443 protein-coding genes, 31 tRNA genes, 9 rRNA genes, 2 pseudogenes, 2 riboswitches and 2 other annotated features (2 of these 489 cut by a window edge) are annotated in these 461373 nt (G+C 43.0%); of the genes and pseudogenes, 64 read left to right on the top strand and 421 right to left on the bottom strand.

All coding sequences use genetic code 11. From position 1 onward, the window contains the following. The 9 genes from NYE58_RS30975 to NYE58_RS31015 all read right to left on the bottom strand — a co-directional run. A protein-coding gene (locus NYE58_RS30975; protein WP_341003843.1) for a sensor histidine kinase crosses the window boundary here: on the bottom strand, positions 1 to 518 show its 5' portion. The gene continues 517 nt to the left of window position 1, outside the view; the window shows 518 of its 1035 coding nt (coding positions 1-518); its start codon is at positions 516 to 518; its stop codon lies off the left edge, out of view. Between the two features lie 31 nt (positions 519 to 549). Next, complete coding sequence (gene liaF / locus NYE58_RS30980; protein ID WP_036685537.1) at positions 550 to 1197, bottom strand: cell wall-active antibiotics response protein LiaF; 648 nt, start codon at positions 1195 to 1197, stop codon at positions 550 to 552. A gap of 197 nt (positions 1198 to 1394) precedes the next feature. Next, positions 1395 to 2099 (bottom strand): PspA/IM30 family protein, encoded by a 705-nt coding sequence (locus tag NYE58_RS30985; RefSeq protein ID WP_036685540.1) that lies wholly within the window; start codon positions 2097 to 2099, stop codon positions 1395 to 1397. Between the two features lie 3 nt (positions 2100 to 2102). Beyond that, the gene (locus tag NYE58_RS30990) at positions 2103 to 2570 is read right to left on the bottom strand and encodes a PspC domain-containing protein (RefSeq protein ID WP_076184838.1); all 468 of its coding nucleotides are present in this window, start codon (positions 2568 to 2570) and stop codon (positions 2103 to 2105) included. Between the two features lie 4 nt (positions 2571 to 2574). Continuing rightward, positions 2575 to 3252 carry a PspA/IM30 family protein gene (locus tag NYE58_RS30995; RefSeq protein WP_036685541.1) on the bottom strand — a complete coding sequence of 226 codons (678 nt, stop codon included), beginning with the start codon at positions 3250 to 3252 and terminating at the stop codon, positions 2575 to 2577. 44 nt (positions 3253 to 3296) lie between these two features. After that, positions 3297 to 3602, bottom strand: coding sequence for a LiaF transmembrane domain-containing protein (locus NYE58_RS31000; RefSeq protein WP_076130307.1), 306 nt, complete (start codon positions 3600 to 3602; stop codon positions 3297 to 3299). A gap of 269 nt (positions 3603 to 3871) precedes the next feature. After that, positions 3872 to 6385 carry an ABC transporter permease gene (locus NYE58_RS31005; RefSeq protein ID WP_341003844.1) on the bottom strand — a complete coding sequence of 838 codons (2514 nt, stop codon included), beginning with the start codon at positions 6383 to 6385 and terminating at the stop codon, positions 3872 to 3874. 22 nt (positions 6386 to 6407) lie between these two features. Next, complete coding sequence (locus NYE58_RS31010; protein ID WP_076277168.1) at positions 6408 to 7148, bottom strand: ABC transporter permease; 741 nt, start codon at positions 7146 to 7148, stop codon at positions 6408 to 6410. 129 nt (positions 7149 to 7277) lie between these two features. Further along, positions 7278 to 7943, bottom strand: a complete 666-nt coding sequence (locus NYE58_RS31015) for an ABC transporter ATP-binding protein (protein ID WP_076130305.1) — start codon at positions 7941 to 7943, stop codon at positions 7278 to 7280. A 349-nt stretch (positions 7944 to 8292) separates the two neighbouring features. Here NYE58_RS31015 and NYE58_RS31020 point away from each other — a divergent pair, with 349 nt between their 5' ends. From NYE58_RS31020 to NYE58_RS31035, 4 genes are all read left to right on the top strand, one after another. Further along, positions 8293 to 8976, top strand: a complete 684-nt coding sequence (locus NYE58_RS31020) for a response regulator transcription factor (protein ID WP_076184822.1) — start codon at positions 8293 to 8295, stop codon at positions 8974 to 8976. Then, entirely contained in the window at positions 8973 to 10010 is a 1038-nt protein-coding gene (locus NYE58_RS31025) for a sensor histidine kinase (protein WP_076220300.1), read from the top strand. The genes NYE58_RS31020 and NYE58_RS31025 overlap by 4 nt, the downstream gene beginning before the upstream one ends. Positions 10011 to 10112: 102 nt before the next feature. Next, complete coding sequence (locus NYE58_RS31030; RefSeq protein WP_076184824.1) at positions 10113 to 10811, top strand: ABC transporter ATP-binding protein; 699 nt, start codon at positions 10113 to 10115, stop codon at positions 10809 to 10811. Continuing rightward, the gene (locus tag NYE58_RS31035; RefSeq protein WP_076220301.1) at positions 10808 to 13342 is read left to right on the top strand and encodes an ABC transporter permease; all 2535 of its coding nucleotides are present in this window, start codon (positions 10808 to 10810) and stop codon (positions 13340 to 13342) included. Before NYE58_RS31030 ends, NYE58_RS31035 begins: the two co-directional genes overlap by 4 nt. 88 nt (positions 13343 to 13430) lie before the next feature. Here NYE58_RS31035 and NYE58_RS31040 read toward each other — a convergent pair whose 3' ends face one another. The 9 genes from NYE58_RS31040 to NYE58_RS31080 form a co-directional block, all read right to left on the bottom strand. After that, positions 13431 to 14261, bottom strand: coding sequence for a MetQ/NlpA family ABC transporter substrate-binding protein (locus NYE58_RS31040; protein WP_036685556.1), 831 nt, complete (start codon positions 14259 to 14261; stop codon positions 13431 to 13433). A 42-nt stretch (positions 14262 to 14303) separates the two neighbouring features. After that, entirely contained in the window at positions 14304 to 14966 is a 663-nt protein-coding gene (locus tag NYE58_RS31045) for a methionine ABC transporter permease (RefSeq protein ID WP_036685560.1), read from the bottom strand. Beyond that, entirely contained in the window at positions 14959 to 15720 is a 762-nt protein-coding gene (locus NYE58_RS31050) for a methionine ABC transporter ATP-binding protein (RefSeq protein ID WP_341004323.1), read from the bottom strand. The genes NYE58_RS31045 and NYE58_RS31050 overlap by 8 nt, the downstream gene beginning before the upstream one ends. 485 nt (positions 15721 to 16205) lie before the next feature. Further along, positions 16206 to 17603, bottom strand: coding sequence for an ADP-ribosylglycohydrolase family protein (locus NYE58_RS31055; RefSeq protein WP_076277167.1), 1398 nt, complete (start codon positions 17601 to 17603; stop codon positions 16206 to 16208). A gap of 3 nt (positions 17604 to 17606) precedes the next feature. Beyond that, positions 17607 to 18563, bottom strand: a complete 957-nt coding sequence (locus tag NYE58_RS31060; protein ID WP_076184827.1) for a nucleoside hydrolase — start codon at positions 18561 to 18563, stop codon at positions 17607 to 17609. Positions 18564 to 18603: 40 nt separating this feature from the next. Next, positions 18604 to 19542, bottom strand: coding sequence for an ABC transporter permease (locus NYE58_RS31065; RefSeq protein WP_036685567.1), 939 nt, complete (start codon positions 19540 to 19542; stop codon positions 18604 to 18606). After that, positions 19539 to 20585 carry an ABC transporter permease gene (locus NYE58_RS31070; protein ID WP_341003845.1) on the bottom strand — a complete coding sequence of 349 codons (1047 nt, stop codon included), beginning with the start codon at positions 20583 to 20585 and terminating at the stop codon, positions 19539 to 19541. The genes NYE58_RS31065 and NYE58_RS31070 overlap by 4 nt, the downstream gene beginning before the upstream one ends. Continuing rightward, positions 20578 to 22140: an ABC transporter ATP-binding protein gene (locus NYE58_RS31075; RefSeq protein ID WP_076130297.1), complete on the bottom strand. Its 1563-nt coding sequence runs from the start codon at positions 22138 to 22140 to the stop codon at positions 20578 to 20580. Before NYE58_RS31075 ends, NYE58_RS31070 begins: the two co-directional genes overlap by 8 nt. A gap of 117 nt (positions 22141 to 22257) precedes the next feature. Further along, positions 22258 to 23397, bottom strand: coding sequence for a BMP family ABC transporter substrate-binding protein (locus NYE58_RS31080; RefSeq protein WP_341003846.1), 1140 nt, complete (start codon positions 23395 to 23397; stop codon positions 22258 to 22260). A gap of 327 nt (positions 23398 to 23724) precedes the next feature. Between NYE58_RS31080 and NYE58_RS31085 the strand changes: the two genes are divergently transcribed. Then, positions 23725 to 24480 (top strand): AraC family transcriptional regulator, encoded by a 756-nt coding sequence (locus tag NYE58_RS31085; protein WP_076220078.1) that lies wholly within the window; start codon positions 23725 to 23727, stop codon positions 24478 to 24480. A 136-nt stretch (positions 24481 to 24616) separates the two neighbouring features. On the opposite strand, the gene NYE58_RS31090 is transcribed toward NYE58_RS31085, so the two are convergent. The 19 genes from NYE58_RS31090 to NYE58_RS31180 form a co-directional block, all read right to left on the bottom strand. Then, positions 24617 to 24695 (bottom strand) — tRNA-Leu (locus NYE58_RS31090). A gap of 14 nt (positions 24696 to 24709) precedes the next feature. Continuing rightward, positions 24710 to 24783 (bottom strand) — tRNA-Cys (locus NYE58_RS31095). A gap of 9 nt (positions 24784 to 24792) precedes the next feature. Next, a tRNA-Gly gene (locus tag NYE58_RS31100) sits at positions 24793 to 24867 on the bottom strand. Between the two features lie 6 nt (positions 24868 to 24873). Further along, positions 24874 to 24948: transfer RNA gene (locus tag NYE58_RS31105), tRNA-Gln, on the bottom strand. 19 nt (positions 24949 to 24967) lie between these two features. Next, positions 24968 to 25043 (bottom strand) — tRNA-His (locus NYE58_RS31110). A 43-nt stretch (positions 25044 to 25086) separates the two neighbouring features. Beyond that, positions 25087 to 25162, bottom strand: a tRNA-His gene (locus tag NYE58_RS31115). Positions 25163 to 25185: 23 nt separating this feature from the next. After that, positions 25186 to 25259: transfer RNA gene (locus NYE58_RS31120), tRNA-Trp, on the bottom strand. 6 nt (positions 25260 to 25265) lie between these two features. Continuing rightward, a tRNA-Tyr gene (locus NYE58_RS31125) sits at positions 25266 to 25351 on the bottom strand. 5 nt (positions 25352 to 25356) lie between these two features. Further along, a tRNA-Thr gene (locus tag NYE58_RS31130) sits at positions 25357 to 25432 on the bottom strand. 28 nt (positions 25433 to 25460) lie between these two features. After that, positions 25461 to 25536, bottom strand: a tRNA-Phe gene (locus NYE58_RS31135). A gap of 10 nt (positions 25537 to 25546) precedes the next feature. Continuing rightward, positions 25547 to 25624 (bottom strand) — tRNA-Asp (locus tag NYE58_RS31140). A 25-nt stretch (positions 25625 to 25649) separates the two neighbouring features. Further along, a tRNA-Met gene (locus tag NYE58_RS31145) sits at positions 25650 to 25726 on the bottom strand. 17 nt (positions 25727 to 25743) lie between these two features. Beyond that, positions 25744 to 25819: transfer RNA gene (locus NYE58_RS31150), tRNA-Val, on the bottom strand. A gap of 55 nt (positions 25820 to 25874) precedes the next feature. Continuing rightward, positions 25875 to 25949: transfer RNA gene (locus tag NYE58_RS31155), tRNA-Glu, on the bottom strand. Positions 25950 to 25967: 18 nt separating this feature from the next. After that, a tRNA-Ser gene (locus NYE58_RS31160) sits at positions 25968 to 26060 on the bottom strand. Positions 26061 to 26063: 3 nt separating this feature from the next. Further along, positions 26064 to 26139, bottom strand: a tRNA-Asn gene (locus tag NYE58_RS31165). A 60-nt stretch (positions 26140 to 26199) separates the two neighbouring features. Then, a 23S ribosomal RNA gene (locus tag NYE58_RS31170) occupies positions 26200 to 29126 on the bottom strand. A 262-nt stretch (positions 29127 to 29388) separates the two neighbouring features. After that, positions 29389 to 30946: ribosomal RNA gene (locus NYE58_RS31175) — 16S ribosomal RNA — on the bottom strand. Together the 16S and 23S rRNA genes with 16 tRNA genes alongside form the textbook arrangement of a ribosomal RNA operon. Positions 30947 to 31371: 425 nt before the next feature. Then, positions 31372 to 32250 carry a nucleotidyltransferase-like protein gene (locus NYE58_RS31180; protein WP_076128632.1) on the bottom strand — a complete coding sequence of 293 codons (879 nt, stop codon included), beginning with the start codon at positions 32248 to 32250 and terminating at the stop codon, positions 31372 to 31374. Between the two features lie 127 nt (positions 32251 to 32377). Here NYE58_RS31180 and NYE58_RS31185 point away from each other — a divergent pair, with 127 nt between their 5' ends. Continuing rightward, complete coding sequence (locus NYE58_RS31185; RefSeq protein ID WP_036680151.1) at positions 32378 to 32743, top strand: DUF2614 family zinc ribbon-containing protein; 366 nt, start codon at positions 32378 to 32380, stop codon at positions 32741 to 32743. 117 nt (positions 32744 to 32860) lie between these two features. Here the strand turns inward: NYE58_RS31185 and NYE58_RS31190 are convergent, their stop codons facing one another. From NYE58_RS31190 to NYE58_RS31280, 19 genes are all read right to left on the bottom strand, one after another. Next, positions 32861 to 34582, bottom strand: a complete 1722-nt coding sequence (locus NYE58_RS31190) for a glycosyl hydrolase family 18 protein (RefSeq protein ID WP_341003847.1) — start codon at positions 34580 to 34582, stop codon at positions 32861 to 32863. Positions 34583 to 34792: 210 nt separating this feature from the next. Continuing rightward, a complete protein-coding gene (perR, locus tag NYE58_RS31195; protein WP_036680160.1) occupies positions 34793 to 35224 on the bottom strand; it encodes a peroxide-responsive transcriptional repressor PerR in 432 nt (143 codons plus the stop codon). A gap of 126 nt (positions 35225 to 35350) precedes the next feature. Then, positions 35351 to 37252: a DUF4097 family beta strand repeat-containing protein gene (locus NYE58_RS31200; protein ID WP_256721880.1), complete on the bottom strand. Its 1902-nt coding sequence runs from the start codon at positions 37250 to 37252 to the stop codon at positions 35351 to 35353. Between the two features lie 45 nt (positions 37253 to 37297). Continuing rightward, positions 37298 to 37768 (bottom strand): GNAT family N-acetyltransferase, encoded by a 471-nt coding sequence (locus tag NYE58_RS31205; RefSeq protein WP_076146333.1) that lies wholly within the window; start codon positions 37766 to 37768, stop codon positions 37298 to 37300. Between the two features lie 122 nt (positions 37769 to 37890). Beyond that, the gene (gatB, locus tag NYE58_RS31210; RefSeq protein WP_036680163.1) at positions 37891 to 39336 is read right to left on the bottom strand and encodes an Asp-tRNA(Asn)/Glu-tRNA(Gln) amidotransferase subunit GatB; all 1446 of its coding nucleotides are present in this window, start codon (positions 39334 to 39336) and stop codon (positions 37891 to 37893) included. Between the two features lie 11 nt (positions 39337 to 39347). Beyond that, entirely contained in the window at positions 39348 to 40805 is a 1458-nt protein-coding gene (gatA, locus tag NYE58_RS31215; RefSeq protein WP_076128638.1) for an Asp-tRNA(Asn)/Glu-tRNA(Gln) amidotransferase subunit GatA, read from the bottom strand. A gap of 27 nt (positions 40806 to 40832) precedes the next feature. Beyond that, entirely contained in the window at positions 40833 to 41120 is a 288-nt protein-coding gene (gatC, locus tag NYE58_RS31220; RefSeq protein ID WP_036680166.1) for an Asp-tRNA(Asn)/Glu-tRNA(Gln) amidotransferase subunit GatC, read from the bottom strand. Positions 41121 to 41369: 249 nt separating this feature from the next. After that, on the bottom strand, positions 41370 to 41753 hold the full coding sequence (locus NYE58_RS31225) for a hypothetical protein (protein WP_036680170.1): 384 nt from the start codon (positions 41751 to 41753) through the stop codon (positions 41370 to 41372). Between the two features lie 147 nt (positions 41754 to 41900). Next, a complete protein-coding gene (locus NYE58_RS31230; protein ID WP_076128640.1) occupies positions 41901 to 42671 on the bottom strand; it encodes an ABC transporter permease subunit in 771 nt (256 codons plus the stop codon). Beyond that, complete coding sequence (locus NYE58_RS31235; protein WP_076128642.1) at positions 42668 to 43582, bottom strand: ABC transporter ATP-binding protein; 915 nt, start codon at positions 43580 to 43582, stop codon at positions 42668 to 42670. Before NYE58_RS31235 ends, NYE58_RS31230 begins: the two co-directional genes overlap by 4 nt. Then, positions 43582 to 43773, bottom strand: coding sequence for a PLDc N-terminal domain-containing protein (locus NYE58_RS31240; RefSeq protein WP_036680175.1), 192 nt, complete (start codon positions 43771 to 43773; stop codon positions 43582 to 43584). Before NYE58_RS31240 ends, NYE58_RS31235 begins: the two co-directional genes overlap by 1 nt. A gap of 52 nt (positions 43774 to 43825) precedes the next feature. Beyond that, positions 43826 to 44041 carry a hypothetical protein gene (locus NYE58_RS31245; RefSeq protein ID WP_076128644.1) on the bottom strand — a complete coding sequence of 72 codons (216 nt, stop codon included), beginning with the start codon at positions 44039 to 44041 and terminating at the stop codon, positions 43826 to 43828. After that, positions 44038 to 44367 carry a YxlC family protein gene (locus tag NYE58_RS31250; RefSeq protein WP_076128645.1) on the bottom strand — a complete coding sequence of 110 codons (330 nt, stop codon included), beginning with the start codon at positions 44365 to 44367 and terminating at the stop codon, positions 44038 to 44040. Before NYE58_RS31250 ends, NYE58_RS31245 begins: the two co-directional genes overlap by 4 nt. Next, a complete protein-coding gene (sigY, locus tag NYE58_RS31255; protein WP_076219278.1) occupies positions 44354 to 44899 on the bottom strand; it encodes an RNA polymerase sigma factor SigY in 546 nt (181 codons plus the stop codon). Before sigY ends, NYE58_RS31250 begins: the two co-directional genes overlap by 14 nt. A 75-nt stretch (positions 44900 to 44974) precedes the next feature. Next, complete coding sequence (locus NYE58_RS31260) at positions 44975 to 45259, bottom strand: hypothetical protein (RefSeq protein ID WP_076128649.1); 285 nt, start codon at positions 45257 to 45259, stop codon at positions 44975 to 44977. A gap of 186 nt (positions 45260 to 45445) precedes the next feature. Continuing rightward, positions 45446 to 46075: an MBL fold metallo-hydrolase gene (locus NYE58_RS31265; protein ID WP_076208640.1), complete on the bottom strand. Its 630-nt coding sequence runs from the start codon at positions 46073 to 46075 to the stop codon at positions 45446 to 45448. A 4-nt stretch (positions 46076 to 46079) separates the two neighbouring features. Further along, positions 46080 to 46646, bottom strand: a complete 567-nt coding sequence (locus tag NYE58_RS31270) for a thioredoxin family protein (RefSeq protein WP_076128653.1) — start codon at positions 46644 to 46646, stop codon at positions 46080 to 46082. Continuing rightward, entirely contained in the window at positions 46643 to 47257 is a 615-nt protein-coding gene (locus tag NYE58_RS31275) for a DedA family protein (protein WP_036680184.1), read from the bottom strand. Before NYE58_RS31275 ends, NYE58_RS31270 begins: the two co-directional genes overlap by 4 nt. Before the next feature lie 350 nt (positions 47258 to 47607). Beyond that, the gene (locus NYE58_RS31280) at positions 47608 to 48366 is read right to left on the bottom strand and encodes a glucose 1-dehydrogenase (RefSeq protein WP_076219277.1); all 759 of its coding nucleotides are present in this window, start codon (positions 48364 to 48366) and stop codon (positions 47608 to 47610) included. Positions 48367 to 48582: 216 nt separating this feature from the next. Between NYE58_RS31280 and NYE58_RS31285 the strand changes: the two genes are divergently transcribed. After that, a complete protein-coding gene (locus NYE58_RS31285) occupies positions 48583 to 48921 on the top strand; it encodes an autorepressor SdpR family transcription factor (RefSeq protein ID WP_076179758.1) in 339 nt (112 codons plus the stop codon). Then, positions 48921 to 49577 (top strand): SdpI family protein, encoded by a 657-nt coding sequence (locus tag NYE58_RS31290; RefSeq protein ID WP_052097330.1) that lies wholly within the window; start codon positions 48921 to 48923, stop codon positions 49575 to 49577. Before NYE58_RS31285 ends, NYE58_RS31290 begins: the two co-directional genes overlap by 1 nt. Here the strand turns inward: NYE58_RS31290 and NYE58_RS31295 are convergent. The 6 genes from NYE58_RS31295 to yyaC all read right to left on the bottom strand — a co-directional run bounded on the left by NYE58_RS31295 (position 49566) and on the right by yyaC (position 56957). Continuing rightward, positions 49566 to 52145 carry an O-antigen ligase family protein gene (locus NYE58_RS31295; RefSeq protein ID WP_341003849.1) on the bottom strand — a complete coding sequence of 860 codons (2580 nt, stop codon included), beginning with the start codon at positions 52143 to 52145 and terminating at the stop codon, positions 49566 to 49568. The two genes, NYE58_RS31290 and NYE58_RS31295, sit on opposite strands and share 12 nt — an antisense overlap. Positions 52146 to 52553: 408 nt before the next feature. Further along, on the bottom strand, positions 52554 to 53744 hold the full coding sequence (locus NYE58_RS31300; RefSeq protein ID WP_076303094.1) for a class I SAM-dependent methyltransferase: 1191 nt from the start codon (positions 53742 to 53744) through the stop codon (positions 52554 to 52556). A gap of 88 nt (positions 53745 to 53832) precedes the next feature. Next, complete coding sequence (locus NYE58_RS31305) at positions 53833 to 54651, bottom strand: PhzF family phenazine biosynthesis protein (protein ID WP_256719029.1); 819 nt, start codon at positions 54649 to 54651, stop codon at positions 53833 to 53835. Beyond that, on the bottom strand, positions 54651 to 55322 hold the full coding sequence (locus NYE58_RS31310; RefSeq protein ID WP_076128661.1) for a DUF6483 family protein: 672 nt from the start codon (positions 55320 to 55322) through the stop codon (positions 54651 to 54653). Before NYE58_RS31310 ends, NYE58_RS31305 begins: the two co-directional genes overlap by 1 nt. Positions 55323 to 55517: 195 nt before the next feature. Continuing rightward, the gene (locus tag NYE58_RS31315) at positions 55518 to 56324 is read right to left on the bottom strand and encodes an alpha/beta fold hydrolase (RefSeq protein WP_076277154.1); all 807 of its coding nucleotides are present in this window, start codon (positions 56322 to 56324) and stop codon (positions 55518 to 55520) included. Between the two features lie 108 nt (positions 56325 to 56432). Further along, positions 56433 to 56957, bottom strand: a complete 525-nt coding sequence (gene yyaC, locus NYE58_RS31320; RefSeq protein WP_248549634.1) for a spore protease YyaC — start codon at positions 56955 to 56957, stop codon at positions 56433 to 56435. A gap of 143 nt (positions 56958 to 57100) precedes the next feature. On the opposite strand from yyaC, the gene NYE58_RS31325 reads away from it, so the two are divergent. Beyond that, a complete protein-coding gene (locus NYE58_RS31325) occupies positions 57101 to 57325 on the top strand; it encodes a DUF1128 domain-containing protein (protein WP_036680203.1) in 225 nt (74 codons plus the stop codon). A 131-nt stretch (positions 57326 to 57456) separates the two neighbouring features. Here the strand turns inward: NYE58_RS31325 and NYE58_RS31330 are convergent, their stop codons facing one another. From NYE58_RS31330 to NYE58_RS31345, 4 genes are all read right to left on the bottom strand, one after another. After that, a complete protein-coding gene (locus NYE58_RS31330) occupies positions 57457 to 58461 on the bottom strand; it encodes an asparaginase (RefSeq protein ID WP_076128665.1) in 1005 nt (334 codons plus the stop codon). 307 nt (positions 58462 to 58768) lie between these two features. After that, positions 58769 to 59605 (bottom strand): sugar ABC transporter permease, encoded by an 837-nt coding sequence (locus tag NYE58_RS31335; RefSeq protein ID WP_076128667.1) that lies wholly within the window; start codon positions 59603 to 59605, stop codon positions 58769 to 58771. Next, complete coding sequence (locus tag NYE58_RS31340; protein ID WP_076128669.1) at positions 59602 to 60909, bottom strand: carbohydrate ABC transporter permease; 1308 nt, start codon at positions 60907 to 60909, stop codon at positions 59602 to 59604. Before NYE58_RS31340 ends, NYE58_RS31335 begins: the two co-directional genes overlap by 4 nt. An 18-nt stretch (positions 60910 to 60927) precedes the next feature. Then, the gene (locus tag NYE58_RS31345; protein ID WP_256715815.1) at positions 60928 to 62277 is read right to left on the bottom strand and encodes a sugar ABC transporter substrate-binding protein; all 1350 of its coding nucleotides are present in this window, start codon (positions 62275 to 62277) and stop codon (positions 60928 to 60930) included. 446 nt (positions 62278 to 62723) lie between these two features. On the opposite strand from NYE58_RS31345, the gene NYE58_RS31350 reads away from it, so the two are divergent. The 3 genes from NYE58_RS31350 (at position 62724) to NYE58_RS31360 (ending at position 65722) form a co-directional block, all read left to right on the top strand. Further along, positions 62724 to 64490 carry a glycoside hydrolase family 13 protein gene (locus NYE58_RS31350; protein WP_305953968.1) on the top strand — a complete coding sequence of 589 codons (1767 nt, stop codon included), beginning with the start codon at positions 62724 to 62726 and terminating at the stop codon, positions 64488 to 64490. A gap of 253 nt (positions 64491 to 64743) precedes the next feature. Further along, complete coding sequence (locus tag NYE58_RS31355) at positions 64744 to 65241, top strand: YtxH domain-containing protein (protein ID WP_076128671.1); 498 nt, start codon at positions 64744 to 64746, stop codon at positions 65239 to 65241. 148 nt (positions 65242 to 65389) lie between these two features. Next, positions 65390 to 65722: a DUF5665 domain-containing protein gene (locus tag NYE58_RS31360; RefSeq protein ID WP_036680215.1), complete on the top strand. Its 333-nt coding sequence runs from the start codon at positions 65390 to 65392 to the stop codon at positions 65720 to 65722. Between the two features lie 189 nt (positions 65723 to 65911). Here the strand turns inward: NYE58_RS31360 and NYE58_RS31365 are convergent, their stop codons facing one another. The 9 genes from NYE58_RS31365 to NYE58_RS31405 all read right to left on the bottom strand — a co-directional run bounded on the left by NYE58_RS31365 (position 65912) and on the right by NYE58_RS31405 (position 76391). Next, entirely contained in the window at positions 65912 to 66682 is a 771-nt protein-coding gene (locus tag NYE58_RS31365; RefSeq protein WP_076128673.1) for a sigma-70 family RNA polymerase sigma factor, read from the bottom strand. Further along, positions 66679 to 67134 carry an anti-sigma B factor RsbW gene (gene rsbW, locus NYE58_RS31370; protein WP_036680217.1) on the bottom strand — a complete coding sequence of 152 codons (456 nt, stop codon included), beginning with the start codon at positions 67132 to 67134 and terminating at the stop codon, positions 66679 to 66681. Before rsbW ends, NYE58_RS31365 begins: the two co-directional genes overlap by 4 nt. An 18-nt stretch (positions 67135 to 67152) precedes the next feature. Then, positions 67153 to 67491, bottom strand: a complete 339-nt coding sequence (locus NYE58_RS31375) for an STAS domain-containing protein (RefSeq protein WP_076128675.1) — start codon at positions 67489 to 67491, stop codon at positions 67153 to 67155. Positions 67492 to 67587: 96 nt separating this feature from the next. After that, positions 67588 to 69258, bottom strand: a complete 1671-nt coding sequence (locus NYE58_RS31380) for a response regulator (RefSeq protein ID WP_076128677.1) — start codon at positions 69256 to 69258, stop codon at positions 67588 to 67590. Positions 69259 to 69279: 21 nt separating this feature from the next. After that, positions 69280 to 70146: a CheR family methyltransferase gene (locus NYE58_RS31385; protein ID WP_051491113.1), complete on the bottom strand. Its 867-nt coding sequence runs from the start codon at positions 70144 to 70146 to the stop codon at positions 69280 to 69282. 79 nt (positions 70147 to 70225) lie between these two features. Continuing rightward, on the bottom strand, positions 70226 to 73894 hold the full coding sequence (locus NYE58_RS31390) for a response regulator (RefSeq protein ID WP_076128810.1): 3669 nt from the start codon (positions 73892 to 73894) through the stop codon (positions 70226 to 70228). 2 nt (positions 73895 to 73896) lie between these two features. Then, positions 73897 to 75063: a SpoIIE family protein phosphatase gene (locus NYE58_RS31395; RefSeq protein WP_076128679.1), complete on the bottom strand. Its 1167-nt coding sequence runs from the start codon at positions 75061 to 75063 to the stop codon at positions 73897 to 73899. A gap of 237 nt (positions 75064 to 75300) precedes the next feature. Next, a complete protein-coding gene (locus tag NYE58_RS31400; protein ID WP_076277152.1) occupies positions 75301 to 75825 on the bottom strand; it encodes a hypothetical protein in 525 nt (174 codons plus the stop codon). A 59-nt stretch (positions 75826 to 75884) separates the two neighbouring features. Then, complete coding sequence (locus tag NYE58_RS31405; RefSeq protein WP_036680224.1) at positions 75885 to 76391, bottom strand: DUF948 domain-containing protein; 507 nt, start codon at positions 76389 to 76391, stop codon at positions 75885 to 75887. 189 nt (positions 76392 to 76580) lie between these two features. Between NYE58_RS31405 and NYE58_RS31410 the strand changes: the two genes are divergently transcribed. Both NYE58_RS31410 and NYE58_RS31415 read left to right on the top strand, forming a co-directional pair. Next, positions 76581 to 76748, top strand: coding sequence for a DUF1328 domain-containing protein (locus NYE58_RS31410; RefSeq protein WP_036680225.1), 168 nt, complete (start codon positions 76581 to 76583; stop codon positions 76746 to 76748). Between the two features lie 219 nt (positions 76749 to 76967). Then, entirely contained in the window at positions 76968 to 77345 is a 378-nt protein-coding gene (locus NYE58_RS31415) for a hypothetical protein (protein WP_076220907.1), read from the top strand. A 220-nt stretch (positions 77346 to 77565) separates the two neighbouring features. Here the strand turns inward: NYE58_RS31415 and NYE58_RS31420 are convergent, their stop codons facing one another. Together NYE58_RS31420 and NYE58_RS31425 are read right to left on the bottom strand one after the other, a co-directional pair. Next, the gene (locus NYE58_RS31420) at positions 77566 to 78627 is read right to left on the bottom strand and encodes a C40 family peptidase (protein ID WP_076277151.1); all 1062 of its coding nucleotides are present in this window, start codon (positions 78625 to 78627) and stop codon (positions 77566 to 77568) included. Between the two features lie 204 nt (positions 78628 to 78831). Further along, positions 78832 to 79701 carry a cation diffusion facilitator family transporter gene (locus NYE58_RS31425; RefSeq protein ID WP_076219969.1) on the bottom strand — a complete coding sequence of 290 codons (870 nt, stop codon included), beginning with the start codon at positions 79699 to 79701 and terminating at the stop codon, positions 78832 to 78834. 133 nt (positions 79702 to 79834) lie between these two features. Here NYE58_RS31425 and NYE58_RS31430 point away from each other — a divergent pair, with 133 nt between their 5' ends. Next, a complete protein-coding gene (locus NYE58_RS31430) occupies positions 79835 to 80020 on the top strand; it encodes a hypothetical protein (RefSeq protein WP_036680230.1) in 186 nt (61 codons plus the stop codon). Positions 80021 to 80344: 324 nt separating this feature from the next. Here the strand turns inward: NYE58_RS31430 and NYE58_RS31435 are convergent, their stop codons facing one another. Together NYE58_RS31435 and NYE58_RS31440 are read right to left on the bottom strand one after the other, a co-directional pair. After that, on the bottom strand, positions 80345 to 81970 hold the full coding sequence (locus NYE58_RS31435) for an ABC-F family ATP-binding cassette domain-containing protein (protein WP_036680232.1): 1626 nt from the start codon (positions 81968 to 81970) through the stop codon (positions 80345 to 80347). A 155-nt stretch (positions 81971 to 82125) separates the two neighbouring features. Next, a complete protein-coding gene (locus NYE58_RS31440; RefSeq protein ID WP_341003851.1) occupies positions 82126 to 83091 on the bottom strand; it encodes an MBL fold metallo-hydrolase in 966 nt (321 codons plus the stop codon). 223 nt (positions 83092 to 83314) lie between these two features. On the opposite strand from NYE58_RS31440, the gene NYE58_RS31445 reads away from it, so the two are divergent. Both NYE58_RS31445 and NYE58_RS31450 read left to right on the top strand, forming a co-directional pair. Then, complete coding sequence (locus NYE58_RS31445; protein WP_076128692.1) at positions 83315 to 84451, top strand: virulence factor; 1137 nt, start codon at positions 83315 to 83317, stop codon at positions 84449 to 84451. A 101-nt stretch (positions 84452 to 84552) separates the two neighbouring features. After that, a riboswitch (Lysine riboswitch) is annotated at positions 84553 to 84758 on the top strand. Between the two features lie 199 nt (positions 84759 to 84957). After that, entirely contained in the window at positions 84958 to 86439 is a 1482-nt protein-coding gene (locus tag NYE58_RS31450; protein ID WP_076219968.1) for an amino acid permease, read from the top strand. A gap of 109 nt (positions 86440 to 86548) precedes the next feature. Here the strand turns inward: NYE58_RS31450 and NYE58_RS31455 are convergent, their stop codons facing one another. The 5 genes from NYE58_RS31455 to NYE58_RS31475 all read right to left on the bottom strand — a co-directional run bounded on the left by NYE58_RS31455 (position 86549) and on the right by NYE58_RS31475 (position 94166). Beyond that, positions 86549 to 87688, bottom strand: a complete 1140-nt coding sequence (locus NYE58_RS31455; protein WP_076219967.1) for a transglutaminase domain-containing protein — start codon at positions 87686 to 87688, stop codon at positions 86549 to 86551. A gap of 139 nt (positions 87689 to 87827) precedes the next feature. Next, entirely contained in the window at positions 87828 to 90200 is a 2373-nt protein-coding gene (locus NYE58_RS31460) for a glycoside hydrolase family 95 protein (protein ID WP_076277148.1), read from the bottom strand. Between the two features lie 115 nt (positions 90201 to 90315). Further along, positions 90316 to 92073: an ABC transporter substrate-binding protein gene (locus NYE58_RS31465; RefSeq protein ID WP_080742630.1), complete on the bottom strand. Its 1758-nt coding sequence runs from the start codon at positions 92071 to 92073 to the stop codon at positions 90316 to 90318. Positions 92074 to 92214: 141 nt separating this feature from the next. Further along, positions 92215 to 93120, bottom strand: coding sequence for a carbohydrate ABC transporter permease (locus tag NYE58_RS31470; RefSeq protein WP_076128700.1), 906 nt, complete (start codon positions 93118 to 93120; stop codon positions 92215 to 92217). A 65-nt stretch (positions 93121 to 93185) separates the two neighbouring features. Then, entirely contained in the window at positions 93186 to 94166 is a 981-nt protein-coding gene (locus NYE58_RS31475) for an ABC transporter permease (protein ID WP_076100584.1), read from the bottom strand. Between the two features lie 741 nt (positions 94167 to 94907). Between NYE58_RS31475 and NYE58_RS31480 the strand changes: the two genes are divergently transcribed. After that, positions 94908 to 95309, top strand: a complete 402-nt coding sequence (locus tag NYE58_RS31480) for a hypothetical protein (protein WP_076277147.1) — start codon at positions 94908 to 94910, stop codon at positions 95307 to 95309. 78 nt (positions 95310 to 95387) lie between these two features. On the opposite strand, the gene NYE58_RS31485 is transcribed toward NYE58_RS31480, so the two are convergent. The 4 genes from NYE58_RS31485 to xylA form a co-directional block, all read right to left on the bottom strand. After that, entirely contained in the window at positions 95388 to 96938 is a 1551-nt protein-coding gene (locus NYE58_RS31485) for a response regulator transcription factor (protein WP_339245020.1), read from the bottom strand. Further along, positions 96935 to 98722: a sensor histidine kinase gene (locus NYE58_RS31490; protein ID WP_076219214.1), complete on the bottom strand. Its 1788-nt coding sequence runs from the start codon at positions 98720 to 98722 to the stop codon at positions 96935 to 96937. Before NYE58_RS31490 ends, NYE58_RS31485 begins: the two co-directional genes overlap by 4 nt. 207 nt (positions 98723 to 98929) lie before the next feature. Next, positions 98930 to 100426, bottom strand: coding sequence for a xylulokinase (gene xylB / locus NYE58_RS31495; protein ID WP_341003853.1), 1497 nt, complete (start codon positions 100424 to 100426; stop codon positions 98930 to 98932). Between the two features lie 187 nt (positions 100427 to 100613). After that, entirely contained in the window at positions 100614 to 101930 is a 1317-nt protein-coding gene (xylA, locus tag NYE58_RS31500; protein WP_341003854.1) for a xylose isomerase, read from the bottom strand. 268 nt (positions 101931 to 102198) lie between these two features. On the opposite strand from xylA, the gene NYE58_RS31505 reads away from it, so the two are divergent. After that, positions 102199 to 103359, top strand: a complete 1161-nt coding sequence (locus NYE58_RS31505; protein ID WP_076179356.1) for an ROK family transcriptional regulator — start codon at positions 102199 to 102201, stop codon at positions 103357 to 103359. A 192-nt stretch (positions 103360 to 103551) separates the two neighbouring features. Continuing rightward, positions 103552 to 103752, top strand: a complete 201-nt coding sequence (locus tag NYE58_RS31510) for a hypothetical protein (RefSeq protein ID WP_036680251.1) — start codon at positions 103552 to 103554, stop codon at positions 103750 to 103752. 138 nt (positions 103753 to 103890) lie between these two features. Here the strand turns inward: NYE58_RS31510 and NYE58_RS31515 are convergent, their stop codons facing one another. From NYE58_RS31515 to deoC, 7 genes are all read right to left on the bottom strand, one after another. Next, positions 103891 to 104124, bottom strand: coding sequence for a glutaredoxin family protein (locus NYE58_RS31515; RefSeq protein WP_341003856.1), 234 nt, complete (start codon positions 104122 to 104124; stop codon positions 103891 to 103893). Positions 104125 to 104156: 32 nt separating this feature from the next. Continuing rightward, positions 104157 to 105098, bottom strand: coding sequence for a thioredoxin-disulfide reductase (gene trxB, locus NYE58_RS31520; protein ID WP_076128718.1), 942 nt, complete (start codon positions 105096 to 105098; stop codon positions 104157 to 104159). A gap of 183 nt (positions 105099 to 105281) precedes the next feature. Further along, entirely contained in the window at positions 105282 to 107246 is a 1965-nt protein-coding gene (locus NYE58_RS31525; protein WP_341003857.1) for a heavy metal translocating P-type ATPase, read from the bottom strand. A gap of 324 nt (positions 107247 to 107570) precedes the next feature. Next, positions 107571 to 108710, bottom strand: coding sequence for a 3-dehydroquinate synthase (gene aroB / locus NYE58_RS31530; protein WP_341003858.1), 1140 nt, complete (start codon positions 108708 to 108710; stop codon positions 107571 to 107573). 1244 nt (positions 108711 to 109954) lie between these two features. Further along, a complete protein-coding gene (locus NYE58_RS31535; protein WP_341003859.1) occupies positions 109955 to 111025 on the bottom strand; it encodes a hypothetical protein in 1071 nt (356 codons plus the stop codon). 210 nt (positions 111026 to 111235) lie between these two features. Then, positions 111236 to 112528: a homocysteine synthase gene (locus NYE58_RS31540; RefSeq protein ID WP_341003860.1), complete on the bottom strand. Its 1293-nt coding sequence runs from the start codon at positions 112526 to 112528 to the stop codon at positions 111236 to 111238. A 310-nt stretch (positions 112529 to 112838) separates the two neighbouring features. Further along, positions 112839 to 113516, bottom strand: coding sequence for a deoxyribose-phosphate aldolase (gene deoC / locus NYE58_RS31545; protein WP_076277143.1), 678 nt, complete (start codon positions 113514 to 113516; stop codon positions 112839 to 112841). Positions 113517 to 113813: 297 nt separating this feature from the next. On the opposite strand from deoC, the gene NYE58_RS31550 reads away from it, so the two are divergent. Together NYE58_RS31550 and NYE58_RS31555 are read left to right on the top strand one after the other, a co-directional pair. Beyond that, positions 113814 to 114155: a hypothetical protein gene (locus tag NYE58_RS31550; protein ID WP_076219607.1), complete on the top strand. Its 342-nt coding sequence runs from the start codon at positions 113814 to 113816 to the stop codon at positions 114153 to 114155. A 10-nt stretch (positions 114156 to 114165) separates the two neighbouring features. Continuing rightward, a complete protein-coding gene (locus tag NYE58_RS31555; protein ID WP_076277142.1) occupies positions 114166 to 115158 on the top strand; it encodes a ketoacyl-ACP synthase III in 993 nt (330 codons plus the stop codon). Positions 115159 to 115575: 417 nt separating this feature from the next. Here the strand turns inward: NYE58_RS31555 and NYE58_RS31560 are convergent, their stop codons facing one another. From NYE58_RS31560 to NYE58_RS31585, 6 genes are all read right to left on the bottom strand, one after another. Next, positions 115576 to 116409: a prohibitin family protein gene (locus NYE58_RS31560; RefSeq protein WP_076128733.1), complete on the bottom strand. Its 834-nt coding sequence runs from the start codon at positions 116407 to 116409 to the stop codon at positions 115576 to 115578. Between the two features lie 105 nt (positions 116410 to 116514). After that, the gene (locus NYE58_RS31565) at positions 116515 to 117288 is read right to left on the bottom strand and encodes a hypothetical protein (RefSeq protein ID WP_076277141.1); all 774 of its coding nucleotides are present in this window, start codon (positions 117286 to 117288) and stop codon (positions 116515 to 116517) included. A gap of 193 nt (positions 117289 to 117481) precedes the next feature. Next, positions 117482 to 118480: an LLM class flavin-dependent oxidoreductase gene (locus NYE58_RS31570; protein WP_038573362.1), complete on the bottom strand. Its 999-nt coding sequence runs from the start codon at positions 118478 to 118480 to the stop codon at positions 117482 to 117484. 21 nt (positions 118481 to 118501) lie between these two features. Further along, positions 118502 to 118984, bottom strand: coding sequence for an RrF2 family transcriptional regulator (locus NYE58_RS31575; protein WP_076137019.1), 483 nt, complete (start codon positions 118982 to 118984; stop codon positions 118502 to 118504). Positions 118985 to 119172: 188 nt separating this feature from the next. Beyond that, positions 119173 to 120615, bottom strand: a complete 1443-nt coding sequence (locus NYE58_RS31580; RefSeq protein ID WP_076277140.1) for a SulP family inorganic anion transporter — start codon at positions 120613 to 120615, stop codon at positions 119173 to 119175. 195 nt (positions 120616 to 120810) lie between these two features. Then, positions 120811 to 121887: a bifunctional 3-deoxy-7-phosphoheptulonate synthase/chorismate mutase gene (locus tag NYE58_RS31585; RefSeq protein ID WP_076277139.1), complete on the bottom strand. Its 1077-nt coding sequence runs from the start codon at positions 121885 to 121887 to the stop codon at positions 120811 to 120813. A gap of 622 nt (positions 121888 to 122509) precedes the next feature. Between NYE58_RS31585 and NYE58_RS31590 the strand changes: the two genes are divergently transcribed. After that, on the top strand, positions 122510 to 123055 hold the full coding sequence (locus NYE58_RS31590) for a glutathione peroxidase (RefSeq protein ID WP_038573366.1): 546 nt from the start codon (positions 122510 to 122512) through the stop codon (positions 123053 to 123055). A gap of 66 nt (positions 123056 to 123121) precedes the next feature. Here the strand turns inward: NYE58_RS31590 and NYE58_RS31595 are convergent, their stop codons facing one another. The 8 genes from NYE58_RS31595 to NYE58_RS31630 form a co-directional block, all read right to left on the bottom strand. Beyond that, a complete protein-coding gene (locus tag NYE58_RS31595; protein WP_076099941.1) occupies positions 123122 to 123463 on the bottom strand; it encodes a 4Fe-4S binding protein in 342 nt (113 codons plus the stop codon). Beyond that, on the bottom strand, positions 123460 to 125070 hold the full coding sequence (locus NYE58_RS31600) for an FAD-binding protein (RefSeq protein ID WP_076219603.1): 1611 nt from the start codon (positions 125068 to 125070) through the stop codon (positions 123460 to 123462). Before NYE58_RS31600 ends, NYE58_RS31595 begins: the two co-directional genes overlap by 4 nt. A 158-nt stretch (positions 125071 to 125228) precedes the next feature. Next, positions 125229 to 126293 carry an ABC transporter substrate-binding protein gene (locus NYE58_RS31605; RefSeq protein ID WP_341003861.1) on the bottom strand — a complete coding sequence of 355 codons (1065 nt, stop codon included), beginning with the start codon at positions 126291 to 126293 and terminating at the stop codon, positions 125229 to 125231. 47 nt (positions 126294 to 126340) lie between these two features. Continuing rightward, on the bottom strand, positions 126341 to 126673 hold the full coding sequence (locus tag NYE58_RS31610) for a 4Fe-4S dicluster domain-containing protein (protein ID WP_036680289.1): 333 nt from the start codon (positions 126671 to 126673) through the stop codon (positions 126341 to 126343). After that, entirely contained in the window at positions 126670 to 128277 is a 1608-nt protein-coding gene (locus tag NYE58_RS31615; protein WP_341003862.1) for an FAD-binding protein, read from the bottom strand. Before NYE58_RS31615 ends, NYE58_RS31610 begins: the two co-directional genes overlap by 4 nt. A gap of 24 nt (positions 128278 to 128301) precedes the next feature. Continuing rightward, positions 128302 to 129189 carry an ABC transporter permease gene (locus NYE58_RS31620; protein ID WP_341003863.1) on the bottom strand — a complete coding sequence of 296 codons (888 nt, stop codon included), beginning with the start codon at positions 129187 to 129189 and terminating at the stop codon, positions 128302 to 128304. Between the two features lie 35 nt (positions 129190 to 129224). Continuing rightward, on the bottom strand, positions 129225 to 130028 hold the full coding sequence (locus tag NYE58_RS31625) for an ABC transporter permease (protein ID WP_038573373.1): 804 nt from the start codon (positions 130026 to 130028) through the stop codon (positions 129225 to 129227). Positions 130029 to 130133: 105 nt separating this feature from the next. Next, entirely contained in the window at positions 130134 to 130955 is an 822-nt protein-coding gene (locus NYE58_RS31630; RefSeq protein WP_081389081.1) for an ABC transporter ATP-binding protein, read from the bottom strand. Between the two features lie 282 nt (positions 130956 to 131237). Here NYE58_RS31630 and NYE58_RS31635 point away from each other — a divergent pair, with 282 nt between their 5' ends. Further along, positions 131238 to 134225: an S-layer homology domain-containing protein gene (locus tag NYE58_RS31635; protein ID WP_341003864.1), complete on the top strand. Its 2988-nt coding sequence runs from the start codon at positions 131238 to 131240 to the stop codon at positions 134223 to 134225. A gap of 429 nt (positions 134226 to 134654) precedes the next feature. On the opposite strand, the gene NYE58_RS31640 is transcribed toward NYE58_RS31635, so the two are convergent. The 3 genes from NYE58_RS31640 to NYE58_RS31650 form a co-directional block, all read right to left on the bottom strand. Beyond that, a complete protein-coding gene (locus NYE58_RS31640; RefSeq protein ID WP_341003865.1) occupies positions 134655 to 134816 on the bottom strand; it encodes a hypothetical protein in 162 nt (53 codons plus the stop codon). A 63-nt stretch (positions 134817 to 134879) separates the two neighbouring features. Beyond that, on the bottom strand, positions 134880 to 136163 hold the full coding sequence (locus tag NYE58_RS31645) for an ArsB/NhaD family transporter (protein WP_341003866.1): 1284 nt from the start codon (positions 136161 to 136163) through the stop codon (positions 134880 to 134882). Positions 136164 to 136327: 164 nt separating this feature from the next. After that, positions 136328 to 137680: an outer membrane protein assembly factor BamB family protein gene (locus tag NYE58_RS31650; protein ID WP_076185458.1), complete on the bottom strand. Its 1353-nt coding sequence runs from the start codon at positions 137678 to 137680 to the stop codon at positions 136328 to 136330. 246 nt (positions 137681 to 137926) lie between these two features. On the opposite strand from NYE58_RS31650, the gene NYE58_RS31655 reads away from it, so the two are divergent. Next, positions 137927 to 139012: an LLM class flavin-dependent oxidoreductase gene (locus NYE58_RS31655; RefSeq protein WP_339813261.1), complete on the top strand. Its 1086-nt coding sequence runs from the start codon at positions 137927 to 137929 to the stop codon at positions 139010 to 139012. A 61-nt stretch (positions 139013 to 139073) separates the two neighbouring features. Here the strand turns inward: NYE58_RS31655 and NYE58_RS31660 are convergent, their stop codons facing one another. Together NYE58_RS31660 and NYE58_RS31665 are read right to left on the bottom strand one after the other, a co-directional pair. Beyond that, positions 139074 to 139313 carry a hypothetical protein gene (locus NYE58_RS31660; protein ID WP_036680302.1) on the bottom strand — a complete coding sequence of 80 codons (240 nt, stop codon included), beginning with the start codon at positions 139311 to 139313 and terminating at the stop codon, positions 139074 to 139076. Next, a complete protein-coding gene (locus NYE58_RS31665) occupies positions 139310 to 140317 on the bottom strand; it encodes a TIR domain-containing protein (protein ID WP_175617364.1) in 1008 nt (335 codons plus the stop codon). Before NYE58_RS31665 ends, NYE58_RS31660 begins: the two co-directional genes overlap by 4 nt. A 149-nt stretch (positions 140318 to 140466) precedes the next feature. On the opposite strand from NYE58_RS31665, the gene NYE58_RS31670 reads away from it, so the two are divergent. After that, positions 140467 to 141615 carry an N-acetylmuramoyl-L-alanine amidase gene (locus NYE58_RS31670; RefSeq protein WP_341003870.1) on the top strand — a complete coding sequence of 383 codons (1149 nt, stop codon included), beginning with the start codon at positions 140467 to 140469 and terminating at the stop codon, positions 141613 to 141615. A gap of 94 nt (positions 141616 to 141709) precedes the next feature. Here the strand turns inward: NYE58_RS31670 and NYE58_RS31675 are convergent, their stop codons facing one another. The 3 genes and pseudogenes from NYE58_RS31675 to NYE58_RS31685 all read right to left on the bottom strand — a co-directional run bounded on the left by NYE58_RS31675 (position 141710) and on the right by NYE58_RS31685 (position 144626). Then, positions 141710 to 143002, bottom strand: coding sequence for an Nramp family divalent metal transporter (locus tag NYE58_RS31675; protein WP_076219332.1), 1293 nt, complete (start codon positions 143000 to 143002; stop codon positions 141710 to 141712). Between the two features lie 205 nt (positions 143003 to 143207). Further along, positions 143208 to 144260: pseudogene (locus NYE58_RS31680) on the bottom strand (glutamate--tRNA ligase family protein); the annotation flags it as partial. A gap of 171 nt (positions 144261 to 144431) precedes the next feature. Then, on the bottom strand, positions 144432 to 144626 hold the full coding sequence (locus tag NYE58_RS31685) for a hypothetical protein (protein WP_341003871.1): 195 nt from the start codon (positions 144624 to 144626) through the stop codon (positions 144432 to 144434). A 71-nt stretch (positions 144627 to 144697) separates the two neighbouring features. On the opposite strand from NYE58_RS31685, the gene NYE58_RS31690 reads away from it, so the two are divergent. Then, entirely contained in the window at positions 144698 to 144913 is a 216-nt protein-coding gene (locus NYE58_RS31690) for a helix-turn-helix domain-containing protein (RefSeq protein WP_341003872.1), read from the top strand. A gap of 275 nt (positions 144914 to 145188) precedes the next feature. Here NYE58_RS31690 and NYE58_RS31695 read toward each other — a convergent pair whose 3' ends face one another. From NYE58_RS31695 to NYE58_RS31710, 4 genes are all read right to left on the bottom strand, one after another. After that, complete coding sequence (locus tag NYE58_RS31695) at positions 145189 to 145392, bottom strand: hypothetical protein (protein ID WP_341003874.1); 204 nt, start codon at positions 145390 to 145392, stop codon at positions 145189 to 145191. A gap of 239 nt (positions 145393 to 145631) precedes the next feature. After that, on the bottom strand, positions 145632 to 146075 hold the full coding sequence (locus NYE58_RS31700) for a hypothetical protein (RefSeq protein WP_341003875.1): 444 nt from the start codon (positions 146073 to 146075) through the stop codon (positions 145632 to 145634). Next, positions 146068 to 146487, bottom strand: coding sequence for a DUF6941 family protein (locus NYE58_RS31705; protein WP_341003876.1), 420 nt, complete (start codon positions 146485 to 146487; stop codon positions 146068 to 146070). Before NYE58_RS31705 ends, NYE58_RS31700 begins: the two co-directional genes overlap by 8 nt. 121 nt (positions 146488 to 146608) lie before the next feature. Further along, positions 146609 to 146854: a hypothetical protein gene (locus NYE58_RS31710; protein WP_341003877.1), complete on the bottom strand. Its 246-nt coding sequence runs from the start codon at positions 146852 to 146854 to the stop codon at positions 146609 to 146611. An 87-nt stretch (positions 146855 to 146941) separates the two neighbouring features. Here NYE58_RS31710 and NYE58_RS31715 point away from each other — a divergent pair, with 87 nt between their 5' ends. Then, positions 146942 to 147487: a stalk domain-containing protein gene (locus NYE58_RS31715; protein WP_341003879.1), complete on the top strand. Its 546-nt coding sequence runs from the start codon at positions 146942 to 146944 to the stop codon at positions 147485 to 147487. Here NYE58_RS31715 and NYE58_RS31720 read toward each other — a convergent pair. The 53 genes from NYE58_RS31720 to NYE58_RS31980 all read right to left on the bottom strand — a co-directional run bounded on the left by NYE58_RS31720 (position 147484) and on the right by NYE58_RS31980 (position 181834). Then, on the bottom strand, positions 147484 to 149517 hold the full coding sequence (locus tag NYE58_RS31720) for a phage tail spike protein (RefSeq protein ID WP_341003881.1): 2034 nt from the start codon (positions 149515 to 149517) through the stop codon (positions 147484 to 147486). The genes NYE58_RS31715 and NYE58_RS31720 overlap by 4 nt on opposite strands. Positions 149518 to 149528: 11 nt before the next feature. Next, complete coding sequence (locus tag NYE58_RS31725; protein ID WP_341003882.1) at positions 149529 to 150047, bottom strand: phage distal tail protein; 519 nt, start codon at positions 150045 to 150047, stop codon at positions 149529 to 149531. Between the two features lie 92 nt (positions 150048 to 150139). Continuing rightward, positions 150140 to 150784 carry a lysozyme gene (locus tag NYE58_RS31730; RefSeq protein ID WP_341003883.1) on the bottom strand — a complete coding sequence of 215 codons (645 nt, stop codon included), beginning with the start codon at positions 150782 to 150784 and terminating at the stop codon, positions 150140 to 150142. Then, a complete protein-coding gene (locus tag NYE58_RS31735) occupies positions 150784 to 151050 on the bottom strand; it encodes a phage holin family protein (RefSeq protein ID WP_339815073.1) in 267 nt (88 codons plus the stop codon). The genes NYE58_RS31730 and NYE58_RS31735 overlap by 1 nt, the downstream gene beginning before the upstream one ends. Next, positions 151050 to 151346: a hypothetical protein gene (locus NYE58_RS31740; protein WP_076179187.1), complete on the bottom strand. Its 297-nt coding sequence runs from the start codon at positions 151344 to 151346 to the stop codon at positions 151050 to 151052. Before NYE58_RS31740 ends, NYE58_RS31735 begins: the two co-directional genes overlap by 1 nt. An 82-nt stretch (positions 151347 to 151428) precedes the next feature. Then, positions 151429 to 151572, bottom strand: a complete 144-nt coding sequence (locus NYE58_RS31745; RefSeq protein ID WP_341003885.1) for a hypothetical protein — start codon at positions 151570 to 151572, stop codon at positions 151429 to 151431. A 68-nt stretch (positions 151573 to 151640) separates the two neighbouring features. After that, the gene (locus NYE58_RS31750; protein WP_341003886.1) at positions 151641 to 152216 is read right to left on the bottom strand and encodes a hypothetical protein; all 576 of its coding nucleotides are present in this window, start codon (positions 152214 to 152216) and stop codon (positions 151641 to 151643) included. Positions 152217 to 152228: 12 nt separating this feature from the next. Then, a complete protein-coding gene (locus NYE58_RS31755; protein WP_341003887.1) occupies positions 152229 to 154949 on the bottom strand; it encodes a hypothetical protein in 2721 nt (906 codons plus the stop codon). A gap of 14 nt (positions 154950 to 154963) precedes the next feature. Next, on the bottom strand, positions 154964 to 155359 hold the full coding sequence (locus NYE58_RS31760) for a phage tail fiber protein (protein WP_076219198.1): 396 nt from the start codon (positions 155357 to 155359) through the stop codon (positions 154964 to 154966). 12 nt (positions 155360 to 155371) lie between these two features. Further along, positions 155372 to 155965 carry a phage tail domain-containing protein gene (locus tag NYE58_RS31765; RefSeq protein ID WP_341003889.1) on the bottom strand — a complete coding sequence of 198 codons (594 nt, stop codon included), beginning with the start codon at positions 155963 to 155965 and terminating at the stop codon, positions 155372 to 155374. Beyond that, on the bottom strand, positions 155962 to 160449 hold the full coding sequence (locus NYE58_RS31770; RefSeq protein ID WP_341003891.1) for a phage tail tape measure protein: 4488 nt from the start codon (positions 160447 to 160449) through the stop codon (positions 155962 to 155964). Before NYE58_RS31770 ends, NYE58_RS31765 begins: the two co-directional genes overlap by 4 nt. Beyond that, the gene (locus NYE58_RS31775; protein ID WP_076219195.1) at positions 160446 to 160718 is read right to left on the bottom strand and encodes a hypothetical protein; all 273 of its coding nucleotides are present in this window, start codon (positions 160716 to 160718) and stop codon (positions 160446 to 160448) included. The genes NYE58_RS31770 and NYE58_RS31775 overlap by 4 nt, the downstream gene beginning before the upstream one ends. 23 nt (positions 160719 to 160741) lie before the next feature. Then, positions 160742 to 161089, bottom strand: coding sequence for a hypothetical protein (locus tag NYE58_RS31780; RefSeq protein WP_076316330.1), 348 nt, complete (start codon positions 161087 to 161089; stop codon positions 160742 to 160744). Between the two features lie 3 nt (positions 161090 to 161092). Continuing rightward, positions 161093 to 161887 carry a hypothetical protein gene (locus tag NYE58_RS31785; protein WP_341003893.1) on the bottom strand — a complete coding sequence of 265 codons (795 nt, stop codon included), beginning with the start codon at positions 161885 to 161887 and terminating at the stop codon, positions 161093 to 161095. Between the two features lie 5 nt (positions 161888 to 161892). Then, entirely contained in the window at positions 161893 to 162273 is a 381-nt protein-coding gene (gp17, locus tag NYE58_RS31790) for a tail completion protein gp17 (RefSeq protein ID WP_341003894.1), read from the bottom strand. Continuing rightward, entirely contained in the window at positions 162273 to 162698 is a 426-nt protein-coding gene (locus tag NYE58_RS31795) for an HK97-gp10 family putative phage morphogenesis protein (RefSeq protein WP_341003895.1), read from the bottom strand. Before NYE58_RS31795 ends, gp17 begins: the two co-directional genes overlap by 1 nt. Continuing rightward, positions 162698 to 163057, bottom strand: a complete 360-nt coding sequence (locus tag NYE58_RS31800; RefSeq protein WP_339814533.1) for a phage head closure protein — start codon at positions 163055 to 163057, stop codon at positions 162698 to 162700. Before NYE58_RS31800 ends, NYE58_RS31795 begins: the two co-directional genes overlap by 1 nt. Continuing rightward, on the bottom strand, positions 163035 to 163295 hold the full coding sequence (locus tag NYE58_RS31805) for a hypothetical protein (protein ID WP_339815951.1): 261 nt from the start codon (positions 163293 to 163295) through the stop codon (positions 163035 to 163037). Before NYE58_RS31805 ends, NYE58_RS31800 begins: the two co-directional genes overlap by 23 nt. A 53-nt stretch (positions 163296 to 163348) precedes the next feature. Continuing rightward, positions 163349 to 163537, bottom strand: coding sequence for a termination factor Rho (locus NYE58_RS31810; protein ID WP_341003897.1), 189 nt, complete (start codon positions 163535 to 163537; stop codon positions 163349 to 163351). A gap of 34 nt (positions 163538 to 163571) precedes the next feature. Beyond that, the gene (locus tag NYE58_RS31815) at positions 163572 to 164726 is read right to left on the bottom strand and encodes a phage major capsid family protein (RefSeq protein WP_339814538.1); all 1155 of its coding nucleotides are present in this window, start codon (positions 164724 to 164726) and stop codon (positions 163572 to 163574) included. A 24-nt stretch (positions 164727 to 164750) separates the two neighbouring features. After that, a complete protein-coding gene (locus NYE58_RS31820; RefSeq protein ID WP_339814540.1) occupies positions 164751 to 165497 on the bottom strand; it encodes a head maturation protease, ClpP-related in 747 nt (248 codons plus the stop codon). After that, positions 165490 to 166635, bottom strand: coding sequence for a phage portal protein (locus tag NYE58_RS31825; RefSeq protein ID WP_339814543.1), 1146 nt, complete (start codon positions 166633 to 166635; stop codon positions 165490 to 165492). Before NYE58_RS31825 ends, NYE58_RS31820 begins: the two co-directional genes overlap by 8 nt. 19 nt (positions 166636 to 166654) lie before the next feature. Next, positions 166655 to 168331: a terminase TerL endonuclease subunit gene (locus tag NYE58_RS31830; RefSeq protein ID WP_339814546.1), complete on the bottom strand. Its 1677-nt coding sequence runs from the start codon at positions 168329 to 168331 to the stop codon at positions 166655 to 166657. Then, on the bottom strand, positions 168328 to 168657 hold the full coding sequence (locus NYE58_RS31835) for a P27 family phage terminase small subunit (RefSeq protein WP_076316320.1): 330 nt from the start codon (positions 168655 to 168657) through the stop codon (positions 168328 to 168330). Before NYE58_RS31835 ends, NYE58_RS31830 begins: the two co-directional genes overlap by 4 nt. 174 nt (positions 168658 to 168831) lie before the next feature. Next, complete coding sequence (locus tag NYE58_RS31840) at positions 168832 to 169167, bottom strand: HNH endonuclease (protein ID WP_341003898.1); 336 nt, start codon at positions 169165 to 169167, stop codon at positions 168832 to 168834. 35 nt (positions 169168 to 169202) lie between these two features. After that, a complete protein-coding gene (locus NYE58_RS31845) occupies positions 169203 to 169550 on the bottom strand; it encodes a hypothetical protein (protein ID WP_341003899.1) in 348 nt (115 codons plus the stop codon). 5 nt (positions 169551 to 169555) lie between these two features. Then, complete coding sequence (locus NYE58_RS31850) at positions 169556 to 169768, bottom strand: hypothetical protein (protein WP_341003900.1); 213 nt, start codon at positions 169766 to 169768, stop codon at positions 169556 to 169558. A gap of 139 nt (positions 169769 to 169907) precedes the next feature. Further along, positions 169908 to 170492 (bottom strand): sigma factor-like helix-turn-helix DNA-binding protein, encoded by a 585-nt coding sequence (locus tag NYE58_RS31855; RefSeq protein ID WP_341003903.1) that lies wholly within the window; start codon positions 170490 to 170492, stop codon positions 169908 to 169910. Then, complete coding sequence (locus tag NYE58_RS31860; protein WP_076316317.1) at positions 170485 to 170694, bottom strand: hypothetical protein; 210 nt, start codon at positions 170692 to 170694, stop codon at positions 170485 to 170487. The genes NYE58_RS31855 and NYE58_RS31860 overlap by 8 nt, the downstream gene beginning before the upstream one ends. Before the next feature lie 24 nt (positions 170695 to 170718). Then, positions 170719 to 170919, bottom strand: a complete 201-nt coding sequence (locus NYE58_RS31865; protein WP_341003904.1) for a hypothetical protein — start codon at positions 170917 to 170919, stop codon at positions 170719 to 170721. Next, positions 170920 to 171111 carry a hypothetical protein gene (locus NYE58_RS31870; protein ID WP_341003905.1) on the bottom strand — a complete coding sequence of 64 codons (192 nt, stop codon included), beginning with the start codon at positions 171109 to 171111 and terminating at the stop codon, positions 170920 to 170922. It lies immediately after the preceding gene. 270 nt (positions 171112 to 171381) lie between these two features. Beyond that, a complete protein-coding gene (locus NYE58_RS31875) occupies positions 171382 to 171975 on the bottom strand; it encodes a hypothetical protein (RefSeq protein WP_341003906.1) in 594 nt (197 codons plus the stop codon). 15 nt (positions 171976 to 171990) lie between these two features. Beyond that, the gene (locus tag NYE58_RS31880) at positions 171991 to 172398 is read right to left on the bottom strand and encodes a YopX family protein (protein WP_341003907.1); all 408 of its coding nucleotides are present in this window, start codon (positions 172396 to 172398) and stop codon (positions 171991 to 171993) included. Between the two features lie 35 nt (positions 172399 to 172433). Next, positions 172434 to 172772, bottom strand: coding sequence for a BC1872 family protein (locus tag NYE58_RS31885; protein WP_341003908.1), 339 nt, complete (start codon positions 172770 to 172772; stop codon positions 172434 to 172436). Further along, positions 172769 to 173041: a hypothetical protein gene (locus tag NYE58_RS31890; protein WP_076218586.1), complete on the bottom strand. Its 273-nt coding sequence runs from the start codon at positions 173039 to 173041 to the stop codon at positions 172769 to 172771. The genes NYE58_RS31885 and NYE58_RS31890 overlap by 4 nt, the downstream gene beginning before the upstream one ends. Continuing rightward, positions 173038 to 173253 carry a hypothetical protein gene (locus NYE58_RS31895; protein ID WP_076218585.1) on the bottom strand — a complete coding sequence of 72 codons (216 nt, stop codon included), beginning with the start codon at positions 173251 to 173253 and terminating at the stop codon, positions 173038 to 173040. The genes NYE58_RS31890 and NYE58_RS31895 overlap by 4 nt, the downstream gene beginning before the upstream one ends. A 3-nt stretch (positions 173254 to 173256) precedes the next feature. Then, positions 173257 to 173736: a hypothetical protein gene (locus tag NYE58_RS31900; protein WP_341003909.1), complete on the bottom strand. Its 480-nt coding sequence runs from the start codon at positions 173734 to 173736 to the stop codon at positions 173257 to 173259. After that, positions 173733 to 174023 carry a hypothetical protein gene (locus NYE58_RS31905; RefSeq protein ID WP_341002353.1) on the bottom strand — a complete coding sequence of 97 codons (291 nt, stop codon included), beginning with the start codon at positions 174021 to 174023 and terminating at the stop codon, positions 173733 to 173735. The genes NYE58_RS31900 and NYE58_RS31905 overlap by 4 nt, the downstream gene beginning before the upstream one ends. Positions 174024 to 174132: 109 nt before the next feature. After that, positions 174133 to 174819: a DNA cytosine methyltransferase gene (locus NYE58_RS31910; protein ID WP_341003911.1), complete on the bottom strand. Its 687-nt coding sequence runs from the start codon at positions 174817 to 174819 to the stop codon at positions 174133 to 174135. 4 nt (positions 174820 to 174823) lie between these two features. Next, on the bottom strand, positions 174824 to 175255 hold the full coding sequence (locus NYE58_RS31915; protein ID WP_341003912.1) for a hypothetical protein: 432 nt from the start codon (positions 175253 to 175255) through the stop codon (positions 174824 to 174826). Beyond that, entirely contained in the window at positions 175252 to 175404 is a 153-nt protein-coding gene (locus NYE58_RS31920) for a hypothetical protein (protein ID WP_341003913.1), read from the bottom strand. Before NYE58_RS31920 ends, NYE58_RS31915 begins: the two co-directional genes overlap by 4 nt. Next, positions 175401 to 175874: a hypothetical protein gene (locus tag NYE58_RS31925; RefSeq protein ID WP_341003914.1), complete on the bottom strand. Its 474-nt coding sequence runs from the start codon at positions 175872 to 175874 to the stop codon at positions 175401 to 175403. Before NYE58_RS31925 ends, NYE58_RS31920 begins: the two co-directional genes overlap by 4 nt. A 160-nt stretch (positions 175875 to 176034) precedes the next feature. Next, positions 176035 to 176634: a dUTP diphosphatase gene (locus NYE58_RS31930; RefSeq protein WP_341002349.1), complete on the bottom strand. Its 600-nt coding sequence runs from the start codon at positions 176632 to 176634 to the stop codon at positions 176035 to 176037. A gap of 62 nt (positions 176635 to 176696) precedes the next feature. Continuing rightward, positions 176697 to 177440 (bottom strand): hypothetical protein, encoded by a 744-nt coding sequence (locus tag NYE58_RS31935; RefSeq protein ID WP_341002348.1) that lies wholly within the window; start codon positions 177438 to 177440, stop codon positions 176697 to 176699. A gap of 163 nt (positions 177441 to 177603) precedes the next feature. Then, complete coding sequence (locus tag NYE58_RS31940; RefSeq protein WP_341003915.1) at positions 177604 to 177765, bottom strand: hypothetical protein; 162 nt, start codon at positions 177763 to 177765, stop codon at positions 177604 to 177606. 33 nt (positions 177766 to 177798) lie between these two features. After that, the gene (locus tag NYE58_RS31945) at positions 177799 to 178479 is read right to left on the bottom strand and encodes an HNH endonuclease (protein WP_341003916.1); all 681 of its coding nucleotides are present in this window, start codon (positions 178477 to 178479) and stop codon (positions 177799 to 177801) included. Between the two features lie 3 nt (positions 178480 to 178482). After that, positions 178483 to 178635, bottom strand: a complete 153-nt coding sequence (locus tag NYE58_RS31950; protein WP_341003917.1) for a hypothetical protein — start codon at positions 178633 to 178635, stop codon at positions 178483 to 178485. Positions 178636 to 178758: 123 nt separating this feature from the next. Continuing rightward, positions 178759 to 179061: a hypothetical protein gene (locus NYE58_RS31955; protein ID WP_341003918.1), complete on the bottom strand. Its 303-nt coding sequence runs from the start codon at positions 179059 to 179061 to the stop codon at positions 178759 to 178761. Next, entirely contained in the window at positions 179048 to 179272 is a 225-nt protein-coding gene (locus tag NYE58_RS31960; RefSeq protein ID WP_341003919.1) for a hypothetical protein, read from the bottom strand. The genes NYE58_RS31955 and NYE58_RS31960 overlap by 14 nt, the downstream gene beginning before the upstream one ends. Beyond that, positions 179269 to 180228, bottom strand: a complete 960-nt coding sequence (locus NYE58_RS31965; RefSeq protein ID WP_341003920.1) for a Lin1244/Lin1753 domain-containing protein — start codon at positions 180226 to 180228, stop codon at positions 179269 to 179271. The genes NYE58_RS31960 and NYE58_RS31965 overlap by 4 nt, the downstream gene beginning before the upstream one ends. 367 nt (positions 180229 to 180595) lie before the next feature. Then, positions 180596 to 180775, bottom strand: coding sequence for a hypothetical protein (locus NYE58_RS31970; RefSeq protein WP_341003922.1), 180 nt, complete (start codon positions 180773 to 180775; stop codon positions 180596 to 180598). Between the two features lie 10 nt (positions 180776 to 180785). Beyond that, positions 180786 to 181565: an ORF6N domain-containing protein gene (locus NYE58_RS31975; RefSeq protein ID WP_341003924.1), complete on the bottom strand. Its 780-nt coding sequence runs from the start codon at positions 181563 to 181565 to the stop codon at positions 180786 to 180788. After that, on the bottom strand, positions 181559 to 181834 hold the full coding sequence (locus tag NYE58_RS31980; protein ID WP_341003926.1) for a hypothetical protein: 276 nt from the start codon (positions 181832 to 181834) through the stop codon (positions 181559 to 181561). The genes NYE58_RS31975 and NYE58_RS31980 overlap by 7 nt, the downstream gene beginning before the upstream one ends. Before the next feature lie 89 nt (positions 181835 to 181923). Here NYE58_RS31980 and NYE58_RS31985 point away from each other — a divergent pair, with 89 nt between their 5' ends. Next, entirely contained in the window at positions 181924 to 182289 is a 366-nt protein-coding gene (locus NYE58_RS31985) for a hypothetical protein (protein ID WP_341003927.1), read from the top strand. 236 nt (positions 182290 to 182525) lie between these two features. Here NYE58_RS31985 and NYE58_RS31990 read toward each other — a convergent pair whose 3' ends face one another. The 4 genes from NYE58_RS31990 to NYE58_RS32005 all read right to left on the bottom strand — a co-directional run bounded on the left by NYE58_RS31990 (position 182526) and on the right by NYE58_RS32005 (position 183661). After that, entirely contained in the window at positions 182526 to 182813 is a 288-nt protein-coding gene (locus NYE58_RS31990) for a hypothetical protein (protein WP_341003929.1), read from the bottom strand. A 2-nt stretch (positions 182814 to 182815) separates the two neighbouring features. Beyond that, positions 182816 to 183052 carry a hypothetical protein gene (locus tag NYE58_RS31995; protein ID WP_341003931.1) on the bottom strand — a complete coding sequence of 79 codons (237 nt, stop codon included), beginning with the start codon at positions 183050 to 183052 and terminating at the stop codon, positions 182816 to 182818. Positions 183053 to 183114: 62 nt separating this feature from the next. Further along, entirely contained in the window at positions 183115 to 183339 is a 225-nt protein-coding gene (locus tag NYE58_RS32000) for a helix-turn-helix domain-containing protein (RefSeq protein ID WP_341003932.1), read from the bottom strand. A 118-nt stretch (positions 183340 to 183457) separates the two neighbouring features. Beyond that, on the bottom strand, positions 183458 to 183661 hold the full coding sequence (locus NYE58_RS32005; protein ID WP_341003934.1) for a helix-turn-helix transcriptional regulator: 204 nt from the start codon (positions 183659 to 183661) through the stop codon (positions 183458 to 183460). 177 nt (positions 183662 to 183838) lie between these two features. Between NYE58_RS32005 and NYE58_RS32010 the strand changes: the two genes are divergently transcribed. Genes NYE58_RS32010 through NYE58_RS32020 form a run of 3 tightly spaced genes read left to right on the top strand, consistent with a single transcriptional unit; the run spans position 183839 to position 185902 of the window. Next, positions 183839 to 184243, top strand: coding sequence for a helix-turn-helix transcriptional regulator (locus NYE58_RS32010; protein ID WP_341003935.1), 405 nt, complete (start codon positions 183839 to 183841; stop codon positions 184241 to 184243). An 18-nt stretch (positions 184244 to 184261) separates the two neighbouring features. After that, the gene (locus tag NYE58_RS32015; protein WP_341003936.1) at positions 184262 to 184666 is read left to right on the top strand and encodes an ImmA/IrrE family metallo-endopeptidase; all 405 of its coding nucleotides are present in this window, start codon (positions 184262 to 184264) and stop codon (positions 184664 to 184666) included. Positions 184667 to 184690: 24 nt separating this feature from the next. After that, complete coding sequence (locus NYE58_RS32020; RefSeq protein ID WP_341003937.1) at positions 184691 to 185902, top strand: tyrosine-type recombinase/integrase; 1212 nt, start codon at positions 184691 to 184693, stop codon at positions 185900 to 185902. Positions 185903 to 185951: 49 nt separating this feature from the next. Here the strand turns inward: NYE58_RS32020 and NYE58_RS32025 are convergent. The 3 genes and pseudogenes from NYE58_RS32025 to NYE58_RS32035 form a co-directional block, all read right to left on the bottom strand. Next, positions 185952 to 186596, bottom strand: a pseudogene (locus NYE58_RS32025) (glutamate--tRNA ligase family protein); the annotation flags it as partial. Between the two features lie 81 nt (positions 186597 to 186677). Beyond that, positions 186678 to 186938 (bottom strand) — a binding site (T-box leader). Positions 186939 to 186983: 45 nt separating this feature from the next. Then, positions 186984 to 188540 (bottom strand): SAM-dependent methyltransferase, encoded by a 1557-nt coding sequence (locus tag NYE58_RS32030; protein WP_341003938.1) that lies wholly within the window; start codon positions 188538 to 188540, stop codon positions 186984 to 186986. 55 nt (positions 188541 to 188595) lie between these two features. After that, entirely contained in the window at positions 188596 to 189450 is an 855-nt protein-coding gene (locus NYE58_RS32035; RefSeq protein ID WP_341003939.1) for a copper amine oxidase N-terminal domain-containing protein, read from the bottom strand. A gap of 164 nt (positions 189451 to 189614) precedes the next feature. On the opposite strand from NYE58_RS32035, the gene NYE58_RS32040 reads away from it, so the two are divergent. Further along, positions 189615 to 190799 carry an oxalate decarboxylase family bicupin gene (locus NYE58_RS32040; protein ID WP_341003941.1) on the top strand — a complete coding sequence of 395 codons (1185 nt, stop codon included), beginning with the start codon at positions 189615 to 189617 and terminating at the stop codon, positions 190797 to 190799. An 18-nt stretch (positions 190800 to 190817) separates the two neighbouring features. Here the strand turns inward: NYE58_RS32040 and arsC are convergent, their stop codons facing one another. The 15 genes from arsC to NYE58_RS32115 all read right to left on the bottom strand — a co-directional run bounded on the left by arsC (position 190818) and on the right by NYE58_RS32115 (position 205560). Further along, positions 190818 to 191237: an arsenate reductase (thioredoxin) gene (gene arsC, locus NYE58_RS32045; protein WP_076304789.1), complete on the bottom strand. Its 420-nt coding sequence runs from the start codon at positions 191235 to 191237 to the stop codon at positions 190818 to 190820. A 21-nt stretch (positions 191238 to 191258) separates the two neighbouring features. Continuing rightward, positions 191259 to 192548: an arsenic transporter gene (locus NYE58_RS32050; RefSeq protein ID WP_341003942.1), complete on the bottom strand. Its 1290-nt coding sequence runs from the start codon at positions 192546 to 192548 to the stop codon at positions 191259 to 191261. Between the two features lie 127 nt (positions 192549 to 192675). After that, positions 192676 to 193002 (bottom strand): ArsR/SmtB family transcription factor, encoded by a 327-nt coding sequence (locus NYE58_RS32055; protein ID WP_076185465.1) that lies wholly within the window; start codon positions 193000 to 193002, stop codon positions 192676 to 192678. 82 nt (positions 193003 to 193084) lie between these two features. Continuing rightward, a complete protein-coding gene (locus NYE58_RS32060) occupies positions 193085 to 193486 on the bottom strand; it encodes a GNAT family N-acetyltransferase (RefSeq protein ID WP_341003943.1) in 402 nt (133 codons plus the stop codon). Between the two features lie 42 nt (positions 193487 to 193528). Further along, a complete protein-coding gene (locus NYE58_RS32065; protein ID WP_081392613.1) occupies positions 193529 to 194872 on the bottom strand; it encodes a sensor histidine kinase in 1344 nt (447 codons plus the stop codon). Then, entirely contained in the window at positions 194873 to 195541 is a 669-nt protein-coding gene (locus tag NYE58_RS32070; RefSeq protein WP_076128780.1) for a response regulator transcription factor, read from the bottom strand. Positions 195542 to 195569: 28 nt separating this feature from the next. Then, positions 195570 to 197531, bottom strand: a complete 1962-nt coding sequence (locus NYE58_RS32075) for an ABC transporter ATP-binding protein/permease (protein WP_076128781.1) — start codon at positions 197529 to 197531, stop codon at positions 195570 to 195572. Positions 197532 to 197738: 207 nt separating this feature from the next. After that, positions 197739 to 197882: a hypothetical protein gene (locus tag NYE58_RS32080; RefSeq protein WP_162636847.1), complete on the bottom strand. Its 144-nt coding sequence runs from the start codon at positions 197880 to 197882 to the stop codon at positions 197739 to 197741. Between the two features lie 16 nt (positions 197883 to 197898). Beyond that, on the bottom strand, positions 197899 to 198417 hold the full coding sequence (locus NYE58_RS32085) for a DinB family protein (protein WP_341004327.1): 519 nt from the start codon (positions 198415 to 198417) through the stop codon (positions 197899 to 197901). Positions 198418 to 198585: 168 nt separating this feature from the next. Continuing rightward, positions 198586 to 199242 (bottom strand): response regulator transcription factor, encoded by a 657-nt coding sequence (locus NYE58_RS32090; RefSeq protein WP_341003945.1) that lies wholly within the window; start codon positions 199240 to 199242, stop codon positions 198586 to 198588. Then, the gene (locus NYE58_RS32095; RefSeq protein WP_341003946.1) at positions 199220 to 201601 is read right to left on the bottom strand and encodes an ATP-binding protein; all 2382 of its coding nucleotides are present in this window, start codon (positions 201599 to 201601) and stop codon (positions 199220 to 199222) included. Before NYE58_RS32095 ends, NYE58_RS32090 begins: the two co-directional genes overlap by 23 nt. Before the next feature lie 139 nt (positions 201602 to 201740). Beyond that, on the bottom strand, positions 201741 to 202550 hold the full coding sequence (locus NYE58_RS32100) for a CPBP family intramembrane glutamic endopeptidase (protein WP_341003947.1): 810 nt from the start codon (positions 202548 to 202550) through the stop codon (positions 201741 to 201743). A gap of 662 nt (positions 202551 to 203212) precedes the next feature. After that, entirely contained in the window at positions 203213 to 204442 is a 1230-nt protein-coding gene (locus NYE58_RS32105; RefSeq protein WP_076185481.1) for a glycosyl hydrolase family 8, read from the bottom strand. Between the two features lie 241 nt (positions 204443 to 204683). Continuing rightward, the gene (locus tag NYE58_RS32110) at positions 204684 to 205220 is read right to left on the bottom strand and encodes a DUF2812 domain-containing protein (protein ID WP_076219252.1); all 537 of its coding nucleotides are present in this window, start codon (positions 205218 to 205220) and stop codon (positions 204684 to 204686) included. 16 nt (positions 205221 to 205236) lie between these two features. Beyond that, positions 205237 to 205560 (bottom strand): PadR family transcriptional regulator, encoded by a 324-nt coding sequence (locus NYE58_RS32115; RefSeq protein ID WP_036681391.1) that lies wholly within the window; start codon positions 205558 to 205560, stop codon positions 205237 to 205239. A 137-nt stretch (positions 205561 to 205697) separates the two neighbouring features. Between NYE58_RS32115 and NYE58_RS32120 the strand changes: the two genes are divergently transcribed. After that, positions 205698 to 205868, top strand: coding sequence for a hypothetical protein (locus NYE58_RS32120; protein WP_155288200.1), 171 nt, complete (start codon positions 205698 to 205700; stop codon positions 205866 to 205868). A 79-nt stretch (positions 205869 to 205947) separates the two neighbouring features. Here NYE58_RS32120 and NYE58_RS32125 read toward each other — a convergent pair whose 3' ends face one another. From NYE58_RS32125 to NYE58_RS32170, 10 genes are all read right to left on the bottom strand, one after another. After that, positions 205948 to 206946: a globin-coupled sensor protein gene (locus NYE58_RS32125; protein ID WP_076219251.1), complete on the bottom strand. Its 999-nt coding sequence runs from the start codon at positions 206944 to 206946 to the stop codon at positions 205948 to 205950. Positions 206947 to 207167: 221 nt separating this feature from the next. Further along, positions 207168 to 207497 (bottom strand): four-helix bundle copper-binding protein, encoded by a 330-nt coding sequence (locus NYE58_RS32130; RefSeq protein ID WP_076185472.1) that lies wholly within the window; start codon positions 207495 to 207497, stop codon positions 207168 to 207170. Positions 207498 to 207602: 105 nt separating this feature from the next. Continuing rightward, on the bottom strand, positions 207603 to 207923 hold the full coding sequence (locus tag NYE58_RS32135) for a metal-sensitive transcriptional regulator (protein ID WP_341003948.1): 321 nt from the start codon (positions 207921 to 207923) through the stop codon (positions 207603 to 207605). 74 nt (positions 207924 to 207997) lie between these two features. Then, positions 207998 to 209005, bottom strand: a complete 1008-nt coding sequence (locus tag NYE58_RS32140; protein WP_076277160.1) for a cation diffusion facilitator family transporter — start codon at positions 209003 to 209005, stop codon at positions 207998 to 208000. 233 nt (positions 209006 to 209238) lie between these two features. Next, complete coding sequence (locus NYE58_RS32145; RefSeq protein WP_341003949.1) at positions 209239 to 216045, bottom strand: S-layer homology domain-containing protein; 6807 nt, start codon at positions 216043 to 216045, stop codon at positions 209239 to 209241. A gap of 301 nt (positions 216046 to 216346) precedes the next feature. Beyond that, positions 216347 to 217063: a purine-nucleoside phosphorylase gene (deoD, locus tag NYE58_RS32150; protein ID WP_036681380.1), complete on the bottom strand. Its 717-nt coding sequence runs from the start codon at positions 217061 to 217063 to the stop codon at positions 216347 to 216349. Positions 217064 to 217179: 116 nt separating this feature from the next. Further along, positions 217180 to 218001: a methyl-accepting chemotaxis protein gene (locus tag NYE58_RS32155; protein ID WP_341003950.1), complete on the bottom strand. Its 822-nt coding sequence runs from the start codon at positions 217999 to 218001 to the stop codon at positions 217180 to 217182. Between the two features lie 266 nt (positions 218002 to 218267). Then, positions 218268 to 219797 carry an alkyl hydroperoxide reductase subunit F gene (ahpF, locus tag NYE58_RS32160; RefSeq protein WP_076277814.1) on the bottom strand — a complete coding sequence of 510 codons (1530 nt, stop codon included), beginning with the start codon at positions 219795 to 219797 and terminating at the stop codon, positions 218268 to 218270. A 14-nt stretch (positions 219798 to 219811) separates the two neighbouring features. Next, the gene (gene ahpC, locus NYE58_RS32165; protein ID WP_036681373.1) at positions 219812 to 220375 is read right to left on the bottom strand and encodes an alkyl hydroperoxide reductase subunit C; all 564 of its coding nucleotides are present in this window, start codon (positions 220373 to 220375) and stop codon (positions 219812 to 219814) included. A 249-nt stretch (positions 220376 to 220624) separates the two neighbouring features. Further along, positions 220625 to 221503 (bottom strand): aminoglycoside phosphotransferase family protein, encoded by an 879-nt coding sequence (locus NYE58_RS32170; RefSeq protein WP_341003952.1) that lies wholly within the window; start codon positions 221501 to 221503, stop codon positions 220625 to 220627. A 154-nt stretch (positions 221504 to 221657) separates the two neighbouring features. Between NYE58_RS32170 and NYE58_RS32175 the strand changes: the two genes are divergently transcribed. Next, on the top strand, positions 221658 to 222581 hold the full coding sequence (locus tag NYE58_RS32175) for a phosphotransferase (protein WP_339169891.1): 924 nt from the start codon (positions 221658 to 221660) through the stop codon (positions 222579 to 222581). Between the two features lie 94 nt (positions 222582 to 222675). Here NYE58_RS32175 and NYE58_RS32180 read toward each other — a convergent pair whose 3' ends face one another. The 4 genes from NYE58_RS32180 to NYE58_RS32195 all read right to left on the bottom strand — a co-directional run bounded on the left by NYE58_RS32180 (position 222676) and on the right by NYE58_RS32195 (position 231606). Beyond that, positions 222676 to 226203 carry an alpha-amylase family glycosyl hydrolase gene (locus NYE58_RS32180; protein WP_341003953.1) on the bottom strand — a complete coding sequence of 1176 codons (3528 nt, stop codon included), beginning with the start codon at positions 226201 to 226203 and terminating at the stop codon, positions 222676 to 222678. A gap of 253 nt (positions 226204 to 226456) precedes the next feature. Beyond that, entirely contained in the window at positions 226457 to 227443 is a 987-nt protein-coding gene (locus NYE58_RS32185) for a phosphotransferase (RefSeq protein ID WP_076219825.1), read from the bottom strand. A gap of 85 nt (positions 227444 to 227528) precedes the next feature. Further along, positions 227529 to 229271 (bottom strand): phosphomethylpyrimidine synthase ThiC, encoded by a 1743-nt coding sequence (gene thiC, locus NYE58_RS32190; RefSeq protein WP_076219826.1) that lies wholly within the window; start codon positions 229269 to 229271, stop codon positions 227529 to 227531. A 102-nt stretch (positions 229272 to 229373) separates the two neighbouring features. Continuing rightward, positions 229374 to 229483: riboswitch (TPP riboswitch) on the bottom strand. A 71-nt stretch (positions 229484 to 229554) separates the two neighbouring features. Continuing rightward, positions 229555 to 231606: a beta-galactosidase gene (locus tag NYE58_RS32195; protein WP_076277815.1), complete on the bottom strand. Its 2052-nt coding sequence runs from the start codon at positions 231604 to 231606 to the stop codon at positions 229555 to 229557. Positions 231607 to 231776: 170 nt separating this feature from the next. Between NYE58_RS32195 and NYE58_RS32200 the strand changes: the two genes are divergently transcribed. After that, on the top strand, positions 231777 to 232610 hold the full coding sequence (locus NYE58_RS32200; RefSeq protein WP_076277816.1) for a helix-turn-helix transcriptional regulator: 834 nt from the start codon (positions 231777 to 231779) through the stop codon (positions 232608 to 232610). 55 nt (positions 232611 to 232665) lie between these two features. Here the strand turns inward: NYE58_RS32200 and NYE58_RS32205 are convergent, their stop codons facing one another. From NYE58_RS32205 to NYE58_RS32230, 6 genes are all read right to left on the bottom strand, one after another. Next, a complete protein-coding gene (locus NYE58_RS32205; protein ID WP_076129798.1) occupies positions 232666 to 233190 on the bottom strand; it encodes a hypothetical protein in 525 nt (174 codons plus the stop codon). A gap of 30 nt (positions 233191 to 233220) precedes the next feature. After that, positions 233221 to 233721, bottom strand: a complete 501-nt coding sequence (locus NYE58_RS32210; protein WP_076309000.1) for a hypothetical protein — start codon at positions 233719 to 233721, stop codon at positions 233221 to 233223. 41 nt (positions 233722 to 233762) lie between these two features. Then, positions 233763 to 234626, bottom strand: a complete 864-nt coding sequence (locus tag NYE58_RS32215) for a hypothetical protein (protein ID WP_341003954.1) — start codon at positions 234624 to 234626, stop codon at positions 233763 to 233765. A gap of 24 nt (positions 234627 to 234650) precedes the next feature. Then, entirely contained in the window at positions 234651 to 235172 is a 522-nt protein-coding gene (locus tag NYE58_RS32220) for an AAA family ATPase (RefSeq protein ID WP_076186542.1), read from the bottom strand. 457 nt (positions 235173 to 235629) lie between these two features. Then, entirely contained in the window at positions 235630 to 235818 is a 189-nt protein-coding gene (locus tag NYE58_RS32225; protein ID WP_076219833.1) for a hypothetical protein, read from the bottom strand. Positions 235819 to 235831: 13 nt separating this feature from the next. Next, positions 235832 to 236197 carry a hypothetical protein gene (locus tag NYE58_RS32230; RefSeq protein ID WP_076277820.1) on the bottom strand — a complete coding sequence of 122 codons (366 nt, stop codon included), beginning with the start codon at positions 236195 to 236197 and terminating at the stop codon, positions 235832 to 235834. A gap of 471 nt (positions 236198 to 236668) precedes the next feature. Here NYE58_RS32230 and NYE58_RS32235 point away from each other — a divergent pair, with 471 nt between their 5' ends. Next, a complete protein-coding gene (locus NYE58_RS32235) occupies positions 236669 to 237172 on the top strand; it encodes a hypothetical protein (RefSeq protein WP_076220913.1) in 504 nt (167 codons plus the stop codon). 72 nt (positions 237173 to 237244) lie between these two features. Here NYE58_RS32235 and NYE58_RS32240 read toward each other — a convergent pair whose 3' ends face one another. From NYE58_RS32240 to NYE58_RS32275, 8 genes are all read right to left on the bottom strand, one after another. Continuing rightward, positions 237245 to 237604 (bottom strand): hypothetical protein, encoded by a 360-nt coding sequence (locus NYE58_RS32240; RefSeq protein WP_076220911.1) that lies wholly within the window; start codon positions 237602 to 237604, stop codon positions 237245 to 237247. Positions 237605 to 238085: 481 nt separating this feature from the next. Then, on the bottom strand, positions 238086 to 238334 hold the full coding sequence (locus NYE58_RS32245; protein WP_081387643.1) for a hypothetical protein: 249 nt from the start codon (positions 238332 to 238334) through the stop codon (positions 238086 to 238088). A 98-nt stretch (positions 238335 to 238432) separates the two neighbouring features. After that, positions 238433 to 238612, bottom strand: coding sequence for a hypothetical protein (locus NYE58_RS32250; protein WP_076221028.1), 180 nt, complete (start codon positions 238610 to 238612; stop codon positions 238433 to 238435). A gap of 207 nt (positions 238613 to 238819) precedes the next feature. Further along, on the bottom strand, positions 238820 to 239191 hold the full coding sequence (locus tag NYE58_RS32255; RefSeq protein ID WP_076277822.1) for an iron chaperone: 372 nt from the start codon (positions 239189 to 239191) through the stop codon (positions 238820 to 238822). A gap of 58 nt (positions 239192 to 239249) precedes the next feature. Continuing rightward, on the bottom strand, positions 239250 to 239684 hold the full coding sequence (locus tag NYE58_RS32260) for a hypothetical protein (protein WP_076129794.1): 435 nt from the start codon (positions 239682 to 239684) through the stop codon (positions 239250 to 239252). Further along, complete coding sequence (locus NYE58_RS32265; RefSeq protein ID WP_036681352.1) at positions 239668 to 239886, bottom strand: helix-turn-helix transcriptional regulator; 219 nt, start codon at positions 239884 to 239886, stop codon at positions 239668 to 239670. Before NYE58_RS32265 ends, NYE58_RS32260 begins: the two co-directional genes overlap by 17 nt. 504 nt (positions 239887 to 240390) lie before the next feature. Further along, entirely contained in the window at positions 240391 to 240879 is a 489-nt protein-coding gene (locus NYE58_RS32270; RefSeq protein ID WP_341003957.1) for a DUF2199 domain-containing protein, read from the bottom strand. 183 nt (positions 240880 to 241062) lie between these two features. Then, positions 241063 to 241476: a GNAT family N-acetyltransferase gene (locus tag NYE58_RS32275; protein WP_341003958.1), complete on the bottom strand. Its 414-nt coding sequence runs from the start codon at positions 241474 to 241476 to the stop codon at positions 241063 to 241065. Between the two features lie 819 nt (positions 241477 to 242295). Between NYE58_RS32275 and NYE58_RS32280 the strand changes: the two genes are divergently transcribed. Continuing rightward, positions 242296 to 242970 carry a DUF4097 family beta strand repeat-containing protein gene (locus NYE58_RS32280; protein WP_341003960.1) on the top strand — a complete coding sequence of 225 codons (675 nt, stop codon included), beginning with the start codon at positions 242296 to 242298 and terminating at the stop codon, positions 242968 to 242970. Between the two features lie 411 nt (positions 242971 to 243381). Here NYE58_RS32280 and NYE58_RS32285 read toward each other — a convergent pair whose 3' ends face one another. The 4 genes from NYE58_RS32285 to NYE58_RS32295 all read right to left on the bottom strand — a co-directional run bounded on the left by NYE58_RS32285 (position 243382) and on the right by NYE58_RS32295 (position 247194). Further along, entirely contained in the window at positions 243382 to 243864 is a 483-nt protein-coding gene (locus tag NYE58_RS32285; RefSeq protein WP_341003961.1) for a hypothetical protein, read from the bottom strand. Between the two features lie 931 nt (positions 243865 to 244795). Then, positions 244796 to 244921, bottom strand: coding sequence for a helix-turn-helix domain-containing protein (locus tag NYE58_RS37590; protein ID WP_081383471.1), 126 nt, complete (start codon positions 244919 to 244921; stop codon positions 244796 to 244798). A 738-nt stretch (positions 244922 to 245659) separates the two neighbouring features. Next, positions 245660 to 246526, bottom strand: coding sequence for a DUF3800 domain-containing protein (locus tag NYE58_RS32290; protein WP_341003962.1), 867 nt, complete (start codon positions 246524 to 246526; stop codon positions 245660 to 245662). Between the two features lie 338 nt (positions 246527 to 246864). Beyond that, positions 246865 to 247194, bottom strand: a complete 330-nt coding sequence (locus NYE58_RS32295) for a hypothetical protein (RefSeq protein WP_038596803.1) — start codon at positions 247192 to 247194, stop codon at positions 246865 to 246867. 70 nt (positions 247195 to 247264) lie between these two features. On the opposite strand from NYE58_RS32295, the gene NYE58_RS32300 reads away from it, so the two are divergent. After that, positions 247265 to 247456, top strand: coding sequence for a hypothetical protein (locus tag NYE58_RS32300; RefSeq protein ID WP_341003963.1), 192 nt, complete (start codon positions 247265 to 247267; stop codon positions 247454 to 247456). Between the two features lie 757 nt (positions 247457 to 248213). Here NYE58_RS32300 and NYE58_RS32305 read toward each other — a convergent pair. From NYE58_RS32305 to NYE58_RS32350, 10 genes are all read right to left on the bottom strand, one after another. Then, positions 248214 to 248429 (bottom strand): hypothetical protein, encoded by a 216-nt coding sequence (locus NYE58_RS32305; protein WP_341003964.1) that lies wholly within the window; start codon positions 248427 to 248429, stop codon positions 248214 to 248216. A gap of 343 nt (positions 248430 to 248772) precedes the next feature. Further along, the gene (locus tag NYE58_RS32310) at positions 248773 to 249030 is read right to left on the bottom strand and encodes a hypothetical protein (protein WP_341003965.1); all 258 of its coding nucleotides are present in this window, start codon (positions 249028 to 249030) and stop codon (positions 248773 to 248775) included. Positions 249031 to 249235: 205 nt separating this feature from the next. Continuing rightward, complete coding sequence (locus NYE58_RS32315; protein WP_341003967.1) at positions 249236 to 249715, bottom strand: hypothetical protein; 480 nt, start codon at positions 249713 to 249715, stop codon at positions 249236 to 249238. Between the two features lie 138 nt (positions 249716 to 249853). Next, on the bottom strand, positions 249854 to 250528 hold the full coding sequence (locus NYE58_RS32320; protein WP_038596813.1) for a DUF429 domain-containing protein: 675 nt from the start codon (positions 250526 to 250528) through the stop codon (positions 249854 to 249856). 199 nt (positions 250529 to 250727) lie between these two features. Beyond that, entirely contained in the window at positions 250728 to 251099 is a 372-nt protein-coding gene (locus tag NYE58_RS32325; RefSeq protein WP_341003968.1) for a hypothetical protein, read from the bottom strand. A gap of 321 nt (positions 251100 to 251420) precedes the next feature. Continuing rightward, entirely contained in the window at positions 251421 to 253271 is a 1851-nt protein-coding gene (locus NYE58_RS32330; RefSeq protein WP_341003969.1) for a TnsD family transposase, read from the bottom strand. Positions 253272 to 253282: 11 nt separating this feature from the next. Then, the gene (locus tag NYE58_RS32335; protein ID WP_052092330.1) at positions 253283 to 255010 is read right to left on the bottom strand and encodes an ATP-binding protein; all 1728 of its coding nucleotides are present in this window, start codon (positions 255008 to 255010) and stop codon (positions 253283 to 253285) included. Further along, on the bottom strand, positions 255003 to 257192 hold the full coding sequence (locus NYE58_RS32340) for a Mu transposase C-terminal domain-containing protein (RefSeq protein WP_341003970.1): 2190 nt from the start codon (positions 257190 to 257192) through the stop codon (positions 255003 to 255005). The genes NYE58_RS32335 and NYE58_RS32340 overlap by 8 nt, the downstream gene beginning before the upstream one ends. Further along, complete coding sequence (locus NYE58_RS32345) at positions 257189 to 258019, bottom strand: heteromeric transposase endonuclease subunit TnsA (protein WP_052092332.1); 831 nt, start codon at positions 258017 to 258019, stop codon at positions 257189 to 257191. The genes NYE58_RS32340 and NYE58_RS32345 overlap by 4 nt, the downstream gene beginning before the upstream one ends. Before the next feature lie 322 nt (positions 258020 to 258341). Further along, positions 258342 to 258806, bottom strand: coding sequence for a hypothetical protein (locus NYE58_RS32350; RefSeq protein ID WP_038596821.1), 465 nt, complete (start codon positions 258804 to 258806; stop codon positions 258342 to 258344). A gap of 530 nt (positions 258807 to 259336) precedes the next feature. Between NYE58_RS32350 and recJ the strand changes: the two genes are divergently transcribed. Next, positions 259337 to 260992: a single-stranded-DNA-specific exonuclease RecJ gene (gene recJ, locus NYE58_RS32355; protein WP_341003972.1), complete on the top strand. Its 1656-nt coding sequence runs from the start codon at positions 259337 to 259339 to the stop codon at positions 260990 to 260992. A gap of 222 nt (positions 260993 to 261214) precedes the next feature. Here the strand turns inward: recJ and NYE58_RS32360 are convergent, their stop codons facing one another. The 10 genes from NYE58_RS32360 to NYE58_RS32400 form a co-directional block, all read right to left on the bottom strand. Beyond that, positions 261215 to 262516: a hypothetical protein gene (locus NYE58_RS32360; protein WP_341003973.1), complete on the bottom strand. Its 1302-nt coding sequence runs from the start codon at positions 262514 to 262516 to the stop codon at positions 261215 to 261217. Positions 262517 to 262770: 254 nt separating this feature from the next. Then, on the bottom strand, positions 262771 to 264156 hold the full coding sequence (locus NYE58_RS32365; protein ID WP_341003974.1) for a hypothetical protein: 1386 nt from the start codon (positions 264154 to 264156) through the stop codon (positions 262771 to 262773). A 1-nt stretch (position 264157) separates the two neighbouring features. After that, positions 264158 to 265870 carry a HEAT repeat domain-containing protein gene (locus tag NYE58_RS32370; RefSeq protein ID WP_341003975.1) on the bottom strand — a complete coding sequence of 571 codons (1713 nt, stop codon included), beginning with the start codon at positions 265868 to 265870 and terminating at the stop codon, positions 264158 to 264160. Continuing rightward, entirely contained in the window at positions 265857 to 267659 is a 1803-nt protein-coding gene (locus NYE58_RS32375; RefSeq protein ID WP_038596836.1) for an Hsp70 family protein, read from the bottom strand. The genes NYE58_RS32370 and NYE58_RS32375 overlap by 14 nt, the downstream gene beginning before the upstream one ends. Before the next feature lie 2 nt (positions 267660 to 267661). Continuing rightward, the gene (locus NYE58_RS32380) at positions 267662 to 269089 is read right to left on the bottom strand and encodes a hypothetical protein (protein WP_341003976.1); all 1428 of its coding nucleotides are present in this window, start codon (positions 269087 to 269089) and stop codon (positions 267662 to 267664) included. A gap of 11 nt (positions 269090 to 269100) precedes the next feature. Further along, positions 269101 to 271566: an MBL fold metallo-hydrolase gene (locus tag NYE58_RS32385; protein ID WP_038596841.1), complete on the bottom strand. Its 2466-nt coding sequence runs from the start codon at positions 271564 to 271566 to the stop codon at positions 269101 to 269103. 566 nt (positions 271567 to 272132) lie between these two features. Continuing rightward, on the bottom strand, positions 272133 to 272396 hold the full coding sequence (locus NYE58_RS37595; protein ID WP_442950484.1) for a hypothetical protein: 264 nt from the start codon (positions 272394 to 272396) through the stop codon (positions 272133 to 272135). Positions 272397 to 272457: 61 nt separating this feature from the next. Next, entirely contained in the window at positions 272458 to 272769 is a 312-nt protein-coding gene (locus NYE58_RS32390; protein ID WP_341003978.1) for a hypothetical protein, read from the bottom strand. A gap of 17 nt (positions 272770 to 272786) precedes the next feature. Next, positions 272787 to 275000 carry an AAA family ATPase gene (locus NYE58_RS32395; RefSeq protein WP_341003979.1) on the bottom strand — a complete coding sequence of 738 codons (2214 nt, stop codon included), beginning with the start codon at positions 274998 to 275000 and terminating at the stop codon, positions 272787 to 272789. A 267-nt stretch (positions 275001 to 275267) separates the two neighbouring features. Then, entirely contained in the window at positions 275268 to 275705 is a 438-nt protein-coding gene (locus NYE58_RS32400) for a hypothetical protein (RefSeq protein WP_038596844.1), read from the bottom strand. 143 nt (positions 275706 to 275848) lie between these two features. Between NYE58_RS32400 and NYE58_RS32405 the strand changes: the two genes are divergently transcribed. Further along, complete coding sequence (locus tag NYE58_RS32405) at positions 275849 to 276193, top strand: helix-turn-helix domain-containing protein (protein ID WP_339289585.1); 345 nt, start codon at positions 275849 to 275851, stop codon at positions 276191 to 276193. Positions 276194 to 276335: 142 nt separating this feature from the next. On the opposite strand, the gene NYE58_RS32410 is transcribed toward NYE58_RS32405, so the two are convergent. After that, positions 276336 to 277250: an HNH endonuclease gene (locus NYE58_RS32410; protein WP_341003980.1), complete on the bottom strand. Its 915-nt coding sequence runs from the start codon at positions 277248 to 277250 to the stop codon at positions 276336 to 276338. 288 nt (positions 277251 to 277538) lie between these two features. Next, positions 277539 to 278162 (bottom strand): hypothetical protein, encoded by a 624-nt coding sequence (locus NYE58_RS32415; RefSeq protein ID WP_341003982.1) that lies wholly within the window; start codon positions 278160 to 278162, stop codon positions 277539 to 277541. A gap of 369 nt (positions 278163 to 278531) precedes the next feature. Here NYE58_RS32415 and NYE58_RS32420 point away from each other — a divergent pair, with 369 nt between their 5' ends. Beyond that, positions 278532 to 280781, top strand: coding sequence for a dynamin family protein (locus tag NYE58_RS32420; protein WP_341003983.1), 2250 nt, complete (start codon positions 278532 to 278534; stop codon positions 280779 to 280781). A gap of 294 nt (positions 280782 to 281075) precedes the next feature. On the opposite strand, the gene brxL is transcribed toward NYE58_RS32420, so the two are convergent. From brxL to NYE58_RS32460, 8 genes are all read right to left on the bottom strand, one after another. Further along, positions 281076 to 283130: a protease Lon-related BREX system protein BrxL gene (gene brxL, locus NYE58_RS32425; RefSeq protein WP_341003985.1), complete on the bottom strand. Its 2055-nt coding sequence runs from the start codon at positions 283128 to 283130 to the stop codon at positions 281076 to 281078. An 18-nt stretch (positions 283131 to 283148) separates the two neighbouring features. Then, positions 283149 to 285707 (bottom strand): BREX-1 system phosphatase PglZ type A, encoded by a 2559-nt coding sequence (pglZ, locus tag NYE58_RS32430; protein ID WP_341003986.1) that lies wholly within the window; start codon positions 285705 to 285707, stop codon positions 283149 to 283151. A 77-nt stretch (positions 285708 to 285784) separates the two neighbouring features. Beyond that, positions 285785 to 289276 (bottom strand): BREX-1 system adenine-specific DNA-methyltransferase PglX, encoded by a 3492-nt coding sequence (pglX, locus tag NYE58_RS32435; protein ID WP_341003987.1) that lies wholly within the window; start codon positions 289274 to 289276, stop codon positions 285785 to 285787. Positions 289277 to 289346: 70 nt separating this feature from the next. Next, entirely contained in the window at positions 289347 to 292913 is a 3567-nt protein-coding gene (gene brxC, locus NYE58_RS32440; RefSeq protein WP_341003988.1) for a BREX system P-loop protein BrxC, read from the bottom strand. Positions 292914 to 292933: 20 nt separating this feature from the next. Then, positions 292934 to 293500 carry a DUF1788 domain-containing protein gene (locus NYE58_RS32445; RefSeq protein WP_341003989.1) on the bottom strand — a complete coding sequence of 189 codons (567 nt, stop codon included), beginning with the start codon at positions 293498 to 293500 and terminating at the stop codon, positions 292934 to 292936. Between the two features lies 1 nt (position 293501). Further along, complete coding sequence (locus NYE58_RS32450; protein ID WP_341003990.1) at positions 293502 to 294101, bottom strand: DUF1819 family protein; 600 nt, start codon at positions 294099 to 294101, stop codon at positions 293502 to 293504. Between the two features lie 524 nt (positions 294102 to 294625). After that, positions 294626 to 296713: a DUF262 and DUF1524 domain-containing protein gene (locus NYE58_RS32455; protein ID WP_341003991.1), complete on the bottom strand. Its 2088-nt coding sequence runs from the start codon at positions 296711 to 296713 to the stop codon at positions 294626 to 294628. A gap of 231 nt (positions 296714 to 296944) precedes the next feature. After that, positions 296945 to 297577 carry a MarR family transcriptional regulator gene (locus tag NYE58_RS32460; protein WP_341003992.1) on the bottom strand — a complete coding sequence of 211 codons (633 nt, stop codon included), beginning with the start codon at positions 297575 to 297577 and terminating at the stop codon, positions 296945 to 296947. 642 nt (positions 297578 to 298219) lie between these two features. Between NYE58_RS32460 and NYE58_RS32465 the strand changes: the two genes are divergently transcribed. Together NYE58_RS32465 and NYE58_RS32470 are read left to right on the top strand one after the other, a co-directional pair. Beyond that, a complete protein-coding gene (locus NYE58_RS32465; protein ID WP_341003993.1) occupies positions 298220 to 299536 on the top strand; it encodes a hypothetical protein in 1317 nt (438 codons plus the stop codon). 255 nt (positions 299537 to 299791) lie between these two features. Beyond that, a complete protein-coding gene (locus NYE58_RS32470; RefSeq protein WP_341003994.1) occupies positions 299792 to 300142 on the top strand; it encodes a hypothetical protein in 351 nt (116 codons plus the stop codon). Between the two features lie 386 nt (positions 300143 to 300528). On the opposite strand, the gene NYE58_RS32475 is transcribed toward NYE58_RS32470, so the two are convergent. The 7 genes from NYE58_RS32475 to NYE58_RS32505 form a co-directional block, all read right to left on the bottom strand. Then, complete coding sequence (locus NYE58_RS32475; RefSeq protein WP_341003995.1) at positions 300529 to 300951, bottom strand: YbjN domain-containing protein; 423 nt, start codon at positions 300949 to 300951, stop codon at positions 300529 to 300531. A 305-nt stretch (positions 300952 to 301256) separates the two neighbouring features. Then, positions 301257 to 301823: a hypothetical protein gene (locus NYE58_RS32480; RefSeq protein WP_341003996.1), complete on the bottom strand. Its 567-nt coding sequence runs from the start codon at positions 301821 to 301823 to the stop codon at positions 301257 to 301259. Between the two features lie 363 nt (positions 301824 to 302186). Beyond that, positions 302187 to 303893, bottom strand: a complete 1707-nt coding sequence (locus NYE58_RS32485; protein WP_341003997.1) for a ferredoxin — start codon at positions 303891 to 303893, stop codon at positions 302187 to 302189. Beyond that, on the bottom strand, positions 303890 to 304687 hold the full coding sequence (locus tag NYE58_RS32490) for a hypothetical protein (protein WP_038596885.1): 798 nt from the start codon (positions 304685 to 304687) through the stop codon (positions 303890 to 303892). Before NYE58_RS32490 ends, NYE58_RS32485 begins: the two co-directional genes overlap by 4 nt. 10 nt (positions 304688 to 304697) lie before the next feature. Next, complete coding sequence (locus NYE58_RS32495; RefSeq protein ID WP_038596887.1) at positions 304698 to 306005, bottom strand: hypothetical protein; 1308 nt, start codon at positions 306003 to 306005, stop codon at positions 304698 to 304700. Between the two features lie 31 nt (positions 306006 to 306036). Then, a complete protein-coding gene (locus tag NYE58_RS32500) occupies positions 306037 to 306999 on the bottom strand; it encodes a helix-turn-helix transcriptional regulator (RefSeq protein ID WP_038596890.1) in 963 nt (320 codons plus the stop codon). Between the two features lie 324 nt (positions 307000 to 307323). Further along, on the bottom strand, positions 307324 to 308241 hold the full coding sequence (locus tag NYE58_RS32505; RefSeq protein WP_038596892.1) for a hypothetical protein: 918 nt from the start codon (positions 308239 to 308241) through the stop codon (positions 307324 to 307326). A gap of 188 nt (positions 308242 to 308429) precedes the next feature. On the opposite strand from NYE58_RS32505, the gene NYE58_RS32510 reads away from it, so the two are divergent. Next, positions 308430 to 309416: a DUF7662 domain-containing protein gene (locus NYE58_RS32510; protein WP_038596893.1), complete on the top strand. Its 987-nt coding sequence runs from the start codon at positions 308430 to 308432 to the stop codon at positions 309414 to 309416. 477 nt (positions 309417 to 309893) lie between these two features. Here the strand turns inward: NYE58_RS32510 and NYE58_RS32515 are convergent, their stop codons facing one another. Together NYE58_RS32515 and NYE58_RS32520 are read right to left on the bottom strand one after the other, a co-directional pair. Further along, positions 309894 to 310271 carry a hypothetical protein gene (locus NYE58_RS32515; protein ID WP_038596896.1) on the bottom strand — a complete coding sequence of 126 codons (378 nt, stop codon included), beginning with the start codon at positions 310269 to 310271 and terminating at the stop codon, positions 309894 to 309896. A 166-nt stretch (positions 310272 to 310437) separates the two neighbouring features. Continuing rightward, complete coding sequence (locus tag NYE58_RS32520; RefSeq protein WP_341003998.1) at positions 310438 to 313401, bottom strand: UvrD-helicase domain-containing protein; 2964 nt, start codon at positions 313399 to 313401, stop codon at positions 310438 to 310440. Positions 313402 to 314368: 967 nt separating this feature from the next. Between NYE58_RS32520 and NYE58_RS32525 the strand changes: the two genes are divergently transcribed. Beyond that, positions 314369 to 315184 (top strand): hypothetical protein, encoded by an 816-nt coding sequence (locus NYE58_RS32525; RefSeq protein WP_038596902.1) that lies wholly within the window; start codon positions 314369 to 314371, stop codon positions 315182 to 315184. Positions 315185 to 315441: 257 nt separating this feature from the next. Then, complete coding sequence (locus NYE58_RS32530) at positions 315442 to 315666, top strand: hypothetical protein (RefSeq protein ID WP_038596905.1); 225 nt, start codon at positions 315442 to 315444, stop codon at positions 315664 to 315666. A 232-nt stretch (positions 315667 to 315898) separates the two neighbouring features. On the opposite strand, the gene NYE58_RS32535 is transcribed toward NYE58_RS32530, so the two are convergent. Together NYE58_RS32535 and NYE58_RS32540 are read right to left on the bottom strand one after the other, a co-directional pair. Continuing rightward, a complete protein-coding gene (locus tag NYE58_RS32535; RefSeq protein ID WP_038596908.1) occupies positions 315899 to 316885 on the bottom strand; it encodes a toll/interleukin-1 receptor domain-containing protein in 987 nt (328 codons plus the stop codon). Positions 316886 to 317112: 227 nt separating this feature from the next. After that, positions 317113 to 318129 carry a toll/interleukin-1 receptor domain-containing protein gene (locus tag NYE58_RS32540; protein ID WP_052092335.1) on the bottom strand — a complete coding sequence of 339 codons (1017 nt, stop codon included), beginning with the start codon at positions 318127 to 318129 and terminating at the stop codon, positions 317113 to 317115. A gap of 376 nt (positions 318130 to 318505) precedes the next feature. Between NYE58_RS32540 and NYE58_RS32545 the strand changes: the two genes are divergently transcribed. Together NYE58_RS32545 and NYE58_RS32550 are read left to right on the top strand one after the other, a co-directional pair. Beyond that, positions 318506 to 318805 (top strand): hypothetical protein, encoded by a 300-nt coding sequence (locus NYE58_RS32545; protein ID WP_038596911.1) that lies wholly within the window; start codon positions 318506 to 318508, stop codon positions 318803 to 318805. A gap of 33 nt (positions 318806 to 318838) precedes the next feature. Beyond that, complete coding sequence (locus tag NYE58_RS32550; protein ID WP_038596914.1) at positions 318839 to 319048, top strand: hypothetical protein; 210 nt, start codon at positions 318839 to 318841, stop codon at positions 319046 to 319048. Positions 319049 to 319774: 726 nt separating this feature from the next. Here the strand turns inward: NYE58_RS32550 and NYE58_RS32555 are convergent. From NYE58_RS32555 to NYE58_RS32570, 4 genes are all read right to left on the bottom strand, one after another. Continuing rightward, entirely contained in the window at positions 319775 to 320284 is a 510-nt protein-coding gene (locus tag NYE58_RS32555) for a hypothetical protein (RefSeq protein WP_038596923.1), read from the bottom strand. A 33-nt stretch (positions 320285 to 320317) separates the two neighbouring features. After that, entirely contained in the window at positions 320318 to 321094 is a 777-nt protein-coding gene (locus NYE58_RS32560; RefSeq protein WP_038596925.1) for a hypothetical protein, read from the bottom strand. Between the two features lie 704 nt (positions 321095 to 321798). Continuing rightward, positions 321799 to 322164 (bottom strand): hypothetical protein, encoded by a 366-nt coding sequence (locus tag NYE58_RS32565; protein ID WP_052092336.1) that lies wholly within the window; start codon positions 322162 to 322164, stop codon positions 321799 to 321801. A gap of 4 nt (positions 322165 to 322168) precedes the next feature. After that, the gene (locus tag NYE58_RS32570; protein WP_339225716.1) at positions 322169 to 322669 is read right to left on the bottom strand and encodes a hypothetical protein; all 501 of its coding nucleotides are present in this window, start codon (positions 322667 to 322669) and stop codon (positions 322169 to 322171) included. Positions 322670 to 323639: 970 nt separating this feature from the next. Between NYE58_RS32570 and NYE58_RS32575 the strand changes: the two genes are divergently transcribed. Together NYE58_RS32575 and NYE58_RS32580 are read left to right on the top strand one after the other, a co-directional pair. After that, a complete protein-coding gene (locus NYE58_RS32575; RefSeq protein WP_341004000.1) occupies positions 323640 to 323771 on the top strand; it encodes a hypothetical protein in 132 nt (43 codons plus the stop codon). 247 nt (positions 323772 to 324018) lie between these two features. Further along, positions 324019 to 324333, top strand: coding sequence for a hypothetical protein (locus tag NYE58_RS32580; protein ID WP_038596931.1), 315 nt, complete (start codon positions 324019 to 324021; stop codon positions 324331 to 324333). 469 nt (positions 324334 to 324802) lie between these two features. On the opposite strand, the gene NYE58_RS32585 is transcribed toward NYE58_RS32580, so the two are convergent. Next, complete coding sequence (locus tag NYE58_RS32585) at positions 324803 to 325168, bottom strand: hypothetical protein (RefSeq protein ID WP_341004001.1); 366 nt, start codon at positions 325166 to 325168, stop codon at positions 324803 to 324805. A 63-nt stretch (positions 325169 to 325231) separates the two neighbouring features. Here NYE58_RS32585 and NYE58_RS32590 point away from each other — a divergent pair, with 63 nt between their 5' ends. The 3 genes from NYE58_RS32590 (at position 325232) to NYE58_RS32600 (ending at position 326935) form a co-directional block, all read left to right on the top strand. Continuing rightward, complete coding sequence (locus NYE58_RS32590) at positions 325232 to 325651, top strand: GNAT family N-acetyltransferase (RefSeq protein WP_341004002.1); 420 nt, start codon at positions 325232 to 325234, stop codon at positions 325649 to 325651. 259 nt (positions 325652 to 325910) lie between these two features. Next, positions 325911 to 326216 (top strand): DUF3889 domain-containing protein, encoded by a 306-nt coding sequence (locus NYE58_RS32595; protein WP_038596937.1) that lies wholly within the window; start codon positions 325911 to 325913, stop codon positions 326214 to 326216. A 182-nt stretch (positions 326217 to 326398) separates the two neighbouring features. Further along, positions 326399 to 326935, top strand: a complete 537-nt coding sequence (locus tag NYE58_RS32600) for a hypothetical protein (protein ID WP_052092337.1) — start codon at positions 326399 to 326401, stop codon at positions 326933 to 326935. Positions 326936 to 327922: 987 nt separating this feature from the next. Here NYE58_RS32600 and NYE58_RS32605 read toward each other — a convergent pair. The 8 genes from NYE58_RS32605 to sigW all read right to left on the bottom strand — a co-directional run bounded on the left by NYE58_RS32605 (position 327923) and on the right by sigW (position 337500). Then, positions 327923 to 328420: a hypothetical protein gene (locus NYE58_RS32605; protein ID WP_076098449.1), complete on the bottom strand. Its 498-nt coding sequence runs from the start codon at positions 328418 to 328420 to the stop codon at positions 327923 to 327925. 698 nt (positions 328421 to 329118) lie between these two features. Continuing rightward, positions 329119 to 329319, bottom strand: coding sequence for a hypothetical protein (locus tag NYE58_RS32610; protein ID WP_341004004.1), 201 nt, complete (start codon positions 329317 to 329319; stop codon positions 329119 to 329121). Positions 329320 to 329797: 478 nt separating this feature from the next. Further along, positions 329798 to 331630 carry a glutamine--fructose-6-phosphate transaminase (isomerizing) gene (glmS, locus tag NYE58_RS32615; protein ID WP_076129781.1) on the bottom strand — a complete coding sequence of 611 codons (1833 nt, stop codon included), beginning with the start codon at positions 331628 to 331630 and terminating at the stop codon, positions 329798 to 329800. 640 nt (positions 331631 to 332270) lie between these two features. Next, a complete protein-coding gene (gene glmM, locus NYE58_RS32620; protein WP_076129780.1) occupies positions 332271 to 333611 on the bottom strand; it encodes a phosphoglucosamine mutase in 1341 nt (446 codons plus the stop codon). Between the two features lie 88 nt (positions 333612 to 333699). Further along, positions 333700 to 335160: a CdaR family protein gene (locus NYE58_RS32625; protein ID WP_341004005.1), complete on the bottom strand. Its 1461-nt coding sequence runs from the start codon at positions 335158 to 335160 to the stop codon at positions 333700 to 333702. Continuing rightward, the gene (gene cdaA, locus NYE58_RS32630; RefSeq protein WP_036681290.1) at positions 335153 to 335983 is read right to left on the bottom strand and encodes a diadenylate cyclase CdaA; all 831 of its coding nucleotides are present in this window, start codon (positions 335981 to 335983) and stop codon (positions 335153 to 335155) included. The genes NYE58_RS32625 and cdaA overlap by 8 nt, the downstream gene beginning before the upstream one ends. Positions 335984 to 336197: 214 nt before the next feature. After that, entirely contained in the window at positions 336198 to 336812 is a 615-nt protein-coding gene (locus tag NYE58_RS32635; RefSeq protein WP_036681404.1) for a zf-HC2 domain-containing protein, read from the bottom strand. A 121-nt stretch (positions 336813 to 336933) separates the two neighbouring features. After that, positions 336934 to 337500 (bottom strand): RNA polymerase sigma factor SigW, encoded by a 567-nt coding sequence (gene sigW / locus NYE58_RS32640; protein WP_036681288.1) that lies wholly within the window; start codon positions 337498 to 337500, stop codon positions 336934 to 336936. Positions 337501 to 338038: 538 nt separating this feature from the next. Between sigW and NYE58_RS32645 the strand changes: the two genes are divergently transcribed. After that, a protein-coding gene (locus tag NYE58_RS32645; RefSeq protein ID WP_143766079.1) for an IS3 family transposase occupies positions 338039 to 339396 on the top strand; the annotation gives its coding sequence in 2 pieces (ribosomal slippage) (positions 338039 to 338492 and positions 338492 to 339396; 1359 coding nt in all). Positions 339397 to 339463: 67 nt separating this feature from the next. On the opposite strand, the gene ppc is transcribed toward NYE58_RS32645, so the two are convergent. Both ppc and NYE58_RS32655 read right to left on the bottom strand, forming a co-directional pair. Then, positions 339464 to 342256, bottom strand: a complete 2793-nt coding sequence (ppc, locus tag NYE58_RS32650) for a phosphoenolpyruvate carboxylase (RefSeq protein ID WP_076282706.1) — start codon at positions 342254 to 342256, stop codon at positions 339464 to 339466. 234 nt (positions 342257 to 342490) lie between these two features. Next, complete coding sequence (locus NYE58_RS32655; protein WP_076193941.1) at positions 342491 to 343384, bottom strand: LysR family transcriptional regulator; 894 nt, start codon at positions 343382 to 343384, stop codon at positions 342491 to 342493. A 165-nt stretch (positions 343385 to 343549) separates the two neighbouring features. On the opposite strand from NYE58_RS32655, the gene NYE58_RS32660 reads away from it, so the two are divergent. From NYE58_RS32660 to NYE58_RS32675, 4 genes are all read left to right on the top strand, one after another. After that, positions 343550 to 344518: an ABC transporter ATP-binding protein gene (locus NYE58_RS32660; protein WP_341004006.1), complete on the top strand. Its 969-nt coding sequence runs from the start codon at positions 343550 to 343552 to the stop codon at positions 344516 to 344518. Between the two features lie 90 nt (positions 344519 to 344608). After that, entirely contained in the window at positions 344609 to 345688 is a 1080-nt protein-coding gene (locus tag NYE58_RS32665; RefSeq protein WP_341004330.1) for an ABC transporter substrate-binding protein, read from the top strand. Between the two features lie 5 nt (positions 345689 to 345693). Then, positions 345694 to 347373, top strand: coding sequence for an ABC transporter permease (locus tag NYE58_RS32670; protein WP_076274762.1), 1680 nt, complete (start codon positions 345694 to 345696; stop codon positions 347371 to 347373). Continuing rightward, positions 347370 to 348680: an MBL fold metallo-hydrolase gene (locus tag NYE58_RS32675; protein ID WP_341004008.1), complete on the top strand. Its 1311-nt coding sequence runs from the start codon at positions 347370 to 347372 to the stop codon at positions 348678 to 348680. The genes NYE58_RS32670 and NYE58_RS32675 overlap by 4 nt, the downstream gene beginning before the upstream one ends. Positions 348681 to 348783: 103 nt before the next feature. Here the strand turns inward: NYE58_RS32675 and NYE58_RS32680 are convergent, their stop codons facing one another. The 24 genes from NYE58_RS32680 to NYE58_RS32795 form a co-directional block, all read right to left on the bottom strand. Then, a complete protein-coding gene (locus tag NYE58_RS32680) occupies positions 348784 to 349065 on the bottom strand; it encodes a holin (RefSeq protein WP_076280160.1) in 282 nt (93 codons plus the stop codon). Between the two features lie 12 nt (positions 349066 to 349077). Next, positions 349078 to 349770, bottom strand: a complete 693-nt coding sequence (locus NYE58_RS32685) for a M15 family metallopeptidase (RefSeq protein WP_341004009.1) — start codon at positions 349768 to 349770, stop codon at positions 349078 to 349080. After that, on the bottom strand, positions 349742 to 350155 hold the full coding sequence (locus NYE58_RS32690; RefSeq protein ID WP_341004010.1) for a hypothetical protein: 414 nt from the start codon (positions 350153 to 350155) through the stop codon (positions 349742 to 349744). The genes NYE58_RS32685 and NYE58_RS32690 overlap by 29 nt, the downstream gene beginning before the upstream one ends. Next, positions 350124 to 350324, bottom strand: coding sequence for a hypothetical protein (locus NYE58_RS32695; protein WP_036681274.1), 201 nt, complete (start codon positions 350322 to 350324; stop codon positions 350124 to 350126). The genes NYE58_RS32690 and NYE58_RS32695 overlap by 32 nt, the downstream gene beginning before the upstream one ends. Before the next feature lie 2 nt (positions 350325 to 350326). Next, positions 350327 to 350608 carry a hypothetical protein gene (locus tag NYE58_RS32700; RefSeq protein ID WP_036681272.1) on the bottom strand — a complete coding sequence of 94 codons (282 nt, stop codon included), beginning with the start codon at positions 350606 to 350608 and terminating at the stop codon, positions 350327 to 350329. Between the two features lie 94 nt (positions 350609 to 350702). Next, complete coding sequence (locus tag NYE58_RS32705; protein ID WP_341004011.1) at positions 350703 to 350921, bottom strand: hypothetical protein; 219 nt, start codon at positions 350919 to 350921, stop codon at positions 350703 to 350705. A gap of 25 nt (positions 350922 to 350946) precedes the next feature. Next, positions 350947 to 351390: an XkdW family protein gene (locus tag NYE58_RS32710; RefSeq protein WP_076220973.1), complete on the bottom strand. Its 444-nt coding sequence runs from the start codon at positions 351388 to 351390 to the stop codon at positions 350947 to 350949. Between the two features lie 13 nt (positions 351391 to 351403). Beyond that, a complete protein-coding gene (locus NYE58_RS32715) occupies positions 351404 to 352942 on the bottom strand; it encodes a hypothetical protein (protein ID WP_341004012.1) in 1539 nt (512 codons plus the stop codon). 11 nt (positions 352943 to 352953) lie between these two features. Continuing rightward, positions 352954 to 353565 (bottom strand): putative phage tail protein, encoded by a 612-nt coding sequence (locus tag NYE58_RS32720; RefSeq protein WP_076186581.1) that lies wholly within the window; start codon positions 353563 to 353565, stop codon positions 352954 to 352956. A gap of 3 nt (positions 353566 to 353568) precedes the next feature. Next, entirely contained in the window at positions 353569 to 353904 is a 336-nt protein-coding gene (locus NYE58_RS32725; protein WP_076129768.1) for a hyaluronate lyase N-terminal domain-containing protein, read from the bottom strand. A gap of 11 nt (positions 353905 to 353915) precedes the next feature. Continuing rightward, positions 353916 to 354938: a DUF2793 domain-containing protein gene (locus NYE58_RS32730; RefSeq protein ID WP_341004015.1), complete on the bottom strand. Its 1023-nt coding sequence runs from the start codon at positions 354936 to 354938 to the stop codon at positions 353916 to 353918. A gap of 1 nt (position 354939) precedes the next feature. Beyond that, on the bottom strand, positions 354940 to 355353 hold the full coding sequence (locus tag NYE58_RS32735) for a hypothetical protein (protein ID WP_036681259.1): 414 nt from the start codon (positions 355351 to 355353) through the stop codon (positions 354940 to 354942). 1 nt (position 355354) lies between these two features. Then, a complete protein-coding gene (locus NYE58_RS32740; RefSeq protein WP_036681258.1) occupies positions 355355 to 356413 on the bottom strand; it encodes a baseplate J/gp47 family protein in 1059 nt (352 codons plus the stop codon). Then, the gene (locus NYE58_RS32745) at positions 356406 to 356837 is read right to left on the bottom strand and encodes a DUF2634 domain-containing protein (RefSeq protein ID WP_341004016.1); all 432 of its coding nucleotides are present in this window, start codon (positions 356835 to 356837) and stop codon (positions 356406 to 356408) included. Before NYE58_RS32745 ends, NYE58_RS32740 begins: the two co-directional genes overlap by 8 nt. Continuing rightward, positions 356834 to 357130 carry a DUF2577 domain-containing protein gene (locus tag NYE58_RS32750; RefSeq protein ID WP_076099903.1) on the bottom strand — a complete coding sequence of 99 codons (297 nt, stop codon included), beginning with the start codon at positions 357128 to 357130 and terminating at the stop codon, positions 356834 to 356836. The genes NYE58_RS32745 and NYE58_RS32750 overlap by 4 nt, the downstream gene beginning before the upstream one ends. Before the next feature lie 5 nt (positions 357131 to 357135). Further along, positions 357136 to 358098: an XkdQ/YqbQ family protein gene (locus NYE58_RS32755; protein WP_076099867.1), complete on the bottom strand. Its 963-nt coding sequence runs from the start codon at positions 358096 to 358098 to the stop codon at positions 357136 to 357138. A 9-nt stretch (positions 358099 to 358107) separates the two neighbouring features. Continuing rightward, positions 358108 to 358860, bottom strand: a complete 753-nt coding sequence (locus NYE58_RS32760; RefSeq protein WP_076099865.1) for a LysM peptidoglycan-binding domain-containing protein — start codon at positions 358858 to 358860, stop codon at positions 358108 to 358110. 1 nt (position 358861) lies between these two features. Next, the gene (locus NYE58_RS32765; protein WP_076220431.1) at positions 358862 to 360907 is read right to left on the bottom strand and encodes a hypothetical protein; all 2046 of its coding nucleotides are present in this window, start codon (positions 360905 to 360907) and stop codon (positions 358862 to 358864) included. A 194-nt stretch (positions 360908 to 361101) separates the two neighbouring features. Beyond that, complete coding sequence (locus NYE58_RS32770) at positions 361102 to 361524, bottom strand: phage tail assembly chaperone (protein WP_076129761.1); 423 nt, start codon at positions 361522 to 361524, stop codon at positions 361102 to 361104. 129 nt (positions 361525 to 361653) lie between these two features. After that, on the bottom strand, positions 361654 to 362124 hold the full coding sequence (locus NYE58_RS32775) for a phage tail tube protein (protein WP_036681245.1): 471 nt from the start codon (positions 362122 to 362124) through the stop codon (positions 361654 to 361656). A gap of 1 nt (position 362125) precedes the next feature. Further along, positions 362126 to 363448, bottom strand: coding sequence for a phage tail sheath family protein (locus NYE58_RS32780; protein WP_341004018.1), 1323 nt, complete (start codon positions 363446 to 363448; stop codon positions 362126 to 362128). Then, positions 363448 to 363627 (bottom strand): hypothetical protein, encoded by a 180-nt coding sequence (locus NYE58_RS32785; protein ID WP_076220512.1) that lies wholly within the window; start codon positions 363625 to 363627, stop codon positions 363448 to 363450. Before NYE58_RS32785 ends, NYE58_RS32780 begins: the two co-directional genes overlap by 1 nt. Further along, positions 363624 to 364037 (bottom strand): phage tail terminator family protein, encoded by a 414-nt coding sequence (locus NYE58_RS32790; RefSeq protein WP_076220513.1) that lies wholly within the window; start codon positions 364035 to 364037, stop codon positions 363624 to 363626. Before NYE58_RS32790 ends, NYE58_RS32785 begins: the two co-directional genes overlap by 4 nt. 531 nt (positions 364038 to 364568) lie before the next feature. Continuing rightward, entirely contained in the window at positions 364569 to 365066 is a 498-nt protein-coding gene (locus NYE58_RS32795) for an ArpU family phage packaging/lysis transcriptional regulator (RefSeq protein ID WP_038574900.1), read from the bottom strand. 288 nt (positions 365067 to 365354) lie between these two features. On the opposite strand from NYE58_RS32795, the gene NYE58_RS32800 reads away from it, so the two are divergent. Together NYE58_RS32800 and NYE58_RS32805 are read left to right on the top strand one after the other, a co-directional pair. Then, positions 365355 to 365786, top strand: coding sequence for a helix-turn-helix domain-containing protein (locus NYE58_RS32800; RefSeq protein ID WP_076277838.1), 432 nt, complete (start codon positions 365355 to 365357; stop codon positions 365784 to 365786). Between the two features lie 28 nt (positions 365787 to 365814). Beyond that, positions 365815 to 366228, top strand: a complete 414-nt coding sequence (locus tag NYE58_RS32805) for an ImmA/IrrE family metallo-endopeptidase (RefSeq protein WP_036681396.1) — start codon at positions 365815 to 365817, stop codon at positions 366226 to 366228. Positions 366229 to 366327: 99 nt separating this feature from the next. On the opposite strand, the gene NYE58_RS32810 is transcribed toward NYE58_RS32805, so the two are convergent. The 20 genes from NYE58_RS32810 to NYE58_RS32905 all read right to left on the bottom strand — a co-directional run bounded on the left by NYE58_RS32810 (position 366328) and on the right by NYE58_RS32905 (position 374189). Then, positions 366328 to 366401: transfer RNA gene (locus tag NYE58_RS32810), tRNA-Pro, on the bottom strand. A gap of 14 nt (positions 366402 to 366415) precedes the next feature. Continuing rightward, positions 366416 to 366489, bottom strand: a tRNA-Gly gene (locus tag NYE58_RS32815). A gap of 11 nt (positions 366490 to 366500) precedes the next feature. After that, positions 366501 to 366574 (bottom strand) — tRNA-Pro (locus NYE58_RS32820). Between the two features lie 31 nt (positions 366575 to 366605). Beyond that, positions 366606 to 366682, bottom strand: a tRNA-Arg gene (locus NYE58_RS32825). A gap of 7 nt (positions 366683 to 366689) precedes the next feature. Then, positions 366690 to 366764, bottom strand: a tRNA-Gly gene (locus NYE58_RS32830). A gap of 6 nt (positions 366765 to 366770) precedes the next feature. Beyond that, positions 366771 to 366854: transfer RNA gene (locus NYE58_RS32835), tRNA-Leu, on the bottom strand. 16 nt (positions 366855 to 366870) lie between these two features. Further along, a tRNA-Lys gene (locus NYE58_RS32840) sits at positions 366871 to 366943 on the bottom strand. Positions 366944 to 366948: 5 nt separating this feature from the next. After that, positions 366949 to 367023, bottom strand: a tRNA-Gln gene (locus NYE58_RS32845). 43 nt (positions 367024 to 367066) lie between these two features. Further along, positions 367067 to 367142: transfer RNA gene (locus tag NYE58_RS32850), tRNA-Val, on the bottom strand. Between the two features lie 40 nt (positions 367143 to 367182). After that, a tRNA-Glu gene (locus tag NYE58_RS32855) sits at positions 367183 to 367257 on the bottom strand. Positions 367258 to 367268: 11 nt separating this feature from the next. After that, positions 367269 to 367344: transfer RNA gene (locus NYE58_RS32860), tRNA-Thr, on the bottom strand. Between the two features lies 1 nt (position 367345). Continuing rightward, positions 367346 to 367421 (bottom strand) — tRNA-Asn (locus NYE58_RS32865). Between the two features lie 6 nt (positions 367422 to 367427). Further along, positions 367428 to 367544, bottom strand: a 5S ribosomal RNA gene (gene rrf / locus NYE58_RS32870). A 73-nt stretch (positions 367545 to 367617) separates the two neighbouring features. Next, positions 367618 to 370544: ribosomal RNA gene (locus tag NYE58_RS32875) — 23S ribosomal RNA — on the bottom strand. A gap of 169 nt (positions 370545 to 370713) precedes the next feature. Next, positions 370714 to 370789 (bottom strand) — tRNA-Ala (locus NYE58_RS32880). Between the two features lie 24 nt (positions 370790 to 370813). Next, positions 370814 to 370890: transfer RNA gene (locus NYE58_RS32885), tRNA-Ile, on the bottom strand. A gap of 46 nt (positions 370891 to 370936) precedes the next feature. Beyond that, a 5S ribosomal RNA gene (gene rrf / locus NYE58_RS32890) occupies positions 370937 to 371053 on the bottom strand. A gap of 124 nt (positions 371054 to 371177) precedes the next feature. After that, a 16S ribosomal RNA gene (locus NYE58_RS32895) occupies positions 371178 to 372735 on the bottom strand. A gap of 358 nt (positions 372736 to 373093) precedes the next feature. Then, on the bottom strand, positions 373094 to 373324 hold the full coding sequence (locus NYE58_RS32900; protein ID WP_036680631.1) for a hypothetical protein: 231 nt from the start codon (positions 373322 to 373324) through the stop codon (positions 373094 to 373096). A gap of 253 nt (positions 373325 to 373577) precedes the next feature. Beyond that, positions 373578 to 374189: a stage II sporulation protein M gene (locus tag NYE58_RS32905; protein WP_076219356.1), complete on the bottom strand. Its 612-nt coding sequence runs from the start codon at positions 374187 to 374189 to the stop codon at positions 373578 to 373580. A 108-nt stretch (positions 374190 to 374297) separates the two neighbouring features. Between NYE58_RS32905 and pdaB the strand changes: the two genes are divergently transcribed. Further along, on the top strand, positions 374298 to 375101 hold the full coding sequence (pdaB, locus tag NYE58_RS32910; RefSeq protein WP_036680629.1) for a polysaccharide deacetylase family sporulation protein PdaB: 804 nt from the start codon (positions 374298 to 374300) through the stop codon (positions 375099 to 375101). Between the two features lie 50 nt (positions 375102 to 375151). Here pdaB and NYE58_RS32915 read toward each other — a convergent pair whose 3' ends face one another. Both NYE58_RS32915 and NYE58_RS32920 read right to left on the bottom strand, forming a co-directional pair. Beyond that, positions 375152 to 375973 (bottom strand): PPK2 family polyphosphate kinase, encoded by an 822-nt coding sequence (locus NYE58_RS32915; RefSeq protein WP_052097348.1) that lies wholly within the window; start codon positions 375971 to 375973, stop codon positions 375152 to 375154. Positions 375974 to 376279: 306 nt separating this feature from the next. Beyond that, a complete protein-coding gene (locus NYE58_RS32920) occupies positions 376280 to 376870 on the bottom strand; it encodes a KinB-signaling pathway activation protein (protein WP_038574906.1) in 591 nt (196 codons plus the stop codon). A 131-nt stretch (positions 376871 to 377001) separates the two neighbouring features. Here NYE58_RS32920 and gerD point away from each other — a divergent pair, with 131 nt between their 5' ends. Further along, positions 377002 to 377688 carry a spore germination lipoprotein GerD gene (gerD, locus tag NYE58_RS32925; RefSeq protein WP_036680627.1) on the top strand — a complete coding sequence of 229 codons (687 nt, stop codon included), beginning with the start codon at positions 377002 to 377004 and terminating at the stop codon, positions 377686 to 377688. Positions 377689 to 377747: 59 nt separating this feature from the next. On the opposite strand, the gene NYE58_RS32930 is transcribed toward gerD, so the two are convergent. The 78 genes from NYE58_RS32930 to NYE58_RS33315 all read right to left on the bottom strand — a co-directional run bounded on the left by NYE58_RS32930 (position 377748) and on the right by NYE58_RS33315 (position 443972). Continuing rightward, on the bottom strand, positions 377748 to 378857 hold the full coding sequence (locus NYE58_RS32930) for an Mrp/NBP35 family ATP-binding protein (RefSeq protein WP_076277844.1): 1110 nt from the start codon (positions 378855 to 378857) through the stop codon (positions 377748 to 377750). A 90-nt stretch (positions 378858 to 378947) separates the two neighbouring features. Continuing rightward, a complete protein-coding gene (gene cwlD, locus NYE58_RS32935; RefSeq protein ID WP_076219354.1) occupies positions 378948 to 379688 on the bottom strand; it encodes an N-acetylmuramoyl-L-alanine amidase CwlD in 741 nt (246 codons plus the stop codon). A 78-nt stretch (positions 379689 to 379766) separates the two neighbouring features. After that, a complete protein-coding gene (gene sat, locus NYE58_RS32940; protein ID WP_076219353.1) occupies positions 379767 to 380936 on the bottom strand; it encodes a sulfate adenylyltransferase in 1170 nt (389 codons plus the stop codon). 37 nt (positions 380937 to 380973) lie between these two features. Then, positions 380974 to 381666 carry a phosphoadenylyl-sulfate reductase gene (locus NYE58_RS32945; RefSeq protein WP_036680616.1) on the bottom strand — a complete coding sequence of 231 codons (693 nt, stop codon included), beginning with the start codon at positions 381664 to 381666 and terminating at the stop codon, positions 380974 to 380976. Positions 381667 to 381894: 228 nt separating this feature from the next. Then, positions 381895 to 382533 carry a hypothetical protein gene (locus tag NYE58_RS32950; RefSeq protein ID WP_076219352.1) on the bottom strand — a complete coding sequence of 213 codons (639 nt, stop codon included), beginning with the start codon at positions 382531 to 382533 and terminating at the stop codon, positions 381895 to 381897. 12 nt (positions 382534 to 382545) lie between these two features. Then, on the bottom strand, positions 382546 to 383115 hold the full coding sequence (locus tag NYE58_RS32955; protein ID WP_076194820.1) for a matrixin family metalloprotease: 570 nt from the start codon (positions 383113 to 383115) through the stop codon (positions 382546 to 382548). Between the two features lie 196 nt (positions 383116 to 383311). Further along, positions 383312 to 383704, bottom strand: a complete 393-nt coding sequence (rpsI, locus tag NYE58_RS32960) for a 30S ribosomal protein S9 (RefSeq protein WP_025706574.1) — start codon at positions 383702 to 383704, stop codon at positions 383312 to 383314. Between the two features lie 20 nt (positions 383705 to 383724). Then, entirely contained in the window at positions 383725 to 384162 is a 438-nt protein-coding gene (rplM, locus tag NYE58_RS32965) for a 50S ribosomal protein L13 (protein ID WP_036680589.1), read from the bottom strand. 229 nt (positions 384163 to 384391) lie between these two features. Further along, positions 384392 to 385174, bottom strand: a complete 783-nt coding sequence (gene truA, locus NYE58_RS32970) for a tRNA pseudouridine(38-40) synthase TruA (protein WP_036680587.1) — start codon at positions 385172 to 385174, stop codon at positions 384392 to 384394. 317 nt (positions 385175 to 385491) lie between these two features. Further along, positions 385492 to 385857, bottom strand: coding sequence for a 50S ribosomal protein L17 (gene rplQ / locus NYE58_RS32975; protein ID WP_019908254.1), 366 nt, complete (start codon positions 385855 to 385857; stop codon positions 385492 to 385494). A gap of 34 nt (positions 385858 to 385891) precedes the next feature. Continuing rightward, entirely contained in the window at positions 385892 to 386836 is a 945-nt protein-coding gene (locus NYE58_RS32980) for a DNA-directed RNA polymerase subunit alpha (protein WP_036680585.1), read from the bottom strand. A gap of 130 nt (positions 386837 to 386966) precedes the next feature. Further along, the gene (gene rpsK / locus NYE58_RS32985; RefSeq protein WP_019908251.1) at positions 386967 to 387362 is read right to left on the bottom strand and encodes a 30S ribosomal protein S11; all 396 of its coding nucleotides are present in this window, start codon (positions 387360 to 387362) and stop codon (positions 386967 to 386969) included. Between the two features lie 19 nt (positions 387363 to 387381). Continuing rightward, the gene (rpsM, locus tag NYE58_RS32990) at positions 387382 to 387750 is read right to left on the bottom strand and encodes a 30S ribosomal protein S13 (RefSeq protein WP_036680583.1); all 369 of its coding nucleotides are present in this window, start codon (positions 387748 to 387750) and stop codon (positions 387382 to 387384) included. A 19-nt stretch (positions 387751 to 387769) separates the two neighbouring features. Then, positions 387770 to 387883 (bottom strand): 50S ribosomal protein L36, encoded by a 114-nt coding sequence (rpmJ, locus tag NYE58_RS32995; RefSeq protein WP_003322638.1) that lies wholly within the window; start codon positions 387881 to 387883, stop codon positions 387770 to 387772. A 53-nt stretch (positions 387884 to 387936) separates the two neighbouring features. Continuing rightward, complete coding sequence (gene infA, locus NYE58_RS33000) at positions 387937 to 388152, bottom strand: translation initiation factor IF-1 (protein ID WP_036652996.1); 216 nt, start codon at positions 388150 to 388152, stop codon at positions 387937 to 387939. Positions 388153 to 388154: 2 nt separating this feature from the next. After that, complete coding sequence (locus tag NYE58_RS33005) at positions 388155 to 388463, bottom strand: KOW domain-containing RNA-binding protein (RefSeq protein WP_036680581.1); 309 nt, start codon at positions 388461 to 388463, stop codon at positions 388155 to 388157. Between the two features lie 11 nt (positions 388464 to 388474). Next, entirely contained in the window at positions 388475 to 389227 is a 753-nt protein-coding gene (gene map / locus NYE58_RS33010) for a type I methionyl aminopeptidase (protein WP_038573450.1), read from the bottom strand. A 4-nt stretch (positions 389228 to 389231) separates the two neighbouring features. Then, positions 389232 to 389876 (bottom strand): adenylate kinase, encoded by a 645-nt coding sequence (locus tag NYE58_RS33015; RefSeq protein WP_038573451.1) that lies wholly within the window; start codon positions 389874 to 389876, stop codon positions 389232 to 389234. Positions 389877 to 389972: 96 nt separating this feature from the next. Further along, positions 389973 to 391271, bottom strand: a complete 1299-nt coding sequence (gene secY, locus NYE58_RS33020; protein WP_340394666.1) for a preprotein translocase subunit SecY — start codon at positions 391269 to 391271, stop codon at positions 389973 to 389975. Next, entirely contained in the window at positions 391271 to 391711 is a 441-nt protein-coding gene (gene rplO / locus NYE58_RS33025; RefSeq protein ID WP_036680569.1) for a 50S ribosomal protein L15, read from the bottom strand. Before rplO ends, secY begins: the two co-directional genes overlap by 1 nt. Positions 391712 to 391751: 40 nt before the next feature. Beyond that, positions 391752 to 391937, bottom strand: a complete 186-nt coding sequence (gene rpmD / locus NYE58_RS33030) for a 50S ribosomal protein L30 (RefSeq protein ID WP_036680567.1) — start codon at positions 391935 to 391937, stop codon at positions 391752 to 391754. A 14-nt stretch (positions 391938 to 391951) separates the two neighbouring features. Beyond that, complete coding sequence (gene rpsE / locus NYE58_RS33035) at positions 391952 to 392449, bottom strand: 30S ribosomal protein S5 (protein WP_036652980.1); 498 nt, start codon at positions 392447 to 392449, stop codon at positions 391952 to 391954. Positions 392450 to 392476: 27 nt separating this feature from the next. After that, positions 392477 to 392845, bottom strand: a complete 369-nt coding sequence (gene rplR, locus NYE58_RS33040) for a 50S ribosomal protein L18 (protein WP_036680564.1) — start codon at positions 392843 to 392845, stop codon at positions 392477 to 392479. Positions 392846 to 392929: 84 nt separating this feature from the next. Continuing rightward, on the bottom strand, positions 392930 to 393472 hold the full coding sequence (gene rplF, locus NYE58_RS33045) for a 50S ribosomal protein L6 (protein WP_341004019.1): 543 nt from the start codon (positions 393470 to 393472) through the stop codon (positions 392930 to 392932). Between the two features lie 30 nt (positions 393473 to 393502). Continuing rightward, entirely contained in the window at positions 393503 to 393901 is a 399-nt protein-coding gene (gene rpsH / locus NYE58_RS33050; protein WP_036680560.1) for a 30S ribosomal protein S8, read from the bottom strand. 32 nt (positions 393902 to 393933) lie between these two features. Beyond that, positions 393934 to 394119, bottom strand: a complete 186-nt coding sequence (locus NYE58_RS33055) for a type Z 30S ribosomal protein S14 (protein ID WP_013312154.1) — start codon at positions 394117 to 394119, stop codon at positions 393934 to 393936. A gap of 49 nt (positions 394120 to 394168) precedes the next feature. Beyond that, a complete protein-coding gene (rplE, locus tag NYE58_RS33060) occupies positions 394169 to 394711 on the bottom strand; it encodes a 50S ribosomal protein L5 (RefSeq protein ID WP_036680558.1) in 543 nt (180 codons plus the stop codon). Between the two features lie 31 nt (positions 394712 to 394742). Continuing rightward, positions 394743 to 395096: a 50S ribosomal protein L24 gene (gene rplX, locus NYE58_RS33065; protein ID WP_076099615.1), complete on the bottom strand. Its 354-nt coding sequence runs from the start codon at positions 395094 to 395096 to the stop codon at positions 394743 to 394745. 48 nt (positions 395097 to 395144) lie between these two features. Further along, a complete protein-coding gene (gene rplN, locus NYE58_RS33070; protein WP_036680556.1) occupies positions 395145 to 395513 on the bottom strand; it encodes a 50S ribosomal protein L14 in 369 nt (122 codons plus the stop codon). A gap of 39 nt (positions 395514 to 395552) precedes the next feature. Beyond that, positions 395553 to 395819: a 30S ribosomal protein S17 gene (gene rpsQ, locus NYE58_RS33075; protein WP_036680554.1), complete on the bottom strand. Its 267-nt coding sequence runs from the start codon at positions 395817 to 395819 to the stop codon at positions 395553 to 395555. Between the two features lie 43 nt (positions 395820 to 395862). Continuing rightward, complete coding sequence (rpmC, locus tag NYE58_RS33080) at positions 395863 to 396060, bottom strand: 50S ribosomal protein L29 (protein WP_019908232.1); 198 nt, start codon at positions 396058 to 396060, stop codon at positions 395863 to 395865. Further along, entirely contained in the window at positions 396050 to 396484 is a 435-nt protein-coding gene (gene rplP / locus NYE58_RS33085; protein ID WP_036680552.1) for a 50S ribosomal protein L16, read from the bottom strand. The genes rpmC and rplP overlap by 11 nt, the downstream gene beginning before the upstream one ends. Positions 396485 to 396486: 2 nt before the next feature. Next, on the bottom strand, positions 396487 to 397152 hold the full coding sequence (rpsC, locus tag NYE58_RS33090) for a 30S ribosomal protein S3 (RefSeq protein ID WP_038573452.1): 666 nt from the start codon (positions 397150 to 397152) through the stop codon (positions 396487 to 396489). Between the two features lie 13 nt (positions 397153 to 397165). Then, positions 397166 to 397498 (bottom strand): 50S ribosomal protein L22, encoded by a 333-nt coding sequence (rplV, locus tag NYE58_RS33095; protein WP_036680546.1) that lies wholly within the window; start codon positions 397496 to 397498, stop codon positions 397166 to 397168. Between the two features lie 33 nt (positions 397499 to 397531). After that, on the bottom strand, positions 397532 to 397810 hold the full coding sequence (gene rpsS / locus NYE58_RS33100; protein ID WP_036652940.1) for a 30S ribosomal protein S19: 279 nt from the start codon (positions 397808 to 397810) through the stop codon (positions 397532 to 397534). A gap of 76 nt (positions 397811 to 397886) precedes the next feature. Next, positions 397887 to 398717 (bottom strand): 50S ribosomal protein L2, encoded by an 831-nt coding sequence (gene rplB, locus NYE58_RS33105; RefSeq protein WP_036680541.1) that lies wholly within the window; start codon positions 398715 to 398717, stop codon positions 397887 to 397889. A gap of 29 nt (positions 398718 to 398746) precedes the next feature. After that, a complete protein-coding gene (gene rplW, locus NYE58_RS33110) occupies positions 398747 to 399040 on the bottom strand; it encodes a 50S ribosomal protein L23 (RefSeq protein WP_036680537.1) in 294 nt (97 codons plus the stop codon). Next, entirely contained in the window at positions 399040 to 399663 is a 624-nt protein-coding gene (gene rplD / locus NYE58_RS33115; RefSeq protein WP_036680536.1) for a 50S ribosomal protein L4, read from the bottom strand. Before rplD ends, rplW begins: the two co-directional genes overlap by 1 nt. A 25-nt stretch (positions 399664 to 399688) precedes the next feature. After that, on the bottom strand, positions 399689 to 400312 hold the full coding sequence (gene rplC, locus NYE58_RS33120) for a 50S ribosomal protein L3 (RefSeq protein WP_036680532.1): 624 nt from the start codon (positions 400310 to 400312) through the stop codon (positions 399689 to 399691). A gap of 42 nt (positions 400313 to 400354) precedes the next feature. Then, positions 400355 to 400663 carry a 30S ribosomal protein S10 gene (gene rpsJ, locus NYE58_RS33125; protein WP_017692074.1) on the bottom strand — a complete coding sequence of 103 codons (309 nt, stop codon included), beginning with the start codon at positions 400661 to 400663 and terminating at the stop codon, positions 400355 to 400357. Between the two features lie 225 nt (positions 400664 to 400888). Further along, positions 400889 to 402238, bottom strand: a complete 1350-nt coding sequence (locus tag NYE58_RS33130; RefSeq protein ID WP_076219199.1) for a globin-coupled sensor protein — start codon at positions 402236 to 402238, stop codon at positions 400889 to 400891. A gap of 259 nt (positions 402239 to 402497) precedes the next feature. Then, positions 402498 to 403688, bottom strand: coding sequence for an elongation factor Tu (gene tuf / locus NYE58_RS33135; RefSeq protein ID WP_036680523.1), 1191 nt, complete (start codon positions 403686 to 403688; stop codon positions 402498 to 402500). 109 nt (positions 403689 to 403797) lie between these two features. Continuing rightward, positions 403798 to 405876 carry an elongation factor G gene (gene fusA, locus NYE58_RS33140; protein ID WP_036680521.1) on the bottom strand — a complete coding sequence of 693 codons (2079 nt, stop codon included), beginning with the start codon at positions 405874 to 405876 and terminating at the stop codon, positions 403798 to 403800. 47 nt (positions 405877 to 405923) lie between these two features. Continuing rightward, positions 405924 to 406394 (bottom strand): 30S ribosomal protein S7, encoded by a 471-nt coding sequence (gene rpsG / locus NYE58_RS33145; protein ID WP_036680520.1) that lies wholly within the window; start codon positions 406392 to 406394, stop codon positions 405924 to 405926. A 45-nt stretch (positions 406395 to 406439) separates the two neighbouring features. Beyond that, positions 406440 to 406859, bottom strand: coding sequence for a 30S ribosomal protein S12 (gene rpsL, locus NYE58_RS33150; RefSeq protein ID WP_036680518.1), 420 nt, complete (start codon positions 406857 to 406859; stop codon positions 406440 to 406442). A gap of 133 nt (positions 406860 to 406992) precedes the next feature. After that, positions 406993 to 407244 (bottom strand): ribosomal L7Ae/L30e/S12e/Gadd45 family protein, encoded by a 252-nt coding sequence (locus tag NYE58_RS33155; RefSeq protein WP_038573459.1) that lies wholly within the window; start codon positions 407242 to 407244, stop codon positions 406993 to 406995. A gap of 180 nt (positions 407245 to 407424) precedes the next feature. Beyond that, entirely contained in the window at positions 407425 to 411036 is a 3612-nt protein-coding gene (gene rpoC / locus NYE58_RS33160) for a DNA-directed RNA polymerase subunit beta' (RefSeq protein WP_076130019.1), read from the bottom strand. Positions 411037 to 411152: 116 nt separating this feature from the next. Further along, positions 411153 to 414698, bottom strand: coding sequence for a DNA-directed RNA polymerase subunit beta (gene rpoB / locus NYE58_RS33165; protein ID WP_038573461.1), 3546 nt, complete (start codon positions 414696 to 414698; stop codon positions 411153 to 411155). 421 nt (positions 414699 to 415119) lie between these two features. Then, entirely contained in the window at positions 415120 to 415719 is a 600-nt protein-coding gene (locus NYE58_RS33170) for a class I SAM-dependent methyltransferase (RefSeq protein WP_341004022.1), read from the bottom strand. Positions 415720 to 415830: 111 nt separating this feature from the next. Next, a complete protein-coding gene (gene rplL / locus NYE58_RS33175) occupies positions 415831 to 416190 on the bottom strand; it encodes a 50S ribosomal protein L7/L12 (protein ID WP_036680508.1) in 360 nt (119 codons plus the stop codon). Positions 416191 to 416255: 65 nt separating this feature from the next. Next, positions 416256 to 416759, bottom strand: coding sequence for a 50S ribosomal protein L10 (gene rplJ / locus NYE58_RS33180; protein ID WP_076099619.1), 504 nt, complete (start codon positions 416757 to 416759; stop codon positions 416256 to 416258). Between the two features lie 64 nt (positions 416760 to 416823). Next, positions 416824 to 416976: a sequence feature (ribosomal protein L10 leader region), on the bottom strand. Between the two features lie 67 nt (positions 416977 to 417043). Beyond that, entirely contained in the window at positions 417044 to 417736 is a 693-nt protein-coding gene (gene rplA / locus NYE58_RS33185; RefSeq protein WP_036680504.1) for a 50S ribosomal protein L1, read from the bottom strand. A gap of 82 nt (positions 417737 to 417818) precedes the next feature. After that, positions 417819 to 418244: a 50S ribosomal protein L11 gene (gene rplK, locus NYE58_RS33190; protein WP_036680502.1), complete on the bottom strand. Its 426-nt coding sequence runs from the start codon at positions 418242 to 418244 to the stop codon at positions 417819 to 417821. Positions 418245 to 418318: 74 nt separating this feature from the next. Continuing rightward, the gene (gene nusG, locus NYE58_RS33195; RefSeq protein ID WP_036680499.1) at positions 418319 to 418852 is read right to left on the bottom strand and encodes a transcription termination/antitermination protein NusG; all 534 of its coding nucleotides are present in this window, start codon (positions 418850 to 418852) and stop codon (positions 418319 to 418321) included. A gap of 21 nt (positions 418853 to 418873) precedes the next feature. Further along, a complete protein-coding gene (gene secE / locus NYE58_RS33200; RefSeq protein ID WP_036680497.1) occupies positions 418874 to 419065 on the bottom strand; it encodes a preprotein translocase subunit SecE in 192 nt (63 codons plus the stop codon). Positions 419066 to 419085: 20 nt separating this feature from the next. Continuing rightward, positions 419086 to 419235, bottom strand: a complete 150-nt coding sequence (gene rpmG / locus NYE58_RS33205; protein ID WP_076099620.1) for a 50S ribosomal protein L33 — start codon at positions 419233 to 419235, stop codon at positions 419086 to 419088. Positions 419236 to 419626: 391 nt separating this feature from the next. Then, the gene (gene sigH / locus NYE58_RS33210) at positions 419627 to 420271 is read right to left on the bottom strand and encodes an RNA polymerase sporulation sigma factor SigH (protein ID WP_036680496.1); all 645 of its coding nucleotides are present in this window, start codon (positions 420269 to 420271) and stop codon (positions 419627 to 419629) included. Between the two features lie 158 nt (positions 420272 to 420429). Next, complete coding sequence (locus NYE58_RS33215; RefSeq protein ID WP_036680494.1) at positions 420430 to 420951, bottom strand: NYN domain-containing protein; 522 nt, start codon at positions 420949 to 420951, stop codon at positions 420430 to 420432. Between the two features lie 2 nt (positions 420952 to 420953). Then, a complete protein-coding gene (gene rlmB, locus NYE58_RS33220) occupies positions 420954 to 421718 on the bottom strand; it encodes a 23S rRNA (guanosine(2251)-2'-O)-methyltransferase RlmB (RefSeq protein ID WP_076105935.1) in 765 nt (254 codons plus the stop codon). A 36-nt stretch (positions 421719 to 421754) separates the two neighbouring features. Next, entirely contained in the window at positions 421755 to 422189 is a 435-nt protein-coding gene (locus NYE58_RS33225) for a Mini-ribonuclease 3 (RefSeq protein ID WP_076099622.1), read from the bottom strand. Next, a complete protein-coding gene (cysS, locus tag NYE58_RS33230; protein ID WP_339245173.1) occupies positions 422186 to 423592 on the bottom strand; it encodes a cysteine--tRNA ligase in 1407 nt (468 codons plus the stop codon). The genes NYE58_RS33225 and cysS overlap by 4 nt, the downstream gene beginning before the upstream one ends. Positions 423593 to 423641: 49 nt before the next feature. Further along, positions 423642 to 424334, bottom strand: coding sequence for a serine O-acetyltransferase (cysE, locus tag NYE58_RS33235; protein ID WP_036680489.1), 693 nt, complete (start codon positions 424332 to 424334; stop codon positions 423642 to 423644). Positions 424335 to 424887: 553 nt separating this feature from the next. Next, the gene (gene gltX / locus NYE58_RS33240; RefSeq protein ID WP_036680487.1) at positions 424888 to 426351 is read right to left on the bottom strand and encodes a glutamate--tRNA ligase; all 1464 of its coding nucleotides are present in this window, start codon (positions 426349 to 426351) and stop codon (positions 424888 to 424890) included. A gap of 51 nt (positions 426352 to 426402) precedes the next feature. Next, positions 426403 to 426891: a 2-C-methyl-D-erythritol 2,4-cyclodiphosphate synthase gene (gene ispF / locus NYE58_RS33245; RefSeq protein ID WP_036680486.1), complete on the bottom strand. Its 489-nt coding sequence runs from the start codon at positions 426889 to 426891 to the stop codon at positions 426403 to 426405. Next, complete coding sequence (ispD, locus tag NYE58_RS33250) at positions 426888 to 427586, bottom strand: 2-C-methyl-D-erythritol 4-phosphate cytidylyltransferase (protein ID WP_076218759.1); 699 nt, start codon at positions 427584 to 427586, stop codon at positions 426888 to 426890. The genes ispF and ispD overlap by 4 nt, the downstream gene beginning before the upstream one ends. A gap of 95 nt (positions 427587 to 427681) precedes the next feature. Continuing rightward, positions 427682 to 428770 carry a PIN/TRAM domain-containing protein gene (locus NYE58_RS33255; protein WP_036680481.1) on the bottom strand — a complete coding sequence of 363 codons (1089 nt, stop codon included), beginning with the start codon at positions 428768 to 428770 and terminating at the stop codon, positions 427682 to 427684. Positions 428771 to 428947: 177 nt separating this feature from the next. After that, positions 428948 to 429685: a CDP-diacylglycerol--serine O-phosphatidyltransferase gene (gene pssA / locus NYE58_RS33260; RefSeq protein ID WP_036680477.1), complete on the bottom strand. Its 738-nt coding sequence runs from the start codon at positions 429683 to 429685 to the stop codon at positions 428948 to 428950. Positions 429686 to 429749: 64 nt separating this feature from the next. Then, on the bottom strand, positions 429750 to 430826 hold the full coding sequence (gene disA / locus NYE58_RS33265) for a DNA integrity scanning diadenylate cyclase DisA (protein ID WP_036680475.1): 1077 nt from the start codon (positions 430824 to 430826) through the stop codon (positions 429750 to 429752). Positions 430827 to 430839: 13 nt separating this feature from the next. After that, the gene (gene radA / locus NYE58_RS33270) at positions 430840 to 432207 is read right to left on the bottom strand and encodes a DNA repair protein RadA (protein WP_036680472.1); all 1368 of its coding nucleotides are present in this window, start codon (positions 432205 to 432207) and stop codon (positions 430840 to 430842) included. 186 nt (positions 432208 to 432393) lie between these two features. Then, the gene (gene clpC / locus NYE58_RS33275) at positions 432394 to 434862 is read right to left on the bottom strand and encodes an ATP-dependent protease ATP-binding subunit ClpC (protein ID WP_036680471.1); all 2469 of its coding nucleotides are present in this window, start codon (positions 434860 to 434862) and stop codon (positions 432394 to 432396) included. A gap of 35 nt (positions 434863 to 434897) precedes the next feature. After that, positions 434898 to 435962, bottom strand: a complete 1065-nt coding sequence (locus tag NYE58_RS33280; protein ID WP_076218760.1) for a protein arginine kinase — start codon at positions 435960 to 435962, stop codon at positions 434898 to 434900. A 28-nt stretch (positions 435963 to 435990) separates the two neighbouring features. Continuing rightward, complete coding sequence (locus NYE58_RS33285; RefSeq protein WP_036680467.1) at positions 435991 to 436515, bottom strand: UvrB/UvrC motif-containing protein; 525 nt, start codon at positions 436513 to 436515, stop codon at positions 435991 to 435993. Positions 436516 to 436545: 30 nt separating this feature from the next. Continuing rightward, complete coding sequence (locus NYE58_RS33290) at positions 436546 to 437007, bottom strand: CtsR family transcriptional regulator (RefSeq protein ID WP_036680465.1); 462 nt, start codon at positions 437005 to 437007, stop codon at positions 436546 to 436548. A gap of 293 nt (positions 437008 to 437300) precedes the next feature. Next, entirely contained in the window at positions 437301 to 438473 is a 1173-nt protein-coding gene (locus tag NYE58_RS33295; protein ID WP_339245180.1) for a GNAT family N-acetyltransferase, read from the bottom strand. A gap of 421 nt (positions 438474 to 438894) precedes the next feature. Next, positions 438895 to 439011, bottom strand: a 5S ribosomal RNA gene (gene rrf / locus NYE58_RS33300). Between the two features lie 128 nt (positions 439012 to 439139). Beyond that, positions 439140 to 442065 (bottom strand): 23S ribosomal RNA (locus NYE58_RS33305). Positions 442066 to 442237: 172 nt separating this feature from the next. Beyond that, positions 442238 to 442313: transfer RNA gene (locus NYE58_RS33310), tRNA-Ala, on the bottom strand. 101 nt (positions 442314 to 442414) lie between these two features. Beyond that, positions 442415 to 443972: ribosomal RNA gene (locus tag NYE58_RS33315) — 16S ribosomal RNA — on the bottom strand. Positions 443973 to 444376: 404 nt separating this feature from the next. Between NYE58_RS33315 and NYE58_RS33320 the strand changes: the two genes are divergently transcribed. Further along, complete coding sequence (locus NYE58_RS33320) at positions 444377 to 445633, top strand: MFS transporter (RefSeq protein ID WP_341004023.1); 1257 nt, start codon at positions 444377 to 444379, stop codon at positions 445631 to 445633. Between the two features lie 4 nt (positions 445634 to 445637). Here the strand turns inward: NYE58_RS33320 and NYE58_RS33325 are convergent, their stop codons facing one another. From NYE58_RS33325 to rfbB, 13 genes are all read right to left on the bottom strand, one after another. Then, a complete protein-coding gene (locus NYE58_RS33325; RefSeq protein ID WP_341004024.1) occupies positions 445638 to 447497 on the bottom strand; it encodes a transglycosylase domain-containing protein in 1860 nt (619 codons plus the stop codon). After that, the gene (locus tag NYE58_RS33330) at positions 447494 to 448078 is read right to left on the bottom strand and encodes a HAMP domain-containing protein (protein WP_076276863.1); all 585 of its coding nucleotides are present in this window, start codon (positions 448076 to 448078) and stop codon (positions 447494 to 447496) included. Before NYE58_RS33330 ends, NYE58_RS33325 begins: the two co-directional genes overlap by 4 nt. 62 nt (positions 448079 to 448140) lie before the next feature. Further along, complete coding sequence (locus NYE58_RS33335) at positions 448141 to 449253, bottom strand: sensor histidine kinase (protein WP_256719001.1); 1113 nt, start codon at positions 449251 to 449253, stop codon at positions 448141 to 448143. 19 nt (positions 449254 to 449272) lie between these two features. Then, positions 449273 to 449980 carry a response regulator transcription factor gene (locus tag NYE58_RS33340; protein WP_036678667.1) on the bottom strand — a complete coding sequence of 236 codons (708 nt, stop codon included), beginning with the start codon at positions 449978 to 449980 and terminating at the stop codon, positions 449273 to 449275. A gap of 180 nt (positions 449981 to 450160) precedes the next feature. Beyond that, positions 450161 to 452173: an NAD-dependent DNA ligase LigA gene (ligA, locus tag NYE58_RS33345; RefSeq protein WP_076276864.1), complete on the bottom strand. Its 2013-nt coding sequence runs from the start codon at positions 452171 to 452173 to the stop codon at positions 450161 to 450163. Between the two features lie 77 nt (positions 452174 to 452250). Next, a complete protein-coding gene (pcrA, locus tag NYE58_RS33350) occupies positions 452251 to 454590 on the bottom strand; it encodes a DNA helicase PcrA (protein ID WP_076276865.1) in 2340 nt (779 codons plus the stop codon). A gap of 61 nt (positions 454591 to 454651) precedes the next feature. After that, positions 454652 to 455371, bottom strand: a complete 720-nt coding sequence (locus NYE58_RS33355) for a heptaprenylglyceryl phosphate synthase (protein WP_139332125.1) — start codon at positions 455369 to 455371, stop codon at positions 454652 to 454654. A 226-nt stretch (positions 455372 to 455597) separates the two neighbouring features. Then, positions 455598 to 456467, bottom strand: a complete 870-nt coding sequence (locus NYE58_RS33360) for a phosphatidylinositol-specific phospholipase C/glycerophosphodiester phosphodiesterase family protein (RefSeq protein WP_076276866.1) — start codon at positions 456465 to 456467, stop codon at positions 455598 to 455600. A gap of 108 nt (positions 456468 to 456575) precedes the next feature. Then, a complete protein-coding gene (locus NYE58_RS33365) occupies positions 456576 to 457982 on the bottom strand; it encodes an undecaprenyl-phosphate glucose phosphotransferase (protein WP_076276867.1) in 1407 nt (468 codons plus the stop codon). Then, positions 457979 to 458878 carry a glycosyltransferase family 2 protein gene (locus NYE58_RS33370; protein ID WP_370511643.1) on the bottom strand — a complete coding sequence of 300 codons (900 nt, stop codon included), beginning with the start codon at positions 458876 to 458878 and terminating at the stop codon, positions 457979 to 457981. Before NYE58_RS33370 ends, NYE58_RS33365 begins: the two co-directional genes overlap by 4 nt. Positions 458879 to 459040: 162 nt before the next feature. Then, positions 459041 to 460021 (bottom strand): glycosyltransferase family 2 protein, encoded by a 981-nt coding sequence (locus tag NYE58_RS33375; protein WP_341004026.1) that lies wholly within the window; start codon positions 460019 to 460021, stop codon positions 459041 to 459043. Between the two features lie 118 nt (positions 460022 to 460139). Then, positions 460140 to 461003: a dTDP-4-dehydrorhamnose reductase gene (rfbD, locus tag NYE58_RS33380; RefSeq protein WP_076276870.1), complete on the bottom strand. Its 864-nt coding sequence runs from the start codon at positions 461001 to 461003 to the stop codon at positions 460140 to 460142. A gap of 24 nt (positions 461004 to 461027) precedes the next feature. Beyond that, positions 461028 to 461373 carry the final stretch of a dTDP-glucose 4,6-dehydratase gene (gene rfbB / locus NYE58_RS33385; RefSeq protein ID WP_076276871.1) on the bottom strand. 677 nt of this gene lie beyond the right edge of the window, so 346 of the gene's 1023 nt are visible here — the last part of the coding sequence; its start codon lies off the right edge, out of view; it ends in the stop codon at positions 461028 to 461030.

Here is a 461373-nt window from a genome sequence, read left to right on the forward strand (position 1 = left end):
CCTACCGCCGTGGCAGTCATGGAGATTGCAAATAGCTGCTGGGAAACAGCGTCGTGCAGTTCACGCGCAAGCCGCTGCCGTTCCTCCATAATAGCAGATACCCGCGCCTGCTCCGCAAGCTTCGCGTTATTCGTGGACAACCGCTGCAGCGTCGTCACTTGATTCTCCCATTTGCCGCTAATCCGGCCAAGCTGTTCTCCGAGCCTTCCCAGCTCATCATCACCTAGATCCGGCATGGACAGCGTCAAATTCCCCTTTTCCCATAATACGAGGGTCTGCCTAAGACGTTCCAACTGCCGCTTCACACGAAAGCTCTGATAAAAGCCATAACCAATCCCAAAGCCCATAGGCAGAAGAATTAGAGTGACGGCTGTCCGCACGCCAAATTTCCAGCTTTCAAAAGACTTCAAATAGCCATATGTATACATGACATACATTATCACAAGCAGCATGACCAAAGAGAACAGAGCCCCCTCACCCATGCTGCGTGATATCATGTTTTTGTTCTTTTTTTCCATGCGGGGGACTCTCCCTTCTCTATCAAGCTTTTCAGGATAATCGTACATCTAGATCTCCCATTAAATAAGAAACACTAAATTTCACTTTGTATTCACTGCTGTCATAATTAGCTGATTTCCAATTCAGACGGTTCAACATCCCTGTATCTCGCTGGTTGCCGAATTCAATGGACCCAAAGAGCACAAAAGCTTCAATTTCCACGCCGTAATCATCGGACAGGTTAATGTCCATATCGCCAAAAATCCCTTGAAACAGCATGACCGTTTCCTTATGATCCGCCATAGCTAATGAAAGATCCACATCGGCCTCACCCAGTACATGCCAAGAGCTAAGGCTGTGCATCACCCAAGGTGAGCGGTCCCAGTCAAATCTGGATGAAAAGTTCTGCTTCTGCATAAACCCTTCCTTACGCTGTACTCTTTTGGATTTGGTAAAAAACATCCCAAGTGAGATTAAACAAATCCCCAGCACGAGCACCAAATGGTCCAGCAAAAGCAATACAGCACCTATCCCGAGCAGTTTATAGCCCTGCTTTACTTTGCCTGATGTCGTACGGTAGACTCCCAGCAGCAGGAACAGAAGCGCGACAATGGAGAAAAAGCCGAGCCATCTACCAAAAATCATCATGCAGCCAACAGCAATCAGTCCGATGGCAATCAAACGGTTTCGTTTATCCATTTCGCACCTCCTAAAAGTTTTGCGAAGCAAAACTCATTTTATACTATCGGTTAGATATCCGTCACTATGATGAGGAATATTATCACCGTTAAATATTATAGCTAGCCGCTATAAAAGCCATATCGGTATGGAGATCCATACCGTATGGCTTCTTCTTGTCCAGCATATCATATCCGTCCAAGTTTTAGGAACAGGATTTATTGTTCTTTTTTGTTTAGAGAAGGAGCCGCGGGTGTATCATTCAGCTTGTTTTTCAGTAGTGCCAATTGCTCATCCACTTTCAGTTGCTTCTCAACATCAACGGGTTTGCTATAAGCAGCGGATGGGCTGTAAGGTGCACGCATTACATCTGCTTCAGCCTCAAGCTGCATAATTTTCTCTTCCATCCGGTGGAATCCGAGTGATGCACTGCCACTTTCAATGGAATGTACGCTGCTGATTTGCGACATTTGTTTTTTAGCTTTAGCCATTTGAGCACGGGATACAAGCTCGTTACGTTTGTTGCGCAGCTTGTAGAACTCATCCTTCATGTCATGCAGTTGTTGCACTAATTCCTTAGCGTGTACTTCAGCTTGTGCGTGAAGATCACTGTACTCCACTTGCTTTTGGTCAAAGTAGATTTTTTCTTCCAACAGCTTGCGAGTTACTTCTTCTTGGCCATTTTTCAGTGCCAGTTCAGCTTGTGATCCACGTTGTGCAGACATTTTTGCTGCTTCTTCCACACGTTGCTTCATACGGCGTTCGTTAGCCATTTGTTTAGCAACTGTTACTTCTGCTTCGTGAATTTCAGCCTCCATATCGCGCAGATATTGGTTAAGCATTACGATTGGGTCCTCTACCTTATCCAACAAGTCATTTACCGACGCTTTTGTCATATCTTTAATTCTTTGAAATACTCCCATGATTTACAATTCCCCTTTCTCATATTTAGACAGTTTTTGTTTGAGTTCTTCTACTTCTTTTTGCAAAGCCTTCTTCTCAATATCCTTCATCATCGCATCCAAACCGGAGTCCGGTGCGGAATAAGCGTTGTTCTTCTCAAAATTAGGATTGTAATTTGGCTGGCGTCCATAAGGTCCATATCCGCCAGTAGCTTGTGGTCCGTGTCCATGTTCCGGTCTGCCTGAGTAGGGTCCGCCGAATGGGCCACCCGGTGCCCCAGGCCCTGGTCCAAATGGATTATAATGCGTCGGTTCCTTAGGAATGACCATTGCTGCAATGAAGTATACCGGAATCACCGCACCACCTGTAAACGGAATGCTGACCAGTAATAGAATCCGGAATAACGTGGAATCAATACCGAGTGTCTCAGATAATCCACCTGCAAGACCCGTCATCACTTTATCTCTTGTTGAACGATACAATCGACTCATAGCGCTACTCCTTTCCACCATTGTTCAGTTTCTCCTTTAGGCGAGCCATTTCTCTTTCGAGTACGGTCGCTACGGTCTCACCCGCTTGCACCGCATATTCCTGTCCCATGCGCCGCAAATCACGCAAGCTCTTTGCTTCTAATTCCCAATCCGACATCTGATCTTCCAGACGTCCGAACATTTTGGGAACATCACCACCATTGCCATAAGCACTGGCTCTTTGATTCATCCGTTGCTGCAATCGCAGCGACTCCATTCGTGCCGAATAATACTGACGTTTGCTGTACACCGTTTGATACTCTATTTTCAGCTCATTCAGCTGTGCTTCAAGTTCAAACAAGGATTGCTTGCTCTGTTCTAGCAGCCCGCTATATTGCTCCAGTTTTTCCTCGTGAATGATCTTTTCTTGTAAAGCCAGCTTCGCGAGATGATCCTCGCCTGCTTTCAGTGCCAACAACGCCTGCTCTTCACGTTTGTTTCTCATGGCAGTTGCTTGGTTCACTTGCTGCTGCAATTGCTTCGTGTGGGAAGCATATTGCTGGTACAGCCTTTCAGCTTCACTGATTTCCTCACGGGTTGAATGTAGAAATTGATCAATTAGTTTCACGGGATCTTGGCTTTGCTCCAGACGTTCGTTTAGATTAGCTACAGTAATATCCCTCATGCGACGAAAAACACTCATGATCTCCTGCTCCCTCCCTGCTTCTTGTTTAAGTACATTGCTTCTTAATAAGTACCCTTGTTACTTCTGCCCTTTAATGCTGATACGCCCCAGACGATCAACGCCACTCCTAGAAGTGGTCCAATGATCCAGGAAAGCTTCGCGATCAGGGACATCACACCAATGAACATCAGTACCCAACCAATAATCTTGCGTCCGCTCTTAATCCCGTAGTACCCGAGAACAACCAGCAATACCGGGAAAAGTAATCTGAACATTCCGTGGATCAGAGGAAGCGCAATGCCGAGCAGCATAACCGCACCAATCACAATCAGTACAACCGCTAATCCGTTTCCTTGTCTTCTTTGCATTTTTTCTCACCGCCTTTCGTTGTCCTTAACCTTATAGCCTTATTCTAGGGTAAATCGCAGACTTTCAAAACAGACCAACGACGGTTTTTCGTACTGGACCTTAGTCGAGGTAGCTGTACGACTACAGACCACTGTTGGGCTAGTTGTAGCTCATAACCAACCTTTGCACATATAAATGGGAATGCACCCATCAAAAATTAAAAGGACACCACCCTATATAGGTGATGCCCTTTTGAACTTTCCTTTAGGGTTAACTATGCGGCTCTTTATCAAAAAACCTCGCTCCGTAATCTTTCAATAATAGTCTTCTTAGATATGCTGTGGTAACACAAAACGGGTACTACAATAGAGATCAGCATAAAGGGGATTATACTAAGTAAAATAGGGGTTAATGTAAAAGTCCAAGTAAAATAATCAAGTTCTGCTCCCATTGCGGGTACTAGGGTAGTATTTGCCAAGCTTCCTAGCACAATCGAAAACATCAGCCCTAGGAAGGCATACCCGCCCCCCTCAGAGATAAGCATTTCTTTTACCTGCTTATCCGTCATGGCTATTGATTGCAGCATGGCAATTTCTCGTTTTCTGGTTAAAATAGAAGTTTGCATGGAATTTATGAAATTCAGAATCCCAATAACACCTAGCAGAATACAAAATGCACCTCCTACCACCTCATACATAAAGATTAAACTACGAAAGGTTTCTCTAGAAGTATTCTTCGAATAGAAATCCAATCCGGTATCCGTATGTAAGCAATAGTCCTCCAGCCATTTTTCTGTCTGAGTTAAATGTTCATCATCTACGTTAAAGATTGTATACATTGGCAGCATAGAATCTGCATGGGCAAGCAGTTCATCCGAAGGCAACAAATACTCTAATCCTATATCATAATATGCCACTGAGTGAATAGCTCCCGGAAAATCAACAATGGCAAGCACTTCATATTCCTTTTCCTTTCCGTTTCCAAAACTCACTTTAACTTTATCTCCCGGATGATAAATGCTGCTTGTACCATCTAGGAATTTCTTACAGTTAGTAACATAGATTCCCTCTCCGTTCTCCCAGCGTTTTTGATCCAAAGCTCCTTCCTTTACTTGAATCATCTGTGCCGGCCACTCACTGAAACCAAATGTATTCACTATTGATCTCCGTTTCACCATTTCCTGAGAACTCAGAAATTCCTCTTGGTCCTTTTCATTCATCAAGCCGACTTCTCTTTTCAGCGCAGACATTGCCTGATCACTTAAATTTTGTGTTAAAGGGAGTACATAAACATTACCGCTATTTTCAAGCCCGTCCAATGACTCTACTTGTTTTATGAACTCATTGCTTACACCGGAAGTATCAAATGGAGGCGAATTATTTATGATCGAAGTATCAGCAACCGTAAAGTCCGAAACAGACTGAAACTCAATGAACTTATTAAAATCAAAAGAATGCACAAGACCATAAGTACTATTAAGAATAACCAAACTAAGTGTAAAAGAAAGCGTGACGATGATCACTTTTCGGGGGTTCCTCTTTAAATTAGCCATTGCTAGACGAACGGATGTTATTGGTTGAGCTTTTTTCTTTTTTCTTCTTAGTTCTCCCGCCTGTTTTCCTTCAACATAACTTAGAGCTTCTATTGGAGAAACCCTTGATGCAACCTTTGCTGGCCCTAAGCAACTTAATAACACTGTGCAGAGGCTGAATATAGCGGCAATAGCAAAAATAAGCGGGTGTACACTTGTTACGACGCGCATATCTTCACCAAAAATATCGATAATAGCCGGAACAAGAAAACGACCGATCGTCCAACCTATCACTAGTCCAAAAGGAATACCGATACAAGCAAGATATATTGCCTTATAACGAACCATTCTTTTGATTTGTTTTGAGGTTGTCCCAATGACTTTTAATAAACCATAAGATTTAATTTCTTGTGCAATTGAAATATAGAATATATTGTAGATTAACAAATATCCAGCTAAGGAAATCACTGTGATTACAAGGAAACCTAGAAGTATATTTTGAGGTTCAGATCCTAGAATATCATAAGAAGCGTTAACAGTTATTTGACCATCAAAATCACTTCTGCTGGCAAGTTGTTCAGATTTCGTTTCAATATCCCACGTATTCGAAAACCAAAATTGACTGTTGATATAGCCTGAGTACACATTGGGACGGTTGTTCCATGGTTCAGTTGCCACAGGAGCTATTAAATCTGCATATTCACGAGAAAGCCAAATATTTTGACGCCAAGAGAGCGGATTTCCATCCCAAATTCCACAAACGGTAAAGGTATCTGTTATTGTTTTTTTATCTGTTTTGAAGGTTAATGAAATGGATTGACCTAATGTATGGGGAAGACCCAGCGCATCCAATACCAAGGTGCTTACACTTATGTCCTTCTTTTGCTGTGGCATGTTTCCAAGCTGTGGTAAGCTATACGCCCATTTTGCATACTTTTCCTCACCATACCTCACTTCTGTAGGTAACTTAGAAAAGGCAGCCCCCTGTGCATCACCGATAAGAACCGAATAGGAGATGTCCTTAATCATTGAATCTGAAGAGACTCTTTTATACTCAGGTATAGACATTTGATGAAATCCACCATGAGCATTGCTCCCTGCGATTCTCATCTTGTTATCTTTCATTGACTCTAACAAACTCCCTGCAATAGTAAATACACTGGTGAACATAATCGCAGCCAAGGCTATTGCCAGAATAGCAAAATAATTTTTGCTAGATTTAAGAGAGCGCTTTGCCAACTTTTCCATAGTTTTTCCACTATTGTGTTTCAAAGTTCCCACCTCCCTTGCATTATTATTCTGCTTGTCTTAGCTGTTCAATAACACTTGAACGGGAAATAGATTTGTACAACAAACCAGGAAATATTGAACAGATCAACAAGACAACCCCCGAATATATGATTAAAGAGGTAACCGGATATCTAAACACTCCATAGCCTATATATTCATGCAATATATTAAAGACCAGATAACTAATGCCACTACCCACTATTAATGTAAGAACAAAAGCAATTAGAGCAAACCAGATTCCTTCAAAGGTGATCAGCCATTTAATCTGCTTCTTCGTCGCGCCAATAGATGCTAGAACAGCAAACTCCTGTTTTCTGGATACAATGCTTACTAATATAGTGTTAATAAAATTCAAAACACCGATGCTGCTTAAAATGATAATGATAACAATAGAAAGATTGGAAAAAGACTGCTTTAAGTCAGCAAACGCTTTTGCCTGTTCAATTTTTGAGGTGCGTGAAATGCTGCTGTCTCCGCTTGTAAGGAGTTTAACCTCATTCAACACATCCTGTTCTTTTCCTTTTTGCGCATTAATCTTAATAGAGTAAATCACAGCATCAGAATGATATTTGTTGATAACATTATTTGACACAATTAGCCATGGAGCAGCACCACTATTCATAGCATCACGTTCAAACGTCATTTGACCGCCAATTTTCACCTTATAGCTCTTGTTGTTGTCAATTACCGTAAAGGGTATCTGTACACCTATTGGAATGCCATTCCCATTAATATCAGTTACCAATGCTATCTTCCCTTTGGAAAAGTCGCTTAAATTAATCGGGTTCTTGCAGTACGGTTATACTCCTCCAGTTTTTTTATCATCAATGCCGATCAACGGATGAAGAATGATTTCTATACATTTTTTCTCTCTCTAATCCACGATTTTCCCATCCTCCATACGGAGAATCCGATCAGCACGCAAGGAAATTTCGTTGTTATGTGTAATCATAATGATTGTTTGATTTAGTTGGTGACTAGTCATTTCCAGCAGCTTGATTACCTCTTCACTTGTTTGACTATCCAAATTTCCAGTGGGCTCATCGGCAAGGATAATAGCGGGCTTCATCGCTAAAGCCCTTGCAATTGCTACACGCTGTTGTTGGCCCCCAGACAAATTGTTGGGTAAATTATTCAGCTTCTCCTTCAGTCCTAACATCCTTACAATGATGTTCACATACTCCTTATCCACCTTGTTTCCATCAAGTTCAATCGGCAGAACGATATTCTCGTAGACATTAAGTATCGGCATTAGATTATAATTTTGAAAAATGAACCCGATATTTTTACGTCTAAAAATCGTAAGCTGATCACTGTTCATCTTTGACAGTTCTTTCCCATTCACTTCTACGGTGCCAGAGGTAGGATTATCAAGGCCCCCGAGCATATGCAGTAGCGTAGACTTACCGCTGCCGGAAGTCCCAACGATAGCCACAAATTCACCTTGCTCCACACTCATTGTTATGCCATCCAACGCTTTGACAGGGTTTGGTTCACTACCGTAATACTTTCTCAAGTCGTTAGCTTTTAATATACTCATGTACAACCCCTCTATTTCTTTAGAATATCTGATTCTTCATGTGTCATACCGTCGTGAAATTTCTTGCAATACCAATAACTAGAATAAATAGTGTATACTTCGACATTTTTTTCCAAGATCCACTTTATTCCATTAATTTACTATTTTATATAAAAAAATTCGTTTACAATGTTTTTTTTGAGGACTATACTAACTATTTGTTCTAGAAAATTACATTTAATATACAATAAAACATTTTTAAAGATTATAAAGAAAAGTCCACTTTCAACTGTCTACTAAATAAAAATCTCGCTTTCGAATAAATCCCGAGAATGTATAATGATCAAATAAGAAACAAAGGAGAATTACTATGAACATACTGATCGTTGAGGACGACCGTAGTTTAAATAAAGGGATCGCTCTCACTCTTTCTCAAAACAATGTCATGATCCATCAAGCCTACGATATTGCCGCGGCGGAGCATATTTTCGCAGTTAACCCTATTGATCTCATCATTCTGGACATCAATCTGCCAGACGGCAGTGGACTGGATTATTGCGAGCAACTTCGCAAGACCTCACGCGTACCCATTATTTTCCTAACCGCCAATGATATGGAGTCCGACATTATCACCGGTTTTGCATTGGGGGGCGATGACTATATCACTAAACCATTCAGCCTAATGGTGCTTCGCGCCAGAGTAATGGCAGTGCTCAGAAGAACGGAATCACTAGGGACTGGAAAAATAACATTGGGTCCCTTAGAACTCGATTTTGAGAAACTGGAGTACAGCAAAAATAAACAATCGCTCCAGCTGAGCAAAACTGAGCAAAAACTGCTGCGGCTGCTGGTGACGAATACGGGCAATATTTTGACCCGAGAACAGCTGATAGACAAGATCTGGAGCAAGGATGCCGAATTTGTGGATGAAAACGCATTGACAGTAGCCATCAAACGGCTGCGTGCTAAACTTGAGGATGACCCGGCAGCACCCAGATATATCAAGACCATTTACGGACTTGGATACATGTGGACTGAAGGGCAAAAACCATGAAAACCAATAGCCCACCTGCTAATTTCAAGCAAATTCATAGGCTCTTTTTACTGATCATCCTTATACTAGTGGCCTGTTTTATCGGCAGTATAATGTTTCTGTACGGGTTCGACCCCACTCTGCTCCAACTGACTTCTCTATTTATCATCTGTATATTAGCGACAGGAGCCGTATGGGTCTGGTTATGGAACCGCCAGATCGCAATCTATATACAGACCTTGGATACTGCGATTGAACGGGCTATACATGACCTGCCGCCACTCACTAACTATGAAGAAACCGCTCTGTCTTCGATGGAACATAAACTAAAGCGGTATATAGGGATGGCTAAGGCGAATGAACGAAATATCCAAACAGAGAAAAACAAAATAAAAGAGCTGATCTCGGATATCTCCCATCAAACCAAGACCCCCCTCTCTAATATCATGGTATTCAGTCAGTTGCTCGAAGAGATGCCCGGACTAAATGAGAATGTCCGGCACTACATACAGCATATTAAAGCGCAGTCAGATAAGTTGGATTGGCTGATTCAGTCTCTAATCAAATTATCACGTTTGGAAACAGGAATGATCTCCCTACAGCAGATTGAGGCGAAACCGCTCATACAAACTCTGACGCAGGCTTTATCCCAGATTTATGCACAAGCGGAAAACAAACAAATTACGATCAATATTGACTGCGGGACACACATCTTAGCCTGCCACGATGTCAAATGGACAAGTGAAGCACTATTCAACCTGCTCGAGAATGCTGTGAAGTACACACCGCATAACGGACAAATTTCCGTTCTTGCTGAAAGCAACGAGATGTTCACCTGTCTCCACCTTACCGATACTGGACTTGGAATCTCCAGCGAAGAAATCCCTCACATCTTTAAGCGGTTTTACCGAGGAAAGCAAGCGCGTGAATTCGAGGGGGTCGGCATCGGGTTGTTTTTATCCAGAGAGATTATCACGGCGCAAGGCGGCCATATCAACGTCATTTCTGAAACTGGAAAAGGTACAACTTTCTCTGTTTACCTGCCCCAGCGCTGAAATAGAATGTGTCATTATGGTCAGAATTCAGACACTCTCCTGTCAGATTGATTTGCTACCCTTAAATCATGGACAAACAGATCTCATTGGAGGGGAAGAGTTATGCCGATTCTACAGACTGAAAATTTAAAAAAACACTATGGAAAGGTTGGCGCAAGCGTTAAGGCTTTGGACGGTATATCACTGTCAGTGGATAAAGGGGAGTTTGTCGCCATTGTCGGCACTAGCGGCAGCGGCAAAAGCACCCTTCTTCATATGCTTGGTGGATTAGATCGGGCAACAGAGGGCAAGGTTTACGTGGACGGGAATGATATTTTTGCGATGAGTGATGAGAAGCTGACCATTTTTCGGCGCAGATCGGTGGGGTTTGTTTTTCAGAACTACAATTTGGTACCCATACTAAATGTGCGGGAGAATATTGTGCTGCCTATTGAACTGGACGGTGGCAAAATTGACGAAACTTATCTTGATCTAATCATCCGCACTTTAGGCTTGCAGGAAAAGATGAATACTCTACCTTCTAATCTGTCTGGCGGACAGCAGCAACGGGTGGCAATAGCCAGAGCATTGGCGACCAAACCTTCAATCATCTTAGCAGATGAACCTACAGGTAATCTGGACAGCAAAACAAGCCAAGAAGTGCTGATTTTACTTAAACAGATGAGTGAAAAATTCAACCAAACCATTGTGATGATCACACACAATGAACAAATTGCTCAAACTGCTGACCGTATTATCCGTATTGAAGATGGCGTCATTTTCACTGGACAACTCCGTAGCTCCGGAGTGAGCCAGCCATGATCAGCACGAATAACCATAAGACCATTGCTACTTTAGCCAAAAAAAGCCTCAAAGCCAACCGTGCTCGCAATTTCACTATCATCTGTGCCATCGTACTGACTACGCTTTTGATCACCAGCGTGTTTACCTTGGCGCTCAGTATTAACAAATCGATGCAACGCGCACAAATGCAGACTACCGGCAGCGATTATCATGGAAGCTTCAAATATCTGAATCCTGCCGAGTTGGAGAAGCTGAAGAATCAACCATCCATCAAAGAATATGGCGTCTTCCTTAAGGTTGGCGATATAAGCACCAGTCTGTTCAAGAATCACCGGGTAGAGGTCCTTCGAATTGACGAGAATTATGCCAAACATGGATTTATCAACTTTATAGCTGGCGGACTGCCCTCCCAAGAGAATGAAATCGTCCTAAATACTTGGGCGCTTGACTTGCTAGGAGCAAAACATGAGTTAGGCCAGACTGTGAAGCTGGATATAGACATTGGTGAAAAAGTCATAAGCCAAGACTTTAAGCTCTCCGGATATTACGAAACCGATCAAAATTTGGCGATGTCAGGATTGGCTTTTGTATCCGAAGCATTTACACAGAAGAACATTTCCCATATTGACCCGGACATCTCTGAGGCAACGGGTTCTTATGTGAACACCGCAGGTCTAGGGGTGATGTTTAATAATTCTTATAATATTGAACAGAAGGTACAAAAGATTTTGACGGACACCGGCCTGGATGTACCTTATGGTGTCAATCCGGCTTATACGAGTGTTTCTCTCTCCGATAATCTAATGAATATCATTCCTTATGCAGTTGTCATTCTTATCACCATGCTGAGCGGCTATTTACTAATCTACAATATCTTTTTTATTTCCGTCGTGCGGGATGTCAAATTTTACGGGCTGCTAAAGACCATCGGTACCACACCCCGACAACTGAAAAAGATCATCTCCATTCAGGCCCGCTCACTTTATCTCGTCGCATTGCCTTTTGGATTGGGGTTCGGGTATCTGCTAGGTCTGCTGATTCTCCCTATGGCCTCCTCATTTTTAAACGGCTCTACTGATAATGTCTATTCTGCTAGCCCGTGGATATTTATTGGTGCAGCAGCATTCTCGTTTATGACAGTATGGATCGCCGCAAGCAAACCGGGCCGGATGGCTTCGCGAACCTCGCCGGTAGAGGCTGTAAAATTTGCCGGAGTCAGCAGCGGTGGAAAACGGAATGCCAAAAAATCAAAACATGGTGCAAAACTTCACAACATGGCGTTCTCCAACCTGTTCAGAAGCAAAAAGAAGCTGATCCTGATGCTCTCTTCACTCTCCTTGAGTATCATCTTGTTCAGTACCATTTTCACAGTAATCTCCTCACTGGATGTGAATAAATATCTGCGTGCCTTTATCTCCGGTGATTTTGTGGTTCAGAATGAAGTGCTAGTCAGTATTACAGGGCCTCGAGACGGTGATCCATATAAGCTTTCAGAGGAATTCGCCAACAATCTAAGTAAAATTGACGGTGTAGAAACTGTTGATAAGGTTTACCACAGATATGTTCCATCTCCTGTCGATGATGCTGTCCGGGCTATTTTGGAGCCAATGGCAGCTGCTGACCCACATCCTTATCTTCTCTCCACTTTAGATAAGGTGGGGATGGTCTACAATCATTTATATGGATTAGATCCGGGCTGGTATGATCTTGTGGACAAGGATATTATTGAAGGGGAGTTTAACAGGCAGAAGTTTGCTTCAGGAAAATATGCGGTCATATCTGAGGCCATGTTTATAGAAGAAGATAGCTACCGCACCTATTATCATCCTGGAGATACAGTCACTTTCGAGAAGTCGGATAAATCTTATGAAGTGATGGCAGTAGTAAAACATGATGCAGTATATGCTGCCACAACAAAATCTTACTCTATGTTAGGTTACAACATCTTCCTCCCTGCTTCGGAGCTGCAGAAGGAAATGCCGAAGGGTACAGATCCAGCCAATATCGTTTCAGCCACATTACATGTCGATCCGACTAAGCTGGACCAGGTAGAACAAGTGGTCAAAGCATTAACAGATTCGACGGATGAATTAACTTTAAAATCAAGAGAGGATTACAAGGATGAGCTCGGTGGATTCATTCGCATTTTTCAAACCGTCGGGTATGGGCTTAGCCTGGTCATTGCTCTAATTGGGGTGCTGAATTATATCAACACTGTACTCACCGGGGTAGTCTCCCGCCGGAATGAACTTGCCATGCTGGAGAGTATTGGCATGACCAAAAAGCAGCTAAAACGTATGCTGATCCTTGAAGGATTCTACACCGTTTTGCTAACCGTCCTCATAACCTCAACATTAGGTGTATTGCTGACCTATAACCTTTCCAAAAGCATCACGGAAAATATGGCCTTTATGGTATTTCAGATGAGTTGGCTGCCGTTTATCCTCACCGTTCCTATTTTGTTAATTCTCGCTTACACAGTGACACTGAGAGCCTATAAAACGTTATCCCAAGCATCCATTGTGGAACGGCTGAGAGAAGCCGAGTAATGTAAGACACACCTAAATACTCCTATTACAAAAAGGGCAGCCCGGTAAATATCGCCGGGCTGCCCTTTTTTATAGATCCATATTCAGCTTATTTAAACGCAGGCAACGCAATATCCGCGTAATTATCCTCAAGGAACTTTTTCACTTCAGGACCGCTGATCCGTTTAGCCAGCTTTTGAATGGCGTCAGAGTCCTTGTTATCTTCACGTGCCACCAAAGTAATTGTGAATTCGGAATCTTCGCCTTCCGTAATCAGTGCATCTTTCTTCGGTGTCAATCCTAGTGGGCTCGCATAAGCCGGAGTCATGGCTACCAGATCGCCATCATCAAGCATACGGGCCAGCATTAGGAGATCGACTTCTTCAAACTTGAATTTCTTTGGATTTTCAGTAATGTCTGCTTGTGTGGCTTGAATGCCTACGCCTTCTTTTAGCTTAATAAGATCAGCTGCAGCGAACATTTGCAATGAACGGCCGATGTTAGATGGATCATTAGCCATTACAAGCGTAGCCCCTTCAGGAAGATCAGCTATAGTCTTATAACGTTTGGAGTATCCGCCATAAATAGCGTCATAAACAGGCTGTACCTCTACCAGATTAGAGCCTTTGCTTTCATTATATTGCTTCATATAAGGAACGTGCTGGAAAAAGTTAGCGTCTACTTCTTTATTAGCCAACGCCTCATTAGGCTGCACATTATCAGAGAGAACAACGATCTCCAGATCAATGCCATCTTCCTTCAGGAGCGGCTTCACAATATCCAGAATTTCTGTCATAGGTGGGATCAGTGTAGCGATCTTTAATTTGGTTAACTCATCATTACTACCTTTTGCAGCATTGTTCTCGGCTGCTTTATTAGAGCCACAACCCGCTACGACCAATACCATTAATGTAAGCACAAGTATCATTGATTTTTTCATTAGTACTACTAACCCCCAGTTTATATATTGAACTATTTTGTATTACCGCTTATCCAACAGCCTTGCGATAGTCCCCCCGGTGAACTGAACCAATTGGACTAATACAATCATCACTAGAATGGCATAGATCATCACTTCCGTCTCAAAACGCTGATAACCATAACGGATAGCGAAATCACCAACCCCTCCCCCACCAACAACTCCCATCACGGTCGAGAAGGAGATAAAGCTAATTGTAGAAGTAGTAAGTCCAAGGACTAGACCCGAACGAGCTTCCACATACAGAAATTTAAAGATCAAGCCCAGCTTCGAGGCTCCCATCGATAATGCGGCTTCAATGACCCCTTTAGGAACCTCCAGCAACGACTGTTCCACTAACCGAGCATAATAGGCAATAGCGATTATAGATAATGGAACCGCTGCTGCAATCGTCCCAATGGCGGTCCCGACCAGGAAACGAGTGACTGGAATTAGCGCAACGACCAGCAGCAGGAACGGAAACGAGCGGATAATATTAACGATACTGTTGAGCACCAGAGACAACGTTGTATTCTCATAAAGCTGCCCTTTTCGGAAAAAAAACAACAAGGTACCCAGTGGAAGCCCCAGCAGCACGGCCGCTCCAACAGAAATACCAACCATCACAAAGGTTTCACCAATCGAATCCCACATCTGTGCCTGATATTGAAGTACACTATCAAACATGATCTTCCCCCGCTTTACCAAGAATCTGATAGCGGTATGTCCCGGTACTGGCTGCTGCTGGACGGAATTCACCGTCTTCACGAGAGAACGAATCTACAATGCGCCCTTTTTCCATCACCGATACATGAGTACATATGCTTTTGACAACATCCATCTCATGCGTAACAATGACAACCGTTACTCCAAGACTTGAATTCACATGCTTCAGCACGTTCAAGATATCTGTAGTGGTTCCTGGGTCCAGGGAGGACGTTGGCTCGTCACACAGTAATATTCCCGGACTGTTCGCTAGTGCGCGGGCAATCGCAACACGCTGACGTTGTCCTCCGCTGAGCTGTGCCGGATATTGTTTTGCCTTATCTGCCAGTCCAACAAAATCCAGACACTCCTTCACACGCTTCATTCGTTCATGCTTTGGGACATCTGCCAGCTCCAGCGGGATCGAAACATTCCGCTCTACTGTGACGTTATAAACAAGATTAAATTGTTGAAAGATCATTCCAATCTTTTGCCTTGCTTTACGCAGTGCTTTACTAGGCATTTCGGTCAGGTTGTGGCCATCTACGGTAACCGTTCCCTCATCCGGCTGTTCCAGAAGATTCATCAGTCGCAGCAGCGTAGATTTCCCCGCACCACTCTCACCAATGATCCCATGAATGGATCCCTGCTTTACCTCCAGCGATACCTCATCTACAGCCTGATAGATGCCTTCCTTCAGCTTGAACCCTTTACTTACCCGACTCAGCGACAGTATTAGAAGCTCCCCCTTCCTTTCCCTTATATAATGAACCTCCATCAAGTGAGACATTGTATTACAATTTTCTAAAATCTGTTTTATTAAAAATCTCCTTAAATAATAAGACATTTCTTCTGCTGTGTCATCATTTTTCTTTAAATGATATACCAGGAAGGTTGATGAAAACCTAAAAACCCTTTATACCGGGCTCTTTTTACACATTTATTAATAAAATAAAAAGGGTTAGCAAAGATAATCCTTCCCTCTTGAAATCATGATTCTCCTATTGCCCCACCACTAAACGCTCCACTGTTAATATAGCCATATTTGGTTTTTTTAAGTGTATGAAATGCTGTTAAAGCTACATTTGGTTCGTTGGAGTGTGATTAAAGACCTGCTGTTACGCAAAAAAGGATGTCTAAGCCAATAGCTTAAGACATCCCATAATTCATATAGTAATCCCTGAATCCCTGATCTATCGAGTCCCATACTCGCTAAATCTTTTATGCCTTTTCGCCAAGCTCTCTGCGAATCTTCAAGAACACTTGGTAGCTGCGTTCCGCACATTCCGAAATCGCTATCGGATGAAATCCGGGCAGATCGGCATATAACGTATCGTGAAGCGGTTCGATCCATGAAGCCGGCAACTTACTTGCTCCAAGCTTCGCACCCATAATTGAGCCCACAGTAGCCCCGTTACAGTCTGTATCCATCCCACCATATACGGAAGTGACAACTGTTTTTTCAAAATCATTCCCGCCATAAACAAGCGATGCAGCCACAAGAGCAGCATTATTATTTGTATGAACCGCATCATAGTGGCTAAAAGTATCCCAAATGTTACGAACCAACTCCTGCTCGCTTTTGGCCTTCTGCGCAATATCTATCCCCCGCAAAACATCACTGGCCAGACGACTGGTACGCGGAATCTCGCTAAGGCCAATCTCTAGGATCCGTTCATTATCCTTCTCTGCAAAAGCTGCCGATATCATCGCCGCATTAAACATCTCACCATAGATGCCATTTTTCACATGTGAAAATGAAGCATCGCGCCAGCCTAATTCTGCCGCAAGCTCAGGATAACCTGCTGCGCCATAAGCCAGTCCATCTGCGCGTATAGCGGCACCAATCCACTCGCGGTAAGGATTTAAGTGCATCCGCACTCTTTCCTGCCGCACCAGCCAATCCGCAGGTTTCTCGCCATGCAGATGAGAGGTCTCCTGCGCAAAATTCATATATGACTGTGTCTCCGCCGTGCACACCTGACTATATGTTAAATGTGTATGCCACAGCTTTCCGATATCCCAAGAATCCCAGTTCAGACCCTTCTGCTCCAGCAGCATAAGACCCAGGACAGTGTAGCGAATATCGTCATCGCTTTCCATATACTTGATCGTCTCGCGGGTACTCGCATGTGTCCATTCACTTAAGCCAAGACCATATTCAGCCTCTGCCCGTGAATGCCCAGGCGTATAGCCAGTAATTGGCCAGGCGTCCGCACCCTGAAACCATAGCTCAATATTCTCCCAGCCCGGACGGCCATCTTTCCCATAGAGATAGTCCCAATACTCCAGCGGTTTCCCGAGTGCGCAGCCGACACTTCTACCGAGCCAGGCTCCATAGAACTTATCTCTCCATTCCGCTTCGCTCCAGTCCGCCTCAAGCTTACGTGGGCCTTCTGGACGTAGATGACGAATCTCCTCCAGAGAGGATGGCTCTTGATACGGAAAATCCTCACTGATCGTAAGCTCCATTAGCTCATTGTATACCTGCATCAGCTTGAGCTCATCGTCACCAGCAGCCGCTAGCTTATCCGCAAAACCCTCAATCAGGCAACCTTCTTCTCCACGCTGAGCAATTTCAAACTGCACGGTCTCTTGAAGTCTCTCCCATCCTGCCATAGGCTACTTCCCTTCAGCCGCTAGCAGCAGCTCTTGATCAAGCTTTTCCAGTGAATCAAAGATCAGCTTCATAAATGCTTCCCGGTCAACACCCACCAATACTTGCACATTCGCTGGACGATCCGTCTTCTTCCGTCTGTCTGCAACTGTCATTCCCCGCGTCAGCTTGCCTTCTGTCTCCACCGTTACATATAGATGCTCAGATTCAAATAGTTCCGGATGCAGCAGCCAGGCAACAGCACATGGATCATGCAGCGCACTGCCGACATAGCCCATTTTTTTACCGTAAATCGAATAGAAATCCAGCAATTCTCCGACCATTGTAGACACTGGTCCCCGCTCTTTCAATGCTAGGATCTCATCTTCAAAAATAGCAGCCTTATCGGTCACATCCAGACCACTCATTGTGATCGGAATCCCCGACTCAAACACAATACGGGCTGCTTCAGGATCTACATAGATATTAAACTCCGCAGTAGAGGTGACATTCCCATAAGAGATACCTCCCCCCATCAGTGAGATTTTTTCAATTCTGTCTTTAATCTCTGGATAAGCCGTGATTAGCAGTGCGATATTTGTTAAAGGAGCCATCGGCACGAGCGTAATCTTCTCCTCTGAAGAACGGATGATATTCAGCATAAACTCCACAGCACCCTGCTCTACAGGGCGGAATTTACTTGGAGGCAAAAGCGGCCCATCCATGCCCGATTCTCCATGCGCTTCCTCACCTGTAACAAGCTTGCCGAACAGTGGGCCAGCAGCCCCTTTAGCTACAGGAATGTCAGCATTCACGAAGCTGATCACCTTCAGGGCGTTTTCCGTGATTTTATCTAAAATTTGGTTTCCACCAACCGTTGTAATCCCGCGCAGATCTAACTTCTCCGAATTTGCTATGGCAAGCAGTATCGCTATTGCGTCATCATGCCCTGGATCGCAGTCAATAATAATAGGTGTTGGCATAGTTACTCACTCCTTGTCTGTGTATCAATCATTTCAATCGCTATTTAACTAGCGGGCTTTTAAGTTTTTTATTCTTTTTTCGTGTCTCAGATACTGCGTAGATCACAAGTCCAATTACTGTGGCTACATAAGGAAGAGTGGCGATTAGCTCCGCAGGAATCTTCAACACCTGTAGCGCATTCGACAATGCATCTGCAGTACCAAATAATAAAGAGGTCAGCGCCGTGCCTACGGTCGTACTTCTTCCCATCGACTCAGCGGCAATGGCAATCCAGCCCCGGCCAGCGATCATATCGCGGGTAAACAGTGACAAATACCCCATCGACATATAAGCACCGCCTAAACCGGCAAAAAATCCGCTAAGCAGCAAAGCCATATACTGTATTTTTACAACACTTACACCCACGGATTGAGCCGCATGTGGATTTTCACCCACTGAACGAATGCGCAGTCCAAGCGGTGTACGGTTTAATAGATAGTAGACAACAAACACAGCCAATATAGAAACATACGTCAGAATGTGATGCCCCGATAAAATAGGTCCAAGCACCGGGATATCCTTCAACAAAGGAATCTGGACACTAGGCAGAACTTTACTCGCCAGCGAAGTGGAAGAACCCTTGTCGCCACTAAGCAGATAGAGGATAAACACAGTGCCTCCCGAAGCGAACATATTAATGGCCACACCCCCGAGAATGATATGTGTTTTGAATTTCAGGGTGAAAAAAGCTAATATTCCAGCGATCAATGTTCCAGACAGCACCGCCCCAAGCAGACCTACCCATGCGCTATGTGTATAGCTGCTTATGATGACACCCGCTAAAGCGGCAACAAGCATGATGCCCTCCATCCCAATGTTAATGATCCCTGCACGGTTGGAGATGAGTGCGCCGAGCGCGGCAAACAGAATCGGAGTCGTCACGCGAAGGACAGAGAACGCAAAGTCAGTTGTAAAAATCACATCAAACAAACTATTCACGCTTCCTTCGCCTCCTTCAAGAGCATCCGATTTTTCCAGAATTTCAGAAATTGCTCAGCCGAAATCAGAAGAATGATAATTGCCTGTATGATTGAGATCATCTCTGAAGGTACATCAGACAGACGCGCCATCATGTCAGCCCCAATTCGAATGTACGCTAGGAATAATGCAGAGCCGATTACGGACAGCGGATTATTTTTGGCTAACATCGCTACAAGGGCACCATCCAAACCATAACCAGGCAGTGACGTCCATTGGAAACGGTTATACATCCCCAGCACTTCTACGGAGCCCCCCATACCTGCCATAAAACCTGCAATCAAGTGAACGAGAATAATAACCTTGGCTGTCTTCATACCGGAATAACGGGCAAAGTCCCGGTTGATGCCTGTCATGCGCAGCTCATATCCCCATTTCGTTTTGTATAGGAATAGATGAGCTGCAATAATAAGCACTATAACGATAATAAGACCGGTATGAATACGGGTGCCCGAGACCATTTTACTCAGCAGTGCCGTTTTCTCGAATTTGTAGGATACATTGGCAAAAGCTTTAGCATCACGCAGATGATAGTTCAGTAGGTATAGCCCTACTCCGAACAAAATATTATTGAACATTAAGGATGTAACCAACTCATTAGCATTCCATTTTGCCTTCAGAATACCAGGTATTGCCGAGAGCAATGCTCCTACAATTGAACCTGCAGCAATAGCTACCATCGGATGCAGCCAGCCGTCCAACGTTAAATGAATAGCCAATACGGAAGTTACAACACCGGAGAAATAGAAAATCCCTTCAGCTCCCAGGTTGAACATATTGGCTCGAAACAACAAGGATACTGCCAACCCAGTGAACATGAGCGGAATCGCCATCTCAATCACATTACCAATATGACCTTTACTGGATAACGGCTCTAATAGGAATATACCAATCGTCTTCACAGGCTGATTACTGACCAAGGAGATGATCAGAAAGGCAATAGCGAGTGCAATAACGATTACCGCCGATGTCCGAATGTACTCAAAATATTTAACTTTAAACATGATTTACGGCCCTCCCGATGTGCTCCTCGTCCTGTCGATGAATCCCCAGCATATAAAGACCTAATTCTTCCTCACTAACCTTAGATGGCTCCTCAAAAAAGGCAACAATCTTACCCTCGTACATTACTAACAGACTATCGCTGATCTCCAAGATCTCATTCAAATCTGCCGACACTAGCAAAATCGCGCAATCGTCTGAACGTAATTCCAACAACTTTTGATGTATGAACTGGGCTGCGCCTATATCCACACCCCGTGTCGGCTGTTCTGCAATAAGCAGCTGCGGTTCAGTCGAACACTCTCTAGCTACGACCACCTTCTGCATATTACCGCCTGACAACATTCCTATGGGCTGAGAAGGTCCTGAACAGCGGACTTTAAATTCCTCTACAAGGGATACTGCTAGCTTGGCAATTCGTGAGCCATTCAAAAAAAGACCTTTATTCATTGCTTTTGTACGATACTGAGTAGATAGCAGATTATCAGCTATGCTTGCTTCACTAGCGATCCCTTGCCGCATCCGATCCTCCGGTATATAGGAAACGCCTAGCTTACGAATATCCAAAATATCCGATTCACGGATATCCTTTCCCTTCACTAGTACAGAACCCTGACTTGAGACACCTCTCAAGCTACCTGTAAGAGCTTCAATGAGCTGTGTCTGCCCGTTGCCTTCTACACCAGCAATCCCAACGATCTGCCCACCACGTACCGCAAAATTGATATCCGACAATAATGCTTTGCCATCTGCATCATTCACACCGAGTCCCTGCACCGTTAGTACTGGCTCACTAACAGCCAGAATCTCTTTGTCATATTTCAGCACGACATCTCTGCCGACCATTAACCGCGAGATTTCCTGTTCTGTCACATCCTGTGTTTGAAAAACACCTTCACTACGGCCGCTGCGCATAATCGTAATTCTGTCGCAAATCGCTTTGACTTCCTTTAATTTGTGCGAAATAAAAACTATCGTATGGCCCTGTTCCCTTAATTGCTTAAGCTCGCGGAACAATTCCTCTGTTTCCTGTGGAGTCAACACCGCAGTTGGCTCATCAAGCACCAGAATTTTAGCACCACGCAGCAGCGCCTTAAGAATCTCAACCTTTTGCTTCATCCCAACTGTAAGATCCTCTACTTTTGCCTTTGGATCCACGGCCAGATTGTATTTCCTTGCGGTCTCTTCCGTCATGCGCACAGCCTCGGCATAATTAATGCCAACTCCTCTGCGCGGCTCCATACCCAGCACCATATTCTCTGCCACCGTAAAAGAAGGTACCAACATGAAATGCTGGTGGACCATGCCGATGCCTCTATCAATGGCGTCCTGAGCGGATTGCAGCTTTACTTTTTCACCCTTGATATAGATCTCGCCTTCACTTGGCTCTTCCATGCCGAACATAATCTTCATTAAAGTCGATTTACCTGCACCGTTCTCACCTGCAATCGCATGTATTTCTCCCTCACGTAAAGAAAAATGCACGTCTTTATTTGCAACGACGCCATTGGGATATACCTTGGTAATTCCCCGCATTTCCAGCAGAGCTGTGTACATAGGTCTCAACGCCTTTCAACTTGGAGGTCTGCAAAAATATACAGCTGGAATTCCCCTGACTAGAAGAATCTCCAACTGTAGGTTTATCTCTATAGAGCTGATCTTAAGATATAAAGCTTAAGGCTTAACTGCGTTACGAATAGTTTCTACCTCTGCGGTTTCCATCCCCATCGCATTATCCACTTTAATTTCTTTATTGATCAGCTTTTGCTTCACTTCTTCAACCTTGGCCTGAAGATCAGCCGGGAATACATTTTTATAAATATCATTCTCAGCAATACCTACACCATCATCTACAAAGCTCAATACATCACGTTTGCCCATTTCTAGCGTACCCTCTTGCAATCTCTTCACTGCACCTAGAATAGCCGTATCAATCTTTTTAATAGATGAAGTAACGATTAGATTTGCTTTTTCACTATCCGTATCGTTAATCAACATTGCCTGATCGGAGTCTACACCGATTGCATATTTTTTCTTCTCTTTAGCTGCGTCAAAGATCCCAAGACCTGTACCCCCAGCCACGTTAAAAATAACATCTACACCGGAGTTATATTGAATTAGAGACAGCTCCTTACCTTTTGCCGGGTTAACAAAATCACCAGCGTACGACACAGCCACTTTTACATCAGGATCAACGTACTGGGCACCTTGAATGTAACCGACCAAGAAAGCATTAATCCCCGGAATATCCATACCGCCCACAAACCCAATCACATTCTCAGGGGTAGCATTCGGCATATCCGATTGTGTAGCTAATGCTGCTACTGCACCTGCCAAGAAAGATACTTCATTTGTCGCATAAGACATGTTGTACATGTTATCTGGTGCTTCATCGATGTCGGTATCATAATTAATGAATTTTTTGTCTGGATACAATTCTGCCGTTGCATTAAACATCTCTGTAATTTCAGAACCGCCAGAAATAATTACATCCCAATCCTCGGAAGCGATATCGTTAAATGTAGGCTCCCATTTCGTTTTATCAACGCCCATTTCAACAACCTTTGTTTCTGCACCAAGTTCATCCTTAACCTTTTGCAAGCCGTTATTAGCGGAATCAAAAAATGATTTATCCCCAAGTGTCCCCGGAATCAGCAATACAACCTTGAGTTTATCCCCTGCACCTGTTTCTCCACCCTCAGCAGCGTTTGATCCAGTATTCGCAGAAGAACCGTTATTGGACGTGTTATTCCCACATGCTGTGACCAGAACCATCACCATTAATAACAACAAAGAAAGAACTTTTTTATTCATTACTCTATTCCACCCCTAATTTTAGTTGGTTAGTAATCCGCAGAATCCCATCTTCACCCATTGTATAATTCACGGTTCAAATGGAAATTCTCTTTTTTCCAAATAAAGTATCATTAAAAGTAATAAATTTAACGTTTAGGCTCAAAAATAGCAATAAAAATACCATTATTATTAATAATCCGCTTTATTTCCGAACGAGATGGCCAGTCAGGTTGCGAACTTTCGGATTTATTGATACGATCATAACAAATATTATTAAAAATAATTATATGATTTCGGTCATTGTTTTGTACGATTCGGCTAAAACATAAGTATTGGAGGATCATCATGGATCGTGTTCTATATATTGTAAGTGCCACACATGAGCTAAATACTTATATCCCTCCACACCAGCATGAATGCTACGAACTAGTCTATTATTTACAGGGGGTAGGGACAACCAATGTTGGCCCACGAAGTTACCATTTTCGCTCCTCTTCTTTCGCGCTTGTGCCACCCAATCATAAACATGACGAGCACCACCGTGAGGATGCAAATGTATTATTTGTAGGCTTCCACTCAGAACACCCTAATATGAGTAATCTGCTCGGCGTATATGAAGATGATAAAGATCAGACCGTTCTTCAAATCCTGCTGCGAATGAAAGCAGAGTTTACACGCAAGCAAGACGGATTCTCTGAGCTTCTAAACCTACAAATGAGCGAGATTACCGTCCATCTTATGAGGCTTCTTAGTGCCTCTGGATATCAATCCCCAACAGAAGATCGAGTACAATATGTCCTTAATTATATGAATGAGCATTATCGCCATAAATTGTCCGTCGAAACACTATCAGAAATGTCCGGATATAGTTACGATCGTTTTCGCCATCTATTTAAAGAACGTTTCGGGTCTTCACCCCTGCGGTATTTGCTGTTAAAACGCCTGGATTATGCAAAGTCTCTATTACGTCATACTCAGATGCAAATCTCTGAAGTATCTGCTGCTGCAGGTTTTGTGAACGATGCCCAATTCTGCAATATGTTCAAACGAGAAATAGGTCATACCCCGCGAGCATTCCGCATTAATAATCAATCAGGTTAATCACTAATCAGATTAAAAAAAGCCGTTGAAATAGAGAAACTCTCTATTCAACGGCTTACTGCTGTAAACCCAAGGACATAAAGAAAAAAGGTTTGTAAGATTGCTTATAAAAGCATTCTTACAAACCTTTTTAAGATACCGGCGAGAGGACTCGAACCTCCACGGTTTCCCACTCGATTTTGAGTCGAGCGCGTCTGCCATTCCGCCACGCCGGCACATATGAACTAAATGGAGGCGCCACCCAGATTTGAACTGGGGATAAAGCTTTTGCAGAGCTTTGCCTTACCACTTGGCTATGGCGCCATGAAAACTTGGAGCGGACGACGGGAATCGAACCCGCGACCCTCGCCTTGGCAAGGCGATGCTCTACCGCTGAGCCACGTCCGCATAAAATGGCTGGGGATATAGGATTCGAACCTATGAGTGACGGAGTCAAAGTCCGTTGCCTTACCGCTTGGCTAATCCCCAATAACATTTTAAAGTAAAATGGGGCGACTGATGGGTCTCGAACCCACGAATGCCGGAACCACAATCCGGTGCGTTAACCCCTTCGCCACAGTCGCCATATTAAGTTGATATTGTTGCCATTATTCATTTTAAAGTAAATGGGGCGGCCGATGGGTCTCGAACCCACGAATGCCGGAACCACAATCCGGTGCGTTAACCCCTTCGCCACGGCCGCCATATTAAACTTTAGAAAGAACTTGGCAGGGGCAGCAGGAATTGAACCCACACCAACGGTTTTGGAGACCGTTGTTCTACCTTTAAACTATGCCCCTAAAAACTGGTGGAGGATGATGGATTCGAACCACCGAACACTCACGTGAGCAGATTTACAGTCTGATGCGTTTGGCCACTTCGCTAATCCTCCAAGGATGGTGCCGGCGAGAGGACTTGAACCCCCAACCTACTGATTACAAGTCAGTTGCTCTACCAATTGAGCTACACCGGCATGGCACTCATTCTTTTGTGATGATAAATGGTGGCTCGGGACGGAATCGAACCGCCGACACGAGGATTTTCAGTCCTCTGCTCTACCGACTGAGCTACCGAGCCATGATGAAAATGGCGGAACCGACGGGATTCGAACCCGCGATCTCCTGCGTGACAGGCAGGCATGTTAGGCCAACTACACCACGGTTCCAAAAGATATAATTGCTTAAGTTAATTGGTTGCGGGGGCAGGATTTGAACCTGCGGCCTTCGGGTTATGAGCCCGACGAGCTACCGGGCTGCTCCACCCCGCGTCAGTAAGAAAGTGTTATGGTGGAGGCTGAGGGGATCGAACCCCCGACCCTCTGCTTGTAAGGCAGATGCTCTCCCAGCTGAGCTAAGCCTCCATAAACAACAATTGTTATTGTACCAAAGTCCACTAGGATAAATCAAGTGAAAATTTGGTGACCCGTATGGGATTCGAACCCATGTTACCTCCGTGAAAGGGAGGTGTCTTAACCCCTTGACCAACGGGCCATACTAATTAAAAATTTGTGGCGGAGAGAGAGGGATTCGAACCCTCGAGACGCTTGTGGCGCCTACACGATTTCCAATCGTGCTCCTTCGGCCAAACTCGGACACCTCTCCATATGGCTCCCCGAACAGGACTCGAACCTGTGACAACTCGATTAACAGTCGAGTGCTCTACCAACTGAGCTATCAGGGAATATTCATACCAGGCTTGATGCCTGAAAACTGAATCCGAAACGAATCTGCATTCTACATATAGGATAAGCCCTCGACCGATTAGTATTGGTCAGCTCCATGCATTGCTGCACTTCCACCTCCAACCTATCTACCTCGTCGTCTTCAAGGGGTCTTACTAATTGGGAAATCTCATCTTGAGGGGGGCTTCACGCTTAGATGCTTTCAGCGCTTATCCCGTCCGTACGTAGCTACCCAGCCATGCTCCTGGCGGAACAACTGGTGCACCAGCGGTACGTCCATCCCGGTCCTCTCGTACTAAGGACAGCTCCTCTCAAATTTCCTGCGCCCACGACAGATAGGGACCGAACTGTCTCACGACGTTCTGAACCCAGCTCGCGTACCGCTTTAATGGGCGAACAGCCCAACCCTTGGGACCTACTTCAGCCCCAGGATGCGATGAGCCGACATCGAGGTGCCAAACCTCCCCGTCGATGTGGACTCTTGGGGGAGATAAGCCTGTTATCCCCAGGGTAGCTTTTATCCGTTGAGCGATGGCCCTTCCATGCGGTACCACCGGATCACTAAGTCCGACTTTCGTCCCTGCTCGACTTGTAGGTCTCGCAGTCAAGCTCCCTTATGCCTTTGCACTCTGCGAATGATTTCCAACCATTCTGAGGGAACCTTGGAACGCCTCCGTTACTCTTTAGGAGGCGACCGCCCCAGTCAAACTGCCCGCCTGACACGGTCCCCGTACCCGGTAAGGGCACTAGGTTAGAACCTAGATACGATCAGGGTGGTATCCCAACGGCGCCTCCACCGAAGCTTGCGCTCCGATTTCTACGGCTCCCACCTATCCTGTACAGATCGTACCCAAATTCAATATCAAGCTGCAGTAAAGCTCCATGGGGTCTTTCCGTCTTGTCGCGGGTAACCTGCATCTTCACAGGTATTAAAATTTCACCGGATCTCTCGTTGAGACAGCGCCCAAGTCGTTACGCCATTCGTGCGGGTCAGAATTTACCTGACAAGGAATTTCGCTACCTTAGGACCGTTATAGTTACGGCCGCCGTTTACTGGGGCTTCGGTTCATAGCTTCGGGTTACCCCTAACCACTCCCCTTAACCTTCCAGCACCGGGCAGGCGTCAGCCCGTATACTTCGCCTTGCGGCTTCGCACAGACCTGTGTTTTTGCTAAACAGTCGCTTGGGCCTTTTCACTGCGGCCCCCTCGTGCTATTCACACTACCGGGGCACCCCTTCTCCCGAAGTTACGGGGTCATTTTGCCGAGTTCCTTAACGAGAGTTCTTCCGCGCGCCTTAGAATTCTCTTCTCGCCTACCTGTGTCGGTTTGCGGTACGGGCACCTTCTCCTGGCTAGAGGCTTTTCTTGGCAGTGTGAGATCATGACCTTCGCTACTACAATTTTCGCTCCCCATCACAGCCCAGCCTTAACGATGTGCGGATTTGCCTACACATCAGCCTCACTGCTTAGACGGACATCCATCAGTCCGCGTCACTACCCTCCTGCGTCACCCCATCGCTCATAGCGGATTACGGTGGTACAGTAATTTCAAACTGTTGTCCTTCGACTACGCCTTTCGGCCTCGCCTTAGGTCCCGACTTACCCTGAGCGGACGAGCCTTCCTCAGGAAACCTTGGGCTTTCGGCGGATCAGATTCTCACTGATCTTTTCGTTACTCATACCGGCATTCTCACTTGTGTAGTGTCCAGCGCTCTTTTCAGTACACCTTCAACCCCTACACAACGCTCCCCTACCCCAGATACATACGTATCTAGCCATAGCTTCGGTGGTGTGTTTAGCCCCGTTACATTTTCGGCGCAGAGTCACTCGACCAGTGAGCTATTACGCACTCTTTCAATGGTGGCTGCTTCTAAGCCAACATCCTGGTTGTCTGTGCAACTCCACATCCTTTCCCACTTAACACACACTTGGGGACCTTAGCTGATGGTCTGGGCTGTTTCCCTTTTGACAATGGATCTTAGCACTCACTGTCTGACTCCCGGCAATAAGTATATGGCATTCGGAGTTTGACTGAGCTTGGTAATCCTTGCGGACCCCGCACCCAATCAGTGCTCTACCTCCACTACTCTTATACCGAGGCTAGCCCTAAAGCTATTTCGGGGAGAACCAGCTATCTCCGAGTTCGATTGGAATTTCTCCGCTACCCCCACCTCATCCCCGCACTTTTCAACGTACGTGGGTTCGGGCCTCCAGTGCGTGTTACCGCACCTTCACCCTGGACAGGGGTAGATCACACGGTTTCGGGTCTACGTCCACATACTAATTCGCCCTATTCAGACTCGCTTTCGCTGCGGCTCCACCTTCTCGGCTTAACCTTGCATGTTAAACGTAACTCGCCGGTTCATTCTACAAAAGGCACGCCATCACCCATTAATAGGGCTCTGACTTTTTGTAAGCACACGGTTTCAGGTTCTATTTCACTCCCCTTCCGGGGTGCTTTTCACCTTTCCCTCACGGTACTGTTTCACTATCGGTCGCCAGGTAGTATTTAGCCTTAGCAGATGGTCCTGCTGGATTCATACGGGGTTTCACGTGCCCCGCACTACTCGGGATCCGTCTCGGAGAGAATACAGTTTAGGTTACAGGGCTTTTACCTCTATCGCGGGCCTTTCCAGACCTCTTCGCCTACCATATTCCTTTGTAACTCCATGTGAGACGTCCCACAACCCCTAAGAGCAAGCTCTTAGGTTTAGGCTGTTCCGCGTTCGCTCGCCGCTACTGACGGAATCACTATTGTTTTCTCTTCCTCAGGGTACTTAGATGTTTCAGTTCCCCTGGTCTGCCTCTACATTTCCTATGTATTCAGAAATGAGTAACTGCGAATTACCACAGCTGGGTTTCCCCATTCGGACACCCCCGGATCAAAGCTTGCTTACAGCTCCCCGAGGCAGTTTCGTTGTTCGCCACGTCCTTCGTCGGCTCCTGGCGCCTAGGCATCCTCCGTGTGCTCTTATTAGCTTAACCTTGATTTTTCCGCAGGAAAATATCATACGATGACATTCTCTTTGGAATCATCTCACTAATAACATTTACTTGTTTACACAAGTTGCTAAAAGATGTTCTAAAACGCAAATTCGTTTCGGTATCCAGTTTTCAAGGATCAAGTCTTACTTGAGAGCTTAAACTCTCAAAACTGAGCAACGAGTGAGTAACAGGCCTAAACCTGAGTTTTGGAAGCTGAGCTTCCGATTTGAATGTTCTCATTGCAGAGAACGATTCTCCATAGAAAGGAGGTGATCCAGCCGCACCTTCCGATACGGCTACCTTGTTACGACTTCACCCCAATCATCTACCCCACCTTCGGCGGCTGGCTCCCTTGCGGGTTACCCCACCGACTTCGGGTGTTGTAAACTCTCGTGGTGTGACGGGCGGTGTGTACAAGACCCGGGAACGTATTCACCGCGGCATGCTGATCCGCGATTACTAGCAATTCCGACTTCATGCAGGCGAGTTGCAGCCTGCAATCCGAACTGAGACCGGCTTTGATGGGATTGGCTCCACCTCGCGGCTTCGCTTCCCGTTGTACCGGCCATTGTAGTACGTGTGTAGCCCAGGTCATAAGGGGCATGATGATTTGACGTCATCCCCACCTTCCTCCGGTTTGTCACCGGCAGTCACTCTAGAGTGCCCAACATTACTTGCTGGCAACTAAAGTTAAGGGTTGCGCTCGTTGCGGGACTTAACCCAACATCTCACGACACGAGCTGACGACAACCATGCACCACCTGTCTCCTCTGTCCCGAAGGCCGCCACTATCTCTAGTGGATTCAGAGGGATGTCAAGACCTGGTAAGGTTCTTCGCGTTGCTTCGAATTAAACCACATACTCCACTGCTTGTGCGGGTCCCCGTCAATTCCTTTGAGTTTCAGTCTTGCGACCGTACTCCCCAGGCGGAGTGCTTACTGTGTTAACTTCGGCACCAAGGGTATCGAAACCCCTAACACCTAGCACTCATCGTTTACGGCGTGGACTACCAGGGTATCTAATCCTGTTTGCTCCCCACGCTTTCGCGCCTCAGCGTCAGTTACAGCCCAGAAAGTCGCCTTCGCCACTGGTGTTCCTCCACATATCTACGCATTTCACCGCTACACGTGGAATTCCACTTTCCTCTTCTGTACTCAAGCCACCCAGTTTCCAGTGCGACCTCAGGTTGAGCCCAAGGTTTAAACACCAGACTTAAATAGCCGCCTGCGCGCGCTTTACGCCCAATAATTCCGGACAACGCTTGCCCCCTACGTATTACCGCGGCTGCTGGCACGTAGTTAGCCGGGGCTTTCTTCTCAGGTACCGTCACTCCGGTAGCAGTTACTCTACCGGACGTTCTTCCCTGGCAACAGAGCTTTACGATCCGAAAACCTTCATCACTCACGCGGCGTTGCTCCGTCAGGCTTTCGCCCATTGCGGAAGATTCCCTACTGCTGCCTCCCGTAGGAGTCTGGGCCGTGTCTCAGTCCCAGTGTGGCCGTTCACCCTCTCAGGTCGGCTACGCATCGTCGCCTTGGTGGGCCGTTACCCCACCAACTAGCTAATGCGCCGCAGGCCCATCCCTCAGTGACAGATTGCTCCGTCTTTCATTCTTCTCTCAGGAGAAAAAAGAAATTATCCGGTATTAGCTACCGTTTCCGGTAGTTATCCCAGTCTGAAGGGCAGGTTGCCTACGTGTTACTCACCCGTCCGCCGCTAAGTCATTTTGAAAGCAAGCTTTCAAAATGACTCCGCTCGACTTGCATGTATTAGGCACGCCGCCAGCGTTCGTCCTGAGCCAGGATCAAACTCTCCAATTAGTATTGAAAAGAGCGATATGCTCATTTTGAAACATCTGACGAGAAAATTAATTCTCTAATTTTGGATTTCACTTACGTGATTTCCTACTCACTCGTTGTTCAGTTTTCAAAGATCAAGCTGTTTATTTCGTCGATGTGTTGTTCAGCAGCGACCTTTATAATATATCACAGCGTCCTCGTTTTAGTCAACCTTTTTTTTAATTTCTTTTTTTGGTTGTCTTTCGAATGTTTTCGAAAGCACATCTCTGTGTCAGAGGGACGAGTTATAATTTAACACATGAACAAGGAAAGAGTCAACCATTAATTTTTCCGAATAAATATGAGCGTTTCATATTAGTAAACAAACAAAAAGAGAGTGCTCAGCCTCTCCCTATCCTTGCTCATCTCTCTATAATTAATCATCTTCTGCTGTATCTAATTCATCTCTATAATGTATAGCGGATCGCATGCCCTTCTCCCTCGTGAACATCAGCCCAAGATGTAATCTCTCGGATTAGCGAACGAGAAACCAGCTTTCGTAAAACAAGGGGTAGTTCAGACTCTAATTGACTCAGACCTGAATGCTGCAGTAATTCTTTAATGCTCCATGCTTCCTTACGGCTATTCAAAATATTAAAGAGCAATAGACAACAGTCCGTCATTTTGGACATAATCCCAAATTCACATGCAAGAAGCACAAGCTCCACACGTTGCTCTAAGGTCTCAGTACTGACCGTTAACTCCTCATAAAGTTTATGAACGGAGGTATTCATACTTTTAACCTGCTCCCAAATAGCCGGCTCGGGGAAAGCACCCACTTCACTCACTTCTATTCTTGCCCAATGATATAAAGCTATCAATACACAGTTGTAAGCATCCATAATAAAGCCAGCCTCTATATAGCGCTTGGATTTCACATACATATGCAAAAAGCGAGCAAACTCCATAAATGCGACCCGTTCCTTAATCGGTCCTTCAAATTGTAATATCTCGCGGCGCATTTCCTCGAGTATTCCCTTGGGGTCCCAGATCACTTCCCCCCTCATCAAACTGATAAGAAGTTCGTTATTATCCCCTGCCATAACAGCCTGCTCCAAAGCAAAAAGGCCGATATGGACTGACTGGGTCCGTTGGTCACCGGCAATGGTATGGCGAACAATATGCTCTCTATCCTGTTCTTCATGCAATACTAACACTACCATATCAAAATCTTGAAGAAGTGCGCTTTGAAACGGAATATCCCCATTCTGCCGCAAAACGACCGCTCCTAAAACATTCTCATCAAACGTTTCTCCACTCAACAAAGTTACATTGGACAATTCCATGCTTCCCTCCATTAAATTTGGCGATTTTGCGTCCAGTCAGTTATAATTCAGTTATAATTATTATTCTACATATGAAAGACAGTTCCTTCTGGACAACCCAACTATATTTAGTTAGGAGCAAACACTCATGAAGTTTAAAACGGCTAAGATCAACGCTTTTCGCACATGGGGATTACTGCTCACAATGCTCGGAATGGGACTTATGGTTTTGGGTACAGCGGGCATCGTGTTTTGGGGCTCAACTGGAAAAGTATTCGCTGGAATCGGTCTTGTAATCGGTTTAATCTCAATGATGGCAAGTCTTGCAATCTATTTCTGGGCTGGGATGCTGTCAACTAGCGCAGTCCAACTGGAATGCCCTGAATGTCACAAGCTGACCAAAATGCTGGGCAAAACAGACCGCTGTATGTTCTGCCATACCATCCTTACTATGGATCCAGCTGAGGCCAATATTACTGCGGAACAACTTAAGAGTCAGCAGCTTAATCAATAAAACACATCTTACAGAAGCTTATTACTAGCGATTTATAATGCAATCAAACATTTGCTTAATACAACAAAGGGGCCCCTATATTGGGAGCCCCTTTGTTTATTATGAATGAAATAATAATTACTTATGAATCCCTTGTAATGCCTCCCACGCAGACGGATTACTAAAGCTGCGATTCCATGAACCGATGCCACCAAGCCCTAAAGACTTAGCAAGCTCAACTCTAGCTTTTAAAGAAACTTTGTCTTCGATCCATATTTTTTTAAGAGCGCCATCCTCCTTATACTCAACGTAATTCTGCCCTGCTGCCTTATCAAAGGTTGGGGTCAGCTTCTTCTCTTTAATAATTTTTTCAACGGCATTCATACTAACCGATTTAGAGCTTACTTTGGTCTTGCCATCCACCTGGGTCTCAGTCCAGATTCTAGTATACAGTGGAATCCCTAGAATCAGCTTCTCAGGCGGCACATCGTCTTCCTCTATGATCCGGCTTAACGAGCTTTCTACCCACGGCAGAGACGCAACAGAGCCCGCTACAGGACTAGCAGCCCAATGCTCGTCATAAGCCATAACAATAAGATAATCAACTACTGAATTAAGAGCTCTACGATCAAGGAATGCTGACCACATCTCACTGTTAGATTTAGGGGTTACGTCTATGGAGACGATTAAGTTTTTGGCTTGAGCCATAGGTTTTAGCTCTCGCATAAATTGTGTAACATTCTCCCCGTCTTTCGTATATACATTCTCAAAGTCAATATTAATTCCATCCAGCTTGTATAAATCTGAATACTCGAGGATCTGTACGATCGCGTTCATCCGCTTCTCATAACTCGACAATGCCTCAGTGGTTATGTCTGGTTCAAAGCTATTGCTGAGCAGCCCCCATACTTCCAAACCGCGCTCATGGGCCCACTGCACATACGCACTATCAGCCTGACTGCGCACATTCCCGTCACCATCTATGATACTGAACCAAGTCGGGCTAGCCACGTTAACGCCCGGAAGCTCACCGAATGTACTTGGGTCAGGTTTGCGTTGATAAACAGCTTCCCAATACAAATTCACTGACTTCCCTTTCCAGCTTCGTTCTGCCCGTGAGGGAGTGGTGCTTTTGGGTTCCACTGTCTTTTGACCGTCTGAGATAATATCACTGGCCTTGGCATAACCCGCATAACCGCTGCTTAACTGCACATACAGCCAGTCCTCATTTTCCTTATTCCAAATACTCACGATGGCACCTGGGGACATATCGGCCACGATGGGTGCGTGAATCGACGCTTCGCTGCGAAGAGCGACTGTCTTATCACCTGCTTCACCTTTCACTTTCCCCAGCGGTACAGTCTCCCCTGCTGTCATTAACAGCACAGCCCCGGTAGTCGTATCCTCTTGAATCTCAAACCCATACAGGTCTTCTAAAACATCCGCAGGAAGATAAGTTATCTTTTCCTTAACTTCAGGTGCCAGCCGCAGCTGCAGCGGACGATTGTTCAGACTAGCATCGGTTTTATCCTCTTGCATATATAGAAGTTCACTTTCCGTTGATAGGATGACCGATTTAGTCTTTTCTTCATAACGAATAGATGAGTCCACATGTTCCTGCAGTAATGGTAGAGGTAAAAGCATGCTATCACCGGTCCCTGAGGCGGAATATCCTGTTAGCTCTCCTTTTACGAAGATAGGATGTTCTAGGCCTTTCCAGTCTGGATCGATGTGCTGGCGATTTGGCAATACAAAAAACACAACCCAATAAGCTGCTGCCGCAATGAGCAAAAGTCCAAAAAAGCGTCGGAAAAGACCTCCGCGCTTTTTGACGCGTTTCTGTCTATATCTTCTGTCCAAAATATATCCTCCAAATATTAGATGATTTTAAGTTAAGTCTAACAATACGATTATAACATCCACTTGGTTCCGGATAACCAGTATAAGTTAGTCATTTTCACTATATTTTGTTATTTTGAAAAAAATAAAAACGTGAGTCCTCCGCTTTCGGATTTCACACGTTTATTGTGTAGCTTGGCTATACGCCCTTAAGTACAGTAGTATTCTGTCTTATTGTTGCTTCTCTCTGCAACATTTGCAAACTCCATGCAATTCCATACGCAAACCCGTAATTTTGAAGCCCGTTTCCTGCTCTGCATGTATCTCTACATCATGAAGCGAAGGATAACTAAAATCTTCAATCTTACCGCATAGCTGACAGATGACATGATAATGATCAGATACATTGGCATCAAAACGACTGGAACTATCCCCGTAGGTCAACTCGCGAACCATGCCGGCTTCCATAAACATCTTGAGATTATTATATACAGTTGCTACGCTCATGCTCGGAAATTTCGGCTCTAGCGCCCGGTATATATCGTCAGCTGTAGGATGATTCATTGCTTCCATCAAATACGTAAGAATCGCATGACGCTGGGGCGTTATACGGACACCTGTTGTCTTTAATTGTTCCAGTGCATGTTGTACTCCACTCCCCATTACTGTCACCGCCTTTTGAATTTAAAAATAAAAGAAATACTTCTTAAGATTGTAAGACCGATTTTTCAATATTGTCAACGAAGTCTATACATTATATTTATTATTATATAAGAAAAATTACTTTTTTCAATATTTCCTAACATTTAGATTGCTATTTCCTTCAACATGAAGCTTGAACTCGCCGGTTCCCACTTCACCTGATACTTTTTTCTTATCAATTGTAAGTTCAGGCAAATCTGAAGTAATATCACCATATCCACTGGAACCATTCACTGTATAGTTGCTTAACATCGGTAAATACAATTGAATGTCACCAACTGCGCTATAAATGTCCCAATCTCCAGCGACATCAGAAGAGCGAACATCAATGGTACCATTTAGAGATTCGGCATGTAGCTTGGATTTGGCTCCATCCACCTCTAAATTACCGTTTTTGGTAGTAATATCGATATCATTGCTATTTCCGATCGCACTAATATTGCCGACAGCCGTCGATAATTTCAAAGCACCGGTAACATCCCAAGCATTCATATTGCCTCCGCTCGTTGTTAAATCAACGCTGCCTTGAACAGATCTGGCACGGACAGCTCCATTCAGTGTTTTTCCCTTAACATTACCAAAGATACGATGAAGGATCAGCTCTCCATTCCCCGTTTCCAGAGAAATGTCTTCAATGGCTTCTACATTCTGCAACGTGATCCCGCCATTCATAGTGCGAACATCGAGGTTAAAGCGGCGATCCTCCGGCAAGTAAATGTCTAAATCCATGCGTGGCTGGCGTTTACCGGATTCTCCATAGGCCTTGCTATTCGAGGTGATTTTTATGTTGGGCCCTTCAACAACGTCCACAAAGGACTGTTCTGATATAGCTTCAGCCATCGGCCCATCCAACTGATCTACCCAAACTGTCGTTGTAATTTGAATATCATCCACTGGAGCACGGTGTAATAAAATATCACCATTAATACTATCAATAGATATTTTGGCTGTATTTAATTCCACCGGAACAATTAGCGGGGCTTTCTGATATTTGCTGCCTTTAGCCTCACCATAGTCCACTGCTGCTGCCGTCAGGTTTAGACTGACATTTTTCCATAGATATAAATAATGTTCTTGCTCTGCAACAATAAATACACTCGCAGCTAGCAATATAGCAGATAAAAGCCCACGTAAATCCAATCTGATTCTGGTTCCCTTGGCTGAACGGTTAGAGAAGATAAACATCAGCAGGAACTCAATCCCCCATAACACCGGGATGACTGGCCACCACTTCAAGAGCAGAAGCATATAGTCAGTTCCCTCTCTCCAATCCAAAAACAAAGGAACAGAAATAGCTATCAGTAATACAGAAGCCGTATATCTTCCCACGCGCCGCTTGCGAGGTTCATTGTCTTTACGCTGCACAACTGCTCTGGCAATTTCTCTAGCTCCTATAAATAAGCCACCGCATACTAAAATGACAGACACGGCCATTTCGGCATAATGTTCAATAAAGAACTGGAGCCATGTTGGTTTCTGCCGGAACAGAATAAGCAGGGCGCCCCCTAAGAGCAATAAGAGTCCAAAGGATATCCCAGGCTCGCTGACGATACTACGACGTTTAGGAGCCTCGTTTGCTTTGGTCACAGAAATAGCAAGATCATGATCCTCTGGGAAGCGAAGAAGCCTGTCCGCTGATTGCAATACGTCATACACGTTATAAAAATAGATCACTGGAATAATGAGCGCAAGTAAAATAAGCAGTGGAACATTGATCTGCATCCCGATGGATGAGAAATACAATAAAGCTGAGATATCCAAAAGAATTAGAAAGATGAAGGTGATCCCTTTTCGGAGAAGCCCAAAATACAAATGCCCCGTCCCAGGGATGAGTGCTGCCAGCAGTCCAGCAATAAATTTACGTTTGCGGTGGCGCCGCTTCGGACGCGGAGGAATAATCCTCTTCTGTATCTCATTTTCCTTAGTCTCTATATCAACAGAACCTTGCAGTTCTTCCTGCTCTGGGAGCATTGCAGAGTCATGTTTCATTTTGGACTCCTCCTTTCGTAAATAGTTGTCTATGAATATCTTTTTTCAAAGAGAACCACTCCGATGAAATTCAATCAATTCAACTCCTGGAGCGACTTCCTCCACACCGGTAGGCAGAAAACCATGTTTACTGTACAACGAAACGGCAGGTGTATTCTTTTTGCCTGTCGACACAATGAATTGCTCCATCCCTGCAAAATGCTCAAATACATATTCCAAAAGATGGCTAGCGATACCTCTACGAAAAAAGTCCGGCCCCACCATCATTCGTGTAATCGTCAATTTTCCAGGAGATTCTTCCTCTACAGCAACAGCACCCATTAGTTCCTCATCTTTATCGAAGCAGCCATAAAAACCCTCTTTAGAGCTGCTGAGCATTTCTCTCGTCTCCATCAGAGGTGGTATTTCACGAAAGCCTATAAGTTCAGCTTCCAGTCTATAGGCCTTATGCTGAAGACTCCATAATTCATTAACGGTGCTTTCATCCTGCAGATTTAGCTTGTTAATTGTATTCATCCTAACCAGTCCCCTTATATGCCGCTAAGGGCCTGCCGTTGCCGACAAGCCCTTAGCTTATTACATAAGTATATTACCCCAATTATAAACGCCGCTGGCGTCCTTTTACAGACGACAAGCGTTTAGCTGCTCAATACCTCGATGAGAAGTTTATTAGCAAGACCCGGATTCGCCTTACCTTTACTTTCTTTCATGACTTGTCCGACCAGGAAGCCGATTGCTTTCTGTTTACCCGCTTTATAATCTTCCACTGATTGCGGATTGGCGGCTACGACTGCTTCCACTATCCCTTTAATGGCACCTTCATCGCTGATCTGCACTAGACCTTTTTCCTCAACGATAACAGCTGGCAGTTTACCGCTCTCTAGCATTTCTTTAAATACTGTTTTAGCGATTTTGCTGCTGATGGTTCCGGCTGCAATCAGCCCGATCATCTCGCCTAACCCTTGTGGTGTAATTTGTACCTGCGACAACTCCAGATTATTACCATTCAAATAGGCAAGCAAGTCACCCATAATCCAGTTAGCTACAGCCTTGGCATCCTGCGTATAGGCAAGACACCCTTCGAAAAAGTCCGCTAACAATTTAGAGGATGTAATGACGCCTGCATCATAAGCTGTCAGGCCCAGTTCCTCGCTATAACGTGCTTTCCGAGCATCCGGAAGTTCTGGAATCGTTGAACGAATGGATTCTTTCCAAGCATCATCAATATGCAGAACGATCAAGTCCGGGTCCGGGAAGTAACGATAATCATGCGCTTCTTCTTTCCCGCGCATCGATAATGTTTTCCCTTGTGCTTCATCCCAGCGGCGAGTCTCCTGCACAACAACTCCACCATCATCCAGGATCTCAGCCTGACGATATTGTTCATACTCCAGTCCACGCAATACACCGCGGAAGGAGTTCATGTTCTTAAGCTCTGCTCTAATGCCGAATTCCTCTTGTCCTTCTGGGCGTAGACTGATGTTCGCGTCACAGCGCATCGATCCTTCTTCCATCTTGACATCGGATACGTCACAATACTGCATAATCGCACGGATTTTCTCCAGATAAGCACGAGCTTCCTCAGGGGAGCGCAGATCAGGTTCGGATACGATTTCGATAAGCGGTGTTCCCACCCGGTTAAAATCGACTAGCGAGGCAAAACCGCCATCTACGTGCGTAAGCTTACCTGCATCCTCTTCCAAATGAAGACGAGTAATGCCGATCCGTTTGGTCTCTCCGTTAACTTCAATGTCGATCCAACCGTTCAGGCCGATAGGCTGATCAAATTGTGAAATCTGATAAGCTTTTGGTGAATCCGGGTAAAAATAGTTCTTGCGGTCGAATTTGCTAACATCACCAATGGTGCAATTCAGCGCCATCGCTGCTTTCATAGCGTATTCTACCGCTTGTTTGTTGAGCACTGGCAATACGCCGGGGTGACCCAAGCAGACAGGACAGGTATGAGTGTTAGGTGGGGCTCCAAATTCAGTGGAGCATCCGCAAAAGATTTTGGAGTTGGTATGAAGCTCTACGTGAACTTCCAAGCCGATGACCGTTTCGTATTTAGACATAAGTAATCCCATTCCCTCCTTTACTACAGCTGTGGACGCTGCTTGTGATGATCTGTATTTTGTTCAAAAGCATGAGCGACACGCAAAATCGTGCTCTCGTCAAATTCCTTACCGATAATTTGCAGACCTACAGGCATGCCTTCCGCAAAACCACAAGGAACACTCACGGCCGGAATACCCGCCAAGCTTACAGGAATCGTGAGAATATCGTTCAGATACATGGTCAGCGGATCTTCAGTCTGTGAACCCAATTTGAATGCTGTCGTTGGTGCTGTTGGGCCGATGACCACATCATATTTTTTAAAGATGTCATCAAAGTCCTGTTTAATCAAAGTACGCACCTTTTGTGCTTTTAAATAGTAAGCATCGTAATACCCGGAGCTGAGTGCATAAGTACCCAACATAATACGACGTTTAACCTCAGGGCCAAAGCCGCGGCTGCGGGAATTAAGATATAGATCAAGCAATCCTCCGCCTTCATCTACACGTGCGCCATAACGCACACCGTCAAAACGCGCGAGGTTAGATGAAGCTTCCGAAGAGGACAGCAAATAATAAGCTGCTACTGCGTATTCCGTATGTGGTAATGAAACTTCCTCCCAGACAGCACCCATTCCTTCCAGCACTTTAAGTGCAGACAAAACTGTCTCACGCACAGAAGCATCGACACCTGCTCCCAGGTATTCCTTAGGAACAGCAATGCGAAGTCCGGAAACATCACCAGTAAGTGAACTCAAATAATCAGGAATTTCTACTTTAGCCGAAGTAGAGTCTTGGGCATCATAACCAGCAATTGCTTGAAGCACATAGGCAGAATCCTCTACATTACGTGTTAATGGTCCAATCTGATCTAGTGAGGAGGCAAAGGCTACCAGCCCGTAACGTGATACAAGACCGTAAGTAGGTTTGAGACCTACAACACCACAATAGGAAGCTGGCTGGCGGATGGAACCCCCAGTATCCGAACCTAGTGAGAAGAACACTTCGCCCGCAGCTACTGCTGCTGCAGATCCGCCACTGGAACCGCCGGGCACACGCTCTAAATCCCAAGGATTGCGTACAGGACCAAAGCTTGAGTTCTCATTAGATCCGCCCATTGCGAATTCATCCATATTTAATTTACCGATCGTTACGGCATCTGCTTGCTGCAGTTTAGAAGCTACAGTAGCGTTATAAATCGGCTGGAAGTCGCTCAAAAATTGGCTGGCACAAGTTGTGCGCAGGCCTTTAGTTACAATATTATCCTTGATTCCAGCAGGAAGACCAAACAGCAACCCACGTGCTGCTCCGGATGCCAGTTTGTCGTCCAAAGCGCGTGCAGTGCTACGAGCGCCCTCCTCATTCAAGGTCAAAAATGCATTTACGTTCTTATCCCGCTCAGCGATAATCGCCAGCGATTCTTCAGTCAGTTCACTGACCGATACCTCTTTAGCAGTTAACATGCGGTGTACTTCAGGCAATCGATTTTGAAACAGGCTCAAGATTCTTCCCCCTTTCTAATTATGTAGTTATTCCAAAACAGCTGGAACCTTGAAATGTCCGTCTTCATCATCTGGAGCGTTAAGAAGTGCTTCCTCTTGCGTAAGGCTATCCTTCACAACATCCTCCCGCATTACATTGCTGACTTGCAGCACATGCGTGGTCGGCTTTACATTCTCCGTATCTAGCTCATTTAATTTCTCGGCATATTGTAAAATAGCATTCATTTGTTCTGTAAAGGTTGCCTCTTCTTCCGGGCTCAGCTGCAGACGAGCCAGCTTGGCCACATGCTGCACATCTTTAACGGTAATGCTCATAAGAAAAATCCCTCCTGTTTAAAGGGCTAAAGCGCCCGGATAACGTTTTTAATTATATTGTAGAAGCTTGGACAATTCAATGATGGGCTGTAAAACAAACGCTCCTTTATCAAAGTGAAGGGGATTCCTACACATTTTAAAGGAGCGTATCGTTAGTATATTCATAGAGAAGGGTTTTGACAGTCAGTGATTTCACAGCATTTAGCAGCGGTATGACAAAACAAAAAAGCCGGCTTGCGCCGGCCTTCCTTAAATCCAAGCTCGAAGATTCACTTGTTTGATGAAATCCGCTTGGGACATGCTTTCGCTTGACGTTGATTCCGTCTCTTCTATATCCATATCTTCACCGTTCATCAAATGATGGAACAGCTTCTCATTGTACGTGGACAAAGCATAATCAATCAACGCTTCATGCGTTGCTCTCTCAGCCTCAGCTACTAATAAATGTTCTTCCGCCTCAATGTCCTCAGCCGGAACATAAAAGTTCCTATTAGCCTCTGGTACACGAATAACATAGTCAAACGCATTATCGGGATTGCGGTCGTAAGCAATTAGGTAGCCGTATTCCCCGATAGGAAGACTCTGCTCGAAAGCGTCCGCAACAATGACAATCTTCTCTCCTAAACGCAGCATCGCCCTACCTCCTAACCCCAAAATCTTTCAAGATTTTGCTTGTTTCAACAGTCTACTAAAAAAAGATAGAACTGTCTAGTTGAAGGCTGGCCGATCCTACAAATTCTATGAAAATATACTATATTTAATAAAAATATAACTTATGGTTCAAGCGGGTAAGTTATTCTTCCTTGTCAAAAGTGCAGCACCCACTAAACAAATCAAGATCAAAATAGCTGCTGAAAGATAGGGTCCAACCCTGAAGCCTTCTCCAGCCATAAGAATTCCAGCCGATAACCCGGAAAGACCCGCAGGTGCCCATTCAAACCATGAAGGTAATAAGCTTTGGCCTAATGATAATCCTGCCATTAGCGCCAATGCTAAAAAGGCGGCAACTGGAGATTTTAAAAATCCACTAAACAACAACGTAGCTGAGACAGCACATAACAGCCACAATCCATATACTCCAGAAGCTGCGATGACATCTCCCCAAGATAGTGAACCAATCAACTGCTCCGTGTAGTAAGCCGCCCCCGCTGCACCTAATCCTAGAGCAACGATCAACAGGGTCAGCTGCGCTGCCCATTTAGCGAACACTATTGCGGCTGGAGAAACCGGCCTTACCAGAATTAATTCCATAGTTCCGCTATAGCGCTCACCGGCTAAAACATTCATCGCGCCAAGCGCCAATACTAACATTCCGATCGTTCCGTACTGTCCCAGAGATTGCGCCATCACAGCTGCGGCACTCGGTATTTCATACCCCTCTAGCAGACCTGGGGGAACATCACCTGAAGCTTTTAATATTTCCGGCAAATAATAAGTAGTTAACGGCTGCATAATACCTAATAGGATAAAAACGACAGGTATCCAGATTAACTTATAACTGCGAGCCATTTCGAGCATTTCTTTGCGATAAAGGACCCAGGCGCTTCTCATACTCCCACCACCTTCATAAATAAATCCTCTAACGTGGAAGAACCCGCTTCAAATTGCAGTAATGGAATTTCGAGCTGCGCCGCTTCTTGCAGAATCGTCCATCGGGCCATGTCTACATCGTTCACATTAAAAATTGCCTGATCTCCGAACAACTGAGTCTCTAGTACAAACGGTTTGGCAGCAAGAGACTCCAGCCACTGAATAGCTTTTTCTTGCTTCTCTGTACGTAAACGAATAACAGGAAGGCTGTATTGTGTACGCAGCTGTGATAAAGACCCCTTCTCAGCAATCAAGCCCTGATTCATTAAAATAATATCATCGCAAATTTCTTCTGCATCATGCAGCACATGTGTAGAAAAAACTACAGTTGTCTCTTCACGTATCTCCCGCAGCAGTCCCATTACTTCTCTGCGGCCAATCGGATCAAGTGCAGATACAGGCTCATCAAGCAACAGCAGACGAGGCCGGTGCACAAGCGCCTGAGCCAGACCCAGCCGCTGCTTCATCCCACCGGAGTATCCACCAATCCGGCGACGAGCATCACCTTTAAGCCCTACACGCTCAAGCGATTCCAATGCCCTGCTGGTTGCGTCTTTAGTTCCCATTCCACTAAGCTTTGCAGCGAAAACAACATATTCATGTCCAGTCATCCACCCATAAAAAGCTGGGGACTGTGGCACATATCCTAATCCTCTGCGATATTCGGCTCCAGGACGGCTCCCCTCAAATGAAATCATTCCAGAGGTGGGTTCTAGCAGCCCTGCCAGCATACGAAGTGTGGTCGTTTTCCCAGCACCGTTAGGCCCCAGTAAAGCGACGCACCGTTCTTTCTCAATTTCAAAGCTTATATCATTTACGGAAATATGCGCCCCATAGCTTTTGCGCAAATTCTTAACTTGAAGGAGTGACATCAGACATCTTTCCTTCCTATTGTGAAATAAGCTACGCTGCCTAATATATTTCCGCAAATAATGATAATAATCCACATCCATTTTGGACCACGAACGTTATCCGCTTTGGCCAGAGATATCAGACCAATAATAGCAAGCAAAGCCTGCAGAATAATTAACGGCATGATTAAACCCCATTTTACCTCTTCCATGAAGTACCACTCCTTGTAATAGGATGAAAGGAACGAGCTTCTTACTAAAGCTTCACAACTGCTTATTCCGTCTACGTCGCTCAGGAAGAATAACAACAAGTAAGTAGACTAATGCGGGTGACGGAACTGTAGTAATCGCCCACAATCCCCAGAACCAAGCTTTTTTCCCGCGCCGTCTTGCATCCCGGAACAGTAAGGTCCCCTGCAGCATTAACGCTACTGCTATGCCAAACCACAACCAAAGAGGCACATCCTGCAGCTCATTCATTCTTGTACACCTTCTCTATTTCTTCTGATCCTGGCGATCCCTAAGCCACCCAGTCCTACAATAGGAATGATCGCCTGAATAATCCAATAGATCATGGGTGCAGAAGTGAGAATGGATAAAAATGCGCAGATCAGGATCAATGAGACCCCCCAGAATAACAGTAGTTCTTTGCGTTCCCTTCTCTTTCTCTGCACAGCTGCATCAGCCATTAACCACTCCAGTTCCTGTAACGAAGGTGGGGTGAGGTCATCATATTGCGCATCCAAACGTTCAAGCTCTTCAGTAAGCTTGTGCAAATACAGTTCTGGCTCCTTATCCTTCTCCATCCTCATTCAGCTCCTTTCGCAATTGGTTAAGACCAAGGGACACACGCGATTTGACCGTGCCAGAAGGAATTTGCATGATCACACCGATTTCTTCATAGCTATAGCCATAATAATGCTTCAGCAGCACAGCTACCCTCTGAGCAGAGGGTAGCTTGGAAATGGAATCAAGTACTTCACTCCATTCTTCCCCCCTGCTCTCAAACCGCCAACGAATCGAACGGGTGCCCTGCGCCTGCTGTTCCCGTTTCTTCCATTCTGCCTCACGTTTCCAGCGCCGCTTTCGATCGATAAATATTCTGGTGGCTATCGTAATTAACCAAGAGGAGAACGAAGAAGAACCGTTATAGGTATTGATTTTTTCCATACATCTGACCATCGTGTCCTGTACAAGATCCTCTGCCAGCAACGGATCCATAGTCACTTTGAGTAGATATTTGAACAGAAAAGTATAATGTTCTCGCAGCAGTGAAGACAGTGCTGAAGTATCTCCCTGCTGTGCCCGTCTGATTTTATCCAGCGCCTGATCGCTCATCTGCCCCTCCATTCAGGATTTCGTTCTTATTTGTAATACGATTATGTATAGTGATTCGTTCAATGCGCTTTAATTTTATTTTTTGAGCTCCCAGAGCTTACGCCGCCATGGCTGAAGCAATCCTGCTTCAGCAGGGAAATGCCAAAATAGAGGCGTTCTTCTAGGCTCGCCTCCTGAATTCACTGGTATTCTCCCATCCTTATTCTCAGATTGTATGTCCCTGCGTTCGATGGAAGTACAAAAACCGCCCTTTCCAGAACATTCTGAAAAACATCGGCATTTACTGCTGCAAAAACTAGTCCATTTCTCCTTGGAGTCATACCATCCGTAATCCAACGGGTAATATATATTCTTCTCCAATCTATTTCCCCCCATGCTTTTAAACCTATATGTAGACAAAAAAAAGAACGCAAACCGGGATTAATTCCGCAGTCTGCGTGCTTCGCGAGGTTAATGTTACATTTAATTAACAATATTGTAGTCCTTTTGTATCCCTTTGTCTATCAAAAATTCCTCGATTCTTGTCAGTTCTACTAGAATGATTGTTTATTGAGGGATATAAGGGTTACGAACTTTTTCAAAACCGATGGTTGTTCGGGAGCCATGACCTGGATAAACCTTCACTTCATCATCCATTTTGTACAGCTTGCCACGAATAGAATCGAACAAATCACGTTCCCTGCCACCAGGCAAATCGGTGCGCCCAACTCCCATTTTAAACAGCACATCTCCAGAGAATAAATCATTCCCGCATAGGAAGCTGACACTGCCCGGAGAGTGCCCAGGTGTATGGTACACGCGGAAGGTATGTCCGATGAATTGCAGAACTTGTCCTTCTGCCAGATCATACTCTGCAGGATCTGTAGTCAAAGGAGGTGAAACATCAGGCCACATCAATGAACCATTCAGCTTAGGGCTGCTGAGCCATTCACTCTCTAGTGGATGTAAATAAACAGGGCATTTCTTAGCTTTACGAATTTCGTCTACGCCGCCCATATGGTCAAAGTGCGCATGGGTCAGCAAAATAGCCTCGATCTCCATCCCTTCAATACTCCGCACTAATGCCGCAGGATTCATACCGGGATCAATAATGATACCCTTCGTTGGATCCGCACCTGTCAGCAAGTAGGCATTGGTCTGAAGCGGACCTAAATTAAACGAACGTATATTTAGCATTGGTCTAGAATCCGGAAATCAGACTTCGCAGCTCTTTTGCGATAACTGCCTGTGATTCCGTTCCTTCCCCATAAGCTTGCCCCATAGCCTTACGTACTTCTGCGATTTTGCTGTCGTAATCAGCGGCCTCGCGATCAGGATTCTCACGTTTGAACTCTCTCATTAGGCTCTGCACATGCTCTGGACGAGGACCCCAATGTCCAAGCACATATCCGCCGGTATCTGCAAAGATCACAATCGGAACAGATCTTCCGCCCATGGTCAAGAATTCATCCATAAGCTCCTGGTTCTCCTCCAAAATGAATACCTCTGTCTTCATTCCGGCAGTCTCCAAAATACGGAATACCGCAGGGACATTACGAACTACATCTCCACACCAATCAGCGGCAAGGATAAGTACCCGCAAATCATCACGATGGTTCAGGCTTTCAAAAAATTCCTTGTCACTCTCATCTTCCCAAGAAAACTTCTCATACCAGGATTCAAAAGCTTGCTGGTTCTTCGTCATGCTTTCTACAAATTGGCGCGGTGTAAGACCTTTTCCAAATTTATGAGCTACATTCGGTTTCATTTTGCAGTCCCCCTCTTCTTGGATTTAAACCACTTATACACAAAATAAATGATGATTAGTGCTAACGCTACGAGAATAATTTCGTTGGTATACTTAGCTGCTACCTCGTCAATATCTTCCCACTTATTCCCCAATGTCATACCGAGATATACGAACAAAGCACTCCATGGAATAACAGCAAGTGTAGTCAATAAAGTGAACTTACCTAAAGGCATACGAGAAATCCCCGCTGGAACGGAAATGGCATGGCGAACAACGGGAATAAAGCGTGCCGTAAAGATTACGCCTGTCCCATATTTATTGAACCACTCTTCCGAATGATCAATATGCTTTTTTTGGATAAGAATATATTTCCCGTATTTCTCCAGTACAGGCCTGCCCCCATAACGGCCAATCCAATATACAAAGATCTGGGCAATCACTCCGCCTATCGTACCAAACAATACTGCGCCAAAAAAATTAATATCTCCACTCCATACCAAGAAACCACCGAAAGCCAATACAATTTCACTAGGAATAACTTCAATCATCAGTCCGATCATAATCCCAAAATAACCAAGACTCTGAATCCATTCAAATAATGTCGAGATCAGATCAGAAATAAAATGCAAACGTGCTCCTCCTCCCTTTTCCGCAGAATATGGCTACATGTATCAAGCTAATCGCCTTTGGCATCTTTATAAGACACTAAGCGTTTAAGCGAGTGAAATATAAGAACATAAAAGCATAGATACTAATCTTATACTTTCTTATATTTTTAAAAGCTTTGCCGCTCTGCTATATTTTCCAGTTTCTCTTAGCCTATTCTAGCACAAGCAACCTTATCACTTCTACTTACGCGGCAAGCAGCTTCCATCTTCCAATCCATACTTAAAAAGAGTTTGAGTAATAGGCATAAACAAAAAAGATGAACAAATTCCACCAATAAAGGGAAAATGAACACCTTTTTATCTGCGCTCAATCAATAAGCCATCCAGCCGGCATCCGCCGTTATCACCGATCCATTCAAAAAGCTTGCAGCATCTGAAGCTAAAAATAAAGCTACTGAAGCAATCTCACTGCTCTCCCCTGTCCGTGGCATCGACGCCATACCTTCGCCCGCTTTTTGACTCCCAAAAGGACTTGGATCAGACAGATCAATATTTGTCTTTACCCCGCCCGGTGCTATGGCATTACAGCGAATTCCAAGCTTAGTGTATTGAAATCCTATATTTTTGGTCATCCCGATTACAGCATGCTTAGAGGAAGTATAAGCCACTCCCGCACGTGAGCCCGCTAAGCCGCCAATAGAGGCTACATTGATGATACATCCGCTTTCCTGCGCCATAAAAATCGGCAAAACCTTACGAATGGCTCTCATCGGACCGGTTACGTTGACCGCAAGCACCTGTTCCCACAAGTCATCAGTGATCTCGTGAGCTGGCGTCATTTTATCCATAATTCCGGCATTATTAACAAGGATATGAAGGCCTCCGAACTGTGTGGTTGCGGCATCAATCATTCGCTGTGTGTCCTCTTCCTTCGAGACATCAGCCTTTACGGGGTAGACGACTCCGTGTCCCTCACCCTTTTCCGCCTTTTTGGCTACCGCTTCTACATTCGCCAGATGGATGTCCGCAGCAATCACTTTAGCACCCTGTCGGGCAAAAAGCAGAGCAATCGCTTCTCCAATCCCCGATCCTGCACCCGTAACAACTGCGACTTTATTGGTTAGTATCATATATCCGCTCCTCTGCATCGTATGTTCGGTGCATCAAGGAATGCATGCCCTTCGTTAGTATGAGCAGGAGGAGGCTTTGAACGGTCCTTAATTTTAAAGATTCAGTGACACTTTTACACACGCTATTGCTAAGTGAATACTGCATTGACAGCTATCAAAGCAAAGAGCTATTATATATTTAGATAATTATTTAAATATCGAAAGGCAGGGTGGAATATGAATGAATCCTTTAAAGCACTAGCTGACCCTACCCGTCGCCAAATCATTCGGTTACTAAGGGAGAAAGATCGAACCGCAGGTGAAATCGCAGATTTTTTCAACATGTCTAAGCCAAGCATTTCTCACCATCTGAATGCGCTGAAGCATGCCGATCTTGTACAGGATGAGCGAAAAGGACAATTTATTATGTACTCGCTAAACACAACAGTCCTCGAAGAGGTTCTCGGTTGGTTATTGGAGCTCACTGGGACAGGTAAGCAAACGGAGACGGAGAGTAAATCACTGGACGGAAAGCAGCAACATCAGGATATCGATTCCAAAAAGGAGGCGGATTAATGATGAAAGATTTCAAATGGAGATGGCAGGATACCCTCATCGTAATATTAGGTTTAGCTACATTAGCCTACGCTCTGATCAATTACAGCAAGCTTCCGCAGGAGTTACCGGCACAATTTGGAATTACGGGTAAGGTCAACAGATACTGGGACAAAAATATAGCTATTTTTGTGTTCGGAATCTTAGGCATTGTGCTCCCGCTGATCATGCAGTTCACACGCAGCATCGACCCTAAGCGGGACAATTACAAAAAATTCGAAAATGCCTATGCCATGAGCAGACTTGCTATTGGGATGCTTTTTAATCTAATGCTGGTGCTGTCGATTGCTTACGGTCTAGGTAAAGATATAAATGTTGGGAAGATCGCCATAGGCGCTGTTGGAATAATGTTTATTGCTCTTGGCAACTACATGCCACAGGTAAAAGATAATTACTTGTTTGGGGTTCGTACAGCCTGGACGCTCGCCAACCCCGAGGTATGGCGAAAAACACATCGTCTATCCGGGATAATGTGGATGATCGGTGGCCTACTTATTTTTGCAGGAGCCTTTTTGAGCGGAGCCTTGTCTCAGCTTCTTATTATTACGGCACTCGTACTTGCAATTATCGTGCCCATTCTCTACTCCTGGATGATTTCACGTCCGCTAAAATCGTAAAGCCAACATACTAAGCCGTCGACTCAAGTCGTCGGCTTGTTCTGTCATTTGGAACTCACGATCATTATGTTGCCCTCCTTTATTAGCCTCCTCTTCTGCCAACCTTCTATATTCCAGAAGAAGTTCATTCCCAGAGGCGACGCAGACTAGGCCTTCCTTTCGATTTCCTTCTGCAAGCTTTTTTTGCCCCATAAGAAGCATCCCTTCAATCGCCTTCACCCACTTGGCATTGTTGTACTTATCCAGCCTAAAGCTCTGGTCTATCCAATATAACGCTGCCCCCGGATGGTCACTGCTCATCCATCGTTCAGCCAGCTCCCAGCTTAAGCTGGCATTCTCGGGAGAATACAACAAACTCTGCCGAAGCAGACTCACGCTCTGTTCACCCGAGAGCAGCCTAGATAATGCTATAACCGTTCGAGGTGACCGGGGATTCCAACCCAGCGATTGCTGTAGCAACTCTACCTTCACCGAAGGATCCACCGACATAATCGCTTGTCGATAGAACTTCTCTCCTTGAGCGGCGTGAAAAGATAGCACCCCCAGCAGAAGCGAAAAACAACATACCGTAGTTCCGATTAGTTGGCGAAGGCGGATTTGGGGCGATTTCTTGGGTGTGGGGTAAGCGATTAGCGGATTCGTAGGTGTAGTGACATTGGTGAGCGGGTTCGTAGATGTGGAGTGAGCGATTAGCGGATTCGCTGGTGTAGTGACATTGGTGAGCGGGTTCGTAGATGTGGATTGAGCGATTAGCGGATTCGCTGGTGTAGAGACATTGGTGAGCGGGTTCGTAGATGTGGAGTGAGCAATTAGCGGATTCGCTAGTGTAGAGACATTGGTGAACGGGTTCGTAGATGTGGAGTGAGCGATTAGCGGATTCGCTGGTATAGTGACATTGGTGAGCGGGTTCGTAGATGTGGATTGAATTGGCAGCTTGGTCTCAGACTGAGGGTGGGTTGGCGCAGATTGATGTTTCTGCTTATCCTCAGCCAGAGCAAGCGCTGGCAGCCAGAATAGCAGCAGCCAAAATAATCCGTAGCTCCAGTCAAAATCGACGACGCTGTGTAAGACGATGACCAGAAACGGCGGCAGCAACCGCGGCGATTTAGTAGCCAGCAGCCAGCCTGTTGCCAACAGCATAAGGAGTATGGCTGCAAGACCAACGAATCCTAAGTTCAACAGGATGTCAAGGTATCCATTATGCACCTGGCTGCCTACATAAGGGCGAGATTGGGCGGCAAGGTAGGCATGCCGCCAAGTCTCACCCCCACGTCCCAGCCAAGGTGCCTCTGCCGCCAGCCGCCAGGCGTCGCGGTAGAACAGCCCGCGCGCGGATACCGTCGATGACGGTCCGGTGATCCGCTCGCGCACGTGCAGGAGGACGGCGATCCCGGCCGCCGTCCAACCCGCCGCCGCCAATGCCAGCATGGCGGCTCGGGCAGTGCCCGCCGCGCTGCGCTGGCGGCGGCACAGCCACAGGCCGGTTAGCAGCGCGCCGGCCCAAAGCCCGGCCAGCAACAGCAGGCCGGGCACTGGCTCTACCGCCAACCCGGCACGGGCCAGTTGGCGGTAGAGTAGCGCCGCGGCGGCCACGGGCGCGGCGCCAGCAGCAAGAAGCGGCGCGATTAGCTGCCGCTTCCAGAGCAAGACGGCGGCGCAGGCGCAAGCCGCCGTCAGCCATGCTCCGCGCGACTCGCTGAGGAGCAGCGCGGTGGTGTACGGGAACAGCGGCAGCAAGCGCAGCAGCGCGGCGGTCGTGCTTCCCGCTTTTCCCTGCTCCGCTTCCACGCCTCCTGCCCCTTTGCTCCTCCGTTCTGCTTCTGCGCACTCCATCCCCAGCCCAACACTTCTTGCTCCCAACATATTCACGCTCTTTTTTGGCTCCCCGTAATAAACAGCAACAATAAATAGCCGTTCCAGCAGAAAAACAGCCATCACAGCACCAAAAGCATTCGGATATTCCATCAATCCTGCTAACCTAACCCCTGTGGCGCTCACTTCCGATGAATTGCTGTAGGCGACAGCGAAAGGCAACTTTACCACTCCACAAACAGCCAACAAAGCGCTCATGCTCAAAAACATACCCGCCATAGACCAAGTTACATTTACAATCCGCCGCCCCACCCGGTTCACCGCACAAAAACAAACCAATAATGCAAAGCTAGCATACAAGCCCCACCGCAGCATTTCATTCATAGTTCCCTGGGAGGAAAGCAGCCCGCGCAACCAATGAATCACATAAAGCGATAGAATAATTAAAGGGACGCTTAATAATATTCTTAAGGCTTTATTTTCTCCACTAACTTCACTAACTCCTGTAATACCTCTTACTGCACCTGCACCTGCACCTACTCCTCCCCCACTTTTTCTCCATGCGCCAACCCCAACTAGATAATAAAGCGAGCATGCACAACACAGCACAAACCATAAGGTTAGAAAGGGATACATCTCCTCAGTAAAAAACAATCCCCGCAACAAACAAGCACCCACCCCAGCTGCTATCACTAAGGCTCCACAAATATATGCGATTGATGATTCCAGACTCCGGTCTTTTTTAAAACGCCACATATAGATACCCCTATATTCGTTAATTTATCAATATCCTTTCCACATTTCCCCTTTACAAGACTAGAACGCAAAAAGACGATACCTCTCCACAAAGGAGCCGCACCGTCCTAACCATTAGATCACACTTGCTGCACTATCCGAATTCTCATCAAAAAAGCTATATAGTTGTAAAAAGTGCAGCTATTCCCGTGCTTTCGCTGCTGACTTCCACTTTAATTGTACTTTGTGCAACTGTTTTTCGAGAATCCCGCCATATGCGGAGTATTGTTCGTTTTTAAGTGTACAAAGTGCAACTAAATCACTAAAACGCAGCTTCAGAGCATATTTAATTGCACAAAGTACAACTAAATCAACTCACCATTAGATCGCATGAGCTGCACCGTCCTACGCTTTCTACCTTAATATCCTCTACCCTTCTACCGAACTCTCAGTAGGAAGCAGATCGGCGCATACGCGTTCGAGGTAGGGTTTTGCTCCCAGAAAATCGCGGAATGCGGTGTATTCACGCCATTTGACGGAGTTGTCTCCGGCGGAGCTCTTAACGGCACGAATCAAAATGTTCTTCGGTGTATTCTCCAGATCGATGAATTCCAGCAGCTGGCTACTATAACCCATCATGTCGAGCAATTTGGCGCGAATGGCGTCTGTAGCCAAGGCGGAAAAACGCTCTTTCAATATGCCATGCGAGAGCATAGGGCTCATTACTTCATTTTCGATTTGTGCGAATAATTCATGCTGGCAGCAAGGCACGGACAAAATAACAGACGCTCCCCAACGTACTGCTTTTTCAAGGGCAGCATCGGTAGCTGTGTCGCAAGCATGGAGTGTGATCACCATGTCCACTTGCTCCAGCTCATTATACTCGGCAATGTCACCCACGAAGAACTTCAAGTGATCATAACCGATTTTGGCAGCAAGTTCGTTACAATGCTCAATCACATCTGCTTTTAAATCTAACCCAATGATATTAAGCTCCCGCTTCTTGCGAACGGTCAGATAGTGATACAGCGCAAAGGTCAAATATGATTTTCCACAGCCAAAATCCACAATCGTCAACGGTCGGCCTGTTGGCAGATCGGCAAGCACGTCCTCTACCATCTCCAGAAAACGATTGATCTGCCGAAACTTATCATATCTTTTGGCCAGCACTTTACCTTCTTTATTCATGATTCCAAGCTCCACCAGAAATGGCACAGGCTCTCCATCCTCCAGCACATAACGTTTGCGACGGTTGTGAGCTAGATCCGGCTCTTCCTTTTTACTTGGAGACTTGGTTAGGATTGATACTTTGAATTTCTTACTAATAAGCACCTGATAATCGGCTTCTACTGTACACAACAAACCTTGCCGATACGTTTCTCTAAATAAAAGAGATATTTCTTCCGCCGCTAACTCTGCGGGTACGTTGCGATGTTCTACCTTTGTACCAATATAGGACGCAAACTGATAATGCAGCTTCCCCTTTAGTTCAACAGGTTTAACCTGCACTTTGGTACAATTTTCGCCTTTATAACGTACTTGACTTAGGGTAGCCGTAATCAAAGTACGGTCATTAATTAGTTGTTCAATTAGAGCTGTTAAAGATTCCACAACGCACATCTCACTTTCGGGATTAAAAATGGAGAATCTATGTCTCCTAACCATCATCGTTCATTATATCACGTGTTAACAAGGGGCGTTCCTTGTTCTAGCAGGGCTTAACATGCAGCTCTCCACTAACTATAGTTAATGCTCGCCCAGACATCTTAATCTCGTCTTTACTTACCTCTAACTGAAGCAAACCTCCACGTTTCGAAGCTTGATAAGCGGTCAACTGCGTACGATTGAGTCTATCCGCCCAAAAAGGTGCCAATGCAGTATGCGCTGAGCCTGTTACCGGATCCTCATTCACTCCTACCTTCGGCGCAAAAAAACGTGATATACAATCAATACCTTCGATAGAGCTTTCTGCGGTAACCGCGAAACCTCTCCCTTCAAGCCCGGATAAAGCTCCGAAGTCAGGGCTGAGTTCGCGAACCCGGGCTTCCTGATCCAGTCGTACAAGTACATTGTCAGCATATCGCATAGTTTCCACCACATTGGCTTCTGCAATACCAAGTGCTGCTGCGAGACCTGAAATTACAGGAGAGGGTTGAAGCTGATAAGGCGGGAAGTACAGTGAGATCAAATCTCCTGAACGAGAAGCTCTGAGCAACCCACTGCGTGTATAGAACCTTGCTTCCATGTCAGGCGCTAGCAATCCGCTCTCCCATAGTACATGCGCACTTGCTAGAGTCCCATGCCCACACAGCTTGACCTCAACTTTAGGTGTAAACCATCGCAAGCGATATCCCTCTTCCTCTGGCCAGAGAAAAGCTGTCTCTGACAAGTTCATTTCCGCTGCTGTCTTCTGCATATAACCTTCATCGACGGGATGCTCCAGTAAACATACCGCCGCAGGATTGCCTGAATAAGCCTGTTCTGCAAAAGCATCGATAATATATAAAGGGATATTCATCGTATTCATCAGGTTCCTGCTTCCTTTCGTATCGCTGTTACCCTGCCCCACTCTTTTAACCCCTGCTCTACTTCCTCCAGAGGAAGGGCACCTTGTTCCAATTCTGCAGATGATTTGAGCAGCAGCCGATTGTACAGCTTATCCCCTTCTATTACAACATCTTCTCCTTGCTCCCACAGCCGGTAGAGGCTGTCCTCCGCTTTACTATATCGTCCTACCGACTCCATATACTCCAACAGTAGCCGCTCCGTTTTAGACGGGAGACGATAGGCCTGCACATCCTGCAAGAGTTCATCAATTTCCTGAGTCATATGCAGCAGCTCCCTGTCTGCTCCATGAAGATCCGCGTACAAATATAAGTGTAAAGCTCTCATACTTCTAAATAATGCTGCATCCTTATCGCCATTTGCCGCATAAATGCTGCCTTCTTCCTTCAGCAGTTTGGCCAAACCTTGAAGCTTATCGGACTCAACCACACCGCCAAAACGAAACATATCTATGATATCTTCTACAGATAGTGAATTTAAAAGACGTGAATTCAGCGGAAAATGCCGGTTCAACAGCTCATCGATTTCCCATAAAGCTTCTGTCGTCTTCCGTTCCTGCTTCAGAGAAAATACCTTGGCAACCATCGCCGTCATATCTTCGATCATCCGGACAATATAGTCTCTTCGAAACATGCAATTCCTCCTTTTCCGTACTGTGGTAGCAAAAAATTCAGGACTCAGACCACTTAAGTTATTCTATTGATTTATCTTAAACCATTGCCGAATTCTATGCCAGTTAAGGAAAATACCAGATCATTAGATAGTCCTTAAAAAAAGAGGCAGCACACGCCATAATGGCGCCGTGCTGCCTCTTTGTAGATATTTTTTTTATACGCGGCTATTGTCTAAAACGGAAGCCTGAACAAAATCCTTTATGATCTCGGCTAACCGTTCAGGAGCTTCAAAAAGACTCATGTGGCCTACACCCGATATCGTTGCTTGCGTTATATTCGGTTTATCCGCAGTAAAGGTTCGTTCAGCAGGAATCAATCCATCCTGCTCGCCAGCAACAAGCAATACCGGCAACGTAGTGGCCGTAATTACATCCCGTCGATCTGGACGCTCACGCATCGCCAGTGCAGCTCCTGCCGCTCCTTGTGGAGGCGTTTTGTAGCCGATTTCTTTAGCGCGCTCCAGCAGCTGTGGAGATGTAGAAGGGGTTGCTTCAGCAAACAATCCTGGTACGAAGCTGTCTACGAAAGGAGTAATCCCTTCATTTTGAATCGCGCTGACACTCTTCAGTCGTTTTTCCTTAGCTTCTTCACTATCTGGATAAGCAGTAGAATGAATTAATCCAAAGCCTTTCAATCGAGAAGCATAACGCTGAGCAAACGATAGCGTAATATATCCGCCAAGCGAATGACCAAGCATGATGCATTCAGCAATCTCCAGCGAATCTAACAGACCCAGAACATCATCTGCCATTTGTTCAATACTATAAGGTCCTAATGGAGCTTCCGAAGCTCCGTGACCACGTAAATCGGGAGCAATCACTCGGTAGCCGCTGCTTAAGACAGGAATGACTTGTTCCCAATATTCAGCGCTTCCACAAAAGCCATGCAGCAATACAATAACTTCGCCTTTCCCCTGATCACTGTAGCATATATTGCTTCCGTCACAACGAACTCTTTCCATGGCTGCTTCCCTCTTTCTAGAATACTAAGATAATGTGTCTAATATCTATTATTAAGCAAAACAGCCCGCCTTGAAACGGACAACTTATTTTTAAGTGCCCAATGGGTACTACTGGAGTCCGAATCCTTTTGCTGCCGCTATAGCGATATGTTCTGCCATAACCATCACTCTATGCAGTGGAGTGGTCTGCAACGTTCTATAGGGTTTCGGGCCATTCATATCTACAACGGCCGCCAAACTATAGTGACCTACGGCTGGAAGATTTGCCCCCACCGATTGTGCAGGCTGCAGTGGCTCACTCGAAACGAAGTAATATCCAAGCGCGATCGGAGGACCCAGACAAGCATCTACCGCAACTACAATATGCCCGGAGGGAATCTCAGCCACTCTGGCCACCAAATTATCTGCATCGCAAGGAGACGGCAACGTACCGATTACATGTCGGAAGCCATGTTCCACAAGTTTGCTGCCCGTCAGCGGACCGAGTGCATCTCCTGTAGACCGATCTGTTCCAATGCACAGGAACGTGACTTCCTCGGCGGAATGCAGAGCAGCTATTTCCATGAAAAAGGACACTAATCCAGCATCGTCCATTTTAATGCGTTTTCCGCTTCCCTGTTCTCTGATTGCCAATACATTTCCTCCCTTCGATGATATTTTTGATCTCATGCCTTTAATTTAACATGATTTCAGTGAACCCGACAAAAAAATGGTGGTCAACCTGCCAAACATGGTAAAATACATGAATCAGTATACAGAGAGGATGTTTTAACCTAATGGATTTAACAAAGCCTAGTCAGGAAAATGTTGAGTATATGATCGAGGCTATCAAGAACAAATTAAAAATGGCCAGTGCCGCGGCGATGCAAGCCTCCGCTTTTTCAGTAGATCATTATGAAGATATCTATGATGTTTATGAGGTAGCCATGGGCAGCGACAGACTGAGTATTTCTCAGGTGGAAGCACTCGTCTCCGAACTCGGCCGTCTACGTCATAAATAATAGTTCTCCCTATTACAAGAAGAACCGATGTTGCCGTCCTTTAAAGATGACCACCGCTTCTCGTAGAAAAAAGCCCTTCGCTGTGTATCCAGAAGATGGATTCGTAGTCGAAGGGCTCTTTTTATATGATCCTACTTTATGAAATTAAGCTTGAACTCAGTATCCGCATGGCCTACTCGTGTACCCCCGTCATTGTAAATCACGCCTGAAAATGCATTGCGCAGCTTTTCCAAGGTATTTTTCTGACTATAACCAATTTGATTTAAAATTCCCTGTACAATAAGTCCCCACTCTTCTTCCGACCCGTCCAGAATCTTGAAGGCAATCCCCAGTCGCTCACGGCGTAAGCCGAAGCAATACACACCCTTAAATCCACCCTTAGCAATAATATTATCATCTTCCAAAAGAATAGAATCAAGGCGACCAGATCCAGAAACCATCTCCGGATAAGCATTCATTGCCGTTGTAATAGTAGTAACCGCTTTGCGAGTAGCTTCATCTGCAATCAAATCCGGATTGGCTAATTTCAAATAGGCCGTCGCCAAGGCGGTCAGAGGCAGAGCAAATACCGGCAGCCCGCATCCGTCCGTACCTAAACCGATACTGTCTGGGGCCACACCGGCCATATAAGCAATGGTGTCGATAATCTCACGCTGCACCGTTTGCTCCGGCTGTGAGTATTCTTCAAGCGGCAAACCTTTGAGCTTACTGTAAGATAAGATACCCATGTGCTTGCCCGCACAGTTATGATAGAACTTTCTTTTGCCCGCACCACGAATGGCGTTCTCCCTGCTGGAATAATCCAGCGGGTAACTCGTTGCACAGATCATTTGTTGCTCATCGATGCCAATCTTGGAGGATATGCTCTCTAGCGCAGCTACATGGTAGCTCTCTCCCCGATGAGAGGCGGTCATCAGGGCAACCTCTGCGGGTGTAAAGCCGTAATGCTCCACAATCCCCCCACGTACGCCTGGAATAGCCTGAAGGGGTTTAGCAGCTGAACGGGTGAACGATACAAATTCCGGATCACCTGCATACCCCTTTAAATTTCCGTTCTCTCCTACGATGGCAATATGCCCACTATGGACACATTCCAGCAAATCCGCCCGATACTCTCGTACTAATACGGTTTCCATGATTTCTCTCCTCTTTTAACTAGATGCTCTATAACTCACAAGGACTTATTAGTATTCACATTTAATAAATGCTAGAAAATAACCCCGTGCTCCGGGATTTTTGAGTACTCTACAAACTCCCTTAAGTGTTGGTTCCATGAGGAATTCTACTCCTATTTTCATTATTCTTCAATCCTGTCCCCACCAAGAAGATTTTAGAAACCGGATAAAATATAAAAAACCGCTTCCTTCTCAGAACCTTGATCTCTGAGTAGAAAGCGGTTTTTATGGAATTCAGCGTAGCCTCACAAGGGTAGCGCAGTTCGTCTTATCCTTTGCTTGCACCTGCGGTCAGGCCATCCACCAAGAAACGCTGTAGGAAAATGAACAGCAGCGTGACTGGGAGAGCGACCAATACCGCTCCGGCAGCGAACAACGTAAACTCGGTTGAGTTACTTTGGTTCACCATCCGGTAAAGCCCAACGGCGAGCGTTCTTGTATCCTCCGTACGCAATACAAGGTCGGCGAATATAAAATCCACAAAGCAGCCGTTGAAAATCATAAGGCTGGCATAGGTGAGCATCGGCTTAGATAACGGGATCATGATAGAAAGAAATACTTTCATATGACTCGCCCCATCCATTCGCGCAGCATCTTCCAAGCTTTTAGGAATCGTATCAAAAAAACCTTTAGCCACAAAAACATTCGTGATAATAGCACCGCTGCTGTACACGAGCACAAGTGCCCAATGAGAATTCAGTAGCCCAAGTGTGTTCAGCAGCACGTAAACTGCTATCATAGCCATAAATCCCGGAAACATCTGCAGAACTAGGAGCGTGGTTAGTGTAGTTTTTCTGCCCGTAAATCGATAACGAGAAATGGCGTACGAAGTCAGCAGCAGCAAAAAGGTGCCGAGCAGCGTAGACAACGCCGCAATCTTTAGCGTATTCATGAACCATAACAAATATTTAGTTTGCTCAAACAGTTCCTTGTAATGAACAAAGGTGAAATTCTTAGGAATCAATGAGTCACTGAACAAACTGTTTCCTGTTTTGAACGAAGACATAATAATCCAGAAGGCTGGGAAAAGACTAATAAAACTGAGCACAATCAGCAATAAATGGCTTCCAAACGTTTTTAACGCTTCCGTCAGTCTTAGCTTCATGCAATCATATCCTCCTCTTTAAAGGATCGCGTCCGCCGGTAGCTCCAGATGGAGAATGTCGCGACCATCAGGAAGATGACAATCCCGATGACAGAAGCAAAGCTGTACTGTGACTGGTTCAGCGCCAGTTTATAAAGCCAAGTCACCAGCAGGTCAGTGTGGCCCGCGTACTGGTAGTTAGGATTAACCGGTTCTCCATTAGTCATTAGATAAATGACATTAAAGCTGTTAATGTTGCCGGCAAACTGCATAATCAGGATAGGTGCGGTTGCGAACAATACCATGGGCAGCGTAATCATGCGGAATTTATAAAATGACCCAGCACCGTCTACTTCTGCCGCTTCATACATATCCTTCGGAATTGTTGTCAGCACCCCGAAGGCCAGAATCATGGTTACCGGAATGCCGATCCACATATTAGCCAGAATTACAGTGACCTTAGCCCAGAAAGGATTGGTTAGCCAGGCCACACCCTCCAGTCCCAAGGCTCTTAAATAACTATTGATCGGTCCGAATTGATTATTGAACATATTGCGCATGACGAGCAGAGAAATCATATTGGGAATAGCGAATGGAACGATCAGAAGTGTGCGCCAAAGCTTTTTGCAGCGGACCCGTGGCTGGTGAATAAGTACTGCAATGAGCACACCTCCAATGTAAGTCGTCGCAGTAGCAATAACCGCCCAGATCAAGGTCCAAGTCAGCACTCCACCGAAGGTGGAACTCCAGACATCCAGACTAAGCATTTTATTAAAATTACCGAAACCCACCCAGTCTACCAGATGTGCTGGCGGTAAAATCGGGTCGGCATAGTTCGTAAACGCCAGTAGCACCGAAAAAACAAGTGGTAATATCGTCAGAAAAACCACGGCCACAAAGGGAATCGCGAGGACAAGATAGGCAAAATTCCTCCGCCCCATAGCTCTGAGCGATTCAGCGAATGAATGAATGGGCTCTTTCCGGTCCCGTGCAGCTCCAACTAGGAATGCATCTCTGATGTTCAGTAAATGAAAAGCTGTATAAAAGAGCAGCGCCAGCAATGCCATTAGACCATTGATCATCATAAAAATGGAGTGGTCGCCTTCCACCATCCGGGTTAATTTGCCTACCTTGACCATACGGCTTGGAAATTCACCAAGCGTAATTAAGCCATGCAAATGTCCCATCAGATCATGAGCAATATAGTAGATTCCAGCAGACCCCACCAGCAGGAATACCAATCCTTTCAGCCACTGCCGGTTGTAGAACTGGCCCAGTCCCGGAATAATAGCCGAGAGTAGCGCTGCGCCTGTTTTCTTCCTCATGGTTAAATCACCTGCCCTTTACTTCGACTCCAGATCGGCCTGAATCGTGGTTACAGTCTGATCCAGCGTCTGTTTAACATCAAGATTTGAGTCGTTCCACAGGGACACAAACGCTGCTTTTAGGGGTTCCCAGACCGATTTAATTTCTGAAACGGAAGGCATTGGAACGGAATTTTGGAATTGCTCGAAGAATCCGCCAATAATAGGGTCATCTTTGATTTCCGGCGCTTCTCCAGCCTCTATACTCGCAGGAATCGCTCCCGTCATCTCAAAATTCTTAAGCTGATTCTCCTTATTGCTTGCAAAATGTGCGAACAAACGGCCTGCGACCGGATATTCCGTATATGAGTTGACATAATACGATTTGACCCCGGAGAAAGAAAGACTGTCTTGACCGTCAGGTCCCTTTGGAAGAGGCGCCACACCCAGGTTAACATTTTCCTTAAACGCCGCTATGGACCACGGCCCGTCGATATTCATCGCCAGCTTACCTTCTTGGAACAACTGTGTTTTCACGTCATAAGTGATATCTCCTGCATTCAAAGGCAGAATTTTTTTGAGGCTCTGCAGAAACGTAAACCCTTTGATAGTGCCTTCATTGTTCAATCCAATATCCTTGAAATTCGTATTGTTGTCTCCGTAAATATATCCGCCGAAGCTGCCAATAAACGGATAGCTGTAATATCCGACGAATTCCCACATGATTGCGAATTTGTTTTCCTTCGGATTGTTGTACGTATCTGCAAAAGCAATCACATCATCCCACGTTTTAGGAGCGTCAGGAATCAGGTCCTTGTTGTAGAACAGCGCATAGGTTTCTACCGATTTAGGATAACCGTAAAGAATGCCATCATAAGACGATGCCTGAACGGCTGTTGCCACCATCGTTGATTTGGTTTCTTCCTCAAAAACATCATTTGGCAAAAGCAGCCCTGCTTTTACGGCTTGCCCGATCTGGTCATGGGGCAGAGTCAACACATCTGCAGCAAGTTTAGACGGACCATCCGTCGCCAGTCTTGCGCCTTGATCACCACCTGCCATTTCCTCAACTGTGACGGGAACACCATATTCTTTTTCGAAATCAGCAGCAATCTGCTTCATGTACTCAAGCTGCTCCTTGGCTTCCCAGACCATCAGTTTGGCCCCTGCTTCTGGTTTCATTTCCTCATCGGTGGTATTCTCTCCGGAAGTATTTGTCTCATTTGTGGTTCCCCCCGGCTCGTTCACTGCGGAATTCGGACTCGAATTCGGCTTTGATGCGGAGTTCCCATTGCCTGAACCGCATGCGGTGACCGTCAAAGTTAACAGCAGGCATAGGACTAAACTAAATGTTACCGCTTGCATTTTGGAACGTTTACTCTTCTTCATTTGCTCATCTCCCCTTCGTTCATGAGTGATTAAACCTAACCCGCATTGAAAAAAAGCATATAAAAAAGGTACAACCTCATTTGCACAAAGTGCCGAGGTTGTACCTTTCCAGGTAACAGTGCCTTTAATTTGAATGCGTGTTATGAAAAATCAAGTTCGTTCGCCCTCATTCTATAATATCCATAATTTTGATTGCAATCAGAGTATAAGTCCAAAAAAGACGGTTTAACAAAGTTTATCTTTTCTTTTCTTTTATTTTCTCTTTATCCCTACCACATACTAAATATTCCATATTGTAATTTCTTGTGAAATAACCTCTTGCTTTGCTCTTGAGGGTTATGGTAAGATGCAGACAAATTTAAAGGCAATGAAACCGCCAAGGGTTCAACCTCTGAAAATCATGAGGTTGGCCCTTTTTTGCGTTTACATGCCCGAAGGGATGGAAAATGAGTATGATTCAACCGGAAGCCGTTTATCACCGTATGGGACAAAATTGGTCATATGCCTACGATGAGTCTACACTTCATATTCGCATAAGAACTAAGCGGGACAACGTATCACAGATCGATCTTTTCTGTGGAGATAAATTTGGCTGGGACAAAACGCATGAGGTCATTCCAATGCAGCGCCTCGCTTCTGACGGCTTGTTCGATTACTGGCAAGCCTCCGTCCGTCCTGTTTACCGCAGACTCGCGTATTACTTTGCGCTTTATGACAAAGACGAAGTTCTTTATTTTTTAGAAAAAGGTTTTTATCCAGAGCCACCTGCTGTGGTATATGAAGGCTTGTTCGACTTTCCATTTTTGAATCGTGAAGATGTGCACTCCCCTCCATCGTGGGTGAAAGATGCAGTATTTTATCAAATATTCCCGGAGCGTTTCGCGAATGGGGATCCCACCAACGATCCGACAGATGTATTGGAATGGGGCGGCACGCCGAGTCCTCGGAATTTCTTCGGAGGGGACTTACAGGGTGTACTAGATCATTTGGATTATCTCTGTGAATTGGGCATCAATGCTATATATTTTAATCCTTTATTTGCGGCAACCACCAATCATAAATACGATACAAAAGATTATTATTTGGTCGATCCTCATTTTGGCACCAATACATTGCTGAAAGAGCTTGTGGACTCCTGTCACTCCAAAGGCATCCGTGTCATCCTGGACGGTGTCTTTAATCATTGCGGTCATACCTTCCCGCCATTTGTTGATCTGCTCGCGAACGGGCAATCTTCACGTTATGCGGATTGGTTCCATGTACGCGAGTGGCCGCCACAGGTCATCGACGGAATTCCCACCTATGACACCTTTGCATTTGAGCCTATCATGCCTAAGTTCAACACTGAGAATCCTGAAGTCATAGAATATCTACTGAATGCAGGCCGCTATTGGATCGAGGAAATCGGTATAGACGGCTGGCGGCTTGATGTCGCAAATGAAGTCTCCCATTCGTTCTGGCGGCAATTCTGCAGTACGATCAAAAGCATTAATCCAGAAGCCTATCTCGTAGGAGAAATCATGCATGATTCCTTGCCGTGGCTGCTTGGCGATCAATTTGACGCCGTTATGAATTACCCGCTAACGAATATTCAAATTAATTTTTTCGCTCACGGACAGATCAATGCTGCACAATTCTCTCAGTCGGTTGCTACTATGCTAGCGAATTATCCGCAGCAAATTACGGAAGCCGCCTTTAATCTGCTAGACAGCCATGATACAGTTCGTTTCCTGACACTTTGTGGCGGTGACATCAGGAAGTTAAAGCTGGCCGTTTTGTTCCAGATGACCTTTCAAGGAGCACCCTGTGTTTATTATGGCGATGAAATCGGCATGGATGGCGGATACGATCCGGACAACCGAAAATGTATGGAGTGGGACTCCCAGAAACAGAATCAAGAATTGTTCGAATACTATCGCTGGACGATCAGCCTTCGTAAATCTCATCCCGCATTCCGGAGCAGTGGATTTAAAGCGCTGGAGATTCCGGGTTATCCAAAGCTGCTTGTATATGAGCGGTGGGACAAACAAAGCCGGTTCATAATCGTATTGAACAATGAAGATGTTATGGCCGAAGTCATCATTCCTGTAACCGGAGCAGACACGATATGGGTAAATCTAAAGACGCAGAAACGGACTGAAACCTCCACATCCCAGCTGCATCTGAATCTGCCTGAATTCGGCTATGCGGTACTCCAAGCCGTTAATGATTAATCCGTAACATTATAAATTCAATCGTGGAAGGATGGAGACATATGCTGCATATCACAGCCTGTCTTCGCCCTTCTTTTTGCGCATAAACAAATCTTGATAAAGCCTTAAAAACGCGGTTTATATGACCTAAAGCCCTCTAGGTTACCGTATCCTCCCTTAAACTCCCGTAATCTCTCCCTTGCTCTTCAACTGTTTCAGCCCATACGCCAAAGTTTATATACGAAGTAAGATAAATTATAAGGAGTGATTGGTGATGAGTAACGTAGAACATGAAGTAGAGAACGGAAGCAGCTTATTAAAAGGTATCTTTATTGGTAGCTTAATTGGTGCCGCAGCAGCCCTGCTATTTGCACCAAAGCCTGGTCGTGAAATGCGCAGTGATCTGTCAGATAAACTTTCTCAAGCTACAGACAAGACCAAAGAAGTTGCTGGTGCCGTAACTGACAAAACCAAAGCTATTGCGACAACCGTTGGCGAAAAAGCAACCGATTTGGCTAGTACGGTGTCAGATAAAGCTTCTGATATCTATACCACTGTCAGTGACAGCAAACAACAAATTGCCGCCACTCTTCAAGAGGCTGGAAGTAAAATTGGTGACACTGTAAGTGAAGCCTCAAGCAATGTAAGCTCGGATGTTAAAGACGCCTCTAAAGACGTAGCTGATGAAGCTAAAGCATCCTCTAAAGAGGTTGCCAATCAGGCTAAGGATGCGAAAGAGGATGTAAAATCCTCCTATAAATCCAATTACTAATCTGCGGCATCATACAGCTATCACTTTAACAAACAACAGCCAGCTGACCGCAGCTGGCTGTTGTTTAGTTACACCTTTATTCACATCAGCAGATACAACTAGACATTTAATTAATGCCCGTTCGGGCTATAGAAAGCAGGGATGGCGCATGGCAGATTCAAATAACCAAACAAAACCTTATGAAATTGATGAACATCCTTTCGAGTTGCGACATGAAGTGAAACGCTTAAACAGTCGTCTTGATAAGATCGCTCACTCACTGGAAAAATCAGAATTCAAAGACATTCTCGACAACTATTCAGATCCGAAAAAAAGAATCATCACAAACCTGATGGCCGGTATATCTCGGGGACTTGGACTATCTCTCGGAACATTTGTAGTCCTTGGTTTATTAGGCTACATTCTTAGTCTTTTTCTTAATGTTCCAGTAATCGGAGAGTATCTTGGCGAAATTAAAAAATACATTGATGCTAATAGCTAACCGCAAGACTATCAATCTATTCCCCAACTATCGACCGCTTCCCCCGCTTGTCCGTCTAATCCTCTAGGTTGGACGGACAAGCGGGGGAATAAGTCTACAACAGTATACAAATAAAGGACATGCGGGTCTCCAGTCAGCGGAGAGAGGCATGTCCTTATCGTCGAAAATGTATATTACCCATACAGGAACTCAATAGGAAGAGTTGGCCATAATCTGCTTTAACTTCTCAGTGGCCCGCTTCTGTATGCGTGAAACGCTCATCTGTGATACCCCCAGCTTCTGGGCGATCGCCCGCTGGGATTGTCCATCTTGGAACGCTAACAGCAGCACCTGCTGCTCCTGTTCCTTCAATTGACCTAGTGCTTGCTGCAAATCCATACGTTTCTCTACGGTCTCGTAATCATTTGCGTCAGAGCTGATCAGCTCGCCTAGTGTGGCTCCTGTCTCCTCTTGAGAAAGGGGCGAGTCTAGGGAGACGTAATGATAACATTCTCTGCCCGCCAGTACTTCTACAGTTTCTTCAACAGACAAATCAAGATAATGAGCAATCTCATCCACCGCAGGCGAACGTTCCAGCTTTACTGTTAGTTCGTCAATCGCGTGTTGAACAAGTGCTCCCTTTTCTTTTATCCGTCTAGGTACCTGTATGTACCAAGATTTATCACGTAGGAAATTCTTCATATGTCCAATCATGCTTTTCATCGCATAGGGCTCAAAAGGGATTCCAAGGCTAATATCATATTGCTGTAATAACCGGATGAGCGCCATTTGCCCGACCTGATATAAATCCTCATACAAGTCGGGGCGGTTGCGAGAAATTTTTCCAGCAGCCATTTTTACCATAGGCTCATATTTCTTAATCAGCACTGTTGCGCGTTCATTATCCTTAGTCTGCTGATATTCCCAAATTTGGGTGACTGCTTCATTCATGGACTCGGGGGGAGTCACCTTATCACTCATACCTTTTCCTCGCTAAAGTTAAGGTGCTTCTTCAAAGTTACTACCGTCCCTCTTCCGGCCTCACTTACGACGCTCACGTCATCCATCAACGCTTGCATTAAGTAGAACCCTAAACCGCCGACCTGAACGTCACTTAACTCTTTATCATGCAGTGTCATACGCTCACTGGACGAGTCTTCCAAACCGTCAAAGCTCTCCCCCTCGTCTTTGACTGTAATGGATAGGGCACTTTCACCCACCTCAAAGATTACATCCACCATTCCGTCTTGTTGTCCATAGGCGTACAATACTGAGTTGTTACACGCCTCTGATACAGCTACCTTCATATCTTCAATATCTTCGTAGGTGAAGCCCATTTTTGAAGCAATACCATATAAATTCAACCTAACAATATCCACATACTCTGCGCTAGCCGGCAGCTGAAGAATTACTTTTTGCACATCATCACTCATTCTTTGTTCTATCCTTTCCTAGTGGGAATTCTCTTGGGAGGCAAAAAACTTGGTAATACCAGTCATGTCAAACAGCTTCTGAATTTGGGGAGGAACATCCTCAACCATAAACTTAACGTCCATACCTTGTCTTGATTTCAGGATCGAAAGTAGAATACCAATACCCGTGCTATCGATGTATTTTAATTCTTTAAGATTTATTACTAAATCATGCTTCGTATCACCTACAAGCGGCTCCATTACCAAACGGAAATCGGAAGCCACGGATAGATCAAGTTCACCATTCAGGAAAACCGTACATACACTTTCTTTTGTCTCTGTCTTAGCGTGAAACTTATTACTTTTATGCGTGTTCATAGACGATCTCTCCTGATAAATATTTTCTATATTAATAACCTCATAGTCCTACCTTTGAAACAAATAACATTAAAATATAAACTAGTAAATCTTGGGTTACGCCTGAAAAATAGAGGTATCTGTTTCAACCATCCGATTATCGCTGCTAGAATACCGAGAGATAATCTGCTTAATACTACTCATCTTAAGTGGCTTGCTGATATAGTCATCCATTCCTGAGGCTTTACAGCGATTCTGGATGCCATCCATGACATTCGCAGTCATTGCAATAATAATAGTCTTCTCAGCCGCCGGACCGCCTTCTCGACGGATTTGAGCGGTTGCCTCCAGGCCATCCATTACTGGCATTTGGAGATCCATAAAGATAAAATCATAGGGCTGCTTAAGCGCCATTTGCACAGCCTGTTTCCCGTCCTCAGCCATATCAGCTTCATAGCCGAGCTTATCTAGCATGCTAACCATCAGACGCTGATTGATAGGATGGTCATCTACAACAAGGATTCGGCTTCTGCTCTCCTGATTAAGAAGAAGATGAGGCGATTCCTCTTCTTGATAACCTCCTGTCAAATCTTCTCCAGGTACGGATGCTTGTATCGTAAAAATAAAGGTAGCTCCTTTTTGCTCCATGGATTCTACCCGTATTTCTCCGCCCATCATGCCTACAAGGGATTTACATATGGCTAAACCAAGCCCTGTCCCCCCGTATTTCCGTGTCATTGAAGAATCCAGCTGTGAGAACGGTTGGAACAATCGGTCGCATTTCTCTGGAGAAATACCAATCCCTGTATCCATGATCGTGAACTCGACTTCTACCTTGTTCCCAGATGTTTCTTTGATGGAAGCGACTAAATAGACACCGCCTTGATTCGTAAATTTAACTGCGTTAGCAATCAGATTAATTAATACTTGGCGTAAACGGGCCATATCTCCATATAAAAGTCTAGGCAACTTCTGATCGATAAAATAAGCGAGCTCCAGGTTCTTTTTTCCCGCTTCCACCGAAAAGAGGCTGAACACCTCTTGAATACATGTGCGAAGTTCGAACAGCTGCTCTTCGATTTCCATTTTACCGGATTCCATTTTGGTGAAATCAAGAATATCGTTTATAACCGTAATCAACGTGTCTGCACTTTTCCGAATGATCTCGGAATACTCCTTCTGCTCAGGAGCAAGGTCAGTCTCCATTAATAAATCAATCATACCCACTACGCCATTCATTGGTGTACGAATCTCATGACTCATCATAGCCAGAAATTCCGACTTCGCTTTGGAGGCGATCTCCGCCTCTTCCTTAGCCTTTACGAGCTCACTATTTATGATTTCCAGTTCTTTCGTCTTTTGCTGCAGCAGCATGGTCTGAGTCTGATGCTTCTTGCTCGTAATATACATCTCGACAAAACCTTGTATCTTAGACTTCAGAATTTGTGGAATGAAGGGCTTGACCATATAATCAATAGCCCCTGCAGAATAGCCCGCGAATAAATGCTCCGCTTCCTTACTATTCGCAGAGATAAAGATAATCGGAATTTCCTTTGTTTTTTCTCTGGCTTTAATCAACTTTGCGGTCTCGATCCCATCCATACCTGGCATCTGCACGTCCAGTACGATGACAGCAAAATCATACCTTAACAAACACCGCAGCGCTTCTTCGCCGGAGGTGGCTTTGACTAGCTCATAATGCTGGCTTTCAAGTACCGCCTCCAGCGCCAGCAGATTTTCAGGACGGTCATCTACTAGTAGTATATGAATTGGTTCTTGAAACCCCATAGGACCACCCTCCTTCATGCGTTATTTTATGTTACGGTATATTTTTTCTACTCTGTCCAAAGACTCATAACAATCGCTGTACTTCGTAAAGTGAATGGATTCTTTAGAGCCTAGAACAAGTATTCCAAAACGACTTAAACTTTCATGAAACAAGCCGTGAACATGATCCCGCAGCTCATCATTGAAATAGATCATCACATTGCGGCAGAAAATAACATTAAACTCATTAAAAGAAGTATCTGTAGCCAAGTTATGCTCAGCGAATATAATGTTTTTGCGTAAATATGGCTGTAAAATAACCGAGTTATACTTCGCTGTATAGTATTCAGAGAATGCCCGGGTACCTCCCGCCTCCAAATAATTCTTAGTGTATTGCTTCATTCTGCTAATATCATAGACGCCTTCCTTAGCCTGCTGTAAAGAACGCTCATTCATATCTGTGGCATAAATCCGAGCCTTATCGTAAAGCCCTTCTTCATGAAGCAGGATGGCCATAGAGTATACTTCTTCACCAGTGGAGCATCCAGCATGCCAGATACGAATATAGGGATAAGTCCTCAACAACGGAACTACCTTCTGGCGAAACGTTAAAAATAACCCCGGGTCCCTAAACATTTCGGTAACCGGAATGGAGAGACTATAGACAAATCGTTCAAAACAGGCACGATCATGCAGCACCTTTTCTTGCAGCGCGGATATGCTGTGTACATTCTCCGCATGCACATGATGCCAGATACGTCGCTTCAAAGAAGGCAACGCATAATTCCGGAAATCATATCCATATAAACGGTGTACTCCATCAAGGAGCAGCTCGATCTCAATTTGCTCCAACTCGTCACTTCCTACCATAACGGGCTGCTCCTCATATCCGTGTTCTATCGCTTTCATTGTTATCCCGACTCCCTTATTAACACACCGTAATTCTAGTCATGTTAGTTCTTAAAAAGGTATTACCCCAAATTTGAGTTTACGAATACAACCAGACACGCATTAACGAAAGAAGTTGACCTGTTGCGATCGGTTTCTTCATATAATCAGAAGCTCCCGCTTCAATACATTTGGCGCGATCCTCTTTCATTGCTTTGGCGGTAAGCGCAATAATAGGCAGTTTCTGATATTGCGGCATTTCACGGATTCGGCGCATAGCTTCATATCCGTCCATTTCCGGCATCATCATATCCATAAGCACGAGATCAAAATCTTCTTGCTCTACCAGCATTTCCAGCGCTTCACGTCCATTCTCCGCAAACTTCACTTCCATGTGGTATTCTTCCAGTACACTAGAGAGTGCAAAAACATTACGAATATCATCATCGACGAGCAGTATTTTCTTCCCTTCGAATAACTCTTCTTTGTTATGCAGCTTCTGCAAAATTTTACGTTTATCTTCAGGAAGATTGGCTTCTACCCGGTGCAAGAACAACGTTGTCTCATCCAGTAGTCGTTCCGGAGAACGAACATCCTTAATAATTATGGATTCAGCATACTTGCGGAGCTGTGTCTCCTCTTTGCTATCTAAATCCTTACCTGTATAAATAATAATAGGAAGATCATTTAATTCTTCATCATCACGAATCTGATCCAGCAATTCAAAGCCGTTCATATCCCCAAGCATAAGATCCAGAACCATACAATCATATCTCTGCTTGCGCAGCTCCATCAGTGCCTCATTGCCGGTTGATACCGCGGTGATAGCTACATCATCGTGACCGATCAATTCCATAATGGAACGACGTTGAATCTCATCGTCTTCAACAATCAGAAGGTACTTCACTGTGCTGGACGTATAGTTCTCAATTTGTGAGAAAGCCCGCTCCAATGCTTCTCTTGAAGATGGTTTTCTAAGATACGCCATAGCTCCCATCATTAATCCTTGCTTCACTTCATCGTTCACTGAGATAACATGAACAGGAATGTGACGGGTCTGAGATGCACTTTTCAGCTCTCTAAGGATGGTCCAGCCGTCCATTACAGGCAGCTGTATATCGAGAATGATCGCATCTGGCAAATAAGTTTTTGCCATCTGCAGTCCTATATCGCCTTGAAGCGCTACTAAACCTTTAAATCTGCGCCCACGAGCCATGTCTAACAAGATTTTCGCAAAGCTTTCATCATCTTCAATAATAAGCAGGACTTTGTCATTCGCCGTCAAATTGTCACGATCATCCTCAATTGTCAGTTGTGGAAGGGGTACGTTAACGGCTGCTGGCACTAAGGTTGGAAGCATGTCTCCAATATATTCATCATATGTGGAATCCTCTTTGGACACCGCAGCTTCTATTTCTGCACGTTGTTTACTGTAATTTGCCTTCACCGGCAAATATAAAGTGAAGGTACTGCCTTGTCCCTCACGGGATTCGAGCACAATAGCTCCACCCATTATACGAACCAATTCACGGCTGATCGACAATCCCAACCCCGTGCCTCCATATTTACGGCTGGTTGTTCCGTCTACTTGCTGGAAGGCTTCGAATACAATATCTGTTTTGTCAGCCGGAATACCAATGCCACTGTCCTTCACAGCAATAGCAATATATTCATTATCACTCGGCAGATTTAGTGGCAAGAGATTATTATCTGCCGGGCTAACTGAAAACTCGATAAAACCTTCGGTTGTAAATTTAAAGGCATTGGAAAGCAGGTTTCTTAAAACCTGCTTCAACCGGTGACTATCGGCAATTACGCTATCTGGCAGCGGCTCGTTAAAGGCTATCCGTAAGGAGAGTCCTTTTTTGATCGCCTGCGGAGCAAAATTCTGCTTCACAAAGCTTTTCAGCTCAGTCAGTTTAATTTCTTCATGATTCAGTTCCATTTTTCCTGCATCAACCTTGGATAGATCGAGAATTTCATCAATCATTTTAAGCAGGTCAGCACCTGACATGTAAATCGTATGGGCAAATTCAACCTGTTTCTCCGTTAGATTACCATCCTTGTTCTCAGTAAGCAGCTGAGACAAGATCAGCAGACTGTTAAGCGGCGTCCGCAATTCATGGGACATGTTCGCCATAAATTCCGATTTATATTTACTAGTCACGGATAATTGCATAGCCTGTTTCTCTAGCTGAACCTTAGCATGCTCAATTTCATCTTTTTTCTCCTCAACCTCCTGCACTTGCTCCTCTAGTGCACGAGTCTTGGCGACGAGTTCCGTATTGTAATGCTCCAGTTCCTCCTGCTGACGTTGCAGCAGTTCTTCTGAACGCTTAAGCGCGTCCGTCTGCTCTTCCAAGTTCTCATTAGAACGACGCAGTTCTTCTTGCTGAGTCTGCAGCTCCTCTGACTGACATTGCAGTTCTTCCGTAAGTGCTTGTGACTCACGCAGTAATTTCTCTACAATCAGACGACGACTAATATTATTGAAAATAATGCTTAAATTATTCGCAAGTTGTTGCAGCAAATCATTTTTCAAACTGCTAAATGGCTGGAATGAAGCGAATTCTACTACACCGAGCAGCTCGTCTTCAAAAATAAGCGGATGAATGGAAATATATCCTGGCTGTGAATCCACAAAGCCGGATTTCACGGAGATATAATCTTCAGGAGCCCGCTCCAATCTGATTGGGTGCATATCAAGCGCACTTTGTCCTACAAGCCCTTCTCCAATCAAAAAACCTTCCTTTGGTTTCTTATCGTTATCTACTGCATAATAACCACTGCTTCGTAAAAAATCGGGACGATTAGCATCCTTCAAATACACAGCTCCAAACTGGGCTCCGAGCACAGGGGTGAACTCGTTGATAAAGGTCTGTGAGACCTGATCCAATGAGCTAACCCCCCGGAGAAGTTCTGTCACCTGAGCAACATTTGCATTCAGCCAGGATTGATCATTCTGTGCCTGTGCATAAGCCTGTTCCATTTGCTGTTTCTCTTCAAGATCTAACGCCATTTTCTTAAAGACAAGGGCAACCTCACCAATCTCATCTTTCGAAGTAACCTTTATGCGCCTTATGGCCCGAATTCTGCCGTTGCCAAAGCTGGTAATCATCATCGAAACGACATTAAGCCCCCGCGTAATGCTTGGAATGATCCATAGAACAACTCCAAGTCCAAGTAGCAGGCCCACAATCATCATCAAGATGACCATCTGAGTAGAGCTTTGATAGGCATCTTTAGCTTTTGCGCTCTCTTCATTCATAATAAAGGCATTATAATCAGAGAGACTGTTCAGAGCATTTAACACGGCATTCTGAATCGCTTGTCCCTCTGTGTTAGAATACGTGCTGGCATTCTGGAAATAACCAGCTGATAGCAGCTTCAATATTTTTTCCTGATAATTTAGATAGATCGTATAAGAATCATCAATTTGATTAACGATCTGCATCTCTTCAGCGCTAGTCATTGATTCTTTTATTTTGTCGTAGTGCTCATTCGCCTTAGCTATTTTTTTATCAATCTCTTTTTTTTGTGATTCTACCGTTGATGTATCCGCGCTTAACATGGTCGTCGTTAATATGCGCGCCATATCATTCACTTCTCCACGCATACCTGAAGAAGAGCGCCCCTTCATATATCTATCCTGGTAACCCTCAAGCTGACCATTCATATAATCCAAACGATCGTATCCAATCATAGTAAGTGCCAGCATAATCGCCAGCATCGCACTAAAACCAATTAAGAGTTTAGCCTTTATTTTCATCCTCATTCTGTTCCCTTCTTCAGTGAGATCCACACTATACATTTGTCATCGTCACGCTCTTTAGGAACATCAGCATTGAAAAAAGCAGCCCGTATAGTTTCTTCCTTCCATTCATGCTCAACATTTAAATGCTTAATCATAAACTTCAGCTGCTCTTCCTGTTCACCCTCAACCAGCTCCAGCAGACCATCTGTATAGAGAACCAAATGCCCTTCATCTTCGTAGGTCAAGCTCTGAGGCTGAATATCAATCCGTTCAAACAGGCCTACAGGGTGACAATTACTTTCCAGCAAGACCGGAGTCTTAGCTGCGCCCTCAAAAAATAGCGCAGGTGGATGCCCGGCGTTAACGTAGTCAATACGCTTTATACGAGTGTCGATCACAAGATAAATCGTCGTAAAATAATATTGAATCAGCTTTTTCTCAATATAAAGTTGGTTAAACCTTCGATTGAGTTCCTGAATTACCTTTTCCGGCTCTACATAGGTAGTTACCGTATCCTTTAATACTGACGCAAGGAACATGCAAAAAAGAGAGGACGATATACCGTGTCCCATAATGTCCAGGAGGATTACGCCATATCGGCCATCCCCAAGGGGATACCAGGCATATAAATCACCCGCCAATTCAGAGGAAGGCTGATAGATAGCATGCACCTCGAAATTCTCTTCCTGCAGGGGTAGGCTGAGTACAGCATTCTGCACGAGTGCAGCCAGTCTCAATTCCTCCTGAATCCGCTGATCCCGTTCCTTATGCCAATCTTTCTCACGTTTCAACCGCAGAGCAAGCCGAATCCGGGCCATTAGCTCCACTTTATTAATAGGTTTCGTAACATAATCTACTGCACCTGCATCCAGCGCTTCGGCCAATTTCTTAGAATCGCCTACAGCTGTAACCATTATTATTGGAATATCCTTAAGATGTTCGTATTGCTGCACAACACGACATGCTTCGATCCCATCCATTTCTGGCATCATCATATCCAGTAAAATCAGATCAATATCTGACATCCGGGGACGTCCATCTTCACTCCCCGAACCGATTCCAAGCCGTTCCAGCATCTCTTTGGCAGAGGATGCGGTTACGAAATTTCGGTAATCTTCTTTTTTCAGGATTTCACGGATAATGATAACATTAGTCGGATTGTCATCCACGATTAAGATTCTCATCATCTTCACCTCACACGAATAGTATTACGACCGTAAAATTCTGCAAACCTATTAACTATATCATACGCTATTTTACAGTGTTATTTCTATTTTCATAATATGTAAATATAGTCATAGGATCAATTTACGTATTCAGCAAAGTAACCTCCAGCCCCACTATACCTAGTGGTTCTGGAGGTTACTCTATTCTAAAGACAGCCTATGTTTATTAACCAATTTGCTCAAATATGAAACACATTAGGACGAAATACTATCAAATAAATCAATTCCTTCAAATTCACCCGCCAAATTTCGATATATTTTGAGTGCATTATTCCCTCTCAGGTATACATCCCCATCTTCGGCTATAAAATACGGTTTGCCCAAAGTATCTTGCAGATTATCTGTTAAAGGATCGATTTCTACGCCATCTACATATAAACCGAACTGCTGTGCTTGCGGAGGTGCAACATGCACATAAAGTACAACACCCTCGCCCACACCCACTGTCACATCTGCATAGTGGTACTCCACTGTCTCTAGCAATGAATCATTTGTCACCGCAAGCGGATTGCCTTTGGTCAGAAGCAGTTCTTCCTTTGTAGTGTATAAAGCGACACCTTGCAGAGAATCAAAGCGATTTATATATGGGCTGGATTCTGAAACATGTTCAAATGCGAGAACCGACTTAGGTTGTTCAATAAAAGTAGAGATAGGCACCAACTGTGGAGACGCATCAAAGTATGGGAAAAGAAGACCAAATAAAAGGATCATCATGTTCATGTTGTGTCCCACCTTTCTTATCTGCAGCCACCGATTACAGAAGCTTTACTATCTTATGCTTAATGACGAAATTTCTTCCAAAGAGTTGCAGCTACGTCTACACCTTTTAGCACTGTAGCTATTTTTCCCGGTGACTTCTCAGCATAAATGGCATCATAGGAGTTAACAGTACGTTCTTCAGCAGGAGTTAGCGGAGCTTCTTTTATAGAGACTTCCTTACTCTTCTCCTTCAGCTCACGCGATTTACGATATTTCTCGATCACTGTGACTGACACTTGTTTGACCGTTAAGGTCAACTCATTCATGACATCACCCAGATTCTTGACAGAATCGATGACTGGGTCAATCTTCTGAATCTTATGCTGTACATCGGCAGTGATTTCATTTGCGTGTCTGACCGTCGTTTTCACTTCATAAGTAAGCTCATCCATCGTCTTCTGTACTTCCACCAAGGTTTGGCTGACTTTGTCGAGTGAATCCTTTGCCGACTTTAAAGTTTTAATTAAAAAGAAAACAAGTACTGCGAATGCAATTGCGACGAGTGCTACACTAAGTTCAATGATCATATTCATAACCCCTTCCATATCTCATAAATATCGGCTAATCAGCCTTGTATACTGCATAGTTACCCCTGGTCCCATAAGCCGAAACATCTTGTCGAGCGTTGTCAAGAGTCCCTCTTCCCTTTTGTTTCAAAATCAAAGCCCCCGTTTATACAATGACTACATTAATCAAAAAAGGATAGGTGATATGTAATGTTAAAATGGTCCGCAATACTACTTGTAGTCGCAGTAATCGCCGGAATCTTTGGTTTCTTCAACCTAGTAGCTGCCGCTGCTGGTCTTGCTAAGATCCTGTTCTTCGTCTTCCTGGTTCTGTTTGTAATTTCTCTCTTCACGGGACGCAGAGGTAGATCAATGTAGCCCCTCATTTCAATGGTGTGACTTTCGTATCCCTCCCATATCTATCCATATATCTTATTCATCATGCAGAAAGTATAGGTCATTCCTGCACGGATGTCACTTGAGAAAATAAGAAATGTTGAATGGGTGGTTCATCACGCATCAATTACGTTTACTAGCTTATTAACAAACAGCGCTTTTGGAAAAAAATACATCCAACCCCCACAGGAGGAACCAAACATGAAAAAAATCGCCAGCCTTACAGTAGCCTTAGGACTTATGGCTTCCATTGCCGCTACAGCTTCAGCAGCTGAAGTAACAGAAACTACTACGGCTCCTACAAACGTTACTGGAAGCACTTACAGCAATTCTTTTGAAACCATTATTACTCCAGCGGATATGAGTCCAGCTACACCGCAAATAGTGCTGACTGAGAAAACACCTTTCTACTTTTCAGTCGGAGGTATAATTCCAGCAGGCTGGCTTGGCGTTCAGACTCTTGATACAACTGGTGAAGTCATTTCGGATACTTGGGGTAATGAATGGAGAGAAATTTACACTTGGCTAGGAAAAGCATGGGTTAAGGTTCCTGTATCAGCCAATGTCATTTTGCCTTAATTAATCAATAAGCGAAGAAGGGGTGTCCCAAGAGCCACGAAAATGGCCGATGGTACTGCCCTTTTTTTATGTGGAGAGTACATATTCCGAACAGATAAACAAGAAGAGCTACCCCTTCAGTAGAGAATTCTACTAAAAGGATAGCCCTCTTGCGCGTACGCCCGCCATCGTTCACCCGTCACAAACATGCGATGCTGTCGCTTCCTGCATTTTCATATATTTAGCGAATGACCGAACCTCCGTAGAGAAAACGATTCATCCAAGAAGCGCTTAGTTTATCTACTCTTACCCCGCCTGAAGCTACGGAATAAGTTTGTAGAACTTGTCCATCTCCTAGATACATAGCAACATGCGATATTCTAGCCGTAGATTTATCGATCCCCTCATAAGCAGAAGCTGAATTCCCCTTATAATCCATAAAGAACATTAAGTCGCCGCGCTTCAAATTGGAAATAGACGTAACCACTGTACTATTCGCCTTCACCCAATCTCCCTGTTGACGGGAATCCGCTGGCAATTTGAGATTGGTCGCATCCATAAAAATTTGCCGGATGAAGTCCGAGCAATCAAAGGTGCTTGTATCATTTCTGCTGGAGCCATACTCATAAGGTGTTCCTAGATATCCCATGCCCGCAGCAATTACCCGTTCGATTTGGGCTGAAGCCCCCGGTGTTGTTATAGGTGGATTGGGTGTAGGCGTTGGTGTTACCGTTCCAGATCCCCCACCGTTTCCTGAAAGTGTACTATATTGTTCACTTGAACTTATATATCCGATGCTACCATCCGCCGCTTTAACTTGATACCAGTAACTGTTAGGCTGCGCCAGAACTTCTACTTTTTCTCCCTTATTCAAAAGCTTCATTATTTTCCCGCTTGTTGAAGGTGAAACTCGAAGATTCACACCATACTTAATGGTGCCAGTTTGTGCCGATGGTGTCGTTATTGAAGCAGAGGATACGCTGATATACTTATCTCCTGCACTTGTATAACCCACTGAACCATCAGCCGTTTTTACTTGGTACCAATAGCTGTTCGGCTGCGAAAGGATCTGCACTTGATCTCCCTTTTGCAAGTACTTCATTATTTCTCCGTCATTAGAAGGGGTGCTACGAAGGCGAACACTAGCCTCGATCACACCTGTTTGTACGGCTGAAGCTACTGTAACTGAATTAGATGAACTTGAGGCTGCCGCTGCTTGTCCAGGAGCAGATACTCCTAAACCTGCAACAATTGCAGCAGATACTAACAAAGATGCTGTAATTTGCTTATGTGATTTGATCATACGTTCCCCCAAATTCCATGATGAGATTTCAATAAAGGATTGTACTACATTATTCCTTTATGCCCTCATTATAGGCTTGCCCGGGATTTGGAACATGCTCCAAATTTCACATATAATCATGCCACTTTATGGTAACACACAGGTCTAAAGTCTCGATTTCTCCTTGAATATGTGTTATTTTTCCTTAATATAGCATTTCGTGATTTATTTTTTAGGTTCCACGTGCACCTGCACATTCATAATATTATGCATTTTGCTCATTCTTTCTTCGATGGAATCACTTATTTCATGACCTTCCGTCACAGAAATATTCGCATCCACTTCCACTACAACATCCACATGCACATGATTACCATGAACCCGTGCCTTCACATCTTTAATATCTTCTACTCCCGGCGTTCGTGCAATCGTACTGCGTAGATCCATCAATTTATCTTGATCAAAGCCATCGGTAAGCCGATAGGTCGAATCACGAAAAATATCCCAAGCGGTCTTGGAGATAATGAGTCCGACAAGAACAGCTGCTGCGGAATCAATCCATGGCAAACCAAACTGTGCACCCACAATCCCAACTGCGGCTCCAACACTGACCATTGCATCCGAAAAATTATCCTTAGCCGCTGCCATAAGTGCTCCACTGTTAATTTGTTTGGCCAGTCTTTTGTTATATATGTATACCCCCATCATAGCTACTGCACATACAATAGCCACCCCTGCCGACCAGAGCTGCGGCGTTTCTTTTGTACGATCGAAAAAGGAACGCACCGCCTCCACAATCACTTGAAGGCCCACTACCGCCATGATAAAAGAAGCCAACAACGCCGCTACGGTCTCTGCCCGGAAGTGCCCATAAGCGTGGTCAGAGTCAGGTGGCTTCCGCGAAATCCGTAACCCCACCAGTACAGCTATGGATGCTACGATATCTGTTAAATTGTTGACCCCGTCCGCTACGAGTGCGCTGGATGCAAATAAATAACCACAAACCAGCTTGAATGATGATAGGATGAGGTAAGCCGCTATGCTCACCCAAGCTCCTCGTTCACCTTTACGTATATCTTCGTAAATATCAGTCATTCTTGGCTCCCCCTCTTTTCCCCGATTATTTAAAATACGGAAAAGAATTCTTTCAATTATTCTTGCCCTTGTGGCAGCATTTAAAAACAATTAGAATAAAGTGTAAGGACTTGCTTCGAAGGAGGTTATCATAATGAGCGAAAGCAACGATAAAGGAAAAATCAACTTAGCGGAAGCTATCCGTAAAAAACTGGAACAGAAGAAGCAACAATCTTCCTCCAAGCCTGGATCCACATTTCAGGCCGGTTCCGCCAAACCGCTAAAAAGCCAAAATAACAAAAAGCCTAACAACCAACGCCGTCGTACTGGCGGATCTTAGTATTTACTTATACTTAAACATAAACGGCTGCGAATCCCTCGGGGAAACGCAGCCGTTTATACGTTCGTCCTGCCTGATAGGATGGATTAGAACTCTTCAAATTCATAATTGCTTCTCTTTAATGTACGATTAGCCAGCTGAAAACATGCGCTTTGGGAAACCTTAAGGGCTAAAGACTCCTGTCTTGGAAACCCCGCATACACCCCGTAGAATTCTACTTGTTAATAACTTTTCAAAATTGAAATTATAAAGACAGCTACCCTGATCCTAAAAGGATTAGTGTAGCTGCTTCATGGATTCCTTCCGCATAGCGGAAATTAAATATTATACTTCTACAGGATACATGCGCTGGCGCATTTCCTTAATTTCTGGATTCTCCAAATATTCATCGTAGCTCATGGAGCGATCAATTACACCTGTAGGTGTAATCTCGATGATGCGGTTAGCAATGGTTTGGATGAACTGATGGTCATGGGAAGTGAATAGAATCGTGCCATCGAAATCGATCAGCCCGTTATTCAGTGCCGTGATGGATTCCAGATCCAAGTGATTGGTTGGTTCATCGAACACAAGCACGTTCGCGCCGTTGAGCATCATTTTGGCCAGCATACAGCGAACCTTCTCGCCCCCGGACAGCACACTTGCTTTCTTCAGTGCTTCTTCTCCGGCGAACAACATACGGCCCAAGAATCCACGCAGGAAAGTTTCGTCCTGATCTTTTGAATACTGGCGTAGCCATTCTACAAGATTCATTTCCACACCATCGAAATAGCTGGAGTTGTCTTTCGGGAAATACGCTTGAGTTGTAGTTACTCCCCATGTATATTCGCCCGCATCCGCTTCTTGCTCACCCATGATCACATCAAACAGCAGTGATTTAGGCTGGGAGTAAGGGCCTACAAAAGCAATCTTATCCCCTTTATTTACTACAAAGCTAATTTCATCAAGAAGCTTTTCACCTTCAACCGCTTTGGACAATCCGCTGACTGTCAGCAATTGTTTACCCGCTTCACGTTCTGGTTTGAAGTTAAGGAACGGATATTTACGGTTGGACGGACGAATGTCGTCCAGTGTAATTTTCTCAAGTTGCTTCTTACGTGATGTCGCTTGTTTAGACTTGGAAGCATTGGCCGAGAAACGCTGGATAAATGCCTGCAATTCCTTGATTTTATCTTCCTTCTTCTTGTTCGAATCACGCTGCAAAGCTTGCGCAAGCTGACTGGACTCATACCAGAAGTCGTAGTTGCCGACGTACATCTGGATTTTGCCAAAATCAATATCCGCAATATGCGTACATACTTTATTCAGGAAGTGACGGTCATGGGATACGACGATAACAGTACCTTCATAGTCCATGAGGAAGTTCTCTAACCAGCCAATAGATTCGAGATCCAAGTGGTTGGTAGGCTCATCTAGCAGCAGGTTATTTGGACGGCCAAACAAGGCTTGCGCCAAGAGTACCCGTACCTTTTCATTGCCGCTCAGTTCGGCCATTTTTTTGTCATGCAGTTCACGCATAATTCCGAGACCAATCAGCATGGCAGCTGCATCTGGCTCAGCATCCCAGCCGTTAAGCTCAGCGAACTCACCTTCAAGCTCTCCTGCACGCAGGCCATCCGCTTCTGTGAAATCGGACTTCGCATAAAGCGCGTCCTTTTCTTTCATAATTTCATAAAGACGTGTATGACCCATAATTACGGTCTCAAGTACTGGGAATTCATCATACTCAAAATGGTTCTGTTTGAGTACTGCGAGACGTTCGCCCGGTGTAACATGTACCTCACCGGTATTTGCTTCGATCTCACCAGACAGAATTTTCAGAAAGGTTGATTTACCGGCACCATTGGCACCAATCAAACCGTAGCAGTTACCAGGGGTGAATTTTATGTTTACATCTTCAAAGAGAGCGCGTTTTCCGTAGCGGAGTGTTACGCCGCTTGTGCTAATCATTACGCATTACCATCCTTTTCACTTAGGGTTTCGGCTCATTATAGCATAAATAGAGAGCAAAAAGCCCGTAAAATAGCCTTTTCAGCTGTTCTCTCCAATACTAAAGTTATTCCAGCTGCTGTACAGAGGTCGCCAGTTAGGAGGAATTTTTTCAATTATTGTCCAGTTATGCGATTCTCGGGTTGTATAATAAGCGTTTCGCCATAGCTGAGCGTACGGATTCGTTCTTCAGAAATACCCTGTTTAAGCCGGGCACTTTCCATCCGATCCAGCGCTTCCCGGGCCGTATCATCAGCAAGTCTATAGGTGCCGTAATGCATCGGAATCATGGTCTCCGCTCCAACATCTACAAATGCTTGTATAGCCTCTTCAGGGGTTACATGCTGCGAGGTCATGAACCACTCCGGTTCATAAGCTCCAATCGGCATGAGTGCAACATGAAGCTTATAGCGGCTCCCAATCTCCTTAAAACCCGGAAAATAACCGCTATCTCCTGCGAAATACAGGTTAGGAGGCAGCTTGTCGCTATCCGATTCGATCGGCTGCAGAATGTATCCTCCCCAATGAGAAGTATTCGTGTCCCAAGGCGTTCTCCGCGTCCAGTGCTGAGTCGGCACGAAGGTAAGCTTAATTTTACCTAGCGTATTTTCCTGCCACCATTCCATTTCTATGCAGTTATGAAATCCTTTGCGGAGCATCTTTCGTTTCAAGCCTATAGGAACAACAAGGGTTGTCCCTGCTCTATATAATTTACGGATAGAAGCCATATGCAAGTGGTCATAATGAGAGTGCGAGATCAGAATCAGGTCAATGGGAGGCACTTCGCTGAGCGGAATCCCGGGTTGCCCTAATCTTTTTTCAAAGCCTAGTCTTCTCGCCCAAATTGGATCAGTAATGATATTCATCCCTTCATATTGAAGGAAAAACGTTGAATGCCCAATCCACGTAATGGTGGTCTCCAGGCGATTCTCCGCCAGATAAGCTAACCTCGGCGGCGTACTTGGCACTACATATGAATAATCTTTTTTCTTCCGTCGACGTTCCTCCCCCCACTTACGAAACTCTTTAAGTGTTTTATCGGTACTCACATTGTCGAGGTTATTGTAGCGAAATTTAGCCATAGAGCACCTCATCTTTAGAAGTTTGCCGAGCATGCTTTACTTTAGCGAATATAATACAACTATATTGAACGGCAGAGTATTTTGCAAAATATACAAGTTACTTGGTAATGGTGCGCCCTTTTTCCGCAAAATATCTAAGTACCCTTTTGTGTTTCACGCCAGAAATGAGATAATATGTGTATAAAGTATGGCGGTGCATATACCGTTCAAGGGGGAGCTACGTATGAAGATTACTTTTATTGAACCGACTCCAAGTCCAAATACGATGAAGCTTCATTTGGACGAAAGTCTGGAACCTGGAATTCGCAGAACCTATACACCAGAAAGTGAACGTTCCGCACCTGCCTGGGCACGCGAAATGTTAACGATACCGGGCGTTATTAGCATCTATCATGCTGCTGACTTTGCAGCGCTCGAACGCAAGGGCAATGCGGATTGGGCAGCGATTCTAAGAGAAGTTCAGAACCGCTTCGGCAACAGCGAAGGCTTAAATGACGATTGGAATCTTGCCGATGAGAACGCTGGCGCTCATTTCGGCGAAGCTCAAGTCTTCGTCCAGATGTTCCGCGGAATTCCGCTGCAAATCCGCGTTAAGACCGGCGCGAATGAAGAGCGCATCTCCTTAGCAAACCGCTTCACGAAGGCGGTTATGGATGTGGCTAGCGCCGTGATGATTAAAGAGCGTAAGCTCACTGATTACGGCGTGCGTTATGGCGAGCCCGCGGAGATTGCACGCGAGGTGGAGCAAGAGGTCGAAGCGGCGTATCCGCAGGAACGCCTCGACTCTCTCGTGCAGCAAGCCATTGCGCACGGCGCCGAAGGCGAGTTCGTCGAGCAGAGACGAACCCGCAGTCAGGATGAGCTGCTGCGAGACCTGAAGCATGAGGATTGGCGCGTGCGTTACGCCGCGCTGGAGGATCTTACGCCGACGGCGGAGCTCCTGCCGGAGCTTAAGGCGGCGCTGCACGATCCCAAGCTGCATATTCGCAGGCTTGCGGTCGTGTATCTAGGCGACCTTCGCACGCCCGAAGCGATGGAGCTGCTCTATGAGGCGATGGCAGACAGCGCGCCAGCCGTGAGACGTACGGCAGGCGATACGCTGTCCGACATCGGCGATCCTGCCGCCACGCCAGTGATGACGGCAGCACTGACAGATAAGAGCAAGCTTGTCCGCTGGCGCGCAGCTCGTTTCCTCTATGAGGTGGGCACATCCGATGCCCAAGAAGCGCTGTCAGTTGCGGCGGAAGATCCGGAATTCGAGGTTGGACTTCAGGCCAAAATGGCTTTGGAACGTATCGCTTCCGGTGAAGCAGCGGCGGGTACCGTTTGGCAGCAAATGTCAGAGCGTCGTCGCAGCTAACATTCCCTACCGGATTTTGTCATTGCTTGACTTGCGAACTTGCTTTATACTAATTCCTGTTGTTTATAAATGAATGAAGTAAAGATAGCCTCGTCATACTAAGATGAGGTAGAGGTCGCGGATATAAAGAGTACGCGCGTGGAGACGTTAGAGCCGTCTATGAATCGCGTCGAAAGGAATATCTGCCGAAGTCTGCACTGTCGCTCTTACAGCGGTGCAGGCTGGGGCCGTTGCCGAAAGGTACGGAACTGTCACATTGTATAACCTGCATAAGCAGCAGGTCATAATGTGTTGCGCTATCTTCACAGGGAGTATGATGCGGAGCTGTATAGATGGAAACCGCAGATATAGTCTGCGGTTTCTTTGCGTTTACAGAATTTGTATATTTAGTGTTTGTCCATAACCTTATGGAGACCACCAAATACACTCTCCCGCTCTGCGGGAGGAAGCAGCTCAGCACTCCCCGTTCATGAATTGAAAGATTAGATCATAAGGAGTGTCAAATCATGCAGGGCAAGCAGCAAAATCTAGCACAAGGCAACGTAAGTAACCCGCCTGAGCTAAAAAAATCATTTAAAGCAAGGCATTTGACCATGATTGCGCTTGGAGGATCTATTGGTACTGGACTCTTCCTGGCCAGTGGTGGCGCTATCGCTTCAGCCGGACCCGGTGGAGCACTTCTAGCCTATACGGCTGTTGGTGTTATGGTTTATTTCCTCATGACCAGTCTGGGAGAGCTCGCTACCTATTTGCCGGATTCGGGCTCATTCAGCACTTACGGCACGCGTTTCGTCAGCCCCGCTTTTGGGTTCGCCATCGGCTGGAACTTCTGGTATAACTGGGCGGTTACGATTGCAGCAGAATTGTCTGCCGCCACCGTCATTATTAAATATTGGTTCCCGGACAGTCCCTCCTTTCTCTGGAGTCTCGTGTTCCTGCTGCTGATGTTCGGTCTTAATTTCCTATCTGCTCGTGGATACGGAGAATCAGAATATTGGTTTGCCATTATCAAAATTATTACTGTTATCGCCTTCCTTATTGTCGGAGTTTTGATGATTTTCGGAATCATGGGCGGAAAAGCCGTAGGCTTCAGCAATTTCCAGATCGGGGGCAGCTCGTTCCACGGTGGCTTCTTCGCTTTCGTCGGTGTCTTTATGGCTGCGGGATTCTCCTTCCAAGGCACCGAGCTAATCGGTGTTGCAGCAGGTGAGAGTGAGAACCCTCGCCGTAACGTACCTATTGCTATTCGCCAAGTCTTCTGGCGTATATTAATCTTTTATATCCTCGCTATACTAGTAATCGGAATGCTGATTCCTTACACGAATCCAGATCTGCTGCGCGGTGGTATTGATGATATCGGAGTCAGTCCGTTTACGATCGTATTTAATAAAGCAGGACTTGCTATTGCCGCATCCGTCATGAATGCTGTCATTCTCAGCTCCGTATTGTCAGCCGGGAACTCGGGAATGTACGCCTCCACCCGCGTCCTGTACGCTATGGCTAAGGATGGAATGGCTCCACGTGCTCTAGGCAAGCTTAATCGCCGCGGTGTTCCTGTTGGTGCTTTGCTCGTGACCACAGCCGTTGGTATGTTAGCCTTTTTAGCATCATTCTTTGGTGATGGTGCTGTATACAACTGGTTGCTTAATGCTTCCGGTATGTGTGGATTTATTAACTGGCTCGGCATCGCTGTCTGCCATTATCGTTTCAGACGCGCCTTTATAGCTCAAGGTCATTCCCTTGATGAGCTGCCTTACCGGGCTAGATGGTTCCCGTTTGGGCCTATATTTGCCTTAGTACTTTGTACGGTAGCCATCCTTGGCCAGAATATGGGTGCCTTCTCAGGTGGAAACATCGACTGGTACGGTATTGCCGTTTCCTATATCAGCCTGCCATTATTCGTCTTGATTTGGGCCGGCTATCGCTTCTTCCGCAAGAGTAATATTATTCCTTTGGAAAAATGCGATCTTAGTACTCACCCAGAATAAACTGACTCCGCAAAAAAGGGATATCTAGAAGCCTGAAAGGCTGCAGGATATCCCTTTTTATATAAATCAATCTAGTATATTCAACTCCTGATTTTACTTAGCCCTTTGCCTATTCCCAAATCACATACACTTTTAGATCACCCGTATTATCAAAAGAAGTGCTAGAATAAGACACTTCCTCTAGTCCAAGTTTATATAACTCCTGTAGATCATTCTTCAACTGGGTTCCACTACCGTGATAACGGAATAATAAAGATCCCTCTCCTGAAGCGACAGCCTTATTCGCCAGCTGAATTAAATCTGCTGCTGAACGTACAATCCGTTCCTCGGCATACAGCTCATAATTAAGGTCCTTCTGAAGCTGCTTATACACCCCGGCGCTCTGTCCTCCACGCTCTACAAGTGCTGACAAGGTCTTATAATAGGCAACCGAAGCTGCCGGATAAGACTTCGTCCAGCTATGGTCCTGACGCATTTGTGCATCCGTCTTCAAGTAATACGCGGTGCTTACCACGCCGGCTTTATCAGGTGTCGGGTCATCCCAAGTTGTGTCGAGATGATACCATCTCCCTTCGAGCAGCACTAGATTCCAAGCATGAGACTGGCTGCGTCCTCCCGGCTGTTTTGCAGTGCCCTCGACGATTTTATTACTGAATCCCGCTTCCTTGAGCAGCTTATAGGTCAACAGCGAATACCCTTGGCAAACGGCACTGCCACTCTTCAGGCCTTCATAAGCCGTATATTTACGATAAGAGGTATCATACTTCAGACGCAGCACCACCCAGTCGTGGATAGCCTTAACCTTCTGATGATTATTCATGCCCGGTGTAATGATCTTCTTGAGCGTTGCCTTTACTTCTTTGTTCACAAAAGCGGTCTGCTCCAGCGTTTCCAAGTATTTCACTTCTACCGTAACCTTTACAGAACTTTTGCTCCCTCGATAAGTGTATCCGTAGCTGTCTATGATGTAATACAAATAGGGATCGCTATTCATCGCTTGATCTAGACCCGTTTGTATCTGTGTTTTTAAATTCGAGGTTTTCCCCTCATAAGTAAAAGTGATAGTCTCTCTACGATTATTCATCGCACCGGTTAGCTTCTGGGCAATTTCACTCACAGAACGAACGGTCGGTGAAGTCGTGGCCGCATAAGCATGCCCCCAGGTCCAATACAATGTCGGGGGAATGGCTGCGCAAATAATCACTCCTCCAAGAATGACTTTTGCCAACGTGAAGCGTTTTTTCCACATAATTATTCTGATCCTCCGGCTCCTACAGACTTATTCAAAACCCTCCATTTAATAGATAATGAAGACTTGGGCAAAAAAAGACTGTTCTCTGTAGAATAATTCTACTCTGAGAACAGCCTCTAAGCCAGATCAATATGAATTATTTCTTTAGGGGTGTAATGATATAAGTCTCTCCTATTACTGTTTCAAATTCCAGCCCCGCTCCTTCAATCTGTGTACCATCCGGTTTTTGAATGAGCAAAGGCTGGTGTTGAACAATTCTGCAGGATCGGCCATGAGTCGAGGTAACCTCTGCCCTAGTTAAACAGCCCCCGCTCCATTCTATAGTCATGACAAAGCCACCACGTGCCACCAACCCTTTCACGCTGCCTTCAGACCATTCCTCTGGAAGAGCAGGTAATAGTTCCAGACCCTCCTGATGACTCTGCAAAAGCATTTCTGCTATTCCGGCTGTAGTGCCGAAGTTTCCATCAATCTGAAACGGAGGATGATTTCCGAACAGGTTCGGCAAACTGGAATCTTGCAAAATGCGACGTAGACAGCTAACCGCACTCTCGCCATCCTTCAGACGCGCATAAAGATTAAGCAACCATGCTGCGCTCCAGCCTGTATGGCCACCTCCATGTTCTATGCGTTTCTTCAGTGTTAAGGCTGCCGCCTCCGCTAGCTCTGGTGTGGAGGAAGGGCTAATTACGTTCCCAGGGTACAGGTCATACAAATGAGAAACATGACGATGCCCAGGCTCTTGTTCAGCAAAATCCTCATTCCATTCGCGGACAGTTCCGTCCGGTGCGATCCCTTGGTGGGCAAGCTGTTTCTGTTTCTCTATAAGCTCCTGACGCAGCTCTACATCGGTATTTAAAATATCAGCAGCCTGAATGCAGTGCTTGAACAACTCAGCGATAAGCGATAAATCCATAGCTGAGCCAGCCGAGACACTGCATGGTGTGCCGTCAGCAGTCAGAAATACATTCTCTGGCGAGGTAGACAGACCTGTGGTCCATCTTCCATCAGGCAGCTCTACTAGCCAATCCAGACAAAACAATGCGGCTCCCTTTAATATGGGATAAGCTGTGCGCAAATAGTCCTCATCTGGACGAAAAGCGTAACGCTCCCATAGATGGCGAGAGAGCCATACCCCGCCCATCGGCCAAAAAGCCCACATCGCCTTACCGTCTGATGGAGAAGTCATCCGCCACAAATCGGTATTATGGTGTACTGTCCAGCCACGTGCGGCATAATGAATACTCGCTGTACGGCTGCCAGCCACGCTAAGCTCCGTGATAAAATCTATTAAAGGTTCATGGCATTCGCCCAATCCGCATAACTCGGCTGGCCAATAATTCATTTCGGTGTTTATATTTGTCGTATAATTGCTGTTCCATGGTGGCTGAATATAGGGATTCCAAATGCCCTGCAGATTCAGAGCTTGCGTCCCCGGCCGTGAGCCAGCAATCATCAGGTAGCGGCCATACTGGAACAGCAACGCTTCCAGTTCAGGATCTGCCTGTCCTTCGCGGTATTGTACCAGGCGCTCATCAGTCGGAAGCTCTCCTCGGGAAGCAGCAGATGCAAGCGTCAGCTCCACACGGTGGAACAAGGATTGATGATCCTCTAAGTGGCGCTGCTTAAGCTCTGCGTATCCTTTAGAGGCTGAAGCTAACTGCACTAGGCACAACTCCGCTGGCAGCTTGCCACCGCTTCCCGGCATCCGGTCATACCCGGCATAATCGGTTGCCGCAGCCAGACGAAGGGTAATGGAGTGCGCGCCAGAAATCAACAGCGAGCCGTTCTCCGCTACACAAGTCCCACCTTCCGTCTGGATCTCCATAACCGCAGCAAAACTTATGCCAAGCCCCTCTTCATATAATACGGCACGCGGGTGATCCCCTACGTAGTTATCAGCCACATGCGACGGGGCACGGCCAGTCATAATCAGCATGCCATCCGGAGTAATCTCCGAGTTGAAAGGATGTGGTGATGCCAGATCCGCCCAGAAATCTGGCAGAGTAGCTTGGCCCTCCCCCCCCTCAGCACGGATATGAAGAGCTATAATGTCATCCGGTCTGCTGGCCAATACTTCACGTACGATCCTTACACCACCGGCAGTATAGGTTACCGTAGCCAACGCCTGATCCAGATCAAGCTCTCTCCGGTAATCCTCTACAGGACCTGCAAAATTAAACTTCAATCGCAAATCTCCAAGCGGTTGATAGGATTCCGTCCGGCTGCCTAACATTTTGGCGTCCACCAGTGCTTCTGCTTCCTTGTATTTCCCCTCTGCAACTAGCTGTTTAGCTGGAGCCAAATGCCGCAGTGCCTCATAGTTGGCTTTATCCCGCGGGAAACCTGACCATAGAGTGTCTTCATTTAATTGAATCCGTTCTTCTTCGATTCCACCAAAGACCATGCCGCCCAGCCTGCCGTTACCTACGGGCAGCGCCTCTTCCCATACAGCCGCCGGCTGCTTGTACCATAACTCATGCCGTCCGGAGTTCTTGCTCTCTCCCATGTATATTCCTCCTGTCCTGTTATTACCGGTGAAAAGCAATCAGCGGGAGGCCCGGACTTTCGTTCGGACTTCCCGCCATCTTCATGCTTTTATTGGATTAGACGAAATTTAATAATTAATCATTCCAAAGTTTCACGCGTTGTTTAACCAGCTCTTCACGCAAATCTTCAGCTTTCGTTACACCAGCTTTATCAAGCTCAGCCATGTAAGCATCCCAAACTTTATCGAAATCAGCTGGTTTAGACAAGATTGCTTCTGGGATCCGTTTCCAACTGATATCCTTCAGCTTGTTGTCAAGAACGACAATTTCGCTATCCCCAGGAATCGTGATGTTCCATGCTGCGCCCCAAGGTTTAACTTTGAACTCATCTTCACTTGGGAAGAGGTCTTTCCAAGTTGTTGCTTTGTAAGCAGCAAGTGTTTCTTTTTCAACCGCATTGTAACCTACGGTTACTTGCTCAGGGAAACGAGTTGTGTAGTAGTTACCAGATGGATCCAATACACCGTCGCCATAGTGAGCGCTCAGCAATGCATAGTTTGATCCGACATTACCCAAACCAGTTTCTTTTTGGAAGTTGGTAGTGTCATTATATTTACGGTCGTTCACATCTTCAGGAATGACACGTTTGCCATCAACAACATTGTAGTGTTTGCCTTCAATACCCCAGTTAACCAATACTTGACCTTCGTCGGAAGCTAGGTAGTCCAGGAATTTAATTGCACGAACTGGATCTTTAGCATCTACGCTGATCCCAATTCCGTTACCACCCATGAAGCCTGTAGGCCAGAAGGAAGTTTCTTTGTACTCCTCAGACAAGGTTACAGGATAGTGTCCATAGCCTTGATCCAGCTTGCCTTCAGCTTTCAATGCTCTTTCTCCATCGCCATAACCCCAGTCTTGGTCAATCAAACCAATAACGCGGCCGGTAGCGATTTTAGCTTTGTACTGATCATACTTTTGAACGAAACTTTCTGGATCAAGCAATCCGATATCGTTCATGTGGTTGAGCCAGCGGAAATATTCTTTTTCAGCCGGACGACGGAAGTGATAAGTTACTTCTTGGGTGTCGATATCAATCGCATATTCACCATCGTCAGGAGAACCAGTAGTAATAAATGCTGGGTTAGTTACTGTAATGTACATGTACCAATCATCTGCATTCAGAGTCAGGCCGATGTTTTTGTTACCATTTTCATCGGTAGGATGTTTTTCCAGGTAAGCCTTGATTACGTTCTCATAATCTTGAACAGTTTTGATTGCAGGATATCCAGCTTCTTTAACAGCACGGTGCTGTAGTTCAAATCCGCCACCAGCATCAAAATATTTGTTGTCCACACCTGCATAGGTAGGGATGGCATAAATCGCATGATCATCGTCACTGTAACGTGAACGTTTCATGCCTTCTTCGCCCAATACTTTTTTGATATTCGGAGCATATTTTTCAATCAGGTCTGTTAGATCAAGCATTGCGCCTGCATCTACCAGCTTGCTGACATCAGTCTTAGCACTGATCAAATCCGGATATTCGCCGCTCGCTGCGATCAAGGCTACTTTTTGTTGAGGATCACCAACTGCATATTCAGCATTTAGGGTTACTCCCGTTTTTTCCGTAATCACTTTACCAACTTCATCTTGCATACCTGTCCAGTTCGGGTTAGGGTCTGCACTGAAGAAGGTCATCGTGAGCGGGGAAATATCCTCAGCCGCATTGGTCGCATTTCCAGCATTAGTTGCATTGCCGCCTGTATTTCCAGCTGCAGCATTACCATTGTTGCCATTGTTACCGCCGCAGCCTGCAAGCACACCGAGCAGCATAATAGAAGTGAGCGTTAATGCCGTAGCTTTGGCTTTTATCTTTCTATTACTTCCCATTAAATAAACCCTCCTTAAAATTGTTTATCTATCGTATCACAGGTGAAGACCTGTTAATACTTTACCCAGCTTGCCAAAAGAAAACGGATACACAATAGGTTTTAAGCATAGGGGAGACTAAGCTCCCCCGTTAAACTGTGATTAGCTCTTCACAGCACCAAGTGTCATACCTTTAACAAAATACTTCTGAATGAACGGATAAACCAACAGGATCGGTACGGTTACGACAATCGTAATCGCCATTTTGAGCGACTCCGGCGAGACCTGATTGGAAGCCAGCGAAGCAATGTTGGAGCGGTAGTCGCCTCCGTTACCACTGGTTGTGGTCTGTAGAACCTTCATCAATTCATATTGCAATGTGGTCAAGTTAGGGCTTGAACCATTGTACAGATAAGTATCAAACCAAGCATTCCATTGACCTACTGCTAGGAACAGCGCGATCGTTGCTAGCGCTGGCTTCATCAATGGCAGAATAACGCGGAAGTAGATAGTAAAGTCATTGGCTCCATCCAGCTTCGCCGATTCCTGCAGCGCATATGGCAGGCCGTCGATGAAGGAGCGGATAACGAAGACGTTAAAGGCACTAACCAGTCCAGGCAATACATAGACTGCAAAGCTGTTCATCATATGCAGATCCTTGATCAGCATATAGATTGGAATCATTCCTCCTGAGATATACATGGTCATTGCCAAGAATGTGGAGACAAACTTGCGACCTGCAAAGTCAGGGCGGCTGATCGTAAACGCCAGCATCGAGGCACTGATCAGTCCGAACAAAGTACCGATAATTGTCCGCAAAGCGGATATTTTAAACCCGGTGATTAATCCGGAGAAAGTGAAGATCTTTAGGTAATTGTCCCAGGTAAAATCCCGGGGATAGATGGTCACTCCACCGCGCACACTGTCCACTGAATCATTCAGTGAGATGGCAAGCACGTTCAAAAACGGATAAATCGTGATTACAACCACGAACAGTACTACAAAATATACAAAGAAATCAAAGATCCGGTCTGACCATGACTTTCCGGTGATAGCTGAATTTCCCACTGTAACGCTCTCCTTTCATGAAAAGGGCAATTTACTGCCACGATTGGGTAGAAGGGCCTTCTGTGCTACAGAAGGCTCTCTTTTGTTGTACGTTTGAAGATTCCATTAATCGTAAACAGTAGAATTACACTGATCACTGAGTTGAATATATTGATCGCAGTACCGTAGGAATATCTCGCCATGCCCAGTCCGTATTTCAGTGAATACAAGTCTAGCACTTGAGAATAGTCGGTAACGAGGTTGTTTCCGAGCAAGAATTGCTTCTCAAAGCCGATATTGAGCAAATTACCCACCGACATAATGAGTAGTACAGTAATTGTTGGGCGAATACCCGGAAGTGTAATATGCCATACCTGACGAAGCCTGCTGGCACCGTCTACCCGGGCCGCTTCGTACAATTCAGGCCCAATACCTGCGATAGCTGCAAGGTAGATGATGGCGTTCCATCCGGTCTCTTTCCAGACATCCGATAAGGTAACGATTCCCCAGAAGAGATGGCCCTGGGCCATAAACTGGATAGGTGCGTCTATGAATCCTATTCCTAACAAGATATCGTTTACAAGACCATTTTCACCAGATAACATTTTAGTTACAATCCCCGCTGCAACCACCCATGATACAAAGTGGGGCAAATACGAGACTGTTTGAGCAAATCTTTTAAAGAAGCCAAGACGCACTTCGTTGAGCAATATTGCAAACGTTATTGGAAAGATAAATCCTGCGACTAAGCCCATTCCACTCATCGCCAGCGTATTACGCAGCGCCAGAAGGAATTGCGAGTCACTGAACAGTGTCTTAAAGTGTTCAAAACCTACCCATTCTTGTTCAAAAAAACCACGTGCGGGCTTGTACTTTTGAAAAGCCATCGTCCAGCCCCATAATGGGAGATAACTGAAGACGAATGCCCAGATCACAAAAGGTATCGACATCATCCATAGGTACTTTTGATTCTTAAAGCTTCTCCAAAACCGTCCTCCTGAAGCAGGCTTTTTGTTGCGTGTTCGGGTATCCGGCGGGATTTGAGAAGTTACTGTGTCCGCTTTCATAAAGCCCCTCCTCTCTATGTCTATATTCTAAATCTCTGTAAGCGATTGCAGTACCCTATAAATTCGACCTAAAATCAGGTGAAAATTAGAGATTTAGAGCCCAAATAAAGCGGATACATCGTTGAAAACACTGAAAACAAACATGAATTTACTGAAAATAAAATTAAGTGAAATTATTTGATTTCATAAATCAATACGATACTTAATCCCCTGTCTATTTCACACAATTAATACTTCATCCCATAATTAAAAACGCCCCGAGCTAACGTTCTATGAGTGAACGTGGCCGGAAGCGAAGGCGCGGACTGAAATGACCTTATTTAAGCAAATTGCACATCTTATTGGGTTAGGCGGACTATAAAGACCTTATTCACTTAAAAAACCACCTTTTGGAGAACATTTGCAGCTAATAACGTACATGGAGTCCGATAAATCGAAATCGGACTCGAAATAGCCCAAATAACGACTCTGGAGTCCGTCATACCCGCGAATGAAAACTATAATGTGCTCTCAGATGAGGCGTAACAAGTATACCCGTAACCCCTGCCCTGCTCCTCAACGAAAACCTCCGTATGGTTCAATTAAAATTAATTACTTTAATATCATTAAAGCTAGAAAATATTACCTGATACATCAGTACTTCAACTATTTCAGATACATATTCCTTATACGCACATACCGAGTCGACATTATCTGTTGTACCTGCAATTTCTTTTCCTAAAGGAGGGTAATAGGAGAGCAATGAAAAACAAAAACATCAAGACATTATTATTGATTATCGCCGCAGTATTATTGACACTAAATTTATTTCAATTCAATAACAACGTAAGCCATAACAGATTAATGAATAGGCTGGACCTGAATCTGACATCAGAACTCGACGGTCTAAGAGTGGAATTAGAACGATCCTCAACACCAAGCATTCTTGCTGTAGAGCAAGCGAGTAAAGTTGCTGCCCTTTCGACGTATTCAACATTAGGGTTCGATTATGGATATACCTTGGAAACCAGAATACATGACAAATATGTACAAAATGAACCTTTTAAAGAGATGGATCAAATTCAAGAGTTACTTCTGGCCCTTCTAAAGGACCCTGCAAATCAAGAATTGCAACAAAGATTAGATTTATTATTAGTGAAGTAGCTTTAATGTAAGAAAAAAAGCCACAGCAAAAGCTCAGGTTATACCTGAATTGCAACTGTGGCTTTTTGGGCTTCTATTTTAGATGTTTTTGCGAAAAGAACTTGGGGAGAGTCCTACATATTTACGGAACTTGGCGTTGAAGTAATCGGGGTTCATGTACCCAACTTTCTCGGCCACCTCATATACTTTCATGCCTTGCGCTAGGAATTGCTTCGCCTTCTCAATCCGCACTTTGTCCACATACGTATTGAAGTATTCCCCGGTAGTGTTCTTGAACATTTTACCTAGATATGCGCTGTTGTAATTAAATAACTCAGATAAGGTCTCAAGCTTAAGGTTCTCATTGTAACGGCGGTTGATTAGCTCCGTAATTTTTTTGATCTCATTCCCTTTGCTGCCACTGGACATTTGATCGGCGATCTCCGCCATGAAATTAACGGCCTGCTCTTGCAGGTCTGCCAGATAATGACTATGGTAGAGCTCACCGATCGGCGGGGAATGCTTAGCGGCATTGCTGCGAATCTCTGGATAGACCGGTTCGAGACGGGCCAACACCGTACTGAGAATCCGCACAAATGTATCTTTGATCTGCTGCTCCTCACTGCCCGCAGCCAGTAGCTCCGCACAGATCGTATCCACCAGCGGTTCAATGGCCGCGCGGCTTCCGGTTTCAACAGCAAGCATTAGGCGGCTCTCCGCATCCTGCCCTTCTTCGGTGTACGCCTCCGCCACTCCAGGAAACAACATACCGGAGAGATCGGCGCTGATCAGAATCCCTTTGCGGTAAAAGAATGCCCGGCGCAGCAGTTCACGCGCCACTTGAAAAGACTGCGCCGCCTCTTCTGGTCCAGCTACTGGGCCTCCCGTTGCTGCGCTGAAGTCGTATCCCTCGCGGCAAATTAAGGAAGCAAGCTCTTCCATCAGCCGCTCCTGTTCCTGCTTTCCTGGCAGCGGCTCTTGCAGCAGGAATCCAATATATGGCGGCATCGTGAAAAACATCCGCTCTTCACTGCTGCCAAAATACTGTTCTACCGCGGCCTTAACGGCCCGCTCTCCTTCCTCACTGCCGCCCGCAGGCGCGAGTAGTTCGAGTAGGATCACTTCGACACGGTCTGATTTAAGACCCAGTGCTGCCGCATGCTTAACAGGATCATTCTCCCCCTCCTCCGCAGTTGAAGGCTGCAGCAATGTACGCAGCAGGCTTTCGCGATTACGGGCAGGCTCCTCTTCATTCCAGCGGCTAAAGCGATCTTCCTGAGCGATCGTGACTCTGAGTTCCTCCAAATAGTTGATTAGCTCTTCCTCATCCACCGGCTTCAGTAAATAGCCGTCAATGCGGTAAGAAATGGCTCGTTTGGCATACTCAAAATCCGCATGACCACTTAAAATTAGCACATGGCTGGTCGAGCCTTCCTCGCGCAGCTCACCGATTAACTCCAGCCCGTCCATACCAGGCATGCGGATATCCACCACAATCAGTTCCGGATAAAAAATATGATATTTCTCCTGAGCTTGCAAGCCGTTGGCGGCCGTAGCCACCACCGTATACCCTAGCTCTTCCCAAGGGATTAGAGCCCGAAGGCCTTCCCGCAGCTTTGGCTCATCATCAACAATCAATACTTTGATCATAGATTTATGTCCTCCATTGGAATACGAAACGTAATAGATGTTCCTTCATTCATCCGGCTTTCGATATTCAGTCCATATTCAACACCGTAGGATAACTTCAAACGGTCGTGTACATTGCGCAGCCCGATCCGTGCCTCTTCCTGCTCATCACGAACCTCAAGGGTATAACGGATCTGCTCCAGCTTGTCCGGATTGATCCCGGCTCCATTATCGGTAATGGTAAAGACCGCATGATTCTGCTCACGCTTGATATTCACCGTAACCATTGCTCCATCCATCGTGTTGTCTAACCCATGAATCACCGCATTTTCCACAAGCGGCTGCACAATCAGCGGCGGGATGTAGAGTGATTCGACGGCAGGGTCTACAATAAATTGATATTTCAAACGATCCTCATAACGGAATTGCTGAATATCCAAATAACAACGAACCACTTCAAGCTCCTGGCTAAGCAAAATTTTACTTCGGCCTACCTCCAGATTACTGCGCATCATTTTGCCAAGAAGACGCACTACCCGTGCAATCTCCACTTGCCCTTTCATATGGGCCTCCATACGAATAGATTCCAGCGCATTGAACAAGAAATGAGGATTGATCTGGCTTGCCAGCATTTTAAAACGGATATCATTCTGTTTCTGTTCCAGCAGACTGTTCTGGTCATTAGATTCCTGTACCTCGTACATCAAATCATTAATACTCCGTACCATAGAATTGAACTGACGAGCTAACAGGGCAATTTCATCTTTGCCATCAATTTTTAATGAAGTGTCAAAATCACCCGTACTAACGCGGTTAATATGTCTGCTTAACTGCAATAATCGACGTGAAAATAATGAAGAGAAACTATATATGATTAAAAAGGCCAATAAAACGCTTACGGCAATCACGGTAATCGAAAGCTTAATCACCCGATTAGGTTCTTTGACTATACTATCAATAGAAAAAACAGAAATAATTCGCAGGGCGTTACGGCTGGCTTGTGGTTTAAGTTCTTCTATCACTATTTTGGAGGCTTCACCATCTACTTCTGCCTCATAGCTCCCGCTTCCTTGCCCCAAAAGCTTTGTATCAAAAGAAACATCTGCCAGTTTCTTTCCTGTCCGATCGCTCCGGTTCGCAGCAATGATATTGTCCTGATCATCCACGATCATGGTGTCAAATGATTCTTGGCTCAGAATCGAGGTTAGCTGGTGACTGTTTACATTAATAACGAGCACGCCAATTTTACTGGAGCCCTCCAGCTCGATTTTGCGGACAAGGCTTAAATAATTCCGCTGATCACGCTCATCCTCTATATATTCCCAACCGACGAGGCTATCGTACCGCTGTGCTCTCTGATACCACTGGCTCTCCTTAATGGCAGACGAAGGATTGATCAGCTCCCAGTTGTTAAGCAGCGTAGCATTATCAGTGTATAAACGTATGTTGGATATGTCTTTATATAATCTTAGGTATTCACGCATATCAGTGTAATCCCGATAAGCCTCAACCACATCATAAGTGCTTACATACTGGCGTATGGCGAGTTTTTTCAGCCGGGCATCATTGGACAATCGATACGCTATATCTTGCGATACACCGATGACTTCTTCTGTTCTTTTTTTTACCCGATCTACGTTAATTGAAGCTTGCTCCAGTGCGTTCTCAAACGCCATGGTCCTCATCTCAATCGTAAGATAACCACCTACCAGTAATACCGGTAAAAGTGTAGTCAGTAAAAAAGCAAGCAGCAGCTTATTGCGGATTTTGATGTCATTCAGCACCTTAACAAACCATTGAAACATGGCCTTTCGCCCCCCAAAACCTTCACTATCTCATGTACAGGCTGCCACTACCTTGGAGATATTCCATACTTTACAGAAGAAAAATGAAAACGGCAACATTTTTGAATATTGCCGTTCATCACCTCTATAAAGAAGATGGTCTTTAAAAAGGCCTTCCGCCAGATGCGAAAGACCTTTTTTATATCAGACAGATTGATAAATGGCGTTTTATTGGCGATATGCAGCCAGCTTGTTATTCAATTCGCGGGTCTGGCCGTAAACTTCCTGATAGAGGTTGAATAGACCATCATAGATTGCCGTTTGTTTCGGATCTGGTTTATAAACATCAGCAGGACGGATAAACGCTTCTGCACATTCCGTAAGGGATGTGAACCATCCGCTTCCATAAGCCGCCAGCATAGCTGCTCCCATTGCCGGACCCTGTTCACTTTCCAGCTTCACGATGGATGCATTGAAAATATCAGCCTGCATTTGCAGCCAAGCCTCATTTTTAGCTCCACCACCAATTGCAATGATCTCTGTAATCTCTTTGCCTGACTCACGTACAATCTCAATGGATTCACGCAGTGAGAAGGTAATGCCTTCTAATACTGCACGTGTAAAATGCGTCAACGTATGCCCTGAATCCATACCAATAAAGCTTCCGCGAATATTCGCATCTGGATGTGGTGTACGTTCTCCTACAATATAAGGTGTGAATAACAGGCCGCCGCTGCCAGCTGGAATAGAGGAAACTCCGCTTAACAGCTCATCAAAGCTTTTGTCCGCCGCAAAGGTTTCTTTGAACCACGTAAGGCTATGACCAGCAGCTAGTGTAACCCCCATAATATAGTAGGCATCTTTTTCACCATGGTTAAAGAAATGGACTTTGCCTTCGAGATTCAAATCTTTATTGCTCTCATAAGAAAGAACTACACCAGATGTACCAATACTGCACATGGTCCGGCCTTCTCCCAATACACCCGCTCCGAGCGCGCCACAAGCATTATCTGCACCACCAGCAAATACCTTCGTTGAAGATAAAAGACCTGACGCTTCAGCAATGTCCGGCAATAAAGTTCCAGTCTGTTCAAAGGATTCTACCAATCTAGGACAAAGAGAAAGCGGAAGTTCAAAAGCCTCTGCGATTTCTGCACTCCATTCTTTAGAACCTACATCCAATAACAACGTTCCGGCAGCATCGGAGTAATCCATTGCATAATCACCCGTCAACCGATAACGAACATAATCTTTTGGCAGCAGGAACTGATGCGCCTGTGATAATACTTCTGGTTCATTCTCTTGAACCCACAGAATCTTAGGCAGTGTAAAACCTTCCAATGCTTTGTTTCTGGCGATATCGATCAACTTCGCTCCAAGCATCTTCTCAATCTTACGGCATTGTGCAGTAGTACGGGTATCATTCCAAAGAATAGCTGGACGCAGCACTTGCCCTTCTTTATCTACTAGTACCAATCCGTGCATTTGTCCGGAGAAACTTAGACCGTCTACTTGAGACGGGTCTATGCCTGATACTTCAATCAGACGGCGCAGGCTGACCAGCGTGCCTTTTACCCAATCCTCAGGATTTTGCTCACTCCAGTTCGGTTGGGGTCTGCTTAGCGGGTAGGACTCGGAATGCTCAAAAGCCACCTTCCCCTGCGGGTCCACTAGAACAGTCTTCACTGCACTAGTCCCCAAATCAACACCTATAACGTATTTCATTTTTGACCTCCTAAAAGTTTTGTTAGCATAGACTTCATTGAATTACTTCGAGCAAAACTTACTTCGTAAGCATCTTGCTTAGTTTTTACTACAAAAAGGGGGCTGCCGAAGAATGCTCTCTTCAGCAACCCCCGTTGCATTTGTTCAAACTCGACTCAAAGCCTAAGCTTCAAGCTCCCTATAAGGACTACTCAACCAAGATGTATTGGTTAAGGGTAGCTCTCAGGTATTCTTGACGTCCGGATTGGTTAGGACGTGGGTTCTCATTGTTCAAAGCATATTCAGCCAAAGAAGCCAATGTTGCTTTACCGGAAACGATGTCTGCACCAACGCCTTCTGTGAAGCTGCTGTAGCGTTTGTCAATGAAATCTTCGAATACGCGATCTTCGATCAATTTAGCAGCAACTTTCAAGCCTTTTGCGTAAGTATCCATACCAGCGATGTGTGCCAAGAACAGATCTTGTGGCTCGAAGGAAGGACGACGTACTTTAGCGTCGAAGTTAATTCCGCCTTTGCCAAGACCGTCATTCTTCAATACTTCATAAAGAGTAAGTGTTGCATCGTAGATGTTTACTGGGAATTCATCAGTATCCCAACCAAGCAGTGTATCCCCTTGGTTAGCGTCAAGTGATCCAAGCATGCCATTAATACGAGCTACACGAAGTTCATGTTCAAAAGTATGACCTGCAAGCGTAGCGTGGTTAGCTTCAAGGTTCAGCTTGAAGTGCTTGTCGAGGTTGTATTTTTGCAAGAACGAAATTGTTGTTGCTGCATCGAAATCATATTGATGTTTAGTAGGCTCTTTTGGTTTAGGTTCGATCAGGAATTGACCATCAAAACCAATTTCCTTAGCGTAATCTACAGCCATGCTGAACAGACGTGCAATGTTATCTTGTTCAAGACCCATATCTGTATTCAGCAATTCTTCGTAACCTTCACGGCCGCCCCAGAATACATAGTTGCTTGCGCCCAGACGTTTACCAACTTCCAGACCTTTCTTCACTTGTGCTGCTGCATGTGCGAAAACATCAGCGTTAGGTGTAGAACCTGCACCGTGCATATAACGCGGGTTAGTGAACATATTAGCTGTATTCCACAGCAATTTCTTGCCGGAAGTCTTCATGCCTTGTTCAAGGATATCAACAATAGTGTCGATGTTGCTGTAGAACTCACGCAAAGATGCGCCTTCTGGTGCGATATCTACATCATGGAAGCAGAAGTAAGGCAGATCCATCTTGTCCATAAATTCGAATGCTGCTTCAGCGCGAGCTTTAGCCTTATCAAGACCACTCAATTTGTCCCAGCTGCGAATTGCAGTTTCAGCGCCAAACGGATCAGAACCGCCAGCAGTTAATGTATGCCAATAAGCCATTGCAAATTTCAGATGTTCCTCCATAGTTTTGCCGGCTACGACTTCTTTAGGATTGTAGAATTTAAATGCATAAGGGTTGGTGGAACGGCTTCCCTCGTAAGAGATTTTGTTCACTGTCTCAAAATAAGCCATTGTGTAATCCTCCTCATATTGTGCTACGCTAGCAAGCGTTTACAGCATCATCTTAACACATCTTTTTGACTTTGTATATTGGTTAAACAAAGTTTTTTTATAAAATTTCCGCCTCTTTAAGTCTCCCTTGTCTATCCGTTTAATATTCAAAAAATCCAACAAACATAGATTTCCTCTTTTCTGCCGATGTATTGCAATTTCCAGCACATCACTCTAGACTAAGTGGCATACAACAAAAGGGAACTATGCTAAAAAGGATGTGTGATTCGTGAAGGTTACCGGAGATCAGGCGCTGGTCAAAAAAATCAATAAATCGATCGTACTACATACTATTCGAAGGAACTCTCCGCTCTCGCGCGCCAAGGTTTCAGAGATGACCGGACTGAATAAAGCTACCGTATCCAATCTGGTGGCTGAGCTATGCGCTCAAGAATTAGTGACTGAAGTTGGACCAGGTCAATCCAGTGGCGGACGTAAGCCGCTAATGCTGCATTTTAACAGCATGGCCGGCAGTGTAATCGGTATAGAGCTACGGGTGAAGCAATTGACAGCCGTCTTATGTGATTTAAGTGGTGGCATTCTTTTCGAAAGCGATTTCTCCCTGGACAATCATGCTCTGCCTTATGTACTGGAACGGATGAAAAAAACAATTTCAGACTTGATTGATAAAGCACCTGAATCCCCATACGGTATCGTCGGCATCGGAGTAGGTGTCCCCGGGATGGTGGATGAGAACGGGGTTGTTCTTTTTGCTCCCAACCTTGGCTGGGAAATGGTCGACCTGCGGGGTATTTTGGAGGCGGAATTCGCGGTTCCAGTCACTATTGATAACGAAGCTAACGCAGGAGCACAAGGTGAACTGAACTTTGGGGCGGCAAAAGATGTTAGACATCTGCTCTATATCAGTGCGGGTTCAGGGATCGGATCCGGTATTATTATTGGCGGAGAGCTGTACAAAGGTGCAAGAGGATATGCCGGCGAGACCGGACATATGACGATTGAAGCACAAGGCAAGCCGTGCAGTTGTGGGAGCCGTGGCTGTTGGGAGCTATATGCCTCGGAGAAAACCTATGACCATTCCGAGTTCTCCCTCCCTGCTCATACCACACAAGAACTGGTCCGTTATGCAGCCGCTGGACAAGAAGACGCCTTGCGCCACTTCTCATCTATGGGTGAATATCTCGGCATCGGAGTAACGAATCTAATCAATAGCTTTAATCCAGAGCTAATTGTCATCGGTGGAGCCTTATCCGAAGCAGAAGCCTGGTTAGGGGAGCCCCTTCGCCGGGTTGTAGCCGAGCGTACACTTCCTTATCATAAGCAGCAGCTCGAGATTACCTTCTCCAAGCTGGGCAGCCGAGGCACGATGATAGGCGCGGGGTTCTCTGCAGTTATGCATTTTCTAGGCGATATTCGGGTGACCGTTTAATGTAGTCTAATGGACAACGTTTTGCGGGACAGTTTCACGGGTGAAATTCAAGAGCGGATAGAATTGACGTAAAATTGCCGCATTTAGGTGGATCAAAAGTGCAGTAAAAGCAACTTAAATCCTATATAATAAAGGATAAGTTAGTGTGACATTTATCACTACAACCCCTTTTTTGAAATGGAGAGCGAGTCCATGACCTATGTTGATACGTCTGATATCTCGGCACAGATGTTCATCACTGTGTTGCTTTTTCTGCTCATTATTGCCCCTTTGATCAGTCTCGGTGTGCTCCGTTTTTTTCAAGCCAAAAAGAAATCAGGATTCATTCTGATCGGCAGCGGTGTTGCTGTATACGTCCTATTTCAGATCATTACCTCCTTCACTCAAGCTTAAATTGAACTTTGCGATTTACATCATAAAAAATAGCCTGCGCATATTAGCGTCAGGCTATTTTGGTATACTTAGACCACAAAAAGATCACCTCCAAAATGGAAGCGACCTTTTGCAATTTCCTCACAGAAATATATTTAATTAAACAGTCGCCAATGCTTTGTCGAACTGAGTTTTATTCATCCCCACGATTTTGTGCTCACCAATTACAGTTACAGGAACAGCTCTCATTCCCATATCCCAAACCTGCTGCGCGTAATCATCATTCTGCTCAATATTACGCTCTTCATAGGCTACGCCTTTTTCACTCAAAAAGCTCTTCACCTGACGGCAATGTGGACAATTTGTTGATGTATATACAATTACTTTTTCCATCATTAGACCTCCTATGGAAGATTACAGTTATGTTACAGAATAACCGCGCTATGTTCCAGACTTTCAATGTATTTCTCAGCATCCATAGCTGCCATACATCCACTGCCTGCTGCTGTAATTGCTTGTCTATAACGGGTATCCTGCACATCACCACAAGCGAATACGCCTGGGATATTAGTTTCAGAAGTACCTGGGTTAGTCATGATATAACCTTCAGTATTAGTTGTGATTTGTCCACCCAAAAATGCAGTGTTAGGATGGTGGCCAATCGCCACAAACACTCCGCTTGCTTCAATGATTTCTTCTTGTCCGGTCTCATTGTTCAGCACTTTTAGTCCACTCACGCCTTTGTCTCCAGAAGTTACTTCCAGAGGAGTACGATTCAGGCTCCAAGCTACTTTAACATTATCGCGAACGCGATCCTGCATGATCTTGGAAGCACGTAGCTCTTCACGACGGTGTACCAGCGTTACTTTGGAGGCAAAACGAGTCAAGAAACCCGCTTCCTCAAGCGCAGAATCTCCACCGCCAACAACCACGATCTCTTTATTACGGAAGAAGAATCCATCACAGGTAGCACAGGTGCTTACACCGCGTCCCACATTATCCTGCTCGCCTGGGATACCGAGGTATTTTGCCGTAGCGCCAGTCGAAATGATCAGGGTATCCGTCGTAAGAACACCCAATCCTTCAACATTAAGCTTAAAAGGACGCTCTCCAAGTTCTACACTGTTCACCCAACCCGTACGGAATTCCGCACCAAAACGTTCAGCTTGTTTACGCATATTATCCATTAAGTCTGGACCCATAATTCCATCAGGAAATCCCGGGAAATTCTCCACTTCTGTAGTGGTGGTCAATTGTCCGCCAGGTTGAGGTCCTTCGATTACTAGTGGGTTCAAATTGGCACGAGCCAAGTAGATAGCAGCAGTCAACCCCGCCGGTCCGGTTCCAACAATTATTGATTTATACATATCTATATCCTCCTTGAGTTAGACGGCAGTGACGTCGCTTCTTATTTAAAATAATTATAATGTAGTCTTAATTATGCTAACTGAAAGCAAAAATGTCAATAAGCCAGACTCCCTCAGGGAAAAATCATTTGTGAACAATTTAATTTTTGGCAATAAATAATACACAGTAACATCACTGACCTCTTACCGCAACAATCGCAGCCCATTAAGAATAACCAATATCGTACTGCCTTCATGACCGATCACGCCAAAAGGAAGGGCGATGCCCTGCACAAAGTTACTGATCATCAGAACCGCGATTACTGTTACAGCAAAAATCATATTTTGCTTCACAATACGCTGTGAGCGCCGTGCCAATGAAATGGTCGAGGCGATCTCTTCAATATTATCATTCATAAGCACTACATCGGCGATCTCAAGCGCTGCACCACTGCCTTTCATGCCCATTCCCATACCAACAGTCGCTGTAGCCAGAGCAGGCGCATCATTCACACCGTCACCCACCATCACAACATTACCGTGCTTTTCACGAAGCGCCTTAATATGCTTTACTTTATCCTCTGGTAAAAGGTCGGCAAATACTAAATCTACTCCGGTTGAAGCCGCAATAACTTTTGCTGTAGCTTCCCGGTCACCCGTAAGCATAGCCACTTTAATCCCCAGCTCCTGCAGCTTCCGCACTGCGGCTTCTGCTTGTGGGCGAACTGTATCCTGCAATGCAATCATACCTGCAATATGCTCACCGTCCAAAATAATGGAGACAGTCTTCCCCTCTTCCGCCAACTGCTGCCGTTTAGTTCTCCAGAATGCAAGCTCAGAGTCCATCGCAGACGAAGTCAGCTCATCCAGTAAATTGGACTTTCCAATTTTCCAGAGATGCCCGTCAACTTGACCTTCAATTCCCCAGCCAGTGATGGTTTTACTTTCCTGCACACCCCGCAGCTCCAGATATTCTTCCTCAGCTTTACGCACAATGGCTTCCGCCAATGGATGGCGGGACATATGCTCAATGGATGCGCTAATCGCCAGTAATTCTTCCCGGTTGTAGCCTTCAGCTGCAATAAAGTCTGTCACCTGCGGAGTTCCCTCTGTAAGGGTCCCTGTCTTATCAAAAGCTACAATAGAGGTCCGGGCCATATTTTCGAGGTGGACCCCACCTTTAAATAAAATCCCTTTTCGTGCACTTTTGGAAATGGCCGACAGCATCGCAGGCATAATCGATGAGACCAACGCACAAGGCGAGGCTACTACAAGAAAAACCATCGCTTTATAAAAGGTTGCGCTCCAGCTCCAGTCCAGCAAAAAGGGTGGAAGGAAAATAAGAGCCACAGTCGAGGCAACGACTACCCGTGCATAGATGGCTTCCAGTCTTTTAATGAATCGCTGTGAGTTTGGAACATCCGTCTCTGCTTCTTCTACCATCTTAATGATCTTGGAAAAAAGTGTGTTCTCTGCTGATTTCGTTACTTCAATATAAAGCGGACCTTCTCCATTGACCGTACCTGCGAATACTTCGCTGCCGGCACATTTTTCAACAGGCACTGACTCTCCTGTAATGGAAGCCTGATCTACTGCCGATTCTCCTCTGTACACCTTGCCATCTGCAGGAATAAGATCCCCTGGACGTACAAGCAACAGATCTCCAATTACTAACTGATCGATAGCTACCTCGTTCATGCTTCCTTTCTCAATCCGCATGGCTGTGGCAGGTTTCAAGGCCATAAGTGAGGAAATATCCTTCTTACTCCGTTCCATCGTATAGCTCTCTAAAGCTCCACTAAGCGCAAAAATAAAGATGAGCATAGCACCTTCATTCCAGTACCCAATGGTAGCTGCGCCTAGTGCGGCCGCAATCATCAGCAGGTTCACATCGAGATCACGTTCTTTGACGAGCGTCTCAACGCCTTCTTTGGCTTTGTTCCAGCCACCAATGGTATACGAAATAACATAAAGTACTATAGAGAAAACTTCTGACCAGCTGCCCATAGCCCAAGCAAAAAGCATAAGTACTCCGCTGCCAAGCGCAGCCTGCATCTCGGAGTTGCTGAGCATGGCTCTCAGATCGAACCGGCGTTTTGGAGCGCCTGGTTTCTTCATGCTGCCGGAGATTGAGGTTTGCTGGGGTAAATGTTTTGATGTTGCTTGCATAATAATCACCATCCTGAAAGTTTTGTGTAGGATTACTTCATTGACTTCTCTTTGCAACAAAACTTGCTTCGGGAGCATACGTTTTGTTTTGTCTAAATGATAATGAGAGCCATTCTTAAGACCCCTAAAATGACACATGCTGCCCCGGCTTAGCCGGGACAGCATGAATGATAACTATGAGTAGTGAGAATGATAATCATTGTTGCAACAGTACAACTATATTTCCTTAGTGCAACTTATATTTTAATAATACCACCTTGAACGAAAAAGTAAACCCTACCTTCTAGGCTATTTGTCATAAATTTAAACTAACGTTTTCCTCTCTTAGCTGCGTATTTTATTTAAAAGCTCGGATAGGACTTGCTCTTCGACTGGCGTCGAATAAGCTCCACCTTCAAAAGACTTCATCGCTCCAATTCCAGCTTGGAACACAAACCGTATACGCCCTTTGCGAACCTTTTTATCCGTATACATCTTATCAATCAGCATTCTATTTGTAATGGTTGCTGGTATTTCAGTCGGAAGTCCCGCCTTCTTCAACAAAGCAATCACACGCTGAGTTTGGTCAGCCGTTACATACCCCAACTGCTCTGCCAGCTGCACCTGAACCGCGAGTCCAATCGCAATAGCCTCACCATGTAATAATTCATAACCACTTAAAGCCTCTAACGCCCGGCCAGCAGTATGCCCCAGATTTAGAATTTGGCGCAGGTTGCTCTCCAGTTCATCCTTTTCCACCACGCTATACTTGATCTCACAATTATGAAAAGCAATCCGTTCGCAAACCTCTCGATCTAATACAAGTTCGCCATCTGAGGAGACCACTCGCTCCATATTCTGTTCAAGAAACTCAAAAAAGTCAGCATCCGCGATGCAGGCATGTTTGATTGTTTCAGCCAAACCACTACGAAGCTCACGTACCGGAAGCGTTTTCCAAGTGGCTAGGTCGATGTAGACCTTTTTAGGCTGATGAAAAACACCAATTAGATTGGTTGCAACTGGTGTATTCACGCCCGTTTTACCACCAATTGAAGCATCCTCTGCTGCTAAAAGGGTAGTTGCATAGTTCAAACTTAGCACTCCCCGACCAAATGTTCCAGCCAAAAAACCTGCCAAATCCGTTACCGCTCCACCTCCGATGGCAAGGATACAGCAATCTCGTCCGTAAGAACGGCTTAATAGCCGGTCCTCCAGCTGTGCCTTCGTTTCTCGGGTTTTAGACTTCTCTCCAGCAGGGAAAGAAAATAACTCCGCTTGAAAATCATTCTGATGCAGTTGTTCCAGCAAGGCTTGTCCATACAGGGCTTCAACTTTTGAATCTGTAACAATCGCGAATTTGCTTACATTCTCGACAATTCCATGTTTCAAATCCTCGATCAGAGCGCCAAAAAGACCTTCCCCAATCTCAATATCGTAAGAATGATCTACAACCTTTTGCAGGCCAACTCTAAAATTTGTAGACATCTACAGCACCCTATTCAGCAAGATGCTAATAAAATTCGAGCCTCCACTCTCATTATCCTGTTTATGTAAAATGTAAGGAGAAGCTGGAAACAAATGCGGAGGTTCCAAAACTAATGTTGTCTGTAGCTATTGGTGATAGTCCAGAGGATCGGTACAGATTAGTTTGAGTGCGGGGGTTGAGTACGGAGTTGAGTGCGGAGGTTAAGTGCAAAGTATGAATACGACACGATTGATAAGCGTATGATGCAAGTTGCTCGCAAATGTAGCTACTATCGGACTCAGCTGACCCTAATCGCTGATTTTAAACACATTTGGTATTCTAACGGACCCCATTGCAGCTATTGACCTGAAAAGCACCAAATATGTACCTCTTCCTAACGAATAGCGTCTCTCGTGTCCGAAACCATGCTTAAAAAGCTAAAATCAGGCAAATAGCGTCATCTGGGTCCTTAAGCATCAGGGGGCGGAGGAGTGCAGAGGTTGAGTTCAGAGTTTGAATGCAAAGCATGAGTGCAAATTAGTTTAAGTGCGGTGGTTGGGCACAGGGTGGGAGTGCGGAGGTTGCATCCAAAAGCATGAGTGCAGGTTAGTTTAAGTACGTAGGTTGGGCACAGGGTAGGAGTACAGGAGGTTGAGTGTGGAGGTTGAGCGCAAAGTATGAGTACGACACGATTGATGGATGTATGATGCAAGTGCTCGCGTATGAAGCTACTATCGGACTCAGCTGACCCTAATCGCTGGTTTTAAACACATTCTGTATTCTAACGGACCCCATTGCAGCTATTGACCTGAAAAGCACCAAATATGTACCTCTTCCTAACGAATAGCATCTCTGGTGTCCGAAACTACGCTTAAAAAGCTAAAATCAGGCAAATAGCGTCATCTGGGTCCTTAAGCATCGGGGGTTGAGGAGTGCGGAGGTTAGTGCAGACTTTAAATGCAAAGCATGAGTGCAAATTAGTTTAAGTGCGGTGGTTGGGCACAGGGTGGGAGTTCGGAGGTTGAGTTCGGAGGTTGCATCCAAAGCATGAGTGCAGATTAGTTTAAGTACGTAGGTTGAGCACAGTATTGAGCACGGAGGTTGAGTATAGTGATTGAGTAAAGGGATATATGTACGCTGTTGAAGCAGGTAGCTAACGACCAAAAAAACAAAGCAACGATTCTCCGATAACCGGATAATCGCTGCTCTGAAGTCTTTTTTCGATTCTTATATGAGCTGCACCGTATCGTTCAGCAGAAAAAGCTTACTGCCTTCCCCCGGCGGCAGTATCCAGCGTTTCACGCTGCCTGGCGATCCAGATCAGGCAGGCCGCTCTCAGCAGCGCTTCGGTCCGCTGACCGGCGCTGCAAAAGATCCCGCTGAGCCCGATCTGATACAGATCGGCCAAAGCCGACGCCGCCGGTGTCCCCGCGGCGAGCACCACCGCCGCCGGCTTCACGCTCGTCACGGCGGCAAAGATCTTCCCCGCCGCCAGGGCGAATTCCTCCGCGGCGGTCTCTTCCGGCGCGTGCTCGCCCGCCGCGCCGTCCAGCACTAGGAAATCGGCGATACGCGCGATTTCCGCAGCGGCGGCAGGCTCCACATCGGGCGCAATCAGTGCCCCGATGCGGCATGCCGCCGCATAAGCGTGGCCGAGTGTCTGATCGGCCACGTCTTCGATGAATTCGCGCTTTGCGGCGAATTCGGCTGCGCTTGCGGTGTAGGCGACCAGCAGGTCAAGGCGGCAATCGCCGCCTTGCCGCTGGCTCTCCGCCACCGCAGCGAACAGCGCTTCGAGCTGCGCGTCCTGAAGCGCGGCAAGCTTGGCGGGCTGCGCCACCGCAAGTGACTCTGGATGCAGCAGGGTGACTGCCGCCCATTCGCCATCCGGAGATTCGAGCAGCTCGACAACAGCTGCGCGCAGACGATAAGAGATTCGCTGCAGAATACGCGCTGTTTGGAGTTCATCCTCGCTAGATAACCAGTTCTCATAAAGACAGAACAGCTCTGGTTCCAGCAGCCATTCCTCACTCCGTATCAAACACGGGCCCGCTTGAACAGTCCTTGTTCCTTCCCGTCCAGCAAGACGTTCTTCTCTTCCTTCACGCAGCACTAGGAATGTCGATGGTTCCCCCGGCCGCTTAAAATAAGACCGCTTCAAAGGCTCAATGACATCCCTCTGCTCTACTCCAGCGATAAATTCTGCGGCAGCGGAGGCTACGGATCCAGCTTGGCTCATTTCCATTCCCACAGTCCGATCACCAGCCTTATACATGAACTTGAACGGGCGCTCTTCACTACTCCGCAAACCATCCTGCTGACGTTCACCCTTCATCCTCGCACCCACCCTTTATCTTTGGATTGCTGCCGGTATGCCAAGCTATATAACATAAGCGACCGACATTTCATTACCTACCTCACTTATAAATACGGGAGCCACACCTGAAATATGCAAGCGTTGCCAAATCCGATGAATATTCCAACTTTTTTAGGCAACAAAAAAAGCATTACCGCAGAGCGGTAATGCTTTTCGAAATATAAACTTCTATTGTTGACTGGCAGCAATAGCTTGCTCCAGATCATAGATAATATCATCAATGGACTCCGTCCCGATCGACAAACGCAGCAATTCCGGCGTTACTCCGGCTGTGATTTGCTCTTCATCCGACAGCTGTGCATGGGTTGTGCTCGCTGGGTGGATGATCAATGACTTGGAATCCCCAACATTCGCTAAATGAGAGAACAGCTTCACATTCTCAATCAGCTTACGTCCCGCAGCACTTCCACCTTTAATACCGAAAGTAAGGATCGCACCTTGGCCTTTAGGCAAATACTTTTGCGCTAATTCATGAGATGGATGCGTAGGAAGTCCCGAATAACTTACCCATTCCACATCTGAATGTGCCTCCAAATATTGCGCTACCCTCAGCGCATTCTGGCTATGACGTTCCATCCGCAAATGAAGAGTCTCCAGACCTTGCAGCAGCATCCAAGAGTTGAACGGTGAAATCGCCGCCCCTAAATCGCGAAGCAATTGAACGCGGGCTTTAATAATATAAGCAATCGGGCCCACCGCTTCCGTATAAACCACTCCATGATAGCTTGGATCTGGCTCCGTAAGACCTGGGAATTTACCGCTTGCCTTCCAATCAAATTTACCGCCGTCAACAATAATCCCGCCAATGGATGTACCATGTCCACCGATGAATTTGGTTGCCGAATGGACAACAATGTCCGCGCCATGCTCAATCGGACGCAATAAATATGGACTTGGGAACGTATTGTCTACGATGAGAGGAATCCCATGTTCATGGGCGATCGCTGCAACTGCCGCAATATCCAGAACATTCCCCTGTGGGTTGCCGATTGTTTCTGCATACAAGGCTTTGGTCTTATCTGTAATCGCAGCACGGAAGTTCTCAGGATTATCCGAATCTACGAAATGTACCTTAATACCAAGCTTAGGCAGTGTTGTCGAAAATAAATTATAAGTCCCGCCATATAGGCTTGCTGCAGATACAATTTCATCCCCAGCGCCCGCAATATTTAGAATGGAAAAGGAAATAGCCGCTGCCCCGGAAGCTGTAGCAAGCGCACCTGCCCCGCCCTCAAGTGCTGCCACACGCTGTTCAAATACATCCGTAGTTGGGTTCATCAGCCGAGTATAAATATTACCGAATTCTTTAAGCGCGAACAGATCCGCTGCATGATCAGCATCCCGGAACCCGTAGGAAGTGGTCTGATAAAGCGGTACAGCACGTGAGAAAGTAGTTGGATCAATTTCCTGGCCTGCATGGACAGCCAAAGTTTCAAACGACAGCTTGCGATCTTCTGACATAGGTATTTCCTCCCTATAATTAAGTATAGAAATGATTAACAATTTTGAATTGTACCCATTCTCTCACAAACCACGTCATTTGAAAAGAAAAGAATCTCATTATTCCGGTATGAATTATTGTACTTTGGTCAAATGCTTCTGCTAGTGTCCTCTACCTACTGGATAACGCTTTCAATATAAATTAATAAAAACCTCAACCTTATGTATAAAACACAATCGCTAATCAAGCTGATCGGTTAATAGTTTGAATCAGGACAGCGGCGAATGAGCTTGTCCTCCTCACTCGCCGCTTCCGATTCAGCCCTTCGGCTTAGTAATTGCTTTGGCTTGTTTCGCCTTTAGCAATCGCTACACCACCACTAGTTCCAATACGGCTTGCACCTGCTTGTACCATTACATGTGCATCTTCTGCACTACGTACACCACCGGAAGCTTTTACCCCGATATTAGGTCCAACTGTAGCACGCATAAGCGCGATATCTTCTTTCGTTGCCCCGCCTGTAGAGAATCCAGTGGATGTTTTTACGTAATCTGCTCCGGCCTCAACAGATAGCTTGCAGGCACGAACTTTTTCTTCTTCCGTTAACAGACAAGCCTCAATGATGACTTTTGTCAGGGCTTTGCCGCGCGCTGCATCTACAACAGCTGCAATATCACGTTTAACCAGCTCATCGTTGCCATCTTTTAATGCTCCGATATTGATGACCATATCCACCTCGCCTGCACCTTTAGCGATAGCATCGGTAGTCTCGAATACTTTGCTCTCTGTTGTCGATGATCCCAGCGGAAAGCCGATTACTGTACATACTTTAACCTCAGGCGTATCTTTCAGCACTTCATGGGCAGTAGCTACCCAAGCAGGGTTTACGCAAACAGAAGCAAACTTATAAGTTTTAGCTTCCTCCGCCAATTTAATAATGTCTTCTTTCCGTGCATCTGCTTTAAGCAGTGTATGATCAATGATCCCCGATAGTGTAATTTCGCTCATTTTTATTATTCCTCCATGATTTGGATAGTAGTTTTTTTCATCTCTGTAATCATACCAATAGAACTGTGCTTTGCAAAGCAAACAGGGTGGGCATGCCTACCTCAAACCTTAATTTGTGCAGATTTTATGGATTTTAAGTAGTTTCTCATTCCCTAAATTATCTTTTTAAAAAAATAAAGGTTTAATCCCCTAAACTTTCCCAATTAAAAATACGATAATAGTCTTAGATAAATAGGTTTTTTTATCCTATTCATCAAAATTTTTCTTAGATAAAACTTAGGAGGAGATTAATCAAAAATGGGAACCTTCAATTTCGCCACAAATGCTGCACATCAAAAACTGAATGTACAAGTCGAAGGAACTATGTCGCCAGAAGATGCAGGACGTTTCATTAATGAGTACAACCAAATCATAAGTGCATTCGACCCGAAACAATATGAGATCATCCTAGATTGCAAGACATTGAATGTATCCTCAAAGGACACACTTCCCATGCTTGAGCAATGCTACATACTGTACAAACAATCCGGATTTAAAAAAGTAACCTTTATTATTGCCAAAAGCCCTGTCCTAAAAATGCAGTTAAGCCGAGTGGCACGGGCAACGAAATTAGAAAATTACGAAATTATTGAAGCATAGGAGGCGCCACTTGGGACATATAGCGATTCGCCAAGCTGCTTATTACCACCCAGAGCATATCGTAGATAACGAATATTATCTGAAGCATTTTCAGAGTATGGGCAAGGACATCAAACGATTCCTAGAAGTCATGGGTCGCGACCGGAGATACATCGTAAAAGAACAGGGTGAAAATGCTCTGACGATGGGATTAAAGGCTGCCCAAAAAGTGCTTAGCGAAGCGAATTTGCAAGGTGAGGATATGGACATGATCATGTTCGCTTCACAGACGCCAGAGTACACCTATCCTACCAATGCACTTCTCCTACACCGTATGCTTCAAGGTAAACACCGGACCATTACGCAGGATTCCAATGCTAACTGCGCAGGAATGGTCTCCGCCGTGGAGCAGACAAGTCGTTATATGCAAGCCAACCCCAGCATCAGGTACGCACTCGTTGTAGGAAGCGACTACAGCTCAGTGAACTGCAATACAGATGATGAAATTACTTACCCTAACTTTGGGGACGCCGCAGCAGCAGTGATTCTAGAGCGCAGCAGTGAGCATGCAGGCTTCATAGATTCCCTTTATTACACCGATTCTGAAGGCTCCGAGAATATTATGTTCCCGGCCTGCGGCCTGTCGAATATTTATCAAGAGGGTATGACCCCAGAGCAGATTCGGATACGGTGGACCCCTTTTGACGGTACAGTGTGTGTGGATGCGGCTATAGCGGATATGAAGGAGCTTCTCTCACGCAACGGTCTGACTACGGATGATATCTCTGCATTCTGCCTTTCACAATTCTCACTGAAAAATATCGAGCTCATCCAAATCGGACTTGGGCTAACCGCAGAAAAGTTCATTTATGTAGGCGACGAGTTCGGCTACACAGCCACAAGCAGTCCTTTTATCGCCTTTCAACGCGGAGTCGAGGACGGACGAATCAAACGTGGCGATTATGTCTTCTTTTGGTCAGTTGGCGCTGGCTGGCAAATTCCTACGATGCTTTATCAATATTAATAGCATAAAAAGCCCTACTTCTATAGAAGTAGGGCTTTCCTATCAGAGGATCAGTTGTTGATACACTATGGGCTGTCCTTATTGCCAAACCCGAAATTATATAAGGTAAAATAGGGAGAATTATTGCGTACGAGCCACTATCGGACACAGCTGACCTTATAGGCAGCCTAATTGCACATTTGGGAAACTATCGGACCCCATAGCCGCTATTGGCATAAAAAACACCAAATCCGAACCTCTACCTAATGGATAGCGCCACTGGAGTCCGAAGCCATGCTCCTAAGCCTTAAAACTTACAAATAACATCTTCTGAGTCCGTAAGCGTAAAGGGATAATAAATACTCTGTTGAAGCAGACAGCTACGATCTCAATCACAGAACAGCAAATTGTGAAATAAATCTGAAACCCAATAATGAATTATTTAGTCAGAGATTGAACATCCACAAAAGGTGTGGCTCCCCCTGTTACAGATGGCAACACGCCGTTCCATTTTTCCAGCGCTTTCTCCTGAACCTCAATTTGCTTCAGCTGCACCAGCTCAGGTGTAACCTCTTGCTTCTTAAGTCTTAAAGATTCAGCCTCTGCTTGCGCCTGGGCGATTTTTTGCTTCGCTTCAATTTCAATCCGCCGGAGATCATTTTCGGCCTTCAATGCCTGCTGCTGGGCGACCTGCTTTGCTTCAATCGACTGGTTAAATGCCTCCGAGAATTTAAAGTTAACGATGTTAATATCGTTGACGATCAGGTCATATTTTGCCAGCCTAGCGGTTAAGTGCTCACTGATCTCACTCGACACTACATCACGACGCGTAATCAAATCCTCTGCTGGATATTTGGCTGTCACTTCTTTAACGATTTCTTGAATGGCCGGATTAATAATTACACTATCAAAATTACCTCCGATATTGTTCATCAGATTAAAGGCGGAAGCCTTATTTACGGAATAGTTCACCGCCACATGTGTGGACACGGGCTGAAGATCTTTTGAAGAGGCTGAAGTATCGGTCTCCGCCTTCGTTACCTGTGTATTGACCTGAATCACCGTCTGAATAAATGGAATTTTAAAATGAATGCCGGGTGACAATGTATTGTCATTTAATTTACCAAAGGTTTTGTATAAACCTACATGCCCATATTCCACAGATACAAAAGAGTTCGCGCCGATCAACAATACAATAAGCACCGCTGCAATACCGGTGACTATTTTTCCCGGACGCAGCTGTTTCAATTTCGGATTCATTTGCATATTCATCCAATACCCCTCCTAGATTATGGATAATCATTCAAGCTTAACCGTCTATACGGAGGTTTAGGGTAAATGGTCGCAGGAAATATTTCAACAGCAGTGGTCATGGCGTTACCGCTCTGGGATCAGTCCTTCTACGGTCAACCGGAATTTCTTGCTCTGCTTGTCCCCGCTATTAGAAGCTTCATATATTCCTTCATCCGTTAGCACCACGGAGTCCGCCTTTAAAGCATCATTAACAAAAGTTATCTCAGCGTGATCAACATTCCAGCGGTAAATATAGGCACTCATTGGATTTCCATGTGCGGCTACACCCTCAAAAGATCCATCCTGATCAACATCCAGCTCTTTGGAATGTCCGGTATCAATTTGCAGCAAACCCGAGGGGTTACCGCTCTCGTCGATTAAATAATAGTTACTGAGCGAGTTATTTGCTCCTAGTCCCCCGGTGATTTTCAACACCTTTTCGCTAAATAGCCGCACTACTTCTACCTTGATATCCTCCGGTTGACGATAATTATAAGTTCCTATCGCCCCTAGACTGTATTGTCCTTTGGAAGTAGAAGTTCTGGCATACACATAGTCTTCGTCACTAGCCATCGTATACACACTCACTTTGACTCCTCCAAAATCCTCCAGCTTCTTCTCTGTAATCAAAGTAGCGCCTGTGGGTGGAGCACTTAGTTGAGAGACTATGGGCATTGTATCCACCAGGTTCCACTCCAGCTTAATGAGGTTAGCAGCGGTGTTTGTTGGCTTCGGTCTTGAGGTGTGGTAGTCGTTAGCCGATTGAGCGGGGGATGGGTCCACCTGAGGTTGGCAACCTGCCAGCAGATTCATTAGAAGCAAGGCTGTCAGCGTAACGGATTTATGTAAAGGAAACATCCTTGATCACTTCCTAACCTCTTTTTAAAAATAAATCTTTCACTAATCATAGATGAAGTTAGGCATTCAAATGTTACTTTTAGGAGGCGGGAGGGTTAATTTATTGTCTTTTGAGGACCTACTTCGATCAAAAAAATTAAATTGGCATACAAAAAACCCGCATCAAATGCGGGTTAAGGTTAGCTATCCAGAATCAAGAGCCTAGCAGTTCACGCGCCAGCAGCCGGTAAACCTCTAGCCGTTTCTCCTGCGAATGTGGGATGCTGCATATCATTGCTTCTTGGAATCCATATTGTGCTTGTTCTTCTTGCAAACGTACGGCGATGTCTTTAACCGCACCAACTAAATGAATCTTGCGCCCTTCCTTGATTGACATCCGGTCAATTTCCGATAGCGAAATGTTCTGAGCTTCTTCTGGTGTCAGCACCTGAGTAATCCGGCCCTTACTCATCATCAACCGAAAAATATCCTGCGGTAATGCTTCATACTCAGCTTCTTCCTTCGTTTCTGCTGTGGTCACCATATAGGATACACTGATCTCTGGTTTGTCCATAAAGATAGAAGGCTGGTAGTTATTACGGTAATGGTCCAAGATTTCATTACTCATCGCACCATTAAAAAATTGTGCGAAGGAGTATCCGACCCCCATTTGTGCAGCTTTTCGCGCGCTATTGCCGCTCGAGCCTAACAACCATACTTCAGGGAGCGCCACCTTCGTTGGAGCAGCGAGATTTTTGGCATATAGCTCATCTTCCGGAATCTGATCACTGAGCAGCTGCATGGTAATGCCAAGCTTGTCATACATATTATGCAGCATTAACTCACGGCCTTCAGATAAAGCGTACATGGCGCTTGTATCGCCACCAGGAGCTCGTCCCACACCAAAATCAATTCTCCCCGGGGAAAAAGCACTTAACGTTTTAAATACTTCAGCCAGCTTAAGCGGAGAATAATGCATCATCATTACACCGCCGGTGCCGATTCGAATACGATTGGTCTTGGCGGCTAAACGGGCAGCCGTTACTTCCGGAGCTGAGCTAGCAAATGTATTTCCGCCATGGTGCTCTGCCATCCACATTCTGCTATATCCCAGCTCATCTGCTAAAATAGCGAGTTCTTCTGCTTTATTCAGGGCACCTTCCGCAGTGTTGCCGCTTGTCACGGGTGCCTGATCCAATACGCTTAATCTCATGCGAATACATCCCTTCTTTGGTTAGATGACCATTTTATTACTGACCCATTCCTCTAAGGCTGCAATCTTATCTTTAAAGCGTTCACCACGCATTTCCTCCGACAACGAAGCAATAGTCTCCCGCTTTAATACGGCTTTCCAAGAGGATTCAGCTTCTTCCATCAGATTCGATAACAGGCAGCAGCTGTCTTCTTTTTCTAAATCCAACATATCTACCAGAATACCATTCGATGAATACAGCGACTGCTGGCCTTCCACCGCGAGGTAAACGTCATATACACGAATATCTTCAGGGCTTTTCTTTAATTTAAAACCGCCTTTAATGCCGGGAACAGACGTGATGATGTCTGCGGTTACCAGCTTTCTTAACAGTTTCTGAAAATAGGTCGCCGATGCTCCGAGCTGCTGGCTAATCGCTTCCCCAGACAACACCGCCTTATCCGGCAGCATGTTGAGTAGAACCAGTGCATATACCGACTGTTCTACCCCTGTTTTCATATGCATGTACAGCACCTCGATTTACGTAAATAGCTTGATTCAAACTGTAGATAATACCATCCGCGTATAAAGCGGATAAACATTATCCACTTTATATTTTATATTATTTTAAACCCAAAGTAAAACCTTGCTGGCCTTTCTTTCAGTTAATATCTGCTATAAAAAAAAGATCGCGCATATAGCGCAATCTTTTTTCATATGGATAATCCCACCCGCTGAACCAGCTGTGAGCTCTGGTCATTAAGTCCGGTAATGGTGACTTTTTTACCATGCTCGGCGTATTTGCTCATCGTCTTCGCTATGGCATGGACAGCGGATTGGTCCCACACATGGGAGTGTGAAAAATCGATAATAATATGATCCGGATCGCTATCGTAGGCGAATTCATGAATGAAGTGGCTTGTCGTGCCGAAGAACAACTGGCCGGATACCGCATATGTTTTGGAAGAGGTTGCTTCCTGAACAGTTAGGCGGATCGAAGCTATTTTCCAAGCAAACGTTAAAGCACTTAGCAGAACTCCAAACAAAACCCCAATAGAAAGGTTGTCCGTAACCACCACAGTGACCACCGTCACAATCATAACCAGCGCATCGCTTAGCGGAACACGGGTTAAAGTTTTGAGTGAGCCCCATTCAAAGGTGCTGATACAGACCATTATCATTACGCCGACGAGCGCGCCCATCGGGATCTGCTTCACCACATCGCCAAGTACGATAATTAAGAATAATAAAAAGATCCCTGATACAAACGTGGACAGACGCGTGCGTCCTCCTGACTTCATGTTAACCATCGATTGGCCAATCATCGCACAGCCTGCCATCCCTCCGAAAAAACCAGTGACTACATTCGCAAGTCCCTGTCCCTTCGCCTCTCTGTTCTTATCACTACCTGTGCCCGTAATATCATCTATTAAGGTGGCAGTCATCAGGGATTCCAATAGCCCAACTACGGCCAGCGAAAGTGAATATGGCAAAATAATAAGCAGCGTATCCAGCGTGAACGGGATTTGCGGGAGATGGAATAGTGGCAAAGTTGCTGTAATATTCCCCATATCGCCTACGGTTCTTACGTCCAGATGAAGAGCGATACTAAGAACAGAAACAATAACAATCGCTACAAGTGCTGAAGGTACGGCTTTGGTAAACCGAGGAACCGTGTAGATAATAAGCAAGGTCAGAGCTACCAGTCCGTACATCACCCAGCCTTGTCCTTTAAAATGGGTAAGCTGTGCCATAAAAATCAGTATCGCCAGCGCGTTGACAAAACCCGTCATGACCGGCTGTGGCAAAAACGTGATAAACCTCCCCAGCTTTAGCATCCCCATCAATATCTGAAACACGCCAGCCAATACAGTTGCCGCGAACAGATACTCTATTCCGTGTTCTAGTACGAGACTTCCGACTAACAGAGCCATAGCTCCCGTAGCCGCCGAGATCATTCCGGGTCTGCCTCCGGCAAGTGCCGTTACAATCGCAATGCAAAAAGAGGCATATAAACCAACCATCGGACTTACTCCCGCCAGGATCGAAAAAGCGATCGCTTCAGGAATCAGCGCAACGGCTACGGTCATCCCCGATAAAATATCGGTTCGAGTGTTAGAAAACCACCCATTATTTAAGGTAAGCTGCTTCAAAATCTATTTTCCTCCTGTGACTATTAAAATGTGTGGATCTTTTGTCAGAAAAGACCCGGGGCCGGTGCAACGCTAATGTTGCTTATTGTACTCGACCCACCTTCACCTTCACAAAAAGATTAGTTAGACTTGTAAGCGCTTATACACCTCATTTTCTAGCGAATCCTTAAAATATCATGCAAATTCTATATTTCTAGATTACCGGTACAATCCGGAAGCTTTCACTTCATTAAAGAAGGTGTTGAATTCATCAATGTTCAGCTGCTGAGCGGCATCAGACAATGCGGTTGCAGGATCAGGATGCACTTCCACCATTATGCCGTCAGCTCCAGCTGCGAGTGCGGCTTTCGCACATGGAATAAGGATGTCTTTGCGGCCTGTCGAGTGAGTTACATCAACCAATACTGGCAAATGACATTCCTGTTTGAGAATTGGCACTGCTGAGATATCAAGCGTGTTACGGGTCGCTTTTTCATAGGTACGAATTCCACGTTCAATCAGCATGATCTGTGTGTTTCCACGAGACATGATGTATTCCGCTGCATGGATGAATTCATCGAGTGTGGCAGCCAATCCACGTTTCAGCAGTACCGGCTTGTCGACTTCTCCGACCGCTTTTAGCAGCTCGAAATTATGCATATTACGTGCACCAATCTGGATGATATCCACATAATCAAGTGACTCTTCAATATGTCTTGGATCTACAATTTCGCTGATGGTCAGCAGTCCATATTCATTTGCTGCTTCTCGTAATATTCTTAAACCGTCCATTCCTAGCCCTTGGAAATCATAAGGTGAAGTCCGAGGCTTGAAGGCACCACCACGCATTACACGTACTCCGGCTTTTTGCAGGGCGGCAGCTACGGTGCGAGTCTGCAGTTCACTTTCCACAGAGCAAGGTCCGGCTACCATCAGTGAAGAAGGACCGCCAACCGTTACATCTCCCGGCAGAACAATCACTGTATCCTCTTTGTGGCTCTTGCGGGCTACCAGTAAAGTTTTTTTATGATCATCTGTTTGTAAGTCCAGAGAAGCTGAGAAAATTTGTTTGAAGAGGCTACGGATCGTCCCGTTAGTGAAAGGGCCATTGTTGCTCGCTACGAGCTTATCCAGCATCTGTTTTTCCCGTTCTGGATCAAATTTAGGGACACCTTGTTTTTCTTTTACTCCTCCAATCTCCTGAACAATCTTAGCCCGCTCGGAGATCAGCTCCAGCAATTGCCCATTAATTTCATCCAGACGACCTCTAAGAACATCCAATTCCACGTTACTCATTACCCTTCCACTCCCTCTTTTTATTATAATTTGGAACGCAAAAAGGCCCCCCGTCGCAAGGGACGAGGAGCCGTGGTACCACCCTTATTTAGAATTAACCCGAATACTAGCACAAAGGAATAGAATCTCATGTTCCCCTGACTAAGAATTAATTCTGTCTTTCACCCGGTAACGCGGGGCGCGGGCCTCCCTACTCATACCTGCCACAACCTGTGACAAACTACTTCAGGGGCCGACTCGGAAGTGAACTTCGGCATTAATCGTCTCATGAGGGTGCTCTCAGTCTCCGGCACGCCTTCCCTGTTAAGATCCGCTATAATGCTTACTCTCTTCGTCATAGTCCTTATCTATGTCAGCGCGGCTTTTGCGCTGGTTTCTGCTATCTTAATCAAAAAACGTCCCCGATGCAAGATAATAATGGAACGCAGAGTAGCTTTAACGCAATAAATTTTTTGACTGATCCATACCCATTATCTATCCTATTCCAACCTGGCAATTACGGTTCCAATTCCTTCAAGCTGTATTGTTTGACAGCGATAATTGAATTGTTTACAATTTAATTATTATAAATATTTCCTGTTCTTTTTCAAAAAGCATAGATAACTGAAGGGATGTAGCAGCCATGAGCATTTATCAATATTCAGCACGCAGTATTCGGGGAAAAGATATCGAGCTAGAGCAATACAAAGGTAAAGTGCTACTGATAGTGAATACAGCAAGTAAGTGCGGATTTACCCACCAATATTCAGATCTGCAAAAGCTTTATGAGCGGTACGAGGAACGCGGCCTCCAAATTCTCGGCTTTCCTTCCAATCAATTTGGAGAGCAAGAACCCGGCAGCAATGAAGAGGTTAATGTATTTTGCCAAATCAATTACGGGGTAACCTTCCCACTCTTTGAAAAGGTTGACGTAAAAGGCGAAGCTAAACACCCTCTTTTCACCTACCTGACAGAACAGGCTGGATTTGAAGGGTTCGACATCAACCATTCTTCAGGAAAGCTGCTGCAAAGCATGCTTGAAGACAAAGATCCAGAGGCTCTGAACAATGACGAAATCAAGTGGAACTTCACTAAATTCCTGATTGATCGCGAAGGCAATGTGGTCACTAGATTCGAATCTACGGTAGACCCGCTGGATATTGAACCAGCTATCGAAGCCCTGCTATAAGTTTCTAATATATGAAAAATCCGCCCAGCTTTCGGACGGATTTTTTGGGTTTAAGCATCTGCTTAATCATGTACGGTACTGCTCGGTAAACACTTCAAAATAAGGAGTCGTGTCCCTCTCCGCCATCGAACCATTCGCACCAGGTCCCCAGCCGATTTCAGCACGCCAGCTTCCCAACACACCTGACTGAATCAGCGCCTCCTCATTTACACCGATCAGCTGATCCGCCTGTGGTGCCACGTATAAAGCATCTACAGGACAATAAGCTTCACACATGAAACAGGTCTGGCAATCTTCCTGACGGGCAATGACCGGAATCTTCCCCTGCATTTCGAATACGTTCGTCGGACACACTTTCGTACACAGCTTACAACCAACACAACGCTCCAAGCTGATTAATTCGATCATATCGTTTGCCCCTCCTTCAGTGCATTCAGTTCATGAGCATGGGGCACAGCCTCTGTACTGACGCTTATATGTTGAATACCGGATAAGATCAGCCGGTGAGTCTGGCGCGGATCAAGCTCCGGATATTCCGCTAGCTTTTGCAGTCCGCGGGTCTCTTTCCGGGCGAGTGCCGCGGTGTACATCCACCTGCCGACCGCGAGCATAGCCGCGGCTTCACGTGATTGCACGATGCCCTGAACGCTGGCAGGAGCCTGCCCGTTCAAATAGGGCATCAAGGCATTCAGCCGCTTCAAGGCTGAAGAAATGCCCGGCTCGCTGCGGAAATAATTGATCTGCAGCGGCAAGATTTCACGCTGGATTGCCGCGATTAGCGGCTTCACCTCCAGCGTTTCCGAGGCATCGGCGCCAGCCGCCAGCCCGTAGCGTCCCGCTGCGGTCAGCTTGCGGCTGTTCGCCTGTCCTCGGCAGGACAGCGCATGCTGCGCGGCTCCCTGCCCAGCCCAGCTTCCGCTGCACATGGCCCAGGAAGCGTTATAAGCCCCGCCGCCGGAGATGGCGCCGGTCACTTTCTCGCGAGACGCGGCATCTCCCGCCGCATAGAGTCCGGGCACGGTCGTCTGGCAATCCGTGCCGCTCAAGCGCAGCCCCCCAGTGCCGCGCATCGTGCCCTCATAGCGCAGGGTGAGCGGGAATTTCTGCTTAAACGCATCAATTCCCGCCCGCTCCAGCGGCATAAAGAAAATCGGATGCGCTTTGCGCAGGAAATCCTGTTTCTCCGCGGTGTCTGCCAGATCCAGCGAAGCGTAAACCGGACCCTTCAGCATCAGCTCAGGAATGCTGCCAAAGGTCCGATCCCCTCTATGCAACGGATGACCGTCCGCGTCATAGAGAGTGGCCCAAGCCAGCATGCGTCCACGTGTTACGGTTCCGTCCGCAAAGCTTGGCGCATATTGGCGGCTGAATTCCATACCCGAAAGATCAGCTCCCACCTCTGCGGACATCAACAATCCTTCCCCTGTCAGCACATTGCAACCAAGACCTTTACTGAGAAAAGCACAGCCGCCGGTAGCCATCACAACGGCATTTGCCTTCACTTCCCAGGACTCTCCTGTCAGGCGGTTGATCCCACGCGCTCCACCAACACCGTGTTCATCGTGAAGAAGTTCCAGCGCTGGTGACTGATCAAGAATTGTGACCCCTGCTTTGCGCACAACTTTTCGCATAATCCGCATATATTCTGGTCCATGGAGATGGGTACGCAGTGAGTTTCCTTCTTCATCCTTCGGAAACGGATACCCCCACTGCTCCACTTGAGCCAGGTTCTGCTCTACCTGATCCAGCACCCGGTGAATCCAAGCATTCTCCGATAAATATCCGCCGGCCTTAAGTCTGGCCTGCACTGCCTGCTCCCGCAGCTCGGCAATGGGAGGAATAACGAGCAACGTTGTTCCTCCCGGTGCAGTTGCGCCACTAGTGCCCAAGTAGCCCTTATCCGCCAGGACTACCTTTGCACCTTGCGAGGCTGCACTCCATGCCGACCACGCCCCAGCAGGACCTCCGCCAAGCACGAGGACATCCACTGTCATTTCCTTCTTAAGCTGCGACATATTTTTTCCTCCTACACCATTAGCTGAGTTAGTTGAACTTAAAAATCACTAAAGGGAGGAGTGGCGGAGAGGCGGCCGAAAGTCCAAACATTCACCGCAGTCACTCAATTACCTTTACAGAAGAATCTTACGTTCAATTAAAGCAACCTTTAAGCAACTTATTTCAGCTGCCAATCGCTAATATTGAAGTCTTTTTTCGCTAACTTCTCTTCGACGAGGAAGTTTTTGGTACCGTCCAGCAGCTTTGTTCCTTCATCAGTGAACGCAGTATCCTTGATATCACTAATCGGATTCACTTGCTTCGCCAGCTCAGGCGTTGTATCTCCGATTTCAGCCAGAAATTGATAATACTCATCTTCATGCTGCTTCAAGTCTGCCAAGGCCTTCTCTCTAGCTTCGTTCCATACCTTCGGAAAATCAGGGAATTTCGCCAGATAATCCTCAGACACAACTGTTGCGCTAGAACCAAGCAGGTTCGGGTGCTTCGAGGCATCATCCAAGTGAGTGTAGCCTTGGTCAATCAGCTTCAGCGCAGGAACACCTAGATTTGTTGTAGCATCTACATCTCCACGGGCTAAAGCTGCAGTAGCATCAGGAATGAGCATATGCACGAGTTTGTAGTCGGTCACGCCTTCTTCCTGTAGTAATCCAACTATATAACGGTGCATGAAGGAGCCTTTTTGAATCGCGATAGTTTTACCTTGCAGATCTTTCACCGTCTTGGGCCCATCCTTCTTGCCGATCAAATAACCAATCGTGTTCGCGGAAGATTGTGAAATCAGACGGGTCTTGGCCCCAGAAGCGTAGGCAATAATAGCAGGTGTATCTCCAAGACTGCCGATATCCAGCCGACCACTAATCAAGGATTCTGTCTGATCCGGACCGTTTGGAAAGCCAGTAAGCTTCACTTCAGTAATGCCGTATTTCTTCAACTCTTCTTGAATAATCCCTTTATAAAAGCCCCAACCCTCTGCACCGCCGGGCACATTCAATTTGTTGGAACCGATAAACCCAAAGTTCAATACCGCTGGAACATTGCTCGTGCTCGTGGCCCCTTCTCCCGCCTTCTCCGTATTTGATCCCCCGGAGGCAGATGCTCCATTGCCGCCCGTATTATTTCCGCAAGCCTGAAGCACCAGCATGGCCATCATAATTGTAGTTAAAAGTGCAAACCGAATCTTCCTAGAACGTTTCCCTTGAATCTCTCTGTACGCTTGTTTCATTGTTTCTCCCCCTAGGTTTATGCTATTTATTTAAATCTTGATCAAGCTCAGAACCCTGCCCTCGACGCCAACTTATACATAAAGTCATGGCTTGCCACCGGCTGCCTGCCCTTACCCCAGCCTACTTTTTCACGATAACCGCCAAGTAGTCCCTGCTCCTGAAGTTCCGCTTCTGTCACACCAATAATATTCTCAGAGTCTGGTGCAACGTAGAGAGCATCGACAGGACAATACAGCTCACACATAAAGCAAGTCTGGCAATCACTCTGCCGGGCAATAACAGGAATGCCATCCTCTACCCGTTCGAAAACATTAGTCGGGCAAACAGATACACATTGGTTGCACTCTACACATCTGGCAGCGCTGATCACCTCAATCACGATAGAACACCCTCCTTAGCCACGGCTTCCGTCTTCACCCATACCTGATCTAATCCGCCACTGATCAAGCGGTGATGCTGGCCATGATCTGTAGCCTTGAAATCCTCACGCTTATGCATGCCTCTCGTCTCTGTACGAGCAAGTGCTGAATTGTACATCCAGCGGGCTGTTGCGATCATGGCTTCGGCTTCCCGTGCCTTGACCCCTTCTGGCGTACGCTGAATTTCGCGGCTTCGTTGCTCTTTCCACAATCCATCCAGACGATCTAGTGCAGACGTCAGCCCTTGTTCTGTCCGGAACAAATTGATATCATACGGCTTCACCTCAGCCTGTACAGCAGACACATACTCTGCTGTTTGGGCTGCCACTCCCGGCTTCACTTCCTGATGTACCAGTGGTGATGACGATAAGCCGACTGGACTACGCTGCGCGGCATGCGACCCCAGACTCTGTGCATAGACAGCAGCTCCTTCACCAGCAAAAGAACCTGAAGACATCGCCCACGCCGCATTATGGCTGCCTCCGCCAGTAAAACCTCCGCAAATCAGCTCGCGGGTAGCAGCATCTCCTGCCGCGTAAAGTCCGGGAACACCTGTGCCGCAGCTTTCATCTGTAATATGGATGCCACCCGTCCCCCGAACCGTGCCTTCGAGCCGCAAAGTAACCGGAAACGCATCCTTGAACGGATCAATTCCCTGGCGGTCAAAAGGAAGGAAAAAGTTCGTCTGCGCCACCCGCAGCAGCGGTCTTAAATCCTCTGGTGCCCCATCCAGCTTGGCGTACACCTGATTACCTGCCAACAGATTCCGGGCAATTACAGAACGGCCTTTCTTGGAACCGGCTCCCTCGACAATGCTTCCATCCTCATAATAAAAGCTGGCATAGCTGTAATACGCCGTCTTGGTCACCGAAGAGAACGTAGGGCAGATCGCATAGGCATTGGAGAATTCCATGCCGGACAGATTCGCCCCAGCCTCAGCAGCGAAGAGATAACCATCTCCGGTCAACACGTTGCAGCCAAGTGCCTTGCTTAGGAAGGCGCAGCCTCCGGTAGCAATAACGACTGCTCCTGCCTGAACATTCCAGGTTTCTCCACTCTGGGTATGAACTCCAGCCGCTCCAGCTACGCCATGCTCATCTGCCAGGAGTTCCAAGGCTGGGCTGTGATCTAGAATTTTAACGCCTGCCTTTTTCACCAGCCTACGCATTAATTTCATATATTCCGGTCCTTGCAGACTTCTTCGGAATTGATTGCCCTGCTCATCTACAGGGAATGGATAACCGGAAACACCCAGCTTGTTCATATTGGCATAGGTTTGATCCAGCACCCGGTCCATCCAGCGAGATTCAGCCAGCTGACCGCCAAGCGCATAACGACTTGCTTTTGCCTCTTTCCGGAGCTTCTCATCCGGCTTCACATACCAGACTCCCGTTCCCGACGGTGCCGTTGCCCCACTTGAACCGCAGTACCCTTTATCTGCAAGGATTACTTTGGCCCCCTTCGCTGATGCAGTAAGGGCTGCCCACGTTCCTGCCGGACCTCCTCCGATAACGAGCACGTCTGCCACCAAATTCACCGATCCTTTTTTCACCGATCCACTCATATGTTCAAGACCTCCTCAGTTTGTTTAGCCTTCGTAACTATCGCGCCAGAACAGGAACTTTCGTTCAATAATCCGGAACAAGGAATCGATCAGCTTACCGACAATTGCGAAAATAATAATGCCTACGAATACAACCTCCGTATTAGAGTTCTGCTTCGCCTCATTGATAAGAAACCCAATACCTGACTGTGATCCAATAAGCTCTGCTACAACCAAACCAATCCAAGCTACAGCCAGCGACAACCTTAGCCCTAACAAAATTCCGGGCAGCGCCGCCGGGAGTATAAGCCTGCGCAGCTGCTGATATGGACTGAATCCCAATACCCGAGCTACTTCGAACAATTTATTGTCCACATTACGGATGCCCATAAACGTATTAATATAGAGCGGAAAAAATGAGCCTGTCATAATGATCACAACTTTAGACATCTCTCCAAACCCGAACCAGAGAATAATGAGCGGCGCTATAGCTAAATGTGGAACAAGCCTAAGCACTTGTACGCTAGGATCGAGCACGTATTCTACACTGCGAAACAAGCCGGTCAGTACGCCGAATAGAAGACCCAACACACCTCCAATAAGAAACCCGATGCCCGCCCTACCCATGCTGACACCCAGATGATGAGTTAACTCTCCAGTAACCAACAAGTCGGTAAAAGCTCTTGCAATCGAAAGCGGAGTCGGCAAAAAGGTTGCTGAGACCAGCCCTGTACTCCCTGCCAGCTGCCAAAGAACTAACGTCGCCACCGGGATAATTGCCCCCATTCCCCAATCAGAGAGCAGGGGTTTCCATGCAACTTGTATTGCGGGTTTCTTCGGTGTCTTCTTGGATAAAGGAGCTGTGCCGCTGCTATCCAGCGTTTCTCTGGCTCTTTTAGTATTTTTGATAATAGCTTCTACTCCATCGCTCATGGTGCATCCCCCTTTTGTTTAATGAGCGTTCAAGGTTATCCGCGATAGCTGTCTTGCCATCTCAACAACCGTCGTTCAATGTAACGAACAATGGAATCACTCAACAATCCAGCTACGGCAAAAATAATAATTCCCACGAACACCACTGGTGTGTCCGCGAATTGACGCGCATCGGACATCATGTATCCAATGCCTGAGGTAGATGCAATAAGCTCTGCCACTACTAACCCCAGCCAAGAAAGCCCTAGAGAGAGACGCACTCCGAGAATAATGTTCGGCAGCGCTGCTGGAAGTACTAACCTGCCAATCTGCTTCAACCGGCTGAAGCCAAGTACCCGGGAAACTTCGAACAGCTTGTTATCCACGCCGCGAATTCCCATGAACGTATTAATATAAAGTGGAAAAAAAGCTCCCTTAGCAATCAATAGCACCTTCGACTCCTCACCGATCCCGAACCATAAAATGAACAGCGGTACTACCGCCAGACTGGGAATCATGCGGATCATTTGCAGGGAGGGATCTAACAGCTTCTCCGATCTGCGGAACAGGCCTACGAGAAGTCCTAACAGCAGACCCAGTCCACCACCTAGCAGGAATCCAGAAAAGGCTCTGACCAAGCTGATTCTAAAGTTCGGCCACAGATCGCCTGAAGCCGCTAAAGTTACAAAAGATTCCGCAATCGTATACGGCGTAGGGAACAGCATCTCCGAGATCATTCCATAATGCCCGAGCGTCTGCCACAGAATTAGCACACTGCCCGGCAGCAAAAGACCAAGTCCTAGTGTTGCCACCTTTCCGGGTCTTCCGGAAGTTCTTATGGCTACAGCCCGATTTGTCATACTTTGTACCCACCTTTTTCCAGATTTACAATCACTTTAAATAAACAGAAAGAGACCCTCGAATGTAATGCCTTCGAAAGTCTCCATGGGTATGGTCGACCTATTTTATATTCCGGCTCCGTCTGTAAGCTCTAGCTCATCTACCTTTTCAAAATAATTCAACACCTTCAAACGCAGCTCTTGAAAGGAGGTCGTTGTTTTTTTCCGTGGATACGGTAAATCTATCGGTACAATTTTACGTATTTTCCCGGGACGCGGCTCTAGAATCACTACCCGATTCCCCAAGAACACAGCCTCATCAATATCATGCGTCACAAAAATCATGGTTGTTTGGTTAGCCCGCCAAATGTCCAGCAATACCGTCTGCATATGAGCCCGAGTGAATGCATCCAGTGCACCAAACGGTTCGTCCAGCAGCAGTATTTTCGGATTGCGCAGAAGTGCACGAGCTATTGCCACCCGCTGGGCCATCCCACCCGACAACTCGCGGGGATAAGATTTCTCAAATCCATTTAACTTCACCAGATCAATCAATTCATCGACCTTCCGCCTAACCTCCTTGTTCCCTAGCGGTAAATCAGAGGCAATATTCTTCTCAACGGTAAGCCAGGGAAAGAGGCGATGCTCCTGAAAAATAAAACCCTTATCGATCCCAGGACCCCCAATCTCCGCCCCTTCCAGGGTGACACTGCCAGTGTACCCGCTATCCAGACCGGCTACGATGCGTAATAGTGTGCTTTTTCCACAGCCGCTGGGGCCGATGACTGTAATAAATTCGCCCTCCTGTACATGGAGATCTACATTATGGAGTGCTTGAACATGACCACCGGCAGACTCAAAACGTTTATTTAGGTTCGAAATAGACAGCAACGCTTCTCCCACCTTGACCCCTCCTTTAATCTGTATGGACAAAAAAAACAGAGGCATTGCGTTTTTACATTCGCAATACCTCTGTAGGAACAGTCGGCAATCATTATTCAAAGTAAATCAATTGGAATTATAATATTTAAAATATCATCGATTTTATAAGCTGTCAACAAAAAACAAGCCCTTTTATGGAACAGAAGTGGAGTTATTTCTAGTTCATAAGTTAGAAAAGCAATGAATTTAATCACTTTTAGTAGGATGAAAGTATTAAAAAACTTTGCTTTTGCGTCGATATAATGAAGTAAGCTTATGACAAATTGGTTCTAAGGAAGGGGCTTTTGCTTGAAAAGCATATCATTAAAATGGGGAGCAACACTTGTTGCCCTTAACACCTTGTTCGGTGGTACTCTCTATGCATCTGCAGCTGAAATCACTCCACCGTTCTCCGATTTAACCGAAATACAACAGACGAAAAGTGCCGCAATCCTTGAGGCTGCTCGTCTAGGATTGCTTAAAGGCGATCCCAATGGACAATTCAGACCCACTGCGACTATGACTCGCCAAGAGCTGGCAGCCATTTTAGCGAAGACCTTAAAGCTAGATTCCCCAGTGAATTCCGCTTCTTCCTTTAGAGACGTATCTGATTCCAGTTGGAGTGTCTCCGCTATTGAGGCTGTTAAAAAGGCAGGATTTATGGAGGGTGATCTTACAGGTAATTTTAATCCATCCAGACCTGTAACTAGAGAAGAGCTTGCAGTTATATTTGTACGTGCCATCCGCGGAACTGGAGCACAAGGCGGACAAGCCAACAAGGTTAATGACGAATCCACAATCAGCAATTGGGCAAAAGAGTATACTGATGTCGCACTACGTCTTAAACTTATAGACTCTCCCGAAGATAGGTTCAGCCCCAAAGGTACTGTTCAGCGGCAGGATATGGCTTCTTTTCTGCTGAATATTTTTAAAGAAGAACAACAAACTGCAACGATCGACAATATAGATGGAGATTTCGTAACGATCAATGGCACGCCTTACCTCATTGAAGGTACACTCAAAGAATTAATGGGTGATAGCAACCATGATGCTTTAAGAGGAGCTGTCCTTAAGTTCAATTCCTTGAATCGTCATGTAGATGGTTTGCAAGAGCTTGAAATTGTACAAAAAGGGGTTCAACTAAATACCGCCGGCTTACCCTCCGGTTCTTTGCTCAATATTTCTGGAAATGATGTTGTTATTAAAGGCAATGTTACCGGTGATTTGAAGATTAAAAATGGCGTTTCGAGTATAACTTTTCAGGGCCAAGTTGGGCAGATCATTGTGGATTCTATAACTCCAGTTACTATTCATGGCAGCGGTTCCCTGCAAACCTTAAAAATAGTTGAAGGCGGCGCTAAGATCACCATCGATCCCTCCTTGTCTATTCAAAATCTGCGGTTGCCTGGCAACAGTCTGCCTTCACATTTCATAACAAATTACACAGCCATTCAAGATAATATCCAAAAGGTTCAAAATGCATCTGGAGCCGTTGCTCCTGTGTATACTTCGTCCACGTCTGCTAACGCCGTGAGCGATCCGACTCCGACGCCTACTCCCGTTGCGACTCCTAGCCCTACTCCGGTGACGACTCCGGTGACGACTCCGGTGACGACTCCGGTCGCGACTCCTAGTCCTACTCCGGTGCTGACTCCTGAGCCTACTCCCGTTGCGACTCCTAGTCCTACTCCGGTGACGACTCCGAGCCCTACTCCCGTAGCGACTCCTAGTCCTACTCCGGTCGCGACTCCTGAGCCTACTCCCGTAGCGACTCCTAGTCCTACTCCGGTGACGACTCCTAGTCCTACTCCGGTCGCGACTCCTGAGCCTACTCCCGTAGTGACTCCTAGTCCTACTCCGGCGCCGACTCCTAGTCCTACTCCGGTGGCGACTCCTGAGCCTACTCCGGCGACGACTCCTGAGCCTACTCCGGCGACGACTCCTGAGCCTACTCCGGTCGCGACTCCTAGTCCTACTCCGGTGAACCATGCACCAGTCGTGCAAAATAATATTGATCCAATATCTGCTCTGATCACAAGTGGTGTCCAAAACGTCGACATCAGTAATGTGTTCATTGATCCGGACGGCGACCCGCTTACATTCGCAGCTGCATCCTCTGACGCTAGCGTTGCCACTGTATCTGTAAATGGGAATCATCTCAACCTTGTGCCGGTCGATTCAGGCACAGCCATGATTACAATAACAGCAATGGACGGCCAAGGTGGCGTTAACACTGCTACTTTTGCATTCACTGTAACGTCTAATCAGCCACCCATTGCGATATCTGGAATCACTACTCAACTCTTAACACCAGGTATCACTGCACCACGTACATTTGATCTGGCCCAGCTTTTTCAAGATCCCGACAATGACATGCTTACTTATTCAGCTTCTATAGATAACGTAAATGCTGGTACACTTAGCCTTAATGGCAACACTCTGACGGTAACTCCGGCAGCTAATAGTTCAGCTAGTGGTTTAGTGACCCTCACAGCAACGGATGATAAAGGAGGTTCAGCTACCTCAACTTTCACCTTGATTACAGCCCAGCTTGTAAACAACGGCTTTGTGCCAATAACCACCAAGCAAGGTGTATCCAATATTTCCTTCGATATTTCCAAGCTGATTCCTAATCAGAGTCAATTTAAAGTGTATACAGAAAGCAGCACAGGTTCATTGAGCGGACCTGCAACTCTGAATGGAGCTATATGGAATGGTCCTACAAGTCCAGGAACGGTATGGATAGTAGGTTCTGATGGCAAAGCGGTTGTATTATCTATAAGCGTGGCTTCACAGGGTACCTCTGAGCTATTCTTCTCAGAGTATCTGGACGGCGGTGACGGCAGAATCGCAGTTGAGCTGTACTATAAAGGAAATGGTAATCCCGCAGGAAAAGCAGAAGGTTACACCCTTGAAGTTCACCAATTTATGAAAGCCACCCAAACCAAACAGGTTTATTCCCGGCCATTATTTCCTGTACCTGTAGCAATGCCGTATATGTTTATAGATTCTACTTTTGGGGACGCATTTGATTTAATGAATATCTCCTATTACAATGATGAGCTGAGTCTATATAATCCAAAAACATATAATATTACAGCATTAGTACTGAAGAAAAACGGCCAAATCGTAGATGTTATCGGTGACCCTACCTCTACTCAGCAATTCCTCTCCACAGGTGGAACTATTGTCCGTAAATCTGGTATATACACTGGATCACAGCAGTATTCACTTGAGGGCGAGTGGAATCAATATCCCAAAGGAACTTACCAGTATTTTGGAAGCCATACTCCTTAAGCAGCCCTTTCTAATGTAAAAAACAAGCAGGCAGTGAGCCTCCAGATATTGGAGAAACACTGCCTGCTTGTTTATCTGCATTGCGTAGGGTTAAGTCGACTTTGGGTAAACCTCGGAATAACTCCTCCGGACCCCCCGTATATTTTAATTACCGAATCTAAACCCAATCTTTGATTTAGTTGCATTCTGTACACTTATTTCGTATAAAAAAGGGGTTGTCCTGAATATAACTGTATTCTATACAATTAAAATCCAGAAAAATCACCTTTAGCTGAGGAAATCATGAAAATAAGTGTACTGAATACAGCTATTTTTTGGGGACAATTTATTCGATGAGTTATAACTGTACAAAATACACTTATATGCTCCCACCGTCACTCCAACCTATGTCTACCGCTTCAAAATCTGCATTTTGCCTCCACTTGTTACTTATACTTCTGCATCTACTCCCTCTACTCCCACTACTTCCTCTATTTCCACCACTTCCACTACTTCCACCACTTCCACTACTTCCACCACTTCCACCACTTCCACTACTTCCTCTACTTCCTCTACTTCCTCTACTTCCTCTACTCCTTCTACTTCCTCCACAACTTCTACCGTTTCAAAATATCACTTCAAGCATATCGCTCCCCCGGCTCTTAGCAACGCTGCTTACATCAGATATCTTAAATATAAATACACGCTGGAGATCACAATGGATAACAGCATTAAAGGAAATCCGACCTTCAAATACTTCATGAATGTAATCGGGTACCCCTCTTTTCCTGCCAAACCTGCTACGATCAAATTAGCACTCGCACCAATCAATGTGCCATTGCCACCCAGACAAGCGCCTAAGGCCAAACTCCACCATAACGGCTCCAAATTGCTGATCCCCATATTGCCCATCTCCTGAATCAGCGGGATCATAGTTGCTACAAAAGGGATATTATCCAGAAATGCCGAGGTAATGGCGCTGACCCATAAAATCATCATTGAGCTCATCAGCACATCACCATTCGTTATTTCAATCGCTTTTGCTGCCAGCTCTGCAATCACACCTGTCTCTACAAGCCCTGACACCAACACGAACAGTCCGATAAAAAAGAAGATCGTAATCCATTCTACGCTGTGAAAAGCTTTTTCCAGCATATGTTCCCCTCCGGTCAGCAGCAGCAGTAAAAATGCACCAGCCAGTGCAACCGTAGCGGACTCCAAATGTAACGCCTGATGTGAAAAGAACCCGGCAATCGTAATTGCCAGTACGATCAAACATTTTCGCAGCAGCTTATGATCTGTAATCATAACCTTCTCATCCATGTCCATGATGCTCTGCTGCAGTTCAGGTGTAGTTTTAATTTGTTTACCGAACATCAATAACAGCAGCGGGATATACGCCAAAACAATGATGATAATCACGGGTGTCAGATTGCTAATAAAAGCCATGAAGGTCAGCTCCTTAACCGCACTGCCAATCATGATATTAGGTGGATCTCCGATCAAGGTTGCCGTTCCGCCTACATTAGATGCGATAATTTGTGACATCAAAAAAGGCAGCGGATGTATGCGCAGTTGTCTTGTAATACTGAAGGTGACTGGCACCATAAGCAGCACTGTCGTCACATTATCCAAAAAGGCTGAAGCCACTGCGGTAATCACAAACAAAGCAATCATTATTCTCTTCGGCTTCCCCTTCGCCAACTTAGCTGATTTCACAGCTGCGTATTTAAAGAGCCCCGTCTCTGCGGTAATCCCTACAATCATCATCATCCCTACAAGCAGTCCTATAGTATTAAAATCGATGTGCTGCAATGCCGTCTCCTGATCCACAATGCCCATCGCTATCATGACGATAGCTCCTAACATCGCCAGAATGGTACGGTGAATCTTTTCGGAAATAATAAGTCCATAAATCAGCAGAAAAATGCCTATCGCCCAAACCGCTTGCTGTTCCATAATATCCCTCGGTCCTTCTATGTAATTTCGTTAACTTACAGTCTACTCATACTATAACCTTATTATCATAAAATAGATTTGTATTTTTCGCACTGGGATTGTGGAATCATTCCACTAAAAAACGACTCTGCCGGATGTTTATCGGAGAGCCGTTGTAGATTCGATTATTTCATTTTCAGAGCCTGAGGCTCCTTGAAAGCAGTTAACTTCCCTTTACTCTGCACAATAATCATCCCATCCTCCAGCAAGGTTGGGCCGAATACTCTACCTGATGTTTTGAGCTGCACGATAGGTTTGGCGGTAATTAGATCAATAGCAACCAATTTCCCATCGGTCTGGGCAACATACATGCCATGTCCGAGCAGATCGAAGCGGGCAATCGGATTGCTGATTCCTCCGTACTGGAACACAGATTTATTAGACATTTTAACACCATAGATGCTCTGTTCGTTACTAAAAAGAATTCTTCCATCATAAGGACCCGCCGCGTAGGATAACTTAGCTCCGATGGATTCATACGAATAATTATCTCGTGTTACGGCAGCTGGATCAACATTTACTGGGTAGCCATAGACTCCTTTTTGTCCCCCAATATATATCCTGTCCCCAATGATCCAGGCTCTGCCTCCGCTAGTCATATATTCTTCTTCTGGTTTCGGATGATTAGGATCTATATGAGTGGGGTTATACTCTACAGCCTTTACAAGCTTACCTGTCTTCACATCCAAATGATCGAGTGTCGTCAAAGGAAGAGGGTCTACCAATGTAGCTTCCCGTTGTGAGATAAGCGTAGTCCCGTCTGCTGCAATCGGAAGACTATGATTACCACTATTCCAAAGCTCTTTACCTGTTGTTCGATCAAACGCATGTAAAATATCATACGTATACGCTCCGGATTCTGAGTTTTGAGCTAGCACCAGATTCCCCTCAACCATAAATGGTTCAAACAGCATTTCGCTGAAATTATCGCGCCACTGCAACTTGCCATCTTTCAGATTGTAGGCTTGAATATCGCCATTAGCAGCGAATAGCTGCTCTTTATCAATTAACAATTTACTGACACCTTTACTGGTTGCCGATGAGCTCCATTTATTTTTGCCCGTAGCCGCGTTAACTGCATAGATCGTACCTGCCTCCGAAGTGACGTAAGCCACGCCATCCTGATAGAGCAGCGGCGTTGTTAATTTGGAGCCGTATTTCCACATTACTTTTCCAGTCTGGACGTTAATCGCTAAAAGCTGACTCTTTTGAAGGACAAAAGCTTTGCCCGCGCCAACTGCAACAACACCCTTACCCATGATATAATCCGACGGCACATCTTTCAAAGCTGGCAAATCCATTGTTGTTGACCATTCAACCTTCGCAGCAGGCAGGTTTGCATAGTAATCATCACCATTCGAGCCTATAAAAGAGGTGTGTGGATCAACCGCAGCTGCTTGTACCGGATTTACCATAAGCAATACCCCTAAACCAATAACTGCAGTACGAAGATAAGATTTCAATATTGTTCCTCTCACCACCAAACTCCTCCTTATATAAGTAACTGCCTCATTTGGATAGCTTCTTAAAATCAAATATAATAATATTGGACGAGCAGGACATAATCCTTATGGATTATTATTCCATTTTGTCAAAAACAACAGAAGAATTCAAAACATTTACTCACAAACTTACATTTTGTAAGTCATTGTGTTATAATAATCACATTCCTCCATACACGGACAGGCTTTAGCAAATATATGAATAACAAGGGGTTTGTGAGCATGAGTAACGAAGCAACGGCAGCACCAGCATCCGATTTTGAATTTGGTATCTATACCTTAGGAGACATCGTAGCGGATTGTCATACAGGGAAGAAGATCAGTCCAAAACAACGTCTCGACGAAGTTGTAGCTGCAGCTAAGCTGGCAGATGAGGCGGGACTTGATGTATTTGGTGTAGGTGAGCATCATCGTCTTGATTTTGTAATTTCTTCGGTGCCAGTGGTGCTGGCTGCCATTTCTCAGGTTACTAACAGAATTAAACTAACGAGCGCAACAACCGTATTAAGCACCATTGATCCTGTACGGGTGTTCGAGGATTTCGCCACACTTGATTTGCTGTCGAATGGACGTGCAGAGATTATTGCGGGGCGTGGTGCTTTTGTGGAGTCTTTTCCACTCTTCGGGTATGAGCTTGAAGATTATCACCGTCTATTCTCCGAGAATATCAATTTACTCTTGGAGCTTAACAAACATGAAGTTATGAACTGGGAGGGCTCCTTCCGTTCATCGCTGAAGGATTCGGAGATTGCTCCACGTCCATTACAGGAGAATCTTCCGCTCTGGATTGGTGTAGGCGGTTCTCCAGAAAGCGCGGAGAAGGCCGGAATGCTCGGGACCGGAATGGCTATCGCCATCCTAAGCGGCAGTCCAGAGCCTTTTCAAGAGCTTGCCGCAACCTATCGGCGTGCCGGAATTCAAGCAGGACATCCACCTGAGGATCTAAAGATTGCGATCACTAGCCACGGCTACATTGCTGAAACCTCACAGCAGGCGTTAGATGAATATTACCCTTACTACTATAGTTACCGTAACTCTATCAGTCCAAAACCGGGTCAAGAGTACAAGGTGTCTCGTGATGACTTTGGGCAATATGTATCTGCTGATAACACGATGGCTGTGGGCAGCCCACAGCAAATTATCGAAAAAATTCTCTATCAGCATGAGCTGTTCGGTCATAGCCGCTTTATGACTCAGCTCGATATCGGCGGCCTTCCTTACGCTCAGGTAGCCAAAGCCATTGAACTTTTGGCAACAGAGGTTGCACCTGTAGTACGGCGTGAGATCGCCAAGAAGAACAGCCGTTAGAATGGAATACCAAAAAGGGGCCCTCAAGCCAACGGCTGAGGCCCCCTTTTTATAAAAAAAATCACGCAAAGGATGGTTTATTATTATCTACTTTCCCGCTGATAAGCTTCTTATATTCGTCGTCTCCGCCGTCCAAAGAAGGTGCAGTATAAATCTGAGCTGAAGCTGGCTGCTGAGCAGAATGACTCGAGCCTGCTTTTCTTTTGGTGCTTTTGTCATCGCCGCCTGCACTCCTGCTCCCACCACTCGCAGATCGGAGAACAGCATCGGATAAGCTGTTAATACCTTTTATTCTCTTCATGCTGAATCCTCTCCTACTAAATGATTGATGGTACGGAATAAATCCTGATTATTCCCAACTACCGCCTTAAGATCATCTGCAGATAATCCATCACTTCCTGAGAAATGAACGGAAAGAACATACTTCTTACCTAGAGGATAGCATAGGATATATACCTCTGCAACTTCCGTGCGTTGAAAAAAAGTCCATTTACTCGATAAAAATGCATCTACCACACTAGGCTGCTTCTCATTCCCTTTCGTTACAGACAAGGGATAGGAGTGACCACGTCCGACATTCCCCCCCACCTGAACAAGTTGTTCCTTCTCTTGTGCCTGCCAGATGGCTGCACCGATTACACGACAATGCTTCGGAGGTAAAAAGGAATTGCGTATCGCCTCACTAAGTGCGTGATATTTATCTCCATTCTCGGAGATGGTCACATTACTATTATATTGCCAAAAAAAATGAAGGATACTTTCTTTGCGCCTTAAATCCATCTTTAGCTGCTCTAAATCTTTAAGCGGGTCACGGAATCTTCCACGTTCTTGAATACTATCAATAATCTTACCACAGCTCACATCCACAGCAGCCGTAGGATTATCGTGATGCACTTCATACTCTAAAGATGTAATTCCCGCTAAATCAGATAGCAGATGATATTCTTCTACATTTTCTCCAGGGATGAGATCATCACGCGCAGTTACCTGATCAGGCACTAGACAAAAAACACGGCTGCGCCGTAATCTAGCCCAAAACAAACCCATTTCAAACCCCGTATTATCGCGGGTCACATAATAATATTTACCACGGATTTTGGCGACATCATCTGGCGAGAACACAAATACGGCAAAATCGCTCTCATCCAAATTTCGCTCCAACGCCTCCATAGTGTATTCATTCGCCCGAAAAGCGTTGGCATACCAAGGATGCACTTCAGCATCCCTCTTCAGCTGCTCATGAATCGCTCTTGCATAACGTATAGACTCCCTGGAAGATCCAATGAATAGCTTTGGTTTAGTCACGGCAATGCTCCTTCATCCTCTTTCCCGATATGTAATAATTATACAAGTCTTTAGACCACCAGAAAAGAGGCCATATTCTCAAAAAATATTATTCTAAACCTCGTAAATTGGGTAAGGAATTACGACTACTCTCAAAAAGCGAGGATACTATGAACAAAATGATAGGTGTCACCCTGCTCACAGCTTGCCTTTTGGGTATAGCAGCGCCACAGTCTGCTGAAGCAAAGACAGCAGCGGGAAGTTATACCGCACAGGTATATGCGAGTTCTTTAAATGTACGCGATGAACCGGCTAAGAATGCAACTGTTGTAGGATCAATTAAGAATGGGGCTCGGGTTACTGTGACTGATGAGCAGCACGGATGGTTAGAGGTTAAAGCGGGGAGCACCTCTGGCTGGGTCGCGGGTTATTACCTAAAAAAGGTGAACAGAAACTCCCTGCAATCCAGCGCTTCTGGAACGTCTATTGCTTCTAAAACCAATACTGCCTCGTCAACATCAGCCAATGCTTCTAGTAGAACTTCAAAGGCTACAGTCACGGCTGATTCTCTGCGCATCCGAAGTGGCCCAGGAACACAATATAAGGTGCTCGGTTCTTTAAAAGTCAAGGATACAGTCACTCTCCTTCTTCATCAGAACGGCTGGGCTCGAATTCGCACAGTCAGCGGTGAAACCGGTTGGGTGGCAGAGCAGTATATCCGAAGTGGAAGCACATCAAGCAGTACAAGCAGCATAAGCACCGTCCAGCATAAAGGCGGACTACGAGGAAAGCTGATCGTCATCGATCCTGGTCATGGCGGCAGTGATCCGGGCATGCTTGGCACTACATATAACACCATGGAAAAAGATTTGAATCTGCATACTGCACTTTATGTCCGCGATGCTCTTGTTGCTAAAGGAGCACGGGTAGAGATGACGCGCACCCGAGACGATCAGAAGCCGACGTTAGCTCGTCGTGTTCAGATGAGCCAAGCCCTGCGTGCTGATGCTTTTGTAAGCGTTCATTATAATTCTTCACCTAAAAATGTATCCGGAACGTTGACCTTCTTTTATTCAGAAGCGGATGATTTGAAGCTGGCGCGGGCGATTGAAACCCGGCTGGGGCAAGGCATCGGTCTGAAAAGCAACGGGTTGTCCTTTGGCGATTATCACATCCTAAGGGAGAATCGGATTCCAGCTACCTTGGTTGAGCTTGGATTCCTTACCAATCCTACAGACGAGTCCATTGTCCGCAAGGCCTCCTATCAGAAAAAAGCGGCTAAAGCCATCGCTGAAGGCGTTGCGGATTATTTTAAATAACTGGCTGGAACAACACTCCAAAAAAAGCCCGACCCATGTATCTCTCAGGTATGATCTGAGGAGATCTGTGGGTCGGGCTCTTTTGACTGCTTCCTTATACGAGCATTTGATAGACCAAGAACAAGTTCAACGAGACAACCAGACCGGAGATAATCCAGCCCAGAGTGGCTGTCATTTTGCGATTCACTAACCCGCCCATAATCTGGCGATTGCTTGTAAACACAACCAGCGGAATCAACGCGAACGCAATCCCAAAGGACAGGATCACCTGACTGATCACGAGTGCTTTGGTTGGATTCACACCAAAACCAATGATCGCTAGTGGCGGAATAATGGTAATCGCACGGCGCAAGTACAGGTTAATTCTTTTGTTGATGAAGCCTTGCATAACCACATCGCCAGCCATAGTCCCTACGGAGGAACTCGACAGTCCCGCAATGAGTAGTCCCAACCCAAACGAGATCGCCGTTACTGGCCCAGCTAAGTGACCAAATTGTTGAAACGCGACATCCAGATCCTCAACCACGAGACCATTTTTGAAAAACAATGCCGCGGAGACAATAACCATAGCCAGATTTACTGCACCTGCGATAATCATCGCAATAATAATATCTATAAATTCCAATTTGAAAATCTGTTTTTTCTCCGATTCATTCACCCCGACGATACGGTTCTGTGTAAGTGATGAATGCAGGTAAATCGCATGTGGCATCACGGTTGCGCCTAGAATTCCTGCGGCCAATAGGATGCTGTCCACCCCTTCAAACTTAGGTGTAAACATGCCTACGGCAACTGCTCCCATATCCGGTTTAGCTACAATAACTTGAAAAGCGAAGGCTAATACGACTATAAGGATCATCGCGGCAATCCCTGCCTCTAAGGAGCGATATCCCCGGCGTTGCAGCTCTAGGATAGCAAATGAGCCCACCGCAGTAATCAGTGCTGCTGGCAGCATGGGAATATCAAATAAGAGATATAGTCCTAATGCCGCCCCGATAAACTCTGCCAGATCCGTAGCTATAATCACTAGCTCACTTTGAATCCATAAGAAGATAGATACACTCTTCGGAAAACGATCATGAGCGATCTCAGGCAAGTTCTTGCCTGTCGCAATCCCCAGCTTGGCGGATAACGCTTGGATTAGCACAGCCATTAGATTAGAGGCCACGATCACCCACAATAAGAGATATCCATATTTGGAGCCCGCCGTAATATTGGTGGCAAAATTACCTGGATCCAGATAAGCAACAGCAGCGATAAAAGCTGGGCCTAGAAAAGGAAGTAATCGTTTAATCCCTTTGATCTCCCCGTTAAGTACGGCTTGTGCTGAAATCGAGTTCTTATGTTGTTTTATATGTGGTTGTTCTACTAAAGTTTGTTCGAGCATTTCAATTCCTCCTCTTGCCCTGAAAAAGTTGTCTATATACACGAAAGTTTCCCCTGTGCAACTTATATTTAAAGTATATGCTTATTTCTGAAAAATGTAAACATGTTTCATATGGAATTTTCATTTGCTTGTTCACCAACGACTAGGCACAAAAAAAGCTGGACGATGATCAGGAATTACCCGATCTTCGCCCAGCTTAAGCTGCTTATGAATTTTTCTTCCATGTGTCCTTGAGCGGTACTATCCGGTTCAGCACCAGCTTATCTGCCGTGGTATACTTCTTATCCACACAGAAAAATCCGTGCCGGATCAATTGAAATTTATCTTCTGGCCTTGCGTTGCCCATTGATGGCTCCAGCAAACAATCCTTCAGGACCGTTAAGGAATCTGGATTAAGATACGCGTCCCAGCGCTCACCGTCTTCTTTAGGACCGTCGTTATCTTTCAGCAGACGCTCATATAGATGAACATCAGCCTTGATAGCCTGGTCTGCCGATACCCAGTGAATGGTTGCCTTAACCTTCCGTTCATTAAACCCGCTTCCGCTCTTCGTTCTCGGATCATAGGTGCAGCGAAGCTCTAGGATTTCTCCGGTAACTTCATCCTTGATTACTTCATTGCACTTTATGAAATAAGCACCCTTCAGCCTTACTTCGTTCCCCATAGTCAGCCTGTGATACCCTTTTGGCGGCTCCTCCATGAAATCTTCTTGTTCAATATAAAGGGTTCGTGAAAAAGGAACCTCTCTTTCTCCAAGTGACTTATCTTCACTGTTATTCTCAATCGTCAGCCATTCATTATGATCTTCAGGATAATTAGTAATGACCACTTTTAAAGGCTTAAGAACAGCCATCACACTTGGAACCTTTGCCTTCAAATCTTGTCTAAGCGCATGCTCTAACATGGCAATATCCACAATGGTGCTATTTCTGACAAAGCCAATTTCCTTCACAAAATTCCGGATACTCTCCGGCGTAAAACCTCTTCTGCGTAAACCGCGAAGCGTAGGAAGTCTCGGGTCATCCCAGCCATCCACATAATGGCCTGTAACCAGCTGTCTGATATACCGTTTACTCGTCACAACTCCGGTGATGTTCACCCGTCCAAACTCTCTTTGCTTAGGAGCCTCAGGGATATCCAGCTCCTTCAATACCCACTCATAGAGCGGCCGATGATCCTTAAATTCAATCGAGCATAAGGAATACGTAATCCCTTCGATAGCATCTTGTATAGGATGGGCAAAATCATACATCGGATAGGTTTAATACTTATTGTATCAATAAAACCATAGACAATCACATTCCCTTTACGTCGCGGTTTTCACTCATTCATTTTGTATCATTAACGACCCATAAAAACATCAAAAACCAATAGCATTTTTATTCACCGTGGGAAGAGTGTGGGAAAAGGGTGGATATATATCGAATTTTTATTGCTTCGAGATGTATTCTTCAGTTATCCCTTTCTCGAAATCAAAAATATCAATAACGATATTCCGTAATTCCTTTGCAGCCTCTTCTTTGCTGAAATTGTCGTCTTCATTTTCTAATTGCCCAATCAAAAACATGATCTCAGATTTTAATCTAGCAATAAGTGATAAATCGTTAATATCAAAAAATTTCACTTTTAGTCGCCCCCATTTAAGTAGTGTGTTATAATTCGCTCGAAGTAAACCTCTAAAGGAGAAAATGTCGAGTGAAGCTCTCCCGCGGGAGATGCCGACTGCGATACCTATTAGCTAAAACCAAAATGACACAAGCAGAGTTATCTCGTAGGACTGAATATTCTCCACAACAGATATCGAACTGGGTTAATAATCGAGAAATGATGTCTTATGACGCAGCTGCCACAATCTCTTACGTGCTTGGCTGTCAAATGGAAGATTTGTATGAGCTAATGCTGTTGCACTGAGCCGGTCGGCTCTCCCAAAGGTTTATATAGCTATAACTATAGAATCACCATCTCAATCTAATGAAATCAACTCCATTTCTAATTTAAAATAAGATAACCTATTCGAATATATTAGTATTTTCCTCTGGAAAATACTGTCGCTAATTGTCGAAATAACTTTCGGTAATTAAATACAAACTTTAACAATTAAGACCATATTCGTATAGCAAGGGGGATACTTGTTGTATCCGGTGAACATCAAAAACCGCTGACCAATAAGGCTAGCGGTTTTTGATTTAATATTTTGTCCAGTAATCAATATTGCCGCCATCTACTCCCCGTTCTATATCCCGTGGTTCTCCATCTCGCCTTTTAAACCGAGAATCAGGTCTTTCCCACCCCTCGATTATAACCGCTGTTTCAGGCGGCGTGTGTTGATTCCACTCGATATAATTTTCTTCAACCAGTTCCTGTAATGCTGCTTTAATTGGTACAGGCATGCGTCCACTCAACCTTTCGAGCTCTGGCAAAGATGGCATGTGGGCGTGATGATTCGCTGAGTGGGTCATAATCATAAGCAACTTCCGAGCTGTATCACTAAGCAAGAATAACACCTCCAAAAATAAGAACATTTGTTTGCATTATAACTGCTATAAGCGTTTTGGGCAATGATTCTAATTTATTAAAATAACGCAAAAAACCCGTAAACCATTAAAGGTTGCGGGTTTTTGTCGATACTTTATGAAAATAACTGTCTGATAAAAACAAGAGCTATGCTTACCGCTATTCCAATAATCCACTTGAATAAAGCGGAATTTGATTTATGGACTTGTTCTCTTACATAAGTATTTGTTGCAAGGTCGAGTCCTTTGCTCTTTTCATCGATTATACTCTTTATTTTATCTTCTTTTGGGATATCTCGGATACTGTTTTGTATAGCTTCCTTAAGTTCAGAAGTCTGGTCTTTTAATTCTAATTTTATTTTAAGTTCCGAATTCTCTAAGTCAGATTTGGAGGGTTTTTCACTTAGTTCTTTTTCAACACGTTCTAATCTTCTGAGAATATCGTCCATGCCCCCTCCGCCTCCCCCATCAGTAGTTTTAATGTTCCTTGCAACAACCGTTGTCCGCGTTCCTCCTGTATCAGAGGTGGAACGGGCCTTGAAATCATATAAATTAGACATTTCCGTCCTCCTCTACAGTATATACGTTAAGGCTCTGAGTATTCAATAATTCTCCGTTTATGTAAAGCTTTAATATGTATTCTCCGCTATCCCTAAATTCATAATCTGTTATTTCAATCGATAAAAGCGATCCTCCTTCTTTGCTTAACTTCGGAAAAACTATTTTTCCTGCCATCTCGAATTTATCTCCGCTATCTGGAGAAATAAACTCCAACTTCAATTCATATTCCGAGTTATCGAAAACAGAGATGCCAATAGATATAGCGAAGCTCATTTTTTTAGGCAATAACGGAATTTTCAAAAATAAAAAAGGCTCAATCAGATGAGAGGTTATACCGATGCCCTCTAAGTTATTCTCAGTTATCTGTTGGCAAAAAACAACAAACTTAATTATAGGTTTAATTGCACCCATCTCCTAATCTATGATGAAGGTTGTAAATGTCTGTTCAACAGATGAGTGCAATATCCCTGCTTTTTATAATAATTAGTAAAATTTAATTAGTCGAAAAGTCGAAGAATGCTGCCAGACTGATTTAAATGAGCTTATTCATGTCGATCACTGCTTTTCCATCTTTCTGAAAATCAAATGATCCAAGGCTATGGTTTCTCGTACTGTGCATTCCTAAAGCAAATGCCAGCCTCCCATGATCATATGCACCGTCCCTTCTCATCATACTTATGCTTGGTCTATATTCGGAGTCCTTGAAATGGAATTCCAACTGTTTCTCTGCTGCCTTTATTATCTCATAGAGTTTCTTCAAATCTTCCGCTGTCTCCATTCTTAAAACCTCCTGATATTTGGTATAAACCTTCTCCCATCATTTACCGTAATATATGGTAATATGAAATTAAAGGAGCTGAGTATCTTGAAGAAAGCAATCATCGGATTAGTTGCCGGCATGTTAATCGGTTCGGCAGGAATGGCCGCAGCTGCAACCACCCAGACTGTTCAGGCTGCCCTTGCAAAATTCACGTTTTCAGTCGATGGTCAGAAGCAAACACTTAAGAATGATCCACTTGTATATAAAGGCACTACATATCTACCAGTACGCGAAGTGGCTGAAATAACAGGTTACGGGCTGGAGTATGACAACACGAAAAAATCCATCGATCTTAAGTCGAAAGGAGGAAATACAGTGAACGAATCCCAAGTTGAAAACAGCATTGATTCAGGTGAATGGATCTCTGCCAAGAAATTAGTTGAGGATCATGCTGTCGATGTATCGGCAGATTCTGGAAAAATAAGAGACATCACTTTTGAGCTCGGAGACAAGAAAATTATTTTCTCTATGCCTGGACAATTGGTGAACGACCAATATACGAGTGTTGATGGTTTGCATACCGCTGTCGTTAAAGATGGCACTATATATCTCTCTAAAGAATCTGCTTCCTACTTAGGAATTTCCTTCTAATAATTCCCTCCACCTCTCGAAGCCACAAATATCTGAGAAACTACAGTAGCTACTACACGCCCCAGACTGTCTGGGGCTATTTTTAATTCGTGGAATTTCCCTCGTTCAACCTTCCCGCTTCCATCCTTACTGAGATATGGAATGATGTCGATTTCTTCCCCGCTGGTCCCGTTAAACGGAATAACATTTCCATCTACTGTTATTTGTAAAGACGTTGGAATAGGACCCGAATAAATTCCATACTCGATACCATGCGTATGCGCTGGTATTTGGTGAGTGTGTTCCATATTGTGAGTGTGACTCATATCGTGGGTATGATCCATGTCGTGCGTGTGCTCCATGTTATGAGTATGCGAGTTGATTTCATGAGTGTGATTCATATCGTGGGTATGATCAGGCAAATCTATTAAATGAGCATGCATTGCCGGAGAATGAGTATGTCCAGCGTGAACCACCCATGTCACAAATCCACCACCTGAGGTCGCCAACTGCGTACCGTTCGCCACACCATGATTATGTCCTCCATCGTAAGTTGTTGGGTCGGGGGCAAAACCCGGATCAAGTTTATAAGCCCCTGTTCTTGTGTTGATAACCCCACCTCCAGCAGCTGTAGTTAGTCTGCTGCTAGACCCCGATGTCGTTTGACCGCCTGCCGCTGTTGTTTCTGTACTGCTAGGACCCGCTGTCTCCCTTGAGCTCGGCCCAGCTGTTTGTCTGGTACTTGGTCCTGCTGTTTGTGTACTGCTTGGACCGGAAGATACTGACGGGGCTGAGGCTATCGCCTTACTATAAGCCCGAAACGCTTCCACCTGAAATGACAACATGACCTTGTTAATCCGTGCAGTCTCCTCAGGTACATAGAACTTCAGGATAGCTGGGTGCGTAGGATCTGCGTTATCTGCAAAGTCCCGTGTATCAAGATTTGTAGCCCCTTGAGCATAAGAATCGTTTATGTGCTGCCTGTTCTGTAAGTCCGCAATGCTTCCAGCTATATCCTCTGTTCGGTTGGCGATCTCGATCTGAACATCACCGGGAGCTCCGATCATATCCCCTTTACCAACATTAACAACCCGAGCAATAAAGTCCTCTCCAAGCTCGTCATCCTTCACTCTGATTCTCGCACCGGTCTTAAACTTATATATTTGCTGTCCAGTAAGTCGGTGGATTTCAGAAGCGCCAACACCATAGGAGATACGCGGAACCTTGAGCTCATTAAGCAGCGTCTGACATCGTGCAAGCAGTGTCTCTGCATATTCAAAGCGTCTATCTACAAAGATGGATGAAAGTATACCGTGCTCAGCTTGAGCTGCTGCATCTTCTATATAAGGTAACCCTCCGTTGATATCTGCAAATGTCAGTTGATTAACACCTTCACCGAATCCAAGACCATATAGCCGAGTACAAAGATTAGTCGGATCCACTACTTTTTCAATCTCAGTCATGTTAACCCCGTACCTGATATAAGCCGTAACCTCTTCGTTTGGCTCCACAAGGTTCAGAGTCCATGGAAATGATGTGGTGTCCCAAGTCCATTGATATTCTGAATCAAACGGTTTTGGCACACTGAACAGCGCCCCGAGCAGTGTATCGTTTTCCCAATTGTATTCAAACTGCCGACCGAACCCGACTGTTCCAAGTTTCCAACGTGGTACCACCTGCTTGGAAAGGATGTACTGAATTACTTGAGCTGTGTACACGCCCAAATTACCAACTGTATGAGATTGAAATAATACGTCATTCAGCAAGGTAGCCAGTACATGCTCACACTCATATTTGATAACTGGACCACTTTGATTCCTATTCATGGTATTTGGAACGATGCGGAATAACTCCACTCGCTCGTTATTGTCATATAGTTCTACGAAGTAAAACGGCTTACACTCTGCGTTCTTGGAATCGTCTCCCGGTAAGCTGAAGGCAGCTGTCCATAACGAGTTAAGTGGCATGCTGTATTCGATGTTAAATGCGTTCTCAAGTAAAGCCACACGCCGCATCTGAGCGTCATAAATTGTTACTGGTGCTTTAGGCATCTAGATTCCTCCTATATGAATTTATCCCGGTGTGTAATCCGGATTAATATCTCACGGCCAGTTGCTGGGTCTGTGTAGACAATGTTGTTATTGCCAAGGTTAAGGTCGAAGAAATCCCCATCCATCATGTGCAGGGCGTTCTGTCCGTTTTTGGTAAACGTGAGATTTTTAGAATCAATAACTATGCGATCACCAGGAGCAAATGATCCTGTGAATATGATCTCGTCCATGTGGTACCGGCTCCCGTTTGCGGTTAGCGTACCAATACCGTGCATGATGGCTTGGTGTAGACGTTCCCGGATAAACGTAGCTTTCATGCCGCCCTCTCCGGTCATCTTGGCAGCGAAACTAATCTCCCGTACAAATGTCGCTTTCAATCCTCCCTCACCATGTAGAGCCGCTGATCCAGTTGCAATGATGTTTGCTCCAGCTTTCAGATTGCCATCACCACGCAGGACAGCACTTCCGAACACAAATACTGAAAATTCACGGTTAAAGGCAATGCGGTTAAATGATCCTCTATTAAACATAGACACGCTCCTTTCCCTGAAAATAAAATAAGCCCTACCGACCTGTATTTAGGTTAGTGGGGCTTTTACGATTACACTTTATAGGGGCCTAGTTATTTCTTGGCAACAATAAAAGACAGCCAGGCAAGCTCTGATGTCGTCAATGTCTTTTTGTCGATCTTAGTTAACCAAGATGTATCCGAGATCGTCTTAGCGTCCAGCAGTGCCTTAACTTGAGTGCGTAGCGTTGTCCATTGATAATTTGTCAGTTCCAAAGTGTCGTCCTCCTTGGATTTTTCGAATTCTTTGATTGATACGTCTGCTTTATTGTACAGATCGAGTTCCGCCTTACGTCGTCTCACTAGACCAGCCAAGACGTTGCCGCCACCCTTGTTGTACTTTGTGATGTTTTGGGCGATCTCTGCAATCGTCCGACCCTTGCATAGCTGCTTAAGGCTGCCATTACCACAGTTGTAGCAAAAACTTGTGAGTGCATCAAATTGATTTTGATTGAGCCATGCTGTAACCGGCACATAGACTGGATCATTTACAAACGACTCATACTTTGCCAGATCAGTTACAAGCATACTGTCAGCCTTAGCCTGCGTGATAGTCATTCCCTCGGTAACATCAGGGCCATAGTGGCCCCAGCCGATAGTCCAATATTGTTCGGTCGGAACCGGCTTGTATGCCTTCAATCGGCAGCCCTCAAAAGACTTGATAAGGGAAATTCCCACTTGCGAAATTTTGCGACTCATTACTCATCACCCGCTTTACGAGACTGCTTGACCAGTTGGTTACCATATACAGCTACAGCACCACATAGGATGCCTTGTATAAAGCTTGTAATGACAAACCCTAACATCAGTACAGCAAATACGATGGCCATCAGCGTAACGATGTATACAATACTCCAATCTGGCACTTTCGGCGTTTTTTTCAAAACATAGCCTATGATCCAACAAGCTACAACGACAGCCATTAATTCGGGATTAATAAACTCCATAACTGCATTCCATTCCATTACGAATCACCTCTTCTATTTTCTTCAAATCGGTCAAGCCGCTTGTGATACGACTTAGAAGCTTCTTCAATACGAGTCACGCGCTCTGAAAGTAAATCAAATCTCTGCCCTTGTGCTCGCTGCTCTAGCCGCATATCATCGACGCCCCGCTTGATATACTCAACGTCAGTACGAAGTGACGCACCATTACCAGCCTCTTGTGCAACATCCTTTTTAAATGCTTGGGTTTTCCCCATCCAGCCCAAGACAATCCCACTTACTGCCGCAATCATTGCTACGATTGTTGTAGGCTCCACACCCGTTTCCCCCTCAATATAAATAGCCCCCGGATCAGATCCGAGGGCTAAATAAAAACGCCTCAATGGGCGCCAGTAATATTTATTCTTCTGTTTTCAACGGCGTGCCAGTCTCATCGTAACCAAGAGTCTCAAGACGCGCTTTTACAGCAATCTTGGAGCCAGTTGGAACTTGAGCAATTGTAATATCTCCATAGATAATGAGCGATGCCATAACGATAATCATTTGTATTCCACCTCCTTTCTCGGACTTCAGTAATAGCCATAATAAAAGGCGGCTGATGACGTTCAACGTCACTCACCGCCTAACAGGATAGAATAAATTTCAAAAAGTGCATTTTTGTTCTCCCGATCTTTGTCTTCGATCAGCTTCTTTAAAGCTTCATTTTCAAACTTCAGCTTTTCAACTTCTGTATGTTCCCCAGGCTTTGTCCTTTCTGCAATCTCTTCTGGCGTTAAGCCCTCAATCCATAGGTTATATGGCATCGTAGGTGGCGTATAAATAGGCTGCTCGCCTTGTTCCTCGCCTTCTGCCAATTGTTCCCGCCAATCATGCATTGCATCTACATAGTCACTCTGTGCCTCTAGTACAGCGTCCTGATATGCTTCCCATGCTAATAGATCAAATCGCGGATGATACAACCCGGTCGGCAACGGAATGCCTACGAGATAACCGATGATCTCTCTTGGCTGTTCTGGTTCTTCGGATACGTCCGCCTCATCTTCGATCTTCCTGTCTTCCGGCGGATCTGGCGCTTCTTCCCGCACTGGCTGGGCATAAATAGGGACGACCCCTGTTAATGAGTCGTCCGGTTCCACATCTTCTATATACAGTCCGTTTAGGTCTACTTTCGGCACTGCCTTTCTCATGATATCCCTCCTTTAATCTAACGGAAACCGTAGACCATCAAATATTATATTTTGCTTTACGTTGACCTCTGTTGTTATATCTCCATTTAAACTTACAGCCACTGCGCTAGCTGTTGGATCTACTTTTGATGTCCATGAGGATGTAAGCATTCTAGTGATTCGCACAGGTCGAAACTGCGTCGGCAAATTAAAAATCTTTGTACCCGCTGGTACGTCAGTAATGTTGTAATATACGTACCCACGAAATTCAATAAATCCTTTATTCACGCGATAAGCTAAATCGAAGGCAGTAAATCCGCTTAGCACTGCGGACGGTGTAATCCAAGGCCCTGCATCCTTCTCCGCTTTCTTGGCAGCTAACACACTAACGGTTGAGCTTATCTCTGTCACTGCATCTGTTAAATCATGAATTTGCATCTTCTCAGTGGCGGCGTACGCTCCTGATACCGAAGGTACTGGTGATTTATCCAGTTTGATGTAAGAGACGCTGTAGGTAGCAGCTGTATCGTAATTATCCGTCCATGCATAACATGTACCGTCTGCTAACTTATCAATATTCCAAAAATCAGGCAGACCATTTTTAAATACTTGTTTAATTTCGGAGGCACGTTTTTTAAGGTTCGAATCTCCTCCATTACCCGCGTCATTGAGTCCAATGTAGTATACGTCTGATAGAGCATTTTTCTTTGGTCTCGCAGGCTCCCTCGATATATAACCACTGCCTACCTCGATAAAGTTATCGCCTTCGAGCAGAGAAAGAGCGCCATCCTCTTGTACCGTCTCCGTGGTCGGTGTTGCTAGACGGTATAGAAGTTGATACGGTGTCCAGCCCGAAGGTATTGTTGTTGGTAATACTCCTACCGGATTGCCAGCACTCAAAATCTCGACCCATCCTTTTGTTTGTCCGGCCGTACCGTTATATGGATTTGTAGCCACTCCACTAGCGCCGTTGTACATCCGCCAGCCATTAAAATAAGCCTTAATTTCGTCAGGTGTAGGAGTGTAGGAGTCTCCCCAACCGGAGTCTGTGTTGGCAATAGTAATGTATAATACGCCATTGTAAAGCGTTGATTGATCAGCAGCTGAATAAACACCCGCTGAAGGATATAAAGGGTATCCGTTATACTTAGTCACTCGTTCTGATGCGTTTATGCCACTAGAAGTTGGTAAAATAACGCGTACACGTTTGAAACCTGTGTAATTCGTATCGAATAACCACGACCAGTCACCCACAAGATTGGATTTACGCCATAACCTCGTTACCTCATACCGTCCGTTAACCTCACACAGTATATCCGGATCGCTGCCGTCATTTGGGTTAGCGTGTAACTCTACTCCACCAAGGGCGATAAGGCTGTCTTCACGAGGCTGGAATGGTGTAGCGACACTGCCTAGTTCGAGTTGTGGATTGTTGAAGTTGTATGTCCCTATCTGGTTACTTGCCAAATTTATTAATATATAGTAATAACCCTCTGGTACAGTAAGTGGCTGATTTTGAATCCATCCACCACTAAGAACAGCTAAGTCATTCTTTTTGTTACTATCCAAATAACTTCCTACTGCCCCACTATTAGCCGTTATACCCTCAATACTTAAATAGTACGTTTTCCCAGGCATTACAGGAACAGCACAACTGATTGCTTGCCACTCAGCAGTAGCTGTTAACACGCTCTGATATGGTCCGTTTGCCTTAGCGTTCGGGTTAAACGACCATGCCTTATCTGTAAATGGTGGCAACAGATTACGTCCATATCTCCGTACATATAACCCATCTACTCCATTAATACCTGGAGGTACATAAGGTAAGAGGCGATCAATAGCTTCACCTGTGATTGTGGTTCCAATAGCTGCGTAGTCTGCTGCAGATACGGCGTATAGGCGGACCTCATCAATATAAACTGTAGCTGCTACAGGTGGTACTTCCATTCCAGCAATAACGCGGAACCCACTACCCACCAATGTATTTGAGATAGGCACTTTAAGATATATTAATTGCCACTTCCCCGTAATTGATGTATCTGCATTTGCAGTGTACCTCGTTGTTACCGTGTTGTAGTCTCTCAACGTAACTCTAATCGTTCCGCTAGTATATGACTGGATATAAACCCAGCAAGCGAGGATATAATATTTAGTGCTATCTAGACTAACCGGAAAATCCCGAATTATATAAGCGGCTGCGGACGTGGATGTAAATTTAAAAGATGACACTCCGCTCTTTAGCATTTCAGTTGAAATTGAAGCCCCGCCGGACACAGACCATCCCGTTAAACTCTCTCCACTCCCAGCCCCACCAAGTAAATCTATCAACGTCCTACCCTGTACCTTTAATCCTTGTAGTCTAGCGTTCTTTGTTGCGTTTAGAATTTGCTGACCAGCTGATAGAACGATATCAGTTGTTGATTCCGAGGTTACTCCGGAAAGGTCCGTTAGGTTTTTGCGAAATGTTTCGTGATCGTAGGCGGTGTAATAACGGGCAACCTTCGAACCAATAGCCCAAGCCTTTGACGTCGTTCCATCAAATCCCCGCGTACACCCAGTTAAGGAATTCCCCGACTTCCCCGTATAAAGAATCGTCTCTGAACTCTCATCAGTGCCGATTGTAAACACGTTTGGGGCTGTTGGTAGCTTTGTTGCATCTACCACAGCTATTGTAGTAGCTGCTGCCGTGAGTGCCGCTGATAGCTCAGTTCCCGGCGAATTGGCTATCGCTGGATACATAGTTTGTTGTGCCAATAGATTCGCCCTCCTTAGCTTAAATCAATCGCGATTTGACCAACCAAAAATTTAAAAATGTCATTTACTAAAATGCTGCGTGGATCACCTAGCGGTCCATAATACAATAGGTTTCCACCTGTTGCTGCGTCCCGAATTCCTATGTGCGTGACTTGCCCCCATATAGCAGTTGCTACAGGGTAGGCAATCTCAACACTATTTTTAATTGTCTGGATGCCTCCCACAACCGCAGGGGCGCCAAAAGTTACAGCCTGTCGTGCGTAAGCTCCACCTGTCACCTCTTGACCTGTATCCGCTGCTGTGGGGTTACTCGTATATAAAGCGACGTGTACAGTTGTTGGGCGTGTGTAATTCGTATTTCTAAACACCTGATTCAGCAATGCACTAGCTAAATAATTTGATACGTTCAAGATTAACGCCTCCTATTCGATTTGATATTCATTTGTGATTCTGAAATTCGATAAAGTATTAGACCCATTATTGGTTAAGATCATAACTGCTTCCGAACGGATATTGCCGCCTGATTGAATGATCAGCGTTGTCGGTGAACTGGTGATTACTTGCTCCGTGATATGCTCTTGAACCGAATAAGCAAAAGGATCAAAAGCAACCAATTCCAATTCGAACATACCAATGCTGTTATATATCAACCTCTCCAATGAAGCCGATCCAGCATATCTGACCAGATAGAACTTATCCGGTTCAAAAGCACGTCTTAGTTCCATTGTTCTGGGTCTACCATTAGCATCAGTCAGATGCCTTGCAAGAGCCCTTACCCGTTGCTGCAAACCTGCTGCGCTCGGTACATCGTAATTAGTACCATCCGCAACAAAAGCACAAGAAAAAGAAAAGACGCGTTCCGTTAGGTCCGCGCCAAAGTCATATTGCCCGTGTTTACCAGCTATTTCTACATTCATATCTCGGGTGCTAGGGAGTAAGGGGTCTTTGGTCTCTTCAAGCACTCGAAACCCTAGATCTACGTCCCGAATACCTCCGAGAGTGATACTACTTGTCATGTTAATCCTAGCCCCCTTGTTGCTTTGGTGATTGAACTCCACTGCCGGCGGGATACATCGGTTGCAATTACCTTGCCGTCCAAATGAGTGTTTAAGTTGATGATTAATTCTCCATCACCCATAAGTCCCGCTGCCGCACCAGTGGAAGAACGCCCATCGTTCGCTAACGGCTGAATCCGACTGTCAATTGCGCTCAAGCTTGGCGAGCTGAGATCCATAGCAGCGGCATCAGCCATGTCCTGCGCAGCACCTTCGACCGCTGACATCTGCCGTTCCATACCTAGCGCTAATCCTTTGCCGATAAACTCACCAATAGCTATCATTACGCGACTTGGAGACTTGATCTTTAGCGTGTCCTTTATGCCATCTGTTGCTGCTTGAGCCGTGGCCGCTGCTGCGTTGTTGATTGCCGCGGTGCCTGATTGCATACCTTTAACGACGCCATTGACGATCTGTAGGCCGTATTCCTTGGCTTGAGCTTCTGCCCACTTCTTTTGTGCGGCGGTACCATTAGCCAATAGGCTATTAAGATAGGCTATCTCATTAGACATGTTCGTCGATGAAGTTGCCGCCTTTGCTGTTTTTCCCACCGTAGCAAGGATTTCATCCACCGCTGCCTTGATGCTGTTCTTGGTGCTGTTTAGGCCACTAAGCAACGCTTCCCCGAAGGATTGCCCAGCATCCTGCCATTTCGGATTATATTCCGCTAGTAGGTCGATCAGCTCCTGATTGTTACTATCGAGCATCAAACGCCGTACCTCAGCTTGTAAAGCCTCTTCGGTGTTGAGCGCAGTGTAATGAGTCTTAGTAGAATCCATCTGAGCAGTAAGGCTGTCAGTGGTCGCTTGAGCCTTCTTCTCTTCTGTGCTCTTCTTAGTCTCATACTCCTGTTTCAGCAGCTCAGCTTTTTGTTCACCTTGTGTCTTAATCCGAGTCATTTCAGATTTCAGATCATCAATCTGAACCTGGCGCTGTTCCAGAAGGTGTTTCCGCTCCCGCTCGGCAAGCATGTCATTAAGTTCTTCCTGTATCTTCGCTCTTGATTCAGCAGTATCAGCATCAGTTAATTCTTTCTGTTTGTCAGCTAATTTCTTTTGATAGGCAGCTTCTTCTGAGGCTTTGTCCTCAGCTTTAGTCAGACCCTCGATGCTGTCGATCTGATCTTGCAAGCCCAGTAACTGTGCCTGAGTCTGAGCGTCAAGCGTCTTAATCATCGCTTGATATTCAGCGTCATATCCAGCAATGATGGCGTCTGATGCTGCCTTGTGCTGGTCAATGCGCTTTTGTAAGGCCTCTGTAGCGACCTTTTCCTCTGCTGAATACCGAGCCTTTAGAGCAGTTACGGCAGCAGTGCTAAGCGTTTCAATTGATTTGACCTGCTCGTCATATAGCTTCTTTGCTTCTGCCGCTGCTTCTTTGGCAAGATCAGTCCGGATCTTATTGACCTGCTTATCAATAGCAATGCGCTCAGTGGTGCCAACCTTATAGCGAGTTTGAAGCTTCTCCCATGCTGCAAGCTCCTGCTCAATGGATATTTCATTGGCTTGTTTCTTAGCCTCGATGTACGTCTTGGATGCTTCAAACTGCTTTTTAGCCTCAGCCGCAGCATCCTTCGCGATCTGGTCATTTGCCTTTTTTATTGCAAGATTGATTGTCTGAATTTGGGCGCTGGTCTTGGCGTATGCAGATTTGACCTTTTCGAGTGAGGCGATATAAGCCGTTTCATCAAACTCACCCATTTTGTACTTATATTGAGCCGTATCTAAGGCCGCATTGAATGCTTTGTTTGCTTCCGCTGCTGCTTTAGTCGCTGCCGCCGCTGCTGCTTTCTGTGCTTTGGTTGCAGCTGCCGCAGCAGCCTTTTGAGCTTTTTCAGAAGCTTTATTTGCGTCCTTAGTTACTTTCTCCGCGGCTTTGGCAGCTGCTGCTCCAGTCTCACCAGTTAGCTGTTCGATTGCCGCTTTAGCCTTGCCCTTAGAATTGTTTATCCCTACAGCAAGTCCCTCAGATATGTTTTCTCCGTAGCCGGTTGTCAGCCGAGAAGGCGAATGAATACCAAAGAAGTTTTTAATCGAGTCACTGATCTTGGTCGCTACTTCCTTGGTTTTATCCACCACAGCGCTCGCCATACTGCCGATACCATTGACCAGCCCTTGCATGATTTGTTTACCGATTTTAGCGAGGTCGATACCTTTGAAGAAAGACATGACCTTGCCCCATATACTCTCAATGACTCCTTGAATCGTGCCGAAGATATTTTTAACGCTACTGAGCATTCCTTGAAAGTTAGCAGTTATGCTATTCCATATGCCCTTTGCAACTCCAACAACCGCTTGGGATAACGACTCCCATATAGATGCACCCAATGTTCGGAGTCTGGTAAAAATACCAATTCCCTCAGTGAACATATTTTTAAAGAAATTGATAACTCCACTGACCATTTTAGAAATTAGGCTATTCGCTGATGACTGTAATCCCTTGAAAGCATTAACTATACCTTCGCCCATGCTCTTCATTAAGCCAACACCGGATTTTAATAGGTTGGTAAAGAGCGTCTTCAGTCCACCAAGAAAGTTAAGAGTCATTAAACCCACGATGAAATCAATCGCACCACCGAGCAGCTGCTTAATGCCTTCCCACATCTTGCTCCAGTCCCCTGTAAAGAGTCCGGTGAAGATCTTAATGAGACCCATTATGATGTCTAAAGCGCCGCTGATAACATTCTTGATGGCTGTCCATGCCATGTCGATGATGAACAAGATGGCTGGCATAATGAATTCGATAACTTTTTTTATTGCATTAAATGCGTTTGTCACAGCTTGCAGAATCTGCGTTCCGTTTTCATCCCAAAACTTTTTAATCTTATCGATCTGCCCCATGATGAAATCACTAATTACTCCCCATACAGAAAGAGCGACACTTTTTATGGATTCCCACGCCGAATTTATAGCATTTCGCACGGTTTCGTTTGTGTTATAAAGATAGGTGAGTCCAGCCACCAACCCTGCGACACCTGCGATTATCAGCCCGACCGGACCTGTTAGCGCAGCGAATAGGGGGATAAGCCCAGATATTGAGCTGACAACTTGGCCAACTATTAGGAGTAGAGGACCAACCGCTGCGGCAATAGCTGCAACAGTGACAATCATCCTCTGCGATGCCGGGTCAAGGGAGGAGAATTTATTGGCAAGCTCCACTACTTTGTCGATGAAAGGCTGCAAAGAGTCAACGGCCTCCAGAATTATAGGCATCAACACATCGCCCAAGGTAATTGCGATATCGGTCAGCTTGTTTTTAAGAATTTGCACTTGACTTTCGAATGTCTTATAGCGTTCAGCAGCTTCTTTAGTGAGGGCATTGTTTTCATCCCATGCAGTTGTTGAAACATCTATCGCACTTGAGAATAACTCACTTGCATTACCGGCCCGTAACAAGCTATCTCGCAATCTTATTTCTGTAATGCCCATATCTTCTAACATGTTGATTGCAGACGTACCCGATGCTTCGGCGTTGCCTAAGCCGTTAATAAACGCACCCAGCGCCCCGACCGCATCTTCCTCAAAAGCTTTTTTGAACTGTTCTGATGTCATGCCTGAGATTTTCCCGAAATTCTGAAGATCCACACCCGCATCGACTATATCTTTCATTTGTGTTTGGGTCATACCCAGCGCATCAGCTAAAGCCTTAAACTCTTTACCGTTGTTGTCTGCCAAGAGTTGCAGATCTCTGAGAGATAAACCCGTTTTATCCGATAATTCTTGCACCTTTCCAAGTCCACGAGTAGCCGCAACCTGCATTCGCACCAAAACTCTTGAAAAGGCTGAGCCCCCCATTTCAGCCTCGACACCGACTGATGTTAATGCGGCAGCCAAGCCAGTAACTTCCGCCTCGCTCAATCCAACTTGCGATCCCGCACCAGCCAGCCGTAAAGACATGTCAACAATTTCAGACTCAGTAGTAGCGAAGTTGTTACCCAGTGCCACTATTGATGATCCCAATCTATCAAACTGATCTTGTGGCATTTTCATGATGTTGGCTAGTCGAGCCAGAGCAGTGGCAGCTTCGTCACTGCTCATATTCGTCGCAATGCCTAGATCGACCATAGTCTTGGTGAAACCTAGTATTGCTCCGGTCTTAATGCCCAACTGACCTGCTGATTCTCCAACTTTGGCTATTTCAGTCGCTGCCTGTGGCATTTGTTTAGCCATATCCCGCATACCCTGCTTGAGATCAGCAAATTCCTGCTCCGTTGCATCCACAGTTTTTCTAACTCCCGCAAATGCACTCTCGAAGTCACTCGCTGCTTTTAAGGATGCACCGCCGACCGCAACAAGAGGAACCGTAACCAGCGCGGTCAAAGATTTACCAACATCAGCCATGCCCTTGCCGAACTTATCAACTGACTTCTGCGCTTGTTTCATCGCATCATCTAAGCCAGTGTTATTCCCCAAGATGTTAATGACTAGATTGCCAAGTAAACTCATGATTCCCCTCCTTCCGGCCGCTTGATGCGGCTACCATACTTCTCACGGAATGCCGCTCGATCTGGCGTTTGATTGCCATCTCCCCGAACTCGGCGTTCCTTCTTCGGCTGTTCTTTCGCACCAAAAAGGCCGACCCCAATGCGGCCGACCAAGATGTTTGATTTATTCTCTTCATGCTCCATCCCGTAATCGTAGTACATCATGATCTGGGGAAAGGACATGTGATCTAACATGTATTCAGGTGTTGCCCAGGAGTACATTGCGCCCATTCGCGCAAAAATACGCCCCAGCTCTATAGGCTGGGGCTCCCCTCGTTTTTTCCTGATTCGCCGCCTGCTCGATCTTTAAGTGGAGCTAAGACGAATTCGATCAATTGCATCAACTGGTCGAAATCGGCGTTATCTCCAAGCCACTCCTCTGTAATATCCGGAAATGAAGGCTTGCAGATACTGATGACTTGTTTAAGAATTTCCGAGAAACTGTCATCACCACCGCCTTTTAACTTGTCTTGGTTCTTAGTGATATTGAGCATCACACGGGAGGGAATGCGGGAAACGTCGATATGCTTTCCACCCAGAATTACAATACGTTCATCAGGAACCACTTTATCAAGGTCAAGTACCGTTTGTTGTTTTGTCATTTGTTAAACCCCCTGCTCATCATAAATTTCAAACAATTGCATTCCTACATCACGGGTTGCATCCAAGGTACCGTTCATGCGGATTGGTGTCATCGCTGGATCTTCTGCATCAGCTTCAGGGAACGTGATGTTCAAGCCACCTTCTGGTGTGGCTTTGTAGATTGTTATCTGAAATTTCTTTCCTTCGTCATCATAGTTCGTGATCCGAGCAACACGCGGCTGAAAGGTTCCCAGACCGCCAGAGAGGAAGCGTTGTGCAGATAGTGGAGTATAGGTGTAGTTCACTGTCACAGCGTCCCCTGACACAATTGCGCCGCTGGCAGTACGAGAAATAACGGTATAGCCCGCACTATCGACAGCCAACACATAATCCGTGCCATCTACTAGAGTGGTAGCGCCTTTCTTAACTGTTACAGCAGTAACGACTGTACCGGCTCCATTCTTGTTTAGTAATCGTTTTTGAATCTGATTAGTCAACGTAACCGATTCTCCGGTAATTGTTTTTGGTGTCCCTGCAATGGTTTCTAACTTGTCGATACCTCCACGAACGACTGCTAGTGTGGCAAGGTTGATTTCCATCAAGTCTCCCTCAATACCAGCAACGTGATTGTTCATTCCTGTCTTAATTACCCCAGCATTGTCGCTCGTCACGGTCATTTCATCCCACGTTTCCTCGAATACGATACTGTTCATCGCTCCGAGGTCAATAAGACTGTTAATATCTGGCCCAACCTCGAATTTTGCAGAGCCAAACCGGATAGAACTAGCTTTTTGAACAGTCGTCATATTACGTACCATATTTGTTATTCCTCCCTGTAAATGATTTTGAAATCTGTTGCTATGTGATAGAGATTTGTGCCACTCTCGTACATGTCCCTGCTGCCTTCCCATACGCCTTGCAACACCCTAACCCCGCCCATGTTCCCCTTGTAACGTTGGAGGGCACTTCGTATCTCCTCTGCTAATTCCTTCGCCTCACTATATTTTGTTGAGAATACAGAGAATTGAAATCTGGGATAAGCTACCGGGATATTATGATGGGCCACTCCCGATATTTGGAGATAAGCGATGGCTGGATAAGTTGGTTTCTCAGGCAGCCAGCCGGGATAAATTCTATTGCCGACAACCGATTGAATCTCTTTGATGGACAGCAAGTAATCTCTCAATTTTGTTTCTATAGCCATTAAGCACCTACTCTCTCAACCACAGCCTTGACGCCCTCTATGAGCAGCTTTCGAACCTTTGCCCTGCTCTTATCCAATGAGGGTCTCATAAACGGGCGTGGTGGCTGGTGACTGCTTCCATACTCGTAAAAGGTAACGTAAAAAGGGGCAGACGCAGAGATATCTCCATTGCGTGCCCCTACAGATACATTTGCGTAATAGTTACCTTTTTGCGATATCCCGATATTCATTTCAAGCGAGAAACGAGTCTTTCCAGTCTTCCCGATAGGCGCTCTCGAGTCTGCCTCTCGAAAGACAATTTCAGCAGCCTTCGATATAAGGTCTCGTATCTCCTTTGTAATCTCTGCATTAGCTCGCTTAAGCTGCTTAATTACTTCCTCCGCACCATCTACCCGAATATTTGACCTTGAACTTCGTCTAACCATTATTGATGCTCCTTGCACATCAATTGCAGCTCACGGCGATTGAATTCTGGATGGATGATGTAAAGGATTTCGAACTCCGTTTCCTTGTAGCGCACAACCATAGTGCGATCAATCCCCTCTCGGTACCTAATGCGGATACGGGTAGTGACATCGGCGGTAACCTGTGCCGCTGCTGCGCGATCCTGCCCTCGTAAGGGTTGTATGGCAGACCAAATTTTACACACCTCTGAAGCAGTATCCAAAGGTTGTCCCCATTCGTCCTGCGCTCCTTCTCCAGGCGGCAGCAAGATGGTGATACGTTTGTTGTATTTCCCGCTGTGAGTACTCGCATTATACTTATTTTTCTGTATTTGAATCACCTTCTACTGCGATGGCTTCAAGAGCTTTGTCCAGGTTAAGATTATTGATATGTGTTAAAAAATTGGTATAGAAATATTCCAGCGCATCGTTGTACACATACCGAGACCGCTCAAATACCAATTCCTTAAAACGCTCATCAGAATTGATGTCATAATCCCCGCAAATCTTATTCAGATCTTCACATGAAGCCTTTAGGATCCGCATCAGATTGCCATCCTCTTCGTCATCAAGGTGCATCCGGTCCTTAAACTCCTGCAGGATAACTGGAGTGATCTCTACTGCCAATGTCCTCACCCCTTATCATCAGGAGTACTTGCGATTTCTTCGATATAGATTTTTTCATACTTATTTTTCGGTGTCGACAGTTCTTTCAACCGCGCCTTAGTGGCCTCCGCCCCTTCTTTTGGATAAACATCACCGATTTGATAGGTGTGCCCATCATGCTTAAGGTCCTTGAATTTCCGGATTACTTTATACATGTCGATCCCTCCTTTCTCAGAGAAAAGACTCCTATTAAGGAGTCTCATCACCGGCGGCAAACTGGATATCGAGATCGTAAAGCAAAGCGGCCTTGTTATCCTTCGGCTTACCGTTCGCGAATTGTTTGATCGTGTATAGCATGGCGTCTTCAATAGCTAAAGTTTGATCGAATTTATTGAGTTTATATCCGCCGGCGATAACCGCGATATATTGTCCTTTCACAAAGAACAGCGCTTTGCCAACTGGAATTTCCTCAGACTCGACAACTTGGATGTTATACGGCAATGCCGTAACCCATTGACCGTTAGACGTTTGAATTGTATTGCGCGCTTGAACGCTAATGGCATCAACTGGGTTAACAACCATAACAACTTTGTTCAGCACCTTGCGTGAATCACCTTTTTCATCTACAGCCAGCGCCTTTATAACGTTATGCAACTCACCGGAAACAACCTCGCCAAATTGAGAAGGTGCAAACGTCAGCGTGCCAGAAGATGTTTTATCGGTCACAGCGCCGTTAGAAGCAACGTTCTTCATCAAGCCAATCGGTTCATCCTGGGCAGGTCCACGACCATTCACAAGACCATATTCAAGGCCTACTGAGTAACTTTCAACAAGGAGGGTTCGAACATAGCGTTCCACCCATTCCGGACCCAAATCTAACATATCTTTCGGAATCACAGCAAAAGCAGTGAGCTTCAATTGACCGATTTGTTCTTCGCGGAATGCCGCGCCGACTTGGCCTTTGATTTCACCAAACAGTTTCCCCCATGCGAACGTTTTTGTTGGGTCGGCATAAATGAAGCGTGTCACCGCGCCCATATCTTGCAGCCCAATCACTTCAAGCAGTGGATGTTCTTCGACCAAATCCTCAAATACCCGCTCCTGTGTGGTAATAGGCAGGATTGTATCCTCGGCAAATCCGCCTGTCAAAATGACTTCGTTGAAGAATTTTCGTTCTCTGGATGTCAGAACGTTTTGACCACGTGCGGACAAGATCTGGCTGTCGATGTTTTCGTCGCGCACTTGCGTTGTGATCGTATCAGTCAGATCAGTGACCAGCGCGTCCTGCATTTCGTTCCATGCTGTAGCCTGCTTTTCGGCATCTGCTCCATCCTTAACAAAAGCCATGTAGGCCGCCTTCTTGCCTTCAAAGTTCTCCATCTTGCCTTTAAGTTTCATTGTCATTACTAATAACCTCCGTTTTATAATTTAAAAAATGAACCGCGATCCAGCTGTTGCAGCCGGATTTGGTTCATCCTTTGAGGAATTACTTTTCAATTGCTGGATTTCATTCTGCATATTGGCTAATTGCGTTCTGAGCTGCGTGATTTCTTTATCCTTGCCGTCGGCCGCTGCCGTAGAGGTAGCAAAGCCGATGTCTACAGCCTTTTGAGCTCCGTACCAAGTTTCAGCATCAACCGCGCTTCGAACTTCTTCTCGGCTGACATTTGCCTTTGTCATATAAATATCAATAATGCCTTCTTCGAGCTCGTCCAAAACATTCGCTTCTTTCCGCATTTCCGTTTTGGTACCCCAAACAATTGAACTTGCTTCATGAATCATAATCATTGATCCAAGACCCATGACCAATTCATCAGCAGCCATTGCAATAACTGAAGCTGCGGAACACGCCCAACCGTCCACATTAACCGTTACCTTTCCATCGTGTTTCTTCAGCCGGTTATAGATTGTAATGCCGTCAAATGCATCACCTCCAGGGCTATTAAGATGGATTACAATATCCCCAGTAATGCCTTTGAGCGCATTATCAATATCAGAAGCCGAAACTGAATCTTCCCAATACGAATCCCCAATCAAACCGTAAATCGTAAGCTCGGTGTTTCCAGCTGCTTCATTGCGCAATGTTTCGAATTTACGTTCAACCCGCTGAAGTTGCTCAACATACGATTGATTTTTAAAGGACTTGAAATAATCCCGTTTTGTAAACTTACGCATTCTCTCCCTCACCTCCTTCCTCAGAAGATGCGGATTCATAATTCTTCGTAAGGACATATTCATTAAGTGCAGGAACGTCCACTGGTTCATCTCCCAACATAATTCTGATTTCATTCCCATTGTAAGTACCGCTTGCTCGGAGTTTATCCACTGCATTGGCAACTTCCAGAGGATTCATTTCTGCAACTCCACGCACCTCAAGCCTCGTCCCACTCATATAGTCTGATTTAAGGATGATTTTTGCGCTAAATTCATCCTTTATCTTTTTGACTAACGGATTGATGCAAAATTTTATATACGCCTTGATGGCAGTCTCAAAATCAGACATCTCTCCGTGCACCAATGAGGTAGGGATTCCGAGAATATTAGCTACATCATCGATTAGATCTCGTTTTAACTTCGCCAATTCATCAACAGATTTCCCGCTCTTACTCCCGTCCGAAACCTCGTTATACTCAAACCCCTTGAGCTTAGGTACAATTGCGATGGTGTTCTTCCGAAATGAGTTAAATAACTTGTCAATGAATGTCTGAAGTTTCGTTTGAGTCTCTTCGTTCAATGATTGAGTAGCGTCGACATTTACCGTGCCTCTTATTTGGTTACTATGCTTCCCGCTTTCGATCATTCGAGAAAACAACTCCGCATAGTCGTCAAACATACTTTCCATGAACATGGTCAACTTTTCATTGTTGTAAGTCAGATATATGACCTCATCCATGCGGAATGTTCTCTTGAAAGTGTAATCTTTGACAGTTACATCCCTAAAAGCATCTAAGTAAACCGCATATTCATCACGGGAAAAGCTATCCGCGATCAGCAAGTCGTTATCATCAGATAAAATGACTAGGATCTCGTTGTCATAAATCAACCTGTATACGAACCTTTGCCAAAAATCAGCCGCTGATTGATCTGTATTCGGTCTTACATTCAGCAAATAGTCCCAGTCATTACGCTGACGTTTTCCATCCTTCATGATCCGAAATTCACTTTGGCTAATGGTCCTAGCAATAAAGTTGATACATGTTTCAAGCGACATTTTCTTCAAATATGATTTATGGCTTGCATCATAAGGAATATCCAAATCGAATAACCACTCAAGTTCTTTGTTACGCCTAAAAACCGTCTCCAAGAAACCCATCTTTTATGATCACCCCCTCTTAGAAATTCAAGGCTTCGAGCATTTCCAACGAATCAGAGACATTGGTCTCACTCAATTCTTCTATCCGATAGAGCCCACAAACTAAAGCCTGAAATCCGTCCGTTTTTCTACGTATCGGCTCTTTCTTTCCGTATATCTTGTTCCCGTCCTTTTTGATTGTCACAAGTACGTTATTCGTGTACCAGCGCATTAACGGGTTATCTCCCCACACAAACATACCTTTAGAGAAATACATCTCCACACGGGGCGCCAGGAGTCCGTGAATAGCTTCTGGTCTGCGGATGACTTCAACTTCGAAACCGACAGCCTCCAGCATCGGTTTTAGCATTTCCATGCGGTAGTTATCGCCTATGATTTTCGTAATGCTATATTTCAGTCGCATCGTCACAAACCAATTAACGATGTGTTCCATATTGATCATTTCCTCATCCAGCACCGTCAGTAGACCAAGGGACTCCCAATCTTTTATGGGGGCGAACTTTTGAGTCGTCTCAACTTCTCGCATCGAGTAGCCATAATATTTATCGACAAACTCTTTCCGAGTGAAGGAGTGCGTGATAAATGGCACCTTTTCATCATGCTTAAATACAAGTCCGACAGCAGCAAAGTCTCGAATTTGCGCGAAGTCCAAGCAGCCAATACACTCCCTCCCTTCAAGATCAGGCAATGGTTGATTCGTGCTGGAGATCTCCTCCCACTTCGCAACTGACTTTTCCAAATCCGTTAGAGGCAAATTCATGCGCTTTGTCATGAATTCTTCCCGGTTCGACGGATCATCCGCCAAATCCTCATATTCCTCCTTGATCGTATCAAATAGGCCTTGGGCGTATTCGCTCCGTGGTTCACTTAACATTGGGTTGGCCAGTTCCCATAATTCGGGGTCATCGACTTCTTTCTCGTCATTAAGCTTGCACATGAAGGGAAAAACAGAATTAGCTCTTGCCTCACCTTTCATGACCTTCAACGCTTTATCCTTGAATTTGTCCAAGAATCCCTCGCGCACATATCCGTCAGTTCCAATATAAAACTCCCGCGGGTTTTTCTTTTTACCAAGACCGGATATATGCACTCGTACATCGACGTTGGTTTCGAAGTAATGAATTTCATCAAAAACAACAGCCCCATCTCGCAACCCGTCTTTGGTATTGCCATTCGATGTACGGAACTTAAAAATGCTGTCCATTTTTTTGGACAGCACTTGCATAGCCGTAGGTTTGAAGTGTTTTAATAACGTCGGTTCGCGTTTTATGGTCTTGGCAGCTTCCTCGACTGATGTTTTTGCTTGTTCCTCCGAGTTAGCAATTACAGAAATATTGTATTCCCGTATCCCATGCAGCTCACTAATAAGAAAGTGACAAACTACAGTAATAAGTCCGTTTTTGCCTCCGCCGCGCCCCATCATCCAAAGAAACTTTCGATAGAATACCCTATCAGTTTCTTTAAAGAACAAGAAGACAAATGCAATCAAAAACTTCTGAAATGCTTGCAGTGGAAAATACCACTTCTCAGCAAATTTGATACAATTTTCAATCATCTTATCATCAAAGTACAAGTCATTACGAGACAGTACATCTCGCTTTAAGTATTCAATCAGTAACATTCGTTCTTCATTAAACTTGATTTTGCCTTCCTCATACAGAACAATGTAATCATCTACATACCTTTGCCGAATCATACTAAATCACTTTTTGATTCGTCCTTATTCGAATTTAATTCGACTTTAGGTATATTCAAACTGAGTGCATCCAAAATCTTAATCATCCGATCGTTGGTTTTGTGCAAATCGTTAATTGAAGGGTTTGACTTTGGTCCGTGCATTCCAGAGATTTTAATACCGGTATCTTGTATATCGTCAAACAGCTTATTCTTAAGATCCCATAAGGACAAATAATCCTGAACTAGATCCTTATGATAATTCACAACCAAACCATTTGCCTTCAACTGATTCATTAAATCCTTCTCAATCCTTTTCCGTATTGTGACTCTGTTTACGGCGGCCAATTGAGTCACCCTCCTTTCTTATAACAATTTCCAACAATTTCCAATTCAACAGTTACATGCGATAAGCCAAAAAACTCGACAAAACAGTTGGCAGCCGGTGCGCAAAACACAAATAAAATCGAAACTTTTTGACCGGGGGGTATAATTGTTAAATAATAGTAATATATATTTATACTACCATTTTTCATCCATTTCCCACTTGTTCACATTCCTCTCAAACTCACGGCCATGCTCTTTGTTGTGACAATCCACACAGACTGTTTCAAGGTTGTCAATCTCCAGTGCTAATCCAGGGTGATCCTTCAGTTCTTTGATATGATGGACAACCAACTGGATTTTTTTGCGTTTTGCTGACTCGCTATATTCATTGGTGTCAATCCTTACGAGTCCACGTCGCTTGCACGGTTGGCATTCGTAATTATCTCGTCGCTTTGCCTCTTCTCGAATCTGCTTCCAATCCTTGCTGTCGTAGAATCTCCGCTTTTGTTCGAGTGTTTTGTACTCATTCATAACCTCGGGTTTCTCTCCAATCTTTGTGAACTGTTTTAAGAGCCTTCCCCATCGCCGATTACTACTGTTATATAATCAGATAGCAGACGAGTTAGCATCTGGCGTACTTCTTCAAGAGCCGCCTCGATACCTGATGTGTCCATATCTACCTTGACCTTTATGTCACCCACAGTACTACGTGTACCACTCTGTAGTTCATCCTCTTTGCCGTTTAAGGACACATCATCCGGTCCGGTCTCTTCATGGTCAATGTACACCGCACTAATCGCCCCATCTAATATGGCTGCTCTTTCTTCAACCGATAGTGAGCTGATGTCATCTACCTCCAGCACGCGCTCAACATAGTGCTCACCCACGCTTATTGTGGTCTGTACCCTTAACATTGTCTTCACCCTTTCTTGTCAATGAGTTTCTGTATCTCTTGTTTCGATTGTTCGAGATACTCGTTGTACCCTTTTACACTTTGCTCATATTGCTTAGTGCTTAGCTCGTGCCGTTGGATAGACCTTTCGTACCGTTGATTAAGTCGTGCTCCTTCTATACCATTCCAGATGGTTAATGTTATAGCTGCTATAAAGATCAGCTGTAACAAGATGTTCATGTGCTTATTCAGACCATCACTCCTTTCTCTGAAATACAAAAAAAGAGCCGCTTTTCAACGACTCTTCACCCGTCACAAAACTATTAAATACTTTCATCTTATAGCTTATACCTATAGGTGGCAACCGTAAGACAAGAAATCACATGCAGAGTAGAAACAGGTTATTCGCTTTGTTGAATGCGATCTTCTCGTCTGCGCGCCGCAACATCACTTGAACTGATCCTTTCTTGATATCCATCTCATTTGCAATACTTTGTAACGACAACCCTATTGCGTGATGAAGTACGTAACACTGACGCTCACGCTCTGAGAGATTGCGAAGCGCATCCTCAATCATCCATTCCTCTTCTCGGGTAAGTTGCCTCCCTACCTCTGCAACCTCGAATTCAAACTCATATGCTGTGAGGTGTTCCATCCATTGTGGGTCCCATACTTTTGTTCGCTGAGATATACTCCGCCGCTCCATTGGTCTGCGATAACCTGGCGGATAACCAGTCTGCATCCACTCAATGCTGTATTCTAAATCACTTACGCTGGCTGCCAAAGCGTTCCTTTCCATCTTTATTGGTTGCATTTTTGCCCTTATAGCAACCCGCTCCTGTTTATCTTTTGCATCCAACAATCTATCTTTTAATGGTTCTAATTGTAATTCTAACAGTGCTATTTGTTTATTAAGCTTAGATTTAGTGTCTATATAACTTACTAGCAGTTCGGTATCAGTCATAACGGCTGCCACGTTTACGATTTCCGTTTTCATCTAGTTTAACGTCACTAAGTATGATTGCTGAATTACCCGGTATATGGATACCGTTATATTCCCCGAGTGTAACCTTAAATCCATCCCGCTCCTTTTGAGCCCTGAAGGATACCCCTGATACTATGCGACCATATGATGTTGATAGGTCTTGGGTTGTTTTTATAATCATGGATTATGTCCCTCCTAAATGAGTTCATTCTGACGACTTGTACACACTGTCTATGCTGAGTGCAAATGTTCTAATATTGGTTGATATGAATTCTTTCATGCTTGGCGTTGTATACCGAACCCAAGCCATTCCCCAATCTAGAACCTCAACCGGCTCAGTTAGTTTCCAGTCTTTAAAATAACGTTCTCCCGCCTTTAATGCTGCTTGTACCTCTTTCACTCTCAATTACCTTACCTCCGCTTGAGTATCTTTCTGTATTGGAGCGGGATTAAACATACCGGACTGCAATGAGTCGTTTAGTTCTGCCCATACTTCCGCACGAATCACTGAAGCACTCGTTCCTGCATGACGTTCCATAAGCCAGTTATCTAGTACATGTTGTTTAAATTTATCTGCTGAGATTAAATGTTCACTCACAGTGTTTTGCCCCTCTCTCGATTAATGTTTTCTAAACTCCGATCCCTTGTGCTTTCCGCATTTGATGCAAACATGATAGATTCGATCTCCACTGAGATTTTGAAACTTGGTTTGTTTGGTATGTGGTTGATAGTCGTGTCTGCAAAATAGTTGTTTGATCCACTCGATCATAGTGTCTTGTTCCTCTCTTTATGGGGAGCAGATTATGTAAACCTTATCCGGCCCCCGTTATCACTGGGATTATTCGGTCTGACTCGATAGCCTTCGGCCTTAATTCAACTGCCAGTGTTCTTTCACCATTTTCTCAAAATCATTCAAGCCGCTTTTGTCCCACGGAGACCCATTTTTCTTAATGGGCAGTATCACCAAGTTACCGCCGAACAGGTACGCTGGTGATTCCGGCCCATCTGCATAGATGGTTTCCTTTTCACAGTCGTAAATAAGTCTCAGATAATCGTCATCAAGGTATAAATCAAAGTCGCTGAATCTATTCCATCTGTACCGGAAATGTTTATTGGCGTAGATGAACGGCGTTATCTCTCCTTGTTTTTTTGATATTTGCGAGAACTGTTTATCCAGTGTTTCTGCAATCTTTCCGCCCGGTTTGGTAAGTGCGACTCCTTCATGAAGAACAAGAATCTGCTCACCTGGATTCTCTTCATTGAGCTTATACTTCCGTTCTATTAGGTCAAGCAACTCCCATCCATCCTCGTCTTCTTCCCACTCTTCCTTGACGATCCTTAGAGCCAAATGGCGATTAGTGAGATAAAAGAATCCTTCTCTCGACTGAAAGGCCCACCAGCTGCCGCCGCGATCCATCAGTGATTCCAATTGCTCAACGTTGAAATTATTCATCATGCTCATATCCTCTTCTCCCCCTTATACCTCTATTAGTTCTGGATTCTCGTAGATGTTTCCATATACTTCACATTCCTCAGAAATATATTGGTAATCATCACACAATTGGCTGCCGCCTACTCGAAAACCAAATCCTTCGAAATCAACTACTGATGTATGGTACGTTGTGCTTGTATTTTCTGGAGTCTCATAAAGGTCTGGTATCCGTAGAAAGTCCCCTTCATAAATCTCCTGATCGTTAATGTCCTTTAATCCGGTGTACTCTAATAGTTCGAAGTCTGACATCCTCAGAACGTGGTATCCCTTTCCGTCCATTTCCATGTATACGCCCAATACTTTAGTGTCGAAGTTGATCATTACCAGATTTTCGGGTTCGATCATAACGCCTTTCGGCTTATACCACGCTCTGTATTTCGGTACTCTGCTCAATCCGATCGTCTCCTTTGCTTGGGGTCTCAGCCCCCTTATAAGTTCAGTACAGCCAGTAATGCAGCCTTACACCTTTGTTCAGCCGTTGCATGAATGTAATCAAACATCCCTACATACTCACCAGTACCAACTAAAACCTGTTTTATACATGAGACATATCCAGTGTGTAATCTAAGTACCTTTATACGCTCTTCTACTTCCCATGCTGCGGATATGTCTTTGCTATATTGTTTCGGATAAGTTGATAGGTCTCCTAGCCTGATCCATCCACTTCTAAATTTGTCTCTTTCGCGCCCCATAACTGTTACTGCTATTTCAATATCAAGTTCGTTACCCGGCTCCATCGCCAGTAGCTCTTCCCTTGTGAGTGTCATTGGTTAGCCTCCTTTGATTTCCGTTTTGCTTCATCCAACATTTCACCGATATAGGAACATTCATATCCGTCTGGATCGTTGAAAAGTGTGGGGTTGGCATCCATAAATTCTTTAGCTTCATCGCACATGTACCAATTTTGAAACTCTCCTTCATACTCACCCCTGTAATTCCAGCAACTTGAACCAGATGGGATTGTACGTCCTGTCGCAGCACATTTGTGATCCTTGCGCGTCTTATTGACTCTCGTTAGTTCGTTCCATGTACTCATTGGTTATCTCCTTCCTCAGGCAATACGATCTTTGCCCAATGTGTCACCCATGTAAGCGGAGTATCATTTATGTGCCATCCATAGCCACCGTCTGGGTGGATTTTTGCAGCATGTCTCGCAACTAATACGACTCTTCTTCCATCAGTTACAAGAGTGTCGGTGTGGCTCACAATGCTTCTATCGTGCCGATCATACTTAACCCATTCCATCATGATCTATTTGCCCTCCTTGGCTTCCAAATCCGGTCTGCACTCTGAACACCATTCATATCCTTCAACGGGCTTATTTCTTCCACAGCGGGCACAAGACTCTTCATTAAGCCAATCTATTCCCTCCTTGGGTGCTGGGGTATCTGGGTAAAGTACGGATAAAATATGCTTTGCTTGTCTTCGTGTCTGTTCGTCATTTGACTCCATTGCGATGTTGTATAGTACTTTCTGCATGCGAAATTCCCGTTCTCCGCGCTCTTTGGCTTCTTGGAGCCAGTAAGGAAGGGCTGTGCGGGATTCCATGATGAATGTGGTCGTTAAATCATTTTCGCACTCAGCAACAAAATTAAATGGCTCATCGGGCACTGTTTCGTAAATTCTGATTATCCGTGAACCTTCCTCCTGTCCAGCTTCCCAATCGTGTTCGTACCATTCGTTGAGCTGCTTACATAAATCCATATCCTTTTGCCAGTCCCTTTGTGTCATTGGGAATTTACCTCCTCAGCCACCATGCAATCCCGAACTTCATGAAGCATTTCGATTAACACGTCAACTGAATCAATGCTCTTGAAAGTAAAATGAACTTCTGGGTTATGCTCTTCCATTTCCAATCCAGCGTACTCTTCCGTGCGTTCTCCGATCACTCGCGGCTCATGCTGTTTGAAAGACAAGCCGTTTGAACTATTTGTTCCAGTACATACATGGTGAAGCAAAATATCTCCTGCCCCAAACTCTACCGTCTTCATTCCTTCACTGTTCGTTAATATTGGCATCTCTTATATCCTCCTTGTGGGAGAGGAGGGATACTCCTACTCCCTTAATGATCTGGTTCGGCCCCCGGCTAAAGCCTGGGTTATTCAGTCGAATTGGTGGCCTCCGGCCTTAGGCAATCTGTTTGATCTTTTTGATATACTCCTTCAACTGCTCACCGATGTAATGTGTGTACGCTGGCGGTATGGCTTGGGCTAGTTCGACTCTGTTCATCCAGTCGATCCCCATTGCTTTACTCCAATACTCAACCACGCCTTGAGCGTTAAATCCCTTTACACCGCCCGTTCCGCATACGCTGATAAATCCCTTAGGGCTGACCCCCCCGCCGGCGCTAGGCGTTGTATCGTTGTGTGGTACATGATCCGGCTGCCAGAGGTATATATTGCTTTCAAATAAACGATGGCGATAAACTTTAAGGTCAAACATTGATCCACAGAGGGTAATCGTATTGCTCATAGGTGCACCTTCAACGTTCTCAATGATGTATGGCTTGCCGATTCGATCAAGTAGGTTTCGTACTGGCTCAATTAGGTCCGGCCATTCTTCAGCTTTGTAACTCCCGTTCCTTGCATTGCTGAGGCTTTTCAGCCTACTGTTGCGCTGGCATGGCGGTGAAGCGTGTATGGCATCGAATCTAGTCAAATCTTGAGTCTGCAGGTATTCAATCGCATCCATCTGTGTGAAGTGAAAGGGATAATTAGCTTGCTGCTCGATATCAACGCCCTCAACCTCAAACCCTGCCCGGTGATATCCCATGGAGCAGCCGCCTGCCTTGCAGAATAAGTCGAGCAGTTTCATTCTGTCATTCCCCCTGTAGCGTGATATATGCCGCCTCTGCTCTCTCTCGGGGGCTGGCGTTGAGCATGGCACTTGTTCCATCAATGTTGTATCCTACAACCTCCATACTCCCACCTAACCCGAATTGTATGTCTTCTCCGGGGCTAACTAGGCTTAGCAGAGCATTTAAGTAAATGAGCTTATTTGCTTCTATAGCCTTTGTCTGTACCTCTAGGCTGGCAGCTGGGTCATTGCAGTAGTTAGGAACGTCAGCCCATGCTTCAAGCTCCGTATTACGTTCTCCACCGAATACAATCTCCGGATATCCATCAGGAGCTGTTAATTCAAAATAGCATCTCTCTGCAACATCCTTGTCATAGTGGTAGATTGTGTACCCCATCAACTCCGCCAAAACCCGATTAAGCTGCTGGTCTGTCTTATCCTTTACTTGTGTCATGACTGTGCACCACCTGCGGTTTTATCAGCACACGACTTCCGGCACACGTAGTCTTCTGCTTTTGCCTCTGTCTCTGCTGGGACTTCATAGGTGTGGCCGCAGCCGAAGCAGATCACAGTCTTTGTTTGGTATTTGGGTGTCTGTGTCATGCCTTATTGCTCCCTTCCTCCAAAAACTCACGCGCTTTACTTCCTTTGTCGCTCGTAACCTTTGATTGACCTCTACCGAAGCTTGGCAGTTCCCAATGTTCTTGATTCGCATAGAACTCCAGTGCCTCTCGTTGTCGGGCTATGGTCTGCTGTGCCTCTGCCAGCTTTCCTTTAACAAATATCAGTTCGTTGTAGTATTCAGAGGATCTGGCACACTGTTCATCATGTACAGCGAATATCTTGCGTTTATCCTCTTTCAGATCATTAACCTGTTGTTGTGACTCTTCTAGAGCAGCCATATAATAATCAATAATTCCGAGTAAGCACGCCCTGTCCCCATGAAGAGATTCGGGTTTTACCTCTAATTCGTTCCAGAATATCTCCTTATCCATTCGTAGGTGCTTATCTTTGATGGATTTTAATCTTGTGTAGTCAATTTCCGGTAAGGAAACTTTTCCTGGATCACTCATTTGCCCCATACCTCCTTATGGCAGGATTTGCACACTTCGAGTTCTTTGCCGTTGAACTTATTTTTCATGACCAGTTCAGAATGTTTTTCCTCACAGAGTTGGCAGAGTGTCCGACCACATTCGGGGCATTTCTTAAGTTCAGTCATAATGTCACCCTCTCTTAATATCCATTGGATTGACGATCATGGTTTACTTTGTTCTTGGCTGCATAGGCTTCAGTGATCTGTTCAAATGAGAAGCCAAGGCGTTGCTCACCAAGCGAGTAAAAGCAAGCCAGTGCTCCCCGGAAAAAGTGTCGTTGCTCATCTTTGAATCTTTCGTATCCTCCTACCAAAAATTCGCCCCCGATGATCATTCCGACATTGTGCAAAATCTCCGTAAAAAGAACAACCGTCTTCAATTCCGCTACATCGTCCGGGATGTATAGGTCATCCGCAGGAAGGTTAAGCTGCCGCGCGATGCTCAGGAAGAAGTGTAGACAGTCTACGTATTCTTCTAGTAGAGGATTGTAAGCTTCTCCGCGCTCGACACCAATATCATCTACGCCCAAGCTCCGCACGGCACGAGTACGTGGTTTCTGATTCTTGCTCCAATGCTTGAATCCGCGCCATTCATTCGCCAGTTCTCCGATTTCTACCTGAAGAGCTAATATTGTATTAGGCAGCAGATCAACGCCTTCAAGCCCCTTTTCTTTGATGATTCGAGCATCCAGTACTTTTTGCATTTCAAACATTTGTTCAAGAGTTAACGTATTTTCCATTGCCAATCGTCTCCTTTATAGGGGGCGATTTACGCCCCACCTTATATCAACAGAATCAATTATTAAGAGAAAGTCGCTTCTGGTTCTTTATCTGGTTTAACTTCATCTCCATCAGAATCAGTATCAAGAATAAGCTTTGTCCCATTTTGATTGAGTTTCATTAGGAATATAGAAAACTCGTCCAAGTGTCTTAGTGAATTTATATCTTGAATAGAATTGCGTTCAATCGTCCATTCGCCTTTATCGTATTTAGGCCATGTGTGAATTCGGATTTCGTAATTCATTTTCTCGTCATGCTCACATTCAAATACCAAAACTGCATGCTTCATGCTGCTCCAAGACCGCTCTTCGTTGTATTCAACTTCAAAACGTACATCCACATATTCGTAGCTGGGCTCATCATCGTAGCAAACCTCAAGACCATCTGTTTCAACGTTTTCTTCTACATATTTCTTCCAGCGTTCAAACAATTCAGTTACCTTAATGGTTTTCATTTCATCTGGAATCATTAAATTCTTAAAGTTTTCCAACATCTTTTTGTTCTCTAGCGCCGAACTTTTCAGCACATCCACTAAAACAGAATCCAGCTTAGTGATGTATTCGCTATAATCGTAATTTTCCAAATAAGGAACCATTACAGATTTAACTTGCTTTTCTATAACCTTTGTTACGTCTCCATAAGAGCCAAGTAGATCTTTAAGAGCATTTTTAATTCCGTTTTCTAATTGTTCTGCAATCAATTTCTCGATCGTGCCATCCTCTAGCTTTTTAGAAATAACGTCCTTAATGCTTTTTTCCAATGACATATATTTCGCTCCCTTTAATTGAATTATTTGTTGTGCAGTTGCATCTTCTGCATATATTTTTTTTGCTATCTTTTAAACTCCCAACTCTCGCATTTCTGCATCCTCTGTAGCATCCAACGTGATCGATGGCATTCCATCCCATAACTCTCGAATCTCATTAGCCTTAGCTATTCTTAGGTGTTAACACAATATCCATAGCCTCTTGATAATGATTTTCAGCTTTGGTGTACGCCCTCGTATGCAGTACATTCATATACTTCCAAAATTTATTGGTAGATAAGGATTTGATTCTTTGGAAGTGTCTACGCTGTTCTGTTTCGGTCATTTACTAATCACCTCACGTTGTTATATGAATTATCTAATCTTCAAATCGGTCATTAGGATGGTAAGATCCCTGTGCTGCATAGCCATTTAGAGCATCAGTAAACATTGCTGTGAAGATCTTTAGATCGTTAGTCTCAAACGACTCGAGTAATCTAATTTCCTTTACTCTGAGATCCCTGCCGGCTGCCGTTGCGATTAGATCTGCTATAGGTTCAATCTGCTGTAGTCGTTCTTCTTTTGCCTTTTCTAACTCCAACTGCTTATTTAGTTTGTGATTGTGTTCGTTCCAATCTTGTTCATCAAACCAGAAGTATTCACCATGTCGTTCCCGGAACACATCAATCCAATATTGCAGTAATTCCGGAGTGATTTGCACGATGTCGTGGCAACCTCCACAGAATCGAATTCCATTGGTTTTAACTCCTCTTCCTTTTCGACCACGCGGCCAAACGTGATGTGTTGTTGTTCCAGGCGCTGATAAGCATTGCTGGCAGATACCATCCGTTTCTTTTATCAATTCTTTAACTATGTTAGGCGGGAACTCTGCTCTGCTCGCTGAGCTTTTGCCGGGTTTATGATCTGCAAATATCTTTTGCTTCAAAGGAGATACCTCTTTCTTCTCCTTCTTTCGCTGTCCTAAGCTGCTCGTCTTCTTGGTTTTCTCTTGTTTCTGCGGCTTCCAGAAAGTTTTATGAGGAGTTTCTGCCACTTCCACACCTCATTTCTCCTTGATTTTGTATTGAACTCTTCTCCATTTTGGACGACAGCGCCGGAGGATCTCTTGTTGAGCTTCTTGCTTATCTAATGGATGAACTCTGGTTTCTTGTAAGATGGTGTACAGCTCTTGTCTTGTTGCTGTTTTCCAGTTCATATGAATTCTCCTTTCGGAGTTGTTCTATTGACAGCTGTTCCGCCTCCCATTCACACCATTGACAACGGTATTGATCTCGCTTAATCTCCTGCATATCCCCACCGCAGTTCAAACACACAATAATCATGAATCCCGCTCCACATCGCCCAGTTCGCTAGGCGTCAGCCGATCCATGTCGATTCCTTCTGGACCTCTTGCATATAGCGGAGCATAACTGTGCGGTGGTATAGCGTTACGTACGTGCAGATAAGCAATTGGCTGTTCTACTGGATCAACGTGTACTCCGAGTTCCGCACAACGGAAGCGGGGTAGTAATATCCATTCTTTAGGACGAGCGGGACGCCATCCAATTCCACCAGTTATATATACTGGTTTTCCGCTAGTTGATACCTCGTCTCGGGTCAACCATCCGTTACGATCGGGCATTTTCCATCAACTCCCGTTTAAGGATCGGCCAAAGTGGAGTTAAGTGACGGATTCGAATATATCGGCAACGTTCATACTCCTTGATATTTCCTTCGTAGTAATCAATTTGTTCATGAAAGATGATGTCCCGACAGTGCTGACATACAGGAATGGTTGTCCAAGTATTGGTAGCATCCAGTTTGCAGAAAGGTACTGAGCACATTGTTCTCAATGGTTCAACCCCTCCCCTCTATCCCGTTTTTCTTGTCGCTCTTTCTCTTCTGCTTCCTTTTTGGCCTTAAGCTTTGCCATCATCTTTTCTTGTAAGGCAATCTCTTCTGCTGTTGGCGGTGAAAGATCGTTTTTAGTGATCTCAATTTGCTGTTTCCCGCTCTTCCCTTCATTGCGGTTCCCTTTGAATCCTCCCGACGAAGTTAGAGGTTTTTCTTTAGTCCAAGGTTCGTCAATACCTTCGGATTTCCACCGGTTCAAAATGGCACGAACATAATTAAGATTTCGCTTGCCTGCAATTACCGAAGTACGCATAGCTTCGCATACCCATCTTTCTCCATAGTCATTTATGAAGTCGTTAAGCTGATCCGATATCACAGAACTGATTGTTCCAAATCCTTCAGCTTCAAACATCCGGAATGGATTGACTGGTGCCACTAGTTCTTCTTTCTTTATTTCTTTTTCTTTACTTTCTTTTAATTTACTTTCCTTTACTTTCCTTTCCTTTAATGCATCAATTCCAGATGCGTTCGCATTGCCGTCGCATTCTGTTTGCTTGGATTTACTTGAAGAATCCTTATTCGGCGTGTTTTCTTTCTTCCAACGAGCCTCAGCTGATTTTCTTGCTGATTCTGACTTTTTCTCCATCCTATTCATCCTTTTAAGTAAAGAAGCGCTCCAAAATGACATTTCATCAGATACGAATAATTCGAATTCATTGATGCAATCAGTTATAAAATCTTGCGCTTCATTAACTTCGCATTGCATCTGTGATGCGAACGCATGATAAACGTACTTCCCTTGCATATTTAACTTATATCCTTCGGATTCTCGCATCATCTCGACCAGTATCCAATACCACCCATAACCACGGGGTCCGTAGACCCCTCTCATTGCGGTTATTTTAGGATCGTGGCGAGCATTCCCGTCGTGGGAAAAGTAATAAGCGTCCTTCATTTATTCACCTGCTCGCGTTTTACTATTTTGTACTTTGATTTCTAGAGATAAGAATCCGAGACTAATCACGGCGGACGCCGCCAAACATATATTGATTAAGACATGAATAATTGCAACACCATGAATTTCCGTAGCGTACAGCTGTCTGTCCAGAGAGAATCACTCTTCGACACTTCGGATTGACGCAGGTCCCAATGACCACAAATTTTTCCTTATCGTCTGTTTTCATTGCTTTTTCCCCCGATCCCTGATAAACTGACCGTAAATTAATTTTTTTAAGCTCCAATCTCTGATAAACTGACCGTAAATTTTAAAGCTACAGTCCACGGCTCCTACCCCGTTGGGCTGTTTTTCGTTTAAGCACAAATTATCCACAAAGTGCCTCGCGTTCCGCTGGACTGCTCCATGCGGCAAGCAGTTTGTCGCGATACTGACGGAACATCTTAAGAGCATGTTGCTCATTGATTACATCACCCCGCATTCTTGCGTCTTTACTGGCTTCAAGCCAATACCTCATTTGATAACGACAATCCTTAATCTCTTTCATAATTATCCTCCTACTCTTCCCGGCGGATCGGGACCCATGCTGCCACATAGTTCATGACATCTTGCAAATCATGTTTAAGTACATCCTTGTAGCTGCTAACGTTCCAGCGATCCTTAATTTCCTTGTGGAGCTGACGGAACCATTCTCCACGAGCCTCTTTGATTTGTTCAAGCCCACACACTCTTTGGTTAATTGACTTCTGCAAGCGGCGCTGTTGCCCGCTGTCCAGCGTGATTTGAGTTTCAAGTTTGTGTTCTACATCCTCTAGCCGTTCGGTGATGATTTCTTGGCTGGCGAGAAGATTATGTGTTGCTGCCATTAACACCTGTAAAGAGTCGCGGCGGATAGCTTGTCCTCTGAAATAGCTATTTACCAGCTGGCGTTGTACCTTCCATGCCAAATCATCTGTGAACGACTTGACCAGCATTAGATAACCGGACTCAGTGAGAAGTACGAGTTCCCTGGTCTTTGATGGATTTGTGCCGACGAAATTCGTCGTCGCAAAATCTCCTGCTTCTTCGTTTTGGAGGTGCCAATAATCCTCACCTGAAACGAACTTATCCTTGTTGTTTCTAAAATTACGACTTGCAGTTCCCTCCGGGCGGCGGTGAAGATCATCAATGTCTTTCAAAGTAACAACCCGTTTTCCGTTGAATTCTTTGATTGTTAGCTGCTGTTGATTTTGGTGAACTTGAATTTGAATGGTTTGTGTCATGGTGTTTCTCCCTCCAATGATGTTATATACTGAAACGATTGTTTTCTCTCGTTCCCCGGCTTTCTCATTCACCACCCTTTATTCCTAGCCGTTCTTCTATCTTTTGCATAAGGAGAATTACTTGGGTATCCATTATTCAGTCGCTGGACTGGAGTGTGTCGTTCTAAGTTCTTATTGACGGCTGTTGGATCGTAGCCAATGCCTTGCGGTTTTCCGAATTCCCCAAACAATTCTTTGCGCTCCATCTTGTGAGCTGTACGACAATGGTTATTAGTGATTACGTCACCTGTATGCCCACAAGTGGGATAAGGACATCTGACTGTGGTGTTGAAGATTACCGCCATGATACTAACCTCCTTTCCAAACTTTCCCTTTCCGCCTACAATGGAAGTTGTCCAGACTTACCAATCTCAGATGAAAGGAGGTGAAAAATATGGACAAGCACAAAGTTGGAACTTTGCTTAGTTATCTAACCGAGATTTTTGATAAAACCAAAACACTGCATAATGCCACATCGAAGAATCCTGAAAATCCATCACCGCTTATCGCCTTAAAACTATCAGAGATATTTACACTTAAGGAAAATGCCAAATTGTTTATTGCGATTAACGAAGAGTTGGACCACTACGAATACACGTCGTTATTCAACTTCTTTGATCAAGCTTACTTTGAGATGAAACAGGTTATTGAAAAGCGAGACCGCAACACTTCTTGGATGTACTCGGAATTTGAGAACTACAAAGATCAGCACGACATTGTTGTTCAGATGATTCAGAGCTTTTTGAACCCGCCTCAATGATTTCCTTTACCTTTTGTGAATACCGTGCATAAATCAACTCATGCAACATTCTTTCGATTTCTGTGCCATCGTGCTTAACTTTTCCGTAATCCCAAAGTCCTTTGAATAAAGAGGATTGAAGCCATTTCTCTGATTCGTTTTCGATGTGTGAATCAATATTGACTTTGGAACTGAAAGCAATATTTTTTACCCCTGCCGCCACCGTCTTGGCGGTTTTTTTATTTTGTGTCTGCCGTCTATTTAGCATCTCCTGCATCCCCTTCGAGTGATGTGATATAACGAACTTCCATGTCATTGATAAATGATTGCATTTCCTCTTTTTTGGCATAGTGTCTACGGTACATAGCTACAATCTGTGATAGCAGATCCGATCCAGCTCCAGCGTCTAAGCAAGATTGCATTGTGACTTGTATGCTGTACATGTCATTGCTTTGTTGGAAATTAGGTGGCCCAATCATTCTCGCATTGCCAATGAGCCGACGTTGAGCTTCGTGGATAGCTGTGTTTTCTGGTTCATTGCTCATTCTTAATCTCCTTTCAGACCTAGCTTTTGAACCCCTATGCCACCAGTGCCCATTTTCGAAAGAGACTTGAAGTGAGATAATCCTTTGCTATTGGTGTAATAGCTATCGATATTATCCACATCACCTCTGTATACTGTAGGTACATGGTTATTGGTCACGGCATTAAGTACGACTAAATGACCAAGACCGAACATGTTTCGAATCGATAACAGTGAATAAACGTATTTAGTTTTCTGCATTGTGGTTCAACTCCCTTCAGGTATAAAACCCTATGATGTGGTTATGATTGTTTTAGTTGGTGTTAATCCGCTAACACACAACTCGCCTTCTCTTGTTTATCGATCCACCCAAGCAATGTTGACTTCTGAATACGAAGAGTTTTTCGCACTTTAACACTTTCAATATCTCCAGCCTTGCACCATCTATAAACTGTATTTCTTGACACCCCTAAGTAAGCGGCAACTTCGTCCGGCTTGAGAAAACTAGGAAGATCGTTTAGCGCCACATTTCCTCTTTGATCTAACATTTTCCTCTTCCTTTCCGTTTCTAGTTGTTAGTAATTCCAGCACAATACTACGCATCAATGCCTCTTTTTTTGTCTGCTTATCGTTTACTGACAAGGCCGTCGCCTCCTGAATAATCGCCTATATGTTGACTCTATCAGCAAAAAAAATAGTCCATTCAACATCTAGAATTTCCCCAATCCCTTTTGCTAGATCAACCGATGGCGCCTTTTTAAAATTCTCTACAGAGTTGTAGTGCTGGCGAGAAACCTCAAGCATTTCCGCTACTTTTTCCTGTGTGAGATCAAGCTTCTTTCTTTTGATGGCGACCACATTATAACTCAACGTACCACCTCCTCTCTTTACCTTGTCGCCTAAGCGTTGACTTAACAATAAATCAACACACAGGCGATGTCAACCCACTATTTACATTGTTTTCGGTAATTTTGTCGCTTATTTGTTGACATTAGATGAATAAAGTATTATTATAATTTCAATGAGTGCTACATAGGAGGAATTAAATTGTACGGTCGGAACCTACGTGAACTGAGGAAAATTGAGGGTTGGACTCAAGAAGAGGTTGCTAAGAAAATTGGGATAAGCAAACAAACCTACTCACATTATGAAAACGAAAACAGAAAACCCGGTCTCGAAACCATCAGGAAATTAGCTCTCGTTTACCAAGTGGACATCGACAAAATATTCTCTGAATCAGATTTAGAAAATCTTACTGCAAAAGAGGAAACGGACATCGCAAAAAAATTAGAAAATATGATGGCTGATCTCGAAAGCAATGATTCCTTAGCCTTTATGGGAGAACCGATGGATGAAGAAGACAGGGAGTTGCTTCGTATTTCTCTTGAAAATGCTCTGCGAACATCAAAGCAAATGGCAAAGAAGAAATTCACCCCAAAAAAACATCGTTGATCTCCGGAGGTAATTGCAATGGACATTGTCCAGAGGTTGATCCGTACTCATGAAACTAATAACCCGTTAAAATTAGCAGAACTTACTGGTATTACCCTGTATTTTGAAGACCTGGGCGAAAACATATGGGGGTATTACACTAAGCTACATAGAATTCCACAAATTCACTTGAATAATCGATTGAGCAGCCCAAAAATTATATTTGCAGCCGGGCATGAATTAGGTCATCACTTTATTCACCCTCACATAAACACGCCTTTTCTAAAAAAAAACACTCTTTTCTCATTGAACAAAATAGAACGAGAAGCACATAATTTTTCAGTTCGACTTATGGTTTCATTGGAAGTGCCATTAACTTGTGAAACACGCGAAGAGTTTCTCATCCGTTGTGGAGTGCCCGTGGAATTTCATCAGTTTTATTAATTTTGTTAGGGAGGTGTTTATCGCATGGCGAAAAAGACAAAAGAAACTAAAGAAACACCAAAATACCCCGGGGTTAGATGCAGGAACGGAAAGTATCATTATCGATACAGCATTATCAACTCTGAAACGGGTAAGAGAAAACAAAAAGAAACGCCCGGATACAATTCTGCTAAAGAAGCTTTTCAAGCCGGGATAGATATAGAGGCGGAATTGCGAAAAGGAACTTATGTAGAAGAGAAAAATATCGCATTTTCCGCTTATGTAGACGATTGGTTGAAAATGTATGAAGCGCATGGGAACGTGAAGAATTCTACTGTTTTTTTACGAAAGTGCAATCTTTCAAAAGCGTCGAAATACTTCGGTCATATAAGATTATGCGATATAACAAAAAAACAATATCAAAATATGCTGGATGATTTGAAGGTGAAGGGATTGTCTTATAACACTATCAACATTATCCACGTTTCTACTAAATTGCTTTTCGATACGGCTGTAGAACAAGGGATTTTAAAAGTAAGTCCGGCTTCAGGAGCAAAACTCCCTTCTTTTCTGCAAACTGTCGATCAATTGGAATCCAGAACTTCCTTACCTAAATACCTTGAAAAGAAAGAGTTGCTGAGTTTCCTTGAAGTGGTCAGGGAGAACGGAACTGTTCAGGAGTATTCATTATTCTTTTTATTGGCGTATACAGGATTGAGAATAGGAGAAGCCTGTGCGTTGAAATGGAAAGACATTGATAAAACTGAGGGGTATATATCCATAACCAAAACACTCTATGTCAGAGAAGGGGTGGAAAATTTCATCCTAAACACTCCTAAGACTAGATCTTCAATTCGAGAGGTTGAAATAAGCAAAAAAGTATTATGTGTTTTGGATGACCAATCACTTTGGCAGAAACAACTGATGATGGCTGAAAGGAAAAAATATTATAACCAAGGTAACTTCGTATTCGTCAACGATATAAATAAGCCTGGTTATCCAATGATTCACGAGGTCGCTCAGCGCGGAATGAAAAAATATCTTGAAATGGCCGGGTTACCAAAAACACTTACACCGCATTCGCTGCGTCATACACATGCATCGCTTTTGGCGGAAGCGGGCGAAGATTTAGAAGTAATTCAAAAAAGACTTGGGCATAAAAATGATCAGATAACTAAAGATATTTATACTCATGTTACAAAGACGCGTAAAAAGGAAGCTCCTTTGCGGTTTGAAAAATTCATGGATTCATTGTAATGTGGGAAATACGTGGGAAGAGTCACTCCCACCCTCAATAAAATCAATCAAAATCATACATCGGATAGATACACCATTCGTTACCCGTTCTATAATGCTCCGCATGAATGATTCTGTAAATCACCGGATCACGTAAGTTGATATTAGGTGAGCTCATATCTATTTTAGCCCGCAACACTCTGGCTCCCGTTGGATAATCTCCAGCTTTCATCTCCGTAAATAACCGCAAATTCTCTTCCACAGAACGCTCCCGGAACGGGCTGTTTTTTCCCGGCTCCGTAAGCGTCCCTCTATAGGCTGTCACCTCTTCAGGTGATAAATCACAGACATACGCCTTTCCTTTTCGGATTAACGTAACTGCGCTATTGTATATTTTCTCAGAATAGTCTGATCCATAAAAAATATAGTCCGGTGGATAGCCCATCCATTGAATATCTTCGATGATGGCATTTACATACTCCAGATCCTCTTTTAAAGGATTGGTGTCATCAAAGCGCAAATGGAACTTCCCGCCATACTTTTTCGCAGTCGTATAGTTTGTATGAATAGCATACGCACTGCCAATATGCAGATACCCGTTAGGCTCCGGTGGAAATCTCGTGCATATATCTCTACTGTAAGTCCCTGCTTCCAGCTCTTCTTGAATCAATCTGTCGATGTAACTCTCTGTTAATACTTCCGGTTCCTCGTTCATTGGTGTTACCTCCTGTTTATAAGTGATATCCGCCTGCTTAATCTGCAAAATAAAAAGAACCTCACCTCCAAGACTTATGGTCTTGGGGACGAAATTCTCGCGGTACCACCCCAGGTTCATTAATATGTCGCCATATTAATCTCATCAAGTACGGCAAAACATCTTGCGCAATGCTTATACTCTAGCTCTATAACAGGAGCTCCCGTCATACCATCCCCTTAGTCCGGTTCCGATATGCCGCTCAGAGGCTTGTTTCGATAAAATCCCCCTTACCCTGTTCTCATCATCCAGGGCTCTCTGTGAAGGAATGATTTCATGTACTCTTCTCGTCATCGCGTTTGATTATTTTGTATAGGATACCAAAAAGATAACCCTATGTAAATGTGCTTATTCCCCGCTAAGCGCCGTTAGGAGCTCCAATACTACTTCATTGTCAGGCTCTGCAGCCAAAGCTCTACGCGCGTATTCCAATGCAGCAGCTTCAGCTCCTAGCTCATAGTTACAGATTGCCATGCTATACAGCACTGATGCCAATGGTTCTTCCGTACTCGCATGCATGGAGCGTTCTAAGTAACCCAATGCTTCCGCGAATTTATCCATTTCATACAGCAGCAACCCCGCATCTAGCGACAAATCATAACTCTGTTCCATCGGATAATAGCCCGTCCACATCAACTGTATACCTCGCTGTAGATCCAGCATTTCTTCATCACTGGCACCCGGCAGCAGCTCCGAAATCTGTTCAGCGCTATGGATAAACCATTCAGCATCATACCCACCCAAACGCCAAAAGGCCAAAATTTGCTGCAGCCCCATCGTATCTAATTGCTGATCCATCCATTCCTTCATACTAAAGAAATCATCCGGGCCAAAACGTTCTATAAACCGCTTGTAACCCAGCCGAGTGTTTGTATAGCTCAGCGGTGTTGGAAGCATAAGAATACAGCCGATGTTCAGGTTTTTATAGTGATGACTGGTGAATATTGAATGCGCCCCTTTTTGTTTCAGCACATGCTCTATCGCATGATAATTCGCGGTCAAAGAGAAGCTTCCGTGATGAATCAGCAATGGAGGTTCTGCAAATTCCCAGTTCTCTAAGCGATGGTCTCCCTTATCCGCTGTAAGCAGCACGAATCCCTCTGTAGAGAGCCGCGCAAGCCGCTCCAGACAAGTAAGCCCCACCACCGGAAAGAGTATATGTGAATCCTCCAGCTTCTGCTGATAAAGCGTTATAACGTCATGATAGGGATAAGTCTCCTCTTCATAACTAGCCGCACGCCGATAATGGTACTGCGGGATGATTTTGCCGAGCGCATCGGAGGGGTTATCCGGATCAACTTCCGCCGAATACTGGATCGAAACCTCACATTCATATATTTTTCCTTCATCCACATAAATTAATTCTTGCGGAATGCTGTCAAAAAAATAATTTGCCACAATCACCAATGGCTGCTGTAATTCACCCGGCCGAATGCTGAGCTTAGCGTGTACTAAATGTAGTTCTACATCCTGCACAGCATCAAAACGAGCGAAGTCCAAAATACCCTGCTCTACGTAAGGAAGTAGGCTCGGGTGCTGCTGCCAGCTGGATATATTTTTGGAAGGCAAATCACTCATCACATAACGAAAAGGAGGAAGAGGAATATCTGCGTAGTCTACGATTTCACATAACTTTTTAAGCACATGGAAGGCTAACCGGCCTGCTCCTGCTCCAAGTTCTAGAATCGTAACGGTCTCTGAGAGATGCCCTTGTCCAGCCCGGTCTTGCAGAAATCCAAAGATCATCTCTGCGTATGCTGTCGCAATCATAGGGTTACTCGTGATGTACTGCGGGACCTGATCATTATTCCAAGCCTTTAATCCCTGCTCTTCATAATATGTTCGTTGCAATTCCCAAATCGGTGCTTCGCTGAAGCGATATTGCTGTTCTTTGTTACCTGTCATCTGTTTCTTTACCCGCTCTCTGTCTAGCTTGTTGGAATAATCTATAGCAATTGCCTTATTGCGCTCTCAAGGTGCGTGACCTGAAAATGACGTATTCAGCCTCTGTTGGAATGGTAGCGGAAAATGATAATAATGCCGTCTTGGAGGTTGAGGAATCAGGTCCTTTCAACGTTTGATAAAAAGAATTCCCTTTACTGTCCACACTCACCAGCTCTAATTCCGCGTTTCCTTTAGGGATGATGAATCCGGAGGTATTTTGCACGCCTAAGGTCAATCTATATTCTTTCCCGGCCTGAGCCTGCGTTAGCATAGTAGGATATAACGGATACGGATGTGCTGTCGTTTCGAGTGGATAAGGAGCAAGCGCACGATCTGCCTCAGGCTTCACCCATTCCTCCCCTTTTCTGGCTCCAATACCAAGGGTTAATTTATTCACATTATTAAATTGCACTTCCCAGCGAAAAGACTTAAGCCCTTCTAAAATGGGGGACGCCGGAACAAACAGAGTGCCATCCTTTATCTCTGGAGCAACGCCTAATGAATCTACGGTCTCCCCATTAAAATCTGCCTCTAGCTGCCCTGCTTTAATATTTCCTACCGATCGGTCCAGCAGTGAAACAGTAATACTCTTGCTCAGAGCGTCATAGAGCAAATCTGCGCCAATCGCATTGGAGAAGGCTCGAATCGGCACCATTAATTTACCTGCTTTGAAATAAGGGGCGAGTTTACCTGGAAAAAGCACGTAATATCCCCCGTATGACAGTGGCATTACCTGTGTCCCTAACTGGACAGCCGCCGACACCGATGTAGGTGTAACCGCAGATCCCGCGGCGAACATAATCACTAATAGACCTATTACATAAGCTTTTATTTTCCCTAATCGTTGTAAGGACTCCTTGATGTGAATCATCACAAACCCCTCTCCAGTTCATCTAGAACCTTAGCCTCTATTAGTAATAATCAATGATGACCCTACACATGTCAACTTGTACCACTTCTGCTATCCATCATAAAAGACAGCATTCCGCATATATTTTCATTGAACGCTTTAGGAACAAGAAAGGAGAACATCTTATGACTTCTGCTGGACAGGATTCGGCAAACAAAACAAACATCCCCCAGCCCATCCGAAGCGATGGCACAGGGGGATTAGATAAAGGACCCCGCGATGTTATGCGGGATCTTGAGAACCCGGATATGTTCGTACCTCCGGTGACTGATGCGGGCCTGGTTCCCAATTTAAAATTTTCTTTCTCAGATACGCATATGCAGCTTAATCATGGTGGCTGGTCCAGAGAAGTAACCGTCAGAGAACTCCCTATCGCAACTACACTGGCAGGTGTGAATATGAGCCTGACCCCCGGTGGAGTACGAGAGCTTCACTGGCATCAGCAAGCGGAATGGTCTTATATGCTGTTAGGCCGCGCCCGGATTACTGCTGTGGATCAGAATGGACGGAACTTTATAGCAGATGTAGGACCTGGTGATCTATGGTATTTTCCGCCGGGTATTCCTCACTCTATACAAGGTCTTGAAGAAGGCTGCGAATTCCTCCTAGTCTTTGACGACGGGAGCTTCTCCGATCTGAATACCTTGTCTATTTCCGATTGGTTCGCCCATACGCCTAAAGAGGTACTTTCAGCTAACTTTGGAATACCTGCCGAGGCCTTCGACTCCATCCCCACTGAACAGGTTTACATTTATCAGGATCAAGTTCCCGGGTCATTACAAAGCCAAAAGGTGCAATCGCCATATGGAGAAATTCCACAGAGCTTCAAACATTCGCTGTTGGCACAGCCTCCATTGAAGACTCCTGGCGGGAGCGTCAGAATCGTTGACTCAAGCAACTTTCCGGTCTCCAAGACCGTGGCTGCTGCACTGGTAGAGATTGAACCTGGAGGAATGAGAGAGCTCCACTGGCACCCCAACAACGATGAGTGGCAATATTATCTTACCGGAAAAGGACGGATGACTGTGTTTGCCGGAAACGGTGCAGCACGTACCTTTAATTACAGGGCTGGCGATGTTGGGTATGTTCCTTTTGCATTTGGACATTATATTCAGAATACAGGAGAAGAATCGTTGTGGTTCCTCGAAATGTTCAAAAGTGACCGTTTTGCCGACGTCTCTCTGAACCAATGGATAGCTCTCACTCCCCATGAATTGGTTCAAAGTAATTTGAACGTTGGGCCCGAAGTGATCAATGCCTTACGGAAAGTGAAATGGCCCGTGGTGAAATACCCTAAGTTAAAAGAATAGGTTACTTCCTCCCTTTGCTTATTCACCCGTCTCCGCAAATTGTTTGATTCTTTCACCAATCTGGTCACGCACATGCTGGAACACTGCCCACTTCTCTTCATCACTCCCTTGCGCTTTTGCCGGATCATCGAAGCCCCAGTGTTCCCGTTTGACCTTCGGAGGGGTCATTGGACATTTATCCGCAGCATCTCCACATAAGGTAATGACCAGATCGGCATTATTCAGCAGATTAGCATCAATAATATCCGAAGTCTGGCCGGAAATATCTATGCCTACTTCGCTCATCGCTTGTACAGCTTTTGGATTTAGACCGTGAGCTTCAATACCTGCACTGTACACGCTCCATTCTTTTCCTAGATATTGCTTAGCCCAGCCTTCAGCCATCTGACTTCTGCAGGAATTCCCTGTACATAAAAAATAAATCGTTCTCTTGTTCATCTTGATCTTCCCCTGTCCAAATTAGTTAATCAACAACCACATATAAAGACCTAAAAGCGTAATAAATAACGTTGGAATGGTTAAAATAATACCTGTCTTAAAATACGTTCCCCAAGAAATCTTCACGCCTTTAGCCGAAAGTACATGTAGCCACAGCAGTGTGGCGAGTGAGCCAATCGGAGTGATCTTCGGTCCTAAGTCCGAACCTATAACATTCGCATATATTAAAGCCTCTCTAATGATTCCAGTGGTATGCGTCGCATCAATGGCAAGCGCGTCAATCAGAACGGTAGGCAGATTATTCATCAGCGATGAGATCAATGCAGCTATGAAGCCCATACCCATCGTTGCGGCAAATAAGCCCTGATCAGCAATAGACCCAATCATCTTAGCAAGTAAATCCGTAAGCCCAACATTTCGAAGTCCATATACTACGACATACATTCCGATAGAAAAGAACACAATCGCCCAAGGCGCTCCGGTAATCACTTCTTTCACCTTGACGTAAGGGCTTCTTCTCGCGAGAAGCAGGAACAAAATAGCTATGATCCCCGCAACCACAGATACCGGAATACCCAAAAATTCGCTGACAAAATACCCTACCAAAAGAACAGCCAATACAATCCATGACAGCTGGAACATTTTTTTGTCTTTAATCGCCTCATGCGGATCTTTTAGCTGTGAATCGTTAAAGTGCTTGGGAATACTTTTGCGAAAAAAGAAATAGAGCACTACGATGCTCGCCACAAGTGAGAACAGCGTAGGTATAATCATCTTGCCTGCATACTCCATAAACGTAATCCCGAAAAAATCCGCTGATACGATATTGACCAGATTGCTGACCACGAGCGGCAGTGAGGTGGTATCGGCAATAAAACCGCTGGCGATAATAAACGGAAATACTTTTTTCTCATCAAAATGCAGCGCCCTTACCATCGCAAGCACAATAGGCGTAAGAATCAGAGCCGCTCCATCATTCGCAAAAAATGCAGACACTAACGCACCAAGAACGATGACATACACAAACATTCGTCTGCCATTCCCGCGGGCAGCCCGCGCCATATGTAAAGCAGCCCATTCAAAAAATCCGATTCGATCCAGAATTAAAGAAATCAGAATAATAGCCACAAACGCTAAAGTAGCATTCCACACGATCTGCGTTACATCCAGAACATCATTAAAGCTGACTACCCCAGCTAGCAAAGCTATGCTCGCGCAACCGCAGGCTGACCATCCAATCGATAAATTACGGGGCTGCCAGATTACAAGGATTAAAGTTACTAAAAATATAAGGATAGCTACAATAGCCAAAGTGCCATCCCCCTTTTACTGCAAATCCACATCTTTTTCAACACTCCTATATAAGCATGTGACTTCAATCCAACATCATTATATAACTATATGATTATATATAGATCAAAAAAAACCTTACCTAAATTTAGTCGCAGCATGGCTCTTTAGCCTCTTTATTCAGTTCAGCCAATATCGATTTGGAACTAGGCATCTGTTGAAGAACAGCTTTAAGATGTGGTTTATCTTCGACATTTAACGAATAATGTACCCACTGTCCCCGCTTGCTTTCCCGAACGATTCCTCTACTTTTCAATTTCCGTAAATGCTGGCTAATCGCCGGCTGGGAGATGTCAAAGATATCAACGAATTCACACACGCACCATTCCCGCTCTTTCAGAAGAGAAAGCATTGCCAATCGGGTCTTATCTCCGAACAGCTTCAAGTCTTCAGCAATTTCCATTAGTGTCTGCATTTCCTTCTCTCCTCCTCTCGAAAGTATATAAGCTAATACTTATATTCTAGTGAACTTACCATTGGGAAGCAAGAGTTAATTTTTAGCGGGCTACCGTCCACTCATGCTCCAACATACTGAACATCAAAGAATCCCGCCATCCATCTTTAATAAGCAAAGCATCCCTTAATCTTCCCTCATAGGTCATACCTATCTTGGTGAGCACCTTGGATGATCCGCTATTTCTAGGGTCACAGGTCGCGTATATTCGATGTAGTTGCAGTCCTTCAAAACCAAATTTCAACATTCGTCTGGCCGCTGCTGTAGCGACTCCCTGTCCCCAGGCATCAGGATGGACAATATAGCCGATTTCGCCGCTTCTGTCCGTATGGCTTCTAATATTTAATTCAATCATGCCGATCAAATGTTCAGTTCCTACTGCAACTATGGCTTGCGCGAACCGAGTTCTGGGAACTTTTTGAGAGTCTTCTATTGCTTGGTTCACAAATGAAAGGGTCTGCGTTTGCCTTAAGATTCAGCCTGTTAACTATTCATAGGGTTGAGAGACAGGGATCGAGACAATAAACTGAGTTCCTTCCCCAACCTTGCTCTCCACTTCTATTTTACAATCATGCATTTTTAGAATTTTTAATACAATAGATAATCCAAGTCCATTCCCTTTATGAACGCTGCTCCGCGCTTTATCCACCATATAAAAACGATCAAAAATGCGGGGCAATGCTGCCTCTGGTATGCCTTGACCAGAATCTTTAATAGAAACCTTCACAAACGCTATAGAACGCTCGATTTCGACATGAATGATACCCTCTTGGCTTGTATATTTTATAGCATTATTGATTAGGTTTTGCCAGACTTGATCAAACAAATCTTTATCCACCGTAATTTGGCAGGGTAATAAATCCAATTCTATCTGAATGTTTTTCTGTGCCCATTGTGGCTCCGCCAGAACGATCGCTCTTCTTAACTGTTCATCCAGCTGAAAAGTGGTGAGATTAACCGGATGATGTTCTGAATCAAGCGACGCTAATCTAAGCAGATTGTCACTTAGGCGGGATAAGCGCAGCGTTTCCTGATAAATAATATCCAGATGTTCTTTTTGCTCTTCTACTGGAACCACACCATCTTGCAGCGCTCTAGTAAACCCTCTAATGGACGTAAGCGGAGACTGCATTTCATGAGAGACATTGCTGACAAAATCATCACGAACAGAGTCTATCTTTTGCAGCTCACTAGCCATATGATTAAAGCTTTCCATCAGTTCCCCGAACTCATCTTGATTTTTATGCGTCAAGCGCACAGATAAATCGCCTGATGCCATTTTTTTAGCTGCTTCCGTCAGACGTTTGATAGGCTTAACAATGAATCCGGACATCAAGAGAATCAGTAAACTTCCAATGACTAAAACCGTTAGAAGTGTAAAAAACACGTTGCGTCTGAATGTGATCAAGCTCGACGAAAAATCAATTTTAATGATGAGCGCAGCTTTCTCCTTATCTACGATGGGAATGCCAACAATAGCAACACCAGACTTATCATTAAGCATCACTGCGTCTGTGGAATCCGGCTTAAATAGAGCGGCAACCTTCTCCTTATCCACTGAAAAAACAGCATCACTCCACTCATTCACTCTCACTTTCGCAATATCGACCCCATATTTATTGAGCAGTTTAGTAAATGCCTGTGCTTTTTCCGGATCATCGATTAGGGTAAGCACTTTGGCTACGTCTCCAGCTACTCTAATGAAGATATGGTTTGGGGTCACATTATTTTCGGAAAACCGTACATTTAGCAAAAAAGAGATCATTAAGCTGACGATCACAATCCCAATGAACGTAATGACAATACGCAGACGCAGGCTTTTTTTCAACATTCAGGCCAACTCCAGACGGTATCCAAGTCCTCTTACCGTAGAAATAATTAGCTCGGGAATCGATTCAAGTCTTTCTCTCAGACGTTTGATATGCACATCTACCGTACGCTCGTCGCCTTCATAATCGACACCCCAAATATTTTCTATGAGCTGAGAACGCGTGAATATTTGCCCTGGCGAACCCGCCAGAGCAAATAACAACTCACATTCCTTTTTCTTCAACTCCACCGTTCTCTGAGCCGTAACAACGTTCAAATTCCCCAGATCAATCATCACTGCGCCTAGTTGAATCACACTCGAGGAGGTTAAATGATATCTTTTTAATAGTGATTTTACCCTCAGGACCAATTCAATGGGATCAAACGGTTTGACTAAATAATCATCTGATCCGGCATTAAATCCTCTGACTTTGTCCTTAGATTCTCCTCTAGCTGTAACCATCAGAATTGGAATATCGATATAAGACCGGATATCTTCGGTCAATTCAATACCATCTACATTTGGCATCATCACATCTACAATCACCAAATCGATCTTTGTATGCGCTAGAATGTCTAATGCCTCTTGACCGTCTGCTGCTTCCACTACGGAAAATTGGTTTTTTTCAAGATATAATCGTATTAATCTACGGATATGAGAATCATCATCCGCCACTAGAATCGTGTTCATCTCTCAATTTTCCTCTCCGCTAACCTATTTATTCATATCGTAGAGATTCCATTGGATCCAGTTTGGCAGCCTTAGAGGATGGCATCAAACCGGCGATAATACTAATCAGGGTACTCACAACGATCCCAAATAACACATAATAACCGGATAGATTAATAAGTTTCACTCCAAAAGCATTGTCCAAGAGAATATTTAACACATAACTAATGACAATGGCAAAGAGTACCGCAAAGATACCGCTGAATACACCTAATAAAGCTGATTCAGAAAAGAATATACGTTTGATATCTTTTTTCCTTGCGCCAATTGCCCGAAGAATCCCAATTTCCTTAGTCCGTTCCACTACACTGATATATAGCACAACCAATATCATGATCCCTGATACGAGAAGTGAAATCCCGGCAATACCAGAGAGAACTATAGTAGCCATATTCACATAAGTTGTGATTCGCTCCATGATTTTTGCCGATTGAGAACCTGAGAATCCAGCATCAACAGCGGCTGCATTAATATCATTCACATATTTCATATCGGTTGCAAAAGCATTAACTTGAATTGGACCTATTGTAATCCCCTTGTCAACATACATTTGCTCCAAAGTCTGCGCTGGAAGATAACCCGTGGGTTGCATTTGCGCTCTTGGATCAGTGCTTTCATAAATACCAGAGATAGTGACTTCTTGTTCCAATGTGATCGGTTTATGCTTAGCATCCATTTCATTAATATATAGATAAATCGATTTCCCTACTAAAGACTCTGGACTGTCATTTCCGCTTAATTTACTTGCCGTTTTCACGGGTAATAATATCTCTTTGCCCTCTGGAAAAGCCCCTGCGGTAATCGTCTCTTTAGCAAAAGCATCCGTTAAGGTTGTTAATTGTGTAAGACTAACCGTCTGATCTGCATAAACCATAGTAGATTTGCCCGAAATGGAAGTGATGGTTTCTACATAATCAACATTTGGAATATTTCGGATGGTTTCAATATCGGCAGCCGTAAACGTTTCGCCGGGCAACATCATTGCCTCTGGACCTTGCATGCCTTTAGCTTCTTCACTGGGTTTAGTTATATCCACGAGTAAAGGATCCATACTTGAATTAATTTCGTCATTCATATAGTTCGTAATTCCATTCCCTAAGGAAAGCATCAACAGTACGCTTAAAATACCAATAGACCCACCCAAAGCTACCAATACATTACGTTTGGCGTTGAGTTTCATGTTCTGCAGAGCCATTTTAAAAGATGCAAATAAACTGAGATTCCGGGATGACCCCTCTCCTCCATCGTAACTAATCAAAGAGCGGTCCTTTAACTGAATATCATCTTTAATCCGTCCTTCTTCCACCTTTACGATACGGGTACCAGAGTCGGCTACTTTCTGTGAGTGGGTCACGGTAATGACCAATATCCCTCTTTTGGCTATGCTGTCCAATAAGGCTAAAATTTGATCGCCGGTATCCTTGTCCAAGGCCCCTGTAGGTTCATCTGCCAAAATAATATCAGGATTATTCGCTAGCGCGCGGGCGATGGACACTCTTTGCTTCTGTCCACCGGACAGCTGATTGGGACGTTTTTTCAGGTGCTCTTTCAAGCCTACCTCAGTCAAAATATCTATAGCACGTTTATTACGGTCCTTCTCACTGGTATCCGTCATCTGCATCGCCACTGTAACATTCTCCAAAACTGACAGATGTGGGATCAGATTGAAATTTTGAAAAACGAAACCAATATTGTTCTTACGATAATCATCCATTTCCTTTTCGGTCATCGTGCTTAAATTCTTTCCGCGGACAAGGACCTCGCCCTCATAATCGGAGTCCATTCCCCCAATGATGTTCATCAGTGTGGACTTTCCGCAGCCAGACTCACCTAGAATAGAGACGAATTCACCTGTCTCAAAGCTTAGATTCACATCATGGAGTACTGGCACCTTTTCTTTACCGTACAAAGTATATGATTTCTTTACATGTTTAACTTCTAATATTTTCATTTGTTTCTCTTCCTCTCCTGGTCATGCTCTATATCTCTTTTGATGTTTCATATCCTAACAAATTTGTGTGAACTGATAATGAACTGGATAGCCATATGGAAGAGTCAGAGCTACAGCAGATATTTAGGTTAAGCAATATAAAAAGGCGAATTCACACTCAAAATGAGTGGAACTCGCCTTTTCTATTCGGCTTATTTTCAAAAGAAATTAGTGCATGAGGTAATAAGCTAATCCTCCAACTTGTTTTCCGGCGTAATAAACGATGTCTATAATCACCACTGTTAATACAAATTTCGAGAGCAGCGGATATTTCTTAAATAAAGGCTTTATATTTTTCTCTATGTACTCCATTCGCGCGCCTCCTTTCTTAAGCTAGTGCTCTTTTTCGGATCAGCCTAATCTGGCCTCTATGATTGATTTCATCCTCAAAAACGTGAAACCACATAAAATAGTAGTTCGCAGGTTTGTTATGCCAGAATTCCTCTTCAGTATATAACCAATTATCATCGACGGTTGCGAATAATTCATAAGTCTTTTGTCTAACTTCATTTAGGCGATCTAAATAATAGCTAAGGTCATTCCCCTTAATATTGGCTCGTCCTTCGTCGCCTAAATTTAATGCTGGTCCCCATTTTGTTAGCTCTTCTTCAGACAAATCTCTTTGCTCAAACGTTGCCACTTGATATGCATATTCTACAGCAGCGTAGTGCAATAATAACGCTCCAATAGAGTTACTCTGAGCATCCAATAAATAATCCAGTTGTTCCACAGTTAGACCCTTCACGGCTTCTAATGTTGTATATCTTGCATAGTTCATCATGGATAAAAGTCGGCTGATTTGCGGGGAGTAACCTGGGATATCTGTAATCAAAAATATTTGGTTCATGTCAATCATATGGATGTTCCTCCTTGATTTATTCAGAATAATACTCTAAATACCGGAATGGTTCAGAATTATGAATTACAGGTAATGACGATCAAGATGTCAAAGTGAGGTGCTTAACACCATGAATAAAACTAACAAAACTATGTATTGGGTTGTATGGGCTTCAACTTAGAAAGTCTCCATCCTAACAAGACCTAGTCGCTTCCCTTCCACTATAGCTTCGGATCTGGAATGTACACTAAGCTTCTCAAAGATTCTCGTCAGGTTATACTCTACAGTCCTTTGTGACATTAAAAGCTTGCTGGCTATGTCTTTATTGCTTTTTCCACTAGCTACTTCTTGGAGTATTTCCTGTTCTCTTTGATTAATGGACACTTCTTCAAGCAGCCGATTATCCTGGTGATTAGAAATCTTGATATCATTTCTTCGTAGCTGTTTAAGTAAAGACACCGGAATGACCGCCTCATTCCTCAGCGCACAACGAATGGTATTTAACAACTGTTCCCGGGAAGCTGTTTTAGAGATAAATCCTGTGACCCCTGACTCCATCAAAAGATTATAGTGAGCACTGATCTCATATCCGGTATAAATCACCACTTTAGATTCAGGATCACGTTGAACGGCTCTTTTGGCGAATTCAAGTCCGCTGATGGTAGGCATGTTGAGGTCGCATAAGATGACATCAAATTCTTGTTGCTCCAGCCTATCCAAAGCTTCCATCGCTGACAAAACAAAAGTAACCTCCATATCCGCGTCCTGCTCAATCATAGTTTTAGTTCCTTCTCCGACTGAAGGATGATCATCAACCAACAAGATACGTATCATCGTCATCGCCTCCTCTGTGCTTTTCTTCTACAAAAGCCATTGTCGGTAAATAAATAATAACCTCCAGTCCCTTCCCTTTCTCCGAGGTAAAAGTGCACTTCCCCTCTAAGCTCGCAACACGTTCTTTGATTCCAGACAGGCCCATATGCTGAAAAGATTCCCTGATATCAACTATATTCATGCCAATCCCATCATCCTTATATCGAAAATAGAGGTGCTCTTGCTGGTCCAGCTCAATTTCAATCTGATTCGCCTTGGCATGTTTCCCGGCATTCCGCAGGAGCTCCTGTACTATTCGATACAACGCAATCACCAGGTCTTCACTTAGCTCACCAATCGGACTGGATGTAAAGGTGATAATGTAGTTGGACTGCAGCTGGGCATACTCAAACAATAGTTCCAGTGCCTTCACAATTCCGGTCTCTCTTAGCAGCGGTGGACGCAGTTCATTGCAGGTCTCCCTAATCTGATATATCACATCCAGAAGTCCCTCTTTAATCTGAAGCAGCTCTGGCAAAATATCCGCCTCAATATCATGATCGGAGATCAGTGTTTCCAGCCTGCGAAGCCAAATGAGCTGATCCTGAAGAGCAGAATCATGTAAATCCGCCGCCAGCTTTCTGCGTTCTTTCTCTGATAAGTTAAAGATCAGGCGTAGAACCCATGGTGCTGCATGTAGCTCTTTTTTCATCTCTGCTTCAAGGTCTTCAATCAAGCCTTCAATAAGATATAAATTCTCATAGACAATACTCGCATAATTTGCGAGGGTATTTAACCAGTTAAGCTCATCCGAATTAAGCTTTGTATGGTTCTTCTTATGATCAATCCAGAGGAGATGAAATTTTTTTTGGTGACGTCCAATTACGAGTAAGATCCCCTGTTTGAGTTGAACTACTTCTCCTACCTTAAAAACTGGAGATTTCGATACAAATTCTATGTTGATCTCTTGGCCCGAATTGTCGACTATTTGTTCGAGGTTACTCATATCCTCATCTCTCTCAAAAAAAGCAGACCGACTAACCGGTAAAATCTCATTGATTTCCTTGTAAATTGCAGCCTCCAAATCAGACCGCTTCATAACCTTGGAGATTTGCTTCGAGAATCGCTCCAGACTACCTTGATAATGATAAAGCTCACGGAACAGTTTAGGCCGGAAATAATAATCTATTTTCTCCTTAAAGAATAAAAAGATTGTAATAGATAAATATACAACCAAAAACATCTGAATCCATTTGATCCAATCATACTCTTGCCTGCTCTGAATGATCGCAAGTACGGCTACAATCATTAGCGCCGGAAAAAAAGCAATTAATAAATAATATTTAAACCGATTAAAAGCGAAATCAATATCAAATAGTTGCCTAGCCGTCAGCAGATAAAAATAAGTAACTGGCATCAAAAACAAAAAGATCGTAGTAATTTCGTAAGGAATCAGGTTGACCCCAACAGCAATGGGTGCAGCTGAGAAGAGAACAAACGGTGTAAACGCAAGGATTTGTCCGGTAAGCATAATTTTAAACATCGATTTAAGCGCTGTGCTTCGATAAGTAATGTATAAATATAGCAGCTTAAATATGCTGTAAAAAATTCCAAAAACAAAGAACCCAATAATAATTAACCTTACAAAGGAATACAAGGATCTATCCCAGGAGTAAACCATTAGACTGGAGGTGGAAAATAGGCTTAGTAAAATGACCAGGCCATAGTATATTTTGATTACAGTAGTAGATAGAACTAATACATCAAATCGTTTCAGATATACTTGGAGAAAGTGAATAAAAACCAGTGGAATTAAAGCCAACACGCTACCCATCGCGATTCTACCTATAAGATCAGATCTACTTGAGGCATATCCCGCAAAGTAAGTTATTCCGACTAATAAAAAGAATAAAATCAGCAGCTCTGCTGAGCGATCCCCGCTTTTCCTGCGGTATAATAGAAGGCTTAACACTGCCAAAAAAACAAATGTCGCTCCAGGGACTACAAGCTGGGTAAACGTATGATAGATGGAGGACTTATTCTCAATATCATAATGCAAAGCAAGTGGAGCCCCCCCTTTGGAGTTACGAAGAAGGTCAACGGATTGAACCTGAGTTAAGCTTCCATATCTCACAGCTTCATCCACTTTATCAATCGGTTTCCCATTAACCCGTAATAAGATATCCCCTTCCCTTAGATTCTGTTTATACCCTTCGCTTGAAACGTCTGCCTCAGCAATATAATATTGCCCTTCTTCATTCTGCTCCAGACCAACGCCAAGCAAGATGTTAGAGTGAATGACCCACACAAAATGAATAATAAGAAAAACAAAAAGGCAAAGTAACCCTGATATGAATAACTGGCGGAGTTTTACTGTCATTTCAAATCCCCCGAACGAACAAAATTATATACATATCTCTATTCTTATTTGGTATTCCCCTACCATTTTATATGAATCACAAAGGGAATTATATACTTTTATGCATGATATTCCTTCTCCTCTAAATATCCGCATTGAATTATAGCTCTATCCTGGCTTTTTGCTGGTTCACTCTGTGGTTTCGATTCAGAATCCATATCGCTGCGCAGCCATATAAAATCACTGGAAACCAACCACTCTCCCCGGCTACATACTCCAACATAGGTGAAGAACTGACAGTAATATTGTGCAAAACACTATCTACAGCATTATTAGTTCCGTGTAAAAGCACTGCCGGCCAAATACTACCGGAGGTCAGACGCAGTTCATTTATAATGATGCCCGCAAACATAACAGATAAGGTAAAGAGCACCACCACGAGCCAGCGGCTTCCAGAGGAATGATAAGCACGCGGCCCAAGAATCGCCGGATAATGCCATATAGCCCAGATTAAGCCCATTGTTACACTAGAACTTACTCTTCCCATCCATTGAAAACGCGGGAGCAGCCAACCCCTCCAACCGATCTCTTCCCCCAAAGCAGATAATGAACCAAGAACAATGTAAACGAGCAAATATATAGCAGTCTTGATCCATGAATCTGGAGAAATTAAGCTTGAGTTCCATCCCATCCAATAGACAGCATATCCAGCTCCCAGTGAACCTAAGGGAATAACTAAAGCCAATATGTATTCTTTGCCTCCCCTAAATTTGAAGCCCAACCTTCTCCATCCCTCAGCACTGTATCCATCTCTCACAATCAGAAACATCATGATACATACTGTGAAAAAAGGAGTAAATCCATACAGACCTTGCGCCGATTCCGGAAGCAGCAACATCCCTAACGCCATTGCCCATACGATAATAATAAATAGAAGAGATTGTTTCTTGTCTGAGAGCAATATTATCACCTAACCTTTTTAGATATAAGGAACTATATCTTCCTATTTAATCCAATTGTATATAACCAGGCAGGACGTTTCACCGAAAACAATGTTCGTTAAAACCACAATTCTTTTGCGGTACTGCTTATCTGTATGCCGCAAAGTCTTCAGTAAGGTTGTCCTAAAAATAGTGAAATGGTGAGCGATGTGCGATGTGCAGCGTAAGTGTAAACTAATTAGGGAAATACTCCCTGAAAATAGCCGATTTTGGCTCTAAAAGGACGAAATCAGGGAATTCCTCCCTAATAATCAGAGGGATTTCTTTATTAGTTACTGAATCGGCCAAAATTCAGGGAAGTTTTCCCTAATTATAAGTCTGATGAACAAAATTCTCTGAATTTTAGGGAGAAATCCCCTAATTGCTGTATAAGTGCTTCACTTATTGCATCATTTGGAGCATCATTAGGTACGCCCCATGATTCAATTGGTTATCAAATAAAGGATGCTCCGCCGTAACATTAGAGATCAGGTGGCTTTACTTTTGCCCCTAATCTACTGAAACAAACAGTAGTTGACCAAAAATGCAGAACAGCGATTCCCCGATATTAGGAGAATCGCTGTTCTGTTTGACTTTTATGGTTTTGGGCATGAACGTTTTGGGGACAGCCTTTTTCTAACTATACGTTATCTTAATAGGTCCACCAGTTACCAGACATAACGATCATCGAAAACAGCTTGATGCTGTCTTCATAGTAATCTTCTGCAGCACTGCTTGCTGTGTGGCTCCAGAGAGAATTCAACCAGCTTTGGTAAGTTGATGAGGTCATCGCACTGACTCCAAATGGAGCATAGAAGGCACCGCTATTGTAACTTCCAAATACGGTTCCGTTTAGCTTATACCCATCTTTTATACTACCAGGTGTACTGCTTACTTTAGTCTTAATCCAGCTATTCATCTTATTGAGCTGCGTAAGCGCCCTGCTGTCTCCAGTAATCAAATAATCTGTTGCGATCCGCCATGGGGTACGACAAGAATTGTAATTGTAATTCCCGTCATTGGCATCCTCAAGGAAATTCGCCGCAGCAGGTTTATACACACCCCCAGAGTAAACTACGAAATCAGGCAAGAGCCCAGTGCTAGAGCTATAACCCGTATAAAGGCTATTTATAATCGTGTACGTTTTATCGATAACATTCGTCCAGCGGGTATCTCCTGTAGCCTGTTGGAATGCTTTTAAATGATTTAGCATGAAATCAGAAGGTCTAGTTGCCGTATTATACGAGCCGCTATTCGCCCAGTCACCTAGACGGATCGTCCACTGTGTCTGGTTAATCTCATTGTCCATAATCGCATTAATAATATCTTTTGCAGCTTGTAAATAATTGATTGTACCACTACTTCCCCACTGCTTGTCCGCAAGCAGCAATGAGAACGCTATATCCATATCTCCATCTGTAGCAGAGTCCTCGCCTTCAATATTTTGAAAGCTGCTGTTTTGCTTCCAGGACATCAAATAAGGGTTAATTGCACTTGGGTGAGCCTTGTAATAATTATATAAGCCGTCAAAATAAGTCTGAGCATTGCTGTCATAACCAGCCATCAAAACTGTGAACAACATCCCGTAACCATGTGCTTCAGATACCGTTTCTCCATCTGAATTATACTTAACGTAATATTTGCCAGTGCCAGCTGGTTTGAGATAGGCCGTTTTCCACGCATCCCATTTGGTCTTCACTGAATTATCCATACTGGTCTGGGTTACATTGTTTGGCTTGATAGATCCACTCGTGTAGGTGGTATGTTGCGGAAAAGGTTTGTTCACTGCTGCAAACGCGGAACCGGCAGGAAGAATACTAATTACCAAGCATACGACAATAAGGCTTTTCCAACTCAACCTAAGCTTTGCATCCTTCTTCATCATTCATTGCCTCCTCTTCAATTGTGGTAATAAATTCGAAAGAAAACAGCAAGCTAATTCGTATTCGCTATCATTGTAATACAGAATATGGAATTAATATATAAGAAATTCCATTAATAGATCATTAGTACTATATATCTGAGACTTAGATTTGTTCTCACTCCTCAACTAAAAAAAGGATGGTTCCACAACCAACTTCATTCATGGCTGTGCAAACATCCTTTAGATAAAAATCCATTCGCTATTCTCGTAATTTATTCAATTTGAATCGATACGCAATGTATGGAAGACCCGGAAAGACCAACATACAAAGTGTGACCACTACTAACACCAGGCTGATATTCCTCACGATCTCAGGTAACCATCCATTAACGCCCAAGATCGCTAGGAAGATAAAAGCAATCAAAGCTATAAGCAATGGCAAGGCTACTTTGCCCATCGTTTTCTTTTCACGTTCATATTTGTCAATGAGGGTCCCTGTGTCCGAGTAGATAGGCGCCGTGCCTGCAGCTGCCCGAAAGATATGAAACCCATTTCCGGCAGAACAGACATATGTCCATCCGGCATCTTCAAAAATCAAATAATACTCCTCATCGACATTCGTGTGATAATCTACACTGTACTCAAGATTCTGGGGATCTCCCTTTCTTAACTTATAACCAAAAGGTGCAAAGCTCTCCAGGAGCCAGCCCCTTTTGGCATACTTACTCAATTTCTGCATATCTCCTTTTTCAGTAAAAGCTAAGCCCCCGCTGGTCACATATTTTGTATTCTTCATGCCTATTCCCCACCTTTTATTTGAGAATTTGTTCTGCATGTCTAATCATTTCTTTTCGGCGCTCTACTTCTTTTCTTAGCAATCCAATTCCTTTTTCCGTTGCAATATACGTTTTTCGTTTGTCGTCCTCTTCTTCTTTATACAGCTCAATAAATTCAGCCGCTAACAGCTTCTTAATGGTTGTATACATGGAAGCAGGCCCAATTGAAAATTGATTGTTCGTCATCGTTTCGATTGATTTCATAATCAGATATCCGTGTTTGGCTTCGACTAAAGACAAGAGAATATAAAATGCAGTGTCTGTGAGCTCTCCCATTTCCAATGAGTCCGTTCTTGACACTTAATCACCTCCTCATATGTATCATTAAAAGATATATCATTAAATGAACTATATCTTTTAATGATACACTTGTCAACTGCTGGCATAAAATTCAAACTACCTTCTCATACTAGGTGAAGAATATGGAGGTGAATGTCATGCCCAAAAATAGTGCCAATCCCAAAGAAGCTCCAGGAAAACATCAACCAAGTAAGAAAAACAATGCGGAGAATAACAACAATTTCAATGAAGCCGCTCAGATGGTGAACATCGATAAGGCTGCTGATTATGTGCCCAGCTTAAACGGTGTCTCCAAAACTGATGTTTAAGCTATACCGCTAATAACTTCTTCAAACAAAAAAACACTCCTCAGAATTTTCTGAAGGAGTGTTTCAATCCGTAGCAGTTTCATTTCAAGCTCTCTAACTCAGCAGTCACTTTTTCAATTAAGTTCACGAAGGAAGCCAGCTCTTGAGAGCTTTTGACCTGATCCTTGGAATACATGGAGTTGTGTTCCGATTCTTTTTTCACCTTGGAAAGGGTGGCATTGATATTGTCGAGTTTCTGGTCAATGGTTACCAGTGAATCCTTTGAGCGACGGGCTAGCTTACGAACTTCATTAGCCACAACTTCAAAACCTCTTCCAAACTCCCCAGCTCTGGCTGCTTCAATAGCCGCATTTAGGCCTAAAAGATGCGTATGATCAGCCACTTCTCTAATCATCGTACCCACTTGATGAATAGACTCCACCTCTTTGTCCAAATATAATACCGTTTGATGCGTTTTCTCTTGATAATCAGCATTTTTACTAGCTAAACTTTCTATCGATTCACTGCTATCCTTTAATTGAACCATCAAAGATACCAGCTCCTGAACGGCTGAACTCACTCCTGTAAGCAGGTGATTTTGCTTCTCCAGCAAGTTTTCTATTTTTGCTTTTTCATCCACTTCATAGGCTTCAAGAACGAGCTGTGAATCGAGATTAAACATCTTGGTTAAGGCATGAATAACAGGCTTCCATTCGTTTGGTAATATCCGTTCAAAATAAGCAGTAGCCAAATCCAGATATAATATGTACGTCCCCAAATACCAATTCGTTGTTAATCCAATACGAGAATGGATTTTCCCGATAAGCAAACGTCTTTCAATAAATGCTTCATCGATCACACCAGCGGCCATGGATAAAAAATACCACTGCTGTGTTTCTTTCAATCGATCCAGTGTACTGTGCTGCTCAATGATGAGGAGCAGCTCTGGCTCCATCGTCATCTGTTTATACAGCTCCTCAACCAATGAGCTAACGATTAAGTTGAATTCTTTCTCCTTGCTTTTTAATAATTCTAAATCAGCCTCATTAATCCCTATGTAGCTAACTTGCTGGAGTCGTTCTGGACTAAGATTGATCATACCGTCGTTAACATCCCTCTCATAACTGTTTATTTTTCTCAGCCATCCCCTATGGCATCTATATCTCTTGATTATAAAGGTATTATTTCAATAAATTTTAACACTATATTTACCTATATTACTTAATAATTTTACAAAACCTCACTAGTTGCCCTTAGATTTGGCTTCCTATTCATGAATAAAGGGCTGCCGCAGCAGCCCCTTCAGTTTCAAGCTTTAAATTACGCCGCCATTTCACGGCAAACTTTTGCACAAGCAAAACAAGCTTCTGCACATTGCTGGCAATGTTCATGATCATGCTTTTGGCATTCGTTGCCGCAGGCTTCACAAGCTTCTGCACAAGCTAAACAAATCTCTTTTGCATATTTACTGTTCATCGACATGGCATGAGCTGCAAACTCGCATATATCTGCACATTCACGATCCAGGCGAATGCACTCCTTCATCATCCCCACATGATCCTCATCCAAACAAGCAGAGTAACAGTGATTGCAAGCTATCATACATTTTAAACACTCTTCGATACACTCTTTGTAGTTTTGATGTGCCATAACACATTCTCCTCTCAAATCATAGATTAGGATAGTCCCCTACTCTATATATACCCAATTTGAGCAAATAAAAAAGGATTCCGGGGAATCCTTCCGATTGATCAATTATCTAATTAATTTATTGATGGTAACTAATAGTTCATCCAGTACCTCGTTCTCACCTTCCTGGATACGTTCCACTACACAACTTTTCATATGATGCTCCAGCAAAAGCTTGCCCACGCCGTTCAATGCAGATTGGACCGAGGAGATTTGATGCAGCACATCATCACAATAGGTGTCTTTTTCAATTAACCCTTTTAGCCCTCTAACCTGACCTTCAATTCTATTGAGCCGGCTAATCAAATTCTTTTTAGTTTTATCTGAGTGATGACTTTTCCGCTCATCCGTACTGCATGAATCATGCTCGTGAGTCAGATTATCCATGCACCGATCACCCCTTTCCTCGTATTTTTATTATACTATAGCCCCCCTATTCTATTCAAAAAATAAATCATTGATTAGATTTTCAATTCTTCATGAACTATAGCGAAAGTTTCAACCTGAATGGTTGTATGTTGAATTTTGAAATGATCGGCAATTAACCGAATAGCTTGCTGCAAAATGTGTTGCCCATCTGCTTCCTCTTCAATTAAGATATGACAGCTGAGTGAATCTAAACCCGAAGTAATGGTCCAGATATGCAGGTCATGAACATTTCTAACCCCCTCAATGCTTTCGAGGATTTCCTTTACTTCAGCTGGATTAATTGTAATCGGGGTGCCTTCCATAAGGACGTGAACGGTATGTTTGATAATTCCCCATGCCCCTCTAAGAATCAATAGAGCAACCAGTACGCTTATGATTGGATCAGCAACATACCAGCCAAAAATCATCATGATTAAACCGGCAATAATTGCCCCTACTGAACCTAAAGCATCACCAAGCACATGGAGATAAGCACTACGGAGATTAATGTTATTTTTTACATCCCCTTTTCTCATAAGCGACCATGCACTAGCCACATTGGCTAAAAGACCAATACTTGCGATCAGCATCATAGATCCGCTGGCAACTGTCGGCGGCTCAAAAAACCGCCCATAAGCTTCTACAATAATAAATCCAGCAACTACAAATAAAGTAACTCCGTTTAAGAGTGCCGCCAAAATTTCAAATCGATGAAAACCATACGTTTTGTTCGGAGAAGCAGGTTTAGTTGCAAACCAGACCGCTACTAGGCTTAATGCTAGAGAGCTTGCATCGTTTAGCATATGCCCACTGTCCGATAACAGGGCTAAGCTGTTAGTAATCAACCCACCAAAAAACTCCAAAAACATAATTCCAACCGTAATGATCAACGCAATCAAAAGCCCTTTTTTATTTCCACTAGGATCAAAATGTTGATGCCCGTGAGAGCCATGGGAGTGACTGTGTCCTTCATGAGCGTGGTCGTGGTTACTGTGATCGTGATTGGACCGTTGCCCGTGTACATTTTCGACCTGATGATTGCGTTTGTTCTTCTTGTTCATCATGCTTAACCTCCTATTACCTTCAGCTAGATAGTATTCGTAGCCCTGCGCAGTTACATTCAAAAGCTCCAGTTAATAATAACATATGAGCATGTGTTCATATGTTATTATTGACTGGATTTTTCTTCTTGTCAATAAAAAAGCAACAAATGATTGTCTCTGACCTAATAAAATAAAGAGGACCCTCCGCAGCTCTTCCTGCATGAAGGATCCTCTCGAATCAGAACCGTGTATTAGATCAAATCTGATTGTTGCAGCAATCTTTGGATGATAGCCGCAACTTCTGCTCTCGTAATGAAGGCTTGTGGGGCAAGTACATTTCCGCTTCTGCCCGTGATGATTCCTGCTTGCAGGCTGTCTGCGATGCCACTCTTCGCCCAGTCTGATGCTTCATTCGCATCCGTGTAAATGCTCAGCAGCTCGCTTGCTTCTTTGGCAGGAAGATTTGTCTTCAAATCGGTAATCACCATAGCTTTAGCAATAATACTCATCGCCTGTTCCCGAGTAATCTTGTCTGTTGGATGGAACGTTCCATCTTCAAAACCGTTGATTAGCTTATAGGAGTAAGCTGTCTGCACAGCATCATTATACCAATCTGAGACCTTTACATCCGTAAAGGATGTTGTCCCGCTTTCCAACTTCAATCCCAATCCACGTACGATAATCGCCGCAAATTCTGCACGTGTAATCTCCAGATTAGGGTTAAACAAATCGTCGCCGACTCCATTAATAACCTTACGGGAAGCCATCTCATTGACAATGTCCTTAGCCCAGTGGGTGGCGACATCCTTGAAGTTCTGTGGATCTTGAACTACAAAATACGTACTGTTCGTTAAACTGTGTATTTTCGCAAAGTGTTTGCCATCAATGGCAACAATCTGTGTGGGTACATGGCGGAACGTCCCCCCCGCTTCAAGCACTAGCCCAGTCGTGGTCTTCTTAAGGTCTACACCATCTGCAAGAGGAATAGTTCTTTCCACATAAGTGTTAAACTTAGTGAGCTCAACAGTATTTCCAGCGTAAGTAACCTTCACCGTGAAATCTAATGGCTGAGCTACCAACGTTAGCTTTTCATTGGCTGCCAACATTTCTATTTTTTTCAGTACATCCGCAGCCGGAACAGAAATTGAAATTTGCACCTTCACATCTTGTAGAGCAATGTCTGAGCCAAACTGTTTTGAAATTGCACTGATATCAATCTGTGCTGCTGATATTGTATAAGTACCTTTTGGAGTACGAATGATTAGCAGCGCCTGCTTCTGCTCCATATCTTTGATGATTTGGCCATTAAGCTCGCCAATAATCACATCTGAAGTCGCAGTCACAGGGATAGTTATAATTGCATTCTGGTCTTCCTTTTCGATACGTTGCTCTATTTTTGCCTGATCTACAACAATCGTGGTAACCGTCTGCCCGTTATACTCAGATATCGTTGCTGTTCCGGCATTTTCAACCTTACCGTTCACCAATACCTCAACCATGCTGCTAGATGGTGTAGCTGTAGCTGTAGTAGTGGATCCTGCTGTTGCAGTTGGTGCAGTTGTTGAAGGTGGTGCAGTCGGTGTTGATGTCGGTGATTCTGTTGGTGTTGGTGTTGGCGGTGTAGGTGTAACCTCAACCTCCGTTGATGACTTCGGTGTCACGGAGTTCGAAACTTCAGAAGCTACACTACTACCAGCGCTATTAATCGCTTTAACTGTAAACGAATAAGTGGTTCCATTCGCTAGACCAGTTACCTTTATTGGACTTGTTGCCCCAACCGTTACGATATTACCCGGAGAAGCAGTTACCTCATAATTCGTAATTGGAGTTCCCCCGTTCGAATCAGGAACTGCAAATGTCACAGTCACCTCGCCATCTCCCGCTACCGCTATTAAGTCCGTAGGTGCAGATGGTGATGTTCTTGGTTTCGTGCTGACTTCGTTAGAAGCTGCACTCTCCCCGCCCGGATTAGATGCCTTAACTACGAAATAATAAGATTGGCCATTAGTTAACCCTGTCACATCATAGTTGTAGACAGATTCGCTTACTGTAGCCACTTGGGTCTCATAGATTCCGGAAGCGATACCTTGATATATAGTGTATCCAATCGCACCCTTCACCGGATCCCATGTTAAGCCGATGAGGCCATTACTTGCCACAGGTGAATGAAGTATTGGCGCGCCCGGCGCTGGAACCTGAGGCGTTCTAGTTACTTCATTGGAAGCCGCACTGATACCATCAGGATTAACAGCTTTAACAATAAAATAATAAGCAGTTCCATTAATTAATCCTACAGCATCGTAACTGTTCTCAGAGCCACTTATAGTAGCTACCTCAGCTCCATAAACACCTGAAGCTGTAGACTGATATACAGCGTAACTATCGGTACCATATACGGGACTCCAAGTAATTCGAATATGTCCGTTCCCTGCTGTTACAGACTCAATACTTGGCGCAGCAAGTTCAGGCCAGGTAAGGTCAATAACTGCACTAGTGATCTCTGTAAGACCTGTCGCATCAAATGCCAGTTGCGCTCCGGTGATTCCAGTGGCATTCGTAGCTCCCAGATCCGTAAAGGAAATGACACCCGCTACTGCCGTCAACGTCACATTCCCCGTCAACGTCCAGCTTCCTGCATCCTTCTTCGACACAGTAACAACCGTACTGTTGTCGCCAAGGTTTACATTCCCAAACTGATCCAGCAAAGTAATTACTGGTTGCTGCGCGAAGCTGCCGCCGTTAGCCTGCGGCGCACTTACGCCCGTAGTCAGCTTCATTGTCGCTGTGCTACCTGCGACAGGTGCAATGTTCAGCGCCGTTGCCGCTGGCGTGGCTATGCCTGCTTGGCTGAACACAACCACTTGCGCGCCAGCTTTGTTCAGCTTCAGGTTCACCTGTGCTACACCCTCAACGAAATCAACGTTGATCTTGCTCGGTGAAGCTGCCAAAGCGGTGATTCCTAAGCTTCCGTACGTTCCGTCCGGCGCAACATCATAACCCGTTACCGTCACTTCTTTTGTTCCCGTGAACGTTGTATCCGTATCGCCCAGTGAATTCTTCACGGTCAGCGTAATCCCATTATCTACACCTACGACAGGTGTTAAAGTCGCCGCTGAGGCGGTGATGCTTTGCGCTCCCTGTGGCTGTGGAAGATTCACGGTAGCGCTAGTGTTCTGTGGAAGACCTGTCGCATCAAATGCCAGTTGCGCTCCGGTGATTCCAGCTGCATTCGTAGCTCCCAGATCCGTAAAGGAAATGACACCCGCTACTGCCGTCAATGTCGTATTCCCCGTCAACGTCCAGCTTCCAGTGTCCTTCTTCGACACAGTAACAACCGTACTGTTGTCGACAATGTTTACATTCCCAAACTGATCCAGCAAAGTAATTACTGGCTGCTGCGCGAAGCTGCCGCCATTGGCCTGCGGAGCACTTACGCCTGTGGTCAGCTTCATTGTCGCTGTGCTACCTGCGACAGGTGCAATGTTCAGCGCTGTTGCTGCTGGCGTGGCTACGCCTGCTTGGCTGAACACAACCGATTGCGCGCCAGCTTTGTTCAGCTTCAGATCCACCTGAGCTACACCCGCAACGAAATCAACGTTGATCTTGCTTGGTGAAGCCGCCAAAGCGGTGATTCCTAAGCTTCCGTACGTACCGTCCGGCGCAACACCATAACCCGTTACCGTCACTTCTTTCGTTCCCGTGAACGTTGTATCTGTATTACCCAGCGAATTTTTCACAGTCAGCGTAATGCCATTATCTACACCTACGACAGGCGTCAAGGTCGCTGCTGAGGCGGTGATGCTTTGTGCTCCCTGTGGCTGTGGAAGATTCAACGCTACACTAGTGACCTGTGGAAGTCCTGTCGCATCAAATGCCAGTTGCGCTCCGGTGATTCCAGCTGCATTCGTAGCTCCCAGATCCGTAAAGGAAATGAAGCCCGCTAATGCCGTCAACGTCGTATTCCCCGTCAACGTCCAGCTTCCTGTGTCCTTCTTCGACACAGTAACAACCGTACTGTTGTCGCCAAGGTTTACATTCCCAAACTGATCCAGCAGCGTTATCACTGGCTGCTGCGCGAAGCTGCCGCCATTGACCTGCGGGGCACTTACGCCCGTAGTCAGCTTCATTGTCGCTGTGCTACCTGCGACAGGTGCAATGTTCAGCGCCGTTGCTGCTGGCGTGGCTACGCCTGCTTGGCTGAACACAACCGCTTGCGCGCCAGCTTTGTTCAGCTTCAGATCCACCTGTGCTACACCCTCAACGAAATCAACGTTGATCTTGCTCGGTGAAGCTACCAAAGCGGTGATTCCTAAGCTTCCGTACGTTCCGTCCGGCGCAACATCATAACCCGCTACCGTCACTTCTTTCGTTCCGGTGAACGTTGCATCCGTATCGCCCAGCGAATTTTTCACGGTCAGCGTAATGCCATTATCTACACCTACGACAGGTGTTAACGTCGCCGCTGAGGCGGTGATGCTTTGCGCTCCCTGTGGTTGTGGAAGATTCACGGTAGCGCTAGTGTTCTGTGGAAGACCTGTCGCATCAAATGCCAGTTGCGCTCCGGTGATTCCAGCTGCATTCGTAGCTCCCAGATCCGTAAAGGAAATGACACCCGCTACTGCCGTCAACATCGTATTCCCCGTCAACGTCCAGCTTCCAGTGTCCTTCTTCGACACAGTAACAACCGTACTGTTGTCGCCAAAGTTTACATTCCCAAACTGATCCAGCAGCGTTATCACTGGCTGCTGCGCGAAGCTACCACCATTGGTCTGCGGGGCACTTACGCCCGTGGTCAGCTTCATTGTCGCCGTGCTACCTGCGACAGGTGTAATGTTCAGCGCTGTTGCCGCTGGCGAAGTTACGCCTGCTTGGCTAAACACAACAGCCTGTGCTCCCGCTTTATTCAGCTTAAGGTTCACCTGTGCTACACCCGCAACGAAATTAACGTTGATCTTGTTCGGTGAAGCTGCCAAAGCAGTGCTTCCTAAGCTTCCGTACGTTCCGTCCGGCGCAACACCATAACCCGTTACCGTCACTTCTTTTGTTCCGGTGAACGTTGTATCCGTATTGCCCAGCGAATTTTTCACGGTCAGCGTAATCCCATTATCTACACCTACGACAGGTGTCAACGTCGCCGCTGAGGCGGTGATGCTATATGCAAGAGTAGGTCCTAGGTTCAGGGTCATTTTAGTGAAATAATCCCCCACGACCTTAAAATTAGTACCATCGTAAATAATGCCATTAAGATTAGAGGTAAGCTCTGATGTTTCCTGAGTCCACGTGGATCCGTCTGCCGAAGAGAATAACTCCCCCTTCAATCCAACAGCCAGAAAACTTCCATTACCAAAGCTGATATTATTTAGTGCGCTAGCTGATATTGTAACCTTCGTAAAAGTTACCAAATCTTCTGTGGTTAGAATTACTGCCTGCTGGCTAAGTGTATCTTCTCCAACCAGAATATAAGCTCTACCATCATAGGCAATTCCCTTTAAAGAAGTATTGGGGAACCCAATCTCTAAGGGCACATTCCACTGTATTCCATCTGATGATTTTGCGATAACAACGCTCTCTTGCTCATAAGTAGTACTATTGTATTTCATCCCAAGAGCTACAAATTGATTATTCAAGTAAACTACTGTATTAAATGCAAAATCCCCATTTTTAAATTTCTCTGTCCATGAGGTTCCGTTAACTGAAGAATAAATTCCGCCATAATCGGAAACAGCAACGTACTGATTTGTGCCAAAAGCAACGCCAGTCAGATTGTCCTGCACTCCGGTATCTGTCATAGTCCAAGTATCACCGTTGGTCGAGGTCACCACTTTGGCGTTAAAATTGTAGTTTTCTTTATCTGTAACCGCAATAAACTTCCCTGCTCCATAAGTGACCGCATTCATTCCCGGCAGCTTGGAGGGTGTGACATCGTTCCATACTGCGGAGCTATTAGATTTGTAAATAGAGCCATATTCCCCGGATGAGACGGCAACATAATTGCCATTACCATCCTTAGCAATACTTTTCAGATTACCGCTGACATTACTCCACGCCGATAGGTCAGAAGAAACCAGTAAGCCGCTGCCCCCTGAGGCAACATATTTGCCATTTCCGTAAACCATATTGTTCACCATCATTGTTGTATGGGAATCCGAAGATGTCCACTGGGTGCTGTCCAGCGGAGCCGCAGAAGATTTATAAATAACACCCTGCCCAAACAACAAATAGCTCCCATTTAAAGAACCTCCCCCATAAAATTGCTTGTTATCCCATGAGGCATCAACGGTCCAATTAGCACCGTCTGTAGAGGTGAATACTTTTTTAGCATACGGAGTCACGATATAACTAAAGAAACGATTATTTAAATAGATTACATTCGTAACATAAGGCCAACTAGAGTTATAGTGGTTGATCACAAGATCGGTTAAGGTGACCGTTGTCCAATTGATCAGATTCGTTGAGGTATAATAGACAGCATTGTTAGCAGAGACCACATATTTGTTGTTGCCATAAGCAATATCCGTTAAGCTTTGCATTCCGAATATTGCATTGGTAGAAGTGATTCCTGTGTCTGTCCAGTTAATGCCATCCGAGGATTGTAGTAGAGTTACATCATAAGAAGGTGGATTGGTGCCAGGTTTATATACTGACTGCCATACAAAGAACTTTTCATTGACCGCTTTCAACCTTTCCGGTGTGATAGCTAACGTTTTTTTTGTCCAATTTTCACCATCGAGTGAATTGTATACTGCCTTTTCGCTACCATCAATAGCTAAGAACAGCCCATTAGCGAACACAATAGAAGTTAGTTTGGGGTTCCCCGCCTTTTTTGAGATAGACCAATCTACACCATTTGATGATGTAGATATCCCTCCTTGGCCCACCGCTACAAAAACATTGTTACCAAATGCAACACTGCTCAAATTTCCAGCTGATGTGGAGCTTTGATCTATGATATTGCTATTGCTGGGTGCTGCATAAATTACTGCAGGCATAAACAGAGAACTGACGATAGAGAATACTAAACTTATTGCTAATAAAAGATTGCCACTCCGCTTAATCACAATTTTCCCCCTTTGGCATTACACCAAAATATAAATACTTCCACCATATGGAGATTAGATGTCTTTTCTAAGATTTGTAGCCATTTGGTTTGATTTTTATATCGGTATAATCCGAGAGAATTATTACGAATTTAACATTAAATTTTGATTAAAAACAACAATAATTTACACGCTTCACCTATCCGTTTCCACAACCTTACAAATGAGAAAAAAACCTATCAAATATCAGGACTTAATCCTGAATTTAATAGGCTTTCAAGCTTTTTCTCGTAGAACTTTTTAAGCTGCTTAATCTTTTTTATTAAATAGAAATCGCTGCTTCTAAAGCTACTTCCATCATGCCGTTGAAAGAATTTTGTCTTTCTTCTGCCGTGGTTACAGCATGAGTAACTAACGAATCGGAAATGGTAAGAATACATGCAGCTTGTTTACCTAACACTTTCGCATTATGGAACAACGCATAACTCTCCATTTCTACACAAACACAGCCATGTTCATTGTAAAATTCATTAACTCCAGGCACATTGTCTTCATGATAGAATACATCGCTGGAATGAATTCTCGCCGTCAGAACTGGCTTGTTAATACGTGTAGCCGCTGCTTCAATGACTTCGTTCAATTCTTTACTTGGCAGCTGGATATCTCCTTCTACACCGCTTTGCACATAGGCATATGTAGATTCACTCCACGCGCTATCCGCCAACACCACGTCAAATAAATTCAATTTATCAGTATATGCTCCAGCACTACCGATACGAATGATGTTTTCCACACCATAGTTTTTGTATAGTTCATAAGAATAAATACCGATACTTGGCATTCCCATTCCCGAACCCATTACCGAAACCTCTTTGCCTTTATAAGTTCCTGTATATCCAAACATATTACGTACCGTATTAAATTGGGTTGGGTTCTCCAAATAGGTTTCTGCAATATACTTCGCTCTCAAAGGATCTCCTGGCATTAATACTGTTTTGGCGATTTCACCATTTTGTGCTGCATTGTGCGGCGTTGACATAATTTATTCCTCCTATGTTGATTACTCATTACTATCTTACTATACCATTCATGATTTTAAATATACGTTTAAAATTTTCTTTTATTGCGACAAAAATACTGCTACTGAATCTCTTTTTATAATTTATTAGCAAACTCATTAAGTTTTTGGGACATTATCTTTATTTCCTCAATAAATGTAGAAGTATGCTGAACAGATGCCGCCTGTTCTTGCCCGATAGCTGCTATCTTCTCTATCGAATTAGCCATTTGATTCGTAATTCCCTTAATCTGTAACATGGTTTTATTTATGTTTTGCGTCGAGGCGACGGTTTCCCTTGAAAATTTCCGGATTTCCTTGGCTACGACTTCAAAACTTCTACCTTTCTCACCTGCATGCGCTGCTTCTATTGCAGCATTCAGCCCAAGTAAATTCGTTTGATCAGCAACCCTGTTTATAATGGATAGGACTTCTGTTGTATTCTCCACATCTTTTCCAGCCTGCTGAGATTGAATGAGTAGTTCCTGAGAGTGATCCGAAAGTGAACTTACGCCATAGGAAATATTATTAATTTGCTCATTGGCTTGGGATAATGATTCCGAGATTTGTTCTACAATGGCTTTTAATTCACTTTGTCTTCGAATCTGAACTGCAATCCCGCCAATGACTTGTCCCGTTTGATCGTGAAGAGGTGTTGCTGTACCTGTAAACTCAAATCCATAAAAGTGGGCTGGAACATCGGACTTCAAGGTACGATTCTCTTGTATCGCTAAGTAAAGTGGTTCTTCTTTGTGTAAAGGTTGTCCTTCGTTAATGTTTAAATTTATAGTGTCGCCAGGAAAATAAGCAACGAACCGTTCCAAATCACATATCGCTATTGATAAATCAGAGGGGATAGATAATTTTATAATTGGTATAAGTGAGATAAATTTGTCTAAAGATTCAATGTTGTTAATCACAGAAATATAGTCTCCATTCCAGCAAAACGTTATTTATAGCGCACCAAGTCTAACCAGATTATGCCTTGCAGACATGCATTTAATCTAAATCCTTAATTTTGCTTAATTCATATTTTAGATATGTATTCGCGAAAATCTTCATAAAATCCTCCAAAAAAGTTTACAAACACCCATTTCTCTCTCACAAAAGACGAATAACATAAAAAAAGCCCCCACTTTGTGAAAAGTGAGGGCTTTCGTTCTCTTGCTGTTACTAATAATATCGATTAGTTACGGATCAGATAATCAAATGCTCCTAGCGCTGCAGTTGCACCGGATCCCATCGAGATAATGATTTGTTTATAAGCACTATTAGTGCAGTCACCAGCAGCGAATACTCCTGGTAAGCTAGTAGCACCATGGCTATCTACAACAATCTCACCTACGCGAGTACGTTCAACTGTGTCACCTAGCCATTCTGTATTTGGAACCAGACCAATCTGTACAAATACACCCTGCAATTCAACATGGTGAGTCTCTTCTGTCGCACGATCAACATAAGAAATACCATTTACCTTATCAGTTCCGGTAATCTCTTTAGTTTGCACGTTTTTAAGAACAGTAACGTTAGGAAGGCTATAGAGACGATCTTGCAGTACAGCATCAGCTTTGAGCTCTGGAGCAAATTCCAGAACCGTTACATGCTTCACTATACCTGCAAGGTCAATAGCTGCCTCAATACCTGAGTTACCGCCGCCAACAACTGCAACATCTTTGCCTGCAAACAAAGGACCATCACAGTGTGGGCAGTAGGCTACACCTTTGTTCTTGAATTCAGCTTCACCAGGCACGCCCATATTCCGCCAACGAGCACCTGTAGACAGAATGACCGTCTTACTCTTTAGAACAGCACCGTTCTCGAGTTCAACTTCAATTAAGTCATTTTTGTCTAGACGTCTGACACGCTGCAATTTCATCACATCAATGCCATACTCTTTTACTTGCTCTTCAAGTTTAGCTACGAGTTGAGGACCTTCAGTGTACTTCACACTAATAAAGTTCTCGATACCAAGCGTGTCGTTAACCTGTCCGCCAAAGCGTTCAGCAACAATACCTGTACGAATACCTTTACGTGCCGCATAAATGGCTGCACTTGCACCAGCTGGGCCGCTGCCGACAACAAGCACATCATATGGAGCTTTATTGTCAAACTCAGATGCGTCCACACTGCTGCCCATTTTAGCTAAAATTTCTTCAACCGTCATACGACCACTTTCGAAAAATTCACCATTAAGGTAGACGCTTGGAACAGACATAATTTCTTTGCTTTCTACCTCTTCTTTGAATACTCCACCGTCAATCATCGTATGGGTAATGCCCGGATTAAAGATACTCATAAGATTCAGTGCTTGTACAACATCAGGGCAATTATGACAGCTCAGGCTAACATAAGTTTCAAACTTATATTCACCACTAATGCCTTTGATCTGATCAATTACACTTTGCTCAACCTTAGGAGCTCTTCCGCTAACCTGCAACAGAGCCAATACTAATGAAGTAAATTCGTGTCCAAGCGGAGTTCCGGCAAAGGTTACGCCCGTATCTTCACCCACACGATTTACACTAAAGCTTGGGGTTCTAGACAGTTCGGTTCTTTCCACCGTAATCCTAGGTGACATTTTGGCAATTTCATCAACTAGTTCGGTCATCTCTTGTGATGCCTCGTCAGCGCCTGCACTGAGTTTCAGTACTACATCGCCTTCCAAGAGTTCAAGGTATTGCGCTAGTTGAGCTTTTATTTCTTGATCTAGTTTCATTTAGCTTTCGCTCCTTAAATCTTACCTACAAGATCGAGACTTGGTTTAAGAGTTTCTGCACCTTCCGACCATTTCGCTGGGCAAACTTCACCTGGATGATTGCGTACATATTGCGCTGCTTTAATTTTGTTAACAAGAGCGCTAGCATCGCGACCGATACCACCAGCATTAATCTCAACAGTTTGAATAACACCGTCTGGATCAATGATGAATGTACCACGATCTGCAAGACCGTCAGCTTCGATCAATACATCAAAGTTGCGGGAAACCACATGGGAAGGATCGCCGATCATAATGTACTTCACCTTGCCAATTGCTGCGGAGCTTTCATGCCATGCTTTATGTGTAAAGTGTGTGTCAGTAGAAACGGAATATACTTCAACACCTAGTTGTTTGAGGGTTTCATATTGGTTCTGCAAATCTTCTAGTTCAGTTGGGCATACGAATGTGAAGTCAGCTGGGTAAAAGCAAACTACACTCCATTTACCTTTGAAGTTTTCTTCTGTAACATCGATAAATTTCCCATCTTGAAATGCGCTTGCTTTGAATGGTAGTACTTCTGTTCCGATTAATGACATATTGTTTAATCTCCTTTGGGTTTAATTTATGAATAGAGTGGATACTATTTATAATTATTATAATTAACCAAATTAAGGCCTGTCAAGTTATTTATAATAATTCTAATATGATAATCGTTGTCAGTCGCTAAATGTTCATACAAATTCCTTTCTTTCGGATTTAAATACAACACTTTATCATCTGACTGATGCTCATTCGTGCTTATTGACTATTATGGTTTAGTTTACATGTTTTATGTAGTTCAATTTCTACAATTCGATGTCTTCTACTATTAGATTGATAATATTCAAGGATTCTTCCGCTACTGTTGGATTAGAATATCGATTTCCATTATAGGTGATCAGTGCTTTCCATAAAGCCCACCCTCTTGCTCTATTCCACGTTTGTGCATCCATGTTTAATACCTTTTTAAAGATTCTTCTACTAGCCTCATCAAAAAAAGTCCACGCCATTGCAGCATCACAAGCAGGATCACCCACCCCTAATATGCCAAAATCAATGACTGCACAAAGCTGTCCGTCTTTGACTAATATATTTCCAGGTGCGACATCACCATGAACCCAAACTGGTTCTGACTCCCATTCAGAGTCTAATGCCAGTTTCCAGATCTTTTTCAATAGACCTTCATTAAAAATATCTTTATTATGCTCAATCGCATTTCTAGATTCCTCATCATATACAGCTAAGGACCCACCTCTATAAAAATTATGCTCTCCGGCTAAAGGTCCCCCACTAGCATCAATAGACTGTAATTCAATTAAAAAGCTTCCCAAGTCTCTCGCAAATTGATTGAGATCATTAATGTTCTCATGGGATAAAGTCTCTCCCTCTAGCCAATTATTAATAGACCAAGGCCAGGGATATTCTTTGGTAGGTGTCCCTTTCGCTAATGGTGTTGAAATAGGTAACGTAAGTCCTTTCTTTAAAAAAGGTAACCATTTTTGTTCTTTCTCCACTTGAGGAACATAAGCGGCTGCACTTGGTAATCGCACACTCATCTGTTCACCTAAATGAAAAGTCCGATTATCATGCCCACTGAATTTTACAGGCCTGATCTCTAAATCGGACCATTCAGGAAATTGTTCATTTATTAATCTTGCTACTAAATCGACGTCTATAGTATGCATAAATATCTCCAATCATGATTTACAAGCATTATTTGGTTGTCTTAAATATTTTCTTGTGACATATGGTATGTGTAAGCTTTATATATTAGTTATAAAGTACAAAGAGAATATACTTTTTTATAGCTCGATATATATCAGAAGGAGATCTTTGTATATGGAATATGATAGCCTTATCAATGAAATTAAACACTCCTATCAAATAAATATAGAGAATATCAACCTTCATCGTGAGATGATCGGTAGGGTGTATTTTTTGCAGAACCAAGAGAAAAAGTATATGTTCAAAATATTTCGTAGCTTTAAAACGGATGATGCTCTGCAGACGGTTCGCATCCTCGATTATTTAAAAGCTAACTCATATCCAGCAGTTTCTGTGATTAGAACTGTACAGAATGATAGCCACATTATACTCAGTAGTCAGGCTGGCAGCTGCGTTGGAATACTATACGATTATGTCGAGGGAGCAACACCCGATGGTAAAATCGAGGCGAAGAGCATCGGGACACAGATCGGGAAACTCCATAACTTAATGGAGCGATACCCCGAGAAGCTTATCCGTAGAACAAAATTCGATTACATCGATGGTTATATCTCCAATATGCAAGATCTCCAATTTGACCCAGGAAAAATCCTTGAACTAAATCATTACGGCAATGAATTATGGGAACGTATCACAAGGCTTCCCAAAAGCTTTTGTCACGGTGACCTTCACACAGGAAATATGCTCAGAAATGAGTGCGGTGAATATATTCTTTTGGACTTCGATGATGCTTCGGGTGATTATCCGAGTATGGATGTTGCATACATGTGTGATGCTACCGATTTTAATCACTCAAATGAATCGATGTATGATCAAACCATGCGTTTGTACGAACGTTTTTATTCGGGTTATAGTACAACACGTACAATAAGTAGTAATGAGTTTAAGGCTCTTTTCGATTTTATTGCGATCAGACATTTTCAAATCATCTCAAGAATAGTGCAGTGTCAAGGATTGCAAAGTATATCCAAAGAATTCTGCGATGAACAATATAGTTGGCTTATGAAATGGCAAGAACTTTGCATTAAACACGGGTAAAAATACTGACGTTTCAATCTGTACTATATAAAATCAACCTCAGTACGGGTTCATCCCGAACTGAGGTTATTCTTGATAACTAATATACAAGGTTCTACTTCAGATAGGTTCCTGACTCTCCGATTCCACCACTACCGTTCAATACATACACTCGCGCATTTCCTTTCCCGGAGCAGTTGATTGTGATCACACCGTTGGTAACGGTTTTGGTATCACCAGTGACCGCATCCACATATGTTCCGTTAGGAATTCCGGTGAATGTTGCATTTCCTGAGATCGTAACCAAAGCAAAGCTATCGATTCCTTTGCTACTATCAGTGTATCTTCTTTTAAATGCCAAATCACCTGATACATTTTCTGTAGAATATTGGCCTTTTTGCAAAGCAGGAACAGCTCTTCTAATTAAATTAAGTTGTCTGATATGTTTCGCCAGAGGATAATTTAACGAGTCTGCAAGTGTGCCAGTAGCATTGGTATATTTACCGTAATCTTGAACAGTAACACTACCCTCAATATGATCGCCAAAGTAAGCACGGCCTGTTGTACTTAACGGCGCATTTGGACCTACATCGATGACTGATCCTTTTTTGAACTCAATTTCAGAACCATAATAGATCGCAGGTATTCCTCGGAAGGTGAACATCAGCGCGAGATTCTCAGCCCAAGTGTCCTGTGTGCCTGCAAATCTTTGATTTTCTGGTGCCTGGTCAGGTGCATAGTCATGAGAGTCAATATAAGTTACATTCCAGGTAGCATCATTATAGAATTGATCACCGCTTCTCATACTAAATGCTTCCTGAGCAGTCTTGAAGGCCCAGTGCATTGGAAAATCAATAACATCCATACCCGATTTCATCGAATAGTCAGGCGCATGATAAGTATTTCCTGTTAAAAATGCATTGTTCGAGGTAGGTTGTCCTGCTGTAGTAGAGTTATCTGCCCACTCTTGTTCCACCGATAGCTTGTTGGAAGCGTAGTCATTTTGACCGTCACCTGGATAGGGTTTTGAGCTTTTCCAAGTATAAAATGGTGTTGATATCGCCGGAATTCCACTGTTCCACACATCTCTGTACCGAGTAGCCACTTCCCCAAAGACAAAGAAGTCTGAGCCCCCTCTTGTTTTCCATGCCGGCACAAAATATTTGTTAAAAATATACCGGCTTACATGCTTTACAGTATCGACCCGGAAAGCATCCACACCCATATCAATATATTGATTATAGCTGTCGATTAGATACTGATTCACTAGAGGATTCTCTGTGTTTAAGTCCACACAGTCTCCCGCAATCTGTCCTGTCTGGACGGTGTAAGACTCCCAAGAAAGACTTTTTTCCGTATGGTAAATGTTATTGTTAGTCTCCGCAGTCTTCATTAAGGCAAGTCTTGCCTGATATTGCTGATCCGGGGTCATGGAATCATAGTTAGCTGGCAGCTTATCCGTAATTTTGAGCATGTTACTCACGGTGTCCGCCGCCGTTGGATCTTTTTTGAACATCGGGAACAGATTTTCTTCTCCAAAATTACCGGTATGATTGACGACAATATCTTGAATAACCTTTATCCCTCTAGCGTGTGCTGCATTGATCAAATCCTGATAGGATGCCCCTGCGGATTCATATCTTGGATCTACTTTTGCAAAATTTATTGCATGGTACCCATGATAATCATATCCGCTGGCATTCTGCACCACAGGTGTAATCCAGATGGCACTGAATCCTAAGGCTTTAATGTAATCGAGCTTTTGAATCAGTCCTTTGAAATCCCCTCGCCAAGCTGGATCAGAGTCCGGATTTCCTGCCTTGGCATCCTCCCATGCATGTTCGTTGTTACTCGGATCACCGTCATAAAACCGGGAAGTGATTACAAAATAAATCGTATCTTCACGAAAATCGCCCTTATTACCAATGTTATAAACAAAACTCTGTTTAGTTTCATTTCCGGCACCATCGATCACAAGGAATTTTAAGGTTGTCGTCTTGTTAATCAAGATAGACGGTCCGGTAAGAGATGTCAGTGCATTGCCTGAAATATAGACTTTTGAACTCGTTGTTGGTTCCGTACCATTATCTGTGTAATATGCTGTGGTCGTTGCCGCCTTGTTGTCTTTTATATTAAAAGATACGGAAACCGCTGAGCTCGAATTCCCAACAGGCAGATTCGCAGTGATAATCGGAGCTTGCAAATCGGCATTCAGATCAATCACATAAGCAAAAGAGCCGACATTACCCGCTTGCCCTATAGAGTTAACGCCGAATGCTTTGATAGTCAAAGAAGAAGGTACTTGGATTGGAGTCGTATACAACGTTGAGGTTGTCGTAGGTGTTGATCCGTCGGTCGTATAATAAATTTTATCGCCGCTATTTGTACTGGATAGGGTCACCGTTTGGGCAGAATCATAGGTTTTGGGCACAGGAGAGACGGATATCACCGGAACCTTAGGAACGTCTGGATTGGCGTCATACCATACGTTATCTGAGTTATACCAGCCCTCTTTTACGCTGCGAGATAAGTCAGCCGTCTGTTTGCCATTGCCGTCATTAAAGATCAGGCTTGCCCCTGTAGCATTTGGAACAGTATAGCTATACCAATCGTTCCCGTCCGATTTCATCAGTATTCCCGGCCATGCTCCACTAGTCGGAACGGTTGCCGGATTCAGATTCCAGTAATGGATGCGGATCGCTGCATTCCAGCTTGCTGGTTTCTTAAAGTGAACGGTTAGCCCCGCTGAAGTAGGTGTAGGTGTTGGCGTCACTGTTGGCGTTGGTGTGGGTGTTATGGTAGGTGTTGGCGTCACTGTTGGTGTAGGAGTTACCGTAGGTGTTGGCGTCACTGTTGGGGTAGGAGTTACCGTAGGTGTTGGTGTCACTGTTGGGGTAGGAGTTATCGTTGGTGTTGGTGTAGCTCCGGCCGAAAGGGTCACATAGTCGATATTAATATTCCCGCTATCATCCGAGTCATATTTATAAGCAAGCGTGTTATTTCCTGCCTGTAAAGAGAGTGTTTCTGTTTGGTCTGCCCATGTATCCCAGTTGGTCAGGTTGGCTAATGTTGTCTGTGTAACCTTTATTCCATTGACATAAATGGACACTTTTTTAGCACTGCCGGATGCATTAGCATAGTGAAGCGTGGCATTATAGGACCCTGCTGCGGAAGCCTGGACGTTAAAAGTGGTGGCTGCTCCTGTAGTTGTATATCCATCAACAAAACCAGTGCCCGAATATCCGGTGTGATTCGTATTTACTTTTGCACCACCAGATAGGGATGCACTCTCTGCTTCGTATTTTCCGGCGACCGGAATAACAACCGTCCAGTTCTTCCCGCCGTTATTGTCCCAACTATCCGTTGGAGCCGTGATGTGATAACAATAAATTAGGGTGGCACCTTCCTGAACGTTGAGGTTGGCGATGAACGTGGTTCCATTTTTGGTCATCACCGTGTCCGTAGTATTAGCCCAGTTATTCGTAGTCCAATGTAAGGTCACAGCTGCCGCTGTAGGATTGGTATAGGTGACTGTATGATCCGTATTGCTGGCCGATGCTCCACCCGATAAACCAAATAAACTAAAAATGAGTGAAAAAATAATTAACCACGAAATATAACGCCTGGATTGTTTGGATACCAAGTAAATAACCTCCTCATAATTTTAAGTGCAGCTTACGATTTTAAGCCCATCGTGATGTGCAAACGTTTGCAAAAATGAGAAAAAAAGAAATACTTAATAGTTTTAATCTCCTCCTTCAATGATTAATAAGGAAAAAACTCATTGTATGCGTTTACAAATGGTTCAATATCTGATGAATTTTCCTTGTTAAGATTATAGGCGCCAAACTTTTGCTGGTCAATGCATCTTTTAGGCTATAATTCAATCGTTTTCACTATAAGTTCCCTAAGATAGCAGGTAAATTGTTCAGGTTCTTAGCCAGCCAATTCATTTCTTTTGCAAAACGTTTTGGAGGTACACTATGTTTGTCCATCGCGGCATTAATCCACCACGGGCTTTCCATATACCACAACAACTGCAATGATTTTGTTAAATACCCCTGCTCCACCGTTCGTTCCTCACGATATCCGTCAATAAATGCTGAAGCTAGTGCTCCATCTAAATCTTCATCTAAAGCACATGACATCACTGCTCGCGCTACATCAAGCTGCGGATAATCATATTTGAACCGATCAAAATCTAGAATTGCAGACAATTGGCTATCTTGAAATAAAAGATTATCAACCCATAAATCACGATGTGCCCATCCAGCTACAAGTCCTTCGAATATTTCCGGATCTATTTCTTCAGTCGCTCTCAGTTGTATCTCTAGGTCAGTGATGAGTGAAGTTTTGCCCATTTCCTTTGATTGTTGTAGGAGTACATTCCAATGTTCTAAACGTTCCTCAGGGCTTTGGGGAATAAATTGTGGGGTTCTTTTCAAACTAAGGGTCCCATCATTTAATAAACGATGCATTTTACCTGTGGCACGACCCAAATCAAACATTTGAAGGATGTTAATTTTGCCCGGCTCTATGACACGCCCTTCACAATATTCCATAACCATAAACGTCTCTCCCATATCTGATTCCAATAAAACTTTATGGTTATAAGCCAACAATCCGGGACATGGGAGCCCCTGTAGATACAATCTTTTCTGTTGAGAAAAAGCAAAGTTCAGCTCTTCTGGGTTATACAATTTATATCTTTTTTTGTTGTATTGTTTAAGTAGAAATGGTCCTGAATCCGTTATGATTTTCCATTTAAGATTTAACCAGCCACGTTTTATTGGGGTAGCATGAAGGACTTTCAATCCAAAAAAATGATAGAAACTATTACTTAAATCCTCTAAAATGGCTTCCTCTGAACGAATCGCTTCCATTTCATCAACTCCTATCTATTCAAAGTATAAAAGAAGAAGCCGCCAATGACGACTTCTTTTAGATATTTCTTTTTAGCAGAAAAAGTTATCTATAAATGAGGCTCCCGCCTTGGAGAAACTCTTGCGCCTTCTCTTGCATTCCTGATTCAATTCTCGTCGTATTCCGGATATTATGAGAGATCTTCATACTGCAAAATTTCGGCCCGCACATGGAACAGAAATGAGCTGTTTTAGCGCCTTCCGCAGGCAATGTCTCATCATGATATTCGAGCGCTCGCTCAGGATCTAACGATAAATGAAATTGATCACGCCAACGAAATTCAAAACGGGCTTTCGAAAGAGCATTATCCCGGTCTTGTGCTCCTTTATGCCCTTTCGCCAAATCTGCGGCATGAGCCGCTATTTTATAAGTAATGACCCCTATACGTACATCTTCCTTATTAGGCAGGCCAAGATGTTCCTTCGGAGTTACGTAACATAACATAGCTGTACCGAACCAACCAATCATCGCTGCACCTATAGCAGAGGTAATATGATCATAACCAGGCGCAATATCTGTAGTCAGTGGACCTAATGTATAAAAAGGGGCTTCGTTACAAGTTTCAAGTTGCTTATCCATATTCTCTTTAATCAAGTGCATCGGCACATGTCCTGGACCCTCTACCATCACCTGTACATCATGACTCCAAGCTATAGCTGTTAATTCACCTAACGTCTCTAACTCGGCAAATTGTGCTTCATCATTCGCATCAGCAATCGAACCCGGACGTAATCCATCGCCTAGGGAAAAAGAAACATCGTACAGCTTCATGATTTCACATATCTCTTCAAAATGTGTATATAAAAAGTTCTCTTGATGATGCGCAAGACACCATGCCGCCATGATGGAGCCACCTCTTGAAACAATGCCTGTCATACGTTGTACCGTCAACGGGATATAACGAAGCAGAACCCCCGCATGAATGGTAAAATAATCAACCCCTTGCTCCGCTTGCTCAATGAGCGTATCACGGTACACTTCCCATGTTAAATCTTCCGCTTTCCCATTCACTTTTTCCAACGCTTGATAGATAGGCACCGTTCCAATAGGAACAGGAGAATTACGGATGATCCACTCGCGTGTCGTATGGATGTTTTTACCTGTGGAGAGATCCATTATATTATCTGCACCCCAGCGGGTGGCCCATCTCATCTTCTCTACCTCTTCTTCTATGGATGAGGATACTGCGGAATTTCCTATATTGGCATTGATCTTCACTAAAAAATTGCGTCCAATAATCATTGGTTCACTCTCTGGATGATTGATATTCGCTGGAATGATGGCGCGGCCGCGGGCTACTTCATCTCTTACAAATTCCGGTGTCACATTCTCACGAATCGCAACGTATTCCATTTCCGAAGTAATAATCCCTTTGCGTGCATAATGCATTTGAGAGACATTACGCCCCTTTTTCGCTCGCAAAGGTTTTCTATGGAGCGCTGGAAACACTTCCGCCACAGCTTTTCCCGTTGCATTCCCGTTATCTTCAGGCTTCACGGTTCTTCCTTCGTACGCTTCCGCATCCCCTCGTTCCTCAATCCAGCTTAGACGATTGGGCTCTAACCCCTGACGAATATCAGTATGAATATTAGCATCCGTATAAGCCCCGCTTGTGTCATAGACATGAATTGGAGCATTCTCCTCTTCGCCGTCTATGCCCGCAGTTGGACTAAGTGAGATCTCCCGCATAGGCACCTGAATATCAGGCCGTGAACCCTTTACATACACTTTTTGACTTGCTGGAAAAGCTGATAGATTGATTGGATCGTTGTTCAATTCGCTTGTCATCTCAATTCCTCCTATAAGGTGATTTGATCAAGCGGAGACGGTCTACTCCCCACACATAGAAAAGGCCACATCTGTATAAGATGCGGCCTTAGAGTAGACAAATAGAAATAGAGCTCCATTTCCTCCGCTGGCATTATCCAGATCAGGTTTGACGGTCGATAGTTATAACTATCCTCTCAGCCTGGTTCCACCAAGCTCCCGTGACTATATAATTGCTACTTCAAAGTATAACCGAAAAGAGAGAATTATCCAAATCTACTCAAATGTGAGATCAATGTATACGTTAGTTTAACACCAATACCCCAAATCCTTCCAGAAGCACCTCGCCCGACAATGTTGTGCCGCTCAGTAAATCTGTTTTGGTCTCATGAAGATGGATCGTGACAGGAGTCTCACTATAATTAAGCAAAAAAGCATAACTGGAAGAAGCTCCGGTACGGACTTGCAGCTCTACCTCTTCTGGGAGCTCCAGCCAATCTGCTGGCGATTGTAGATCAATTAAATTTATGATCTCAGCCGCTGCCTGTTCATTAAATACGGCTCCGTAATACCAAACCTCACCCTTGCCGCGACGATTTCTAGTTACCGCCGGTTTTCCCGCATAATAATCAGAGGCGTAAACCGCCATCACTTCAACCGAAGCTTCCTCTATTTTGAGAATATCATTAAAGTCATCTGCTCCTGTAACGACTTCGGTCACGCCCGACCAGCTAATTGTTGTTGGCTGACGACTGCCCTTAACCATTGTGAATTCTTCAACTGTGATCCCGCATAGATCCTTAGCAGCACCTGGGAAAGGACGCATATAACATTGTCCGCGCTCATCCTTATAGCCGGTTCTACAGCCGAAGATCAGTTTGCCGCCTTGCTGAACATATTCATCCAGCAGTGCTGCTGTCTCATCTGTCATAATCGCTGGGTGAGGATAGATAAGCACGTCGTACCTTGCAAGCTCCTCCAGCGTTGTTTTTTTGCGTAAATAGAGTACGTCATTCGGGATATGCTTCCGCTGAAGCGCCTTGTACCACTCCTTATTGCTCTTCCACATAAACGGGCCATGCCAAACATCGTATTCTCCATCCCACTCATTGTCATAATCACGAACAATAGCAATGTTAGCCTGATTACGAGTACCGACAAACGCATGACCTGCTGCTGCCAGCTCCTGACCGATCTGCCCCGCTTCCCGCACTCTCCGGTTAGGCTGATTATGATAGTCATTGATTCCATGCCAATAAATTTCATTGCCCATCGTAGCTGTCCGCCAGCGGAAATATAACACCATATCTGCTCCATGAGCGATCGACTGATAAGTCCATAACCGCATCTGCCCGGGCTTTGGAGAAGGCATATCCATCCGGTTCACCCAGCCACCCGGGCCCGACTGCTGCTCCATAATGCAGAAATTCGGGGATATCGAACGAACAACAGATAACGACAGTCCCCAGCCTCTATCATTCAGCGGATTCCGCTCATTCGGGTCATAAAAAATAGTAGAGAACTGAGGATAGGAATCATAGCTGAAGAAATCCAACAGTTCATCCGTCATTTCATGGCTATCGAGATGCCCGAACAGACCGTTCGTGGTTACCCACTGCTTAGGGGCAAGTTTACGGATGATATCCGCTTGGTTTTTGGCAAAAGAAATTGTATTGTCCGAAATAAACCGTTTTTCATCCAATGCCTGATGAGGATTGGGTTGCTTCGGTACTGGAGTCGGACGTGGAAGATAGACCTGAGACCAGTCACTATAGCTTTGATTCCAAAAAACAGTTCCCCAAGCCTCGTTCAAATGCTCAAGTGTAACATATTTCTGCTGTAGCCATTCCCGGAAAGCCTTATGGTCACTCTCCGAATAAAATTCACTGATCTCACAGTTGAGCTCATTATCAATTTGCCAGCCAACTACACCCGGATGATTGCCGTAATGTTCAGCCATTTGTTCTGCAATACGTGCACACAGTTCCCGGTATTTAGGACTGCTGTAATTATAATGACGGCGCATGCCATGCTGAAGTGTAACACCTTCGTAGGTAACATTTAAAACTTCGGGATACTTATCAGTCAACCAAGCTGGAGGCGTCGCCGTCGGAGTACCAAGTACAACCTGAAGACCATATTTATGTGCTAGATCAATCGCCCGATCAAAGAGCCCGAACTGAAACTGCCCTTCTGCCGGTTCAAAAATAGACCAAGCAAACTCCCCCATCCGAATGATCGTAAAGCCGAGTTCACGCATCCGGCGATAATCGTCCTCCCACATGTTTTCTGGCCAGTGCTCCGGATAATAACAGACGCCAAGCTCGAATTTTTCAGTTGCGACAGGTTTCTTCATCATTACCTCCAAAGTATTAAAAATATGCTTTCAATATTTTATAATTCTATTGTAGTATCAATGATAAGAGGTCTTATATAACAAAATATTGCTATCATATAACAATCTTGCGTTCATTGCCTTAATCCAACTTGCGCTCTGTTGCGCTACAGAAACGGGTGCTGCCAAACATGAAGAAACAATGGTATTTGCCGACACCGGCTTTTTCGAAATATGTCTGTTATCCTGAATTTTTGGGACATTACACTCACTTTCCACAACATACAGAGAGAAGAAGCGAAGGTTTTCTGGGGAGTTATAACCTGCATTTGATCTTTGATGGGGAGGGTTATGTATTCCATGAGGGCGAACGTATTCCGATGAGTAGAGGACGAGGTTTTCTGTACCCTAAAGGGGCTTATCAGCAATACGGATCTGACCCAGGCGAGCCTTGGGATGTCCGCTGGGTTCATTTTAACACTGAAATTGTCCTTCCCTTATTAGAAGAAGTGGACCAGTCTCGTGCATACCTGTTCACTTTTGATTTGGATGCTAAGCTGGACGAACTATTCGAGGAAATGTATATACTAAGCGCTTCCTACGTGACCCGTAGCGAGCCAAGACTATCTGCTCTGCTGTATGAGCTTCTAGTAAAATTGCTGCAGAACTCCGAGCCGCTTCACGGCTCAGTACCGCACGAGGTTAGGCAGTCCATCCGCAGTGCTGCAGATATCATTCATGTCGAATGTGCCAGCCCTTGGTCTCTGGAATCGATGGCAAGATTGACCGGGTACAGCAGCTATCATTTTCTGAGGCTGTTCCGGGTGGTTATGGGTAAAACACCTAACCGTTATTTAACCGATTGTCGGCTGGCTAAAGCCAAGCTTTTACTGGTGTCCACAGGACTCTCCATTGCTCAGGTTGCTACTCAGTCCGGTTTTGCCCAGTCCAGCTATTTCATTAAAGTGTTCAGAAGGTTTGAAGGCATGTCTCCTGTGAAGTACCGGCAGGCTTTTGGGGCGTAGAGGATCTTCCTTCAGTCCGTAGAGATTCAATCTTAGTCTCTTGGATTTATCACCCTTAAAGATCATCCTTAAGAGAAATTTCACTCTCAATATCTAAACTTATTGTTTCGGAATGAATCTCCCCTTCATTATCATTCCATGTAATAGATAAAGTGGTATTTTCATAATTTTGTCTATTTTTATTTAATTCGTCATACGAATACGGACCTGTTATAGACGCGATATCAGTGTTACTTAATATTGAAACGGGTCCATCCGTTGACCTAGCTTCATTTACAAGAACTGTTTCATCCTTATTATTAGTGTTTTTTTCATTGACTTCATACTTATAATAGCTACTATTCACTAAAGCGCTTGGGTCTCCCTTGAACACTAACTTCCCATGTCCCCGTAAAATTTTGTTAGATGAAATTATTATTTTGTAATCTAAAACATCCCATGTATCCCCTGTACCCATAAGCGTATATACTTGAACACCAGTGTTTAAATTTGTTTCGACCTCTTTATTGAAATATAAATAACTCCATATCGCATTCGAAATAATAACCACAGCTACAAGTACTAGGATTAGTTTTTTCATATCTGCTCCTTTATAAATACTCCCCAGCCATTATTTATATCTTAAATTCCACTCCTTAGACCATTTCGGGAAAGCTTCTCCGGTCAATTCTTCGAGTGTATTCCCATCAATGGTATAAACCCAGCCCATATGTAATTCAGCGAAATCAGGAAAACTATAGCCTCCTATCACTTCATCGTCTGCTTCTTGCAGAAAAATCAGGGTTTGTTTTTTTGTATTATCCTTCTCATTATCTAAGGGGTGGTTTTTAACGATGAACTTACTTGTAGTTATTTCCTTGCCTATATAATCGATTGGATCAACACTTTGAACACTCCAATATTGTATGTATGGCATTTCCGTCAGCAGTTTTTTATCTAATAAATATTCAGAAACAATTCCTTCATTACTAATGATCAGATAGCCCATATCGGTAATAAATTGTTCAGCTTTGCTATATTCTTTTTTTGAATTATCGCTAATTTGCTCCTTACTACATCCAAATAAAAAGATTAAGAATAACGGAACTATGATTGCCCTTAATTTGTTCATAGGTTCCTCTCCTTGGAGTGTTTATTATCTCCTTAATAGTCTCATAGATTAATCTTATTGTATGAATTTAGTATCATCAAACTCTTTAGCGTCTTATAGGCTCTCCATTCCAACCTCGCTGTTTCACCGGGAGGCTCCCATGTTATCTGCCATCCTCCATCATCCTCCTGTTGGTGTTCTAATACTTTTAAGTGATCAAGAATGGTTTCATCAGAAAATATGCTGCTACAGTAAGAAGTGGGTGATGGCGAAAATTCTAGAGGAGAGAGTCCATAACTGTGGGATGCGGCATCCATACAAAAGAAGTTGGCAGTAATAAGCTCCTTAGATAATTTTTGAAATAATCCTTTGATATAATCCGATTGAGGTAGGCTTTCCAATAAATAAAATGCAGTCAAAATTGTATGCGCATCGTCATATGCTTGTGCGTGAATATCTTCCAAACAAATTTCTGTCGCTTTATCAAGCCAGGAATGTTCTATCCCTTGCCACTTAAGAAGCCCGACAAGACCAGTAAGTCTGCTAAATGATGGCTCTGTAGAAAGTGGGTTATTCCAATGTTTTGCTCTTGGATAGTTTGCTGATGAAGAAAATATTGTTGGAATCCCTTTTTTTAAATCAGCATGCTTTGAAATATAATCACATGCTTTTTGAGAAAGTTCTTCGTCTTTTATGTTACAGTCATATAAAAAACGTAGTGCAAATTCCATGAAAAGTGGCTGACTACCGGGTGCCCGTAAATCCGGCTCTATTGCATTTCCAAACCCACCATCTTCGTTTTGGTAGGCTGTTAGTGAAGTCACAACATTGCTCATTGATCCACCGTGGAAAATATATTCAAAAACCCTTCTTTCTAATAATCTGCCATGTGTCCAAATGAAATGGGCTGCTTTCTCAAAATCCATCTGTTCCCCTCCTCAAAATTTAGGCTAAGTATTTAAGTATTCAATGACACTTTTAATATAGGATTCAATCGGTTCCTTTGTATTAACAATATGTATTCTGACATTAGATGGCTTTTTAGCATTTTCAATAGTTTTTAGCAATGTCTCTTCAGAAGGCACTCTTTCAATCTGGCTAATCATTCTTTTTCTATTTCGCAGTCTATTATTGAGCTCATCATAGTCATTTAATAGACATTCTACATATTTATATTCCACATTATATTTCCGGGTCAGATTCAATCCTCTCTCTATCATTTCAGAGTATAAACAAGGGCTATCGAGTATAACATTATGACCTTGAGATAAGTGGAAATCTATCAAAGCCCATTCAATGTCATACGAAATTTTTCCAACTTCCTTGAACCCAATGTTTGCTCCAAGTGATTCCATAAGAGAAGACTTTACAATGTCGTGATCAAGAATAACAGCAGAAGTATGCTGCGCTATTACTCTGGCTAATGAAGACTTCCCTGATCCGGGGTATCCAGACATCTGAAGAAAAAACAACGAGGGCCACTTCCTTCAGCATTAATGAATCTGCTAAGTATTTGATATATGTTGTCGGGATTCATTTTCTAAAATATTAGCTATTTGCTCCCTTAACATACGAACGTATGTTTGTTATAATGAACAAACTGGTTATGATTACATATAATAAACTAGAAAGGGGTTTAGTATCTTATGCTAATTTATGAGAACTTACGTCAACAGTTCCCGTTTACTTTCCTTGAACCACTAATTCCTGCGCATGTTCACGAGCATATCATAAGAATTATGAATGCAAGCTCAACATCTGAATTTTCTTGTAAGATTGAAGATACGACTCCAAATATCTACATTTATTTAATTGAGAGTAGTCTAAAAGAATCCTATAAAATAGGACACTTTTTTTTCTGTGATAGAATCGGAATTGATTACACCTATCAATGTATGCCTTTAGAACAGATAGTGACTTTTGGCCAGTTTATTTCCCAACTATCGAATTTGTAGACGATGAATTTTTTTCTTTCTTAATACGTTCATACTCTTCTTCTATTGATCTTGAAAGTAGTTCTGTTGCTGTCATTCCCATCTGTTTAGCCGCTTCTGCCAACTGTTGTTTAATGTAAGCTGGTACATCATAATGAAATTTCACCTTATTACCATAGGCCATTTTTTTATCTCTCCTATCCAATAATTTCTTGATATTTTTTTTCAATAATACGGATCAATAGTTGAGTAGCAGACATTTCTTGCAAGGAAGCAGCCTCGATTAGTTTTTCCTTGATTTCGGGTTGAAACTCATAAGGTAGCTTTAATTTAGGCTCGGCCATACGGCCCTCTAGCGTTTTTTCCGCATCTAAGGCAAGCTCCAGCAGTGTTTGTAATGAAGAAGCGCTAGAAACCTCTCTCCCATACTTAGGCAACACTCGAATTAGATATTGCTTCAAAGCCCGCTGATCATCTTCAAGAATGTTAATATGCAATCCTTCATTTCCCACGGTTAATTGACAATCAACGTTATAACCAAATAGATTTATGGTATATTTCATGGTTAACCTCCTTATTTATTTTGATCATTATATAGCGATTTGTTACGTCCTACCATATTCTTCACTTTTTCATTTGTTATATCCTTTAAAATTTAATTAATACTCATCAAATCATTACAATGATTTTTGGAATTTTGATAATAAGTGAGATAAGCCTTCCTAATCAGGAATATTTATAGAGATAGGATTTAATAATATTTATAGTAACACAAAAAAATATTATAAAAAGATATAACGTATCGTGACAATACACTTTATTTTTATGTTCTTAAACCTTAGTAAAGAAAAGTTTCCTCATGAATGAAAAGTCTGTTTTTTCATAATTGGATATTTTTATTAATTATATATTGCGTTACGTTACGCTATATGATATATTAATCCTTGAAAAGAATGTTTGTTCCTAGAAGAAGGGGATTCTTCTTGTGAACTTACATCCCCCATTCTTTCAATAAACTTTTTGGAGGAGTTAAAATGAACGAAAACAATCAATTTATCAAAGAATCATCGCTGGAAGAATTACTAAATATAGAACGGGCAGAAGCAAGAAATCAGCAAGTAATGGCAGGTGTTGGAAGTCCGGAAGTTCGTGCTACGGAAACCAATTATATTTCTAAGACCCAGCTTGTAGATATGATTAACTCTCACGTTGGGAGTAGTTATACCGGTCTCGGTCTCGCTGTTACTTCAGTAGGAATCGGGCTAGCTACTAACGCTATAAAAGCTAAGCTTCCACCCTTTATTGCAGGTGCTCTTGTTGCCGCAGCAACACTAATTACAGTTGGTCAACTTATTCAACAGGTTGATAGCTATACACCCGCTAATCAGTTGAAAGAAATTCTTAATACCCTCTTAAATGACTATAAAAATTTCACTAGAATTAAAGTTACAGTTACTACTTGGCAAAAACTTATTGTAAATCCAACCATGTCCTACTGGACGTATTACACAACTACAGAATATACAGCAGTAGCGTAAGTACATTGATATATAAAAATGAGAGGCGACCCAAATTGGGGATCGCCTCTCATTTTTATTTGCAGATTACTATTATTTAGTCAGTCTATTTTTTGATGTTCTTGCTTCAATTAACATTTTAATTTCCGCATAAGCAAACGCTCCTTGAGCAATTAATAGAAATATCTTATACCAAATAGGTACTTCAATAAAAAAGGCGATGATAAAACTTACAATACCAATTAACACTACTAGTCCACCTATAACGATTACACGTCTCTGATTCTTTTTAATTTGAATATTAGAAGAAGAAATGAGAATTACTTGGATAAGTAAAAGTAAAACGAATAACGATATATAAGTAATAAATCCAAAAATATATGACACACTAATCCACACTAGAATTAGGCCAATAATACTTAGCCACTTTGAAGAATCTCTAAAGAATTTCATATTACACCTCCTATTAATCAAGAGTCCGCGATTGTCGAAAGATTCCTAGACCTCTAAATTATAGTTTAGTACCCATAATAATTCAAACAAACACATTTAGAATACTTCCTAATCTTAAATTCCTTATAAATACATGAATCACTTTATCAACGATAGAAAACACCAGCAATAATTTAATATGAGATTACGATTGAGCGTGATGAAGTTATCAGCTGAATCAACCTGGGAATACACGCCAGTTAACGAGTGGCGACAAAAGTAGAAATGTAGAGTTCATTTAAGCCACTGTTCATGACATTCTAACAACAGCTGCAGGATGTACAAACGAGAATTTTAGCGAATTTTTTGAAGTACGTACTTTTTGTTGTATATAATACTTCTTATCTCAATACCTAATACAGTTATATCCCAATTATTCCACTTCAGCTTATACAATGTAACTAAATAATGGCTTGTTGACTTACAACTTGTTAGTGGTCTTTCAATCAAACCTAACTAAATCCTTATAAGCATTTATCGATTTCCATATATGCTCCTCATCCTTAATTCCTTCATGAACAAATAACTTTATTGGAAAAAAGATTCCTTCCATAATCGATAATCTAACATCCTCCACAAATTGTGTGTACGTGTATGCGCTCTTGATTTTATTGTTAATTGAATGAAAATACAGATCAAAAATACGTGTAGTCTCCTCACTGCCATGAAACAAATCGTGGATAAATAACATAACGAGATCCTCCGTACAAAGCCCAACCTTCACTGCTTCAGGATCAATGATGCACGGCCTTGAACTGCTGAACATCGGATATAATAAATTGCCAACATTTAGATCACCATGGATGCATGTTGTATTTTGATATCTGAATATAATTTATCAGATTCAATAGGTACTTCCCAGTCAGCTAAATTGTTATGTGTCGGGGTCAGATCTTCCATCAACAATATCCCTTCTTGTCCAACTGTATCATATTTATTAAAAAAGACTCTCGGAATGGAAGCAGCCATTTGTCTCACTTCCATTTTTCAGCATTCAGCAGGTTGAACTAACGTGTATAAATTCGCTTCCAACATTCCATCCACCTTCCAAAATATTGAATATTTCGTGCTGAGAATTCAAATAAAAAAGACAAATCACATATTAAAAGTGACTTGTCCTCCGGTGCTTCCACATATAAATTTGCTTAAAAAGAATTTAACGCTAAATAATACGTTTTATTTCCGCCAAAAAGTTGAACAGTCTGCCTTATCCAAAATATTAAACTCGATCATTTTTTCAAGTAATGAGAAATCAACGGGACTTTCCCACCGGATGCGTAACAACTGCTTGGTGTGATCATAACCTGCCTGCAATATTTCATCAGAAAAACGATTAATTCCTGCAATTTCAGGGGCAACCGCCAAATGATGTTTGGATACACTAAAACCAATAATAAAAGTCTCGTGATCGGTAAACATAGGCTGATTCCACGCAACTTTTGGCTTTAAATCAGTAAATTTTCCAGCTACCCAAGCTAAAACCTCTTCCATTCTTTCCCGATGTTGCGGGTTATCAATCTGCGCTAAATATTCTGCAAATACTTCCATGTCATTCTCTCCTAACAAAATATTTTCGAATATTCTAATTGATGTTACGTCATTCCAATTACATTCTCTTAGCATAATAATTAAACAGGAAGATTCCTAAGGAGATTTGAAAAACAAAAACACCACATAACACAGTGACTACAGTTTGATCTACTCCCATTAAACTAAATACAACAGTTAGAGCCATTAGGATGTAAAAGTTAACAATATTAGTTTTCCAACCCGCTTTTTCTCTTATTCTTATTTTCCGTTCATCATTAGCCTCAATTTTACTCATTCTAACTTTCTCATCATTCTTTATTTTGTTCTGGGGCTTATTAAGCCATAACGAATACACCATATTTCCTACTCCAAGCACTGCAAGGACTGAACCCACACCAATGAGCAAACCGGAAATTCCTTTTAGCTTCTCGTCAGTTAAAATAAATCCACCCATATAAACCATAATAGCACCTGCAATTGTTAAGAGCACCCATTTACTTGCCGTTTTCATTACCCAGCTCCTCCTCGTAAATGAAAATATCTTCAATACTCATTTCAAAAAACCGCGCAATCTTAAATGCAAGAATGATGGATGGGTTATACCGGCCATTTTCAAGTGAACCAATCGTTTGCCTGGATACTTCCAATTTATCCGCTAGTTCTTCTTGTTTAATACCTTTTTCTTTTCTAATCTCTTCAAGCCTGTTTTTCAATATCTTACCTCCTGAAGCAATTATGGAAAGTTAACTTTCCGTAAGAATAACATATTGGATTATACATGTAAAGCTAACTTTCCATCACTGAAGTTGATTGCAATTTAACCCGTGATCTTTATAGGTGTAATGATTTAGGGCACGCCTTGTTGATACTACATCTGTAGAATCGGGCATGAAAAAACGCCACCCGTTAACTCCCTAATAGGAGTACGGGTGACGTTGAGTGTTTCACGGGCGACAACTTATAAAAAAACACTTCAGTTAGCTTAGTCTGCCTCAAGAATATACCCTCGGAAAGTTTGCCTTTTGGATTGGATAAAAAAGTGTCATTGTCAGCAGAAAATAAAATATTAAGACTGTCTCTGTTTCATTGAACAAAAGTCTCCTGTTAGCTTAAACGACATTACGCACCGAGTTTAGCCTTGCAGGGATGTCTGCTGGCGTAGATATGATTTAATAAGCTGTCGGCAGCTTCTTCGACTATAGATTCAAATTTTTCTCTTACTGACTATGGTTTATTAAATGAGCAATTTCTTTAACTCTCTCCATTGTAATTCCTTCTCTTTGTTCAACTGCAAGTGGATGATTCGTTTGTTCTAATTCTATTAACGGAACAGCACCAACCTCTTGTGTATGCACCATTGTCTTTAACGATAATGTAGTTATTGGATATATTGAAAGTTCAGTCGATAACCAACCAAAATAAGGTCCTTCCGTCTCCCTTCCTTCTACGTGCAATAATTCATTAGACTTCAGAAAGTTTTCTTCACTAAGAGAAACCCACACACTCCATATAAATTTCTCTTTGCTATCGATTATTGGTATTTCAATATGGCCTCTAATAAAGAAATGCTGTTCATCAATTACACAAAAATCTCTAATTAATTCTGTTCTTTTCTCTTCTGGTACAGTGTAAAAATAATATGGTGCTTCACTTCCGTAACATAAAGGAAGTTCACTTAATTCGTTGTTACAGTGAGGGCATTTCATGTTTTCTGCTCCTTATAGTTTCTCGCCGATTTCTTATAACGTCTTATTCGGGAACTTTGTGATAATTCCATCTTTTGAGTATTCGCGAAATTACTGAGTTATCCTGCCCCTTTACTTCAATAAAAACGGCAGCTGATCCTCTGATCGGCTGCCTTCTTGTTGCGATTAAACTATCGTGTCCCATTAGTTTAATCCTATCAACTCTGAGATAAACATTGGTGTAGCTCCATCCTCTGTATTAAAGCCAAATTTATTATAGAAGACCACTGCATGAGGATATGAAATTAATACCTTTGTTTTACACCCTTTATATCTATCAAGCATTATATTCATCATTTCCTTACCTATACCTATACTCTGATAACTCGGATTAATAAGCATATAATGAAAATATACCGTTAAAACACCATCTGACAAAGCATTTATTAAACCGACAAGCTTTCCTCCTTCCCAAACGGTAACAATTGAATGAGACCCTCCGATTGCTTGTAAAAGCTCGTTTGGATACTTGCCAGACTCCCATTCTACCGAAAGAAATAACTCTTGGAGTGCATCCTTAGTGATATCCTCTTTGCTTGAAGCGTAATAAATACTCACCGCTATACCTTCCTTTCATAAAACTAACTACGGCACATATCTGTTTTAAACTCCCATATTTCAATGGTTTTGCAATCCTTACGAAGCCGTAAAATAATACCGACAAAGCAATTTCGAATTTATCAAAGTGAATAATCACTTTATTTACCTCAATGTACTATTAAAAATATGTATAGAAAATGGATTAACTGCAGTGGAATTTGTATTTATTCACATTAGAGAATTCATGAAAATACTTTTTTCACTTAAGCATACTATTCCTAAGACTTATAGCGTTAATCTGCCAGTTAGCTAAATAGATAACATTGAACTATAGTTAAATATTTAGCTAATCGGCGAAGTATAACGTTCTTGTCCTCAGCCTGGGGCAAGAAACGTGCTTCCTTAATCAAAAAAAGCCGCTAAATTAGCGACTTTTAATCAAACAATTTTCTTTTCCTAAACCCTTTCCTTTGTATTTAATCTAACATGTACGTTTCTTAATAAACAGTTGTATCTGATAATCCCACTGCAATATTCCAGTCACAATAATGTTATGAAGAACAAAATCTGGACACACATCGTATTCTGTCTTTGCCCTTTCAAGTAAATTTTGTAATACAGCATTCTTATTCTCTTCGGTACAGTTTGCACACAGATAGTCCCCTTCTGGTAGCACAGTCAACCCCTCTAAAGACATTTATTACTTTTTCAAGATTATTATGTTCAACTCTAATACTTTGTTGCATATCGCAATTTTTCTGCATAGAAGCTTAGGATTGGCATTCGTAGGACTAGCTATATTAAAAAAAAAATGATTTAATAAAGGAGCATTTTATAATGAAAAGTACTGCAAAAAAATTACTAACTACTATAGGCATATTGGTGACACTATTGATATCATTGGCAGGATGCTCCTCCCACTCCACTTCCATGGAGGAAAAAAATTACATCATCCCTGCCCAAAAGATTGATACCTTAACAATTGATGTAAAGGACAAAAAAATAACTATTCTCCAATCTAAAGATGAACAAATTCATATTGTTTACTATGAAAGTGAGAAAGATTTTTACAAGATAGATCTATCTGATGATAAAGAACTGTCAATGGTAAGTGTCAGTAATAAGGAATGGAACGACTATATCGGAGGAAAAGACTCGCAAGTAACCAGAACTATTCAGGTATGGATACCTGATGCAACTTTAAAAAATTTGACATTAAAAACATCAAATGAAAATATTGTATTACCAACAATCGCGTTTTTAGGGACAGTGGAAGTAAACATAAATAACGGAAATATCCAACTGGACAAATTGAATGCAGGGACGGCTATAACCCTTGAAACAAAAAACGGAAATATTAGCGGTTCTATTCTAGGGTCATATGATGATTTCGCGATCTTAAGCAAGGTAAAGAAAGGAGATAGCAATTTGCCTGCCAATAAAGAGAATGGCTCAAAAAAATTATCTGCTTATACAAATAACGGCGATATTACCTTACAATTTTCTGAGTAGCCAGTAGTTAAATATTAGCTCGTATGAAGTCAGATACAATATTGAAAGGGATAACCCCTGTTTCACTTTTGAAACTTCTGGTCCTACCTCTTCGACTATTCCACCGGCCTATGAACGATACAATATCCCTCCCTCTTGTAATGGAAAAGCACCTTGATAAAGTTGTTAATCCGACCCGTAAATCGATTATCTTATGATGTACCCGAAGGCCAAAATATATAAGCTTGATAGTGAATTCCATCAAAATAAGGTATAAGCCGCATTACAGCGGCTTATACCTTCATGATTTTGTTTGACTGTTTTGAACCATCCTTTGGAACTGAATGTATCCGATGCATATAAAAAGTACTACTATCGATATAATTAAAATAATACCGTATATTGAATATTCAAACCATCCTGCCAGTTAGCTTAATGAAGCATCGTCAGTCTAATCGGGTTTTCATCTGTTTCATTTAAGGTTTCATTTAAGATCAACGAATTGGGATACGATTTAAGAAATGTTGATTCATCTACTTTTAAAAAAAACTCGCCTTCAAAAATTAGTTGATTCGTATTAGGCCCGATTTGATCTAAATTTCTTGCTATCTCCGATTCCTTAAAGATACTTTGTTTATCTGCTCGCAAGAACATGCCATGAGGTGTATATAGTTGACTATAATACCCTTTTGCGATTTTTGATTCTACGGATTCTACGTTTTTTACTGATTCTACGGATTCTACGGATTCTACGGATTTTACGTTATTTGTTGAAAAATTAGTGTTAACAGGATTTTCAACTGTCTTATTTACGGTTTCCATTTCTGGATAGGTGTCTGCTTTTGAATTTGATATTAATGCCACTCCTGAAATAATAGTCACTGCAAAGGCTATTAAATATATTTTTTTAAACATATTATCCCGCCCTTTCTATACCAATAATTATTTCCTACTTTAAAACATTATATTCACTTAAATGTTGAACGAATGGATAAGGTCCGTAAAGGAAAAGATCAAACTATATAATGTATTATTTTCCTTATTTTATCATACTACCTTTTAAAGTGCATGTGAACATCAGTTTACTATAATATTAATTTCCTTACGCAATAATCTCCAATTCTCCTCTATGTAATATTATGTTCTAATAAGTCTTTTAATGTGTAGTCTACATGGACACAGATCAATCCACTTACAAAGAGTAGCCGAAGTATGGTGAAATTATTGAAGAACAGGTGCTTCGGTATCCTGTCCTTTGTTAAACTATTCTCCCTCTATGAGGAATCACTTTTCTCTTGAATGCTCGTAATATCTTAGGTTTCTGATTTTATTCGTTCAGTGCAGACGACTTCATGGTGGAATCAAGTTGAAATCGAAGAAAATGTTGGGATGAGGAAAAGCGCAAAAGAACATTTCCTTAACCACACCCTGAAGAAAGTGGTTATCTAGGAAAAGTATGGTTGCACTTATGGATCTCCACATTCCTCATGGAGGTCAACCCTCCCAAGTCTCACAGCCTAGCTCCCACATTCCTTCATTCAACCTGTCCATGAGGTGGAGGTCAGATATGCTGCCTGACAGGATCTTCGTCCGTATGATAGTTTCGTTCCGACTCATCCGTGCTTCAGTTGTCTGTATCTCACTGTTTTGGTTCGAACGCTAATGAACTACTGTTTCGTTATGCTGCCGTACTTAAAACATTGAATTGAGGGATATCCTCCCGTTAGTTTAATAAAAAGAACGCTCCCGCGCCTTCGCTTGGGCTGCGTCCTCCTCATTATATTCCATTTCCAATTACCTATTAAAGAACGTACGCGGGTAGCACACCATCAACATATTAACAAAATTAAATATCCTCGTCGAATAACCAGTTTAAATCAACATTAATTTCTTTCCTTAATTCTTTTAGAGTTTCGGCAGAGGGTTTAGTCTTTCCCTGCTCAATTTCACTAAGTCGGCCTTGTGAGATCATCTTCCCCCATATAAAAAAAAAGATAAAGCCGCCCTGTATTTTCAGGACGGCTCTAGATGTCAGTGTTGCTGTTCCACACTCATTTTATTGCAATTTTGTTACTCAAAACAATACTTTAATGTTCAGAACAACACATTAATGTAATTAGTCAAACAACTGTTGATTCCGTTAAATAATAATGGGAAGTGAACTTCCTCATTTATAAAGGACTTTCCCATCATGCATTTGTAATTGGTTAAAAAAAAGTGGGAAGTAGCACTTAAATAAAACGTTAAATAGAAATGGGAAGTGAGATAAGCCTTCACGCGTGGCTTATTTTTTTATCCCATAAGTTTGATACTCCACATTACATACTCATTTGTAATATCTGAACGATACCAATAATCAATGAAACAGAATGATTAGCTTTGCCGATGTATTTATATGATATGTAAGATATGTAAGCCTTAAGTGAAATTTAATTATGAAATAAAAAAGGACTCACACGTCTAGATACGTGGAGACCTTTCTTGTTGTCAAGCATCGGTGCCGACCACCTGACTACACTATATAGTATAACCAAATAAACAAATGTAGAACCTTAATTTTAAAAAAATCAGAAAATCAGAACGTCGGAGCCGACCATCCCTATTCCTATTCCACTAAAACTTGAGGGCCTTTGATTATTAAATCATATCCCTAAGAGAAAGTGTCTTAATATAAATATACTATACTATTGCAATTTGTCAATAGTAGGGATTATCCTCTTTTTAGATAATCAATTAAATCCATTTCTTCTGTTACGTCCTTTAAATATTTTAAATATATTTTTCGAAGAGCTTCAAAACTTATTTTTGAATTATCATTTAGTATATACATACGATAGATATATGTAATTACGTCAATTAACTGAGTAAATGCATTTGAGTGTGATTCCACAGTAATGGGCTCCAACCAAATAGGACTCTCAGAATGATTCTTAGCTAATGAAGAAACAAATTGTTTTCGCATTCTCTTATCAAGGCGATCTGGTATTAAAGCTCCAATTACTTCTTGTTCAATTAAAACTGCTGTATATTCATCCAATATAAAGTCAACCATATCTTTACATAATTTATCATCTGTTGCTCTCTCACCAATTGAATCGCAATACCTTTTGTATTCTTCCCCAGTCACCTTAAACATATATATCTTTTCCACATACGGTTGTAGACTACTGAGTAACTCTCGAAGTATTTTGGGCAGTTCGCTATCATTAAGAAACTTCCAAGGGTTCTCCGAAGTAATTTCGTCATCTCTTACGTTATCTGAACGCTTAAACATAACAGACGCATGAAATTCAAAGTTTTCGAACATCATATGAATCCGATCGCTTTTAGTCAGAGTGTTGCGATGATTCTCCTCTTTCCCTTCTTCTTCTCCTCGTCTCTTTTTTTTAGAAACTTTAGCTGGTTCTTCTTTCGGTATACTTGAATTAGCTTTACTTTTAAGCTGTTCTTTTAATTTACCATGAATCTCTTTGAACACTTCTAAGGCTTCAAATATTCTGTTGCGGTCAATCAATAATCCTCCGAAAATGAAAATTGGTTCTCGCCTTGATAAGATATATTTACCTGATTCATCCATATACATAAACTTCATCATTTATGATTCCGTTAAATAATAATGGGAAGTGAGATCCCGCATGCATAAAGCGGTTTCCAATCGTATATGGATAATCGGTTAAATAAAAGTGGAAAGTACCCCTCAAATATAAAGTTAAATAGAAGTGGGAAGTAAAACAAGCGGTAATATGAGCTTGTTTTTTTATTTTGCATGATGATCTTTAATGTAATTATCAGAAGGTCCATTGCATTTTTTAGAATAGAAGGTTAGATTACTAAACATTCATTAAATTGTTAATCGGGAGAGTTTATAACGCGCTAAGAATTATCTAAACTATAACGAACAAAAGCACTCGCTATCTAAATCCTTCCCCAGTTTTTCACCAAATGATTAAAGATTTCTTCCTCTAATTGATTGCGGGGAACTTTCTTTCCAATAATTTCAGATGGAATAACACACGTTCTAAATTCTTTTATAGAATTTTTGACGATTAGACGAACGTGATCAGGCGATGACTTTACTACTTCAATTGTGCAGTTAATGTTACGATCTTCTACTAAAAATTCTTTAATTTTCTTAATCGTAGGAAGAATATCATCTAAAGTGTATTCAATGTTTTCCATCAATTTTAAATTCACATCACGTGCAAATTCGTCCACCAAGTCCGAGAATTTCTTGGATTCACTCATAAAATATTTCTCCTTACCAAGCAGGATTTTTATAGGTATTTTACTATTAAATAGTATCAATAAAGGAACGGTGGTGCAAGATATGCCTGTTTGTCATAAAAAAACAACGTTAAATTTAGAAATGACCGAAGAAGAATTTTTAATGATGAGGGACTTATTTACAGCTTTGCTGCTCACACAACGCTGGCCTGATGGGTCAATTATGGATGATAAGTTTTCAGATTTCGCAAAAAAAGTGCATATTGAATTTAAGCGGATATAGAAAAAAGGAAGGTTAATTACCTTCCTTTTTTAGTTTATAACTAGGCATTGTTCTTTAAGCAAAATAATGTCCTTTGCTAAGAATTGATTCATTAATTCTACCTACTTATCTTGACTCTTGTAGTATTTTTTAAATTTCCATGAATATCAAAAACAATAAAATAATCATATTAATTATTAATATAGTAATACTATGATAAGGAATATAGTTTGTTTTATCAAAATTGAAAAACACAATTAAGAAAGATAAAATTATGAGAACGTATATGATGTAATAATTAAACACTAAAAAAAATAATACGATAAAAAATGAAGGGACAATGACTAACCAAAACATAAAGGCACTTTCGACCAGAAATAAAGCCATAACATTAAAACCTAATATGTAAAGCGAAAAAAATAACACATGTTTTTTGAACATATTACTTCCCTCCCCTTCTCTTAATTGGAGGTTTGTAATACCTTTCCTTTTTAAAGTAAATCTCTTTTATCTCCCTTATAGATAATTAATAACAGAACTGCAAAGATAGCTGTATCGTTTAGCCCCGTATTAAAACCATCAAAATCATAACCCGTGGCCATTAAAAAAGCACAAAATAAGGCTGAAAGATACGCCAATGGTTTGAAGAATCAATAAAATATTTCAAAAAATTTAAGTACTTATATATTCACTTTACTGAGGGTGAATTTCATGTTTTATTAAATCTTCAATTAGGGAGTTGACCTCATTTTCAGTCATATTCCGTATTTTGCTTCCATTATAAAATGGATATTATAATAGCCTGACTATTCTCCAGTTCAGCAAGTAGAGTAATAATCAAAGACAATGCCCCAACCCATATAAACCAAATGGGCGATAACATAGAATGAACTACAGGAATAAAGTTAAGTATTCCAATTACCATAAATGCAACTGCTACCACACGGGTAATGTCCAATCTATTTCTTTCATTACGAATATCAAGTGGGCCCATTTCTATTCCTCCTTATAAATTTCAAGAAATTTAAATGCTTTTAGCTTTATTTAGATAATACAACAAATAAAGGAGGGGTGTTTGTGACTTATTTGGAAATATTATTAATTCGATATATTTTAGTAATCGCAGCTCTCGTCAGTATTTATTTTGCTATAGTGCGTTCCGACCTTATAAAAAGATTGGAAACGCTCAACTTGCTCCTTATGGTTCTTTACCTCTTTTTGCAAACGCTAATAGAAAGATAAAGTAAGCTAAAATAAACATAATTTCTAACATAACCGATACCTTATCCTTACAAAAAAAAAAGAACCTGTAGGACAATAGGTTCTTTTTTGCACCCTTAAATATTTATACATTCTAGTCTAATCTCTTGTGCCACTGCTTCCGAAAAGCTTGGCCTTAACCCAGCTTTCCGAATAATTCTCCACTGTAGCACCAACTCTTTGTCACGACGTAGTTCCTCTGCTACATACGTAACTCTACGAATTTGAAACTCTTCAAGAGTCTCCATAGCCTGCTGTATAAATGCAGTTGTTAAAGACACTTTCTGAGAATGTTTTTGCACAATACCCAGCTCAGAAATTCGTTTACCAATCATACTGACGGATATACGCTCGGGATTTTCCCTGCTTGAAGGCTCCTCTTTGACTACAATGGGTTCTTCTCCTTTTATCCTTTAATGTAGACTTAAGCTAGAATTTATCAGTAAAAGAAAATGCCAAGCGAGTAATCAGGAATAGCCACCTGATATCGTCTGGCAGAGATCTATGATTATTGAAATTCAAAGGAATTGTCAAAAGATATTATCCTGTTTTCGCCTTCTTTTTCTCAATCTTTGGTTTTTCATTCATGATTACAGGAATTCCTAGCGGATCAGCAACTAACATTAAATTATTTATTGTTCCGTTAATTGTATCAAGTATGTATTTCATATTTTCGTCCTTGTACTTCTCTTCATGATGAGTAACTCTTTTCATTGGGTCTCCAAGCGGAAGACCATTATAAAACATCTGCATGGTATACCCTGCTTCGGCTGTTTTCTTCAGAAGAGAATCTGATATATCTACAAATGGTTCATAAATCAATGTAAATTTTGCAAAGGCCTTCTTTTCGCCTTCTTCCACACCTTTACGATATTCAATCTCCATTAATGCTTTAATTTCTTGAGGTCCACTATGTTCAAGAGGATTATTTTTCTTCTTAATTGCTTTAATAGAAGTGGAACCAATGAAACCAATAATAAAGCTGATGATTATACTTAGAATAAAAACAGTCGTCGACATTATCCAACTCCTTAACATTTATAAAAAATAAAGTAATTATTCTCGGTAATAATCCTATATATCTTGGGTCTATTGTACTACATGAACATTTAATCTTCCACTTAATTCCTTATAAAAATTCAATAGATTCCGAATTTATCAAACCCAAAAGTAATGAGGTTTTAGGTCAGGAAACAATTGATACAATTTAAATTTGCTTCGGATTAAATCATTCGGTACACTTTTTTGCAATCCATACTCTAACGTAAATAAAGCAGAATAAATTGCATCCCATTCATGTTCAGAGCAATTTTGCGGGAGAAATGTCTTACTAAATTTATTTAAGTTTCCCACATGTCTGATTTTGTTTATAAGAAAAGAATTCATTGTTTTCGAAGGAGCCTTTTTACTCAATGTGTACTTTGTTTTGGTCTCAGCATAATAAGCAACTTTAGGATGAGTTTCATTAATTATAGCATTGGGAAATTTCTTTGAAAGTAAGTCTCCAAGCATAATGCCCTGAGTAAGCATGGAACCACGTGCCCCATTAATAGAAAAAACACTACGATAAGCCAGTTTGTATTTCATTTTCAAATACCTATCCATAGGCCTCCAACCACATCTGTAAGTTGACCACCACAAACAAGAATCAATTCCAATAGCTATTACAGAGTCATTAGAACTGATAGACATACTGATCCAGCGAATAATCGTATTTACTGACTTTTCGTTCTTTGTTTTAACATCAATGATTTTATTTCCTTTAAGAAAAATCAATGCAACTCCGTTTTTGTTTTGCCCTCCTGGATCGATTCCAATTACTACATCTCTCATTTAATACCTCTTTCATTTCATAATTTTATAGGATTCAAGTTAATTGCTATATTCACTTTACTGAGGGAAAACCTTATGTTTTATTAAGTCCTCAATTAAGGAGTTGACCTCGCTATCAGTCATATTCCATATTTTATTTCCATGTATAAATTTCTCTAAAACTAACTTTAATCTTCTGTTCGGTTCTAAAATTTCAATTTCATTCTCCAGTTTTTTTTTTTTGCTTGTAAAAAATGAGTAATAGACTAAATCCTAAAGTGAAAATAGCAATACTATCACAAATTATTGGTGCCCATTTATCAATGGCTTCAGTATTAAACGTTTTTCCTCTAACAAAAGCAAAAAGAATAATAGTCCATATAAATGATAACCAAATAGCTTGCGTGCTCTCTAATTCGGCTACAGCCGTAAAAACAAGAGCTAAAGCCCCTACGGCTATAAACCAAAGTGGAGTTATAAAAGAGTGTATAGAAGGAATAAGAGTGATAAAACTAGAACAAATAAATAAAATGCCCATTATTCCTATTATTTTCAATATATTTCTTTCGTACCAATTCTTCAGCGGATTCATTTATACTCCCCCTATTATTTTAGAAAATCTAAAGGTTATTAGATTTATTTAGATAATACAACAAATGAAGGGGGAGGTAAGTGATTTATATGGAACTAATAATAATACGTGCACTTTTAATAATTCAGGCTCTTACTTGTATATATTTTGCTAAAAAATATACTGATCTTATAAAAAGATTGGAAATGGTAAATTTACTTCTACTAATTTCATACTTTTTTTTACTTACCATAATAAGGTAGTAGTCTAGTTACAAATACTACGATTATAACTAATCTCCTTAAAGAGCCTATAGAGTCATAGATTCTTTTCGTTTTCATATCAAATATTTTTACACTCTAGATAAATCTGTTGTGTAACTGCTTCCGAAAAGCCTGGCCTTAAACCAGCTTTACGAACAATTTTCCACTGTAACACCAATTCTTTATCACGGCGAAGTTCCTCTGCTACATACTTAACTCTGCGAATTTGAAACTCTTCAAGTGTCTCCACAGCCTGATGTATAAATGCAGTTGTTAAAGGCACTTTCTCTGGATGTTTTTGTAAAACACCCAGTTCAGCAATTCGTTTACCAATCATACTGACGGTTATACGCTCAGGCTTTTCCTCAGTTGAAAGCTCCTTTTCGACTACAGTAGTTGCGGCGATAAGCATCTGCTGGTCGCGCGCTTCCCAATTCACCCGAGTATCTGAATACTTTTGGGGTACCGTTATATCAGGTAACTGTTGATACAACCACTGGTTGTCATGCCGATAGAGCCAGGCAAAATCCTTTGGTGCCATTTCCCTAAGCTCTTTTCTGGTGGCCAGGGGATGAATTTGTTGCAACTGGAGCCATCGTTTTCTCCGCTTATTTCTCTCACGATCCTCAGGCACCTCTCGTGCACAAATAGCTTCTTCTTGAACTCCCCCAGCCAATATTCTCTTGTATTTGATAGCCGTACCTCTATCGCAACCAAGTACTGAGGCGATACTCGTAATCGTTTTACCTTCTGACGACAATTTAAGCAGTTGCTTCTCCCACGTTTTCCCGAAAACTTTGACTTCACCGATTCGGGATCGATCTTCTACCGTCCGATCGGGCCCACGGCGGGAATATACAAATCCACAAGGACAAGAAAATGTCCCCATAGGCAGTCCTGTATCATAGTCCCGTGTTATCTTCACTTCACGAATGGTCGCGTGCCCGACATGACTTGCACCTCGATTTAAGCAAGGCCATGGCCCTTCACCGAAGGGAAGATATTTTATTTCCGTGGTAAAAAATATATCAGGACTCAACCCTAAAAAATGCATCATTAATAAATGTTGAATCGGATGTGCGGCTCCACGCTGTTTTCGAACCATTTTCAATAACCAATTTTGTTCCTTATAAATCACTTCACAATCTAGTGATCTAAGAAAATCTCGGCCATAAAAACCTACAAAAGACCGCATAAACTTTTCATTATGAACCTTTCCTGAAAAACTTGCATAACCTTCCTGCTGTAAACAAGCGATATATTTTTCTCGGATCACCTCTAGCCCAATAATGGGTGGTTCATTTCTCAATAGCCAATACGCTGCATTGGCTAAAAAACGCTCATGTTCCGAGGGATTATCCTGACTAACTTCCTCCCCTGAAGTAATCGCTTGTGATATATCAATAAACTCGTGTTTATTCTCTCGACTCGAAACTTGAAGTGAACTAGTAAGAAGCCGCGAATAATGCTTATGACAAATGTGTATCCCAGGAATTTGGTGACTAATGTGCCAATAAGGTTCTCCAAATTGATTACAGTCTTCGACTATGCACTCATGGCAATATCGCATATGAGAAAGGAAAGGAATACGACTAGCAAGTACACCAATAGTTGTATGTACATCACCATCCATCTTCATCTTCTCAATTACCTTTTCAGCACGATCAGGAGGTAAAAAGGGTGCATATAATCGATACAAGGTTAGATTTTGAATCATTCGTTCGGGAGTAAAATGTGTGCCCACGGGGAGATTAGAGTGTAGTATAGAAAGCCTTGTTGGTAAATCGTAAACGGCAGATGCCGTTCTGCTTGAAAATGCATCCTGTACGGTTTCTTTACTACCGATCATTACATTTCGGCTAACCAAATTGAATCTAGCTAAGACACTGTACAGCAATTCATCAGGATGAGGATTAAACTCAAAGATCATTCGCTTCCCTCCTATACCGCATAGAATTCCAATGCATTTCGAATGTAACCTGCTTCCCCTAATGCATCATAAGGTGGTTTCCGTACAGACAATGCCTGAGCATAAATTGCTCGTAAATCCTGGTCGGAGTAGGACACATTTTTATCGGCTCGTGATTTCGGGTTTCTTCCCACCTTGGGCTGACTCTGTTCTTCTTTTGAAACTCGTACCAATTCGAAAGCATCCCACATCGCTATTTTAATGTCATGACTAGCACCATTTCTGTCGAGCGCCTTTTTTGCACATGCTTTTGCTAATTCTTGTTCGACCCCCATATTGACAAGGTTCATCGCAATTTGTATCACTAACAATTCTTCATCCGCTTCACCAACAGATTCCACGCTCTCCAGCTTTTGCTGCATAGCAAGAGTATTCATGCGACCCGATACAACCAGTTTTCCCCGCTGATTTTGGTAAAAATTATTGAGAAGATCTGCCTCTAGCGGAATAACATCCCCGTAGGTAATCAATTTTTCTTCATCACCATTTCGAAGAGCATCAAGGATCGGTTGAGCCGTTTTCATATGTGTTTTAGCAGTTTGTTTAATCAGTTGAGGTGTAATTTTCTCTACCTCTGCAAAACCAATTAAGGACCATTGGATAAGCATAAAGAGTTTAACAGCAATATCAACAATACCCTGCGACTGGTCATACATCATATCTCTAAGAGAATCGTCCAAAGGCGTATACTCACTGGTAAACTGATACTTCCAAAGCTTTTTAATGAACATCTCCCATTCACGATCGTCTACGGATAAAGGGGTCCATATCATCTCTCCTTGCGACAATCCACGTCGTACCTGCGCAAATTCCTTGGTCAGAATCTGCTGGGCTTTGTGGGTGCCAATTAGTATAACAGGGACTCCAATTTGATTATTTAGCTTGACAAAGAAATTAAGCATTTGTTCGGCGCCACCACTGGCTGCTTTGTTTAGTCGCTGAATTTCATCAATGACCAAAACTCCAAGACCTAACGAAGAGGCAATGAGCGACATCTCAGGTAGAAGCTCATCAGCAGAGCGTCTGCTCTTGTAAAACTTTCTATAAAAATCCGTACCCATAATGACATCTACGGATTGAAAGAAATTAAAGACGAGCGCTTTGATTGATCCGTTATACGGACATTCAAGTTTCAACCATACAATCTGGTGACGTTCAAACCTATGACCGTTATATTCATGGTGTACAATTAATTGAGGGTAGTACGCTAATACACGTTCAACCGATTTTGTTTTCCCAACTCCACTGGTCCCCACAATACTAAACCCAGTCGCCGCTGACGAAAGTACAGGCTTCGTGTAATCATCCTCCCCATCCCACTTTAACTCTGGATATGCGGAGCGTAGTTGTTTCGTCCACTCCGCAGAAAGTGGATTACGCGTGACATAGCCTCCCCTAATCACCCTAGAGATTCTCTGATGCAAATCAAGCTGGTTAGGAGTAGGCTGAATTAAATTGGAAACGCGCTGGACAGCATGTTGACGGTACTCAGGCGCCTGTTCACGTTCGGATTCCAAATACGCAGGTTCAAGCCGAAGCTGAACGGCCGCCTCTTTCGTGCTTAAAATTGGAGGGAGCGCAGCAATATATACATTATGCTGATGCATAGGGTCTAGCGATTCTGTATATCTTGCTATAGCTCTGTTTCCGACAAATGCATGGGTCCCATCTGCTAAAATTTGTTTTTTAATATCATTCATCGAGGCCCTCCAATACATTTAAGAATGTATCACGCTTATTCGTTTTTGGACGTAAAATGTCATTTGTATCTTCCTCTTTGCGCGGTAATTCAATTACCTTGCTTATGTCTTGAGAAGATAATTTCTTTCCAATATCAAATTTTTCTGTCTCCCGATTAACTTCTTTTTCCTCTCGTCGATTATTTCGAATTTCTTTAGTTCTTGCCGTGTTGCTTTTATCTGATCGATTAAGCTCCGCATTAGTCTTTTGGGTAGCTTCGTCAATAATGGCATTACGTTTAGCGCTGTACTCCGTCTTAGATTGTTGTGTTCGCGTGCCTGAAAGTTCTCTGTTTATTTTTGCTATTTCATTATAATCTCTGGCCTCTTCCAGCGTCGTTCCCTTGTATCTCGCTGAACGCCCTGTTAGTTCACAGCGTTCGAATCCTTGTCTATTCTTGGCTTGAATATAAATGACATCCGTACTTCTAAAGTCATAGGAAATCTGAATTTTCCACTTTCCTGTTGATGCAGCTTGTTCAAACCATGCTTCTCTAATTGCAGTTTCACAAGAATAATACATATCTTCATATCTAATGCCTTCACGTGTAACGGTTGCCTCATCTTTAGGCATAAGGTGAAAGCGAACAAAATCTGATGGAAATGTGCGAAGCCCTCCGCCACGATGTGGAATCCCCCAATTCCAAAGATCAGTTGGATAGGGACTAACATGAGCAGCAATCATGTCCTTATCCATTTCATAGTAATCCATATACTTCTCCAGGTTGTGCTCTAGCACGGTTTCAATGATGCACTTAGTAAACTCATCTAAAGTCATTTTTCCATCTAATCGATAATCTTTTTCCCCACGTTCACGTTGTCGTTTGTGCACCGCTCCTGGAAGCCATTTAATAGCCTTTACATTTAGAAGATTAAACATTTGTTCTACGTAAGGCTTCCAATCCGCACGATAAGGTGCAGCATTGAGAAGAGGGGTATGGAGACCACCCACTACATTATCCGAAGCTTTACTTTTCAGTTCCGCGTTATCGGCAATAATCGCCTTTGGTAGATGATGAACAGGCCACTGTTCTTCATTGATGGAGATCCCGTATTGCTTACAATAATCGACCTTATTTTCAAATGCGTTGGCCAACGCCATGCGAGCGCCCGTCCAACTCGGTCCCTCTAATCCCACGTACATTCCAACAATTAACCTACTGAATGCATCAATCACGACGTAGATAACGGGGCGACCAATGAGCCGCGTACGATCAAATCGAGATACTAAATATACATCCCCAATCGTTGCATCGATTTGATATATCGAGCCTGGGCCAAAGTGTTCATCTATAGCCGAGTTAAGTACAGCACGACGTTTTAGATTATGTTTACGCATTCCCTCATTATTAATCGATCGTTCTCGCGCATTGTATGTTCTGTAATACCACGCTTTAAATGAAGCGAAAGTAGGCAGTTCTTCTTTTGGTGGCAGTAAGGGAATTTTATTTCCCTCTTTATCTTTTAAATCCCCTACACTAAAATATTTTGCAATCATCTCATCATAGGATTTCGGTAAAGATTTTCGTTTTTTTGGAAGATAAAACTGCTTTATTGATAAGCCAAAGATACGCTCAATATCTTCAGTAATATTAACACCTGCAGGTACATTAATCCCTTTAGAAAGCCTGGATGGCCTTCCTAACTTATTTCCGTTATGGCTTTTCTTTTTTCCTTTCCCTCCCTTACGAAAATGGGCCTGTGATACGGCACTGATCAGTTTACCACCAGCCCAATATCGACGAAGGTATTTATAATATGTCTTTGCCGTCGCCCCACTTAACTTCATATGATCACATATTGCTGCCCACCGAAGCTTTTCATTGTATATGTCTGGCTCATCAACCACCAAATCTTTTATTAGCTCCCAAGCTTTATTATTTTCTTCCTGGTTTACTGTACTTGAAGATAGTGAAGAAACATTAAATCTTACATAAGGATCAATTTGCCGTACTATTGCTGCATCCTCATTCAAGGCACTTGAAATAGCCTCAACTTGGCGCAAATGTGGAAAAAACACCTGTTCCTCAAAGGGTGAATTAAGCCGAATTACGTAGCATTCTGTATAACTAGGATTGATCCAAAGTATTCGTTCCATGTACTCCGTTTCAACCCATTCAATCAGCATACCCACGGCTATCATGAAACATTGTTCTCCTTCCCTTTGTTATTTTGCATCTCAGTTCGTTCAACATAAATACACTTTGAAGGGTGAATCCGCTTGTTCAAATCAATACTCCATCTCTTAGTAGCAATAAAATGCTGAACAGCCCATAGAGATGACCCGATTTCAAGTCCAAGCATCTCATCAACCCTTAGCGATGCTTCTGATAGCGAGTACCCATTCGGATGAATCACTTCCTTATATAAGGTAGGTTCAATTTGTTCTAACACATGTTGATTTTGATTAAACGGAGAACCTTCAAGTTGCCGACATCCATGAAACCATTCAATATTTTGTGCCATTTCTTTAGGTATTTCTTTTTCAGTAACGATGCCCCAATCTACATCTCGTTCAAACCAATACATACGTTCTAGTTCTAGCTTATCAATGGTGCGTTTAGAGGCGAGTTGATTGGAAGGAAGAACAGTTCGTGCAATCATCCGATCATTTCCATCTTGATTAACATTGATAACAAAATCTGTTGTCATAACCAGAAGTTCTTTTGTTTTAGAGTCGCTTGGATGTTTTATATTCAGCGCTACAGACAAATCGTGTGTTTTGTCGAGAGAGAGGGGATATTTTTCGCGGATGTCGCTCACATTATCAGACCATTCTAAGATATAGAAATAAAAACGCTCTAATTGAGATAAAAAGTGATGAATTCGCTCTGTTTTCCAGCCCAAAACTCTTCCCGATTGCGAATTGCTCCCCGCAAAATCTCGAACTGTGGTCCATGGCTTATAATTCTTTCCTTCCCCTTGTCCTAGTTTCGCTTTGATTTTATTTTTTGTAGTCATCGTTTGCATGTTGTCACCTCTTGGTCTTTTAATGTGCCTGTAAATAATCTTTAAATCCTTCTGGTTATGACAGCATATTAAACGTTATTCCAAGCAATTGCATTCCAATATTTTTCCAACCTAAAGATTATCCAAAAAACATATCATAATGCGATTTAATAATCTTTTCTTTTCTTTTTTGGGTGATGAATTTTCAAAAAAAGTCCATATTATTCCCTGCCAATGACCTCATATTTCATTTATGTCCATAAAATGTGATCTCCAAAACACATAAAGACAAAAAAACCCTAAACCATTGTGATTTAGGGATTACATTATTTATAACAGAGGATTATTTATGAATTTTCAGGAAAAAGTTAAAGGCATAGAGATTTTGAAAAAACTGTTCTGTATTATTGCTTTCGCAGTGCATTACAGAATTATGAAACATATCTCTCAGCTCTTTCTGAACTGTTTCCTCATCCAAATGTTTAATTATATTCGGGGGCAATGGTTGAGCATTACTAGAAAGGAATAGTAAATCCCTCCAGGTTTGTGGGAAATCAATTTTTTCTCCTTGAAGAGCATTTACAGCTCCATTTTGTTTTATTTCATCGAAAGTTAGTAAATACGCTTCAAGATAATCACTATTAGGTTTTGTACCGTGTACAAATTTCAAAACACGACCTTTAAGTGTCTTAGGTCTCACGTCTTTTCCGTATTGGAATTTCAATATATTTCTTAGTTTTTTAAGGAAAATCTTTTCTTCTTCATCGCTTAAGTTAAAAATAGCATCGCGAATATTCTGTATGTACATTTTCAACCCCCAATCTTTTCTTTAGGATTTCTCAAAATATACATCTTTACAAGACAATTCTATCCAAAAGGCCAAAAACCTCTTTTTCTATAGAATACTGTATAAAAACTGCAATTGAACATTTTCAATTTCAAAAAAATAAAGAGCCTATCGAATAGGCTCTTTACATGGTATAAGTCCAACTTCAGAAAAATAATAATATTTACTGAAGCATCCTCGGTTGTTGTACGCCAGGTTATTTTTGCAGCAAGCGATTCAAATATAAGTCTTATATTTACATAGAGTATATTACTGGGTTATACCATACGCTTTGAAGATTGGGCGCTTGGCTATCTATTATTATAATTAATAGATACTACCTTTCCCAACAATTGATACAAGAGGACAGCTAGTATCACATTTATATATTATTTATTACTTATTTTCGTAGTTGTTAATTCATTGGTCATAAAAGAGAATAATTTGTATAAATTCTTCTCATGTTTATTATGAATATTGAATGGTAATACCGTTTAGTGGAGGTGTTGTAATTGCAGTGGAAATTACACGAGGATACACGCTTTTCTACGGGATTAATCCAGTATTACTCCCGTCAATTCTTACTTCCCACTTATTTAACGAAGATTCTCCTCTCTCGTGGGATTACAAATGAAGACCTATATTATTCCTATGCTTATCCCAGTTTAGCGGATCTCCATGATCCATTTCTGTTCAAAGAAATGAGAACAGTCGTATATCGAATCTATAGGGCTATTATGAACGGCGAACGGATTAGTATTTTCGGCGATTATGATGCGGATGGAATGACATCCAGTGCGCTTCTTTATCGTGCGTTGTGCAATTTAAAAGGTAGTGTTTCAGTGATAGTCCCCACCCGCGCCGAGGGTTATGGGCTCTCAGTAGAAACTATCGAGAAAATCGCAATAGAGAATCCTTCACTAATTATCACAGTAGACAACGGTTCTAATTCGCATGCGGCTTTAGCCGCTGCGGCAGCCAAGGGAATCGATGTTATTGTAACGGATCATCACGAGATCACGGGTGAACTCCCTAAATGCTATGCTTTTATCAATCCAAAACGAAAAGATGACACCTATCCTTGTACCCACCTATGCGGAGTTGGGGTGGCCTTCAAAATTATTCAGGCGCTGTTTGCTGTGCGTAAAGATCTGGATTGGTATAAACATGCCTGGGAGTATCTGGAGCTTGTAGCCCTGGGGACGGTCGCCGATTTAATGCCGCTTGTGGGCGAAAACCGTACGCTTGTGAAACTAGGGCTCTATAAAATGAATAACGATCCTTCAGAACCATTTAAGAAACTATTTCAGCTTCTACGGATTTCAAATATTGATAGCTCCACCCTCTCTTTTCTGATTGCTCCTATATTCAATTCGGTTGGGCGCATCGGTAATCCTAATTTTGCGGTTAAGCTCTTAGCAGAGAAAATAAGTCATGAAGATGCGATCATTTTTATGATTGATCTAAACGAAAAGCGAAAATATCTAACGGATGTCCAATTTAGACAAGTTGATGAGACCATTCAGAGGCTACACCTCCATAGTCAAGATCTGATTGTTGTAGCCGATAAGCTACATGAAGGCTTGATTGGAATTTTAGCCGCTAAAATTACAGAGAAATATCAAAAGCCCACCATCGTGTTTACGGATCGTGGGAAGGGATCTGCACGGTCGGTTTCAAACACGTCGTTTTCTATTGTGGACGCCATTCAAAGTTGTAGCCAATATCTAAAGACCTTTGGCGGGCATCAGGCCGCAGCAGGGCTTTCGCTAGAGCTCAACCAGCTTCCTTCCTTTACAGCTGCGATTCAAATTGCTGCTCGAAAACAAGCCATCATCCAGCCCTCTAAAATGTATCATCATGAACTCCCTATCCAGAGATTTGATGATGAACTCTTTGAGCACCATATGATGATGGAGCCGTTTGGCATCGGCAATGAGAAACCCCTTTATTCCAGTTCTGCAATTCCAAGTCATTATCGAGTGGAGCCTTTCGGCAAAAACCAAGTTCACGCTTCACTTCACTTTCATCGAAAAAAAGCTCTTGCGTTCTACAAAGCTTCTTCGTTTCCGAATGCCCAAAGTAAAGCAGTCGAATTTTTATATAGTGTAAATTCCTATCCAAGAAAAGATTTTATCGTAAACGATCTCAAGTTTTTTAACCATTAATAATTTAAAAAAAAGGAAAAAACTTACAACTAAATACAATAGGAGCCGAGAAAGTCGGCTCTAAGATGATGGCGCTATACTGTCTTAGTTAATTCAGGGCAGATAGTCTTTCCTACGGGTCAGGAACATAAAGACGAGATTGGGCAAAATCCTTAGTTAATATCCACTGGGCTTTATGTGCTAATTAGAATAACAGGAACTCCAATTTAATCCTTAAATTATTTATAAATAATCATAGTAAAAAGTTTCGCCCATTTCTGAGCATAGTTCCTTAAATTTATTTTTTTGCAATTCATTTTCCTGTAAGGTACCTTTTATCGCAGAACCAAATGTTCCGCTGGTATTAACATTATTCAAGACTTTATTGATATGTTTGACAACAACTGAATTTAATTCTGCATTTTTAATGTAGAAAGGTAACTTACTTGTTTGATCATACCAAAATTGATAGTTCCATTTATCACTTGAAGCTGCTAGAATATAGCCTTCATATATTTCGAAAAATTTGTATTTTTTTAAAATCAATAAACTTTCATCCGATAATTTAGATATGAATAAAAAGATATCTTCGGTAATTAGATTTGTCCAAAAGGACTCGATTTCATCCTGTGGAATTTTATTATTTTTAAACAACCATTCTACAATTTCAAAAACTGCACTCGAGTTTCTTGATATTCTGCAAAACCTCGTAAAGTTATTTTTCCAAAACACTCTTAAAAAGCCATCGTTTCCTGAGAACTTTCTTATAATTGCAGGAGCTACAGATATTATGTTCATGAACTCTCTCTGGTTATTCTCAAGAAATTGTAATAGTTTTGTTTGTGTATTGGGATCTGTATGTTCAGATAAATCAATCCAAAATTGTGTGACTCTGTTGTTTTCATAATGAGATAAGGGGATTTTTTGAAATAATTTTTTAAACAATTCGTTACTCTGATCGAAGTGAGCAACACTGGGTAACGTATCTACTAAATAAGTGTAGTCATTGCTGTACTCAGCACATGTTGGATCAAAATGACGCCTTGCTACTTCAACAAATCCTTCAACTCCACTATCAACTATAAACTTCCCTAAATGGTTTTGTATAAACATCCATAGAGCTTCTACTTGAGGATAACTAATTATATCCTTTGCATGAATGCACGCATTACGCTTATTTTTCCAAAAAATTGCTTCGTTTCGTATATCTCTATATATTAGAAATGCTTGTTTCGAAGGTTTAGGCTTAACTTTTTTCTTTTCTACGTCATTATCGAAAGCTATTACTTCGTTCACTTCTATATCCCATTTATCTATTAATTTAAGATTATCTTGTATTTCTGTCCAAGTTGAATCGGATATACCAGCTGGCTGTTCTGCACGCAGCAATCGATGTTTAACTATTATCTGAAATGCTAAATAGGACAACATAAAAGCACCACGGTATGCTGAAACTTTAAAACATAAAATAGCCTCTTCCAAAAATTCCTTTGCCTCATCCTCAATGTATTGTGTCTCTAACCAATTCTCAAAAGCTAATTTCATTTTTATTTATTTCTCCTTTGATTTTTGTAATACACCGCTATCTATTCATATTAATATTCTTTATCTTAATTTAAAGTGACATTCGATAGGAAATACCAAACCGTACAAATTAAAAGTGATATGTAATTTTTTTAATCACTTCAACAAAAAAAGAAGCACTACGTTTATTACGTTTTTTGTGCTTCTTTAAATACTAATTTATACAATGATTACTTATGGAAATTTAAGACCTTATCTCAACAATAGCTAAATTTTTAGGTTGGGGTATTATCATAATTAAATTCTTTCGCCAACCATTCAAAATCCAAATTGGTTTCCTCTTCCCCTTGTACTCCTGATTCTGATAAGGTTTTTACTCGAAGCAATTCTTCTCTTTCGGATAAAAGCAATTCGTAATCCTTATTTAATCTATCTATCTGAGAGAGGGCTTGCTGTAATTCCTGCATTAATTTTAAATTATTACTGTTTTCAATATTCATTTTATCCTTAATATCTTCGAGTTCTTGTTGTACTTGACGTAAATCCAGTTGAGAGGACTGAAGTTGTTTGTTTGATTCCTCACGGAATATTGATTCCCGTTCAATAAGAAGCGTATTTGTCTCTTTCTCATAATTATTAATTTTGCGGGTAAGAGTGTCATTTTCGGCCTGTAATGTATCACGCTCTTTTCTCGTCTCGCCTAAAGTTTGCGAAATCTTACCCTGCTCCTTTAACTGATTCTCATAATTCTGATTTAATCGAGTATTACTCATCTGTAATTGATTAATTTCAGAAGTAAATCCTTTAATTTGTTTATTATTAGATTTTATGAGCTTCTCAAGATCTCTTAATTTTAGGGACTGGTTTTCAATTGTCACTTTTAATTCATTCTGTTCTTCTAGCAAGTTATCATAGAGATCTTTATACTCCCCATCTGACTCTTTTTCTTTATACATTTCTGATGCATGCTCTAACATTCGAATTGCACTTTCAACGATCTCTCTGGGGTCATTTGGTAAGTCTATCTCTTTAGCATCATCAGAAGTATCATGCAAATACTCAAAATTATTACGGCTCAAATCCCCACCTTCTTTTTTGGGACTGTTATTAACTTGTGATTTGTTTAGCTTTTTATCCTCGACAGATAAAACTTGTTTGGAAATTAATTCTTTATAAATCGATTCAGGATGTTGATCAACAAATAATTCAACGAGTAATTGTTTATGCAATCCATTTTTATAAAACCGAAGAATATTAATAGTAGTATGTGTTGGGATTACATTTTTTTCATAAATCCCTTTGATATTTCGTACCACTTCATCAATTGTACGATCTGTTTTATTTGCAATAATATCCAAAGTGTTTTCCATGTAACTCAAATATGAATTCACAAATTTATTGTATAATTCGTAATAATTGCTTAGGACTTGACTTAACTTTTCACGAAGGAGAACACTATCAACTTTATTACCACTCAGGTCAAGTTTTGAAATTTTAATAGCTCTTAACAAAGAAACATTTCCGTAAATGATTTGAGAAATTTCATGATCTGAAAAATGATAGAGCAGAGCAGCATCAAGCAACTCATCTTTTATACCATATAGGCCATCCATAGAAATATATGGGTTCTTTTTAACGGAGGACCCTGTTTTTCTTTTCATATTATTCCCTCGTCTCTCGATTGATTGTTATTCTTCCTTGTTCTTTCTTCATTGAGCTAATAATATGATCTATTTCTCGGACGACTCGAACATCACTTTCAGTTCTTTTTGCATCATAAAGTACTTCTTGGGGGAGCAACTCTTTTTTCTTATTCACATGTTTACCAATCAACTTATAAATCTCTATTCGAAGCGCTGGCAGCTTTGCATAATCCAATCTTTTTATTATGATTGGCCCTATATCCGAATTTAGTACATTGGCTTGTAGTAATCCACAAATAATAAACAGAGATTTCTCATCTGATAAAGTTAATAAACTCTCCGCTAACTTTTTGTGTTGGTAAGGTTGTAATTTTGCAACATGTCTCTGTAATGTACGCTTTTCAAACTCACTACCTTCAACTAACAAACTGACATACTTTAAAAAGGACTCCTCATTCCCAAGTGAAACCATACAATTAAGAGCCTCTAAATAAAGCATGGAATTTTTGTTATTTAAGTAAGGTTTTATTTGCTCTTGGACATTTTGATTGCGGTTACCTATAAATCCGATAGTCAATAAACACTCTTGCTTTACCTTAAGGTCATTGGAGGTTTTCAACTCCGATAACACATATGAAAGAACACCTTCGCTTCTTGTATAACTCAAACCACGAATAATAGCACGCTTCTTATCTGGAAATTCTTCAAGTGCCTGAACCAATACATTTGTTGAATGAGTCATTCTTAGTGAGCCTAGTGTCTGACAAATAGGAATCAGTAAGTTATCGTCGTCTGTCTCATTTAACACTTTTTTTAGCATCGGTATAGCATCTTCCTGAAATGAACGAAGTGCGGTTGTATAAATCGGTCCCAAAGGATATTTTTCATTTTTAATGTAAAGTTCAAAGATAACTTTTACAGCACTTGTTCCAAATTCTGAAAATCTATAAGCATTTTTTATCGCATGTTCAATTAAATCAGTCCGCCTTAAATCGAGGTTATTAATTTCATTGAAAATATCTGGAATAGACTCTTTCTTCGCTATATTTAACAAGGCATCTAAGCTTCCCTTGAAATATTCTGGATCTGACATGCGTTTTAGCAATCCACTAACAGACTCTTGATCTCTAATGGAACCAGCAACCAAAATTGCGAAATTAATATGTTGACGTATAGTGGCTTTTTCTAAAATCGCTTTAATAATACGTCTACCCTTCAAACTTCTGTTCGTCAATCGATTAAGCAATTGAATGATAAGTGATTTGATTTTATCATCAGATAGGTCAAACTTACGACATTCTCTGAATAGAATAATGATTGACCTCTCTCCAAAAGATTCTATGATTCTTACAGATTCTTTCCATAATTCTCTGTTAGTCTGATATGCAATATTTTCAATTGCTTGCAAAATAGTCTGATATTCAGACTCAGTAATGTTTTCATCAAGGCTTTCAAATGAAATATCTACGTAACCTAGATTACCGTAATACTCAACTTCAACAACACCTTTATTCTCATTTAAAGAACTTGGCCCTGTCATAAAATCTAAAAATTCCGCTTCGTTTTCTTGCTCTTCTATTTCAATTTGTTTTAAAATCTCTTCCTTTAATTCCTCCTCTTCCTTATCGCTCAATACATTTTTTTCCCTATATTCCTCTGATGGTGAGATCTCCTTTTTCAAGCTATTCAGTTTATCTAGCACTTCATCAGACATCCGATCAAATAGTGACATCTGGTCTCATCTCCCTTTGTCGAATGTTTTTATTTAACGTTGCCTGACGTTCTTGGAGTTCTCTAATTTCTTCTTCCGTAAACTCATGTGATCCAATATTCACGTCGATCACTTCCGTTTCATCATTTTCAAGCCAAGCCTTTACAGCAACTTCTCTTTCAGTGTTGCAACTTACTTTTAACACTAATTTCGAGTTTATTTCTACAGGTTTTTTAAATTCGATTATGGCAGATTTCAATTTTTTAACATGTATAGATTTAGCAAAGGGAGCTGAGAAAAGTTCCAGTTGCATTCCGTTCACCGTTTTTATATCTCTCGGACCATTAACAATAAACTTATCTTGAATGATGCGCTCAAAGGGTAATTTGGTTCCTTTTTCAAGAATAGCAACTGGATCACCCCCGACGATATCAACATAGATATTATTAGGAACTGTATTTCCAATAACATTTTGTCTGTCTTTATTATCCGATACATATTCTTTATTTCCTTTTAAGGAAATCTCATTAATCCGATAATGATAAACAGCAGCTCCCCTACTAACTGAAGTCATTGGGTTGGATGATTTGAGCGGCTTAATTCGGCGATTGAAAATGTCATAGATGCGTTCTTGGATCGTTTGGTAATAAGTCATTCCACCTACCAAAAATACTGCATCAATATCTTCCAGTTGCATTGGACCCAATATTGTATTTTCAAGAGCGCTACGAATTGGCGTTTCAATATTTTTGGTTTGATTACCTTCAGCAAACAATAGTTTATTAATTATAGTGTCATAATCCTTTTTGGTTAATTTAAACGTTGTTACAAGCTCTGAAGGAAGTGTACCTGGAAGTGCTGCTGAGAAAGAAATATTATCGAATTGATCTTTGTTCTCGAAATATTCAATTCCTTCTATCCTTAGTTTTGACTCAATGCTGGTACTAAACTTCATTTTTGCCTTTTCAGCAATATCAGTTAGGTTGGATAACAACTGTATTACCACATCTCTTCCGAACTTTTGAGCAATAGCTTTCGCCGAAAGTCCTGATTCCTTAACAACTCTACGTAATAATTCATTCATAATTTCTGTATCAAAGTCCATTCCCCCAAGATCAGTATATTGAGAAATTGAAATTTCCTGTATATCTAGCTTTCCACCTTCTTGTCCAGAAACTTGTAATATAGATACATCACACGTTCCGCCTCCCAAATCAAAGACCATTAAGTTCTTCTTACCTGATGAAAAATCAATTCTCCTGTCAGTCGGATCTAGCTTTTCTTCTTCATTTAAGAAATCGATTAAGGCAGCCGTTGGCTCAGGGATCATATGAATCCCCTCCTCACTGAATCCGCTTAATATAGCAGCTGTCTTGGTGGCATTTTGTTGTTGAAAGTCAAAGTTTGCAGGGATTGTAATTACCACGCTGTCGATTTCTTCATTTGGATAAAAGTCTTTCACTTGTGCTCTTAAGGATGAAAGAACATATGAAGAAACCTCTTCTGGTCGTATTCTGATATCATTAATTATCCACCCTTTATCCTGTCCGATAACACGTTTGGCTTCTTTTACAACAGAAGACGGAAAAACCCCACTCATTTTTTTTGCGAACTTTCCAACATACGGTATATTTTGAGGATCTACATAAAGAACAGAGGGCAACAGAATATTTTGAATTAAAGAATCCCCCCGTTCATCTGTTTGTGTCACTTCTAAAGTTGTTGTTTCTATTTCACTTCTAATCGTTCTATGAGCTACACTCACGGTTGAATTAGTAGTTCCTAAATCAATTCCTACAAATCTTGACATATTTAATTTTCCTCTCCATCTTTAAATTTCATCTCAGTGACTAACGGGGGGATTATTATTCGATTATTCAACATCCACCCATATTTCAAAAGTTTAACTTTAATTTCGTCGGAGTCAGATGAAATGGGCCCGTTTGTTTCATAATTTTTAATTAATTCAGCACGAGTTACAATAAATATCTCGTTTATTTCTTTGAAGTTACTAAATTCTTCAAGTCCAATCGTTAAATTCAAATTTGAAAAAAGATTCACTAATCTCCCTGTACTAATATTGGGATTATTCGGCTTGATGCCTTGACTTTCCTCGAATAAATCAGAAAGCAAATAGTCCCCTCTGCTACCGCCTAAAGCTTTCAATAGATTGCTGAGTACTTTTTCTTCAGTTTGACGTACACGTTCTTTTTCTTGCTCTAAAGCCATATTCAGACGTTTAAGTTCATCTTCCGCTATTTCCAATTTATTGCTATACTCTTCTTCAAGAACTGTGAGTAATAGATTACCGCCAGATTTCATTTTTTCCATAGCACGATGAATGGAACTTAAAGCTTGATTTAAATCTTTTTCTACGGTTTCTTCTTCAGACGTAGCTCCCATAAGATCTATGGTTTCGTCAGAATTGCCTATCAAAGTTTGGCTATAAGGCAATGAATCAGTAATTCCCTTATCTATTTTCAGATTTTTTGCCGTTTGAGTGATTCCCTGTTCAGAATATCCGTGCAAATTGTCTATAAAGACCTTCATCAATTCTGAGGGTTTGCAATGTTTCGAAGATTCCAAAATTATTTTTTCCAGTCCTTCTGCAAAGCATAAACCATCAACATTAATTATTTTTTTATACGCTGCCATTCTACCATTTTTTCCTTTTTTCAATCTAAAACCAGCACCTAGTAAGTATTGTTGCGCTGGTTTAGTTTCTTCCACCGTATAATGCCAAGAAATGACTTCATCCACTAAAGAAAGAATTTGAATGTCATTTTCTCCTTCTAAGAAACATACGAAATAACGAATTAGGAGTTCAGTTAAAATTCTCTGATCAGGGATAAATAACTTACTTCCCTCTAAATCACCCTGGCAAATATAGATGAATGCCTTTCTAGCATGATTATATTTTAATTTGGTTAGTGACAAAAAGTTTGCACATAAATCCATCGTTAATTTTTGAGGTTCATCTAATTTATTCCACTCAGTTTTAATGAGAGAAATTAGTGTATCTTCATTTTCAATTTGTGGATTCTCAAAGATTGTTTTTTCACAAAGGATTTGTAGCTTCCAATAAAGGTTATTGCGTTTATCAAAACTGTATAATGAAACTTTCCTTAATAAACTTTCTGTTTCTTCTCCAAACTCTTGAGCTAACAGTTCGAGAATCTTTTCGCTTCCCTTGCCATAATTTTTCAGGGAGAAATCTATTACTCGTTCTATCGTATTCATAACTCCTCCTATTACTTGCCTGTTATAAGTGAATAAGTTTTACCATTGAAGGCAGGAACAATTGACATATCGTTTCCTAAGTAGGCTAATAAATTAATCAAAGTGGGATAGATGATATTACCATCTACAATAGTCTGGTTTGGGAAGTAAGATCTTTGATGTTCTCCGTGCATTAGAAATACCTGTTTAGGGCTGATATCCATGATTAATTTAAGAATTTGCTCTCGACTTGCATGAGCTGATAATCGAAATGTTTCTGTACTAGCCTTAAGCTGTTTTGTTACACCATTAATTTTTACCGTTTGATCCTCTATACGATTATCAGCCTGTAAAAGATGACTGCCAGGGCTTTCTTCATCCATATATCCTGTAAAGGAAATGGTGTTTTGGGGTTCTTCAATCATCTTCTCCGCATACCTTGCAGAGGCACTTTGATCCATCAGCATTCCTGAGCTTGCAACGATACAACTCCCACCTGTGGATAAATAGTCCTCATAAAATTCATCAAAACTAGAACTAAGCTTTTGATTGGCATAAATATCTTTCGCACAAATAACTTCTTCTCCAAAAAGAGTTTTATCATTCTTTTCTTCATCAAAAATATCTTGATATACTTTACATACATCAATAACTCTTCCATCAATGAAGAGATTAAATGGCAAAAAGCGTTCCTTTTGGAATGCATCCCGAATTATCATTAATATCTCTTGCGCTCTACCTACGGCAAATGCTGGGATCAAAATATTTCCTTTATTATTAATTGTTTTTCTAATGGATTCTGTAAACATCGTCTCTTGAAGATCCCTTGAAATGCTAGCATTCGTTGGTAGAAACCCGTATGTTGATTCAGTAATTAATATATCTACTTTTAAGTCTCTGGGAAGTTTTAAACCTTCAACAGTTTTTTGATTATCAATTGAATAATCCCCCGTAAAGAGAATCGAGACTCCATCGATTTCTAAATGAATCGAACTGGCCCCCAAAATATGTCCTGAGTGGTAATAAGTAACTTTCCATTCTGTATTTTGCGATGGAATAGTGAAGGTCTTCCCTTGTTCAATTGTTCTTATGCTAAGAATTGCTCCTCGAACGTCATCCTCAGAGTAACCATCAGGATGCTTCTTATTCCCTTTCACAGCGTCCAATAACAAAATCCTCATTAATCTGCGAGTTGCCTCAGTAGTGTAAATCGGCAGCTGGTTATATTGGTTATAGATATAAGGTACAGAACCTGTATGATCTAAATGAGCGTGGGTGAGAAGTAGCGCATCTAGTTTTTCAAACGTAACTCCTTGTTCAAACATTGGAGTATAATCAGCATGGTAGTTTTCTTCATGTAAATGCATGCCTGCATCTAATAATAGGAAGTGTCCGTTGACGTTGATTAGTATAGATGTGCCCCCAATTTTCTCTCCTCCACCTAGAAATGTGATTTTACAATCCCCGAGAGGTGGCGTCTCCTTATTTGACTCTATTTTTTTTGATGTTCTCCAATAGGCAGAAATCACTTCTCGTTTATCTGAATGTTTTACATATAAATCTTCTAAGTGTTTGTGTAATAGTTCTGTATGTTTATCTTCTAAATAATTCACATATAAAATGCCTAATGTTAAATCATTTGGATACGCCAAATAATCAGCCTCAATATGTTCAAGCCACTTTTTATCTTTTCTCAATCTCCATATGATATGTAGAGAGCCTTTTCGTTTTACCTCTAACGAAAAATCCTCAAAATGGCCAAACTCAATGCTAGAAGCAATAGTAGTATTTAATGAATTCTGTAATAAATCCTTATAAAAGATGGCAAGTACTTTCACTTCTCCAAATATTGGACCACTTATCTCGTACCAGTCATTTCGACTTACTAGATTTACAATTTCATCAAGTATAATTGCCCAGTATGTTATCTGCTGGATTTTACCCACTTCGATATTTCGCAAGTAAATTAGCTTTCTCAAATGAAACCTGGCTTGATTGAAGTTTCTAAAATGATATTCTAGCTCGATTAACAAAACTAAATAATCAATATATGGTTCTAAAAATCCAGTATTATTTCTAAATTCACTATCTACGTTACCCGCTAATCCCAATAGTAAATAATATGCTTTTTCATATTGGGCTAATGAAAAGTACATCTCTGACATTTGAATAATTTCCATCGGGAAATGCTCAATACCTGGTTGATTAAGCAACCATTCGAGGTCTTCAGTAGACTGTCCCCCATATTTCCAGTAGGAGAAAAACAACGGAAGAAATAAACGTAACTCTCCCGATTGCCTAATGCCTATTTTTGCAAGGAGGTATGCATCCTGATATTTTTGAATGGACGCATAGAACTTGCATAACCTCTCAGTCATTTCTAAGTCCAAGTTGTCCATTTTTTCATATAGTCGATCATAATATTTTTTAGCTTCGGACGGGTATCCACGATTTTCATAGAAAATAGCATTTTCAAAATTCTCTTCTAATGTGTTCATGGTCGCATTCCCTCTTTTAATCATATAGACATAGTTAATATGTAATGAACTACTGCACCAGGATTGAAAAATAGTATAAAAGACTTAGAGATAAATCGCTTCCCATTTCCATATATAAGGCTATAGACACTTACATAAAATAATAGCAAATTTTGTTGGATATTGATACATATTTTTCCACGAATTAATCTACTTATGAAAAGGAAGAATTTCTGACAATTTATTTAATTTTCACTATCCATTTACTATTCAATTTGGTGGATTTTCAAAAAAAGATTTACTCAAAATAAATTTAAAAGGACTCTCCTAAGGGAAAGCCCTTTCTATAAGGGATTGCTTAAGCAAAAATTTTGATATATCTGCAATTTCAGTAGAAATTAACTCAATACTTTTCCCTATATGAAACAGGGCAATCGTATCCCTTCAGATCCCTGGAAGGCGTCGATGCCCTTCTAATCGAAAAGTAGTTTCGGTCTGAATTGTCGTCTGAGCACCCCCCATATCAATTCGAAAGGAGAATTCGCCCTACAGTCTAAGGTCCCAACGGATCTCCGCCTTATAATGTGCTAAATAATCTCGGTAAAGGACAAAACTGTTGATTGAAAGTGTATTCTATCGGTGTAATGGCATTCGTTGGAGTTAAAACGAAAACATCCGCAAAATTGGGTTCCCGACTGCCCCTCTTGATTATCTCCCCAGGTGTAAACATATATGGTACCATCGTTTTTTAGGAGCAGGACATGGCTTGCGGTTTCGCTAGCTCTTTGTATGGATTTCTGCTGGTTATCGCTGATTTGGCCTCCGTCTTCTAAGTAAATAAGAAAGAACACAGCCAAAGATAAGGGTTAACTAAATAAAACATTTGATTCAAAATTTCATAACCCTCCTCCGTCATTGGGTCAATTGATGGACTACTTCATCCACGACCTGCTGGAAGCCGCCGTGCGCCACGAATTGCTGGTAGGAAAAGTATAGGAAATACAGAAACACAAAAAATAATGCTATACGTACCCAAGCAGGAACCAGCTCATTAAACACCCACAATCCCCACTTTAAAATGCCAACGACCACTGTTTTCAGGATTGTAAAGGGGGTTTTCACGAATTCATAAGCAATGGATTTACTGGTATGATTGGTTAGGACTTCGGATGGAATCAACCCCTTTTTCGCTAACTTTGCCGTAAAATATTCGAACAGTGACATGTTTTCCTCCTCTTCGATTACATCTGGTGAAAACCCGCCAAGATATCCTCGGCTCCAATCGACATTAAATCGCTGCTACCCGTTAATGCAAGACGATTGTTTTGAGCCATCCGTACTTTATCAACGCAATTTCGCGCCCAACGGCCATTTCCCTCCAGCATACCGCCTTGGCGAGCGAAAAGAGCAGTAACTTCCTGTTCTAATGCCAATGCGGCTTCAGGCGCGAGCACAAACTGCTTGGACTGAAATGATCGCTTAACGATTTCTAGGATCTCGCTGGCACTATAGTCCGTGAATGTAAATCGAAATGGAATTCGTGAACTCAGACCAGGATTTACCGAAAGCAAGTCTTGCATTTCCTTGCTGTATCCTGCTAATATGACCACGAGTTCACTTCGGTGATCCTCCATCGCTTTGACAAGAACATCGATCGCCTCCTTGCCAAAATCATTCTGGGAGTCTGAGCGCGCTAGGGCATAGGCTTCATCAATAAAAAGGACGCCGCCCTTGGCGCTGTTAATAAGTTCTTTGACATTTGCCTCGGTATGGCCGATATACTTACCGATCATGCCTGAGCGATCAGTCTCCACCACATGGCCGTTGGCCAAAAAGCCCAGCCCATTAAGAAATTTCCCTACGATTCGAGCGACCGTCGTTTTACCTGTACCAGGAGGTCCCGAAAACATCATGTGCATGCTGATCGTTTCCGTCGACAACCCTTGTTGCATTCGTTTTTGTTCCACTTCCACGTGATGGAGTATGCTTTGGACTTGTTCTTTAAGCGAAGTTAACCCGACCATGGCGTGAAGCTCTTGCATCGCTTCTTCGCGGAGCTCACGCTTTCCGATAGCCGCACGATTGATCTCTTGATCCCCGTACTTTCTCGGCATACCTGCGGCCAGCCGCAGATCGTCAGGCAAGATTTTCCCGACATACCGATCGGTGTTTTCCGCTGACACGCGTACATTGTGTTCTTTAACGATACGTTCTACAAAGTTTCGTGCCCAGCGGCCATTCCCTTGAATCGCTCCATTACGGTGGCAGAAATTCACAATCCCTTGGATTTCATCTTTGATAAAGCTGCAATCATAGCCCTTTGCTTCCAGCATGTACAGTGCAATTTGCGATAGCTCATGCGGCGTATAATCGGCGAAAGCAAAGGTGTACGGTACCCGAGAGCGGAAGCCCTGGTTCATATCGAGGAAACGTTCCATATCGCTAGCGTAACCCGCCATAATGACAACCAGATCTTCTCGATAATCCTCCATCGCCTTGATGAGCACATCAATGGCTTCCTGGCCAAAATCACTTGGCGAGTCGGATTTAGCCAGCGCATACGCCTCGTCGATAAACAAGACCCCACCCCAGGCCGCTTCCAACAAATGAATCATTCTCTCTTCTGTCTGACCGATATGCGTTCCGACAATGCTGGATCGATCCGCTTCGATCAATACACGCTCTTCGATCAGATTCAGCCCATATAGCAAATCGACCATGATACGCGCCATTTCGGTCTTCCCTGTACCTGGGGGTCCTGAAAAGATCATATGTAACGTCGGTTTCGTCAAAGCGATCTTACCCAGTCTTTGGGTAATCAAATGGCCCTGCATTTGCTTCATAAAGCTTTGGACCTCTGCCTTGAGTGGAGCCAGCCCGACCATGGCGTCGAGTGCTGCTAACGCAGTATGTAAAACTTCTTCGCGATTGTCAGGGACTTCGTTTTCATCTTGGTTATCTTCAATCCACTCTTCTTCGCCATCGTACTCTTCCTCATCAGGCTGTTCCTGAACGATAGAATGTGTTGGTGCTGCAAGAACAGCAGCGGCTACAGGAGCTGGAGCTGACGCTGCAAAATCACGTTGAACGAGGCGCGCAGACAGCTTATAAACCTGCGTAGGTACTTCAGCTTGCGGCTGCTTGGTTGCTTGATATGCAGTCATTCTCGCTTGGTTAACAAACCGCGCAAAGAGCCAACCCCCGAACAAGACCAATAGTCCTCGCCAGCTTAGCGCAATGTGCTTGATTCCTTCAAAATAAAAAGGATAAAAAATGATGTCCCAGCCATCAGTTATCAACGGCGCCTTACCAACAAGGGTAGCCGAGAAACCATACATGACGATCCAATACGAAAGCATACAACCTGTAAGAGGGACGGAGTCAAGGTTTTGATATCGCTGACGCATAATTGCAACGATAACTGCAATGCCTGCGGCAAGCCCTGCGATCGACAAACCAAAGAGGCCACAAGCAACACTAAAAGCAAAACAACCATAAGCGATAATGGCACAAATCTCCGCCACTTTTCGCTGGAGAGAAAGACCTGATAAGAACAGAAAAAAAGCAGTGGCGCCATAGCAGAGAAATACGACTTCTGCATGATCAACAGCGGGATCGCTGGAAAACGCACCTAGTACAGCCATAAACGCATAAATAGCAGTTAGGCCTAAAAGGACTCGATTTAATAGGTTAAGTGTACGATCCATCTCTTTTCCCATACTTTACACACTCACATTTGCGCTAATTTCTTGCTTCGTGGCTCGAATCACCATGAGTTCCTTAATATTTCGATAAATCGAAAATGGCGCGATTGCCCAGCCTAAAAACAGGGCCAAGACGGCTTTAAAGTAAGGGGCTGTTATAAACTTTCCAACGAACGAGTAGCCCCAAGGTACACTCAGCCCGAGATAACAATAGCCGATGGCTCCTACCACACCCGATGCTCCTGAGTGAACTCCAACATATACGCCAATAACAGCAAAGATGATGGAAATTACAAAACTAACGATTACTTTCCTCTTCGCCTGTTCATTATTCTCTAGCAGGCATTTTTCGCAAAGCATAACAGTAAATCGTTCCGAACATTCGGAACACATCCCTTTCCCACAGTTGTGGCACTGTGCAACCACACTCATTCCTTGATGTTTGTAACAATCCACCCATAGACCCCCTTTAATTTTTCCCTTAGTTTCCCAGATATTTTATCACATTGTTCCCATGAGGTACCATATTTAAATTTGTTCCTATCAGTCCGTTTTTGAGTCTGTCTTTATTCTTTAGACTCAAAGAAGAGGGGGGACGTATGAACATACTAGAAACGATCGGATTACGAATTCGAGAAATACGTGTAGAGAAACAATTGACGCAGGAAGCGCTCGGAGAGCGGATCGGGGCTTCGTATAGCTACGTCGGACGTATTGAACGGGGACAAAAAAATATTTCGCTTCAAACTTTGGAAAAAATCGCCAAAGCTCTTGAGGTAAGTGAAGCCGACTTCTTTACATACTCCCTTTCTGAGGAAACCAAACAAAGTGAAAAAATGAAAGAGATTCGGGAGATTACCGTCATGCTATACAAGCAGGATCTTCAATCAATTGTAAAGATTAAGCCTGTCTTACAGGAGATGTTAAAGCAAATGAAAAAATAAAGTACTTGGCGAGTGCCAAGTACTTTATTTTTTCCTAATTCTTAGCTTTGATAGTTCATTATAGGAATAAATTCCCATAGCTATCCCTCTCATATTAATAACACACCCCTCTAAACAGTAATCCAAAATTTCAACTGTTAAATTAGCGATATTCCGAACCGCCACCCCATATTTGGCGCCCACCTGTATGGGCAGATTTCATATGTTTTTCTTCCTCTACTGATTCCATATGACCTGGTTCCTCAGCATGATGCCAAACGAATCCTTCGGGTGTTTCTCCATTCTGAATTTGCGTAATCTGCTCGGAATTAAAGTTAGCTGCTAATTCAGAATTAGTCACAATTTCATTAGCTAATTGATCATTTAGGTAAGAAAATTGCACATCATCGGTTTGCAAATACAAACTCTCAGGAAGATCATAGTCATATACCTCATTAAAATCAGGAAAAACTCCCTTTGCCCATTGTCCATCAGGCAATTGTATTGTTTTCACTTCATATGGCACACCTGTTACTGGATGCTCCATACCTGCTAAATCCGAGTTAATGGTGTCTAATACCTCAACTTCAGATAAGTTATTTGTGGGTTCAGCCAAACCCGTGGCATCGGCAACGCCATCTGCTCCATCTAAAATATCGAAGACCCCGATAGCAAGAACACCAACCGCCGCAGCCATTCCAATTTTTTTTGCTCCACTTTTAACTTGATCCACATTTCTATTTTTAATACCAACTATCACATTCTTACCGTTTTCATAAACGTAGCCCACGCCATGACCGACATCTTTTGCTGTACTTAAGGCAGCATCTCCAAGCTCGAAGAACCCTTGCTTAACTTTATAATCATCCTTCTGGTAGAGTCCTACACCAACATCTACAGTTCCGCTTGCAATTATACCAAGAACAACCCCCGTTTTCGCAGTAGCACGTTCAGCCCCATATCCGATTTCTTTAATCGTTTGGCTGTTTGTTACCTCTCCTACTACCCTTACCGTTCCACCAATTGCTTTCCCAGTTACTTTTCCTGCGACCAACCCAAAATCTTTTAAAAATCTCATAAATGTTGACTCCTTCTAAATGTTAATACTTAGACATCGTTATATCGCCTGTTACTTCTTTTGATCTTATTAGAAAATCACATAAAATCAGAGAACTTTTCATAGTAATTCATGGTTTAAACTTCATTGTTGCCAATCTACTTGCCAAACTTATGTAAAGATTCACCTATTCGTTAAATAGTTTTTCAGAAAATATTACCTACTTCTATCAATTCATGCTTTACTAGGCTATTCCTCCCTATAGGTTCCAGAATTTGAGAATACAATAAAATTCCCTTTTCTACTCCATCATCTACGCTTACCAGTTCCGAAACTGCCTGATACGCGATAATTCATTGCATCTTCGGATTTAACGTCAGTATTCCTCTTTTTTGGGGCTACTTTTTTCATTTTTTGATTAGAATCTCCTGAAAATCTAATCCTCTCCTCCTTTGACATCATATACCATTTTACCGCTTGAGGATCTTTGAGCTTTTGCCTCATTTTTTTGTTATTGGTTTTACTTACTAAAGAGTCATTATCCTTACTTTTCTTCAACTTCTTATTAGCAAATTTTTTTTCTATATTTATTGGACTTGCCTTTTTTACTGCTACCTTAGAACTCAACGTATTCATATGTTGTTTTGGATACAGCCACTTGAGATCAAATCGTTTTTTATCATCAATAATGAAATACTTATTGCCATTAATATCTCTCATCGCAAGCTGGATAAATCTATGCTTGTCTTTAATAAAAATTGAATTAATGAAATCGATTCGGTCCTTTTCAAATGGAATTGGAAACAACACACCTGTCTTCTTATCTTGTTGACTCATCACTTTTGTAAACATTAGTTTTGAATGTATCAACTCAGAATAGGCATCAAATTGAAAACTTCGAGATTTACTATTCATATTTATTGTTTTTTTCAAAATAATCGCTTCTCCTTAACCCTGAACTATTAAATGAATATGAATAGAATAACTGTTCTATATTAATAATTCGAGACTTGACAATAAAGTCCTGTATCATTAAATTCGTATGTCATGACAGTAATATCACAGCAGAAGCCTCTTACCTTTACATATATATTTCTTTCAGATCAGATTCACATTATTCAGAAAAGCGTTTGTTATTATTAAAATCAATAGAATTAGCTATTGGAAATGCGATAAAGCATTTTTATCCACACATAAATATAATATAGATATGCAGATTTGCATATCCAATATTTACATTATACGAATAATGTGCTATAAATGACTTGTACCTAAATTTCCCAATCGAAAGGTGATGCTAACATGAATGATTTTGATTTAAAGGGGTTTAGAGAAAAACTGGGTTACACACAGGCAGAGCTTGCTTCAGTCCTACAATGTGGGCAAGATTACATTTCCAGGATGGAAAAGAACCCAGGAAACATGTCACTCGAATTCTTTATGAATCTATGTAGCGTGGCTCGTATGCTACCAAATGACGTTTTAAGCAACTTTAAGTTGGAACAGCCCAAAGCTCTTGATATCCCTAATGTATATGGTGAAGAAGCACTAAAGAAGGAAGCCTTGAGATATTACATAGCTCCGAAAATGAAAGACTACATTGAAAAGCCCGAGTATCGCTCAGCAATAAATAAAATCAATGAACTGGATGAATTAATTAATATTTATGGAGCCAAACCTCTTGTCGCATTACTTGGTCCATCCGATGCTGGAAAAAGTACTATGATTAATAGTCTTACAGGTATCGATGCTTTGCTATCTCAATGGACACCAACAACCTCATCAACTGTCTATATCAAACATATAAATGACAAACCCTCATGGATGGGGAAAAATAATGTGAGTATTTTCAAAGCAGAAACACATGATAAGGGTTGGAACTTTAGGAAAATTCACGATATGAACTATTGTAAAGCACATATTCTACATATTGGTGACTATGACATCTTAGAAAAGTATTGTAATAGAAACTCTGAAAATTCCCATAGAGAAGTTGACTCTGCTGTCGTATATTTAGATTCAAACATCTTATTATCTTGTGACATCGTCGATCTTCCAGGCTTTGGTACAGAGGAGATGGATGATACAGTAAGAGCACAAAGAGCTAAGGATGAAGCAGATATCGTATTGTTTTTATGTCAGAGTAACAGTTTCCTAAATAAGCAATCTGATATTTTGTTCTTAAAAGACGTAATCCGTACATTACCTGTTATTAATACGAAAGAAATTCCGTTGCTTTCAAATCTATTTGTTATTGCTTCTCAAGCCCACGTAGTGGGTCCTGAAAAAATTTCACATGTATTAGAAACTAGATCTTTGGCATTTTCCGAGCAACTTTCGGATGAATTAATTAATCAAATTTTCAATATTAGCAAAAAGAACTTTGTTGAGATATTCAAACGGAGATTCTTCTCTTATTCCCTTGATAATCCAGTTCTCCGTGAAAAATTTGAAAATGCATTTAGGGAACTTCTTGTAAATTTATTGCCTACTATTAGAAAGGCAAAATTAAATAAAGCTATTGATGATTTCAAAATAGAATCTCGAACTATATTTTCAAACGAAGTAAAAAAATATGAGGCGATATTGCAAGACCGTGAGAATTCAAGAAAAGAATATGAGAAGGCTGTTCAGGATAAGCCAAAAAAGTTCGGGGAAATAAACGTTCTTCGAAATCAACTCATAACCTTTATTGATAAGTCTCATAAAAGTAATACACTAGAAATTAAGCTTTGGGAAAAGGAGAACATTACGGAACGTTATATCGTGGATTTAATTAATGAGAAGAAATACGATAAAAAACAAGCTAAGGAATATCTTCTTTCCAATATCTCAGATCTTTATTATGCAAAAATGCAAGAAATACTCAAAGGTAGCGTTTCAGAGTTTAACAACATGTTAACTCAATTTTTTGAAGAGGTTGAGAAAAAGGCCAATTCCTTGAGCAAGATATCTGTCGGTGAGGTTCAAATACCATTTGATTTTAAAGGTGCGCTTGCTGGTGGTATTGCTGGGGCTACTGTACTCGGAGGCTTAGGATTATGGGCAGCTACTGTTGGTAACCTGGGCGGTTATATTCTTGTTGCTAAAGGCGTTAGCTTACTAAGTGCTTTAGGAATTTCAGTAGGTGGGACTGCGGCGGCAGCTTCCTTCGTAGCATTAATTGGTGGTCCAGTAACCATTGGTATTGCATTAGCATTAGGGGTGTTTGCGATAGCTACTTCTCTATTTGGTGATGGCTGGAAAAAACGACTTGCTAAAGAAGTAGTGAAAACGCTTGAAAAGAAAAAGGTTATCAACTCCTATTCAGACGCGATCGCTAAGTTTTGGAATGACAGTAAGATCGGATTAGGTGAAGTTGTTGAAGAAATTCTTCGTAAAATTGATGAACACTTGGAGAACTTAAAAACAATAATTGAAACTAATGATCCGAAAACTATCGAAGATATGATTGCATTGAACAAAGGGTTAGAGGATTTTTTCGGACAACTCCCCTGGGAAGGAAGTGAATCAACCGTTTTATTAATTGAAAACAACACGGGGAAGTATTAAAAATCGTTCAGTAACTAAGCATTCCTAATTGGGATACCAAATTTCTACCCCCTCATACCTGATTCTATAGGCGCATTAGCACTAAACATGGAACAAAAAAACAAAGGATGTCTCAGAGACATCCTTTGTGATCATAATGCTGTTATTTCTCACTTCGTACCCAATCTCCAATTGGATCTCCATCAAGCTACTATACTCCAATAACCGTATTCCTTACCTAACTAGAGATCATAATAGCCATCTTTTTCATCATTATATGTAAGGTAATAAACCATACCATAATTCCAAAAATAATCATCCCACTCCCAGTGCTTTAAATACAGCATCTGTTGGATCTGAGTAAAATACTGGCTGTACTTTAATAAGTAAGTCAGGCGGTACAGTCTGAAAGTCCACTACAGAAGAGGCAGGTATTAAGACTTTTTTCGCACCTGCATCCACACAAACCTGAAGTGTATTGGCAAATTCCTCGACCCTAGCAATTGTTCCACCAACAGTCATACTCCCAAGTACAACCATGCTTTCTTGAACTGAGCGTTCTAATGCGCCTGAGCATAATCCAATCAATTCAGCTATTGCCAGTTCACTCGTCAGCCCGATACCCTGTAGATCACTAATATGCATGAGATAGTCCTTCGTTTTTGTGCTAATCGAGCTACTAATACTTTTACTATTAGATGTAAAATATCGGTATGCTGTATCCAAGCTTTCTTTTGCACCTCGATGAGTCCCTACACCCGACTTTTCGAACTTACCTGTTCCTGAGACAACTTGATTCTCCAGCTTGTATACCCCAATCATACCAGAGTCACCATGTCCAACCGTATATACATGTCCAGGCTTATCCATTCCTTCAGGTATCAGTTTACCACCGCCTTGTTCAGGCACGGAGACATATTCTTCACTAAGCGTTTCCTTGTCTACATATGAGAAGTGGACATCATAAAACTCCATGCCACCGATCTTTTTGAGTTGTTCCTTGACCCGTCTTCTTCCCTCAAGGGCGTATTTCAGGATCTCCTCTACATTCTCTCTCGTATATTCTCCATTCGGATACAATAGCTTAATAAACCCTGATACTGTTTTACGGACAGCTATAACATCACGCTGATTCAGGTTATTTCCAAGCCTAAAGTAGCGATCAATCGCATCTGCAAATGAACGCTTCCGCATTTCCCTAAAATATTCGGCCATGTAATCAACAATGAATCCATACTTATCTGTAAAGAATTCTGGCCGCATTTTTGGAACTTCCCAACCTGGCAAGTAGTAATGCATTCGATCGAAGAAAGCTGAATCGTTTGCCATTGCTTCAGGAAATGGTGCAAACAAATGAGATGTCTTGATCAACGAATCCAGGCTTTGATTGATGTTTCCGAGGAAAACCATAGAAGCAGATGCTGCCTTTTCCTCTCTGCCGCGTGCAAACGATCCAGATGCCATGTAATCCTTCATAATCTGCACGCCATCTTTATCCTTCATCTGGATTCCAGCGACCTCATCGAAGCTTACAGTGTCCCACATTCCAACAAGTCCAACCTTCTTCGTGGACATGTTATAGAACAAATTGGCTACAGTCGATTGGCCACCAGATATCAAAATGGAGTTAGGTGAGATTTCTTTATAAACATGAGACTTACCCGTTCCTCGTGGTCCCAATTCACACATGTTGTAGTTATTCTCAACAAGCGGCACAAGTCTAAGCAGAAGATGCCATTTCACTCTATACTCAAGCTGAGTCGGTTCCATCCCTGTCGAGCGAATGAGTACATCGACCCATTCCTCTTTCGTAAAGCCCTTCCTGCCCTCGAGCACCTCGTTCAAATCCATATTGGGCATTTGAATTGGCTTTAGGCTACTGATACTGAATGGATTACTGTTCTTTACTTCTTCATCAAAAAAGTATTCCATCTTGAGCATGCACCATATCCCACCAGCAAGAAGCTTATCGTACTCCTTCACATAGTTCGGAGAGATGGGTACTCCTTTCAAACCCAAGTTTGAGAACTCCGCTTCGTAGGTATCAATCTTTGCATTCAAAGTTACAGAAACCTTATCAATTATGGAGTATTGTCCTTGCTCACGAATTTTAGACTTTATTTTCTCAGCTTCATCAGGTCTAACAAAATTTTCTGAGAGGATCTTCTTAACTCGCTCGATGCCCTCTCGGATGCTCTCCTCGTCATCTGTCGCTGCATACATCCCCAGCAAATATTCAAGAACATAGACGGGTACATTTGCTCCTTCTTTCATCAACTTCGTCAGATCTTTCCGAACGACTCTGCCCGAAAACACTTCATTCAACTTGCGGTCTAAATCGAATGATTGTTCTTCAACTATTGCTTCCATTCGGCTTCCTCCCTTCCTTTAAAAATCAAAATCACTAACAATACCTAAGTTTATCGAAAACAATGTTTTTTCCACGATAACATTCGTCTCATCATCTTTGGTAATAAGATAATACTTGCTGTTCTTGTCGTATGGTATCGACTTCAGAGCAAATCGAAGCTTAAATGTCCGTTCATCTGGCTTATCTGAGGTACGATCACATATTAGCATTTCCTCATTACTAATTATGGTATCCGTCTCGTCTATCATATAAATCTTCACTGTCCGAGGAACTCGTTTATCCTCCACTTTCTCCGTTTGGAAAAAGGTTAAATTGAACAGACTATTCGTGATCTTTCTTGTTGTGTTCGTGAGCTTCACGTCCACCTTCTCGATTTCGCGACTGTTTTTCTGTCCACTACGGATATTTTTAAATGAAATAAGCGGTACGACTATTTCTTGAAGGCTGGCTCCACCGTGAACAAAATTTGCTCCAGCTCCTTGTATTCTGAAACGGATCGTCGCTTTGGGAACATAAGTGGTAATCTGGTGTTCGTTCTTTATCAGACTATCCATATTGATATCAAGTAGACCGATTCGTTCTCCTTTTTCTCGCGACAAAAGATATCTCCGTTTGACCTCGAAGGCTTGAATACCTTCCTTTTCAACCTTGTCACTCTCTTCTAAGGCATCACGTTGATATACAAAACCATGGTCCGCAGTGATGAAAATGTTCGTACCGCTCAATTCATCCTTGATAATTTTAACAATATCGTACAATTCATCTATGGCCCTCTCCGCTGCTGTGAACGTATAAACTTCTGTTGATGCCTTGTCTCCCGTTGCATCAATACTATCATGATATATATACACCAGTTTTTTGCCCTTGAAGGTTTCCCTGCGAACAGCTTTATTCATGTTCTTCAGCTCTTGAAAATGAATTGACGTGCTATCGGCTACTTCCGCTTGGAGAATACTAACTCGATTGTCCATGCCGCTTGATGACTTACCATTCACCAGTACATTACCATTTAGATCGACCTCAAGGTTCATATGTGGAAGCAGTGATGCCATCCCCATTTTCGTAACAGAAGGAACTACACCTAACAATGGTTGAATGTCACAGGCTCCTGTCGTCTCCGAATTCAGCTTGTCGGTCAGTTCTGAAGCTATCTCATAACGCAGAGCATCCGATATGATAACAAATACTCGATCACCGTTAGAAATTTTCGGTGCGACAAAGCTTCTATAGAAATCCTTCTGGCTTTGAATACCTGGCAGTACCCAGCTGGATTTCAGCTCATCATGTACAGCGGCAGACCAATGGGAACTTAATTCGCCCATATACCAGTTTGTATACAGACTTTCAGCCATCACTTTGAGTTTCTTTAAGATTTCACTGTTCGAATCATTATCGTAAGCGAAATAGAACTTTCTATAGTACATATCCATCTTGTGATAGTCATTCACATACGCTCGGTACATGTCCACAGCTTGCGTTTTCGGAATACCCATACTATACTTCTTATGAAATTCGAACATCTTAACGGTGTAGTAGAGGGCCTCATAAATGGATTGATACCGCTCATAGTAATGCTTCGCTCTCCGTAAGTTAATTAGCTTCGTATATGCCTCATAATCCTCCAAACGATCTTCCAGGCTATTGGCAATGAAGATGATGATTGCCTTATCAAAGTACGGGAATGTATCCGCCACCTTGAATTCTTCGACAGGAAGCGAATTCACGATATCCGACAGTTTAATCTCCTTTTCTACGATTTCAGCATATTGATCATACATAAGATAATCCGTTTTGTGATGCATCCAGTGATCGATGAATACCAAGGCATTTGACTTGTTCCGAGTAGCGATATAATTTTCGATCTGTGAAAGTCGATCTTCATTAACCACATAGCTCAGCGCAGTGACGGTCAAGTGGATGAACAATGTTTTCAATGATTTTCGAGTTGGCTCGTAGCCATACCGCTCGGCTACTGCATTCCAAAATACATCTATTCCGACATACTTCGCAATCGAATCTAAGTGTTTATTTTCGCTGTCATCAAGTGAATCCATCAGTACAACCTTCAGAACATCCTCGAAATCGGGAGTCTTGAGGTTGCACAATGCACTCATGATCATCAATTCAATTGATTCTTCAGTAAACGCCGACACCTCAAAACCTTTGAATCTCTTGACCCTATCTTTGCTTCCAAAGAACTTTTCATATTTCTTCACCACGCTCCGAAGAGATGGATCGATGTTTAGTTCATTCATGATAAGGGATATCTTGTCCGCATAAAAAGTCTTTGAATACAGAATTGTATCCAGCAACCAATTGCCTTCCATGCTAATATCCAAGTTGGAATAGATCAGATAATTCGTGGATGGATCCTCTTCTTCGAGCAACACCTTCGTATAAAAACTGTTGCCTTCGTTCAAAGTACGAACCCTGACACCCTCAATACCTATTTCATGTATATATTCAGCAAACTCTTGATCTTTATCGAACCAGAAGATAATCTTCCTTTGTTCGCCCTCATTGAGCGATTGATGAAAGGCTTGTTGCAGTGCCTTTGTAACCTCTTCCATATTCATAATTATCAACACCTTTTTCACCAGGCTAAAAACAGGGATATGCCAAGATTAACTGGCATATCCCCATTGTACCCAATTTATTTAATTGGAGCGAGTAAACCTTCGAATTTAGCATAGTTAACAGCAACGCCGTCATCGAGGTCAATCTCGATCTGCATGTCTGCCATGTGATGAAGCTTTTCATCGTATGCCCGAAGTTCTTCGATTTTCAGATCAAGTGACTTTAACTCTTTCTTCGCATTGGCAATTTCTTTAGTTGTTCCATCGCCATTAATAAGATCAAGCAGGATTTTCTTTTCTGCATCCATTCGAATCTGAAGTTCATGCAAATAATCGGTTCTGATTCTTGACAGAGTAGACTTGTCGTATCGATGCATGTAAATTAAGCAGTTGAACGCTTTTTGTTTTCCAGAAGTAAACAACCAATATATGGGCTTTTTCTTATAAGTTTGTAGATGATCCTTGAAGAAATCATTTAGCATATATCGTCTAATTGTTTCAGCAATTGTTTCCTCATCCTTCTTGCCAATTGAATTAGCAATATACTCAAGATTCTCTATTAAAGACTCATTGCCAAATGTAACTTTTACAAATTCAATAATTATTGATACTATATCATCATCAAAATAGGATCCATCGAGAACTGGAATAATATTATCAGATACAACTGAAAATACCTCATAATTTAAATCATTAAATTCTCCTCCTGCAAAGATTAGACCTTCTTTATCAAGAGAGTATCTACCTAGGGCACATCCAACAGCGTACGAAATGAAACTTTTCATTGTCCTTCTTATTTCCAAACTCTCATCAATGGATATTTCAGCTTTGCTCACTTCAGCATTCAATTCCCCCTGAAGTGCGTATAATTCAATGAAATAACGATTAATATCTTCTGCATTACTCTTTAATTGCTGATACTTTTCTTCTATATAACAATTGTAAGTATCAAAAGCACTTCGTATTAAGTTGTTATGAGCATCAATCTTCATTATAGGATGTTTCATAAAATCATATGATATTTCTGATGCATCCCAATCAAACTTAGAAATTGCTACATTTTCTTTTACTTTCCTAATAATTTCGGAGTTATAGTCTGATATTAAAGGTAACGCTTCTACGTCACGAACCTGATAATTTAGTGTAGGATTAATAAATTTCATTATTGAATGTATAACTTTACTTGTTAATAATCCAAGTAAATAATATTTTTCTTCTTCATTCTCCACAAAGATAATAGGTCCAGCATCCCCAAATAACGTTCCAGACTTATTTTCTCTAAATCCAACACTTGAAGAAGTAACACGGGACCACGTAATTCCTTCTCCAAAATAGCGTTTTTTGTCCCTTAGTCGGTAATTTGTTGATGTATTTTTTATCTTTTCCCCATTATTTTTCAAGTTAATAACATAGTCATTATTTCCATAATAACTCCTATATTCTCCGCCTTTATTTATTGGGAACCATGTATAGTCTGACATTTGCGATGCATCCTTGCAATTAAACCCAATAAATTCATAATTAACTTCATACCACAATTTTAAATGTACTGGATCCTTCCCAGTCATAATTCCTGATTTCACTTCGTAGTAATCTGATACTTTCTTTGCTTCAAAAATATCAACAAACTTCTTATTAGCCCAATATGCAAAAGGGCTCCCTGGAATTTTGCTAAATTCATTCTGGTTTGAAGAAAACCTATTTTCTAAATTAAAAAATTCACTTTTCTTTTGGTCTCTTCTGCTATAACAAAATTCTACTAATCTTATTGCTGTCATATTAGTTTTTGGGATAGAATTTTTGTTTACCCAGGACACTATTGGATTATGCCCAACCTTTCCATCAAACAATTCTGTACCAAAATCAATAAAAGTATCAAATTGGATTCTTCGTAACATCTCATTTCTCATATTTTCAAAACTCTCTAAAAACATCCATGAATTCGTGGTTATTAACGAAATATATCCTTCAGGTTTTGAGTATTCATTTACAATTTTTTCATACATAACCATAGATAAATCAGATTTAGTATTACTATAGTTCGTTTTTACATATTCATTTAATAATGGACTCATTCTCCCATTACCCAAATAAGGGGGATTAGTTATTACAATATCATACTTTTGACTCATAATTTCCGCCTGCTTCGCTAACTTGGGAAGAATTTCGATTAACCTATTTAATATTTCTAACTGGAACAAGTCATATTCATTACTACTGACCATTTCCGATAATGACTTAACTAAGGATTTATAGTCCCTTTCCTCAATGTGTAGAATTGAGCCATATTCTTTCGCATCATAGTAAACTGATATCAAATATTTAGCTGTTTCAATCTCTTTATCCCCTAACTGAGGAAAATCATTATCATATTCAACCTTATTCAGTTCATTACTCTCCATAATTGTACATAGGTTGTGTTCCAATCTTTCATCTAATATACGTCTGTTATACTTTCTTGCTTTCATAAATAAAGCGAAACAAGCTAATTGATATGCTCTATCATCAATATCTATTCCGTATAGATTTTTTTGTAAAATAAGTTTGGCAGCTTCTCGTTGTGTATATCCACAAGACTCATAAATTTGCATTAACACTTCAAAGGCATAGACAAGAATATGCCCACTACCCATACAAGGATCAAAAAGTTTAATCATCTCTGGATTCAACTTTTCATTTTTGATTAGAGAATTTCTCATATCATCTTTCGAATTTGATTCCACAGCAAGATAATAATTCCAATTTATTTTCAAATCACTATCACAATGAGTCTCCATCCATAAACGCCCCAATGAGTTTTCAACCATATATTGAACAGCCCAATCAGGAGTAAATAATTGAGTTGCCGCTGGTAATAATTGCTTTGTCACTTTAGTTTTATTCATGTCCCCATTATAAACAATTTCATTAATTTCAGTATTATAATATTGGTATAACCATCCTATAATTTCAACTTGCTCCCAATCAGAATCAGAAATAACCTCTGTATCCGTCATTTCAAGTAGAAATGAATCTTTCGCCAATAATCCATCGGGAAAAAGAATTTCTTTATAATCTTCAATCGTTTCAAACATGAATGGAAGAACATTATTTAAACTGTTGCACTGTTTGATAATTAAGTACTTAAAAAGTTCCTCCGTCTTGTTATTCAACTTCAAATCATAAACCAGTTCTTTATCAATATCTAAGTCAACCGTCAATGCATCTTTAATAATGTCTGGTTCAGAGCTATCAGGGTTGCTGGAGGACAACACTCTTACCTTTGTAGGCAAATAGTTATTCACCTCCATAAACCGTAAGGCAGTGAAACGGTTAAACCAAGTGTGTGCTACTTCTTCTATAACTTGTGAATACCCTATTTCCTTTATTCGGGATATCAGCTTTTCCCGCTGCTTCTTTTCAGTTACAGAAAGCTGTTTACCATCAATATAAATAGCATCTGAGCTTTCAAGCTGAGATTTTTTGATGCTTTCTTCGATAATTCCTATTCTAAAAGCTTTAGCTTTTACTTTCTCAATCAGTTCTTTTCGAGCATTCATAGCAAAGTTTTTCAATGCTGTCTTATTCATATGTGCTTTCACCAACCCATTCTTGATTGTGTTTATAAAATGCCATGGCCTTAGACCACAGCACACATTACTAATCAATAAACTCGATTTGTTTGTTACTCTTAATAATTTGCTTTAGCTTTGCAGACAACGTTTCCAGTAACATATCCACATCTGCTTCTGTTTTTAAGGTTTTGGTGGAAAGTAAGGCGTTTACTTTTACACATTCACGCTGAAGGAGTGGCTTAATCACAACATTATGTTTGTCTCCTCCACCATCTTTCCCTGACAGTTCCACTTGTTGCCTCTCTTCAAACTCTCCAATTTCACGGTTAATAATAAGTTCTTGTTTGTCTTTGAAAACGGAGCTTTGTGTTATTGTTGCATCCACCTTAAAGATATCGATAAGCTCATTCATACTATTGAACAAATTTATATAATAAGCTTGGATCCGCTTTTTCGTTTCTTCAGTTACGCCATCTTCATTCGAACGTAACGTAAGATGATTCAAATCCAACTGAATAACGCCTCTCGCCGCTAATTTTTTTCCCTCAAGTACACCCTGAATCTGCTCTTCAATTTTATTTACAAGCTCTGGAATTCCCTTGATTTTGCGGTAAGGCTGTACTTCCGTTAGAATTTCTTGTAGATTATCGACATAACCATTGATCTCATTGCCTGACAAATAAACATCATTTTCCTTGTATTTCTCGATTGCACGAAGTCCTTTGTCAAAAATTTCCTTTTGGGAATCGAAGAAGCTCTTCACATAGGTAACGTCCTCTTCCCAATCTAACAAACTATCTTCCAGATCACGAAGTTTAGAAAAGAACGAAACATTATCCAAACCCTTTGTAAACTCACCAAAATACTCAAGTCCTTTATTCAGCAAACTTCCACCAGGATACTTCCTACCTTCATAGCGATTTTTCAGTGCATTGATTTCAATAACTTGTTTATCAATAAGAGCCCTAATATCCTTGATCAGACCATCTTCATCATCAGCAACATCCGTTGTATTAAATACTTGCATACAGATATTCTTGGCCACTCTTAAAAGCGATTCATCCACCTTTACCCGTTTCGTGACAATAGCTCTGTCAATTTCACTTGCCTTAGTCAACGCATTTACCGTATTACCATCTTCTGGCTCTAAATATTCTGCTGTGAGTCTAAGGCGGATACGTTGTTCTTTCATTAATTCTGCAATCAGACCCGAAATGTCAAGATCCTTCCATCCATACGGTTTATCCTTGAAACGATCCAGCAAGATTTTTACACGGACCTGTTTTTGAATACTATCCTGTAAGCTGATAAAATCCATGACTTCTTTAACAGCCAGTTCATTTGCATTCGATGACTCACCATCTATTGTTAGTTGCTCATTGTTTCTTTTCAAAATCAAACTGAGATCCTTTTCCGACTCTAGGAAATACTTGACATACCCAAGCTTCGTATACACATTTTCAACCAATCTAAGGAATCCAGCGTTAATCCGTTCTTTTACAGTCGATCCCTTAATCTCTGCCTTATTACCGTTGATAAAGAATGTTCCATCCTTGATCGCTTCTTCCAGCATGTCCCTTACTCGTCGCTTACGGTCTTTTGCTTCGGCTTGTTTATTGTTAAGGATATTCTGAATGCTTTCTGGAAGCTGTGTTAGATTCCTCTTCTTTCGATACTCCTCTATTTTGAGAACTTCCTCCATTTCCTCAACATAAGCCTCATTCGCACCCAGTTTCAGAATCATCTCACTTGTACCTGAAGACATAAGCATCAGCTCTTGTTCAGATTTCGCATAGTAATCGGATAGCGGCGAAAGAATATTGATTCCGATGCTCGATGTTTGATTACCGATGTTCTTTTCATCCATCTTCTGATTATAGGAGAATTGGTATTGAGCCGAATAACGATATCTCTTATCATCATACAAATCTTGATAGATATAATTAGATAGTTCCCGCTTAAGGACATCTTCTTCAATCTTTATCATCTTAATTTCACGGTTTATATCCTGCTCGTCATCTGTTAAGAATACATATAAATCACCGTTCTTCTGAATAAGCGTCTCCGAAATTAACTTTCGAAGTGAAACTTTGATTTTTTCTTTCAATCCTAGCTTGTCTTCATCGATTTTCGTTACCATAAGCGTAGCAATATTATCAAGATTTGTAGGAACCTCTTTCACATATTTAATCATGAACAGCACTTTTAGCAGATCCATGTTAAATTCATCATCACGTAATGCATGATTCTGATATGCACCTTCAATAACCCTTGAAATCGAAGGGGTTAAGAACTCCTTAATCGTGTCGTAGAATGCGTAAAAAGGAATGAGTGTTCCTTCTTCAGCATCTTTAAAGCGCAATCCCGCTTCCTTAAACGCCGAGAGCATGGAACGCTCCCCTTCAGACAAGTGCTTACCCGAACTACCATGCTTGCGCACTTGCTCGAATACGTTCTGAAGGAGTTTAAATTGATAAGGGAGAAACGGATATACCTCCGCAAATTCTAGATCATTTTCATATCCACGTAAATCCGCAGTGCTATCCTTAAAGCTCATCAGGTTTTTTAGAGTAGCACTCTCACCGTGATAGATTTGCTTTAGCTTATCGGCGACATGCTCTTTCTTTTCGAGAATCCTCTTCTTGATTACCTCGTCAACTGAGATAGAGGATAGGGACAGTCGTGTATCAAATCTTCCTTGAATACGAGAGAAATCATCCCCTTTTACCTTTACTATGCTATCGATGCTTTCTTGAGAAGTAACCATAATCCATACTTTACCTGAACAATGCGTTCCAAGGTCTTCCGCAAGTGTTTGCAAATTAAGCATTAATTGTCGGCTATCGCCTATGTATTGGCCAATTTCATCGACCAGGAAAATGAGGTGGAAATTGTCCCCTCTTTGGGCGATGTACTCCTTAACATCCTTAGAAAACTTCTCGATACTAATCTCAAAGTTATTCACACCATTCTCGAACCAGTTTCTCGCTGATTCTTCAGACATTGAAGTAACTTTTGTTAAAGCTCCAATGACATAATCGGCATCAAAGTAAAAGGTATTCCTACGTTCTACCCAATCTTCACCTGCCGCTGCTTTAAACGCATGTTTAAAGTCCTCATATACGCCTTCTTTAGTCAAATACTTCTCCATCTCCGCAACACCAGGAATATCACCATAGAAGCCTTGATGTTCGTAGAAGACTTTTGTAAAGACCCGCAGGATGGCATCTTCTTTAGACTTGTTGTCCAATGAACTTTTCGAATCGATATTAAATAGGATAACCTCAGTCTCTACGTTAGCTGTTCTCTTCATGTTAGCAAGAATAATTGGATCTTGAATTTTATCAGCGAAGAAATCGACAGCTCGTTTATCTTTTGCTTTCTTATTTGCAAGCAAATAAGCGAGGATTTTCAAAAAGTGTGATTTCCCTGAACCAAAGAAGCCTGATATCCAAACCCCCATTTTATCGGTTGTTCCATCAATACCTTGCTGATAATTCTCATAAAATTTGGATAAATGTTTGTTCAGCTCTCGTGTTACGACATACTCATCAAGTTCTTGATAGATGTTATTTTCATCGGTTTGAGCGACCTTAATTACGCCTTTGATACTACGCTCAATGTCCTTCACGAACATATCTTTGATCAGCACAAAATCTCCCCCTCTGGTTGTTAATCCACTAAACGGAATGCTCGATAATAGTTGTCATCCTTAAAACGATCGAATAAGCGCAAGGATAATCCATCATACTTACCTGGAAAGAACATGATCACTGGAATTTTATCCAGAATCTCTTGAAGATTATTTAAGATATTATGGGAGCGTACAAATGGATAAACCTTGCCTACACCTGTAATGAGTACAACATTATGATCACCCAATTGCTCTTTGATCTTTTGCAGAAAGATTTCAGGCTTTGCAAAGTTAGCCATGGCTTTAAATAAGGCTTCTTTCCCCTGCTTCTCTTCCATTTGGGGAATCCTTTCAAAAATTCTTTTTTCCTTCGAAATCTCTATGAGCATCTTATACAGATCGAACTCAATAAGCCTGCGTCCAGAACCTTCATGGCTAAATTCCTTCAATATATGAAGAATATAATTTCTAACCAGCAGTTCGTCCTCAGGTTCATAATCGAACACATAGAAGCTGATCTCGTTCCCCAATCCCCTACCCTCGATAAACTTATCTTCCTTTATCTTTGGTATGATTTTGTCGAGCCTACTATTTATATTCGCCATATTATACCTCACCCATTGCCTTTACGTAGGCAACGTCTCCGATCTGAATCAAATACTGTTTTAATTGCTCGTCCATCAAAATTCCGTTCAATTCGCCAGTCTTTGTATTTTTTAAGATTCCTGACTCCAGCAAGATTCGCTTGATAACATTTTTCAATTTCGATACGGTTTGCTCTGTCCAACCAGCTACCTTTGCGTCTTGTTCTGCTTTCGAGAGAAAATATAGATTAATATCCTTTTTTTCCAATAGATAGTTACTCGATTCAAGCTTCTCACGAATAACCTCATTCATAAACTCAAAAAAAAGTCGATCTGTCTTCATAATCGCATACAGATTGATAATTTTTGCTGATTCCAATGATTCCTCCAACACCATTTGGCATAGCGGATCATTAAGTATGCTTGCTCTACGTAATACGGAAGGTAAACTTCGTTTAAGACTTGCATTTACCTGATATTGAAATAAGTTTTCAGAGAGAACTCTCTCCCTTATTTCCTGTTCATCTAACCCCTGTATTTTAAGTCCCACTACCTGCTTGAACTCATAAAGTAGGAAGGAAGCACCAGTTAAAGTGGCACTATATTCTAATTCTATAGTCATAGTTCAACTCCCTGCTTTCACATCGTTACAATAAATTATCTCTACTCATACCAAGTTTCCTTTTCCATCCTGTTGCATATAGAATTTCTTGAATTCAATTAATTATACCATCCATAACTATCGCTAGATCTCGTTATGTGTTGTAAAACAAATCAGTCTCCAAAACTAACATCTCATTGGCAAGCTAACTAATACTCTAATATTATTTCATTCTACCTTCTTTCTCAATGGAAGATACATCTTAAAAAGAAAACCCAGCATTTCAACAGATTAGTTTATTAAAAATGCGTTAACTCAACTTATTTTTAAGAGGTTAGACAGTCAATAATAAAGAGCGCCTCAATAAATTCAATAATCCTCTCATAAGTCCTAAGAATTAAAAGAACATAACAAGATCCGACTTACAAGGAATCAGTAATGAATTCATTTTGAATTTTAAAATAAAAAGACCAGTTGGGGTATCTCCCACTGGTCTGTGCATATATGAGTTCCTTATGAGTTCCCTATACTAAAATTAAAATTTCTTATTCATCATCCAGTTGTTTTTCAAAAGACTGTTTGATCAAAAACATAGCGTACTCAATTTCGTTAACAGAGGAAAGACTAAATTCCACATCGCCATTTCCCCAACGTCCAAGATTACTCACATCCTTACAAATGCCTTGGGGATCTTTTATTTCGCGAAAGGCCATATTTAAGCTGATACGAAGTCTACTTTTCTGTGGCACAATATCGACGAAGTTCGTTATCGTTTTGAAAGCAACGTATAGTTTTTTATACTCCATGCGAACGGAGCTATCAAGATTACTGATGCGTTTTCTTAATTCTTCGTACAATGCCAACATTTCCCCCTTTAACTCTGGGTGATCGGCAATAGTATATGAAACAGTCTCTACTTTTGAATTATTTTTGCTGTATTTCGATATTACCTCATCTGAAATTTGTGGATATTTCCAAACCCTAACCGCTAGATCTGCAAGTGAACGAGCACGTTTAGTGATTTCATCTTCATTCCAAACATCAAGTCTGCCAAGTTCTTTATTTAATCGTAAGGGACTATCTGCAAAGCCCCCCTTCATTTCCCTCTTCACGAGAAAGGGTTTATCACTTAGCTCAGAATTGTAACGGGTTAGTGTTAAATTTCCAAGTCTATGTAAGTATGTATTGTGGATTTCCTCCCAACTAATCCCAAGGCTTTCCCTCCACTCAGACGATAGGTTCTTATTCTGGGGCATAATATGTTCTATCGTATAACTCTCAATATCTACAATCTCTTTACGATTAAAGTTTTCCAATTTCCGAAGCAAATAATTTCGATTTCTAAAGTTGTATACATCTTTAACAAGCGATTCCTGTATAAATTCCTCATTCTTCGGAAAACGACGATGGGAATCTTGAAGCAAGAATGCCGCTATGGCACTTTCCATATAATTATCCTTATCAATTTCCTTGCTGATCGTTGCAAATGTTTTATTCAGGGAATTTGTAGGGACCCCGCAAATGGATCTTCGAAATACATATGCCTCAACCAATTCAAGGATTGTAATAAAGTCTTCTTTTGAGAGCTTTTGTTGTCCATAATCATCGTATACTTCAAGTAAGAATGGATATGATACATCAACCTTTAAGGCATTAATATCAACTAGCACCTGATTGATATTCTTATCTTTTTCTATCTGGAAAGCCAATTTCACGAAATACTTAGAGAATCGGTAAATGTCCTCCACAATCTCATTTACCGTTTGCTCACTCTGTTGATAAACATAATCTTTAAAAACTGTATATACGTCTTGAATATTGGGGATTTTACCCATCTTTACTGTCAGATAATCACGCATAAAACGGTCAAACAAGTTGGAATCGTTTAAATTCCCAAAGCTACGTTCCATTGGATACCAGTATTCAGTATATAGTTCAGCTTGTTCTTTGGGCTCCAATCTCATTAAGACAAAATTCCGAATCAAATCAGCCTGTGATAAATCTAGTCCTGTAGAATTTAGACTTTCGAAAATCAATTGTGGATTGTCATGATCACGATCCAACGAAATATCCACAACAATTAGTTTAGCAATACCTTGAAAAAGCTTATTCAAATCAATTTCACTCTTCTTGATAGAATCTATGAAAAAATTATAGTTTTCGTATACTCTTTGTGAGAATTCTTCAGGAAGACTTTTTTTCGATGTCAAACTTATTAAGGTATCCTTGTCGCTTTTTGTTAGAATAAGTTTATGATATTGATCGCCCTCTTCATCATTGTTGACTAGATAATAGTTCATAATTTTTCTTCTGGTGATATCACAGGGTTGATCGCTTTCTTCAATAGCCTTTCCTAAAGCTAGTAAAAATAAAGTCAATGTGGTCATCCGTTGTTGCCCATCTATGACAAGCAATTGTGGTACTGAGGAAATTTGATATAGCCCTCGCTCAATATATACGATCGAGCCAACAAAGTGCCCCTTAATCTTCTCATCTTCTGCTGCTCGCAAGATATCATTCCAAAGTTGGCGACACTGACTAATTGTCCAGCTATATTTCCGCTGATAAATGGGGATGATGAACTGTTTCGTACCTTGCAGAAACTTTAGTAAATTTGTCTCAACTGCCTTCACTGTAACATCTCCTCAATAATTGATGCTTACTAAGCTCATTTCATTTTACAACTTTTGCACCATCCTTCCAAGTTAATACAAGGTTAGACAGTAATTTCAAATCGATATTCATATATTTCTATCCTAACTGGGCTCTTTTCACTTACAAGAGTCTGAACCTTCATTGGACTATCTTTTTCTTAGCCACTATTCCAAACCTACCTCAACCCTGAATTTACTTTAAATTCCATTTTATAATCCATTTTCATTAATACGGCCTAATTCATCTATAAATATAGCCGTAATTCCAGTCCGCTGTTTAGCTAACAATGGAAGTCTATCCCAAAGATTACGAAACTGCTTAACATCAGGCAATGCAATGCTGTATTTAGCATTTGGATCATCCATTCGTTGAAGTGTTTCCGCCAAAACAGCAAGGAAGTAATTTACATTCATTGGATTTAATGATCCCAATCCTTTTACTTCAATGATCCATCGCTGAGTCCCTCTATTAGCATTAATATCAATACCAGGCGTTCTCCCCCAAGCAATTTGTGTTTCCCAACCATCAGCATGAAGGAAATCCTTCAAGATCTGTTTGAGATTATCCTCCTTAAATATCGATGGTCTAATCTCAACCTGTTTCGTTTGATTGAGTGGAGATGATTTCTGAACCGTTTCTTTAGCAATTATATAGTTTCCTATTAATCCATCCCTACGGATTATTCTTCTAATGATTCCTTTACTCGTCATTAGCCTACAAACTTGATTAACCGCTTGTTGTGGCTCGTTTACACCTAATATTGCATTAGTTATTTCTCGATCAGTTAACCCCTCTTTATCTATTAAAAGGTTCATGATCTTATCTTTTAAAGTTACTTTCACCTCACCACTCCCTTTATGTATTTTATAGGGCTATTATAGATCAATTCCATTTTCTGCGTAAGTAATTAAAGTGTTGTGACTCATGAGTGTGATCTGTTGATTGTGATAATTAGTCTACCTACATAATCCTGTGAGTGCTCAAATGAAACGTATAACATTTAAATTTTCATCTTCTACTTTGTCGCGATAATAAAAAAAGCCTAACTCTATTAAAGGACCAAAGTCTCTGGACTAGGTGGATATAAATGGATCAAAAAAGTTCGAAGCTTGCTTTTTGAAGAATATTTAAACCCAACCAATAAAATGGCTATAAATTTATACACTGTTAGATCCATCAATGATTTCCTCGTCAGTCAACATAGAATTCGAGAGGATTAGCGTGGCGTTTATTTAGGGGTGTTTCTGAAAAAAATATATAAATCCCCCAAATAATTGATCCCATACTATCATAAACTATGATTAGGAAAGGGTGATGAGCTATGATTTTTGATAATACTGTTTAGCTCCCCCTTTCTCCCCAATCTATATATTGAGGCAAAGAAAGTTCTCTATAAACACCATTGGATGAATGAGTAGTTGGTTCGGTTAACAAGCTACAGAAAAGAATCGATTGCTTATATTGCGGTTGAATGGAGGATTAAAATGAATCATCCCAAAGCATATGGAACATTTATCAAAAGAGGTGAAAATACGTATCGAACATCTGCTTACATTCAATGGGGTAGCTCAGAGCAGTCAATCGGAGCTTGCCTACTACTTAATCCAGGATCAGCAGACTTTCATAAAATTAATCCTGATTTGAATGTGATATTAAATACATTATTTCGTGCTAAAGGCGAAATAATGACAGACCCCACCATGAAACAATTAATACTACTAATCGAGGGAATATATGGACAATTGCAGCCCATCGCTGGGCGATTCCATATATATAACCTGTTTAATCTCCAAAATCCAAAGTCAATTCATGCGATTGATCTCTTTGAGGCATTGGTTCATAGTGGTGAATACGATATCACAGAGTCCTTAATCTCTTTAAATGAGTTACAAACACATCCGTGGATTTTTACAGGTTGGGGGATCGAACAAAAAGTCAGTTGGAAAAACCTCGAAAAGATAAAGGATGTTTGGCTTAACCTAATAAGAGATTCAAAGGTTCCTACCTTTGGGAAAAAACATAAAACTTACAATAACTATTATCATCCATGCCCTCTTATTCCAACCCATCGGTCACATATGTTAACCGATTTGCTTTCGTTATATAAACAGAAATTCAGCATACAACGTTTTCCCACTTACGCTGCCAGACCAAATCTCCTCAACGAAGCAAACTTACTAGAGGAATGCGATCAATATCAATTAGGCTGGTTTAGATCTTCCACTAATCCAGAGTCAATTCTAAAGGGTTTTTCTCATCTACATATTAAGGAGAACTATAAATTAAGGGCTTATCAGTACAGTGATGGAGCAAATGGAAATGGTGTAGTATGGGCTATACCTGTCAATATGGACTTGCCCCCTGCGAACGAATGTGAATGTTTAGAGGAGCATTTCCTAATCGCTCCAAAGCCAGCCTTTGCATTGGATGACTGCATGCAGGTTATTGATGGAGATAAATCTCCTCTTTCTTATTTGCAGGCTTCAGTCGCATTTCACGACATACATGAATTTGGAGCGTTTTGGCACGGTACGAGTTGGGGACGAGATGTGATCCTACCAATCAACGAGGGTGAAAATGCAGATAAATACCAGTGGAAAATGATCGAAGATGAACCTGCGACTCTAGAGCCACATTTCTATTATAGTAACCTAGGTAATCCAACGATTGTATTTCATACAATAAATGACATAGGTACAGTGACAATGAATCGATATGTTCATACTTTTAGTAAATCAGACTATACACTCCGTGTTGAGCGGACCTGCATCGCAACCGCTGGCGGTGGAATTATCTTCTAATTAGAGAATTCGAATAATTTAGCTCCAGCTACATCTGAGATACATGGCATATTACTTATAATAAGGATGCTTATATAGATAGCTCCTGAAGAACTCAGTACTTCATATGATTTACATGGACTAATCTACCATATTTTGAGCGGACCTGTTGTTACATTTTTATGATATAATTCCCATATCAGTAAATTCAGTATTATCACTACGAAATTTTTAACCATCTAAAGTATGAGTTTTCAGGAGGATCATTACATCATTATGAACAATCATCATCAAAGAATAGTGAAAATAACTGGAGAGTTAAGAGAAGGTAAGTTTGAAATCAAGATTTCCCACTGGAAATTACTCATTGAAACTAATCGTTATTACGAAATCAAACCAGAGAACGGTGTTGTAAAAAGAATCTATAAAGAAAAGCTAAATACCGTTTATGATGAAACAAAGTCATATGTTAACGGCTTTCTCTCTTGTTCAGCATATTGTAATGAAGAGCGTATCAATGACATGCATATAGAGATTCTAAAACTATTACAATTAAAAATCAAAACTTATATAAATGAGCTACAACTTAATCAAAGAGCTATTGACCGTTATTCCTTGTCAGGATAATGACATACTTCAGTAGATATTGTATTACAAATAAAAACAGCCGTGTGGAATGCAAAGAGTTATCCTCTTGCAGGCCTACTCGGCTATTTAATATTTGTCTTATAGTAGTTCTGGAGTTCCTCAAGGCATGACCCAACTCGGAAAATAGAACAATGTATTCCCCATTAACTCTGGATCACTTGCTTTACTTGCTTTTACTTACCATTTCTCCGTTAACTTAAGCTGCTTAATGCGATTTATAACCTCATTTAGAGTTCTTCCCACCACTTCTACACGAAATTACGAAGTGTTACACTTGTAAGTTGCAGTTTAACTGTTTTCACCAATTTCAAGTTAATATATACATAAATATCTTATATCTTCTTTGACTATGTAAAATGTTTGTGCTAACTCCAGGCAATTTTCATAAAACTTTTATACTGCTCATCAGCGATAGTATACAAACTCCGAATATGGTTAATTATCACTTCAGGATCAAATCCCCCACCAAAATCTAATGCTGTTGAAATTGACACGGTACCCTCACTAGTTATATGAAATTTAGCATATCTGTAACTATTGTTCACATCATTTATATGTTGCAGTGCGATATCTCTTTTTAAAGGATTATTTATATCTGCGACATTAAAACAATAAACATCTGCAGAAGGATAATTTTCCTGAAAAGAAACAACTATTCTGATATTTGCACCGTTATCAGTTTTTACATTCATAGAGAAAAAAGAAGTCCCTTCTTCACCAAGTTCTTCATTCATATAAAAATCAATCTGGTTAATATAATTCTTAAAAGTTTGTGTAATATCAGTCATTTGAACCCCTCCTTAAGTAATGGACTAGCATGTATAAGTATACTTTATCGGCCTCTTATGGTAAATACCTCCTATATCCATTCTTCTAAAAATATAGTTTTTGCATTTATTTACGATGGAGACAAATTGACATGCTCATTATAATCTTGATATTTAGCTCTTGGCTTGCTTGCGGAGTGTTGATAACAAAAGGGGAGCACCATTGCTTGCCACGAGGTTACCTACCATAGACTTATAGATAAAGTTCAAATTAAAAAAGCGCCCCCCTTTGGCGCGCTCTTGTTATCTTGTATGTGATTCTTACTTTATCCAAAACTAACTCCATCAAAAATAACAGCTGCATGAAATCTCGCGGTATTTAAAACCACTTGTCCAACCCTTTCTGAGGAATAATTGAAAAGATCACTGGTGAAGAACGCATTTGATGTTTCCATGAATATGTCCATAAACACGAGTAAATAGTCATTAGTAACTTTAGTAGTGGAATAAATCATCTCCGCCTTTGCAGATAAATCTTGATTATTGATAATCCCCTTAGAAATTTGCTCCCTGTACTGTGGTAAAAGTTGATCTTCCATCACAGCTCTAATATTTTGCTGAGCTTGATTAATCAATTCCACATAATTTTGTGGTCTTACATATTGTTTTTGTACTATAGATTCTTTTAAAATTTGCACTATTACACTAGTTGTCTCAACTGTATAAGCAATATTACGAATTAATGTATTCATATATTCCGAATGACTAGAACACCTTTGTCTTTTTTGAAGCAAAATTTGTTTCATTTCAATTTGCAATTCATTTTTTTTCGAATAGTTAACAATTTCATGGAAAATAGATGATACACATTTTTCTAATTTTTCATCAGCCATTTGATTATTCCCCTTTAAGGATAGATAAACTCCGATTATGACAACAATAGAAAATTAGTTTAGTTTTATTTCTATTATTTAGATTGTACCAAATTCCCTTATAATACTTTGTCGAATTATGATTATCACTCTCATTTTTATCATTATATTTCCTATCTGACACTCTCATCAAAATAAAAAACTTATATAAAAGCTTAATTCCATTGTAATAAAAAAATATAATTTACGGTAATTAATAATAATTCGCTTAAACAAAAAAAGCGCCTAACGGCGCTAGAGTTTTTAGGATGTTCAAATCATATTTGGCGAGATTATTACTTCATCTAACGACTATTTTTTTAAAAATTTAACAGAAATGATAACTTAGCTCAAGTTATTAACTATACTCCGTCGGACATCCTGCAAAATATTCCCCATAAGTTTTTGATAGTATTCTTGTAAAAATCCATCCTCGTAAGCTAATTTACAGCATTCATTACATGCCTTTTCATATCCGTTTAACATCCCAGAGAATCTTAATGAATAGCTGTACTTTGTATATTCAATATCCCTTCCGAAAATACCCTTTTTCCAATCTAAACTACTCCAAATTTCAATTGCTTCACGATCATACTCTAAATAATCATTATAATTAAATCTACCATATTCTAATACATTTTCATTAATTAATTCTCTTATTTCAATATTAATATTTAACGACAACCGTTCAAAGGAAGCGAAATCTATAGTAACTATTTTACTTTTTACTGTAGTTTGAATTGTAGCATTCGGATACTCCATCTCGAATTTATCGTAGATTTTCTGTAGTTTGGTTTTGAAATCATCAAAAATATTATTGACTTGATAATAATATTTTTGAGTAAGCTCTTCACTAATATTCGTTGCATAGCTTAATGAAAAATAATTTTGGCAAGTATCAAAAAACCTCCACAGGCGATTTCCTGCTGCCTCTCGACACTTGCTCTCAGAAGTAAAACGATAACTTGAATCGTAATCGGTATCCACGCTAAGATAAGCGAACTCTTTTTTTAGTTCTATTTTCTCCGTCTCTTTAATTAATTTCATTAATTCTTCCCTTAAATCTGAAGTGGAGTTTTCCTTAATTGAAATATCCCCAAAGGAACATTCCTTTAATGCAGATTTAATGATCACAATCTTCTCATTAATCTTTTTAGAAACCAATTTACTAAATTCATTTATGATTGTATCCATCCATTCAAAAATATGTTTTGACAATTGATTAGATAGCTCAAAAGATACATGCTCCATAAAAATTTCCTTCACTTGATTTAAATCAAAAGAATATTTATCATTCAATTCATTTATATCAATATAACAATCGTAATAAGACGCGGGCTGAGCTCCTTCACTCAAGTAATCGAGTTGCTCCGTGTGTCTTAGTTTATAACAATATAATTCACCATCATAATCTTTATCTGGCCCTACTTCAAATAGTAAGAAATCAACGGGCAACTTAATCCGCCCTTTAGTGATTTCCTTTGCCATAAACTCTACTTCACTCAATACCTTCGTAATCTCCTGACAAACCCCATCGTAAAAATCACCCGAATTCTTCTCATAATAGGCAAAAGAAGATAGCTTTTTAGTTTTATACCCGATTAGCATGGATTGTACCATTGTTTTCCTTTGTGAGTATATGCTTCTTTCAAATTCTCGGAATCCCTCTTTACTGGCCCTATCATAGGAGGAATACTCGTATCCTGATTTATCTTTATTAATAAATAATGGCGCTATGTACTCTTTATCTATATAATCGAAACTTTCAGTTGTAGGATACTTCACCTCATAAGATTTTAATTTTTCGTCAATAATTTTTTTTAATTTAATAATACTCGCTGTCTCTCCCACTTGATTAATATCATCGACAACACTAATAGCACCAGTTGGACAGTTTTTCAAGACAGGTATAAAGGACTTGTATTGTTCATTTGTAATCATTCCAGTGCCCCATGCTACTGCCTTACCATCAGACCTTTCTGTCATCAGTTCACTTTCCAGTGAACATGTCCCACAAGCTACACATTTATCGGATACAACAATACGTTTCATTGACTATTCCCCTTATAATTAATAACTTGATCCATCTTCTCTAAATACTCAAAACCAGTTTGTATAACGTTGATTGAAAGTTGTGTTAATTCCCCAGCTGAATCAATAATAGGGGCATCCATAACTTTTCTTATAGTGGAAGCTGTATTAATACAAGACATAAGCTTCTCTTTGTCATCTTTCGTGTAATTCTGTCTGAATGCCCCCTTATCTGTGATAATAGCGGTTGTTGTATCAATCGTTTTTCTGAAAATCAGATTTAGTTTTGCTAACAACTCAGAAAGTTTATGGGCTCTAATTTCAACGCCATTTAAAGCAACACAAATCGTTTCAGCTTGTGATATAGTAACGTCAGCCTGTCTATTTCGTACAGAGGCCATATTAGCATTCATTTCAGCCTCCTTGGCAATGACTCCAGAAATACCACCTTTGATGAAGAATGCCGCTAGTGATTGCTCTGTCGTCAATGCCTTTGCTTCAATCTTTACATTTGTGTTAGAGGACACTGAATTGAGAGATACTAGCTCACTCATATTAACTTTTCCAAATCCATCTCGATCATCAAAATCTATTCGCATAATTTGCTCATAGACTTCAATAAAAGTATTAAAGGATGTCGCCATTATCCCCTTTTTTCGATTCATCAGTTTTTCTAACGCTGCTAAGGTTAATGCCTGTTGGTTATTCACTTTAATTTCTGCCTTTGCGAGCTTTTCAAAAGCTTGTATATTTCTTTTCTCAGCAAGTAAATTATTTTTATCCGCCTCAACCATGTTTATCACAAATCTAATCATATTGATCCTCCTAAAGCTTCAAAATTGCATCTTGATTCATAAAAAATTCATCAAATTCATTATAATTTTTAAAGCGAACTCTCTCTCCAAATATTCCTAAGATATCATCAAGAGAAGCTGAGATTCCATTCACATCATTGTTTAGTGTTGCGTTTATCATTATGTTAAAAGCTGTATTAATTTTTTCATCCCACACTTTAAACTCCTCCGAAATGCACTCCTTCAAGTTATTTCTTTGTGTTTCCATCTCCTTTAAAGCTGAATTTGCTATAAAATTGATTTTATCTTCCAACTCAGAATATTCTCCTAAAGATTCATATGCTGCTCTCATTTTATTAGAAAATTTATATAACTCAGTACAAACTGTTGAAAGCACCATCGTACCTATAATAGCTCCCACTCCTGGGATAGGAATTAACATTTGTCCAATGATAGCTCCTTGTATACCGCTTACCATTCCTACTCCCTTTTCACCGATCTGTTCCATAAATTGCTTACTGTCAATTTCACCATTCATGTATGCTATCAGCGAATCTTTAATGAGTAGTGAAACAGAAATTATTTGTGCTACAATGTTGGAATTACCCACTGTCTGTAATGCTTTTACAGAGCTTTGATTTAATGTATTAGTTAGGGCTGTGGTTGTCACTCTTATCAATCCACCAGTAGTGGCTGTGGTTGCTACTGCAATACTTGTTTCTTTAATGGCTTCATCAAGATTCTTTTCACCTTTGGCCATCATAACCAGGTTTTGTACCCCCATAACTGCCAGAGGTATCACTGAGGCTTCGATTGACCCCTTGGCACCCGCCTTAAACTCATTGCTTATATTTTGGGAAGTTCTAACAGCAGCAATACTATGAATTGCAGATCTCGCCTTAACATCATCTACAATCATTTTTGTTCTGGATGTTAAATTAGCGTTCTTTGTTTGGTCAAATGCGACTGTCCAATTGCTCTTGTCGGCCTTGCTACGATTAAATCTTCCACTGGTTATACGATAATTTTGTTTCAGATTTGCTACTTCTCTAACGTTGTCATCTGTTAAAAATGGATTTCGTCTCAACCGCTTATGTATCATTTTTAAGGGGACAATATGATCCGTGTCTGGTATATGCTCCGTATATTTTATTTTTCCATATTTTTTTAAGGCTGCTAATCTTGATCGATGTATTGTCTTTCCAGAATAATGATCTAAAACAACTTTCTTACTATCAAATATTTCATTCTTAAATTTAATTCTTTTTCCAACGTTATCATATTTATATCGTTCATACTCCTGACTAACTCCTAACTTCAAATCATTGTCCGCATTCATATTTCTGTCCTCCTCAAGAATCCCTTTTACTCTACTGATATATCATGGCCATGGCCTGTATTTTCTCTTTCATAATTTCCTTCAAGCTTTGAGGCTTGATTACCTTTATGTTGGGTCCTTGGCTTAATAACCACATGATACACCCTGTCCCATACACCTGTGCTTCGATAATCCAACTATGCTCATTCCTTTTAATTACATTTCCATTTGGAAACCTATCTAGAACAGCAGAAAGCGAAGGCCCCCAAAATTCAAACTGTAATCTGATTAACTCACCCGAATACATAAATTGAATTCGGTTTCTGAGTTCGCCTGCTTCAAAGCGCTTTTGTTGTAAAATTCTAAAAGAATCATCTGTTAGATCACACTTCTTCAATCGATCAAGCCGAAAGAAGGCTGGTTCATCATACTTGCTATTTTCGATATTAGCGACTAAATAAAAATAAAACTCTGAAAACACTATGGAAAGTGGCATTACTCTTCTCTGAGTTTCATTACCATCCATTCTTTCATAGGTGATTTGAATTACAGTTTGTCTTCGAATTCCGTTGCTAATCACCCAAATAAGCTCCAACAATGGTTTATTGTGATTCAATGGTTTGTAATGATGCATTTCATTTTGTATAGCTTCTTTTATACTTATTCTCTCATGTTTCTCAGCTTGATTTATTATCGATTGGATTACTCCTTGCATCTCTGATCGAGTAAATGCTCTACTTTCTATCAGTATTTTTGTAACAGCTAATAGTTCAACTTCCGTGAGTTTCTCCCTACTACTAGTGGTCTTCTGATACGCCTTTACAGAATAACTATAGACAAGTTCTTCTCCAGTATGTCGTTCATATAAATAGCTTCTTATATCATCAATATCCCGCTGGATAGAACGTTCATGAACGCCAAATTCTAAAGCCATTTCACTTTTGTTGAATTTCTCGCCATTTTTTATCATCTCATATAACATTAATATTCGTTTTAACTTTCTCGTTTTATCCATATTTCCACCAAACAGCCCTTTTCATCTATATTTTACCACAACTGATAGACATATCTTGTCACTTTCATTGCATTAACCTTCATTGCTTTTATCAATGCCTTTTTTTCATTTGTTGAACTCGATACGAAGAGATTAAGGAGCTAATATTCCCACTTATTTTTTATCCTTTATTACAATAAAATAACGGACCTTTCTTGAAAAGAAAAGTCCGTTATACTATTAGTTGTTTTGAACGATCTTATAGAAAAACCACTTTATACTTCCACCATCCGAGTTAAACCCATTAACGAAGTTCCTATAACAGAAAATCCACTCTGACAACTGTTACATTTCGGAAAAATCACCACTAATTATCCATTTTGTTGATTTAAAAGAATCCATTTCTAAATTAATGTTTAAGCCGTATTTTATAAGATCTATATTTATTTCACTATTTACATTGAAATCTTCTTCATAATTTATTGCTAAATTGAAGTTTAATAAACCATGTTTTAATCTACCTTCTGCAATCGATTGCCATGTAGGTTCATGATAATACCAAACTAATTCCTCTGGTAAGTTAACCTCTTCACGTGGTTTGAACCTTGCTTCATAAATGATATTATTATCAATTTTCCTTTTATGATCTGTTTTCACATCTACTTCCACGGTCTTAATATTCAAATTCAAACCAGTGTCTACTTCTTTTAAATAACCACTATCATATTCCACTTTAATAGAAGTTGCTCCTAATGTCATAAGTAAATTGATAATTTCCTGAAACTTATGTTCGAAAGTCCTCTTATGGAATTCCTTAACAGGATAATATGTATTTTTTAGATGAGGATTACAAACATAAATAGTTGTTGGTTTTGGATGACCGAGTGGAAATTTTAAAAATGGGGTATCATTTTGGGATAATTGGATCACTTTTTTGCTCATGTAGTAATTTTGTAGTTCTTCAAATTCTTCTATTGATAACTCTTGATTGCCTATTGGACCTTTCAACAATTCATCAAATAATTGTTGCATCCCGCCAAACGAATTATATGTTGTATGTCTTGTATTAAAGTCCGATAAACTTAACTTTGTAACTCTTCTAGATTTAATCACGTCTTTAACGGTTCCTACAGGTGTTTTTCGAGCTACGTATTCAGATATCTCTTGAGTACCATATAAAAAAACCGTTTCTTCAATTTCAATAAATTGTCTTTGATAATATGGCAAAGAAAACAAGGCTTTTAAGTTAGTTGTTTCGTTCATTTATGTTGCTCCCCACTTATAAATTATATTTACTTTATACTGGTAAAGTTTAATTGGCAACCCTTTTTAGCGCTGCTACTTTGAGTGTAATAGTAGACATTATTAAATTACTGATGGTGATGACGTTGCAGAAATCATTATAGATGGGTAAGCTAGATTTAATATTACCATTGATTAGGAGAATGAAAATGAGTAAATTTGCGCCCTTGATAAAATATCTCGAAGAAAATTGTTCCAAGTCTACTGTTGTTACATTTGTAGACCTTGAACAAATTTTAGGATTTAACTTACCGAAATCCGCTTTCAAAAAATCCGATTGGTGGAGAAATAGTAGATGTGTTCCGAATAGACCATGGGTACATGCGGGTTGGGAAGTAGAAAATGTCATCTTAGGGGACTCAGTTACATTTTCCAAAAATTTAAATTTCAAAAAATGTACTAATACGGAATATTTAGCCTCACGATTTAAAGATTTACGAACTTATGGTTGCTCAGGTTTTATGTATCTGAATTCCAAAGAGTTTTATGAAATTATGAACATAACCTTAACAAAGGATGGATTTTTCATAACGCTCTACGAGCATAATAGCGTAAGATTACAATTCGATCTAGAAATCTCAAACTTTAACGAATCTATATTTGATTTTGAATTTGAGGCACAGGATGCAAGATTCTTATTTTATAAAGAAATTGACGAAAATGATGACTTTCTAGATGAATTTGATGATGATGATTTTCTCGATGAAGAAGCTTTACATTGTCAAAGTTGTGGTAAGTCAATTAATTTTGCTGGAGAGTGCTACTGTAACAAAAATCCTCTTAGTGTCACCGTAACAATATCAGACAATATATATATTTTTAATGAATTTTGTAAAGAAACAATTGATTATCTTTATAATTATAACTATAAAATAGCCATTTGGAATGTGATCAATAATAATGTTAAGTATATTTATTTCAAAGAAATAATCTTACAAGATAAGGGATTTTATATAGAAGATAACTGGGTTTCGATTAATGAATTCCTAAATACCACTCAAGTTATCAAAGAGGTTTCATTTCAAACTTGTGATAAATGCCTTGTTACAACAAGAGTTTATTGGAATGAGACAAAATGGCTCTGTAAACCTTGTGAACTAGCCTTAGATCGAAAACGAGCAGGACAGTTTGAATAATCAAACTGCGCTTTATACCTTACTTATCAATAGAATTTCCAATAAAGGGAGACAGCATAATTTAAAATATAACGATTAGTGCGACCCCGTTGAATCATAATAAGCGAACAATTCATGACATTCTTCCTTTATGAAAGCATTAGTTCCACTTTTCTCAGAATCCTTGCCAAAAATCATTTTATTGAGGATAGGATGACGAAGCTCCGATATTAATCTTTATTTTCAGGAAAAGCAAGATCTTCAAGCTATTGTGAAAATCAAGTCTGTCTTGGTATAGGTATTAAAGCAAATGAAAAAATAAACGTACTTGGCAGCTACCAGATACGTTTATTTTTTCATGTATGCCAATTTCATATACTTTCTTTTTGCTTTTACTTGCTGGATATAATGACTAAAAATCCTATAGTTTTTTTAAGATATGTAATAACAGTTTACGAAATGGTGATTTACCGAATGTCTATCCTCTCATGTAACAATCTATTTTTGTAACCCATTAAACTTATCAACAACTTTTGTAATATTATTCGATGTTTCCACAACCTTGCTTGCAGTTTGGTAAGGTTTTGAGTTCTTAATAAATGTTGGCAAGTTTTCATCGAGGACTCTTTTATTTTCATCAATATCATCCAAGTGATTACGCTTTAACCCGCTATTTTTCACACTCTTGTATGTATTTCCCATATTATCTATTGCGCTACCTAAAGACTGGCCTTTTTTATCAAATGAATCAACTACCTTATCTGCTTTGCTAAATCCCTTTTGTACAGTCTTATCAACACCACCAATAGCAGAAGTTGCAACTTTGCTAAAAGTTTTGCCTACTGGATTATTGTTTAAAAAATCATACCATCCCAATGTATTCACACTCCTAATTTTCGTCAAATATTTCATTACACTTCTATTATTGCGTTAAACAATTTTCATGTGCACAATGAATAGCTAATTTTAATTATGCCAAAACTATTAACCTTTGAAATTAAAGAATAATGTTCTTAGCCAACTTAATTCCTCATTTAAACTGTTATTTCACAAATTTATAACCTTCTGTATATCGACAGTTGTGTTTAAAATTCGTGCATCCATAAAACGGCCCTCGTGAACCTTTTCTATAGACTAAAAATCCTCCACATCGCGGACATAACTTTGGCTTTTTCAATATCTCTACATGTTGATTAGTATAATCACAACCAGGGAAATTCGTGCACCCCAAAAAGATCGTATTCCCCACTCTACGCGTTAAATGCCCTATTTTGCATTTTGGACACTTTGGATTCTCTGTTACGCTCTCTTCTTGCGTCACTAATTGATAGGGAATCCTATCCTTCTCAATTAGTTCTTTTACAAAAGTAGACATTCGCTGCTCAGAAGTTAAGATGTAGCAAGAATTTCGTGTACGTGTTAGCCCCACATAAAACAGGCGGCGTTCTTCCGCAAATTCAAACGACTCTTGATCCGTAAGCACACAAGAGAGCACAGGATCATCCGCGATTTTATTCGGGAATCCCACGAGACTGTTCTCCGCATTCAGCAAAATAACATGATCTTCTTCCAGCCCCTTGGATTTATGGGTGGTCAAAAACGAGATCCGAAGCTCGCGGTACTTTGAATAGGTAATCTGGGTCTTGTCTGCATTCAGAAGAAATTCAGATTCCTCATCTAAAAAGTTGATATCAAAACCATTGCGTCCAAGTAGAAGGATTTTTGTGTTTTTCCCATATTCCTTCACGATGCGTTCGATGGCTACGCGGAGTGCTGTCGCCTTGTCTTTTTGGTACCCCAAAATACGAAAAGGTTCTGGATTTTGATGCATGGATTTCAATTCTTTTCGGAACTGATTTTCATTCCGCATTACAAAGCGACCAGCCACATCCACAAGCTGCTGCGAGTTCCGATAGGTCTGCTCAATCTTCATCAACTCATGGGTTCCAAAATATTGACCAAAGTTGGTGAAGAGCTGTAAATCAGAACCCGCAAAACGGTAGATCCCCTGCCAATCATCCCCAACACACATGATTTTAGCTTTCGTCTGCTCTTGAATTGTTTGAATCAGGCCAAAGCGGCTTTTCGATATATCCTGATATTCATCAATAATAATATAAGTGTACGGAAAATACGGTTTGTTTCTCCTAACAATATCAGTAGCTTGATTAATCATATCGTTGAAATCGATACTTTTTATCTTCTTTAAATGTTCTTCATAGTAGCTGTATATCGGCCGAACAAGAGATATAAATAGTTCCGTTCGTCGCTTTAAAAAAGGAATCTCGGGTTTCGTTTGGTTTTGCTGAACAAATGCTTCAAATTGATCTACTTCATATCCACTGGACTTAAACAAGTTGATGAAAGTCGCTATCAGCTTCACAAATTCCTTAAAGTATTTATCTTGATTCTCTTTATAAACACTATTAAAAATCGACAGATAATCGGCCTCTTTAAACTTTACCCCATGAGCCAGCAAATATTCCCGTAACTTATCAAGAAGCACCCCCTGCTTATTGAGGTAAGAGTATGTTTCAATCAAAGTCGTTCCTTGAGAAGCATGCTGCTCTCTTTTCCATCTCATGGAGTCTAGGTACTTTTGTTCCTCGATGGGGCTCAGCCAAGGCGTACGCTCCACTTCATCGACGCCAAAATGTTCAATATACAGATCATGCTCAGGTAAGTAAAAATCAGGCTTATACTGACGGTATTGTTCTGTTCGTGTATCAAACGGATAGTCCCGTTCATACTCATACTCCACCGAATTCAAGAATAAAAAATTGGCAATCAAGGTTTCTTCGAAGCTCTTTACCGATTCCCCTGCAAGAGTTTTCAATTGGCTTTTCTGTACATGCGCTGCATGGTCTACATAATCAGATTTCGACATTTTTCCCTTTAAGGTCTCAAAATCCAGGTTACGATGGAAGTCATGGTACTCCCCCAAATTCTCAAACTCAGAATAATCTTTCGGAATACTAAGGTAATATCCAAAGAATTCGATAAGATGCCTAATTTGTTGGTCCTCTTCAAATATCGTATCCTTCATATACGCCTGAATGACTCCCGCAAGATCGCTAAAAATGTCTGGCTTCGCTTGATGATGCTTAGCAATAATCTCAAGACCTAAGGCATGAAAAGTTTTTACGTCTACAGGGAGGTGGAGTCGGCTTTCGATTCGCTCCTTCATTTCTAGCGCAGACTTCTTGGTAAAAGAAATCAGCAATATTTCTTTAGGTTTCACGTGTTTTCGCTCTACCAAATACTTCACTTTGCCTGCAATCGTTAATGTTTTTCCGCTGCCAGCTCCAGCTAATACCAAATTGCTATCTTCATCCGTGACCACAGCGATTCGCTGCTGAGCATCTAGAGACTTCCCATCAATATTGGAGAGTAACTCTTGAGCTTCAATCAATTCTCTCTTGATGTATTCCTTGTTCCAATCTGATCGATACTTGTTCAACTCTTTATAAGCGTCAATGCTTGCGGAAGTCGATTCGGAGATCCCACTGATATCGCCTGAGCTAAAGTAAACAAACGTGTCTTTATACTGAGAAATCAATTTCACAGCTAAAGTATGTGTGAAGTAATCCTTACGAGCTTTCTTTACATCCACAAGAAAAGTCGCAGCATGTTCAGTTTTCCCTGTGATTTCTTCATTTAATTGTATAATACTTGTGCGTAACTTGGAGAAAACACTCCAATACTTTTCTTTTTGAGCTTGAAAAAGAGTTTCAATTTTCAAAAATCGAGGATCAAGATTACGTTGTTCCGTGGGTACTCCTTCAAAATAACGCTCAAGTATAGGGTTAATCGCATGAGGAAATTCCTGCGTATAGAACTGATGCATGTGTTTTGTCGTCAAATTGGTAATTTGCTCTTCTGAAATATAGAATCTCTGCAATGATATTTCTGCAAACCGTCTTTGCAACCCCATGTCCGAACCAGCATAAAGCTTCAGTTGGACTTCAAGCTGTTCCAACATCTTATTCCACTTTCGATTTTCCAAATATGCTTTTATCCATGTAATCAATTACATCACATTGCCCTTCATGCTTAATAAAACTAAGCGAAATATTTTCCCATTAATAATGTATCAAATTAACATGCGAAATACACTTAAAAATAATAATGAAAATCTTACTAATTAAATACTATCTGCTCTATAAAAAAATCCAGCGCATGTCGATGCTGAATTAAGATTTTAACTGTATGCAACTGATCATGCTTTAACAAATTATATTAGACTTATAACTCTGTCTGCTATTAATAGGATGCTCAAGCAAAATAACCATGAAAAAAGCAAATGATATCGCATTAGAAGAGTTCCAGGCTAATTATGCTGAAGAATTTAGTAATTACACTTTCGAGACCAATGAAGTCTATTCCTATAGTGAAACAGAGGTCAAATCGCTTGCTACAAAATCACCTTTCTCGATGATAAAGTAGTGCCTATAGCAGCTTATTTAATTTCTAAGAAGAATGGAGAAATTGTTAATCAATTCAAACGGTGAACAGTAATGATTAAGAGGCCTCTTTAAAATGGGCTCTTTCGTCAATCCAAAACCAAACCTAATGAACCCGACTTTCGTATGGCTCACTGTTCGCGTATAAGCCCTCTTATTTCCATTCCTCACAAACCCCTTTATGTATGAAAAAAGGTGCCCCTACAGAGCAAACAAGTAGACTTCCTTTTAACATATCTACTTCATAAATGAACATTTTTTTGTCAAATAAAGAGATTATTTTTTATGTCAATAAAAATAAAGTTGTAGGCTAATGACGACGATTATTTGTTAACTTATGGAAGGTTTAGTTTTAATATATGTAGTATTTGGAGCGAAAAAGAAGTTATCTGAATTGGTCCTTCCCCAGAAGTTTACTGCATTTGACTATCATTTAGGATAAACTAGAAAATAGTCGTTTAAATGGGCATGAGTTAACGCATACAATCAATCGAAATGAGTTGATGGATCTTGGGGGCATGGAAAGAATTTAAAGAAGGCTTCAATAACGCTGTTCAAACGTCAGGAAAACCAAAATCCATACCAAAAACTTCTACTAATCAAACACCAATCAATCAATCTGGGGAAGAACAAATGAAACAAGAGACAAAAGGTTGTTTTGGGTGTTTAGGTTTTATTGTGGTTATCATATTGATTGGTAGTATTTATTTCGCAGTCACAGATGATAATGAACCTAAGCAAGCGAGTCCCTTACCTGCTGTCAATGTAATTGAAATTCAGAATCCCACTAGAAGCAAACCATCAACTGAACCATCGCCGACGATTATTCCCGAAATTACAAGGAATTTAAGTGATATAGTTTGGAAAGAAGAATCGTATATTCAGAATCTAAAACAGACTGTTCCTCTAAAAAACGGCATAATAAGTGACACAAAGCTTCGTACTAACAAGTTTACAAAAAGTGAAAGCACCACGAAAATAAAGAACGGATTAATTCTAGAACTGGTTGTAGTGTCGGATACCCTTAATAAATCTACTCTAGATCAAATGGCTTATAACATTTTTAACAAGGTTCATTCCCAAAAAACAAGTGTCTCACTGACAAGTGTATTTATTACATTCTCTTTAAAAAGGGGAAACGAATCTTCTGAGTGGCAAAATTATATTTTGGGAATCAATTCAATTAACAAATATTTCAAGAATAACAACACAAGTCCCGATGGATTGTTTAATTGGATTGAGCAGAATTTTAAACTACCTGAAGGGGATTTTTTAGAAGAAGATAATTCGTGGACGACATTAAGTAGGAAGGCATCGCCCAAATAGATCCTTATTGTGATCGTCTTATCAATTTGTAACTATTTATTGACCTGACGGGGGATATTAGTTCAAGGGCAACAGCGGCGACTAAGGCCTGGGTAATAAAGTCTTGGTCGGCTCTTTTTCCTTTAATGATTTTTTTTTGAGTTTGACCTACTTTTAAATTATGGCATAATCCATTCCCCCTATAAATCAAATCATCAAGCCTTTTAAAGCAGGATTAAAATCCCCTTTTGTCGAACATAGGCACCAGGAGGGATTCAATGAAAATCAATTTATTTGGAGACGTAGATCTATGGGAGACTATAGGACCAATAATTTTAGGTGGGATTGCAGTTGCAGTTATTGGCCTTATGTGTTTTCTCATTATTCGGAGGATTGATAATGGATCAATACGTAATTTGGTGGGTATTTTATCGGTAATATTAATTGTTTCGGGATTCTTCGGGACAGTTTACTTTGGAAGTGCATTATGGGGGAGTCGCTGAAAAGTGGCTCTTTTTTGTATCTGAATTTAAAAGGTTCCACTGATCTAATCCATCTGTCCCACAATGTTATCTTTGAAGTTGGTACGCTCCTAGAACTCCTTAAGAAATAAAATCCTACGTATGGCTATGCTCAATGGATTGGGGCAAATGAAAATAAATAAATACAAAAACAAATAAATCGAACAAAAGAAATTTCCTTCTGTTCAATTTAAGTTGATAATTCAAATGTACGTTAATTCCGTAAAGAAGGCTCCAAATGTTGACTCCATATCCCTTCAGCAACTTGTCGAGGTGTAAGATTCTCCTGACTTCCATAGATACTAAAGCTCATTTTTAAGAATAATCGTTTTTCGCCGTCCTCATTACACACAAGCGATTCATTGTGTGCATTATCGCTATGACTATGTGAATGACCATAATAAAGAAATATCTGGTCATAACCACTCGTAAAAAATCTATCTCTCCATATTTTCATTGAAGCTTTTTGTTGTCCATTCACATATAAGTTAAAAATATTCTTTTTTTCGGTTATTTTATCATTTTCAAACTGAAAGTTTGGATTCTTCCCTTTTACCTTCGTAAGAATTTCTTCTAATGTTGCGACAATTTCATTATAGCTATCACGCATAAAATCGTTTCGATTTAATTCTGTATTTTTCCTCAAGTTGGGAATTTTCAAATTATCAAACCCAGTTTCCTTTTCAACCTTTTGGGCTATTGAAGTCCTCGGCTTCAAATCTGGTATTTCTCCAAGGGGTTCTACTGCAAGCCAGGGAACTCCTTGAATTCGATATACAAGTTTTTCTAGTGCCTCAGCGTATTCTTGGTTATCGGAAAAATCGATAACATTATATCCTTGCAAATGGAAGGGGAGTATTTTATTGAAGTCCCCTTGGCCTCTCCCTATAAAAATAAACTTGTCAGGGTTTCTTTTTAGAGTCTCCAAGGACAATAAGGTTTCAAAACCAACGCCCCCAGCTAGAGTATCTGCCTTTTGGGCATATTTCTCTGTAAGCACAAAAACAACAAAATCTCGGTCACGTATATTTTGGATCATCATCACATTCAAATTTGTGGTTTGCGTTTGTGTTATTGTTATATCTATTATAGCTTCAATACCTCTTTTTCTAAGATCCTGCATTAAATCGTACACCCATTGCTGGTGTTCAAGGCTATCCCAACTGTAACTTAAAAAAGCTGTCTTGTGCTCCGATCCCATTACAAGTGACCTCCCAGAGAATTATACTTTCTTCGAATATATAATCAGATGGTTAAAAAAAACGAGAATTTAAACCATTATCATATACCCACTCTTGATGTTCTAGGCTATCCTAACTATAACTTATTGAGGCTGATTTATGCTCCGATTTCATATAATTGAACCTCCAGTATAATATATACCGTATCTAGTATGTAATCTATAATTAGGATATTGAAATTCTAATTTTAGTAATGTAAAAATGGCAGTGCATAACTCTCCCATATCTCTTTAACTATTTGGCGAGTTGTAGGATTGTCATGAAGTTTCAAATTACTAATACCTTTCCTTAATAATAATTTCTTATCATTATCTTCTCCACATGAAAATGAATCGCTATATGCACTAACATTAGAAGAGTATTTGAAAGGCTGACCATTATTCAAACGTTCTTTATTAAAACGACAACGACAAACATGTATATTGTTAATCTTATTTTGTGAATTAATCCATATTTCTATAGATGTCTTATATTCACCACTTAGATATAAATGAAAGGTTCTTTTTTGTTCTATTATTTTTTCTATTATTGTACTAAAATTTGGATATTTCAATTTCACTTCATCAAGTAATTTTTCAAATATTAAAATGATTTCATTATAGTTTTGTTCTATAAAATAATTTTTCTCCGAATGTGTATTCCCTCTCAGATCGGGTATTTGAAAATCCGCAAATTTTATTTCTCTCTCATATTTTTTTTCAATCGTAGCCCCTAGATTCATTGCAGGAACAGCACTAAGAGGCTCTAATTTAAATAAGGGTATCTTATTTATGCGGTGCACTAGTTTATTGAACGCCTCATTGTATAGTCGGTCATCAGAAAAATCAATGATATGATATCCTCGTAGATGAAAGGGGAATATTTTATTAATATCGCCCTGACTTCTCCCAATAAAAATAAACTTATCGGGATTTGTCTTTAAAGTATCCAAGGACAATTTTGTTTCAAAACCTACGCCCCCTTCTAAGGCATCTGCCTTTTGGGCGTATTTCTCTGTAAGGACAAAAATAACAAAATCACGATCACGCAAATTTTGGACCATCATCACATTAAGGTTTATAGTGTGGTTTTGTGTTATCGTAATATCTATTTCAACGTCTATATTTTTTCTTCTGAGGTGTTGCATTAATTCGTATACCCATTTCTGGTGTTCAAGGCTATCCCAACTGTAACTTATAAAGGCTGATTTATGCTCCGATTCCATATAATAAGACCTCCAGAGTGATATTACATCAAGTATATAAGCTTGAGAATAAAGGGTAAACAATGAAAGTTAGGCTCTTAATGAGATAAGGCTCTTATCCCCCGACAAGGAATTGTCCGTAAGTGAATTGACATGATCCTCACTCATATCAATACAAGTTCGTTAATCGTGATTTGGTAATTATTTAGAATGGTTAGCGTCTATTACAGATCATGCAGAAATATAGGATTTGATACAAACGTTAATAACCAAGCTAATTGATACTTGAAAAAAGAAAACCAAAAGAATATAATAAGAATATAAAAAGAAAGTAAAAAGAAAGTAAAAAGAATATCTAAAGTAAGATCTAAGAAAATAAAAAAAGTGAAGTGATTTAATGATTATTATTAAAGTAAATGAAGTACCAAATTCAAAAGAATCCTTGAAGGCGCGCGTTCGCCGAGCCTGGAGAATGAATGTTGATCGCTTATACAATCAAGAAGAACTCGCTGCGGTGTATCGAGGTGAAATTCTTGAAGTTTACAAGATCATCAGTTACAAAAAAGATGAGCAAAGACCTGACCGAGTTGCTTTTGAACTTGAGGAAATCTCAAGCCAGCTAAAGGGGAAAAAAATAATCTATAAAACAGCTAATCCAGCAACAATCTTGGATGTAACAGATTTAGTATTTGTATAAACGAAAAATAAATAATAAAGAGGAGACATGTAAATGATGAGAGACGGACTTCTTTATTCGGATACGGAAAAGGCGATTTTGGATTGGGTGGCTTCCAAAGTGGAAACCGTGCAGGAGATGGAAAAAATCGCGCCATTGCTTGCAAACCTGATGCAACGCTCATCTGAAGGAGCTATTCAGAAGCAAATTGAGGATAGAAAACGAGAAGCTGGTCATAAAGAGTTCTTTTGGGCTAGAAAATAAAGCAAGGCATATGTGAACATTTATTGCTGCTGAAGGAATTATTATTATCCCCAAAAAATCATAAATATCATCAATTTTAGAACTTAAGAATGAGCGAGCTACTTTTAGTATGTTGGTATCCTTCACTAATTTTTCTCCTTCGTCCCTAATTTTCCTTCATTATATTTCTATATAGCATTTTAAACTTCTTCCAATATAATTACTAGAAAATATTATCATTGGGATATTACCGCGTGGCCAATGGCTTTTCGCCGCTGTTTTATAATTAGCACAGCAACACTGTTATATTGAAGAATATCCTTTTTAAAAATTTGTAAGTTTGTACGTAAATAATATCTGTTGATTCTTTGAATCGCTGTTGAGCTATAGCTATATATCATTCGATTTTTCTCACATAGATAATTCCCTATCCATATATACAGGGGTGCATTAACATTACACTTTAGTTCGGCGTCAATTGTGATGATTGAAAACTCTGCATTCGCTTTTTGATCGTTTCATAGCCTACTTTATTTAGTTGATTCATCACATACCCAAAACCGTTTTGTCATATCTTTATTGCATTTCTAACGGACTTCAGTTCGCGCATACGCCCTCGGCTTGCCCACCTTCAAAGACCTTATGTTATGAGAGAAAAAGGCTCTACAAAGCAAACAAGCACTTGGTAGCCACCAAGTGCTTGTTCTTTCAAAAGGTACTTTAAAACACTCAATTTTCGGTATAGAGCTATAGTATGAATTTCCTTACTTCGCGATATCTTTTATAAAAGTTTTCAGTTAAAAAGAGATCTAGTTTCTCTCCCTGCTCGCCTGATCTAGTCCCAATTGTAAATGCAGCCAACATGATAATACTGGTACTAATTAGTTTACTCGTCATATTTTCATCAAGGTGAACCTCCGAGTATCCCTTTGCTGCGATGTTTTTACGAACCACATTAATATCCCCTCGAAAACCAGGGGAATCTAATAAGTGAAAAAAGTGAGCCCTAACATTCGCTAATACTTCATATAGAGTTTCTTGTGAATATTCTCCCTTTTCAATTCTATTCCAAAACATGTTTAAGAACATATTCCAAATTTTTATGTACGCCACATTTATTTCTGCGGATTCAACACGAATTTCATCAGTTGATATAACTCTTAAAAAATCAAGAATTGATTTGCAATCTTCAAGTCTAAGATTTTGTTGTTGAATGTTCGGTATCGCTCTTTTTAAATAATCAAAAATTTCATCCATTTTACTTCCATCCTTTTATTTTTTTATTAGTGTTCAACCCCAAAGGGACCTACTGTACAACATTGTAGCTAACTCACGGTTGATAAATTGTGGATCATTTGAATGAAGTTGCTCTTTACATATTTTCCTTAAATAAAGTAAGCCCTCAACATATTGATTGCCTAACCCCGCTATATTTTCTAAAGCCCCTGAAAAAAATCCATAAAATTCCTGAAAGGACATATTTTCAAGTTCCTTAACACTTCCAAAACCATTTAATTTTTTATCGATAATACATTTATAAATGATTTCTTCTATATAACTCATAAATGAATCAAAAAAAATTTTATCTTTTTCAAACTCGTATGAAGTAAGATTTTGATTTCCAAGTGAACTATCAATTGATTGAGCATAATTAGGTTCTCGAAAAGTAGGGATTTGAAAAACTCGGTCAACAAATTTCTTGTAAAAATATGTAGATACCTGAAAAGCTTCGTATAAGCTTTGTTTAGCAAGATCAACAGAATTACTATTATTATTACTATTACTATTATGAATAGTTTTGTTTCCTCGTATTCTAATAGAATGAAGAAGTGTTAACACTTCATTGTCGAGATACCCTCCCCTCTCAAGTAGACTTAAATTCAGAAAAAGGCTATCTGATTTTTGCAAGTTTAAGTATTCAAAAATTATATTAACGATTTCTTCCCCTAGCTTCCGTAATTTATATAAACTAGTGTCTGCATCGTTAAAAATATTATGTTCAGCTAAATAACCCAACTCATACAATGACGGGTATGCATTTTTAATAAACGTAAAATTTGAAAACATAATTCCCCCCTTATTATTTCATCATTTTTTCTATGTCTTCAAGTATAAACAATATCATTATCTAAACAAGTAGAAATTTCATATTGGTTAAAAACCTGTTGAAGATTGTGAATACAATAATACTTTAGCTGAAACATCGGATAATTGTAATGGAAATCCAGGTCTGATTATACATGAGGCGCTCAGCCCTCATGACTTCGATAATCGCACTACGCATTTTGATGAATTGCTACCATTAGTATCGCGGAACTATAGGGGATGCAAAATTTAAACGTTGTGATTAACCAGCTTATCAAGAGGCGATATAATCCTAGACCGCTTTTGCGCTGTGAAGCGAGTTGACTATTGGAGTTACATTAATAAAGAAGGCATATTAATAGTACGTTATTACCTATTTCTTGGTGCACAATACTTTATAATGAAGAATATCCTTACGAACAAATTTTACGTTCGGACGCAATAATAACTATCGTTACTTTGAATCACTGATGATGAGCTAGAACTATGTATCATTTGATTTTTCTCACACATATGATTTCCTGACCATATGTTTACAGAACACCTATTAACATTGCGTTTTTTAATTCGACGTCTGTTGTAATGAATAGGTTAGTCATAAACAATTAAGATTTAGCTCCGTTTCTAAATCAAAATAAAAGCACCCTATTTTGGGTGCAATAAGAACTTTGTGTATTTAAATTGCCCTATGGCATTTCTTTCAGTTTTTTTTCTATAGTCTGAGCATCTATCAAAGCACTCTTTGACCACTTATCAATTTGCTTCAATGTATCTCTATAATCAGCTTCGACTCTTTTTCTTTTTAAACGATCACCCATATCCGCAATTTCACGCCCTCCATGACCCAATATCTCAAATGCTTTCCATATTGAACCATGTGTATCTTTTGCACTTCTCGTATCAGGTGACATACTTTTGTCTTCTAAATATATTGATGCTTTTTTATAAACACTATAATATGCACGGCTGACTGCTGCCCTTTTATTTTCTTCCCCTGATTCTTCAATCAATTTCTCGGCTAACCTCAAATATCTCAACCAGTCAAATGACATTTTATCATAGCTCCAAATCGATTATTATTTTACCTTGGGCAGCTTCTTTTTTGTAAAGCCAATAGTTTCTTACAAATTCATGTAATATTATCATGTCCTCTTCAATCGCTCGGCTTGAATAAATCAAAAAAAACAACTGTTCTTCTCCAGTTTCATAGTCCTCACGAAGTTCCAGTTTGTATGATGTATCGCCGAAATATTTTCTCGCCTCTGCATTTATATCAGTTATTAAATCATTTAGATATTCATGGTTTTCTAAGAATCGCACAATTTCTATAGGATTCTCCAAGTTAATGTCTTTTAACGTGGAGTCAGGTGTATAACTAGCTAATTTTAATAAATACTCTCCAATTCCCAGCAGTTCTTCCTGACTTATTACGGATATGTTTATTCTAGGCATGGCTAATAAAAAATTACTAATGATCTTAGCCAACTCTTTTGCTGTATCTGGACGTAATTCATGAACCACATTTTCAATTACATTTTGCTTTTCTTCATTTGTCATCATGTAAATCACCTCTACACCCCCAGTATAGCATATGCATTTCATTTACAACAATTGCATTTAATACATTATTATCCTTTTGTCATTCAAAAAATATACAGTGGAACATGATCCACTTAACTGTTAAAACTACCTATACACTAAATCCATTTCCTAAACTTGAATTGCCTTTTAAAGTTCTTCTCTAATACAACAACCTTCGTGTATTCTTCCAGCTCCTAATAATCAAATACCTCAATTGTAACTATGCCAATCTAAAAATTCACAATCAACATTTTCACATGTCAGGAGCAATCTGACTATTGTTATTGAAGAACGACCTTCCGAACAATTTGTACGTTCGGACGCAAATAATAACTATCGTTATTTTGAATCGCCGATAAGCTGTAGCTGCTTATCTTTTGGTTTTTCTCACAGATGAGTCCTCATCCATATGTCTACAGGGGCATCGATTCGACGTCGGTTGTGATGATTCGTTTAGTCATACTATCCCCTTATTTTAATAAGCTCTCCTCGCGTATAAGCACTTCTACTTCCCCCATTAAAAACATTTATGTATACCTCATTCTCAGTCTAAAAACCGAAAAAAAATTCATTTTTATATTTCCAAAATGAATCATATGTTCGTTAGTCAATTATTGTTTCCATATTTCATCTATCCCCATTTTGCGGATAAATCCATGGGAACATGTGTACTTTCCGTTAATATTCTGTGGACAAGCTGTTAATAGAAAAACATGTTTACAAACACAATATATTGGGTTATTCTTTATTCGCAAGCACAATATACAGAAATGGAGGTGTCCATAATGGCAAAACCTAGTTCTCAAAAAACTTCAAGTCCTAAGATGTCGACTGTCGCTTCGAAAGCTCTACAAACCAAACAAACAAGTAAATTAACCAAGTCTTTAGCTGCCAGCGTCCTCTCCCAATCCAAATAATGTTAAATGCCAAATCAAGGAGTGATTCTATGAGCAAAACATTCAAAATTAGAGTCGACGGATTGAAGTCACAAACCAAAAATGATCTAAAAAGGTTTGAACGCGAAATCTCACGTGAAGTAAACAAGCAATTTGATAAATTAATCAAAAGAATAAAGTAAGCATCATAACCTACATTTCTCCTCCTTCAGATGCGGGTACATCTGAAGGAGAACTCTTAACTCCCAGGTAACACCAACTAATTAATTCTCGGTCTTTTACTGTCGAGTTAATTCCCTCTCGAATCACATACGCCTTATCTCCAAGAGTGGTTCTTTATCATATATCCATACTCTTCTTTTCGAAAATAACCATAGCTTCTACACATAAGGTTTATCATACAAAAATAATTGTAAAGGTGTGATCCAGATGGTAAAAATAACTGGCTTTAAAGAATTAAACAGCAGATTGAAAGAAATAAGTAAAGGTGCTCAGGAACTTGGTGTTCAAAATCAAATGTCCTTTGAGGAGCTCTTCCCAGATTCCTTTATTCAGAAACATACCCCGTCTGAAAATATTTCTGCCTTTCTAGAAGGCGTTGGTGTTAAAAAGAAAGAAGATTTCGAGGCACTACCTCAGGAAGAATTAGAGAGCTATGTTCGTTCTACGACGAAATTTACGACTTTTCATGAAATGTCCCAGGCTGCTCTTGCTGAAGTGGTATATAAAAAATTAGGCTTTTAGTTTTACAGTTAGACAAGCCCCTGCATAGAAGCAAGGGCTTGTCTACTTAATAGTGACCTTACCTTAGACAATATAATAATGGATCATAATGTGGTCCATCCTCTAGACATTAATGAATAGCATTGCACTTGATTTACATATAGAAATAATGAACAAGAATAAAATAGAAGTGGCAGTTGAAAATATTCATCACGCTTTCTAGGAGGGCGAGTGTTTCATGCAAAAGGCAATCATGGTTCATTTTTTTAACGATAAAAGTTTCAAAAGAAAATAAAGTATTAGACTAGCGGTAGCTTCATTAAGTTAACGGGCAGGATACTTCCAATATGTGTTAATATAAGCTTGTTATAGAGTGGAAAATTGAAAAAGTGGACTAAGGAGTGCCTCTCATGACATCAGTCACACAAAGAATTGCACAAATCAAGCAACCTCCATTCAAACGAACTGCACTTATCTTCTTCAAAAGCTTCTATTCAACGAACCAATCGTCTTCTAAATGAATATTTATTGAATCAATATCACTTTTTACCTTTTTGATTATTGTTGGTCTTGAAGGCCACAAATTAATTTGATTTTGAATATAATTCCCTACCCCCATAGCAAATTGCAAATGAACTTTTCTCTCACTTCTTTCCTTTTCCGTAACAGTACAAGAATCTCCATAACTGATTATTGGAATCTCAAGTAGAGTTTCCTCTCTACTTTTAATTTCCACCTTATAGATTATAATGGGGAACTCATCAATATCGGCCGACACTTCAACTTTTGCTATCAATTCAATCATTTCACAGTTTTTCACTACCTCAAATGGCAATGTATAATTAAGCACATACACAAACAACACCTCCCTTTATGATATTAGTTATATAACATTTTTTTCCTTTGGGAGGATTCTAATATGATATTAAACCCTGGTTTAGAGGTGCATATCAATAATGTCAAACAAAATTTAAGTAAAATTCTAGACAATAATTTGGAGATAAAAATTAATGTCTATGATTCTGCACACCAATATATATTTTATTACGGTGGTTCAATTGAGATAGACATTTGGCTACATGAAGCTACTAATAAGCTGCATTATGCTTCTTATACAACGCTAACTGTGCCTACTCTATTCATTTCTATTATTAGGATCACTCCATCTAGGCAGGGTCTTGGCTCTACGGTTCTTAATGAATTTATAAACTTTTCTAAAGTTATTGGTATTGGACGTATATCGGCAGTCGCGGAGAATTCATTTTCTGAAAACTTCTTTAAAAAGAACGGTTTTATCAAGCAAAATGTGAATAATGTTTATTCAATAGAAATTTTATAAAAAGGAGTAGAATTACAAATGATACATGTACCATCAAGCTTAACTTTTTCACTTTCAGGGATAAGTAAATGGCTCGATTGAGCAGTTATGATAGGGATAACCAATGTCCGTGAGTAAGGTATTGAAAGAACTATAGAGCTATGACAATAGACTGCCGAAAAAAACAGCAGACTATTCCGCTAACGGGCAGGTTTGTTTAAGAATACATTTGGATAAAGTGGGAGATATTACTGGAAACTTCTCCAGATGGGCGGTTATTATGAAAAAATTACTGATATCGTTATTGGCTATACTTATCTTTTCAACTATTTCAGTAGAGGCTGCGCCTGAATATGCAAAATGGGGTAAAATTGCAGTAGAGGAAACACAAAAACGATACAACGCAGACATAATTGATTATAAGCACATCGGTCGTACTGAACTAGCACCAAAAAAGTCTGAAGAGAAATTCAAACTATGGATTAGAAACAAAGCAGGTAACGAGTTTGGGGTCTTTGTATCAATCCAATTTGACCCATCAACTGATACAATCCAATCGATTCAGTTTTCTGAAACTAATCGTTAGAATTAATAAATCTCTCTATTTTCGTTAACGGGACACTATAGCTCAATAACACCACAACGAAGCTGCCGACATGAATCGGCAGCTTCGTTGTGCTAACGGACAAAATTGCTAAACAAATCCTCCGATGATAAAGACACCATTCTTGGGCAACCCTACACGAATAAACGCATTCGGGGGTGTTAATGGTGGTTCTGAAAAAGCTGGTCTTAATTTTGTTCTTAACAACAATATCGTTGTTAAATCCTATAATAGCTTTTGCAAATATTAGATTGGATCAATTAAAAAGTGCAACGGATTTTAAGCTGTTTACCCCATATTACTCCTTAACGAGTTGGAAGCTTGAAATCAAGGAACCGTATCCTCTTGATACTGACCGACTAATTACGAAGGTTAGACTCCATTACTTCGATAAATCGGGAAGAACGTATATGTTTGGGATAGAACAGCATAAAGCAATAGAATACAAAAGCAAGCGATCTGAAACAATAATCGATGTTCGTAGTAAAACAAGTGAGACCAGAGTTATAGAAGAGAATTTTAAATTTAATACGAGTGGTGAAATTGTTAAATTGAACGGAATTGAAGCTAGATTTGATCATGGAACACTAGGGGGATGTTTGCGGTGGTTGCAAGATGGTACTTACATTGAGATGGATAGCTTTCGATTGTCTAGGAAGCAGATGGTTTTATTGGCGAAATCGATGATTGAATTGAACTAACGGGTAACGCTAGCTTAACCTAAAACGAAGGCAGGCAGTCATCAGGACCGCTTCCTTTGTTTACTACATTCAAGTTTTCGGAAAAAATCTAACTAGTTTACAGCCAAGTTCTTCCTTGTTAATTATTCCTGATTCGATTATAATTCTACTGGAGTGGTAAATTTCTAGAGCGCAATCAAGAACTTGACTGAGAACAGCATTTAATCCTACAAACCTTTAGAGACTACTTATACTTCAGAAACTACTTATACCTTCAGAAACTACTTATACCTTTAGAAACTACTTATACCTTCAGAAATTACTTATACCTTCAGAAACTACCTATACTTTAGAAATTACTTATACCTTCAGAAACTACCTATACTTTAGAAATTACTTATACTCCAGAAATTCCCTATACCTTCAGAAATTACTTATACTTCAGAAACTACTTATACTTCAGAAACTACTTATACTTCAGAAACTACCTATACCTTTAGAATCTACGTATACCATTAGAATCACTACTTGTGAATGTAATTATAACTCTTGAATTATCTTGTGAACCTATATCCTATAAGAACATAAATATTTGCTGATTCTAGAAATGGTTCTTGTTTCCTCCAGTTGCCACTCCAATAAACTCTTGGAGGAAAACACATGAAAAAGTTTTATAGAACTTTCAAATATATGGCTAGTAAACCTATTTATTGGGTTAAGTTCACTACCCGTCTTATTATCGGTGTTCTCATAGCTGTCATCAGAAGGTTTATTCTTGATTATCTGTAAAAAAGGGGCTCAGCCCCTTTTTTTGTTGAGCTTATGCTGAAAAACTTTCACTAAAGTCAAAGGGTCACTTAGATACACATTATATAAAATAAAGTATTAGACTGGCAGTGCTACATTAAGCTAACGTGCAGGTTAGTTGAACAAGATAAGTGGAGTTTTATCTCGCATTTGACGTAAACTGTAAACTAAAAGGGCACCGAAGTGCCCAATATGCATCTATTATTTTGCTGGTGTGAAAGTAAAGGTTTCTTTGTATTTTCTATCATGGGATTCGTTATTTGAAGGTTTTCCGTACCAACTAATCTCGATTTGAAGTTCCTTTGAATCAACAGAAATAGGGAAATTAGAAAAGTCGACTATCTCGCCATGTTTAAAAATTTTGTGATGATCGTCTGAAATGCTTAATCCGAACTTTGTTTGGGTATTTGGTTCATCTCTATAGGAGTTAAACACTACATTTTCTAAGCCAACCCCGATATTGGTGATGATAATGTTGTACATTTCACTTTCATTTTTACGAGGTTTTGACATCTTAGAGTCATATTTCTCAACTTTCTTGATTTCAACTTTCCACTGATCAGATTGTTTTGATGCAGGTGTTTTGAAGAGATCATTTGATGCTACGGCAGCATATGGAGAAATTCCAAATGCTAAAAAACAAAAAGCAAAGAAAATTATTAGTTTTTTCAGAATTGTTGCCCCCTGTGAAATAATCAAATTTTGATTAGTATCTCTTTAAGAAGAAAAAATATTCTATTGCGCAGTACGAAGATATTGTGTAATAAGAGAAAGCGTGCTTATTCTAATGGAGAACATTAGTTTAATGGAAACAACGGGGACCAAGACTTAAGCAGGAAGTTCATGGTCACCGCTTCTTCTTTTGATAAACAAACCCAACTAAGCTTAATAAAGATCATCTTTTCGGTCGATCTGTACGTTCGAACGCAAATAATAATTGTCATTACTTTGAATCGCCGATGAGCTGTAGCTGCTTATCATTTGATTTTCCTCACACAGATGATCTCCCATCCATATGTCTACAGACGCGCCGAATAACATTGCACTTTTTCAACATTATTGCATTTATAAAACGTGTCCCACTTGTTCCAAGTGTAAGAAATCAATAACTAAGTGAGTAAAAATAGAATACTAAGGTGAGGTTTGGATATATTCGGCGCACTATCGTTAATCATTTTTCCCAAATCGTTAATTGATACCATATTCTTTTATTAAAATCATCATACAAAAGGAGAGGCTAATAAAAGGCCTCTCCTTTTGTGTTATTAAAATCATTTTTTAGATAATGTACGTTGAACTGCATCTTAGATAAATGGTCATCATTACGTAACGAAGGATTTTTGTAACAATCGCGATCAGACATTGGTAATAAAATCTTGCTCGCCGCTTTTTCTTTCTTATTGAAGAATATCCTTCCGAAAAATTTGTACGTTCGTACGCAAATAATAACTATCGTTACTTCGAATCACCGATGAGTTGTAACTGCTTATCATTAAATTTTTCTCACATTGATGATTCCCCATCCATATGTATACAGGAGTGCCCATTAACATTAGACTTTTTAGTTCGGCGTCGGTTGTGATGATTCGTTTAGTCATACTATACCCTCCATTTCTAATGGCCTCCGTTTCGCGTTTAAGCCCTCATAATTTAAAAATTCTTAATGCATGAACAAATAGTCGCCTACGGAGCAAATCAATGGGCCTACCTCTAAGTTCCATGACTTCCCTACATAGCCTTTCTTGATGTTCGAGATCAGAGTCAAAATTCGTTGCTTTTATCATTGTCAACTTTAATTTTATAGTTTCGGATGATTTATATTTGCCTTTCAGGATTTTCATTGGCAACTATATTTAATTTAGTCAAGCCCGTTTTTATAAGAAAGGGACTCTCCATTATACAAATAGAGAGCCCCTTTGCGAACTTTTTAGTCAGATGCATGGTTGTAGTGAAATCTAACGTCTATACTTCCCGCAATTTTTTCACACTTCCCACTTTTATTTAGCACTTCCCATATTTCTTTAACGCTTCCCACTTCTATTTAACGAAATCAACTGTACTTTTACATCACCAATTCTACTCCACAGTAACACTCTTCGCCAAGTTACGTGGTTTATCCACATCATGACCCAGCGCAAGAGAAGCATAATAGGACAATAATTGCAGAGGCACTACGGACAAAGCTGCTGTCAGCATTGGAAGTGTTTTAGGAATCACGAACACTTGATCAACTGATCTAAGCAGGTCAGTTAAATGCTCTTGGTGAGTGATTGCCAGCACATCTGCGCCGCGAGCTTTCACTTCTTTGATGTTGCTGACGGTCTTCTCAAGTACAGCTTCCTGAGTTGCCAGGGCAATAACTGGAACGCCTTCTTCGATCAGAGCCAATGTACCGTGTTTCAATTCACCTGCAGCATAAGCTTCGGAGTGAATATAAGAAATTTCTTTCAGCTTCAAGGATCCTTCTTGAGCAACAGCGTAGTCTACGCCACGGCCGATGAAGAACAAGTTTTTGTGCTCAGAAATTTGTTCAGCATAACCTTTGATCGCTTCTTTTTGAGCTAGGATCTCTTCGACTTGCTCTGGTAGAGATTGCATAGCTGCAAGAATCTTAGTAACTTGTGCTTCGGTTTGTGTACCACGAACTTCAGCCAAGTAAAGAGCAAACAATCCAAATGCGATCAATTGTGAAGTGTAAGCTTTGGTCGAAGCTACTGCAATTTCCGGACCCGCCAAGGTTACCAACACATCGTTTGCTTCCCGAGCAATAGAGCTGCCCACTACGTTAGTGATCGCCAATACGTGTGCCCCGTTAGCTTGCGCTTCACGCAGAGCTGCCAAAGTATCTGCAGTCTCACCGGATTGGCTGACTACGATAACCAAAGTTTCTGGAGTCACGATTGGTGAACGGTAACGATATTCCGAAGCGATATCATTTTCAACTGGAATACGAACCAAAGATTCGATCATAGTACGTCCTACCACACCTGCGTTGTATGCCGTTCCGCAAGCAACGACTTGAATGTTACGAATGTTCTTGATTTGTTCTTCAGTCATGTTCAGTTCAGGCAATACAACCTTGTTACCTTCGGCATTGATACGACCACGCATGGTGTCGCGGTAAGCCTTAGGTTGCTCGTGTATTTCTTTCAGCATGAAATGCTCGTAGCCGCCTTTTTCTGCGGTAACTGCATCCCAATCGACAGTAATCATTTCCCGAGAAATAAAGTTGCCTTCAATCGTCATCAATTCGACAGCATCTCTTGTCAGCACAGCCATTTCGCCGTCGTTCAAAATATATACGTTACGGGTATATTCAAGCAGTGCAGGAATATCTGACCCGATAAAATTCTCTCCTTCGCCAAGACCGATAATGAGCGGGCTAGCTTGACGCACAGCCACCAGTTTATCTGGCTCATATTCAGTCAGGACACCTAATGCAAACGCACCACGCATGAACGTAATCGCTTTTTGTACAGCCTTCACGATATCTCCGTCATATTCGCGAGCAATCAGATGTGAAATAACTTCTGTATCGGTTTCAGAGACAAAGTGGCATCCGCCAGCGATCAGCTCTTCTTTCAGATCCAGATAGTTTTCGACAATACCGTTATGAACTACCGAGAACTTCATGCTGTTATCCGTATGTGGATGTGAATTCTCATCGGATGGTTTACCGTGAGTCGCCCAGCGTGTGTGTCCGATACCCGCGCTACCTGCCAGCGGGCTGTCTTCGAGCTTCGACTGCAGATTCGCCAAACGGCCTTGAGCTTTCACTACTTGCAGTCCTTCTTGGGTAAATACAGCAATACCAGCGGAATCATATCCACGATATTCCAATTTCTTCAAACCCTCAACCAAGATCCCCTGCGAATTCTGATTACCAATATATCCTACAATACCACACATTATAATTTCCCCCGTCCGAGTTATCGTAATGTGGCGGCATAAGGAAAGAAACGTGCCGTGCGGCATGTTTTTGAGAAAAAGCAAATATTCTGTTGTATTTTAGGATCAACAAAATAAACTGTCACTTACATTCTAATGTTCATGAAATGCACAGCCTTCTCCTCTGCCGTGGCAGAAATAACGTGTTTCCTTCTGATGCGCGCACACATGAATAATATAATTTGTTGCACCCATGAAAACGTTGTGTGAAAGGTCGCCCTTTCATTTTCCGTATCCATTTACGGCTCTGGTGCATCACCGGGAGGTCCCCGCCGAACATTTCGAACACCTCCACCTCGTCAGCTTACGTCTGCCGTGATCCGTTCAAGCCATAGCCTACATAACAAGTAAGCAGCTTTCCCTTCTCCCCCGCGCTAGACCAAGCTCTGGCGCTTGCTATTGCTAACCTCACAATCCCCGCTTTCCTTCTAGAATGACACTTAATCTATTATATGCACCTTGTAGTACTTTGGCAATGGCGCATCAACCTAAATTTTACAAAAGCAGTTCAAACGATCCAATCCTAAAATAAAATAACACTGGTGCAACGAGTTCGAATCGCTCCCGCACACTGCACCAGCCTTATAGTTAGGGTAATGGATTATACCAATTCGCGTTGAACTACTTCCACAATTTGATTCACATAAAGATCTAGATCTGACTTATCTGGTCCCTCTGCCATAACGCGGATTAGAGATTCCGTACCTGACGGACGTACAAGCACACGGCCATTGTCACCTAGCTTACCTTCCACTTCAGCGATAGCCGCTTCTATAGCCGGGTTATTAGGGTAGTTAGTCTTATCCTGTACACGAACATTAACCAGCACCTGCGGGTATTTAGTCATCATACTCTTAACTTCGCTAAGCTGTTTGCCTGTAGCCTTAAGCGTATCTACCAGCTGAATAGCTGTAAGAATACCATCACCAGTTGTATTGTAATCCAGGAAAATAACATGTCCAGACTGTTCTCCGCCTAGATTAAAGCCCCCACGACGCATTTCTTCCATAACATAACGATCCCCTACAGCTGTCTTAGCAGTATTCAGGGATAATTTCTCGGTAGCTTTATAGAATCCGATGTTACTCATAACGGTTGATACAATCGTGCTATCCTTCAGCTTACCTGCACGGTTCATGGCATCACCACAAATACAAAGGATAAAGTCGCCATCGACTTCATCACCGTTATTATCAATAGCGATCAGGCGGTCAGCATCTCCGTCAAAAGCAAGTCCCAAATCGGCTCCATGACGCAAGACTTCTTCACGCAAAGTCTCTGGATGTGTCGAACCAAATCCATCATTAATATTCAATCCATCTGGCTCAGCCCCGATAGAAATAACCTCAGCGCCAAGCTCTCTGAACAGTCTTGGAGCAAGCTCATACGCTGCGCCATGCGCACAGTCCAGTACAACCTTGATTCCCTTAAAGTCCTGAGAAATGGTAGTTTTCAAATACTCCAGATAAAGATACTTAGCATCATTATCTACGGTAACCATACCTAAACCCGAACCGATAGGACGTGGCAATTCATCTACCTCAGCATCCATAAGCTCTTCAATGCGCAGTTCAGTTTCATCTGTAAGCTTGAAGCCATCCCCACCAAAGAACTTAATGCCGTTATCCTCTACAGGATTGTGAGAAGCTGAAATCATGACGCCTGCGTCTGCTTTTAACAATCTCGTAATATAAGCAACAGCAGGGGTACTCACTACGCCTATACGGATTACATCGGCTCCAATAGACAATAAGCCCGCTATCAGCGCGGATTCCAATAAAGGACCGGAAATACGTGTATCCATTCCGATAACAACCTTCGGTTTATCCAAGTTACCCGCTAGTACATATCCTCCACAACGGCCAATACTATAAGCCATTTCTGCAGTCAATTCACGGTTTGCTACTCCCCGCACACCGTCAGTTCCAAAATACTTCCCCATTATTTTTCTCCTTTGAATACGCTACGTTAGCTTAATGTACTATCATATGAATTGCATACTATTTTGGTGTACCTCTGGGCTCAAAAGATTACGTCCCGCCTGTACTTACAGGATTCTCGGAATTCGTACTTGTGTTAGCTGTGCCGTTATTCTCCGGATTGTTATCCGTCGGGACAGGCGTTGGTGTTGCTCCACCAGCCTCTCCACTATGCGTGGGCTTCTCCGTAGGTTCCACATCGCCTATAACAGGTTCAGAACTCGGCTCAGGAGTAGTCACACCCCCCGTATCTGGATGAGGCGTAGGGACTGGTGCTGCAGGCGATAGCAGCTGCACGGTCACAGTAAGTGGCACACCTGCATTGGCTAATGCGATGAACTTGGGTAATGATACCCGCAAAGAAACCTCGTGAGTTCCAGCTGAAAGTCCGCTAACATCAGCCACAACCCCTATATTTTTCTTATCAAGTTGATCAAGTAAAGCAGGTGCACCCTTTAAGGTAAGCGCAATTTCCTTGCTTGAAGGATTAACAATACTTCCTTCCAAATCATCCCCCACGCCTTGGAGCTTGATGGGTACCGCCTCAATCGTCCGCTCAGCAATTTCTGAGATGGTTAATGAAACATTCACAGCTTCTGGCATAACTTTCTCCGTTCCAGCCGGTGCCTTCAGATCAACCTTCACTTGTTTCGTTCCAGCAGAATCTATTGCACTAAGGTCGACTGTAGCTTCATAAGCAGATAAAGCTTTTAAAGCCTCTGCCTGTCCATACACTACGACCGTTTCCTGCTCAGGGGTCACTTTGGATAATACGAGTGAATCTGGAAGTTGCCCAGTAAAGCCAATCTCCAGCGGCACACTCTTAAAAGGTAAGGTAATCGGCAATTCCACAGATACAGTAGAAGGCTCAATTACAGCATTTTTAATTTCATTTCCATTATTATCATAAGCGTGTAGCTTCAGCTTTTTTTCTACAAAGGTTTCGTTCTCACCGTTAAGCTCAATAGTCCCTTGTATCTTGGCTACCTGGCTTAGTTCATTATCCGCAAGTGTCACTTTTACAGTATCTGTAGGCTGCAAGACAGGCGTGCCTATTTGATAGCCCGCTGCAGGTTTTCCATTTGTAACCAATGTTATGGGAAATGACTTCGTGTTTCGCGGTTCTACATGTACAGTAACCTCTTTAGGATTCATTCTTACCAGAGATACACCTTTGGGTAGTTTATAGTAAAGTGGCAATGTGGTGTCTCCAGGTTCAACCTTACTCAGATCAAGCATCACTTTATAGTCATCCGAGAACTGAAAGGAGATATCGGAATTTTTACCCGCTACCTCCAGACTGACACTATCGACAGCCAAGGGTTCAAGGACATATTTGTCCTCGTCAAGACCGGTCACTTCAATCTTCACATTCTCAATAGTTTTTGTTTTAATATCCACTGTTGTCTGTCCAGAAGGCGCAGTATCGACATGAACCATCGTAAACAAAATGATCCCAAACACAAGGGCCAGAATCTTATTGAAATTGTTATTGTTCATCCACTTATCCATGATTCTTGTCCCCCTTCCGTTTCCAGAAAGTTGAACCCTTCTCCTTCAGCGATGAACTTACACTAAGCTCTTGATGGAGCTTCGATATCATAGATTCTTCCTTAATGTCTCTCACGATCTGGCCATTGATCGCAAGGGAAATCTGCCCTGTCTCCTCCGAGACAATGACAGACACCGAGTCCGCAACCTCACTTATTCCTATAGCAGCCCGATGCCGGGTTCCCAGTTCTTTGCTGATAAAAGGATTTTCGGACAAAGGCAAGTAACAAGCAGCCGCAGCAATCTGATTTCCCTGCATAATAAGGGCTCCGTCATGCAGAGGTGTATTGGGAATGAAAATGTTAATGAGCAATTCTGAGCTGACCAGGGAACGCATGGGTATACCTGACTCTGTATATTCGTTTAGTCCCGTCTCCCGCTCAAAAACGATTAACGCCCCTATTTTTCTGCGAGATAAATAATTCACGGCTTTAATCACTTCGCCGATTAACTTACTGATCTCCTCATCACTTTCTCCAGCCCGTCCGAAAAATCTGCCCCGTCCAAGCTGCTCCAGTCCCCTTCGTAGTTCCGGCTGAAAAATGATAAAGACAGCTAGGACCCCGAATGTAAACATTTGATTCATTAGCCATTTAAGTGTATACAAGTCCAAGATTGTGCTTACCGCCCAAATCAAGACCAAGACCAGTATCCCTTTTAAAAGCTGAATTGCCCGCGTCCCGCGTACCATATTAAGCACTTTATAAATAATGTAACTGACGATTAGGATATCAATTATATCTTTAATGGAATCTTTCCATGTTAGCTCAGTAAAATAACTCATTGCCTAAAACCCCCGTCATTTCAAATTAGCTGGGTTTATGTAAAATGTCTGTTAGCTCTGTAACATATCTAGGTTATAACGTTCGGGCTTCAGTTGCAAGTTTAGTCCCTCAATCCTTTCCGAAACCACCCAATTTAAGGAAACAAAAAAGCGCCATCTTTCCGGAAAAAGAGGCGCTAATTAATATTCCTGCTCAAGATAACCACTGCCCGCATTAACGGTAGGCAACTTCAGAGAACATGTTCGTCACTTTATACCAGAACCAGCTTACTGCCTGGTCTATGCTTTTGACTTGCCCAGAAATATGAGCTGTTGAAGCCTGATATAGAGATCCGTCAATGACTGTCACGTTGCCGTTCACTTCTCCATATACCTGTGCTTTACCGTTCTCTATGGTAAGGTCTCCGGTAATTATTTTGCCGGAAGGTACAATTACAGTATCCCCTTTGATGACTACTTGATCCAAATCAACACCTCTAACTACAAGTTGTCTGTCTGGACTCCAAAAAGTTACGGTGCTCATCAGCATAACGACAAGGAATAGAGATGCCGCTGTAAGTGCAGGGTGCCTCTTGATCCAGGTAATAAAGGCTTTTTCTTTCTTAGTCTTTGGCAATGAACTCATTATCCGGCTCACAAGATCATCTGAAGCTACAGGATTCTGATGCATTAGGGAGAACATCAACATATCTGTCTGTTCCAATTCTTTAAACTTTGCACGGCAATCTGGACAGGATAGAAGATGCTCCTTCAATTCCCTCTGCTGCTGTTCGGGCAAGTCGTCATCCAAGTAGTCATGCATCATAGAGACGGCCAGTTTGCATTCCATAGGAGCCAATCCTTTCATGAGTGCTATTTAATTATCCTAAGACAAAGGGTCAGGACACATAAGACTTGCTTAACTTACATACGTCGCTCTCGAAAAGATGTTTCATAAATAAAATCTATTTTTACATTTTCGGGCCTAATTTTTTACGCAAAAATTCACGGCCTCGGTGTACACGCGTCTTAATCGTGGTCACGGGCATATCCAGGACATCACTAATCTCCTGAAGGGACAGATCCTGCAGGTATCTCAGAATCATCACCGACCTGTATTTCACAGGCAGACTGTCAATCGCTTCATAGATTAGCCCCTGCGTCTCAGAGAGCAATAGTTCGGTCTCAGGTGTCACATTGTCGCTCGGAATCAACGAATAGCCATCAAGGCCCTCCTGATCGTTCATTTCAGCATCCAGCGAATAGGTTGGTTTTCGTTTACGCAATCTATCAATACATAGATTCGTTCCAATCCGGTAAATCCATGTGGAGAACTTCTGTTTATCATCATAACGATCCAAATTTCTATACACACGCAAAAAGGTCTCCTGAACAATATCCTCCGCCTCATGGCGATTGTTCAACATCCTGTAAGCTAAATGATATATTTTGTCTTTATATAGTTCCACAAGCTCGGCAAATGCCCTTTGGTCGCCCTTCAAGGCGAGCTTTGTCAATCTGCCTTCCAAATTCTCCACCTGTTAACTCCCCCAGACTTGCCGCCCTTGGTATTTCTTCGCAAATATCCACGGTACAAGCAATTAAATCGTAATTCAAGTTTGTGTAAAAATCAAGGATTGTATTGTAACCTTCTATGTAAACTGAGTTAAAAACTGGACAACTTGGTATAGGCGATTAAGTGCAGCTCCGAGAAATATTTGAACTTCCGGTCGCTGTTATCCTCACATTTCCTGATTATAAACCGCATATAGCGGTCGAAATCTGAGGATAAAGGCGAACGCTGGCGCTCCTACAGTTCCAAATATTCTCTACGCTGCTCCATCACCGAAGTAATAAGTGCCACGTTAATTACCTCCGATTACATCTCGGTTACTTGGGTAGGGTAAAAAAAGAAATATCGGGTTTGACTCTCCAATATTTAGGAACAAGTAAAGTTCACAGCAGCAATATACAGTTTATGATCACAACAACTTGTATTAGGCAAAAAAAGCCCGCCCCAAATGAACTGCACCCCAATTGTTAGACACAACTAACATTTGGAGGTGCAGTTTTTTTATGACCAGGTACAGTACAGACGAAAAAATCCAAGCTATTATGCGTTATAAAAAGGGATCCGAGAGCTTGAAAACCATTGCAAAATCAATCGGGATTCACCATTCTGTCTTTTCAAACTGGATTAGTCAATATGAGCATCATGGTGAAGAAGCATTTAAAAAGGGCTATACATCATATCCAGCACAGATTAAACTAGACGTACTTAATTATATGAACGAATTCGGGACGTCTGTTAGAGAAACGGCTGCGATATTTAATATTGCGAGTCATAGTACCATTTTAAGCTGGCATAGAAGCTTAGAGTTACATGGAATGGACGCCCTACAACCAAAGAAGAAGGGGCGTCCATCCATGAAAAAAGAACCTAATAAACGAAAGATTCAAACGTTAAAAGAAGGGTCTGTTGAGGCATTACAAGCAGAGGTAGAGCGTTTGAGAATGGAAAATGCATATTTAAAAAAGTTGAATGCCTTAGTTCAAAACAAGGAAAAATCACCAAACAAGACAAAGCACGAGTAGTCTATGAACTAAGGAACGAATTTTCGGTGAAAGCACTCCTGCAGCTAGCAGATATCCCTCGTAGTACGTATTATTTCGTGGTGAAAACGTTTGGTATGCCCGATAGAGATAAGGAGCTAAAAGACGTTATTCAAGCGATTTACGAGGAGCATGAGGGTCGTTATGGTTATCGTCGTATTCGTGACGAGTTAGTGAATCGAGGACACCATGTGAATCATAAAAAGGTACAACGCTTGATGAAGGTATTGGGTTTAAAGTGTGTGGTACGTATGAAGAAATATCGTTCCTATAAAGGGACGATTGGCAAACTCGCACCGAACATATTAGAACGTAACTTCCACGCTGAGAATCCAAATGAGAAGTGGGTTACGGATATTACAGAGTTTAAATTATTTGGAGAAAAGTTGTACTTATCTCCAATTCTAGATCTATATAATGGTGAGATTATTACGTATACAATCGGTTCAAGGCCGGTCTACTCGCTTGTTTCAACGATGTTAGATCAAGCATTCCGACGATTAACTGATGAAGATAACCTCCTTATTCATTCTGACCAAGGCTGGCACTATCAGATGAAGCAGTATCGTCATGCCCTTGAAGAACGAGATATCAAGCAAAGTATGTCCCGTAAAGGTAATTGCTACGACAACGCCGTCATTGAGAACTTCTTTGGTATCATGAAATCTGAATTTCTATATTTAAAGGAATTCGAAAGTATCACACATTTCAAACAAGAGCTATCAAAATACATCGATTATTACAACAACAAGCGAATTAAGGCAAAACTAAAAGGCCTGAGTCCGGTACAGTACCGAACTCAAGCCCAACAAGTCGCTTAATTATATACCTGTCTAACTTTAAGGGGTCACTTCAAAATAGGGCGGACTTTTTGTTGTTAAGACTATATCAGCCGGTATTCCGAAGACCGGCGGCAATGCCGTTGATGGTAAGCAATACTTCGCGAAGCAGCTCGCTATCATCTCCATCAATTTCACGGAGCGCTCTAAGCTCAGATAGCAATTGAACCTGCAGGTAGCTAAGCGGATCAACGTATGGATTGCGGAGTCTGATCGACTCTTGAATCACAGGAACGTTATCCAGAATATCCTGCTGGCCTGTAATCTTCAGGATTAGCTCAGAGGTCAGATTAAATTCATCTTCAATCTGGCCAAAGATCCGTTGACGTGCTTCCTCGTTCTTGCCCATGCTGGCGTATTCCTTAGCAATGATCAAGTCCGCTTTTGAAATAGCCATTTGCAGCGTATCTATCAGTGTAGTAAAGAATGAGAAGTTCTCATACATATGTTGCATTATCTTCAGATTCTCTTCCTTACCCTCATAGAAACTCTGCAGTCCGGTTCCAGCAGCGTACCAGGCTGGGAGCAAATAACGGCTTTGTGTCCATGCAAATACCCAAGGAATTGCACGCAAATCTTCAAAACGGTCGCTGTTCTTCCGTTTGGAAGGACGGGAACCGATATTAAGCTCTCCTACCTCAGGCAGAGGTGTTGATTCTTTGAAATAAGTCAGGAAATCCGGATCACGGAAGATCAAATCCTGATATTTGTTCAGCGAGACCTCAGAAATACGGGCAACAATCTCTTCCCATTTCTCTTCATAAAGATCCGCTTGTGGCACTCTCGCACTAATTGCTGCTGTTACAAGCGCAGATGTCGCTTGCTCCAGACTGCGGTAAGCAATCCCTTGCATGGAGTAACGGGAGGAGATTACTTCTCCCTGCTCGGTAATCTTAATCCCGCCGCCAATTGTCGAAGCAGGCTGAGCAAGAATACTGCGGTTAAGTGGCATACCACCGCGGCCGAGCGCTCCACCACGACCATGGAAGAACTTCAGCTTGATTCCGAACTTATCCGCTGTCGCTGTAATTTCTTTTAGGGCAACACGCAGTTCCCAGTTAGCAGTAACCACGCCGCCATCTTTATTACTATCTGAATATCCAAGCATGATTTCCTGCAAATCATTCATTGCTCTTACCGCATCACGGTAGATCGGCATATTGAGCAGTGTGTTCATAATTTGCGGTGCTTCATGCAAGTCATCAATCGTTTCAAAAAGTGGCACAGCTTGCAGGGTACATACAACTGTACCGTCGTTATCCTTGCGGAATAGTCCTACCTCTTTGGCGAAGACCATAACCTCCAGAATGTCACTCGCAGCTTCAGCCATACTGATCAGATAACTGGTGATACATTGTTTGCCGTACTCTTCCTGCGATGCGAAGATCGTCCGGTAAACAGCCAGACACTCCTCTGTACTTTCAGTATACGTCTGGTAAGAAGAGGTCAACGGACGCGGATCATTCAGCAATTTCTCCAGCAGATCAATCTTCTCGATCTCCGTCAACTTAGAGTAGTCCGGCGAAATGTTCATCTTCGCCAAAATTTCTGTCATGGCATTCTCATGTTCTTGACTGTGTTGACGCACGTCAAGAGTTGCTGTATGGAATCCGAACAGTTCCACTTGGCGGATTAGCTTTTTAATATAAGTATCGGCCACATAGTCGGCGTAGTGATGCCGTAGACTGCGGTCAATGACATTCAAATCATCTATGAACTCCTCAGGTGTAGCATAACGCTCAGGAGTATCTTTTTTCTCATCATCCAAAACATTTTGTGTCTTAGAGATCATGTAGCTAAGTTTAATACGGTAAGGTTCATTGTCATTGCGCCATTCTTCCATCTTGCCTAGGTTAATGATCTGACGATCAGCTTCGATGGATTCTGCGAGCTCAGGCGTCACTTTAACAATACTTGTGCTAAAGCTTAGATATTTCATGAGTTCACGCATAATACGCTGATATTCACGAATGGCCAGCTTACGCTGCATGCGTAAAGTCTGCGCAGTGACTGTTGAGGTTACCGATGGGTTACCATCACGGTCTCCGCCAATCCATGATCCAAAACGCAAGTAGGTTGGCACATGCCAATTCTGTCCTGGATAATATTTGCTCAGACAGCGTTCAAGCTCTTGATACACGTCGGGCAATACATGGAAAATCGTCTCATGGAAATAATACATTCCATTACGCACTTCATCGAGTACTGTAGGCTTGCGGTCACGCAGCTCATCCGTTTGCCAAAGCGTTATCACTTCATTCAATAACTTCTCGCGAAGCTGTTCACGTTCACGGAAAGTTAAGGTAGGGTTATCAAGACCCATAACATCATCGGATATCCGTTTATGAATATCGAGAATCGCACGGCGCATAGCTTCCGTTGGATGTGCCGTCATTACAAGTTCCAGAGACAATCCTTCAATAATCTCGTTGACTTCCTCATGAGAGAAATCACGTTCACGAAGCTCTTGAATAGCGCTTTCTATAGAACCGGGTTGTACTGTCTCCCCAGCTGAACGTTCATAGTCACGTTTACGGCGAATCCGGTGGTTCTGTTCGGCAATATTCACCAATTGAAAATAAATGGCGAACGCTCTTATTACCTGATGACGGTTCTCCGGATCCAAAGAATTGATTAACTCCTTAAATTCACTATGCAGTTCAGGTAAAAATAGTGAGCGTAGCGATTTACTGGTCTCGCGGATCTTCTCCACGATCTCCAGCAGTTCGTTACCGCCTTGGTGAACCAAGACCTCTCCTAAAATGTTCCCCAAGAACCGTACGTCCCGTCGCAGCAGATTGTTAGAGTTGCTTTTGCTGACGGTAGTCGTAAGTTCGGTCATGCTGCTCCCCCCATTCTCTTCCGGATCAATGTGTTAAGTTTGTCTGTCTAAATATCGTCTATTAAAGCTTCCTCATATCATACAATAAAACCGTTTGAAAATCTGCAACTTTTTTGTGCTGTAAAGCGACACAGCACCTAAGATTATACACCAATTTCTGAATTTATACAGTCCTTATATTTTATGTATTCTTTCATATATATAATGGCTCTATCGTATATTCTCTATGTATGCTCATATTCGGATTGTGCGGAGCTGGTCAATGAACAGTCCAATTAAAGGAGAATAATGGCGATCACGGTTATACGAATAATAAATATGTCTTTCAAAATTATAATCTGGAATGGCTCGCATTAGCAATCTTCCTCTGGCTACCTCGTCCTCCACAGCAAGTCGTGAAATAAATGAAACATGTTGTCCACTCATGAGCGATTGCTTAATTGCCTCCAGTGAATCGAGCAAAATATGGGGTTTTGATTCTTTTCCCTCTCGTTCAAACCATTTATCCGTCAACTGGCGTGTGCTTGATTCCTTGTCATGTAAAATAAAGCTCGCTGAAGCAATCATCGCTGAGTTTAAATTAGAAAATCCGGCAAAATCATGTGTAGGTGCAAAAACAAGGACAAGCTCATCCTCGCATAAGGCTTGAGTATGCAGATCAGGCAGATAAAAAGATTCCGTAGACAAAATACCAAGATCAATCTCATGACTGGCAAGCATTTCTTTGATCACCGGTGAAGGCTTAACCGATAAAGAAATGGTAATCCCCGGATGTTGTTCGCCAAACAGCCCCAATATTTGTGGAAGAATATAAGTAGCTGGAACATAACTGGCGCCAATTTTCAGCGTCCCCCGACCTGCCTGACTGAACTCTTTTACTACCCGCTCCGCTTCCGCAGCAAGCGCATTGATTTTGATCGCATAGTGAAGAAATGCTTTGCCACTCTCCGTAAGAATCATTTTATCCATTCTGGATTCAAATAACTTCTCCCCCAATTGCTGCTCTAAATTCTTCAAATGATACGTAACGGTGGGCTGCTTTAGTCCGAGTTTATCTGCTACCGTGGTAATTTTTTTATGTTTATTCAGCAGTTCTACAATTTCCAGCTTCATTAGATTAAGGTTCATTCTCTTCCACTCCCTCGCCTTTTCCTAAACGGTAACATAGAAGAATTCTATGAATGTTAAAATAAATCGGCAAAAAAGTTAATATCACAGTTACATTCAGCAAATATAGCGGGAATTCTTTACCTTTACACTAAGAACAAGCTTAAGAACAGGCAGGTAGATAGAATGAAGGAAATTACAATCCACAGATTGGAAAAGAAATTCGGAGATGTGCATGCCTTGAAGGCTGCAGATCTGAAGATTCCCGCTGGAAGCTTTACGACATTACTCGGTCCTTCAGGTTGTGGAAAGACGACACTACTCCGTCTGATTGCTGGGCTGGAAACACCGGATGCAGGAGAAATTCTGATCGATGATGAGTTTATTTTTTCAGGCAACAAAAGAATTAGCCACCCCATTCATCGCCGTAACTTTGGCATGGTTTTTCAAGATTTCGCCCTCTGGCCGCATCTGACTGTGTTCGAGAATGTAGCCTTCGGCCTTCGAGCTTCCAAACAAAAAAAGAATTTACGGGTTCGGGTGCAGGAGGCGCTTCGATCGGTCAAGCTGGAGGGGCTGGAGCTGCGTTTTCCACATCAGTTGTCTGGTGGACAACAGCAGCGGGTTGCTTTTGCCAGAGCCGTAGTCATGCGCCCTCAGCTTGTATTATTCGATGAGCCCTTAAGTGCGCTGGATGCGGTCTTGCGAGATGAAATGAGGCTGGAGTTAATCTCCTTAGTAAAAAACATGGGCATTACAGCCCTGTATGTGACGCATGATCAAACCGAAGCGATGTCTATGTCAGATGAAGTAGTTGTAATGCAAGGTGGTACTATTTTACAGAGTGGATCTCCTGAGGACATTTATCGTAAACCGAGTCATCCTTTTGTAGCCCACTTTATTGGAAAATCCAACTGGATCGTTCCGGATAAACAGATGCTGCGTCCAGAACATTTACGCTGGTCTCAGGAGAATGCTTCCTCTCTTCCTTTTACAGGGACTATTCAGCATGTGAGTTATATGGGGGATCGCTATGAGATCATTCTGAACATGGAGCACAATGGGACTTGGACCGCTTATCATGATCGGCGCCTACCTGTAGGGGAAAAGATTCAGCTGTACGCTTCAGAGCACCAAATCCATCATCTGAATTAAGCGTCCACTGCATGGAATGGCTCTATATGATGCTGTTCCATGCAGCAAGATGCACACAACAATATTAGGGAGGCAATTACATTGAATCAAATGAAAAAGACAAAAGGGTTAAGTTCACTTCTTCTAACAACTGTACTTGGTATTACGCTAGTGGGCTGCGGCTCCTCGAACACCCCTGCGGCTAACGCAAGCAACAACCAAACCGATACTGCGGCGGCGACGCAAACTGAAGCCCCACAACCAACAGAAAAGACACTAAGCGGCAATCTTGTCGTTTACAGTGCAGGCCCTGAAGGTTTAGCTAATAAAATCAAAGACGGCTTTGAAGCCAAAACTGGCGTTAAAGTTGAAATGTTCCAAGGCACTACAGGAAAAATACTTGCCCGCATGGAAGCAGAAAAATCCAATCCGGTCGTTGATGTTGTTGTCCTCGCCTCTCTTCCGTCCATGCAAGGAATGAAAAACGACGGATTATTACTTCCATATAAAGAAGCGATTAATGCAGACAAGCTGGTTAGCGATTGGTCAGATATAGATGAAGGTAACTATTTCAGTTACAGTGCATCCGCACTCGGTATTGTCTACAATACCAAAAAAGTAAGCTCACCGCCGACCTCCTGGGATGACCTCAGCAAAGCGGAATGGAAGGGTGCAGTCAATATCCCTGATCCTTCACTTTCCGGCTCGGCTCTTGATTTCATGACTGGGTATTTAAGTGCTAAGGGGGACAGTGGCTGGGATCTTTTCAAACAATATAAAAGCAATGAAGTAGCTATGGCAGGCGCCAATCAAGAGGCACTTGATCCGGTGATTACCGGTGCTAAATCCGTAGTTGCTGCTGGCGTAGATTACATGGCTTATAAAGCAAAAGCTGACGGAGAACCTGTGGATATCATCTACCCTGCTGAAGGAACTGTAATCAGCCCTCGTCCGGCTGCGATCATTAAGACAAGCCCAAATGTAGATAACGCTAAGGCTTTTATCGACTACCTGCTCTCCGATGAAGCGCAAGCCCTTGTTGCCAAAGCCTATTTGCTGCCAGCCAGAACTGACGTGAAGGCAGAAAATCGTGCCAATCTTGAAGAAATCAAAACATTTGATGTGAATTGGGAATGGATGAATGAGCACGGCGATGAAGTTTCCTCGACCTTCACACAAATTTTTAAATAAGCGTAATGAATACTAACTCTTTGCGCTCATTTAAATGGGTGAGCGGTGGACTGGCTTTATTTATACTAACCGTGCTCGTGCTGCTGCCACTCCTGCTCATTTTCTGGACCAGTATTTATCCAGAGGGGCATCTCGACATAGCCGCACCACTACGAACCATTATGGCGAGCAATGACCTAGTAGAGGTGCTGCTGAATTCTATCGGGCTTGGGGTAAGCGTTATTCTGCTAACTACGTTGTTTGCGCTACCTTTAGCCTGGATTATGGCAAAAACCGACTTAGGGCGCCACAACTGGCTGGATGTCGTGCTGTTAATTCCATTTATGACGCCGCCTTACATTGGTTCTATGGGCTGGATGTTGTTTATGCAGACGGGTGGGTATATGGAGCAGTTTCTGCCCTCCTCCTCCGTGTTGACACCATATTTCTTTAGCTATGGGGGTATGGTGCTGATCATGAGCCTTCATCTGTTCCCTTTCTTGTATTTGCTGCTGCGCAATGCGCTTTTGCAGATCGGGGGCAATCTGGAGGAAGCAGCCTCGGTTCACGGCGCCCCCTTCTTTTACAGATTTAAAAGAGTGATTATTCCTTTACTGCTCTCTAGCTATGGGCTTGGAGCACTGCTCATCTTCGTCAAAACAATTGCTGAATTCGGTACCCCTGCGACCTTTGGCCGCAGGATCGGCTTTTACGTGCTGACCTCTGAGATCCATAAATATATCTCCAGTTGGCCGATTGATTTTGGTAAGGCTACTTCACTAGCCTCCTTGCTGCTCGGAGTTTGTCTTGTCATGTGGTACATCCAAACTATAATTAGCAGCCGCTACTCTTACCGTCTGATCGGTGGAAAAGGAACTCGAACTAAACGTTATAAGAGTACAGGCATCGTAGGGTTTCTTAGCTGGGGTTATGTTCTTCTATTGCTTCTGGCATCCATCGGCATTCCTTATTTCTCTATCATAACAGCCTCATTATTGAAACTTCGGGGAGAAGGTGTATCCTGGAGCAATCTAACCTTAAAACATTATGCAGAGCTGTTATCCCCAGGTTCGCAAGGACTAGAGGCCTTATTAAATAGCTTTACATTAGCTATCGTTGCTTCCAGTATCGCTGTTATTCTTGGGACTTGGTTTGCCTTGACGGTAGGAAAAGGGGCTACATTCAAGCAGAAAATTACAGATTTATTCAGCTTGCTTCCAAATACAGTCCCTGGAATTGTAATTGTAGTAGGGCTAATTCTGCTGTGGAATGCCCGCTGGATGCCTATCCCGCTCTATAATACCTACTGGATGGTTGTACTGACTTATGTCGTACTTTTCCTTCCTTATACTGTTCAGTATGTAAAAGCAAGCTATGGGCAGATCGATTCCTCTCTGATGCAAGCGGGACAAGTATTCGGAGGAAGTAAGCTGTATGTGTTCCGCCGTATCCTGCTTCCTCTCATCCTTCCGGGGATGGTGGCTGGCTGGATGATGACCTTCACCATTTCCAATCGGGAACTGGTAGCCTCATTACTCATTCTTCCGCCTTCAATGCAGACCTCGGCAACCTATATTTTCGCCCAGTTTGAACAAGGTGCGGTAGCGATGGGGATGGCCATGGCTGTAATTTCAGTAGGTATCACCACCATACTACTATTAGTCTTAGAATATTTAAGCCCAGATAGAAAGCGGAGACAACAATGAGCACACTAACGATTTGGGGAGGGGCCGGAGAGCATGGCCGTTCCTCCTATCTTTTGCAGGGCAAGGATTCACGAAATGGCATCCTGCTCGATTGTGGCGTAAAAAAAGAAGGCCCCGGTGAATACCCCCTACTTGATAAGGATATTATTCCACATTTGCAGGCAGTATTTCTGTCTCATGCTCATGAGGATCATTCCATAGCGCTGCCCTTACTTTATAAACACGGATACAGAGGTAAGGTTTGGACAACTAGATCTACCTCATTACAGCTTCCTGATTATTTCGAGGCCTGGGATAAATATGTGGCGGCTCAGTCCGCCCCGCTCCCCTATGAGGAAACGGATAAAGAAGCTATTCAATTCATGTATTTAGAGGAGCATGTCTCCCCTCAAACTTGGCTGACGCTTGCGCCTAACCTTCGAGTTCAATGGGGACGTAGCGGGCATTTAGCAGGTTCGGTTTGGCTGGGCTTAGAATGGGAGGACAAAACTGTATTTTTCTCGGGGGATTATTCGGAGGAATCGCAGCTGCTCACGGCAGACACCCCAGCAATTATGGAAGCCGAAGCTAAAAATGTAGCTGATCTGTCCATTATCGATGCCGCATATGGGGCAGATCCTGATGAGCAGCTTGTAAAATTACAGCAATTAGAGATAGCCATCCACAACACCTTGCAAAAAGGGGGTTCCGTCCTCCTTCCTGTGCCTATCCATGGCAGAAGCCAGGAATTGGTCGTATGGGCAAATGAATGTTTTCCAGATCATCAATTGATCGTTGAAGAAGCACTCGTCGCTCCTTTACGAGCATTAAGCGACAAGGTGGAATGGCTGAAAGAGGACGCTATTCAGCGCGTAAATGCCCTTTTTAACAGAAAAAACTTGTGTGTTGTATCTAATTCGGACGAACGCGCGAAGGCAATGCTGAATCTTAAGGGAGCTATCGTATTCACCAATGACGGGATGATGCAGTCAGCAAAAGCACAAGAATACTTTCACCAGCTCTCTGTTTCTCCTGACAACCATGTGATTTTTACGGGACATTTAGCGGCGGGAAGCTTTGGACATCGTCTTCTTAAGCAAGCTATGATCGGAGAATCTAGCAGCATACGCTGTACAATCTCACTTATCCGCTATAAAGTCCATCAAGGCTTGCCGGACATTCGCAAAATGCTCCAAACGATTCCCAGCCACCGGACAGTGCTCGTCCATGCTCCCAAACCACATATCGACCAAGTAGCTTCTATATTAAAAGGAGAAGGTTTCACAGGACTATATTCTTTACAACCCGGCAGCACGCTTTCGTTCTGAAACTTATTTATGTAATATCATGAGAAAAACAATGGGGCTCTTCCTTAGGTCTTTTTCAGACTTTTTGGAACAGCCCTTTTTATAATTCGTACCTATTATCCGCTTACCCTTTCGTCGTGCCCGGGCGATCCTTAAAAGCTAGCTCAAACAACCCCGTCGCAGATAAACCTGCAAGGCCCCCAGCCCAAAGGCGAAGCACTAAATCTAGTTCGGTAAAAGGATACGCTACTACGCCGATGAACAAACCTATCAATAGTCCGATAATCGGGACTGCATTACGCGGGATGTTGATACTATTTTTGACCAACTGAACCAGTGCCAGTACGAATACTGCTAATATAGAGGCGAATGCCACAACATTATCTAAAATTGTTCCAGTTTCCATCATTTCCCCTCCTTAGTGGGTACTTGTAATCTCAACCGTTCGAGTCGCAGAATCATAACCTACCTGAGCACCCAGCGCTTCTGCAATAACACGTACAGGAACGTAGGTGATGCCTTTTTCAAGCACTCCATCTGCAACCTTAACCCCGTTAACCTTTACGACAGCAATAACATCACTCTTCAATTCTTCCTCCTCCTTCCGATGGATGACCTTATACGCTGACTCCACCGCAGATGTTGAGGGTTTTGTCCCTGCTCGTAACTGTGTGAGTGTTAACCCAAACGCCATTTGAAAATGGGGGTAATCCTTGAAGCTTGTCCAGTCGCCTCCCCACTCGAAGCCCAGCCCTTTTGCCTCCTTCACAACCTCCTGCCAATCTGCGATCTGGTTGTTATTGCCGTCCCGGCACATATCCCAAGACACACTAGATCCATTCGGCAGCAAAAGAGCAAAATCTACGGCCAGTCCAAAATTGTGATAGCTATATCCGCCACGTGCATTGGTAACAATTGCTCCGGGCTTGGTGCGGCCTTGTGCATATAAAGCATCCTGTTCAGCTATCGTGCGCAGTCCCTGCGTAATGAGAATGGGGATGTTGAGTTTGTAGCAACGTTCGATTAGAGCAGTAGCAGCGGAACGGACTACGGGATGAAGGCCTGTTAGGCGTTGGGCTGATTTATTTTTCACCTGAGTTAATGTCAGCATGATGTTCCTCTTTTCTGTCTATCTTTTTCAGATAAATAAATTGGTCGTATTTCCCGGAACGTGTCAGTATCGCTAATATGATAATTCCACCAGTTGTACCGAATTGGGCAATAGCCCAGCTATAATGAAGCCAAGTCAGCCCTGTTGCCATGTCCACTCCTAGTAATTCTGCCAAACGGAATAGTAGAACGATAAGCATATTGAATGTATAAGCCAATAAGAAAAAAAGCATAGCCAGCATAAACACGCTGACCACACCTTTTTGGAATCTTTCGTAAAAATATTGCCTGTGGCGATGAATAATGTATAATCCGCAGGCCGTAGTAGTGCCATATAGCACCAATAATAAAAAATCAATCATGTGCATCATGATCCCCTCGATCATAAACTAAATATTTGGCGAACCGGTTACGATCAATCTCCTCCTGAATTTCCTGCGAGACATTTTTATAATGACTTATGGTCAGCGTAACGCTGGTAGAGGCTCTGCGGAGCTCCATCTCTTTATCAACATGCCGGGGGAGAAGCAGCCGCCGAATCCATTGTGACAGCATTCCTAACTCCCCCTGTCTTCCGTATGGTCAATCTTCAGTTTCTTTAAGACGTCCAGTGTGGGCTGCATAAACTCCGAGCGCTCCTTATCCAAAATCGCTTGCAGACGATCCCGATCCTCCTCTGCCCGATCCAGCATTTCTCGCGGTACAAGGTTCCCTTTGACAATCGCACGCAATAACACCATCAGCACGATCATCAAAATGAAAGCAACGATATAAGCCAGCCCATACTTATCTGCCAGCGGCAGCAGCTTCTCCAATTGCGCAATATCCCCTTCGCCCATTCGTCCGCTCCTTTCTGTAATGATGTTGATGCGTAATAGCCCCCGGCACCACCGAGGGCACAAAAAAACACGCTCCTGTGTGGATGCGTGCTAATTATTTGGCTGATGAAGCTTGCTCAGTCGAATCGTTTTCAGCAAAATGAATATCTGATCGTTTCTCGATAATCTGATCCTTAACCAAAATCTCATTATCCGGCTGCATGTTATAGGAAGAAATGATATTCTCTATCGGACCCTCCTCACGATCAAAACGAGTGATGCAGGCATTAGCCATCAACCGAATTTTGGCGGCTGTTAATGAATTCATTGTCATGATTACAACTCACCTCCTTTTGGGTTTATATGCTGAGTAATTCAGCCATAATAACTTCGACATCTTGAAGCCGATCCTGCAAAGCAATATTTTCAGCACGGAGTTGCTCAACCTCACTTAACTCTGGCATCTTGTTAGCTTCTGCTTCTAGATACGCTTCCCACGCGGCTTCGAGTTCCGCTTCCGTTGGTTGCGGGGCAGCTAGGTTCCAGGCCGCAATGTATGGACCGCGTTCAATAATGTCGTAGTCTTTGCCTTCAACCAGTAGGTTATAGTCCACTATATAACGATAGTGTATTCCTTCTACCGGTTCCTCTCCGATCTCTGGTGGTTTTATCTCGTAGCGGACACGTCCTTTTTCTTCTGCTCCTTCGCGTATTACTGGCTCAGGTCCGTTGTCCTGCACGACAAAATCTTTCATTGGATCGGCATTTGGATAGATGTACATAATTGCTAGTGCTATATTCATTTTTTAAGCCCCCTCATGCTATTTTTACAACCTCAAAGTTATTATCGTACCCTAGGGATAAATTACTTGCGCCAGTACCTCTAGCAAATATTTCAATGTAATCTCCCGCCGCCATCAGGATGGCAGCTGATCCTTGTACACTAAGACTGCTTAAGGCTGTAGCAATTTTATAATCAAATCTACGGATATTAACACCATTTTGAAATAAGTTCAATTCGCACGCACCGTTCCCTATGGGATTAAGGAAAACAACTGACGCGTTAATTTGATAGATACCGTTTTGAGGAGCTGTAAACCTGCTAGTAATGGAATTGTAATTATTCAAGTTATCAAATACTTCTTGAGTAAAATCAATTTTCGCCCAAACACCTGCCGATAAAGATTGTTGAACAGAACTAGATGTAATAGCACGCGAAGCAGGTCGACTTCCCCATGTATTATCTCCCCATGGGTTAAGAACGCCTACAGTTGAAATAACGATAGAACCTGCGTCAGACACATCTGTTCCAGAGGACGTTGTACCAAAGTACGAAATCAAACCACCACCCGAACCCCTAAAACGATATGAATTTCCGCTACCTAAAAAATCCTGCACAGTTAAGTGAGATGCGTACGACGAAAAACAGGCGAATTGTTTATTGCTAATCTCGCATTGATACACGTCGACAGAAGGACTACCCGTTGCAGCTACACCATTTTTTGTTGTATCCACAAAAACACATCTGCACAAAGCAACTTCAAAAAAACCAGGGTTTTCATTAATCCGAACACTTGAATTAAAGCGATTAGCAGGTGCTCCCGTAAATTCAAAGCCGTTTACATTCATTCGGATACTGTTCCTATATACGTATAGGTTTATAATTTTATAATTTATTGCCCCGGCAAGTGTTTCGCTTCCTATTACATAAATTGATCCGCTACCTGAAAATCCTGCGAGAAGTAATTCTTCTGTATACATTCCTGCTGCTACGTTGATAACAACAGCATGATTAATAACTTTAGGCAACATGCTAACAGCCTTATCAATCGTCCTAAACGCCCCACCCGCCGTATTCACCAATCCCGTATTATTATCATTCCCGTCCGTCCGTACGTAGTACGTAATATCCGCTGTCGTCTGCTGAGGCGTAGTAACCAACGGCGCCTTACCATTCAGCTGCCCCTGAATCCCACTAGTAACCCCATCTAAGTACCCAAACTCCACGTTAGAGACCACTCCCGTTCCAATCTTCGAAGCCTCAATTCCGGCTGAAGCATTAACATCAGCGTTTACAATCACCCCAGCCGCAATTGCAGTCCCCCCGTCACCAGTACTTATAACATCCCCCGTGTGATTAGGATGCACATAATTATTCGCTCCCGTCGCAATCCCCGCCAGCTTCGTTTTCTCAGCTGCGGTGTAGTCGTTCGTAGATAGCTGTTTGCCTGTTACTTTATCGACCTTGCCATTAACGGCATTGTCCAAAATGTCCATATTCCCGTTCAGATCGGCAATATCAACGATATCTGTTCCCTCTGGCTTTTTTAAGCCCAAATTTCCTGTGGTTTGCATATGTCACTCTCCTATCTATAAGTTCTTAATTCGTTCCATGTTTTACTGTGAGCACTCTCCCAAGTCAAAGCCTTAACAGAGTCCCACCAGGTATAGCTGAACACAAATTCATAAGCTAAATGCGCAGGTTTAATCTCTTCGATGATTTGAATCAACCCTGCCATATTTGGAGGAATCCCCAGTGTACTCACAAAATGAATCTCAAAACGGTACTCCTCAGGCACTTCCTTTACTTCAACCACTCCACCTGAAAAAGCTGACGCCGTCCGCTGAATCATCTCAGGTGTGGTCGTCCCATTTCCACGCAGCTTTGCCTTAATCATCTCTCGGCGTGTGGCATATGACTTGGATGAATCGATATTTAGTCCAAGCTCAGCTTCCCATCGTCCAAGGCTCACCGTTGCCGTTTCAACAAAAGCCTGATCCAGTACGTCTATAGTGCCCAGCTTCAGTCCACCAATTTCTAGCCCGATGGTCTCCTGAAGCTTCTCCATTTCGCGGACATCCTTATAATAGTCCGGCAAATACTGCATTAGATCAGGCGCCTCGACTTCACCCGGATGGCTCGAATCTTTATCTGCGGAATATTGCAATTCGCTGTATAAAGAGCTGCCGTAACTCATCCTCTACACCCCCTTCAGTTGATTCCAGGTTAGGGGGCCTTTGGGCAAATAATCATGTGTATGCGCCGCCGGAGGAAATACCACTGGTTTACCTGCTACCCCCGCCCAAGCTACACTATCCGCTTGTTGCGCAAAATCCACCTTGCCATTGTTATTCGTATCGTAAATGCTTTTCAGCATATCCCCGGTACTCTGCGCGGCTACCAGCAAGACATTACCAGCGGCAGAACCAATGTACAGCTTGCCACTGTCTGTACAATACCCAAGCTCACCAATAGCCAGCGTTCCAATGGCGCTTTCCAAGCCGCGGCGTATTTGAATCAATGTTTTTAGAGCCATTGTCCCGCCCCCTAGAATGTTCCGCCATCAATACTGGCTACGGTAAGTCTATTGCCATTCGCAGCATCATAAACGATACTGCTTCCATCCACACTTACAGCTACACCGGCTGCATCTACGGTGATTCCTTTTCCAGCGGTAACCGCAATCGCGTCTGCAGTGACCGTGATCCCAATACCCGCACCAATGTTCAGCGTCACAGCATCGGCTTGACCACCACCAATCAGCCCGCTCCCGGCTGTAATGGTCTGTAGTGCACCACCGGTACGTACCCATGCGCTGCCGTTCCAGCTATAAATCTTCTGCTCATCATCGACGTAAGCGGTCCAACCGACGGCAGGAACATAAAATACCCAAGTGGCAGATTGGTATTCAACAATTTGATTCGTTTTGCCCGCCCATGCCCCGGTTGCCCCTGCTGGAATAATATATCGATCCCCCTCAACCGGACTGGCAGGTGGAGCCAGCAGGTTCTGGTCTTTTACCGACGCTTGCGGTTCGATGTTATGCTTAGCCAGCTCAATTTCATTTTTAATCTTTTGTGCAGACCACAAGTCTGTAATCGTAGTCCCTGTATCATTGATTGTCCGGTGCTTGGCCACATCATCAATGTGAGTCTTGATCTCAGCGGCAGTCTTTACGTTTGTGCCATCCGATACTTTATTGATATGTCCCGCACTAATATCCGCTTTAAGCACCTTCGCATAGGTTGCTCCATCAGCGATATCATCAATTGTACCTGTCAGATCGGTAAGCTTCTGCGCATTCACCCGCCGCCAAGCTGCCCCATCATCAAAATATAAATATCCGCTATTCGAACCCGTAGTCACGTAATACAAACGACCAACGGATCCTGCAACCGGACGCGAAGCTTCTGGCCCTGACAGCGCCCTGCCGACCATGGAATTGGACGTGCCGTCACCAATATAAACTTCCTTAGTATCACTGCAAAAACCAAGCTCGCCTGCCTTCAACACGCCATAACTCGTTAGCTCAGCCTTTGTACCCCGCTTTATTTGTATGGTCTGTGCCATTTTACACCTCTCTTCTAAATGATCCTCCGTCAATCTGGCCCTTGTTCTTATAACGCTCTATTTCAGTCTGGACAGCAGTAAGACTCACCTGCAAACCGTTAATATCCTCTGCTTCAACCGTATCGCCGGGAGTTTCGTAAGTCACATATACCTCAGGCACATCGGCAAAAATCTTAATCAACCGCCGCCAGGGCGCCTCATCCGGAAAAGACACAGTGAAATTGCGTAGCTCGATCCCGGAATACTGTGACCCTGTGTACACCGCAATGGTCTGATTATTAATATTGTCATGCGCTAGAAGACCACTGTAAACGCCATTTACAAGCGGTAATCTCTCTTCGATAACATAGCTGCTACCGTTTGCTTTTTTATTAAGTTTTTCTTGAAAAATATCAATTTGCTCTGGATAACCCATGCTACACCTCCAGTAGAACGTTGCCGAACAACGGTACTTCTTCTTCGTTCAACATCACATTGCCCGCTCCACTGTTCAACTTCAGCTCTGTGTAATCCGCAACTCCTTCAGTAGCAAGCAATAATGCGCCGATGACAGACTGACTGATATAGGTTGCTGAAAAAGCCTTCTCCTTGCGATATTTCTCAAGCATCACCTGAAAGCCTTGGTTTACAGCTTGCAGTGCATAGCCAGAAGCAAGGGTTACCTTGGCGCTTATACTGATGTTTTTGCCCGCAGCCGGCGCCACGGTCACAACAGCCCCTACCGGTGCTTGTCCCTCACCCGCTCCTGAGACCGGATCAATGTATTGCTGCACCTGAGCCGCCAACAGCTCGGATGCTGGTTTTTTTTCGGCGTCCACAATAATCACCTTCACAGTTTTAGGACCTTTCCATAATGGAAAAACACGTGCGCCTCCCACACCCGGAACTTGTAGTGCCCACTCCATATAGTGATATTTATTTCCGCTAGTAGCTGGGCGTCTGGCTGAATCCAAATAACGCTGGCGTAGTGCATCATCCGTTTCAATGTCCTCCCCAGGGATCAGAAGAGAAGCTATTTCTCCGCGCGCTAGGTCTGAGATATAATCCACTGGCAGTAAAGAGCCAAAATATCGATTTCCTTCTTCTCCAGCGGTTTCACTTTCCAAGCGATACACTCCAGGAGATAACTTCTCCACAGCCGTATAATTCAGCATTTCGAGTGAGAAGCGGCTGCCGAGTGGAACATCTAACAATCCTCCATCCGCTTTATAAAAAATCCCTTTCAACTGCGCCTTGCTAGCTTCACGCCTTACAATGCCTGACCAGGAGATACTTCGCTCTAAGTACTCTCCGGTAGCCGTATCTGCAAAATACAGATTATTATTCACATCCAGCTCAATATACATCTGTGCCAACTCAGCGGCTGCTGGAGCCAACGCGTCATAAATGATGCTGCCCTCGCGTTTATCCAATCCTGATGGAATCCGGTCCAACATCCGCTCCAAAAGAGCCTCATACGTCTGATCCTCATACATCCTCATTCCACTCCTTTCTCAGCTGGAAATTTCCGTAACGTGTGACGACCTTACAGTCAAAAGTTAGATTATCTCCGGTAAACGAAACAACAATATTCTCTAAACTAAGGATTCGTTCATCCTGAAGTAGTGCCTCACTAACGATACGTCTGATTTCAGCTCTAACCAGCAGCCGGTCCCTACCAAGCACCAACCGCCACTCTGTTCCGTAATCAGAACTGTAAATCAGATGTTCAAACCGATCGGTTCGCAAAATTTTTGCCGCTGCCTGTTGAACTGCTTCTAGTCCATCCGTTTGGCTTGTAATCCTTCTTCTCTCCCAATCCATCCGGTACGTAAGACTAGGACTTTCCCCACGCTCAAGGTTGACCTCCCCCTCAAGCAGGGCCGTTATCGGTCCAGCTTTTCCAATCGCAGGGATCATATCGGGCTCACCAGCCGATCCAGAACAATGTAGCTTTGTCCGCCCTGCATTCGAACCATTAATACGCGGTCCCCACTCGCTAGTCCTCGCCGAAGTATTACTTCTTTGCCCTCGATGTCGATCTTGCTTTCCATTACCGATTCAGGCAGCACTAACGCATTCCCCGATAAAATAAACCGCTGATCCACCTGGATCTGCAAAGGAGCTGCCTCCGTTACCGTTCCATAAGAAAAAGCCACGGGATTTGTACTTCCCACGGCTCCTAGACTTGCTTTTTTAATAATATCTAACATCATTTCTACACCACCTTAATATCGAGGGACATGGTATGCTCCCCTCCAGAAATCTTATGGCTGCATTGGTCTACCAGAAACAATTGAGTCTCGAATTCATCCAATAGGACATAAATGAAATTGCCTGCTCTTACACGCATATCACCAATCGCCTGTACGGAGAGACTGAGCTTTTCGCGGTTGTGCATTTTCAGTAAATTGTTTGCCTTCTCCTGAATTTGGGCAGCATTCGCTTTGTCATCAGCCTTCTGATACAAGTGCAGGATACCCCAGCGTTTCACATTGTCCTTGTCACTAACCGGATAAAAATCGCGTTTGCCCGATGCCTCGTTATCTTTGTACAGAAAAATCGTGTTGTACGTATCGTCATCAATACTTTTTTTGAGCGAATAATCGTACAGATAATGACCCGCTCCGAGCACCAGGTTAAGCAGCATAGAATCCGGTTTACGCAGCGTCAGCTTCCCAAAATCATCGTAAAAAGCCATCAACCGCCCCTTATACTGAAGCTCACTGCCGATGGCTCCCATAATGATGTCCAACAGCTTTTTGTCATCTTCAATTAAAGAAGGAATCCGGTACTCTGTCTCCTCCAGCACACCTGTCTTTAATCCGTAGTCCGTTGTTATTTTCTTGATCACATCACTAGCCGTAACATCCTGCAAAACATAACTACCATTGCCCAGCAAATAACGAATCTGATCATAGGCAGTCAGCTTAATCTCCTGATCGGAGCCCGTATCAATGCTGAACACAAATCCGTAAAATACATCTACATTATCTTTACTGAACTGAATAATATCACCGTTGCTGATTCCGAACTTGGGGAGCTGATAGATTCCGCTATCCACAAGCGTTAACTCTAGCGTTGACGGTTTACCTGACCGTGCGGTTTTCCAAGAAATATCTGAGACGATGCCAGAAATATCCCATAGATTCCCTTCTTTATTCTTCACTAGCAGTTCCATAACACCCTCCTACGGCAGCTTGATGACTTTACCGATGGGCAGCTTTTTCAGCTCACTATCCGGAATGCCATTAAGCTTCTGAATGACTTTGTACTTCGAGCCATCTCCTAGGTTTTTTTGAGCGATGCTCCATAGACTGTCTCCAGCTTTTAAGGTATAGGTAGTAGGCTTTGCTTTTTCATTGGCCCGCTTCTGCTCCGCCTTCACTTCACCTTTGACAACCTTCACAGCTACCGCCTGATAGAATACGTATTTTTTGAGAGATAACGAATATTCAATATCCCCTGACGTACCCGCGCTAAGCTTCCAAGTGAAACCTTCAATGCTCATAGCCATATTCACAGCAAAATCAATTTCTAAAGATCTATCCTCACTAATTGAAGATTCCTCTAGCCATTTCTGCGGTTTGTTTAACTTCTTTTCATCTTTTTTTGTATCATCGGGATACCTCACACCGGAGAACACAAACCGAATGGGCCGACGACTCGTCATCCATTTCTTAATAAGCTCCACATATTCAAAAGGCCTTTTCAGTCCATCCTCTTGCACCAATACGAACGGATACCTTTGTGCCGGGAAAATACTTTCAATTGTGATCTCCGTAAGCTTCGGATAAGCAATCGTATTGATCTCACCCAGATCGATAATGGTATAGCTTTTTCCATCTCCACTCTCCTTGATTTCCAAGGTCTCTGGATTGACTGGCAGCCGGATTGCATCCTCCTGATTATTAAAACCCAAAAAAATTCCGTACTCTTCCACGTTACGTATACACCCCCTGCGCCGTAGAGACAAACTCCTCGTTCAGCTTTTGCCCGATCTTGTTGATAATCGTATCAATGTCTCCGGCATTGTTAATATTCCCGGTCGTCACCTGCACCGTCGGCGTAAGCTCCACAAAATTCTGGATCGCCTGAATCTCGGCCAGCTCGCGCAGCATTTTCAGATCATCACTGGAGATGTCTACGGTGTCGTTGATGGAGCCGAGCTCGTTCACACGGTTGACGGTGTTCAGATTACCCGGTACTCCTGCATTTTGAAAAGAACCTACAGCGGAAGGCGTATTTAACGCAGGATTCGTCGTCACAGGAACTACTGGAACCTCAGGAATGGTAGGCGATTTCGGAGGTTTCGTTGAATCATCTTGATGAGTAGTATTCCATTGATTGATTGTAGTCTCGTTATTCGTGTTTCCCCCAACGTTTAGGCTTTCTTTAAATTTATTAACATCAAAATCTTGCGTGAAATTCGCAGCTGTATCAAAAGTATTTTCAATGCTCATCTCCACGTTCTGTTTAAATTGACTGCTGTCAACCTGTTCAAGATGAAGATTAATCTCTGATTCTATACCAATAAATTTACCAACAGCGCCAATTACTTTATTAATACCACCTAATAAAAAATTGGCAGCATCAATGATGCCATTAATAAACCCGGTCCAAAGATCAATCACATAACCTACAAAATCTGCAACGATCTGTCCCAGAGCCCTAAACATATTGGCAAGAAAATCTCTTACTGGCTGAAGAGCTGCGACAATTCCTAGGAAAGCCACAATAAGTGCAATAACAAGTCCAATTACAAGCGCAATAGGATTAGCATTTAACACAGCGTTGTAAATCCCTTGCGCAGCAGTAGCGATCCCAGTCGCAATTGCTGACATATTAGTTGCGATTGCAGCTGCACCCATGGCAATTTTATAAGCTATAATCCCAGCAACAATTCCCAAAAGAATTGGTACTACATAAGGCAACGTGCTGCTAAGAACACTCCAAAGGAACAAAGCTCCCTGTACTACTTGTGAAAAACCTTGTGCTATAATAGCCAATCCAATGGCCATCCCATCGATAATAGGCTGAAAGGTACCCTCTGAGAACGCATCGTTAAGAATGCTTAACAACGGGGAAAATGCTGCAAGAGCCCCTTGCCCCATACCAGCTAAGGAATTGTTATAGTTTCCAAGAAGCGTCTGCCACTGATTTACGGGTGAATCCATCATGGTTTGCAGCGAAGTACTCGTCATACCTGCCGTTGTCATGATATCTCCCAAAGTACTTAAAAAAGCGCCCATGTTCCCCGTACTGGCTACTAGGTCGAGTCCACCAAGCTCCTCTTCATCTACCTGAAGCATCGATGCTAAGTCACTAGAGTCTCCATCAAATGCAGAATTAATCGCTGATGAAGTATCGCCAATATCCTTACCTTCTGGAGACATCATACTAAGCCTTGTGGAATAATCCATTAGCTTATCTAGCTGGTCCGTATTTTGTGTTTTAGGATAAAACGACAAGACACTTTCCATAGACTTGCTGACGTCCTGTCCGGTTTCTAGCGCTCTCTTCTTGAATTTATCAAACATAGCTACACCAACATCAGCATTTCCGGTTTTTGCTTTAAAAAGATCTTCCCACTTTTGCTGCTCAGCAGCTGGCACAAGCACCTTCTCCATGACACCTTTAACTTTTTCCACCATACCCTTAGCCTTTTCAAAGGCTCCAGTAAGCTTCTCCCAGGTTCCTGCTTGCTTTTCAGCTCCTCCAGCCCCTCTATCAGCCGCATCATTCAGTCTCTCCTGAGCCTGAACCGCACCTCCAATAGATGCTTGAATTCTGGTATAAGCTGCACTGTAATTATTAGTGATGTTGTACACGGGTTTATTGACTATTTTCATACTGATACGGTTTAAGGTTGCTGAGAAGGAATTTGAAATATTTGCCGAAACCTGTGTTGTAATCTGATTGGTTATATCATTGATCCATTGATTAGAGACTTGCTGTATTCCAGCTATATTATTTTGTACACCTGCCATTCTCTCACCCCCTAACTATCTCTTCCTCGCCTTACTCCGTGCCTGATCCCGCTTCTCCTTCTCTACTCGAACAGCAATCATCGCATATATTGCGGCGCGTTCGCGCGAAGACAGCTTCATCAGCTCATGGGGTAAAATGTGCAGCTCATGGAGGGCGTAATAAGCAAAATTGGCTTCACTATCGCCCTCGTTGATTAGTTTTTTACTTCATCCACCAGCTCGTTCATGTCCGTGCCAAAACCATTTAAGGCCTGCACCCGCTCACCCAACGCCGCGAATTCACCCGGTAGCAGCATTTTACGCAGCAGTGTCTCAGCGCCAAGTACGCCATAAGAACGCTGCAATTCAGCATTTTTCAGATCCGGATGCACTACACTTGAGGTCATCAGCTTCGCCATATAATCGTTAGGCTCAATTTCGGAGGTATACACTCCGTTTTTACCTTTGACTTTGCGGGTTGCGGCCTTGCGGCATTCCTGATTCTCATCCTCAGTCATACTGCGCAGCTTCCAGGCTACCGCATTTCCTTCCTTATCCTTAAAACGCTGGGATACTACAAACTCCTCGGTCGTGTCACATGCTACATTTTGGGCAAAAAATAAACTTAATTCGCTCATTGTCTTCCTCCTAGAATTATTTATTTAGATACTTCTCCTGCTACTAGCTGCCAATAGACAGAGAAGAGACCCGCCGCTCATTCTACGTTCGGGTCTTGCTTGCTCCAATCTATCTAGTTGTTGGCTTAATTAAAGCCCGGAGCCTGCCGGAGCACCAAAAGCTTGCACAATCTGCACATCTTCAAAGGTAAAGCTAACTTCTTCTTCCAGAGCATCTGACTCTGTATCGAGTGAGGCCATGATGACGCTATCAAGGTTCACCCCTTTTAGAATAATCCGCTGTGCCCCCACGCTGGACGATGGATCTTCGTTCGTAACCTCAATATCGAAGTACTGATCAACACCCGTATTCATATAATCGAGCATCATCTGGCGGAAACGACTAGTCATATAAAAAATCGTCATCGAACCGCTGCCCGACCATCCAGTCGCTTTATGCTGAACACCCCGGCGGCCCAGTGTTTTCACCTCTGCCTTTGTTTTTTCTACTGTAGCTTCAAGAGTTTTCACATAGAACATCTCTTCGGTTTGCGTACCAATCACAGCATAAGCACGGCCCTCCTGGCCGGAAATTGTATCACTAGCTTTTAAAAATGCCATCTTAAACCACCTTCACTTTCATATATACTTTTTCTACCGAATCTACCGGTTTCACAGCCACATCCAGCACGATACTATCACTATCTGCACCAGCCACAACTACAACATCTGTCTGCGCGTTAAAGCCCTCAATCGCACCCATATCCTGCAAATCATTCATATAAGTCGCACACTGTGACCAGAAAAGAGCACGGCCATCTTCATTATTTGCGACCTTACCGATATAGTAGTTCTCAAAAATACGCTTCATATCATTTGCAATTCCATCCAGCACGCGCAGTACACGATTTTTGGAGAATGCTTTGCCTTTGTCCGGTGAAAACGCGGTAAATGTATTGATATCCTGTTCCACCACAGCCCGTCCGCCACTGTAAGTAAAGATAAGCTCTCCTTTTAGCAACGCAGCTGTAGTCTCAGAATGGCTAAGTCTTACATCAGCATCCACCGAATCATCATAACCCTGATAAGTCAGCGATTCATTAACAGCAGCTGCTGCTGTAGCACCAGCTACCCAAGCAACGGCATTGACGTTATCAATCGTAGTTCCGTCGCTCAGTACTACCCCATTATTCACGCTAATCACACCTTCATGACCTGCAGCCGCATAATCGGATAGTACAGCCTGTACCCTTTTCCCTTCTGTATCCCGAAGCCGTCTCACAAAAGAACTGTAGAGTGCCTTCAGAGCACTATCCTGCGATACTAGACCCACTGTTTGGAATTCCTGCACCTCAAGAGCAGACAGGAAGTCACTATGTGCTCCATTCGTCACGGTTCCGTTAGCCCCCCCTGTAAGCGGCATGCCTGCAATTAGCTTCAAGCCTTCTGCACCATTTTTCTGGAATTGAACATAATCGTTCGCGACCAACTCTTCAGCCGTTCCGACCGTTTGCTTGTTCAGTTCGGTTCCATTAAGCAACGTCTTTACATCAAAAAGAGCAGCATTCTCTATATTTTTCTCAATTACAATCGAAAGATCATTTCCGCGTACACCGCCATATTTAGCTGTTACCTGAAGGCCGTTATTCGTGACTGCCGCTTTAACACCTTCATTCAATCGATAGAGCAGCAAGGTTCCCGCCCGTTTCAGCGCTTCACGCACTGGCAGTAGAGTTGGATGTTCCAAATCCACTCCTAGCAGCTTATTCACATCATCCTGCGGGGTAATCCTCATGATTACTCCCGGCTCTCCCCAAGATAGGGCAAGCGCCAATGCCGTAATCCCGCGTTCTCCCATTTTGCCGATGGCACCTTGATTTGATGCTACATTTACGTACACCCCGGGGCGCACCTTATTTTGCGTTGTCCATGTTCCGCCTGCCATTAGTTCATTACCTCCTTATTTTTGAACAATCCCATAGATTGCTTTGCTTCTTCGAGCGTATAGTTCTTGCCATCCTGCAAAATAACGTTCAATATATCCTTTTCCCTCGGCGTAAAAAGTGGGGAATTCACAATCTGTTCCTTACTGAACCCATTCCCGTTACTTCCTTTAGTACTCATTTCAATCGTTCTCCTCCAATCATTTGTCCCATCTTAATGCTGTCAGGCTTGTCGTTTTGCAAATACAACATATAGTCAACTGTAAACAGCGGCCCATGCCCTTCAGTTCCAGCTTCCCAAGCTTGCCTAACTACACGAAAAGCTCCACCATCCTGCTCCATTCCTGCCATCGCCTCACTTAGCTTATCTGCCATTCTCTCAGCTGCCAGCAAATTGCCTTGCTCAAAACGGATGCCAAAACGGTAGACCGCTAAATACCGGCCCTCCCGCTGCCGATCCAGTGTTGCTGAGATCAATCCGGGATGAAAATAAGCGGTTTGAGGTTTTTCTCCTTCTACATATACAGGCACATCAGGAAAATACCGTTCAAGTGTACTTGTAATGTGTTCTCGCAATTGTTGTACCGACATCACTCCATTCCTTTCTGATCTGCGACCGTCCGTCGATCCTTGATGGTGTTAACCTTCAACTGCATGAACATTAAGCAGACACCCCCTCAACTAGATTTAAGAAAAAAGGATACTATCCGAGGTTGGATAATATCCCTTCTTCATTAGGCAAATGCGAGAAGAATCTTTCACCGCTAGGTTGTTCTCATCACCCTTAGGGCGGAACTATTAGCAGAGCATTCATGCTCTTGCGGTGTTCTTTTGCTTCATTTGCCATGTTATAATCATACCCCCATATTATCCTTGCGGAGAGGGTAAACGGACGAGGTTTTGGCTAGCTTTGGGATGGTATAGAGCGGTTTTTTGGAGGTAGACAATTGAAGACAAGCTAAAGAGCCTTGGTCCCTCCTTTTATGGACGGCAAGCATTTGTGCGAGGATTATAAGGATAAAGTACACCCTGAAACTTATACTTTCTTATAATTCAAAAAAAGACCGCATCATCCGCTCGGACGATACAGTCTTCTTTACTAATCAAACTATTCTACTTCTATTAAGTAATACTCATTTTCTCTTTCTTTACCCTAGGCGCTGTTGTTACTAAAGTTTGCAGAGACAGTAAGCCGAGATCCGTTAACGCTAATGCCATCTTGTAAAAAGCCTTCGAGCGTATCTTCACGTAAGTGTCCTTACTTACCGGTGGATCAAACACATGATTGTAAATCGTATAATCGTACATCTCGTCTCTTCTCATATACCTTTCCCGTACCAGCTGCTGTTCTCTCGTATCGAGTCTCTCTACCACAGAGTCTATTGCGGAACAATAAGCTCTCCTTGCGGCGGGGATGTCCACATTATAAGAAGCTATCGCAGCAGTCTGATCAGTTACAGTGTTAGTAGGACCATGAAATCTTTCTGTGTATGAATAAGTTGTGCTTGCTTCCTTAGCTTCAAATGTAACGGTCTTAAAAATACGGTATTTCTCCAACATGCTCTCTATAGCGACCTGGGTTCGGCGACGGTCCAACTCTGGTAAAGTTGATATGTTCATCATTTATGCACTCCTTTTGGGTTTAACTGAATGAGATTTAATTTGCGGAATTTTCCAGCCCAATGTGATAAAATAAACCTTGTTCGTATTCTGTTCGTATTTTTCTATAATATACCACTTCTTTACCAATCTCGTAAAACCCCGTTTTAGGCTGTTTTTATCGAAAAAGAGCGTATATCCCTCCATTATCTTGCCTTTTGGCAATAATATACGCTTTGTTGTTTACCTATTGGCAAAAATGGCTTATATTATTATCATAAGGTTAAAGCCAATAAGGAGTGAGTTGAGATGAAACAGGAATTCGGGGATTATATGAAGCATCTTCGGGAAACAAAAGGACTCACCATTAATCAATTAGCAGCAGCAGCCGGAATTAGCGGTTCGCAAATTTCCCGGATTGAGAATGGATTAAGAGGGGTTCCTAAACCAACCACGTTACGCAAAATTGCTGAGGCCACTGGCGTCCCCTACGGGGAGCTAATGGATCAGGCAGGGTATTTGCAGGACCAGACTCTTTCAAGCGATGAGGCTGTCCCAGATTGGGCTACAAGCAAAGATAAAAGAGACTTTCGAAAAATGCTAGAGGATGATGGAGAGCTGATGTTTGACGGAATTCCATTAGACAAAGAAGATAAACAGAGGATTAAAGATGTACTAACCGGATTGTTCTGGGAAGCCAAACAGATGAATAAGAGAAAAAAATCCAAAGACACTAAATAACTATACTAACATGCTGCAGGTGAAGAACATGGATGAACTGATCAATAGTCTGATTAAAAAATATAAAACCAACTGCCCGTTCGAGCTTGCCGCAGCACTAGGCATTCAAATCCGCTTCATGAACCTGGGGACTGGCACAAAGGGATTATATTATCGAAAACTAAGAAGAAGGTTTATCGTCATTCATAATGAGTTGCCTGTAGAATGGCAGCGCTTCGTTTGTGCGCATGAATTAGGACATGATCGGCTTCACAAGGGGATCAATCGCTTTTTTCTGGAGGAAAGCTCCTATTTCTCTCCTGGGAAGCTTGAACGTCAAGCTAATGTCTTTGCTGTAAAATTACTTTCTTCGGGCCGAAGCCCCGAACAAGAGGAATCATGGAGAAACTATTATCTACGGATTGGAATTCCACCGGAAGTCCGATTTTTTTTGGAGGAATAATAGAACATATGTTCTTTAGCTGTATTTATATGTATATTCAATACATAACAAAAAGCCCTTACCGAAGTAAGAGCTTTTGAGCAGCGATTAAGCTGAGTATCGGGATGACACGATTTGAACATGCGACCCCCTGGTCCCAAACCAGGTGCTCTACCAAGCTGAGCTACATCCCGTTACTATAAAATTATGGAGCGGGTGATGGGAATCGAACCCACGCTATCAGCTTGGAAGGCTGAAGTTCTACCATTGAACTACACCCGCAAAGGTGAAAATCGGGATGACACGATTTGAACATGCGACCCCCTGGTCCCAAACCAGGTGCTCTACCAAGCTGAGCTACATCCCGTTATAAATACTATAATTGCTTAATAATAAAATGGCGCGCCCTGAGAGATTCGAACTCCCGGCCTTTTGATTCGTAGTCAAACGCTCTATCCAGCTGAGCTAAGGGCGCAAAATTATGGAGCGGACGACGGGAATCGAACCCGCGACCCTCGCCTTGGCAAGGCGATGCTCTACCGCTGAGCCACGTCCGCAATAAGTGGTGCGCGTGAAGGGACTTGAACCCCCACGTCGTGAAACGCCAGATCCTAAGTCTGGTGCGTCTGCCATTCCGCCACACGCGCATGATAATAATAAAAGTGAGCCATGAAGGACTCGAACCTTCGACACCCTGATTAAAAGTCAGGTGCTCTACCAACTGAGCTAATGGCTCGCACTTGGCTGGGGATATAGGATTCGAACCTATGAGTGACGGAGTCAAAGTCCGTTGCCTTACCGCTTGGCTAATCCCCATTGATGGTACCTCTATGTTGCCCATAATCTCTTAGGAAGATTATGGTGGAGGCTGAGGGGATCGAACCCCCGACCCTCTGCTTGTAAGGCAGATGCTCTCCCAGCTGAGCTAAGCCTCCATATCTATGGGACCCTCTAAGGGTAAGTACAAGTAAAAGTTGGTGACCCGTATGGGATTCGAACCCATGTTACCTCCGTGAAAGGGAGGTGTCTTAACCCCTTGACCAACGGGCCTTGCAAATCTGTGGAGCTCTCAACCGGATTCGAACCGGTGACCTCTTCCTTACCATGGAAGCACTCTACCTGCTGAGCTATGAGAGCATGGCTCCCCGAACAGGACTCGAACCTGTGACAACTCGATTAACAGTCGAGTGCTCTACCAACTGAGCTATCAGGGAATATCCGCTTGGCAACGTCCTACTCTCCCAGGACCCTTCGGTCCAAGTACCATCGGCGCTGGAGGGCTTAACGGTCGTGTTCGGGATGGGTACGTGTGGAACCCCTCCGCTATCGCCACCAAACGGGCATTTACAGCGTAAATGCTCAGGCTTGATGCCTGAAAACTGAATCCGAAACGAATCTGCATTCTACATATAGGATAAGCCCTCGACCGATTAGTATTGGTCAGCTCCATGCATTGCTGCACTTCCACCTCCAACCTATCTACCTCGTCGTCTTCAAGGGGTCTTACTAATTGGGAAATCTCATCTTGAGGGGGGCTTCACGCTTAGATGCTTTCAGCGCTTATCCCGTCCGTACGTAGCTACCCAGCCATGCTCCTGGCGGAACAACTGGTGCACCAGCGGTACGTCCATCCCGGTCCTCTCGTACTAAGGACAGCTCCTCTCAAATTTCCTGCGCCCACGACAGATAGGGACCGAACTGTCTCACGACGTTCTGAACCCAGCTCGCGTACCGCTTTAATGGGCGAACAGCCCAACCCTTGGGACCTACTTCAGCCCCAGGATGCGATGAGCCGACATCGAGGTGCCAAACCTCCCCGTCGATGTGGACTCTTGGGGGAGATAAGCCTGTTATCCCCAGGGTAGCTTTTATCCGTTGAGCGATGGCCCTTCCATGCGGTACCACCGGATCACTAAGTCCGACTTTCGTCCCTGCTCGACTTGTAGGTCTCGCAGTCAAGCTCCCTTATGCCTTTGCACTCTGCGAATGATTTCCAACCATTCTGAGGGAACCTTGGAACGCCTCCGTTACTCTTTAGGAGGCGACCGCCCCAGTCAAACTGCCCGCCTGACACGGTCCCCGTACCCGATTAGGGCACTAGGTTAGAACCTAGATACGATCAGGGTGGTATCCCAACGGCGCCTCCACCGAAGCTTGCGCTCCGATTTCTACGGCTCCCACCTATCCTGTACAGATCGTACCCAAATTCAATATCAAGCTGCAGTAAAGCTCCATGGGGTCTTTCCGTCTTGTCGCGGGTAACCTGCATCTTCACAGGTATTAAAATTTCACCGGATCTCTCGTTGAGACAGCGCCCAAGTCGTTACGCCATTCGTGCGGGTCAGAATTTACCTGACAAGGAATTTCGCTACCTTAGGACCGTTATAGTTACGGCCGCCGTTTACTGGGGCTTCGGTTCATAGCTTCGGGTTACCCCTAACCACTCCCCTTAACCTTCCAGCACCGGGCAGGCGTCAGCCCGTATACTTCGCCTTGCGGCTTCGCACAGACCTGTGTTTTTGCTAAACAGTCGCTTGGGCCTTTTCACTGCGGCCCCCTCGTGCTATTCACACTACCGGGGCACCCCTTCTCCCGAAGTTACGGGGTCATTTTGCCGAGTTCCTTAACGAGAGTTCTTCCGCGCGCCTTAGAATTCTCTTCTCGCCTACCTGTGTCGGTTTGCGGTACGGGCACCTTCTCCTGGCTAGAGGCTTTTCTTGGCAGTGTGAGATCATGACCTTCGCTACTACAATTTTCGCTCCCCATCACAGCCCAGCCTTATCGATGTGCGGATTTGCCTACACATCAGCCTCACTGCTTAGACGGACATCCATCAGTCCGCGTCACTACCCTCCTGCGTCACCCCATCGCTCATAGCGGATTACGGTGGTACAGTAATTTCAAACTGTTGTCCTTCGACTACGCCTTTCGGCCTCGCCTTAGGTCCCGACTTACCCTGAGCGGACGAGCCTTCCTCAGGAAACCTTGGGCTTTCGGCGGATCAGATTCTCACTGATCTTTTCGTTACTCATACCGGCATTCTCACTTGTGTAGTGTCCAGCGCTCTTTTCAGTACACCTTCAACCCCTACACAACGCTCCCCTACCCCAGATACATACGTATCTAGCCATAGCTTCGGTGGTGTGTTTAGCCCCGTTACATTTTCGGCGCAGAGTCACTCGACCAGTGAGCTATTACGCACTCTTTCAATGGTGGCTGCTTCTAAGCCAACATCCTGGTTGTCTGTGCAACTCCACATCCTTTCCCACTTAACACACACTTGGGGACCTTAGCTGATGGTCTGGGCTGTTTCCCTTTTGACAATGGATCTTAGCACTCACTGTCTGACTCCCGGCAATAAGTATATGGCATTCGGAGTTTGACTGAGCTTGGTAATCCTTGCGGACCCCGCACCCAATCAGTGCTCTACCTCCACTACTCTTATACCGAGGCTAGCCCTAAAGCTATTTCGGGGAGAACCAGCTATCTCCGAGTTCGATTGGAATTTCTCCGCTACCCCCACCTCATCCCCGCACTTTTCAACGTACGTGGGTTCGGGCCTCCAGTGCGTGTTACCGCACCTTCACCCTGGACAGGGGTAGATCACACGGTTTCGGGTCTACGTCCACATACTAATTCGCCCTATTCAGACTCGCTTTCGCTGCGGCTCCACCTTCTCGGCTTAACCTTGCATGTTAAACGTAACTCGCCGGTTCATTCTACAAAAGGCACGCCATCACCCATTAATAGGGCTCTGACTTTTTGTAAGCACACGGTTTCAGGTTCTATTTCACTCCCCTTCCGGGGTGCTTTTCACCTTTCCCTCACGGTACTGTTTCACTATCGGTCGCCAGGTAGTATTTAGCCTTAGCAGATGGTCCTGCTGGATTCATACGGGGTTTCACGTGCCCCGCACTACTCGGGATCCGTCTCGGAGAGAATACAGTTTAGGTTACAGGGCTTTTACCTCTATCGCGGGCCTTTCCAGACCTCTTCACCTACCATATTCCTTTGTAACTCCATGTGAGACGTCCCACAACCCCTAAGAGCAAGCTCTTAGGTTTAGGCTGTTCCGCGTTCGCTCGCCGCTACTGACGGAATCACTATTGTTTTCTCTTCCTCAGGGTACTTAGATGTTTCAGTTCCCCTGGTCTGCCTCTACATTTCCTATGTATTCAGAAATGAGTAACTGCGAATTACCACAGCTGGGTTTCCCCATTCGGACACCCCCGGATCAAAGCTTGCTTACAGCTCCCCGAGGCAGTTTCGTTGTTCGCCACGTCCTTCGTCGGCTCCTGGCGCCTAGGCATCCTCCGTGTGCTCTTATTAGCTTAACCTTGATTTTTCCGCAGGAAAATATCATACGATGACATTCTCTTTGGAATCATCTCACTAATAACATTTACTTGTTTACACAAGTTGCTAAAAGATGTTCTAAAACGCAAATTCGTTTCGGTATCCAGTTTTCAAGGATCAAGTTGAAAAAGTTATTCATTTAAAAATTTATGGTGGAGCCAAGCGGGATCGAACCGCTGACCTCCTGCTTGCAAGGCAGGCGCTCTCCCAGCTGAGCTATGGCCCCATAAAATTACTCTATAATGTTATATGGTGGGCCTTGGTGGACTCGAACCACCGACCTCACCCTTATCAGAGGTGCGCTCTAACCAACTGAGCTAAAAGCCCATATAACATATATAACATTGTGAATCAACCAATGAATTGGTTGTCCGCTTGGCAACGTCCTACTCTCCCAGGACCCTTCGGTCCAAGTACCATCGGCGCTGGAGGGCTTAACGGTCGTGTTCGGGATGGGTACGTGTGGAACCCCTCCGCTATCGCCACCAAACGCATACGAAAGAGACTTGCTCTTTCAAAACTGAACACGAGTGAGTGTTCGAACCCGAGGGTTCTATTGTGGAAGCTGAGCTTCCGATTTGAATGTTCTCATTGCAGAGAACGATTCTCCATAGAAAGGAGGTGATCCAGCCGCACCTTCCGATACGGCTACCTTGTTACGACTTCACCCCAATCATCTACCCCACCTTCGGCGGCTGGCTCCCTTGCGGGTTACCCCACCGACTTCGGGTGTTGTAAACTCTCGTGGTGTGACGGGCGGTGTGTACAAGACCCGGGAACGTATTCACCGCGGCATGCTGATCCGCGATTACTAGCAATTCCGACTTCATGCAGGCGAGTTGCAGCCTGCAATCCGAACTGAGACCGGCTTTGATGGGATTGGCTCCACCTCGCGGCTTCGCTTCCCGTTGTACCGGCCATTGTAGTACGTGTGTAGCCCAGGTCATAAGGGGCATGATGATTTGACGTCATCCCCACCTTCCTCCGGTTTGTCACCGGCAGTCACTCTAGAGTGCCCAGCTTAACCTGCTGGCAACTAAAGTTAAGGGTTGCGCTCGTTGCGGGACTTAACCCAACATCTCACGACACGAGCTGACGACAACCATGCACCACCTGTCTCCTCTGTCCCGAAGGCCGCCACTATCTCTAGTGGATTCAGAGGGATGTCAAGACCTGGTAAGGTTCTTCGCGTTGCTTCGAATTAAACCACATACTCCACTGCTTGTGCGGGTCCCCGTCAATTCCTTTGAGTTTCAGTCTTGCGACCGTACTCCCCAGGCGGAGTGCTTACTGTGTTAACTTCGGCACCAAGGGTATCGAAACCCCTAACACCTAGCACTCATCGTTTACGGCGTGGACTACCAGGGTATCTAATCCTGTTTGCTCCCCACGCTTTCGCGCCTCAGCGTCAGTTACAGCCCAGAAAGTCGCCTTCGCCACTGGTGTTCCTCCACATATCTACGCATTTCACCGCTACACGTGGAATTCCACTTTCCTCTTCTGTACTCAAGCCACCCAGTTTCCAGTGCGACCTCAGGTTGAGCCCAAGGTTTAAACACCAGACTTAAATAGCCGCCTGCGCGCGCTTTACGCCCAATAATTCCGGACAACGCTTGCCCCCTACGTATTACCGCGGCTGCTGGCACGTAGTTAGCCGGGGCTTTCTTCTCAGGTACCGTCACTCCGGTAGCAGTTACTCTACCGGACGTTCTTCCCTGGCAACAGAGCTTTACGATCCGAAAACCTTCATCACTCACGCGGCGTTGCTCCGTCAGGCTTTCGCCCATTGCGGAAGATTCCCTACTGCTGCCTCCCGTAGGAGTCTGGGCCGTGTCTCAGTCCCAGTGTGGCCGTTCACCCTCTCAGGTCGGCTACGCATCGTCGCCTTGGTGGGCCGTTACCCCACCAACTAGCTAATGCGCCGCAGGCCCATCCCTCAGTGACAGATTGCTCCGTCTTTCATTCTTCTCTCAGGAGAAAAAAGAAATTATCCGGTATTAGCTACCGTTTCCGGTAGTTATCCCAGTCTGAAGGGCAGGTTGCCTACGTGTTACTCACCCGTCCGCCGCTAAGTTACTTTGAAAGCAAGCTTTCAAAGTAACTCCGCTCGACTTGCATGTATTAGGCACGCCGCCAGCGTTCGTCCTGAGCCAGGATCAAACTCTCCAATTAGTATTGAAAAGAGCGATATGCTCATTTTGAAACATCTGACGAGAAAATTAATTCTCTAATTTGGATTTCACTTACGTGATTTCCCACTCACTCGTTGTTCAGTTTTCAAAGATCAATGTCTCTCATTTCGTCGTCGTTGTTTATCAGCGGCGACCTTTATAATATATCACAGTGTTGAGCTGTTTGGCAAGTCTTTTTTTTGAAAAATCTTTTTTTCAATTTTTCTTGCCTTCCGCTTCCCTTTTACACAAGCAAAAGGAGCGCGAGATATAATTTATCATGAGCACTCCTTTTTAGTCAAGCTATTTTATTAAATAATCTGAAAACTTTATAAAACTGTAGCAATTCTCGTATATCTTCAGTGTTTATACTGAGAAGAACGCCCACCCCATGCATACTTGGAAAGCTCTTTCTGAGGAGCGAAGCGAGCATACATCCGGAATACAGTCTTATATCTATTAGCGATGGCGTGCCTGATATTTTGGTCCAAGCGCTGATCACTCAAATCTAACAGCATCTCATCTAGTTCTTTTCTCAAAACATAATCCAGTTCCTTGCATTCCTTTTCGTTAAACAACATTCCCAACATATGCTTGGCCTCCTTCATGAAGTTGCAATTAACACCTTCTCTAAACCCCCAAAACCTTTTTTGCATAATCAGTAAGTACATCTCATGGAGAAAGCTGCCTTAAGATCCTCTTACACTAGATTAACCGGAGTCCTCTTTTTATAACCATAATTATTAAAAATTCCCTTTATGGTTTCGTCTAGATTATATACTCCTTACCTTTAGGCAATCCTTGGATGAACGCCCTTAATGTTATGCTCTATTCCCGGAAGTTTTATGATAAAAGTGAAAAAGTAATTGTACTTTCAATAATGGCTGCAACAAATAACAGGATTACAGTCCATATGGAAGCCGTAAGTGTTTGACGCATGAAAGCAGACCAGTCTGCGCTTCTCTCCTCTTTTCTATCTGTAGATCGAAATAGACTTGAAATCACTTTTCCGCCAAAGTGCATCCCAAAGGCACACGCGATAATGATTGCCGGAATCTCTATAATCCCGTGTGGCAGCAATCCTTTTACGATTAAATCGAACAAATCCTGTCCTTGCAGTGCGGATAAATGTATCAAGTAGCCAATTACCGCTCCGTTTATAAATAAGAATATAGCTGGCAATATGCCGAACAACGCTCCCAGGAAAATAATAACCACGCCCTTGATGGCGTTATTCAGAAATATAAATACAAAGAAGTTCCATTGCGGATTAGCGGTGTCTCTTAAGTTCCCACTGATCTCACTAAGCCCTTCCAATTGCTGAACCAATAGCTTTTCCAGACTACTTGTCGCTACCCAGCCAACAACCGCTCCTATTACGAAGAGCAGACAGGATAGCAGCACAGCCTTGCGGATCGATTTAATATCTTTAACAAACGTGAAGAACGACAACATAAATACCTCCTGAAATTGTGATCTCTGTTTCTTAGGTCATAACCTTGCGGTACGAGCATACATTTAGAACAAACAAGCATTTCGCATGGGAGAGGAGCGCTGTCATTAATGAATTCTTTTTATGTATTCAGCGGCAAAAAGATCAAAAGGTTCATCTATATCTTCGCCGCTGTGCTTCTTGCTGCTGGAGTTGTCTATGTCGAGAGGGGTAATATCACCGTTTTTTCTGAGGCTGGACCTTCTGCCATTTACAGTGTGCCAACAGAGAAGAAGCTGATTGCCCTAACCTTCGATATTAGCTGGGGGGAAAAGAGACCCGAACCAATTTTGAAGGTACTTGAAGACAAGAAAGTGGACAAAGCCACCTTCTTCCTATCGTCACCATGGAGTAAGACTCACCCGGATATTGTAACAAGCATTAAAAACGCAGGATTCGAAATTGGCAGCCATGGCCATAAACACGTCAATTACAGCACTCTAAGTAACGAAGAGATTCGCACTCAGATCACAACGGCTCACACTGTGCTTACAGAATTAACCGGTAAAGAACCAAATTTAATTCGTATGCCTAATGGTGATTTTGACAAAAGAGTTCTGCAAGTGGCCAATGATCTTGGTTACAAAGTCATCCAGTGGGACACAGACTCTCTAGACTGGAAGAACATAGGTGTAGACAATATCGTGAAGCGTGTAACGACTAAAGCACATCCTGGTGATATCGTTCTACTACATGCCAGTGATTCCTGCAAACAAACTCACGAAGCTCTTCCGCAAATTATCGATGAGCTCCGCAGACAAGGTTATGAATTCGTTACCGTCTCTGAGCTGATCAGCCAAAGCAACGCAGAGGGTAAAGAGGTTCGTGACTCGGCCTCACTAAATAGTGCCTTAGAGGATGCTGCCGGGCTGTAACGCTCCTCCCAATCTTAGGTACCGCAATAGATGTTGGTTTTATCCAAATATTAATGACGCGGGGAAATGAGCTCCGATATGTCGGGTGTGGGGGTATTCAGCTTCGGATAGCTCAGATCCAGACTCTCCAGTGTCTTTACAACGATGGATAAGGCCAAATAGTTGCGGTACCATTGATGATTGGCTGGTATCCAGTACCAGGGTGCTTTATCAATACTAGACTCCTTAAAAACATCTACATATGCCTCTTGGTAATCATCCCAAAACTCCCGCTCCTGTAGATCACTTGCGTCAAATTTCCAGTGTTTTTTGGGATCTTCAAGCCGTTCTTTGATTTTCTTAAGCTGCTTCTCTTTTGAAATATGCAGAAAAAGCTTGATAATTGTCGTTCCCTCTTCCACCAGCATCTCCTCAAACTGCCGTATGTAACGAAAGCGGCGCTTCAAATCATCCTTTTTCAATCCCCCATGTACCCGCGGTACCAATACATCTTCATAGTGTGAGCGGTTAAATGCAGAGATGTAGCCTTTAGGGGGTGTCTTTTGATGCACTCTCCATAAGAAATCGTGAGCTTCTTCCTCCAGAGAAGGTTTCTTGAAGCTGGTCACTATAAAGCCTTGTGGATTAATCCCTGAAAAAATATGTTTAACCGTTCCATCCTTACCGCTGGAATCCATCCCTTGCAGAATTACGAGCAGTGAATGCTTTTTCTGTGCAAAAAGAATATCTTGAAGCTCTGCCAACCGTTCCTTTAACTGCTCTGTTTTGGCTTCTGCTTCTTTTTTTGATTTAAAGTTACCTGTATCGTCCGGGTCCAGCTTGTTAAGCTGGATTTCATTTGTGTCTTTTATCATATAACGCTTGATGTCCATATATTCCCCTCCTAAAAGTTTTGTGAGCGTTGCTACGCTTGTATTACTTCGTACAAAACTGCTTCGGAAGCATACGCTTAGTTTTGTAAAGCATATGCATCATTGAAAAACTTCGTACAAAACTCACTTCGGAAGCATCTGCTTAGTTTTGTGAGCGTTGCTACACACAAAGAATCCGCTCTATTGTTCTTTAAGATTAACCTCCTCCAGCCGATTTTAATCGTTAGGATACATTCTAGAGCAAAAAACCCCGTTTTCTGAAGGCCAGAGTACGGGGTTCATGATTTGCTGAATTCGCCCCAGCCTTTATCCGGCTGCCGGCTTGAGAATACGGTGAAGCATCAAAATCTGGAATGCATTACAGGCGATGAGCGGAACAACAATAAACACTGTCGCACTATCAACACCTATACGGAGCACGCCGATAATTTCCACAATTGAAATAGCTGTCATAAAAAAGAGGGTTGGAATCCAAGCTGAGATGTTTGTACTTTTCACTTTGAAATAAGACACAATAATGGCAGCTAACAAAATAAAGATTCCTAATATTAGATCAGACAAGACACTTCTTTCCCCGCCAACGACGGTACGCAAAAAAATCAGTTCAAGCAATGCGAGCACAGAAAGCACCAGTTGTATGTATTTCCAAATTTTTGGCGGGAAAACACCATTGCCCATGTAATTCAAAATTAGATAAGCAAAAAAACCAAGTTGCGCATAAACACTGACAAGCATACCGTAGCCGAATAGTATCAGCGGGTATAAAAAGAAATCAGCGACACTTTTGAAATCAATTCGACCGTTCACGAATTGCAGTGCCAGACCTGCGATTACTGCTCCGCCCGCTCCTATTAGAAGGGTTGTCCAAAATAAATAAAACCATTTTTTTATACTCAGCCACTTCACCTCCCCTATGTCAGATTTATTTTACCAAGGATACCGACAAAACACCATTACATCAGCAACATAAATGTATGTTAATGCGGCATAATACAACTGGAGAATCCTAATAAAGGAGGGCAGCGCCAATGAAATGGAGATTTATCGGATCTGTGGGTTTGGCTTTAAGCTTTGTTATGGCCTTAACGGCTTGCGGAAGTGAGCAGAGCAGTTCTTCTTCTGGTCAGGGCAGTTATAAAGAAATGAAGACCATGGTTATTGATATATTAAAAAGTGAAGATGGAAAAAAAGCAGTTGAGGAATCATTATCAAATTCCAGTTCTGGAGGCACCAGCGGAATGAGTATGAAAATGATGCCACTTCAAACAACAGAGGATATAAAAACCGCTGTTAAAGATACCCTCACTGCACCGGAATATCAAAAGGAAATCGAGAAAATTATGACTGATCCCAAGTTCGCAGGCGATTTTGCTAAAGCCATTCAATCACAAAGCAAAGAATTGCACCTGCAACTAATTAAAGATCCCACCTATCAAAAATCCGTCGAGGAAATCATGAAGTCTCCAGAAATGATGACCATGTTTCTTAATCTCACCAAAACACCTGACTACCGAAAGCAATCCATGAAGACCATCCAGGAATCTATGCAGACTCCATTATTCCGGATGGAGGTATTGAATTTACTTAAAAAGGTCGTTCAGGACGAGCTCGAACCGAAGGAACAGAAAAAGGGCGGCGAAAGCGGCGATAAACAGGAAGGCAGCGGCAGCGGTGGTGAAAGTGGCAGCGGTAGCGGCGATGATTCAAGCACATAACAAAAAAGAGGCCTTATCCCACCTAACAATGTGGGACGGCCTCTTTTTATGCACAATAATTAGTGCTCATATTTCGCAATCAGCTTATCGGCGATATCAGCAAACAACAACGCAGTAGCTGTGTCTTCCTTGTATACGGAAGGTGAGAAATCCGGTTCAGAAATATGATTGTCCGGTGCGCCCAATGGAACTTGTGCAAGCAGCTCGGTATGGAGTGTCTCCGCAAGCCGAGCGCCTCCGCCTCTGCCAAAAATATAATCTTTTTTACCACAGTCTTTACACTCATAATAAGCCATGTTCTCAATGACCCCAATAATCTCATGTTCTGTCTGCAGAGCCATAGAGCCCGCTCTAGCCGCCACAAACGCTGCGGTAGCATGAGGGGTAGTAACAATAATCTCTTTGCTGTGAGGGAGCATCTGATGTACGTCAAGCGCCACATCACCTGTACCTGGAGGAAGATCAAGCAGCATATAATCAAGTTCTCCCCAGCCCACATCACTGAAGAATTGGCGCAGCATTTTGCCAAGCATAGGTCCCCGCCAAATTACCGGACTATTCTCACGGATAAAGAAGCCCATAGACATGACCTTCACTCCGAAACGTTCCACAGGAATAATGATTCCCTCTTCTACAACGGGTCCCTCTTCGATTCCCATCATATCAGGGATGCTAAACCCATAAATGTCCGCATCAATCAATCCAACCTTTTTACCTTTTCTAGCCAAAGCTACTGCCAAATTCACAGTAACTGTAGACTTTCCAACACCGCCTTTACCACTGGCAATGGCGATAAAGTTAACACCAGAGTTCTCATTGATTAATTCATGATCGTCAAGGCCTGCTGCATGTCCCTTAAGTTTCCCCGGTTCATCAGCCCATGGCTCTTCCCCAGCACTCTCTCCGCGTAGTAGAGCACGTTCATAATCGGTTGCATCACGCAGCCGGATATGCACATTAGTGACTCCACCCGCTTCAAGTAACTCACGAACCCGTTGTTCTAGGTCCATGCGACTTTGCTCTTCAGGATCCAGACACACGATTGATAAAGATATACGATCTTCTTTAATCATAATGTCACGGATCAGCTGTAGTTCCACAAGGCTTTTTCCGGTTTCCGGGTCTGTTATTGACTGCAGTATTTCCTGGATATGTTCCCTAGTCAGCATGGAAAGCACCTCTGTTTCCTTTCCGGAGGAGAATTCTTCCGGAGTTTTTGTCTATTATAGCATTACCCATCTCCTGATGAGTAGTCCCGGTTACTCGGAAGCATAACGAAGAATGCCACGATATATGCTAGTCGCTACCTTGCGTTGATAAACATCATCTCCGAGTAGAACTGATTCCTGAGGGTGCGACAAAAAACCGACCTCTACAAGGATCGCAGGTATTTTTAATGCTTTTAGTAGATAAACAGTATTTACAGTCTTAGCTACACGATCAGTATTCTCCAGTGTAGTCTTCAGCTCACTCTGTACAAACTCTGCGATTGCTTTATTATCCTTGTGATTGGGATAGTAAAAGGTCTGCGCCCCGCTCCATCGGTTCGAAGGCACACTGTTCATGTGAACGCTTATAAAAAGATCTGCGCCCTTCTCTTCAATACTTCTCACTCTTTGCTTAAGATCTTCAGTCTTGCGCTTAGAATAGCCCTTAGTGTCCTCCTGAGCCAAATCATAATCCCCTTCACGGGTCATTACAACAATAGCCCCTGCCTGTTGCAGGTAATCACGTAAATAAAGAGAGACTGCAAGATTAATGTCTTTCTCAATTAGCCCTTCCCGGCTAACTGCCCCTCCATCTGCTCCCCCATGTCCAGCGTCGATAGCGATCACTTTACCAGACAAAGGCAGACTCCAATAATTTAACGTTTTGGCAGTAGGCATGTCATACGCTATAATGCCGATCATTATAGCCAGCAGTGTCGCGCCCAGCATACATTTTTTGATACTGCTCCATGAGATCCAGACCGAGACTTTACTGTGTTTTCGGCCAGACATAACAAAGACCCCCTCGTCCCGATAGATAATACTCATCTATATGGGACAAGAAGGCCAAATAGTACTAGCTAACGATGATTAAGCTGTTACTTCTTGAGTCATGCCTTCAATTAGAATCTGCGCAACCTCAGGTCGCGTAAATTCAGGAGGCGGACATTGACCCTCCCGAAGCAAAGCCCGTACTTTTGTACCCGACAAAGTCATATGATCATCGCCAGGATGTGGGCAGGTTTTACTGGAAGCCATATTTCCGCATTTTTTACAGAAGAAGCTGTGTTCAAAAAATAATGGAGTAATATCAAGTTCCTCAGCGGTGAAATTCGCGAAAATTTCTTGCGCTTCATAAGTTCCGTAGTAATCACCTACGCCCGCATGGTCACGTCCGACAATAAAATGGGTGCAGCCGTAATTTTTGCGAACCATAGCATGAAAAATCGCTTCTCTCGGACCAGCATAACGCATGGCCGCCGGGAAAACACCTAGAAAGGTACGATCCTCAGGATAATAATTCTCCAAAAGCGCCAGGTAGCTCTTCATTCGTACATTTGCCGGAACATCATCAGACTTCGTCTCACCCACTAGCGGGTTTAAGAACAGAGCGTCTACAACCTCCATAGCGCACTTCTGAATATATTCATGTGCACGATGAACAGGGTTACGCGTCTGGAAGCCTACAACTGTTCTCCAGCCTTTGTCTGCAAATATCTTACGTGTAGCTGAAGGGTCAAAATAAAATTCTCCGAACTTTTCTGGCTGTGGTCTATTCAGCACTGTAATTGGTCCTCCTACATAGGTAGCCGGGCGGGCCAACAGCTTACTTACTCCTGGATGTTCAGGGTCTGTTGTTTTGAATACATTTTGCGCTTCAAGGTTTTGATCAACCGTATAAATACTCTCAATATCCAAAAAACCGTAGATCTCGCCATCCTCTTCACCGATTAGAGATACCTTGTCTCCAATAGCTAAACCAGAGGCCACATCCTCTTCTACAGCAAGTGTTATTGGAATGCTCCACACTGTGCCATCTGCTAAACGCATGTTTTTGACTACGGAGTGATAATCTTGTTCATTCAAAAATCCAGTCAGTGGAGAAAATGCACCTACCGCTATTAGATCCAAATCAGATAAAGTCCAGGTGTTCACGGCAAGCGTCTTATATTCACGTGCAAGCTGCAGCAATTCTTCTCTTTCTGTACCCTCTACTACACGGTTAACTAATGTTCCGCCATGCGGACGTATTGAAGTCATTATCGTCTCTCCTTCTGTGTTCTCACGGGGATAGGTCTTACTTGTGTAATCCGCACTCAGTCTTCTCTGATCCAGCCCAACGTCCAGCACGCGGATCTTCACCAGGCATAACCTGACGTGTACATTGCTCACAGCCGATACTTGGATAGTTACGGTCATGTAGAGGGTTATAAATTACATCATTTTCACGAATATAGTTCCATACATCCTCGGTTGTCCAATCTGCAATTGGATTAAACTTAACCAAACCAAATTTATAATCATACTCAACCTTTTTGGCATTAGCACGGGTAGGGGCTTGGTCACGACGAATGCCTGTAATCCAAGCTTCATATTGAGATAGGATACGAGTCAGCGGCTCTACTTTACGAATCCCACAGCATTGGTTAGGATCTACTGTCCATAACGCATCACCGTGTTGAAGTGCTTGCTCCTGCGGAGTGATTTGTGGAGACACTCGTACGAACTCCAGCCCGTATTTATCTGCCATCAAATCTCGGGTCTCATAGGTTTCCTTAAAATGATAATCTGTATCGAGATAAAAGACGTCTGTAGACGGACTAACTTTGTGAAGCATATCAACTAGCACTACATCTTCGGCACCAAAGCTGCAGGCAAAAGTAATGTTAGGAAATGTTTCTACAGCCCAGCGGATAATTTCCTCGGGTGAAGCAGTTTCTAATTCTTCGGCCTTAACTTTGATTAAATCCTCTTTCTCGAGCAGGTTCATTAAGGTATTCCTCCATCCAAAATATTAATCGTATGAATAAATGAGGTAAAAGAAGTAATAAAACCAACTAATTCTATATGAAATAGTATATAACTTTTACTGAGGAAGTCAATGCGTTTCATCCGTTAGAATTAGTAAATAGATGCAAAAAAAGCCCATTTCTTGTGGAAAGGGGCTAAACAAGAAAAACCCTTAACCATAAAGGTTAAAGGTTTCTTATGTGCTTTTTTATCTCCCGTATTTTTCTAAGGCTTCTTTAAATATAGTATTTAACGCTTCAGGATACTCACCATAGATTTCTAAATCTTGAGAAGACTCTTCCTCAGACTGTTCCAATATCTTATTCACTTTGGGTTCACTCAAAGGAATTTTACCGTAGTAAACTCCTTTAACAAAATAAACATTAGGATCGGTTAAACTTTTATCTAAGAATAATAAATACTCTTCATTTTCATTCATTAACTGATAACCTTCAATTCCATAGATCAATGTTCCATCTTCTGTTGTTTCGATAGCTCCATTTTCTTGCACTGTAACTTCAGAGCCCTCTACAATATCTTGATTATCAGATTTGAAAATCTGATTAATCTTTATTGCAGATTGCGTATGATAATCAATCGTTTCACCAAATTCATTTTTATCGATAAATGTATTTATGACTTTAGCTTTTGTGCCTTTCAGTATCAATTCAGCCGTGTTGTCTAGCTCATTAAAATCACGATAACCAATAACTTTTGCTTCAGAACTGATAAATGCAGGAGAATTATCTCCCTTTACAGCTTTGTTATTGTTAATGAATCCTGCAGCACCGACAACCAATACGAAAGCCAACACACCTATTGAAAGAAACTTATTTTGTTTTTTCATATATTGACCCCCTTAATCAAATTGGTAAATATGCGCTATACCATCTTTATCATCTTGTACTGGGTAAGTTCCATATAACCAAGCTGGTCCAGAAAGCATAATGGACGGAACTGTATCTTCATGAGTTAAGCCTAGTACATGTCCCATTTCATGAGCAGTGGTTTCTTTTTGTCTATTTCCATCTACTGTCTTGAATCTTACCGTGTTAATTCTAACGATTGATGTAGAGGTTAGTGTACCTGAAGTAGAGGTTTGCGCATAAAATTGTCCAAGATCATTTGTTTCTGACGAAGCGTACCACTTTACGTCAGCAGCAGAGGCTGAAGTTGTTGAAGTAACGTTAATAGACAGTCTACCAGCAGTAAGACCATTCCACGCTGTACTTCCATGTATGGCAGCGGCATTGTAGCCAATTGAAGATATAGAGGCATCAAGCCAATATTTAACTTGGTTAGGTCTATCCACTCTATTTCCGCGAAGTACATAAGCATCTACCTGAGAGATAAAAATTGAAGCAACAACCATTAGAACGATTGAAGACAAAATAAATTTCCTCTTACTCAAAGAACTCTCAATTTCCATAAATTCAACTCCTCCTTTATAACCTTAAACGCCTATAATTGGAAAAAGTTTCTATGATTAAATAAAAAAATATTAATAAAAAAACCTATTCCCGAAAGAAATAGGTTAGTTTGAAACACAGCTCTAAATATGATTCTGTTCTGATATAAAAAATAAAACCCTCGGCCATAAGGCCAAGGGTTGAATTCTGTAAATATTAACGTTTCGAGAACTGAGGCGCACGACGTGCAGCCTTCAAGCCGTATTTCTTACGTTCCTTCATACGTGGGTCACGAGTCAGGAAACCGGCTTTCTTCAATGCACCGCGATATTCAGGGTCAACTTTAAGCAATGCACGGGAGATACCGTGACGAATTGCTCCAGCTTGACCGGAAATGCCGCCACCATGTGCAAGAACGATTACATCGTAGTTGCCAAGTGTTTCAGTCAGGTTCAAAGGTTGTTTTACGATCATTTTCAGTGTTTCCACACCGAAATATTCGTCCATCTCACGTTTGTTAATGACAATGCGTCCTTCACCCGGTACAAGGCGAACACGTGCTACCGAATGTTTACGACGACCTGTCCCATAGTATTGTACTTGTGCCATGAAACTGTCCTCCTCTATTCTTATCCGCGAAGTTCGTAAACTTCAGGTTTTTGTGCTGCATGTGGATGCTCGGCGCCTGCATATACTTTCAATCTCAGCTTCATGTGGTCCCCTTGACGAGTCTTAGGAATCATACCATGAACCGCGAATTCAATTACGCGTTCTGGTTTAGTATTCAGCAGAGTTTCAGCATTAGTAACTTTCAAACCACCTGGGTGCATCGAGTGACGGTAGTATTTTTTGTTTTGCAATTTCTTACCGGTCAAGTGAATTTTCTCAGCGTTGATAACGATAACGAAATCTCCTGTATCAACGTGTGGAGTGAATTGCGGTTTGTGTTTGCCACGGATCAAAGCAGCGGCTTCGCTGGCCAAACGACCGAGTGTTTTGCCTTCGGCATCAATAATGTGCCAATTGCGTTCAACTTCGTTCGGCTTCGCCATATAGGTGGTACGCATGAATGTTTCCTCCTTGTTCTCGTACGAAAATCTTCTGTTTCGTATATCTTGTTTCTCATTGAATTACGATTATGTGAGTTAAGCAAAGCATTTTTTTGGCATTTTCTCGATCGGGGCTGTGGGATAGCCATCAAGAAAACACAACTTTTATATTACAGTATAAACATAACAAGTGCAAGTGATTTTTAAACATTTAACCTATTAATCAGGAAGAAATTTATAGAAAAAACTATTCACTTTCAATCTCGTCATATTCAACACTCCACAAAGCTAACCCCATGGCCACAGCTGTTGGACCGGCATGTGATCGATCACATGCTGCCAATATTTCAGCAACCTTATCAGCAGGTATTTTACCTTCCCCCACATGGATCAAAGTCCCCATAATAATGCGAACCATGTGCTGAAGAAATCCACTACCCGTTATATAAGTATGGATAACTCCTTGATCTGATGAAGAGGGTCGGCACATACTGCGGTCTACTTCCATATGAGCTTCAAAGATCGTTCGTACATGAGAAGTCTTCGTAGACCGTCGTGATGCAAACGAAGTGAAGTCATGTGTCCCTATAATTTGCGTTAAGCCTTGCTGCATCGCAGGAATATCCAACTTCACTGGATGGTGAAGCTGCCAGCGCCGCTGAAACGGATCTGGAAACCTGTTGCCATTGATCGTGTATCGGTAAGTTTTACGCTTAGCCCCTCTACGAGAGTGAAACGTTAGCGGAACTTCCCTAGCCTCTGTAACCACGATGTCTTGTGGCAGCCGGGCATTAAGCGCTAGACACCAACGTTCAGTTGGGATTCGAGAGGAGGTTGTAAAGTTAAAAGGCTGGCCATAGGCATGTACTCCGGCATCTGTGCGGCCTGAAGCAGTAATCTTAAGCTTCTCACCTGTCAGATGGAGTATGGCTTGCTCCAGCCGATCCTGAATCGTATTGCCCTGAGGCTGGGTCTGAAAGCCATCATAATTCGTTCCGTCATAATTGACCTTCATCAATAGATTACGCATTCCGTTCTCCTTTTTAAACCGGTCAGCAGAACGTCGATCGAAGCACTGTCTGATCTTCTATTTGAAGAAATGGCTTCGCCGTCCCTAGTAGGACGGCATCCATTTTTCATATATAGAACTACAAGTCCTATAGGATCCTTAATTTCAAAAAAAAGAGCCCCTGCGGGAGCTCCTTCAATTGAACCAAGGTGATTCCCACGGTTATTAGTACAGCAGAGTCTTGCGCCTCTGCAGCACAATAACGCTGATATTTCCCCCATCTTTACTCCAAAGAGGGCTGGATGAAAGGGAAGCATCGGAAATCAATACTTGTGATACTACGCGCGGTCTACCAATTCAAGATAAACCATAGGCGCAGCGTCGCCACGACGAGGTCCTAGTTTAAGGATACGAGTGTATCCACCTGGACGCTCAGTGTAACGAGGAGCAATGTCAGAGAACAATTTTTGAATTGCATCTTGTTCACCATCAACAGTCTCGCGGCGAACAAATGCAGCTACTTGACGACGAGCATGAAGATCACCTTTTTTAGCTTTAGTGATCAGCTTTTCAGCGATAGAACGAACTTCTTTCGCTTTAGCTTCCGTTGTTTGGATGCGCTCGTATAAAAACAGATCCGTTACCATGTCGCGAAATAACGCTTTACGCGCACTGGAATCACGGCCCAATTTTTGGTATGCCATTGTGTTTTCCCTCCTTTACTAAAGCAATCTGCAGCTATTCTTCTGTGCGGAGACCCAAACCAAGTTCCTCAAGCTTTTCCTGAACTTCTTCCAAAGATTTGCGACCAAGGTTACGCACCTTCATCATATCTTCTTCAGTCTTCGTGGTAAGCTCTTGTACGGTATTAATACCAGCACGTTTGAGGCAGTTGTAGGAACGAACAGAAAGATCAAGCTCTTCGATTGTCATCTCAAGTACTTTTTCTTTTTTGTCTTCTTCTTTTTCAACCATAATTTCGGCGTCTTTCGCTTCGTCCGTAAGACCTACGAACAGAACGAGGTGCTCGTTCAAAATTTTGGCTCCGAGGCTTACAGCCTCTTCCGGTCTGATACTTCCATCCGTCCAAATTTCAAGCGTCAATTTGTCATAGTTAGTCACTTGACCAACACGTGTATTGTCTATGCCGTAGTTAACGCGTGAAATTGGAGTGTAGATGGAGTCAACTGGAATAACACCAATTGGCTGATCGTCACGTTTGTTCCGGTCCGCTTGGACATAGCCGCGACCACGGCCTGCAAAAATACGCATATGAAGTCTCGCACCAGGTCCCAGCGTTGCAATGTGAAGATCCGGATTGAGGATCTCAACATCGCTGTCCGCACGGATATCACCTGCGGTAACGATGCCTTCCCCTTCAGCATCAATCTCGAACACTTTTTCCTCGTCTGAATGAATCTTCAGAGACAAGGCTTTAAGGTTCAGAATGATTTCCGTCACATCTTCCATTACGCCTGGAACGGTCGAGAACTCATGCAGAACGCCGTCAATTTGGACCGAAGTCACTGCGGCTCCTGGAAGCGAAGAAAGCAATATCCGGCGAAGCGAGTTCCCCAGAGTCGTGCCATACCCACGTTCCAGCGGTTCAACTACGAATTTCCCATAGGTACCTTCATCATTAGCTTCTACGGTCTCAATCTTCGGCTTTTCGATTTCTATCACGAGTTTACCCCTCCTTCAACGTCGCTCCTATATGAAACTGTCACCCCATCAGGTGCATCATGTAGTATGCCTAAACACCTATTATTAGCAGATGCGTCAGAATTATACCACATTCACAATACTGATTTCACTATACGCGACGACGCTTAGGCGGACGGCATCCATTGTGAGGAACCGGAGTTACGTCTTTAATAAGGTTAACTTCAAGCCCTGCAGCTTGAAGGGAACGGATGGCTGCTTCGCGGCCCGCGCCCGGTCCTTTAACCATAACCTCAACCGACTTCATGCCGTGCTCCATAGCTGCTTTAGCTGCTGATTCAGCTGCCATTTGCGCTGCGAATGGAGTGGACTTACGGGAACCTTTAAATCCTTGGCCGCCGGAGCTTGCCCAGGAAATTGCATTTCCGTGAGGATCCGTGATGGTAACGATGGTGTTGTTGAACGTGGAACGAATATGTGCCACGCCGGATTCGATATTTTTACGGTCGCGACGTTTGGTACGTACGACTTTTTTCGGTTTAGCCATTGTCTCTTATCCCCCCTTATTATTTCTTTTTGTTTGCTACCGTACGACGCGGGCCTTTCCGGGTACGGGCATTCGTTTTAGTACGTTGACCGCGAACAGGCAATCCACGACGGTGGCGAACACCGCGGTAACAGCCGATCTCAGTAAGACGTTTAATATTTAAGGAAATTTCACGACGCAGGTCACCTTCAACCTTAACCGTTTTGTCGATCGTTTCACGCAGTTTGCTGACTTCATCTTCCGTCAAATCACGGACACGTGTATTAGCGCTAATGCCTGTTTCATTAAGAATTTTCTGAGAAGTCGTTTTACCGATTCCGAAAATATAAGTCAAGGCGATCTCAACGCGTTTGTCACGTGGCAAATCCACTCCAGCTATACGAGCCATTTTACGCTACACCCCCTTCTTAACCTTGTTTTTGTTTGTGTTTCGGATTTTCGCAAATCACCATAACAGTCCCTTTGCGGCGGATTACTTTACATTTCTCGCAAATGGGCTTTACAGAAGGTCTTACCTTCATGTTAATTACCTCCTCAAAGTTTTGCGAAGCAAAACTTTTTTCGTAGTTCCCATCTATTTACGGTAAGTTATACGACCTTTTGATAAATCATAAGGCGATAACTGCACGACCACTTTGTCTCCGGTCAAAATACGGATAAAGTGCATCCGCAATTTACCGGATACATGGGCAAGTATTTGATGACCGTTCTCAAGCTCAACCTTAAACGTTGCGTTTGGCAACGGTTCAAGGACAGTACCTTCTACTTCAATGACATCTTCCTTAGCCACAGTTAGTCTCCTTTCTCATCAGCACTTATTCCGGTGGGTCCAGCATACTTCATAACTGCGAATCGCAGCTTTCCGTTTGTTACCCGCCCAGTTTCCTTCAAACTGTCCACAACCTCACTGCTGATGAAGGGTATGAGCTCAAGATGAAGAATATTCTTCTTCTTTGGCCCATCAAACTTACGTTTGTCTCCATCTGCAATGTATACAAATCTGCTATCAACAACTGCGATAACAACGGCTGCCTCTCCGGCATCTTTGCCTTTGAGAATTCTCACTAATTGACCAACCTGCGGGCTGCTCACAGTATTCAAGTGGAGATCACCTACGCATTCAGTTTTGTGAAAATTTCCATGCCGTCCGGAGTAACTGCTACTGTATGCTCGAAGTGAGCACATAGTGAGCCATCAACCGTAACGACAGTCCAGTTATCTTCCAGTGTTCTGACATGTCTCTTTCCTGCGTTTACCATCGGCTCAATCGCGAGCACCATACCCGGTTTCAGACGTGGTCCGCGGTCCGCTATGCCATAATTCGGAATTTGCGGTTCTTCATGCAGTTTTGCCCCAATACCATGACCAACATACTCACGTACGACTGAGAAACCAGCCTCTTCGATGTATTGCTGAATAGCATGGGAGATTGTAAACAAGCGCACATCCGGCTTAACTAACGCCAGTCCCGCGTACAAGGAGCCTTCCGTAACGTCCAGCAAACGCTGAGCCTCTTCGGAAATGCTGCCCACACCGTAGGTCCAGGCGGAATCACCGTGATAACCGCGGTACTCTGCACCGATATCCAGCGTAACAATATCGCCTTCGATCAGTTTACGTTTACCTGGAAATCCATGCACCAATTGTTCGTTGACTGAAGCGCAAATGCTGGCAGGAAAACCGTTGTAGCCTTTGAAAGACGGCACAGCATCTTGACTGCGAATGTATTGATCGGCGATTCTGTCGAGCTCGCCCGTAGTAATGCCAGGCTCGATGGCCTGAGCAATAAGACGGTGACTCTCGGCAACAATTCGACCAGCTTCCCTCATAAAGGCAAGTTCCTGTTCGGATTTACAAATGATCATTACATTAACCCCGCATTAAAGACACGATTTCAGAAGTAACGACATTAATTTCGTTTTCCCCGTTTACCTGACGCAAAAGACCTTTATTATCATAAAACGCAAGCAGCGGCGCTGTTTTATTATCATACTCATCCAGGCGCTTGCCTACACTTTCTTCGTTGTCATCCGGACGTTGATATAATTCACCGCCATCAATGTCGCAAATGCCATCTTGCTTCGGCGGGTTGAAGATTAAATGGTAGGATGCTCCGCAAACGCTGCAGATACGACGTCCAGTAAGACGCGCCATTAGCAATCCACGGTCAACATTCAAGTTGATGACATGATCCAAAGAAGTGTTCAAACGGCTAAGAATATCATCCAGCGCTTCCGCTTGCGAAAGAGTTCTTGGAAAACCATCCAATAGAAATCCTTTTTCGCAATCGGACTGCTGCAACCGTTCTTCGACTATCCCAATGGTCACATCATCTGGTACAAGCAAACCTTGATCTATAAATGATTTGGCCTTCAATCCTACCGGAGTTTCCTGTTTGATTGCCAAACGGAAAGCATCTCCTGTCGAAATATGAGGAATACCAAATTCTTTAACGATTTCTGCCGCTTGTGTTCCCTTGCCTGCCCCAGGAGGGCCCATGAATAAAATGTTCACGATTTCTCTCTCCCCCCAAAAGTTCGCCACCAAGCAAGAAACAGCATAATAGGTGCCGGGAAGAATAAAAACTTAAGCTTCACCGGAACCTATCACCTATTTATTGATGAAGCCTTTGTAATGGCGTTTGATCAATTGGCTCTCGATCTGCTTCATAGTATCCAATGCCACACCGATTACGATTAGCAGTGCAGTACCGCCAATTCGAACTTCTTTAGGCAATCCAGATATAGCACCGAAGAACATCGGCAAAACAGAGATCAGAGCTAGGAATAGCGCGCCAGACATAGTCAGACGAGACATTACTCTAGTCAGATATTTCTCTGTAGCTTTACCAGGACGGATACCTGGAATGTACCCACCATTCTTCTTCATGTTATCAGCCATCTGCTGAGGATTCATCTGCACGAACGTATAGAAGAACGTGAACCCAATGATCATCACTACATACAGAAGCATACCAAGTGGAGCATCGGTTGCTAAATACTTAGCAATCCATTGAGCCCAGGCATGTGTTGACCAGAAACTGGAGAGAACAACTGGGAACTGAAGCAATGATACGGCGAAGATTACCGGAATTACACCTGCCGCATTAATTTTCAATGGGATATGTGTATTCTGTCCACCGTACATTTTATTGCCGACTACGCGTTTAGCGTATTGAACAGGAATCTTCCGAATACCTTGCTGTACGAAGATAACTGCTGTAATAATCGCTACAATCACAATCAGCACGATAACGACTTTAAGAATATTCAGGAACACCTGATCCGGCTGAATAAAACTTGAGTTAGCCGTACTTGTGATATATCCCGGAATGGCGGCGACGATTCCCGCAAAAATCAGGATCGAAATCCCGTTCCCGATTCCCTTTTCGGTAATCTGTTCACCAAGCCACATCAAGAAAGAAGTACCCGCCGTCAAGATAATGGCAACCAGCAAGTAATCAGCAAATGTCGCATTCGGCATCATTTGAGTTCCATAAATCCGGTTAAACCCTATCGACGTAGCAAAACCTTGGATCAGGGCTAATATCACTGTACCGTAACGAGTGATTTGCGCCAATTGTTTTTTCCCGTGCTCCCCTTGTTTAGCCCATTCAGCAAACTTGGGAACAACATCCATCGACAGCAATTGCACGATGATGGATGCTGTAATGTACGGGTAAATACTGATCGCAAATATCGAGAAGTTTTTGAGCGCTCCGCCCGAAAAGGTGTTCAAGAGTCCCATCAAAGCGTCACCGCTCTGATTTGCTGTTTGCAGTACATCTTTGTTCACACCAGGAACCGGAACAAACGAACCGATACGGTAGATAATCAGAATGAACAAGGTAAACAGGATCTTTTTGCGCAAATCTTCAACATGCCAGATATTCTTAAGCGTCTTGAACATTAGATCACCTCGGTTTTACCGCCGGCAGCCTCGATTTTCTCTACCGCAGATTGAGAGAACTTATTTGCTTGTACAGTCAATTTTACGGTCAACTCACCGTTGCCGAGAATCTTGATGCCGCTTTTGGAATTCTTGACAACACCAGTTTCAAGCAACAACTGCGGAGTCACTTCAGTTCCTTCTGCAAAGCTATTCAGATCTTCCAGGTTCACAATCGCATACTCTTTACGGGTAGGATTGACGAAACCACGTTTAGGCAGACGACGATAGAGCGGATTTTGTCCACCCTCGAAGCCCGGACGAACACCACCGCCAGAACGTGAGTTTTGACCTTTGTGACCGCGACCGGAAGTTTTACCATTTCCGCTACTAGGACCACGACCAACGCGATTGCGTTCTTTGCGGGAACCAGGAGCTGGAGCAAGTTCATGTAACTTCATCGTTTGCACCTCCTTATGTTTGTTAATTTATGCGAGGCGTTTAGCCTTCAATTTCAGTTACAGATAGCAAGTGACTCACTTTATTGATCATTCCGCGAATTGCAGGACTGTCATTGTGAACCACTGTCGTGTTGAGTTTACGCAGGCCGAGCGTCTTAACAGTAACACGTTGTGTTTCTGGACGTCCGATTACACTACGTACGAGGGTAATTTGCAATTTTGCCATTGACGTTCCCCTCCTTAACCGCGCAATTCTTCGACAGATTTGCCGCGAAGTTTCGCGACCTCTTCAATGCGTTTCAGACGGGAAAGTCCCTCCAAAGTTGCATTGACCATGTTCATGGAATTCGAAGAACCCAGTGATTTTGTCAAAATGTCGCCAACGCCTGCCAATTCCAATACCGCACGAACTGGACCGCCAGCGATAACGCCAGTACCCTCTGATGCTGGTTTCAGCAACACGCGTCCTGCGCCGAAGTGTCCAGTAACGAGATGGGGAATCGAAGTTCCTACGATTGGGATGTGAATCAGGTTTTTCTTGGCGTCTTCAATGCCTTTACGGATGGCATCCGGAACTTCGCCGGCTTTACCGATACCAGCACCGACGTAGCCGTTGCCGTCGCCCACAACAACAAGTGCACTAAAGCTGAAACGGCGTCCGCCTTTTACAACTTTTGCAACACGGTTAATGTGTACAACTCTTTCTGTCAGTTCTAAACTGTTCGGATCTACACGCAAGTCGTTAACCTCCTTTTAAGAATTATTCTAGAATTCAAGACCAGCTTCACGAGCTGCATCAGCCAATGCTTGAATCCGTCCATGGTACAAGTAACCTCCGCGGTCGAATACGACCACTGCATATCCTTTTTCTTTGGCACGCTCAGCGACCAATTGGCCAACCTTCGCTGCAGCTTCAACGCTGCCGCCATTACCGATGTTAGCGCTCAGATCTTTATCAAGTGTAGAAGCGGATACGATAGTAACCCCTTTAACATCATCGATCAGTTGAGCGTAGATGTGTTTCGAAGAACGGAATACGTTCAAACGTGGACGCTCAGTAGTTCCCTGGATCTTCTTACGAACACGCAGGTGTCTTTTGAGACGAGCCTTGTTTTTATCTTCTTTTGTAATCATGACTTCCCTTTCACTCCCTTCAGTTTGCCGTAAACAGCTTCACTTTAAGATGCACGGGGTATCTTACAATTAAGTTTAAACTGGTTATTTCTTCTTACCAGCTTTACCTTCTTTGCGGATGATACGCTCGCCTTCATATTTGATACCTTTACCTTTATACGGTTCTGGTTCACGAACGGAACGGATTTTAGCAGCGTATGCGCCAACGCGTTCTTTATCGATACCCTTAACGATGATCTTCGTGTTCGCAGGAACTTCGAACTCGATACCAGCTTCCGGTGTAATTTCAACCGGGTGGGAATAACCAACGTTCAGAACGATTTTATCTCCGGATTTGCTTGCACGATATCCGACCCCAACCAGTTCCAGAGATTTCGAGAAACCTTCAGTCACACCTGCTACCATGTTGTTGACAACGGAGCGGGTTGTGCCGTGAAGTGAACGATGCAATTTGTTATCCGACGGGCGAACAACGATAATTTCGTTATTTTCAACTGTAACCTTCATGTCTTTATGAAGCTCACGAGTCAAAGAACCTTTTGGACCTTTTACTGTAATAACGGCGTTGTCCAAAGTGACATCTACACCGCTAGGTACTGCGATTGGTTTGCGACCAATACGAGACATGTGTTGCACCTCCTTATCTTGTGACGTTTATTACCAAATGTAGCAGACAACTTCTCCGCCAGATTTTGATTGACGAGCTTCTTTGTCGGTCATAACTCCCTTAGATGTGGAGATAATCGCGATTCCTAGACCACCGAGTACACGAGGCACTTCATTGCTCTTCGTGTATACGCGAAGGCCTGGTTTACTGATTCTTTTCAAACCAGAAATAACACGCTCTTGGTTAGGGCCGTATTTCAAGAAGATACGGATAATCCCCTGTTTGCTATCTTCAACGAATTCCGCATCGCGGATGAAACCTTCACGCTTCAAAATGTCAGCGATTTGTTTCTTCATAGTAGAAGCAGGCATTTCTACCGTCTCGTGACGCACAATGTTAGCGTTACGAATACGAGTAAGCATATCTGCAATAGGATCAGACATAGTCATGTGTGTAAACCTCCTTCCCGTTTATAAACTTCTTACCAACTTGCTTTTTTCACGCCAGGGATCTGGCCTTTATAAGCTAATTCACGGAAACAAATTCTGCAAATTTTGAACTTTTGCAGTACCGAATGTGGACGACCACAACGTTCGCAACGTGTATATGCACGTACTTTAAACTTAGGCGTACGTTGTTGTTTAACTTTCATCGAAGTTTTTGCCACTTAGCCTGACACCTCCTAAACATTTTCGGAGAAAATGGATTAACCGACTTTATTTTGCGAAAGGCATTCCCAGCTGACCCAGCAGCTCGCGGGATTCCTCGTCCGTCTTAGCAGTCGTTACAATAACGATGTCCATACCGCGGACTTTATCCACTTTGTCATATTCGATCTCGGGGAAGATCAATTGTTCTTTAAGACCAAGTGTGTAGTTACCACGGCCGTCAAAGGCTTTAGTGGAAACACCACGGAAGTCACGTACACGTGGAAGTGTTACGTTGAACAATTTGTCCAAGAAGTAATACATACGCTCTCCGCGCAGTGTTACTTTAACCCCAATCGGCATATTTTCGCGTAGTTTGAAACCAGCGATGGATTTTTTAGCTTTAGTGATTACTGGTTTTTGACCAGCGATCAACTGCATGTCATTAACTGCAGCATCAAGTACTTTGGAGTTTTGAACAGCGTCACCCACACCCATGTTGATGACAACCTTCTCGATCTTAGGCACTTGCATAACAGTTGTATAGTTAAACTTCTGCATCAAAGCAGGTGTAATTTCGTTAAGAAAACGTTCTTTCATTCTTGCTGCCATGAAGATTTAACCTCCTTTCTTAAGGGCTAGATTAGTCGATAATCTCTCCGGATCTTTTAGCAATCCGAACTTTTTTACCATTGTCCAAAACTTTGTAACCGATACGGGTTACTTTGCCGGTCTTCGGATCGATGTGCATTACGTTGGACACATGAATCGAAGCTTCCTGCTCAATAATTCCACCCTGTGGATTCAGCTGGTTCGGCTTTTGGTGTTTTTTCACCATATTGACGCCTTCTACCAGAACGCGGTTTTCACGAGGATAAGCAGCGATGACACGGCCTTTTTTGCCTTTGTCTTTACCACTGATCACAAGCACCACGTCATCTTTCTTCACGTGCAGTTTATTGTTATGGGATTCCAGAACTTTTTTCACTCTAGGCATTTATTACACCTCCTATAACTAACCTTCAACTTATTGGTGCCGTGTTTATTAGATAACTTCCGGTGCCAAGGAAACGATCTTCATGTAGTCTTTATCGCGAAGTTCGCGAGCAACTGGTCCAAAGATACGTGTTCCACGAGGGCTTCTGTCGTCTTTAACAACAACAGCTGCATTTTCGTCGAATGCGATGTAAGATCCATCTTTACGACGAACGGAACGTTTCGTACGAACAACTACCGCTCTAACAACATCACCTTTTTTGACAACGCCGCCTGGTGTTGCTTGTTTAACGGAACAAACGATCAAATCACCGATTGCTGCTGTACGGCGTCCAGTACCACCCAGTACGCGGATACACATCAGTTCCTTCGCACCAGAGTTGTCAGCCACATGCAAACGTGTAAATGGTTGAATCATTATTAATTTCCTCCTTCCGGAAAAACTCTCTTGATTATCTTAGATGATAACCGCTGCTTCTACCACTTCAACTAGTCTCCAACGTTTGTCCTTAGACAACGGACGAGTTTCCATGAGTTTTACGGTATCGCCAATCTTTGCAACATTTCCCTCATCATGTGCTTTGAATTTCTTCGTAGACTTGATGCGTTTGTGGTACAAATTGTGTTTCTTATAGGTTTCAACAGCAACTACGATGGTTTTATCCATTTTATCACTGACCACTTTACCGATTAGCACTTTACGTGCATTACGTTCTTCACTCATTAGTTAGCCTCCTTCCTGAATACGGATCTGCGATCCGTCTCACTTAACTAATCCCAAGCACTCTTTGATGGATTACGGTTTTAGCACGAGCTATTTCCTTACGCACGTCACGAATCCGAGTTGGGTTGTCCAATTGGCCAGTTGCCAATTGAAAACGGAGATTAAAAAGTTCCTCTTTGAATCCAGCGATCTTTTGTTCAATCTCAGCAGTGGTTAAGTTGCGAAGTTCATTAGCTTTCATTTGCTTCACCACCCAATTCTTCACGTTTCACAAACTTAGTCTTTACAGGCAGCTTGTGAGCGGCAAGACGCATCGCTTCACGAGCGATTTCTTCCGACACGCCTCCGAGTTCGAACATAATCTTGCCCGGTTTAACTACGGCTACCCATTTCTCAACGTTACCTTTACCACTACCCATACGAACCTCGAGAGGCTTTTGAGTAATAGGTTTATCTGGGAAAATCTTGATCCAAACTTGACCGCCACGTTTGATATAACGTGTCATCGCGATACGAGCAGCTTCGATCTGACGGTTAGTGATCCAAGACGGTTCAAGTGCAACCAGGCCGAATTCGCCGAAGTTCAATTCAGTACCGCCTTTTGCCATACCCTTCATGTGTCCGCGTTGTTGCTTGCGGTGTTTTACGCGTTTTGGTACCAACATGATTAGTTGCCTCCTTCCTGAGCAGCTTGTTTCTTAGCTGGGGGAAGAACTTCTCCACGGTAGATCCATACTTTTACGCCGATAAGACCGTAAGTTGTATGTGCTTCAGCCGTTCCGTAATCGATATCGGCACGAAGCGTATGAAGTGGAACTGTTCCTTCGCTATAACCTTCTGAACGAGCAATCTCAGCTCCGCCAAGACGTCCGCCCACTTGAGTTTTAATCCCTTTTGCGCCAGAACGCATAGTTCTTTGAATCGCTTGTTTGAGGGCACGACGGAACGATACACGACGTTCCAATTGTTGAGCAATGCTCTCAGCTACAAGAATTGCATCCAATTCAGGGTGCTTGATTTCATTGATGTTGATGTGTACTTTTTTGCCACCAGCGATTGCTGTAACTGCGCTGCGAAGTACTTCTACTTCTGCTCCGCCTTTACCAATAACCATACCTGGTTTAGCTGTATGAATTGTAACGTTCACGCGGCTAGCCGCTCTTTCGATCTCGATATGGGAAACAGCGGAATCCTTCAATTTGCCTTTAAGGTATTCCCGGATTTTGACGTCTTCCATCAGAAGAGTACCGAAATCTTTTCCTGCATACCATTTAGATTCCCAATCGCGAATAATACCGATTCGGAGTCCGATTGGATTTACCTTTTGACCCACGTGTTATCCCTCCTTATTTCTCAGATACCACCAGTGTAATGTGGCTCGTGCGTTTATTGATCCGACTTGCGCGGCCCATGGCGCGCGGACGGAAACGTTTCATAGTAGGTCCTTGGTTAACGAAAACCTCGCTAACGAACAAACTGTTCACGTCCAAAGAATAGTTATGCTCAGCATTCGCAATTGCCGAATTAAGCAACTTTTCAACGACCGGAGAAGCGGATTTCGGAGTGTGGCGAAGAATAGCAATTGCTTCCCCCACTTGCTTACCGCGAATCAAGTCAACAACCAGTTTCGCTTTACGAGCGGAAATTCGCACCGATCTTGCATGTGCTTTTGCTTCCATTGTTTAACCTCCTTTCAAACAGAGACCTTATTATTATCTTCTTGTTTTCTTATCGTCACCCGCGTGGCCTTTGTAAGTACGTGTTGGCGCGAACTCGCCCAACTTGTGACCTACCATATCTTCTGTTACGTATACAGGCACGTGTTTACGGCCGTCATATACACCAAACGTATGTCCGATAAACTGAGGGAAAATGGTTGAGCGACGGGACCAAGTTTTAACAACAACCTTTTTCTCAGCCTCGTTCAGTTCCTCAACTTTTTTAAGCAGGTAGCCATCGATAAACGGCCCCTTCTTTAAACTGCGACCCATGTGTGAATCCTCCCTTCATCCGGTTCTTCAAACCGCGAATCGACGCTTCGCGCTTTATTAACTTGCCAGAAGCGTCTTATTTAGTGCGGCGGCGAACGATATATTTATCAGATGCCTTGTTTTTCTTACGCGTTTTGTAACCAAGGGTTGGTTTGCCCCATGGAGACATTGGCGATTTACGTCCGATTGGAGCGCGACCTTCACCACCACCGTGTGGGTGATCGTTAGGGTTCATTACTACCCCGCGAACTTCAGGACGACGGCCGAGCCAGCGACTACGTCCAGCTTTACCGATTTTGATCAATTCGTGATCTTCGTTACCTACGGAACCGATAGTTGCACGGCATACGCTAAGGATCTTACGAACCTCACCGGATGACAAACGAACGGAACAGTATTTTTCTTCTTTACCAAGCAATTGAGCTTCTGTACCAGCTGCACGAACCAATTGTCCGCCTTTACCTGGTTTCAACTCAATGTTGTGGATAACTGTACCTACTGGAATATTCTCCAGTGGAAGACTGTTACCAATTTTGATGTCGGCCGCAGGACCAGACTCTACTTTATCCCCAACTCTTAGACCTTTAGGAGCGATGATATAACGTTTCTCTCCATCAGCATAGTGGATCAAAGCAATATTAGATGTGCGGTTCGGGTCATACTCGATTGTAGCAACGCTACCTGGTATGCCGTCTTTAGTCCGCTTGAAGTCGATAATACGGTATTTACGTTTATGTCCGCCGCCATGGTGACGAACCGTAATTTTACCTTGGTTGTTGCGTCCCGCATGTTTGAACAGCGGAGAAAGCAACGATTTCTCTGGCTGGTTTGTTGTAATTTCTTCAAACGTAGACACGGACATAGCGCGTCTTGCCGGAGAGGTCGGTTTGTACTTTTTGATTGGCACTGTAGTTCCCTCCTTACTTCAACAGAGTATTATTCTACCGCTTCAAAAAATTCAAGCGGTTTGCTGTCCGGGCTAAGCTTAACGATGGCTTTTTTCCACTCTGGAGTGTAACCAGAATATTTACCATAACGTTTCAGTTTGCCAGGTACGCGCATTGTGTTCACATTAGTTACTTTTACTTTGAAAATAGCCTCGACAGCTTTTTTGATTTCGGTTTTGTTAGCACGGATATCCACTTCAAAAGCGTATTTCATTTCGCTCATGTAGTCGGAAGTACGTTCCGTAATCACCGGACGTTTGATAATATCACGAGGATCTTTCATTACGCGAACACCTCCTCTACCTTCAGAACTGCTTCTTTAGTGATGATCAGTTTGTCGTACGTCAGTACGTCAAGAACATTAATGCCGTCAGCCGCTACGAATTTCACCCCAGGGATGTTACGAGCGGAAAGTGCTACGTTATCATCATAGCTAGTAGCTACGATCAACGCTTTACGATCTACTTTCAGGTTGTTCAAGATTGCTGCGAATTCTTTCGTCTTCGGAGCATTCATTGTCAAGCTATCCAATACGATAATGTCATTCTCGAGTACTTTCGAGGACAAAGCGGATTTGATCGCCAAACGACGAACCTTCTTAGGCAGTTTCCAGGAATAGCTACGTGGTGTTGGTCCGAAGACAACGCCGCCGCCTTTCCATTGTGGAGAACGAATGGAGCCTTGACGAGCGCGACCTGTACCTTTTTGTTTCCAAGGTTTACGTCCACCGCCACGAACTTCAGAACGTCCTTTTACTTTGTGCGTACCACGACGTAGGGAAGCTCTTTGCATAAGCGCAGCTTCATGTAGAACGTGCTCATTCGGTTCAATACCGAATACTGTATCGCTCAGTTCCACTTCACCAACTTCGTTGCCACTAATATTAAAAAGTGTTACTTTTGGCATTTCATGTTCCTCCTTTCTTCAATAATTATTTCTTAACGGTTTGTTTAACTTTCACGAAGCTGTTTTTAGGACCTGGGATAGCGCCTTTAACCAGCAATACGTTACGTTCAACATCAACCTTGATAATTTCAAGCTTTTGAACCGTAATAGTCGTGTGACCCATATGTCCTGGAAGGCGTTTGCCCTTAGGAACACGGTTAGCTTGGATAGAACCCATGGAACCCGGTCTTCTGTGGTAACGCGATCCGTGTGCCATTGGTCCGCGGCTTTGTCCCCAACGTTTGATGTTACCTTGGAAACCTTTACCTTTAGATGTACCAGTTACGTCAACAAATTCGCCCTCAGCAAAGATATCAGCCTTCAGCTCTTGTCCAACCTCGAGAGACCCGAGATCAACACCGCGAATTTCACGAACGTAGCGCTTAGGTGTTGCATTTGCCTTTTTGGCGTGACCCTGTTCAGGCTTATTGGAGCGTTTTTCTTTTTTATCAGAAAAGCCCAATTGCACTGCTTCATATCCGTCGATATTCAGGTCTTTCTTTTGCAGTACTACACAAGGGCCTGCTTCGATAACAGTAACAGGAATTACGTTACCTTCTGGAGTAAACACTTGAGTCATACCGAGTTTTTTTCCTAAGATACCTTTCAATGTTGACACCTCTTTTCTTTTCCTAAATTACTTAAAATAGAATTACAATTTGATTTCGATATCTACACCGGACGGTAGATCCAAGCGCATCAAGGCATCCACAGTTTGTGGTGTTGGGTTCACAATATCGATCAAACGTTTGTGAGTCCGTTGTTCAAACTGTTCACGGGAATCCTTGTACTTGTGTACCGCACGGAGAATAGTAATGATTTGCTTCTCAGTTGGTAACGGAATCGGCCCGGACACACCTGCACCCGAACGTTTTGCTGTTTCAACAATCTTCTCAGCGGATTGATCAAGAATTCTGTGGTCGTATGCTTTCAAGCGAATACGAATTTTTTGCTTTGCCATTTTAGTCCCTCCTTCTATCGCCCAATTTGGTATCGGACATACTCCGTGAAAATTTTCTGACCTCGTCCCCATGGCAAAGGGGCCGGGTGTGTCAGTAACCTCTCACATCATCGCAACGTCTCAGAACAACATTTATTATTATATATAATAGGCAGCAGTATTGCAAGCGAAAATAGAAAAACAACGCATATTTTTTTCATGCGCTGTTCTTCTACTATATATATGTTAAAGATTCTCTGTGGCAGACTTAAAAAACTCTGCGGAGGAAGCAGTCTGAGCCGTTGCTGTTCCGATCCCCTCAATGGTTTGGATTAAGGTTCTTATTTCTTCTTCCACTATTACAATCTCCTGTGTACTTCTACGCATAGCGTCTACAATATCAGAGAACAAAAGACTAGTCTCGACCGATTGGTGCTTCCCATTCTTAGTTAACTCCTGCACCTTACGAATCTCTTCTACAACCTGCTGAGTGAGTAGACCTGATTTATTTGTTAGCTCTACGATCTGAATTACAGTACTCTTAGTATCCTCTGCAAGCCGGCTAACTTCTTGAGCAACCACACTAAAACCTCTACCATGCTCACCGGCTCTAGCGGCTTCAATCGTTGCATTAAGTGAGAGGATTTTAGTCTGATCGGCAATTTCCCTTACTGAGTTCACAATTTTTTGAATTTGCTTAGAGGAATCGCTTAACTCAATGATCGAGTCTTCCATCTCACTGGTGGTCTGATATATAAGATTAATTTGCTCAGTCAAATCACCCAAGTGTTCATGCCCATCTGTAGCTAATCCCTGTGACTCCAGGGCGGATGCAGCCGTACGTTGGAATGTTCTACTTACTTCATTGCTGCTTGCCACTAGCTGCTTCACAGCAGCATTAGTATCGATACTATAATCTATCAACTCAACGCTAAACTCTGAAATTTTTTGTTTTAATTCATTTTTCACCAATAGATATTGCTCTTCCTTCTCTTTTATGTTCTCCTTCTCATATTCTTCTAGAACCAGCTGCTGCTCAAGGTTAAGGAGTTTGGTCACGGTCTGAACCACTCGAAGGCGTGTATTATCATCGTTTGTTTCATTATATATAACGCGTATAAATACGTTCTGAAGATTCTGAAAAGCAGATAAGTACCATTTGGGCTCAAGCCCTACTTTTTTATGAATATTAGCGATCATTAGACGCTTTGCTATGTACTCATCATCAACCTTTCCATTAAAAATCTCTAGAATATGCCCACGAAGAGTAGTTTTCAACCTGTCTATACTGCTATGCTCTAAAATAATAGCTTCAAGTTTATTTACGCCTAATACCGAATTGTAAAATTGATCAATGATATAGTCTATATTCTGCTCAACAACAGGTTTCACCCTGCGTAGTAAGTTCAAATCTGCTTCAGTTAGATCAATCATTCTCATCTGCTCGTTAAGCTCACCATGTCCCTCCAGCTTATGAAAAGACCCTGCCACAGAATGATTCTGATCCTTGAAGTCTAAGGAATGAGAGGCAGGAGAATCCACATTATTATTACGTGCAGTTAACGCATGCATGAAGGAAAAAGGACATTTCCCCATATTACCACTCTCCCGCAATTCCTATTATTTTACATTATTATTCCTCCTTCATTTTACTCTATCATTAGTATAATTGTAAACAATTGATTGTTGTAATTTGACGAATTATGTAGAAAAAGATCATATTGTTATGCTTTATTATCAATTGGTGTCGAATAATACATTATTCTCAGAAAAAACAAAAAAGCCCCTGATTCTCCGCAAGAAGAATCAGGGGTGTTTGTAATTCGGAATCTACCCGCAGATAGAAGTCGAATTATTATTTTTGGATAGAAGCTACGCTACCAGCACCAACTGTACGGCCACCTTCGCGAATGGAGAATTTAGTACCTTCTTCAATAGCGATTGGGGAGATCAGTTGTACGGTTACGGAGATGTTATCACCAGGCATAACCATTTCAGTACCTTCTGGCAAGTTGATGATACCAGTTACGTCAGTTGTACGGAAGTAGAACTGTGGACGGTATCCAGTGAAGAAAGGCTTGTGACGGCCACCTTCTTCTTTTGTCAGAACGTAAATTTGAGCAGTGAACTCAGTGTGTGGTTTAACGGAGTTCGGCTTAGCCAATACTTGACCACGCTCGATCATGTTACGGTCAACACCACGAAGCAATGCTCCGATGTTGTCCCCAGCTTGAGCGGAATCCAGCAATTTACGGAACATTTCTACGCCCGTAACTACGGATTTCTTAGTATCTTCGTGAATACCAACGATTTCGATTTCTTCTCCGACTTTAACTGTTCCGCGTTCTACGCGACCAGTTGCCACAGTACCGCGGCCAGTGATGGAGAATACGTCTTCGACAGGCATCAAGAAAGGCTTGTCAGTTTGACGCTCAGGAAGTGGAATGTACTCATCGATTGTTTCAAACATTTCGATGATTTTTTTAGCGTAATCGCCATCTGGGTTTTGCAGAGCTTCACGAGCAGAACCACGGATGATTGGAGTATCGTCGCCTGGGAAGTCATACTCGCTAAGCAAGTCGCGAACTTCCATTTCAACCAATTCCAACAACTCTTCATCTTCAACCATGTCGCATTTGTTCAAGAAGACAACGATGTAAGGAACACCTACTTGACGGGACAACAGGATGTGCTCGCGAGTTTGTGGCATTGGGCCATCAGCTGCGGATACAACCAGGATAGCTCCGTCCATTTGCGCTGCGCCAGTGATCATGTTTTTAACATAGTCGGCGTGACCAGGGCAGTCTACGTGAGCGTAGTGACGGTTAGGAGTTTCATATTCAACGTGGGAAGTGGAAATTGTGATACCACGTTCGCGCTCTTCAGGAGCTTTGTCGATTTGATCGAATGCGATAGCTGCGCCACCGTAAGTTTTGGACAATACAGTAGTGATTGCAGCAGTCAGAGTCGTTTTACCATGGTCGACGTGACCAATAGTACCGATGTTAACGTGCGGTTTGTTACGTTCAAACTTTGCCTTTGCCATTTGAACAGTTCCTCCTTAATGTGGGGTTCCTTATATTTGAGCCGCCCGCATACGTGTAATCTTAGATGACTGAGTGTTTATACCCGGGACGGCAAGTTAAAACTGGTAATTATTCAGCGCCTTTGTTCTTTGCAGCGATCTCTTCCGCAATGGATTTAGGAACTTCTTCATAGTGAGAAAGCTCCATTGAGAATACGCCACGTCCTTGTGTACCAGAACGAAGTGTTGTAGAGTATCCGAACATTTCGGAAAGAGGCACCTTAGCACGGATAATTTGCGCTCCACCACGGGAATCCATACCTTCGATACGGCCACGGCGGGAGTTCAGCATACCCATTACATCACCCATATATTCCTCAGGAACAGTTACTTCTACTTTCATGATTGGCTCAAGCAGGACAGGCTTACACTTGTCTTTAGCTGCTTTGAGTGCCATCGAACCGGCAATTTTAAATGCCATTTCGTTGGAATCGACATCATGATAAGAACCATCTACGATGGTAGCTTTAACGTCTACTAGCGGGAAGCCAGCAAGTACGCCGTTTTTCATTTGTTCTTCAATACCCGCAAGTGCAGGAGCGATGTACTCTCTAGGAACCGAGCCACCAACAACTTTACTTTCGAATTTGCTACCAGTACCTGGTTCGAGGGGTTCAAACTCAACCCATACGTGACCGTATTGACCACGACCACCAGATTGGCGTACAAATTTACCTTCGACGCGAGCAGGTGCCTTGAACGTTTCGCGGTAAGCAACCTGTGGTTTACCCACATTGGTTTCTACTTTGAACTCACGACGCATACGGTCGATGATGATGTCCAAGTGAAGTTCACCCATACCAGCCAGGATTGTTTGGCCTGTTTCTTCATCAGTGTGAGCACGAAGAGTTGGATCCTCTTCAGTCAACTTTCCGAGAGCAACGCCCATTTTATCTTGGTCAGCTTTAGTTTTTGGTTCAACAGCGATCTCGATAACTGGATCAGGGAAGTTCATTGATTCCAGAATTACTGGATTCTTCTCATCACACAGTGTATCACCTGTACTGGTATCTTTCAAACCAACAGCAGCTGCGATGTCGCCAGAATACACGATGGAAATTTCTTGACGGCTGTTCGCATGCATTTGAAGGATACGACCAATACGTTCACGCTTGTTCTTAGTTGCATTAACTACGTATGATCCGGACTCAAGTACGCCTGAGTAAACACGGAAGAACGTAAGTTTACCAACATAAGGGTCTGTCATGATTTTAAATGCCAAAGCTGCAAACGGCTCTTCATCCGAAGAGTGACGAACAGCTTCTGTACCGTCATCAAGATGTCCAGTAATAGCTGGAACGTCAAGAGGAGATGGCAAGTAATCAACAACAGCATCCAGCATAAGCTGAATCCCTTTGTTTCGGTAGGAAGATCCAGCAATTACAGGGAACAATTTAACTTCAACTACGCCTTTGCGAATTGCAGCTTTAATTTCCGGAATTGTAATTTCTTCGCCTTCCAAATACTTCATAGTCAGATCCTCATCAAGTTCAGCAACTTTCTCGATCAACTCGAGACGCAGCTCCTCAACTTTGGCCAAATATTCTTCCGGAATATCCGTTACTTCGATGTTTTGGCCCAGATCATCTCTGAACATGTGTGCTTTTTGCTCAACTAGGTCGATAATACCAGTGAAATCACTTTCTGCACCAATTGGCAATTGAATAGCAACTGCATTGGCTTGAAGGCGATCACGCATAGTTTCGATTACGTTAAGGAAATCCGCACCGATAATGTCCATTTTGTTTACATATGCAATCCGGGGAACGTTATAACGGTCAGCCTGTCTCCATACGGTTTCAGACTGAGGCTCAACGCCCTCTTTTGCACTAAATACACCAACTGCCCCATCCAATACACGCAGGGAACGTTCAACTTCAACAGTGAAGTCAACGTGTCCTGGGGTATCAATGATATTGATGCGGTGACCTTTCCACGCAGCAGTCGTAGCAGCGGACGTAATCGTGATTCCGCGCTCTTGTTCTTGCTCCATCCAGTCCATTGTAGCAGCACCCTCGTGAACTTCACCGATTTTGTGCGTACGGCCTGTATAGAAAAGAATCCGCTCTGTGGTAGTTGTTTTACCAGCATCAATATGCGCCATGATCCCGATGTTACGTGTATTTTTTAAGGAGAACTCTCTAGCCATGAAATGGATCTCCCTTCAAAATATAAGTTATTTGAATGACCTTTATCCTACCAACGGTAGTGAGCGAACGCTTTGTTTGCTTCAGCCATTTTGTGTGTATCTTCACGTTTCTTAACAGAAGCGCCTGTGTTGTTGGAAGCGTCGATGATCTCAGCCGCCAAACGCTCTTCCATAGTCTTCTCACCGCGGTTGCGAGAGTAGTTTACGAGCCAACGTAATCCCAGAGCAGTACGTCTCTCTGGTTTAACCTCGATAGGTACTTGATAGTTAGCACCACCGACACGACGAGCTTTGACTTCCAAAACCGGCATGATATTCTTGATGGCAGCTTCGAAAACTTCCATCGGATCTTTACCCGTACGTTCTTCAATCAATTTGAATGAATTGTACAGAATGCTTTGAGCGACACCTCTTTTACCACCCAGCATAATGCGGTTAATCAAACGAGTAACCAACTTGCTATTATACAACGGATCTGGCAATACGTCTCTCTTTGTAACTGGACCTTTGCGTGGCATGGATATCCCCCTTTCTTAAATGTTTATTATTCAGATATTGTTATCTTACTTCTTAGCTTTAGGACGTTTTGCACCGTATTTAGAACGAGCTTGCATCCGGTTAGCTACACCTGCTGTATCCAAAGCACCACGAACGATATGGTAACGAACCCCTGCAAGGTCCTTTACTTTACCTCCGCGAAGTAATACAACACTGTGCTCTTGTAAGTTATGTCCGATACCCGGGATATAAGCTGTTACCTCGAGACGGTTCGTCAAACGAACACGGGCATATTTACGAAGCGCTGAGTTTGGTTTACGTGGAGTCATTGTGCCTACACGAGTGCACACACCGCGTTTTTGCGGAGCGCTCAAATTTGTAGCCTCACGCTTGAGGGCGTTATACCCTTTTTGAAGAGCGGGAGATTTAGATTTTTCGATTTTGGCTTGACGGCCTTTACGAACCAATTGGTTAATTGTTGGCATGTTGTTGCCACCCCCTTCCTGAAATGATAGTCGATTTAAGAACTCTAAGCCCACAGACCCAGGCGGTTCATAAAAAGACAAATGAAAAGTTCTTGCCGCTGGTGTTCACCCCAGTACAAAAACATTTCTGTAGCTATTGTTTTAAGACGGCTGCCATCGCAGCGCCAACTTCTATTCCGCAGGCCTTGCCCAAATTCAGCATCGTATCCACATATGTGATCTTAACACCTTGTTTGTTACAAAGCAAAACTATCCTGGAAGTAAGCCTTTGATCTCCGTCCTCTGCCACATAGACTTCTGCGGCTAGGCCCAACTCTACCGCCTTGACGGTTTGTTTGGTACCGATCTTGACCTGAGCATCCTGTAGTCCTCTATCATCAGTCATTCTCTTTACCTCCAATGAACAAGGATAACATGGCTACTCACGCACCTTAGACATTTTAGCATTATCAATAGATGGTGTCAAGAAATTCAGCAACAATTTTTATAGAAATTATACACAGCAGAACACTCATGCCACACCTATGAGTAGGTATGACATGAGCACACTACCATGATTGCTAATTTATTCAGCAGGAACCGTCTCTAAAGATTCAAGTTCGCTTTCTGCATTTGGATCACTTAGCTTAACGTTACGGTAACGGTTCATCCCAGTACCTGCAGGAATCAACTTACCGATAATAACATTTTCTTTAAGTCCAAGCAACTTATCTACTTTACCTTTGATAGCAGCGTCTGTTAGGACACGAGTAGTTTCTTGGAATGATGCAGCTGACAAGAAGGAATCAGTTTCAAGAGACGCCTTGGTAATACCGAGCAAGACTGGTTTAGCAACAGCAGGCTCTTTACCAGACAAGATAGCTTCCTTGTTAGCACCTTCGTACTCATGAATATCCGCAAATGCACCTGGCAACAGACTTGTGTCACCTGCGTCAATGATACGGATCTTCCGAAGCATTTGCTTGATCATAACTTCAATGTGCTTATCATTGATCTCAACGCCTTGGTTACGGTATACACGCTGTACTTCTTGCAGAATGTAGTTTTGTACCCCACGGATCCCTTTGATACGCAGCATTTCTTTAGGGTCAATCGAACCGTCTGTCAGCTCATCGCCTGCTTCGATTTCTTGGCCTTCGCTAACACGTAGACGTGAACCATAAGTAATGGAATAAGTCTTGGATTCTGCTTCACCTTGAACCTCGATTTCACGACGGTCTTTGGTTTCACGGATTTCCTTGATTACGCCATCGATCTCACTGATTGTAGCTTGACCTTTAGGGTTACGAGCTTCAAACAACTCCTGAATACGCGGCAAACCTTGAGTGATGTCATCACCGGCAACACCGCCGGTATGGAACGTACGCATTGTAAGCTGGGTTCCTGGTTCACCGATAGATTGTGCGGCAATAATACCAACTGCTTCACCAATCTCAACGTGTTTACCAGTTGCCAAGTTACGTCCGTAACATTTCTTACAAACACCATGACGGGCACGGCAGCTCAGTACAGAACGAATTTGCAGCTTAGTTACACCTGCGTTTACAATTGCCTCCGCTTTATCGGAGTCAATCAAATCATTGCGGTGAACAATGATTTCGCCTGTTTCTGGGTGACGGACAGTTTCGAAGCAGTAACGACCTTCAATACGGTCATACAGATCTTCGATAACTTCTTTACCATCCTGAATACGACTAACTGTGAAGCCTTTATCGGTTCCACAATCTTCTTCACGGACAATAACGTCCTGGGCAACGTCAACAAGACGACGAGTCAGATACCCTGAGTCAGCGGTACGAAGTGCGGTATCGGCAAGACCTTTACGCGCTCCGTGAGTGGAGATAAAGTACTCCAAGACGGTAAGACCTTCACGGAAGTTCGCCTTGATTGGCAATTCGAAAATCCGACCTGAAGGTGTTGCCATCAGACCACGCATACCACCCAGCTGAGTGATCTGCGATTTGTTACCACGCGCTTTAGAGTCAACCATGAGCATGATAGAGTTGAAACGGTCCATCGACTTAAGCAGGATGTTCGTAAGATCATCCTTAGTCTTCGACCAGATCTCAATAACACGGTCATACCGTTCGTCATTGGTGATCAAACCACGGCGATATTGGTTAGCAACCACATCAACCTTAGCTTCAGATTCTTTCAGGATGGTTACTTTTTCCTCAGGAACAATAACGTCCGACACGGCAACTGTAACACCAGAACGTGTGGAGTAAGTGAATCCGAGTTGTTTGATTTTATCCAAAATCATAGAAGTTTTAGTTGTGTGATAAGTTTCAAAACAACGAGCAATAATCAGACCCAGATATTCTTTACCTACAGCACTGGCTTCTGGAGCGGATTCAATCAGCTCGCGAATGTTCGCGCCTTTTTCGTAGATAAAGTATTTCTCAGGTGTGCCGTGCAGCAAGTTAGTTTTGGTTGCTTCGTTGATATAAGGGAAACTACTTGGGTAGATTTCATTAAAAATGATCTTACCGACCGTAGTAATCAACATTGCATTTTGTTGTTCTTCCGTAAAGCATGTTTTGCCAAGTGCTTTAGCCGGAATAGCAACACGAGCATGAAGTCCTGCAGTTCCGCGTTGGTAAGCTGATACAGCTTCGTTAACGGTACGCAGAATCATACCACTCCCCTTTTCTTCCTTGTTATCCATGGTCAAGTAGAAAGTACCAAGAACCATATCCTGGGAAGGTGTTACAACTGGCTTACCGTCTTTAGGGTTCAAGATATTACCGGATGCAAGCATGAGAATGCGTGCTTCCGCTTGAGCTTCTGCAGACAGAGGAACGTGCACAGCCATTTGGTCACCGTCAAAGTCGGCATTGTACGCCGTACATACGAGTGGGTGAAGACGAATAGCGTGACCTTCCACCAAAATCGGTTCAAATGCTTGAATACCGAGACGGTGAAGTGTTGGTGCGCGGTTTAGAAGTACTGGGTGTTCTCTAATTACTTCTTCGAGTACATCCCAAACTTCAGGACTTACACGTTCAACTTTACGTTTCGCGCTCTTTATGTTGTGGGCAAGGCCCTTATTGACCAATTCTTTCATAACAAAAGGCTTGAACAATTCTAACGCCATTTTCTTAGGAAGTCCGCACTGATACATCTTGAGGTACGGTCCTACAACGATAACGGAACGTCCAGAGTAGTCAACCCGTTTACCGAGCAAGTTCTGGCGGAAACGTCCTTGTTTACCTTTCAGCATATGGCTGAGCGATTTAAGCGGACGGTTACCAGGACCGGTTACCGGACGTCCCCGACGGCCGTTATCGATGAGAGCATCGACAGCTTCCTGGAGCATCCGTTTTTCGTTCTGCACGATAATGTCAGGAGCACCGAGATCAAGCAGTCTTTTCAGACGGTTGTTCCGGTTAATAACACGGCGATAGAGATCATTCAAGTCGGACGTAGCAAAACGGCCACCATCCAATTGAACCATCGGACGAAGCTCCGGAGGAATAACCGGAAGAACATCCATGATCATCCAATCAGGCTTGTTGCCGGAGTTACGGAATGCTTCAATGACTTCCAGACGTTTGATCGCCCGGTTACGGCGTTGGCCTTGGGCCGTACGCAGTTCTTCTTTGAGGAATTCCAGCTCTTTATCAATGTCGATATCTTGAAGAAGCTTTTTAACAGCTTCAGCACCCATGCCGGCTTGGAAACCGTAACCGTATTTTTCACGGTAGCTACGATATTCTTTCTCGGACAGAAGTTGTTTCTTTTCCAGTGGAGTTTCACCTGGATCCGTTACAACATAAGATGCGAAATAGATAATTTCTTCAAGTGATCTTGGAGACATATCTAGTGCAAGCCCCATGCGGCTTGGGATACCTTTGAAATACCAGATATGAGATACCGGAGCAGCCAATTCAATGTGACCCATACGTTCACGACGAACTTTAGCACGGGTAACCTCAACGCCACAACGGTCGCAGACTACGCCCTTATAACGGACACGTTTGTATTTACCGCAATGACATTCCCAGTCTTTTTGTGGTCCAAAGATACGCTCACAGAAAAGACCCTCTTTTTCCGGTTTCAACGTACGATAGTTAATGGTTTCCGGTTTCTTAACTTCTCCGCGGGACCATGAACGAATCTTCTCCGGAGAAGCGAGTCCGATTTTCATAAATTCAAAATTGTTAACGTCCAACAAGGAGCAACCCTCCTTAACCTAATCCTGATTTAGTACCGCTTTGCCCTCTTCTGACTGTTACATCAAAAGAGGGCGTGCGGTCCTTTATAAAATGGAACTTTTAAGCTCCAGCTTGATTATTCTACTCCGACTTCTGAACCTTCTAAATTGAGGCTTAGTTTGTCGCCTGACGTCTCGTCCTCATCGTCCAATTCTCTCATTTCAATTTCCTGCTCGTCACCGCTAAGAATCTTAACATCCATACCCAGGGACTGCAGTTCTTTGATCAATACCTTGAACGACTCAGGAACACCTGGTTCCGGTACATTTTCACCTTTGACAATAGATTCGTACGTCTTCACGCGACCAACCACGTCATCGGATTTCACGGTCAAAATTTCTTGCAATGTATATGCAGCACCGTAAGCTTCAAGCGCCCACACTTCCATCTCCCCGAAACGCTGTCCACCAAATTGAGCTTTACCACCCAATGGTTGCTGCGTAACTAGTGAGTAAGGTCCTGTTGAACGGGCGTGAATCTTATCATCAACCATGTGCGCCAGTTTGATCATGTGCATGACACCAACAGTAACTTCACGTTCGAAGCGTTCACCTGTACGGCCATCATACAGTACAGTTTTACCATTACGCTGCATACCTGCTTCTTCCATCGTATCAAACACGTCGTACTCACGCGCTCCGTCAAATACCGGCGTTGCAATGTGAATTCCCAGACGCAATGCAGCCATACCAATATGGACCTCGAGCACCTGTCCGATGTTCATACGAGAAGGAACGCCGAGAGGGTTAAGAACAACCTGTACTGGCGTACCGTCCGGAAGGAACGGCATATCTTCTTCTGGCAGGATACGGGCAACGACACCCTTGTTACCGTGACGTCCGGCCATCTTGTCACCCTCAGAGATCTTACGTTTCTGAGCGATGTAGACACGAACCAATTGATTCACACCAGGAGGCAGCTCATCGCCGTTCTCACGTGTAAAGACTTTAACGTCCACGATAATACCATCACTACCATGAGGAACGCGTAAAGAGGTATCCCGTACTTCACGAGCTTTCTCACCAAAGATAGCGTGCAGGAGACGTTCTTCTGCTGTCAGTTCAGTTACACCCTTAGGAGTAACCTTACCCACCAGAATGTCACCAGCGCTGATTTCCGCACCGATGCGGATGATTCCGCGCTCATCAAGATTGCGCAGAGCTTCTTCGCCGACGTTCGGAATATCGCGCGTAATTTCTTCAGGTCCCAATTTAGTGTCGCGAGCTTCAGATTCGTATTCTTCGATATGAATCGAAGTATATACATCTTCCTTAACCAGCTTTTCACTCAACAGGATCGCATCCTCGTAGTTGTAACCTTCCCAAGTCATGAACGCAACGACTACGTTACGGCCAAGAGCAAGTTCGCCCATTTCTGTGGAAGGACCGTCTGCCAGGATATCACCCTTCTTAACAATGTCCCCTCTTTTAGCTAGAGGACGTTGGTTAATACAGGTACCTTGGTTAGAACGCATAAATTTGTGTAATTTATATTTAACGATATCGCCTTTAACTTCCTTGCCTTCGACAGTCTCAACGCGACGCAGCCAAATTTCATTAGCTGAAGAACGTTCGATAATACCGTCATACTTGGAAACGATACATACGCCAGAATCCTTAGCGGATTTATGTTCCATTCCTGTTCCCACCAGCGGAGCTTTTGGAATTAGAAGCGGAACAGCTTGACGTTGCATGTTAGATCCCATCAGTGCGCGGTTGGAGTCATCGTTCTCAAGGAACGGAATGAGCGCCGTAGCGACAGATACAACCTGTTTAGGCGAAACGTCCATGTAATCGACACGATTACTTGGCATCGTTGTAATGTTGTCTGAGTCTTTGTTGTAACGAACGATTACCATGTCTTCTTTAAAGGTGCCATCTTCTTCGATCAACACGTTAGCCTGAGCAACTACATAATTATCTTCCTCATCAGCAGTCAGATAGTCAATTTGCTCAGTCACCTTACCAGTCTTCGGATCCACCCAACGATACGGAGCTTCAATAAAGCCGTATTCATTGATGCGGGCAAAGGTAGACAAGGAGTTGATCAACCCGATGTTTGGACCTTCCGGCGTTTCAATTGGACACATCCGACCGTAGTGACTGTGATGGACGTCACGAACTTCAAAGCCCGCGCGTTCACGTGTCAAACCACCAGGTCCGAGGGCGGACAGACGACGTTTATGGGTAAGTTCCGCAAGCGGGTTCGTCTGATCCATAAATTGAGACAGCTGGGAGCTACCGAAGAACTCTTTAATAGACGCGATGACCGGACGAATATTGATCAGAGCCTGAGGCGTAATCGCATTAGCATCCTGAATCGACATTCTTTCACGTACAACACGTTCCATCCGGGACAAACCGATACGGAACTGATTCTGCAAGAGTTCACCTACAGAACGCAGACGACGGTTACCCAAGTGGTCAATATCATCGGTATTGCCAATTCCGTGAAGCAAATTAATAAAGTAGCTGATTGAGGATATAATATCAGCTTGAGTAATATGCTTAACAGATTTGTCGATATTGCCGTTAGCGATCAGCTTAATAACCCGGCCTTCTTCAATTGGCGAGAATACGTCAATTGTTTGAAGAGGAATATCTTCGCTGTCCATAACTCCACCAGTAACACGGTAGTTTTTAAAGGCAACATTCTTTTCGAAATATGGAATCAATTCATCAAGCAGTCTACGATCGACCATTTGGCCGGATTCTGCCAGGATTTCTCCAGTAGAGTCGTCAACCAAAGGCTGAGCAAGACGTTGATTGAAAAGACGGTTCTTAATGTGTAGCTTTTTATTGATTTTGTAACGGCCTACATTAGCTAGGTCGTAGCGTTTTGGATCAAAGAAACGCGCAACCAGCAAACTTTTGGCATTGTCTAGTGTCGGCGGTTCGCCCGGACGCAAACGCTCATAAATTTCAATAAGCGCCTTCTCCGTGGAGTCCGTGTTGTCTTTATCCAGCGTATTGCGAATATATTCATCATTGCCAAGCAATTCCAGAATTTCGGCATCACTACCGAAACCGAGAGCACGCAAAAGTACGGTAACAGGAATTTTACGAGTCCGATCGATACGAACATACATAATGTCCTTAGCATCGGTTTCAAGTTCCAACCAGGCTCCGCGGTTCGGGATTACTGTGGCGGTGTAGGTTTTTTTGCCGTTCTTATCCACTTTTGTGCTGAAATAGACGCTTGGAGAGCGAACCAACTGGCTGACAATAACCCGTTCCGCACCATTAATAATAAAAGTGCCGGTCTCCGTCATCAGCGGGAAATCTCCCATGAACACTTCCTGCTCTTTAACCTCACCGGTCTCTTTATTAATGAGCCGCACCTTTACACGCAGAGGAGCCGCATACGTTACGTCCCGCTCTTTAGCGTCGTCAACCGTATATTTCGGTTCACCCAGGCTGTAATCAATGAACTCTAGTACCAAATTACCTGTGAAATCCTGGATCGGCGAGATGTCCTGAAACATTTCCCGCAATCCTTCCTCCAAAAACCAATCATAAGATTTTTGTTGGATCTCGATCAGGTTCGGGACCTCGAGTACCTCGTTAATTCTCGCATAGCTCCGCCGAGTGCGTCGACCATACTGAACAAGATGTCCTGCCAACTTTACTCACCCCTCATGTCTACTCACTTAAAAATTGATTGCGAACCCTTGTTTGGAACCGTATAATGGAACCATACTACAAGGATTCAGTCATAAATAAAAGAAAAGCCCTTATCGAAATCTTCGAAAAAAGAGCGCATTTATCCATGACCAAAATACTCCTTATCAAGTAGATTTGCCCAAAACGTACATATTATACGTCACCAAGCAATAGTTTATGCGCTATTATCTATTACCACGCAGCATTTGCTACGTTAGAGCATAGACAACCAACTCGCAAAAACTTGCCGTGCGGCATGCGCTAGCCGGGCGACAATATATTGCTTGACATTTCAGCAAACTAAAGACATGGAGCCTATCTTAATACTGACATTTTATAATAATACCATTATCACTATCACATGTCAATACCTATTGTATTTTATTTTTGCGCTTTAATAATACGATAGCCTTTGTCTTTCCCCACTTCTTCCACCATTGAGAACAAGCTTTCTAGTTTTGCCACTGCGGATGGAGCGCCCTGCTTCTTCTGAATCACAATCCACAGATAGCCACCCTCATTTAAATGTTCATACGCATCTTCAAAAATCTTATGCACTACAGCTTTTCCTGCACGAATCGGAGGATTAGTTAGAATCACATCGAACTTCTGCTGCTCATTCAATGCGCCGAGCACATCGCTTTCCATTATCGTAACATTCCGGATTCCATTGTGCTGAGCATTCTCACACGCCAGTTCTACCGCACGACTGTTAATATCAATCATGGTTACATGTCCTTTGGGAGCTAGGTATGCTGCACTTAATCCAATCGGCCCATAACCACAACCTACATCAAGCACCGCTGAACCGTCCGGAATTATCATAGCTTCAATAAGAACTCGGCTACCGTAATCGATGTCCCCTTTAGAGAATACACCGGCATCGCTCGTAAAACGAAAGCTTTTGCCTCTTAGTACGGTATCAATGCTACGTCTGTCATGACGTACTTCCGGCTGCTGCGAATAATAATGTTGCGACATCTCTTTCCTCCCTTTCCTATTATGTTAGCAGTTGGTATATACGCCCTACTAACTCTATTTATAAAACAAACCCCTTGAACAAGTTCAAGGGGTTTTCAGTAATAGAAGGAATTACTTCACTTCTACAGCTGCGCCTGCTTCTTCCAATTTTGCTTTAGTAGCTTCGGCTTCGTCTTTGCTTACTTTTTCTTTGATTGCTTTTGGTGCGTTGTCTACAAGATCTTTAGCTTCTTTCAAGCCAAGACCAGTGATTTCGCGAACGATTTTGATAACGTTGATTTTGGAAGCGCCAGCGCCTGTCAAAATTACGTCAAATTCGGATTGCTCTTCAGCTACTGCTGCTACTGCACCGCCAGCTGCTACTGGAGCTGCTGCAGTTACGCCGAATTCTTCTTCAATTGCTTTAACCAGGTCGTTCAGTTCCAATACGCTCATGCCTTTAATTGCTTCCAAGATTGCTTCTTTACTCATGATTGAACCTCCATTTTATATTTAAATTTATTTGTGGTATTGATTATGCTGCAAGAGTCAAAGGCTTACGCGCTTTGTTCTTCTTTTTCAGCAACAGCTTTAACTGCAAGCGCGAAGTTGCGCATTGGAGCTTGAAGTACGCTAAGCAGCATGGACAGCAAACCATCGCGGGATGGAAGCTCAGCCAGTGCTTTCAGTTGTTCCGCGTCAATGACACGACCTTCAACTACGCCGCCTTTCAATTTCAAAGCGTCGTTTTTCTTGGCGAAATCGTTCAAAATTTTAGCTGGTGCTACTGCATCAGTTGTGCTGAATGCGATAGCTGTTGGACCAGTCAAAACTTCATCCAATTCACTCAACTCAGCCGCAGCAGTTGCGCGACGCAGCAATGTGTTCTTCAGGACTTGAAACTCAACGCCAGCTTCACGAAGTTGCTTACGCAGTTCAGTCACTTGGGAAACGTTCAATCCACGGTAGTCAGCTACAACAGTCGAAAGACTGTTTTGCAGTTTTGCAGTAACGACGTCAACCGCGTCTTGTTTTGCTTGAATTACTTTTGCATTTGCCAATGTATACACCTCCTGAAAATTTATGTGTCGGCGTTCTTTCCAAGGAAAGCTTCACCGCTCCTACGCAGGCAGTAGAAAAGCCTCCGCAGAATCACGAAGGCTTGATAAAACGAAAGTTATACGAGCGAGCTCGTTACTTCTTGTTTCTATCACAACACCTCGGTAGGAAATTAAGCACTAAGGCACCTACTGTCTACGGTAAGCATATTCAAGGTTAAGATTGATACCTTAAGTTTCACAACTGTTATAGATTATCAAAATTGACTCAAAGAGTCAACCCTTAATTATCTGAAGACGGTTGTGTTCACACGAGCGCTAGGTCCCATTGTGGAAGAAATCGAGATGCCTTTAAGGTATACACCTTTAGCAGCAGCTGGTTTCGCACGGTTCAAAGCGTCGATAAGAGCTTTAAGGTTATCGTTCAATTGTGCAGCATCAAAGGACACTTTGCCGATTGGCGCGTGAATTTGACCTGCTTTGTCGAGACGGTATTCGATTTTACCGGCTTTGATTTCTTGCACAGCCTTGGAAACATCGAATGTAACTGTGCCAGCTTTAGGGTTAGGCATAAGACCTTTACCACCAAGCAGACGACCCAGTTTACCGACTTCACTCATCATATCAGGTGTAGCTACGCAGACATCAAATTCAAACCAGCCTTGTTGAATTTTGTTGATCATGTCTTGATCACCAACAAAATCAGCGCCAGCAGCTTCAGCCTCTTTCGCTTTTTCACCTTTTGCAAATACAAGCACGCGTTGTGTTTTACCAGTGCCGTGAGGCAGGACAACAACACCACGAACTGCTTGGTCTTGTTTACGCGGGTCTACACCCAGACGAACTGCTGCTTCAACGGTTTCGTCGAACTTAGCAGTCGCTGCCTTTTTCACAAGCTCTACAGCTTCTGAAGGCTCGTAAGTTGCTTCGCTGTTGATCAGCTTAGCAGCTTCTTGGTATTTCTTACCATGTTTAGCCATGAAAATGTTCCTCCTTTGTGGTGTTAGCGGAAATTCCTCCCACATACTTGCGGGTCACGAATGACCGATTCTTCGAAAACTACTAGTCTTCGATTGTGATACCCATACTGCGGGCAGTACCTTCAACCATACGCATTGCAGCTTCAACAGTTGCAGCGTTAAGGTCAGGCATTTTTGTTTCAGCAATTTCACGTACCGCAGCGCGGCCGATTTTTGCTACTTTTTTCTTGTTTGGTTCGCCGGATCCTTTTTCTACTTTAGCAGCGATGCGAAGCAGAACAGCAGCCGGAGGAGTTTTAGTGATGAAAGTAAAGGAACGGTCTTCAAATACTGTAATTTCAACCGGAATGATCAAGCCAGCCTGGTCGGCAGTACGAGCATTAAATTCCTTACAGAATGCCATGATGTTGACACCTGCTTGACCTAACGCCGGACCTACTGGAGGCGCTGGATTCGCTTTCCCTGCAGGAATCTGCAGTTTCACCATTTTAATAACTTTTTTAGCCATGAGTGACACCTCCTTGCAAAAATAGTGGTCTTCGAACGCCAATAGCGCTCTCCCACAAGAAACCCTAGCTTATGTTATATTTTCTCCACTTGAGTGAAATCCAACTCTAGCGGGGTTTCCCGTCCAAACATGTTAACATGCACTTTGATCTTGCTCTTGTCAGCCAAAATCTCTTCCACGGAGCCCACAAAATTCGCAAACGGACCAACCATAATACGTACGGATTCCTTGATTTCGAAATCAATCTTCGCTTTAGGTTCAACCATGCCCATATGCTTCAGAATTTGTTCTACCTCTTCCGGAAGCAAAGCTGTTGGTTTAGACCCTGAGCCTGTCGAACCAACAAATCCAGTAACGCCCGGAGTATTGCGGACAACATACCAGGAATCATCAGTCTGAACCATTTCCACCAAAACATATCCGGGGTAAACTTTACGCATAACGGTTTTTTTCTTACCGTCTTTGTTTACGATTTCTTCTTCCATAGGAACAAGAACGCGGAATATTTTGTCTTCCATGCCCATGGACTCAACGCGCTTTTCCAAATTGGCTTTGACCTTATTCTCATACCCAGAATAGGTATGAACGACATACCATCTTTTTTCCATATCAAGCCACCTGGGACCTCTCTAAATAATCGCTTCAATCACAGCGGAAATACCGATGTCCAGAACCCAGAAGTAAATAGCGACAACTACAATCGTACCGAGAACGATCAATGTATAGTTGGTCAATTCTTTACGACTTGGCCAGCGAACCTTTTTGAGTTCACTCCAGCTCTCAGTGAAAAAGGAAAACATAGACTTGAAACTACGTTTCATGCCGACTACACCTCCACAGACTATCTGGTTTCGCGATGAGGAGTTTGCGAGTTACAATACTTGCAAAATTTCTTCATCTCCATGCGGTCGGGGTGATTTCGCTTGTTTTTGGTAGTCGCATAGTTTCTTTGTTTGCAACTTGTACAAGCCAAAGTGATAATTACCCGCATGATGTGCACCTCCCGAGACGTCCTTCTAATTCACATTAGAAGACGCAAATATTGATCCTAAAAAAAAGCCGCGAATTTAGGCCTACCTAAAACACTTTAGCATAATGTCAAGGTCTGTGTCAACGAAAGAATTCCGTTCTGCACTGGGTAATTCCGGGTTTAGTAGTCATATGGCCGTACCCTGTCTTTGGGTCTATCTCTTCCTCACACTTCGCTGTCTTCCTTACCATTATGGGGTATTCCGTCTGTGTATAAACCTACCTTCAACGGCAACGACTAAAATCGGCTCAAATAGTAATTTATGGTGCAAGCACCTAATTCTATCCGAGTGATTTCAAAAAGACTAAAAAAAAGAACTCGATGTCCGAGCCCTCTCTTGTTCATTATATCATCAATTGTCACGTACTTCTAGATATCTTTCTAATTTCCTTTTTACTCGTTGTAGAGCGTTATCAATAGACTTTACATGCCGCTTAAGATCTTCAGCAATCTCTTGATAGGATCTTCCGTCTAAATACAACATCAGAACCTTGCGCTCCAAGTCACTTAGAATCTCCGCCATCTTATCTTCAAGACCAATGAATTCTTCTTGATTAATAATTAGCTCTTCTGGATCTAGAACCTGTGTTCCACAAATGACATCCATAAGTGTTCTATCAGAATCTTCGTCATAAATGGGCTTGTCCAAGGAAACATAAGAGTTCAGCGGAATATGTTTCTGACGAGTGGCCGTCTTAATAGCCGTTATAATCTGTCGTGTAATGCAGAGCTCAGCAAAAGCCTTGAATGAAGAGAGCTTGTCACCTTTAAAGTCACGAATAGCCTTGTATAGACCAATCATTCCTTCTTGTACAATATCTTCACGGTCTGCCCCGATCAAGAAATAAGAGCGGGCTTTAGCACGTACAAAGTTACGGTATTTATTAATCAAGTGTTCTAATGCGCCACTGTCGCCACCACGGAAAGCCTCGACAATATCTTCATCACTTATGAAATCATACTCAGACAGCATTATTTCCTTGAGGTCGACACTCACCAAGAATCCCCCCGGCTGCAACGCAAGACACATCGTTACTTCGCGAAATATAGGATCAGTATATATTATGTTACCTTCCACCGTCAACCGGAGTTTGTCCAAAATCAATCTAGAATAGCATAAATTGGAATAAAATATTTCCTGATTCTTCCTCGATCTCACTGTCTGCGCCATTTTTCCAACTTACTGCGCACATCGGGAGGCAGTTTGTCTTCCAAAGAATGACGAGTAGAACTGACACCGCCAGGTTCAATAGCTTTTTTTACTTGTTTCTGATTCTCTTCAATTTCCAGATGCAATTCCCTTGCCGAAATTCGCAATGCACCTTGTGCAAAAATAATATGCTGCTCTATAAAATCACTCGTAGCCACATAGATCTGCCGGCGCCGATTGCTATATTCCCCAACCAGTCGCTCAATGCATTCATCTGCGGTTTCTTTTTCCTTGGTGAAGTACACCTGGACCTTACCCTGAACAAAAGACCTTCCCAACCCCGGAACACGGTATGCATCAAAAACAGCAATAACTCTTCGTCCAGAGAAAGCCTGGTAATCTGCCAGCAAATCCATCAAGCGGTCGCGTGCTTCCTGCATACCAATCTGGGACAGTGCCACAAGTTCCGGCCAGCCACCGATCATGTTATATCCATCCACAAGCAGCACATCGCGCCAGTCGGCCATAGCTATCCCTGCTGTTGCCGGCGGCGTATCACTTCATACATAATGACTCCTGCGGCGACAGAGGCATTTAATGAATTGATCTTTCCGGCCATCGGCAGCTTAAGAAGTACATCACATTTTTCACGAATCAGGCGTCCCATTCCTTTATTCTCATTGCCGATTACAACAGCTACCGGACCCGTGAAAATATCGGATTGGTATAGATTCTGATCGGTATCCACGTCTGTTCCTACTACCCAGACTCCCTGCTCTTTTAGACGGTCAATGGTCTGACCCAGGTTTGTAACCCGGGCAACCGGAACATACTCCACAGCACCCGCGGATGTTTTGGACACGGTCGCAGTTATCTGAGCCGAACGGCGTTTAGGTACGATTACCCCATGTACTCCAGTACAATCCGCCGTCCGCAGAATCGAGCCCAGGTTATGAGGATCTTCAATTTCATCAAGCAAAATAAGGAATGCCGGTTCTCCTTTGGCTTCTGCTATAGCTAACAGATCATCCACTTCAACATAGGCAAATGGTGCTGCTTGTGCAACCACCCCTTGATGCTGCACGCCTGGTGCCAGTTGATCCAGCTTACGCTTGTCCACATGCTGAATGACAATTCCCGCTTTCCGGGCTTCGGCAACGATGGGTGCTGTCAGATGCTTCTGGGCTGTCTCTGCAATCCAAATTTTATTTAATGTACGACCAGCACGAAGCGCTTCAAGCACAGAATGCTTCCCTGCCAATATTTCCTCTTCAGTCTTCAATTCTTCTTCCATGTTCACTTCTCCTATTTTCTATTTCGCCAAAGCCTATCACGGCTGTTTCAACATAAACTGTATACCCTTGTGCACAATTTCTTCTATTCTCTCCTGTTGTCCTGTGTAGTACAAGTGACCAATCAAGCACTCAAAAGCTGTAGCATGACGGTATTCAAGCACATCCGCATTCTTAGGAACACTTCCCGATTTCGCATTTCTTCCCTGACGGGCGACATCCTTCTCTTCTTCCGTGAGACTAGGCTCCAAAAAGTTCAGAATCGCACACTGTGCTTTAGCGGATACCAGCCCTGTAGCAGAACGATGCAAATGGTTCGGACGCAAATTCGGAAGAGATACTAAATACTGGCGAACAGCCACCTCATAGATAGCATCTCCTACATAAGCTAGAACAATAGGCGAAAGTAGTCGCGCAGGTTTGGAAGGCTCATAAGGAAACCATCCGTTATCAAACTTGCGTTCCTCACTCATTTACGACGCCACCGCATTCCTTGTGGAGTATCCTCAAGCAATATGCCCAAGCGGCCTAATTCATCACGGATCTCGTCAGACCGGCTCCAATTCTTATTCTTACGAGCTTCAACCCGCTCGGCGATCAACCGTTCAACTTCTTCACTTGCAATTTCCTCTTCTAGTTCAGGCGTCAAACGCAGCACAGCATTCATTTCGCCAAAAGCTTGCAGTAATGCAGCAAAATCAGCAGGAGCAGCCTCGTTATTCGCAAGCGTATGGTTTGCCAGGCTCACCCAATCGAACATAGCCGTGATCGCATCAGGCGTATTAAAGTCATCCTGCATTCTAGCATGGAAATTGGCCACTATAGCTGACAGCTTATCATTAATCTCTGAGTTGACCTCACCTTGAGCACCATCAGCAGCGAGTTCAAGCCGATGTTTAACGTTACTCTCTGCAAGCATGATCCGTTCAACGCTCTTTTCGGCGGAAGTCATAGAATCCTCTGAGAAATTCAGCGGGTTACGGTAATGGGTCGATAGCATGAAATAGCGGATAGCTCCTGCTTTAAAACGCTCACGGATGTCTTTTACAAGCCAGCCATTACCGAGCGATTTCGACATTTTCTCGTCTCCGATGTTGATGAATCCATTATGCATCCAGTAATTAGAGAGTGGTTTACCAGTCAGAGCTTCGGTCTGAGCGCATTCACATTCATGATGCGGGAACTGCAAATCTTGTCCACCACCATGGATATCAATCGTATCTCCCAAGAACTCGCGCGCCATAGCCGAGCATTCAATATGCCAGCCGGGACGTCCGTCTCCCCAAGGGCTACTCCAGTGCACTTCACCAGGTTTGGCTGCTTTCCAAAGCACAAAATCCTCCGGTTTTTCCTTACGTGAGTCCACCTCAACACGGATACCAAACTGCAGCTCATCCAGATTCTGACGAGATAATTTACCGTAGTCTTCAAATTTTGAAGTGCGGTAATATACATCGCCGCCGCTTTCGTATGCGTATCCTTTTTCCTCAAGCTCTTTAATAAATCCAATGATCAGCTCCATGCTTTCCGTTACACGGGGATTCAAGGTTGCCGGTTTAACACCAAGCCCTTCCAGGTCGTCACGGTAAGCAGCAATGAAAGTTTCCGCTACCTCTGCTACAGTAGTGTTCATTTCTTCGGCTTTGCGAATCAGTTTATCATCGACATCCGTGAAATTCGTAACATACCGCACCTCATTACCTAACTGCTCCAAGTAATTCCGGACCATATCAAAAACAATTATAGGTCTAGCATTTCCGATATGCATATATCCATAAACGGTTGGACCACACACATACATCTTAACTTTGCCCGGCTCCTGGGGCACAAACTGCTCCTTGCTGCGTGTCATTGTGTTATATATTTGTAAAGCCATCCTTATTCCAGCCCTTTCTGTTCTTCCGGATTCCTTAATACCGGGATGCTTAAATTTCGTAGTCACCAATATACTGCTGAGCTTCTGCTATCCGCTGTGCGGTTTTTTGTTTATCTTCTGCGCCAAGCTTTTCCCTAATTTCTTCGATTTCTTTCTGCAAAAACCGCAGTGAATCGACAAGCGGGTCAGGCATCTTCGTATGATCGAGCCGATCGGATACCCGTTCTCCATTACGTTTTACCACACGACCTGGATTCCCTACTACTGTACTGTTGTTAGGCACTTCACGCAACACAACTGCATTCGAACCTATATTTGAATTGTCACCAATACGAAAAGATCCTAAAACCTTCGCACCGGAACCAATAACTACATTGTTGCCGACCGTGGGATGTCGCTTACCTTTTTCTTTTCCTGTTCCTCCAAGCGTAACCCCTTGATAGATTATAACATCATCACCGATTTCGCAGGTTTCTCCAATAACAATCCCCATACCATGGTCGATAAACAGCCTATTTCCGATGACAGCTCCAGGATGGATCTCAACACCAGTCATAAATCTGCTAAACTGCGAAACCATACGAGCCATTGTATACCAGCGGCGTTTGAAAAAAGAGTGGGCGATCCGGTGACCCCAAATGGCGTGCAAGCCGGCATATGTGAAGACAACCTCGAACCAGCTGCGGGCAGCAGGATCGTTATCAAATACCGCCCGAATGTCCGACTTAATATGCTTAAACATCACGGTTCCTCTCTTCTTAACTTCCTTATCTCCTGTTTACAGGTACACAAGAAAGGTATTGTCTCCAGGCCCATCATCCTTATCATACATATGCGGTGAGTGTTCGCTTGGTTTGTTATCTCGTAGAAATATAAGACAAAGAGTATTGTATGAAAATTATTTTTGCTTATATTTAGACAAAAAACGCCCCTGCAGCATAATGCTGCAGAGACGTTTAACCGCGGTTCCACTCTGCTTGAACGAATCAAATGAGCCGCTATTGTAACAAACGGCAGAATTTCTTCGTTCCACTTGGCATCATTAACGGCGACGTTCCCGGCGCGATCTAATGAGCCTTAAAAAGGTCATTCAACCGTGCAGCTCACAGGCGCATGTTCTGCCCCGGACAAATGAATAACTCCCAGCCCGAAAGGGTGTCCCTTTCTCGGTTATTCTCTCTGGCAATTGTCTTCAATGGACGTACTTCTCCTGATCACAGCTATTATCATATAATTCTATCTTAGCGCAAAAGACAAGATACTGACAAGGGGGTTTAGTCGTATGAAATACGACCTTAAGCGCCCTTAATTTGTGATTTCAAACGTTCGATGACCCGGTTTTTGCCGAGCAAAGCAATGGTTATATTAAGATCACGTCCGTGCGTTTGTCCGGTCAGAGCCACACGAATTGGCATAAAGAGTGCTTTGCCCTTATGACCTGTTTCTTTCTGTACTTCCTTAATCAGAACAGCCATGTTGCTTGCACTGAAATCCTGACAGGCTTCAACCTTAGCCAGAAAAGCAGACAATACCTCAGGAACTTGGCTTTCAGCCAGAACCTGTGCTGCTTCCGTTTCTAATTCTAGGTGACTGCGGAAGAACAGTTCCGATAGCGCCACGATGTCAGAAGCTGCAGTCATCTGCTCTTGATACAACGCGACAAGGCTTTCCGCCCATGCTTGTTGCTCTTCGTTCAGCTCAGCAGGTATTTTACCCGCTTTTTGCAAATGCGGAATAGCTAGTGCAGAGATCCGTTTAGGATCAGCATGTTTAATATAATGATTATTCAGATGCGCCAGCTTGTTTTTATCGAACACAGCCGGGCTTTTGGACAAACGGTCCGCATCAAAAATAGAAATAAGTTCTTCTTTACTGAAGATCTCTTCTTCTCCCTCTGGAGACCAGCCAAGCAGAGAAATGAAGTTAACCAGAGCCTCAGGCAAGTAACCCAATTCATCATATTGCTCGATAAACTGAATAACGGATTCATCCCGTTTGCTGAGCTTCTTGTGGTTGTCGCCAACAATAAGCGTCATGTGACCAAATAAAGGTGGCTCCCAGCCAAGCGCTTCATAGATCATAAGCTGGCGGGGTGTGTTGGAAATATGGTCTTCTCCACGCAATACGTGGGTAATAGCCATCAGATGATCGTCAACAGCTACCGCGAAGTTATAGGTCGGAATTCCGTCCTTCTTCACAATAACAAAGTCACCCATTTCTTTTGTGTCAAAAGAAATACTGCCTTTTACGAGATCATCAAACGCATACGTACGATCTTCTGGCACACGGAAGCGAATGCTGGCCACTCGTCCCTCAGCTTCAAAAGCTAAACGTTGCTCTTCAGTCAGATCACGGTGTTTGCCAGAATAACGAGGCGTTTCTCCGCGAGCAGTCTGTTCTTCACGTTCCGCTTCCAGCTCTTCCTCTGTGCAATAGCAGCGGTAAGCCAAACCTCTGTCCAGCAAATCCTGCCAATGTACACGATATAAGTCAAGACGTTCTGTCTGACGATAAGGTCCGTACTCTCCGCCCACATCAACGCTCTCATCCCAATCCATACCCAGCCATTTCAAATACTTAAGCTGGCTCTCTTCACCACCAGCGACATTGCGCTTTACGTCTGTATCTTCAATTCTGATAATGAATTTACCGCCTTTATTACGGGCGAACAGATAGTTAAACAGCGCCGTTCTGGCGTTACCTATATGTAAATGTCCCGTAGGGCTCGGTGCGTAACGCACCCGGACTTCATCCGTCATTGTATTCCCTCCGCTTCATATGGTTGAACTTAATTTACTACTTAGACCATCTCAAGATGATATCACATCTTGGAGTAGACAGACAATAGATTGTGCGGCAATTCCTTCGCCGCGTCCGGCAAAACCAAGCTGCTCAGTTGTAGTAGCTTTAACATTCACCTTGGACGGGTCGGCATTAAGCGCACGTGCGATAATCTCGGTCATTTGTGGAATGTACGGAGCCATCTTAGGCTTTTGGGCGATAATCGTTGAATCAATATTTCCCAGCTTATATCCTCGCTCACGAGCAAGTGCCCATACCTCTTCTAATAACTTCAAGCTATCTGCGTCCTTAAAAGCTGGATCTGTATCCGGAAAATGTCTGCCAATATCACCAAGTCCAAGTGCGCCTAGAATCGCGTCACTAACTGCATGCAGCAGCACATCTGCATCGGAATGCCCAAGCAATCCTTTTTCATAAGGAATCGTAACTCCCCCAATAATACAAGGCCTGCCCTCTACCAGCTGATGCACATCAAATCCTTGTCCTACAGCGATCATGATTGTCCCTCTCCCCTGTTTCTTTCTGTGAATTCTGCATAATCCAAATCATCAGGTGTCGTAATCTTAATATTTCTGTAGCTTCCCTCTACCACAGAAACCGGAATCCCCGCACGCTCCGCCAAGCTGGAGTCATCGGTGCCCAGAAAGCCATCCCGCTCTGCCGCTGCATAAGCCTCCAGCAAATCAGAAAGACGAAAAGTCTGCGGGGTTTGAATCGCCCACAGACTTCGCCGATCCGGCGTAGACAGTACTTGTCCTTCATTATCCACCTGTTTGATCGTATCCTTGACGGGTACAGCAAGAACCGAAGCACCCATCTGCTTCGCTCGTTCGTAGCAAGCCTCAATTTCATTTGGCTGTACAAACGGACGAACACCATCATGTACCATTACCCACTGTGTCGTAAGTTTCAACAACCCTTTATGTACGGAATGCTGACGCTCAGATCCACCAGTTACTATAGCCTTAACCTTGTCCAGCTTATAGAGCTGTATCCATTCCCGGCAGCGTTTAATATCCTCTTCACCGGTTACGAGCACGATTTCAGAGATCAATTCGTGCTGCTGGAATACCTCCAGCGTATGAACGATAATCGGCTTCCCCTGCAGTAACAAATATTGCTTGCTCTCCGCAGTTCCCATTCGCGTTCCTCTGCCTGCCGCCACAATGACGACGCCCACACTGTTTGACATTAATCTGGCTCCTGTCTTTCACGTATAATCCCATCATAACGTGTTTGGCGGGCATTTCCAACCCATAGGACAGTCCCCATACACTTTATCTTCACTTATTGCGCTTTTTCCAAAAGTTTTGGCTTAGCAAATATCATTCGGCCAGCCGAAGTTTGCAGCACGCTAGTGACCAGAACCTCCATCGTAGTCCCGATATATTCACGTCCGCCTTCTACAACAATCATCGTTCCATCGTCTAAGTAGGCTACCCCTTGCCCATGTTCTTTGCCATCCTTAATGACCTGAACTACGATTTCCTCACCAGGCAGCACTACAGGCTTCACAGCATTCGCCAGATCGTTAATATTCAGAACGGAAACACCCTGCAATTCGCAAACCTTATTTAAGTTGAAATCATTAGTGACTACTTTACCTTGCAGTACCTTCGCTAACTTCACTAACTTACTGTCAACCTCAGAGATTTCTTCAAAATCTCCCTCATAGATCAATACCTTCACATCAAGCTCTTTTTGAATTTTATTGAGTATATCAAGCCCACGCCGTCCCCGGTTCCGCTTCAACAAATCCGAAGAATCAGCAATATGCTGGAGCTCTTCAAGCACGAATTCAGGTATGACAATGGTTCCCTCAATAAATCCCGTCTTACAAATGTCAGCGATTCTTCCATCGATAATAACACTTGTGTCGAGGATTTTATGTTCCTCAAGCCCGCGGCCTTCCGGCTCAGCCGCTTGGCCCCAGCGTCCAGATGTCCACAGCGCAGCAAGCTCCTCTTTTTTCTCCAAACCGATCCGCAGCCCCAGATATCCAAAAGCTAACGTAGCTGGCACTTGCAGCAGCTGCCCAGCTTTCCCAAGCCAGATCATTGCAGGGTATAACAGGAGAGATAACAGAAGCCCCCCTGTAAGCCCAGCTGCACTTGCAGCTAATTCATTCATTGGAATACGCGAACAGTAGTGAACCGCCTCCCGCAGTTTTGAACCTCCCCATTCCGCGCATAAAGACCCCGCAAACAAAAAAATAATGGCACCCAGCACCGTAAATAAAATGCTTCCTTCTACAGGTAAGCTTTCACCCAGCTTCTCCATCCCCTTGGGGAATCCTCTTTCGAGCGCATGGTATAGCGAAAAACCTGACCAAGCACCACATATTAAGGCAAAAGACAAAATCACTTTTTTCCACATAACCTAACGCACCTCCTTTTTATTCATCCTAAATGGATCTATTCCTCACCAGTATGTTCCAATTTTCAAGACGATAAACTTGGGGTAGCGCTGGAAATGCAAAAAGGCTTTGCCATCCCCTAGGGAAGACAAAACCTTTGGTCATAATTTATTCAGTTACCTTACCTTATGGACCGATTAACCGTTCTTGGAGTGATACACTTTATCTTCTGAACGGCTACGACGACGATGACGGCGTCTGGCAGTCAACCGATCAATATTTTGCTTAAAGCCGTATAATGCGTAAATTCCAAGTAAGACAAAGATCAGCTTAGCGATTTGCTCTGGGAACACTACAGCTACAGCCACTGCAACAACAATAACCACTGGCGCTCCAACCACCGCTTTTTTCGGCAATCCAATCTTTTTGAAATTAGGATATTTAACAGTGCTGACCATCAAATAGGATAAGAGCAGTGTAGCAACGATCATAAACGGAGCCGAAACATCTTTATTAAAAAGAGCTAATGTGGCCAGTACACCACCTGCAGCAGGAATTGGCAAACCGATAAAATAACCCGGAACCCCCGGACGAACATTAAAACGGGCTAAGCGCAAAGCACCAAACACCGGAAAAATCGCAGTTACTGTCCAGCCTAATGCAGAGTTCAAATCCTGCAGGCTTGAGACGTACAAAATAACGGCCGGTGCGACTCCGAAAGAAACGACATCAGATAAGGAGTCCAACTCCTTGCCAAATTCGCTTTCGCATTTTAGAGCGCGAGCTACTCGACCATCTAAGCCGTCTAACAGCATAGCAATAATAACCATGATAGCGGCCATGCTAATCTTACCGTCAAACGCCATCATGATACCAAACATTCCGAGCATCAAATTACCTATCGTAAAAAGACTCGGAATTGATTTTTGTATCATTTCTTCACCTCAATTTTCTAACTTTGGCCTTTAACGTCCCCAATATTACGTGATTGTATGTTATTTACATTTGCCTGTCAATAAGAACTTGCTTCTGTAAACGTTTGAGCCCATCCTGAATATTACGGGCCCGCACCTCCCCAATTCCGTCCACTTCATCCAATTCAGCTATGCTTGCGGACATCAAATTAGGCAGCATTTCAAACCGCTCCACCAGATTGTGAATGATCACATTCGGAAGCCGCGGAATTTTGTTAAGCAGGCGATAACCACGTGGAGTCACCACTTCTTCAGAGGTAATTGCCGTAGAGGAATAACCCAGTATACGGGCAATATGGTTATCATCCATCAGATCATCATCGCTTATCCGTTTGAGACCGGCGATAATTTCACGGATTTTATCTTCCTGCTCTTCCTTAGCATAGTCTCTGTATAGAAGCCATGCTTCTTCCTCTGTATTTCCAACCAGTTCTTCCATCTGCATGCTGATCAGGCGTCCTTCGTTGCCCAATTCGTTGATATAGCGTTTGATCTCCATTTTTATGCGCAAAACCATCTCTACACGCTGGATAACGCCCACTACTTCAGCAACGGTAACAATGCCCTCATATTCTGAAGCTGACAAATTCGTCAGTCCTTGCGTGAGCACTGCTTTATACTTCTCGAGTGTCTGAATCGCTTGGTTAGCCTTTGCCAAAATAGCCCCGATCTCTTTGAGTGCATAACGTATCGAGCCTTGATAAAGCGTGATGATATTGCGGCGTTGTGAAATGGAAACCACCAGCTTACCCGTTTGCTTCGCTACCCGCTCCGCGGTGCGGTGACGGATCCCCGTCTCGATGGATGAGATAGAGGAATCCGGTATAAGTTGTGTATTAGCATACAATATACGCTTTAAATCCTCACTTAGAATAATAGCTCCGTCCATTTTAGCTAGCTCATATAAATAATTGGGCGAAAAATCGCAGTTAATGGAGAATCCGCCATCCACTACGTCCATCACCTCAGGACTGTACCCTACGACAATAAGTGCCCCTGTCTTAGCGCGCAGCACATTCTCCAAACCTTCCCGAAAAGGTGTACCCGGTGCCGCCAGTCTGAGCAGATCATTCATATTCTCTAATTGGTTATATTCTTTCATATCCCTGTGCCCCCTAATCTAACGCGACCGATAGTGCATCTGCTACGGTACTGACGCCAATAATCTGGATATCTTGCGGGTGCTTCCATCCCTTCATGCTCTTTTCAGGCATAATCACCCGCCGGAAGCCAAGCTTTGCGGCCTCCTTAACGCGCATTTCCGCGCGCGAAACGCCTCTTACCTCACCGGTAAGTCCTACTTCTCCGAAGAAAACGTCGTAAGGTTTTGTTGAAATATCACGAAAACTGGAGGCGATACTAATAGCTACAGCTAGATCAATCGCCGGTTCATCCAGCTTTACTCCCCCGGCAACATTCAGGTATGCATCCTGATTTTGCAGGAACATGCCCATCCGTTTCTCGAGTACAGCGATAATAAGTGCCATCCGCTGGTGATCCATGCCTGTGCACATTCGCCGTGGGGAAGGGAAGTGGGTGGCAGCAACAAGTGCCTGAAGTTCTACAAGCACAGGTCTAGTTCCCTCCATACTTGCCACCACAGTAGAACCAGCCACGCCAAGCGGACGTTCCGATAAAAAGAGCTCCGATGGATTCTCTACTTCGGTAAGCCCCGCTTCACCCATTTCGAAAATGCCGATTTCATTCGTAGAGCCAAAGCGGTTTTTTACAGCCCGCAAAAGTCTATACGTATGATGCCGCTCACCCTCAAAATACAGCACGCAGTCCACCATATGTTCAAGCATCCGTGGTCCAGCAATAGCCCCTTCCTTGGTAACATGACCAACGAGAACTGTTGCAATTCCACGAATCTTAGCGATACGCATAAATCTTGTCGTACATTCCCGAACCTGGGTCACGCTGCCTGGCGCACTCGTTACTTCTGGCATAAATACGGTCTGAATAGAATCGATGACAAGAAATTGTGGCTGGATTTGTTCGATCGCTTCTTCTATGCTTTCCATATTTGTCTCACATAGTACATAAAGCTCCGTTGACAACGCATCGAGGCGATCCGCGCGCAGCTTAGTTTGCCTTACCGATTCTTCGCCCGAGATATACAGTACTCGCAATCCCTGTGTTGTAAGGGCGTGCGAGGTCTGTAATAAGAGCGTAGATTTACCGATTCCTGGGTCTCCCCCTACTAGTACCAGCGATCCTGGTACGATCCCCCCACCGAGAACACGGTTAAGCTCACCTATACCTGTCAGTATGCGCGGTTCCTTGTCACTTTCTATACTTATGATCGACTGTGCCTTTTCTTTACTATGAAAAATAGGGGCATTCATTCCCTGTGTTTTGACTACGCTTTCCGTTTCCTCCACCATGGAGTTCCAAGCCTGGCACCCTGGGCATTTCCCGAACCATTTTGGCGATTCGTATCCACAGTCGGTGCAAAAAAATTTTGTTTTTGCTTTAGCCATTTGTTCTCCTTACGGTCCGAACTGTTTACAATTCGGATCATTTTCTTCTAATGAAAGTTTACCATTTCTACCCCTTTAACGAAAGGTCATTCGGTATTTGCATTAAATGTATATTTTAAATTGATCTATTTCCAATAAAAAAAGCTTCCGCTCCTCTATAAATAAGGAGCGAAAGCCTTGTTTATTTTATTCGGATTCTACTTCTTTTTCAAGCGCTGGCGCTACTGGAGCGTCCACTTTAGTCACCACAAGTTCTCCGCCGACCTCATCAATATTGAGGGAATCACCCTTTTGGATATTTCCTCTCAACAATTCCTCAGAAAGACGGTCTTCAATATGCTTCTGAATTGCCCGACGCAATGGACGTGCACCGAAGGCTGGGTCATAACCTTCTTTAGCCAAGAAGGCCTTCGCTGCATCCGTGAGTACGAAATCAACATCATATTCACGCAGGCGCTTACGCAGCTCATCAGACATCAACGTAACGATCTCAGCGATATGTTTCTCATCGAGTGAGTGGAAGACGATGATTTCGTCGATCCGGTTCAAGAACTCTGGACGGAAGCTCTTTTTGAGCTCTTCCATAACCTTGCCCTTCATATTGCCGTATTCTGCTCCTGCATCCTGCACAGCCGTGAATCCAAGCGTTGAATTCTTCTTGATTGCCTGTGCGCCTACGTTAGAGGTCAGAATGATAAGTGTATTGCGGAAGTCAACTACCCGGCCTTTGGAGTCGGTAAGGCGACCATCTTCAAGCACTTGCAGCAAAATGTTGAATACTTCCGGATGTGCTTTTTCAATTTCATCAAGCAGTACTACCGAGTATGGTTTACGACGTACCTTCTCTGTTAATTGGCCGCCTTCTTCATAGCCGACATATCCAGGAGGGGCACCAACTAAACGGGACGTGGAGTGCTTCTCCATGTATTCCGACATATCAATACGGATGACCGCATTCTCATCGCCGAACATGGCTTCAGCAAGCGCACGTGCCAACTCAGTTTTACCTACACCCGTAGGACCGAGGAAGATAAAGGAGCCCATTGGACGTTTTGGATCTTTAAGACCCGCACGCGCCCGGCGCAATGCCCGGCTGACAGCCTTAACAGCTTCGTCCTGACCAATCACTCGTTCATGCAGCAGAGCTTCCATGTTAAGCAGACGGTCGGTCTCTTCTTCCTTCAGCTTGCTTACAGGGATTCCCGTCCAGCTTGCAACAACCTGTGCGATATCTTCAGGTGTAACTTCAGAATCGGTACGTCCTTGTTTTTCTTTCCACTGGTTCTTAGTCGTATCAAGCTCTTCACGGATTTTTTGCTCCGTATCACGCAGGGCAGCCGCTTTCTCAAACTCTTGGCTCTGAACAGCAGAATCCTTCTCCTTGCGGATATCATCCAAGCGCATTTCTAGTTCCTTCAGATTTGGCGGGATAGTGTAAGAGTGAAGCCTTACTTTAGACCCTGCTTCATCGATAAGGTCAATGGCTTTATCCGGCAGGAAACGATCCGGAATGTAACGATCAGACAGCTTTACAGCTTCCACGATAGCTTCATCCGTAATTTTCACACGGTGATGTGCTTCATAACGATCGCGAAGTCCAAATAGAATTTGTACCGCTTCTTCTGGAGATGGCTGATCCACCGTAATGGGTTGGAAACGGCGCTCCAAAGCTGCATCTTTTTCAATATATTTACGATATTCATCCAGCGTAGTCGCACCGATGCACTGAAGTTCTCCGCGGGCTAAAGCCGGCTTAAGAATGTTGGAAGCATCAATAGCACCTTCTGCGCCACCAGCACCGATCAGCGTATGAAGCTCATCGATAAAGAGTACGATATTCCCCGCTTGGCGAATCTCATCCATGATTTTCTTGAGGCGGTCTTCAAACTCACCGCGATATTTAGTACCAGCCACTACCGATCCCATATCGAGCGTCATTACGCGTTTGTCGCGCAGTGTTTCTGGAATTTCATTATTAATGATCTTTTGGGCCAAGCCTTCAGCAATAGCTGTTTTACCAACCCCAGGTTCACCTATCAACACCGGGTTGTTCTTCGTCCGGCGGCTCAGCACCTGAATAACACGTTCAATTTCCTTGCTGCGACCGATAACTGGATCCAGGTTGCCATCCTTGGCATAAGCCGTCAAATCGCGTGCTAGACCGTCTAGAGTCGGTGTGCTGACATTAGCAGGTGTTCCGCTATGACTGGATGCAGCCTCGCTGCTTCCCAGAAGCTGAAGCACTTGCTGACGAGCTTTGTTCAAGCTGATGCCTAGGTTATTAAGCACACGAGCCGCGACACCTTCTCCTTCACGAATAAGTCCTAGCAGAATATGCTCAGTGCCGACATACGTATGTCCCAGCTTGCGGGCTTCGTCCATCGACAACTCGATTACTTTTTTGGCGCGAGGAGTATAAGCAATGTTCGTAGGTTGTTCTTGGCCTCTGCCAATCAGTGTCTCCACTTCGTCCTGGATTTTCTCAAGACCCAGACCCAAAGCGATTAATGCTTTAGCAGCAATGCCGTCTCCTTCACGAATAAGTCCTAGCAAAATATGTTCTGTGCCAATATTGTTGTGTCCTAAACGAACAGCTTCTTCCTGCGCTAGCGCTAGCACTTTTTGTGCGCGTTCCGTAAATCTTCCAAACATCATATCTCCTGCACCTCCATGAATAATAAATATCTATATTAATGTTGTGTTCCCAGTGTTTCTCGGAGCAGTTTCGCCCGATACATATCCCGTTCAGTGGCGTTCATCTCGTCACCGAACATTTTTTGCAGAAATCCTGGCTGTGTCTTAACGTTAAGCTCATTAAGCACGGAAATCGAAGGGCCTTCCAGTATACCAAGGTCAACCCCAAGTCTCACATCAGACAGCCGTTGTGCGGATTCTTTAAGCTCCATTAGAGCAGCGTAACACAAAATCCCATAAGATCTTTTCACTCGGTCTGTAATTCTTAAAGCGGAATCTACAAGCAGCCTTTCACGGGCATTTCGTTCATGCTCTATAATCTGGGTGACTACACTGTGAAGGTTCTCGATGATTTCACTTTCTGTTTGACCGAGAGTAATCTGATTGGAAATTTGAAAGATGTTCCCTACTGCTTCGCTGCCCTCACCATAAATTCCTCTTACAGTCAATCCCACTTGGTTCACTGCTGACAATATGCGATTGATCTGTTGGGTCATTACTAGTGCTGGCAAATGCAGCATTACTGAGGCACGCAGCCCTGTACCCACATTGGTGGGACAACTGGTCAAGTATCCTCTTTTATCATCAAAAGCGTAATTCACAGCCGATTCGAAGATATCATCGATGGCTGTCGCACGTTCCCATGCTTCTCTTACCTGAAGACCCGGGAACAGACATTGGATCCGCAGATGGTCTTCTTCGTTAATCATGATGCTGACCGACTCATCTTCATTTAATATCACAGCTGCGCCACGTGAATCATTAGCCAGATTAGGACTGATGAGATGTTTCTCGACCAATACCTTTTTATCCAGTTCATTCACTTCAGCAAGCTTTATCAGTTGAAAAGATCCGAATACGGCAGCAGTTTCCCCATGAAACACAGGGGCCAGCAGCTCTAATACTTCTTCCGATTGCTCTAAGGAAGCAAGCATAGGGAATGGAAGATGCTCTAAATTACGTGCAATACGCATACGGCTGCTAATTACAATCTCGGAGTGACTGCCTCCCGAGCGCATCCAATCACTAAGCGCTTGTTCAGTAAATCGGAGACTTGACATGTCATATCCCCCCTATATATCAAAGACTTTACTCTTGTGCCATTTCTTTTTCAAGTTGGCGAATTTGATCCCGCAGCTCTGCCGCAGTTTCGAATTCCTCCTGTGCGATACTTTGCTGTAATTCCAGCTTCAATTCATCAATTTGCCGCTTGAACACAATTTGTGCTCCAGCACGTTTAGGAATCTTGCCTACATGCGAAGTGCTGCCATGCACCCGTTTAAAGAGCGGGTCCAGTGCACTGTTAAAATATTTATAACAGGAGCTGCAGCCAAAACGACCCAATTTGCTAAACTGCGAGTACGTCATTCCACAATTCTCACATTGCAGACTCTGCGTAGTCTTCGTAGCAGCCGTCTTTTCCTTACCCGCCCCTTCAAGATCAAGCAGACCGGACAGCAAGCTGTGAATGGAGAATCCTCCAGCAGTTCCCGGGATCAGTTCACCCTTCTCCCGCGCACAGCTCTCGCAGATATGAAATTCTGTCTTCTCTCCATTCACGATCTTGGTGAAATGGAGTGTTGCTGGCTTGACGCCACATTCCTGACATTGCATAAGCGAAAGCCCCTCCCTTATGATTGACAATTATTTGCCTAACAAAGAGATTAACATCGCCTTCATAATCTTGGCCCGAATCTCATCCCGATATGGAATCTTAACCGTTAGGCAATCCCGAGAAACAGCAGCGCGCATAAGACACGCCTCACGCTTGCTTAGAAAACCAGCTTCCTCCAGTTGATAAATCAACCCTTCGGCAGCGTTCTGATCTATCCCGCCACCTATAGTATGGTTTAAATGGGCATGCAGTGCCACGTTGGGCGGCAATTCAAAACGTTGAATACGAATATATCCCCCGCCACCACGCTTACTTTCCACCACATAGCCTTTTTCCAGTGTAAAGCGTGTACTAATAACATAATTGATCTGTGACGGTACGCATGAGAACTGGTCCGCCAGGTCATTTCGCTGGATTTCCACCGTACCTTCGGGACTTTCATGCAAAATATTCTTCAGATATTGTTCAATAATATCAGAGATATTGCGCATCACTCATCCTCCAGTGCTCTTTAAAGCTTCATAATATCGCTTGCGCCCGCATCCTTAATGACATTCATTAGTGAACTTCATTCATATAAGTCTGAAGAAAACTTCACAAATTCAGAGGATCGCACTGTATGTCATCAGGTGCGTTGACTTTGACTTTCTTTGACTTTTTAATATTATAACATATTCTGTGCTAATTCCAAGAGGATTCTCTTATTTTTCACTTTTTTCAGCGAATGTATTCGGAAATAAAGAACTCTCCCAGCATCTTTCGAAGGGGAGAGCCTAATTATTTTCTAAAAATGATCAAAAAGTGCAGTTTCAGCTTGCGGTATGATTTCTTCGAGCCATTCCAGAGCCCTCGGATTACCAGTCACACGTCCATAACGAGCCAGCTCTGCCGGGCGTTTATATCCAAACATTAGAATCGTCAGCGTACCAATATCACAGCTTAAGTCAGCTGCATCCCGTTCACCCTCTATACGCAAGAAAGCTGCTGCTCCCTTTTCGGAGACAGTCCATTCCCACAACCCGTCATTCCATGGGGCATATTTATCTTCAATATAGATAACCTGTTTCTTCTGACTGTTGTGACGCTTAAAAGAATAACTCTCCACGAATGCTTTAGCATTAACAATACGCGCCATAAAATAAGGATAATTCTCCTGCTCTATACGCGGATCAGGCAGCAAAAAGGGTAACATATCATCGGATGGCACCAGTTTTAGCGATGCACCGGTCACCATCGAATCGTGATTCGCAAGAAATGTCCACAGCCCCTGCCGGGCCTGTTCGTTCAAAAACACAAATTCATCAATGACCAGCTCTCTATTTTCTATCTTATATAGTACGTATCCTTCAGGTTCCCCAAGCTGTGAATAAAATACCGCAGTCTGACCTTCATCATCCAGAACAGAGCTCTCCCACCAGTCCAAATCACGCTTAAGTGTTCCGTTATATCTAACTGCAAAACGATTGTATAAGTTGTCCAATACTTCGATATCTATAACACCACGTCTTACCTTGCCCTCAACTTCAACCTTCTTGGGGAACCTGGCAACAGGAATGGAGTATTTCTTATATTCACAATAAACTTCCCAACCAAATTTGCGATAAAAGGGGATCAGGAACGGATGCAGAAAAGATAATGTCTGCCCCGCCTCATTCATCGTTTGCAGCGTATGCGCCAGGAGCTTTGCCACATGCCCCTGTCTGCGATTCTCTGGCCATGTCGCTACCCCTGCGAGCCCTCCCATAGGTACTAATCTACCTTGTATGTACACTTCGAACGGAAGAAGAGTAAGTTTAGCTTCCAAAGTACCTTCTTCAAAAGCACCCCATACGCGTTCTGCTTTAAATCTTTCCTTAGCATTCGCCCTTTTCTCACTGGGCAGCTTGTATTGAAAAGCATATTCAGATAAATCCATGCTTAGATCAAACTCTTCTGAGTGCAACTGTCTGATATCCACAAAACTCACCTCATCATTTATGAATTTACTTTTATGGTTAGTATAACAAGAGAGTTTATTGTGTGCGAATTATAAGGATATTTTTCGAACTTTTTTTAGTTATCCACAGCCTTAGGCAGTTTTAAAAATAGTCTTGTAATCTTGTTCTATTCAAGTTAAAATAATTATCCACTTATTAATCCCTCTATCCACATAAATATGACTATATCCACAGCAACCCGTGTATTACTTAGGTTTTCTGTTGACAGATCTACATAAATATGTACTTAATCCACACCATTTGGTGATTTTTTGCCTTTTAATCATCTATCCACATGTGCGTAAGTTTTCTGCAAATTCCAATGAATTATCCACAAGTTTTCCACAATCTATAATAGACGCAAAAAAGCCACTGTCGAGTTATCAACAGTGGTCTATTTGTGCTTGGCAACGTCCTACTCTCCCAGGACCCTTCGGTCCAAGTACCATCGGCGCTGGAGGGCTTAACGGTCGTGTTCGGGATGGGTACGCGTGGAACCCCTCCGCTATCGCCACCAAACATGCATCTGTGAAACAGACGCTGCCGCGTGAAATTCGGTTCATCACCAGAAGTGACAATGAATTTCTAAGCGTGTTACAGGCTTGATGCCTGAAAACTGAATCCGAAACGAATCTGCATTCTACATATAGGATAAGCCCTCGACCGATTAGTATTGGTCAGCTCCATGCATTGCTGCACTTCCACCTCCAACCTATCTACCTCGTCGTCTTCAAGGGGTCTTACTAATTGGGAAATCTCATCTTGAGGGGGGCTTCACGCTTAGATGCTTTCAGCGCTTATCCCGTCCGTACGTAGCTACCCAGCCATGCTCCTGGCGGAACAACTGGTGCACCAGCGGTACGTCCATCCCGGTCCTCTCGTACTAAGGACAGCTCCTCTCAAATTTCCTGCGCCCACGACAGATAGGGACCGAACTGTCTCACGACGTTCTGAACCCAGCTCGCGTACCGCTTTAATGGGCGAACAGCCCAACCCTTGGGACCTACTTCAGCCCCAGGATGCGATGAGCCGACATCGAGGTGCCAAACCTCCCCGTCGATGTGGACTCTTGGGGGAGATAAGCCTGTTATCCCCAGGGTAGCTTTTATCCGTTGAGCGATGGCCCTTCCATGCGGTACCACCGGATCACTAAGTCCGACTTTCGTCCCTGCTCGACTTGTAGGTCTCGCAGTCAAGCTCCCTTATGCCTTTGCACTCTGCGAATGATTTCCAACCATTCTGAGGGAACCTTGGAACGCCTCCGTTACTCTTTAGGAGGCGACCGCCCCAGTCAAACTGCCCGCCTGACACGGTCCCCGTACCCGGTAAGGGCACTAGGTTAGAACCTAGATACGATCAGGGTGGTATCCCAACGGCGCCTCCACCGAAGCTTGCGCTCCGATTTCTACGGCTCCCACCTATCCTGTACAGATCGTACCCAAATTCAATATCAAGCTGCAGTAAAGCTCCATGGGGTCTTTCCGTCTTGTCGCGGGTAACCTGCATCTTCACAGGTATTAAAATTTCACCGGATCTCTCGTTGAGACAGCGCCCAAGTCGTTACGCCATTCGTGCGGGTCAGAATTTACCTGACAAGGAATTTCGCTACCTTAGGACCGTTATAGTTACGGCCGCCGTTTACTGGGGCTTCGGTTCATAGCTTCGGGTTACCCCTAACCACTCCCCTTAACCTTCCAGCACCGGGCAGGCGTCAGCCCGTATACTTCGCCTTGCGGCTTCGCACAGACCTGTGTTTTTGCTAAACAGTCGCTTGGGCCTTTTCACTGCGGCCCCCTCGTGCTATTCACACTACCGGGGCACCCCTTCTCCCGAAGTTACGGGGTCATTTTGCCGAGTTCCTTAACGAGAGTTCTTCCGCGCGCCTTAGAATTCTCTTCTCGCCTACCTGTGTCGGTTTGCGGTACGGGCACCTTCTCCTGGCTAGAGGCTTTTCTTGGCAGTGTGAGATCATGACCTTCGCTACTACAATTTTCGCTCCCCATCACAGCCCAGCCTTAACGATGTGCGGATTTGCCTACACATCAGCCTCACTGCTTAGACGGACATCCATCAGTCCGCGTCACTACCCTCCTGCGTCACCCCATCGCTCATAGCGGATTACGGTGGTACAGTAATTTCAAACTGTTGTCCTTCGACTACGCCTTTCGGCCTCGCCTTAGGTCCCGACTTACCCTGAGCGGACGAGCCTTCCTCAGGAAACCTTGGGCTTTCGGCGGATCAGATTCTCACTGATCTTTTCGTTACTCATACCGGCATTCTCACTTGTGTAGTGTCCAGCGCTCTTTTCAGTACACCTTCAACCCCTACACAACGCTCCCCTACCCCAGATGCAAAGCATCTAGCCATAGCTTCGGTGGTGTGTTTAGCCCCGTTACATTTTCGGCGCAGAGTCACTCGACCAGTGAGCTATTACGCACTCTTTCAATGGTGGCTGCTTCTAAGCCAACATCCTGGTTGTCTGTGCAACTCCACATCCTTTCCCACTTAACACACACTTGGGGACCTTAGCTGATGGTCTGGGCTGTTTCCCTTTTGACAATGGATCTTAGCACTCACTGTCTGACTCCCGGCAATAAGTATATGGCATTCGGAGTTTGACTGAGCTTGGTAATCCTTGCGGACCCCGCACCCAATCAGTGCTCTACCTCCACTACTCTTATACCGAGGCTAGCCCTAAAGCTATTTCGGGGAGAACCAGCTATCTCCGAGTTCGATTGGAATTTCTCCGCTACCCCCACCTCATCCCCGCACTTTTCAACGTACGTGGGTTCGGGCCTCCAGTGCGTGTTACCGCACCTTCACCCTGGACAGGGGTAGATCACACGGTTTCGGGTCTACGTCCACATACTAATTCGCCCTATTCAGACTCGCTTTCGCTGCGGCTCCACCTTCTCGGCTTAACCTTGCATGTTAAACGTAACTCGCCGGTTCATTCTACAAAAGGCACGCCATCACCCATTAATAGGGCTCTGACTTTTTGTAAGCACACGGTTTCAGGTTCTATTTCACTCCCCTTCCGGGGTGCTTTTCACCTTTCCCTCACGGTACTGTTTCACTATCGGTCGCCAGGTAGTATTTAGCCTTAGCAGATGGTCCTGCTGGATTCATACGGGGTTTCACGTGCCCCGCACTACTCGGGATCCGTCTCGGAGAGAATACAGTTTAGGTTACAGGGCTTTTACCTCTATCGCGGGCCTTTCCAGACCTCTTCACCTACCATATTCCTTTGTAACTCCATGTGAGACGTCCCACAACCCCTAAGAGCAAGCTCTTAGGTTTAGGCTGTTCCGCGTTCGCTCGCCGCTACTGACGGAATCACTATTGTTTTCTCTTCCTCAGGGTACTTAGATGTTTCAGTTCCCCTGGTCTGCCTCTACATTTCCTATGTATTCAGAAATGAGTAACTGCGAATTACCACAGCTGGGTTTCCCCATTCGGACACCCCCGGATCAAAGCTTGCTTACAGCTCCCCGAGGCAGTTTCGTTGTTCGCCACGTCCTTCGTCGGCTCCTGGCGCCTAGGCATCCTCCGTGTGCTCTTATTAGCTTAACCTTGATTTTTCCGCAGGAAAATATCATACGATGACATTCTCTTTGGAATCATCTCACTAATAACATTTACTTGTTTACACAAGTTGCTAAAAGATGTTCTAAAACGCAAATTCGTTTCGGTATCCAGTTTTCAAGGATCAAGTGTATAGACATAACAAATAGATGAAGTTTGTTGGTGGAGCCAAGCGGGATCGAACCGCTGACCTCCTGCTTGCAAGGCAGGCGCTCTCCCAGCTGAGCTATGGCCCCGCAAATTCCATCAAAACCGAACAAATGGATACACGTTAATTGGTTGTGGAAGTTAAACTTCCGATTTGAATGTTCTCATTGCAGAGAACGATTCTCCATAGAAAGGAGGTGATCCAGCCGCACCTTCCGATACGGCTACCTTGTTACGACTTCACCCCAATCATCTACCCCACCTTCGGCGGCTGGCTCCCTTGCGGGTTACCCCACCGACTTCGGGTGTTGTAAACTCTCGTGGTGTGACGGGCGGTGTGTACAAGACCCGGGAACGTATTCACCGCGGCATGCTGATCCGCGATTACTAGCAATTCCGACTTCATGCAGGCGAGTTGCAGCCTGCAATCCGAACTGAGACCGGCTTTGATGGGATTGGCTCCACCTCGCGGCTTCGCTTCCCGTTGTACCGGCCATTGTAGTACGTGTGTAGCCCAGGTCATAAGGGGCATGATGATTTGACGTCATCCCCACCTTCCTCCGGTTTGTCACCGGCAGTCACTCTAGAGTGCCCAGCTTAACCTGCTGGCAACTAAAGTTAAGGGTTGCGCTCGTTGCGGGACTTAACCCAACATCTCACGACACGAGCTGACGACAACCATGCACCACCTGTCTCCTCTGTCCCGAAGGCCGCCACTATCTCTAGTGGATTCAGAGGGATGTCAAGACCTGGTAAGGTTCTTCGCGTTGCTTCGAATTAAACCACATACTCCACTGCTTGTGCGGGTCCCCGTCAATTCCTTTGAGTTTCAGTCTTGCGACCGTACTCCCCAGGCGGAGTGCTTACTGTGTTAACTTCGGCACCAAGGGTATCGAAACCCCTAACACCTAGCACTCATCGTTTACGGCGTGGACTACCAGGGTATCTAATCCTGTTTGCTCCCCACGCTTTCGCGCCTCAGCGTCAGTTACAGCCCAGAAAGTCGCCTTCGCCACTGGTGTTCCTCCACATATCTACGCATTTCACCGCTACACGTGGAATTCCACTTTCCTCTTCTGTACTCAAGCCACCCAGTTTCCAGTGCGACCTCAGGTTGAGCCCAAGGTTTAAACACCAGACTTAAATAGCCGCCTGCGCGCGCTTTACGCCCAATAATTCCGGACAACGCTTGCCCCCTACGTATTACCGCGGCTGCTGGCACGTAGTTAGCCGGGGCTTTCTTCTCAGGTACCGTCACTCCGGTAGCAGTTACTCTACCGGACGTTCTTCCCTGGCAACAGAGCTTTACGATCCGAAAACCTTCATCACTCACGCGGCGTTGCTCCGTCAGGCTTTCGCCCATTGCGGAAGATTCCCTACTGCTGCCTCCCGTAGGAGTCTGGGCCGTGTCTCAGTCCCAGTGTGGCCGTTCACCCTCTCAGGTCGGCTACGCATCGTCGCCTTGGTGGGCCGTTACCCCACCAACTAGCTAATGCGCCGCAGGCCCATCCCTCAGTGACAGATTGCTCCGTCTTTCATTCTTCTCTCAGGAGAAAAAAGAAATTATCCGGTATTAGCTACCGTTTCCGGTAGTTATCCCAGTCTGAAGGGCAGGTTGCCTACGTGTTACTCACCCGTCCGCCGCTAAGTCATTTTGAAAGCAAGCTTTCAAAATGACTCCGCTCGACTTGCATGTATTAGGCACGCCGCCAGCGTTCGTCCTGAGCCAGGATCAAACTCTCCAATTAGTATTGAAAAGAGCGATATGCTCATTTTGAAACTGACGATTCATTAATTGAATCCTTTTAAAAATTAACGTGTTCCATTTGTTCAGTTTTCAAAGAACTTGCTCCTAGCATTTCGACATTCAATGTCTCTTGCACAGGAATTAGAGTATATCATGTTTGTTTCTATCTTGTCAACTTATTTCTTCAACGCTTGTGTTTCGTATGTGCGATGCGTCGTAAGCACAAGAGATAATATACCATGCTGTCATTGAGTTTGCAAGCTTTTTTTGAAATAAAAAAATCATTCGTATAAATAACTTCAATACAATACAAATTGATACCATTCATCCATTATTTGTGGCTAAATAGAATTTATCGTATTCGCCAATCTTACCTTCTAACTATCAGTACAGAGAGGAGTCAAAATGAAAACCAAACCTACAGACGCTGCGTCCACGGTAGACAGCAAGGACAAGGAGCAGCGTAATCTGCAGCAGGCAACGATTTATAAAATTTTGTTAGCTGTCAGTTTTGTTCATTTATTTAATGATTCTATACAGGCAGTCATTCCAGCAATCTTCCCTATTCTCAAAGATAATCTACTGCTCTCTTTCGCCCAGATTGGATGGATCTCATTCGCTTTAAATATGACGTCATCCGTAATCCAACCCGTCATTGGATATGCTGCAGACCGTAAACCCCGTCCTATATTATTACCACTGGGTATGTGCAGCACATTTTTAGGTGTACTTCTATTGGCTTATGCCAATAGCTATTTTCTGGTCTTATTCTCGGTTATCCTGATCGGATTCGGTTCAGCCACCTTCCACCCAGAGGGTATGCGTGTTGCTCATATGGCGGCAGGTCAGCGAAAGGGATTGTCGCAATCTATTTTTCAAGTGGGCGGCAATGCTGGACAGTCCCTGGGTCCAATGCTTACGAAATGGGTGTTCATCCCCTTTGGCCAGATTGGTGCCCTAGGCTTCACGATCGTCGCGGCTGCCGGAATCGCTGTTCAGACCTATGTAGCTCGCTGGTATAGAGAAATGCTAGATGCCGGTTATACCTTTTATAAAAAATCAACAGCACGGGCAATCGACCCCGCCCGCCGAAAAAGTATACGAACAGCAACGATTATTCTTGTATTCCTAGTCTTTGTTAGGTCTTGGTATGGCGCTTCTATCGGCAGTTACTACGCCTTCTATCTAATGGACAAATATCAAATGACGCTGGATAAAGCCCAAATCTATATTTTTATGTATTTGGCTGCTGGCGCAGTGGGTACATTTTTTGGAGGTCCGCTGGCTGACCGTTTTGGACGGCGTAATCTCATCTTACTATCAATGGTAGGAACCGTTCCCTTTGCACTTGCTCTACCCTTTGTAGGTCCATTATGGGCGGCTGTATTGCTGCTGATTGGCGGTTTCATCCTTCTGTCCAGCTTCTCTGTTACCGTCATTTATGCTCAAATGCTATATCCGGGCAACATTGGCACAGTTTCAGGTCTGATCACGGGACTTGCTTTTGGACTCGGCGGGATCGGCTCATTAGTCCTCGGCAACCTCATTGATAGTATCGGGATTGCTAAAGTTTTCATCGCTTGCGGCTTCCTCCCGCTGCTTGGGTTTCTTGCCTTGCTGCTTCCTAGAGATGAGAAATTAGAAGAATGGGCGGCGCAATAACTTCTCAATGATCACTTAAGGCTTTACTCATTACTGTAGAAAATAGAGCCGCAGCCTTCCCGCTGCCTTCAGTCATGTAATTATCCTGATTCGTACGATCAAAACCCATCCATACCGCAGCTGTCCACTCCGAAGTATAGCCTACAAACCAAAGATCCCGATTAGCTTTCTTGCTCACGCCAGCCAAGTCCAATTGGGTCGTACCGGTCTTTCCCGCTACTGGTCTGTTCATCTGCGCTTTTTTCCCTGTTCCTTCATTAACAACATTGCGTAACATAGCCGTCATCGCTTCTGCGGTACGCGGCGAGATTACCTGACGTGATTCAGAGGGATGAGTATACAAGACCTTCCCTTTTGAATCCGTTATGGAGCGCACCATATGAGCCGCATTAAATTCTCCTCCACTAGCAAAGACACTGTAGGCCTGGGCCATTTTTAGTGGAGAAACCCCATTATGAAGCCCCCCCAAAGCTATTGATAAATGATTGTCCTCCTCCGTCAGTACAATTCCTAATTTGGCGGCAAATTGCCGCGCAGAAGAGATTCCAACCTGCTTCAATACCCATACGGCTGGTGCATTGATGGATTTTTGCAAAGCTGTGTTCATTGTGACCTGACCTTGGTATATACCGTTCAAGTTCTCAGGCTTGTAGCTGCCATAAGCAACTTTACGGTCGGACAGCATACTATTCGGGTTGAATTTCCCGCTCTCCAGTGCAGGTCCATAATCAATGATCGGCTTAAAGCTGGAACCCGGCTGACGTGCATCAATAATAGCTCTGTTCAAATTGCCCTCGTTTTGATCTCGCCCACCAATCATTGCCACTACTTCTCCTGTACGATGATCCATTATGGTCATAGCTGCTTCTACCTGCTGATCTTTTCCGTCAGGTGGAAATGAAGCCTCTTTGAGAACGGCCTGCTCAAGTGCCTGCTGTGCTTTGATGTTCAAACCTGTAACTATAGTGTAGCCGCCTGTACGAAGCTCCTCTACGGATTTCCCTGTGATCTGAGCCGCTTCCTTAAGGGCGGCATCCACATAGTACACTCCGGCAACCCCATTTTCGACCGCAGCTGGAGGCTGATATTGTTTACTCATAGCTTCCTGCATTTGCTCATACGTGATTAGTCGCTGATTGAACATCATCTTTAGCACTAGATTTCTTCTCGTTTTGGATAATGCACTATTGTCTACCGGGTTATAAATAGAGGGGCCTTTAGGGATTCCCGCCAGAGTGGCTATTTGCCAGATCTCCAATTTTTTCAGATCAGACACGCCGAAGTAACGCTTCGCTGCCGCTTTTACTCCATATTGTCCCCGCCCCATATAAATCTGATTGAGGTACAGCTGCAAAATCTCACGTTTCGTCAGTTGCTGCTCCAAGGCAAAAGCAATAGAGGTTTCATTTAACTTACGCAGCATATTCTTATCTCTGTTCAAATAAAGATTGCGAGCAAGCTGTTGAGTAATACTACTGCCACCTTCTGATAAACTCATGTCCAAGATATTTTTTAAGAAAGCGCGTGATATCCCTTTATAATCGACTCCTTGATGGCTATAAAAACGGCGGTCTTCTACTGTTAAAAAGGTATCTATTAATAAAGCCGGCATCTCCTCAAGCTCTGCTGTAAGCCTATAACCCGAGCTCGGTAGCGGAGTCATTCGTATAACTGTTCCATCTGAAGCTGTGATGAGGCTTGATTCTGGCAATTGCAGCCTATCCTCATGCCGGTTAAGTACAATCCCCCCATACTGGTATACATAGAACAAAATCAAAAGCGCCAATACCGTACTAATAACACTCACATCAAATAATAGGTACCCTACTCGCAATATCCGGGTGCGTGCATTCCATCTGCTCATGATTCGATAATCAGGTTCTCCAGGAACCGCTCCATACTCCGCACTTCATCATTCGCTGCTGCAAGAAGTGTATGTACTTCCGCCCCATCCTCTTCAACCTCACGGAGAGTGCGAAGTATCGCCCTAGTCCTTATTAATAAAGCTACTGCTGGTGTGTCTTCTATCCGCTTTGAGCTTGCACCTCTATCTGGAACTTCTATTCTTTGCATTCGATTGAGGTTAGCAGCAATTTCACCTATTTCTCCTCCAGAAAGAACCTTGATGTTCTGAGCGACTCCTTTGTCTGCCAGCTCCGAGGTTCCCACCACTAGCGAGCGCAAATCATCAGCTATTTTCTGTGAACGAAGAACATACAGCCCACCGAAGACTAGAATAAATAGAAGGATGGCACTAGGGGTTTGACCCATATGATTAATAACCCAATGGATAAGCCGGACAAAAAAGGCTCCTGATTGACCCGAATAATGAGAATACAGCAAAGCGACAGCCCGCTGGACAACAAAAAGAAAGGCAGCACTCAAAAGAGCGCAACCCATAAAAATATATAAATAGCTGATACGAACCGTCCGAAGTTTTGGCATGGTAGTTCCCTCCTTGTGCCACAAGGATAACTTCCAAATCTTAAGAACCCGCCAGAGTTTTCTTAAGATTCTATGAAGAATGGGAAACAGGTAATAAAATCCGTGCGAAGAGATGTATTTTCTACATAAATAACGCCATTGTGGCGTTCGATGATACTTTTGGCAATCGCAAGTCCAAGCCCTGAGCCGCCTGTATGCTGTGAACGCGACTTTTCTGCCCGATAGAATCGTTCAAAAATAAAAGGGATATCACTTTCCGCAATCCTCTCTCCGAAGTTGCTAATACGGACCACAGCATCATTTTCCTTTTTACTGAAACCTATCTCCAATTTCCCGCCGCTTCTGCCGTAACGGATCGCGTTAGTAATCAAATTTTCATAAGCACGTACTAATTCTTTAGGCGAAGCCTCTATCCATAACTCATCAGCAACGTCCTCGATTTCATAGATCATATCCGCCTTTGTTAGTTCAGGAACTGACTCCTCCGCCAGCTGCCGTATGAAAGCCTTCAAATCCAATCTCTGCATAACCAAAGGGTACTCTCCACTATTTACACGTGTGTAATCAAAAAGATCATCGATCAGTTTACGCAGCACCAGGGATTTGTTGTAGGCTATATCCACGTAATACCGGATTTCCGCTTCTTCCTGACATCGATCTTGTTCGATGTATTCCAGAAAGCCCAAGACAGAGGTGAGCGGGGTGCGTAAATCATGGGAAACACCTGTGATCAAGTCATTTTTTGCATTCACAGCTTTACGTTCCTCCTCTACGGAGTGCTGCAAACGCTCAGCCATTTCATTAATATTCTCAGCCAGCACACCCAGCTCATCCGTGGTTCTGACTTCAATTCTATGGGACATCCCGGAGCTTGTAATTTCTCGAATCCCTTTTGTGATCTCTTCCAGATACAGCACAACTTTACGTGTGTAGATAAAAAAGAATAATAAAAAGCTGATAATACCCGCTGCTGTCATTAGTGGCATAGAGCCAATATGATTAATAATCCAGCGCAGTATGCGTGAATAGGGAGCCGACTCTGAAGCCGGATTTAGATAGATCATAAAGTTGACGAGTTGGTACCCTGCCATGAGCAGCAAAGCGCCCGAAAGCACACTCAGCAAAAAAGCAAACATAAACTTCCAGCGAATCGTCGTTATATATTTAGAATTCAAGAAGCCTCACCTAATCCCTTCAGGAAGGTCCGTCTAATTTATAGCCAACTCCCCAGACGGTTTGTATATAACGTGGGCGTTTCGAATCGATTTCGATTTTGTCTCGGAGATTACGAATATGTACCATCACTGTGTTACCGCCATCTAAAAAGGGTTCATTCCATACCTTATTGTAAATTTGCTCCAAGCTAAGCACTTGACCTTGGTGTCTCGCTAAAAGCTCTAGAATAGAGAATTCCCGCGGAGTCAGTTTAATCTTCTGCTGGTCTACATACACCTCATGCTTAGACGTATCTATAGTCAGATCCTCAAAGCTTAGTTTGCTGTCGTTTCCTAACGTATTACTATCCTTATTAAATCCGTGATAACGGCGCAACTGTGATTTTACTCGTGCCACAATCTCCAAAGGATTAAACGGCTTGCCCACGTAGTCATCTGCCCCGAGGCTCAGGCCGGAGATCTTGTCCATATCTGTATTTTTGGCTGATAGTATGATAATTGGCATTTTCCGCTCTTCACGGATCTTCATACATGCAGCTAGCCCGTCCATTTTAGGCATCATGACATCAAGAATAATTAGATCAACTTCCTCTTTCTGCAGACATTCCAGCGCTTCCATTCCATCATAAGCCTTTAGCAGTCTATAGCCTTCATTACAGAGATAAATCGTTAACAGTTCTACAATTTCCTTCTCATCATCTACTAACAATATCGTTTCTCTCTTCACAGGAAGGTTTTCCTTTCAAATATAGTAATAAATATCTATAGCTATATATTAGCAGATCATCCGAATTTTTTTCTAAAAATGAAACGTTTAGTTGTAATCCACGCAAAAAAGGCCCCTGCTCCTCTCGTACTTAAACGAAATGGAACCGGGAACCTTTTGGAATCGAGTATAGTTTGTTACTTACATATCCAGCAAGCGAATTAGCTCATCTTCATCCTCAATGACTTGAATGCCTAACTGCTGCGCTTTGGCCAGCTTACTGCCAGCTTTTTCACCAGCGATAACTAAATCCGTCTTCTTGGACACACTTCCCGACACCTTTGCTCCGAGTGCTTCCAGACGTTCAGCTGCTTCATCGCGGGTAAGCTTTTGCAAGGAACCCGTCAATACGACCGTTTTGCCACTAAAGAAGGAATCGGTACTAATAGGACGTGGTGCCTCAGGAGCCTTTGCTTCCACACCCAACGCCCGCAAGCGGGAAACATTAGCTACTACAACTGGATCTGCGAAGAAGCTGACAATGCTCTCTGCGACAATCCCACCAATGTCTGGTAACTCAGCTAGCTCCTCGGCTTTGGCCTGCATCACAGCATCCAGATCGCGGAAATGATCAGCCAACATCTTTGTCGTTGCTTTACCTGTGTTAGGAATCCCTAACGCAAAGAGAAATGAAGCAAGATCTCTACCTTTGCTATCTTCTAAAGCTTGCAGCAAATTCTGTGCTTTTTTCTCACCAAAACGGTTCAGCTGTACAAGCTGCTCAAAGTTCAGTTCATACAGATCCGCAGAGTCATGTACATTAAGCTCATCATAGAGCTGACCCGCTGTCTTCTCACTGAATGTCTCGATATCCATCGCATCACGCGAAGCAAAGTGGGTGATCCGACTGATAATCTGCGGCCTGCAATTCAGTTTATTGTTACAGAAAAGATGTGCTCCGCGCATTTCTAACGGATATCCGCAAGCTGGACAATCCTCAGGGAAAATAATCTCTCCACCGTCATTCTCCTCTGTTACCTTACCGAGAATTTCTGGGATAACATCATTGGAACGGCGAATAAAGACCCGCGAACCTAAGGCAAATTTCAAGTTTTTGCGCTCAATATCACCCACATTATTCAGGGTGCAGTTCTGAACGGTAACTCCAGCAAGCTCTACAGCCTCAACCCGAGCCAGCGGAGTCACTTTACCTGTACGACCTACATTCCAGCTAACGGACTCCAGCACGGTCGTCGTTTCTTCGGCTTCAAATTTATAAGCTACTGCCCAACGCGGGAACTTGTCAGTGTATCCAAGCACCTCACGGATTCTGAAATCCGTGACCTTAATTACAGCCCCATCAATGAGGTAATCAAGACTCGAACGACTCTCCTCGATTCCAGCGAGCTGCTCAGTTACATCATCAAAATCATTGCAGTAGGTCAGGTATGGGTTCACTTTAAATTTGTTATTCCGCAGAAAATCCATCATTTCCTGATGGTCAGCGAACTCCGCGCCTTCTGCAAAGCCTACATTATAGAAAAAAGCGTTCAAACGGCGGTCCGCAGTAGTCTTCGGATTAAGATTACGCAGTGCACCTGCTGCTGCATTACGCGCATTCTTCAGCGGCTCTGCAGCCCGTGTATTATAATCAGCCAGCACAGACAGATTCATAATCCCTTCACCCTGAACCTCAATGACCCCATCCTTGAAAGGAATCGTCAATGGAACAGATTTGATGGTCTTCACCTGTGCAAGTATTCCTTCGCCAACTACGCCATTGCCACGCGTTGATGCCTGTTCGAGAACACCATTACGATAGGTTAAATTCAGCGTCAAGCCATCGAACTTCAGTTCTACTGCATAACAAGGATCAGGAAGAGGGGTGTCTGGATTCTTGAGATTGTATTCATTCACTAACCGGAGCACCCGGGTATTCCAGCTGCGCAGCTGTTCAATATTCTGTGCTTTATCCAGACTCCAAAGCGGTGCCAGATGCCGATGCGGCGTGAAGCCCTTAAGCAGCTCTCCACCTACACGTTGTGTAGGCGAATCCGGTAGTACGAAGCCACTCTCAGCCTCCAGTGCTACAAGCTTGTCGTATAAAATATCGTATTCCTTATCGCTGACTAGCGGTGCATCCAGCGTGTAGTAGTGGTAATTATAGTTATTTAATTCCGCAACAAGCTCTTCCATCACATGCATAGCATCCATGCAGGTACATCCCTCCGTCAATAAGTTTCCTAAAGTTAGCGTGGTCTAAATATCCGTTCGTTAATCGTTGTCTGCTATTATTCCACTTTGGTAATCGGCGCAAACCCCGCAAGCAGGCGTTTCACACCCACCGGTGCCGGAAAAGCAATCTGCAGCTCCGTGTCATTCCCGCTGCCTTTAACAGATACAACGGTGCCCGTGCCCCATTTGCCGTGGGAGACCTTGTCACCCGCCTTGTAATCGCCAGCTGCAGCAGCCCCTGCTCCGGTAGCACGCTGTGCGCCTCCGGAGGTCACGGTCACGCTGCTCTTGCTTGCCGCCGCTGACGCCGTGCTTCCGCCGCCTGCCGGCGTAGCTCCGGCGGCGCCACCCCGGCCGCCAAAGTTCCCACGGCCACCGCTGCCGAAGCCGCGTCCGCCGTAAGCACCGCCTGCCTCCGCGCCTCCGCGCTGGAAGCGGTCTTGAGTCTTAACGGTATCTTCCTTCAGTTCCTCCGGAATCTCCTCTAAGAAGCGGGACGGCTGGTTCGCCGTCGTCCGGCCAAAGAGCGTACGCATCCGCGCACAAGAGAGAAACAGTTGTTTCTCCGCGCGGGTGATCCCCACATACGCAAGCCGGCGTTCCTCCTCCAGCTCGTCGTTGTCCTGGAAGGCACGGCTGTGTGGGAACACGCCTTCTTCCATTCCGACGATAAATACCGTCGGGAACTCCAGACCTTTGGCGCTGTGCATCGTCATTAACACAACCGCATCACTACGATCCTCTTCGTCATCGTTCACACTATCGATATCTGCGATAAGTGCAAGATCCGTGAGGAAGGAGACCAGCGACTTGTCTTCGTTGTTCTTTTCAAACTCCATCGTCACCGATAAGAACTCATCGATATTCTCTAGCCTCGAGCGTGATTCGAGTGTGTTTTCATTTTGCAGCTCCAAACGGTACTGCGACATTTCCAGTATTTTTTCCGTCAATTCGGTTACAGACAAGAACTCCACCATACGGTGCAGAGCTTCAATCATATCGTAGAACTCTACTAGCATATTCCGCGTCCGTCCAGCAAAGCCCAAATCATCGACCGTTTGCAGTACTCGGAAAATAGAAACACCACGTTCACCAGCAGCAGCTGCCAGCTTGCCAACCGTTGTATCCCCTAATCCACGCTTAGGAACATTAATAATACGCGTCAGGCTGATATCATCATCAGGGTTAGACAGTAAACGTAGATACGCCAGCAGATCCTTGATTTCTTTACGATCATAGAACTTGATCCCGCCAACGATTTGATATGGAATATCTGATTTGATCAAAATTTCCTCTATTACCCGTGACTGAGCATTCGTCCGATACAGAATCGCGTGATTCTGGTAAGCTTGACCTTGCTTCACATTTTTGCTGATTTCTCCGGTTACAAAATACCCTTCGTCATGCTCGGAATCCGCCCGGTACACCTTAATCTTGGCGCCTTCCTCGGAATCGGTCCACAGCTTTTTCGGTTTACGGCCACTATTAAGCGCGATTACCCCATTGGCTGCATTCAGGATATTAGCGGTTGAACGGTAATTCTGTTCTAGCAGAATCGTCTTCGCTTCCGGATAATCCTCTTCAAAATTAAGAATATTCGTAATATCCGCACCACGCCAGCGATAGATCGACTGGTCACTATCCCCTACCACGCAAATGCGGTGGTGGCTGTCTGCCAGCATGCGGCACAACATGTATTGTGCTCTGTTCGTATCCTGATACTCATCCACATGGATGTATTTGAACTTCTTTTGGTAAAAATCCAGAACCTCGGGAACTTCCTTAAATAATTCGATAGTCTTCATAATCAAATCATCAAAATCAAGCGAGTTATTGCTTCTCAAACGCCGTTGGTACATTTTATAAACCTTGGCAACTAAACCTTCGAAATAATCACCGACTTTTTGCTCATACTGCGCCGGAGTAATCAGTTCATTCTTAGATGCGCTAATTATGGCTTGTACAGCTTTCGGTTCGAATTTTTTCGTATCAATATTCAGTTCCTTCATGCAATTACGAATGACTGATAACTGGTCTGTAGAGTCCAGAATCGAGAAGTTGGAAGTAAACCCAATGCGCTCAATATCCTTCCGCAAGATCCGAACACACATGGAGTGAAAGGTGGATACCCAAATATCTCTTCCCTCAGGTCCAACGAGCTTAGATACACGTTCCTGCATTTCCCTCGCAGCTTTATTCGTAAATGTAATCGCCAAAATCGCCCAAGGCGGCGCCTTTCGATTAGCAATCAGCCAGGCAATTCTGTGAGTCAGCACTCTCGTCTTCCCACTGCCCGCACCAGCCATAATCAAAAGGGGTCCTTCAGTAGTTTCGACAGCCTGCCTTTGTGGAGGATTCAATCGGCTGACCGCGTCTTGTATGTTAATAAGTTGCATGTGTAACATGCTCCTTTCTAAAAATAAAATTACAAATCATAAGTAGTCCATAAGCTAATCGCTACTCGAACTGCTCTTGTACCGTCTTTTTGACAGCTAATACCGTACGAATTGCCTGCTCTACATCCCGATAAATAATATTGCCGACAACTACTGTATCACATAGAGCTGCTGCCTGCTCGGCCTCTGCCTCACAAGTAATGCCGCCTCCATAAAATAGTTGGGCTTGCTCCACCATCTCACGCACTATACGTACTGTCTCCATATCCCCAAATCTACCACTATATTCAAGATAGACTATTGGCAGTGACATCAGCTTGTCCGCAACCTGGGCATATGCAGCCGCCTCTTCAGCATTAATGGTTGTCTCGGCCCCTGTAATCCGCGCAACTGAAGAATCACTGTTCAAAACGACGTAACCTTCCGTTAGCAGCTGATCCCATGGGATCATAAATCCATAACGCTCTATAGCTCGACGATGATGGCCTACAATCCAAGCTGGATCAGGTGTATTTAGCACCATAGGAATCATATAAAGATCAAATCCGGGTACAGCAGCTTCAAGTTCGGATACCTCGAGTGCACAGGGCAGCTCAAAACGTCTTACTCTTGATAAGAGATCTACTGTATTCTCATAAGTAACTCCTGTAGAGCCTCCTATCAATATGGCATCCGTGCCGGACAAGCAAACGGCTTCCAAATCCTCATCTGAAATCATACGATCTGGGTCCAACTTAAACACATGCCGCCAAGGTTTGATCATTTGCTGTACTGATTTCATGGGAATCATCCTTAATTGTCATTTGGGCAAGACAAAACACTCCTGCCGCCGCAAAAGATATAGATCTAGTCTATGCCAGCACAGGAGGTGTGTCAATTTAAAGCGAACAAAAATACGAACATTTTTTCGCATGTAAATTTGAGGTCCCCGCAAAGTACCTGAATACGCATCTGAGGAAAGCACCACTTTACGGGGATATATTAGTTGTAATGAGTGGAGATAGATTTCAACGTATACTTCTGAGGTTATTCAAATCATTTTCAGGCACAAAATCACTATAAAATCCGTCTACACCCATACGAGATAGCTCTCTAATCTCATCCTCTTCATCCACTGTATGAACGTATACACGAGCTCCGATATTTTTTAACTGTTTGACAAAACTCTTGGTGGCCCGGCTAACTGGCATCGTAATATCCACACCTGTTTTTTTAACAAACTCAATAACTTGTTCATCCGTATCCTTAGATTGGTACAGGGTGTAAAGCACTTCTGGAAAAGAATACACCTTATTGATCTCATCAAGCATCGGCTGATTGTAGATCTGTGGAACTATCCGCTCCAACAACGCTGGATCCCGACGCTGCGCCGCTTCGGTCAGCAATGTAAATTGCTTCTCTATAAGTTCCGGTTGGATTTCTTTGGTATCCGTAACGATATAAGCATCTGGATAATTCTGCATTAGATCAAGCACCTTCTCAATATCAAGCGGAGAGTATATATTCAGGATGGGGCTGTCCATAAATTCCTCGTAATCTAGTGCCACACCCTGTTTATTAGCAGGGAGAACCTCCAACTGACCTAAAAGCTTGCTCATATTGCCTGTCCATTCATGCCGAGCAACCAACTTATCATCCTTCGATAACAAAAAATCAACTTCAAATACGCGAGTTCCCCGTTCATAGTTAGCGACAAAGGCCTCCCAAGCATTGGTATACGTGTAGCCGTTAATTCCCCCCATGGCATGTGCAACGATTCTGTGCGTTTCAAAACCGCTCGCGGGTTGTTGCTCTTCCTCTTTGTTCAACGTTATTACAAGAATTATTATTAGTGCGACAATCATTACTACGGTTGCAATAATCTTTTTCTTATTCATAGTTGTGGGTTTCCTTTGCAAAGTTTAGATTAGAAAATTAATACCCCGCTCTGCCAGTGGCAAAACGGGGTATTATTAAAATTTCACAAATCTAAATAAGTGCAGGTCTCAATATGCGTTTTTGTTAACGAAGCCGTTGCGAATCGTTTTGAAAATAATTCGAATATCGAACAGTAAGGACCAGTTCTCGATATAGAAAATATCGTGCTTAATCCGTTCCTCAATTGAAGTGTCCCCGCGCAGCCCATTGCTCTGTGCCCAGCCCGTAATTCCTGGACGCACATGGTGCTTCACCATATACTTCGGAATTTCATCACGGAATTGTTCTACATAAAATGGTCGTTCTGGCCGTGGGCCAACTACACTCATATGACCGAGTAATACATTAAAAAATTGCGGAAGCTCATCCAGACTTGTCTTACGGATAAAGGTTCCAAATCGAGTTCTACGAGGATCTTCCCGCGTACTCCAACCTGTATCCTCTTCCCCGTCCTGCTGCAGCTTCATTGAACGAAACTTATACATCATAAAATTACGCCGATTAAGTCCCACCCGTTCCTGCCGGAATATGATCGGTCCCGGTGAGGTAAGACGTACGCCGAGAGCTACGATCAGCATCACGGGAGATATCATAATAATAGCGAATAGAGAGAACACGATATCAAACAAACGTTTTGCCATCTTATTCCCCGTCATATCCAGTGGAATATCACGAACATTAATCATTGGCATACCTGCAAAGTTATCAAAGTAAGGACGCGCCGGTAAATAATCAAAGAAATCCGGAATAATCAATGTGCGTACCCCTGCTTTTTCACAGGCCGCAATAATCGAAGGATATTTAGAATGCGCATCGAGCGGCAAAGCAAGAATAACCTCGTCCACAGGCAGCATCTCCAGCATTCCGGATAACTGATCGACCGTTCCCAGGATCGGTTTATACCGTTGCTCCTCAATCCCATCCCAAGTATGGTAATCGTCTAAAAAGCCAATGGCTTCATATCCAAGCTCAGGATATTGTTCCAAATTGTTGTAGAATCTTTTGCCGAGTGTACCAGCGCCGATGATAAGCACGAATTGGCGGTTGAAGCCCTTTTCTCGAAAAGATTTAAGCATCTTCTTCAACACATAACGGTAAAGCATAATGGAAAGAACATTAAATCCCATATAAATAGCCAGATATGTACGGGAGATATCAATTTCTTTCACGAAAAACATTAGACCGAGCAGGATGAAGATGCTCATGATATGCACTTGAAAAATCTTAATAAACTCATCGACAAAACGTTTCTTACGCTTAGGCAAATAAAGCGATAAAAGGATACCGATTAAGACAGCTACTACGCCATAAATCATACTCCAATAAGCGTAAGACTCTACAGGCAGCGTGTTATAAGATTCCATCCATCCGCTCTTGAACTTGATCCACCAAGCCGCTAAAAAGGACAGTTGGATGACAAGAAAGTCAGCAACCATATAGAGCTGTGTCAAAAATTTCTGATTCCGCCGAATCATAATCTCACCTCAGTATTCTTATCGTTACGAGCGCCTGTTTCCGTAGCAGAGCTAAGACTCTGTGCAGGTGATGGAACTGCTTTAGGAAAGATTAGGGCATTCCGCAAGAGGGACAGGGCAAACTTCACACCAACACCAGCATATACTGTTCCATTTATAATACTGTTGTACTTCCTGCTATAATGCTTACGGTGAAATAATATCATTGCCCGGTGAAATTCATAGACGATCTTAAACGGTCTACGTCTGGCACTGCCGCCTTTGAGATGTACGATGGAGGTCTTCGGATAATAATAAATCTCCCAACCAGCTTCTTTAATACGATAGCACCAGTCTAAATCCTCACCGTACATAAAAAACTCTTCATCTAAGCCGCCTACCTGATCAATCATCTCCCGCCGCAGCAGCATAAACGCACCCACCAGACAATCTATCGGGTAATCAAGATCAGGGTCCAGATAACCTAACTGGTAACCGTTAAACTTCGGTCGATCCGGAAACAACTTACTGAAACCAAAAGCATAATAGAAGGAAGCTGACGGTGTAGGAAATCCTCGCTTACACGCTTTATCCAGCGACCCATCTGGCAATATAATCTTACATCCTGACGCCCCAACATCGGGACGACCATCCATAAAGGAGATCATCGTCTCCAGCGTATCCCTGCGTACCACCGTATCTGAATTGAGCAATAGTACATACCGTCCGGATGAAGCTTCCATCCCCTGATTATTTGCACGGGCAAAACCGACATTGTCGTTATTTGCGATCAACATGACACTTGGAAACTCTCTACCAATCATCTCTACCGAATCATCATGGGAATTGTTGTCTATCAAAATAATCTCATAGGAATAGTTCGTTTCTGAGTCATATACCGACCTGATACAGTCCATCGTCAGGCGACACGTGTTGTAATTGACAATAAGTATGCTTACATCTACATTCACTGCGTAACGCTCCTGACAAATATAGTAATCTACCGACAATTATTATAACATAAAACCTCCCTGAGATGAGATGACCTTTCAGGGAGGTTTTTCCAGATACTGTTTGATTTACGTGTTCTTTCGCTCTTTTACGATGGTCTGTATATATTTTCGTTTCTTTTTTAACGCTGGGAGCTGAGTGAAAAAGGATTTCCACACTACGATTAACTTTGGCTCTCTCAGAAGCATATAACCATGCGCGGCAATTTCATAGGGAAGGGAAATCAAAATTGTCTTCAGCATAGTTCGAGCCGATTCATTCTTGTAGATCATTTTGTAGCGATTAATGTAAGATATTCGCCGGATGAACATTGGTTTGGTACTACGGCCAGACGTTTTCCACCCACGTTCATGATACCCAATTGCCTCAGCATCATAATACCCCTGCCAGCCAAATAGCTGTGCTCTCCAAGCCACATCCACATCTTCCTTATATGCAAAAAAATCTGCATCAAAAAACTCCCCATCAACACTAACGTCTTCAATCATCCGTCGAGAATACATCGCCGCCGCCCCAGATACACCAAATACTGTACCCGACTGTTTCCATAGTTCTGCTGGCTCCCCCGCACCACGGTCAAACGCACGACGTGCCTTGTTCATCTGAAGACCAGTGCTATCCACTGATCCGTGATCAGCCTTTAGCAAAAGCATACCTGTGGCGCTGCCGATCTGTGGATTATTCTCCATCTGTGTGATTAGTCTGGAGATATAGTCTGGAGCGAGCGTCAAATCCGGATTAAGGACTAGTATGTAATCTGTTTCTGTAGCAGCTATAGCTTGGTTATGAGCTGGGGCGAAGCCTGTGTTTTTTTGATTTTGGATAAGTAGAAGGCTCGTGGGCGCTTCCTTGTTAGCTTGTGAATTGATAGTATCGACCATGTTAAAGAAAGTGTTCACTTTCTCTGCACAATCGTCCGAAGACGCATTGTCCACAACAACAATTTTCTCAATAGGATAATCCTGTGCCATTACTGCCTCTAAGCAATCTATAATATCATCCGCACTGTTGTAGGTGACGATATGTACACTAACTGTTTTGTTATTCATGAGTATCCTCGACTTTGTAATTTCTTATTAACTACCTACTTCCTTCTTATTATAACGAAAGAACACAAAAAACTCCCGCATCGTTATAAACGATATGGGAGTTTCAATTGGTATTGTTCTATTCTTTTAACTCTAAGAGGAAATCTCTCAAGCCTTCACGCCAAGGTCGAATGTCCTCAAAACCATTCGTACGTATGGACAGATGCTCCATCACCGAATTCCGAGGACGTGGTGCAGGTCTTGGAAACTGTTCCGTGGCACACGGTTCAAGCGCAGCAGTGAATTTAAAACCCAAAATATCCTCAGCCTCTGCAAAGATCGCCTGTGTAAATTCAAACCAGGTACAAGAGTCGCTATTTGACGCATGGTATACACCATACTTCTCAGTTTGAACAAGCTCAAGCAAGAATCGAGCTAAATCGACTGTATAAGTAGGCGAACCTTTTTGGTCATCAACAACTTGAAGCATTGGCTTTTCTTGACCAAGCTTTAGCATTGTTTTGACAAAGTTATTCCCGTATTTGCCGTACACCCATGATGTTCGTACGATGAAATACTTAGAGGTGAGGGATTGAACGAGTACCTCACCCGCACGTTTCGATTTGCCGTATATACTCTTAGGGTCTGTATTATCATATTCATGGTAAGGCTGTGCTCCCATACCATCAAACACATAATCCGTGCTAATATACACCAGCTTAGCCCCAGTTTTTTCAGAAGCTAGCGCTACATTTCGGCTGCCAGTAGCATTAATTAAATAAGCTGCATCAATATCACTTTCTGCCGCATCTACTGCCGTATGAGCAGCACAGTGAATAACCGCATCCGGTCCAAACCCGCCAATAACTTGGATACACTGATCCAGATCAGTAATATCCATCTCCTGACGATCGCAAGCCAACACTTCGTGACCTTGATGCTGGAGCAGTAAAACTACGTCCTGACCTAGTTGTCCGGCCGCACCTGTAACAAGTACCTTCATAGCTAGTTTACCTCCGTATCAAAATTACAATGAGTCGCCTAAACGATCACCATATTGCTGTTCAGCATATTTTTGGTATTCCCCAGATTGAATACGGGTCCACCACTCGCGGTTATTGAGATACCATTGTATAGTTTCTTTAATACCTGTTTCAAACGTATGTTTCGGCTTCCATCCCAGTTCATTCATAATCTTAGTTGGATCGATACCATAACGGCGATCATGACCTGGACGGTCTTGGACATAAGTAATCAAAGAATCGGGCTTGCCTAGTTCCTGCAACACCGTGTTTACAATATGCACATTCGTACGTTCATTATTACCACCAATGTTGTAGACTTCGCCGTTCACACCCTTGTGAATAACCAGA

This window comes from Paenibacillus sp. FSL L8-0708 (assembly GCF_038009325.1).
GTDB classification, from domain to species: Bacteria; Bacillota; Bacilli; order Paenibacillales; family Paenibacillaceae; genus Paenibacillus_AQ; species Paenibacillus_AQ odorifer.

Excerpts from the sequence above, each read along its gene's own strand:
- liaF (WP_036685537.1), bottom strand. The coding sequence starts at position 1,197 with ATGGATAAACGAAACCGTTTGATTGCCATCGGACTGATTGCTGTTGGC.
- NYE58_RS30985 (WP_036685540.1), bottom strand. The coding sequence starts at position 2,099 with ATGGGAGTATTTCAAAGAATTAAAGATATGACAAAAGCGTCGGTAAAT.
- NYE58_RS30990 (WP_076184838.1), bottom strand. The coding sequence starts at position 2,570 with ATGAGTCGATTGTATCGTTCAACAAGAGATAAAGTGATGACGGGTCTT.
- NYE58_RS30995 (WP_036685541.1), bottom strand. The coding sequence starts at position 3,252 with ATGAGTGTTTTTCGTCGCATGAGGGATATTACTGTAGCTAATCTAAAC.
- NYE58_RS31000 (WP_076130307.1), bottom strand. The coding sequence starts at position 3,602 with ATGCAAAGAAGACAAGGAAACGGATTAGCGGTTGTACTGATTGTGATT.
- NYE58_RS31015 (WP_076130305.1), bottom strand. The coding sequence starts at position 7,943 with ATGAGTATATTAAAAGCTAACGACTTGAGAAAGTATTACGGTAGTGAA.
- NYE58_RS31020 (WP_076184822.1), top strand. The coding sequence starts at position 8,293 with ATGAACATACTGATCGTTGAGGACGACCGTAGTTTAAATAAAGGGATC.
- NYE58_RS31025 (WP_076220300.1), top strand. The coding sequence starts at position 8,973 with ATGAAAACCAATAGCCCACCTGCTAATTTCAAGCAAATTCATAGGCTC.
- NYE58_RS31030 (WP_076184824.1), top strand. The coding sequence starts at position 10,113 with ATGCCGATTCTACAGACTGAAAATTTAAAAAAACACTATGGAAAGGTT.
- NYE58_RS31035 (WP_076220301.1), top strand. The coding sequence starts at position 10,808 with ATGATCAGCACGAATAACCATAAGACCATTGCTACTTTAGCCAAAAAA.
- NYE58_RS31040 (WP_036685556.1), bottom strand. The coding sequence starts at position 14,261 with ATGAAAAAATCAATGATACTTGTGCTTACATTAATGGTATTGGTCGTA.
- NYE58_RS31045 (WP_036685560.1), bottom strand. The coding sequence starts at position 14,966 with ATGTTTGATAGTGTACTTCAATATCAGGCACAGATGTGGGATTCGATT.
- NYE58_RS31055 (WP_076277167.1), bottom strand. The coding sequence starts at position 17,603 with ATGGCAGGATGGGAGAGACTTCAAGAGACCGTGCAGTTTGAAATTGCT.
- NYE58_RS31060 (WP_076184827.1), bottom strand. The coding sequence starts at position 18,563 with ATGCCAACACCTATTATTATTGACTGCGATCCAGGGCATGATGACGCA.
- NYE58_RS31070 (WP_341003845.1), bottom strand. The coding sequence starts at position 20,585 with ATGTTTAAAGTTAAATATTTTGAGTACATTCGGACATCGGCGGTAATC.
- NYE58_RS31075 (WP_076130297.1), bottom strand. The coding sequence starts at position 22,140 with ATGTACACAGCTCTGCTGGAAATGCGGGGAATTACCAAGGTATATCCC.
- NYE58_RS31080 (WP_341003846.1), bottom strand. The coding sequence starts at position 23,397 with ATGAATAAAAAAGTTCTTTCTTTGTTGTTATTAATGGTGATGGTTCTG.
- NYE58_RS31085 (WP_076220078.1), top strand. The coding sequence starts at position 23,725 with ATGGATCGTGTTCTATATATTGTAAGTGCCACACATGAGCTAAATACT.
- NYE58_RS31180 (WP_076128632.1), bottom strand. The coding sequence starts at position 32,250 with ATGGAATTGTCCAATGTAACTTTGTTGAGTGGAGAAACGTTTGATGAG.
- NYE58_RS31185 (WP_036680151.1), top strand. The coding sequence starts at position 32,378 with ATGAAGTTTAAAACGGCTAAGATCAACGCTTTTCGCACATGGGGATTA.
- perR (WP_036680160.1), bottom strand. The coding sequence starts at position 35,224 with ATGGGGAGTGGAGTACAACATGCACTGGAACAATTAAAGACAACAGGT.
- NYE58_RS31200 (WP_256721880.1), bottom strand. The coding sequence starts at position 37,252 with ATGAAACATGACTCTGCAATGCTCCCAGAGCAGGAAGAACTGCAAGGT.
- NYE58_RS31205 (WP_076146333.1), bottom strand. The coding sequence starts at position 37,768 with ATGAATACAATTAACAAGCTAAATCTGCAGGATGAAAGCACCGTTAAT.
- gatB (WP_036680163.1), bottom strand. The coding sequence starts at position 39,336 with ATGGGATTACTTATGTCTAAATACGAAACGGTCATCGGCTTGGAAGTT.
- gatC (WP_036680166.1), bottom strand. The coding sequence starts at position 41,120 with ATGAGCATTACCGTTAAAGATGTGCAGCATGTGGCCAAGCTGGCTCGT.
- NYE58_RS31225 (WP_036680170.1), bottom strand. The coding sequence starts at position 41,753 with ATGCTGCGTTTAGGAGAGAAGATTGTCATTGTTGCGGACGCTTTCGAG.
- NYE58_RS31230 (WP_076128640.1), bottom strand. The coding sequence starts at position 42,671 with ATGAGAAGCGCCTGGGTCCTTTATCGCAAAGAAATGCTCGAAATGGCT.
- NYE58_RS31235 (WP_076128642.1), bottom strand. The coding sequence starts at position 43,582 with ATGTCACTCCTTCAAGTTAAGAATTTGCGCAAAAGCTATGGGGCGCAT.
- NYE58_RS31240 (WP_036680175.1), bottom strand. The coding sequence starts at position 43,773 with ATGGAAGAGGTAAAATGGGGTTTAATCATGCCGTTAATTATTCTGCAG.
- NYE58_RS31245 (WP_076128644.1), bottom strand. The coding sequence starts at position 44,041 with ATGAATGAGCTGCAGGATGTGCCTCTTTGGTTGTGGTTTGGCATAGCA.
- NYE58_RS31250 (WP_076128645.1), bottom strand. The coding sequence starts at position 44,367 with ATGGAGAAGGATAAGGAGCCAGAACTGTATTTGCACAAGCTTACTGAA.
- sigY (WP_076219278.1), bottom strand. The coding sequence starts at position 44,899 with ATGAGCGATCAGGCGCTGGATAAAATCAGACGGGCACAGCAGGGAGAT.
- NYE58_RS31265 (WP_076208640.1), bottom strand. The coding sequence starts at position 46,075 with ATGCTAAATATACGTTCGTTTAATTTAGGTCCGCTTCAGACCAATGCC.
- NYE58_RS31270 (WP_076128653.1), bottom strand. The coding sequence starts at position 46,646 with ATGAAACCGAATGTAGCTCATAAATTTGGAAAAGGTCTTACACCGCGC.
- NYE58_RS31280 (WP_076219277.1), bottom strand. The coding sequence starts at position 48,366 with ATGATACTAACCAATAAAGTCGCAGTTGTTACGGGTGCAGGATCGGGG.
- NYE58_RS31285 (WP_076179758.1), top strand. The coding sequence starts at position 48,583 with ATGAATGAATCCTTTAAAGCACTAGCTGACCCTACCCGTCGCCAAATC.
- NYE58_RS31290 (WP_052097330.1), top strand. The coding sequence starts at position 48,921 with ATGATGAAAGATTTCAAATGGAGATGGCAGGATACCCTCATCGTAATA.
- NYE58_RS31295 (WP_341003849.1), bottom strand. The coding sequence starts at position 52,145 with ATGTGGCGTTTTAAAAAAGACCGGAGTCTGGAATCATCAATCGCATAT.
- NYE58_RS31300 (WP_076303094.1), bottom strand. The coding sequence starts at position 53,744 with ATGTGCGTTGTGGAATCTTTAACAGCTCTAATTGAACAACTAATTAAT.
- NYE58_RS31305 (WP_256719029.1), bottom strand. The coding sequence starts at position 54,651 with ATGAATACGATGAATATCCCTTTATATATTATCGATGCTTTTGCAGAA.
- NYE58_RS31310 (WP_076128661.1), bottom strand. The coding sequence starts at position 55,322 with ATGTTTCGAAGAGACTATATTGTCCGGATGATCGAAGATATGACGGCG.
- NYE58_RS31315 (WP_076277154.1), bottom strand. The coding sequence starts at position 56,324 with ATGGAAAGAGTTCGTTGTGACGGAAGCAATATATGCTACAGTGATCAG.
- NYE58_RS31325 (WP_036680203.1), top strand. The coding sequence starts at position 57,101 with ATGGATTTAACAAAGCCTAGTCAGGAAAATGTTGAGTATATGATCGAG.
- NYE58_RS31330 (WP_076128665.1), bottom strand. The coding sequence starts at position 58,461 with ATGGAAACCGTATTAGTACGAGAGTATCGGGCGGATTTGCTGGAATGT.
- NYE58_RS31335 (WP_076128667.1), bottom strand. The coding sequence starts at position 59,605 with ATGAAGCTAAGACTGACGGAAGCGTTAAAAACGTTTGGAAGCCATTTA.
- NYE58_RS31340 (WP_076128669.1), bottom strand. The coding sequence starts at position 60,909 with ATGAGGAAGAAAACAGGCGCAGCGCTACTCTCGGCTATTATTCCGGGA.
- NYE58_RS31345 (WP_256715815.1), bottom strand. The coding sequence starts at position 62,277 with ATGAAGAAGAGTAAACGTTCCAAAATGCAAGCGGTAACATTTAGTTTA.
- NYE58_RS31350 (WP_305953968.1), top strand. The coding sequence starts at position 62,724 with ATGAGTATGATTCAACCGGAAGCCGTTTATCACCGTATGGGACAAAAT.
- NYE58_RS31355 (WP_076128671.1), top strand. The coding sequence starts at position 64,744 with ATGAGTAACGTAGAACATGAAGTAGAGAACGGAAGCAGCTTATTAAAA.
- NYE58_RS31360 (WP_036680215.1), top strand. The coding sequence starts at position 65,390 with ATGGCAGATTCAAATAACCAAACAAAACCTTATGAAATTGATGAACAT.
- NYE58_RS31365 (WP_076128673.1), bottom strand. The coding sequence starts at position 66,682 with ATGAGTGATAAGGTGACTCCCCCCGAGTCCATGAATGAAGCAGTCACC.
- rsbW (WP_036680217.1), bottom strand. The coding sequence starts at position 67,134 with ATGAGTGATGATGTGCAAAAAGTAATTCTTCAGCTGCCGGCTAGCGCA.
- NYE58_RS31375 (WP_076128675.1), bottom strand. The coding sequence starts at position 67,491 with ATGAACACGCATAAAAGTAATAAGTTTCACGCTAAGACAGAGACAAAA.
- NYE58_RS31380 (WP_076128677.1), bottom strand. The coding sequence starts at position 69,258 with ATGGGGTTTCAAGAACCAATTCATATACTACTAGTAGATGACCGTCCT.
- NYE58_RS31385 (WP_051491113.1), bottom strand. The coding sequence starts at position 70,146 with ATGAAAGCGATAGAACACGGATATGAGGAGCAGCCCGTTATGGTAGGA.
- NYE58_RS31390 (WP_076128810.1), bottom strand. The coding sequence starts at position 73,894 with ATGAAAATAAAGGCTAAACTCTTAATTGGTTTTAGTGCGATGCTGGCG.
- NYE58_RS31395 (WP_076128679.1), bottom strand. The coding sequence starts at position 75,063 with ATGAGAATCTTAATCGTGGATGACAATCCGACTAATGTTATCATTATC.
- NYE58_RS31400 (WP_076277152.1), bottom strand. The coding sequence starts at position 75,825 with ATGAACATGATGATCCTTTTATTTGGTCTTCTTTTCCCATACTTTGAT.
- NYE58_RS31405 (WP_036680224.1), bottom strand. The coding sequence starts at position 76,391 with ATGATCATTGAACTTAGTGTAGCACTCGTCGCAATTGCATTCGCAGTA.
- NYE58_RS31410 (WP_036680225.1), top strand. The coding sequence starts at position 76,581 with ATGTTAAAATGGTCCGCAATACTACTTGTAGTCGCAGTAATCGCCGGA.
- NYE58_RS31415 (WP_076220907.1), top strand. The coding sequence starts at position 76,968 with ATGAAAAAAATCGCCAGCCTTACAGTAGCCTTAGGACTTATGGCTTCC.
- NYE58_RS31420 (WP_076277151.1), bottom strand. The coding sequence starts at position 78,627 with ATGATCAAATCACATAAGCAAATTACAGCATCTTTGTTAGTATCTGCT.
- NYE58_RS31425 (WP_076219969.1), bottom strand. The coding sequence starts at position 79,701 with ATGACTGATATTTACGAAGATATACGTAAAGGTGAACGAGGAGCTTGG.
- NYE58_RS31430 (WP_036680230.1), top strand. The coding sequence starts at position 79,835 with ATGAGCGAAAGCAACGATAAAGGAAAAATCAACTTAGCGGAAGCTATC.
- NYE58_RS31435 (WP_036680232.1), bottom strand. The coding sequence starts at position 81,970 with ATGATTAGCACAAGCGGCGTAACACTCCGCTACGGAAAACGCGCTCTC.
- NYE58_RS31440 (WP_341003851.1), bottom strand. The coding sequence starts at position 83,091 with ATGGCTAAATTTCGCTACAATAACCTCGACAATGTGAGTACCGATAAA.
- NYE58_RS31445 (WP_076128692.1), top strand. The coding sequence starts at position 83,315 with ATGAAGATTACTTTTATTGAACCGACTCCAAGTCCAAATACGATGAAG.
- NYE58_RS31450 (WP_076219968.1), top strand. The coding sequence starts at position 84,958 with ATGCAGGGCAAGCAGCAAAATCTAGCACAAGGCAACGTAAGTAACCCG.
- NYE58_RS31455 (WP_076219967.1), bottom strand. The coding sequence starts at position 87,688 with ATGTGGAAAAAACGCTTCACGTTGGCAAAAGTCATTCTTGGAGGAGTG.
- NYE58_RS31460 (WP_076277148.1), bottom strand. The coding sequence starts at position 90,200 with ATGGGAGAGAGCAAGAACTCCGGACGGCATGAGTTATGGTACAAGCAG.
- NYE58_RS31465 (WP_080742630.1), bottom strand. The coding sequence starts at position 92,073 with ATGGGAAGTAATAGAAAGATAAAAGCCAAAGCTACGGCATTAACGCTC.
- NYE58_RS31475 (WP_076100584.1), bottom strand. The coding sequence starts at position 94,166 with ATGAAAGCGGACACAGTAACTTCTCAAATCCCGCCGGATACCCGAACA.
- NYE58_RS31480 (WP_076277147.1), top strand. The coding sequence starts at position 94,908 with ATGAAAAACAAAAACATCAAGACATTATTATTGATTATCGCCGCAGTA.
- NYE58_RS31485 (WP_339245020.1), bottom strand. The coding sequence starts at position 96,938 with ATGATCAAAGTATTGATTGTTGATGATGAGCCAAAGCTGCGGGAAGGC.
- NYE58_RS31490 (WP_076219214.1), bottom strand. The coding sequence starts at position 98,722 with ATGTTTCAATGGTTTGTTAAGGTGCTGAATGACATCAAAATCCGCAAT.
- xylB (WP_341003853.1), bottom strand. The coding sequence starts at position 100,426 with ATGAAATACGTTATAGGTGTTGATTTGGGGACTAGTGCAGTGAAGACT.
- xylA (WP_341003854.1), bottom strand. The coding sequence starts at position 101,930 with ATGGCTTATTTTGAGACAGTGAACAAAATCTCTTACGAGGGAAGCCGT.
- NYE58_RS31510 (WP_036680251.1), top strand. The coding sequence starts at position 103,552 with ATGACCTATGTTGATACGTCTGATATCTCGGCACAGATGTTCATCACT.
- NYE58_RS31515 (WP_341003856.1), bottom strand. The coding sequence starts at position 104,124 with ATGGAAAAAGTAATTGTATATACATCAACAAATTGTCCACATTGCCGT.
- trxB (WP_076128718.1), bottom strand. The coding sequence starts at position 105,098 with ATGTATAAATCAATAATTGTTGGAACCGGACCGGCGGGGTTGACTGCT.
- NYE58_RS31525 (WP_341003857.1), bottom strand. The coding sequence starts at position 107,246 with ATGCAAGCAACATCAAAACATTTACCCCAGCAAACCTCAATCTCCGGC.
- aroB (WP_341003858.1), bottom strand. The coding sequence starts at position 108,710 with ATGTCTACAAATTTTAGAGTTGGCCTGCAAAAGGTTGTAGATCATTCT.
- NYE58_RS31535 (WP_341003859.1), bottom strand. The coding sequence starts at position 111,025 with ATGAAGGGTGAACGTCAGCAGGATGGTTTGCGGAGTAGTGAAGAGCGC.
- NYE58_RS31540 (WP_341003860.1), bottom strand. The coding sequence starts at position 112,528 with ATGTCAGAAGATCGCAAGCTGTCGTTTGAAACTTTGGCTGTCCATGCA.
- deoC (WP_076277143.1), bottom strand. The coding sequence starts at position 113,516 with ATGAGCGAAATTACACTATCGGGGATCATTGATCATACACTGCTTAAA.
- NYE58_RS31550 (WP_076219607.1), top strand. The coding sequence starts at position 113,814 with ATGGGAACCTTCAATTTCGCCACAAATGCTGCACATCAAAAACTGAAT.
- NYE58_RS31560 (WP_076128733.1), bottom strand. The coding sequence starts at position 116,409 with ATGAATATGCAAATGAATCCGAAATTGAAACAGCTGCGTCCGGGAAAA.
- NYE58_RS31565 (WP_076277141.1), bottom strand. The coding sequence starts at position 117,288 with ATGTTTCCTTTACATAAATCCGTTACGCTGACAGCCTTGCTTCTAATG.
- NYE58_RS31570 (WP_038573362.1), bottom strand. The coding sequence starts at position 118,480 with ATGAGATTAAGCGTATTGGATCAGGCACCCGTGACAAGCGGCAACACT.
- NYE58_RS31575 (WP_076137019.1), bottom strand. The coding sequence starts at position 118,984 with ATGCATATGAAAACAGGGGTAGAACAGTCGGTATATGCACTGGTTCTA.
- NYE58_RS31585 (WP_076277139.1), bottom strand. The coding sequence starts at position 121,887 with ATGAGTAACGTGGAATTGGATGTTCTTAGAGGTCGTCTGGATGAAATT.
- NYE58_RS31590 (WP_038573366.1), top strand. The coding sequence starts at position 122,510 with ATGAGCATTTATCAATATTCAGCACGCAGTATTCGGGGAAAAGATATC.
- NYE58_RS31595 (WP_076099941.1), bottom strand. The coding sequence starts at position 123,463 with ATGATCGAATTAATCAGCTTGGAGCGTTGTGTTGGTTGTAAGCTGTGT.
- NYE58_RS31600 (WP_076219603.1), bottom strand. The coding sequence starts at position 125,070 with ATGTCGCAGCTTAAGAAGGAAATGACAGTGGATGTCCTCGTGCTTGGC.
- NYE58_RS31605 (WP_341003861.1), bottom strand. The coding sequence starts at position 126,293 with ATGAAACAAGCGTACAGAGAGATTCAAGGGAAACGTTCTAGGAAGATT.
- NYE58_RS31615 (WP_341003862.1), bottom strand. The coding sequence starts at position 128,277 with ATGAGTGGATCGGTGAAAAAAGGATCGGTGAATTTGGTGGCAGACGTG.
- NYE58_RS31620 (WP_341003863.1), bottom strand. The coding sequence starts at position 129,189 with ATGAGCGATGGAGTAGAAGCTATTATCAAAAATACTAAAAGAGCCAGA.
- NYE58_RS31625 (WP_038573373.1), bottom strand. The coding sequence starts at position 130,028 with ATGACAAATCGGGCTGTAGCCATAAGAACTTCCGGAAGACCCGGAAAG.
- NYE58_RS31630 (WP_081389081.1), bottom strand. The coding sequence starts at position 130,955 with ATGCCTCTGTTTTTTTTGTCCATACAGATTAAAGGAGGGGTCAAGGTG.
- NYE58_RS31645 (WP_341003866.1), bottom strand. The coding sequence starts at position 136,163 with ATGGAACAGCAAGCGGTTTGGGCGATAGGCATTTTTCTGCTGATTTAT.
- NYE58_RS31655 (WP_339813261.1), top strand. The coding sequence starts at position 137,927 with ATGAGTAACGAAGCAACGGCAGCACCAGCATCCGATTTTGAATTTGGT.
- NYE58_RS31660 (WP_036680302.1), bottom strand. The coding sequence starts at position 139,313 with ATGAAGAGAATAAAAGGTATTAACAGCTTATCCGATGCTGTTCTCCGA.
- NYE58_RS31670 (WP_341003870.1), top strand. The coding sequence starts at position 140,467 with ATGAACAAAATGATAGGTGTCACCCTGCTCACAGCTTGCCTTTTGGGT.
- NYE58_RS31675 (WP_076219332.1), bottom strand. The coding sequence starts at position 143,002 with ATGCTCGAACAAACTTTAGTAGAACAACCACATATAAAACAACATAAG.
- NYE58_RS31695 (WP_341003874.1), bottom strand. The coding sequence starts at position 145,392 with ATGCCTGTACCAATTAAAGCAGCATTACAGGAACTGGTTGAAGAAAAT.
- NYE58_RS31700 (WP_341003875.1), bottom strand. The coding sequence starts at position 146,075 with ATGTCTAATTTATATGATTTCAAGGCCCGTTCCACCTCTGATACAGGA.
- NYE58_RS31705 (WP_341003876.1), bottom strand. The coding sequence starts at position 146,487 with ATGGGTGCAATTAAACCTATAATTAAGTTTGTTGTTTTTTGCCAACAG.
- NYE58_RS31710 (WP_341003877.1), bottom strand. The coding sequence starts at position 146,854 with ATGGAGACAGCGGAAGATTTGAAGAAACTCTATGAGATAATAAAGGCA.
- NYE58_RS31720 (WP_341003881.1), bottom strand. The coding sequence starts at position 149,517 with ATGCCTAAAGCACCAGTAACAATTTATGACGCTCAGATGCGGCGTGTG.
- NYE58_RS31725 (WP_341003882.1), bottom strand. The coding sequence starts at position 150,047 with ATGTTTAATAGAGGATCATTTAACCGCATTGCCTTTAACCGTGAATTT.
- NYE58_RS31730 (WP_341003883.1), bottom strand. The coding sequence starts at position 150,784 with ATGAGTCGCAAAATTTCGCAAGTGGGAATTTCCCTTATCAAGTCTTTT.
- NYE58_RS31735 (WP_339815073.1), bottom strand. The coding sequence starts at position 151,050 with ATGGAATGGAATGCAGTTATGGAGTTTATTAATCCCGAATTAATGGCT.
- NYE58_RS31745 (WP_341003885.1), bottom strand. The coding sequence starts at position 151,572 with ATGATTATCGTTATGGCATCGCTCATTATCTATGGAGATATTACAATT.
- NYE58_RS31750 (WP_341003886.1), bottom strand. The coding sequence starts at position 152,216 with ATGAGAAAGGCAGTGCCGAAAGTAGACCTAAACGGACTGTATATAGAA.
- NYE58_RS31765 (WP_341003889.1), bottom strand. The coding sequence starts at position 155,965 with ATGACAAGTAGTATCACTCTCGGAGGTATTCGGGACGTAGATCTAGGG.
- NYE58_RS31770 (WP_341003891.1), bottom strand. The coding sequence starts at position 160,449 with ATGAGTTTACTTGGCAATCTAGTCATTAACATCTTGGGGAATAACACT.
- NYE58_RS31775 (WP_076219195.1), bottom strand. The coding sequence starts at position 160,718 with ATGGGCGCAATGTACTCCTGGGCAACACCTGAATACATGTTAGATCAC.
- NYE58_RS31780 (WP_076316330.1), bottom strand. The coding sequence starts at position 161,089 with ATGACAAAACAACAAACGGTACTTGACCTTGATAAAGTGGTTCCTGAT.
- NYE58_RS31785 (WP_341003893.1), bottom strand. The coding sequence starts at position 161,887 with ATGGTACGTAATATGACGACTGTTCAAAAAGCTAGTTCTATCCGGTTT.
- gp17 (WP_341003894.1), bottom strand. The coding sequence starts at position 162,273 with ATGGCTATAGAAACAAAATTGAGAGATTACTTGCTGTCCATCAAAGAG.
- NYE58_RS31795 (WP_341003895.1), bottom strand. The coding sequence starts at position 162,698 with ATGGTTAGACGAAGTTCAAGGTCAAATATTCGGGTAGATGGTGCGGAG.
- NYE58_RS31805 (WP_339815951.1), bottom strand. The coding sequence starts at position 163,295 with ATGCACCTTGATGACGAAGAGGATGGCAATCTGATGCGGATCCTAAAG.
- NYE58_RS31810 (WP_341003897.1), bottom strand. The coding sequence starts at position 163,537 with ATGTATAAAGTAATCCGGAAATTCAAGGACCTTAAGCATGATGGGCAC.
- NYE58_RS31815 (WP_339814538.1), bottom strand. The coding sequence starts at position 164,726 with ATGACAATGAAACTTAAAGGCAAGATGGAGAACTTTGAAGGCAAGAAG.
- NYE58_RS31820 (WP_339814540.1), bottom strand. The coding sequence starts at position 165,497 with ATGCGTAAGTTTACAAAACGGGATTATTTCAAGTCCTTTAAAAATCAA.
- NYE58_RS31825 (WP_339814543.1), bottom strand. The coding sequence starts at position 166,635 with ATGGGTTTCTTGGAGACGGTTTTTAGGCGTAACAAAGAACTTGAGTGG.
- NYE58_RS31830 (WP_339814546.1), bottom strand. The coding sequence starts at position 168,331 with ATGATTCGGCAAAGGTATGTAGATGATTACATTGTTCTGTATGAGGAA.
- NYE58_RS31840 (WP_341003898.1), bottom strand. The coding sequence starts at position 169,167 with ATGAATGAGTACAAAACACTCGAACAAAAGCGGAGATTCTACGACAGC.
- NYE58_RS31845 (WP_341003899.1), bottom strand. The coding sequence starts at position 169,550 with ATGTTAAGGGTACAGACCACAATAAGCGTGGGTGAGCACTATGTTGAG.
- NYE58_RS31850 (WP_341003900.1), bottom strand. The coding sequence starts at position 169,768 with ATGAACATCTTGTTACAGCTGATCTTTATAGCAGCTATAACATTAACC.
- NYE58_RS31855 (WP_341003903.1), bottom strand. The coding sequence starts at position 170,492 with ATGACTGATACCGAACTGCTAGTAAGTTATATAGACACTAAATCTAAG.
- NYE58_RS31860 (WP_076316317.1), bottom strand. The coding sequence starts at position 170,694 with ATGATTATAAAAACAACCCAAGACCTATCAACATCATATGGTCGCATA.
- NYE58_RS31875 (WP_341003906.1), bottom strand. The coding sequence starts at position 171,975 with ATGAGCATGATGAATAATTTCAACGTTGAGCAATTGGAATCACTGATG.
- NYE58_RS31885 (WP_341003908.1), bottom strand. The coding sequence starts at position 172,772 with ATGACACTCACAAGGGAAGAGCTACTGGCGATGGAGCCGGGTAACGAA.
- NYE58_RS31890 (WP_076218586.1), bottom strand. The coding sequence starts at position 173,041 with ATGAGTACATGGAACGAACTAACGAGAGTCAATAAGACGCGCAAGGAT.
- NYE58_RS31895 (WP_076218585.1), bottom strand. The coding sequence starts at position 173,253 with ATGATGGAATGGGTTAAGTATGATCGGCACGATAGAAGCATTGTGAGC.
- NYE58_RS31900 (WP_341003909.1), bottom strand. The coding sequence starts at position 173,736 with ATGACACAAAGGGACTGGCAAAAGGATATGGATTTATGTAAGCAGCTC.
- NYE58_RS31905 (WP_341002353.1), bottom strand. The coding sequence starts at position 174,023 with ATGCCAATATTAACGAACAGTGAAGGAATGAAGACGGTAGAGTTTGGG.
- NYE58_RS31910 (WP_341003911.1), bottom strand. The coding sequence starts at position 174,819 with ATGAAACTGCTCGACTTATTCTGCAAGGCAGGCGGCTGCTCCATGGGA.
- NYE58_RS31915 (WP_341003912.1), bottom strand. The coding sequence starts at position 175,255 with ATGACACAAGTAAAGGATAAGACAGACCAGCAGCTTAATCGGGTTTTG.
- NYE58_RS31920 (WP_341003913.1), bottom strand. The coding sequence starts at position 175,404 with ATGACACAGACACCCAAATACCAAACAAAGACTGTGATCTGCTTCGGC.
- NYE58_RS31925 (WP_341003914.1), bottom strand. The coding sequence starts at position 175,874 with ATGAGTGATCCAGGAAAAGTTTCCTTACCGGAAATTGACTACACAAGA.
- NYE58_RS31930 (WP_341002349.1), bottom strand. The coding sequence starts at position 176,634 with ATGGAAAATACGTTAACTCTTGAACAAATGTTTGAAATGCAAAAAGTA.
- NYE58_RS31935 (WP_341002348.1), bottom strand. The coding sequence starts at position 177,440 with ATGTCATTGGAAAAAAGCATTAAGGACGTTATTTCTAAAAAGCTAGAG.
- NYE58_RS31940 (WP_341003915.1), bottom strand. The coding sequence starts at position 177,765 with ATGACCGAAACAGAACAGCGTAGACACTTCCAAAGAATCAAATCCTTA.
- NYE58_RS31950 (WP_341003917.1), bottom strand. The coding sequence starts at position 178,635 with ATGAACTGGAAAACAGCAACAAGACAAGAGCTGTACACCATCTTACAA.
- NYE58_RS31955 (WP_341003918.1), bottom strand. The coding sequence starts at position 179,061 with ATGCCCGATCGTAACGGATGGTTGACCCGAGACGAGGTATCAACTAGC.
- NYE58_RS31965 (WP_341003920.1), bottom strand. The coding sequence starts at position 180,228 with ATGAAGGACGCTTATTACTTTTCCCACGACGGGAATGCTCGCCACGAT.
- NYE58_RS31970 (WP_341003922.1), bottom strand. The coding sequence starts at position 180,775 with ATGAAAGAGATTAAGGATTGTCGTTATCAAATGAGGTATTGGCTTGAA.
- NYE58_RS31980 (WP_341003926.1), bottom strand. The coding sequence starts at position 181,834 with ATGGCGGTAATCTTCAACACCACAGTCAGATGTCCTTATCCCACTTGT.
- NYE58_RS31985 (WP_341003927.1), top strand. The coding sequence starts at position 181,924 with ATGGACAAGCACAAAGTTGGAACTTTGCTTAGTTATCTAACCGAGATT.
- NYE58_RS31990 (WP_341003929.1), bottom strand. The coding sequence starts at position 182,813 with ATGAGCAATGAACCAGAAAACACAGCTATCCACGAAGCTCAACGTCGG.
- NYE58_RS31995 (WP_341003931.1), bottom strand. The coding sequence starts at position 183,052 with ATGCAGAAAACTAAATACGTTTATTCACTGTTATCGATTCGAAACATG.
- NYE58_RS32000 (WP_341003932.1), bottom strand. The coding sequence starts at position 183,339 with ATGTTAGATCAAAGAGGAAATGTGGCGCTAAACGATCTTCCTAGTTTT.
- NYE58_RS32015 (WP_341003936.1), top strand. The coding sequence starts at position 184,262 with ATGGACATTGTCCAGAGGTTGATCCGTACTCATGAAACTAATAACCCG.
- NYE58_RS32020 (WP_341003937.1), top strand. The coding sequence starts at position 184,691 with ATGGCGAAAAAGACAAAAGAAACTAAAGAAACACCAAAATACCCCGGG.
- NYE58_RS32030 (WP_341003938.1), bottom strand. The coding sequence starts at position 188,540 with ATGACAGGTAACAAAGAACAGCAATATCGCTTCAGCGAAGCACCGATT.
- NYE58_RS32035 (WP_341003939.1), bottom strand. The coding sequence starts at position 189,450 with ATGATTCACATCAAGGAGTCCTTACAACGATTAGGGAAAATAAAAGCT.
- NYE58_RS32040 (WP_341003941.1), top strand. The coding sequence starts at position 189,615 with ATGACTTCTGCTGGACAGGATTCGGCAAACAAAACAAACATCCCCCAG.
- arsC (WP_076304789.1), bottom strand. The coding sequence starts at position 191,237 with ATGAACAAGAGAACGATTTATTTTTTATGTACAGGGAATTCCTGCAGA.
- NYE58_RS32055 (WP_076185465.1), bottom strand. The coding sequence starts at position 193,002 with ATGCAGACACTAATGGAAATTGCTGAAGACTTGAAGCTGTTCGGAGAT.
- NYE58_RS32065 (WP_081392613.1), bottom strand. The coding sequence starts at position 194,872 with ATGTTGAAAAAAAGCCTGCGTCTGCGTATTGTCATTACGTTCATTGGG.
- NYE58_RS32070 (WP_076128780.1), bottom strand. The coding sequence starts at position 195,541 with ATGAACACGATTCTAGTGGCGGATGATGATTCTCATATCCGTAGATTA.
- NYE58_RS32075 (WP_076128781.1), bottom strand. The coding sequence starts at position 197,531 with ATGAAAATATTAGAAGTTAAACATGTAAAGAAATCATATACTTTGTAC.
- NYE58_RS32080 (WP_162636847.1), bottom strand. The coding sequence starts at position 197,882 with ATGGAGTACATAGAGAAAAATATAAAGCCTTTATTTAAGAAATATCCG.
- NYE58_RS32085 (WP_341004327.1), bottom strand. The coding sequence starts at position 198,417 with ATGAACCAAATATTTTTGATTACAGATATCCCAGGTTACTCCCCGCAA.
- NYE58_RS32090 (WP_341003945.1), bottom strand. The coding sequence starts at position 199,242 with ATGATACGTATCTTGTTGGTTGATGATCATCCTTCAGTCGGAGAAGGA.
- NYE58_RS32095 (WP_341003946.1), bottom strand. The coding sequence starts at position 201,601 with ATGACAGTAAAACTCCGCCAGTTATTCATATCAGGGTTACTTTGCCTT.
- NYE58_RS32105 (WP_076185481.1), bottom strand. The coding sequence starts at position 204,442 with ATGAAGAAGGATGCAAAGCTTAGGTTGAGTTGGAAAAGCCTTATTGTC.
- NYE58_RS32110 (WP_076219252.1), bottom strand. The coding sequence starts at position 205,220 with ATGAAGAATACAAAATATGTGACCAGCGGGGGCTTAGCTTTTACTGAA.
- NYE58_RS32120 (WP_155288200.1), top strand. The coding sequence starts at position 205,698 with ATGCCCAAAAATAGTGCCAATCCCAAAGAAGCTCCAGGAAAACATCAA.
- NYE58_RS32125 (WP_076219251.1), bottom strand. The coding sequence starts at position 206,946 with ATGATCAATCTTAGTCCAGAACGACTCCAGCAAGTTAGCTACATAGGG.
- NYE58_RS32130 (WP_076185472.1), bottom strand. The coding sequence starts at position 207,497 with ATGGCACATCAAAACTACAAAGAGTGTATCGAAGAGTGTTTAAAATGT.
- NYE58_RS32135 (WP_341003948.1), bottom strand. The coding sequence starts at position 207,923 with ATGGATAATCTGACTCACGAGCATGATTCATGCAGTACGGATGAGCGG.
- NYE58_RS32140 (WP_076277160.1), bottom strand. The coding sequence starts at position 209,005 with ATGAACAAGAAGAACAAACGCAATCATCAGGTCGAAAATGTACACGGG.
- deoD (WP_036681380.1), bottom strand. The coding sequence starts at position 217,063 with ATGTCAACGCCGCACAATGCAGCACAAAATGGTGAAATCGCCAAAACA.
- ahpF (WP_076277814.1), bottom strand. The coding sequence starts at position 219,797 with ATGAAACTAGATCAAGAAATAAAAGCTCAACTAGCGCAATACCTTGAA.
- ahpC (WP_036681373.1), bottom strand. The coding sequence starts at position 220,375 with ATGTCATTAATCGGAACAGAAGTACTACCATTCAAAGCAAGCGCATTT.
- NYE58_RS32170 (WP_341003952.1), bottom strand. The coding sequence starts at position 221,503 with ATGCATACTATAGACGTCGATTTAGTAGCAAGATTAATAAATGAACAA.
- NYE58_RS32175 (WP_339169891.1), top strand. The coding sequence starts at position 221,658 with ATGGAATATGATAGCCTTATCAATGAAATTAAACACTCCTATCAAATA.
- NYE58_RS32185 (WP_076219825.1), bottom strand. The coding sequence starts at position 227,443 with ATGGAAGCGATTCGTTCAGAGGAAGCCATTTTAGAGGATTTAAGTAAT.
- thiC (WP_076219826.1), bottom strand. The coding sequence starts at position 229,271 with ATGACAAGCGAATTGAACAACGATCCAATCAATCTATCAGCTTTTCCA.
- NYE58_RS32195 (WP_076277815.1), bottom strand. The coding sequence starts at position 231,606 with ATGAAGAAACCTGTCGCAACTGAAAAATTCGAGCTTGGCGTCTGTTAT.
- NYE58_RS32200 (WP_076277816.1), top strand. The coding sequence starts at position 231,777 with ATGAAGAAACAATGGTATTTGCCGACACCGGCTTTTTCGAAATATGTC.
- NYE58_RS32205 (WP_076129798.1), bottom strand. The coding sequence starts at position 233,190 with ATGAAAAAACTAATCCTAGTACTTGTAGCTGTGGTTATTATTTCGAAT.
- NYE58_RS32210 (WP_076309000.1), bottom strand. The coding sequence starts at position 233,721 with ATGAACAAATTAAGGGCAATCATAGTTCCGTTATTCTTAATCTTTTTA.
- NYE58_RS32215 (WP_341003954.1), bottom strand. The coding sequence starts at position 234,626 with ATGGATTTTGAGAAAGCAGCCCATTTCATTTGGACACATGGCAGATTA.
- NYE58_RS32225 (WP_076219833.1), bottom strand. The coding sequence starts at position 235,818 with ATGGCCTATGGTAATAAGGTGAAATTTCATTATGATGTACCAGCTTAC.
- NYE58_RS32230 (WP_076277820.1), bottom strand. The coding sequence starts at position 236,197 with ATGAAATATACCATAAATCTATTTGGTTATAACGTTGATTGTCAATTA.
- NYE58_RS32235 (WP_076220913.1), top strand. The coding sequence starts at position 236,669 with ATGAACGAAAACAATCAATTTATCAAAGAATCATCGCTGGAAGAATTA.
- NYE58_RS32240 (WP_076220911.1), bottom strand. The coding sequence starts at position 237,604 with ATGAAATTCTTTAGAGATTCTTCAAAGTGGCTAAGTATTATTGGCCTA.
- NYE58_RS32245 (WP_081387643.1), bottom strand. The coding sequence starts at position 238,334 with ATGTTATTTATCCACGATTTGTTTCATGGCAGTGAGGAGACTACACGT.
- NYE58_RS32250 (WP_076221028.1), bottom strand. The coding sequence starts at position 238,612 with ATGGCTGCTTCCATTCCGAGAGTCTTTTTTAATAAATATGATACAGTT.
- NYE58_RS32255 (WP_076277822.1), bottom strand. The coding sequence starts at position 239,191 with ATGGAAGTATTTGCAGAATATTTAGCGCAGATTGATAACCCGCAACAT.
- NYE58_RS32260 (WP_076129794.1), bottom strand. The coding sequence starts at position 239,684 with ATGAAAACGGCAAGTAAATGGGTGCTCTTAACAATTGCAGGTGCTATT.
- NYE58_RS32270 (WP_341003957.1), bottom strand. The coding sequence starts at position 240,879 with ATGAAATGCCCTCACTGTAACAACGAATTAAGTGAACTTCCTTTATGT.
- NYE58_RS32280 (WP_341003960.1), top strand. The coding sequence starts at position 242,296 with ATGAAAAGTACTGCAAAAAAATTACTAACTACTATAGGCATATTGGTG.
- NYE58_RS32285 (WP_341003961.1), bottom strand. The coding sequence starts at position 243,864 with ATGTTTAAAAAAATATATTTAATAGCCTTTGCAGTGACTATTATTTCA.
- NYE58_RS37590 (WP_081383471.1), bottom strand. The coding sequence starts at position 244,921 with ATGATCTCACAAGGCCGACTTAGTGAAATTGAGCAGGGAAAGACTAAA.
- NYE58_RS32290 (WP_341003962.1), bottom strand. The coding sequence starts at position 246,526 with ATGGATGAATCAGGTAAATATATCTTATCAAGGCGAGAACCAATTTTC.
- NYE58_RS32295 (WP_038596803.1), bottom strand. The coding sequence starts at position 247,194 with ATGAGTGAATCCAAGAAATTCTCGGACTTGGTGGACGAATTTGCACGT.
- NYE58_RS32305 (WP_341003964.1), bottom strand. The coding sequence starts at position 248,429 with ATGGGCCCACTTGATATTCGTAATGAAAGAAATAGATTGGACATTACC.
- NYE58_RS32310 (WP_341003965.1), bottom strand. The coding sequence starts at position 249,030 with ATGATTGGTAAACGAATTTCTGAGCTGGGTATTGTGCAAAAACATTCT.
- NYE58_RS32315 (WP_341003967.1), bottom strand. The coding sequence starts at position 249,715 with ATGTCGACGACTGTTTTTATTCTAAGTATAATCATCAGCTTTATTATT.
- NYE58_RS32320 (WP_038596813.1), bottom strand. The coding sequence starts at position 250,528 with ATGAGAGATGTAGTAATTGGAATCGATCCAGGAGGGCAAAACAAAAAC.
- NYE58_RS32325 (WP_341003968.1), bottom strand. The coding sequence starts at position 251,099 with ATGAATCCGCTGAAGAATTGGTACGAAAGAAATATATTGAAAATAATA.
- NYE58_RS32330 (WP_341003969.1), bottom strand. The coding sequence starts at position 253,271 with ATGATCTTTGAGTTTAATCCTCATCCTGATGAATTGCTGTACAGTGTC.
- NYE58_RS32335 (WP_052092330.1), bottom strand. The coding sequence starts at position 255,010 with ATGAATGATATTAAAAAACAAATTTTAGCAGATGGGACCCATGCATTT.
- NYE58_RS32340 (WP_341003970.1), bottom strand. The coding sequence starts at position 257,192 with ATGATAGCCGTGGGTATGCTGATTGAATGGGTTGAAACGGAGTACATG.
- NYE58_RS32345 (WP_052092332.1), bottom strand. The coding sequence starts at position 258,019 with ATGCAAACGATGACTACAAAAAATAAAATCAAAGCGAAACTAGGACAA.
- NYE58_RS32350 (WP_038596821.1), bottom strand. The coding sequence starts at position 258,806 with ATGTACATACAGAATATTCGCGATGCTATTTTTAACTTAAGCGATGAA.
- NYE58_RS32360 (WP_341003973.1), bottom strand. The coding sequence starts at position 262,516 with ATGAAATTAGCTTTTGAGAATTGGTTAGAGACACAATACATTGAGGAT.
- NYE58_RS32365 (WP_341003974.1), bottom strand. The coding sequence starts at position 264,156 with ATGAAAAGAAAAACAGGGTCCTCCGTTAAAAAGAACCCATATATTTCT.
- NYE58_RS32370 (WP_341003975.1), bottom strand. The coding sequence starts at position 265,870 with ATGTCACTATTTGATCGGATGTCTGATGAAGTGCTAGATAAACTGAAT.
- NYE58_RS32375 (WP_038596836.1), bottom strand. The coding sequence starts at position 267,659 with ATGTCAAGATTTGTAGGAATTGATTTAGGAACTACTAATTCAACCGTG.
- NYE58_RS32380 (WP_341003976.1), bottom strand. The coding sequence starts at position 269,089 with ATGAATACGATAGAACGAGTAATAGATTTCTCCCTGAAAAATTATGGC.
- NYE58_RS32385 (WP_038596841.1), bottom strand. The coding sequence starts at position 271,566 with ATGAACACATTAGAAGAGAATTTTGAAAATGCTATTTTCTATGAAAAT.
- NYE58_RS32390 (WP_341003978.1), bottom strand. The coding sequence starts at position 272,769 with ATGTCACTGTTCGAATATTTTACGGCAAAGTTAGCGAAAAAGGGGTTG.
- NYE58_RS32405 (WP_339289585.1), top strand. The coding sequence starts at position 275,849 with ATGAACATACTAGAAACGATCGGATTACGAATTCGAGAAATACGTGTA.
- NYE58_RS32410 (WP_341003980.1), bottom strand. The coding sequence starts at position 277,250 with ATGAGATTTTTAAAAGATTTTGGGTTGGTCGCAGGAAAAGTAACTGGG.
- NYE58_RS32420 (WP_341003983.1), top strand. The coding sequence starts at position 278,532 with ATGAATGATTTTGATTTAAAGGGGTTTAGAGAAAAACTGGGTTACACA.
- brxL (WP_341003985.1), bottom strand. The coding sequence starts at position 283,130 with ATGGAAGCAATAGTTGAAGAACAATCATTCGATTTAGACCGCAAGTTG.
- pglZ (WP_341003986.1), bottom strand. The coding sequence starts at position 285,707 with ATGAATATGGAAGAGGTTACAAAGGCACTGCAACAAGCCTTTCATCAA.
- pglX (WP_341003987.1), bottom strand. The coding sequence starts at position 289,276 with ATGAATAAGACAGCATTGAAAAACTTTGCTATGAATGCTCGAAAAGAA.
- NYE58_RS32445 (WP_341003989.1), bottom strand. The coding sequence starts at position 293,500 with ATGGCGAATATAAATAGTAGGCTCGACAAAATCATACCAAAGATAAAG.
- NYE58_RS32450 (WP_341003990.1), bottom strand. The coding sequence starts at position 294,101 with ATGACTATAGAATTAGAATATAGTGCCACTTTAACTGGTGCTTCCTTC.
- NYE58_RS32465 (WP_341003993.1), top strand. The coding sequence starts at position 298,220 with ATGAATCATCCCAAAGCATATGGAACATTTATCAAAAGAGGTGAAAAT.
- NYE58_RS32470 (WP_341003994.1), top strand. The coding sequence starts at position 299,792 with ATGAACAATCATCATCAAAGAATAGTGAAAATAACTGGAGAGTTAAGA.
- NYE58_RS32475 (WP_341003995.1), bottom strand. The coding sequence starts at position 300,951 with ATGACTGATATTACACAAACTTTTAAGAATTATATTAACCAGATTGAT.
- NYE58_RS32480 (WP_341003996.1), bottom strand. The coding sequence starts at position 301,823 with ATGGCTGATGAAAAATTAGAAAAATGTGTATCATCTATTTTCCATGAA.
- NYE58_RS32485 (WP_341003997.1), bottom strand. The coding sequence starts at position 303,893 with ATGAAACGTATTGTTGTATCCGATAAATGTGTAGCTTGTGGGACATGT.
- NYE58_RS32490 (WP_038596885.1), bottom strand. The coding sequence starts at position 304,687 with ATGATTAGATTTGTGATAAACATGGTTGAGGCGGATAAAAATAATTTA.
- NYE58_RS32495 (WP_038596887.1), bottom strand. The coding sequence starts at position 306,005 with ATGAATGCGGACAATGATTTGAAGTTAGGAGTTAGTCAGGAGTATGAA.
- NYE58_RS32500 (WP_038596890.1), bottom strand. The coding sequence starts at position 306,999 with ATGGATAAAACGAGAAAGTTAAAACGAATATTAATGTTATATGAGATG.
- NYE58_RS32505 (WP_038596892.1), bottom strand. The coding sequence starts at position 308,241 with ATGAACGAAACAACTAACTTAAAAGCCTTGTTTTCTTTGCCATATTAT.
- NYE58_RS32510 (WP_038596893.1), top strand. The coding sequence starts at position 308,430 with ATGAGTAAATTTGCGCCCTTGATAAAATATCTCGAAGAAAATTGTTCC.
- NYE58_RS32530 (WP_038596905.1), top strand. The coding sequence starts at position 315,442 with ATGAAAATCAATTTATTTGGAGACGTAGATCTATGGGAGACTATAGGA.
- NYE58_RS32535 (WP_038596908.1), bottom strand. The coding sequence starts at position 316,885 with ATGGGATCGGAGCACAAGACAGCTTTTTTAAGTTACAGTTGGGATAGC.
- NYE58_RS32540 (WP_052092335.1), bottom strand. The coding sequence starts at position 318,129 with ATGGAATCGGAGCATAAATCAGCCTTTATAAGTTACAGTTGGGATAGC.
- NYE58_RS32545 (WP_038596911.1), top strand. The coding sequence starts at position 318,506 with ATGATTATTATTAAAGTAAATGAAGTACCAAATTCAAAAGAATCCTTG.
- NYE58_RS32550 (WP_038596914.1), top strand. The coding sequence starts at position 318,839 with ATGATGAGAGACGGACTTCTTTATTCGGATACGGAAAAGGCGATTTTG.
- NYE58_RS32555 (WP_038596923.1), bottom strand. The coding sequence starts at position 320,284 with ATGGATGAAATTTTTGATTATTTAAAAAGAGCGATACCGAACATTCAA.
- NYE58_RS32560 (WP_038596925.1), bottom strand. The coding sequence starts at position 321,094 with ATGTTTTCAAATTTTACGTTTATTAAAAATGCATACCCGTCATTGTAT.
- NYE58_RS32565 (WP_052092336.1), bottom strand. The coding sequence starts at position 322,164 with ATGTCATTTGACTGGTTGAGATATTTGAGGTTAGCCGAGAAATTGATT.
- NYE58_RS32570 (WP_339225716.1), bottom strand. The coding sequence starts at position 322,669 with ATGACAAATGAAGAAAAGCAAAATGTAATTGAAAATGTGGTTCATGAA.
- NYE58_RS32575 (WP_341004000.1), top strand. The coding sequence starts at position 323,640 with ATGAGCAAAACATTCAAAATTAGAGTCGACGGATTGAAGTCACAAACC.
- NYE58_RS32580 (WP_038596931.1), top strand. The coding sequence starts at position 324,019 with ATGGTAAAAATAACTGGCTTTAAAGAATTAAACAGCAGATTGAAAGAA.
- NYE58_RS32590 (WP_341004002.1), top strand. The coding sequence starts at position 325,232 with ATGATATTAAACCCTGGTTTAGAGGTGCATATCAATAATGTCAAACAA.
- NYE58_RS32595 (WP_038596937.1), top strand. The coding sequence starts at position 325,911 with ATGAAAAAATTACTGATATCGTTATTGGCTATACTTATCTTTTCAACT.
- NYE58_RS32600 (WP_052092337.1), top strand. The coding sequence starts at position 326,399 with ATGGTGGTTCTGAAAAAGCTGGTCTTAATTTTGTTCTTAACAACAATA.
- NYE58_RS32610 (WP_341004004.1), bottom strand. The coding sequence starts at position 329,319 with ATGACTAAACGAATCATCACAACCGACGCCGAACTAAAAAGTCTAATG.
- glmS (WP_076129781.1), bottom strand. The coding sequence starts at position 331,630 with ATGTGTGGTATTGTAGGATATATTGGTAATCAGAATTCGCAGGGGATC.
- glmM (WP_076129780.1), bottom strand. The coding sequence starts at position 333,611 with ATGGGGAAGTATTTTGGAACTGACGGTGTGCGGGGAGTAGCAAACCGT.
- NYE58_RS32625 (WP_341004005.1), bottom strand. The coding sequence starts at position 335,160 with ATGGATAAGTGGATGAACAATAACAATTTCAATAAGATTCTGGCCCTT.
- cdaA (WP_036681290.1), bottom strand. The coding sequence starts at position 335,983 with ATGAGTTATTTTACTGAGCTAACATGGAAAGATTCCATTAAAGATATA.
- NYE58_RS32635 (WP_036681404.1), bottom strand. The coding sequence starts at position 336,812 with ATGGAATGCAAACTGGCCGTCTCTATGATGCATGACTACTTGGATGAC.
- ppc (WP_076282706.1), bottom strand. The coding sequence starts at position 342,256 with ATGACCGAACTTACGACTACCGTCAGCAAAAGCAACTCTAACAATCTG.
- NYE58_RS32655 (WP_076193941.1), bottom strand. The coding sequence starts at position 343,384 with ATGAACCTTAATCTAATGAAGCTGGAAATTGTAGAACTGCTGAATAAA.
- NYE58_RS32660 (WP_341004006.1), top strand. The coding sequence starts at position 343,550 with ATGAAGGAAATTACAATCCACAGATTGGAAAAGAAATTCGGAGATGTG.
- NYE58_RS32665 (WP_341004330.1), top strand. The coding sequence starts at position 344,609 with ATGAAAAAGACAAAAGGGTTAAGTTCACTTCTTCTAACAACTGTACTT.
- NYE58_RS32670 (WP_076274762.1), top strand. The coding sequence starts at position 345,694 with ATGAATACTAACTCTTTGCGCTCATTTAAATGGGTGAGCGGTGGACTG.
- NYE58_RS32675 (WP_341004008.1), top strand. The coding sequence starts at position 347,370 with ATGAGCACACTAACGATTTGGGGAGGGGCCGGAGAGCATGGCCGTTCC.
- NYE58_RS32680 (WP_076280160.1), bottom strand. The coding sequence starts at position 349,065 with ATGGAAACTGGAACAATTTTAGATAATGTTGTGGCATTCGCCTCTATA.
- NYE58_RS32685 (WP_341004009.1), bottom strand. The coding sequence starts at position 349,770 with ATGCTGACATTAACTCAGGTGAAAAATAAATCAGCCCAACGCCTAACA.
- NYE58_RS32690 (WP_341004010.1), bottom strand. The coding sequence starts at position 350,155 with ATGATCGAGGGGATCATGATGCACATGATTGATTTTTTATTATTGGTG.
- NYE58_RS32695 (WP_036681274.1), bottom strand. The coding sequence starts at position 350,324 with ATGCTGTCACAATGGATTCGGCGGCTGCTTCTCCCCCGGCATGTTGAT.
- NYE58_RS32700 (WP_036681272.1), bottom strand. The coding sequence starts at position 350,608 with ATGGGCGAAGGGGATATTGCGCAATTGGAGAAGCTGCTGCCGCTGGCA.
- NYE58_RS32705 (WP_341004011.1), bottom strand. The coding sequence starts at position 350,921 with ATGACAATGAATTCATTAACAGCCGCCAAAATTCGGTTGATGGCTAAT.
- NYE58_RS32710 (WP_076220973.1), bottom strand. The coding sequence starts at position 351,390 with ATGAATATAGCACTAGCAATTATGTACATCTATCCAAATGCCGATCCA.
- NYE58_RS32715 (WP_341004012.1), bottom strand. The coding sequence starts at position 352,942 with ATGCAAACCACAGGAAATTTGGGCTTAAAAAAGCCAGAGGGAACAGAT.
- NYE58_RS32720 (WP_076186581.1), bottom strand. The coding sequence starts at position 353,565 with ATGAGTTACGGCAGCTCTTTATACAGCGAATTGCAATATTCCGCAGAT.
- NYE58_RS32725 (WP_076129768.1), bottom strand. The coding sequence starts at position 353,904 with ATGGCTCTAAAAACATTGATTCAAATACGCCGCGGCTTGGAAAGCGCC.
- NYE58_RS32730 (WP_341004015.1), bottom strand. The coding sequence starts at position 354,938 with ATGGCACAGACCATACAAATAAAGCGGGGTACAAAGGCTGAGCTAACG.
- NYE58_RS32735 (WP_036681259.1), bottom strand. The coding sequence starts at position 355,353 with ATGGGTTATCCAGAGCAAATTGATATTTTTCAAGAAAAACTTAATAAA.
- NYE58_RS32740 (WP_036681258.1), bottom strand. The coding sequence starts at position 356,413 with ATGTATGAGGATCAGACGTATGAGGCTCTTTTGGAGCGGATGTTGGAC.
- NYE58_RS32745 (WP_341004016.1), bottom strand. The coding sequence starts at position 356,837 with ATGATCCCTGCGATTGGAAAAGCTGGACCGATAACGGCCCTGCTTGAG.
- NYE58_RS32750 (WP_076099903.1), bottom strand. The coding sequence starts at position 357,130 with ATGTTAGATATTATTAAAAAAGCAAGTCTAGGAGCCGTGGGAAGTACA.
- NYE58_RS32755 (WP_076099867.1), bottom strand. The coding sequence starts at position 358,098 with ATGGAACTGCTAGTGAAGAATAAAGAAGGGAATCTATGGGATATTTCT.
- NYE58_RS32765 (WP_076220431.1), bottom strand. The coding sequence starts at position 360,907 with ATGGCAGGTGTACAAAATAATATAGCTGGAATACAGCAAGTCTCTAAT.
- NYE58_RS32770 (WP_076129761.1), bottom strand. The coding sequence starts at position 361,524 with ATGAGCGAATTAAGTTTATTTTTTGCCCAAAATGTAGCATGTGACACG.
- NYE58_RS32775 (WP_036681245.1), bottom strand. The coding sequence starts at position 362,124 with ATGGCATTTTTAAAAGCTAGTGATACAATTTCCGGCCAGGAGGGCCGT.
- NYE58_RS32780 (WP_341004018.1), bottom strand. The coding sequence starts at position 363,448 with ATGGCAGGCGGAACATGGACAACGCAAAATAAGGTGCGCCCCGGGGTG.
- NYE58_RS32785 (WP_076220512.1), bottom strand. The coding sequence starts at position 363,627 with ATGAGTACTAAAGGAAGTAACGGGAATGGGTTCAGTAAGGAACAGATT.
- NYE58_RS32790 (WP_076220513.1), bottom strand. The coding sequence starts at position 364,037 with ATGTCGGTACAACAATTGCGAGAACACATTACAAGTACACTTGAACGG.
- NYE58_RS32795 (WP_038574900.1), bottom strand. The coding sequence starts at position 365,066 with ATGAACATATCAACTTTACCAGAGTTGGACCGTCGCCGAACCCAGGTC.
- NYE58_RS32800 (WP_076277838.1), top strand. The coding sequence starts at position 365,355 with ATGAAACAGGAATTCGGGGATTATATGAAGCATCTTCGGGAAACAAAA.
- NYE58_RS32805 (WP_036681396.1), top strand. The coding sequence starts at position 365,815 with ATGGATGAACTGATCAATAGTCTGATTAAAAAATATAAAACCAACTGC.
- NYE58_RS32900 (WP_036680631.1), bottom strand. The coding sequence starts at position 373,324 with ATGTTGGGAATGTTGTTTAACGAAAAGGAATGCAAGGAACTGGATTAT.
- NYE58_RS32905 (WP_076219356.1), bottom strand. The coding sequence starts at position 374,189 with ATGTTGTCGTTCTTCACGTTTGTTAAAGATATTAAATCGATCCGCAAG.
- pdaB (WP_036680629.1), top strand. The coding sequence starts at position 374,298 with ATGAATTCTTTTTATGTATTCAGCGGCAAAAAGATCAAAAGGTTCATC.
- NYE58_RS32915 (WP_052097348.1), bottom strand. The coding sequence starts at position 375,973 with ATGGACATCAAGCGTTATATGATAAAAGACACAAATGAAATCCAGCTT.
- gerD (WP_036680627.1), top strand. The coding sequence starts at position 377,002 with ATGAAATGGAGATTTATCGGATCTGTGGGTTTGGCTTTAAGCTTTGTT.
- NYE58_RS32930 (WP_076277844.1), bottom strand. The coding sequence starts at position 378,857 with ATGCTGACTAGGGAACATATCCAGGAAATACTGCAGTCAATAACAGAC.
- cwlD (WP_076219354.1), bottom strand. The coding sequence starts at position 379,688 with ATGTCTGGCCGAAAACACAGTAAAGTCTCGGTCTGGATCTCATGGAGC.
- sat (WP_076219353.1), bottom strand. The coding sequence starts at position 380,936 with ATGACTTCAATACGTCCGCATGGCGGAACATTAGTTAACCGTGTAGTA.
- NYE58_RS32945 (WP_036680616.1), bottom strand. The coding sequence starts at position 381,666 with ATGAACCTGCTCGAGAAAGAGGATTTAATCAAAGTTAAGGCCGAAGAA.
- NYE58_RS32950 (WP_076219352.1), bottom strand. The coding sequence starts at position 382,533 with ATGAAAAAACAAAATAAGTTTCTTTCAATAGGTGTGTTGGCTTTCGTA.
- NYE58_RS32955 (WP_076194820.1), bottom strand. The coding sequence starts at position 383,115 with ATGGAAATTGAGAGTTCTTTGAGTAAGAGGAAATTTATTTTGTCTTCA.
- rpsI (WP_025706574.1), bottom strand. The coding sequence starts at position 383,704 with ATGGCACAAGTACAATACTATGGGACAGGTCGTCGTAAACATTCGGTA.
- rplM (WP_036680589.1), bottom strand. The coding sequence starts at position 384,162 with ATGCGTACCACCTATATGGCGAAGCCGAACGAAGTTGAACGCAATTGG.
- truA (WP_036680587.1), bottom strand. The coding sequence starts at position 385,174 with ATGCGTAATCTATTGATGAAGGTCAATTATGACGGAACGAATTATGAT.
- rplQ (WP_019908254.1), bottom strand. The coding sequence starts at position 385,857 with ATGGCATACCAAAAATTGGGCCGTGATTCCAGTGCGCGTAAAGCGTTA.
- rpsK (WP_019908251.1), bottom strand. The coding sequence starts at position 387,362 with ATGGCTAAACCGAAAAAAGTCGTACGTACCAAACGTCGCGACCGTAAA.
- rpsM (WP_036680583.1), bottom strand. The coding sequence starts at position 387,750 with ATGGCTCGTATAGCTGGAGTGGATTTGCCACGTGACAAACGCGTTGAG.
- rpmJ (WP_003322638.1), bottom strand. The coding sequence starts at position 387,883 with ATGAAGGTAAGACCTTCTGTAAAGCCCATTTGCGAGAAATGTAAAGTA.
- map (WP_038573450.1), bottom strand. The coding sequence starts at position 389,227 with ATGATCATTTGTAAATCCGAACAGGAACTTGCCTTTATGAGGGAAGCT.
- secY (WP_340394666.1), bottom strand. The coding sequence starts at position 391,271 with ATGTTCAAGACGCTTAAGAATATCTGGCATGTTGAAGATTTGCGCAAA.
- rplO (WP_036680569.1), bottom strand. The coding sequence starts at position 391,711 with ATGAAGTTACATGAACTTGCTCCAGCTCCTGGTTCCCGCAAAGAACGC.
- rpmD (WP_036680567.1), bottom strand. The coding sequence starts at position 391,937 with ATGGCAAAATTGCAAATTACCCTCGTACGTAGTGTAATCGGACGTCCA.
- rplR (WP_036680564.1), bottom strand. The coding sequence starts at position 392,845 with ATGATTACAAAAGAAGATAAAAACAAGGCTCGTCTCAAAAGACACCTG.
- rplF (WP_341004019.1), bottom strand. The coding sequence starts at position 393,472 with ATGTCTCGTATTGGTCGCAAACCAATCGCAGTACCTAGCGGTGTAGAT.
- rpsH (WP_036680560.1), bottom strand. The coding sequence starts at position 393,901 with ATGACTATGTCTGATCCTATTGCAGATATGCTTACTCGTATTCGTAAC.
- rplE (WP_036680558.1), bottom strand. The coding sequence starts at position 394,711 with ATGGCAGCAAGAATGAAAGAACGTTTTCTTAACGAAATTACACCTGCT.
- rplX (WP_076099615.1), bottom strand. The coding sequence starts at position 395,096 with ATGCCTAGAGTGAAAAAAGTTCTGGAATCCCATAACAATAAACTGCAC.
- rplN (WP_036680556.1), bottom strand. The coding sequence starts at position 395,513 with ATGATTCAACCATTTACACGTTTGCATGTGGCTGACAACTCTGGTGCG.
- rpsQ (WP_036680554.1), bottom strand. The coding sequence starts at position 395,819 with ATGAGTGAAGAACGTAATGCACGTAAAGTGCTAATCGGTAAAGTGGTC.
- rpmC (WP_019908232.1), bottom strand. The coding sequence starts at position 396,060 with ATGAAAGCTAATGAACTTCGCAACTTAACCACTGCTGAGATTGAACAA.
- rplP (WP_036680552.1), bottom strand. The coding sequence starts at position 396,484 with ATGTTGGTACCAAAACGCGTAAAACACCGCAAGCAACAACGCGGACAC.
- rplV (WP_036680546.1), bottom strand. The coding sequence starts at position 397,498 with ATGGAAGCAAAAGCACATGCAAGATCGGTGCGAATTTCCGCTCGTAAA.
- rpsS (WP_036652940.1), bottom strand. The coding sequence starts at position 397,810 with ATGGGTCGCAGTTTAAAGAAGGGGCCGTTTATCGATGGCTACCTGCTT.
- rplW (WP_036680537.1), bottom strand. The coding sequence starts at position 399,040 with ATGAAAGATCCTCGTGATATTATCAAACGTCCGGTGATTACGGAACGT.
- rplD (WP_036680536.1), bottom strand. The coding sequence starts at position 399,663 with ATGCCAAAAGTAACACTTTTTAATATTAGTGGCAACGAAGTTGGTGAA.
- rpsJ (WP_017692074.1), bottom strand. The coding sequence starts at position 400,663 with ATGGCAAAGCAAAAAATTCGTATTCGCTTGAAAGCATACGACCACAGA.
- NYE58_RS33130 (WP_076219199.1), bottom strand. The coding sequence starts at position 402,238 with ATGGGGAAATGTCCTTTTTCCTTCATGCATGCGTTAACTGCACGTAAT.
- tuf (WP_036680523.1), bottom strand. The coding sequence starts at position 403,688 with ATGGCAAAGGCAAAGTTTGAACGTAACAAACCGCACGTTAACATCGGT.
- fusA (WP_036680521.1), bottom strand. The coding sequence starts at position 405,876 with ATGGCTAGAGAGTTCTCCTTAAAAAATACACGTAACATCGGGATCATG.
- rpsG (WP_036680520.1), bottom strand. The coding sequence starts at position 406,394 with ATGCCACGCAAAGGTCCAGTTACAAAGAGAGACGTATTGCCAGATCCG.
- rpsL (WP_036680518.1), bottom strand. The coding sequence starts at position 406,859 with ATGCCAACAATTAACCAATTGGTTCGTAAAGGCCGTCAAGCCAAAATC.
- NYE58_RS33155 (WP_038573459.1), bottom strand. The coding sequence starts at position 407,244 with ATGACTGATGATAGAGGACTACAGGATGCTCAGGTCAAGATCGGTACC.
- NYE58_RS33170 (WP_341004022.1), bottom strand. The coding sequence starts at position 415,719 with ATGTCGCAACATTATTATTCGCAGCAGCCGGAAGTACGTCATGACAGA.
- rplL (WP_036680508.1), bottom strand. The coding sequence starts at position 416,190 with ATGAGTAAAGAAGCAATCTTGGAAGCAATTAAAGGCATGAGCGTATTG.
- rplA (WP_036680504.1), bottom strand. The coding sequence starts at position 417,736 with ATGGCTAAACATGGTAAGAAATACCAAGAAGCTGCTAAGCTGATCAAC.
- rplK (WP_036680502.1), bottom strand. The coding sequence starts at position 418,244 with ATGGCTAAAAAAGTTATTAAAATGGTGAAACTGCAGATTCCTGCAGGG.
- nusG (WP_036680499.1), bottom strand. The coding sequence starts at position 418,852 with ATGGAAAAAAGATGGTATGTCGTTCATACCTATTCTGGGTATGAGAAT.
- secE (WP_036680497.1), bottom strand. The coding sequence starts at position 419,065 with ATGAAACGTAGTTTCAAGTCTATGTTTTCCTTTTTCACTGAGAGCTGG.
- rpmG (WP_076099620.1), bottom strand. The coding sequence starts at position 419,235 with ATGCGGGTAATTATCACTTTGGCTTGTACAAGTTGCAAACAAAGAAAC.
- NYE58_RS33215 (WP_036680494.1), bottom strand. The coding sequence starts at position 420,951 with ATGGCCGACTGGCGCGATGTGCTGCTTGTGGATGGATATAACATGATC.
- rlmB (WP_076105935.1), bottom strand. The coding sequence starts at position 421,718 with ATGGAAGAAGAATTGAAGACTGAAGAGGAAATATTGGCAGGGAAGCAT.
- NYE58_RS33225 (WP_076099622.1), bottom strand. The coding sequence starts at position 422,189 with ATGAGTGAGGAACGCAAGTTTGATAACGGATGGTTTCCTTATGAGCCT.
- cysS (WP_339245173.1), bottom strand. The coding sequence starts at position 423,592 with ATGGCTTTACAAATATATAACACAATGACACGCAGCAAGGAGCAGTTT.
- cysE (WP_036680489.1), bottom strand. The coding sequence starts at position 424,334 with ATGTTTAAGCATATTAAGTCGGACATTCGGGCGGTATTTGATAACGAT.
- gltX (WP_036680487.1), bottom strand. The coding sequence starts at position 426,351 with ATGACGGATGAAGTCCGGGTGCGTTACGCACCGAGCCCTACGGGACAT.
- ispF (WP_036680486.1), bottom strand. The coding sequence starts at position 426,891 with ATGATCGCTGTAGGACAAGGATTTGATGTGCATCAGCTGGTAGAGGGC.
- ispD (WP_076218759.1), bottom strand. The coding sequence starts at position 427,586 with ATGTCAAACAGTGTGGGCGTCGTCATTGTGGCGGCAGGCAGAGGAACG.
- NYE58_RS33255 (WP_036680481.1), bottom strand. The coding sequence starts at position 428,770 with ATGTGGAAAAAAGTGATTTTGTCTTTTGCCTTAATATGTGGTGCTTGG.
- pssA (WP_036680477.1), bottom strand. The coding sequence starts at position 429,685 with ATGATACAAAAATCAATTCCGAGTCTTTTTACGATAGGTAATTTGATG.
- disA (WP_036680475.1), bottom strand. The coding sequence starts at position 430,826 with ATGAAAGAATATAACCAATTAGAGAATATGAATGATCTGCTCAGACTG.
- radA (WP_036680472.1), bottom strand. The coding sequence starts at position 432,207 with ATGGCTAAAGCAAAAACAAAATTTTTTTGCACCGACTGTGGATACGAA.
- clpC (WP_036680471.1), bottom strand. The coding sequence starts at position 434,862 with ATGATGTTTGGAAGATTTACGGAACGCGCACAAAAAGTGCTAGCGCTA.
- NYE58_RS33280 (WP_076218760.1), bottom strand. The coding sequence starts at position 435,962 with ATGTCAAGTCTCCGATTTACTGAACAAGCGCTTAGTGATTGGATGCGC.
- NYE58_RS33285 (WP_036680467.1), bottom strand. The coding sequence starts at position 436,515 with ATGCAATGTCAGGAATGTGGCGTCAAGCCAGCAACACTCCATTTCACC.
- NYE58_RS33290 (WP_036680465.1), bottom strand. The coding sequence starts at position 437,007 with ATGCGCAATATCTCTGATATTATTGAACAATATCTGAAGAATATTTTG.
- NYE58_RS33320 (WP_341004023.1), top strand. The coding sequence starts at position 444,377 with ATGAAAACCAAACCTACAGACGCTGCGTCCACGGTAGACAGCAAGGAC.
- NYE58_RS33325 (WP_341004024.1), bottom strand. The coding sequence starts at position 447,497 with ATGAGCAGATGGAATGCACGCACCCGGATATTGCGAGTAGGGTACCTA.
- NYE58_RS33330 (WP_076276863.1), bottom strand. The coding sequence starts at position 448,078 with ATGCCAAAACTTCGGACGGTTCGTATCAGCTATTTATATATTTTTATG.
- ligA (WP_076276864.1), bottom strand. The coding sequence starts at position 452,173 with ATGGATGCTATGCATGTGATGGAAGAGCTTGTTGCGGAATTAAATAAC.
- pcrA (WP_076276865.1), bottom strand. The coding sequence starts at position 454,590 with ATGCAACTTATTAACATACAAGACGCGGTCAGCCGATTGAATCCTCCA.
- NYE58_RS33355 (WP_139332125.1), bottom strand. The coding sequence starts at position 455,371 with ATGAAATCAGTACAGCAAATGATCAAACCTTGGCGGCATGTGTTTAAG.
- NYE58_RS33360 (WP_076276866.1), bottom strand. The coding sequence starts at position 456,467 with ATGAATAAGAAAAAGATTATTGCAACCGTAGTAATGATTGTCGCACTA.
- NYE58_RS33365 (WP_076276867.1), bottom strand. The coding sequence starts at position 457,982 with ATGATTCGGCGGAATCAGAAATTTTTGACACAGCTCTATATGGTTGCT.
- NYE58_RS33370 (WP_370511643.1), bottom strand. The coding sequence starts at position 458,878 with ATGGACTGTATCAGGTCGGTATATGACTCAGAAACGAACTATTCCTAT.
- NYE58_RS33375 (WP_341004026.1), bottom strand. The coding sequence starts at position 460,021 with ATGAATAACAAAACAGTTAGTGTACATATCGTCACCTACAACAGTGCG.
- rfbD (WP_076276870.1), bottom strand. The coding sequence starts at position 461,003 with ATGAAGGTACTTGTTACAGGTGCGGCCGGACAACTAGGTCAGGACGTA.